Genomic DNA, 456,738 nt, shown 5'->3' with positions numbered 1-456,738 from the left:
ATCCCAGTGAGACCGATGAGCGGATGGTGGTGCGGTTGTTGGCGTTTGGGCTGCGCGCACACCGACTCAGCGACGTCGACGGTGAGTTGGCGTTCGGGGCGGGCCTGTCCACCCCTGGCGTACCGGACTTGCGGCTCGCCGACTACACCGGCCGGATCCTGGAGTGGATCAACGTCGGCCAGCCCGACGAACGCGCCTTGGGCAAGGCGGCCAGCCGGGCCGACCAGGTGCTGCTGTTCCCGTTTGCCGCCGGCGTGGCCACCTGGTGGCGCACCGTCGGCCCCAAAGTGGCGGGGCTGCCGAACCTGTCGGTGGTGCAGATACCGCACGCACCGGTGCAGCAACTGGCCCAGACTGTCGATCGACGGGTCTCGGCGCAGGTGATGGTGATCGAAGGTCAGGTGACGATGACCGTAGGCGGAGTCGACGTCACCTTCACGCCCGAGCCATTGGAGTGAACCCCTGCACCCGCGCCTGGCCCGCAGCGCAGCGTCGAGGGATGCCGGGTCACTCGTTTGGATCAGGGCAATTCATGTCGTCGTATTCACCGTGGTCCCAGAAGTCCTTGCACACAAGCACCGCGGTGTACACGGCACCTCCTTCGAGGTATGGGGATGCAATTAGCTCCGGCCGGATCTGACGCGACATCTGCGGGTCAGCTGCTTGTTTGCACGACAGTGCAGTCAAGCGTCCCGAAGAACACCATATTCGGACGCAGTCCCTGATTTCGTCAGACTCCAAGTCGATCAATTGGCACCGACCCATCGGTCCATTGAATCGAGCTCTCGGTCAGCGCGGACAGCTATCGATCGATTCCCCGGCCATTACGGTGTCCACGAAATGCTGCATGTCCCCCAGTGAGGCGGCGATGACGCCACGATGGTCCTGGCCGGTGTACACCCGGTAGTCGACCGCGACCCCCTTGCCGCACATGGCCTTCGCCAACTCGTCGACACCGGCCGGGGGCACCGCAGCATCGGCGGTGCCCTGCACGAGCATTACCGGTACCCGTGGGGTGAGATGGATCGGATCCTGGCGGCCGAGGTACGCGCGCAGCCCGTCCACCTCAGCATCGGGTGCGAACACCTGCGCCGACGGCACCGCAGGAACGGCGTTGATCTGTGCGACGCACGCAGTGCGGGCCGCGGTCAACAGCGGCCGCGCCCGGCTGCTGAAGATCTGATCGGGGTTGATCGACGGGTCGACCACCGCCGCGCCGAGCACCAGCAGGGGCAGGAACCTCTGTGCCGCCTCGACTTCCGGTCGGCCGGCGCGCACAAGGTCGACGGTCTGGGCCATCCCCACCCCGCCGGGTGCGATCGACACCGCCCCCGCCAGATTGAGCGCCGGGTCGCGATCCTCGGCGTCCTGCGCGGTGAACAGTGCGGCCTGGCCACCCTGGCTGTGGCCGATGGCTACCCATTCGGTGCCGATGCCGGGATCGAGATCCCTTGCCGCCCGCACGATGTCGGTCACCGTATTCGCCTCGCTGGTGCCGTCGACGTAGGGGTGCCCGCCGGGGTGCCCAGTCCCTGGTAGTCGGTTTGAACCACCGCGTACCCGCGCGCCACCCAACTGTCGAGCATCGGGTTGACCAGACCGACATAGTCGTGGGCGAGTCCGTCGACGGTATCCCCCGACGGGGCGCAGGTATCGGCGTACCCCGTGGTCCCGTGTGCCCAGCTGAGGACCGGCCACCCGCGTTCGGGTGGCGCTGACTTCGGAACCGCCACCGTGCCCGACACGACGATGGGTTGGTGGTGCGAATCTTCGGAAACATATGTGATCAGCCGGGTTTCGGCACTGGGCAGCGCGGCGACGGTGGTCAACGGGCGAGCGGTGAGCAACTGGCCGGGAGTAAGTTCGGATACTGATTCGGGTTGGGGGGCGGTGCTGCAGCCGGTCAGCGTGACCATTGTGGCCACCCCGGCAAGCCAACGCCGGGCGCGCTCAGTCATCGAGCCCCCTGCCTCATAAGCTGTCTCGGAGGTGTCGCCCGCTCCGATGCGATGAGCCGCGGCAGCACGTACGGGAATGTGAACGTACCGGGCGATCATCACGCACACTAGGGAAGGTATCCGACACCAGGGAGGAACGTTGCCGCAATGAGCCCCGTCGCCGAATTCGACTTCATCATCGTGGGAGCAGGCAGTGCCGGTTGCCTGCTCGCCAATCGGCTCAGCGCCAACCCCGACCATCGTGTGCTCTTGATCGAGGCGGGCGGCAAGGACAACTGGTTCTGGATCAAGGTGCCGGTGGGCTATCTGTACACCATCGCCAACCCCCGCACCGACTGGTGCTTCACGACCGAGCCCGACCCAGGTCTGGCCGGCCGCAGCATCCACTACGCGCGAGGCCGCGTGATCGGCGGCTGCTCGTCGATCAACGCCATGATCCACATGCGCGGTCAGGCAAGCGATTACGCACTGTGGGCACAGGCCACCGGTGACGAGCGCTGGCTTTGGGGCGGCCCGGATGAACCCGGCGAGACCCTGGCAATCTACAAAAAGTTGGAGGCGTACTTCGGCGGCGCCGACGACTGGCACGGTGCCGGTGGTGAGATCCGCGTCGAGCGGCCGCGGGTGCGCTGGAAAATCTTGGACGCCTGGCAGGCCGCCGCCGCCGAGGTGGGCATCGCCCCGATCGACGAGTTCAACCGGGGCGACAACTCGGGCAGCTCCTACTTTCACGTCAACCAAAAGCGTGGCCGCCGTTGGTCAATGGCCGATGCTTTCCTGCATCCCGTCGCTCACCGACCCAATCTCACCGTCTACACCCAGACCCAGGCCGTGCGACTGCTGATGGACGACCAGGTCCACGAGGAGCAGCGTCGCGGCGCCTGGACCACGGCTGCGCACCGAGCCACCGGCGTCCAGTTGCTCAAAGACGGTCGAATCGTCGACGTGCACGCCCGCCGGGAGGTGATCCTGAGCGCCGGAGCCATCGGCTCGCCGCATCTCATGCAGGTCTCGGGTCTGGGGCCGGCCGAGCTACTCACCGAACATCAGGTGCCGGTGGCCGTCGATCTGGCGGGAGTGGGTGAAAACCTCCAGGATCACCTGCAGCTGCGAACCGTCTACCGCATCCAGGGCGCTCCGACCGTGAACACGCTGTACCGCAATTGGATCACCCGTGCAGGCATGGGACTTCAGTACCTGTTGCTCCGATCGGGGCCCATGACCATGCCGCCCTCCACGTTGGGGGCCTTCGCCAAGAGCGACCCCGCGTTGGCCAGCCCCGATATGGAGTGGCATGTGCAGCCCTTGTCCTTGCCGAAGTTCGGCGAATCTCTGCACCCTTTCGGTGCGATCACTCCCTCGGTGTGCAATCTGCGCCCCAGCTCGCGTGGCCATGTGCGCTTGGCCAATTCGGATCCGCTGACCTACCCCAAGATTTCCTGCAACTACCTGTCCACTGAAACCGATCGCCAGGTCGCTGTGCGCGGCCTCCAGATGACCCGGCAGATCATGGCGGCGCCATCCCTGTCCCCCTACCGCCCCGAAGAGCTGCTTCCCGGCCCGCAACTGGTGAGCGACGACGACCTGCAGCAGGCGGCCGGCGAACTGGGTACCACCATCTTCCACCCGGTGGGCACCTGCGCGATGGGAGCCTTTGACGCACAAGGCATCCCGACCTCAGCCGCCACGGTGCTCGACACCGACTGCCGGGTGTACCGTGTCGCCGGCCTTCGTGTGGTCGATGCGTCGGCGATGCCCACCATCACGTCCGGCAACACCAACGCGCCGGTCATGCTGATCGCAGAGCGCGCCGCGCAGGCGATCCTTGGATAACGACGGACGCAGCGGTCGTCAGCCGCCGCACACGACCTTGGGTATGGGGTCGTAGACGACAGTGTGGGAATTGGTGCGGGTTTGTCCGGTGGCGATGTCCCGCAGGGTGCGGGTGTCGGTGATGGTGAACCCTGGCCCGCCGCCGCTGGCGCTACAGGCTTCACCGGCGGGGATCCTGACGGTATTCGGGCTCGTCGGGCGGCTGCGCCCGCTCTGCGAGGACGTCACCTCGTAGCGTTTGATACCGACCAGCCGGACGGTGATGGAACTCGACGTCCACTCGGTTTGTATCTGCACCGACGTCGGACCGTCGTTGCGGAACTTGACGTCCAGCACGTCGTCGAACACCGTGGCTTCCCGGCCGGCCGGGTACCGACCGATGTAGTAGCTGTGCTCGTGGTGCTCGATGTCCTCCATGCCGGCGAAGTACCCGGCGTTGAAGAGGGTGGTGGCAATCTGGGACACCCCGCCGCCGACTCCGCGTGCAGGCCTGCCGTGTTCGATGATTCCGGCCTCGACGTAGCCCGACGCGGCGTTGCGGGGATTGGTTGCGGCGTTGAGGCTGAACGTCTCCCCTGGCTTGACCACGATGCCGTCGAGCTGCTGGGCAGCGCGCCTGATGTTCTTGCCGGAGTCACCGGAGAATCCGCTCGTCTGAAACTCGCCGATGACTTCGATGGGGCCGAGTTTGTTGATCTCGTCGAAGGTGAACATCGGCCGCTCGTCGACATACTTTGCGGTGATCTCGCGGTCGTCGGTGCTCGTGAGAACCGACAGCAGATCGTCAAGGGTCGCGTCGTAGTCGACTCGGCGGCCAGTCTGCTCGGGAACCTTGGCCGGCGGTGTGGCGGCGAAGTCGATGTCGGCGTTGCGGAGCGGGGTCTCCGACGCCGCCAGTTGGGGGCGGAGCTCGTCGACGATCAGGTTCTCGTTGATGTCCGGCACCAAGCGCCCGTCCTCGGCACGGAAGGTCAGCGCCGCGGCGATGGTGTCCTCGGAGATGACAGCCCGCGTCCCGTTACCGCCGCTGACCGTGATCGGCCCAGAGACAGCAGGTTGCGCAATGTCACGCACGACGGAGTCGACGTCGGCGCTGGTGATTTTCGGCGCGAGTTCCACGATCGGCAGGGCCACGGCCTCACCGCTTGCCCAGTCACGGTTGAACACGCCGACGGCGGCAGCGATGTCGAGTCGTCGGCCGATCTGCGGATCAGATGACACGGGCCGACCGTCGACGAAAGCGACGGAGCCCTCCACCGGGTCCTCGGCGACGGTGGTCCCGAGCTCCTCGAGCGTTGTGGTCATGGCCTGTTCGTCCAGCGACGAGGCCACCGCGATCGGGGTCTCCACAACGAACGAAGTGAGCCGGGTGATCGGGTTCAGGGGTTGCGCGCCGGCCTGATCGACCGTGGCGCGCGCGTCCAGGGTCAGGCCGATCGAGTTCGGATCTACCTCGGCTTCGACGCCTGCCACCGTCACCGGGATCGGGTGCTCGGCACGGGGGCCGACCACCTCGCGAAGGCGCTGCTCGGCAGCGTCAGGTGTCAGTCCGCCGAGCGAAACACCGGCGGCGGTCACCCCGCGGGGAACCTTTCCAGACGTGATCACCAGATCAACGACGTAGAACAATGCCAGTAGAACCAGCGGGACGCCGACGATCAAGAACAGGCGTCGACGCGAACGACCTCTCGCACTGGGCCCCTTCAGGGCACCCAGCACCAGCGTCTTGCCCTGCATGGATCGGTTCCTCAAATATCGTCAGGCCCGGTATGCCCGCGGCCGGCTTTGCTCAGACCGGCTTTTCGCACGGTGTGTTCCATGGTATCGGGTTGCTCGTAACGGCGTGGATCACACAAGTCGCACCAATGTGTGCGCGATCGCGATGAGTTTTGCCCTCCGGTGCAGTCTGACGTCCATGGGCAAACTCATCTATGGCTTCAACGTGTCGGTGGACGGCTACATCGCCGATGCACAGGGCAACATCGACTGGTCGGATCCGAGCGAAGAGGTGCACCAGTACTGGAACGACTTCGAGCGGGAGACCGCCCTGGCGTTCTACGGGCGGCGACTCTACGAACTGATGTCCGCATACTGGCCGACCGCCGACAAGGCTCCGGACGCCACCCCGCTGATCGTCGACTTCGCGCAGATCTGGCGCGACATGCCCAAGGTCGTGTTCTCGCGCACCCTGGAGTCGGTCGACTGGAACTCCCGCTTGGAACGCGGCGACCCGGTCGAGGTGGTGACGAAGCTGAAAGCCGAAACCGACGGCAATCTCGAGGTGGCCGGCGCGACGCTGGCCGCGCCTATTGTGCAGGCCGGACTGGTCGATGAGTACCGGATCGTGATCGCGCCCACCGCCGTGGGTGGCGGCACCCCGTTCTTCCCGACACTGCCGTCATGGATCTCGCTGCGATTGTTGGAGAACCGCACCTTCCCGTGTGGCACGGTACTGCTGCGCTACGAGACGAAACACGACTGATCGGCCGCGTTCAGACCGTCATCTCGAGGATCTTGTCGCCCTGTACGTTGCCCTCGAAGTAGCCCAGCCCGTAGTCCCCCTGGATCGTGGTGCGGTGCATGGTGCGCGGCTCGTCTGGATCGTGGCCACTGACGGCGTGCAGCATCCGCAAGTTGTCCCAGATCACCATGTCGGTGGCACGCCACGTGTGGAAGTAGGGCGTGATGCCGGCCAGCATCTCCCTGCACACCATTTCGAGCAGTTCGTCGCCTTCGGACGTCTCCTCGCCTTCGATGCCTTCTGCCATCCACGGCGAGATGTGGAGCACCTTCTCTCCGGTGTCGCGGGTCCACACCGCGGGATGGACGGCACGGGGAAGGTTCTTGCCGTAATCAATCGTCGCCTGTAGACGTACGTGCGGCTGGATCTCCCGGAACCCATCGGCCAGGCCGAAGCGCATCTCGGCGAAGCGCAGGTTCAGGGAGTAGAGGATGTTGCGATCCTCGATCTGCCTGCGCAACTCCGGCGACAGGATCTTGTAGAGGTGGATGCCGTCGGCGAAGCCGGTCTCTCCCCCTTCACTGACACCGGTCACACACCGCAGGACGCCCGCCAGGTTCAGTTCATTGTTGTAGCAATGGTCGAAATGCCATGGCAGCCATGAAGTGACTTCTCTGCCGTCGACCTCCACGATGTTGCCCTCGCGCGGAGCCTGGCCGATTTCGATGACACCGGGGTGTAGCGCTCCCCCAGCTCGCGGCACGGAGGGAACCGGATGGTCCTTCAATGGGCCGAAAACCTTGCTGATCTCCACCTGCAGTCCGCCGTCGGGCTCGACCTCCTCGAACAGGATCATCCCGCGCTCATGGAAGACGCGCCTGAGGCGGTCGCGGACCTGTTGGTCCTCCAGCAGTGCGAGCGTGACGCCGGTGACCCGCGCGCCGAACGATAGGTCCTCCCGGAGGGGTCTGACGTGGATGGATGACATGGCTCGTTTCCTTCTCCGATCGGGGTCCACGCCGTATCAATATATGATACGGTAAGTCACTATTTAACATTAGCGAGGTGAATGGATGGCCGTCAAGGGCAGTTCCACGGCTGCGCGAGTACTGACCGTGTTCGAAGCGGTGGCCGCCAATGAGCCTGTCGGTGTCGCAGCGCTGGCGCGGATGCTGGAAATCGACAAAAGTGCGGTGCAGCGCGCACTCGTGACGCTCTCGGATCAGGGGTGGATTCAGGCCCGCGAGGAGCAGATGACGCGGTGGGAGACGACCCCGCGCATCCTCAACATCGCCCATAGCTCGCACGCCAAGGCTGACCTGCGTCACAACATCCAGTTGGCGCTCGAGCAGCTCGCCATGCAGACCGGCGAGACCGCGATCTTCAACGAACCGGACGGCGCCCAGCTCGTGGTGTCACAGGTGGCGGAGAGTCGGCAGGAACTGCGGATGGTGCCGCGCATCGGTGCCGTCGTGCCCGCGCGCGACAGCGCCACCGGCCGTATTCTGTTGCCTTTCTTGAGTATTGAACGGCAGACCGAACTTCTCGGCGCACCGCCCGATGCGGAGTTCCTGGGCCTCCTCGACGCGTGCCGCGCGCGTGGGTATGCCGCCAGCAGCGAGGTGGACGCACCCTCCATGACCATCGCCGCACCGGTGTTCAAGGTCGACGGTCGCCCGATCGGCGTGGTGGCGATCAGCGGACCGGCCGAACGGATGTCACCGGACAGTCACTCCCGCCTGGCTGAGCTGGTGTGCCAGACAGCGAATCTGCTCTCGCACAACGTTCCACAGCCGGCCAGGTCGTAGAATCGGTACTCGACGTGGGTTTTACCCTATTTGGGCACTACCCATCGACTGCATAATGGGTAGGATGGCGTGAGGAGGTGGATGATGAGCAGCGCGCAGCCAGCCAGGCATTTCGTCACCGAGGTCGAGGTCGACCCGCGACGCCGAGTCACCTTGGGTAAAGCCGGCAAGCCCGGACACCGCCGCTACCGAGTAGAAGAAGACGACATGGGCGTGCTCACCCTGACACCGGTGGTCAGCGTGCCTGTCACGATGATCGCCGACCGTCTACGCAAGGCGGTTGCCCTTGCCGATGCCGGCGACCTGCGCCCACGCCCGGAGCGTTCGCGTTCCCAGCCGGAGGATGCCGCAACGGCCACAACCCGTGCGCCGGCCGCACGCCGATCCCGCACCGCAGCCGCCCGCCGGCGTGCCTGAGGGCAGCGGGTCGCTGCCCTCAGAACGACCGTTCCCAGGACCGGCAAGCCCGTTGGCCCGCGGCGGGCGCAGCTATACGCATTGCGCGGTCGGGTTCATCGACACTCTCGGCGCCAAGAATTTCGCCGGCAGCGACACGTTTCTCAACGCGTTGGCCTACATGGTCGACCTGCAGCGCAAGGTGGCACAGGCCCAACCGGGCGACGCCGTGCGAACCGTCTATTTCTCCGACAACATCGGCGCGTCGATTCCGTTGGCGGGCCTCGACGCCGCCGGCGCCAAACGGGCGGTCTGCCAGCTACTGCGCCTGTTGGCCGGCATTCAGCTCTACTATCTGCGCGACTTCGGAATCCTGTGCCGCGGCGGGGCAGCCGTCGGTGACTGCTTCCACAGCCACGACATGATCTTCGGCCCCGCACTCGTCGAGGCCTACCGACTCGAAGGCAGCGCGGTGAGCCCGCGCATCGCGATCTCCGACGAGGTGGCAGCGCTCGCCGGTGAGGACGTGGTGGCATTGCTACCGGCCGAGCCGCTCGTGGAAAACGGTAGAACCGTCGGTGCGGCCAGGGCAATCGACTTCATGCGTGCGGAATGCCCTACCCCGCCGGCTCGCACGCAGTATCTGGAGCAGTTGAGCGCCGTCATCACCGCCGGGTTGCGCCAGTCCGGCGCCACGGCGCGCAGCAAGTGGGATTGGACCGCAACGCAACTCGCCACACTTGACGCCGCAAGCTCCGCAGACTGATCAGAGCCGTCAGTCGGCGAAGACGAAATCCAGCACGATCGCGCCCTTGTCGGCGTCGAGCGACCAGTAGGTCCACAGGCTGGGAGTGCCGGCTTCGATCAGGGTGCGACGGATCTCGCGGCCGACCCCAGGCAGTGCGACCGGCTCGGCAGCCGCCCACGCGACGCCGGACTGGAACTCGATCTCATCGAGGACCTCTCTGGCACGCAACACCATCGCCATCCGATGGTGCGGCTCAAACAGCGCGTCCCACGACTCCTCTGCCAGCTCCGTCCACCACACGTCGAGATGCTACCGCGCCGGTCCGACACCGGGGCTCACAATCCGCCTCCTGCAGGGCACATGGCCAGTCCCCGTATATCGAAACGAAATCCCTATGCCTGCAACGTATTCCGCCCGCTCGAAGACCTGCGTTACAGCCCGGAGGGTACGACCTTGCCGTTGACCGTCACCTCGACCTGACGGGTCTTGGTGTTGTACGTGACCTTGCCGTGCTCGAACGTCTCCACGAGCAGATCTCCGTCGGCGTTCTCGTCACTGGTGGGGGCGCCCAGCGGACCCACCGAGCCGTTATCGCCGGTCACCGCAGGCACGCCTTCCTGGTCGCGTGGGACATTCCAGGCCTCCCGGATCTTGCCCCAGGAGATATATGCAGGTGTGCCGGCCTCGTCGTTCTTGGCGGTGATCACGCCCCCCTGGAACTGCTGGAACAGCACACCGCTCTCGCGTGCTCCGGCGTTGCGGTCACCTGTCAGTGGCTTACCGAGAGCATCCCGCTGATCCTCCGTTGCCGACGAGTACTTGGCAGCGATCGGACCGGTCAGCGTCACCTCGACATCTCGTTCCCCCATGAGCGTCACCTCGTGGGGTGGCGCAGGAGCTTCAGTCGCGGAGGTGACGATCAACTCGACCTGGGGCGGCACAGCTGTGTCGACACTCGCGCCATTGCTGCAGCCCGCAGCGATCAATGCAACGGCCGCCAGGCCGACCACTGCCGCGTTGCGATATGCGCTCGTCGTCATGGGTTTTCCTCCCGGGTCTTTATGTGGTGTGGGTCTAGCTGTGGCTGAACCCATACCCGGCCGGGACTATAACCGAAACCCCTCAATAGCGCGATGCACCGGACCATCGACTTGTCGGGGTTTGGCGCTCGCCGTCGCCGCTAGATACACCGATATTGCCCGTTGAGCACACAATTCAACGGTGGCACGTACGACCCGGACAGCACACCTCGCAGGCCACCCGTCGCGGTTCCACCGGGCGCGATGATGCGGTTCCAGTTCGCGGGCGTGAGCACATAGTGCGTGCCGTACCGCGTGAGGGTGCTACTCCAGGTGTGCGAGACGGATTCACCCATCGGCAAGTCGAATTCAAGCTTCCAATCGGATAGCGGCACCGTGCTCGGGTTTGTGATGGTGAAGTGGCCGATGAAGCCGGTTTGCCATGTCGATGACACCCACAACCTCGCCGCAGGTGCAGCCGCCTGCGCTACCGGGGCGATGACGAGTCCGGGGGTGGCCACTATCAACGCCGACATGATTACGTGAAGCACTGTGCGCCAGCGCTTCACGAATTTGTCCAATCCCGCCATGGTCGCCAAAGATAAGGCCCAACCTGCGATGCCCGCGCCGCGCATCGCAGGTTGGCTGCAGTACCTTTGCTCAACTGACACCTTCACGCAATCTCCGGCCTCCCTCGATTCTCTGAATGCTCACCCTCACCGGCGATCGCACGGATAAACTTCGTCAGCCGACGACGGCTGGGAGCATGCGGAGACCTGTGGCCATCCGCCGGACACTATGAGGACAGCCATGGGTCGGCACACCGCCTCGTATATCGCAGCGCAACATCGAGTTTCAGCCGGATCGACCGCTCCGGGGACGGCGATGTACGTGGGTCGCATCGGTCTGTTGGCGCTGGCCTTGGGCATCGGTGCTGTGGTGGCAGGAAGCACCGGAATCGCCAGTGCCGAGGGTTCCGCGGATAACAACACGGCTGGTCCCGCGGCACATTCGTCGGATTCATCGACCGGTACCAGGAAGGTCAAGGCACCGGCTTCTGTCGGACCATCTGGGGCCAAGGCACGCAAGCCCGGGTTGTCCAAGCGCATTCCGCAGAAGATCTCCACTGCCCCTCGGACCCGCTCACGCCTGGCTGCCACGCCGACCGCTCGTTCCACTCCCGCCGACTCCCCCACCACGAACCCGGCCATCGCCAATCCAGTCGCGGCCGCGGTCTCAGACGTCGTCTCCGCCTTCAAGGTCACGCCATCGGCGGGGAATACCGATGGTGCACCGGCAGTACCGATGCCGATGGTGCAGGCCGTGGTCCAGTTGGTCCACCGGGAAGTCGAACGTTTTGCCCTCGGCGCCAACCACTTGGAGCCGGCGATTGCGCCCGGGGCGCCGAGCCCGACCGATCAGGCCCCGACGGTCTACGGCAACATCGGCAAATGGATGCTGGAGCCCAACGGGCAGATCTCCGATTACGGTGGGCTGCCGTATCGCGGCAAGACGGTCTTGGAGCCGGTCAACGTCATCATCGTCGACCCCACGTCGACATCAGCTGCCGAGTCCGCGCGCAAGCTCAACACTGCGATGTTCTGGTCCGGTTTTCCCGCGCAGCCCATTCACAGCACCGGGTTCCGAGGCACGATCGACGACGTGACGTACGGGCAGCAGCCCGTCGGCCTCTTGGTGGGCTACTCCGACAATTTCTTCCTGTTCCCCAACAACCACGGCCGAATCTTTGGACCCGACCCGGTGGAGACCGACACCGGGTATGTCTGGAGTGGCTCGTTCAGCACCGAAGAGTTCGTCATCTACGAGCTGCTGCCCAGGCACGCCTACGTCTCATCCAACCTCGCCCGCAATGCGCTGGCGATGCGGCTCATCGCCAGCGGCCGGGCGACTTACGGCGGCATGGTCCCGTTGAACAACTCGTACAACACCGCCACCACGACAACCGGCGACCATGACGGCTACGCCGTGGTTATCGTCTTGAAGTAGACGCAACACCCCCGCGGTCGCCGAACCTTCACGTTCGTAACCGGGTGGCGGAGAAATTCGAGATCCGCCAGCATCGGCACAAGGTCGCAACCGCACGCCGGCGCTACGAGAAAGTCCTCGAGACCCTCGCGGCCGCGCAGCACGACCTCGAGGCAGCGGATGCACAACTCGACCTCGCACAACAGTCCGCCGAAGAGCTGCAGAACAGGTTGCGAACCGCCGAAGAAGCTGCGGTGCAGGCAGAATCGCAGCTGATCCGCCTCACGCGCGAGTGACGGTGCGGTTCAGGCGTCAGATGCCGAAGGCTTTCGCATATGCAATCTCACCGCGGGGTGCCGCCGCTTCAGGATCCAGGGTCAGGGTCAGGAAGTTGCCGTCCGGCGCTTCAAACGGCGCAGTGATACCGAGGCGCGATGCCGGGCCGAACCCGAATCGCGGGTAGTAGTCAGCGTGCCCCAGCACGACAACGAGGTTCTCCCCCAGTTGGCGCGCGCGCTCAAGCCCTGCGCGAATCGCTGCTGACCCGGCCCCACTTCGCTGGAGGTCGGGCAGGACCGCGCAGGGCCCGAGTGCGAGGGCGGGATGACCGTCGACGGTGCATCGCGTGAGCAACGCATATCCGACAATTTCACCGTTCACGTCGCAGCTGACGATGGACAGTCCGTCTATCCATGCGGTCGGGTCTTCTCGGAGCGCATCGACGAGGTTCGCTTCCAGCGCCGTGGGGAACGCGGCCGCGTTCACCGCGTGGATGCGGCCGACATCCTGTGGCTGTTCAACTCGGGTAGTCCACATATCCAACTTTCCACTCACCGCCTGTGTTTCATGCTATGTGAACCTTTCCGCTCCCTGGCCCCGTCAGCCCGCCACTATGGTCGACGAGCGTCTGAGATGCCGGGGGAAGAATCGGGTGTCGATCCGGTCCGTGGGCACCGGGTGATGCCGGCCCGGGAAGGCATGCAGCACTTTGTCTTCCGAGGCGAAGGCGCCGAACAACTCGAGACCGAATCCGCGCGGGATCTCCCTGTCGTCCCACGGGAGGAGGAACTCGACCGGGATGATTACCTGCTTCGCTGCCTCGAGCAGCGCATCGTGGGCGACTACCCCTCCGAAGAGCGCAGCAGTGATCCGAGGCTCGGCCGCGGCCAGCGGTATTCCGATCGCGCTCGCGAGCGTCATGCCCGAGTAGCCGATAGGCGCCCGTGCGTCGATCTCGGGCAGGGCTTGCACGGCATCGATCGTCGCCTGCCATTCGGGAACGGCGCGTTCGGCCACCGAGTGGCAGTACTCAGCGAGGCGCCGACCGAACGACGGGCTGCCTTCCGCCCGAGCCTGCTGGAAGGCGGTGACCAGGCGAACATCGGCTGGGCTGCGTGGCCGGTCGCCATGTCCGGGCGCATCAATCGAGACGACGTGAAAACCATCCGTGAGTACCGAGGAATGGGCCCGCGCTACGTGCCCTGGAGCCTTCTTGTCCAGGCCGCCGGGGTGACCGGCCAGGATCAAGGGCGCGCCGCCGGAGCTGGTCTCCGGTGACCAGAGCACACCGGTGATGTCGTCCAGGGTGAAGGTGCGTTCGATGACACCGTTCGACGATGTCTCAGAGCTGAAATGCATGGTGGTGCCTTTCGGAAGTGCCGTTGTTCGGGCGCTCCTGACGACACCTACCTCGATCGCCCGACCGTGAACGCGAGTGGGAGCACCCACAGGGTTACAGCGTCCATGGGTCTCACCTCCTCGCGTGCTGTCACGGTCGCTGGCACGCTATCAATCCGGCCGCGACCCCGTCCAACGATTTTCCGCGCACCTGGCCCTGGTGCCCCCAGCGCGCCACGTGAGTGATCGCGACCGCGTGTGGGCTGACCGAGGCCGACGCGCGCCGGCACCTCGTGACATCGCTGACGACGCCGATCTCGTTGATCAAGCATGCTGCCGCCGCTGAAAGAATTTGGTTCCAACGGTTCTGGGCCGGTCTCGACGAATCCGAATGCGACGGATACTCGAGGCGGGATGAGGGCACGTTCGCTGTCGCCGACGAGGAGTCACTCCCCGACGTGATCGCCGAGTTCGAGCGCGCCAGTCAACGATCTCGCGACATCGCCTCGCGCTTCGACCTCGACGCCACGATAGACATCCCTGCCGAGGGAACCGTGAGCATGCGGTGGACCCTGCTCGCCATGATCGAAGAGTTCGCGAGGCATGCCGGGCACGGCGACATCCTTCGCGAACAAATCGATGAGCCCCACTCTGGATAGTTCCTGCGCCCCGAGGACGTTCCCACGAGAAAGACAGGTCATTCGACAAGTCTTCAGTGCGGCCCTCAGGAGGAGACAACATGAGCGTGGACAACATCGCACAGGCCGGAAGTCCGGTCGACGAGTTGGTTCCGTCGCGCTATGCAGTGCAGGTCGGCGACATCGACGTTCTGGTGATCAGCGACGGCGTGCTGCCGATAACCGCCTCGACGTTGGCCACCAACGTCGAGCCGACCGAACTGGCGGGCTGGCTTGGCGACAATTTCCTGCCGCCCGAGGTAGTCGACTGGCCGCTGAACATCGTGGTGGTCCGTAGCGGCGCTCAGACCATCCTCGTCGACGCCGGGCTGGGACTGGAGTTCCCGGACTTTCCCCGGGCCGGTCAAACGGTCCAGCGACTCGAAGCCGCTGGTGTCGATCTCGGTTCCGTGACCGATGTGGTGCTCACTCACATGCACATGGACCATGTGGGTGGCCTGATCACCGAAGGGGTGAAGGAACGACTGCGACCGGACCTGCGGGTCCACGCGGCGGCGGCCGAAGCTGAGTTCTGGGAGTCGCCCGATTTCTCCCGCACCGTCATGCCGCAGCCGATACCGGATGTCCTTCGGAGGGTCGCCTCGCAGTTCTTGGATGACTACCGAGGCCAGCTACGGACGTTTGAGACGGAATATGAGGTGGCGCCGGGCGTACTCATCAGCCGTACCGGCGGCCACACCCCCGGGCACAGCGTGGTCCGTCTGGCGTCTGGCGGCGAGAAGCTGACCTTCGCCGGCGACGCCGTGTTCGCACCCGGATTCGATAACCCCGAGTGGCAGAACGGATTCGAACACGACCCCGAGGAAGCGGCCCGCGTCCGCGTCGAGCTTCTACGCGAGCTGGCAGCGACGGGAGAATCGCTGGTGGCCACCCACCTGCCGTTCCCGTCCGTCTGCCACGTGGCGACCGCCGGCGACGTCTTCCGGTGTGTACCTGCCGGCTGGGATTACTGATCGCCTGTCGTGATCGGCCGGCGTTTCCCGCCGGGAGCGCCGGCCACCCGCTTTCTGGACCATGTTGTCGCTCAACATTTTTGACATGCGCGTCAAAGTTCACGGCGGCGCCGGAGTTTCTTCCAGCGAAGTTACGGTTTCCACCCGCGGTAGGTGTGGAACTGCGAGCATGAGCGATGGCAGTGCGATGTCGGCAAACATCTAGCTGACTCGTTTGGCCGGGACGAAGGAGCGAACGATGCGTTCGATGATGACTTCTGAGCTGCGACACGTCCTGACAAGGTCTGCGGTGGCGACACTCTCGGGGATAGCGGTGCTGGGCGCGGTCACGCCGGTGTCCGCCGTTTCAGCGATACCCCGCATGCCCGCGGCTCTCGATTCCCCCACCAGCCCGGATGATCCGGCGTGCGCGACGGAGGGGTGGAATCCGGCCTGCTGGGGAGGCATGTACGACCAGACACCAGACGACGGAATTCCCGGGGACAACGCGGTTGACGGGGGCATACCCGCCCCGGCGATGGTGCCGAATGTCGACGGGTCGATGAGCCCACCCGGCACACCCGGGGCCATCTAGCGACGATGCTCCGCGCCGGCCCGACGCTGGCTAGCTCTGCACGGCGTATAACTTCTTCCGGTACGCCGACAACGAGCGCGAGCCCAGCGATTTCACCAAAACCCGTTGCGGCAGAGGTACTCCCGCCAGGAACGAGCGGCGATCTTCGGGGGAAGCGTAGTCCAGCACCAGACCGCCGAGTACGGTGCCCAATCGTGGATGTGTGGTCAGGAACGACGCTCCCCTCTTGACCGCGGCTCCCCACTCCTCGGGGGTCAAGTGCTGGACGATAACCGGTAATGCGTCGCGTTCCTCGTCATCGAGGTGGGCCAACACCTGTTCGGACAGCTGGGCGAACGACCCCCGTAGCCGTTCAGTGGTCGATCGTTGTACAAACTTCGTCCATGCCACGCGGTCAGCCTGCACCTCATCGAGCACCGTTGCGATCTGCCCGTGTTGACCTTCCATCCGTTCGATGTCGGATCTCCGATCCAGCGCCCTTGCCGACACGATCGGCCAGACGAGCTCATCTTCGGCCATGTGGTGGTGACGCAGCGCATCGGTCATCAATTTCAGATGGCGACCGACAATGCGCGCACGCGAGTTGTCGCCGGGCTGCACGCTGTCGATCAGCCACGCCAGCTCACCGAGTTCGCGGCGAAACACGCGGTGGACGAGCAACATGTCCAAGGCGTTGACCGGCATCTCGACCTCCCCTCGGTGAACGGCAACAACCGTTCAGGATCAGCTTGCGCCGGGCGCTGGCCTTCGAAATGAGTAGGCGACTACCCCACTCGATAGTTCACTATTTTCTGAATACATCATGTGATGTACTCTCGGCCAATGGAGATATTGCCCCAGGTCGCAGTGCTTGCCCGATTCGGTCACGCCCTCTCGGACCAGACCCGGTCCAAGATCCTGCTGGCACTGAAAGATGCCCCGGGGTATCCGGCCGACCTTGCCGAAGCGGCGGGGGTGTCACGGCAGAGCATGTCCAATCACCTTGCCTGCCTGCGCGGTTGCGGGCTGGTTGTAGCGGTCCCGGAAGGTCGGCGTACCCGGTACGAACTTGCCGACCCCAAGCTCGCCCACGCATTGAACGATCTACTGCATGTGGTGCTGACTGCCGACGCCTCACTCTGCTCCAAGGCGGCATCCGACGGGTGCTGTTGATGACGGCAGAAAAGGACGCGAAGCGTGGCGCGACGAAACCTGTTGTGAACAAAGCGGGTCCGAGAGGATACCGATCATGGCCGTAACCGCACTGATTCTCTACCTGATTTTCGCGGCGCTGGGGTTCGGTTGGCGCAGTTGGGTTCAGTACCGACGAACCGGGTCGACCGGATTTCGTGGTATCAACGGCAGGCCCGGCTCGTTGGAATGGCTGGCCGGTGTCGGATTCGTCGTGTCAATCGTTGTCGGTGTGGCCGCGCCGGTGCTCCAACATCTCGGGTTCACAGCACCCATCGCCCTGCTACAGGCGCCATGGATCCAGTCAGTGGGTACGGTGCTGGCCGTAACCGGAATCGGCGCCACCGTCTACGCACAACTGGATATGGGCGAATCGTGGCGAATCGGGGTCGATCCCAGTGAGACAACAACGTTGGTACGCAGCGGAGTCTTCGGATTCGTTCGCAACCCGATCTTCACCGCCATGCTCGTCTTCGCCGGCGGTGTCGCACTCATGACGCCGAATCCGGTCGCACTCCTGGCCTTCGTCGTGTTGTCTACCACGATCGAACTTCAGGTCCGGGTCGTCGAAGAGCCCTACCTGTTGCAGACCCACGGTCAGGCTTATCGTGACTATTGCGTTGCTGTCGGACGATTCCTGCCCGGTGTGGGACGCAGCGACTTTTCCCAGCGATAACGAGGTGAATGCGATGGCGCCGACCGATGCCCAACGAGCCAAGTGGAACCGGTACTGGGACAAGAAATCCGCCAGCTACGACCGGGAGATGGGGTTCTTCGACCGCCACCTGTTCGGGGACTCGCGCCAGTGGGTATGCAGTCAGGCCACCGGCACCGTTCTCGAAGTCGCCGTCGGCACGGGACTCAACCTCGGCTTCTATCCCGACGACATCCAGCTGACGGGGATCGACTGGAGCAGGCCGATGCTGGATCTGGCCGAGCAACGTGCCGCCGAGCTCGGCCGCACCCCCACCCTGCGGCAGGCGGACGCCCACCATCTACCGTTCGATGACGCCAGCTTCGACACCGTCGTCTGCACCTTCGGACTCTGCGCCATTCCCGACCACACCCAGGCCCTCACGGAGATGACCCGCGTCCTGCGGCCCGGCGGAAAGCTCCTTCTGGTCGATCACATCCGAAGCAGTGCAGCGCCGGTGCGGGTGTTCCAGCGGGCCTTGGAGCTGTTCACCGTCCGGCTTGGCGGAGAACATTTCCTCCGCCGCCCTCTGGACCACCTTCGCGCCGTCAACGTCCTCGACGTCGAGCGCGTCGAGCGCTTCAAATTGGGCCTCATCGAGCGTGTCGTCGCCCACAAGCCCGCGACCAGCTGAGGAAAAGCGGGCGCCGATCACACGTTGACGTTGGCTTGTGCAGTTACGCCTGGACCTGCCCCAGCGTGACCTCGACAGTGCGCGAAGCGCCCGACGGATCCTCGTAGGCCAGCGTCACGGTGTCGCCCGGCGCCTTGGATCGCACGGCAGCGACCAGCGCATCCGGACCGTCGATCACCTGATCGTCGACCTTGGTGATCACCGCGCCGTCGGGCAGACCTGCCTCGGCTGCCGGGCCCCCGGCGACCACGCCGGCGACCGCCGCGCCGTGCGAATCGTCTCCGGAGAGTTGGACTCCCAGCGAAGCGTGCCGGACGGTTCCGGTCGAGACCAGCTCGTCGGCAATCCTTTTGGCCTGATCCACCGGGATCGCGAAGCCCAGACCGATCGAACCGGCCTGCCCGCCGCCCGAGCCCTGCCCGCCGCCCAGCGAGGCGATCGCCGAGTTCACCCCGATCAGGTCGCCGTTCATGTCGACCAGTGCGCCGCCGGAGTTGCCCGGGTTGATCGCGGCGTCGGTCTGAATGGCGCTCATCACCGAATGCTGGCCACTCCGCTCGTCGCCGGTTGAGACCGGACGGTTCAGAGAGCTGATGATGCCGGTGGTCACCGTCCCCTGCAGGCCCAACGGTGAGCCCACCGCGACGACGTTCTGCCCCACCTTCAGGTCCTTCGAGGAACCGATCATGATCGGTGTCAACCCGGACACGTTCTGCGCTTTCACCACCGCGATGTCGTCGTCGGGGTCGGTGCCGACGACGCTGAACGGCACCGTGCGCCCGTCGGACATCGTCACGGTCGCCTGCATCGCACCCCCAGTCCGGCCAGACGTCCTGGCCGACGGTCCGTCCGGCGAATACTCGTCGCCACCGGGGAACAGGCCGCGTGGCAATCCGGGGAACTGTCCACCGGGTGAGCCCTCGGCGGCCAGCGGCCCCTGCCTGTCCACGCCGCGGGCGGCAGCCGCCACGACGTGGTTGTTGGTGAGGATCAGACCGTCCTCGCTGAGGACGATTCCGGATCCCTCCTCACGCCCCTGCCCGGTGACGATCTGCAGCTTCACCACACTGGGAAGCACTTTGGTCGATACCTGTTCCACCGATCCGGCCGGTGCGGATCCCTTCGGCTGGATCGGGGCGGATCCGGTGGCCGGCGACGGGGTACGGGCGTGGTCAGCGACCGGCGCCTGGGCGATGGTCGTGGGCTTTCCGGACTGGTCGATCACTGCGACCGCTGCAACTGCGCCGGTAGCCATGGCCACCGCGGCAGTACCGGCGACCAACACGCCGACGCGGGACTTCTTCTTCGGCTGTGAAACCTCCTGCACCAGAGGCCCATCGAACTTCTGGGTCATCTCGGGATGCAGGCCATACGGAGGAGATGGATGCTGGTAACCGGTCCGGCTCCATGGGCTTGGATTCCGTTGATCTACCGCCTGTTTCACGTCCCAATCGCGATTGCCACTCTCCGGCGATCTACCCGACCAGTAATTCATTCCGTTTACTTCTTCCCTTGCGACACCGACAGACATGCGCCGTGCCGGCGCCTGCCTAGATGTTGCAGTCTCGTACTGAGCGTTTGCTGAGAGTGAGTTCGGTGACGACCAAGACTTTTCCAGCACTCGAAAGCGCTACTGCCGCTGGAATGTCCTCCGCTGAGCGCTGGCCAGGTCCTTCCCGGTGTCGAATTGCTGGAAGGTTTCCACACGGATAAACCCGAGCCGGTCGGCGGTGGTGACCATCGTCGGCGAGGAGATCGCACGCATCTGCTCGTCAGAGATGCGCTGATCGTTGATGTTCAGGACCTTCATCTTCTCGACGTAGGCGTCGAACCCCGCAGGGTCCAGCGTGTGCTCGCGGAACGATCGCTCGACGGGCGTCCCGGCGAACACGGCGGCGGTGAGGCCGCCGATCCCCTCGAACACCGACGGGTACCAGCCGTCCCGGTCGAACGTGGCCGACATCGACACCAGTTTTGCCACCAGCGCCGGGTGACGGATCGCGAGTTGCAGCGCGACACCGCCGCCCTGCGAATAACCCATCACATCAGCACGATCCACCTGCAACGCGTGCAGCAACGCCGCCGCATCGTCAGCGAACTGCTCGTAGGACATCGACCGTGGTGCATCCGGAGTTCGGCCGTGACCCTGTTGGTCGAACACGATCACGGCCCGCTCACGCGAAAAAGCCTCCGCCCAGGTCTGCATCGAGTCCGTGGCCATGAATGCACCCGGAATCAACAGCAACGGCGGCGTCGGGCCCCCGAGCGTGCCGTACACCTCGTGATAGAGGTTCAACCCGTTGATCGGCAGGTAGCCACCTCGCGCAGTCGTCGCGCCCATGAATGCTCCTGTCGAAATCTGTCCACCGAATAGTTCCGCTGAAGTAGACCCCCGCGGTGCCAGAAACTCATCGTGCGATACCGGAGAGGTTGCGAATATCGGTGTCAGGACAGCGGATTGAGCACCAAGGTGCACAGCCGCGGCAGGTTCCCCAGGGGAATCCAGACCATCACCTGGCGGCAGGTCCCTGAGGCCTGGCCCATCGGCCCGCCGCAGACCGGCCAGGCACCGAGACCCTGGGTCTGCAGCACATTGCGCGCCACGCGGATCTGCTCCTCGCGACTCGCTGCGGCCGGCGATCCCGATCCGCCGTGGGAGGACCACGTGGCCGGGGCGAACTGCAACCCTCCGTAGTAGCCGTTGCCGGTGTCAGCCGCCCAGTTTCCACCCGATTCGCATTGAGCCATGGCGTCCCAGTTGGGTTCGGCACCAGCGTTCGGGACCGCAAGGAGGGTCTGAGCCAGGGCGATCGCACCGAAAAACCCGAATACGGTGACGACCTTGGGCACGCGCATGTCGATCCCTTCACGACGCTGTGCACTGCGGCGCACGCCGGTAATGGCGGGGCGACAGACCATTTCAGCCCATCGTGATGCATGAGTTTACTGATGGGGCGAAAGTAAAATAGCCGTGCTAGAGAGTCTAATTATCTTCTTTGAGTTTATTTAATAGTTATGGGTTTTCTGTGACCAATGAGGACAGTCCCACCACGCCCGCGGACCCTAAAATCCCAGTTCAGTCCATGCTCGACCGCAGCGGACGCTCGATCCGTGCGTGCGGCGTCTCTCACAGAGTCGGGGCGCCAGAATTGTGAAAATTGCAGCCTGCTGTGAATTTTGTTTCACATGCGTTGGCAGTGAAAGAAATGAATTCTGTTGCTTATGTGACTGGTGAGGTAGAAGTGGTTGGTGTTACATCGGATTATTCGTTACGGCTGCGGGGCGTAACCGGGCGATGATCCCGTCGAGGTCGATGAAGAACATGTCGGGACGGAAGACATGGCCCCCGGGCACCTCATGCGCTTCATACGGGATTCCGGCGTGATCCAGCAGTCCGCGGAACTCGCGCTGGCCGGCCAGCACCTCGGTCTCGTTGGCGCTGTCGAACCAGTTGATCGGATCCGGACTGGTCCCCGCGACAAGGAAGACGCGCTTGTTGCGGTAGCTCTCGATCCGCTCGACCGGGTTGTCGGCACTGACCCTGGCCTGATCCCAGAGGGGGGCGCCATAGACCGTGCCGCCGGCCAGATCGAGAACCGCCGACGTGATATTCGCCCAGTGCACGACGAGGCCGAAATCGCGGCGCAGGCTCGCCGGGCCCGAATGGGCACTGACCGACGCGAAGTGGCCGTAGTACTTGGCCGCGTATTTCAGCGCACCGAAGCCGCCCATCGAGAATCCGCCGACCGCCCGGCCGTCGTACTCGGCGTATGTCCGGAAGTTCGCCTCGATCCAGGGCAGCAGCTGGGCGATGTGGAATGTCTCCCAGTTCCGCGGTCCGACGAATGAGGTGACCGGGTTGGAATACCAGCCGGCATGCCCGCCATCGGGCATCACCACGATGATCGGCTTCCCGGCGGTCCAGTCGCGGATGCCCATGAAGTCGAACGAGCGGAAATCGTCGTTGCCGCCGTGGAACATGTAGAGCACCGGATAGGTCCGCCCGCTGGTGTGGTAATCGTCGGGAAGCAGGACGTTGACGCCGGGGTTCCAACCGATGGCCGCGGTCTGGAAACGGTAGTACCACAGGCGGGGATCGTTCTCGTTGCGGTCCACGATCCGCAGGCCGAATCCGTCGCCGCGCCCGGTGAATATCACCAATGTCTGCCCGGGGTTTATTGCGCCCGGGTCGGGGATGCCGTTCACGCCGGCGATCGGTGGATAGAACGATGCGTCACCGTAGAAGCGTGATGCCAACGCCGACAACGTATCTCCGGGGGCAACCGAGTATTTTCTCAGTTCCGGGATGATCAGTTGCTGACCGGGATTGATGGCCGCATCGGGGGCGAGGCCGCTGGCGGTGGCGATCAGCCGCGACAGATCGGCCTGTCCATAGAAGCGCGACGCCAAGCGCGACAACGTATCCCCCGGAGCCACTGGGTATCGCGTGTAGTCGGGAAAGAGCAGCCGTTGGCCCACCTGGATGACGTTGGGATCGGGTATCCCGCTGGCCGCGGCGATCAGTCGATACCGTTCGGCATCCCCGTAGAACCGCAATGCCAACGCTGACAGCGTTTCCCCCGGCACGACCGTGTGAATCCTGACCATGTCCCCTCCCTCAGTTGCAACGCCCCCCGGTCCCAGCGCCTGGGTAACGACGCCGGTTGCCCTGATGCCAACAAGTCTAGGCTCGCGACCGACAGCGCGAAATGGTTGATTTCTAAGGCATTACGCGTTCCCGGCGGGCACACTCACCGACGCTCGCGCCGTGTACGTCGAGGCGGGCCCGAACGTTTCGAACGGTATGCAGAGATCGCGAAGCGGTTGTCGGCAGGGTGACCCGGACGGGCTATCGCCAGGCACCACCCCGACCCGCTGTAGCGTGGCCAAGCATGAACTACTCTCGCGTGCCCTCCTCCGTTGCGCTCGTGGCCTGTGCCGCGACGTTGACCATGGCGCTTGCCGCCTGCGGCTCCGACACGGACACCTCCGCGGCCTCGTCTTCGACGAGCACGCCATCGGTCGCTGAGGTGCTCACGCCCTCCATCGCCGAGACTGCCACCGAGGCCAGCACCTGCCCGACGACGGCGCCGCAGGGCGAAGGGACCCCCGAATGGACGCTGTCCGGGGCTACCGGAAGCGTCGCGGTCACCGGGTCCACCGACGCGGCCGCTCCGGTGGTGAAGGTGACCGGACCCTTCACCGTGGCCGAGACCCAGGTCCACACCCTGAAGGCCGGGGACGGACCGGTCGTCGGGCCGTCAGCGAACGTCTCGGTGTGCTACATGGGTGTCAACGGACGTGACGGATCGGTGTTCGACAGCAGCTACCAGCGCGGCGAACCGGTCGACTTCCCCCTCAACGGCGTGGTGCCCGGCTTCCAGAAGGCCATCTCGGGACAGAAGGTCGGCTCCACGGTGGCCGTCGCGATGACCTCTGCCGACGGTTACCCCGAGGGGCAGCCGGCCGCGGGCATCCAGCCCGGCGACTCGTTGGTCTTCGCGATCAAGATCCTCGACGCTCAAGGCTGAGTCACACCGCCCACCGGCGCCCGGGACCGACTTGTCACAATGCTCCTATGGTCGAGCGGAGCATCTGGATGCAAAAAGTGGCGGCGGATCCCGGACATTCGGATTGGTACGTCGAACGCTTTCGCGCCATGGAGCGCGCTGGTGAGGACCTGGCCGGCGAGGCCCGTCTGGTCGACGCGCTGTCGGCACGCAATGCCCGCATCCTGGACGCCGGCTGTGGTCCCGGCCGGGTGGGTGGATACCTCGCCGAGGCCGGGCACCAGGTGGTCGGTGTCGACGTCGACCCGGTACTGATCGAAGCGGCCGAGAACGACCGTCCCGGTCCGCGCTGGCTCGTCGGCGATCTCGCCGAACTCGACCTGCCGGCACGCGGTATCGCCGACCCGTTCGACGTCATCGTGTCGGCGGGAAACGTGATGACCTTCCTCGCCCCGAGCACCCGGGTACAGGTTCTGACGCGCCTGCACGCGCATCTCGCCGACGATGGCCGCGCGGTGATCGGATTCGGAGCCGGCCGCGAATACGAGTTCGGTCAGTTCTTCGACGACGCGGCTGCGGCCGGGTTCGCCACCGACCTGTTGCTGTCCACCTGGGATCTCCGGCCATTCACCGAAGACTCGGACTTCCTGGTGGCGATCCTGCGCCGCGCCTAACCCGAGCCGTTCGGGCTGAAGTTGAAATTGGCGATCGCGGTGGACAACCCGGTGCCGATCGGGCCCGACGGGTCGTACAGGCACGCACTACAGGTGGCTACCCCCTCAGCGCTGGTGTGGGTCAACGCCGCCATACCGATGTAGGGGCCGACCGGCAACCGGCTCAACGCCAGCGTGTAGTCCGCGTTGATGAAGGCCAACCCGGCCGAACTGAAATTGCCCATCGAACTCGTGACGTCAACCGCCAGCGCCGTCCGGACGAACGGTGTGAGCGCTTCGCCGGCAACCAACTCGCGGACCTCGCGCAGCCATGCGTACCGGGGCCCGCACTGCTGCCACGGAAAACCCTCACCCGTCGATTCAGCATCCGGCCCATAGGGCCGGATGAACATGGGTACGTTGTCGTCGAAATCCGCCGGCTGCTCGGGTAGCGGTGGCAGGTCGATCGACGTGCTCCAGAACTCCCCCTCGGGTTGGGCGCCGCGCCGCAGATACAGCGCCGAGGCACGGGCCACCAGCTCACCGCCCTGGGTCATCGCCGCGTCGACCGCCTGCATCCGCGAGCCTGCCCTCACCACCGACGCGGTGACACAAACCGAAGCGCTTGCGACCCGACGCAGTATTTCCACGGTGAATCGCGCCGGCTGCAGGTCCTCGTCGGTGACGAGTTCTTCCACGGCACGGGCCAGGAGACCACCGACCACCTGACCGCCCAGGGTCGGCCCCCAGCCTCCGTGCGCGATCGTGTTGGGTACGAACCCGTCATCGCTGCTCACAAAGTATGGCGTCGTCGCAGTGAGCTCCACAGATACACCTCTCGTCCGACCTTCAGGCAAGTGCAGACACTATTACAGATATCGATACCGTTGGAGCAACGATATTGTGGACAGGTAACGTCGATCGATGGGATTGCTGTACTCCAGCGTCATCGACGCCCCACGCGACGAGGTCTTCGGCTGGCACCGCCGACCCGGCGCGTTCGCCCGACTGTCACCGCCGTGGCAATCGATGAAGCTCAAATCCGAGGCCGCCTCGCTGCGTGACGGCCGTGCCGAACTCGCGCTGCCCGGCGGATTGCGGTGGGTGGCCCAGCACCAGGCCGACGCCTACGACCCACCACGGCGCTTCGTCGACAAGATCGCCAGTGGCGGGCCGGCCTCACTGCCGGCGGCACTGGCGATGCGCTGGAAGCACATTCATGATTTCGAGGCCATCGACGCCACCCACACACGCATGGTCGACCGGGTGGAGACCCCGATTCCCGGTCAGTTCCTGCGGCCGATGTTCGCCTACCGCCATCGCCAGTTGGCTGACGACCTCGCCGCCCATCAGCGCGCCCGGGCGCACGGGTTGACACCCCTGATCGTCGCCGTTACCGGCGCGTCCGGGCTGGTCGGTTCGGCGTTGACCGCGTTCTTGAGCACCGGCGGCCACCAGGTGATCCGGCTGGTCCGCCACGCCACAACGAAACCTGATGAGCGGCAATGGAATCCGGATGCTCCCCATCCGGAACTCTTCGCCGGGGTCGACGCGGTCATCCACCTGGCCGGCGCGTCGATCGCCGGCCGGTTCACCGAAGGGCACCGCCGCGCGATTCGCGACAGCCGCATCGAGCCGACCCGCCGGCTCGCCGAACTCATCGCCGAGACCGAGGGCGGCCCGAAGGTCGTGGTCAGCGCGTCGGCGGTCGGCCTCTACGGATACGACCGCGCCGACGAGGTTCTCACCGAGACCAGCGAACGCGGTGACGGTTTCCTGGCCGACGTCGTGGCCGACTGGGAGGAGGCGCTGGCCCCCGCCGAACGCTCCGGTGTCCGGGTAGTGCGTGTCCGGACCGGGATCGTGCAGTCCCCGAGTGGCGGCACCCTGCGACTGCTGCGGCCCTTGTTCACGGCCGGGCTCGGCGGCCGCATCGGCGACGGACAACAGTGGCTGCCCTGGATCGGGATCGACGACCTGGTTGACGTCTACCACCGCGCGTTGTGGGACGAACAACTATCCGGCCCGGTCAACGCCGTGGCACCAGAGCCGGTGCGCAATGCGGAATACACCGACACGCTCGGCCACGTTCTGCATCGTCCGACGGTTCTGCCGGTGCCGACGCTCGGGCCACGGTTACTGCTGGGCGACCAGGGTGCCCGTGAACTGGCATGCGCCAGCCAACGGGCGGTTCCCGCGGTCCTGACCGCCGCCGAACACCATTTCCGCTATCCGCACCTGGATCAGGCGCTGCGCCACGTCTTGGGGCGCCCGGTTACGGCGTAGCAGCAGCCGGCGGCGCCGGCTGCTGACCCGGCGCGTTGTACTCGTACCCGGGCGGCGGCGGACCGTTGAGCGAGTAATAGCCAGGTGGCAACGCCGGGCCGGCGGGACCGCTGCCGGGTACCGGCGCCGTGGCCGGTGTCTCCGAGCCGGGGGCGTTGATCGAGACGTACCCCGGCGGCAAGGGAGGTGGCGGGCCGGCGCCCGGCGGGGGCGCGACCGCACCCTGGGGTGCTTCCGCGGCGCCCTGGAACCCTTGCGGGTCGCGGGCCTGGTGCCACAGATCGCGCAGTGTGCCGATCGGACCGGAACCGTACTGCCCCGAGCCGTACACGGGGTTGGCGATCTCCGGTACCTGTGGCGGGCCGGCCGGCGCGGGCGGCGGCGCTGGATCCACGGACGCGGGCCCGGGATCGGGGACTATCGGATCTGCTGCTGCATGGCCGGCGCCGACCAGCATGGCGCCTGCGACGGTCAGGCCTGCGATCGCGAGCTTCGCCCGTGTGCCGGGCAGCGTGGCGCAGTGCGCGTCGGTGATCAATCCGGCCGTCCTCTCGGTTACTCCCGCCCAAAACTGCCGCTCGGGAAACGCGGCGAGTACCGGGCGGTCCGTGCATCGTCGCACAGTGACCTTGGTGTTCGCGCACCGTCGGCCGAACGCAGCCCGGCTGCCCGGCGATGTCGGCGACCCCCTACATGACATCGTCATGGGTTACGACCGGCTGGTCTTGGCCGCCGGCAGCCCGGTCGTGCGACCGAATATCCCCGGACTGCGGGAATTCGGTTTCGACGTCGATCCGTTGGCGATCGGCAGCAGGTGCTAGCGGTCGTTTCCGTTCGGCGGCAGCTCAGGCGGCGGTGTCGGCGCATCCCAGGTGGTCCACGTATAGCGCTGCTCGGGCAGGCCGGCGGCACCGAGCATGAACGCGCGGTGCCCTCGGTTCTCGCGGGCGATGGTGGTCAGCCAGGTGGTCACCGTGCTGACCCGGTTGCGCACGCCGGTGAGGAAGGCAATATGGATGAAACCCCAGGCCAGCCAACCGAAGAAGCCGGCAAGCTTGACCGGGCCGACCTGTAGCAGTGCCTGGCGGCGGGCGATGTAGGCCGCCGAACCGAGGTCCCGGTAGCGGAACGGCCGCCGGGGTTTGCCGTCGAGTTCCCGGCGGACGCACGAGGCGACGTGGAGCCCGCCCTGCATCGCGTTCTCAGCGACACCCGGCAGATTCTCGCGGCCCGCCAGGTCTCCGATCACGAAGATCTCAGGACGGCCGTCGATCGAAAGATCAGGCCCCACAGAGATTCTCCCACTGCGATCAGCTTCCACCCCGAGAACCTGCGCGAGGTGCCGGGCGAACGGCACCGCCTCGACCCCGGCCGTCCACAACACGGTTCGTGCCGCGTACTGCTCGTCGGGGCCACCGGCCTTCGGGCTGATGGTCACCCCGTCCCGATTGACGTCGGTCACATGGACTCCCATGTGTAGCTCGACGCCCAGTTTCTGCAGCGACTTCGTCGCCTTCTCCCCCAACTCGGAACAGAAGGCCTTCAGCACCCGCTCCCCGCCGTCGAACAACAGCACCCTGGCCTCTTCGGGTTCGATGCTGTGGAACTCGTGAGCCAAAGTGCGCGTGGCCATCTCGCGGATCTGCCCGGCCAGCTCGACCCCGGTGGGACCGCCGCCGGCGACAGCGAACGTGAGCCAACCGTCCCGCTCCGGACCCGGTGGCAGCGTCTCGGCGATCTCGAACGCCGTGAAAACCCGCTGCCGGATGTTGAGTGCGTCGTCGAGCGTCTTCATCCCGGGTGCCCACTCCGCGAAATGTTCTTTGCCGAAGTAGGACTGCTGCATGCCCGCGGCCACCACGAGGACGTCGTAGTCGAGGGTGAACGTCGTCTCATCCGGCCGGCGGGCCGTGACCCGGCGCGACTCGGGATCGAGGTCGATCGCGTCACCGAGCAACGTGGTGACGTTGCGGTGACGCTCGAACTCCTCGCGCAGCGGTCGGCTGATCTGGCCAAAGCCCAAGGTCCCGGTGGCACATTGGTAGAGCAGCGGCTGGAACAGATGTCCGGCTGCCCGATCGAGCAGGGTCACGTCGACGTCGACGCCGCCCAATCGACGTGCACAGAACAGCCCGCCGAATCCCCCACCGATGATCAACACTCTCATCCGACTGTTGCCCACAAATAGGAGGTTAACCGCCGTCGCTGGAAATGCGACCGTGCAGGGCAGAGGCGCGCAGAGTGAGGTGGTTGCGCTCGGCCAGCGAATGCGCCTCGCCCGCAGCCTGCACGTACAGCCGTGCGGCCATTGAGATGTCCCCCGCCCGCTCATGAATGTAGGCCGCCGCCGCGGTGTGGCGCGGCAGCGCCGGGTCGAGTTCGGCGAGCGCCGCCAAACCTGCTTGCGGCCCATCGGCTTCACCCAATGCGACTGCGCGGTTGAGGCGCACCACCGGGCTGTCGGTGAGCGCGACGAGTTCGTCGTACCACTCGACGATCTGCGCCCAGTCGGTCTCCTCGGCCGACTGGGCGTCGGCGTGCAGCGCCGCCACCGCCGCCTGCGCCTGGTACTCCCCGAGCCGGTCACGAGCCAGTGCGGCCTGCAGTACGTACACGCCCTCGGTGATCAGGTCGCGGCGCCACAGCGTGCGGTCCTGCTCGGCCAGGGGAACCAGGATCCCGCCGGCCTGGGTACGCGCCGGACGCCTGGCATGGTGCAGCAGGAACAAGGCCAACAGTCCCGCGACTTCCGGATCGTCGGTGGTTCGGGCCAACTGGCGGGCCAGCCTGATCGCTTCGGCTGCCAGGTCGACATCGCCGCTGTACCCCTCGTTGAACACCAGGTACAGCACCCGCAACACGGTGCGCAGATCGCCGCGACGATCCAACCGAACCGCGCTCACGGTGCGTTTGGCACGGCTGATCCGTTGGGCCATGGTCGATTCCGGCACCAGATAGGCCTGCGCGATCTGACGCGTGGTCAGGCCGCCGACCGCGCGCAACGTCAGCGCGACCGCTGACGACGAGGTCAGGCTCGGGTGCGCGCACAGGAAGTAGAGCTGCAGCGTGTCGTCAGCCGCCGGCGTGGGTCCGGCGGCCGGTTCGGTCGCGACCCGGATCTCACGGTTGCGCCGCGTCACATCGGAGCGGGTGACGTCGAGGAAACGCCGCCACGCCGTGGTGATCAGCCAGCCCTTCGGATCGTCGGGTTGGCGGCGCGGCCAGGTTTCCCAGGCCCGGACCAGGGCTTCCTGCACGGCGTCCTCGGCCGTCGCGAAGTCGGCCCCGCGGTGGACGAGGGCGGCCAGGACACCGGGGGTCAGATCCCGGAGCTGCGCCTCGTCCACCGCACCGGCAGCCATCTACTCGGTGACAGTCGGTGGGGCGGTCAGAAACGGGCGCACCTCGAGCCACTCGTGGATGGGCCGCCCGCCCGCACCGGGCGCCGCCGACAGTTCTCCGGCCAATGCCACGGCGCGCTCGTAGGACTCGACGTCGACGACCATCCAGCCCGCGATCAGGTCCTTGGTTTCGGCGAACGGGCCGTCGGTCACAGGCGGCTTGCCCTCACCGCCGTACTGGACCCACGTGCCCTCCGGGGCCAGGGCCTGACCGTCGACGTACTCGCCGCTGTCCTTCAGCCGATCGGCGAAGTCATTCATGTACTGGATGTGGGCCTGGATCTCGTCGGGTGTCCACTGGTCCATCGGGATGTCGTTGACGGATGCCGGCGCGCCTCGGTAGTGCTTGAGAAACAGGTACTTGGCCATGAGATTCTCCCTTCAGATTCGCGACCCTAGTTGGTCGCTCATCTCTGGGACGGAGCCATCGCGACGTTCTCGACATCGAAGACCGAAATATTTCCGATCTCGGTGTCAGGCTATGTCGCGCGGGTCAGGATGACGGATGACCCCGTTGCCGACCACACGTGCAGACGCAATCACTTCGTGTGGCTAAGCTTCGGGTATCCAAGTTCTTCTACAGTCAAGCACCGAGGTGGACATTCATGTTCGGAAGCAAGGCAACCCTGGCCACCATCGCGGCCACCGGCCTGATCGGGGCCGCCCTCGGCCTCGGCACCGCCATCGCGGGCGCGGAACCGGATCCGAGCCTCCCGCCGCCGCCGAACGCGCCGAAGAAGCCGGCCGAGACGTGGCAGGGCAAGCAGATGGTCTGGTGGAACCTGCCTGCCGGCGGCCACTGGGGCGTCTGGGTCAACGGCGACTTCCTCCCGTTCACCTGATTTCAGTTGCCGGGCTCCGCGCTCTCGTCACCGTCCGACTCCTCGGCCGGGACTGCTTCCAACGGGACACTTTCCGCGCGTGGAGCGCCGGCAGCCGAGGGGTTGTCGGCCGGTTGGAGGCGGACCACCACCTGACCCACTGCCCGGCGTAGCCCGGGCGGTCCCTCTTTACGGAAGAACTCGCCGATGCGTCCGGCACGGTACCGCAGCGGCGAGCCGAGCAGCTCGCCCATCACCACACCGCTGCCGAGTGCCAATGCCGTCGCCGCCGCACTCAGCAGGTGCGCCAGCCCCTGACTGAATTTCTCATCGACGGCGAAGGCGAACACCGCCCAGAACACTGAGAGGCCCGGCAGCATCGGCATGATGCCGGCGGTCGCCGTCACCAGCGCCGGAGATTGCCGGCGAATGGAAATCAGGGTGGCCAGAAGTCCGACACCGACCGCTGCGATCCCGGTGGCCGCCCACTGGCCGAACCCGGCGGTCCCGAGTCCGATCAATGTCAGCTCGGCCAGCCCGGCCGCCAACCCGGCGGTGGGCAACGACCGCAGCGGCGCATAGCTGGCCATGGTCAGGCACACCCCGGCCAGCGCGGCACCCACGACCGCCAGAAAGATCGGCAGCGGTCCTCTCGGTGTGATGAAGGTGCCGGCCGTGTTGACGTGCAGTTCGATCTGGATCCCCAGGAGCGCCGCAGCCTGCAGTGCACCGGTGATGCCCACGACGATTCCCGCCGTGAGAAACACGGCGTCCCCGAGTCGCGCGACGGCGGTGACCATGTAACCGGTCAACGCGTCCTGCACGGCACCGACAAAAGTCATGCCGGACAACAACAACACGATCCCTGTCGCGACCAGTGCGCTGAGGCCCTGGCCGGTGTACTGATAGGCGGCCAGCGCGATCAAGGTCGCGATCGCCGCCCCGACCGCGTGCTGGAAGAAGAACGGCGTGCCGATTCGGTTCAGCAGCCGGCCGACCCGGTCGATCAGTGCGGCCGTCACGGTGGCCAGCAGACAGGTCAACCAATTGCCGCCCAGCAGCATCGCGATACCGAGCGCGAACCCCGCCCACCCGGCGGTCGCGAGCCACCGGGGGAACGGATGCGGGCTCTCGGTCAGCTCATCCATCGCCTCGTGCGCCTCGTCGACGGTGATACCGCCGGCGGTGATGCGCCGCACCAGTCGATCGAGCTCGGCGAGCCGGGTGTAGTCCGTGGATCTGGTCCGCACCGCCCGCATGATCGTCACCGGCGGACTGTCCGCGGTGGGTAGTGCCGAGACGATGATCGTCGCGACGGTGATGTCGACGACGCAGTCGGTGAGCCGGTAGGCCGCCGCGACGTCCTGAGTAGTGGCGACCACGTCGGCGGTGCCCGAGCCCGACGACAGCATGACCTCCGCGAGCCGGATGGTCAGGTCGAGGACCTTGCGGGTGTGCACGTCGCCCATACCCGCCGACGCCCGACTTCGTCGGCCGGCGACCGGCGCCGGGTCGCGGCGCCCTCGCAGTGCCATGCGCAGCCCCCCGCGCAAGCGATCCCTGCCGTTCAGACCTTCCTCAGCCATCGTTGAAAAGCGTACTGATCGACGGCCGAGTGACTATCTGCCGTGCGAGGCGAAGAACTGCGCGGACGCATCCGAGGCATCAAAGGCACGGCTGGCTGCTCCGACGGACTGCACCGGAAGAATCTCGGGGACGCCCGGCCACGTGTGCCCGCCGCCGTCGACCCGCATGAACACCACCGAGGTGCCACCGGCACACCCATCGGAGGCGATGCGGTGGGTTTCGGTGCCGTCGCCGGTGCTGGGCAGCACCTCGTCAGACGGAGCCGGGCAACCGTCGACCTGGCGCCACCGGTCCACCATCGCCGGCCCCGACACCACCGTGCTACCGCCACCACGCCCCGACATCGGCCCGCCGGTGAACGGCACGACCGGGTCTGCCGTCCCGTAGGTCGCGAGAACCGAAACAGGCCGCGACGGATTGCAGCCCACATTCGTCCCCAGGGTCCCGGCGACCGGGGCGATCGCCGCGAACAGATCGGCGCGATCGCACGCCAGGCGGTTCGCCATGAACCCGCCCGCCGACAGACCGGTGGCGAATACCCGACCGCGCGGGATGCCGTTCTCGGCGACCAGGCGATCGACGAGGGTCGAGATGAACCCGACATCGTCGACCCCTTGGCGGTCCGGCACCGAGGCGCCACGGCCGTCGGCCCAGCTGTAATCGATGCCATCGGGGTAGATCACGGCGAACCCGTGAGCGTCGGCCACCGCGTCGTAGTGGGTGAGCGCCGCCTGATCGGCTCCGGTCGCGCCGGCGGCGTGCAGATTGACCACCAGCCCGGAAGGTGGGCCACCGGCCGGCAGATGGAGCCGGTAGGTGCGCATGATGCCGCCGAAGTCGAGCTGCGCCGACGGTAAGGGTGCGGCCCACGCGGGTGTTGGCGCGGCGGCGCATCCCAAGAGCGCGATGAGCGCGGCGGACATCACTGTTCTGAGACGTCCCGGCGTGAAAAGGACCGGGGCAGAGTAGATTTCACGGGCAAACTCTTGGGCAATACCAGGTGACCTACCGGAGAGAAACTCGCAGGCAACCGTCGCCATCCGCCTCCACGCCATCCCGGCCCCCACCGATTCGTCGTCCAGCAAACGAAGTCCCGACGCTACCCGTTCGCTGTGGCCAGTGGGGCGAGATAACCGGATTCGACCACCGATCAGACGGTCAGGACCATGCGGTAGCGCGCCTGCCCCTGCTCCATCGCGGCGTAGGCGCTCGCCGCGTCGTCGAGTGGATGCTCCTCGATCCGGGCCCGTACCCCCGACAGCACCGCAAAATGCATCGTCTCCTCGACGTCACGTGCCGTTCCCGACGGGTGCCCGGAGATACTCAGCGCCGGCTGGATCAGTTGCACCGGGCTGATGGGCAACGGATCGGCCGACACCCCGATCGCGACCAGTTCCCCACGCGGCGCGAGCCCGCCCACGGTGTCGGCCATCGCCTGGGAATTGCCGACCGTGGCCAGCACCACTGCCGCGCCGCCCAGGTCCCGCAGCGCTGAACTGACATCCCCGGCGGTCGAGTCGATGTAGTGCCGTGCCCCCAGCGAACGGGCATCGGCTTCCTTGCCTGATCCGCGGGCGATGGCGACGGTCTCGAAGCCCATCGCGTGGGCGAACTGCAGGCCGAGGTGCCCCAGGCCTCCGACGCCGAGGACCGCGACCACGTCCCCGGGGAGGGCACGGGTGTGGCGGAGCGCGTTGTAGGTCGTCACCCCGGCGCACCCCATCGGAGCGGCCTCGGCGAAGGACAGTTCGTCGGGAATCCGGGCGAGTGCGTTGGCTGGCACCGTCACCGATTCCGCGTAGCCGCCCGGATAATGCAGGCTCGGTATCTGCCCCTTTTCGCAGTGGATGAACAAGCCCTTACGGCAGGGAATGCAGACCCCGCAGTGTCCGCCGAACCATCCGATCGCCACCCGGTCACCTACCACGAAATCGGTGACTCCCGCGCCCACTTCGACAATGGTGCCGGCGATCTCATGGCCCGGGGTGAGCGGCCAGGCGATGCCCGGGAACCCGCCGTTGACGATGGCCCGATCGGTGCCGCAGACCCCGCATGCCGCCACGGCGACCCGAACCTGTCCCCGATCGGGCGAGACAGTTTGGGCGTCAACAAGTTCCAGCGCACCGCCGGAAGACTGGACGTGAACAGCTCGATGCACAGCCATGAGGATCCTTACCGTCGCCGCAGGGATACCTGGCAATCATGGACCGTCAGCGGCGCGCTTGGCCAGGATCAGCAGCGAACCACTTTTTCGGCCGCGGTCCAGTCGTAGGGCAAGAACTTGCCGTCGAAAGTCACCACCACGCGGTCCCCGGCGGGGTGCGATTTGCGCTGGATGTCGACGCTGAAGTTGATGGCGCTCATGATGCCGTCACCGAACTGCTCGTGGATGACTTCCTTGAGCGCCCCTCCGTACACCTGAAGTGCCTCGTAGAACCGGTAGATGGTGGGATCGGTAGGAACCGCCGTCGGTAAACCGCCGCGCATCGGCACCCCGGCCAGCACCGGGATCACCGAATCGTCCAACCCCAGCATGTCCGCGATGATCTTGCCGGACTCGGCCGGAACCGGGTGCTGTCCGAGCAATGCCGACACCGTCCACACCACAGGTTTGTCGATGGCGTCGGCCAACTGCTGCCACGTCAGACCCTTGGTCAGGCGGGCTTCCACGATAGCGGCGGTGATCTCGTCTCTGCTCATACCAGCAGCATGCCTGCGACGCGTGGTCACCGCACGCCCAACGTGCCCTCCAGATACTCACCGCGACAAGCGACCCGGGCCAGCTTGCCGCTGGTGGTCCGCGGGATCGCTCCGGCCGGAAGGAAACGTAGATCCACGATGGTCAAGCCGTGCCGGGCGGCCACTGCGGTTCGGATGGCATCGCTCGCCTCATCGGGGTCAGCGCGGTTGGTGCCGCCCGCACGTTCGGCGATGACCACCAGCCCGGCGCCGTCACCATCCGCACCGGGATCGGAGTTCACGGTGAACGCGGTGACATAGCCACGTCGGACCAGCGAGGAGGCCTCTGCCACGGTGGCCTCGATGTCCTGCGGGTAGTGGCTGCGACCGTCGATCTGCACGAGGTCAGCCATCCGCCCGGTCACATAGAACTGCCCCTCAAAGTACACCCCGAGATCGCCGGTGCGCAGCCAGGTGGCGTCCTCGGCAAGCCCGTCGGCGTGACTGCCAGAGACAAGGCGCGAGTGCAGCGACACGCCGAACACCTTGCGTGTCTCCTCCGGTCGGCCCCAGTAACCCCGACCGATGTTGTTGCCGTGCAACCAGATCTCCCCGACCACGCCGTCGGGCACCTCCTCGAAGCGACCGTCGGCAGTCGCCGGGTTGACGATCACCGCCCACAGGCTGCGCGCTGGATGGCCACAGGACACGTGTGCGATCGCACCTTCAGCGTGGGCGCTGACGCTGACCGCCCGCCCGACCGCGAGCTGCTCGCGGTCGAAGTAGACCACCGATGGCTGTTCAGCCGGGGCAATCGTGGTGATCAGCAGTGTCGCCTCGGCAATGCCGTAGGACGGCTTGAACGCGGTGGGCGGTAGTCCGTACGGCGCGAACGCCTCGTTGAATGCCGTTATCACCTCGGGGATCACGGGTTCCGATCCGATGATGAGCACCACATTGCTCAGATCGATGTCCTCCCCCGCGGCGGGCACTCCGCGCTGGGCCGTCCACTCATAGGCGAAGTTCGGCGCGGCGGTGATGACCCGGCCGTGCTTCGATGCCTCCGACATCGCCCGGACCCAGCGCTGCGGGCGACGAATGAACGCGGTCGGCGACATCAGGGTCGAGTGCCCGCCGTACACCGCGGGGAACCCGATCATGGACAGGCCCATGTCGTGGTAGAGCGGTAACCAGCTGAGTCCGTGGGTGTTTCGGTTCAGCAGGTCGATGGACAGGATCATCTGCAGCAGGTTGGTGCCGACCGCACGGTGGGTGATCTCCACGCCGACGGGTGGGCGCGTCGAACCCGAGGTGTACTGCAGGTGGGAGACGTCGTCGGGGTCGACCACGAGGGGGGTGAAGCTGCCCCCCACCGAATCGGGTACCTCGTCGATGACCACCACCTCGGGGCGCACGGTGTCCGGCAACTTCGCGAGGAACGCCGTCACGGCGTCGGCGGCGGCTGCGGTGGTGAGCACCGTGGTCGGACGGGAATCGAGCAGCGCAGTTTCCAGTCGTTCGGCGTGACCCTGCAATTCCGGCGCGAACAGCGGCACCGCGATGTTGCCGGCCTTGATCGCGGCGAAGAAGCCGACGACATAGTCAAGCCCCTGCGGGGCGAGGATGGCGACGCGATCACCGCGCGCGGCAACCCGCTGCAGCAGCGCTGCGACGGCCCGCAGCCGAACTCCCAGCTGCGTCCAGGTCAGCTCGAAGACCTCTTCCTCGGCGCGGCTGTAATCCAGGTAGCGGTAGGCGACCAGGTCACCGACGTGGGCAATGTTGCGCTCGATGAGCGAGATCAACGTGGTGCCCGGCGGCAGCTCGATGCCGCCGTCCGCATCGAGGCAGTCCTCGATGCGGAGCAGGCCCGCCGGAGCGTCGTATTGAACCTGGGTGCCGCTGTTCATGCCTGCAGTCTAGGTTGCGGCACTTTCGATGAGGTCTCCCAACTGCTCGAATGTGAGGGTCCACCCGCTGTGGAAGTTGTCGAATTCCTCTGGCGGTAAAAGGGAATGCTCGATCGACATCATCGTCTGCCCGTCCCCGGCAGGCTCGAATTCGACGTTGACGATGCTGACCACGGTCGGATCGGTCCAGTTCGAGTTGCTCCAGGTGAACCGCAGCACCCGGGGCCGGTCGATCGTCAGGAACTGTCCGGTGATCAGCACGCTCGCGCCGGAATCGTCGATGTCGAACCGCACCAGCCCACCGACCCGGGGTTCGACCGCAACCTCGACGCAGTACACCGGTCGCGGGCACATCCACTCACGCAGCGCCTCGGGGTCGAGCCATTGGTCGAACACCACATCGGGAGCCGCGGGCATCAGCCGTCGCACGCGGACCGTCGACGCCTCGGTCATCGGGAATCCGCCTTACGACGCAACCGCGCGGCCAGTGCATCGGCGCGGCTCGACCAGAAGTCGGTTTGCTCACTCATCCACTGCTGAGCCATCGTCAGCCCGTCCTGCTTGAGCGACACCCAATGCTCGCGACCCCGGATCTCGCGCTGTACCAAGCCCGCGGCTTCCAGCACCCCGACATGGCGCGAGACGCCGGCGAACGTCATGGGCAACGGGGCGGCGAGGTCGCTGATCCGGGCGTCGCCCTCACGCAGGGCCTCCAGCAGCCGCCGACGGGTCGGATCGGCCAGGGCCGAATATGCGCGGTCCAGAACTTGATCTTCAACCACCTTGTTGACTATAGCGGTGACCCGTGGTTCGCTCGAAGGAGTTATTAAACCAATATGTTGAATATTGGCAGGCCCCGCAACAGACCGACGACGGGAGCGGACATGAAGACCCCACCGATCGTGCCGGCCGCCGACTGGCAGGCCGCACTCGACGAAATGCTGGTCAAGGAAAAGGAATTCACCCACGCACGGGACCGGCTCGCGGCACTACGCCGGCGCATGCCGTGGACGCCGGTGGACAAGGACTACGAGTTCGAAGGCCCGGAAAGCGCAGCGACCCTGCTCGACCTGTTCGCCGGGCGTCGACAGCTGATCGTGTACCGCGCCTTCCTCGACCCAGGCGTGCACGGCTGGCCGGAGCACGGTTGTGTCGGCTGTTCGCTGATGGCCGACCACATCGGCAACCTGGCCCATCTCAACGCCCGCGACACCACGCTCGTCTACGTGTCGCGCGGCGCGCAGGCCGACATCGCCCGGATCAAGGCCCGCATGGGGTGGAGCCATCCCTGGTACACCATGGTCCCTCGGGCCGGCACGGCGTTCGATGTGGACTTCGGGGTCGACGAATGGCACGGCACCAACGCGTTCATCCGCGACGGAGACCAGATATTCCGGACCTATTTCATCGACAACCGCGGCGACGAAGCCTTCGTCAACACCTGGAACTTCCTGGACATGACCGCGCTCGGCCGCCAGGAGACCTGGGAGGACTCCCCAGCGGGCTACCCGCAGGTCTCGCCCTACGAGTGGTGGTCCTGGCATGACGCCTACCCCGAGCCGCGCGAGCACTGTGCCGCCTGCGGAAGCCACTGACGGACCGCGCTCACCCGTTGGAGAAGATGGGGAGGTGACGCCATCCCCGCTGACCATCCCCGCTCTGCTGCAGCACAGCGTTTCCGAGTTCGGTGAGTCCACCTACCTGGTCACCCCCACCGACCGGCTCACCTACCTCGAGGCCGAACAACGGTCCGCGCACCTGGCGCGCTGGCTGTTGCACGAAGGGGTGGGCAAGGGCAGTCGCGTGGGCTTGTTCTTCCCCAACGGCGCCGAGTGGGTGACCTGGTGGCTGGCAATATCACGAATCGGGGCGGTGGCGGTGCCGCTGAGTACGCTGTACACCCCGGCCGAGATCGCAAAGGTGTTGCGCCTGGCCGATATCGGACTGCTCATCGCCCCCGGCACGGTGCTGAACATCGATGTCGCCGAACGGCTGGAAGCGGCACTGCCCGAACTGGCCGGCCACTCCACGCGCCGACTGGTCCTTCGCGCCGCCCCTTATCTGCGCCGCATCGCGCTGATCGGTGACATCTCCCGCCCTTGGGCGTCACGTGCGTGCGATGAGACGACGACCGACGAGGTGCCGGTCGAAGTCCTGGCCGCCGCGGAAGCCGAGGTCTCCCCCGCCGACCTCGCCATCATGGTGCACACCTCTGGATCCACCGCCGATCCCAAAGGTGTCCTGCACACCCACGGCACGCTGGTGCGCCAGACGTCGACCTGGCCCGCCGCCATCCGGGCGATCACCGGGTCGCAGGACTCGTCCCGGGTCCTGTGTGCCATGCCGTTCTTCTGGATCGGCGGACTGCTCGCGGTCACCGGGGCACTGCACGAACCCGTCACCCTGGTGGCCATGCCGAAACTCGATCCGGAAACCGCACTGAATCTGGCCGAGCGGGAACGGATCACCGGGATCGTGGGTTGGCCCGCCTTCACCCAGAAGATGCGCGACCATCCGTCGTTCGCCGACCGCGACCTGAGCACAGCACCGATGCTGCGCGACGGCCCGCTGGACATCGCCATGACCGACGTACCCGACGGATTTCCGGTGCACCGCACCATGTCTGAGACCGCGGGCGGATTCGTGTTCACCGACATGGCCATCGTCGACGAGCACGGTTGCCCGGTCCCGTCCGGGGACACCGGCGAACTCCTGGTTCGCGGTATCGGGGTGATGGCCGGTTACAACAAGCGGGAGCGGTCGGAGACCTTCGACGCCGACGGCTGGTACCACACCGGCGACAAGGTATACCGGCGCGACGGCGATCCCCGACTGTTCTACGTCGGGCGCACCACTGACCTGATCAAGGCCGCCGGGGCCAACGTCTCCCCGCTGGAGGTCGAGGCCGTCATCGCCGCGTCCGCCGACGTGGCGCAATGTGTGGTCGTCGGCATCGACGATCCTCAGCGCGGCGAGGAGGTCTGTGCGGTCGTGGTACCCACCGCGGACCTCGACCTGGCGGCACTGGCCGCCCACACCCGGGAACAGTTGTCTGCCTACAAGGTGCCCACCCGCTGGGTGCTGACCGACAGCGAACGGATCCCCACCCTTGCCAGCGGAAAGTTCGACCGGAAAACCCTGCGGCAGTTGATCGTCGACGGAGAGATCGAGACGGTGCGACCGGACGGCACGCTCAGCTTCGGATCGAAGTGATCGCACATCGCTGGGGCCTCGGCGCCTTCGTCGTCGTCGAGGCCGTCTATCTGCTCACCTCGGTCGCATTCGGTTTTTTCGCGCCGCCGGGCCCGCCGCCGGCCTGGTTGATCACCCTGGCGATCGGGGTGCCCACCCTTGTCGCCGCGGCGCTGGCCGTCGCCATCGCGAAATGGCGCGGCAACGGTGCCCGCATCGACTTTCGATGGCAATGGTCCTGGCGTGCATTCGGTCTCGGCTTGGCATTCGGTATCGGCGGACTGTTCATCGCCCTGCCGGCCGCGTTGCTGTACCAGTCGATCGTCGGACCCGACGCGACCTCCGCGGTCGGCGGGGTCTACGAAGGCGTTCGGACCGGGTGGCCACTGGCGGTGACCGTCCTGCTCCTCGTCGCGTTCATCGCACCCATCTGCGAAGAGGTGGTGTACCGCGGACTGCTGTGGGGTGCGCTCGAGCAACGCTGGGGACGCATCGTCGCGGTGATCGTGTCCACCCTGGTATTTGCCCTGGCCCACCTGGAACCGCAGCGGGCTCCGCTGCTGCTGGTGGTCGCCATCCCAATTGCATTGGCGCGGCTGTACTCCGGAAGTCTGTGGGGCGGCATCATCGCCCACCAGCTGACCAACCTGCTGCCCGGCATGGTGATGATGTTCGGACTGTTGGGAATGATGCCGGCCCATTGAGGTGCTACTTCCTGCGGTCGCGCACCTTGTACGTCGAGGGCCACGACATACGGGACTCATCGCCCACCAACGGCGTTCCCGAACCACCGACACGAACGTCGTAGGCTTCCTGCCCGGCACCGACCTCGCGATTGGCGTGCTCTTGAGCCAGGTAGTACAACTGGTCGATCTCGGCCTCCGAGAACGCCACGAAGGTGGTCTTCCGCACGATGTCGTTGATGCCGGCCGTCATCCGGTCGGGCAGGATGCGCGACGCCAGCGCGGCCAGGCCGAGCAGGATGAACGGGATGACCCAGTAGCAGATGAACGACAGCGGCGTCTTGGTGTCCAGAATCGTGGCGTCGCCCTGCACGATCGGCGGGATCGCCGAGGAGATCGTCATCCCGGCGAATGCCCCCACCCAGATCCAGGTCAGGATCTTGACGATCCGTTGGAACAGATCGCTTTCCACGACTCCGGGCGGTTGGCCCGCCGCCGCGAACTCCAGCACGAACGGCTTGCCGACCAGCAGGCCGACGAGGGCGACCAGGAAGATCCCCGCGGTGCTCAACGGCTGTATCCAGCGCTCCATGACGTCCTGGCTCAGCACCAGGGTCAAGATGGTCAGCACGATGAAGGTCGCGAGCGCACCGACCTCCAGGGTGCGCCCCGGTGCGCCGGAGATCCGGCTGATGGTGAACGTCGCGATGGCCGTCGCCAGCGCCACCAGCACGGCGACGAGGAACGGCACATTGCCGACGAGTACCCAATAGATGATCCACGGCGCGAAGCCAAACAGGATGCCCACGAGCGCCTAGTCTAGGGGCTTACCGTTGGTCCGACGGCTACCACCCGCCGGACGGCTATCGATCGATCAGGCGATGATGCGGACCAGATAAGGGGTCATGCCCTCGCCGCGCACCGGTGTGACCGCAACCGCGGGATCGGTGCCCTGGATCATCTGGTTGTTGCCGAGGTAGAGCGCCACGCTCTGGGTGCCCTCGGGACCGTAGAAAATCAGGTCACCGGGCAGTGCCTGGGCGGGCAGCACCTTCTGTCCGACCTTGTACTGCTCGCCGGAGGACCGCGGCATCTTCACCCCGACTCCGCCGAACGCATAGACGATCAGTCCGGAGGCATCGAATCCGACCACATTCGCCGAGGGATCCGGCGTGACGCCGAGACCCGGAGTCAGGACCGGGGCCGCCGGAGCGGCCACCGTGGGGGTCGACAATCCCGGAGTCAGGCCGCCCGCGAGCGGCGGTGCCGCCGGAGTCAGGGCCGGGAGGCCGCGGGCGACGCCACGTGTCGGCCCGTTGACGTCCCCGCCTCCGTAGCTGAAGGGCACACCGCGCTGCGACATCGCGCGCGCGATCACAATGTCGATAAATTTCTGGTTGCCGGTCGGGCGTTCGATCGGTGCGGCGCCGGCCAGTCCGGGAGCCGCTACCAGAAATGCCAGACTCAACAGCAGGGCAAAGGTACGTCTCATCGAACATCAACTCTCTCGACCGTGAAAAGGAGGAACCGACCGCTGGTCGTTGTCAGCCGGATCAACCATTTGTACCGCCGAGTAACCGAATTTCCCAATTAGTTTGGGGCACAAGCTCAATCAGATGCAGTACCGTGACCCAACAGTTACCGCGGGCGCCGTGCACAGCCAGTGGCCGCCGGGCTGGGCGCCGACCATGTCGGCAAAGCACTTGCCGTAGGTTCGGTTTGACCGCGCGACCCCGAAAATCGTTGCAGTACAGGGCATACCGACAGGGGTAACCGCGTTTGCCGATTACCTGACACGATGGTGGCATGCACCCCGACGAACATCCGCGATCCTGGTCGGCCCAACTCTGGGAGCCGATCGAACCGACGTTCACCGCGATCCTCACGCACCCGTTCCTGACCGGCCTGACCGACGGCAGCCTCGACGACGCGGCGTTCGCCCATTACGTGGCACAGGACGTCCACTACCTGCGCGACTACGCCCGTGCCTTGGCCATCGTCGCCGCCAAGGCCCCCGATCTTGCCGACACCGCGATGTTCTCCCGGCATGCCGCGGAGGTCTTCGATGTCGAATTGGGTCTGCACAGCGAACTGCTCCCAGAGCTGGGGCTGGATGTCGAGATGCTGAACGCGACGCCCGTCGCGCCGACCACACGCGCCTACACGAGCTATCTACTGGCCGCTGCCTACGGCGGCACGTTCGCCGAAGGCCTGGCGGCGGTACTTCCGTGTTACTGGATCTACGCCCGGGTCGGGGCGGCGCTACTGGAACGCGGATCGCCGGATCGGCGTTATCAGCGGTGGATCGACAGCTACGGCGGCGACGAGTTCGCCGCCACGGTTGCCGAAGTACTCGACCTGACGAATCGAGTCGGACCGACACTGGGCGGGGCGGACGAGGCCGCCGCACGAGCCCATTTCGAGGTCACGGCGAGATACGAATGGATGTTCTTCGACGCGGCCCATCGCCGCGAGCAGTGGCCGATCTGAAGGCGGCCCACCGGTTGTCCGTACCGTCCCTCACCGGCGCAGGCGCCGGCGAAGGACGGTGAGGACTACTGCAACGCGGCCAGCGCGGCCTCGTAGTTGGGCTCCTGGACGATCTCGGGCACCAGTTCGGTGTAGGCCACGTTGCCGTCGGCACCGACTACGACGACGGCGCGTCCCAGCAGACCGGCCATCGGGCCGTCGGCCATGGTGATTCCGAAATCCTCTCCGAAGCTGTCACGGAACGTCGACGCAGTGATGACGTTCTCGATCCCCTCGGCTCCGCAGAAACGGCTGAGCGCGAACGGCAGGTCCTTCGACACGCACAGGACCGTGGCTCCGCCGGCGGCCGCACGTTCGTTGAAGGCACGCACGCTGGCGGCGCATATCCCGGTGTCGACCGACGGGAAGATGTTCAGCAGCACTGGCTTGCCCTGGAACTGATCGCTGCTGACCGCGCCGAGATCGGTGCCGACGAGCGAGTAGTTCGGGGCCGGGCTACCGACAGCGGGCAGGTCTCCGACCGTGTTGATGGGGTTTCCCTTGAGAGTTATCTGTGCCATAGGGCACAGTCTGTCAAAACCGGGTGCCGAGCGGGCGAGCCGGGGTGCGACGATGAGGCGCGATGATCGATCTGCCCGAGGCCGTGCGCGTGATGGGCAGGCGCGGACCGCAGTGGCAATCGTGGGTCGACGGCTTGCCGCGCACGATCCGGGACCAGTTCGACGAATGGGACCTGCACGCCGACGGGCCCGCCCTTCACGGCCACTGCTCGATCGTGCTGCCGGTACGCACCGGCGAGGGCGCGCCCGCAGTCCTGAAGGCCGCCTTCCCCGACGACGAGTCCGCACACGAACACCTCGCGTTGCGACGGTGGGCGGGAGTGGGAGCGGTCCGGTTGCTGCGCGCAGATCCACACCGGCGAACGATGCTGCTGGAACGGCTGCACCACCGAAATCTCAACGAGCTCTGGGATATTGAGGCGTGTGAGATTGTCGCCCAGCTGTACGGCCGGATTCATGTGCCAGCACTGCCGCAGCTGCGTTCGCTCGCCGAACTCATCTCACGGTCGTCGGCGGACCTGGCACGCCTCCCCCGCAACGCCCCGGTTCCGCATCGACTCGTGGAACAGGCGATCACCCTCGGCAGCGATCTGGCGGCCGATACCGGTGCCACCGGAACCCTGATCCACGGCGACCTGCACTACGCGAACCTCCTCGCCGGCGACCGCGACCCCTGGCTGGTGATCGACCCGAAGCCGATCAACGGGGACCCGCATTACGAGGTCGCACCGATGCTGTGGAACCGCTGGGATGAGCTGGCGGGTTACGTTCGCGACGGGGTCCGGCGCCGGTTGTCGGCTCTGGTCGACGCCGCCGGCCTGGATTTCGACCGGGCCCGCGCCTGGGTCGTCGTACGGATGGTGCACAACGCGATGTGGGAGCTGACCGAATCGCCCGAACCCGACCCGGACTGGCTCACCAGATGTGTGGCGATTGCCAAGGCTGTGCAGGACTGAGCCCTCAGATGACCTTGTACGTGAGGTCGTACAGTGCGCCTGCGCCGCTGAACTGCCGGGTGAGCTCACCCCGGCCCAACTCCTCCGACCGGATGAGTATCGAGCCGACGTCCTCCATTTCGTCGGTACGCACGTCCACCTCCCGCAACACGATCTCCAACTGGCCATCGAAGGGCAACAGTCGGTCCAGATCGACCACATCCCCCTGGCACATCGAAACAGCCTTGAACTGAAATCCGTCAGCGCGGCTGATACTGAGCGCATCGGTCCCACCGGTGTCCTGAGTCTTTACGGCCCGGAGTTCGGACAGCTTGGCGAACAACGACATGGCGTCCTCCGTTGGATCTTCCCCGCCAGCGGTAGCTGACGAAGTCGATTCTCGAGTTGGCGCCACGTCGTACACATGCGTAGTGCGCTACTTGAATCTGTTCCGCGAAGGATGCCGCTCCCAGCCCGGTGTCACCTCAACCGAAGGACATCGAGGCAGCTCACGAGGCGGAAATGGCACTCTGCAGGCGCTCGCGCCACCAGGCCAGCCTGGTCGGGTCGGTCACCGCGTACCGCTCGAGTTGGTCGCGCTGCGGCGCCGGGGGCATCGGTGCGACCGGGAGGTAGCCATCCACCGCGACCAGGGAACGCGAATCCGCGACGACGTCGCCGGCGAGAATTCCCCTGGTTCCCAACTCGCACGCGAACGCCAACTCGGGTAACGCGCCCGCCAGTGCGAGTCCCGCGGCAAGTCCGATGGTCGTCTCCAGCGTCGAGGTGACCAGACACGGCAACCCGCAGGACTCCGCGACGCGCAGGGCACGCCGGGCCCCGCCCAACGGTCCGGTCGCAAGCACGGCCATGTCGGCCGCCTCGCTGAGCCGCAGGCTCCTCGGGTCCTCGGATTCGCGGATCGACTCGCCGACCGCGATGGGCACCTCGACCCGGCGCCGCACCTGCGCCAACTCGTCGACCGTAGGGCAGGGCTGCGCGATGAACTCCAGTCCGCCGACCGCGCGATCGAGGGCACCGATGGCGGTGACTGCGGTGTCTGGATCCCACCGGCCCTTGGCGTCACACCTGAGGACGCCCTCCGCGCCGAGTCCGTCGCGCACCGCCCGGACCCGCTCCACGTCCTGGGCCAATCCCCCGACACCCACCTCGACCGCGGCGGTCCGGCAACCCGATGCGGCGGCGATCTCGTGCGCCCGTACGGCGTCGACAGCGGGAATGGTGACCGCGATGGGTACCCGTCCGCGGACCGGGTCAGGCCAGCCGACGGTACCCGGCTCGATGGCCGCCGTGAGCCAGCGGCCCAGTGCGCGCTCATGCGGCAGCGGGCTGAACTCCCCCCAGCCCTGCGGCCCCTCGATGAGCATGCCCTCGCGAACCGTGAGCCCAGCGATCGGCTCGATGGTCGGGATGGCGAAAACCGGCGCACGGTCAAAGTCGATCAGGGTCTGCACAACCACGTGACGCTAGCGGACGGAACCCGCCGTCGGCGGACAACCCGCGGCTTAGACTGCACCCGTAGGTCCGGAGAGGTGTAGCGATGAGGAGACAACCGATGACGAGCGCGGTGTGGCGCGGGGTATGCACAGTGCTGTCGGCCGCGGTGCTGGCGGCTGGGTCGATGGCGGTGGCCACGATCGTGACGCCGGCGCCGAGTTCGGCGTGTGCTCCCGGGGAAACCGGCGTCATCTACGGTTGTGCACCTTTCTGCATACCGGGCCGGCAGCTCGACACCGCGACCGGGCTGTGCCTGCCGGTGCAACCCCCGCGCACTCCCAATAGTGTTGCGACACCGCTTTTCTAAGCTATTACGCTGGGCATCATGGCGCAGGTACTGACGGTCAACGTGGCTCATCCACGACCCAACACCGCCGAGGGGCGTGCCGTCACCGGCATCGACAAGCGTCCCGTCGACGGGGCGGTCGCGGTACGTGCACCGGGCCCGATGCACGGCGGGCTCGGTAGCGGCCTGGTCGGCGACACGATCGGCGACCAACAGTTCCACGGCGGCGACGATCAGGCGGTGTACGCCTACGCACGCGAAGATCTCGACGGCTGGCAGACCGAGTTGGACCGTGAGATCGCCAATGGCGTGTTCGGCGAGAACCTGACAACGGCGGGCATCGATGTCACCGACGCCGTCATCGGCGAGCGGTGGCGGGTCGGTTCCGACGGGCTCGAGCTCGAGGTGTCCCGGCCGCGTATCCCCTGCCGGACGTTCGCCAACTGGTTGCAGCTCAACGGGTGGGTAAAAACCTTTACCAGGGCGGCGATTCCGGGTGCGTATCTGCGACTGGTGACACCTGGATCGGTATCTGCCGGCGACGAGATCGTGGTGACCGATCGACCCGACCATGCCATCACCGTCGGGTTCGTGTTCCGGGCACTGACCCTGGAGCCACAGCATCTGCCCGCCATCCTGCAGGCGCCCGCCCTTCCGGAACCCCTGCGGGAACTCGCCGAACGCCGCACCGCCTCCGGCTGACCAATCGGGGGCCGCCTGCGGGACAGGCTATTCCGGCCACTTATTGGCGAGGATCACCTCGACGAAGTCCTCGCGCACGAACGAATCGTCGAAGTGGGCGAGCACGTCGGCGTTGACGGTGCCGAAGGTCGATGCCGGGCGCTGCTGCACCCCGTCGGTGAACGCCTGCAGGATCCGGTTCTTGAAATCGGGCCGCGGATGCGCCGTGGTGACGGCGCTGAGATCGCCCGGCGTCAGGTTGCCGAGGCCGATCCCGAGCACATCGGTTTCCACACCGGCTGTCACCAAAGCGATCTCAGGCTCGAGGAACTCGGGAACACCCGGGGTGGTGTGCAGCGCGATGCCCAGCCAAACCTTGCGCGCGGCAGCCTCGTCAACCCCGTGCTGCAACAGGAAGTCCCGTGCGGCATTGGCGCCGTCGACCTCGAAGCGCAACTGTGAAGACGAGCGGTACCCCTGCGTCAACCCGATGTCGTGGAACATGGCACCGACGTACAGGAGTTCGAGATCGGGCTGCAACCCTCGGCGCAGACCCTGTAACGCACCGAAGTAGAACACCCGGCGGGAGTGATGGAACAGCAGATCGTCCTCGACACCGCGGATGTACTCGGTGGCCGCCCGCACCAGCGCGGTGTCCGGCAGTTCGATCCCGGCAATGTTGTCGGTCAGTGACATCGTCACGGTGTGCCTCCTTCAAACGTGAATCAATGGGTGGGCGGGTTCAGGTGATAGCGGGCCACAATGTCGTCGAACCATTCCGGCGCGCCGTAAGTGAGGCCGTACTTGCTCGAGAGTTCGATGAAATCGGCGGTGGTGTGCAGGACCGGGCTGTCAGGCCGGGTTTCACCGGTTGAGGTGAGTAGCTCACCGAGTTCGCGGAAATAGTTCTCGAAACCATTTCCTGGGGTGATCACTTCGATGATGCGGCCCGGGGTCGAACCCGCGTTCCACATGGCGTGCATCTGCCCACGCGGCTTCGTGATATATCCACCCGGTCCCAGGACGACCTCACTGTCGTCGGAGCGGAAACCGATCTCACCGGACAACACGATCGAGTGTTCGTCCTCGTTGGTGTGGCGGTGCGCCGCGGTGATCATGCCGACCGCGAAGGGATGCTCCACAATCGAGACCAGGCCTCCGGTGGTGCGGCCGCCAAGCTTGAAAACCGCTCCGAAGCCGGGGATTTCAGCGGTATCCCCGGCCCCGGGCTGGACCACTGTGACGGTTGCACCTGCGGTGAATGACATGTGATCCTCCTTGTCGGTGTGTCACCAGTCTGTGGCCCGACTCGACTCCCCGGCCATGTCTGATCCGCCATGTTTCCCACAGAAAGCGACACAATGGACCGATGGCACAGGTTCTGGAGCCACGTGAGATCGTGATCGTCGTCTTCGACGGGATGAAACTGCTGGATGCCGCCGGGCCCGCCGAGGTCTTCGCCGAGGCCAACCGGTACGGCGCCGGCTACCGCCTACGGATCGCCTCGGTCGACGGCGCCGACGTCCTCACCTCGATCGGCACCAAGTTCGCGGTGACCGATCGAATCGCGGAGATCAACGGTGTGGACACCGTATTGGTCTCCGGCGGAGACAATCTCGTGGGCCGGCCGATCGATCCGGGTCTGGTGGCAGCGCTGCGAGACCTGCCTGGTCGGACCCGGCGACTCGCGTCGATCTGCACCGGGTCCTTCATCCTCGCCGAGGCCGGCTTGCTCGACGGCCGCCGGGCCACCACGCACTGGCGGCACGCACGGCTGCTGGCCCGGGCATATCCCACGATTTCAGTCGAACCCGATGCCATCTTCGTCCGGGACGGGGCCGTGTACACGTCAGCGGGAGTATCCGCAGGCATCGATTTGGCATTGGCGCTGGTGGAGTCGGATTGCGGCGCTGAACTGGTACGCGCCGTCGCCCGGTCACTGGTCGTGTATCTCAAGCGGGCCGGCGGCCAGTCACAGTTCTCCACGTTGGTCGAGTCGGATGCTCCGGCAGAGTCGGCATTGCGTCGGGTCACCGACGCGATCGCGGCCGAACCCACCGCCAACCACAGCGTGAAAAACCTTGCAGCACTGGCCTCATTGAGCACCCGGCAGCTGACCCGGCTGTTTCAAGCCGAGCTGGGCACCACACCGGCACACTACGTCGAAACGGTACGGATCGATCTCGCACGAGCAGCTCTCGACGCGGGACGCCGGGTCGGAGAAACCGCCCGACTGGCCGGGTTCGGGAGCGCCGAGACCCTACGCCGGGTGTTCGTCAACCACCTCGGGGTGTCACCGAAGGCGTACCGCGACCGGTTTCGCACCACCTCCGGCGACTGAGCTCGGCGCTCAGATCCAGCGAGGAAGCTCCTTGCCGATCAACGGTGCGATCTTGTCGGCCATATAGGCGTGGCCGGCGTCGGTCGGGTGGATGCCGTCGGCCCCGATCAGTTCCGGGTTGTCGAAGAACCAGCGCTCGGCGATCGGATCGACGAACGTCGCCCCGACCTGCCGGGCCTGATCCCGCAGGATGTCACGAACCCCGAACAGATTCGGTGGAACATCGGCGTTCACCCACGGCGGCCCGATCACCAGCATCCGAGCGTTCGGGGCAGCCTGCCGTGCCATCGTGAGGGCATCGTGGCTCAGCCGGGTGACCACACCCAGGTCAGCGTCCTTGTCGTTGCGCGACCCGAAGAAGACGATCAATGCGTCGTCAGGCTGCACTGCCCTGGGTGTCAGGTCGGCGAAGATGCTGCCGCGGTTGCCGCGGGCCTCGTAGCCGGCACCACCCTCGGCAACCACATCGGCGTCCACCTGCACACCGCGCTGTGCCAGCTTCTGCCAGGCCAGCGGCGCCCAGTTCCTGGGCCCCATGCCGCCCTCGGCGAGCATGCCCGTGGTGTAGGAGTCCCCGATCACCGCGATGTGGTTGATCTGGGGGTCCAGGCCCGACGTGACAAAGCGCTGCTGAGGAGCCTGTGCGAACAGCCCGACCAATAGGCCGAGTGAGACGATGAAAGTGGTCAGACGACTCACTGCAACCTCCACTGCCGGCGAGACTCAATTCGTCCCGGACCGCGATACCGGGACAGCCTAAGGTGTGAATCGCGGCCGTAGATAGGCGGTCGGTGACACAGCGATAACAAGGGCATAACAACCTGTCGCGCAGGGGGTTTGGATGGTTACAGCGGTCAGCCCGCGCGGGCCGTAACCTCGTCGGACCGGTCTGCCGACTCAGTGTCGATCCGGTGCAGTCTCTTGTTCGGCGGGTCGACCGGGCGGATATCGACCATCCTGCGCATCCAGCGCCTGGCCGGCTCCTCCACGAGGTGGTACAGCGCCATCGCGCCGATCACCGAGATCGCGAACAGGCCGAGCAGTGTCGCGTTACCCGAGAGCGTCGGTGTCAGGCTCAGCTCGAATTGCCTGGTGGTCCAAATCCAGGCGGTATGGACCAACTCGTGCACCATGTACAGGCCGAACGAGATCTGTCCGCCATAGACCAGCAGGCGGGTGGACAGCAATGCCGGCAGGCTGCCGACGCCGACCGCCAAGGCGACCACCTGCGGAACGAAAAGGATGTCGACCATGCCGCCGGCATCGCCGACGGTGTTCAACGGGTGCTTGTCGAAGAAGTACAGTCCGCCGACGATCGCCGCGCCCAACACGATCGAGAGATAGCCCGCACGCGTGCGGGTCCGATCCCTCAGATGCAGCTTGCGCACCGCCGCGCATGCGAGTGCACCGGCGGTGAACTGCATGACGATCCGGGGCAGCCAACTCCACGGGGTGTAGAAGTGGCCCGTGGCCATCAACAGCACGACCGGTGGCACTGCGGCGACGATGGCCAGCAGGATCAGGCCGCGCGCCCGGGTGGCGCGCGCGATCCGGAAGATGACCAGAATCAGCGCTCCGAACAGAAGGTAAGCCAACCACTCGGCGCTGATCGACCATGCCGGCCCATCCCAGCTCGAGCCGTCGAAGTAGGGCTGGAACCAGAGTTGGACCAGGAACAGTTGCCGCACATAGCTGACGGCGTTGTAGCCACTGGTGTCCTCGGGCGGGATATGTCCGACGTTGAGGGTGAAGATCAGCCACAGTGCCGCCAGGTGCAGCGTGACGAGGTACACCGGCCACACCCGCGACAACCGCAGCCACAAGAAGTGCAGTGTGGCCCGGGTGGACCAGGTCGGCCCCATCCGGTCGATGTAGTTCCAGGTCAGGACGAACCCGCTGAGGATGAAGAAGAGGTCGACACCCTGTGCGCCGCGGTCGAGCACGGGGGCGAGCGCTTCGGTGACGTCAGGTGCCACCTGGTAGAGCAGGGGCCTGAAGTGGAAGAGCACCACCCACACCGCGGCAACGATGCGCAGTCCCGTCAGGGCCTTGATCTCTGCGCCGCGCACAACACCCTTTTCCGTATCCACCAAGCTGATTCATCACGTTTCCGCCGTGGCCGGCCGGGCGGATCGGCCCGCGATTCGCGCAGCCGGCAGCCCTCGCAGACTAGCAGCGTGCCGGTGCCCGCCGCGCTCCCCGCGCGGTGTGCACTTCCTGTGTGACACGCCTGGGCGCGCGAACCGCGGAGTGGGTGATCTTGTGCAGCAAAGCATTTGCCGATGTCGACGCGCCCACCGGATCGTCGGGCTGTGCGCCACCGCGGCGTGTCCGACTCCTGGCAGTCCGCTCAGCGGGCCGATAGGCTCGGGTCACGTGATCTCTCGGGGAGGTTTGAGATGACCAACATCATCGGCCGCTGCGCCGCAGGCATCGGCACGGTATTGGTGCCGTTCGGTCTGCTGGCAGTGGTCACGGTCGCCACACCGGCAGTCAGCTGGGCCGACTGCGGGGCCGGCGAGTGGTGGGATCCGGTGGCGAATGTGTGCCGCCCGCCGGTTGTGCCGCTGGGATGCGACAACGGCTGGTGGTGGGACCCGGTCAGCAACACCTGCCGGCCGCCGCTGCTACCGCCCGGCTGATCTCAGGGCGACCCATCAGGGCATCGGCACCGAGGAACCGTCGTAGTTGCGGGCATTGTTGTTGAGTGAATCCATCCAGGCCCGCAGCTTGGCGCCGCCGACCAGGGCCGGAATCGTGCCGTTGGCCGGAGTGTCGGGGGCGGCGTCGGTGGGCTGCCACGGCTGGCAACCACTCGTCTTGAACGCCTTGTCGGTCGCCTCGATCGTGATGACCTGTGGCTTCTTGGTGAACGCGTTGTCGATGATGTCGCCGCCGTGCAGGTCGGCCATGCGCTTCCAGTAGCAGGTGCCGCCCTCGACCGGGCCGGCCGAGGCGTAGTTGCCCGGCTGGATGTCGGTGCCGACCACGAAGAGGCCGTCGTGATCGATCACCTTTGCGGCGACAGGTGCTGCGGGAGCGTCGGCGGACGCGGGAGCCTCGGGGGCCGGCTGGATCGGACCCGGGGGCGGACCGGGCGCGGGGATGGGGGCCGTGTCCGGATCGGCGCTGGCGATGCCGCTGAACGCTCCGCCTGCAGACACCACCAGGGCGGCGGCGAGGATCACGGCTTTCATCGGCTTCATGAAAACCCAGGGTACCGGGTACAGCGACGTGCTCGGGATCTGTGGCACGCTCGCGGTGTGGAGCCCGCGCGTCCCGATCCCGATGCACCCCACCTGGCCGATGTGGTCCCGTCGGTGCTCGCCGCGATGGGTGCACCCGGGTTCGATGCGCGGATTCCCTGGGCCGGCCCGATCCGCGGAGCCTGCGTTCTGCTGATCGACGGACTCGGCGCCGACCTACTGGCCGCCCATGCCGCCGATGCACCGGTCCTGACCGGCATGTCGGACCAAGCTTCCAGTCCGACACTGCACGTCGGGTTCCCGTCCACCACGGCAGCGGGATTGGCGGCGATCGGCACCGGACACCGCTCGGGTGAACACGGATTTGTCGGTTACTCGTTCCGGGTCCCCGGGGCCGGCCCGGAATTCGATGTGATCAATGCACTTCGGTGGCGCCCCCATCCGTGGGGACCCGACCTTCGCGACCGGGTGGTGCCCGAACAGCTCCAACCGATGCCCACCACCTTCGAACAGGCCCGAGCGGCCGGTTTCGAGGTCTCGGTCGTATCGGGCGCCCAGTACGCCGGGTCCGGACTGACCCGGGCGGTGCTGCGCGGTGGACGTTACGTCGGCGTTCATGCCCTCGGCGATCTCGCTGCCGAGATCATCGCGGCCGTCGCAGGCAGCGGCTTCTGCTACGGATACCACGCCGACCTCGACCTGGTGGGCCACCTGCACGGACCCGGATCGCCCGCCTGGCGAATGCAGTTGCGGCAGGTCGACCGCCTGGTGGAGTCGGTGCTGGAGGCATTGCCGTCGGAGTGCCTGCTGACCGTGGTGGCCGACCACGGCATGGTCGCCGTCGATCCTGCGGCGGCAGTGGACATCGACGAAAGCACCCCACTCCGCGACGGGGTGGTTGCCGTCGGTGGTGAAGCCCGTGCCCGGCATATCTACACCGCTGACGGTGCGGCCGACGATGTGCTCAGTGCATGGCGCACCACCCTGGCGGATTCCGCGTGGGTGATGTCTCGGAGCGAGGCCATCGCGGCGGGTTGGTTCGGACCTCGGGTACGTGACGACGTCCGGTCCCGAATCGGTGATGTCGTCGCCGCGGCGTGCGGTTCAACCGCATTGCTGAGACGCCAGGCCGAACCCCTGGAGTCGGCATTGATCGGCCATCACGGTTCGCTCACGCATGCCGAGCAATATGTCCCCTTGCTGTCGGCGATCGGCTGAGCGAACCGCCCACCGGAAACAGGCTTAGATGGGCTAAGATTCACCGCATGAAGCTTGCAGGGCTGGCAGTGATCGGTGCCGCGGCGGCAATCGCCTTCGCCGCTCCCGCACAAGCCGAGATTGATACAGATTTCGCCAATGAGCTGCACACCTTTGGCATCTACGGGCAGCGCGACTACAACGCCTGGATCGCCAAGATCATGTGCAAACGACTGCACAACGGCGTCGACCACACCGCCCAGGACTCGGTCGGCTTCGTCAAGAAGCAACTGGCCAAGGACAGCAGCGACGCCCAGGCCTGGCAGTTCACCGGCACCGCCATCAACTACTACTGCCCCGATCAGCGCTCCGTCTACGAACAGGCCGCGCACTAACCGACTTTGGGAGCACCATGTCCAACCGCACGAGCGTCACAAACCTGATCCGCACCGGCATCGCCGCCTGCGCCGTGGCCGGCAGCCTGGCCACCGCCGGCATCGCAGGCGCCGACGCCACCGACGACTACCCCATCCCCAACCGCATCCTGCGCACCCCCTGCACCGCCGAACAGATCATGGCCGCCGCCCGCGACGTCGAACCCGTCTACTACGAGCGCTACATGATCGACTACAACAACAAGCCCGTCGCCGACCAGCAGGGCGCCCAGGACCGCATCCACTGGTTCTTCTCCATGGACTACGCCGGCCGCCGCCAATACTCCGAGAACATGGCCACCAACGCCTTCTTCGAGAACATGTCCTGGCGCTGGCCGAACTGGGCCAAACTGTTCTTCAACAACAAGGGCGTCGCCGCCAACACCACCGACATCTGCCAGAGCTACCCACCCAACGACATGTCGGTCTGGGACTGGCACTGACGGATCTCGATGCGGGCTGGGTGCCGCTGCCGACACGGCGGCGAGACCCAGCCCGATTTCGTTAGCTCCATCACAATCGGTAGCGCAGATTCACCCCGAAACCCCTGTCGACGGGCGCTGAAAAAGCCGCTTGACCTCGGATTTCGTGACCGCTGAGGACGCCGGCAACCGACCGCCGGCGGCGCGGCACCGCGGGCGCGGCATCACACCTGTGTCACCGTTTTGTCACTCATTTAAATAAGCTAATATCTCGCTAGTTTCTAGTTAGCCATTCGGCTAGACAGCGAGGGGTATCGAGGTGAACATGGTGCACGGGCGCTCCCCCATCGACTGCCATGCCGACGGCATGGCCACGTCACCTCGCGGCCTCACTACCCACACTGCCCACAACCGACGGACCGGTGCCATTTCACGATGACCAACGCGACGAAAAGCTCTCGCCGGAAGCAGTTTTCAATTTCGGGTCTGGCCAAGAGGTTCTGGATTCCGTTGATCATCGTGGTGGTGGTGGTGGTCGGCGGGTTCACAGTCATGCGGGTACGCACGTTCTTCGGCGCCGGCGGCGGCACCGGAATCACCAGCGCGAAGGTCGATGACACCAAACCCTTCGACCCCAAGGTCGTGGTCTACGAGATCTACGGCGTCCCCGGGGCGACGGCCGACGTGAACTACCTCGATCTCGACGCCCAGCCCCAGCGCATCGACGGGGTCACCCTGCCGTGGTCGCTGCGCCTGGAGTCCACCGCGCCGTCGGTGTTCCCCAACATCGTCGCGCAGGGCAACGGCGACACGATCAGCTGCCGCATCACCGTCGATGACGAGCTCAAGGACGAGAGAACCTCCAACGGCGTGAATGCCCAGACCTTCTGCTTGGTGAAATCTGCATGAGCGCCCACGACGCCCCCACCGACGCCTTCCCGGTCACCGGGCCGCCGCGGCAGGCCCAGCATGGTGGGATCGCCAAGTGGATCCGCCGGCTGGCGATCCCGATCATCATCGGCTGGGTCGCCCTCATCGGGATCCTGAACACCGCGGTGCCCCAGCTCGAAGAGGTGGGCAAGATGCGGTCGGTGTCGATGAGCCCCGACCAGGCGCCGTCGATGATCGCGATGAAGCGTGTGGGCGAGGTGTTCCAGGAGTTCAAGTCCAACAGCTCGGTCATGGTCGTGCTCGAGGGTGACGAGCCGCTCGATGTCAAAGCGCACGATTACTACGACGAGGTCGTCGCCAAGCTCGAGGCCGACACAAAGCACGTCGAGCACGTCCAGGACTTCTGGGGCGACCCGCTGACCGCCTCGGGTGCCCAGAGCTCCGACGGCAAGGCCTCGTATGTGCAGGTCTACACCGCCGGTAACCAGGGCGAGGCGCTGGCCAACGAATCGGTCGAGGCCGTCCAGCAGATCGTCGAGAGTGTCACTCCGCCGCCGGGTGTCAAGGCCTACGTGACCGGTCCCGCGGCCTTGGCCGCCGACCAGCACATCGCCGGTGACCGCAGCGTGAGGATCATCGAGGCGCTGACCTTCACGGTCATCATCATCATGCTGCTGCTGGTCTACCGCTCCATCATCACGGTGGTCCTCACGCTGGTCATGGTGGTGCTGTCACTCTCAGCAGCTCGCGGTGTCGTCGCTGCTCTGGGCTTCTACGACATCATCGGACTCTCCACGTTCGCCACCAACCTGTTGGTCACGTTGGCCATCGCGGCGTCCACCGACTACGCAATCTTCCTGATAGGTCGATATCAAGAGGCCCGAAGTGTCGGCGAAGACCGGGAACAGGCCTACTACACGATGTTCCACGGCACCGCGCATGTGGTGCTGGGTTCGGGCCTGACCATCGCCGGCGCCACGCTGTGTCTGCACTTCACCAACCTTCCGTACTTCCGGTCACTGGGTATCCCGTTGGCCATCGGCATGGTCACCGGCGTGATCGCCGCCCTGACTCTGGGGCCGGCGATCATCTCGGTGGCCAGCAGGTTCGGCAAGACGCTGGAACCCAAGCGGGCCATGCGTACCCGCGGCTGGCGCAAGATCGGTGCCGCAGTGGTGCGCTGGCCCGGGCCGATCCTGGTCGCCACCATCGCGCTGTCACTGATCGGTCTGCTGACCCTGCCCGGATACCAGACCAACTACAACGACCGCCAGTACCTGCCGGCAGACCTCCCGGCCAACACCGGCTACGCCGCATCCGACCGCCACTTCTCGCAGGCCCGGATGAACCCCGAACTGCTGCTGATCGAAAGCGATCACGATCTACGCAACTCGGCGGACTTCCTGGTCGTGGACCGCATCGCCAAGCGAATCTTCCAGGTGCCCGGCATTTCCCGGGTCCAGGCCATCACCCGCCCGCAGGGAACGCCGATCGAGCACACCTCGATCCCGTTCCAGATCAGCATGCAGGGCACGACGCAGATGATGAACATGAAATACATGCAGGACCGCATGAAGGACATGTTGGTTCAGGCCGACGAGATGCAGAAAACGGTCGACACGATGGAGAAGATGCTCCGGTTGACCAAGGAGATGTCGGACACCACCCACAGCATGGTCGGCAAGATGCACACCATGGTCGTCGACGTGGCCGAAATGCGGGATCACATCGCCGATTTCGACGATTTCTTCCGCCCGATCCGCAACTATCTGTACTGGGAACCCAAGTGCTTCAACATCCCGCTGTGCTGGTCGATGCGTTCGGTCTTCGACTCGCTTGACGGTATCGACACCATGACCGACGACATCCAGAAGCTGATGCCGGACATGGACCGTCTCGATGAGCTCATGCCACAGATGCTCACGATCATGCCCCCGATGATCACGACGATGAAGAACATGAAGAACATGATGCTGACCATGCAGGCCACGATGGGCGGTCTGCAGGATCAGATGGAAGCGATGATGGAGAACCAGACGGCCATGGGCCAGGCGTTCGACGCTTCCAAGAACGACGACTCGTTCTATCTGCCGCCGGAGACCTTCGAGAATCCGGACTTCAAACGCGGCATGAAGATGTTCCTGTCCCCCGACGGGCACGCGGTGCGGTTCATCATCAGCCATGAGGGCGATCCGATGAGTCCCGAAGGCATCTCCCACATCGAGGGGATCCAGCAGGCCGCCAAGGAGGCCATCAAGGGCACCCCGCTGGAGGGCTCCAAGATCTACCTCGGCGGTACCGCGGCCACCTTCAAGGACATGCAGGAAGGCGCCAACTACGACCTGTTGATCGCCGGAATCGCGGCCCTGTGCCTGATTTTCATCATCATGTTGATCCTCACCCGAAGCGTGGTCGCCGCCGCGGTCATCGTCGGCACCGTGGTGCTGTCCCTCGGCGCCTCGTTCGGTCTGTCGGTGCTCATCTGGCAGCACCTGATCGGGCTCGAGCTGCACTGGATGGTGATCGCGATGGCGGTCATCGTGCTGTTGGCCGTGGGCGCGGACTACAACCTGCTGCTGGTCGCCAGGTTCAAAGAGGAGATCCATGCCGGGCTGAACACCGGCATCATCCGCGCCATGGGCGGTACCGGTTCGGTGGTCACCTCGGCGGGCCTGGTGTTCGCCTTCACCATGATGTCGATGGCGATCAGCGAACTGGCCGTGATCGGCCAGGTGGGCACCACCATCGGTCTGGGTCTGCTGTTCGACACCCTGGTCATCCGATCCTTCATGACCCCGTCGATCGCCGCACTGATGGGCAAATGGTTCTGGTGGCCGCAGCGGGTGCGTCAGCGTCCCGTGCCGGCGCCGTGGCCGCAGCCGGTCCAGCGCGAACCGCAGGACTCGCTGACCTAAACTGCGTGCTCCAGTCCTGACTTCAGGCTGGACAGTTTGATCGGCCAGTCGTGCGAGATCGTCTCCTGCACGGCACCGCCCGGGTCGAAACCGTCGTGGATCAGCGTGAGCTTCACCTGATCCCCGACCGGTTCGATGTCGAACGACACGCGCGACCGGGGTTCGGCCGCCGCCTTGATGACGTCCTCCTCGCTCAAATCCGGAGCAATCCGACTCAGTTCGGGCGTAAACGTGTGGAACGTGAAGGCCAACCGCTGATAGGCATCGGACTCGACGACCACCTGCTCGGGGTCCTCAATCCGGAGTCCGCCTTCGACCCAGGCGTAGGTCGACCCCTTCTGCCACTCGGATTCGATGGCATGTCCCAGGTAGCCGCGGGAGTACTCCGGGTTGGTGATCGCCTGCCACAGCCTCTCCGGGGTGGTGGGGATGTAGGTGGTGTACACGAACTCGCCCGGCTTGGCCGCGCTTTCCAATACCGTCTTCAGGTCAGCGAGGGCCGGCACCCGCGTGGAGTCGTACCGGTCGATCCAGCGGTCGGCGATGGCATTGATCGGTTCGGCGTTGAGGTAGTGCAGTTTCTCCCGACCCTGACGCAGCGTCGTGACGAGATTGGCCGCCTCCAGCACCGCCAGGTGCTTGCTGACCGATTGCCGCGCCATCGACAGTCCGCTACAGAGCTCTCGCAGGCTCTGACCGTTCGTGTCGTTGAGGCTGTCCAGTAGCAGCCGCCGACTCGGATCCGCCAGCGCTTTGAAGACCTCGTCCACCCTCGCCATCCCATCGCGCGCAGCTCGTCCGGCTGCACCGTGCAATTATGCAGCCAATTGGCTGCACATCAAACCTCTGCCGGTCCCGGGCACAGGCGTCGGAACCATGGATCGGCGCACGGGATCGCCGGTTCCCAGCCACCATCTGAACAGGGTCGACATTGCCAGCATCACCGACCGCCCTTTCCGTATATATGGAAGACATCGCAGGGGTACCGATATCGGCACCTACGACGTCCCCCAGTCGGGCACGCGGTAGGCCGGGTTCCGAAATATCCTTCACATCAATGTGATTCGGTTCTCCGCTGGGCCGTCGAAGCCGATGACCAACGCGCTCAAACACAACACAAACCCTAGTGCCACAGCACTATTGGCGATTGCGTGATGCACCGACCGACTACCGGCGAAGCACCCGCTCCTGGCAACCGAATTACACGCGCAGACAACCACACTGAATCCCAAAATGCGTGAACCAGTCCATATGCGGCACCTTCTGTGAACGGAGTCACAAATTTTGCCCGCTCAAAATCAGCTCTGCTAGCGTCCCGCCGCATGTTTGCTATCGCGACGCTTATGGCGCTTGTCCAGCAGGTTTCGGGCACGCCGTACATCTCGGGTGGAGACTCGCCGGCCGGCACCGACTGCTCAGGCCTGGCTTCCTGGGTCAGCAATATGGCGACCGGCCGCCCGGTCTACGGGGACCGGTTCAACACCGGAAACCAGGAGCGTGCGCTCCTGGCCCGCGGCTTCAAGTACGGGACACAGCCCGGCGCCCTGGTGATCGGCTGGAACAGCGGCCACACCGCCGTGACCCTGCCGGACGGCACCGCGGTGTCCTCGGGCGAGGGTGGTCACGGCGTCAAGATTGGCGGCGGCGGCGCATACCAGCGCCAGTTCAGCCACCACATGTATCTGCCCATGGAACCCGAAGCTCCGCAGGACGCGCCCATGGACCCCTTTGCGCCCCGCCACCCCCGCCGATCGATCCGATGGCCGCCCCGGCACCCATCGAACTGATGGCCGCCCCGGCGCCCGTCGACCCGTTCGCACCGCCGCCGCCTGCCGAGGCGATTCCCCCGGCGGCCCCGATGGACGCCCCGGCACCCATCGTGCTGGATGTCCCACCCCCGCCGGCGCCTCCTGCGCCCGACCTGCCGGCGCCGTTCGCCGTCTGACATCACACCGGTCGGTGGTCAACGGGCAGCGCGCATTCGGATAGCGTCTGGATGTGATCGTGCTCCTGCCACCGTCGGAGACCAAACGCACCGGCGGGGACGGCCCGCCGGTGCGTTTGGACATTCTGAGCTCCCCTGAACTCACCCCGCTCCGCCAGTCACTGATCGACGAACTGATCGCTTTGGCCGCCGACCCGCCGGCCTGCCGGAAGGCACTGGCCATTTCCGCCGGCCAGGGCGCCGAGATCGAACGCAACGCTGCGCTCCGGCAGGCACCCACGATGCCCGCCATCGAGCGATACACCGGGGTGCTCTACGACGCCCTCGATATCGGATCGCTGCGCGGTGCGGCCGCCGCGCGGGCCCGCAGTCGTCTGGCCGTCGGGTCGGCGCTGTTCGGTCTGCTCCGTGCTGATGATCCGGTGCCCGCATACCGGCTGTCAGCCTCATCCAAACTGCCCGGGCAACCTGGACTCGCCGCCCGCTGGCGCCCACGGTTGGAGCCGGTACTGGCCGATCTGTCGGCCCGCGAACTGATCGTCGATCTGCGATCCGGCTCCTACGCGGGTCTGGGCCGGATCCCCGGTGCGGTGCGGGTACAGGTGCTGGCCGAACGAGCCGACGGACAACGCACCGTGGTCAGTCATTTCAACAAGGCGCACAAGGGCCACCTGGCGCGTGCCCTGGTCAGTTCCCGAAGCGAACCCGACAGTGCTGCCGGTGTCGCAGCGGTGGCCCGCCGAGCCGGGATGAAGTTGGACCGCGACGACAACGAACTCACCGTCGTGGTGCCGGCCTGACGGCTGAAGTGCCTTAGCCGGGCAGGTGACCAAGATGGTTTTGCCGGCTGCACCCCGAGTGGACGATCCAAATCGCCTCTGCCTGCGGCGTACTGATACCTCTCGAGGATACGCGTGCGAATCGCACTGTTGCCGAGCAACTTTCAGTGCTGCGTTGCTACCGCAGCGCGAACGGCCCACACCGCGAGCGGATTTCGGCGAATTCCCCGGTGTCACCACCGCGACGTGTCTCGTCGTGCAGAATATGAGCTCGCGTCAGCGCCCGTCACCTGTGCCACGCCCATCACACCGCCATTCTCCGGGAGCAAGCTTGGTCACCTGCCCAGTTTCCGCACCGCATCCGTCGTATCAGCCGGTTCGCCGTGGACGGCACCGGAAGGCGCCACAACGACAGTGGCTGCCCGTCGGGATCGGGGTGGCGGCCGCAGCCGTGCTCAGCTCCCTGCTCACCGCACTCGTCATCATCACCACGTTGGCTTCCAAATTCTCCGCCAGGGATTCCGTGTACGCGGTCGGCGCCAGAACGTATGAGCTGAATCCGACCCATCCGCAACGACCGGTCACCACCGGGCGCGGTGCCGCTCCGGTCGTCACCGCGTTCGCATCCGACGGATCCGGCTTCGTCGATTCCCAGGCACGCTGCCGCGATACCCAGACCGCCAGGGCCATCGGCCGCACCGAAGGCTCACTTGTCGTGATCTGCCTGGATCGCACCGGCCGACTGGAGTACCACGGCGTGCGACTCTCCGACCGGGCCGCACTCGCGGCGTCGGCCGACGTCACGCCCGGTCGCAAGTTCGTCGCCCGCAACTACCAGGTGAACTACGCGGTCTCACCTACCGAGTTGCTCGTCACCTCGGGAAGTGCGGTCCTCAAGCGCGAACCGATGGTCGAGTACCGCGAGTTCCTGTCCGCACCGGTGGTCCTGGCGCCCCGGTAGCCGCCGGACACTGTCGGCGATCACCCGGGGTGAAGCGATCCGGGCCGGCCCGACGGGTGGCCGTTGCCACCTTGACGTGGCCGCATATCCTCTGAGACGAACGGTGCGCCACCGGCGGTGACCGAACCGGCGCTCCTACCGACCAACAAAACATCGCCGACGCCGTCTTCAAAGGAGTAGACAACCTCATGGTGAACCAGCAGCAGGCCGACAAGATGACCACGGGTAAGGGCTTCATCGCCGCGCTCGACCAGAGCGGCGGGTCGACCCCCAAGGCACTCCGTCTCTACGGGGTCGAAGAGAGCGCCTACTCCTCCGAGGAGGAGATGTTCGACCTGATCCACCAGATGCGCTCGCGCATCATCACCTCCCCGGTGTTCAACGGTGACCGGGTGCTGGCCGCGATCCTCTTCGAGCAGACCATGGACCGCTCCATCGACGGCAAGCCCACCGCGACCTACCTCTGGGAGGACAAAGGCGTGGTGCCGCTGCTGAAGATCGACAAGGGTCTGGCCGACGTCGCCGACGGCGTGCAGGTGATGAAGCCGATGCCCGGCTTGGACGATCTGCTGGCCCGCGCGGCGAAGAACGGCATCTTCGGCACCAAGGAGCGCTCGGTGATCGGCGCTGCCGACGCCGACGGTATCGCCGCCGTGGTCGCCCAGCAGTTCGAGGTGGCCAAGCAGGTGCTCTCGCACGGTCTGGTCCCGATCATCGAACCCGAGGTCACCATCTCGATCTCCGACAAGGCCGAGGCCGAGGACCTGCTCCGCGACGAGATCACCAAGAACCTCGACGCGCTGCCCGCCGACCAGTTGGTCATGCTCAAGCTGACGCTGCCGACCGTCGCCAACCACTACCAGTCGCTGGTCGGTCATCCGAAGGTGATGCGGGTCGTGGCGCTGTCCGGCGGCTACTCGCGCGATGACGCCAACAAGATGCTCGCCGAGAACACCGGTGTGATCGCCAGCTTCAGCCGGGCGCTCACCGAGGGTCTTTCGGCCCAGCAGAGCGATGACGAGTTCAACGCCACGCTGGACAAGTCCATCCAGTCCATTTACGACGCGTCCGTCGCGGGCTAGACGCGGACTCCGGCGAAGCGAGGCACACGAAGATGGTCATTCCGATCGATCGCCCCAAATTGGAAGGCAATGTTGCCGTCGGCGACGGCCGTCAGCTCGGCTTCGCCGAATTCGGTGACCCGCAGGGCCGTGCGGTGTTCTGGCTGCACGGCACCCCGGGTGCCCGCCGGCAGATCCCGACCGAGGCCCGGATCTATGCCGAACGCAACCACATCCGGTTGATCGGCGTGGACCGGCCCGGCATCGGTTCGTCCACCCCACACCAGTACGACCGCGTGCTCGATTTCGGTGACGATCTGCGCACCATCGCCGACACCCTGGGCATAAACAAGATGTCCGTCATCGGATTGTCCGGGGGCGGGCCGTACACGCTGGCCACCGCGGCGGCCATGCCCGACCGGGTGGTCGCGGCCGGGGTGCTCGGCGGGGTGGCTCCGATGATCGGCCCCGACGCGATCAGCAGTCCCCTGATGCAACTCGGCGCGGCGGTCGCACCGATTCTGGAGGTGGCCGGTGCCCCGATCCGGTTGGCCGCCTCCGGACTGATCCGGCTGATCCGCCCGGTCGCCTCCCCGGCCCTGGAGATCTATGCGCGGATCTCCCCCGAGGGTGACCGACGCATGCTCGGCCGGCCCGAGTTCAAGGCGATGTTCCTCGACGATCTGCTCAACGGCAGCCGTAAGCAGTTGGCCGCCCCGTTCTACGACATCGTGGTGTTCGAGCGTGACTGGGGCTTCCGACTCGACGAGGTCAAGGTTCCGGTGCGCTGGTGGCACGGCGACCATGACCACATCGTTCCGTTCGCGCACGGCCAGCATGTGGTGTCGCGACTGCCCGATGCGGTGATGACCGAACTGCCCTACGAGAGCCACCTCGGTGGACTGGGCTGCGCCGAGGAGATCATGGGCACGATGATCTCGATGTGGGACGAGTCGAAAACCGACTGAGTCCGCCGAGGGTTGACCTCAACCAATGTTGAGGGTCGAGGCTGTCGTCATGACCACCTCGATGACCCAGATCCGGACGGATCTCTGGGAAACACGCACCGATACACCGTTTCCCGGACTGACCACGCACGCCTACCTGTGGACGCCGGGCGGACACAACGCGCTGTTCTACTGCCCCGCCGGTGACGCCGACTTCGCCACGCTGGATTCGCTGGGCGGGGTCGACGATCACTATCTGTCGCATCAGGACGAGGCCGGGCCGATGCTGGCCCGCATCGCCGAGCGGTTCGGTTCCCTGTTGCACGCGCCCGCCGCCGAACGCGAGAGGATCGGGCAGCACCATCCGATCGACGTACCGCTGTCCTCCCGGCATGTCGATGACCGCGGCGTCGAGGTGATACCCACCCCCGGACACACGCCGGGCAGCACCTGCTATCTCGTGCGAGGTGCCGAGGGCCGTTACCTGTTCACCGGGGACTCCATGTTCGTTGCTGCCGACGGACGGTGGGCGACCTTTGTGGTCCCGGGTTACGGCGACGCCGCAGCCATGGCCGACAGCCTGAACCTGTTGGCGAGTCTGCAACCCGATGTCGTGATCTCCAGCGCCTTCGGGCTACGTGCGGTCACCGCCATCGACGGGGCCGAGGACTGGTCCCGATGTGTCGATGAGGCGCGGCGCTCGATACCGGTGACCCGTTGATGCCGGCGTTCAGTCGCCAACCCCGGTGAGGGCCCGACGCAGCAGGTGCATGGCAACCGTGGTGGCTCGCTCCCGGATGTCGGATCGGTTGCCCGGGAGCAGCAGGGTCCGGGTGATGGCCACCGATCCGGCCCGGACCGCGAAACATACGGTGCCGACGGGCTTTTCCGGGGAGCCGCCGTCCGGTCCGGCGATGCCGCTGATCGCCACCGCGGTATCGGCACCGAAGTGATATAGCGCGCCGTTGACCATGGATTCGACCACCGGTTCGGACACTGCACCGCACTCGGCGATCAGAACCGGATCTACGTTCAGCATTTCGGCCTTGGCCTCGTTCGAATAGCTGACCACCCCACCGGCAAAGTAGTCGGAACAGCCTGGGATATCGGCCAATCGGGCGGCCAGGAGTCCGGCAGTGCAGGATTCGGCGGTGGCGATCCGGTGTCCGGCGAGCAACCCGGCCACCTGCTCGTCGACGGTGGTGCCGTCCTCGGAGTACAGCGTGGCACCGTGCCGGTCGCGCAACAGCGTCACAAGATCCCGGTAGGCATCGGCGGCGTCGGGCTCATATCGCGTGACGATCTCAAGTTCGCCGCGACGCAGGCACGTGGTGATCTCCAGTGCGTCGAAACCCGCGATGGCGCCCTCGGCCTCACGCAACGTCTCGGCCAGACCGGATTCGGCGAGGCCGAACATCCGCAGCATTTCCTGCCGGTACTGCGTTCGGCCTGAAATAGCCTGTTGCACAGCCTCGGTCGCGACGGCGGTGTGCCACATCGGCTGCAACTCCCGCGGCGGGCCGGGCAGCACCACGATGGTGGGGCCGTCGCCGCCCACAACGACGCCGGGGGCGGTACCGACGGGCGCGAGGACCTCGGCACCGACGGGCACCATGGCCTGCTTACGGTTGGCCGCACGTACCGCATCGAAATCCACGCCGGGCCGGTCACCGATCAGCCTGCGCAGGATGGCGGCGATCCGCTCCTCCATGGCCACGTCGAGTGCGAGTTCACGACCGCAGAACTCGGCAACCGTCGCGACGGTGAGGTCGTCGGCCGTCGGCCCCAGCCCGCCGCTCGTCACGATCAGGTCCACGCCCTCGTCGGCCAGGAACCGTAGTTGGGCCGTGATGTCGCGGGGGCGGTCGCCGCAGATCGTAATATGTGCGAGCTCGACGCCAAGCTCGAGCAGCTGGTCAGCCAGCCACGGGCCGTTGCGATCCTGAACCCTGCCGGTGAGTACTTCGGTTCCGGTGACGATGATGCCTGCGCGTGCGCTCACCTGATGAACACTACGCAGCGGCTTCCGCTCAGCGCTTGAGCCAGTTGTTCAGTGTCGCCAGTTCACGGGTATAGGTGGTCATGATGTCGTCCTGGTACAGCGTTGCACCGCTGATCACGCTCGGGCCCTGCCACACGACCCTGATCCGGTTCCCCCCACGCTGGTAGACGTCCACCCGCTCGAGGTCACGGTGCATCCATCCGACGCTCTCGGCCAGCCGGCCGACCTCATGGCGCTCATCGGTTGTGGTCATCTGCCGATCCTATCGTCGTGCCCGCTGGTCGATCGGTACCACCGTCGGTGCGCTGTTGTAACCGCCGACCCGGACCCAGTTGGGTCCGTGCTCCGACCCGGTCACCGTGCCGGTGATCTCGGCCGTCTCGCCCGGGTACACCGTGACGTAATTGTCGGAGTACTCGATCGGCAGGATCTCCTCACCATCGCGGGTCGTGGTGATCTCGGCCCGCTCGAAGAAGGCGATCTGGTGTCCCGGATTGTGCAATCGGATCAGCACGCTCGCGCCCTCGGCCGAGTCCGTCCGGTGTGCGGTCACCTCCAACGGTGCCGGTGCCATGGTGTTGAGCGGGGTCATATCGGCCCAGCTGCTCTGCACCAGGTCGAATGCCTGGTCGTTGACCGGAGGGCCGACATCGTCGAGTTTCTGCGACTGCCAGTACGTGTTGTCGGCGACGACAGCGCCGGACTCGTCGAGCAGTTCGCAGCGGACGAACACCACCGGCGAATCCAGCGCCAGCCGGGGCAGCGTCAATCCAGGCACCACCCCGTTCGACGGCACGGCCGGCACCTCGGAACCTCGGTCATCGCGCATCCGGCCGGTCAGATCGTAGGTCCGCACCCGCACCCGAAGGCCCGTGCGCTCCTGCGGTGACTGGTTGACCACCTTGACCTCGGCGGTGTCGTGGTTGCCGGTGGCGTAGGAGTCGAACACCACCGACAGCGGGCGCAGCCCCTTCTTGGCCCCGAAGTAGGCGCCGCCGGGCCGCAGGTAGTAGTCGAAGAGGTGTCCGAAGAACGACGGCCAGTGATTGTTGAGCATCCAGTAGATGGTCATCTTGTGGTTGTCCCACCCGCCGGCGGCGAACGCCTCGAACTGGGCGCGCGTCGACTCGTAGTGGGCCAACTGGGCCTTGCGGGCGAATTCCTCAGCGCCGCGGGATGATCCGTAGCGTTGCATGACCGCGGTACGGATGCTCTCCAGGGCGGCGTTGCTGGGATTCGCCCCGGCGTGGAAATACCAGGCCTCGTTGATCGGCCACAGTCTGTCCGGCGGGATGAACTTCTGCAGGCTGGCGAACGGTGGGATGTGTTCGTTGTCGCCCTGTTCGGCGTTGGAGCCGCGGGTGGCCTGATAACGCCCGTCGAACCAGTAGCTCGGCGGGCGCCAGGTGTACGGGCCGGCCATGTGGATGCCATCCCAATCGGGCTCACCGTCGGCGCCGCGGGCCATGGACGACACCGTGTCGACGACGGTGTTGGGCCAGTGCAGCTCCCCCAGGATGCGGCGGTAGCCGTCGAGCACCGGCGCCGGAGGCTTGCCGTCGCTGCCGTTGGCCCACAAGAACGCCGCCGCGTGCCCGCGCAGCGAGAGGATCTGCGAGCGCATGCTCTCGTCGGCCACCCGCCGATCCTCGTCGTCCCACTGCCACCACTTCTCCCACTGGTTGCAGCACATCCACCCGTACATCAGCGGTATGCCCAATTCGTCGGCCCGCTCGATGATGTTGTCGCCCGGGAACTTTCCCTCCAGGCGCAACATGTTCAGCCCCAGGTCCCGGACGTATCCCAGGATGGCGTCCTCACGCTGTGGGTCGTACTGGAACAGCAGATCGGGCGTGTACGCCGCACCCCGGGCCAGAAAATCCCGCCCGTTCACGGTCAGGTAGAAGTTGCCGCCACGACCCAGGTCGGGAAACTGTTCGTCGTTGTCCCGGTGCTGTTGCACCGAGCGGATACCGAACCGGGAATCCAGGCTGTCGGTGGGCCGCCCGTAGCGCACAAAATCCAACCGCAGGTCGTAGAGATCGGGCCGACCCATGGTGTAGGGCCACCACAGGTCGGGGTTGCGCACCTGCAACGCGGTGAAAGCATCTGGGTCGAAACGGATTTCACGCTTCTCCCCCGGCGCCAGGCTGACCGGTTGATCCACCGAGATGGTCGGCCTTCCGGGCCGGCTGATCCGGGCCCGTACCACTCCGCGCATCGCCACGTCAGCGGTGTTGCGGATGTCGGAGTAGACGGTGAGCCGGGCGCTGTCGTTGGCGGGCAACGGAAGCTCGGTGGTGACCAGCGGGTCACTGAGCACGACCTGGCCCGAATAGCTCAGATAGACGGGTTTGAAGATGCCCGCATTGCGGTCGGCCACATAGGAATTGCCGCGCAGTGGGTTTTTGTCCGGCCCCTGGTAGCCGATGCGGTTCCAGTTGAGCCAGTCCCACCAGCTGTCGGCCAGCTCTACCCCGTCGATGTCCTGCAGCGCCTGCTCGGGTGTCACCTTGACGGCCAACGTGTTGGCCCCGCCGGGGTTGATCCACGGAGTCGCGTCGATCTCGTGGACCGTATGCATGCCCACCAGCAGTGTATTGCCCGCGATCAGCTTGCCGTTGAGCCAGACCTCGGCGCGGTAGTTGACGCCGGGGAACTCCAGCCGGTAGCTCGAGCTTCCCTGCGGCGCGACGAACGTCGTGCGGTACCACCAGTCCTGGCGGTACAGGTCGTCGGGCACCTCGGTCAGGTTGTCCCCGACGTACAGGTCGGGGTAGGTGCCGTCGTCCTGCAGTGCCGCCAAGACCGTGGACGGCATCCGTTTGACGGGGTGCCAGTCCGCGTTCACCTCGCCCGGCATGGACAGCGACGCACCGTCGGCGGTCACGGTGCGCGCCGAGGCCAGCTGCCAGCCCTGGGCCAGCTCTACCCGCCCCGACGGCGGCTCCGGCTTGGCGAACGGCGGGAAATCGGCCACGCACAGCGACAACACGAGTAGTGCGACCACAACAAGGCCGGCGAAACCCATGAGCCTGCTGCCGGCGCGACGATTCCGGGGGGAAATGGGCAACTCCTCAAGGACCGGTACGACACCGGGTCGGTGAGTCGATGCCGTACCGGGTCATTCTGCCGTGGTGCGTGCGGCCGGCGCGCCTAGGGTCGCGGCACGGTGAGAACCGGCCAATCCTCGTCGGAGGCCATGGCGGCCAGACGCGGCCGCGGGTTCACCGGCCGGGGCCGGCCCACCAACCGCATCAACGCATCGTCCTCGTAACCGTCGGCGTAGAAGTAACTGTGGGCGAGGTCGATCTGTGTGTCGTGGCAGAAATGCTGCACCGCAGCGGCTTTGCTCGCACCCCAGATGACGGGTTCGACGATTCCCCCGGTCAGCCGCCCCTGGCCATCGGTCAGGAAGTGATTGCACAGCACGTGGCTGATCCCGAGGTGCCGGGCAACGGGCTCGGCGTGGATCGTCAGGGCCGAGGAACTCATCACGACGGTGTGGCCGCGGTCCTGGTGACGATGCACCACGTCGCGCATGTGCGGGTAGACCCGCTGGATGATGCGGCTCTCGAACAGGTACTCGCCCAGCTCATCGAGCTCGAGCAGCGATTCGCCCCGCAGGTACCCGGCCGCTCGGACCAACAGTCGATCGAACGGAATCCGGCCGATCCGGTACCGCACCGCGGCTTCGACGATTCCCAGGATCTCGCCGGCGGCGGCCTGTCGCCGGCGGATGCGATGGCCGGCGTGCGCCGTGGCGGTGAACCCTTCCACCAGTGTGCCGTCCAGGTCGAAGAAGGCCCCCACCTGCGCGCCACCCGGACCGTCCCCGATTTCCTCGAGTGACTCGGGTGTCGACAGCATCCGGACCATGGGCCTAGTACACCAAGCCGCCACGACGATCGGCCAGTCGAGACTAGGAATGATGCACCCAAACTATCCCGAGGTGGTACTAAACTAGAACACGTTTCACTTCCATGCGGGCCGGTCCGGTCGAGGACTCTCACACCGCACCGCCACTATAAGGAGCCCCTAATGCACACCGCACTCTGCGACGAGCTCGGGATCGACGTCCCGATCTTCGCATTTACTCACTGTCGCGACGTTGTGGTCGCCGTAAGCAAGGCCGGTGGTTTCGGCGTGCTGGGCGCCGTGGGATTCACCCCCGAGCAGCTCGAGATCGAATTGAACTGGATCGACGACCACATCGGTGACCATCCGTACGGCGTCGACATCGTCATCCCGAACAAGTACGAGGGCATGGACGCCGATATGTCCGCCGACGACCTCAAGGGCATGCTGCAGTCCCTGGTGCCCCAGGAGCATCTGGATTTCGCCAAGAAGATCCTCGCCGACCATGGGGTGCCGGTCGACCACAGCGACGACGACGCCCTGCAACTTCTCGGCTGGACCGAGGCCACCGCGACACCTCAGGTCGAGATCGCGCTGAAGCACCCCAAGATGACGCTGATCGCCAACGCGCTGGGCACCCCGCCGAAAGACATGATCGACCGCATCCACGCCGAAGGCCGAAAGGTCGCGGCGCTGTGCGGTTCGCCGTCGCAGGCCCGCAAGCACGCCGACGCGGGCGTCGACATCATCATCGCCCAGGGCGGCGAGGCCGGCGGCCACAGCGGCGAGATCGGCTCGATCGTGCTGTGGCCCCAGGTGGTCAAGGAGGTGGCCCCGGTTCCGGTCCTGGCCGCCGGCGGCATCGGCAGCGGTCAGCAGATCGCCGCTGCCCTGGCACTCGGCGCGCAGGGCGCCTGGACCGGATCGCAGTGGGTGATGGTCGAGGAGAGCGAGCACACCGAGCAGCAGCACGCCGCGTACGCCAAGGCCACCAGCAAGGACACCGTGCGCAGCCGCTCGTTCACCGGTAAACCGGCCCGCATGCTCCGCAACGACTGGACCGACGCCTGGGAGAACCCGGACAACCCGAAGCCGCTCGGTATGCCGCTGCAGTACATGGTGTCCGGTATGGCCGTCGCGGCGACGCACAAGTACCCCAATGAGAGTGTCGACGTCGCATTCAACCCGGTGGGCCAGGTCGTCGGCCAGTTCACGAAGGTCGAGAAGACCTCGGCGGTGATCGAACGCTGGGTGCAGGAGTACCTGGAGGCGACCGGCCACCTGAACGCCCTGAACGAGGCCGCCGGCGTGTGATCGAGGCCGCCGGCAGCGGGTTCCTCATCGCCGTCCTGTGGATGGACCTCATCTTCGATGTTCAGGTCCTATCCCATCGCAGGTCGGCCGAGTTGCCGGAACCCGTGCTGGCGTCCATCGCCGGTTACTACCACCGAGCCACCACCACGTCGCGCCCGATGAGCCTGCTGATCGCCGCCGTCATGGTGGTTCTCTTGACGGCGTTGGCTTTTCACGCTGTCGACGGCACCGGCCCGGGCTGGCTGTCCGGTCTGTACGCGGTGCTTGCCGGTGGCCCGGTGCTGCTGGCACTGCTGCACACCGTGCCCAGCGCAGTCGCCCTGGGTCTGCGGACCGGCAGTCCGGCCGAACAGTCACACCTGGCACGTTCCATCTGTCGCGACCATCTGCTGTGCCTGACGAGTATGTCTGCGTTCCTCGTGCTCTGGTTGGTGAGCGTCTAGGTCGGCCAGGGATAAACCCGTGCCGATTGATTATGTATGGTTGCATATATAATCGACGAAGGGTTCGACCGTGCCCAGTCCTCGTGAACGCATGGTGGCTTCGGCCGCGCTGTTGATCCGGGAGCGTGGCGCGCACCCGACGGCGATTGCCGATGTACTGGCGCACAGCGGGGCCCCACGCGGCTCGGCGTACCACTACTTCCCCGGCGGTCGCAGCCAACTTCTCTGCGAGGCAATTGACTACGCGAGCGATCAAGTCGCAGCGCGGATCGACAAGGCCGACAGCGCCCGGGCATTGCTCGACGCCATGATCGCCGACTTTCGTAAGCAATTGTCCGCCACCGACTTCCGGGCCGGTTGCCCGATCGTCGCGGTGACCGTCGAGGCCGGCGAACCCGCGGCCACGGGGACGCAGGCGGACACTCCCCTCGACCGCGCCGGGTCGGCCTTCACCCGCTGGGCCGGCCAGATCACCCGCCGCCTGCAGAGCGACGGAGTGTCCGCCGAGCGCGCCGAGGAACTCGCAACGCTGATCCTGACCGCGATCGAAGGTGCGGTGGTGATGGCGCGGGCAACCCGCGACGTCACACCGCTCGAACTGATCCACCGTCAGCTACGCGCACTTTTGCCGGAAGGAACATCGTCATGACCGTCGATCAATGGCAGCCCACCGCGTGCATTCTGTGCGAGTGCAACTGCGGCATCGTGGTACAGACCGAAGGCCGGTCCATCACCAAAATCCGGGGCGACAAAGATCATCCGGCGTCGGCGGGCTACACCTGCAACAAGGCGCTGCGGTTGGACCACTACCAGAGCAGCGCCAACCGACTGACCTCGCCACTTCGCCGTCGACCTGACGGAAGCTACGAGGAGATCGACTGGGATGCCGCGGTTTCCGAGATTGCCGCGGGATTCCTGGCCGTCAGAGACGCCCACGGCGGGGACAAGATCTTCTACTACGGTGGCGGCGGGCAGGGCAACCACCTGGGTGGCGCGTACAGCGGCGCGTTCCTCAAGTCGATCGGGTCGCGGTACCGGTCAAATGCCCTGGCGCAGGAAAAGACCGGTGAGGCGTGGATCGACGCCCACCTCTATGGCGGGCACACCCGCGGCGAGTTCGAGCACGCCGAGGTCTCGGTGTTCGTGGGCAAGAACCCGTGGATGTCACAGAGTTTCCCCCGCGCCCGGGTCGTCCTCAACGAGATCGCCAAGGATCCGGACCGCGCGATGATCGTGATCGACCCGGTGATTACCGACACCGCGAAGCTCGCCGACTTCCATCTGCGGGTCCGACCCGGCACCGACGCCTGGTGCCTGGCCGCGATGGCCGCGGTACTGGTGCAGGAAAACCTATGCGACGAAGTATTTTTGGCTGACCACGTCAACGGCGTCCAACCGGTCCGGGACGCACTGCAGCAGGTCCCGGTCGGCGACTACGCCACGCGGTGCGGTGTCGACGAAACCCTGCTGCGCCGCGCAGTGCGCCGCATCGCCGCGGCCGACAGTGTGGCGGTGTTCGAGGACCTCGGCATCCAGCAGGCCCCCAACAGCACGCTGTGCTCCTACCTGAACAAGATGTTGTGGATCCTGACCGGTAACTTCGCCAAACGCGGTGGGCAGCACCTGCATTCGTCGTTCGCTCCGTTGTTCGGTTCGGGCGGGGTCGGGCGCAGCCCGGTCACCGGTGCCCCGGTGATCGCCGGCCTGGTGCCGTCCAACGTGGTGCCGCAGGAGATCCTCACCGACCATCCCGACCGCTTCCGGGCGATGATCGTCGAGAGCAGCAACCCGGCGCATTCGGTCGCCGATTCGGCTGCCGTGCGGGCCGCACTGGAATCACTGGACCTGCTCGTGGTGATCGACGTCGCGATGACCGAAACTGCGCGCCTGGCCGATTATGTGCTGCCTGCGGCCAATCAGTTCGAGAAGCCCGAGGCGACGTTCTTCAATCTGGAGTTCCCGCGTAACAACTTCCACCTGCGCCACCCGTTGTTCGAACCGTTGCCCGGCACCCTGCCCGAGCCGGAGATCTGGGCCCGCCTGGTGCGTGCCATCGGTGCGGTCGACGAGTCCGAACTGGATCCGTTGCGACGTGCGGCCCACGAAGGTCTGGACGCCTACGCGGCAGCCTTTCTCGGCGCAGTGGGCGCCAATCCCGGGCTGGGGCGGGTCCTGCCGTACGTGCTCTACGAGACGCTCGGGCCCGTGCTTCCGGATGGCCTGGCCGGTGCCGCGGCCCTGTGGGGGCTGGCCCAGAAGACGGCCATGACCTATCCCGACGCAGTGCGCCGTGCCGGCCACGGCGACGGCAACGCCCTGTTCGAGGCCATCCTGGCCGGCCGGTCCGGGTTGACGTTCACCGAGCACGACTATTCCGACGATTTCGCCCTGATCAGCCACGCCGATCACAAGATCGCGCTGGACATGCCCGAGATGCTCGACGCGGTACGAGCATTGCCGACCATGCCGTCGGCACTGACCTCCGAGGAATTTCCGATGGTGCTCTCGGCCGGCGAGCGTCGGGCCTACACCGCCAACGACATCTTCCGCGACCCCGCGTGGCGCAAGCGCGACACCGAGGGCGCCCTGCGGATCAGCGTCGATGACGCCGAAGCGATCGGCCTGGACCACGGAGACCGGGCCCGACTCACCACCGCGACGGGAAGCGCGGAGGTGACCGTGGAGGTCAACGACGCGATGCTGCCCGGGCACATCTCACTGCCCAACGGGTTCGGTCTCGACTACACCGACGCCCAGGGCCGGTCGATTACGCCCGGAGTCGCCCCCAATGAGCTCACCTCGTCTCAGTGGCGCGACCAGTACGCGGGTACGCCGTGGCACAAGCACGTGCCCGCCCGAGTAGAGCGGATTCCGGTGGTGAGCCGGCCGGCCTGATCGATCCTCCTAGCCCCTCAGGGCAGCGGCGCCGGTGCAGGTGCGGCCGGTGCAGGTGCGGCCGGTGGCGCGGGCGCTTCCGGCGCGACCGGCGAGATCGGTACGTTCGGCCCGGGTGCCTGTGAGGTGAGCCCTTCGTAGTGGTCCAGTTGTTGTGCGACTCTGATGCCCGGTGTTCGGGCAGGAAGAATCGACGACGACATGGCATCGAACAAGCGCCGGCGGCACACGCCGGATCAGATCATCCGCAAGCTCGCCGAGGGCAACAAGCTCCTCGGGACCGGGCAGGAGCTGGCCGAGGTGTGCCGGCACCTGGAGGTCACCGAGTCGACCTGGCATCGCTGGGTCGCCCAGTACGGCGGCATGAAAGCCAACGAGGCCAAACGGCTCAAGGAACTCGAGGCCGAGAACGCCCGGCTCAAGAAGCTGGTCGCCAATCAGGCCCTCGACATCGACATGCTCAAGGAGATCTCGTCGGAAACTTCTGACCCCGGATCGCAAGCGCAGCGCCGTCACGGCGTTGCGTGAGCGGTTCGGGTCTCTGAGCGTCGAGCCTGCACGGTGGTCGGCATTCACCGCTCCACGATGCGACTGACGCCGCCACCGATCACCGACGAGGAAGCCGAGCTGCGGGCCTGGCTGCGGAAATTCTCCACCGACCGGCCCCGCTGGCTGGCGACGAGCGGCGATTGCCGCACGAAAAGCGGGCTGGGTCGTCAACAACAAGCGCGTCCGCCGACTGTGGCGCGACGAGGGCCTGCGAGTCCCGCAGCGCCGCAAGAAGAAACGTCTGACCGGCATCGGGACCGCGGTCGGCGCGATGTGCCCGATCCAGCCGAACGTGATCTGGGCGATGGACTTTCAGTTCGACACCACCGCCGACGGGCGCACCATCAAAATGCTCAACATCATCGACGAGTTCACCCGCGAAGCCCTGGCGATCCACGTCGATCGCGCCATCAACGCCGACCGGGTCGTCGACATCCTCGACCAACTGGTCGACCAACATGGCGCGCCGCACTACGTGCGCTTTGACAACGGGCCCGAGTTCGTCGCCCACGCGGTCAACGACTGGTGCCGGTTCAACGGCACCGGCTCACTTTCATCGACCCCGGATCACCCTGGCAGAACGCATGGATCGAGTCGTTCAACGGCCGACTGCGCGACGAGCTGCTCAACTCCTGGCGCTTCGACTCACTGCTCGAAGCCCGGGTGATCATCGAAGACTGGAGGATCGACTACAACGCCAACCGACCGCATTCGGCCCACCGCGGACTCAGCCCAGCCGAGTTCGCCCTACAGTGGACCACGACCCACCAACCCCAAGCCGCATAGCGACTGGACCACCGAATGGGTCCCCCTCACCTGATTCGGGACGGGTGTGTTCATCCCGCGTTGCGCGATCCCGAGGATCAGTGCTTCCTTGCCGCTGATGTCCTGGTTCTGCACGGCGTGCCAGAGATCCTTGAGATAGCTCAAGTTGGGCGTCTCAGTCCCCTGCCCGGTGCGATCCATCGTCGACCCCGGCGGCAGGGCGTCGGGACTCGCCAGGTGCGGGGTGCCCCCGGTGGTCTCCAGCTGCGGTGCGCCCAGATCGCCGGCTGCCGCCTGAGCGGCTGGTTCAGTCACGGGTGCGGGCGCCGGCCCGGGGGTGGGCGGCTCCGATGGGGTGGCCGGCTCCGCAAGCGCGCTCGCGGCGACCGACAGCGCGACCACAGGGCCCGCCACGCCGCACACCAACATGGACGCACATTTTCGGATGTCGACTCTCATCGCTGTGACCTCTCGCTGTTACTCCAGGGACGAATGGTAACGCTGAGTGCATCGTCGCGCTCGTCGAACCGTTACAGCGCAAGGATGGGAACACGTTCCAATACCCACGAGGTGGGAGTTTCCGGAACCGGCATCGGCACGCCCCACCTGTGGTGTAGCAATGGCTTTAAGCCACTACACAACGTCGTCGCGAGGAGCGTCCACCGCCATGCCGACTCTGAATCTTCCGCCAGGATTCGACTTTACCGATCCCGACATCTATGCCGAACGACTGCCCGTCGAGGAACTCGCCGAGATGCGCAAGCTGGCCCCGATCTGGTGGAACGAACAGCCGATCGGTGAAGGCGGTTTCGACGACGGCGGGTTCTGGGTCGTCACCAAGCACAAGGACGTCAAGGAGGTGTCGCTGCGCAGCGACGTCTTCTCCAGCCAGGAGAAGACCGCGCTCCCGCGTTACCGCGAAGGCACTGTCCAGCAGCAGATCGACCAGGGCAAGTTCGTCATGCTGAACATGGACGCCCCGCACCACACCCATCTGCGCAAGATCATCTCCCGGGCCTTCACTCCCCGGGCGATCGAACGCCTGCGCGCCGACCTGGCCGAGCGTGCCCGGGCCATCGTCGCGGCCGCCGCAGCCGAGGGTTCGGGAGATTTCGTCGAGCAGGTCGCGTGCGAACTGCCGCTCCAGGCGATCGCCGGGCTCATGGGCGTGCCGCAGGAAGACCGCAAGAAGTTGTTCGACTGGTCCAATCAGATGGTCGGCGACCAGGACCCGGAGTTCGACTCCAACGACCCGATGAGCGCCTCCGTCGAGGTGATCATGTACGGCATGCAACTGGCGGCTGAGCGGACGAAGAACCCCGGCGATGACCTCGTCACCAAGCTCCTGCAGGCCGACGTCGAAGGGCACAAGCTCTCCGACGACGAGTTCGGCTTCTTCGTCATCCTGCTCGCGGTGGCCGGCAACGAGACGACCCGGAACTCGATCACCCAGGGCATGATGGCCTTCGCCGACCACCCCGACCAGTGGGAACTGTTCAAACGCGAGCGCCCGGCCACCGCCGCCGACGAGATCGTCCGGTGGGCCACCCCCGTCACCTCATTCCAGCGCACCGCACTGGAAGACACCGAACTGGCCGGTGTGCCGATCAAGAAGGGGCAACGGGTGGTGATGTTCTACCGCTCGGCGAACTTCGACGAGGACGTGTTCGACGACCCCTATACATTCGATATCCTGCGTGACCCGAACCCGCACGTGGGATTCGGCGGCACGGGTGCGCACTATTGCATCGGCGCCAACCTGGCCAGGATGACGATCGACCTGATCTTCAACGCGATCGCCGACGGGATGCCCGACCTGACGCCGCTGGCGGCACCCGAACGGCTCCGGTCGGGTTGGCTCAACGGCATCAAACATTGGCAGGTGGATTACCGCGGCCCGTCGGATAGTCGATGATCGATCGCCAGTAGTCTTCCGGGATTTCGGCGTTCGACCGCAGCACGATCGCCAGACCGGTAGCCATCGCGATACCGAGCAGCCCGAGCCACAGGCCCGCGAGCGCGATCGCAATCCAGAGCGCCGTGGTCAGTGCGGGCCACGGTGACAGGACCGCGAGCACCGGTGCAAAGAAGAACCCGGCTCCGACGTAGGCGGCCGATCCGGCCCGGTCGGCCGCCATGACGGCGTGCAGCCAATGCGGGATCGACGGGGTGTCTTCGCTCATTGCCACCTCCTTCATGGGGACGAGACCACCATCTCGCCAATCGGGTAATCGGGGCAATTACCTCTCAGGTAGTGGTTATCGCCCCCGGCGTGAGCGAGACTCGAGTGGTGACGGGCCCGGCAACCCAGACACCCATCGGAGCGCTCATGCGCGACTGGCGAGTACGCCGCCGCATCAGTCAGTTGGACCTGGCCATCGAGGCCGAGGTTTCGGCGCGTCACCTCAGCTTCATCGAGACCGGACGCTCGGTGCCGAGCCGGGCCATGGTCCTGCGCCTCGCCGAGGCACTGGAGGTGCCTCCGCGGGACCAGAACCAACTGCTCCTCGCCGCCGGGCTGGCACCGGTGTACGCCGAGCGGACGCTGGACGATCCCGCGATGACTGCCGTACGCGACGGTGTAACCCGAATGTTGGACGCCTACAACCCGTTTCCCTGCGTGGTAGTCGATCGCACGTGGAACCTGTTGCAGGCCAATGCGGGCGCCGCGCTGATGCTGGACGGCGTCGCACCGCACCTGCTGGCCCGACCCAACGCGCTGCGTATCACCCTGCACCCCGAGGGCATGGCACCTCGGATCCGGAACCTGGCGGAATGGCGCCATCACCTGGTCAGCCGGTTGCGCCGGGAGGTCTCCGTGAGCGGATCAGCCGAGCTTGCCGGCCTCCTCGCCGAGATCGAGTGCTATCCGGGAGGGCTGGAGCCGGTCCGCGATCTCGGCGGCGTGGTCGTCCCACTGGAATTGACCGCATCCGACGGTACCGTGCTGACCTTCCTCAGCACGGTCACCACCTTCGGGACCGCGCTGGACCTGACCGCCGCGGAACTGAGCATCGAAGCGTTTCTGCCGGCCGACGCCGAGACCACCGACGCACTGCGGTCGGCTTCAGTGGTCTGACCACTTGACCTCTGACCGCTAGCCGGGCAGCATATCGCTTATGGCGTTACAACCGGTCAACCGTCGATCCGTGCCCGAGGATGTATTCGAGCAGATCGTCGCCGAGGTACTCAGCGGTCAGATGCAGCCCGGCGAACCACTGCCCAGTGAACGGCGCCTCGCCGAGGTACTCGGGGTGTCCCGCCCGGCGGTGCGTGAGGCCATCAAACGGCTCACCGAAGCCGGCTTGGTCGAGGTGCGACAGGGTGACTCGACCACGGTGCGGGACTTCCGCAAGCATGCCGGCCTGGACCTGTTGCCCCGGCTCCTGCTGCGCGCGGGGGAACTCGACGTGACCGTGGTGCGCAGCATTCTGGAGACCCGCCTGCACAACGGACCCAAGGTTGCCGAGTTGGCGGCGCACCGGGCCCCGTCCGAGGTGGTCGCGCAACTCGGTCGCACCGTCGATACGCTGGCGGCCGAACCGGATCCGGTCGAGCAACAGCGCCTGGCACTCACCTTCTGGGATCTGATCGTCGATGGTGCGGATTCGATCGCATTCCGCTTGATGTACAACACCCTTCGGCAGACCTACGAGCCTGCGCTCCCGGCACTGGCCACCATGATGGCCGCCGAGGTCGGCCGTCCCGAGGCCTATCGCCGGATCGTCGAGGCCATCGAAGCGGGTGACCCGACGGCAGCCAGTTGCGCGGCTCAGGACCTGCTGGAGCCCGCCACCAACGCACTCATGAGCGCACTCGAGGCATTGGTGCAACCTTGATGACACGCAAGACCTTCGGCTTGGCCGACGCGGCACGGGAATTCATCAGGCACCCCTCCCCCTGGATGATCGGTACGGCCCTGGTCATCAGTGTGGCCGCGCGGACCGCAGTCGGCGACTGGCAGCTCACCGATCTGCTGGTGCCGGCGGCCATGCTGGCGGCGTTCCCGTTCTTCGAGTGGATCGTGCACGTGTTCGTCCTGCACTGGAAACCTCGGACGATCGGCCGGATCACGGTGGACTCGCTGCTGGCCCGCGACCACCGGCGGCACCACGTCGACCCACGCGACATCCCGTTGATCTTCATCCCGTGGCCAGCGTTGCTGTGGATCCTTCCGGCGGCGATAACCGTTGCACTGCTGGGTTTCCCGCGCGTCGGCCTCGGGCTGACCTTCCTGTCGTTCCTGACGCTGCTCGGCCTGACCTACGAGTGGTGCCACTACCTGATCCACAGCGATTACACGCCGAAAAGCCCTGTATACCGAGCGGTTTGGCGTAACCATCGGCAACACCACTACAAAAACGAGCACTACTGGTTTACCGTCACCACCGCCGGGACCGCGGACCGGATACTACGGACCTGTCCGGACCCGGCGGCTGTGCCCACCTCACCGACGTCGAAAAACCTGCACGCGACTATGACTGCACGACAATAGGATCGCCGAGGCTCACCGTGTTGAAGTACCAGTCGGCGTTGTCGGGGCTCAGATTGATACACCCGTGGCTGACGTTGGAATAGCCCTGCGATCCCACCGACCACGGTGCGCCGTGCACGTAGACGCCGCCCCAGGTCACCCGGACCGCGTCATAGACGGTGAGCTTGTACCCCTCGGGATCGCTCAGCGGAATCCCGATGGTCCGCGAATCCATCACCACGACAGGTTCTTTCGATAATGCAGTGAAGGTACCGATGGGGGTCGGAAACTTAGGCTTGCCCATCGATGCAGGCATGGTGCGGGCCACCACACCATCGATGCTGACCGTGAACGTGTGGGCGCTGATGTCGGCGACACCGAGCACCTGGGACCCGGTCTCGAAGCTGGTCTTCGCACCGCCGGCCGTGACCGAGATCTTCGAATGAGCCGGCCACAACTGATCCGGCTTCCACTGCATCACATCGTCGCTGAGCCAGGTGAAGGTGCCCGTCGGGGTGTCCGGCGAGCTGATCTTCAGGCTGCGCTGCGCCGCATCCCGGTCGGACACCGGGTTGTCGAACGTCACCGTCAGCGGCATGGCGACACCGACCGTCGAACCCGATGCGGGCTCGATGGCCGCACCGGGTGCAGGTGTGCTCACTGCGGCAGACGCCACGTGGGCCGTGCTCGCGGCGGCCAGGGTGGCGACACCAATCGCCGCAAACACTTTCAGTACCGACACTCGAACGGTTCCGAATGACGACGATGGGGCACTCAGCATTCCACCAGTGTAGGTGAGCGCCGGCACTGCACCTCTCAGGCGCAGCGTGGGAGCGACAATTCGAGGTCGGCGGTGGCGCAGAAGGTTGCCCATGGTGAATTCATCGGCCCGGCAACTCAGAACGTTTCACCGCACGCATCGGCGCCCTTGCATGGGCCTCAGCAACGTCACAGCGCTCAGGGCGCGGGCGGGACCTGCTCGGGTTCGGTCACCGGAGCCTGCGCAGCCGTCTGTTGCACCGGCGCCGCCTCGGGCGGTATGGGCGGCGCCACCTCGGGGGCCAGAGGCACCTCCGATGCCGAGGACGGCTCCGGCGGCACTTGACTCTCAGGCAAGGGCGGCTGGACCGGTTCCGGCGGCGGCGCACCTGGGACAGGCTCTGATAACGGCGGTGACTGCCCAGGCTGCACCGCATCCGGTCCGGGCGCGGGAGGCGCCGTCAGTTCGCCGGGAAACGCGGTGTTCTCGGGTGGGACCGTGGTGGATTGATCGATGACATAATCGGGCTGGACATCCTCTGCCACCGGCTCGAGTTCCGGCGGCGCTTCGGATATCGACGCAGACGGCACCGTAGACATGACCGCAGAAGTCTGCGGCACGGCGGCCGAATCACCCGATGTGCTCACCACCGGACGCGTGCTCCTATGGGGCGGCGGCTCTGAACCGGGTACCAGCTGCTGGCCGATCGCCAGCGAGAGCGAGACCGCGAACGCCAGCACCCCACCGACCAATATCGCCAGCGGCGCCAATTGCTTTACAGGCCAGCGCCACCCGGACGGTGCCGCGCCGTCGTCATCGTAGTTCGACCGGTCGCGGCGCACCGAGGCCAACGCGGCCCCCCTGGCCAACGGCAATCCGGGTTCGGCAGGGGTGAACACCGGCACCCGGAGGGCCTGCTCCAATTTCGGCAGCACCGAGTCCAGGTCGACGGCGGATCCCACGACCACCAGAGCATCGGGCCGCGGATCGGCCGCGCCGAGAATGTCGGCCAACCAGGTGGTCAGGCCGGCCACGGTCTCGATGCCACGGCTGACTGCGGTCTGTACCGGATTGTTGCCGCCCACTGTCATCGCCTGCACGACATCGGGTTCCAGGACGCACACGCCGGTCGTGTCGAATCCCACGATGCCCGCGACGCGCCGCGCCAATGCATCGGTCGCTTGGGGCAGCCGCACCGGAACCACATTGGCGAACCCGGCATCGGCGAACTTCCTCAACAACACCGCACCCTCGGCAGCCGCCCCGGAACTCCAGGTGACACCGATCGCTGTCAGCCGCAGACCACGTTCTGCCGCAACCCTTTCGGCGCGCAGAGCCGCCTTCACCACATCGGCGCAAATGTCATCAGTTCGCGCGGGCGCAAGGCCGCGGATGTCGAAGGAGTCATGGTCGACGGTCGCTCCGTCGGCCTCGCAGCCCTCTAACAGGACCAGACCGACGGTGGACGGTGTCAACGAAACACCGAGCACCGCGTCCACGTGCACCCCCGAAAAGTGTGGCCGTCGTCCAAACGTTTCACAGTGACATTACCCGGTGGCAGCTTCGTGCCCACCCCCTGCATCCTCGGGCGCTGTTGAGCATCGCTGATGAAATGTGCTGTGCCACAGAATCGCCAGTACACAACGCAGTCGTAGTTTGCCGCCAAAGCCGTCAAATTCGACCGCCAGGGGACGTTCACATGGCAAGGTGGGGGCACATGCAGGAAGTGCAGGGTTCATCGCGTCACCGCACATTCTTCGGACATCCCGTCGGGTTGGCCAACCTGTTCGGCGTCGAGCTGTGGGAGCGCTTCTCCTTCTATGGGATGCTGACGATCCTCGGTTACTACCTGTACTACGTGGCAGCCGACGGCGGACTCGGGCTGCCCAAGAGCACCGCCACGGGCATCGTCGGCGCGTACGGCGGACTGGTGTACCTGTCCACCGTGCTCGGAGGGTGGATCGCCGATCGAATCCTGGGCATGGAGCGGACGGTGTTCTACGGCGGCGTGGTCGTCATGGCCGGCCATATCGCGCTGGCCGTCGTTCCCGGTCTGGCCGGCATCGCGGTAGGCCTGGTGCTGGTGGCACTTGGATCCGGAGCCCTCAAGGCCAACGCGTCCTCACTGCTGGGCACCCTCTACGACAAGAACGATCCACGCGCCGACGGCGGATTCACCCTCTTCTACCTCGGCATCAATCTCGGCGCCTTCGTCGGGCCGCTGGCCACGGGGTTGTTGCAGACGCGCATCGGCTTCCACTACGGCTTCGGTGCCGCTGCCATCGGTATGGCCCTCGGACTGGCACAGTACGTGATATTCCGGCGCAACCTCGGCAGCCACGGGCGCGTCGTGCCGAACCCTTTGGCGCCGCAGGCAATCGGCAGGGTCATCAGCGTCGTGGCCGCGCTGGCGGCGGTCGTGGCGGTTCTGTTCGCGGTGCACCTGATCTCGCTGGCCACCCTGTCGCAGTTCACCACCGCCGTACTCGTGGTGGCCTCGGTGATGTATTTCGTGGTGATGCTGACCAGCGCCAAAGTCTCAGATAGCGAGCGGATCCGGGTTCGGGCCTTCATCCCGCTGTTCATCGCCAACGCGGTGTTCTGGTCGCTGTTCCAGCAGACGTTCACGGTGCTGGCCGTCTACTCCGACGAACGGGTCAACTGGTCGCTGTTCGGCTGGACCGCGCCGTCGAGTTGGATCGGGTCGATCGAGCCCGTCTGGATCATCCTGCTCTCACCCGTGTTCGCGATCCTGTGGACCCGACTGGGCAACCGGGCACCGACCACACCGCGCAAGTTCGGCTACGGGGTGATCGGGATGGGCGCCGCGTTCCTGCTGTTTCTCCCGACAGCGTCGCACCAGGGCAAGGTGGTGCCCGCACTACTGATCGCCGGCATCATGGTGGTGTTCGCGGTGTCCGAGCTGCTGGTGTCACCGATCGGCCTGTCCGTCACGACAAAGCTTGCGCCAGAGGCTTTCCGGGCCCAGATGATGGCGCTGTTCTTCTTCTCGGTAGGGCTCGGCACGGCGATGTCGGGTGTGCTGGCTCAGCATTACGACCCAGCCCACGAGTTCGCCTACTTCGGCACGCTCGGGGCGGTGGCGATCTTCACGGGTGTGGTGGTCCTGCTGGTGTCACCGCGGATCAGCAGGTTGATGGAAGGCGTTCACTGACTCTCCGACAGGATCTCGGCCAGCAACGGTAGCGCGATGTTTCCGCCGGAGACGATCGCGACCGTCGGCCCCGGCGGTGTTTCCGCCGTGAGATAGCCGGCCAGCGCCACGGCACCGCTGGGTTCTGCCACCAGATGCGATCCGCGCGCCAGTTGCCTTACTGCCGAACGGATCTCATCTTCGCTCACCGTGATCACACCGTCGAGTACCCGTTGCAGGTGAGCGAATGTCAGCCTCGACGGCGTCGCGCGCAGGCCATCGGCGATGGTTCGATTACGTTGTGCCACAGGCCAGTCCACCAGGTGACCGGCGGCCAGACTCGCTGCGGTGTCTGCGGCGAGCTCGGGCTCCACCCCGAATATCTTGGCCTGTGGGCACAACGCACGGATCGCGGTGCCCACTCCCGAAGCCAGACCACCGCCGCTGATCGGGATGAGGACTGTCGCGACCTCGGGCAGATCCTGCGCGATCTCCAGCCCGATGGTGCCCTGGCCGGCGATCACGTCGGGGTGGTCGAACGGCGGCACCAGCACCGCGCCGGTCCGCTCGACCAGTTCGGCCGCGACCGCCTCACGCTGCCCGGCCCCGCACAACACCACCTGCGCGCCGTGATCCCGGGTGGCCTGCACCTTCACGGTCGGCGTCTCCTCGGGCATCACGATGTGGGCGGCAATGCCAAACACCGCAGCCGCGTAGGCCACTGCCTGAGCATGGTTGCCGCTGGAATAGGCCACCACTCCGGCAGCCCGGATATCGGCATCGAGTCGACCCAACGCGTTGAATGCACCGCGGACCTTGAATGCGCCGATCGGTTGCAGATTCTCGGGCTTGAGCCACAACGGTCGTTCAGGGTCGCCCCATCCGGCGGCCAGCAACGGGGTCCGCACGATGTCGGCGGCGATCCGCCCAGCGGCGGCATCGATATCCTCGAGAGTCACCAGCTTCACCACTCCAGTCTCTCCCGCGGCCGGTTACCGTGAAGCGGTGACCCGGTACAGCTTCGGCATCGTTCCCCGGTACGCCGAAATCGACCAGCAGGGTGTGGTGTTCAACGGCCACTACCTCACCTGGTTCGACGAGGCGTGCACCGGGCTGTTCGACCATCTGAAGGTGAGTTATGCCGATCTGATCGCCGATGGCCTCGACATGCAGGTGGTGCACTCCGAGATCGATTTCCGGTCGCCGGTCCGGTGGCGGGAGTCGGTGCGCGTCGCAGTGCAGTGCGAGCACATCGGGACCACCAGTTTCACCCTGAGTTTCACCGTGCTCGGCACAGACGCCGCCGGTGACGAGCAGCCCAGGGTCTGCGGCCGCAACGTCTATGTCGTGGTCTCGACCGATGACTGGTCCAAGCGACCCGTTCCCGACCGTGTCCGCACCGCACTCAGTTCCGTTGCCCGGCAATGAATCTTTCGGCCCGGCCATACCGCGATGCTCACGGCGGTAATGTCTGGACATGGGCGATCAGCACGATCACGATCCACAGCGTGAATTGCCGCCCGGCATGGCCGAGCAGCTCGACCTGCCGTACTCCGGCATGGTCTCGTTCGGGCACCGGCCGTTCCTGACCGAGGCGGCGCAACTCGACACCTGGCAACCCGATGTGGCGATCGTCGGTGCGCCGTTCGACATTTCGACGACGAATCGTCCCGGCGCCCGGTTCGGTCCGCGGGCAATTCGGGCGACGGCCTATGAACCGGGCACCTATCACCTCGACCTGGGCCTGGAGATCTTCGATTGGATCGAAGTGGTCGACTTCGGTGATGCGTACTGCCCACACGGGCAGACCGAGGTCTCCCACGCCAACATCCGCGAGCGGGTCCATGCGGTGGCCTCGCGCGGCATCGTTCCGGTGGTGCTCGGCGGTGACCATTCGATCACCTGGCCCTCGGCGACCGCGGTGGCCGATGTCCACGGCTACGGCAACGTCGGCATCGTGCATTTCGATGCGCATGCCGATACCGCCGACAACATCGAGGGCAATCTGGCCAGCCACGGCACCCCGATGCGTCGGCTCATCGAGTCCGGCGCGGTGCCCGGCACCCATTTCGTCCAGGTCGGACTGCGTGGTTACTGGCCACCGCAGGACACGTTCGAATGGATGCTGGAGCAGGGCATGACGTGGCACACCATGCAGGAGATCTGGGAGCGCGGATTCAAGGAGGTGATGGCCGACGCGGTTTCCGAAGCACTGCAGAAGGCCGAAAAGCTCTATGTCTCCGTGGATATCGATGTCCTCGACCCGGCCCATGCACCGGGAACCGGCACGCCGGAGCCCGGCGGCATCACCAGCGCAGACCTACTGCGGATGGTGCGAGAGCTGTGCCGCGCCCATGACGTCGTCGGAGTCGACTTGGTGGAGGTGGCCCCGGCCTACGACCACGCCGAGCTCACGGTGAACGCCGCGCACCGGGTGGTGTTCGAGGCGCTGGCCGGGATGGCCGCACGGCGCCGCGACGCCACCGAAACCCCGGCGGGCCCGCCGGCACGCTGAAGACCTCAACGCTGACGCTCCCCTGGTCGATCGGCCGACAACGACCGGACCGCCGAGCGGCCGACCAGACCGGCCACGACCAGCGCACCCAGCGCCACCAACCACGGCCACGCGCCGTGCCGGTGCACCCACCCCGCCAACGCGCCCTGTATACGGCCGGCGGCGGCGATCACCGGATCATCGGGATCTCCTGCGGCGCTGAACAATTGGATCTCGTACCAACCGTAGTAGGCGACGTAGGCACCGACGGCGATCAGCAGGGCTCCGCTGATCCGGCTGATGTACGGGACGACGCGGCGCAACCGGTCGAGCACTACGGTGCCGGCCAGCGCGGTCGCCACGGCCAGCACACCGACGACGAGGGCGAACCCTCCCGCGTACGCGCCGAACACCGCCACCCGGTGCAGCGCGGTGTTCGATTCCAGCGTCGCACCGGTGACCGCCAGGAAGGGCCCCACGGTGCACGTCAGTGATGCCAGCGCATACCCGACGCCGTAGCCGGCCATCGAGCCCAGCCGCGCCGTGGGTGCCCATCCGGCACGGCCGGCCACCGCGTCGGGCAACATCAACCCGAGCCGGCGGCCGGCCAGCAACCGGACCCCCAGCAGGATCAGGATGATCCCGATGAGCAACGTGACGTAGGGAAGGTATCGCTGCACGGTGTTTGCGGCGGCGACAGTCAGCAGGCCGAAGGCGCCGAACACCGCAACGAATCCGGCGGTCATCACCATGGTGGCCACGAGCGCTCGCGCCAGCGCGTTGAGCGGCCCGCGCGGTGAGGTGCCCCGCACCACCAGCGCCAGATACCCGGGCAGCAGCGCGAATCCGCAGGGGTTGAGTGCCGCGACGAGTCCGGCGCCGAACGCCAACGCCACCAGATTGTCCGGCACGCCCGGCGACTAACTCTTCAGGGCCGCGACCCGATCGGCCAGCTCCTGCTGCGGCATGGCCGAGGTGGGGTTGTTGACGAACGTGGACGACCCGTCGGGGCGGTAGAAGACATACGCCGGCTGCCACGGGACGTTGTAGCGCGCCCAGATCGACCCGTCGGCATCATTGAGATTGGGGAAATTGAGGTGGTACTTGTCGACGAATCCCTGCATGGCCCCGACATCTGAGTGTGCCGCCACACCGACGAAGCTGACCTGCGGATTGGCCGCGGCGACCTGGCTCACCGACGGCGCCTCGGCGTTGCAGAACGGGCACCACGGCGTCCAGAACCAGAGCACCGCGGGCCGCCCGGCCAGGCCGGCCCCGTTGAAGGGCGCGCCGGACAAGGTGGTGCCGGTGAACTGCAGCCGATCGTCGGCGATGGCAGTCGGTGCGGCAACCAGCGCCAACACCATCGCCACCGTCGACAGCACGCCGGCCAGGCCGGCTATGACTGATTGGCGCAACCGCGGGAGTCGCATCCTCATGGCAGTCTCCTTCGCTCAGGGCGCAGCGCACGCATGGCTGCGCATACCCCCTAACACGGAAGCCGACACCCCCGAGTTCACCGGCCGAGCTTTCGGCGGGATCAGTTCTGCCGGGGCAACAACTCGGCGGTGAACCGGTCCAGGAATGCAGCGCGACCGGTGGGACCCGCTGCCCTGATCACGAACTTGGTCAGGCCGGCCGCCAGATAGCCGTCGATCTGGCGGTGCAGGTCGGGCCAGTCGGCCGCCACCAGTTCGGTCGGGTCGACGTCGGGCCTGCGGCGACGCACCGCGGCGAGCAGGTCTGCAGGCAGCGCGCCGTCCCCCACCGCGAGGCTGATGCCGTAGTGGTCGGGTTCGATGGTCCGGCCTGCGGCCTCCGCCTCGGCCTCGATGCGCCGGCGCGCTGTCGCCGCCTCGGCCGGAGTCAGGAAGCTGCCCAGCCATCCGTCGCCGAATCTGCCGATACGGGTCAGGGCCGCCGGTGCCGATCCGCCCAGCCAGACGTCGATCGGTTTCACCGGTACCGGTTGCACCTGTGCGCAACGGACGGTGAAGTACTCCCCCTCGAACGACACGTCACGGCCGTTCAGGACCGATCGCAACAGGTGCAGCGATTCGTCGAAGACGGCGGCCCGGCGGCGGTCGGGGACGACGAAGATGTCCCGTTCGGCCGGCAGGGCCGAATGCAGGCCGAATACCGGGAGGACCCGCTTGGGTGCCAGCGCTGCCAGCGAGGCCAGTTGTTTGGCCACCAGCACCGGATGGCGGCCCGGCAGGATGGCCACCGAGGTCCCGACCTTCAACCGCCGGGTACGTGCCAGTGCGTAGGCCATGCCGATGAACGGATCCACCGCCGGGGTGTAGACCAGTTCGGAGAACCACAGCGAGTCGACCCCGGAATCCTCCAGGTGATCGACCATGCCGCCCAGTTCGTCCGGGGCGGTCTCGGCGCCGATGCCTACCCCGAACCGGACCTTCATCCGACGTTTCCCATGCCATCCATGATCGACTCAACACCGCGTGGGCGCCTCTTGTGCCCGGTGGTCCGGCGGTTCAGAGTAAGACAATGAGCGAACAATGGATTCAAGGGTGCTTGGTCCAGCGGATTGCGTTTCGCGATGGCCTGGTGCTCAACCTTGACGACTACAACGAACTGGTCATCTCGGTTCCGCTGGAACTGACACTGCCGGCCACCGATACCGACGCGTCGGAAGTGGTGTCGCTGGACCCGCGGTCACTGCGCAACGAGGTTCGGCCGCTGTTCGATTTCGCGGGGAAGCGCTGCACACATGCCGATTGGGAGGACAACGGCAGCCTGCACCTGAGCTTTTCCGATGGGCACCGCATCGATGTCCGGCCCGAGGAGGACCGGACATCGTGGGAGCTTTACGGGAAATACCACGGCTATGCAGCATGCCTGGCCCACGGGCGGGTCCGCGTCGTTCGGCACGATCAGGATGATGTCGACCGGAACGGCGACGAGGGCCCCACCCGCGAGAGCGGTTGACCGCTACCGGCGGGGCATCAGCCGACGCCGAAGATCGGGACCCACACGCCGAACAACCACACACCCCACTGCCGGAACCCGTGGTCCCACACCGGGTTCAAGTTGTAGCCCCAGTAGTTGATGGTCGGTGGCAGCGGGCCGCCCCGCCATTGGAACGGTGGCGGCGGACCCCAACCCCACGGCGGCGGGCCTTGTCGGTCGTCCCACCAGTCGTGCCGGTTGTTCGCCCACCACGGACCCTTGTCGTCCCAATGACCACGTTTGTCGAAATCAGGGCGGCGGTTGTCGAAATCGTGCCCGCGGTTGAAATCACGGTCATGGCCGGGCGGCCCGCCGTTGCAGAACGGGAAGCAGTCGTCGTTGCCGTGCCCCGGCTTGAGCGGAACCGGCGCAACGGGCGACGCCGATGCCACCGGAGTCCCCAGCCCCGTAACACCCATTCCGAACGCACCGACTGTCAACGCGGCCGCCACGAACTTGGTCAGTCTCATACCTGAACCTCCTACGGTCGTGACCCGGCGCCTGCCATCCCCCAATGGCCGGGCGCCACAACGCCTTGCAACTCACCTGGCTGCGAGCGGCGAAACGTGCACCCCCGAGGGGTATCGCCGTGGCCGATCCGAGCGTTACCCATTTTCTGGACCGCCGCGGCCCTACCCTGGCAGGGTGGGTATTGCACCGCGAATCAACGGAGCCCGTCCCGACGACATGCCGCGCTCGGAGATCAACCTCGGTTCCTGGCAGTTCTGGCGCGAAGACGACGATTTCCGGGACGGCGCATTCGGCGTGCTGCGCCGTGACGACCCGATCTCCTTCCACCCGGCCTGCATGCTCGACGGCTCTCCGGAGACTGCCGGACACTGGGCGGTGACCAGGTACGACGACGTCTTCCACGCCAGCCGCCATCCGGAGATCTTCAGCTCTGCGTCCGGAATCACCGTCGGTGATCAAACCCCGGAATTGGCAGAGTATTTCGGCTCGATGATCGTGATGGACGATCCGCGTCACACCCGGTTGCGCAACATCGTGCGCAGCGCGTTCACCCCGCGGGTCGTGGCCCTGATCGAGGATTCTGTGCGTGACCGGGCCCGGCGCCTGGTCAGTGACATGGTGGCCAGAAATCCCGACGGCACCGCCGAACTGGTCGGCGAACTCGCCGGACCGTTACCGCTGCAGATCATCTGCGACATGATGGGCATCCCGGAACCGGACCATCAGCGGATCTTCCACTGGACCAACGTGATCCTGGGATTCGGCGACCCCGATCTGACCACCGACTTCGACGAGTTCCTCCGGGTGGCGATGGACATCGGCGCTTACGCAACAGCGATGGCCGACGAACGACGTGCGGTGCCCACCGAGGATCTGACAACCAGCCTGGTGCAGGCCGAGGTCGACGGGGAACGGCTGACCTCGGCCGAGGTCGCCTCGTTCTTCATCCTGCTGGTGGTCGCGGGTAACGAGACCACCCGCAACGCCATCAGCCACGGCGTGCTCGCCCTCACCCGGTACCCCGAGCAACGTCAGAAGTGGTGGTCGCGCTACGAGGAACTGGCCCCGACCGCGGTGGAGGAGATCGTGCGCTGGGCCTCGCCGGTGAACTACATGCGCCGCACCGTCACCCAGGACACCGTGCTCGGCGGGACACCGCTGCCCGCCGGAGCCAAGGTGACCCTGTGGTACGGATCGGCAAATCGCGACGAGTCCAAGTTTGCCGATCCATGGAAGTTCGACATCACCCGCCATCCCAATCCCCACCTCGGATTCGGCGGCGGCGGTGCGCATTTCTGCCTCGGAGCAAACCTGGCACGACGTGAGATCACCGTGGCGTTCGAGGAACTGCACCGCCAATTGCCCGACCTCGTTGTGACCGAGGAACCCGACCGACTCCTGTCGCCGTTCATCCACGGCATCAAGCGCATGCCGGTGGCCTGGTCTATTTGACGGTCAGGGTGCCCAGCATCGCGGGGTGATACAGGCAGTAGAACGGGTACTCCCCCGGCTCCTGCGGAGCGGTGAGCGTTGCCCGTTCCTTGCCCTCCACGTGGACGTCGAACACCCCCTTGGTCCGCGACGTCACCGAATGCTCGACCTCATCGTTGTTGACGATGGTGATCTGGGTCCCGGGCGCCACGGGTCCCAGGGCGCTGAACCCCATGCCTTCGATCATGATGACCGGGCCGTTCGGTACGCCAGTACCCGGACTGACGGTGACACTGCCCGATTGCTCGCCATGACTAGTCGGCGAATTCGATTGTCCGCAAGCAACACTCACCCCCATGAGTAGAAACATCGACGCTATCAACGCTGCAAGTCGAAGCACCTTCGCCCCCTGAGATTGTCGTCACCGCCGATGATTATCCGCCCCGCGGGGCTGCGATGTGCCGGTTTCAGGCCAGATGTGCTGCGAACCAGTCCTGCATCCGGCGCCAGGCGTCGGCCGCGGCCGCGGGGTTGTAGCGGTCGCCGGTGTCGTTGAAGAACGCATGGTTGGCGTCGGATTCGGTGATCAACTCGTGCACCATTCCCAGCCGGCGCAGGTCGCGATTTCCTCGGCGATGTAGCGCTGCAGTGGAGTCACTTCAGCCAGTATGCGCTGAAATGCCGAACTGCAGCTATAGAACTGCAGGTCGCGCGATACTCGTCGGATGGCCTGGATACCCGACCCGGAGGCGCTGCGGGGACACGTTGCCGTGGTTGCCGGGGCTACCCGTGGCGCGGGTCGGGGTATCGCCGCAGCGCTGGGTGAGGTTGGTGCGACCGTCGTGTGCACCGGTCGGAGCAGCAGATGTGGAAACCGCCTCTCCGACTACGACCGGCCCGAAACCATCGAGGAAACCGCCGAACTGGTGACGGAGCTGGGCGGATCCGGCGTCGCCGCACAGGTCGACCACCTCGATGTGACGCAGGTACGCAAGCTCGCCGGGCGGCTCAAGGCTGATTACGGGCACATCGACATCCTCGTCAACGACATCTGGGGAGCCGAGGTCCTCAAGGGGCCGCCGGATACCTGGGGACGACCGATGTGGCAGCACGACCTCGACGACGGGTTACGGATGCTGCGTCTCGGACTGGACACGCACCTGATCACGTCGCACTGTCTGCTGCCGCTGCTCGCCGACCGCCCCGGTGGGCTGTTGGTCGAGATCACCGATGGAACAACCGAATTCAATGCGGAGAACCCCCGACTCTCGGTGTTCTACGACCTGGTCAAGAACGCAGTGAACCGACTGGCGTTCAGCCACGGGTACGAACTCGCCGCGTTCGGTGCGACCGCCGTCTCGGTCACCCCGGGATGGCTGCGCTCGGAGATGATGCTCGACAACTACGGCGTCGGCGAGACCAATTGGCGTTGCGCACTCGACCTCGCCCGCACCGACGGCTACCCGGCGGCTCCGCCGGGATTCGCCGAATCCGAGTCCCCCCGCTTCGTCGGGCGCGGGGTCGCCGCGGTGGCCGCCGACCCGCAGAGAGCCCAGTGGAACCAACGTTCCACCAGCTCGGCCGCACTGGCGCGCCACTACGGATTCACCGACCTCGACGGGCGTCTTCCTGACGCCTGGGCTCCGCTATAACCCCAGTTCAGCCCGTCCCCTCCCACTTTGGTAGACATTTTTTCAAATCTGTTCACTGATTTCATTGACATGCCCCTACCGGGACGGTTCTATGGGCTGGGTGAGCTTCGACACGATCCTTCGCAACGGCCGGTGGTTCGACGGCACCGGTGCCCCGTCAGCGGTCCGCAACATCGGAATCAGTGACGGGCACGTGGTTACCATCTCCCCCGACCCTCTTGACGAGACGGACTGCCCGCAGGTCATCGACGCCACCGACAAATGGGTCATGCCCGGGATGTTGGATATCCACACCCACTACGACGTCGAGGTCCTCAACGGCCCGTCACTGTCGGAGTCACTGCGCCATGGCGTGACCACCGCGATGCTCGGATCCTGCTCGCTGTCGACCGTGCACGTCAGCGGCACCGATGCCGGTGACCTGTTCGGCCGGGTCGAGGCGATCCCGCGCGACCAGGTGATCGCCGCCGTCGACGACAATAAGACGTGGACCAACTGCGACGAATACGTATCAGCACTCGAATCGCTGCCACTGGGCCCCAACCTGACCGCCTTCATCGGGCACTCCGATATGCGGACCGCAGTGATGGGCCTCGACCGGGCGACCCGTAAGGACCAGCGACCGACCGCAGCCGAGCAGGCCCGCATGGAGCAGATGCTCACAGAGGCCCTCGACGCCGGGTTCGTCGGGATGTCCTCACAGCAACTGCTTTTCGACAAGATCGACGGTGACACCTGCCGATCTCGAACCCTGCCCTCCACCTACGCCAAGCCACGCGAGTTGCGCCGGCTCAAGTCGATGCTGCGGCGCACGGGCCGCGTGCTGCAGTCCGGTCCCGACATCCAGAATCCGCTCAACCTGGCCTCGCAGGTCGCGCAGTCCCTCGGGTTGTTCCGCAAGCAGCTCAAGACCAGCCTGCTCTCGGCCGCCGACATCAAGGCCAACCCGTATGCGATCTGGATGATGGGACCGCTGGCCAAGGCCGCGAACGCGCTCGGCGGGAACTTCCGGTGGCAGCATCTGCCGGTGCCGTTCGAGGTGTACGCCGATGGTATCGACCTGGTGGTGTTCGAGGAATTCGGTTCCGGCGCAGCGGCTCTGCATCTGCGCGACGAGGTCGAGCGCAACGAACTGCTGCGCGACGAGTCCTACCGGCGCGCGTTCCGCAAGGACTACGACAGCAAGTTCGGCGTGCGGGTCTGGCACCGCGACTTCTTCGACGCCGAAATCGTGGCCTGCCCCGACGAATCCGTGGTCGGCATGACGTTCGGCCAGGTCGGGCAGGAGCGCGGTGAGCTGCATCCGGTCGATGCCTTCCTGGATCTGGTACTCGAGCACGGCACCGCGATCCGCTGGCGGACCACGATCTCCAACCACCGGCCCGAGGTGCTCAAGAAGCTGGCCCGCGATCCGGGCATCCAGCTCGGTTTCTCTGATGCCGGCGCGCACCTGCGGAACATGGCCTTCTACAACATGGGACTGCGCCTGCTGCGCCACGTCCGCGACGCCGAACGGGCCGGTACGCCGTTCATGTCGATCGAGCAGGCCGTGCACCGACTCACCGGTGAACTCGGCGACTGGTACCGGATCGACGCCGGTCATCTGCGCGTCGGCGATCGCGCCGACATCGTGGTCATCGACCCGGCGCACCTCGACGACTCTCTCGACGCCTACGCCGAGGAGGCCGTCGAACAGTACGGCGGGTTGTCGCGCATGGTGAACCGCAACGACGACACCGTCACCGCGGTGCTCGTCGGCGGACGCACCGTATTCGCCGACGGTGCGCTGACCGACCTGGTGGGTAATCAGCGCACCGGCCAGTTCCTGCGGGCCGCACACCGCGTCCCGTCGATCTCCACCAACGATGGGAAGTTGACCAGTGCCCGTTGAAGACGTCTCGATCGAGGAAACCGTTCACGGCATGTGGAAAGCGCTGTCGGAACGCGACTGGGAACTTCTCAAGACGTACCTGTCCGATGACTGCATCTACCTCGACATGCCGGTGGGCCCCGCCGCGGCGGCCAAGGGCCCTGAGGACATCGTCAAGCGGCTCAAGATCGGTCTCGAACCGCTGGCCTCCTACGAGAACTTCCCGGGCCTGCTCGTGGATAACGGTCGCGATGCCATGTACGAACATCACGAGGAATGGCACTGGACCACAGGAGAATCCGCCGTGCTGAAGTTCGTCACCGTGCACCGGATCGAGAACGGCAAGGTGACGCTGTGGAAGGACTACTGGGACATGAGCGCCCTGGCCAACCACGCCCCGCCGGACTGGCTGGAGAACTTCGCCACCGCCGACATGTCGTGGGTGTTCGACGCCACCGGGCTGGTCTGACCCCGTCGATCAGAGGGTGATCTTGCAGGTTTGCCCGATGTCGAGGGTCCGCAGCATCCGGCCCATTCCGAGCCACATCGCACACGACAGCGACAGATCGGTGAGCAGTTCGGAGTCGAACTGCTCACCGGCGCGCTGCCAGAAGTCCTCGTCGTCGCGCAGTCCGGTGTGATCGGAGGCGAATCGCGCGGCGAACTCGGCGGCAATCCGCTCCTGCGCGCTGTAACCCGGCCAGGTCCGCCACTCGGCGGCGTGATCGTAGAGATCCTCGTCCACCCCCGCCGCGGCCCCCTCGGAATCGCGGGTGTTCTGGCACACCACGCACTCGTTGTCGAGCGCGATCACCATCCGGGCGAGCTCCCGCACCCGAAGGGGCAGCCGCCCCTTCGTGTACACCGCGTTGGTGAAGTTGGCCATGGCGGTGCCGATCTCGGGAGACCTGAGGATCCAGCCGGCCACGTCGTCGTCGGGAAATTCTCCGATACGGCTCATGTGCTGAATCGTACGTAAAACACCGCAGTTCTGGAACAAGTTCTAGTTTTTGGCTCCGGAGCCGGTCCGCTCCACGACACGGTGGTCATCGCCCCAGTCCCTTTGCACCACCACCCGGTGCGCGATGCGTTCGAGCGCGGCCTCCACCTGGGTCCGGTCCGGTCGGCCCTCGAACGTCGACGAATCGCCCAGTTTGTCGACGATCCGCCCCACGAGTGCCGCCGAGACGCCGTCGACCTGCCGTACCCCACTCTGGGTCAGCCAGAGGTTGTCCCCGGTGCGCAACACATAGCCGTCCTGCACCAACCGGTTGAAGGTCGGCTCGAGCACTTCGCAGGGTACGACCAGGCGGTCGGCGATCTCGGTCAGGCGAGCCGAGCCGAAGATCTGGCCGTGCCGGTAGATCTTGAGCAGCGCCCACAAGCCCGCAACGTCCAGCTCGCACCCCGGCCCGCCGGCCACGTTGCGCAGCCGGATCTCGGGTGAACTCCGCATCAGCCGGCTGATCACGGTTTCGAGCACCTGGTCCGCCGATTCCGAGCTCGGCATGCCGAAGCCTTCACCGAGATCGGCCGCCATCGTCGCCTCCGCCTCGAGCAGTGGCACTTCTTTGAGGAACAGCGCGACGATCAGGCCGACCAGCGCCACCGGCGCGGCACAGAGGAACACCAGATCCAGCGCATCGGCGTAGGCGTTCACGATCGGGGCCGCGACCTCGGGGGCCAACTCGTGCAAGGCCTTGGGCGAATCGCCGGCGACCGACGGAGCGCCGCTGACCGCAAGTGCGCCTGGCAGCCGGTCCGACAGGAATCCGACGAACAACGACCCGAAAATCGCGGCACCGAAGGAACTCCCGATGGTCCGGAAGAACGTCACGCCCGAGGTCGCCACGCCCAGATCGCTGAAATCGGAGGTGTTCTGCACGATGAGGACGAGAACCTGCATGCACATGCCGATGCCGGCACCCAGGATGAGCAGGTAGAGCGACTGGATCGGGACGGGTGTCGCGGCGTTCATCCGCGACAGCAGCACGAAACCCACGAGCATGATCGCCGTGCCGGCGATCGGGTAGATCTTGTACCGGCCGGTGCGGCCCACCAGGCTGCCGCTGACCGTCGAGGTGATCAATAGCCCGATGACCATCGGCATGGTGCGCAGTCCGGACTCGGACGGCGATACACCGTCGACGAACTGCATGAAGGTGGGCATGAACGTCAAGGCGCCCAGCATCGCGAAGCCGACGACAAACGACAGCACGCAGCACATCGTGAACACCGGATTTCGGAACAGGCGCATCGGCAGAATCGGTTCGGCCGCTCGGATTTCGGCCCGGACGAACATCGCCAGCGCCAGGACGGACCCGATCACCAGTCCGATGATGGTCGGCGAGGTCCAGTCCAGTTCACCGCCCAGGCTGGTGGCCAGGGTCAGACCCGACGCCCCCAGTCCGACCCACACGATTCCGGCGTAATCGATCACCGGGCGCGGGCCACGGGAGACCATCGCCGGGATGGTCGCCGCCGCGACGAACAGGACCACGATGCCGACCGGGATGCTCAGCCAGAAGGCCCACCGCCAGCCGAGGTGATCGGTGACGAACCCGCCCAACAGCGGACCGGCCACGGTGGTGACGCCGAATACGGCGCCGAGCGCACCCTGATAACGTCCGCGGTCTCGCAGCGGGATGACCTCGGCGATCAACGCCGAGGACGTCACCATGATGGCGCCGCCGCCGATCCCCTGGAGCACGCGCGCGGCCACCAACATGGCCATGGATCCCGACATGCCGCTGAGGACCGACCCGACCAGGAAGCACACGACCGCCACCTGGTACACGGCCTTGCGGCCGAAGATGTCGCCGACTTTCCCGACGACGGCGGTGACGACGGTGGAGGCGAGCAGATAGCTGGTCACCACCCATGCCTGATGACCGGCACCGCCGAGGTCCGCCACGACGGTGGGCAGCGCGGTGGCGACGATGGTCTGGTTGAGCGAGGCCAGCAGCATGCCGAGCAGCACCGCGACGAACACCAGGTTGCGCCTGCGCACACTCAGCAGCGGCGGCCCCGAGTGGTGCTCGGCGGTCGATGTCGGGCTCGTCATGGCTTCCTTTCGCCGGTCTGCCGGTACGGTCCGGTAGCCATATCGTTAGGTAAGCTATGAAAGTTACAGCGCGAACAAAGCCGCCCCGGACAACCGGCGGTGCACCGGCTACCCAGGGCGGCCACGACTGAAACTGGCGGCGCTACCGGCCCTTATTGAGGTGGCCGGGAGACGCACTGCGCGGCATAGAGCGCATCGCCCAACTTCTCCATGAGCTCGAGCTGGGTTTCCAGGTAGTCGATGTGGCCTTCCTCGTCGGCCAGGATCGTCTCCAGGATCCGCGCCGAGGTCGCATCCTCTTTTTCCCGGCACATGATTATTCCGGGCCGCAGCCGGGCGACGACCTCGTACTCGATCGCCAGATCAGCCTCGAACTGTTCACGAAGGGTCTGCCCGACACGCAACGAAAACAGCCGCTGGTAGTTCGGAAGTCCGTCCAGCAGCAGGATTCGATCGGTGATGGTCTCCGCGTGCCGCATCTCTTCGAAGGATTCGGCACGGGTATGTTCAGCCAGTTCAGTAAATCCCCAATTATCCTGCATCTTCGAGTGCAAGAAATATTGGTTGATTGCAGTGAGTTCGCTCGTCAATTGCTCATTGAGCAATTTCAGAACATCCGGATCGCCTTGCATGATCACTCCTAAGCACCTTGAGGGTCGGCCAAGTGTTGCCGTGTGCCGCGCACGTCCAATCTAGTCCAGGTATCACGGTGTAGCGCAATGATTGACGCCCAATTCGGCGTGTTCGTGCGGCATTACCGCGGAGCCCACGTCACCGCACCCGAGGCGTGTCCAGGAGGAGTGGACTGGCTGTCCTAACTAAGGTTAGACTGCACTAATCCGCTATCCCACCCCGAATGAAAGGTCGGCAATAAATGAGTGAGTATGATTTGCACTCGCTCATTTTGTCCTGCGATTTCCGCGTCGACGATGTCGAACAAATGTGGAAATGGATGAAGAAACATCGCTCGGGATTGCTGTCGATCGGCGCCCACCATGTGGTGCTCTATAAATCAATTTGGGAGCCCGGCCGAGTATTGGTCACGATCGGAATTCGGCATGCCCGGTCAATCCGCGACGTACTGCGTTCACCGGCAATTTTCGAGTGGTTCGACATTTCCGGCGTCGAAGATATTCCACCGATATTCGGCGGCGAAGTGGTGGAGAAGATCGACCTGACCGAGCCGTCCCCGGAAGGTCACGTGGCCGGGGTGATCGTCGGCGCGGTAGCCACCGTCGACGACGTGCCGACCTTGATGCGCAAGGTGCACGACGGTCTCGAGCGCTTCGAGCAGGGCGGCATCCGAAAGATCTGGATCTATCAGGCCCTCGACGACGGCCAGGAAGTGATGATCCTGCAGGAGGTCTCCGACGAGATCAGCGCCCGGCAGTGGATCGACCACCCGGACGCGGCGGCCGAGTGGATGACCACAGCCGGTTTCGGTGCCTACCCGAGCCTGTTCGTGGGCAAGTTGGCCCACATCATGAACGTCGACGAGCAGGACGACTGATGTTCGTCTGCCTGTGCACCGGCGCGACCAGTCAGGTCGTCAACGAAATCGTCGAGTCCGGCGCCACCAGCTCCAAAGAAGTGGCCGAGGCCTGTGGCGCCGGCGCCGACTGCGGGCGGTGCCGCCGCACCATCCGCGCCATCATCGCCGCCCATCAGGCAGCTGACGGGTGTCCCAACCAGCCCAACGGTTGCCCGTCGCGGGCCACCCGCTAGCCCTTACGGTCGGCGAATTGAGCCAGCGCGTCGACGTTGGCCGCCCCGCCCACCAGTTCGACGAACAACGCCTTCTCCCGCTCCACGGCCGCCGAGATCTGATCGCGGATCGGTGCCACCATCGCTTGTTTGACCGCGATCAGGCTCGAAATCGGCTTGGCTGCCAGGATTTCGGCGTATCCCCTGGCCTCGCTCAGCAGATCGTCAGGCTCGCAGACCTTCCACACCAGGCCCATCTCGCGGGCCTCGGCCGCACTCACCCACTCCGAGGACATCAGCAGCCAGGCGGCGTTCTGCCTGCCGAGCAGTCGTGGCATCAGATACGACGAGGCCGCCTCGGGCGCCACGCCCAGGCTGGTGAAGGGACACTTCAACCGGGCCGATGAGGACATGAACGCCAGGTCGGCGAACCCGAGGATGGTGACGCCGATACCGACGCCGACCCCATTGATCGCACAGATCAACGGCTTCGGGAAATCCGCAAGCACGTCGAGCATCCCGTAGAACCCGTGCTCGCCGGGGTGGATTCCTCCGGGTTGGTGATGCGGGCCTGCATCTCGACGAGGTCGTTCCCCGCGCTGAACCCCGGCCGCCCCGGTCAGCAGCACCACCGCCACGTCGGGATCCTCGGCTGCGGCACGCAGGGCGACCGTCGTCTCGTCGTAGAGCGCCTCGTTGAACGCGTTGAGCGCATCGGGGCGGTTGAGGGTCAGCGTGCGTACCCGATTGTTGTCCTCGATCAGCAGGGTCATCTCTCACTCGCGTGCGCGCCGTAGCCGCTGCAGCCTAACGAGAACACGTTCCACTATGACCGCGCGGGTGCGGAATGCGCGCCACGCGTGGGCGGTTGCCCCACCGACGGCCGATTACGAGCCAGAATGGTGAGGTGCACAGGTGGACAGGCAGCCGATGCCCTCCGGCTCAACACCCCTGACGCCGGTGCGGTGATCCGGAGCCTGATCGGCGTTCTGGCGGTGACTGCGGTCGCTGTGGCGTGGGGTTCCGGCGCGACAGCGATGTGGACGCTGGGCGGCGGCGTGATCGCCGGTGCGATCGCGCTGCAGCGCAGTCCCGGCGGCCGGGTGCCGCTGGTGGTCACCGGTTCCGTGGAACTGGCCATCGCGGTCCTGCTGGGCACCCTCGCCGGAGGGCACAGTCCCGTCTTCATCGCGGTGGTTGCCCTGTGGTGCTTCGCCGCGGGCATGCAGTGGTCGCTGGGCGCCAACTCCGGCCTGGTGGCCTCCGCCTGAGTTAGGACACCCCCGGCGGATTTTGGAATCGGAATCGCTTTGACCTGTGGTTTTAGTTTGCGATGGTCGGGTTTTGGCTTACTAAGCGGGTAGGGTCCGGTGGGTGTTCGTGCGTAAAGTGCGCACTGCCTCGGGCGCGGTGGCGGTGCAGGTGATGCGCAAGGACGGCCGCCGTGACGTGCTGGTCGAGCACATCGGATCGGCTCATACCGACGCCGAACTGGGTGTGTTGCTCGAACAAGCCCGGCGGATCGCTATCGGTGATCAAGATGTGCTGGATTTCGAGGTACCTGCTCGCGCGCAGCGCGTCGCTGATGTGGCCGATTGGCGCCACGGCACGTTGACGTTGCCGGCCGGTGTCCCCAAGGGTGCGCCGGCGGCGCCGGGGCGCACCGCGGCGACCAGTTCGCGGCTGCTCTACGACGTCATCGGAGGCATCTATGACTGGATAGGGTTCGATGCCGTCGCCGATACAGTGTTCCGGGATCTGGTGATCGCCCGGATCGTGGAACCCACCAGCAAGATGGATTCGCTGCGGGTGCTGGCTGACCTGGGTGCAGAACCGATGTCCTATAAGACTGTTCAGCGTCACCTGGCCAAGGTCAACGCTGGCAACTACCGCGACGTGATCGCGACCAAATGCTTCATCCATGCCGCCGACCGTGGCACCTTGAGCCTGCTGCTCTACGACGTCACCACGCTGTATTTCGAGGCCGAGAACGAAGACGACCTGCGCCAGGTCGGCTACTCGAAGGAACGCCGCGTGGATCCGCAGATCGTGGTCGGCCTACTCGTTGATCGCACCGGATTTCCGTTGGAGATCGGCTGCTTTGAGGGCAACACCGCCGAAACCACCACGCTCATCCCGATCATCACCGCCTTCGCGCAACGCCACGACCTCGGTGACACCCCGATCGTGGTCGCCGCGGATGCCGGCATGCTCTCAGCGACCAACCTCGCCGCCCTCGATGACGCCGGATTGGGATTCATCGTCGGCTCCCGAGCGGTGAAGGCTCCAATCGATCTCGCCTCGCATTTCTATTGGAACGGTGATGTTTTCACCGACGGTCAGATCATCGACACCGTGACACCCCGGCATGCCAAGAGCGTCGTCAATGACACCGACAAGCGCGCCGAGCCGGTCTGGAACCCCGAGGATCATTCGGGGGCGTGGCGGGCGATCTGGGCCTACTCGGCCAAACGCGCCCGCCGTGATCAGAAGACTCTGCACGCCCAGGAGACCCGCGCCAAGGAGGTCATCAGCGGTCAGCGGGCTGCGAAATCGACCCGATTCGTCAAAACCACTGCCGGTGGACGCGCCCTCGATGAAGTCAGTTTGGCTCGCGCGCAATCTCTGGTCGGGTTGAAGGGCTACGTCACCAACCTCAGTGTCGAGGTCATGGCCGCCGCGGAAGTCATCGCCAAGTACCACGACCTGTGGCACGTCGAACGGTCATTTCGGATGTCCAAGACCGATCTCGAGGCCCGGCCTATGTTCCATCGCACCCGCGAGGCGATCGAAGCGCACCTGACCATAGTGTTCACCGCCCTGGCCGTCGCGCACTGCATCCAGGAACGCAGTGGCCTGGCCATCGCCAACGTCATCAAACAACTACGGCCACTACGTTCAGCGACCATCGTCATCAACGGTGCCAGCCAAGCATTCCCACCCGAAATTCCTACGCCTCAACGGAAAATCCTGACCGCACTCGGCATCAAAGTGGCTTACTAAGCCAAATGTCCTAACTCAGGTTTGACCGCGATCAGGCTCGAAATCGGCTTGGCTGCCAGGATTTCGGCGTATCCCCTGGCCTCGCTCAGCAGATCGTCAGGCTCGCAGACCTTCCACACCAGGCCCATCTCGCGGGCCTCGGCCGCACTCACCCACTCCGAGGACATCAGCAGCCAGGCGGCGTTCTGCCTGCCGAGCAGTCGTGGCATCAGATACGACGAGGCCGCCTCGGGCGCCACGCCCAGGCTGGTGAAGGGACACTTCAACCGGGCCGATGAGGACATGAACGCCAGGTCGGCGAACCCGAGGATGGTGACGCCGATACCGACGCCGACCCCATTGATCGCACAGATCAACGGCTTCGGGAAATCCGCAAGCACGTCGAGCATCCCGTAGAACCCGTGCTCGCCCGGGGTGGATTCCTCCGGGTTGGTGATGCGGGCCTGCATCTCGACGAGGTCGTTCCCCGCGCTGAACCCCCGGCCGGCCCCGGTCAGCAGCACCACCGCCACGTCGGGATCCTCGGCTGCGGCACGCAGGGCGACCGTCGTCTCGTCGTAGAGCGCCTCGTTGAACGCGTTGAGCGCATCGGGGCGGTTGAGGGTCAGCGTGCGTACCCGATTGTTGTCCTCGATCAGCAGGGTCATCTCTCACTCCTCGCGTGCGCGCCGTAGCCGCTGCAGCCTAACGAGAACACGTTCCACTATGACCGCGCGGGTGCGGAATGCGCGCCACGCGTGGGCGGTTGCCCCACCGACGGCCGATTACGAGCCAGAATGGTGAGGTGCACACAGGTGGACAGGCAGCCGATGCCCTCCGGCTCAACACCCCTGACGCCGGTGCGGTGATCCGGAGCCTGATCGGCGTTCTGGCGGTGACTGCGGTCGCTGTGGCGTGGGGTTCCGGCGCGACAGCGATGTGGACGCTGGGCGGCGGCGTGATCGCCGGTGCGATCGCGCTGCAGCGCAGTCCCGGCGGCCGGGTGCCGCTGGTGGTCACCGGTTCCGTGGAACTGGCCATCGCGGTCCTGCTGGGCACCCTCGCCGGAGGGCACAGTCCCGTCTTCATCGCGGTGGTTGCCCTGTGGTGCTTCGCCGCGGGCATGCAGTGGTCGCTGGGCGCCAACTCCGGCCTGGTGGCCTCCGCGGCCAGCGCATTGCTGGTGCTGGCACCACCGGTCGCACCGACGCTGGCCCAGTCGCTGCTGGCACCCACCCTGGTCATCGTCGCCGGAGTGGTCCAGGCGGCCCTCATCGCCGTGTGGCCGCCGCGCCGCTGGCGCGCCCAGCGCCACGGACTCACCCGGGCCTACCAGTCGTTGGCCGGTGACGCCCGCAACGTCGCCGCCGACGGCACCGCGGCCGTCGACGATGCCCCGCTCACGTGGCTGCGCGAGGTGTTCGCCGACAGTCAGGTGAGTCAACGGCCGCGGGCGTACCACGGCGGATATCGCCTCCCGGAGCGCCTGGCCGGCACCCTGGCCTCGTTGCGCTCCACGGCTGACCGTGACGGCTCGGCGGACGACAAGGATTCCGCTGACACCGGGCTTCCCCAACTTCTGACCGCCGCGGCGGTGTTGCTCGATGCGATCGCCGACCACGGTCACACCGCCCGCCGCGATGCCGAGCACGCGCTGGTGCGGGTTCACACCGCCGCTGCCGCCGTGACCGGCCCCGAAGCTGCACTGGCGCAACGCTTCTGCGAACAGCTGCGCGAGGCCGCGGTGCTGAGGTTCGGGCGCCTGCACCGGCCCGACCTGATCGGCTCGCTGGCCTCGGCACCCGCCGTGGTCCGGTCCCACCTGACCTGGACCTCGCCGATCCTGCGCCATGCCATCCGACTGTCGGTTACCGCCGCGCTGGCGGCGGCCGCGGCCCGCTACAGCGGGCTGGAGCACGGCTACTGGATCCCCTTGGCCGCCGTCGTGGTGTTGCGGCCCGAAACGGCGCACACCTATACGCGGTGCGCCGGGCGGATCGCCGGCCTCGGCGTCGGCATCATCGTCGCCTCGGCTCTCACGTTTGTGTGGGAACCCGGCCCGATCGGTTCGGCGATATGCGCGCTCCTGTTCGTCGGACTGGCCTACGGCGTCGCGCAGTACGGCTATCTCCCGGTCGGCGCGGCGGTGGGTGCGATCCTGATGTTCGCGGCCGGGGTGAGCGCGTCCGCACCGTGGTCGGGTGACACCGATCGACTGTTCGCCATGCTGATCGGCGGCGCCCTGGCCGTGATGGCCCATGTAGCGCTGCCCGACCACGCCCTCATCCGGCTGCGCCAACGCGCCGGTGAACTGCTGATGACCGAGATCGACTACGCCGCACTCGTGATCAAGGCATTCGTCCACGAAATCGACCATCCCGCCGAGATCCTGTCGGCGGCCTGGCAACGGGCCTTCCGGGCCCGTGCGGCATTCGAGGCCGCGTGGGGCGCCACCAGCCTGGAACCGCCGATCCTGCGGCGCTGGCTACGGTCCTACCGCTCCGCACTGAATTCGGTGACCAGCGCGTGCACCACGCTGGAGAACAGCCTGCCGACGCATCCCTCGTCTGCCCTGCACGGCGAGTTCATCGCGGCGGTGGACGATTACGTGGAGGCCCTGCGCGGAGCGCCACCGAGCCCCGCGGTGCCCTGGAGCCTGGACACCGCCGAGGTGTCGGCCGCGTTGCGGCGGGTGCACAACGTCGCGTCGACGTTGTCCGCCGACAACGGCGCCGCGCGCATTCTGATCGGCGAACTGACCACGATCACCCGCAGCTTGCAGGACATCGCGATCGATCGCGTGGAACCCGCAGGTGATTCGCGCTAGCCGCGCGCCCATTTCGGCAGGATGAACACCCCTTCGGCCTCGGCCGTGATTCCCTGGGCATCGGAAACATGGCCGGAGGCAAAGGCTTTGATTCCGTCCGTGCGGGTGATCCGCCCCTCGGCGTGCAGATCGCCCAGCGGGGTGGCCCGCAGGTAACGGATGGTCAGGGTCCCGGTGAACCGCGGACGGTCGGAATCGCTGGCGGCCACCTCCCCCAGCACATGGTCGAGCACCATCGCCACCATGCCGCCGTGTACGTGGCCGGGCGGCCCCTCGTACGGGGCGCCGAGACGGAAATCGGTGTGGACGCTGCCGTCGGGGTCCTTCACCATCACCAGCGGCGGCGCGATCGGATTGCGGATGCCGATCGCCGGGTTGCCCCACGGCATCCGGTCCCCGTCCGAGGTGAACCGCACACCGAATGGCCCGTCGATCTGTTTGGCCTGCAACCGCGCGGTCGCGGCGTCGATCTGGGCCTGCACGGCCGCGACCTCCTCGGCGTCGACCTCCGAACGGATGGAGGCATCGATCAGTGCCCGCACGGAATCGGCCAGCGGTGCCCACACCGACCGCAGGTGCTGCACGTCCGCGGAACTGAGACCCTCGACATGGGTATAACCCGGCATGGGTGAACTAGAACATGTTCGGCGCTGCGGTGTCGACCCATCCAGGTAGCGTCGGCACCGTGACGGATCTCGCCGAGACCGAACCGTACTACCGGCTCGGGATCTACCACCGCCCGACGGACACTCCCTCACCGTCGGCGCAGGTCTGGTTCGACCGCGGCATGGTCTGGTGCTACGCCTTCAACCACGAGGAGGCCATTCGGTGCTTCGAGCGTGCGTTACATCTCGACCCGGATTTCGCGCTCGCCCGCTGGGGTATCGCCTACGCGGTCGGCCCCAACTACAACAAGGCCTGGGACGCGTTCGATCCCACCGACCTGAGCACCTCGCTGGCCCGCGCTCGGGCCGAACTCGAGCGCGCTGCCACGGGCCGCGCGTCAGCGCTGGAGCGCGACCTGATCACCGCTCTGCACAAGCGATTTCCCACCGCCGACGCCGATGACGCGGAGCCCCTGACGGCCGGACATACCCATTACGCCGACGCGATGACGGCGCTTGCCGCCGCCCATCCCGACGACATCGACGTGCAGACGCTGGCCGCCGACGCCCTGCTCAACGTGACCGCCTGGGCGCTGTGGGACGGCCGCACCGGTGAGCCCGCACCGGGATCTCGCGTGCTGGAGGCGAAACGGATCCTTGACAGGGCGCTGGCCACCGGTACCGGACGGCAACACCCGGGGGTGCTGCACCTGTACATCCACGCGATGGAGATGTCGACGACACCGCAGGCAGCGCTGCCCGCCGCCGACCTGTTGCGCGGACTGGTTCCCGACGCCGGGCACCTGCAACACATGGCCAGCCACATCGACGTTCTGTGCGGCGACTATCGCAACTCCGTGAGGGCCAACCTCGCTGCGGTCGACGCTGACCGGAAATTCGTCGAACGCGAGGGCGCCGTCAACTTCTACTCGCTGTACCGCGCGCACGACCTGCATTTCGTGGTGTATTCGGCCATGTTCGAAGGCAGTTCGCAGATTGCCCTGGACGCGGCCGAGGAGCTTGCCGCCCAACTCACCCCCGACGTGCTCTTGGTCTCGTCACCGCCGATGGCCGACTGGCTCGAAGCCTTCGTACCCCTGCGGGTGCACGTGCTGGTGCGGTTCGGCCGCTGGGACGACCTGATCGCCGAACCACTGCCCACCAATCCCGACCTGTACTGCACCACCACCGCGACGATCCATTACGGCCGCGGCGTCGCCTTCGCAGCCACCGGGCAGGTCGAGCAGGCCCGCGCCGAGCGGGAGAAGTTCCTCGCGGCGTACCAGCGCATCCCCGATACGCGCTACCTGTTCAACAACACCAGCCTGGACATCCTGGCCATCGCCGAGCAGATGCTCAATGGCGAAATCGCTTACCGCGAAGGCGATTACGACACTGCATTCGGCTATTTGCGCCGGGCCGTCGAACTCGACGATGCCCTGCCCTACGACGAACCGTGGGGCTGGATGCAGCCGACCCGGCATGCGTTCGGTGCACTGCTGCTCGAACAGAATCACGTCGAGGAGGCCGCCCGCATCTACGCCGCCGACCTCGGCCTGGACCCCACGCTGAGCCGGTCCAGCCATCATCCGAACAACGTGTGGAGTCTGCACGGTTACCACGAGTGTCTTTCTCGCTTGGGCCGCGACGCCGAGGCGCTCATCATCGGACAGCAACTGGAGTTGGCACTGGCGCGCACGGACGTCGCGGTCCGCGCGTCCTGCGCGTGCCGCCTCGACGTGGCGACGCCGTGTTGCGACGGCGACTGAGGAGTCCGATGGCGGTTCGGGCGTAAACTGCCCTCCGTGGCCATCAGCGACAACGACCTCGGTCAGCTGCGCAAATGTGTCGATCTGGCCCGCGAAGCACTCGACGACGGCGACGAGCCCTTCGGCTCGATACTGGTCGATCACACCGGCACGACGGTGTTCACAGACCGCAACAGGGTCAAGGACGGGGACGCCACCCAACATCCCGAATTCGCCGTCGCCCGCTGGGCCGTCGCGCATCTGAGCCCCGAGGACCGGGCCCGCGCCACCGTGTACACCTCCGGTGAGCACTGCCCGATGTGCTCCGCCGCGCACGCCTGGGTGGGCCTGAACCGGATCGTCTACGCCACCTCCTCGGCGCAGCTGAGCGGCTGGCTGTCCGAATGGGGGGTGCCGGCCGGTCCGGTGGCGCCGCTGCCCATCACCACCGTGGCTCCCGGTGTCGACGTGGACGGACCGGCCCCGGAACTGGCCGAGACCATGAAGGCCCTGTACGCGGCGAAGTTTCGTGACTGAACCGGCGTGGATCCCACATGCCATCTGGTGGCAGGTCTATCCGCTGGGCTTCGTCGGTGCGTTCCCCGCCGACCACCCGCCGTCGGCCGATGAACACCGGTTGCGGCGGATCACCGACTGGCTGGATCACGCCGTGCAACTCGGCGCCTCCGGCATTGCACTCGGTCCGATCTTCGCGTCACGCACCCACGGATATGACACCACCGACCACTTCAGCATCGACCCGCGTCTGGGTGATGACGACGACTTCGATCATCTGGTCGTCGAGGCCCGATCACGCGGACTGCGCATCCTGCTCGACGGGGTGTTCAACCACGTGGGCACCGACTTCGCCCGGTACCGCGACGGCGATGCCGCATGGTTTCAGAAGCGGGGCAACGGTTTCGCCACCTTTGAAGGGCACGGCGAACTGATCACGCTCAACCACGCCAACCCGGAGGTGGTGTCCTACACGGCCGACGTCATGGCGCACTGGTTGCGCCGCGGCGCCGACGGTTGGCGCCTCGACGCCGCGTACGCGGTACCCGACCGGTTCTGGGCGCAGGTGTTGCCGTCGGTTCGCCGGGAATTCCCCGACGCCTGGTTCGTCGGCGAGGTGATCCACGGCGACTACACCGCGACCGTCGGGGCCGCCACCTTCGACTCGGTGACCCAGTACGAACTGTGGAAGGCGATCTGGAGCAGCCTGAACGACGGCAACTTCCACGAGCTGGACTGGGCGCTGAAGCGGCACAACGACTTTCTCGGCACGTTCGTGCCGCTGACATTCGTGGGCAATCATGACGTGACCCGGATCGCCAGCCAGTTGCAGAATGCGGCGCACCTCGAGCATGCGCTGGTGTTGCTGCTGACGGTCGGTGGGACGCCCAGCATCTACGCCGGCGATGAGTCGGCCTATCGCGGCGTCAAGGAGGAGCGCCGCGGCGGCGACGACGCCGTGCGACCGGAATTCACCACTGCGCCAGATGATTCCGATGTGTTGCGGCTGCATCGGTACCTGATCGGACTGCGGCGGCGGCATCCGTGGCTGCACACCGCGACCACGTCACCGTTGCTGCTGACCAACACACAGTACGTCTACCGGACCGCCGCCGGTCCCGAGTCGCTGATCGTCGCGCTCAACATCGGGGACGCGCCGCTCTCACTGTCATTGCCCGACCTCGGGGTGAGCTCGGGCCGGGTGATCGCGGGTTCGGGTGCACCACCGCAAGACGATCTCAGCCAGACCGAGGTCCCTCCGCACGGGTGGCTGATCATCCAGCCGCACTGAGTTTGCGGACCGTCGGTCTCGGCGCCGAGTTCCAACCGTTAGTAAACCGCGATCTGCCCGTGCGGTGTTGTTGCGCGTGTGACTGGTGTGGCGCATGTTTCACTACCGAGGCAAGCGGCGAACTGCTTGGTATACGTGCAGAAAGGACGGTTGGTTGCCGTTATGAAGTTCCTCAACAAGATTCGCGGAGCGTGGACGCGCCGGCTGGCCGCTGGGGCAATGGCAGCCGCCACCCTGCCCGCGATGATCGGTTTTGCAGGAGGTTCGGCGACCGCCGGAGCGTTCTCCCGGCCCGGACTACCTGTCGAGTACCTCGATGTCTTCTCACCCTCGATGAACCGTGACATCCGGGTTCAGTTCCAGGGCGGCGGGCCGCACGCGGTCTACCTGCTCGACGGTCTACGCGCCCAGGACGACTACAACGGCTGGGACATCAACACCCCGGCATTCGAGTGGTACGACGGGTCCGGCCTGTCGGTCGTCATGCCGGTCGGCGGTCAGTCCAGCTTCTACACCGACTGGTATCAGCCCTCGAAGGGCAACGGTCAGGACTACACCTACAAGTGGGAGACCTTCCTGACGAACGAGCTGCCGACCTGGTTGGCCGCCAACCGCGGCGTCTCGCAGACCGGCAACGCCGTCGTCGGCATCTCGATGGCAGGCAGCGCGGCGCTGACCTACGCGATCCATCACCCGCAGCAGTTCATCTATGCCGGAACACTTTCGGGCTTCCTGAACCCGTCCGAGGGCTGGTGGCCGATGCTGATCGGCCTGGCGATGAACGACGCCGGCGGATACAACGCCGAGAGCATGTGGGGCCCGTCGACCGATCCGGCCTGGAAGCGCAATGACCCGATGGTCAACATCAACCAGCTGGTCGCCAACAACACCCGCGTCTGGATCTACTGCGGCACCGGTACCCCGTCGGACCTCGACGCCGGGACCAACGGCGGCAACCTGTTGGCAGCCCAGTTCCTCGAAGGGCTGACCCTGCGCACCAACGTGACGTTCCGCGACAACTACATCGCAGCCGGCGGCACCAACGGGGTGTTCAACTTCCCGGCCAACGGCACACACTCCTGGAACTACTGGGGGCAGCAGCTCCAGCAGATGAAGCCCGATATCCAGCGGGTGCTCGGCGCGCAGTCGGCCACCTAGCGAACCACCCACCCGAGGAGCCTGCCGTTACCCCCAACGGCAGGCTCCCGGCGTTATACCGCGAGTAGGTTGGTGGCGATGGCACAGTCCTCGTCGTCTTCATCCGAGACCTCGCCGAACGCACGGATGCTCGGCGGAATTGCCGCCGCCGCGGTCTCCCTCGGTATCGCTCAACTCGTCAGCATTCCGTTTGGGGCGACGGCCGATCCACGCAACGCGGTCGGCTCGACGATCGTGGATCTGACCCCGGGTGTCGTCAAGGAAGGGGTGATCCAAGCCCTGGGCAGCCTGGACAAACTGTTCCTCGCCCTCGTCGTACTGGCGGTGATCGCCACCACCGCCGCCATTGCCGCGACGTATGAATCCCGGCGCCGTCGGACCGGCAGCGCGATCTTCGTCGTCGCCGGACTGCTCGCCTGCGGGGCCGTGCTCTCGCGCCCCGGCGCGACAATGTTCGACATCGTACCGACGGTGGTGGGCACGGCCTGCGGAGTGGCAGCACTGCGCCTGCTCGTGCAGCGCGTCTGGACCACCCACGACGACGATGCCGAACAGTTCGACACCACCAGGCGAACGTGGTTGGCCACCGCCGGCCTGCTCGGATTCGGCGCGGCGACGGGGCTTCTGGGTGTCATTGTCGGCCGGGTGACGAGTTCGGTCGCGGTAGAACGCGACACCGCTGCGCTACCTCCGCCACGCATACCAGCACCCCCGATACCGCCCGACGTCCAGCCGAAAGACGTTGCGCTGCCCAGCTTCATCACCGACAGCGCGGACTTCTACCGCGTGGATGTCGCACTCAGCGTTCCGCAGTTGAGCCGTGATGAGTGGCGACTGCGCATCCACGGCATGGTGGACCGCCAGATCACCTACAGCTTCGGCGATCTGAGCCGGTTCGAAGTCGTCAAGAAAGCCGTCACGCTGACATGCGTATCCAATCCGGTTGGCGGCGAACTGATCTCGACCGGACTATGGACCGGCTACCGGCTGACCGACCTACTACGGGCAGCCGGCGTGGCCACCGATGCGGACATGTTGCTGTCGACCTCGGTAGACGGGTTCACCGTGGGCACCCCGCTAGACGCCCTGCGCGACGGCCGCGATGCCATGCTGGCCATCGGCCTCAACGGGCAGCCGCTTCCCGTTGAGCACGGCTATCCGGCGAGACTGGTGGTGGCCGGACTCTACGGCTATGTGTCCGCAACGAAGTGGGTCACCGACCTGGAATTGACCCGATTCGACCGGGCAGCTGCCTATTGGACCAAACAGGGCTGGGCCCCGCGCGGCCCCGTCAAAACCGAGTCGCGCATCGACGTGCCGAAGCGGGGTCAACGAGTGGCGGCGGGGCCGACGACTTTCGGGGGAGTCGCCTGGGCACAGAACCGCGGCGTGCGCGGCGTGGAGGTCCGAATCGACGACGGTCCATGGCAACCCGCGCTCTTGGGTGCCGCCTATTCGAACCAGACGTGGCGGTTATGGAGCCTGCCCTGGCAGACGAGCAGTCCTGGTAGCCATACGATCACGGTGCGGGCCACCGACAACACCGGCGCGGTCCAGACCTCGGATCACACCGACACAGTGCCCGACGGCGCCACCGGTTGGCATTCGGTGAACTTCACCGTGACTTGAGCTTGCGCCAACTCCACCCGGCGATTACGACCCCGATCACCGCCGTGATCGGGCCGACGACCGACCAGGTAGTGGTGTTGCTCATCGGGCTGCCCTGTAGCACCCCGAAACCTTGCAGTGCCCAGATGAGGCCGAACAGCGCCACGATCACACCGATCGCGAACGAAACGACGAATCCCCGGTTCATGACTGGATGCTACGTCGCAAGGCGTGATCGGTCACGGTCGCAGCACCAATTTCCCTCTGGTATGCCCCTTTTCCAGCTCGGTGTACGCAGCCCGCGGCACCTCACACCCGCGAGATCGCTGCCTTCGCCTGACGGGAAGGCAGCCGAGAATCGATCGTGCAACCCGAAAGCACTCCGAAGGCGAGATTTGCGAGACAATGTCACCGGAGTGGCGTAGTATCGAACACATGTTCGATAGATTCGTGAGGGTCGATCCCGCTGCCGTGTTATGTCTCAAGACATCGGTGACAGTTCTGCATCAGGACATCGGTGACAGTTCGGATGGTCTTGGTGGTGACACTTCTGCCCGCAGGCTCAGGCGGTGGCTGTCAATGAACCCATCGATCCTCGGATCCGCCTGGCGATCTCCCAGTGGCCCGATGACGCGCCCCGCGGGGCGGTATCAACCTTTTGCGCCGAGCACGGAATCTCCCGAAAAACGTTCTACGAGTTGCGCAAGCGGGCGAAGGCCGACGGGCCGGCCGCGGTGCTCGAACCCAGGACCCGACGACCGAAGTCCAGTCCGGCAACGTTGAGCGACGAGCTCAAACAACAGGCCGTGGCCGTGCGAGCCGCTCTGGAGGCCTCCGGCCTGACCACGGGCCGATCAGCGTGTACGACAAGATGGGTGCGATGGGCCTTCAGCAGGTCCCTCCACCGCGTCGCTGGCACGCATCTTCCGTGAGGCCGGGGTCGCTCGGCTTGAGCCGAAGAAAAAGCCCCGCTCGGCGTGGCGACGGTTCGTCTATCCAGCCCCGAACGCGTGCTGGCAACTCGATGCCACCGAGTACGTCCTCGCCGGTGGCCGCAAGTGCGTGATCTTCCAGCTCATCGACGACCACTCCCGCTACGCGGTTGCCTCCCACGTCGCCTGGGGCGAGACCGCCAAGGACGCAATCACTGTGGTGGACAAGGCTATTGCCGCCCACGGCGTCCCGCAACGACTGCTCTCTGACAACGGGGCTGCGCTGAATCCGTCCCGACGCGGGCAGAACGGCCAACTCGTCGCGCATGTGTCGCGCCTGGGCGTGGAGGCGATCACCGGCAAGCCCCACAAGCCCACCACCCAGGGCAAAAACGAACGCTTCCACCAGACCCTGTTTCGCTACCTCGACAAACAGCCCCTCGCTGAGACGCTCGAAGAACTACAGGCCCAGGTCGACGCCTTCGATGTCATCTACAACACCGAACGTCCTCACCAAGGACTACCTGGACGTGTCACGCCGCGCGGCGTGGGAGGCCACCCCCAAAGCCGAAGCTCCTCGCCCCAAGCCTGACAAGCCGTTATTCGCCCCACCCACACCCAAGAAGCACCGGCCCGCGCCGACACCCAAGGACCTACCCGCAGGCACCTTCGTCAAGACGCTGACCAGCACAGGCTCGTTCAGCGTCGCCGGAATTCACTACCAAGTCGACGGCCGACGCAGTTTCGACCAGGTCCTCGTCGTCATCGACGGCGACAGCATCACCGTGGCCGACCTCGACGGCGAAGTCCTCATCGAGCACACACGACCCGCACCCGGAGTGCGATACGTCGGCAACGGACAACCCCGCGGCCCACGCCAAGACCGATGAAACGTCACCAATGTCCTGATACATCAACTGTCACCGATGTCCTGATACAGAACTGTCACCGATGTCCTGATACATCACATCGATCCCGCTGCCGGCGAAGCGGAGCTTCGGGATCGCATCGCGGAACTCGAACGGCTCAAAGCCGCCGCCGCAGCCGGACAAGCCCGCGCCACCGCCGCCCTCGACACCGCCCGTCGCGCCAGAGAATCCGCCACCCGAATACCCATATCCCGTCGAGGCCGAGGACTCGGCTCGGAAATCGGCCTGGCCCGCATGGACTCACCAACCCACGGCAACCGCTACCTCTCCGACGCCCGCATCCTCGTCCACGACATGCCCCATACCCTGGCCGCCCTCGAAACCGGCACACTCACCGAAGCGCGCGCCCGACTGATCGTGCGCGAAGCCGCCTGCCTGTCCCCCACCGACCGGCGCCGCCTCGACCATCAACTCTGCGCCGACCACACCAACCTGATCGGACTCGGCGACACCCGCATCCGCAACGACGCCAAAGCCATTGCCTACCAACTCGATCCGATAGCCGTCATGGACCGGGCAACCAGGGCACCCGAAGACCGCAACGTCACCTTCCGGCCCGCCGCCGACAACATGGCCATCGTCACGGCCCTGCTGCCGGCAACCGATGCGGCCTCCGTGCGCGACGCACTCACCGACTCGGCCGACCGCTGCCCCGACGGCCGCAACCGCGGCCAGGCCATGGCCGACACCCTGGTCGCCCGCGTCACCGGCCGCGATGTCACCACACCGGTCCCCGTCGGGGTCAACCTCGTGCTCTCCGACGACACCCTGTTCGCCGGAAGTGCGCAACCCGCTTACCTGCAGGGCCACGGACCGATTCCGGCAGCGGAAGCCCGGCGCATGATCGCCGACGCCCTCGCCGACGAGAACTCCTGGGCCACCCTGCGACGCCTCTACGCCGCACCCGACACCGGAGCGCTGGTCGCCATGGAATCCCGGTCACGACGCTTCCCCAAAGGCCTCGCCCGATTCATCGCCATCCGCGACCAAACCTGCCGCACGCCCTACTGCAACGCCCCGATCCGCCACATCGACCACGTGCAGCCTTATCACCGGAACGGGCCCACCAGCGCCGCCAACGGCCAGGGATTGTGCGAACACTGCAACTACGTCAAAGAAACGCCCGGCTGGCACGTAGTGGCGGGAGTCGACGAATCAGGCCGACACATCACAAAACACATCACCCCCACCGGCGCCACCTACCGGTCCACCGCGCCACCACTGACCGGCGGCCTGCGGGTACTCACCCGCGAAATCCATATCGTGGTCAATAGACGCGCCGCTTAGCTTCCGTTCACTCACGGCGAACCCGGACACCGGATATCCCGGGAACAAACCTGACCCGACCAAGGTTGAGCGCATCAGACTGAACTTTGGAGGTTTGATGTCCGAATCAAACGCGATGTCCGAATCAAACGCAGTGCCGGTCCTGTTCCTGAGCGAGCCCATCGTCCTGCCCGGAATGGTGGTGCCCATCGAACTCGACGATGCTGCCCGCGCGGCTATCGATGCCGCTCAGGCCAGCGAATCCGGCAAGCTGCTGATCGCCCCACGCCTGGACGACCGCTACCCCACTCACGGTGTGATCGCGTCGATCGTGCAGGTCGGGCGCATGCCCGGTGGTGCAGAAGCTGCCGTCGTCCGCGGTGAACACCGCGCACACATCGGTTCGGGAACCACCGGACCGGGTGCGGCCCTGTGGGTCGAGGTGCAGGAAGCGCCCGAACCCACAGATTCCACCGCCGACGAGACCAAGGCGCTGGCCGCCGAATACAAGAAGCTGCTGCTGGCCATGCTGCAGCGGCGTGAAGCCTGGCAGATCGTGGACGTGGTCAACAAGATCACCGACCCCTCCGCGTTGGCGGACACGGCCGGCTACGCCTCGTACCTGACCGATGTGCAGAAGCGTGAGCTTCTGGAGACCTCAGATGTGGGTCGTCGCCTCGGATTGCTGATCGAGTGGACCGGTGAACACCTGGCCGAGGTCGAGGTCAACGACAAGATCGCCGAGGACGTCCGCGCCGGCATGGACAAGCAGCAGAAGGAATTCCTGCTGCGCCAGCAGCTGGCCGCTATCCGGAAGGAACTCGGCGACGGCGAGCCGGACGGATCAGATGACTACCGGGCCCGCGTCGAGGCCGCCGACCTGCCGGAGAAAGTCCGCGAGGCTGCGCTGCGCGAGGTCGGCAAGCTGGAGCGGTCCAGCGAGCAGAGCCCCGAGGGCGGCTGGATCCGTACCTGGTTGGATACCGTGCTGGACCTGCCGTGGAACGTGCGGACCGAGGACTCGACCGACCTCAAGGGCGCCCGGGAGATCCTGGACGCCGACCACCACGGTCTGGACGACGTCAAGGACCGCATCGTCGAGTACCTGGCCGTGCGGGCACGTCGCGCCCAGCGCGGCATGGCCGTCGTGGGTGGCCGCGGTTCGGGCGCAGTGATGGTGCTGGCCGGGCCGCCCGGGGTCGGTAAGACCTCGCTGGGTGAGTCCGTCGCCCGCGCGCTGGGCCGCAGGTTCGTGCGCGTCGCCCTGGGCGGCGTGCGCGACGAGGCCGAGATCCGTGGCCACCGGCGTACCTACGTCGGCGCGCTGCCGGGCCGCGTCGTGCGGGCCATCGGCGAGGCGGGTTCGATGAATCCCGTCGTGCTGCTGGATGAGATCGACAAGGTGGGCTCGGACTACCGCGGTGATCCGTCGGCCGCACTCCTGGAGGTGCTGGACCCGGCGCAGAACCACACGTTCCGCGACCACTACCTGGAGCTGGATCTGGATCTGTCCGACGTCGTGTTCCTGGCGACGGCCAACGTCATCGAAAACATCCCGTCGGCGCTGCTGGACCGGATGGAGCTGATCCAGCTCGACGGTTACACCGAGGACGACAAGGTCGCCATCGCGCGGGACTACCTGCTCCCCCGGCAGGCCGAGCGGGCGGCGTTGACCACCGAAGAAGTGCGGGTGACGGACGCGGCATTGCGCAAGATCGCCGCGGACTACACGCGTGAGCCAGGTGTCCGGCAGTTCGAACGGTTGCTGGCCAAGGCGCTGCGCAAGGTCACGACCAAACTGCAGGACGGGCCGATCGACCGCGTCGTCGTCGACGAACCGGATCTCGTTGAGTACCTGGGCCGTCCGCGGTTCACGCCGGAGTCCGACGAACGCACCGCGGTTCCCGGCGTGGCGACCGGCCTGGCCGTGACCGGCCTGGGCGGCGATGTGCTCTACATCGAGGCAAATGCCAATGCCGGAGAGCCGGGGTTGAAGCTGACGGGGCAGCTGGGTGACGTGATGAAGGAGTCGGCACAGATCGCGCTGTCCTACGTCCGCTCCCACGCCGAGCAGTTGGGCATCGACCCGACGACGCTGGATCGCCAGATCCACGTGCACGTCCCGGCGGGCGCGGTGCCCAAGGACGGCCCGTCGGCCGGCGTCACGATGGTCACGGCACTGGTGTCGATGGCCACCGGGCGTCAGGTCCGCGGCGACGTCGGCATGACCGGTGAGGTCACGCTGAACGGCCGGGTACTGCCGATCGGCGGCGTGAAGCAGAAGCTGCTGGCAGCACAACGCGCCGGGTTGAAGACGGTCTTCATCCCCCAGCGCAACGAGCCCGACCTGGACGAGGTCCCGGCCGAGGTGCTGGAGGCACTACAGGTCAAGCCGATGACCGACGTGGCCGACATCATCGTGGCTGCACTGGAACCGGCGGCCGAGGTGAGCGCGGCCGCCTGACACCGAGATTGCGCCGTCTGGAATCCTTCACGGTGTGACGTCAGACGCAGCCACCGACGAACGACACCTCTCCCGCCAGCTCTCCAACCGGCATATCCAGCTGATCGCGATCGGCGGCGCGATCGGCACGGGCCTGTTCATGGGTTCGGGCAAGACCATCTCGCTGGCCGGACCGTCGGTGCTGTTCGTCTACATGATCATCGGCTTCATGCTCTTCTTCGTCATGCGGGCGATGGGCGAGCTGCTGCTGTCCAACCTGCACTACAAGTCGTTCGCCGACTTCGCGGCCGACCTGCTCGGCCCGTGGGCGGGGTTCTTCACCGGCTGGACGTACTGGTTCTGCTGGATCGTCACGGGCGTCGCCGACGTGGTGGTGATCGCCGGATACGTGGCCTTCTGGTGGCCGGACCTACCGCTGTGGATACCGGCGCTCGCCACGGTCGTGGTGCTGATCGGATTGAACCTGCCGACCGTGCGGGCCTTCGGCGAGACCGAGTTCTGGTTCGCCTTGATCAAGATCATCGCGATCGTGACGTTGATCGTCATCGGTCTGGTCATGATCTTCACCAGCTTCACCGCCCCCACCGGGGCCCAGGCGTCCTTCGCCAATCTGTGGAATGACGGTGGCTTCTTCCCCACCGGCCCAATGGGTTTCGTCGCCGGATTCCAGATCGCAACCTTCGCATTCGTCGGAATCGAGCTCGTCGGCACCACCGCGGCCGAGGCAAAGGATCCCGAACGCAACCTCCCCAAGGCGATCAACTCGATCCCGGTCCGCGTCATGCTCTTCTATGTCGCGGCCCTGACCATCATCGTCGCGGTCACCCCGTGGCGCGAGATCGACGCCAACCTGAGCCCGTTCGTGGCGATGTTCAGCCTCGCGGGCCTGGGAGTTGCCGCGTCGGTGGTCAACTTCGTGGTGCTCACCTCGGCGACATCGTCGGCCAACTCCGGCATCTATTCGACCTCCCGGATGGTGTACGGCCTGGCCACCGAAGGTGACGCACCCAGCCTGTTCGGCCGGCTCACATCCCGGCGCGTGCCTGCCAACGCCTTGTTCCTGTCCGGGGTGTTCCTCCTGTCGGGTGTGGTCATGGTGGTCGCGGGCGACTCGATCGTCGCGGCCTTCACCTTGATCACCACCATCTCGTCGCTGTGCTTCATCTTCGTCTGGACGATCATTCTGGTCAGCTACCTCGTGTACCGCAGGCGCCGGCCGGAACTGCACGAGGCATCGAAGTTCAAGATGCCCGGCGGTGTCTTCATGTGCTACGTCGTCCTGGCCTTCTTCGCCTTCCTACTGTGGGCGTTCACCCAGAAGGAAGACACCCTGCAGGCTGAACTGGTGACGCCGGCGTGGTTCCTGGTGCTGGGTATCGCTTGGTTGGTGCTGCGGCGTCGCCCCGAACACCTGGCCCGCGAAGCCGCCTTTTACGCAGATCTTGAGTCGAAGGGGTCCGATTGACCTTCGACCCGGACCTGGCCGACCGCATCCGCGAGTTGACGGCGTCCGAAAACGGCGTCGACGAGAAGCGCATGTTCGGCGGGCTGGCGTTCCTGGTCAACGGGCACCTGGCCGTCGCAGCGTCCCGCGACGGTGGCCTGATGGTGCGCCTATCCCGGGACGACGCCGACAAGCTGCTCCAGCGCGACCACGTCGAACCCATGGTGATGGGCGGCCGGGAAATGCGGGGCTGGTTACGCGTCGCGGGTCCCGGCATCAAGACCAAACGCCAGCTCCAACCGTGGGTCGCCCGCGGTGTCGACTACGCCAAGAGCCTGCCACCCAAGTAGTTTTCGGGACGCCGATCAGAATCACCATTAACATAGAGCCCGCCTGACAACGACGGGGGCGCACAACACATGTTGACCGCAGTACGCAAGATTCTCGGCTTCCAGATGACCATTGCCGAGTGGATAGGAACCGCCATCATCCTCGCGGTCCCCTATCTGCTGATCGGCCTGATCTGGTCGCTCACCCACACCAGCCACCTGGCCGGAATGCACGGCGCCGATGCTGCGGTGTCCTTCCTGGGCTCCATCGTCTCCTGGCCGGCCCTGCTGTTCACCAACGTGTGCATGAGTTGACGGGGGGGCTGCAGATGAATTCCACCACCGCCAACCGGATCTCGATCACCCGGCGCACCTCGCGCTGGTCCGACGACGACGTCACCATCGCCGATGCCATGGACCTCTGGGGGTTCGCCGCAGGTGCGGCCAACGTGATCATGCAACTGTCCGCGCCGGGCGTCGGCTACGGCGTCGTGGAGAGCACCGTGGATTCGGGCAATCTGCTCAAGCATCCGTGGAAACGCGCCCGCACCACCTTGAGCTACCTGGCGGTGGCGATCCTCGGCAACGCCGAGGATCGGGCGGCGTTCCGCTCGGCCGTCGACGTGGCTCACCGGCAGGTCCGGTCCGGGCCGGCAAGTCCCGTCCAGTACAACGCCTTCGACCGCGATCTGCAGATGTGGGTAGCGGCGTGTCTGTTCGCCGGACTCGAGGATGTGTACCAACTGCTGCGTGGCCAGATGACCGACGCGCAGGCCGAGCAGTTTTACCGGTCTGCCATCACACTGGGCACCACCCTGCAGGTCAGCGAGCAGCAGTGGCCGCCCACGCGGTCCGATTTCGACACGTACTGGGACACCGCGTGCGGGCGGGTCCAGATGGACGACGTCGTCAGGCGGTATCTGCACGACCTGGTGGACCTGCGGATGATCAACCCGCTGCTGCGGATACCGTTCCGGCCGCTGCTGAAGTTCCTCACCACCGGGTTTCTGGCGCCGGTGTTCCGGGATGCCGTCGGCTTCGGTTGGGGCCCGGGCCGGCAGCGACTGTTCGAATGGCTGTTTCGGGCCGTGGCTTTCGGCAACCGGTTCCTGCCGGTGTTCATCCGCCAGGGCGGCAGTTACCTGCTGCTGGCCGATGTGCGCCGGCGGATGGCCTCCGACAAGGCGCTGATCTGATGAACGGGATTCGCCGGATTCTGGGCCACCGGGTCAGCGTCGAGCAGATGCTCGAGACCCTGATGTGGCTGGCCCTGCCCTACCTGGTGATCGGACTGGTCTGGACGTTCTTCCATCCCGAACAGGTGCAGCTGATCGAGACGAGCCTGCTGACCAAATTTCCGGCCGGCGCCAATCTGGTGGCCTTCGGCCAGGTGACGCTGCTGTGGCCGGTGCTGCTACTGGGCGCCGACGTGTGCGTTGCGATGTGAGCGCAGCAGCCGCGCCGCCACACCTGCGACATACAGCCACAGCAACGTTCCGACCACCCAGGTCGGCACATAGTCGAACGTCTCGGTCTGCGCGGAAGCCATGTAGGAGAGGACGGTCAGGACCGCGACCCCGATCGTTGCCGACATCACCGCCCACACCCGATCGCCGCTGCGTGCGAAATACCTTGCCAACTCGAAACATCCGCAGGTCATGGCCAGGAAGCCCAGTCCGCCTGCCACGCCATGAACCGTCGCCGAGGTACTGGGCTCGCCGACGCTGCGAGAACCCGGCGGGAACCCGGACCCCGGATCGGTCGGGTTCAGCCCCGCCACGACACCGGCCAGCAGGCCATAGAGCGCCACACACACCGCCGCGATGCGGCCCGACCTGATGCCGGCGGCCACCCGCCAGACCCCGGCCCCGAACGCGATCAGCAGCAAGCCGCACACCACGAAGTCGACCGACTGAACCCAGCCCCAATCCCCCAGTGCCAGCATTGAATTGGCGTGACGGGCCGGGTCGAAGCCAGGTCGGGTGAACGTCAGGGTGTACGAAACCGCGGTGAGCACCAGGCCGGCCACCACACCGGCGGCCAGCAGGGCCGAGGTGACCCGGACATCTGCCGGGCGCGGGTCGGGGGTCACAGAAAGACGACGCTACCGTTCCGGTTTCCGCGACGGTTGGTTAGGGTCTTGCGTCGTGAAGGCTTGCCTCGTCGTAGTCGCCGCCGCCGCTGCGCTCACCGGATGTGCGTCAGGAACCGTCGTCAACACCGACGATGGCGCCGGGCCGCCACCCACGAGCAGCACCACACCGCCACCCCAGTTCAGTACCGCACACCTGGTCGATGCCGCCGACTACGCGATCGAGGTCAACGGTCGCAAGGCCTATTACTTCAGCACCCCGAGCGGGCGCTGGCAGTGTGCGATCCTGCCCCGCGACCGTGCCGGGTGCCAACCGGCGGGTGGCACCTCGACGATGAACGTGACGGGCGCCCCCGAGACCGTGCCCGATGCGACCGGCGGTACCGCAGAACCGAATGCCCTGGTCCTCGACCGGGATACCGACGCGCATTTCGCCAACCTGACACAACCGGATTTCGCCCAATCGGCCGCGGTCGTGCTGCCGTTCGGCAAGGCACTCGCGGTCGCGGGATTCCGCTGCAACGTCCAGGAGCAGTCCGGGGTGTCCTGCGTGCGGGAGGTGACGGGCCGAGGCTTCACCTTCTCCGACGAGGGCTACACCCTGCAGTACACCGACGTCCCCTAGCGATCACAGGTGTACGGCCGCTCAAGCGAGTAGGCTGAATCGACATGACAACGTCGTCCACAATTGCGATCGTCGGCGGTGGCCTGGCCGGTGCCAAGGCAGCTGAAGCACTGCGGGACAACGACTTTGATGGCCATGTCGTGCTGTTCGCCGCCGAGGACCACCTACCCTACGAGCGTCCGCCGCTGTCCAAGGAGTACCTGGCCGGCAAGAAGAAACTCGACGACTTCACCGTCGATCCGGCAGCCTGGTACCGCGACCACAACATCGACCTGCGGCTGGGCACCGAGGTCACCGCCGTCGACGCCGCCGCGCACACGCTGGCACTACCCGACGGCACCACCGTCGGCTACGACAAGCTGCTGCTGGCCACCGGGTCCGCCTCCCGCCGGCCACCGATTCCGGGATCCGACGCCGCGGGGGTGCACTATCTGCGGACGTTCGACGACGCCGCGGCCCTGAGCGCGGCACTGACCCCGGGTTCGACGCTGGCGATCGTGGGCGGTGGCTGGATCGGGCTGGAGGTCGCCGCCGGGGCGCGCGGCCGCGACGTGAATGTCACCGTCATCGAGGCCGCACACCTGCCGCTGCTGGCCGCGCTGGGCGCCGAGGTGGGTGAGGTGTTCGCCCAACTACACCGTGAGCACGGGGTCGACCTGCGCCTGGACCAGTCGGTGCAGGAGATCACCACCGAGAATGGCACCGCCACCGGGCTACGACTCGGCGACGGCTCGACCGTCACCGCCGACGCGGTGCTGGTCGCCGTGGGTGCCGCACCGAACATCGGACTCGCCGAAAACGCCGGGTTGGCCATCGCCGAAGGCGGGGTGCTCGTCGACGCATCGTTGCGCAGCAGCGACCCCGACATCTACGCCGTCGGCGACATCGCCGCCGCGCAGCATCCTTTCTTCGGGACGCGGATCCGCACCGAACACTGGGCCAACGCGCTCAAACAGCCCGCGGTGGCGGCGGCGGGGATGCTGGGCAAGCATGCCGAATATGCCGAACTGCCCTATTTCTTCACCGATCAGTACGGCCTCGGCATGGAGTACGTCGGCCATGCCCCCGAATATCGGCGCGTCGTTTTCCGCGGCGACGTTGCTGGGCGTGAATTCGTCGCGTTCTGGCTCGACGCCGACAACCGAGTTCTGGCGGGCATGAACGTCAACGTGTGGGACGTCCTTGACGACGTCAAAGCGCTGATCCGGTCGGCGGCGCCGGTCGATCCGGAACGCATCGCCGATCCAGCGCAGCCGCTGTCCGTCGGGTAGCTGCGGGTCCCACATCGGCCGCACGGGCGAAAACCCTGCGGCACAACGACATTCTCGCGCGGTCGGGGGTACGCGCTAACGTGCATGAGACACGTGCCGGTATCGCCCCGACCGCGCGCCACATCCACGACGGCAGGAAGGTGAGCATCCGGTGAATGTCACGCCCGACGAGCTGACCGGCGCCGAGCAGGCGATCCTGCTGGTACTGATGGCCGAGTCCCGCCCCGTACCCAACGCCGAGCTCGCACGGCTGGGGCCCAAGCTCGACAAACCCAGACGGGACCGACTCAACCGGTTGGGTCTGATCGAGTCCACCGGCACCCGCCCCCTCGTCCACGAACTCACCGACACGGGGTGGGCGCTGTGCCGGACCCTGTTCGGGGCTGACGCACCGCCCCGGTCCGCCGGACAGGGCAAGGCCCTCTACACGCTGCTGGGTGCGCTGCACCGCTATTTCGAACACGCCGACCTTGTTCCCGCCGATGTCTTCCTGCCGGCTGACGTGCCGTGCGACGACGTTTCCGGCCAAACCCCCGAAGTCCAGTTGCGCACCGCCTACGCCGGGCTGTCCACCCGGCCCGGCGGGTGGGTCAGTCTGCTGCACCTACGCCAGGCCGTCCCCGGTCTGCCCCGACCCACCGTCGACGCCGCGCTGATCAGCCTCTACCAGCAGCCCGGCGTCAGCCTGATCCCCGAGGAGAACCAGAAGGTGCTCACCCCCGCCGACCGCGAAGCCGCGGTGGAGATAGGCAATCAGGACAAGCACCTGATCGCGATCGAGTCCTGATGGAGTTACAGCACCGCGAAGCGCTCAGTGCGCTTCGCCTGACCTGGGCGCCGACCGCCGACGATCTGTGGCATTCGCAGGGCGCGCTGCACGTGCGCGGGCTGCACGACCGGCCGATGGCCGATGTGATCGCGGCCTTCGGCGATGCCGAACGCGAAACCGACTCCAGCCCGTTGGGCGTGGTGGTCCGCGGCCCGGCCGGATCAGGTAAGACCCACCTCCTCGGTCAGGTCCGCGAGCAGGTGCAAACCGGCGGCGGTTACTTCTTCCTGGTCGAACTGCTCGATGCGACCGGCTTCTGGCAGTCCGCCCGCGCCGGCATCCTGGAAAGCCTGGGCCGGCCCGGCAGCGAGCGCGAGACCCAACTCAAAGACCTGCTGTGGGAGCTGTCCTCGGTCGCCCACATCTCCCGGGCCAATCGCCGCGCGGTGATCGGTGACGACGACCTGACGCCCGAGATTCTCAGCGACTTCGTCAACGCACTGCACAAGGTCCACCGCCACACCGTCAAACGCGCGCACCACACCCTGCGCGCGCTCGTCCTGTTGGGCTCCGGTGATCTCGAGCTGCAGGACATCGGCGAGGCGTTCCTGACCGGCAGCGGCGAACGGGAAGCCTGGGGACTGCCCGCGCCGACGCTCACCGCGCAGGAATCGGTCCGTGACATCTCTCGGCTGATCGCCCTGGCCGGGCCCTCGGTTCTCGCGCTCGACCAGATCGACACGCTGCTGGCCCAGTCCACCGAGCGCACCGACACCGCCGGCGCCCAGCCAGGCAACACCGACCTCGAGCACATCGCACACGGCCTGATGTCGATCCGGCAGACCATGCGCCGAACCGTCGGCGTGGTGGCCTGTCTGCCCGCAGCGTGGGAGGCGATCCAAGACCGGGCCACCGCCACCGTGCAGGACAGGTTCCGCACCACCGCACTGTTGCAGGGCCTGCCGACCCCCGACGTCGGTCGCGCCATCCTGGAACGCCGATTCACCGCCAGCTACGCCTCGACCGGGTTCACCGCGCCGTACGCGAGCTGGCCGATCCTCCCCTCGGCGTTCGACGAGGCCACCCAGTACACACCGCGCCAGCTGCTCAAACGGGTCGACACCCATGTCCGGCGCTGCCTGGAACGCGACACCGTCGAAGAACTGTCCCAACTGACCGCCGAGGTGGATACCCCGCAACCTGCCGGGGGCAACAGCGCACCCGGAGACACGGGCGAACTGGACCGCCGTTTCGCCGAGTACCGGCGTCGCGCGGTGACAGTTGCCGCGCTCGATCCCGACGGCGAGGACACCACCATGCCCGGCCTGCTGTCTGCAGCGCTGGACGCGTGGATCACCGAACTCGGCGAGGCCGGGCAGGCGTTTCGCCCCGATCCGCTCCCGGGCCAACGGGTGGTGCTGCACGGGCGGCTACGCCAGACCCTCGATGCCGCCACCGACGACGAACGGCACTGGGCGTTTCGCGCCATCGCATCCGGTAATGCCGTGGCGGTGCAGAACCGAATCAGAAAGGCTTGGGAAGCAACGGGTTTCAATGCAGACCGGCGCCAGCTGTTCCTGCTGCGAAACACCGCGTGGCCCAAGGGTGCCAAAACCGCCGTGATGGTCGCCGAGTTCGAGGCGGCCGGTGGCCGGGTGCTGCCGATGAACGAGGATGACGTGCGCACGATGACGGCGCTGCGCGACCTCATCGACGACAATGACCCCGACCTGCCCGAGTGGCTGCGCCGCCTCCGCCCGGCCCACGGGATCGGCTGGCTGCGTGCCGCCCTCGGGGAGGTTGCAGGTGATCCGCCGCCCCCGGCCCAGATCGACGTGGAGGCCGAACTCGCGACCGGGCCGATTCGTATTCCGCCGCCGGTACCGGTGATCGAGCACTCACCCACCGCGGTGACCCTGGGCACCGAAAGCCCCGGCGGGCGCCCGGTCTCGGTCGATCTGGCCGCACTGCGCAAACACACCGCGATCTTCGCCGGCTCCGGGTCAGGCAAGACCGTGCTGATCCGGCGGCTGATCGAGGAGTGCGCGCTGCGGGGCGTCTCGTCGATCGTGCTGGACCCGAACAACGACCTGTCCCGGCTCGGCGCCCGTTGGCCCGAGAATCCGCCGGGATGGAACCCGGCCGACGACGAACGCGCCGACGCGTATTTCGACAACGCCGAAGTGGTGGTGTGGACACCGCGCCGGTCGACGGGTCGCCCGTTGTCCTTCCAGCCGCTCCCCGATTTCGCCAGTGTCATCGATGACGACGACGAGTTCTCCGACGCCGTCGAATCCGCCGTCGCCGCACTGGAATCCCGCGCCCTGATCGCCGGCAACACCGCCAAGGCCGAGCGGTCCCGTGCGGTGCTGCGCGAGGCGCTGCGGTTCTACGGTGCCGGCCCCTCGGTATCCCTGGGCGGCTTCATCGACCTGCTCGACAATCTGCCCGCCGACGTCAGCGCGTTGGGCGGGGCGCAGAAGCTCGCCGCCGAGCTGGCCCAGAACCTGCGCGCGGCGACCGTCAACGATCCGCTGTTCGGTGGTACCGGGACCGCCGCCGACCCAGGGGTGTTGCTGACACCGTCGCCGGGCTACCGGGCGCGGGTGTCGGTGATCAGCATGGCCGGTCTGACCAGCGACCAACAGCGCGAAGGATTCGTCAACCAGTTGCAGATGGCGCTGTTCGCCTGGATCAAGCGGAACCCGGCCGGGGACCGGCCGTTGGGGGGGTTGCTGGTGATGGACGAGGCACAGAACTTCGCACCGTCCAGCCACACGACCGCCTGTACCCACAGCACCCTGGCGCTGTCCTCGCAGGCCCGAAAGTACGGGCTCGGACTCGTGTTCGCCACGCAGTCCCCGCGCGGTCTGCACAACCACATCCCGGGCAATGCCACCACGCAGTTCTACGGTCTGCTGAACTCCCCCGCCCAGATCGCGGTGGCCCGGGAGATGGCCCGGGTCAAGGGTGGCCACGTACCCGACATCAGCAAGCTGCGCTCAGGACAGTTCTATCTTGCGCTGGAAGGCAACGCCTTTCACAAGATCCAGACGCCCTGGTGTCTGTCACACCATCCGCCCAGCCCGCCGACCACTGACGAAGTGCTCGCCCTGGCCGCTCAGAGCAGGGTCGCGCTGCCGTCGGCGTGAACCTGCACCGTGGCCCCGGCGATGTCCTGGGTCATGGTCGCCACCGCCTGGGACTCGTCGACGATCCGGGCCAGCGTGCGTCCGTCGTCAGGGGTCCGCACCGCCAGGAAGGCGCGCTCCGCGGTGCCGTCGCGGCCGACCGGGGTGGTCCACGATTCCACCGTGCCGGTGCCGGTGAAGTCCACCTGCAGTGCCCGGGTGGGCTCGGCATCTACCTCGGACTGAACGTCCTGCCAACGGAATTCGTGGGTCGGGGGTTCGGTGCCGTAGATGCCGAAGCTGTGCTTGGTGAGATAACCGCCGTTGGCGGTGATCAACCCGCGGGTCCCGGGATTGGCCACGAGTATCTCGGCCATGGTGGCGATCGAATGGGACACGTAGTTGTTCCACGGCCCGCCGGCGAAGGTCAGCCCACCGGTGACCGTCAGCGGTCGGGCCGGATCTGCCAGTGGCAGACCGAGTTCGGCCGCCGCCACCTGGACCGCCGACGGGAAGCACGAGTACACGTCAACGAAATCGACGTCGTCGACGCCCACCCCGGCCAGTTCCAGAACGCGCCGTCCGGCGATCCGGATCGCCGGTGACCGGTAGAGCTCGGCCCGCTCGCCGATCGCGTAGGTATCGTGCGAATCCGTCCCCGCGTACGGGAAAACCCAACGGTCGGTGGGAATCTGGAGATACGTGGCTTTCTCGACGGTGGTCAGGATCAACACCGCACCCTGGTTGACCATGTTGTTGGAGTTCATCAACTTGGTGTAGGGCCAACTGATCATCCGGTTGCCCGGACCCGGCTTCCAGATCTGCTCGGCGGGCACCGCCTCCTGGCTCCAGGCATGCGGATTGTCGGCCGCTACCGCGCTGAACCGTGACCACAGCTCGCCGATCCGGCTGCGGTGTTCCTCACTGGTCTCGCCGCCCGCGATGCGCAGTGCCTGTTCGAACATCGGGTACACGTAGGCCGGACGGTCCAGCTTGATCCGCATCTCGGCCTCACCGGCCATCGGCACACCGTCATGCGCACCCGGTGCCTCCGGCACGGATTCGTCCTGACGCGTCCAGTCCGGTTTGGTCCCGGCGGCGCGCAGGCGACTGCGGGTGCGCCACGTCTCGGCGCCCGCGATCAGCACTACCTCGGCCCGTCCCCCCTGCAGATCCAGGCAGGCCTCGTTCACCAACGACTGCGGGACGTTGCCACCCACCCCGGTATAGCGTGTCGCTGCCTTGTCAGCCCGGATGCGCTGCGCCAAAAGCAAACCCGGATCGCGGTAATGCCAGGACAGCAGGTTCACGATGCGTACCGAGTCGACAACCTCCAGTACCCGCGGATCGGCGGCCTCCCGAGCGGCCGCAATCATCAGATCGACCGGCTCGACGTCCGGATTCTCCTCACGCAGGTTGACCTGGCCGTAGCCGATCAGTACCGGGGTGCGTGGGTCGAGAGTCCTGGGGAGGGTCATGCCCACGAACCTAGCCGACGCGAGGCGGCGTGATTTCGCGTCGCGTTGGTTGACCGGAACGAATCCGGGTACCCGGATCGCAGACACCATTCACCGACACCGGCCACTATGAGGATATGAGCGACGCGACTGGATCACCGGCACTGACCGACACAGAACTCGAGCGGCTCAACGCCTACTGGCGGGCGGCGAACTACCTGTCCGTCGGTCAGATCTATCTCCTGGATAATCCGCTGCTCGACGAGCCGCTGGCCGCCGAACACGTCAAGCCGCGACTGCTGGGTCACTGGGGCACCACCCCGGGGCTGAACCTGCTCTACGCCCACCTCAACCGGATCATCCGCGAACGCGATGCGAACCTCATCTACGTGACCGGACCAGGCCACGGCGGTCCGGGTCTGGTGGCCAACGCCTACCTGGAAGGCACCTACAGCGAGGTCTACTCCGCAATCGGGCCGGACACCGACGGTCTGCGGAAACTGTTCCGCCAGTTCTCGTTTCCCGGCGGGATCCCCAGCCACGTGGCCGCCGAGACACCCGGCTCCATCCACGAGGGCGGTGAACTCGGATACGCCCTGGTGCACGCCTACGGGGCCGCGTTCGACAATCCGGATCTGGTGGTGGCCTGCGTGATCGGCGACGGCGAGGCCGAGACCGGACCGCTGGCCGCCAGCTGGCATTCGAACAAGTTCCTCAACCCCGTCGTCGACGGGGCAGTGCTGCCGATCCTGCATCTCAACGGCTACAAGATCGCCAATCCCACAGTGCTGTCCCGCATTCCGCAAGAAGAGCTCGAATCCCTGTTCTACGGCTACGGCTATCGGCCCATCACCGTCGCGAGCGACGAATCAGCCGGAGTGGCCGGGGACGACCCGGCCGACGTGCACCAGCAGTTGGCCGCGGCGATGGACGAGGCGTTCGACCAGATCACGGCGATCCAGCGGGCGGCCCGTACCGACGGCGAGTCCGTCCGTCCGCTGTGGCCGATGATCATCCTGCGCACCCCCAAGGGCTGGACCGGCCCGCACGAGGTGGACGGCAAACTGGTCGAGGGCACGTGGCGCTCCCACCAGGTGCCGCTGTCGGAGACCCGGACCAACCCGTCGCACCTGGCCCAGCTCGAGACCTGGCTGCGCAGCTACCGGCCCGAGGAACTCTTCGACGCCACCGGGGCATTGCGTCCCGATCTGCGCGCACTCGCTCCGACGGGCACCCGGCGGATGAGCGCCAACACGCACGCCAACGGTGGGCTACTACTGCGTGACCTCGACCTGCCGGACTTCACCGACTACGCGGTCACCGTGCAGCGCCCCGGTGCCGAAACCGCGGAAGCCACCCGGGTGCTCGGCACGTTCCTGCGTGATGTCATCGCCGGTAATCCGGATCGGTTCCGGCTGATGGGTCCCGACGAGACCGCCTCCAACCGCCTGGCCGCGGTGTTCGAGAAGACCGACAAGGCATGGCAGGGCGAGACGCTGCCCGTCGACGAGAACCTGGCGCCGGACGGCAGGGTGATGGAAGTGCTGTCCGAACACCTGTGCCAGGGCTGGTTGGAGGGCTACCTCCTGACCGGGCGGCACGGGCTCTTCAACTGCTACGAGGCCTTCGTTCACATCGTCGATTCCATGCTCAATCAGCACGTCAAGTGGCTGTTCAGCAGTTCGCAGCTACCGTGGCGCCGGCCGATCGCATCGCTGAACTATCTGCTGACCTCGCATGTGTGGCGCCAGGACCACAACGGCGCGTCGCACCAGGATCCGGGCTTCATCGACCACGTCGCCAACAAACGTCCCGAGGTGGTGCGCGTCTACCTGCCGCCGGATGCCAACACCCTGCTCTCGGTGGCCGACCACTGCCTGCGCAGCCGCCAATACGTGAACGTCATCGTGGCAGGCAAGCAACCGGCGTTGACGTACCTGACGATGGAGGAGGCCGTCGCGCACTGCACGCGCGGGCTGGGGATCTGGGAGTGGGCGGGCAATGCCACCGGCGAGCCCGACGTGGTGTTGGCCTGCGCCGGCGACATCCCGACCCTGGAGACCCTGGCCGCCGCCGACATTCTGCGGCGCAAACTTCCCGACCTGTCGGTCCGGGTCGTCAACGTCGTCGACATCATGCGCCTGCAACCCGAGTCCGAACATCCGCACGGATTGCCCGATCGCGAGTTCGACTCGATCTTCACCACGGACAAGCCGATCATCTTTGCCTATCACGGCTACCCGTGGCTGATACACCGGCTGACCTACCGGCACGCCAACCACGACCAACTCCACGTCCGCGGGTTCAAAGAGCGCGGTACGACGACGACGCCCTTCGACATGGTGATGCTCAACGACCTCGACCGGTTCCACCTGGTCATGGACGTGATCGACCGGGTCGACGGCCTGGCGATCAGGGCTGCCGGGCTGCGGCAGGACATGGTCGATGCCCGGTTGGCCGCCCGCAGGTACACCCGCGAGCACGGCGAGGACGACCCGGCGATCTCCAATTGGACCTGGGATGCGGTGTGACCTGGGTAATTGCGCTGCACCGGTACGATTGCCGAGTTATGTCTGATCAGAGCGCCGTGGCCGCGCACCCACATCCGCTGGTGGCCCAGCTCTCTGCGTTGCATCGCTTCCGGATCTATGCCGACATCGGCATCGTCGTCGTCATCCTCACGCTGACCAACCTGATCGCGCACTTCACCACCCCGTGGGCCAGTATCGCCACCGTCCCGGCCGCCGCGGTCGGCCTGTTGATCCTGGTGCGGGCCCGTGGCCTGGGGTGGACGGAACTCGGACTGGGCCGCGAGCACTGGCGCGCGGGCGCCGGGTACGCGCTCGGTGCTGTCGCCCTGGTGGTCTCGGTGATCGCGATCGGGGCGGCGCTGCCGTGGACGCGGCCGATGTTCATGAACGACAACTACGCCACCATCTCGGGCGCGCTTCTGGCGTCGATGGTGATCATCCCGCTGCAAACCGTGATCCCCGAGGAACTGGCGTTTCGCGGGGTACTGCACGGAGCCCTCAACCGGGCCTGGGGGTTTCGCGGCGTCGCCGCGGGTGGCTCGCTGTTGTTCGGTCTCTGGCACATCGCCAGTTCGCTGGGCCTGACGAGCGAGAACGTCGGGTTCACCCGACTGTTTGGCGGCGGCCTGTTCGGCATGGTCGCCGGTGTAGTGCTCGCCGTGATCGCCACCGGCATCGCCGGCTTCGTGTTCACCTGGCTGCGCCGACGCAGCGGCAGCCTGATCGCGCCGATCGCCCTGCACTGGTCACTCAACGGGATCGGCGCACTGGCCGCCGCCGTGGTGTGGCACCTGTCGACCTAACTGCCGCCGCGTCTCCGCGCCCTGAACTCACGGTTCTTCAGCATGTTCCCGCAGCTGGACATGTCGCACCAGGTACCACCGTGGTTGCGGGACCGGTCATAGAAAGCCCACGTGCATTCGTCGTTCGCACATGCCTTCAGACGGGCCCAGGTACCGTCCCGCTGCGCGTCGCGCATCACCAGCAGCACCTCGAGTAGGCGCTCGCCCACGCCCTCACCTGCCGCCGACAAGTGCACCTGCCCTTCGGGAGTCAGGTCGACCTTCGCGGTCGAGGTATCGGTGAGCGCCTTCAGTGCCGCCAGATGATCGGCCTGCGGTGCGGTGCCGCCGCTGTGGTGGATCAGCAGCGCACGCAGCGCCTCGCGCACCTTGCGCACCTGGTCGAGCTCGGCCGCTGTCGGGCTGGCACCGGCAGCGAGCCACCCGTTGGCGGCCAGCCACGGTGCCGCGTCGTCAGGACGGGCGAGGCGATCCGTTCCGACGGGCAATTCGATGGTGTTGACCAAGGCCTGAATCCGGGCCAACTGCCCGGGCGCGGGTTTGGTCTCGGTGTCGCCGGCCCACCTCGTCGTCATGATGCCAAGCGTACCGCCGTGACCGCTAAATTGGTTTGACTAGTCATCCGTGACCGGCGTACCGTCTTAGATAGTCATGTATTCCGGATTCGAGCACCACGGGAACTACGAGGTATCGCCATGAACGACAACCGAATTTCTGCGATTTCAGCGCTCACACCCCGTCGTGCACCCGTCCTCCGGCGCGCGTCCATTCGAGCCCGCCTGACCGCACGGATTCGATCCGGCCGCCTCGACGCCATGCTGGCCGTCGGCACTCCGGCACCCCCGGGCAGCGCCATCGCGGCCCGCGCCACGCGACTCACGTCGATCTCCGAACGGGAAGCCATCGCCCGGTTGCTGCGCCGCTGCGTTAGCGAGAGCCGCAATGACAGCATCCTGTGGTCGTCACGAATGCCGTTGCACCGCAAGAATATTTCCACAGCCGAGGCCACGATCGATGCCATCACCCTGCGGCTGCATTCACCGCTGCCGGTCAACGCTCGCGGGATGGCCCGCCTCATCCGGGTGATCAACGACGGGTTCGGCCCTCTGTACGCCTTCGGTCACGGCGACCTCGACGGCCGACTTGGCGCCGCGCTCGCAGCGCTCTGAGCTAAACCCGCAACACCGCAGCACCCGCCACACGTCCGGCACCGAGGTCGGCCAACGCATCACCGGCACGGTCCAGGGCGTACTCGGGAGTGCTGACCACCATCCGGTGTGCACCCGCGAACGCCAGGAAATCGCGGGCATCGGCACGGGTGTTGGCAGTTACCGACCGAATCTCGCGTTCGAAGAACACGTGCTGTTGATAGTTCAAGGTCGGAATGTCGCTGAGGTGAATGCCCGCGATGGCCAGGACACCGCCGCGGTCCAGTGCCGCCAACGCAGGCAGCACCAGATCCCCCACCGGCGCGAACAGGATTGCGGCATCCAAAGGTTCGGGCGGCATATCGGCACTGCCCTGCACCGACGACGCACCCAGCGCCAGTGCGAGTTCCCGGGCGCGCTCGCCACGGGTCATCACATGCACCCGGGCGCCCTGCGCCAACGCCACCTGCGCCGTCAGGTGCGCGCTGCCGCCGAAACCGTAGAGTCCCAGCCGTCCGCCCGGAGGCAGGTCGGCGCGTAACAGAGCGCGGTAGCCGATGATGCCCGCGCACAACAGCGGCGCCAGCTCGACATCGGAATATCCGGTCGGCAACCGCAACGCGAAAGCGTCGGGAACGGTGGTGAATTCGGCATAGCCGCCGTCGGCGTCCCAGCCCGTGTACAGCGAGGACGGACAGAGATTTTCCCGACCCCGTAGGCAATAGACACACTGCCCGCAGGTGTGCCGCAGCCACGCCACACCTACCCGATCACCGGGGGCGAACCCGCCGCCGGTATCGGCACCGACCGCGACAACCTCCCCGACCACCTCGTGCCCGGGGATCACCCGTGGCCGGTGTACGGCCAGATCCCCTTCGGCCACATGCAGATCGGTCCGACACACCCCGCAGGCCAGAACCTTGACGAGCAGTTCGTCAGGCCCGGGCTGCGGGGTGGGCACGGTTACCCGTTGCAGCGGATGCGAACTCACCGGACCGGGCGTGACGACCTGCCAGGCCCTCATGGTCCCGGTGGTCATGACCAAGCACCTGTCAACGGGTCCGGTGGACCATTCCGACCAGTCATAGCGGAATCACCGATCGAGAAACACGCGTATCGAGAAGGCCTTACTTCTTGCGAGTGAGCGCCGTATATCCGAGAGTGAGGACCACTGCCACGGCAATGCTTATCAACCAGCGGATCCAGTCGATTCCACCGGTGTTGGCATTCCCAGGGCTGGCGATCTGGCCCCAGAGCCAATATCCGACAAGCGCGCCGACAATGCCGATGACGATGGTGATTATCCACCCCATGGCTTGCTTTCCGGGAACGACCAGACGCGCCAGAACCCCGATGATCGCGCCGAAGATAATCGTGCCGATGATGTTTCCCACAGGAAGTCTCCCTAGTCACGACGAGTAGTTAGCACCTACGTCTACTCCACAAACGTAACGATTGGGATGGGTTCCCGGGAAAGATAGATCATCGATCAACCACCCGGCATCAGGCCGGGGGCTGCATCTCCGGCGGAGCGTTTGTGACCGGTACCGGCACCCCAACACCGGGATGGGCCGGGTCGGCAGGCGGTGGCGGTGCGTTGGGGTCAGGAGCGGCCGCCGGCGGAGGCGTCCACGGCCGGATCGAGTTGGCCAACGTCGCAGCGGCGGCCTTGTCCACCGGATGCGTCGCAGTACCCAGCCAGACCACGAACCAGCGTTCCGGAGCACGCTGCCCGCGCGGGGTTCCTGGGGCCGGCGGTGCACCGACCACACCGGCCCAGATCTGGCCGTTCGGCTTGTTGGTATCGGTGAACTTCACCTCGTAGTAGGAGGCGACACCGGTGAGCCCGTTGGCATCGAGTGGAACGGTCTCCTGATTCACCCGGGTTCCGGGGAAGGGCATGAAAAATTCACCCATATCGGAGGCCAGGCGAACGGCGGCCTTGGCATTGTCGGCTTCGGCGCCGGCGAACAGCTTCAGATCCAGACGCCCGAGCAGCACGCTGGTGTCGTTCGGGGGCTCGGGCGTGCCCTCCGGCGGGATCTGGGTCAACAACGCCTGGCCGTATGACAACTGGGTCGCGTCGGACACCTTCCACCCGCCGGGTACGACGTAGCTGAAGCCGCCCGCTGCGTTGTCCACTCGGCCGGGCTCCGGCGCGGGGGCCGGGGCCGGGGCGTTGGGATCTGCGGGAGCAGGTGCGGGGGCCGGAGCCGGGGCGTTCGGATCTGCAGGGGCAGGCGCAGGCGACGCGGGCACAGGCGCTCCGGGAGCCGGGGCAGCTGGGGCGGGAGCAGCCGGGGCGGGAGCAGCTGGGGCGGGAGCAGCCGGAGCGGGGGCACCGGGCACAGCTGGGGCGGGCGCCGGCGCCGGGGGTGCCGGCTCGGGATCCGCATACGCCACCGCCGGCAGCGCAACGGCCACGGCGGTTGCACCGGTCAGCGCAACCAGTGCCAGCTTGTTCGACAGACCTCTGCGCCGATGTGACATCGCATCCGACTCGTCCATGTGGAAGAAACTACCGTGTTACGGCCGTGACGCAAGTGTGAGTTGCTCTTAGAGTGCTCAAAAGTAAAATTGCTGATCACAGGAAAGTCCCAGGTAAATACAATTATGACGATTGCTAAGGCGCGAGCGTGCCGGGCGCCACGCCGGAGCTGGCAACCCGCTCGCCGACATTCGCCGGACCGGACCCTCAACAGGTGATTCGGGACTGCACTCGCCCGCGTTACGTGGAGAACCCCGGGTCACTTCCGGTGCCCCGCCGGGTGGACGGCTACCTCCTGCGCCTTCACCGACAGGTACACGGTGTCGCCCGGGGTCAGCCGAAGCTCGGCGGCCGCCTCCGCGGTGATGTCAGCGGCCAGGCCGGGTGCGCCGTCGGGCTGCTCATCGGCCCGCACCCGGATGCCCGGCCCCCGGCTGTCCAGCTCGGCGACCGTCACCGCGACGGTGTTGCGCGGACTGCCGTGGGGTTCGTCGCGATACACCGAGACCGCCGCCGGGGAGAACAGCGCGACGGCCGGGGCGCCCGGCTGCACGTCGACCGCCGGCGTGCCGTACCACTTCGCCTGCCACGGGGTGGTCAGCACGCCATCGGCGCCCGCGGTGCCGCCGATCAAGTTGACACCGGCGAACCTTGCCGCGAAGTGACTCTTCGGCGTAGCCAATACTTCTGCCACAGAACCACTTTCGACGATGCGTCCATCCTCCACCACGACCACTCGGTCGGCCAGCGTCAGGACATCGAGCAGGTCATGGGTGATCAGCACCGCGCACCTGCCGCCAGTAGCGAGAACGCGGCGCAACACCTTGCGCATCGACGCCGCCACCGCCACGTCCAACCCCGCCAATGGTTCATCGAGCAGCAGCACTTCGGGATCGGCGGCCAGCGCCCTGGCCAGCGCCACCCGTTGCGCCTGGCCACCCGAAAGCCTGCGCGGCCGCCGATCGGCAAGATCCGTCGCGTCGACCTCGGCCAACCACCGGCGAGCACTCTCATCGGCAGCGCGGTGCCCTGCCCGATGCCCACTGCGCGCACCGAATGCCACGTTGGACAGCACGCTCAGGTGCGGAAACAGCAGCGAGTCCTGCAGCAGCAAGCCGACCCGACGGTCATGCGTGGGCACGTGCACCCCGGCGGCCGTATCGGTCAGCACCCGGTCCCCCACCTGCACCCGCCCGGCATCCAGGCCGACCAGTCCGGCGATGGAGTGCAGCGTGGTCGACTTGCCGGCGCCGTTGGGGCCCAGCACCGCCAGCACCTCACCGGCCGCTACCTCGAATTCCAGGTCCAAGCCCCGGTTTTCGACGACAACTCGCACCTGCAGCGTCATGACCATCCGCCCGCCCGCAGCCGACGACTGCCGAGCCCGATGACCACGACGGCCGCCACCGCCACCAGCAGCACCGACAGGGCGACGGCGGCGTCGGCGTCGCTCTCGCGCTGGAGATAGACCTCCAGAGGCAGGGTGCGCGTCACTCCCTGGCGTGACCCTGCGAACGTCAACGTGGCACCGAACTCGCCCAGGGATCGCGCGAATGCCAGGACGGCTCCCGAGATCAGGCCCGGCCCCAGCAAGGGCAGCGTCACCCGCCACCACACGGTTCCCGGGGGCGCACCCAGAGTCGCCGCCACGACCTCGAAATCGGCGCCGGCGGTGCGCGCGGCACCTTCCAGCGATATGACCAGGAACGGCAGGGACACGAAGGTCTGGGCCAGGATCACCGCCACCGTGGTGAACGCGATGTGCACCCCGGCTGCCTCCAGGTACCGGCCGACCAACCCCAGTCGCCCGAATGCGTACAGCAACGCGATACCGCCGACCACCGGCGGCAGGACCAGCGGCAACAGGATCAGCGGCCGCACGATTCGGGTGAGGAATCCTTCGGTGCGGGCCAGCACCAACGCCAACGGGACCCCGAACAGCACACACAGCACCGTGCTGGCCAGCGACGTCTTCAGGCTGAGCTTCAACGCCGCCGTCGACGACGGGCTGGAGATCAGTGACCCGAACTGCGGCCAGTCCACCTTCGCCACCATCGCGGCCAAGGGCAGCATGACGAATATCGCACCCACCGCGGCAGGGAGATAGATCCAGTGCGGAAGCCGTGGCGAATTCGTCACGACACCGCCTTGTCGACCACGTCGGCCACCTTATGCGAGCCGACGACGGGCGCGCCGAGTTTCCCGACCTAGCTACCGTCCAGTAACATTGACCCGTGGTTGCCCGCGTCCGGCGCGGCGACCCCCAGGTACTTGGAGGTACATCATGGCGGAGGTGCTGGTCACCGGCGGCGATACCGAACTCGGCCGCGCAATTGCGGCGGGTTTCCTCGATGCCGGCCACAACGTGACCATTGCCGGCTCCCGTCGCGAAGATCTGGAGTTGGCGGCCAAACAGCTCGACATCTCCTCGATCGTGTTCGACAACACCGATCCCGCCAGCCTCGAGAACGCCCGTGCCCAGTTCCCCCATCACCTGGACACTCTGGTCAATGTCCCGGCCCCGCTGTTCGAGGCCAAGGACCCCCGCACCTTCACACTCGCCGACCAGGCCACCGCCTGGCGCAACGCGTTGGATGCCACCGTGGTGTCGGCCGTGCTGACCGTGCAGATCGTCGGCGATCAGCTGAGCTCGGGCGGCTCGATCATCAACGTGGTGCCCGCAAGCCCACGCGAAGGCAGCATCGAAGCCGCGGTCAAGGCGGCTCTCGGCGACTGGACCGCCGGCCAGGCAACGTACTTCGGCACCCGCGGAATCACCGTCAACGCCATCGCCCCCGGTCTCTCCGCCCAGCCGAGCTATGACGGTCTCGGCACCACGCCGCCGTCGGTTGCCGACGAGTTCGCCCGTCTTGCAGTGTTTTTGAGCACGCCGGCCGCCCGCCACATCACCGGGCAGACGATGCACGTCAGCCGCGGAGCGTTGGCCACTCTGGGCTAGAGGGTTACGGTAGATGGAGTGACGATCCGACTCGCACTCCAGATTCCCAACTTCACCTACGGCACCGGCGTCGCCGAGCTGTTCCCCACCGTCATCGCCCAGGCCCGCGAGGCCGAGTCCGCCGGATTCGATTCGGTGTTCGTGATGGACCACCTGTACCAGCTGCCACAGATCGGTACTCCCGATCAGCCGATGCTGGAGGCCTACACCGCTCTCGGCGCATTGGCGCAGGCAACCCAAGAAGTACACCTGGGCACGTTGGTGACAGGCAACACCTACCGAAACCCGACTCTGCTGGCCAAGTCCATCACCACTCTCGACGTGGTCAGCGCGGGCCGGGCCGTTCTGGGTATCGGGACCGGCTGGTTCGAACTCGAGCACGACAGCCTCGGTTTCGAATTCGGCACCTTCACCGAGCGATTCGAGAAGCTCGACGAGGCACTGCAGATCATCGTGCCGATGCTCGCCGGCGAACGCGTCAGTATCGACGGGAACTACTACCGCACCCAGGACGCCTTTGCCGAACCGCGCTTCCGCGAACACATTCCGCTGATGATCGGCGGCAGCGGCGAGAAGAAGACCATCCCGTTGGCGGCGCGGTATTTCGACCACCTCAACATCATCGCGGGGTTCGACGAACTGCCCCGCAAAGTTCAGGTGGTCAGACAGCGTTGCGAGGAAATCGACCGCGACCCGGCAACACTGGAGACCAGCATGCTGGTCTTCGCAATGATCGGCGACCACGTCACCGCGGACATGATTCCCGACGAGGTGAAGCAGAATGTGGTGTTCGGCAGCCCAGCGCAGGTCGCCGAACAGGTCAAGACGAAGGTCCTCGATGCCGGGGTCGACGGGGTCATCCTCAGCCCGGTGACCACGGGCGGTTACGTGCCGGGTGGCATCACCGCGGTGGCCGAAGAGTTGAAACCACTTATCTACGGGTAAACATTCGGTTCGGTTAGCCATCTCACCGCACTGATCGGAATACCGCCGTCTAACCTATTCGTTATACGAGTGGCAAACACGTCCGCGAGGAGCAGCAATGAGCCATGCCGGAGCTACGGCATCGGATCGGCACAAGGTAGTCATCATCGGATCGGGTTTCGGCGGTCTGACCGCCGCCAAGACCCTCAAACGTGCCGACGTCGACGTCAAGCTGATCGCCCGCACCACGCACCACCTGTTCCAGCCGTTGCTGTACCAGGTGGCCACCGGGATCATCTCCGAGGGCGAGATTGCCCCGGCCACCCGAGTGATCCTGCGCAAGCAGAAGAATGCCCAGGTGCTGTTGGGCGACGTGACACACATCGATCTGGAGAAGCGGACCGTCGAATCGGTCCTGCTCGGCCACCACTACTCCACTCCGTACGACAGTCTGATCATCGCGGCCGGCGCCGGGCAGTCGTACTTCGGCAACGACCATTTCGCCGAGTTCGCTCCCGGCATGAAGTCGATCGACGATGCCCTGGAGCTGCGCGGCCGTATCCTCGGCGCGTTCGAGCAGGCCGAGCGGTCCAGTGATCCGGTGCGTCGGGCCAAGCTACTCACCTTCACCGTGGTGGGTGCCGGTCCGACGGGCGTGGAGATGGCCGGGCAGATCGCCGAATTGTCGGATCAGACGCTGCACGGAAGCTTCCGCCACATCGACCCCACCGAGGCCCGGGTGATCCTGCTCGATGCCGCACCGGCGGTCCTGCCACCGATGGGCCCGAAGCTGGGCAAACGGGCCCAGGAACGGCTGGAGAAGATGGGGGTCGAGGTTCAGCTCGGCGCCATGGTCACCGACGTCGACCGCAACGGTCTGACGGTCAAGGACTCCGACGGCACGCTGCGGCGGATCGAATCGGCCTGCAAGGTGTGGTCGGCCGGCGTCTCGGCAAGCCCGCTCGGTAAGGATCTGGCCGAACAGTCCGGGGTGGAGCTCGACCGGGCCGGCCGGGTCAAGGTGGGGCCGGATCTGACGCTTCCGGGCCATCCCAATGTCTTCGTCGTCGGCGATATGGCCGCGATGGACGGTGTGCCGGGTGTCGCCCAGGGGGCGATCCAGGGCGGCCGTTACGCCGCCAAGCTGATCAAGCGCGAGGTCGCCGGGACCAGCCCGAAAATCCGGGCGCCGTTCGAGTACTTCGACAAGGGCTCGATGGCGACGGTGTCGCGGTTCTCGGCGGTGGCCAAGGTCGGCCCGGTCGAGTTCTCCGGGTTCTTCGCCTGGGTGTGCTGGTTGGTGCTGCACCTGGTGTACATCGTCGGGTTCAAGAGTCGTCTGGTGACGGTGTTGTCGTGGGGTGTGACGTTCCTGAGCACCAAGCGCGGTCAGCTCACCATCACCGAACAGCAGGCCTACGCCCGTACCCGGATCGAGGAACTCGAAGAGATCGCCGCCGCGGTGCAGGAAACCGAGAAGGCGGCTTCCTAGCGCCCTGGGACGTCAGGGGGTAGCCGGTCACCTTGCCAGGTGGCCAGGCTGCCGCCCCGGGCCAATGCCAGCACCGTTCCGCGTCCTTCGAATAAGGATGCGGGATAACGCAATTCACTGATGCAGGCCCGAGGGGCAGCCAGTTCGTCATCGGCCACTGCTCCACTGCCGAGTTGTATCCGATGACGCAACAGGGGCGCCGAGGCCACGTCGGCATGCATCGCCGACGACCAGAAACCTTCCCGCTCCCCGGATCGGCCGATCTGGGTTCGCTCCCGGATACGTATGTGGGCAGGTTCGGCCAATTGCAGTCGCGTGGTGGTGCAATGCGCCGAACCGCCTGCCACCACAGTCGGCTCCGGGTCGAGATCCAACTGCCCGGCCACCTGGATGTCCCAATGCGCCGTCGACCGGAGTGTGTGGGCGCCGGGCAATACCAGCGTGGCCGCAGCGGTGCGAACCCGCAGCCGGGCACCGGCCTCCACGACCAGACGCACTGTGAGGGTGTCGCCCCCCAGTGGTGTGGCAGCCGTTGAGATCAAGTGCACCGTGTCGGGTTCGGTGCACCGTCCGGCCAGACCACCGGCGGCCTCGATGCGCGGCAACCGGCCCGGCGCGGCCACGATGACGACGTGCGGCTGCATCAGACCGACGTTGCCCGCGCGGCCTTGAGCTGTTCGCGTACCCAGGCCAGTACCGGACCCGCGGACGGATCCTCGGTCAGTGAGATCAGGGCGGTCGGCCGGTGTGCGCGTACCGTGGCCGCGTCGCGGCGCATCACGTCGAGGTCGGCGCCCACCAGCGGGGCCAGATCGGTCTTGTTGACCACCAACAGATCCGAGTACGTGACGCCGGGGCCGCCCTTGCGCGGTACCTTGTCTCCCCCGGCCACGTCGACGACGAAGATCTGCACATCCACCAGCCCCGACGAGAACGTCGCCGTGAGGTTGTCGCCGCCGGATTCGACGAGGATCAGATCCAGTGCCGGGTTGGCCTCGATCAGGTCATCGATCGCATCCAGGTTCGCGGTGATGTCGTCGCGGATCGCGGTGTGCGGACATCCCCCGGTCTGTACCGCGGCGATCCGCTCATCGGGCAGTACCGCATGCCGGCGCAGGAAGTCGGCGTCCTCGGTGGTGTAGATGTCGTTGGTCAACACCGCCAGCGACAACTCATCGCGCAGCTGCCGGCACAGCGCCGCGACCAGCGCCGTCTTACCCGAACCGACCGGACCCCCGACACCGATGCGCAGCGGCTCGCCGGGATGGCGTACCCGTTTGGGCCGGTCGGTGTGGGTGTGCGGTTCGCCGTCGAGGAAATGTGGTGGCATGGTGGGCCTTTCGAGAACTTGACGAAGATTTACGAGACGAACAGGGGACGGTCCCGTTCGGTGTGCCGCTGCGCGAGGACGTCGAGCAACGGGTCGGACAGATCGGCCAACCCGGTGACCGCCTCCGCGGCCACGTCGTCACACAACCCGGACAGCTCGAAGGTCAGGGCCGCGACGTCGGTGGGGTCCAACGCGAGCAACCGTTGCGCGGCGGTGGCCGAACCCGTCATGGTGGTATAGACCACCGATAGTGCGGTCTGATTTTCGTCCAGTCCGGCGGCCGCCCCGACCGCGCCCGCTGCGACCGGCAGATGCGGCCGGGGACCCAGCGCGTCCCACGATTGCAGCGGCCAGACCCGCCTGGCCAACCGGACCAATCCACGACCCTGGGCGCGGGAAGCGTCACGCGCCGCCGGAGCCGGTGTGCGGGCATCGGTTTCGGCATCGGCATCCGCGGGATCCATGGCCCCGGTGCGTACCGCCACCGCCAACGAGGCGGCCACCATTCCGCTGGTGCGGATGCGACGGATCAGGAAGGCACGGAGGGTGGGCAGGTCGGTGAGCAGGCCGCTGGTCACCGCCTCCTCGACACCACCGGAATGCACGTGGCCGCCGGTCGGCAACCGCGAATCGGCCAGGTTCAGAAGGGTTGTCAGGCTGGTCATCTAGAACAGGAAATATCGCTGGGCCATCGGCAGTTCGACCGCGGGATCTTCCTGCCACACCTGCCCGTCGATCCGCACGGTGAAGGTGTCCGGATCAACCTCGATACTCGGCAGCGCATCGTTGAGCGGCATCGCAGCCTTGCCCACCTGCCGAACATTTTTGACCGCAGCCAGCTTTCGACGAATATCGAGGCGTTCAGCCAAGCCGTCCTCGATTGCCTGCGGCGCGACGAAATGCACGGAGGTGGCGGCCGCCGCGGCCGGAGCCGCACCGAACATCGGGCGGGGCAGTACCGGCTGCGGGGTGGGGATTGAGGCGTTGGCATCGCCCATGGCCGCCCAGGTGATCATTCCGCCCTTGAGCACCGCGTGCGGGCGTACGCCGAAGAACGCCGGTTCCCACAGCACCAGATCGGCCAGCTTGCCGACCTCGACCGAACCGATCTCGTCGTCCAGACCGTGCGCAACGGCCGGGCAGATGGTGTATTTCGCCACGTACCGGCGGACTCGGTTGTTGTCCGCCGCACCGTCGCCCTCCAGCGCGCCACGCCTGCGCTTCATCACGTGCGCGGTCTGCCAGGTCCGCAGGACCACCTCACCGATGCGACCCATCGCCTGCGCGTCACTGCCGATCATCGAGATCGCCCCGATGTCGTGCAACAGGTCCTCGGCGGCGATCGTCGAGGGCCGGATCCGGCTCTCGGCAAAGGCCAGATCCTCGGGCACGTTCGGATTGAGGTGATGGCACACCATGAGCATGTCGAGGTGCTCATCGAGAGTGTTGACCGTGTGCGGCCGGGTCGGGTTGGTCGAACTGGGCAGCACATTCGGGTGCGCCGCCACGGTGATGATGTCGGGTGCATGCCCGCCACCGGCACCTTCGGTGTGATACGCGTGGATGCCGCGACCCTTGATGGCGGCCAGGGTGTCCTCGACGAAACCGGCCTCATTGAGGGTGTCGGTATGGATGTTGACCTGGACGCCTGCGGCGTCGGCGACGGTGAGGCAGGCGTCGATGGCCGCCGGCGTCGTGCCCCAGTCCTCGTGCAGCTTGAAACCGGCTGCGCCGCCACGTAACTGCTCCCACAAGGCGTCCGCGCTGACGGTATTTCCTTTGCCCAGCAGCGCGACGTTGAGCGGCCAGGAGTCCAGCGATTCCAGCATCCGGGCCAGGTGCCAGGCACCCGGGGTGACGGTGGTCGCCTTGCTGCCCTCGGCGGGACCGGTGCCGCCGGCCACAATCGTGGTGATACCGGAACCGAGTGCTTCCGCCATGATCTGCGGACAGATCAGGTGCACGTGGCAGTCGATCGCACCTGCGGTCAGGATCCGGCCGTTGCCCCCGATGATCTCGGTCGAAGGACCGACGACCAGGGCGGGGTGCACCCCGGTCATGATTTCGGGGTTGCCTGCCTTCCCGATCCCCACGATGCGGCCATCGCGGATCCCGATGTCGGCCTTGATGATCCCCCAGTGGTCGATGATCACCACGCCGGTGATGACGGTGTCCGGAGCGCCATCGGCCCGGGTGGCCCTCGACTGCCCCATCGACTCGCGCAGCACCTTTCCGCCGCCGAACACCGCCTCGTCGCCGGCCAGGCGGGGGCCGCCGCTGCGGTCCTCGGTGATCTCGACGAACAGGTCCGTGTCGGCCAGGCGGATCCGATCACCGGCGGTCGGGCCGAACAGCGCCGCGTAACGGGCCCTGGTCAATTCGGTCATGAAGGGTCCAATCGACCGGGCGGATCGAGACTGATTCCGTGTACCTCGCGCAAGCCACCGAGTGGGACCAACGAGATCCGCTGGGCCACACCGGGTTCGAATCGAACCGCGGTACCGGCCGGGATGTCGAGCCGATGGCCGCGAGCAGCGGCCCGGTCGAAATCCAGGGCGGCATTGGCCTGTGGCAGGTGTACGTGACTGCCGACTTGTACGGGCCGGTCACCGGTGTTGACGACGTCCAGAATCAACCGTGGCGCACCGGCATTGAGCACTATGGTGCCGTCACCGAACAGAATCTCGCCTGGGATCATCACTCAGGCGATCGGGTGGTGGACGGTAACCAGTTTGGTGCCGTCGGGGAATGTCGCCTCGACCTGCACGTCGTCGAGCATCTCGGGCACACCTTCCATCACCTGTCCGCGCGTCAGCACGTCTCGTCCGCTCACCATCAACTCGGCGACGGTACGACCGTCGCGCGCACCCTCCAGCAGGTGATCGGTGATCACCGCGACGGCCTCCGGGTGATTGAGCCGCAGGCCGCGAGCCTGTCTCCGGCGGGCCAGCTCGGCTGCATACGAGATGAGCAGGCGGTCCTGCTCATGCGGGGTCAAACGCATAGTGCGCGATATTGCCACGGCGAGCGGAGTTCGGCAGCGCGCGCACGGCGGGCCGGCGACTACTCGGCGATGTTCTGCAACCGCACCTGGCCGCGCGCCACCAGGCGGTCGTCCTCATCGGTGATGGTGATCAACCACAGCTGCTGACGCCGCCCACGGTGGATCGGCGTCGACACTGCGGTCACCGTGCCCGAACCGATGGCGCGCAGGAAGTCGGTGTTGTTGTTGACCCCGACGACCGTGCCGCCGCCGTTCTCCGACAACCAGATGTGGCCGGACACGCTGGCCAGGCTTTCGACGATCGAGCAGTACACGCCGCCGTGCACGATCCCCCACGGCTGCAACAGCTTTTCGTGGATCGTCAGCTGTGCGCGACCGCCGTCGGGGGTGAGATCCAGATAGGTCAGGCCCAGCTCGGTATCGAATCCTCTACCCAGGCCCTCGGGGAAATCAGTGGTCACAGTCCTCGTGTCTACACGCTGTGGCACCGCAAAGATGCGGGCGGGTCCCGCGTAGTACGCGGGACCCGCCCTCGAGCGGACCGGGGGTCTCTGCAGCCCTCAGGACTCCGGCTCGGTCCGTTGGTCTCGTATTCACATACTAGGCAAGGCTACCCTAATTCAACAAGCCCCTCCCCGCCCGGCCCGAGCCGCGGACGGGCAGGCCGAAGCCGACCATCGCATCGAGCAGGGCCTGGCCGCGCCGCATGCTCACGACCTCACTCGAGCCGGCCAGCAGCGGGACCTGGGTGGCCGCGCCGACCACCGCCGCGCCGACCAGGTGCCACATCGCCGCGACAGACACGGCGCCGTCACTGACGTCGGCCAACCGGGCGAACAAGGGTGCGAGCGCGCGGTGACTGCGATGCGCCACCCAGGTGGTCAGCGCCGCCTCACTGGGTAGCGCGACGATCCCGTCGCGAGAAACGCTCGCGCACCGGGCGGCCCGGCCGCAGTAATACGAATCCTCGGGCAGTCCGCGCAGCGTCGGATCGACGACGCCGACCCAGTCGATCGCACCCTCGGAGTCGACATGGACCCACAGGTTCTCCAATCCGGTGTCCCAGGCCCGCCCTTCCAGCACCAACAGCGGCACGACCCGACCGATCACCACATGGGTGAACGTGGCGGCCAACTGCTGCGCGACGGCGGCCCGGTTCCCGGTTTCGGCCATCGCGGCGTCGAACATTCCCCGCAGCCGATCCCCGGACAACGCCTCCGTAAGCGGCCACCACCGCCGGCGCGAGAGGTCGCCCACCACGGCCACACCGTAGACCCGCGGACACTCCGGACACAGTTCACGCAAACGCCGACTCGACTCATGCAGCGGCAGCGTCCGCCCGATGTCCATGCCCGCGATCAGCGGATCTTCGATCAAGACCGTCATGTCACCTCCGAAGGCTCAGTTTGACTTAGGTTAGCCTTACTATAGTCATATGAAGCACGAGAGCTACCTGCTGTGACTGGATTCACAACAAGCCCGATAAAGGGCGCTGACCTCGCCCTCGACCGATGCAGACAGTTGTCCAGAGGCCAGCCGCAACCGCATACGACGCACGGTAGTAATCCCGTAGTACGCTGGCTTTACTGCTCAGGAGAGTGAACGGAACATGGCCAAATTGACGCGTCTCGGGGAGCTAGAGCGCGAGGTGATGGACCGCTTATGGTCCGAGCCCGAACCCCAAACAGTGCGGCAAGTCCATGAGGCGCTGGCCGCCCACCGCGACTTGGCCTACACCACGATCATGACCGTGCTGCAACGACTGGCGAAGAAGAACCTCGTCGTACAGCACCGCGATGACCGGGCGCACCGCTATGCGCCCACGCACGGCCGCGACGAGCTGGTCGCCGGGTTGATGGTGGACGCCCTCGACCAGGCCGCGGACTCCGGCAGCCGCCAGGCCGCGCTGGTCCATTTCGTCGAGCGAGTCGGCGTCGATGAGGCCCAGGCCTTGCGCCGGGCGCTCGCCGAACTGGAGAGCAAGCACGAGCTGTCCCGACCGACTGGCAATTCCGGTACCGCCTGAGAGAGACTTACGGCGTGTCCGCGCTGGCCTTCACCCTCGTAGCGCTGGCCCTGGTCGGGCCGGTACCGGCGGTGCTGGCGCGCGCAACCTGGCCCCTGCGCGCCCCGCGTGCGGCCATCGTGCTGTGGCAGTCGATCGCGCTGGCCGCCGTACTCTCGGCCTTCTCGGCCGGTATCGCCATCGCGAGCAGGCTGTTCGTTCCCGGCCCGGACGGCCGGCCGACAGCCACCATCACCAGCGAGATCGAGGCTCTGGGCTGGCCGCTGTGGCTGCTGCTGGTCGTGGTATTCACGCTCACCCTGCTCATCGGGGGGCGGCTCTGTCTGGCCGTGATCCAGGTGGCGGTGGCCACCCGGCGCAGGCGCGCCCATCACCGCATGATGGTCGACCTGCTCGGCAAATCCCGCGAGGCGGTTCCGGCCCACCTCTGTACGGCCCACCGCCCGCTGGCCGGCGACGGGCTGCGCATCCTCGACGTCGCCCAGCCGCTCGCCTACTGCCTGCCCGGCGTCCGCAGTCGCGTCGTGGTCAGCGAGGGAACGCTGACCACGTTGTCCGACAACGAGATCGCCGCAATCCTCACCCATGAGCGGGCCCACCTGCGCGCCCGCCACGATCTGGTCCTGGAGATGTTCACCGCCGTCCACGCCGCCTTCCCGCGGTTCGTCCGCAGCGCCAACGCCCTGGATGCCGTCCGGCTGCTCATCGAGCTGCTGGCCGACGACGCCGCCGTCCGGACCGCAGGCCCCACTCCCCTGGCCCGGGCGCTGGTTGCCTGCGCGAGCGGCCGCACCCCCTCGGGTGCGCTGGCCGCCGGCGGGCCGACCACCGTGATCCGGGTACGACGCCTGGGCGGCAAGCCCAACAGCGTGGCCATGGCGGCCACCGCCTACCTGACCGCAGCCGCAGTGCTGGTGATCCCCACCGTCGCCGTCGCGGTCCCCTGGCTCACCGAACTTCACCGCCTGTTCTCCGGTCTCGGATAACGCTCTGCACGACAGGCGTTCTACTACAACAAAACAACGAAAGGCTGCTGCATGACTTCGTCGAGTACTCCGTCGAGCACCACCGCTACTGCGCAGATCGGAGTTACCGGCCTCGCGGTGATGGGTTCCAACATCGCCCGCAACTTCGCCCGGCACGGCTACACCGTCGCCCTGCACAACCGCTCGGTGTCCAAGACCGATGCACTGTTGGCCGAACACGGTTCGGAAGGCAAGTTCGTCCGCAGTGAGACCATCGCCGAATTCCTTGACGCCCTGGAGAAACCGCGCCGCGTGCTGATCATGGTCAAAGCCGGCGATGCCACCGACGCGGTGATCAACGAGCTCGCCGACGCCATGGAAGAGGGCGACATCATCATCGATGGTGGCAACTCGCTCTACACCGACACCATCCGCCGCGAGAAGGCCATCCGCGAGCGCGGCCTGCACTTCGTCGGCGCGGGCATCTCCGGTGGTGAAGAGGGCGCACTCAACGGCCCGTCGATCATGCCCGGCGGCCCCGCGGAGTCCTACAAGAGCCTCGGCCCGCTGCTCGAGGAGATCTCGGCCCACGTCGACGGCGTGCCGTGCTGTACGCACATCGGCCCGGACGGGTCCGGGCACTTCGTGAAAATGGTGCACAACGGTATCGAGTACTCCGACATGCAGCTGATCGGCGAGGCCTACCAGTTGCTGCGCGACGGGCTGGGCAAATCCGCCCCCGAGATCGCCGACGTGTTCGCCGAGTGGAACAAGGGCGAGCTGGACAGCTACCTGGTCGAGATCACCGCCGAGGTGCTGCGCCAGGTCGACGCCAAGACCGGCAGGCCACTGGTCGATGTGATCGTGGACGAGGCCGAGCAGAAGGGCACCGGGCGCTGGACCGTAAAGTCCGCCCTGGACCTCGGGGTTCCGGTCACCGGCATCGCCGAGGCCGTGTTCGCCCGGGCCCTGTCCGGTTCGGTCCCGCAGCGCAAGGCCACCGTCGGGCTGGCCTCCGGCGGCCTCGGCACCGCTCCGGCCGACGCCGCCCAGTTCACCGAAGACGTGCGCCAGGCGCTGTACGCGTCCAAGATCGTCGCCTACGCACAGGGTTTCAACCAGATCCAGGCCGGCAGCGCCGAATACAACTGGAACGTCACCCCCGGCGACCTGGCCACCATCTGGCGCGGCGGTTGCATCATCCGGGCCAAGTTCCTCAACCGGATCAAAGACGCCTTCGATGAGGATCCTGAGTCACCGACCCTTCTCGCCGCCCCGTATTTCCGCAGTGCAGTTGAATCGGCGATCGACAGCTGGCGCCGGGTGGTCGTCACCGCCACCCAGCTCGGCATCCCGGTCCCCGGATTCTCGTCGGCGCTGTCCTACTACGACGCGTTGCGCACCGAGCGGCTGCCCGCAGCGCTGACTCAGGGCCTGCGCGATTTCTTCGGTGCGCACACCTACGGGCGCACCGACGCCGAGCCCGGTCAGAAGTTCCACACCCTGTGGAGCGGCGACCGCAGCGAGGTCCCCGCCTGAGTAGGCTCAGTTGGGTGAGGTTGCAGTGAGATTCCTGAACGGACACATCCCGCCGTACGACCTGACCTACAACGACGTCTTCGTCGTCCCCGGACGGTCGGATGTGGCTTCGCGCTTCGACGTCGATCTGTCAACCTCCGACGGATCCGGCACCACCATCCCGGTGGTGGTGGCGAACATGACGGCGGTGGCGGGTCGGCGCATGGCCGAGACCATCGCCCGGCGCGGCGGCATCGTGGTGCTGCCACAGGATCTGCCGAGCACCGTGGTCGCCGACACCGTCGAGTTCGTCAAGAGCCGCGACCTGGTGGTGGACACGCCGGTGACGCTGGGCCCCGAGAACTCGGTGGCCGACGCCGCGGCACTGCTGCACAAGCGTGCCCACGGCGCGGCGGTCGTGGTGTTCGAGGGACGCCCGATCGGTCTGGTCACCGAGGCCAACTGTGCCGGCGTGGACCGGTTCGCCCGGATCCGCGATATCGCGGTGTCGGACTTCGTCACCGCCCCGGTGGGTACCGACCCGAGACAGGTGTTCGACCTGCTCGAGCACGCACCGATCGATCTCGCGGTGCTCACTTCGCCGGACGGTTCCCTGGCCGGGGTTCTGACCCGTACCGCAGCGGTACGGGCAGGCATCTACCGGCCGGCCGTCGACGCCACGGGGCGACTGCGCATCGCCGCGGCCGTCGGGATCAACGGCGATGTCGGCGCCAAGGCCCGCGCACTGGCCGAGGCCGGGGTGGACCTGCTGGTCATCGACACCGCACACGGGCATCAGCTCAAGATGCTCGACGCCGTCAAGACGGTGGCATCGCTGGACCTCGGCCTGCCGCTGGCTGCGGGCAACGTGGTCTCCGCCGAGGGCACCCGCGACCTCATCGAAGCCGGCGCCTCGATCGTCAAGGTCGGCGTCGGGCCCGGCGCGATGTGCACCACCCGGATGATGACCGGTGTGGGACGCCCGCAGTTCTCCGCTGTCGTCGAATGTTCCGCAGCAGCAAAGGAATTCGGCGGAAAGGTGTGGGCCGACGGCGGTGTCCGGCATCCCCGGGACGTGGCACTGGCGCTGGCCGCCGGCGCCGCCAACGTGATGATCGGCTCATGGTTCGCCGGAACGTATGAATCCCCCGGCGACCTGCTGCACGACCGGGAGGAACGGCCGTACAAGGAGAGCTACGGCATGGCCTCCAAACGTGCGGTGGCCGCCCGTACCGCCGGGGACAGTCCGTTCGACCGCGCCCGCAAGGCTCTGTTCGAGGAGGGCATCTCGTCCTCGCGGATGAGCCTCGACCCGGGGCGCGGCGGCGTCGAGGACCTGCTCGACCACATCACTTCGGGGGTACGCAGCACCTGCACCTATGTCGGGGCCAGCAACATCACCGAACTGCACGAGAAGGTGGTGCTGGGCGTGCAATCGGCCGCCGGTTTCGCCGAGGGTCATCCGCTGCCGACCGGATGGTGACCGCGATACTATTGAGCTTCCTGTATCGCGCGGATGGTCGGACATTGCCCTTTCGTCCGCTGCGTCAGATCGAACGAAAGGGTTCACGTGCCGCAGGCACCCACCGAGGCCTCCGGTTCTGAACCGGCCTTCCGGGTGGAAAACCAGTCCCTACTGTCCGCCGAAGCTGACGACCCCTCTTCTAGTCGGCCGGGCCCCGGGCCCGGCGCATTTCTGGTGAGGATCTGATGGGCAGCTCACCAGACCTCGTCTTCTCCCTGCTGTCGATCCTGGCGATCGTCCTGCTCACCGTCGGCACCGCGGTGTTCGTGGCGGCCGAGTTCTCGCTGACCGCGCTGGAACGCAGCACGGTCGAGGCCAACGCCCGCTCCGGCGACCGCCGCGACCAACTGGTCCGCCGCGCGCACCGCACCCTGTCATTCCAGCTCTCCGGCGCCCAGGTCGGCATCTCGATCACCACACTGGCCACCGGTTACCTCGCCGAACCCGTCGTCGGGGAACTGATCCGCCCCGGCCTGGATGCCATCGGCATCCCCGCCAGATTCGCCGGTGGGCTGTCCCTGTTCCTGGCGATACTCATCGCGACGTCGCTGTCGATGGTGTTCGGCGAGCTCGTGCCCAAAAACCTGGCCGTGGCCCGCCCGGTCCCGACCGCGCGCGCGGCTGCGCCGTTCCAGCTGCTGTTCTCGTTGCTGTTCACCCCCGTCATCAAGCTGACCAACGGCACCGCCAACTGGATCGTCCGCCGCCTCGGCGTCGAACCCGCCGAGGAACTGCGCTCGGCGCGCTCGGCCCAGGAGCTGGCGTCGCTGGTCCGGAACTCGGCCCGCAGCGGGTCGCTCGATCCCACCACCGCGTTGCTGGTGCACCGTTCGCTGCAGTTCGGTGAGCGCATCGCCGAGGAACTGATGACTCCGCGCTCCAAGATCGAGGTACTCGACGCAGGCGATTCGGTGGCCGACCTGATGGCCGCCGCGATCCGCACCGGATATTCGCGGTTCCCCATCGTCGAGGGCGACCTCGACGAGACGATCGGCGTGGTCCACGTCAAACAGGTGTTCTCGATTCCGCGCGAGGACCGCGCCAAGATGCGGCTGGCCGCACTGGCCTTGCCGGTGGCGACCGTGCCTTCGACCCTCGACGGCGACGCCGTCATGACCCAGATCCGCGCCAACGGGTTGCAGACCGCGCTCGTCGTCGACGAATACGGCGGCACGGCGGGCATGGTGACCGTGGAGGATCTGATCGAGGAGATCGTCGGCGACGTACGCGACGAGCATGACGACGCCACCCCCGACGTGGTGCCGGCCGGTGCCGGCTGGCAGGTCTCCGGGCTGCTGCGCATCGACGAGGTGGCGACCGGCACCGGATTCCGCGCTCCCGAAGGTGAATACGAGACCATCGGCGGGCTCGTCCTGCAGGAACTCGGCCACATCCCGGAGAACGGCGAGTCCGTGGAGCTCGTCGCGTTCGACCCCGACGGCGATCCCGACAAACCCGTTCACTGGCTGGCCACCGTGGTCCGGATGGACGGCCGCCGGATCGACCTGCTGGAGCTGACCAGCCTCGGCCACCGGGGGAACAGCCATGGGTGACATCCTCGGCGTGCTGTTGACGGTACTGCTGCTGGCGGCGAATGCGTTCTTCGTGGCGGCCGAGTTCGCGCTGATCTCGGCCCGCCGGGACCGGCTGCAGGCCCTGGCCGAACAGGGTAAACGCAGTGCCATCACGGTCATTCGGGCCGGCGAGCACCTGTCGCTGATGCTGGCCGGTTCCCAGCTGGGCATCACGATCTGCTCGATCCTGCTGGGCCGGGTCGGTGAACCGGCCGTCGCGCATCTGTTGGAGAAGCCGTTCGCGTTGTTCGGGGTGTCCGACACCGTGCTGCACACGGTCTCGTTCCTCGTCGCGCTGGCCGTCGTGGTGATTCTGCATGTGCTGCTCGGCGAGATGGTGCCGAAGAACATCGCGATCGCTGGGCCCGAGACTGCGGCGATGCTGCTGATCCCGCCGTATCTGCTCTACATCAACGCGGCCCGGCCGTTCATCGCCTTCTACAACTGGTGCGCCAACGCCACCCTGCGCCTGTTCCGTGTCGAACCGGTCGACGAGCTGGCCTCGGCCGTGTCGACCGTCGAGCTGTCGGAGATGATCGCCGAATCGGTGTCCGAAGGCCTGCTCGACACCGAGGAGCACGGTCGCCTGACCCGGGCACTGCAGACGCGCAGCAGGACGGTCAACGACGTCGCGATGCCGTTGACCGACATTCACGCGATACCCGTTGCCGCCGAAGGCAGCGGGCCGACCGTGGGTGCGGTCGAGCGGGCCCTCACCGAGACCGGCTACTCCCGTTTCCCGGTGACCGACACGTCGGGATCGGTCATCGGATACCTGCACATCAAGGATGTGCTGCCGCAGATCAACGATCCCGATGCGGTACTGGACGTGACGATGGTGCGTCCGCTGCCCCGCGTCTCGGCGTCGTTGCCGCTGCCCGACGCGCTGTCGCGGATGCGGCGAAGCAACAGTCACCTCGCACTGGTGGTCTCGGGTGACGAGCAGGGTCACGAGGCGCCGGACGACGAGAACGGCGGCGTGGCCGGAACCGTCACCGCGATGGTCGCGCTGGAAGACCTGGTCGAGGATCTGGTCGGAACAGTACGCGACGGTACGCACCGCATCTGACCCCTCGAAGTGGGCCCCGGCCCGATCGGTAGGCTCGAGCCGCACGGCGGCGACGGGCCGCCTGGTGGAGGAGACATGGAAGGACGCGCGGGATCTGTCGAGCAGGTCCTGGCGCCCCCGGAATGGGCTGCACGAGCAGAATCACACCGGCGGCGTGCCGACGACTTCCTCACACCGCACGTGCGGCGCCGACACGCCGGTGAACCGCACCCGGTGTGGGATTTCCTGTTCACCTACTACAGCCTTCGCCCCCGCCAGCTACGCCTATGGCATCCGGGTTTCGGGGTGGTACTCGCCGGCGAGGACGCCGAGTCCTATCTGCAGCGCACCGGGTACGGCCGACATCCGCACGGCGTCACTGTCGGGGACGACTGCCTGCGTTCACGCATCGAGACGGTCCGATTCGTGGCCCGGTTGATGCGCTCGACCGCGACGCGAGCGCCCCGGATGAACTGCTTCGGACTGCACGAGTGGGCCATGGTCTATCGGGCGCCCCAGCTACGTCACGACAAGATTCCGCTGCGGCTGGGCACCGCCGGAACCGATGCCGTCGTCGAGTCAATGCCGTTACGGTGCAGCCATTTTGATGCATTCCGGTTCTTCACCGACGCCGCAGTTCCCCGCAACGACCGGCAACTGCGCCGGGAGCAGCAGCTCGACGCCGAGCAGCCCGGCTGCATCCACGCCGCCATGGACACCTACAAATGGGCCTACAAACTGGGCCCGCTGGTGCCGTCGGAATTGGTCATGGACGCACTCGATCTGGCGGCCGACGCACGCGCACTCGATATGTGTGCCAGCCCATACGACTTGACGCAGTATGGTTTCGAGCCGATCGCCATCGAAACACCGGCCGGGCGCGCCGAATACGTCAGAGCCCAACAGCGCATCGCCGAGCGAGCGGCTCCGCTGCGGGTCACTCTGGCAAACCGGTGTGAGCTGTTGCTCACCAGGCTGGACGGCTGAAAGGCCGACGTTACCAATGGGTAAGCTGGATAAACGGCAGGCACCGCACGGGGCCTGGAGCCGAGGGAGGAAACGCGCATGACCAATCGCGTGACTGTCGGAAACCTGCGCGTGGCACAGGTCCTGCACGACTTCATCACCAACGAGGCACTGCCGGGCACCGGCGTCGACCCGGACAGTTTCTGGTCCGGTGTGGACAAGGTTGTCGCTGACCTCACCCCCAAGAATCAGGACCTGCTGGCCCGTCGCGATGATCTGCAGGCGCAGATCGACAAGTGGCACCGCTCTCATGTGCTCGAGCCGGTCGATCCCGAGGCCTACAAGCAGTTCCTCATCGACATCGGTTACCTGTTGCCCGAGCCTGCCGACTTCACCATCACCACCGCCGGCGTGGACGACGAGATCACCTCGACCGCGGGCCCGCAGCTCGTGGTGCCGATCCTCAACGCCCGCTTCGCGCTCAATGCCGCCAACGCCCGGTGGGGCTCGCTGTACGACGCGCTGTACGGCACCGACGTCATCAGCGAGGACGACGGCGCCGAGAAGGGCACCGGGTACAACAAGGTCCGCGGCGACAAGGTGATCGCCTACGCCCGCAACTTCCTGGACGAGGCAGTGCCGCTGGCCGCGGGTACCTGGGCCGAGGCAACCGGTCTCAAGATCGTCCAAGAAGACGGGGCCGGCCAACTGCTCGTCGAGTACGGCGACGGGTTGTCCTCCGGCCTGGCCACCCCCGAGCAGTTCGTCGGCTACACCGGTGAGCTCGGCCAACCCCAGTGGTCGGTGCTGCTGGCCAACCACGGGCTGCACATCGAGATCCTGATCGACCCCGACTCCCCCATCGGCTCCACCGACGCCGCCGGCATCAAGGACGTCGTGCTGGAATCCGCGATCACCACGATCATGGACTTCGAGGACTCGGTGGCCGCCGTCGACGCCGACGACAAGGTGCTCGGCTACCGCAACTGGCTGGGTCTGAACCGCGGCGATCTGGCCGAAGAGGTCAGCAAGGGCGGCAAGTCGTTCACCCGCGTGCTGAACCCCGACCGCACCTTCACCACCCCGGACGGCGAGGGCGAGCTGACCCTGCCCGGACGCAGCCTGCTGTTCGTCCGCAACGTCGGACATCTGATGACCAACGACGCGATCGTCGATGCCGACGGCAACGAGATTCCCGAGGGCATCCAGGACGCGCTGTTCACCGGACTGATCGCCATGCACGGGCTCAAGGACGACGAGGCGAATGGCCCGCTGAAGAACAGCCGCACCGGCTCGGTCTACATCGTCAAGCCCAAGATGCACGGCCCCGACGAGGTCGCGTTCACCTGTGAGCTGTTCGGCCGTGTCGAGGACGTCCTCGGCCTGCCTGCGAGCACCCTCAAGGTCGGCATCATGGACGAGGAGCGTCGCACCACGGTCAACCTGAAGGCTTGCATCAAGGCTGCGGCCGACCGCGTGGTGTTCATCAACACCGGCTTCCTGGACCGCACCGGCGACGAGATCCACACCTCGATGGAGGCCGGCCCGATGATCCGCAAGGGCGGGATGAAGACCCAGCCGTGGATCAAGGCCTACGAGGACAACAACGTCGACGCCGGTCTGGCCACCGGCCTGGCCGGCAAGGCTCAGATCGGCAAGGGCATGTGGGCCATGACCGATCTGATGGCCGACATGGTCGAGCAGAAGATCGGTCAGCCGAAGGCCGGCGCCACCACCGCGTGGGTTCCCTCACCGACCGCGGCCACCCTGCACGCGATGCACTACCACGAAGTGGACGTCGAGGCGGTGCAGAAGGAGCTGACCGGCAAGACGCGCGCCACGATCGAAGATCTGCTGACGATCCCGCTCGCGGACTCCTCGTTGAGCTGGTCACCCGAAGAGATCCACGAAGAGGTGGACAACAACTGCCAGTCGATCCTGGGCTACGTGGTCCGCTGGATCGACGCGGGCGTCGGCTGCTCGAAGGTGCCCGACATCCACGACATCGCGCTGATGGAAGACCGCGCCACCCTGCGGATCTCCAGCCAGCTGCTGGCGAACTGGCTGCGGCACGGCATCATCACCGAAGAGGACGTCAAGGCCAGTCTGCGCCGGATGGCCGCGGTCGTCGACGAGCAGAACGCCGGGGACCCCGACTATCTGCCGATGGCGCCGAACCCGGATGCCAGCATCGCGTTCGGCGCGGCACAGGAGCTGATCCTGTCCGGAGCCCAACAGCCCAACGGCTACACCGAGCCGATCCTGCACCGGCGCCGCCGCGAGTTCAAAGCGAGCGCCGCCGGGAAGTGATTAGACTTCGGCGGGTCCGGATGACTAGTCGGCGCGAGACGTACAGGGGTTAGGAATGGGCAGGCACAGCATTCCCGACCCTGAGGATGCACCCGACGAGCCCGACCACGGGCACGTCGGGGACGACGGCTACTCCGACGATTACGACGACTTCGATCCGCCCCGACGTCAGCCCGATCGCGGCTACCGGGATGCACCCACGTACCGGGACGAGCCTGAGTACCGGGCACCCGGGTACGCCGACGGGGACGACGACTACGAGTCCGACTACCGCGACTCGGAGTACGCCGACTACGACGAATCGGACAGCACCGAATCGAACTACGAGGCATCGGACTACGCCGAAGACGACTCGTACGACGACGAGTACATCGACGGGTACCGCAGCAGCTACTCCGACGACTACGACGCGGAATACGGCGACGAGCAGCCCACCGCCCAGTTCGGTGCGGTAGCCGAACCGCCGCCGCCCTCCAGCCCGTCCGGTCGCCAGCACGGCGGCGACTGGGACGGCGGTGAGTGGACCGGCAGCCATCGGGCGGTGCAGTCCGGCCGGCGCGGTGTCAGTGTCAGTGTGATCGTCGCACTGGTCACCGTGGTGGCCGTCGTCGGCGCGGTGATCCTGTGGAACTTCTTCGGCGATGTCCTCGCCGGCCGCAGCGACGCGGCCGCCGCACGTTGCGTCGACGGTGAACTCGGTGTCGCCGTCATCGCCGACCCGACGATCTCGACACACATCGAGGGATTGGCCAACGCCTACAACAAGTCGGTCAGCCCGGTCGGCGACCGCTGCGTCAAGGTGCGGGTGCAGTCTGCCGATTCCGATCGTGTGGTCGGTGGTTTCGCCAACACCTGGCCCAGCGAGCTCGGTGACCGCCCGGCGCTGTGGATTCCGGCCAGCGGCATCGCCGAGGCGCGACTGGAGGCGACGGCGGGCACGCAGGTTGTCAGCGACAGCCGATCCCTGGTGACCTCACCGGTCCTGCTGGCGGTCCGCCCGCAGCTGAAGAACGCTCTGGCACAACAGACCTGGGCTACTCTGCCGCAACTTCAGAGCAGCCCGGCCGCGATGAATGCGCTCAAGCTGCCCGGGTGGGGCACGCTCAAACTGGCGCTACCGACCCACAGCAACGGTGACGCCGCCTCCCTGGCCGCCGAGGCTGTCGCCGCGGCGACGGCTCCGTCCGGCGCGCCGGCGACCTCCGGTATGAGCGGCGTGAGCAGTCTGCTCGGGGGGCAGCCCAAACTCGACGACTCCGAGCTGGGCACCGCCTTCGACGCGTTGCTCAACGCCTCCGACCCGGCGACCGCGCCGGTGCACGCCGTGGCCACCACTGAGCAGCAACTGTTCCAGCGGGCCACCTCGATCGACGACGTCAGGTCCTCGTTGGCCGGTTGGGTGCCACCGGGGCCCACCGCCACCGCCGACTATCCGACGGTGCTGCTGTCCGGGGAGTGGCTGGAGAAGGAACAGGTCACCGCAGCCAGCGAGTTCGCCCGCTACCTGCGCAAGCCCGAGCAGCTCGCCGAGTTCGCCAAGGCGGGGTTCCGCGCCGAGGGGACAACGCCACCGTCCAGCGATGTCACGGCTTTCGCTGAGCTCGCCGCGCCGTTGTCGGTCGGTGACAACGCCACGCGGGTAACGCTGTCCAACGCCACCGCCGCGCCGTCGGGAAAGCCTGCGGTCACGATCATGCTCGACCAGTCGATGCCGACCGAGGAGGGCGGCAAGTCCCGGTTGGCCAACGTGGTGGCAGCGCTGGACAGCCGGGTCAAGGCACTGTCGGATACCGCCGCAGTAGGCCTCTGGACCTTCGACGGCACCGAGGGACGTTCCGAGGTCTCGACCGGTCCGCTGGCTGAACCGGTCAACGGACAGCGCCGCTCCGATGTGCTGACCTCGACACTTGACGAGCAGTCCGCCTCGGGTGGCGGCGCGGTGTCGTTCACCACGCTACGCATGGTCTACACCGATGCATTGTCGAAATATCTGGACGGCCAGACTAATTCGATCCTGGTGATCACCACCGGACCGCACACCGACCAGAGCCTGGATGGGGCTGGGCTGCAGGAGTACATCCGCGGCGCATTCGACCCCGCCCGTCCGATCGCGGTCAACGTGATCGACTTCGGCGGTGGCTCCGACAAGGCCACCTGGGAAGGCGTCGCGGAGGCCAGTAGCGGCACCTACCAACACATCTCCAGCTCCAGTTCGCCCGAGCTGACCACCGCGATCAACACGATGTTGGGCTGAGCCGCCTCCCGGTGCCAGAATCCGACGCGTTCTTCACTGTTGACGGCGACAGCTATGTGCCCGGACCGTTGGCACAGGGTCCATGGGGGTCGACGGTCAGCGGCCACATCATCGGCGGGCTGCTCGGCTGGGCGGTGGAGGACGCACAGGCCGACCCTGCGCTGCAACCCGCCCGCCTGACCGTCGATCTGCTGCGCCCCACGTTCATGGAGCCGGTGCATCTACGCACGACGGTGCAGCGGGAGGGCAAGCGCATCACGGTGATCGACGCGGAGGTTCTGCAACGCGACACCGTGGTGTCACGGGCCAGCGCGGTGTTTCTGCGCCGGGGTGACCGCCCGGAGGGAACCGTGTGGTCTGCCCCGGTCAGCATGCCGCCGATCCCCGACGACTCCCACCTACCCGAGATCGAGATGCCATTTCTGCTGTGGGCCTACGGCTCCGGCGGATCGGCCGGCGTGCTGGGCGGCACGTCGGCCGAATGGGAACAGGGCCATGCACCGAAGTTCGCCTGGGTGAAGGAGATCCGGCCGCTGATTGTCGGCCGCGCGATGACCCCGTTTACCCGACTCGCCCTGGCCGGGGATGTGACGAGCGCGCTGACGCATTGGGGCACAGGAGGTTTGCGTTATATCAACGCAGACTTCACCGTGTCACTGAGTCGCCGGCCCGACGGCGACTACATCGGCCTGGCCGCCCAGAGTCACCACAGCGGCGAGGGTATCGCATCCGGGGCGGCCACCCTCTTCGACCGACACGGCCCGATCGGCAGCAGTATCGCGGTGGCGCTCGCGCAACCGGCAGACGCGTTCAGACCGCCCCGGCACATCGGCCTGAGGTGAACGTGCCCACCTGACGGAGCGCTACGCGAACGCCTCGATCGGCGGGCAGGAGCACACCAGGTTCCGGTCGCCGTACGCGCCGTCGATTCGGCGCACCGGCGGCCATACCTTGGGACGGAATCCCTTGCCCAACGGGTAGGCGGCCTGTTCGCGGGTGTAGGGATGATCCCAGTCGGCCACCAACAGGCACTCAGCGGTGTGCGGGGCACCACGCAACGGATTGTCGTCCACCGACCACTCCCCCGAACCGACCCGGTCGATCTCGGCCCGGATGGCGATCATCGCATCGCAGAACGCGTCGACCTCTGCCAGGCTCTCGCTCTCGGTCGGCTCGACCATCAGCGTGCCTGCCACCGGGAAGCTCATGGTCGGGGCATGGAAGCCATAGTCCGCCAGACGTTTTGCCACATCATCCACGGTCACGCCGGTGTCCTTGGTGATCCCCCGCAGATCCAGGATGCACTCGTGGGCGACCATGCCGTTCTCCCCGGTGTAGAGGACCGGGTAGTACTCGTCGAGGCGGCGGGCCACGTAGTTGGCCGATGCGATCGCGGTCAGGGTCGCGGCACGCAGGCCCGGGGCACCCATCATCCGGATGTAGGCCCAGGTGATCGGCAGGATCGACGCGGACCCGTACGGCGCCGACGAGACGGTGTGCTCGTCGGGCAGCTCATCGGCCAACGGATGGCCCGGCAGGAACGGGGCCAGATGGGACCGAACCGCGACGGGGCCGACGCCGGGACCGCCGCCACCGTGCGGGATACAGAACGTCTTGTGCAGGTTCAGATGACTGACGTCACCGCCGAAGCGACCCGGCCGGGCCAACCCGACCAACGCGTTGAGATTTGCGCCGTCCACGTAGACCTGTCCACCCACGCTGTGCACCGCCGCGCAGATGTCGGCGACGTCGTGCTCGTACACACCGTGCGTCGACGGGTAGGTGATCATCAGCGCCGCAACACGATCCGCATGTTCGGCGATCTTCGCACGCAGGTCGTCGAGGTCGACATCGCCGTTCTCGCGGCAGGCCACCACCACGACGCGCATTCCGGCCAGTGCGGCCGAGGCGGCGTTGGTGCCGTGCGCGCTCGACGGGATCAGGCAGAGGTCACGATCGACGTCGCCGCGGGAGACGTGGTAGGCCTTGATCGCCAACAGTCCGGCGTACTCACCTTGGGATCCGGCGTTGGGTTGCAACGAAATCTGGTCGTAGCCGGTGATCCCGGTGAGCCAGTCCTGCAGATCGGCGATCAGTTTACGCAGGCCCGGGTTGTCCGAGGCCGGCGCGAACGGGTGCTGACGGCCGAACTCAGGCCAGGTGATCGGCTCCATCTCGGCCGCCGCATTGAGTTTCATCGTGCAGGAGCCCAGCGGAATCATGCTGCGGTCCAAGGCAATGTCCTTGTCCGCCAGCATCCGCAGGTAACGCATCATCTCGGTCTCGGTGCGGTAGGAGTTGAACGCCGGATGCGTCAGGAATTCCGAGGTGCGCGTCGCCACCGCGGCACTGCCGTCGCCGGCCACATCGGCCGGCGCCACCTCGAATGCCTCCAGAACCGCGGCCACATGCTCGTCGGTGGTCGCCTCGTCACAGGACACCGACACGTGGTCGGCATCGACGCGCCACAGGTTGATCCCCTTGGCCTTGGCCGCCGCAACCACCGCGTCGGCGCGTCCGGGAACCAGGGCCAGCACGGTGTCGAAGTACGAGTCGTGCACCAGCGCATCACCGAGCGCACGTGCGATGGAGGCGGCGTGGCCGTGCACGCGGCGGGCGATCGCGGTCAATCCCTCGGCACCGTGGTAGCTGGCATACATTGCCGCCATCACGGCCAACAGGACCTGCGCGGTACAGATGTTGCTGGTGGCCTTGTCCCGACGGATGTGCTGCTCACGGGTCTGCAGCGCCAGGCGGTACGCCGGCGATCCGTCGGCGTCGACGGAGACACCGACCAACCGACCCGGCAACTGCCGGGCATGCTTGGCGTGCACCGCCAGATAGCCGGCGTGCGGACCGCCGAATCCCATTGGCACACCGAACCGTTGGCTGGTCCCGAAGGCGACGTCGGCCCCGATCTCGCCCGGCGGGGTGATCACCGTCAGCGCCAGCAGGTCCGCACCCACGGCGACCAGCGCGCCACGCTCATGAGCCTCGCCGGTCAGCCCCGTCCAGTCGTCGACCCGGCCACTCGCTCCGGGCAGTTGCACGATGACGCCGAAGAACTCGCCCTCAGGCAGTCCCTGGCGGAGGTCGGTGGTGACGATCTCGATGCCGAGCGGCTCCGCGCGCGTGGCCAGCACCGCCGCGGTCTGCGCGTACACGTCGGTGTCGACCAGCAGTCGGTTCGTCTTGGACTTGGTGGCGCGGTGCATCAGGGTCATGGCCTCGGCGGCGGCGGTACCTTCGTCGAGCATCGAGGCGTTGGCGACCTCGAGTCCGGTCAGGTCCGACACCATGGTCTGGAAGTTCAGCAGCACCTCGAGGCGGCCCTGGCTGATCTCCGGCTGGTACGGGGTGTAGGCGGTGTACCAGGCGGGGTTCTCAAGAATGTTGCGCCGCAGCACGGCGGGCGTGAACGTGTCGAAGTAGCCCTGGCCGATCATCGAGACGGCGGTCGTGTTGGAATCGGCCAACGCACGCAGCTCCGCCAGCGACTGCTCTTCGGTGGCCGGGGCAGGCAGACCATCCAGGCCCGGGGCGACCCCGTCAGAGCCCAGCGCATCGAGAATGCGTACGGGTAGCGCCTTGGCGGCGAGCTCGTCGAGCGAGGCCACACCGATCACCTCGAGCATGGTGGCAACGGCGGCGGCGTCCGGGCCGATGTGACGATCGGCGAAACGCGATTGATGCTGGTCGGACACGACACTCTCCTGAGGCGCAGACGTGCTGAGACGTCGTAGCAGTCCCTCTCCCTCTGTCGTCGACCCGGTCCGGGCGCCTGAGAGATTCAGCCCCGCAACTGGGCTTTTCCCCATGGGCGGGTGCCCACCGGGCACCACTTTCCAGAGGCATCGGGGCCTGGCGCGGTCCTGGGTGCCTGAGAGGTTGACGGAGAGGTATTGCTCCTTCGGCGTCCGTGGCTGGCTGTCACGAAGCTCTCCCGCACGAGGGCGATGCGTCGGCAATCCTACCGGCAGCACGCCGGTGTCCGCGAACAGGCGCGGGGGACCTCAGCCGATCTTGCGGTCGCGGCTCTTGCGCCGCGAGGCCAGCTCATCTTCGGGTGAGGGGATGGACTCGCCACCGTCGGCACGCTCGCCCGGGAAGTCGGCGATGGTGCCGGTCAGCTCGCGCATGGCGCCGGACACCGCGATACCGAACACACCCTGACCGCCCTGAAGCAGATCCACCACCTCCTCGGCCGAGGTGCATTCGTAGACCGTCGTGCCATCGGAGAACAGGGTGATGTTGGCCAGATCCTGCACGCCGCGCTGGCGCAGGTGGTCGACGGCGACCCGGATGTTGTGCAACGAGATACCGGTGTCCAGCAACCGCTTGACGATCTTGAGGACCAGGACGTCCTTGAACGAGTAGAGCCGTTGGCTGCCCGAACCGGCCGCACCCCGGATGGACGGAACCACCAGGGAGGTGCGCGCCCAGTAATCGAGCTGCCGGTAGGTGATACCGGCGATCTGGCAGGCACTGGGACCGCGGTAACCGACCAGTTCGTCAGGCACCGAATCGTCGGGGAACAGGCCACCCTGCACGGGTTCGTCAGCTGGCCGGACAGGCGGCTCCGCGCCGCTCCCGGTGGTCAGATCCAGCTCTTCCTGCCGTGGCGTGTCACCCACTGTGAATCCTCTCGCCGATCAAACTCGCCCGCGCCGTACTTGTATGTCCTGCGCCGCAGCAATCTCTCCTGCGGCGGTTTGCGGTGAGCTCGAATGTGTCGAGCATACGCTTTCCGCCGAGCCCTGATTGCCCGCTGTGAAGAAAGTATGGCGCCCGAATTCCGGCTTGATCGACTCCCGCGCCGCGTGTCGACACCGGTATGCCCAGTTGAGACGTATCCGTGATCTGCGACGGCACAGCGGCTCGGGTGACGGTCATGTGGCCTTGAAGTCGTCCGGCGAAACGCTGTCCAGGAACTCCTTGAACTTCTCGACCTCGTCCTCAGGCACACCGCCAGTGCCGCCGTCTTGATCGTTCTCGTCGGGAATCAGCAGGCCGGCCTCGGCCAGCACTGCCTCCTCCACGTAAATCGGCACGCCGACACGCAGGGCGATCGCCACCGAGTCCGACGGCCGAGCCGACACCGTGATGTCACGGTCGAAGACCAGATCGGCGTAGAACGTGCCTTCCTGCAGATCGACGATCCGTACCTCTTTGAGCGAATGCCCGAGGGCGGTGATGAGATCTCGGATCAGGTCATGGGTGAGCGGCCGGGCGGGCTCGACGCCCTGTTGTTCCAGAGCGATCGCGGCGGCTTCGGACTGTCCGATCCAGATCGGTAGGTAACGGTCACCGTTGGATTCCCGCAGCAGCAACACGGGTTGGTTCTGCGGCTGCTCCACCCGAATGCCGACCACGCGAACCTCAGCCATCTGTGCCTGCCCTCCGCACCGCCGTGCCGTTTCGTCGATTCTTCGTCCGTCGCCAGTTCGCCTCAGGGGTCCCGACTTAGACGAGCTGGCCGTCGAAACGAGTCTAGTCCTCAGCGATCCAGAACGTCGCGTACGGCGGACTTGATCAGCGACGTGTGGAGCGTGATCGCCAGGGCGGCCACTTCACGGGCCAGATCGTCGGCGCGGTCGCGCGCACCGGCCGTGCCGGCCTTACCCACCGGACCAGCGATCTGCGCGATCAGGTCGGATTGGCGGTCCGCCGCGGAACGAAATGCCCGCAGGTGGCGGGGCTCGACACCGTAGTCACCCAGCGCCCGCGCACATTGGGCGATCACCACGGAATGTTCGTCGAAAAACCCGGCGGGCCCGGCCGTGATGATGCCGTTGCGGACCAACGCCCCGAGCATCTCGTCGTCGATACCCGAGCGGGTCAACAGATCTTCACGGGACAACCGGACCTGCGTCGGCGCCACAGCGGAAACACCGGCGGCGCCGTCCGGCCCATCGCCGCCCTCGGACACCCCGACCAGATGGGGCACCCCGTAGGCCGACCCGGTCTGCGGCAACTCACCGTCCGGCTGGGCGTCCAGCTGGGCCTTGATCACTTTCAACGGTAGGTACTGGTCACGCTGGGCGGTCAGGATGAACCTCAACCGCGCGCAGTCATATGCAGTGAACCGTCGGTACCCCGACGCAGTGCGTTGTGGGGTGACCAGGCCCTCGGCCTCGAGGAACCGGATCTTGGAGATGCTGACGTCCGGAAAGTCGCCCCGCAGCAGGTCCAGCACTGCGCCGATCGACATCCCGGCCAGCGCAGGTCTGTCGGGGGCAGTCATCGGCTAGCTGGTGGGGCCGCTGTCGTCGTCAGATCGAGGGCCGGTGAGGAACACCAGGCGGAACTTCCCGATCTGCACTTCGTCGCCGTTGGCGAGCACGGCCGAATCGACCGGCTCGCGGTTGACGTACGTGCCGTTGAGGCTGCCGACATCGACGACCTGGAACTCGCTGCTCTCCAACCGGAACTCGGCGTGCCGCCGGCTGACCGTCACGTCATCGAGAAAGATGTCGCTGTCCGGGTGACGCCCCGCCGACGTGGTCGGCTGATCGAGCAGGAAACGCGATCCGGCGTTCGGTCCACGCTTGACGACGAGCAATGCCGAGCCCGCGGGCAGGCCCTCGACGCCGGAAACGGCGCCTTCGGAACCAGCCGTTGCGGGCGCGTCCAGTTCGTTCAGGAAGTCCGCGCGAAATACCGATGTGGTTTCCACCGTCACGTCTTCCGACTGGTCGGCTCCCAAATTGCTGTCCTTTTCCGTCACCCGCTGCTCCTCTACTGGCTGCTGTGGCGTTGGCCGGCGCGGCCCCAGCCCATCGTCGGTCTCACGTCGACCGTACCGCGCTTCAGGCGTCGTTGTGTCCACCACCGCCGGATCCGATGGGGAAGATATCTGCGCGCCGGGTACAGCCGAACCGGTCCTGGCGACCGGCCTTCGAAACCCTAACAATCCCTCACTCGGTCACGACGGCGCGGTAGCCGTCCGCGTCGAGCAAACCGGCCAGAGCGGCGTCGAGCGTGCCCTCCTCGAGCCGCAGATCGACCAGCCAGCCTTCGCCGTAGGGGTCGGAGTTGACCAGTTGCGGGCTGCCGTCCAGATCACCGTTGACCGCAACGACTTTCGCTGCCACGGGTGCGTACAGGTCCGACACCGACTTGGTGGACTCGACCTCGCCGAACGCATCGCCGGCGGCCAGCTCGGTGCCGACGTCGGGAAGTTGGACGAAGACCACGTCGCCGAGTGCGGACTGTGCATAGTCGGTGATGCCGACGCGCACCGTGTCGGCACCGGTACGCACTACCCACTCGTGCTCCGAGGTGTAGTAGAGGTCGGCTGGGATCTCGCTCACGGCGCTCCTTCAGGTCGGTCGGTTGGTTGCTGCTGCACTATTTGACGGGCTGAGCGTATTGGCGTTGTTTCGGTTGCCGCAAGGCGGTGACGTCGACGCGCTCGGCCTGTTGCATCACCATCGTGCCGCCGACACGCTTGACACTGTCCATTGCCCCGCCGGGAATGTTCATCGCCGCCGCCAGGGTCGGCGGATCCCCTATGGCCAGAACCGAATACGGCGGCCGCAGCGTCACGTCGTCCACGGTGAGCGCACCAGGTGTGCCGATGATCCAGGTGTCGATGCCGACCCGCACGGCGGGCTGCTGGTCTGCACCGCGGATCTCGATGGCCTCGGCACCCGCTGCGCGCAGCTCGTTGATCACATCGAGCATGGTTTCGGCGGGCACCCCGGGAGCGTTGTCCTCTATGGTGAGCGTCACCCCTGGGCCCGTGGCGGCCACCGTCCCGATCTGGATGGACAGCGCCTCCAGCCGGGACTGGGCGTTCTCGATCGCGGCCTGATCGCTGCTGCCCGAGGCCTGCAGCTGCTGCAGCGTCCGCTGCAGGTCGGCCACCTCGGTGTTGAGCGAACCCTCACGTTGCTGCAGGGAATCGAGCAGCACCAGCAGATCCGCCGGACGCGCGGTCTCCAGCGAATCCCCCGACTCGTTCTGGCGAACCTGCGTCACGATCGCCATGCCCAGCAGGAGGCACAACAGCACCCCCAGTGCGCCGAACACCAACTGCGAACGGCTACGACGCACGATCCGTAGATTCCGGAACCGGCGCGGCGAGACGTCGGCGGGCATCTCATGGCGGCCATGGTGCTCAGCCTGGTGCTCGGCCTGACGCTCGGGCTGGTCCGGATCGGCCTGGGGTGGTGGTTCGGCTTCGCTCATGTCAGGCGCCGAACAACCTGCGCCGCAGCGCGGCGGCGTTGCCGAAGATCCGGATGCCGAGGACCACGATGATCGCCGTCGACAGCTGGGTACCGACGCCCAACTGATCACCGACGTACACGATCAGCGCCGCCACCAACACGTTGAACACGAACGAGACCACGAACACCTTGGCGTCGAATATGCGCTCCAGGTAGGCGCGCAGCCCCCCGAACACCGCGTCCAGTGCCGCCACCACGGCGATCGGCAGGTACGGCTCGACGAAGTCGGGAACGCTGGGGTGAAACACCAACCCGAGCACGATCCCGACGACCAGTGCGACGATCCCGATCATCTAACGGTCCATCCTGTGCACGTCCGGCCTATCCAATCTTTTTGGCGAAGTTGACATCTCGCACCGACACCGCGGGCACGGTCAGGCCGTCCCCCGCACTCACATTCACCCCTACCCCGTAGGAAGTCTCCAACAACCGCATCCGCTGCAAACCCGGGGTGCGGTCGAAGGCATCGGCCATCCCCTTCGGTGGTCCGATGGCCACAATGGCATACGGACTCGTGATCGGCTGATTGTCGACCAGAATTCCACCACCGGCCTGCCTGATCGTGACGCCGGCACCGACCCGCACGCCGCCCACCGAAACCGCCTCTGCGCCACTGGCCCACAGGGAGTTCACCACCAACTGGAGGTCCCGGTCGAGGATGATCTGCTGGCCGCCGGCGACTCGCTGTTTGGACACGTCACTGAGGTCTTTGGACAGGCCGGGATCGGTGACCGTCACGGTCAGCCCGGGTCCGATCAACGGGATGGCGGCCGCTTCGATGTTGGCGGTGTCCAGGCTGCCGAGCAACAGCTGCCCGTTCTCGTCCCTACCGAGCAGGCTGCGCCGCTCGGCGTCCACCTGGTTGACCAGCGCGTCGCGTTGAGCGCTGGCCGTGTCCGCGCCGATCTGAGCCGCGCGCACCCGCCCGGCCATGATGTGCTGGGCTTCCCGGGCCGCCGGCGCCGCGGTCTGGGCCTGGCCGGCGGCCACGGCGAACACCGTGGCGATCGCCCCCGCGCCGACCAACAACCACCCGAAATCCCGGACTCGGCGCGGTCGGTCACCGGCCTCACGCGCGGCGGCGGCCGCGGCATAGCCGGGGTCGAGATGCTCGGACAACAACGACCGCAGCAGTGACGGCAGCGGGATCCGCGTGGGCGCGTGGGCCTCATGGTCGTTGAGCCCGGCCCCCGACTCGTATCCGCCCAGGGTGCTCATGCCCGTTGCACGGGGAGTTGTCGCACCACCATGCCCACCTGAACCAGATACAGCACCGCCGACCACAGGTACAGCGCCACTCCCCACAGTAGGAAGGCCCACCCGCAGGCCAGAGCGACCCGACTCCACGTCGCGTCCCACTGTCCGAGCAGCACCCACGGGAAGCCCGACATCAATGCGAACGTGGCGGCCTTGCCCAGATACGTGACCGGCAGCGCGGTCAGTCCGCGGCGGCGCAACACCGGCAGCGTGGCGGCCAGCAGTACGTCGCGGCCGAGCAGGGTCAGCACCAACCACCACGGCACCACGCCGTACAGCGCCAAGGCGACCGGGACGATGACCATGTAGATCCGGTCGACGAGTGGGTCGAGCAGCTCGCCGAGCCGGGACGCCTGGTTGTCGACGAGGCGCGCGATCTTGCCGTCGGCCCAGTCGGAGAACCCGCTGAACATCAGGACCGCCACGGCCCACCCGTTGGCGTGCGCACCGAACAGCAGCCACAGGAACACCGGCACGAGCAGCAGGCGCAACACGCTGAGCGCGTTGGGCACCGTCAGCACCCGATCGCGCACGGCATGGTCCATGGCTAAAACCTAGCGGAACACACCCGGCAGGCTCAGCGCCGACATGGTGTCGTCGTTGAGTGGATTGTCGTGGACCATGTACGTCCACGTCGATGTCGGCCGCGCCAACTTGGACAGATCGATTCCCGGTTCGTCCTCGATCGAATCCGCGGTGTCGAAGGTCTGCTGGGCAGCCTCGATGGCATCGGCGGCCAGCGAGGCGAATGCGTCGACGGCCATCCGGTGGAACTCGTCGAGCGGGTTCTGGCGACCCAACGCCCTCAGGTGGATGCTCTCCCGGATGTCGGCGAGGAACGCCAGGTGGTCACACCAGCCTCGGTCGAGGTGGTAGAGCATGATCAGCCGGCAGATCTTGGTCAGCTTCTCCTCGCCGTCCTCGCCGAGCTCCTCGGCCAGGGTGGCGTAACGCTCCGGTGAGCGAGCTTCCAACTCCTGGCGGGCGGTGTCGGTGCGCAGCAGGGTTTCGCGGCGGTCCACGATGATCGCCCGTTGCTGGGCGATCAACTGGTTGTACCGCCAGGTGTTGGCGTGCACGTCGAGCAGCCTGCCCTCGGCGATGCGCTGTGCGTGGTCGAGAAGACCGGCCGCCTTGGGGGCGATGATCCGGCCGTCCTCGTCGGTTTCGGTAGGCAACTTGGTGTCGTCGAGGTGGGCAGCCACGACTTCGTCGTCCCAACTGGAGAAGAACACCGTCGAGCCGGGGTCGCCCTGGCGTCCGGCCCGCCCGCGCAACTGGTTGTCCAGGCGTTCGGTGTGATGCCGGCCCGTGCCGACCACGTGCAGCCCGCCGAGATCGGCGACCTTTTCCTTCTCCGTCGAGTCGTCACCCACATCGGACCCGCCGAGCCGGATATCGGTGCCGCGACCGGCCATCTGGGTCGACACCGTGACGGAGCCCAGCTTGCCGGCCTCGGCGATCACCGAAGCTTCTTCGGCATCGTTCTTGGCGTTGAGCACGACGGCGGGGACGCCCGCCTTGACCAGCCTGCGATGCAGGTCTTCGGATTCGGCCACGTCGTGGGTGCCGACGAGCACCGGCTGACCGGTCTCGTGCACCTCCGCGATGTGCTCGACGATGGCGTGGTTCTTGGCGGACTCGGTGAGGTACACCCGGTCCGTCTCGTCCTCGCGGATATTGGGCTTGTTCGGCGGGATCGGTGACACCCCGAGCTTGTAGAACTGGCGCAGTTGCTCGCCGGCGGCGAGCGCGGTACCGGTCATGCCGCACACGGTCGGATAGCGGTTGACCAGTGCCTGCACCGTGATCGTGTCGAGGACCTCGCCGGTCTCGGTGGTCTCGATGCCCTCCTTGGCCTCGACGGCGGCCTGCAGACCGTCCGGCCAGCGCTGCAGCGAGGCGATACGGCCGCGGGACGCGTTGATCAGGTGGACCGCGCCGTCACGGACGATGTAATGCACATCGCGCTGCAGCAGCACATGCGCGTGCAGGGCGACATTGATCTCGGTGAGCGTGGTGGCGACATGCTCCTCGGAGTACAGGTCGATGCCGCCGAGGCGGGCCTCCAGCTTGCGAGCGCCGGTCTCGGTGAGATGCACGTTGCGGCTGTCGTCGTCGGTCGCAAAATTCTCCGAGGAATCCGTGCCGCTGATCAGGTCGCCCACCATGCGGATGACCTCGACGCGCGGCTGTTCCCGGTGGCTGGTGCCGGCCAGCACCAGCGGCACCAGCGCCTCGTCGACCAGGACCGAGTCGGCCTCGTCGATGAGCGCGACATCGGGATTGGGTGACACCAGATCGGCGACATCGGTGACCAGCTGGTCACGCAGCACATCGAAGCCGATCTCGTTGACCGACGCGTAGGTCACGTCGCACCCGTAGGCGGCGCGCCGTTCTTCGGCCGTCGAATCCTCGGTGATCCAGCCGACGGTCAGGCCGAGCGCCTCCAGCAGCGGGCCCATCCACTCCGCGTCGCGCTTGGCCAGATAGTCGTTGATGGTGATGACATGGACGTGCCGGCCGCCGATCGCGTAGCCGGCCGCCGCGATCGCCCCGGACAGGGTCTTGCCCTCACCGGTGGCCATCTCGACGACGTCGCCGGCGAGCATGCGCAGCGCGCCGAGCAGCTGTACGTCAAAGGGGCGCAGGGACGTCGTTCTCTCGGCAGCCTCGCGGGCCAGCGCCAGGAACTGCGGCATGTCGGCCGATGCGGCCAGGTCCTGCAGCTCGAGCAGCTTGGCAGCCTTGGTCAGCTGCTCGTCGTCGAGTTTGGCAGCCTTGTCTTCGAACTCGGCTGCACCCTTGACCTCGGAGAGCGACCGGGCCTCGTTCCGCTCGGTACTGGCCCCCAGTAGCTTCCAGAACTTGCTGCTCAAGCGGCCCGGTTTGGCGCTGGACGTCTTCGACACACGTTCACGGTACGCGGACACGCGGAGTACCCCAGAGCGTGACCCCGAGCGCGATACCGAACCGGATCGGCCGAGCCTGTCCGAAGTTCGTCGGGGTACTTTGCCCGGATGGAGATGTTTAGCCCTTCGCTGAACTGGGGCGCCGAACTGGCCGTTTCACTGCTGTGGATCGCCAAGGTGTGGGTTTACACCGCGATTCCCACCCTGGTCGTGCTGGTACTGATCGCGAAGTTCACCACCTGGGGCCGGCAGTTCTGGCGCGTCACCGGGGCGTACTTCACCGGTTCGGAAAGCATCAAGGTGTGGCTGTGGCTGTCGGCGTTGCTGCTGTCGGTCATCTCCGGAGTCCGGCTACAGGTGTTGTTCAGCTACTACAGCAACGACCTGATGTCGGCGGCGCAGACCGCGTTCGAGGGAATGGGCGGCGGCAACGACGCCGTCAAACAGTCCGGCGTCGACGGATTCTGGTGGGCCCTCATCCATTTCGGCATCCTGGCCACGATTCATGTCGCCCGGATCATGCTCGACCTGTTCATGATGCAGCGGTTCACGTTGGCCTGGCGCGCCTGGCTGACCGACCGGCTCACCGGCGACTGGCTCGACCGCAAGGCCTACTACCGCACCCGCTTCATCGACGACTCCATCGACAACCCCGACCAGCGTATCCAGTCCGATATCGACATCTTCACCAACGGCATCGGACCGCTGCCCAGCAACCCGAACACCTTCACCCAGAGCACGCTGTTGTTCGGTGCCATCGACGCCATCGTGAGTGTGGCTTCCTTCACCGTGATCCTGTGGAACCTCTCCGGTGACCTCACGATGTTCGGGTTCACCATGCCCAAGGCGATGTTCTGGATCGGTATCGCTTACGTGCTCGTCGCGACCGTCATTGCCTTCTGGATCGGCCGGCCGTTGATCCGGTTGACGTTCAACAACGAGAAGTTCAACGCGGCGTTCCGGTACGCGCTGGTCCGCCTGCGCGACGCCGCCGAGGCGGTGGCGTTCTACCGTGGCGAGGCCGCCGAACGGATGCAGCTGCGCAAGCGGTTCGCGCCCGTGGTCGACAACTACAAGCGGTTCATCAACCGCTCGGTGAGGTTCTACGGCTGGAACCTCTCGATCTCCCAGATCATCAATCCGCTGCCGTGGATCATCCAGGCGCCGCGAATGTTCGCCGGCGAGATCAAGCTCGGCGACATCTCGCAGACCTCCTCGGCTTTCGGCAGCATTCAGGACGGTTTGTCGTTCTTCCGCAACAACTACGACGGCTTCGCAGGCTGGCGGGCGTCGGTGATGCGTCTGCATGGCCTGGTGATCGCCAATGAAGAGGCCCGGGCGCTGCCGGAGTTGACGGTCGAGCCGAGCCAGGACTGCCTGGTCGAACTCGTGGACGTCGAGGTGCGCACCCCGGCCGGCGAGCCGCTGGTCGACAACCTGGACCTGCGGCTGGACCTCGGCGACACCCTGATCGTCACCGGCAGGTCCGGCGCCGGAAAGACCACCCTGCTGCGCAGCCTGGCGCAACTGTGGCCCTATGCCACCGGCACCTTCCGCTATCCGGTCGACCCCAACGAGACGATGTTCCTGTCCCAGATGCCATACGTCCCACTGGGCGATCTGCGCGCGGTGGTCTCCTACCCGGCCGAGCCCGGCAGCATCCCGGACGAGGATCTGCACGCGGCGCTGCAGAAGGTGTCACTGCCGCAGTGCTCCCAGCGACTCTCCGAAGTGGCCGACTGGGCGAAGGTGCTCTCCCCCGGTGAGCAACAACGAATCGCCTTCGCCCGGATCCTGCTGACCCGTCCGCGGGCCGTGTTCTTCGACGAGGCCACCTCCGCTCTGGACGAAGGCCTGGAGTACACGATGTACGCGCTGGTGCGATCCGAGCTGCCGGACACCATCCTGGTCAGCGTCACCCATCGCAGCACCGTGGGCCAGCACCACGAGAAGCATCTGCAGCTGCACGGTGGGGGTCGTTGGAGCCTGGGCGAGGTCGACGACGACGCGGCCGACCTGGTCAAGCAACCGTGATCAGGCGGTAGTTCCCGGTAACTTGCCCGAGTATGGAGATGTTCACCCAGTCTCTGGACTGGGGCAACGAGATCCTGGCGTCGATGTGGTGGGTCGCCAAGGCCTGGGCGATCGGTGCGGTGGCCCTGGTCTTCGCGGTGGCCGTGCTGGCGCGTCTCACCACGTGGGGCCGTCAGTTCTGGCGGGTCACCGGCGGCTATTTCCTTGGCCGCGAAAGCATTCCGGTGTGGGGACTGCTGGGTGTGCTGCTCCTTTCGGTGATGTTCTCGGTGCGTATGGATGTGCTGTTCAGCTACTACGTCAACGACCAGACCACGGCGCTGCAGGTGGCGTTCTCCGGCGCCGGTTCGGGAAACGACGCGGTCCGCAGCTCGGGAATCGACGGCTTCTGGCATTCCATCCTGATCTTCGGGCTGCTGGTGACCGTCGACATCACCCGCACCTTGCTCGACCTGTATCTCATGCAGTACTTCATCGTGCGCTGGCGGGTCTGGCTCACCCACCGACTCACCGGCGACTGGCTCGATCAACGGGCCTACTACCGCGGCCGATTCATCGGCGGCTTCGGCGGAACTCCGATCGACAACCCGGATCAGCGCATCCAGCAGGACATCGACGTGTTCACCACCGGCACCGGACCCGAAACCAACACACCGACCGTCGCCACTGCGCAGACCCTGTTGTTCGGGTCGGTCTACTCGCTCGTCTCGGTCGTGGCGTTCACACCGATCCTGTGGAATCTGTCCGGCCCCTTGACGTTTCTGGGCGTCACCGTGCCCAAGGCGTTGTTCTGGATCGCGCTGCTGTGGGTGGCGATCACGACCGTCGTGGCGATCTGGATCGGCAGGCCGATCATTCGTCTGACCTTCCGCAACTCGTTGACCAACGCCGCATTCCGGTACGCACTCGTGCGTGTCCGCGACGGCGCCGAAGCGGTCGGCTTTTATCACGGTGAACGCACCGAACGTGGCACGCTGTCAGACCGGTTCGACAAGGTCATCACCAACTACCGGCGACTCGTCCTGCGGGGCGTGGCGTTCCTCGGCTGGAACCGGTCCATCAACCAGATCATCGATCCGCTCCCGTTGATCGTTCAGGCGCCGCGGTTGTTCGCGGGCCAGATCACCTACGGCGACGCCCTGCAGTCGGCCAATGCGTTCAACCGGGTGCAGACGTCGCTGAGCTTCTTCCGCTCGGTGTACGACGCATTCGCCGGATATCGGGCTGCGATCATTCGCCTCGACGGACTGGTGAGCGCAAACGAACAGGCAAGGGCGCTACCACGATTGGATACCGGGGTGAGCGCCTGCGGCGGGGTCGAACTCGAGGACGTCGAGGTGCGGTCGCCCGATGGGGAGCTGCTGCTGCACGACCTCGACATGCGATTGGCCCCCGGCGATTCGCTGGTCATCACCGGACCGTCCGGTACCGGGAAGACGACACTGCTGCGCAGCCTGGCCCGGCTGTGGCCGTACGGATCGGGGACGGTGCGCTACCCCGAACAGGGTGAGGTCATGTTCCTGTCCCAACTCCCCTATGCCCCACTGGGCGATCTCCGCACCGTGGTCTGTTATCCCGCACCGGCGGGTACCTACGGCGACAACGAGATCCGGGCCGCGCTCGATGCGGTCGCCCTGGGAAATCTGACCTCTCGCCTCGATGAGGACACCGATTGGGGAAAGGTGCTGTCCCCGGGCGAACAGCAACGGATCGCGTTCGCCCGGGTGCTGCTGGCCAGGCCGGCAGCGGTATTCCTCGACGAGGCCACCTCGGCGCTCGATGCCGGTCAGCAGTACGCGTTGTACTCGACCCTGCGCAGCGAGCTACCCGACTGCATCGTGGTCAGCATCAGCCATCGGGACAGCGTGAACCGGCTCCACGACCGTCGCCTGGAACTGCTCGGCGGCGGTCGTTGGGAGCTCACACCGGTCGGCTTGCCGACTTAACGTGTCGCGGCGTGCGTACCGGCGCGGCGCCCGAAGAACGACCCTTCCCCGAGCTGTACACCGCTGGCGTAGCCCTCGCCGTCCTGAGCGATGTTGGACGCGCAGGCCCCCGCTGCGTACAGACCCGGGATGACACTTCCGTCCTGCCGCAGTACCTCGCCGTCGATAGAGACCGTCAGCCCGCCCATCGTGAATCCCGAGTACATGGCGATGCCGAGGGAGAGGTCGAACGCCGCATACGGACCCTTGCGCTGTTCGGCGATGTAGTCGGGTTGCTTGTGGAAATCGGGGTCCTCACCCTTGGCCGCGTACTCGTTGTAACGGTCCAGGGTGGCCGCCAGGTTGCCCGCCGGGATGCCCAGTGCCTCTTCGGTTTCGGCGATCGTCTCGTAGCCGTCGATGAATTTGATGAGCGGCAGGGCCGGCATCTCCATGTGCTCCTCATCCACGATCAGGTAGGCCTGCTGATCGGGTTGTCGCAGGACGAACGCCGAGGTACGCGAATGGTAGGAGTCCTCGGCGACGAAGCGCTGACCCTGATTGTTGACGATCACACCGGTCAACAGGACCTCGGGAGGGTAGGCCGCGGCGGTGATGAACAACTGGTCCATCCCGTTGGCCACGCCGCCTGCCGCGACACCCATCCGGATGCCCAGGCCATCGTCGTTGGGATTGCCCAGGATGTAGGGCTCCACCTCGCCGTGATGCTTGGTGCGGCGTTTCTTGCCGAGCGCCGGCGTGTATTCGGCGACCATCTCGGGGTTCATCGCGAATCCCCCGGCGGTGATGATGACCGATTTCGCTTTGACACAACCGGTTTCGCCGAAGTGCTTCCACTTCACCCCGACCACCGGGCGGTCATCCGCAGCACCGTCGACGATCAGGTTGGTCGCCCCGACCTCATAGCGGATCGTGACGCCCAGCGTCTCAGCGCGTTTGAGCAGGAGGTCGATCACCATCGCCGCGCCGCCCAGTTCACCGGGCACGGGGACAGAGTGGCCGCGGGGCGCCGGTTCGGCCTGCTCGGTGAACGGCCACACCTTCTCGTTGCCGGTGTAGGACAGCCCCTCGGTGCCCGGCGGCACCACCACCTTGCCCGGATAAAAACTGCGCTCGAACTGAAAGCCCAGTGCCTCAAGCCAATTGAAGTGTTCGACGCTACCGTCGCTGTAGGCGCGGATCTTGTCAAGATCGGGTTCGCGCGAGACGGCGACCAGATACTTGTACATCTCTTCGGCGGTGTCGGGGTGCCCGGTGGCCTCCTGCACCGCGGTGCCGCCACCGAGATAGAAGTGCCCACCGGCCATCGCGGTGGTGCCGCCGGCTGCGGCAGCCTTCTCCAGCACCAGAACCCGGGCTCCCTGCGCCGCGGCACTGACCGCCGCGCATCCTCCGGCGATGCCGAATCCGACCACCACGACGTCGAACTCGTCGGACCAGGATTCGATGGCGTCGACCTCGGAGGCCTCTAGCACCTCGGGGATTTCCTTCACTGCTGCTCCTGTTTCACATACTCGAAGAACGCCCGGATCTCGGGCGGAATGTAAGCGATCTCCAGATAGGGCACCCCGGCGCCTGCGGCCGACAGGTAGGCGAATCTCATTCCCCCGGGCATCTCGCCCTGGCACACCACCGGCGTCCCCTCGCCTTCGGCGTCGCGCAGCCGCTCCTCGAACGTCTCCGCGTCAGCCGCTTCGATGCAGATGTGGTGCAGACCCGCGCCGTGCCGTTCGAGGAACTCGGCATAGATGCTCTCGCCGCTGACCGGAGCGATCAGTTCCAGCTGGGTGTCACCGGCGTAGCTTAGCGAGATGTCGGCCACGAAATCGGCCGGCCGGCCGTGGTGGCGGCAGGTCTCCGGGCTGAAATGCACCGCGGGCATCCGCACCCACCGTCGCGCCCCCAGCATGGCGGTCAGTGCCCGTTCGGTTGCATCCAGATCAGCGGTAACCCAGGCGATCTGGACAGGTGTCTGATTAAGCATCGCCATGAGGATATCGCCCACCCGGCGGGATGGCTAGAACGTGTTCTAGTTAGTGGTCAGGGCTGTCCCACCAGGTTCGACACCTCGCCGGCGGGCAACCCGCCACCGCGGGCCTGCCCACTGACGTTCTGCCAGGACACGGCGGCCGGAAAGGTACCCCAGGTGCTGTTGAACATGCCCACGATGGCGGCACTGCCATCCGGGGTGAGCACGTACACCGGGCCACCCGAATCGCCCTTCTGGCTGACCACACCGTTGGCCATGGTGAACCAGCCGTTGTTGACGGCCTGGATGGTGCCGCAGCTCTCACCGGTCACCACACCGAAGTGACAGACCGGCGCACCCGGCGTCGGAACCACCGCGGGATCCTCCACCAGCATCCGCCCACCTGGCAGGATGTTGTTCACCGCGACGTCAGCGGCCAATTGGATGGTCTCCCAATCGGAGATCATGTAGTTGGTGTCGACCGTGGCACCGTCGGGCGTGTTGTCCTGGAAAGACCCCTGGTGCCCGATGAAATTGCCGTCCCGGTCCCCCACCGACCCGCCGCCCCGGCAATGGCCCGCGGTGAAGCCGACGCGGCTCATCGGGTCGACGTAACCCAGTGTGCAGACGTTCGTGCCCTGCCTGATCTCCATACCCGGGTACACCAGCGAACCCGCGGCGGCCGCCGCCGGCACCGGACACACCATCAGGCCCGCCACCGGAACCCCGGCCAGCACCCGCATCACCCCACCTAGCCACCTACTCACAGCCGACCTCCCTCGCTGCACGGACGTGGTGAACGTCACCCTACTGACATCAATATCGGTCAGGTGGCAACTTCGTTACCGGCGGTCCGCCTATCCCGTGCCATCCATCGGCAGAAACAACGAACGGCCCGGACCATCGAGGTCCGGGCCGTGCGTCTGTTCAGGTCAAGGAATCGTCAGGACCTGGCCGGGGTGGATCAGGTCGGGATTGGAGATCCCGCTGGCATCAGCGATCTGCTGGTACTTGTTGCCATCCCCGTAGAACCGCTCGGAGATCGCCCAGAGAGTATCGCCGGAGACCACGGTGTAGGTCCGCGGTTCGGGCGCGGGCGGGGGTGGCGGCGGCGCGGCCGGCTCAGCAGCGGCAACCGGCTCCTCGACAGCAGCCGGGGCGACGTCGGCCTCGGGCGCCGGCGGCGGCGGCTCGGAGGTCGCGGTCTCGGACGACCACGCGGGGCCGTCCGCGGCGTACAGCACCAGGTTGCGGTCGTCCTGGAGGACCAGCTTGACGTCCTTCTTGCCCTTGGTGTCGGTGTGCCACACCGGCTTCTCGGAGGTGTACAGCACGAAGTTGCCGTCGGTCTGCACCTCGGCCCGCACCACGTCCTGGCCGTTGGTGGAAGTCGACCAGACCGCTTGGCCACGCGCCTCCAACACGAGGTTGCCGTCATCCTGCAAAGTCAGCGTGTACGCGCCGTTGTTGGAGGTGAGCGAACCACCCTTCTCCAGCTTCTGACCTTCGGTGAGTGTGTCTCCCACGCAATGCCCCTTTCGTGACCGTGATCCGGGTGAAGGCACCCGGGCGCTGTTGACCTTACTGATTTCACGTTTGCTTTGGCGGGATTCAGCTCGGCGCGAATTCAAACGCCGCGCAAACACTGGGAAACGCCGGGAATCTTCACGCGCCCGGTTAGCCGACCGGCTGGATTCGCCGAACCTCGGCGGGCTGCCAGCCCGGTGGGCCGAAGACGTAGCCCAGCCGGTCACGCCACCGGCCGGCCCGCCGCACGTCGCGGGCGATCGCCACATATTCGTGGGTCTGCAGCTTCCAGATGTTGAAGGTGTCCACCTGCTTGGTCAGCCCGTAGTGCGGGCGGAACACTTCCGGCTGGAACGTGCCGAACATCCGGTCCCAGATGATGAGGATGCCGCCGTAGTTGCGGTCCAGATACAGCTGATCGCGGCCGTGGTGCACCCGATGATGAGACGGGGTATTGAAGATGAATTCGATTGGCCGCCACAACTTTCCGACTCGTTCAGTGTGCACCCAAAATTGATAGACCAGGTTCAGCGAAAAGCTCGTGAACACCAGCCAGGGTGGGATGCCGAGCAGCGGCAAAGGAATCCAGATCAGGATCTCACCGCTGTTGTTCCATTTCTGACGCAGCGCGGTGGCGAAGTTGTAGTACTCACTCGAGTGGTGGGCCTGATGCGTCGCCCAGATCAACCGCACCCGGTGCGCAATCCGGTGGTAGGCGTAGAACAGCAGATCCACCCCGACGATCGCGATCACCCAGGTGTACCAACGGTTCCCGGGTAAGTGCCATGGCGCCAGATAGGCATAGATGGCCGCATAACCCAACAGCGCCAGCAGTTTCCATCCGCCCATGGTGAGGATGGAGACCAAACCCATCGAGATACTCGTCCATGCGTCGCGGGCGTTGAACGCGCCTGCCGGTTCCCGCTGCGATTCGATGTGCTGCAGGCGCCGGGCGGCAACCCATTCCACGGTCAACAACACCAGGAAGAACGGGATCGCGAAGAAAACCGGATCGCGCATCGGCGGGGGCAGAAAGTCCAGGACGGACCCGGTCATGCGGACTCCTCGGTGAAGCTGGGGCGAACTCCCCCACGGTACTCACCCGTCGGCGGGGCTCGGCTAGGTTTGTCCGGTGCAGAAGTGGGCGTTGCTGATCGCGGCTGTCATCGCCGAGGTCGCGGCCACGCTGTCGCTGCGCGCATCCCAGGACCATGCGGGGTGGCTGGTGCTGGTGGTGGCCGGTTATCTGACCGCATTCCTGTTGCTGACCCTGGTGCTGCGGGCGGGCATGCCCGTCGGTGTCGCCTATGGCATCTGGGGTGCGCTGGGTACCGCAGCGACGGCGGTGCTGGCCGCGGCGTTGTTCGGCGATCCGTTCACCTGGCCGATTGTGGCCGGTATCGGTCTGATCATCGCCGGCGTGCTGCTGGTCGAGCTCGGGTCACGCCCGCGTCAGGCGGAGTCATGATGTGGCTGGCCCTGACCGGGGCGATCCTGGTCGAGGTGTGTGCCACGCTCGGGTTGCGGGCGTCGGACGGCTTCCGCCGCAAGGTGTGGATCGCGCCGGTGATCGCCGGGTACGTGCTGTCGTTCTACCTGCTGTGGCTGGCCCTGTCGTCGGGGGTGCCGGTGGGCATCGCCTACGGCATCTGGACCGCGTGCGGGGTCGCGCTGGTCGCCGTCATCGCCAAATTCCTATTCGGCGAACCGTTGACCCCGGTGATGCTGCTCGGTATCGCGCTCATCGTGTCGGGTGTGTTCACGATCGAGCTGGCCGGTATCGGCCCCGGAACGACGCACTGACGACGGCCGTTTCGGCAGTACCCCGGCCAGCAGGGCGGCGGCCAGCCCGGCCAGAGGCACGACCAGAAGGCCGACCCGCAGCCCGGCGGCATCGGCGACCAGCCCGACCAGCAGTGGCGCACCGAAGAACCCCACCCGCATGAGCCAGGTGACCACGGTCAGCCCGGTCCCCGGTCGCAGGCCCGGCAGCTGATCGGCGCCGTGCATCGCGGCCGGCACCAGCGTGGCCACCCCGAGGCCCGCCAGCGCGAAGCCGGCGATCGTGGTGGCGATGTTCGGGACAACCAGTGCGGTCCCCATCCCGGCGGCGGCGATGAGTCCGCCCACCCGCGCCACGGCAGCCTCGCCGAATCGGTCGACCAGCCGATCGCCGATCAACCTCCCGACGAACATGAACCCGACGAGCGCGATGTACCCGAAGACCGCCAGGGCCGGCGGGGTGTGCAGGCTGTCGCGCAGATACAGGGTGGCCCAGGAACTTCCGGCGTCCTCGACCGTGGCGCCTGCGATGGCGATCAGCACCAGGGCCAGCAGGATCAGATAGATCCGTGGACCGGCGCGGGTCCCGGCCGGGGCGTGTGCCGCGCGATGTTCGTCATGGTCGGGTCCGGGCAACAGGTAGCGGTAGGCCACCAGGGCCACCGCGCTCAACAGCACGGCGATCACCGAGAGGTGGACGGCGCGCGGGATCCCCAAGGCGATGGCACCGGCACCGGTGAGACCGCCCAAGATCGCCCCGGCGGCCCACACCGCATGCAGTGAGTTGATGATCGATCGGCCGTGTGCGCGCTGCAACCGCAGCCCGTGGGCGTTCTGCGCGACATCGACCACCGCATCGCAGGAGCCGGCCAGGAACAGCGCGGCCGCCAGCGTCAGCGGTGTACTCGCCACACCGGCCATGACGACGAAGGCGGCCAGCGCCACGGTGCCGATGACCGCCACGCGCGCGCTGTGGAACCGTCGAATCAGCGTCGCCGCAGCCAATCCTGCGACCAGCGCGCCACCGGAGAACGAGGCGACGGCCGCCCCGTACACCGCATTGCTCAGGTGAAGATCGGTCTTGATCTCCGGATAGCGTGGCAGCAGATTGGCGAAGATCGCGCCGTTGGTCAGGAACAGCGCCCCGACCGCGATCCGGGCCCGGCGCAACGTCGATGCCACTGAGCCGACACTACTGCGCGCCCTCTGGGTCAGCCGACCGCCGATACCAGCCGTTCACTGACCTGCCACAGGTCGGCGGCCTTGGCCCCGTCATAGGAATCACGCGAGGACCGGATCCGGCGACTCCCTTCGAAGTACGCGCCGGTGACGCCGTCGAGGTCCGGACCGGCCACCAGGGCGGCGAGGTTGGCTCCGGAGCGTCGAGGGCTGTTGACATTGGGCAGTATCCGCAGGGCAGGCATGAACAGACGCCAGGCCATTCGCTGAACGCCCGAGTAATCCCTGGCCAGCCCCGAGCCCGGCATCAGGCCCGGATCGAACGCGTTGACCGTGATTCCGCGGGCACCGTGGCCCAGCCGCCGGTCCAACTCGTAGCTGAACAACAGGTTGCACAGTTTGGAGGTGGTGTAGCGACGCCGGCCCTCCTCGCCGGTGAGTCCGCCCGGCGGCGGGCTGAGCAGGTCGTCAGCCGTGGTGTAGCGGGGCGCCGGCATACCGGTGAACTTGTCCGGATCGTGGGTGCCGCTGCTGACCACCACGATCCGTGCCGGTGTGGCCAAGCGCTCGAGCAGGTGCTGTACCAGGGCGAAATGACCGAGATGGTTGACGCCGAACGTCATTTCGTAGCCGTCCGCGGTCGCCTGCGAACCCGCAACCATCTGCAGCCCGGCATTGCAGACCAGCGCGGTCACCGGCGGCACGTCCAATCGCGGCAATCTGCCGGCAAAGTCGTGCACCGACCGCAGCGAGGCCAGATCGAGTTCACTGACCGTGACACGGCCGGGGCTGCCGAGCCGCTCCGCCGCGTCGGCGCCACGTTCGGCATCGCGCACGGCCAGCACCACGTGCCACCCCGGATCGGATTCCAGCAGGGCACGCGCACATTCGAATCCAAGCCCGGTGTTCGCGCCCGTGATGATCGCGGTCTTGTCGCTCACTGTTCGTCCTCCAGGAGTATCGGGACCAGAGCGGTGACGGCTTGCCACAGCCTCCGGTACATGCGCACGACGTCGGTGGTGTCGGGTTCGAGGTGGTTGGCGAAGAACACGCCGTCGGACTGCGCGACGGCGAAGGCGGTGAGTTCGGCGACCACCCGCTCGGCGCGCTGTGGCGGCAGTCCGTTGGGCAGCAGGCGGCGAACGGCGTCGGAGAATCGCGCGATCGCGGTGTCACGGACCCGGCGCACCACCTGCGTCACCGTCGGATCATCGCTGCGCTCCAGGGACAGCAGGTAGAGAATCCGCAGGAATTCGGGGCGCTGCGAATGCAGTTCGGCGAGGACCGCCAGTTGTTCGTCGATGCTGCCTTCGCTCGGTATCGCCGCGAAGAAAAGTTCGGCCCCACGGGCCATCACCGCGGCGAGGACGCCGTCCTTGGATCCGAAATGCCAGTAAATGGAGCTGGCCGGTAGGCCGCAGGCCTTTCGGATCTCGCTGATCGAGGTCGCGGCGTAACCGCGGGTGGCCATGAGCCGCTCGGTGGCCTCGAGGATCTGCTCCCGCGAATCCGCACCCTGCTGTTGTCGTCGGGTGGCCGGCTGGGTCATCTGTATCACCTGTCTGTAAGGATCGTTACAGACACCCTACAGCGGCCGTGAGCACGTGAGCCGAAGGTGCACCAAGATTGGCGTCATGACTTCTTCGTCGCCGGCCCTGCTGGAGTTGGCCCGTCGCTATGGCGTGGCCGCCGAGTTCGACGACTGGACCGGCTGCCGTACCGCTGTCGCGGCGTCCACTCTGGTCGCCGTCTTGGACGCGCTGGGCGTGAAAGCCGGCACCGAACGGGAGTGCGCGGACGCCTTGGCGGCGCACGACCGGCGGTACTGGCAGCAACGGCTGCCGCCGATCGTGCTGGGCCAGGCCGGGATGCCGTCGAGTTTCTGGGTCCACGTCACGCACGGGGATCCGGTGCACCTCGCACTGTCGCTCGAGGACGGCACCGAACGCGGCGACCTAAGGCAACTCGAAAACAACCGGCCCCCATACGATCTCGGCGACCGATTGGTCGGTGAGGCCACGTTCGAGCTGCCGGCGGATCTGCCGCTGGGCTATCACCGGCTGCGGTTGCGCGAGGGCGACTTCCATACCGAGACGCCCGTCGTGATCTCCCCCGCCGCCGTGGGCCTGCCCACCCGCCTGGACCGGCGTCGGGCCTGGGGTCTGGCAGTCCAGCTCTACAGCGTCCGCTCGCACCATTCGTGGGGCACCGGCGATCTCACCGACCTGACCGATCTGGCCGTATGGTCGGCCGCCGAGCACGGCGCCGGATTCATTCTGGTGAACCCACTGCACGCGGCCGCCCCCACGGCACCGATGGAGCCCTCGCCGTACCTTCCCACGTCGCGGCGTTTCGGCAATCCGCTCTACCTGCGGGTGGAGGCCATCACCGAATTCGCCTCGGTCCGACACCGCGGCCGCCTCCGCGGGCTGCGCACCACGGTCAACAAGCGCGCCGACCGCCGGGCGACCATCGACCGCGATGCGGCCTGGCAGGCCAAACGGACCGCACTGGAACAGGTGTACCGGGTTGAACGGTCGGCAGGCCGGGAGCGGGCGTATGCCGCCTACCGGTCCCGGCAGGGCCGCAGCCTGGAAGAGTTCGCGGTCTGGTGCGCGCTGGCCGAGCAGTACGGCGCCGACTGGCATGCCTGGCCGCGCGCGCTGCAACATCCGGGAAACCCGGAGGTCGCCGCGTTCGCCGCCGCCCATCCGGACGCCGTCGATTTCCACCGCTGGCTGCAGTGGGTTCTCGACGACCAACTCACCGCGGCGCAGGCCACTGCGGTGCAGGCGGGGATGACGCTGGGCATCGTGAGCGACCTCGCGGTCGGCGTCGATCCCGACGGTGCCGACGCCTGGGCCCTTCAGGACGTACTGGCCCTCGGGGTGACTGCCGGCGCCCCACCGGACGAGTTCAACCAACTCGGCCAGGATTGGTCGCAGCCTCCGTGGCGCCCGGACCGGCTCGCCGAGCAGGCTTACGAACCGTTCCGGGCGTCGGTCGAGATGGCGCTCCGGCACGCCGGCGGGGTCCGCATCGACCACATCATCGGCATGTTCCGGCTGTGGTGGATCCCGAAGGGCGCCGCGCCGACCGAAGGTACCTATGTGCGCTACGACCATGACGCGATGATCGGCATCATCGCGCTCGAGGCGCACCGGGCCGGCGCGCTCGTCGTGGGCGAGGATCTGGGCACGGTGGAGCCGTGGGTGCGGGATTACCTGCGCGAGCGGGGCCTGTTCGGCACCTCGATCCTGTGGTTCGAGTCGGACGGGTCCGGACAGCCGCTCCCCGCCGAACGCTGGCGTGAGTACTGCCTGTCCTCGGTGACCACGCATGACCTGCCGCCCACGCCCGGCTATCTGGCCGGCGAGCATGTGCGGTTACGGGAGGAGCTCGGCCTGCTCACCCGGTCTGCCGATCAGGAGTCGGCCGCCGACCGTGCCGCGCAGGCGGCCTGGCTCGACGAGCTTCGCCGGGTCGGCCTGCTCGGACCCGACCCGGATACCGATCAGATCGTGACGGCGCTGTACCGGTACCTGTCCCGAACCCCGTCGAAGCTGCTGGCGCTGTCGCTTGCCGATGCGGTCGGCGAGTTGCGCACCCAGAATCAGCCGGGGACCACCGACGAGTACCCGAACTGGCGGATCCCGCTGGCCGGTCCGGACGGCCGACGACTGCTACTCGAAGACGTGTTCGCCGATCCGCGGGCAGCCGCATTGAGCGAGGTGGTGGCCGGGATCACCGGACACCGAGACGGGACCGGGATGTAACGCTTCTGGCCCCTGCTCCGGTTTCACAATCGTCACCGCTGCGATATGTTCGCAAACGCACCCGACTGACGGAGTTCACGTGAAGAAGCTTGTTGCACTCGGCGGCGGTTTGCTTGCCGCCGGTTCGCTGGCCCTGATGGCCCCGGGCACGGCCACCTCACAGCCGAGCTCGACTTCGGTCAACGTCGTCGGCGAGCCGTATCTGAAGGCGCTGGCGATCCTGAGGAGCCAGGGCGTCAAGGCCACGTTCGGCGGCTCCTTCGGCAGCGCGCTGCCGCAGTCCGAATGCCTCGTCGATTCCCAGAAGGTCAACTCCAGCGGCAAGATGATCCTGACACTGGACTGCACCGAGGCCGCCGCCGAACAGTCCGCCGAATCGGCCGTACCCGGCGGCCCGAGGGTCGGCAGCAATGGCGTGACCACGGTGACGCCGACCCCGGTCGTTCCGATCGCCGGTGCCCCCGGCGCGGGTACTCCACCGCCGGCCTGACCGAACCCGGTACCGCTGTTCCCACCTAAATCCGTACACTGCTGAGAGTCCACTCATCCCAGGAGGCTCTCGATGTTGCGTCCGTTGCGGTTCGACAATGAGATCGACCCGGGCCCGGTACAGATCCAGGCCCGAAAAGTGCACTTCGATCTCGACGACATCCCGTTGCACTGGATCCCCGGTCATCCCGTGGCCTCGTCGATGGTGAACCTGTTCAATGTGGTGCTGCCGGTAGCCGAGCACTGGTTCGTCGCGACGTTCAACGAAGCGCTGCCGTACGTGCGCGATCCCAAGCTCGCCGATGACATGCGTGGCTTCATCGGTCAGGAAGCCACCCACGCCGAGACACACGATCAGGTGCTCGACGAGTTCTTCACCAGCCACGGGGTGGATTACCAGCCGGTGTTGTCGCTGGTGGAGCACGTGTTCACCAAGACACTGGCACCGTCGGACTCCCCCGATCCGCGCCGCAGGCTGGCCCACCTGTGCGATCGGCTGTGGCTGATCGCGGCTATCGAGCACTACACAGCGGTGCTGGGCGACTTCGTGCTGAACTGCTCCTGGGAGGACTACGCCGCCGACCCGACGATGACCGATCTGTTCCGCTGGCACGGCAGTGAAGAGGTCGAGCACCGCAGCGTGGCCCATGACGTCGCGGTCTATTTCCAGGACAGCTACTTCAGCCGGGTGCGCGCGATGTCGATCGCGGCGACGGCGGTCTACCTGTTCTTCCAGCGTGGCTGCTGGGCGATGGTGAAGAACGACCCGACCCTCGACATCGGCTGGTGGCGGATGAACAAGATGCGTATCCGCGATTCCAAGCTGGGACTGCTGCCCAAGTTCTCCCAGATGTTCGGCTCCCACACCCTGGCCTACTGTCGGCCGGGCTTCTCACCGGAGGAGATGGGGTCGACAGCCCAGGCGGTCGCGTACCTGGCGAGCTCGCCCGCGGCGCGGGCCGCCCACCTGTGACGGGCTCAGCCGTGCCGACGCTGTCACTGATATCCCGATATCGCCGCCTGCCGCCGAGCATCTCGGGCCGATTTCGGCATGATCCGATGCTCGGTGCCGCCGGTGCCGCCATCGCCACGATCTGGACGGTGGGCCGACTTGTCCGACGGCCGGCCCTGCCGCCGGAGCTGGACCGCACGATCACATTGAGCGTCGCCGGGCGGGAAGTGGTGGCCCATGACCAGGATGTCATCGCGCTCACCCTGACTGCGGCTGACGGCAGCCCGCTGCCGCAGTGGTATCCGGGTGCACACATCGACCTGCATCTGGCCAGCGGACGGGTACGGCAGTACTCGCTGTGCGGTGATCCCACAGTGACCGACAGCTATCGAATTGCGGTGCGGCGCATCCCCGATGGCGGCGGTGGCTCCGTCGAAGTGCACGACAGACTGCAGGTCGGCAGCCGGGTCAGCACCCACGGCCCGCGCAATGCGTTCGCCTTGACGGTGCCCGGTCACGGATCGCCCGCCCAGCGTTTCCGCTTCATCGCGGGCGGCATCGGCATCACCCCGATCCTGCCGATGCTCGGATTGGCGGCGCGACTGGGTGTCGACTGGTCGATGGTGTACGCCGGACGCAGTCGCGACAGCCTGCCGTTCCTGGGCGAACTCGCCCGGTTCGGCGACCGCATCGAGATCCGCACCGACGACGTCGACGGACAGCCCGGAGCCGACGACCTGCTCGGCGACTGCCCCGACGGCACCACCGTGTACGCCTGCGGTCCGGCCCCGATGTTGACCGGCATCCGGACCGCGCTCGCCGGCCGTGACGACGTGGAATTGCATTTCGAACGGTTCGCGGCGCCCCCGGTTGTCGACGGTGCGGAGTTCTCGGTGACCGTCGCCTCCACGGGCGCGACGGTGTCGGTGGGAGCCGACGAGACCCTGCTGGCGGCGTTGGGCCGGGCCGGGGTGAGTGCGCCGTACTCATGTCAGCAGGGGTTCTGTGGCACCTGTCGAATTCGAACCCTGCCCGGAACGGAGGGCACCGTACAGCACCGCGATACGTTGTTGACGGACCCGGAACGCGACGCCGGGTATCTGCTGACCTGCGTGTCGCGGGCAGAGGCGGGGCACCGGCTGACACTCGATCTCTGAGCCGCTACCTGGCCTCGGGATCGCCTTCTCCGTAGCCGGCCAGCTCGGGTGCGGCCATCAGCTCGTCCAACAGTGGGCGCTGCCCGCTCAGCAGCTTGGTACGGGCTACCGCCACCGAAACCCAGGCGACGCGGTCGATTTCGGGGAACTCGACGAGCCGCCCCGACCCCTTCGGCAGCTCGACGCTGAAGGTGTTGCTCACGGCCGTGGCGGGATCGAAGTCTCCGTGAACCGCGAACGCGGTGACCACCTTGCCGCCCGCCTGCCGCACCGGAGCCAGGTCAATGCGTGGCCCCACGGGCGGGGGCGAACCGAGTTCCTCGGTGAACTCGCGTTGCGCCGCTGACCATGGGTCCTCGCCGTCGACGTACTCCCCCTTGGGCACCGACCATGCCCCGGCGTCCTTGCGGGCCCAGAACGGTCCGCCCGGGTGGGCGATCAGCACCTCCACCTCGGACCCGGCGAGACGGTACAGCAGGACACCTGCGCTCAGCTTCGCCACACGGTGCACGCTACGCGGATGCTGAGTTGCCCGGTGTGACGCACCACTCGTCAATTCTTTTCGTCCGACCGGAATCTAAATTGTGAACTGCCGGTTACGCATTGGGTAACAGCAGAACGGAGCCGACGGCGGCGCCAGGGCGGGCGGCCGAAGTCGAAGCACAAGCGAAACAACAGAAGATCGAAAGAAGGCACCAAAGATGATGAGGATCGGATTTGGCACAGCACTTGCCGGCGCGGCCGCCACAGCGGTGATCGGCCTGGCCGCACCCGCCCAGTCGGCACCGACCGGCCCGGGCAACGCCCAGCAGACCATCGGCCAGTTACAGGCGCAGGGCTACACGGTGGTCGTCAACCACATCGGCTCCACTCCGTTGGACCAGGCGACGGTGGTGTCGGTACGGCAGGGCCAGACCTACAGTCGGACGGACTCCGGTAACCCGGGCGACAGCTTGCAGACCAATGTCGTCAACAAGACGGTCTATGTGGACGTGAAGTAAGCCGAGAAACTCCACGAAACCTCAAGGAGGGAAGCCTTTTTCGGGCGCTCGTCAGATCCCGCCCCAGGCGGAGTCGAGTTCCTTGGCGACATCGATCACCTTGGCCTGCTCCGACGCCGGGCTGTCGATCTCCCCGGCCACGTGCGCAGCGATGAAGCGTTTGATCTCCGCGTCGACACCCGCCAATATGCGCAGCACCTCGGCGCGCAGCGACGTGGAGGTGACGTGGATCGAGATGTCGGACGGCCGCGGCTTCTTGACATCGAGGATCAGCAGGAGCGGTTCGGCGGCCAACGCCGTGGCCCGCAGGGCGATCTCACCGAACACCATGAACTTGGGCCGGTCGATGCGCAGGTCGATCACCATGTCGATCTCCAGTGGAATCCGGATGGAGAACGTGATGGTTTCGCCCACGATGCGGTTCACCCGGGGTTTTTGGACCTTGACCCGCGCGGTGACCTTGGCGATTTTTCCCGGCCCCTGGGCCATCGGACCCATCTCGAACGCGTCGCCGGCGATCGAGCCGATGGCGTCGCCGACCCGGTCTTCCGACACCGCCACCTCGAAGAACCGTCGCCCGAATTCCTCGTAGGTGATGAAAGCGTGATCAGCCATGATCCTTCTACGGTCTCACGCCGGTATATCGGGATGGTGCAGCCGGGTCCCTGTGCGTGTCCATGCCGCATTCAGGTCGCGTCGGCGAAGTACCGCAATCGGGCGACCGTGCGAGGCCGGCTTGCCAGATCCGCGATCAGCACCGCCCGTCGACCGTCGCGGTCCAACCCGGCCACCAGACTCGACCCGGACGCGATCAGTTTGCGCCACGACGCACCCGAGGTGCGTTCCACCAACCCCGATGTGCTCAGGGGTGCGTCGTCGCCGGCGCAGATGACGGTGCCGGCGCCCAGCCGCCGCTGTAGCGCGACCGCGTCGCCGGCACACAGCTCGTCGAGCAATCCGGTCATGAGGCGCTTACCCGCGCGGCCCGCGCCGCCCATTCCCTGCGCGAACCCGAGTGCGCCCGAAGGCCCCTGGTTACGCAGCAGTGCCGTGCTCAGGCGGAGCCCGACCGGCACGGCGCCGAGACCGGCCCGGGCGAACTGCCCGATCATCGTGGGCAGCTCCCAGTACGCCTGCAGTTCGTCGATTCGCGGGCCTGCCGGGGCGGACGTCACCGCGTAGCGCAGGTAGGCGGGGATCCGCATGGTGACCGACGGGCTCATGACGACTTCGAGCTCGAGATCGCGGATCACCGTCGATCCGGCGACGATGTCGACGTCGCGGTGAAACGTGATGTCGCGCGGGGCGATGAAGGTGTCATAGAACCGCTCGATCTGGGCGGGTCCGCGGTGCGGCCGTGAGCCCACCGGATCTTCGACCTGTCCGCCCGCAGCGAACAGTCCCACCCATCCTTGACGGTCGTGCGCACCCGCTGCCTGCGGCGACAACTCGACGGTGGCTAACAGTTCGTCCTGTGTGAAGACCATATGGATCGTTTACCATCCCGCCCGGCGCCGCGTGCGCGCACACTGGTGTTTGACACTTTCAGATGCCCACAACCACCGAGGAGAGCGCATGAGTGGCAGTGGACCGTTCGGATTCGACCCCGAGGACTTCGACCGCGTCGCCCGCGATGCCCTCGACGGGTTGGGCAAGCTTTTCGGAAATTCCGGCCAGGCCACCGGGTGGGCCGGACTGATCGATGAGGTCACCCGGTTCTCACGACCCAGAACCGAGCCCGAGACCACCGGCGAGAAGGGCGACGGGGTGTGGGCGATCTACACCGTCGACGATGCCGGTGGTGCCCATATCGAGCAGGTTTACCCGCACGAACTCGATGCCCTGCGGGCCAACGCGGCCAACACTGATCCCGGCCGCCGGGTGCGGTTCTTGCCCTACGGCATCGCGGTCAGCGTGCTCGACACCGATACCGGCGAGTAACAACGGGTCCGAATGTGGACTGCACCGCTGCGCGACCGGCTAGGCTTCTGAGCCAAAGTCAATGAACTGGCCGGCCCGATTCGACAGGCGGCCGGCGCTACTGAGGGTGGAACATGATTCGCGAGCTCTTCGGTACCACGGCGGTCGCGGCGGCGGCGCTGGCAACGGCGATTTCGGTGGCGCCGGGCGCGCTCGCCGACGACAACAGCAATATGTACCCGGACAATCCCGGCCGCTATCCCACCGACGTCCCCGGCATGAGCTACGAGGCGTCCAACGGCGCACCCTGTTTCAGCTGGGAACGCAATGTGTTCGGCCGCGGGCCGGGCGGCACGGCGATGCAGTGCCGCTGGATCCCCAACCAGTGGCCACCGGTCTACACCGGCTTCTGGACCTATGCCTATCCGTTGCACGGCGTGCAGGAGATCGGCACACCGTGCCCGGGGCCGCAGGCCGCAGCACAGTCTCCCGACGGCCGGCCGATGCTGTGCCTCGGCGCGCAGGGCTGGCAGCCCGGCGTACTGACCGGCGACGGCTTCTTCCCGGTCTGAGGCGCGGGTCACACCCCCTCGGCCATACAGCCAAGCGCTCCTTGTATGGTCGTGGGGCCCGAATCCGTGCACACCAGGAGTGCCATGAGCGCTGACGTGAAGTTCGACCTGTCCACAGTGTTCTCCACGGTGGCCAAAGCCGTGCCCGATAACACCTTCCTGGTGTGGCGCGAGCACCGGTTCAGCTACGCAGAGTTCGACGCGCGCGTCGAGGGCTTCGCGCACTATCTGGTGTCGGCCGGCCTCGGCACGCACACCGAGCGCGATGAGTTGGCGGGGCACGAATCGGGTCAGGATCACCTCGGCATCTACCTGCGCAACGGCAACGAGTACCTCGAGTCGATGATCGGCAGCTACCGCGCCAGGGTGGCACCGTTCAACGTCAGCTACCGCTATGTCGAGGAGGAACTCCTCTACCTGCTGAAGGATTCGAACGCCCGCGCGGTGATCTACAACGCCGAGTTCGCGCCCCGGGTGGCGGCGATCCGCGACCAGTTGCCGAATCTGGCTGTGCTCATCCAGGTCGCCGACGAATCCGGCAACGAACTGCTGCCGGGTGCCGTCGATTACGAGACCATCCTGAAGACCCCTGCGCCGCAGGCGGGTATGCCGACCCCTTCGGGTGATGACCTGTACATCCTGTACACCGGCGGAACCACCGGCATGCCCAAGGGCGTGCTGTGGCGCCAGCACGACATCTTCCTGTCCTCGATGGGTGGCCGGCCGTTCGGCAGCGACACCTTCATCGCGTCGTACGAGGAACTCGCCGAGCGGGCCGCCACCGCGGGCGGCGGGCTGTCGCTGCTGATGATCCCTCCGTTCATGCACGGCGCCGCACAGTGGGCCGCTTACAACGCCATCACCATGAGCGGAAAGCTCGTCATTCCCGACGATGTCGTGCGGATGCGCCCGGACAACGTGCTGGCACTGGCCGCACGCGAACGGGTGCTGAGCATCCCCGTCGTCGGCGATGCGATCGCGCGGCCGCTGATCGACGAGATCGAGAAGGGCGACTACGACCTGTCCGGCCTGTTCACGATCACCAACGGCGGCGCGCCCCTCTCCCCGACCGTCCGCGAGCGCATCCTGGCCGCACTGCCGCACCTGATGTTGCTCGATGCCGTGGGCTCCTCGGAGTCGGGCACCCAGATGAGCACCGCTTCCACCGCAGGCACCGATTCCGAGGCCGCCACCTTCAATGCCCAATCCGATACCGCGGTGGTTGCCGAGGATCTGTCGCGGGTACTCGGCGCCGGCGAGGGCGGCGGCTGGCTGGCGCGACGCGATCTGATCCCGCTGGGCTACCTGGGCGACGAGGCCAAGACGGCACGCACTTTCCCCACCATCGACGGAGTCCGTTGGGCGGTTCCGGGCGACCGGGCAAACGTCTTGGACGACGGGCGTATTCAGCTGCTGGGCCGGGATTCGGTGACGATCAACTCCGGTGGCGAGAAGATCTTCGTCGAGGAGGTCGAGCGGGCCATTGCCGCACACCCGGCCGTCTACGACGTGGTCGTGGTCGGGCGCCCCTCGGAGCGCTGGGGCAACGAGGTCGTCGCGGTGGTGCAGTTCGCCGAAGGCGCTTCGGCCACCGACGAGGAACTCGTGGCGGTGTGTGAGACTGCGATCGCGCGCTACAAGATTCCCAAGGCGTTCGTCCGGTCACCTCAGATCGTGCGCTCCCCCGCAGGCAAGGCCGATTACCGCTGGGCCAAGTCGGTGGCCACCGAGCACGCCGAGGCCGTCAGTACCTCCTAGTCCGACATCACTTTGGCGATGGCGGCAAGCATCGTGGTGTGGGCGGCGACCGCCTGCTCCACGGTGAGCGCCAACAACGGCCTGGGCGCGGCGATGGTCAACTCTTCGGTGATCCGGGTGCCGGTGACGATCGTCACGAAGTCCACCCGACTGTCCAGCCGCACCTGCGGGAACTGTCTGGCGTGTGCGGTCACCGGGCCGGCGGTGGGGACGATCACCCGGGCGCGATACGTGATCGGAAGACCCATCGGCCCCAACGGGATCCGATCGCGCACCCGATAGTCCTGCTGGTATCCGTCGGCCAGGTCCACCCGGGATGTGCTGCGCACCCACTGCACGAGCGGGTGCACCCGCGGGATGTTGTCCAGATCGACGTAGAACGCCCGCACCTGTTCGGGCGGTGCGGGCACCTCACCGCTGACATTGCGCCGGGCCTGACCGATCCAGATGTTCACGGTGTTCAGTTCACCACAAGACGCAATCGTTCCCAGCCGCGCACCGTCGAGGTCGGCGCCAGTTGCGCACTGTCGTAGTCGATCTCCCATTCTGGGAAACGGTTGAGCAGTTCGTCGAGGGCCACCCGGCCTTCGAGCCGGGCCAGATTGGCGCCCAGGCAGTAGTGCAACCCTTTGCCGAAGGTGAGGTGGCTGATGTTGTCGCGGTGGACGTCGAAGGTGTCGGGGTTGCGGTAGCGGCGCGGATCGCGGTTGGCCGCCCCGAACAGCAGCAGCATCGCGCTCCCGGCCGGAACCGTGACACCGTTGTATTCGAAATCCCTTGCCACCCAGCGCGCCACATGCGGACCGGTGGGTTCGAAGCGAAGCGTCTCGTCGACCGCACGGGTCAGCAGTGAGCGGTCCCGCTCCACCTCGCGACGCTGGTCGGGATGTTCGGCGAGCACTTTTGCCAGCCAGCCGATGAGCCTGCCGGTGGTCTCGTTTCCCGCACCCGCCACCACCTGGGTGTAGTGCAGTACCTCTTTGCGCTCGAGCTTGCGGGTGACGCCGAACTCGTCGGTGAACTCGACGTTGAGTAGCGCCGTCATCAGGTCGTCGGAGGGATTCCTCGACCGCCACTCGACGTAGTCGGCGTAGATCCGGCCGTCGGCGATGCGGTCGGCCTGCACCACCTTCATGGGTGCGCCCGGTTTGGTACGCAGATTGGCGTCGTTGGCGTCACGCACCCCGATCTGCTCGGATTCCGGTATGCCGAGCAGCATCCCGATCACCCGCATCGGCATCATCGACGCCAGTTCGGCGATGATGTCGAAACCACCCGACCCGACCAGCGGGTCCAGGCAGCGCACGCAGAACTGCCGGATCTGGTCCTCGATCTCGGCCATCCGGCGCGGGGTGAACACCCGGGACATCAGCCCGCGCAACAGGGTGTGCATGGGCGGGTCTTCGAACATCATCACGCCCGGGGGCATGTCGAAGTCGGACTTGATCAGTTCGAGGATGTCACTTCGACTGTTGGAGAATGTTTCCCAGTCCGACAACGCTTCTTCTACATCGGCGTGCCGCGACACCGCCCAGAAGTCATAGCGCTCGTTGTAATACAACGGTGCCTCGTCGCGCAGTCGGGCGTACACCGGATAGGGATCGGCGACGATGCCGACGTCGTACGGGTCGTAGTAGACGGTCATTTGAGGCAACTGCCGGCGTCGACGGGAAGGGTGACCCCGGTGATGTAGCGGGCCTCGTCCGACGCCAAGAACAGGACCGCGTTGCTGATGTCCTCCGGGGTGACCCACGGGACCGGCAGCATGTGGAAGGTCTGGCAGATGGGCGCCAGGTCGTCGGGGCCGGGGTTCTCCAGGTCGGGCCGGAACATACGGTAGGTCTTCTCGTTCATCAGCATCGGGCTGTTGACGTGGGTCGGGTGCACGGTGTTGACCCGTATCGAATGCTGACCCAGTTCGACGGCAAAGCTGCGCATCAAGCCGACCACGCCGTGTTTCGCCGCGACGTAGTGCCCGGTAAAGGGGTAGGCCTTCGACCCGGCCACCGAGCTGGTCAGGATGATCGAACCGCCACGTCCACCCGCAAGCATATGGGACACACCGGCTTTCACGGTCTTCCACACCCCGCTGAGGTTGACGTCGATCATCTCCTGCCAGAGGTCCTCGTCCATCCGGTCCAGCTTCACCCCGGTGGTGCCGATCCCCGCGTTGGCCGCGATGATGTCCAGTCGGCCCAGCTGCTCGACGCCACTGTCGACCGCCGCCTTGAGCGCGCCGAAATCGCGTACATCGACCTCGGCGGTGACGATGCGCCGGCCGAGGTTCTTGACCAGGTCGGCAGTTTCGGCCAGGTCTTCGGCAGTCGCACCCGAGACCGGTGACCGGTCGAAGGTGGCACAGATGTCCACGGCGATGATGTCGGCGCCCTCGGTTGCCAGCCGCACCGCGTGGCTGCGCCCCTGCCCCCGGGCGGCTCCGGTGATCAGTGCAACCTTGCCGTCGACCCGTCCAGTCATTGCCCGCCCTCAATGCCGGGGCAGGTGTCGGGTTACCGCCACACTGCCTACCTTGGGCGATCGCCCAATAATTACACTCAGGCCATGTCTAGCAGCCGCCGCCGCGCGTGGTCAAGGATGCGATGAGTACGCACAAGGCCCCCGCCGGACGTGAGTCGACCACCCGGCGCGCCCTGATCCGGGCGACCGCCCAGGTCATGCTCGAGGAAGGTTATGCCGCCGCGACATCACGACGGGTGGCCGCGCATGCCGGGGTGAAACCGGCACTCGTGCACTACTACTTCCCCAGCATGGACGACCTGTTCGTGGCGGTGCTGCAGGCCGGAGCCGAGAGCAACCTGAGCACACAGCAGGAGGCCTTCGCCGAGGACGGCCCGCTGCACGCGCTGTGGGAGCTCAACAGCACACAGGGTGCAGCATTGTGGATGGAGTTCACGGCTCTGGCCAACCACCGCAAGGCCATCCGCACCGAGATCGCCGGCTACGCCGACCGGTTCCGCGCTCTGGAGGAGACCGCGATGGCCTCGGCGTTACAGGCCCACGGGGTCGACACGGACGAGTTTCCGCCCGTGGTGATGTCGATGATCGTGGCGAGTCTGGCCCGCATCCTGGTGCTCGAACAGGGACTGGGGATCAGCCGCGGGCACGGCCAGGCCCAGGATTTCGTGCGCCGCTACCTTGACCGGTTCGAACTGCCGCCGGGTGATCCGGAATGAGTCTTCTCCACGAGCTGATTTCGGTGGCCGCCGCCGGCACACCGCGACGCCAGGCCGTGGTGGGCGACGATGGGACCACCGCGACCTTCGCCGAGTTCGACCGCCAGGTCCGCGGTGTCGCAGGCTGGGTGGCCGCCCGGACCGCCCCGGGTGACCGGGTGGCGGTGGTCGCCGACAACAGCGCCGCCTACGCCCAGCTGTACTACGGTGTGCCGCGCAGCGGGCGCGTGCTCACGTTGATGAATCAGCGTCTCAGCCCGGCCGAGCAGGTGGCGCAGTTGGCCACCGCCAGGCCCACCCTTTTGCTCGGTGATGACCGGTATCTCTCGGCTCTTACCGGCACCGCGGCGCCGGCGGTCGCGTTCGGATCCGCAGAGTGGCAAGCCGCACCCGCAAGCGATCTCCCCTTCGCCGATGACGCCGGTCCGGACGATCCGGCCTGGCTACTGTTCACCAGCGGATCCACTGGTGTTCCGAAAGCTGTTTTACACAGCCATCATTCGATCCTCACCGCGGTGTGGGGCTCGGTGGAGGGTCGCTCGGTGCAGCCGGCCGGCGTGTACCTGTTGCCGTTCCCGATGTGCCATATCGCCGGTTACAATATGCTGGTTCAGCACGCGGTCGCCGCCACGGTCGTGCTGTGCGCACAATTTCGCCCCGAGAGTTTCGCACAACTGGTTCGCGCGCACAGGGTCACTTCGTGCTCGCTGGCGCCGACGATGCTGCACGCGCTGCTGGGCTATCTGGAACGCACCGCGACCGACCTGCCCACCCTCAACACGGTCGCCTACGGCTCTGCCGCGATGCCGCTGGATCTGCTGCGCCGCGCGATCGAGGTGCTCGGAGTCGACTTCCACCAGGGCTACGGGATGACCGAAACCGGTGGGAACATCACGTTTCTCGGTCCCGACGACCACCGGGCCGGCGCCGCGGGACGGCCCGAATTGCTCACCAGCGCCGGCCATCCACACCGCGCGGTCGAGATCGGCATCGCCGACCCGGACGGCGGGCTGGTGCCGACCGGTCAGGTGGGTAAGGTCGGCGAAATTCTGGTGCGCGGCGCACAGGTGACTCCCGGATACTGGCCGGACGGTGCCGGCACCGAGGATGGCTGGCTGCACACCGGCGATATGGGCCGCACCGACGCCGATGGTCGGCTGTTCGTGGTCGACCGGCTGAAGGACATCATCGTCACCGGCGGTGAGAACGTGTCCTCCCGCGAGGTCGAGGACGCTCTGTCCGGCCACCCCGGGGTCGACCAGGTGGCGGTGGTCGCGGTCCCCGATGACTACTGGGGCGAGGCGGTGTGTGCGGTGGTCGTCCCGGTGCCGGGGCGTCAACCGACCGCCGACGAGTTGATCGGCCACGCCCGCGGGATCATCGCCGGTTTCAAACGGCCACGGGTGGTGTTGTTCACCGAGTCGCTGCCGCTGACCGGCAACGGCAAGGTCGCCAAGGACCGGGTTCGTGCCTTCGCCCGCGCTGCCGTTCTGAGCGGCACCGAGAACGCGTAGTGGATCGGGCCAGGAGATGGCCGCGGCCAACCCCTCAAATGGCCCCGACCCAGCGAACGATACGCCCGGTACGCGCGTTTTCCGAGTTTTCCCTCAGATGCCCCGACAAATTCAGACAAGCCGTCAATGCAATCCCCGTCCCCGACTTAATGAGGGTGCTAGCGTTCCGTCCTACCTGACTACACCTGGGGGTGCCAAAGTGACTGCGAACAAACCCGACTGGACCAAGCCGGCCGCGCTGGCCATTCCGCCGGAGGGCTATTTCGAACTCGAACAAGGCAGGTATGGGCCCGTCTACCCGAGGACACCTGCCTGCCACGGCTTCTCCATCATCGCGAAGGTGAAGGAGGGGCGGGAAGAGGTAGTGCGCGAATACGGCAAGCAAATCGAGGCGGCGATCGCCGGCAGTCCGGACGTACTCGCGCCACTGCGACTGCATTATTTGCGTTGGGTACTTTTTGATGTCGGGTCGGGTCTACATTTCCAATACCAGGGCATCTTCGACACCGATTTCGACAAGTACACCGAGGATGCGGTGCAATTGTTCAGTAGCACCGGCATCACCACGGTGTTCACCCATCTGGAGGGGTTTCCCGAGGATTGGAAGGAGAACCCACAGGCGTTCATCGAGTTCGTCCGGGCGCACCAGGTTCCGAGCTTCCTGGAATACGGCGAGTATCCGTACGTCACCGCCGATGAGATCAAGAAGGCCCTGCGACTCAAGGCGGCCTTCTCGGACATGCTCGACCAGATGCAGTAGCCGACCGTGCTCGAGTTCGACGAGATCCAGCACATCCTGCTTACCCGCACCCCGGCGCTGACCGGGCGCTACGAGTTCCTGACGTTCGACACCCCCGAGGGTGGCCGGGCCTGGCTCGCCGCGCTGCTGGACAAGGTGTCCTCGGCCGCGGACGCGGTGGCGACCATGGACGAATCCGACCGTTGGGTCACGTTGGCCTTCACCTGGACCGGATTGCGGGCACTCGGCGTCGACGAGGAGGCGCTGGCCAGCTTCCCGGATGCGTTCCGGCAGGGCATGGCGGAGCGTGCCTCGATCCTGGGTGACACCGGCGCGGCCGCACCCGAACACTGGCTGGGCGGCCTGGCCGGCGAGGACCTGCATGCCATCGCAATCCTGTTCTCCCGCACCGACGAGCAGTGCCGTCGTTCCATCGATGAGCACGACAAGCTGCTGGACAGAACCGACGGGGTACGCAGCCTGTCCTATCTGGACCTGAACGCGAGCCCACCGTTCAACTACGCCCACGATCACTTCGGATTTCGCGACCGGTTGTCCCAACCGGTGATGAAGGGGTCCGGGGAGGAGCCGACCCCGGGTTCGGGTGATCCGCTGGAGCCCGGTGAGTTCATCCTCGGCTATCCCGATGAAGACGGACCGGTCGCCAATCTGCCCAAGCCGGAGGTGTTGTCCCGCAACGGCAGCTATATGGCCTACCGCCGGCTCGAGGAGCACGTCACGCTGTTCCGGGATTACATCCGTGAACGGTCGGATTCACCCGAAGCCGGGGAACTGCTGGCGGCGAAGTTCATGGGGCGGTGGCGCAGCGGCGCTCCCCTGGTGCTGGCACCCGAGCACGACGATCCCGAGCTGGGTGCAGATCCCATGCGCAACAACGATTTCAACTACAAAGAGATGGATCCCTTCGGCTACGCCTGCCCGCTGGGGTCACATGCGCGCCGACTCAACCCACGGGACACCGCGCACTACATGAACCGCCGCCGGATGATCCGGCGCGGCGCCACCTACGGCCCGGCCCTGCCCGACGGCGCACCCGACGACGGTGCCGAGCGTGGTATCGCGGCGTTCATCATCTGCGCCGATCTGGTGCGCCAGTTCGAGTTCGCGCAGAACGTCTGGATCAACGACAAGACGTTCCACGAACTGGACAACGAGCACGACCCGATTTGCGGCACCCAGGACGGCACGCTGGACTTCACCGTACCCAAACGGCCGATACGTAAGGTACACAAGGGAATTCCGGCATTCACCACGCTTCGGGGTGGCGCCTACTTCTTACTACCGGGTATGTCGGCATTGCGGTACCTGGCCGCCGGAGACGGAAAGGCCGTCTCTTGACCGGTGCCCGCACCTACAACCAGACACACGTTCCCCGCCGCCACGACGGATGCCGCCGGATCAGCATCTACTGGACGTGGAGCTACCCGTGGGAAGCCCAGCGCAGTCCGGCCGCCATGGAGAACCGGTTCTCCACGATGACCGAGGTCCGCAACGTGCTGTGGCCGGCATACGAGACACCCGAATACGACGGAGCCGCTTTTCTGCAGGGCATCGCCGGAACGCTGGAGTTGTTCCACCGGTCGACGCTGGCCTTCCAGGACTTGGCCGGCGAAGCGACCGGGCACCCGGTGGCCGTGTTCCAGCGGATCGACCAGGCCGGCTACCGGCTACCGATCGACGAGCGGATTCTCGACGACTGCGACACCCTGATGGTGTTCGGCCTCGACCACATCTTGTCCGAACAGGAGGCCAATGCCGCCGAGATCGAGGCGATCCGTCGCTGGCTGCGGCGCGAGGGCACCTGTCTACTGCTGGCGCCGCATCACGATGTCGGCGACACCGACGATTACGCCCGACGCCAGGTCGAGTATCTGCATCACGGCGATCCGCTGGTGCCACGGCAGCAGCGGTTCGGGCAGTACACCCGCTCGCTGATGTCGGCGCTCGACGTCCCGGTGCACAACGTCTGGGGGCTACGTCCGGCGGTGGTGGAGGGCACCACCGAGATCGCCCCGTTGACGGCACTGCGCGATCTGGACTCCCCCGGTTTGCTCGCCGATGTCCCCACCTTCAATTTCCACCCGCACCTGCCGCACTACCAACTGACCGCACCGGAAAGCAGCGCACTGCGGGTGCTGGGGCGCCAGCGCGTCGACCCGACCCGGCCGCATCCGTTCACCGAGGCGGGCAACACCGAGTTCAACGCGCTGATCTGGATGCCCCCGGCGGGTGGTCGGGCCGGCGATATCGTCCTGGTCGATTCCACCAATTTCACAACGTTGTTCGGCGGTACCGACAGTCTCAGGCATTTCTGGAACAACGTGGCGACCATGCCGTAATTCGGGCGGGCTCCCTGCTACGGCATCGCGCCGAGGAAACACAGGCTGCAGGCGCAGGTGCGGGCAGTGGCACTGCCGCCGGGCCGGGCGCCGGATCTGCCGCAAGGTGCGGCTCGGCTGCCGGTGGGCCGCCGGGTGCCTGCGCGATGGTCGGCACCGACTCCCGGATCACCGGAATCGGCGCACCAGCACCAGCGACTCACACACCGCCACCGCGGTGTCGGTGTCAACCGTCACCACAGCGGGCCCGAGGAAGTGGCTGCAGCCCGAGGCCACCAGGGCACAGTGAGATGTCGAGCTGACCATCGCGTGGACATCTGCGCGGCCGGCTATCGTCCAGCCCTCGACCTCGTAACTGGCCGTCGGTCGCCCACCGCGCGGCAGTGCCGTCGGCGTCGGCGGCGTCCACATGCGGGCCGTAGGACGCCACTAACCGGGCGATGTCGCGTTCGTCCTCCAGGCGGCGCAGCCGCGCCTCCGGTGCTGCCACCTCGGACGTCGTCACTGCGCTCGCCTGTTGATCAGGTCGCGGATGGCAGCGTCGGACGTGAGCATCACCTGGGCCCGACCAAGGTGGTCCAGTCCTTCGCGGGCAACCTCGGCGGGATCGTTGATCAGCATGCCCGGGGCGTCGAAGTTCAGGCCGGCGCGCTGCATCGCCGGCGTGCGGGTCACCCCGAGCACCAGCTCCAGCACGTCGACGTTGTGGCGCATCGATCCCGCATAACCCGCCAGCGACCCCACCAGCAGGATGCCGCCCCGGCCGCGCGCGGCCATCGGCCTGCCGAAGTGCTGGACAACTCCATCATCCGGGTCACGTTGAGGTCGACGAACTGTCCACCAAGTCCACCGGCAGCGTGCGCACCTGCACGCCCAGCTCCCGGCCGTTGCGCGGTGGCTTCCAGCGGGCCGGCCTTGCGCGCCAGCAAGACCAGGTTGAACCCGTCCTCGGCGAGCAGGCGGGCGAACTCCGCGCCCACACCTTCGGAGCCGCCGGCGATCACGGCCCACGGCCCGTATCTGGCAAGGTCGGTCATCCCTCGGATGCTATCTTTGGCCGCCAGACCAGCCCGGATCCGGGCGGCAAGGAGGCAATCATCGGTACATACGCGGTCACCGGGTCCGCATCCGGCATGGGATTGCAGGTCACCCAACGACTCCAGGATCTCGGACACACCGTGATCGGTGTGGACCTCAAAGAAGGCCAGGTGGTAGCCGACCTGTCCACCCCGCAGGGCCGCCGCGCAGCGGCCGACGGCGTGCTGGCCGCGTGCGGTGGAGTGCTCGACGGGGCCGTGCTGGCCGCCGGCCTCGGCCCTGGCCCGGGGGCCGACCGCAACCGGTTGATCGCCGAGGTCAACTTTCTCGGAGTGGTCGAACTCCTCGAAGCCTGGCGGCCCGCTCTGGCTAAAGCCGACCGTGCCAAAGTCGTAGTGATCTCGAGTAATTCGACGACGACGGTACCGATCGTTCCCCGCCGCACCATCCGCGCATTGATGGCACGCGACACCGACAAGGCGGTCCGATCGCTGCGCCTGTTGGGCCGGAACGGATCGGCCCTGATGTATGCGGCTTCCAAGATTGCGGTGAGCCGCTGGCTGCGGACCAATGCCGTTACCGCGGCCTGGGCCGGAGCCGGTATCCGAATGAACGCGCTGGCCCCGGGCGCCATCCTGACGCCACTCCTACAGGCCCAACTCGCCGATCCGCGCGAGGGTGCCGCCGTGCGGAAGTTCCCGGTACCGGTCGGCGGGTACGGCGACGCAGGCCACCTCGCCGACTGGATGTGTTTCATGCTGTCGGACTCGGCCGATTTCCTCTGTGGCAGTGTGATTTTCGTCGACGGCGGCTCCGATGCCTTCTTCCGCCCCCAGGAGTGGCCGAAGGCCGTGCCGCTGCACCGGTTGCCGCGGTACCTGTGGCGATTCACCCGCGGCGTTCGGGGTGCTTGAGGCGGGACACCCACCGCGGCGCGCGTGGTCCGCGGTCGCACTGCTGGCCCTGGTCGGCACCCTCAACTACGTCGACCGATTCCTGCCCTCGGTCTTGGCCGAGCCGATCAAACACGACCTTGCCCTGTCGGACACCGCGATCGGGGTGATCAACGGCTTCGGCTTCCTGATCGTGTACGCGGTGCTCGGCGTCGTGGTGGCCCGGGTCGCCGACCGCGGGGCGTACGGCGCGGTGATCGCCGCCTGTCTGACGCTATGGGGCACCATGACCATGCTCGGCGGTGCCGTGCAATCCGGTTTTCAGCTCGCGCTCACTCGGGTGGGTGTCGCGGTCGGCGAGGCGGGCAGTACCCCGGCCGCGCATGCCTACGTGGCCCGCAATTTCGCCCCGGAACGTCGCGCGGCACCGCTGGCAGTCATTACGTTCGCGATTCCCCTGGCCAGCGCCACCAGCCTGATCGGCGGCGGACTGCTGGCCGAAAATCTCGGCTGGCGAACGGCTTTCGTCGTGATAGGTGCGTTCAGCGTGGTGTTCGCCCCGCTGGTGCTGTGGATCGTCGGGACCCGTCAATCGCTGCCGGTTGCGGTCCGGCAGGAACCGGACATCACGGTCAAGTGGTGGGCGCTGCTGCGTAAACGCAGCTTCCTGGCCGTTATCGGCGGGACGGCGTTGGTCTCGGCCGCCGGTTACTCGCTGACCACATTCTCCCCGGCCTTCCTGATGCGGACGCGGTCCATGTCGCTCAGCGAGGTCGGGTGGGAGTACGGCCTGGCCACCGGCCTGGCCGGGGTGCTCGGGTTGCTGATCGTGGGTCGGCTGGCCGATCGGCTGGCGGTACGCGATGCACGCTGGCTGCTGTGGATTGTGGTGGCGACGACGGCCCTGCTGCTGCCGGCCTCGGTGCTGGCGTTCACCGTCGAGAGCCGCGTGGCGTGCGTGTGGTTCCTGGCTCTGAGTTACGTCATCGGCACGGCGTACCTGGCTCCGTCCATCGCGGCCATCCACCGTCTGGTGCTGCCCGGGCAACGGGCTACCGCGTCGGCGATCTTCCTGTTCTTCAACGCCACCCTGGGGTCCGTCGGTCCGTTCGTCACCGGCCTGATCAGTGACACGCTGACCGCCGACCTCGGCGCGCAGGCGCTGGGACGGGCCCTGCTGATCCTGGTGCCCGCGCTGCAGCTGATGGCAATGGGCTGCTACCTCATCGCCGCACGTTGGTACCGCGACGACATCATCGAGACGGCTGCCTAGTCCGGGCTGATCGACTGCCGGTCGGTGGCCCGCTCCCGCCGGCGGGTGGCGCCCCACAGGCCGACCCCGATGCCGACCACGGCTCCCCCGAGGCCGATGACCTGCTGCGACCGGGGCATCTGGTCGTGGACCGCCACGCCGCCGAGCAGGTCGGCGGCGTCGGCACCGCCGGAGGCCAGGAACCAGCCGCGAGTGTCCTTGCCGCGTAATCCCGCCGCCAGCAGCAGCCCGCCGATCAGCGCATCGCGATATCCCATCGACCGCAGCAGCAGTTGCGCCGTCATGTCGGGTTCGTTCCGTGCGCCCCACAGTCGGTTGGCTCGCAACGGGTCGACGAGAAACGAGACGCCCGACGCGAAGCGGACGGCGCCGGCGGCCAGCGCGACTGCGTCAGCCATCAGTGCTTCTTCTTCGGAACGATGACCTCTGGCGGACCGTCGGGATGTAACGCACCGCCCTCGTTGACCCAGTCGTTGATCTCGGCGGCATCCTCCGGTGGCACCGGCCGACGCCTGCTGAAGATCGATTTCACTTTCCTGGTGAACTTCGACATCTGCCGATCCTAGGGCCCCGGCGGGTTGCTCACGGCGACACCGTTCCAACTCGACCATGCCGTTAGCGAAACACCCTGACATCGGCTGTCTTTGGGATTTTCCCGCCGGAACGTGCGACAACCTCGAATCCGGGTAGTTTGCCGATTTGCGCCAACTCGGTCCGTCCGGGCCCGCATCCCGCGATAATCACCAGTACCCGAGTTCAGGAGCGCAGACATGGCCACCACCGACGCCAACGCACAGACCAACTCGTCGTTCGAGAAGGATGTCGAGGCCACGCAGGCCTACATCGACAGCCCTCGGTTCGAGGGCATCACCCGGCTGTACACGGCGCGGCAGGTCGCTGAGCAGCGCGGCACCATCCCGTCGGATTATCCGGTGGCCCGCGAGGCCGCCACCGCGTTCTATCCTCACCTTCGCGAGCTGTTCGCCCAGAAGAAGAGCATCACCACCTTCGGGCCGTATTCGCCGGGCCAGGCGGTGGTGATGAAACGGATGGGCATCGGGGGTATCTACCTGGGCGGCTGGGCCACTTCGGCGAAGGGCTCGATCAGCGAAGATCCCGGGCCCGACCTGGCGAGTTACCCACTGAGCCAGGTACCCGACGAGGCGGCCGGGCTGGTCCGTGCCCTGCTGACCGCCGATCGCAATCAGCAGTACCTGCGGTTGCGGATGACCCCGGAGCAGCAAGCAGCATCACCCGTCTACGACTACCGGCCCTTCATCATCGCCGACGCCGATACCGGCCACGGCGGCGATCCGCACGTGCGCAACCTGATCCGCCGCTTCGTCGAGTCCGGGGTGCCGGGCTACCACATCGAGGATCAGCGTCCCGGCACCAAGAAGTGCGGTCACCAGGGCGGCAAGGTGCTGGTGCCGTCGGACGAGCAGATCAAGCGGCTCAACACCGCCCGGTTCCAGCTGGACATCATGCGGGTGCCCGGCATCATCGTCGCGCGCACCGACGCCGAGGCGGCCAACCTGATCGACAGCCGCGCCGACGAGCGCGACCAACCGTTCCTACTGGGGGCGACGAACCTCTCGGTGCCCACCTACAAGTCGTGCTTCCTGGCGATGGTGCGCCGGTTCTACGACCAGGGCGTCACCGAACTCAACGGCCACCTGCTCTACGCGCTGCCCGACGGTGAGTACGCGACCGCCGAGGCTTGGCTGGAACGCCAGGGCATCACGAACACGATCGACGAGGCCGCCAAGGGTCACCGGTCCGGCGATTCGGTGGATGCCCTGTTCGACAAGGTCGAGTCGGCGTTCGTCGAAGCGTGGCAGGCCGACGCCGGCCTGAACACCTACGGCGAGGCGGTCGCCGAACTGCTGGAATACCGGGAACGCGAGGGTGAGCCGATCGCGATGGGCGCCGACGACTGGCGTACCTTCGCCGCGCGGGCATCGCTGTACACGGCGCAGGAGAAGGCGCGCGAGCTGGGCGTCGACGTGGCTTGGGACTGCGAGCGGGTGAAGACCCCCGAGGGCTACTACCAGGTTCGCGGCGGCATTCCGTATGCGATCGCGAAGTCGCTGGCGGCCACGCCGTTTGCCGACATCCTGTGGATGGAGACCAAGACCGCCGACCTGGCCGACGCCAAGCAGTTCGCCGACGCGATCCACGCCGAGTACCCCGACCAGATGCTCGCCTACAACCTGTCACCGTCGTTCAACTGGGACACCACCGGGATGACCGATGACGAGATGCGGGCGTTCCCCGAGGAACTCGGCAAGATGGGGTTCGTCTTCAACTTCATCACCTATGGCGGCCACCAGGTCGACGGCGTGGCGTGCGAGGAGTTCGCCACCTCGCTCCAGCAGGAAGGCATGCTGGCGTTGGCCCGTCTGCAACGCAAGATGCGACTCGTCGAATCTCCCTACCGAACACCGCAAACCCTGGTGGGCGGCCCCCGCAGCGATGCAGCGCTCGCGGCGTCCTCGGGCCGCACCGCCACCACCAAGTCGATGGGCGCCGGCTCCACACAGCACCAGCATCTGGTGCAGACCGAGGTGCCCAAGAAGCTGCTCGAGGAGTGGCTGGCGATGTGGGGCGATCACTACAAGATCGGCGAGAACCTGCGGGTGCAACTGCGACCGCGCCGCGCCGGATCGGACGTGCTCGATCTCGGTATCTACGGCAGCGGTGACGAGCCGCTGGCCAACGTTGTCGTCGACCCCATCAAGGACCGGCATGGCCGCAACATCCTCACGGTGCGCGACCAGAACACCTTCGCCGAGAAGCTGCGCAAGAAGCGCCTGATGGATCTGATCCACGTGTGGCTGATCCACCGGTTCAAGCCGGAGATCGTCTACTACGTGACACCGACCGAGGACAACCTCTATCAGACCGAGAAGATGAAGGCGCACGGCATCTTCAGCGATGTGTACCAGGAGGTCGGCGAGATCATCGTGGCCGACGTGAACCAGGCCCGCATCGATGAGCTGCTGGCACCCGATCGTGAGGCGCTGGGACGGTTGATCCGCAAGGAGGACTGAGGTTTTCGCCGGGTGTTCGCACCCGGTCCTGGAATCCGATGCACGGGTGCCTTGGTGAATCAGACCGTGACAGCCCTGCCCGCGCTGGCCCGCGCAGCGACGACCGCGATGACGAATCCGACGAGTGCTGACCATCCCAGCACACCGTCGAGCCCGTTCTTGGCCATCAGCGTCAATGTGGTACCGGCGACGCACAGCAGGACACCGGTCAGTACCGACCGGGGCCCGCTGATCAGAACCCGGCTGTCCCACCACGGAAGCGGACGGTGTTCCAGTGGTGACAGCAGCCGGAAAGCCACCGCCATGAGAACGGCGAAAACGGCTGCGCGCAGGGCAAGGTGGGCCCAGAAGCCCGGGGCATGTGGATCGAAGGCGTCAAGGCCGAGAGCGTGCAGGCTGAACGCGGCGATCGCGATCACCGGGATGTGCCACAGGTACAGCGTCATGGCTCCCCCGTTGCCCATCGCCACCACGTACCAGACGCGTGGACGGGCGGCCCAGCGCCGGACCGGGTTCGCGGCGGCGATGAACAGACATGGCATCCAGATGCACTGCAGTGCCAGCAGCAGCGTCGGAGGTGACACGTTGGACACCCGCTCGGTTCCGGTGACGACCAGGGACACGTCGTAAATACCGGTGAGAGCGAGGATTACCTGCGCGGTCAAGGCGACGACTGCGATCCCCAGCGCCCGCCGTGCACAGATCAGGTGACGCGCATAGGCCACCCCGATCACGACCGGGATCAGCCAAACGATGATCAGGTTGGCGGTGCCCGCCTCGGGCGTTCCCACTGCGAACCGGATCGCATCCACCACCGCGGACGTGGTGAGCAGTCCGGCGACCACCCAGGCCAGGGTCCGACCGGTGGTCAGGCGCATCAGCGCCGGGACAAAGGCGAGCGCCACCAGGTAGACGCCCAGGAACCACAGCAGCGCCACGCATTCGCGCCCGAGTGCCGACGCGGACGAGGCTCCCATCGTCGCGTGGACCACCGGCAGGACCACCGTCCACACGGCCAGGTACCAGAACACCGGCCGGCACAGCCGTTGTGCGCGGGCGAGCAGCCATTCTCCCCAGGGTCGTCCGTCGCGCCAGCTGTAGGCGCCCGCGGCCCCACCGGCCATGAAAAACAGCGGCATCACCTGCAGCACCCAGGTAACCGGGGCCAGCGCAGGCAACGCGCCGAGGATGTTGCCGACCCGCACGCCGCCGGAGTCGATGGTGGCCAACAGCAGGGCACAGTGCCCGAACATGACCACGAGCAGGGCGCCCAGGCGCGCCACGTCGACGGCGCGGTCGCGGTCGCGTGTGGTGTCGCGGGCGACGGTGTCCGAGGTCGGAACGACCTCATCGATGGGCATGGCTCCAGTCTGCCGGTCTGAGAGCACTGTGCGAATGGGTATTACTACGTGTCGGGCAGGACCGGGCCCCGCCGATGGCAAAGATTACCCGCCGCGGCGGTGACCGCAGTAGATTGCTGCCGTGGGGAAACGACGGTTGGCCGGCGGCGCAGGACGCTTGCTGGCACTTGCCGCCTCGGTCGCTCTCGCCGGGGGCATGGTGTATGCGCAGAGCACCGAGTCGAAGTGGCGTCCGGAGGCCCCATCGGTAACACCGCCGCCCAGCAGTCAGCCACCGGTGCCGGTCCCGGCTCAGGCCGAGTTGGTGGCGGCCAGCGCACCCGTCGTGGCCCGTGACTTCCAGTTCTCCCTGCCGAAAGGCCCGGCGCCCGAGGGCGGGCTGCAACTCAAGACGATCTGGGTGGCCCGTGCCATCGCTGTGATGTTCCCCGAGATCACCACGATCGGCGGGTATCGGCAGGACGCGCTGAAGTGGCACCCCAACGGTCTGGCCATCGACGTGATGATCCCGAACTACCACTCCAAGCAGGGCATCGAGCTCGGAAATCAGATCGCCGGTTTCGCCCTGGCCAACGCCGAACGTTGGGGTGTGCTGCATGCGATCTGGCGTCAGGGCCTCTATCCCGGGATCGGCGCACCGCACTGGACCGCGGACTACGGCAACGAGACTGCCAATCACTTCGACCATGTGCACATCGCCACCGACGGTGGCGGGTATCCCACCGGGCACGAGACCTATTTCCTGGGGTCGATAAGCCGCTAGGAAGCCGAAGGGGCAACGTTGAGTCGGCAGGTAGGGTGCTGTCGATGAAGCGCGTACAGGTGGTGCGCGGATACGGCGGCATCAGCGCGGCCGACCGCCGCACCGAACGACGGAGCAAGCTGCTCGCCGCGGGACGACAGATCTGGGGCGAATCCGGGATCACCGAGGTGACCGTACGTGCCGTCTGCAGTGCCGCCGGGTTGACGTCACGCTACTTCTACGAGCAGTTCGAGACCCGAGACGCATTGCTGTTCGCCATTTCCGACGATGTCCGGGATCAGTTGCTGACCGCGCTGGTGAACGCCGGCGTCGGCGACCCGGGCAAGCTGGCCGACAAACTCCGGTCGGCACTCACCGCATTCCTCGAGATCATCGCGGCCGACCCGCACATCCACCGCATCGCCACCGGCGATGTCAGCAGCGTCGCCGGACTGACCGAGCACCGCACACACATCCTGGAGATGATCACCGGCCTGATCGTCCAGCTCGCACCGGATGTGCTGCAGTCGGCGGCGCCGGGCCCGGCCGAATTGCGCCGTGGCGCACAGTTCATGGTCGGCGGGGTGAACCAGATCATCGAAGCCTGGCTCGAGGACCCCGCGGAAACGCCCGAGGAACTCGCGGCCGAATGCGCCACCCTCTGCGTCGCCGTGGTTCGCGGCGTCACCCGGTCGGACGTTTAGGCGTCACATCCAGCTCGGCGGCCGGATCGAATTCGCCACGTCGACAAGGCGGTAGCGGTGACGCCGCCGCGGCGAGTGTCGCGCAAGCTCCCGCAACGCTTCCTCGACACCGACGCGTAGTCCCCGTTGGTCGAAGTCATGGCCGAGAAGCCGTTCCCCGCAGGCATTCACCGCGCCCGAGCGGCGCCAGTCGAGGGCGGTGCCGAGGACGAGCGCTCGGATCTGCAAAACGCGTGCCTCGGTCTCGGGCAGGCCACCCACCCGCCGCGCGGCATCGCGTAAGTCTGCCTCGGTGATGTCCGCGCTGGACCGCCCCTCGAGCAGCAGCACCACCGACGTCAGTTGGGCTTCACCGTAGTGGCGCGAGGTCACCGGGATCTGGTCGAGCACGTCGATCGCTCCCACCCGATCGCCGCGGTGGAAGAGGACGCGAGCCAGGCCGAACGCTGCGCTCACCATCGCGTGGTCGGTACGCCACAACGTGCGGTAGTACCGTTCGGCCAAGGCCCGCAAGCGTTCCGCGTCCGGCGCGTCGTCGGTGTCCAGCAACAGTTCCGCCGTCGCGGCCGCCGCCAACTTGGGTGCGGCCTCACCGGGAAGCAGGGCGACGACACGCTCGAAACAGGTCAGGGACGTCCCGAGGTCGCCGGCCTGCAGGCCGGCGATCCCGTCGTCCCACTCGATTCGCCAGTCATCGTCGGACTCCTCGACCTGCACGGGTTCAGGCAAGGCGCAGGCGATGTCGCGGGCGTCCAGGGCAACGGTGCGTCGACGGCCGTCGACGAATACATCGGTGCTCCGCAACGCCAGATCGGCACCGAAGGTGGAGCGCGGCGGGCTGAACAGCGTTGAGGTCCTCGGGGCCGGCGAACCGGTCTGCTCGGCGAGAATCTCGTGGAGCACACCCCGGCACTGGTCGGCCATCTCGTCCACCGACGAGAACCGTTGTGCTGGGCGGGGGTTGGTAGCGCGGACAAGCAAGCGGTAGAAGGACTCGTACTGTTCGAACAGCGGCACCTCGTCGCGGGTGGGCAACGTCTCGGCGTAGCGGTCGTTCGGCAGGTCCACGGTCAGTTTGGCCAGCGTACGGCCGACCGTATAGACGTCCGTGGCGACGGTAGGTCCGGTCCGCACGATCTCGGGTGCCTGAAATCCTTTGGTGCCGTAGATGTATCCGAACTCCTCGACGCCCGAAACCGCGCCCAGGTCGATCAACTCGACGTTGTCCTCGGTGAGCATGATGTTCTCCGGCTTGAGGTCGTTGTAGACCAGGCCCAGTGAGTGCAGATAAAACAGCGACGGCATGAGGTCGAGCAGATAGCCGAGTGCCTGCTCCACCGGCATCATCTGTCTGGCTTCTTCACCCGAGGCAGCCTGCTGCTCCGCCAGGATGGCTTCCAGAGTCGTTCCGCCGATGTACTCCATCACGATGTAACCCACCGGGCGGCCATCGAAGCCAGGATGTTCGACGAAGTTGTAGATCTTGACGATGCCGGGGTGATTCACCATCGCGAGGAATTGCCTTTCGGCGACAGCGATCTGCTGCGCCTGCTGTCCTCCGGGCTGGAGCAGACCTTTCAGCACCACCCACCGATCGCTGACATTGCGGTCGATCGCCAGATAGATCCAGCCGACACCGCCGTGTGCGATGCAGCCCTGGACGTCGTACTGACCGGCCACCAACTCCCCGGTCTCCAGATGCGGTGAGAACGAGAAAATGGCACCGCACCGTGGACACACCCCGTCGCTGGAGCCGGGTTGTCCGGCACTGCCCTGCCCCACTGGGCGTTCGCAGCCGGGGCACACCCGTTTCTCCTCGGCGACAACAGGGTTGGCGAGAATAGCACTGGCGGGTTCGATGTCCCCTCGGATCGGGATCTCGACCAAGCCATTGCCGACGCGCCGCCGCCCGGTGCGCAACCGCGGACGGGTTGTCGGCGTGCCCTCGGCCTTGACCGGTGCCGATTCGGTCACCAGGACGGCTCGCGTTCCCTCTTGTCCTGCCATGTCAGTCCCGGTACCTCGGCTCCGGCGGACGCGGCGCATCGCCGAGAACGTTGAGCCACTTCCGGTACAGCGACGACCAGGTGCCGTCGCGCCGGATCCGTTCCAGGGTGCCGTTGACTGCCCGGACCAGATCCTCGCGGGCTTTGTTCATCCCGATGCCGTAGGGCTCGGCCTCCAGGCCGGGGCCCACCAGGTGCAGGTTGGGATCCTGCACCGCCATGCCGGCCAGTATCGAGTCGTCGGTGCTGACCGCATCGGTCTGCCCCTGCTGCAGTGCCACCAGGCAGTCGTCCCAATTCTGAACCGCGAGCAGGGTCGCGTCGGGTGCCACCCGGGCGACAGTCGCCAGGGAGGTGGTGTCCACCTGTGAACACACCCGTTTCCCGGCCAGATCTGCGGGCCCGTCGATCGGCGAATCCTTCGGCACCAGCAACCGCTGGTGCGCGTCGAGATACACCGTGGAGAAGGCGATCTGCTCCGCACGGGCACAGGTGATCGTCATGGCCTTCACGACGATGTCGACCGAGCCGTCCTGCAGCGCACTGATGCGCTCGGGTGAGGTCAGCAGGCGGAACTCCACCCTGGTGGGATCGCCGAGCAGATCGCGGGCCACCTCGCGGGCGATGTCGACGTCGAAGCCGCGCAGTTCACCTGAGACCGGATCGCGAAAACTCAACAGATTGGTGCTCTGGTCGATACCGACCACCAGTCGGCCCCGTTGCCGAATCGCCTGCACCGCCGGGCCAGACACCGTCGACGGATGCAAACTCGCTGTGGCATCGCAACTCTCGACAGGAACACCTGGCACGTGTGATGTCACGGCGGCCCCGCTGGGCAGCGGCAGCGTGGTGCGCGAGGCGGACACCTCGGCGAGCGGTTGCGCCGCGGAACATCCTCCCATCACCGTCGCGGCGAGCAGGAGAAGTCCGGCAACGGCTCGCATCAGTGATACTCGCTCAACCTCGGTGCGACACCGGCGGCCACCGCTAGTGCGGCCAGCACACTGATGGCTGCGGCACCGGCCGGGAGTGCGCTCAGCGCCTCGTAGGCGCGGGTGAGGCCGTCGCGCTGCCGATCGCGCAGGCGGGCGATGTCGGCCCCCAACGCCTCGTCGAGCCGGCCGAACTGGGCCGTGGACTGCTGCGGCCCGTCGTCCCGCGCGATCGCCACGGCCTCGGCGTAGTTGCCGCGGCCCAATGTTCGCCGGGCCTCGGCGTGCGATGCCGTCCAGGCACGCAACGCGTCCTGCGCCCCGATCACCGGATGGCCGTCGAGTATCCGGCCGACATCGGCGGTGCGCTGTTCGAATCGGATGTCGGAGAGCGGATCGGACCCGCGTTTGAGCAGTCCGAGGATCTCGTCGGCACGGGCCTGCTGAACCAGAATCCGGGCCGTCACCGCCGATTCCAGTGGCTCACCGCCTTCGATGCGGGCGCTGCTGACCGCGTGCGTCACCATCAGTCCGGCCACGGCCAACCACACCGCGAGCGCGGCCATCAACACCGACGCCATCACCAGACCAGGGTTGAGGCGCCGATGACTGCGCCTGGCGAGATAGACCTGCGCCAGCACCAACAACCCCACCACGAGTGCGGCTCCCGCGATCAACACCGGTGGTGTGGCCGTCGACCGTCCCGCTGCCGTGACGGCATCGGCCTGCGTCCGGTACAGCCGCTCGGCGTCGGGCAGGATGGACTGCTGCAGCAGTGTGGACGATTCGCTGAGGTACCCGACGCCGATCGGGCGGCCGCCGCGGTTGGTCGCACGAGCGGTCGCCATCATGCCGGTGTACACCGCCAGCTGGTTGGACAGGTCGGTGAGCAACGTCAGCGATGGAATGTCGTTGGGCGACACCCCATTCGATGCGGTGACCAGACCGGCCGACGCCTCCCCTATCGCAGCGTCGTAACGCTTGCGGACCTCGGGCGGTTCGACGCCGCCGGCCAGAAACGCGGTGGCCGCGGTGGTGTTGGCCGACGACAGCGCACCGTAGATCCGTTGCGCTGCATCGGCCAGCGGTTCGGTGTGCGACCGCAGGGTCGCCAGTTGGCGTTGCCGGCTGGACTCCGTCACAGACGCTGCGACACCCACGATGAGAACTGCCGTAACCAGAAACACCGCCAGCACCGCTATCCGGCCCGGTGTGGCCCGCAGGAAATCGACGACCGGCCGGTCTTGTTCGTCGACATCGGCCAGCACGGACTCGTCGAGTGTGCGCATCGGCATCACCTCGCGATCGAACGCCGCCGAATTGCACGGTAACCCTCGTCGGGGCGCTACGCGGGCCAATTACGCTGCCGCCACGTTCTCGGCGGCCAACACCTCCGCGGCGGCGCGTTCGCCCGAACGAACCGCACCGTCGATCCAGCCGCACATGACCGCCGAACTCTCCGTGCCGGCCCAGTGAATGCGCCCGCACGGCTCCCGGAGGGCATGACCGAATTCGGTCAGCACCCCCGGCGGTGCGTGACTGATCATCCCGCCACCCGAATAGCGCTCCACTGTCCAGTTCTGCTCGTGATAACTGAGCGGGGACGCCGCCTTCGGACCGAACCGGTCGATCAATTCGCCGATCACCACCGATTTGCGTTCCGCGGCGTCGAGCAGACCGAGCCGGCGGGCGGCAGGTCCTTCGGTGATGACGCACATGATCCCCGGGGTACCGGTATCGGTGCACGCGTCGATGGTCAACGTGGCAGCGCTGCCCGGAGCAGCGGACTGCCCACACAGCCCGTCCTCGCGCCAGAACGCCGTGTCGTAGACGACCGAGATCTTGAAGACCGCCCCGCTGGGCATCCGTTGATGAAGAAACATCCGGTCGACGGGAAGCATCGGTTCATAGACGATCTGGCTCGCCACGGCCAACGGGACCGCGACGATCGCCTGCCGCGCCCGCACCGTCATTCCGTCGGCGTGGACCGTCACACCATCGTTGTCCTGCGCGATGAGGTGCACCGGCTGCGAAAGATGCAGTGCCTCAACCAGTTCGGTGGACATCGGCCCGTATATGGCGCCCATGCCGCCGCGCACCCGAGCATCCTGGGCACCGCCCCGGTTGGAGATGACGAAGCCAGGCCCGCCGCCCGACCCATCTGGTGCAGCGCCCACAACAACGACACCTCGGCTCCCGTCGAGGTATAGATGCCGGCGAGCGCCATCTCGAGCATCTCGCGGGCCTGCTTGGAGCGCATATGACGGTTGATCCACTCGCCCAAGCTGATCCGGTCCCACTCGACGGCCTTCTTCGCCTCCCACGGGGCGTCGAAAGGAATCGTCTTGCACATGAGCTCCACCTCGAGTAATCCGGCGCCGAGGTTGGCGATCGCCCACGGGCTCATCGCCCACGGAATCGTGCCGGAATAGCGGTGCTGCTTGCCGTCGAGGACCATCATCGCGTTGCCGTCGACGTACTCCTTGTATTCGTCGACGCCGAACTCCACCATCAGGGCTTTGATTCGATCCTGCCCCGGTCCGATCCAGGCCCCGCCCCGGTCGATCCACGTGCCGTCCGGCAGCACCTCGGTGAAGGTGCGGCCACCAACCCGATCACGGGCCTCCAGCAGCGCCACGGTGCGGCCCGCCTGCTTCAACCGCAGGGCCGCGGTCAGGCCCGCGAACCCCGCACCCACTACGCAACAGTCGACCTCGGTCATGGATCACCCTCCCCGTTTTCGACGGGCCAGATTCGCTCAAATTACGCCGTCACCGGCCGCCCCGGAGGCACTGTTGACCGACAGCTGTGGTAAATGCCACACGTTTTGCCCGCCCGGGGACGGATCACTCCGATCGAGCCGAATTGGGACGGCCCCGAACGTCACGCCCACCCCCCATATCCGGACCGGCAGCAGTCCGTGCGAGGATTCCTGACCTGGTTGTTCGCCCGGAATCACCCGATGCCCACCTCGCCTTCCCGCCACACCCAGGTGCGTCAAGCCATGGTTGACGCCTGGTCGACGAACTGGTTGCCATCGACAGCACCAGACAACTCCGCGATTCCGGTGATCGTCCGTCCCGCCGGTAGGGTCCGGTCCTCGTGGGTAGACACCAGTTCAAGATGGATCGGCGCCGCCGGTCCGCAGCCATGGCTGCGGTGGTCGCGCCTGCCGCCGCACTCATCGTCGTCGGCGCAGACGCCGCGCCGACCGCCACGCGCGATGCCGAGGTCGTGCCCGTAGCGGCCGTCCGGCCGGCCGCCGCCCCTGCGGCTCCGGTTGCACCGCCCGAGCGCGCCGTGCGCCGGAACATGAGGTTCCCGCTGCCTGCGGGTCGCGCCCCGGAAAAGGGCCTACAGGTCGAGACCATCCTGGCGGCCCGCGCCGTCAGCGCACGCTTCCCCCAGATTCTCGACATCGGCGGGGTCCGGGCCGATTCGATGAAGTGGCACCCCAATGGGCAGGCGATCGACGTGATGATCCCGAACTACGCCACCCCGGAAGGTAAGGCGCTCGGAGACCGGATCGTCGCGTACGCCCTCGACAATGCGGATCGTTTCAGCGTGAACCATGTGATCTTCCGGCAGCAGATCTACTCCCACGGCAGGGCTCCGCGAATGATGTCGGACCGCGGCGGCCCCACCGCCAACCACTACGACCACGTCCACATCGCCACGAACGGCGGCGGATTCCCCACCGGAAACGAAACGTATCTGACGTAGTTCGGCCGGCACACCCGAGCCGGTGTCCCGTCTAAGTCGCTGTGAATTGCCGTTCATCGGCGCGCCGGAACCATCATCGTGAGCAACAGCGCGATGATGCAGATGTGGCTGATGATGCGAATGTGACCAACGCTGAGCCCGCGCCTCCGACGGTCGGGCCGGACGCCGGCGAGGTGCGCAGCGAACCCGAGACAGTTGCCATTTCGCCGTCCACGCAACAGCGCGTCTGGACGATGCCGAAATCCCCGGTGACGCGCCAGCACGCCGATGAGGCCGGACGGATCGCCCGCAACGCCGTAACCGCCATCATCGCGTTCCTCGCCGACATTGCCCGCTACGTCGCCCGCAGCGTGCGGCAACTGTCGGTGGCGATCGAGGCTGTGCCCCCGGCCGTGCGCATGGTGACCGCGGTGGGCGTAACCGTGCTGCTGGGCATCGTCGGCGCGATCGCCATGCAGAACTCTCTCGGCCTCGCGTGCATCGTCGTGGTGATCCCGGTGTGCTCGTTCGCCCTCGGTGCGCTCGCACACCGTTGGTACGGCGGACTCGGCATCCAACCCGCACCGCGCTCGGAAGGCCGGGTGGCCTCGGTGCCAGACCTGCAGCGTTCGATCGAATACGTCGACAAGAAGCTCGCGCTGGCGCTCAACGCTTTTGGCGCCGAACGTCAACAACACGCGATGATCGCCCTGTTCCAGGCCAAGACCGCGGTCGAACTCACACTCGGCACAGAACAGGACACAGCGAGCCCCCTCGACGCGTTGCCGGCCGTGGGCGACCACGACGCGCGGCCCCGAATTCGGGTGGGCTCCGCGTCAACATCGTTGCGCGAAAACAGTTCCCTGGCCGCATCATGACCGAGCACACCCTCTCCGGTCAGGTCGCCCTCGTCGAGGACGACTACACGTTGGTCATCAATCGTGGGGCTGAGGCGGGTGTGACGCCAGGCATGGTTTTTGCCGTGCAGTCCGAGTCGGATCAGGTGATCACCGATCCCGAATCCGGCCGGGAACTGGGCAGACTCACGCGAGAGAAGCTTCGGGTGAAGGTGTTCGACGTGCAGCCGCTCTTCTCCCGTGCACACACCTTCGCCAGGACCAATGACTTCTACGGCCTGTTCCAGGCCACGGCGGCGGAGGTGACGGTGGACATCGGTGACAGCCTCGAATTGGTGTCGCGCGAAGCCGAGGTCCGGCGGGCATCGGGACAGTGATGTTCACGCGGGCGGTCTTCATCGTCCACGGTGTGGTGACACTTGCCGCGGCCGTCGTGCTTGTCGTCCGCCCGGCGGCCATCCCGGCCACCGTGGGCATCACGCTCGGATCCACCGAGTACCTGCTCTCGTACTTCCTGGCCGCTGCCGAACTCGGTATCGGCGTGCTGTCCATCGGGGCCGCGCGCCTACGCGACGCGGACGCCGTCCGGTTCATCGCCGTATGCTTCGCGGCGTTTCACGGTGCGACCGCAATCCTTGAGGTCAGGTACATGCTCATGGAGGGCGCAAGTACCGTGCTGATCGCGAACGTCGTCGTCCGGGTCATCGCCACGGTGGTCTTCGTGTTCCTCGCCCGACGTCGACGTACATGACGGCCGAGCCAGGCAATGAGAAAAGGCGGCTCCGGATTTCTCCGAAACCGCCTCTCACCTGCGTAAATCTTTGTCGGGCTGACAGGATTTGAACCTGCGACCACTTGACCCCCAGTCCACCCAGAGGCGTCCCCCTACGTCCTAGGGCGTGTCAGCATTCCCAACGAGCTTGGAAAACCGTCCCCCGGTGTCCCCTGCTTCCCAGGGCGTGTCACCTGTGTTGTGACAATCCGTGACAACGAACCACCCGACAGGCCCGAAATCGAACAGGTGACCGGATACCTCCAAATCGTGGTCGTGATTAGAGGACCGATCCAACTGAAGCACCCCTGTCATGCAGCGACGAGAGATTCACCTCGCCGTGTCGTCGTTGCCGACTCCGATAATCCCCAACTATGTCGGGGGCTAACCACTGCATATCGCGTCAGATGAATCATCACCACCCTTGTTGCCGGCGCGGTGGCGTGCACCGGCGGCACCGCGCCGCTGTGGGCGTCGATGCGACAGCGGACGACGCTTCAGTTAGGCAGCGCGATTGACCGCTGCTGCCTCGTGAATAGCGGCCTTGAGCTCGTGGTAGGTGCACTGGCGCGGACGGAGGGCCTTCAGCGGTCCGAGCCGAATCGTCTTCTGGTCCTTAACTTCTCGGTTGAGAACACTCGTCGGCAGCACATAGAAGGTCCATTGCGCTACGTCGAGCGGGTCGATATGTTGGCGGTCCTCACCCTCGAGCAGGCAGAAGACGTACACATCGGCGCTTCGCTTCACACTGTCCGCATAGGTGTTGGTGCGGGCGTTCCAGCCCTGTGCGGGGCGGATGCCGAACGTGATCTGTGAAATCCGGGCTTGCTCCCACGTTTGCACGTAGGCAGCCGATTTCACCTCTACCCCGCCGACACCGTCGACGTCGAGGTCGTACTGGTCCCATTCGAGGCGCTTGGTCTTGTGTATGCCGAGTGCTTTGGCCACGATGTACTCGGCCAGCACTCCGCGGGTGGTGTTCGTGAGGAGGTCGTCGTACGCCCAGGCTTGGAATTCCTGTTTGTTCAGGCGAGTCATCGCCGAGCCTTCATCGTTTGAGCAGGTCCTTTGCACAGCATCTTTGTAGTCTGCCGTTGCCACCGCACCCCTCCGTCTCATCGCCGTCAACGCGCGGAACCATAGCAAAGACCACCGACATGACGACGGGCTTTGTTGTCCCGCGGCATCGGGCAACCTCGCAACCTTTCGCAGCATCTACCGTTGCGCTCACCGTGACCCGATTGACAGGTGCTGACAACCTTCCTCATGGAACGGTACGAGTACGCCTCGCCGAGGTTCGGAGTTGGGCTTTCGCCACCGTCGCATTCTCGGGTCGCGCCGTGGTAGTCGGTCGCTGAGAATTTCTCGATGGCGCTAGACACTCCGCTCAACACACGCCAGCTCGATGTGCTCCGGTGGATCGGTGACGGCTGTCCCGACGGTCGATGGACCAACACCGGCTATAAGGCGACTGCGGCGGCCTTGCAAAACCGACGCCTCGTCACGGTCAGCAAGCGAGGCGGATGGAAGGCGACGATTGCACCAGCTGGCACCCCGAGTTGGGCGCGCGGTTCGTTGTAATTCAACCCGACGCGCTTGGGGGGCACAGTATTCACGAATTCATGACGACCGAGTTCAGCCAACTAGTTCCGAAGGAGACCTGGGCGGACTACCAACTTCCTCAGGTCGCAGAGGATGAAGTTGATGTGAGGAACGCTTCGCTGACCAACAGAGTCGCTTACGCCGCTGTTGTCTTGAAGAAGGCAATCGATGATGCGGCTCAATAGCAGTAGCGCAGCATATGCGGCGCATACCTGTACGTCGAGCGACCTGCTTGCTCTGCGCTACTGGGACACTCTTGGGCCACTGGGACACCGGACCGCCTCGATGGGCACTATCCCGAGATGCAGAAACCCGCTCCGACACTGGTCAGAGCGGGTTTTAGTCTGTCGGGCTGACAGGATTTGAACCTGCGACCACTTGACCCCCAGTGTCGTCTAGCGGGTCCGCCAATGTACGCCGGCGCCCCGTTGTCGCACGTCAAGCCCGGTATCCGGTTCTCGCCGGACAGCCACGGATACAGGTGGATTGAAACGCGTTGCTATCCACGTTGCTATCCGCCACATCTGGTGTCTGGCTGCGCGACCCGATGTCCTTACTCGGGTTCTCCCCGGGCGACCATCGTGGTTTGCCGCCGGTTGAGATGACGCGGCTGGCATGTCAGTAGCCCGATGCATACTCGGCGGATGGATTCACCGTCGGCAGGCACGTTCTGGCAGATCGATACAACCGAACGGCGGGTGCCGGGCCAACTGCTCACCGGCGGTGACGATCGCCCGACGTTGGAGACGGATAAGGCGATCTTCATCGAGAGACGGTTCTCGTTCACCCGGACGCCCACCGGCGGGGCGATGGTCGCCATTTCGGGCGACCCGGAGCATCACGTCGCCGACTTTCAGGAGAGGACGATCCACGGCGAACTTGCTGACGGCACCCGGGTCACACTCGTTGGCGCGCAGGGCGGCAGCCGAAGGCTCGGGTTCCTTCGTGAGCCGAGTGAGGCACACCAACAGTTCCGCGCTAGGTACGCCGTCATCGGCGAGCACATCAAGGCCGACGAGGTATACCACTCAGTCAGGTTTCAGGTTGTGTCCGCGTCTTGGTGGGGAGACGCCGAGGACGAGGCGCAAAGCCTCAGCGGCGATCACCTGCGCATCTACAACGAAGACGGCACGCGATGGTTCGAATTTACGGCCTTGACTGGAGCGACGTTGGGCGATCTCGACTCCGGAGTGATTAACGCAGTCACGACGCTGATCGAACTGGCCACGACGAACGAAGTGACGGACGCGAACGTACAGGTTCGGACCGAGGCCGAAGGGGCATGGCGGATCGTCGATCGCGGCCAACAATCCGTCAAGAAGTCTGGCCATCCCCTGATAGGCACGCAGCACCTCACCGCCGAGAAGTTCGCAACGTGGATTGATTTCCGTCACGAGACTCAAGGACTCGACGCTGCTGTCCTGGACGACCTTCCTGGCGTTGCAATTCAGACACGCGTGCTGACGCTTGGATCGGTCGCCGAAGGACTACACCGGCGCCTGTTTGGCCAGGGTGAAAAGCGCGTAAAGGGATTGTCAAGCAGCAGGATCGAGAAAATGCGCCGCCTCGCCCGTGAGGCCGCGCTCACGAGGATGACGGAGCCCGAGTACTCAGACGAAGACCGTGCCGAGTTCGGTAAAGCAATCAATGAAGCGTTCTCACACATAAACGAACAGACCTTTCGCAGCCGCATGGAAGACTTGCTGACCGACGCCCGACGCTCGATCCCGAGTCTTGGCGCCGGTTTTGCAGATTGGCCAAATGCTGTGTCAACGGCACGCAACCTCATGGCTCATCAGCCGTCGCTGCCTGATGACGTTGACGCCGACCAGTTTCTGGACTTGCTCGTCGCGCTGAGCTACTCCATCGCGTGGGTGCTGCGGACGAACATGCTAAACAAAGCCGGATTCGATGTTCCTACAATGCAAGAGGGGTATCGCGATTCATCGTCGTACGGTCATCACCTCGCGAACACGCGGATGCTGCTCGCAGGCAGCCCATGGGGGGTTAACACCAATACCGTTCAGTTAAGACTACAAGGGTGTAGTTTGTAGTCATGCCTCGTGCGGGTTGGCGTAAGCCTGAGTCGGATCGGCGGTTGTCGGATCTGGTGTCGGTGGGTGTGTTGACGCGGGTGTTTCCGCCGGCGTTGGTCGATGAGGTGATTGAGGCGTCGGGTCGTATGCAGGTGCGTCATCGTGCGTTGCCGGCGCGGGTGATGGCCTATTTCGCGATCGGGATGGGCCTGTATTCCGAGGGTTCGTATGAGGATGTGTTGGCCCAGCTCACTGATGGTTTGGCCTGGGCATCGGGGTGGCGCGAACAGTATCGGTTGCCTGGTAAGTCGGCGATCTTTCAGGCTCGGGAGCGGTTGGGATCGGCACCGCTGGCGGCGTTGTTCGAGCGGGTGGCTCAGCCGTTGGGTGGGCCTGATACGCCAGGGACGTGGGTGGCCCGGCGGCGAGTGGTCGCCATCGACGGAACGTGCGTTGATGTGGCGGATACCCCGGTCAATGACGAGTTCTTCGGTCGGCCCGCAGTGAGCAAGGGCGAGAAGTCGGCGTTCCCGCAGGCGAGGTTGTTGGCTGTCGCCGAGTGCGGTACGCACGCTATCTTTGCGGCCACGATCGGCGCCTATCGGGACTCTGAAGCCTCGATGGTTGAGCGTGTACGGGGTGCGCTGAGTCCGGGGATGCTGCTGTTGGCCGACCGCGGTTTCTTTTCATACGCTCTGTGGCGCAATACTTCTGACACCGGATGCGACCTGCTGTGGCGGGTGAGCACGGGACGCAACGGGCCGACGCCGATACACGTCGAAGACCTGCCCGACGGTTCATGGTTGGCGCATCTGCGTGCGTCCAAGGATCGTCATAGCGAGCCGATGCTGGCGCGGGTCATCGATTACACCCTTGATGATGGCCGCGACAATCCCACCGTCTATCGACTCATGACGACCTTGCTCGATCCCGCCGAAGCTCCTGCTGATGTGCTGGCGACCGCGTATGCCCAACGGTGGGAGATCGAAAGCGTCTTCGACGAACTCAAGACCCACCAACGTGGATCCAAGGTGGTGTTGCGCTGAAATCCCCAGATCTCGTCCTGCAGGAGATCTGGGGATATCTGTGCTGCCACTATGCAATTCGATCACTGATGGGCGAGGCCGCCGCGCACGCCGGCCGTGACCCCGATCTGGTCAGTTTCACCGCGGCACTGCGTATCGCCCGTCAATCCGTCGCCCAGCAGGGCGCTTTTTCCCCCTAACCAGCGACGATCAGCCGACCGGCACTGGCGCGCGTTCGTGCACCGACTCCTTGGTCGACTCAACCCAGCACGGCGCTCCCGCTCAGCACCCCGCGTGATCAAACGCAAAATGCCCAGGTGGCACGTCAAAAGGACTGCGCACCAACACTGGCCTCAACCCGAGCATCCGCCGCATATCAGAATCACCGCCCTTAACTGAACGGTATTGGGGTTAACACCGATTTGGGCACGCGTGACAACGAGTCCACCTAGGGCCTCGCATGATGGCCATTCCGCCAGCCCGCCCACCCGGGCAAGCCGTCTCAGTGGTCATCTATCCGTGCAGCAGACCCAACCTCAGCTATTCTTTCCGAAACGTACTGGATGTTATTCGACCTCGCGCCAGCGGTAACACTCGCGGGTGGGGCTGGATAGCAAAAGCCTGGCGAGTGATGCGGCAGTCACGCACAGAGTCGGGCTTCAAAACTGAAGTGGTCGTTGCGACATTCGGCAGTCACGAAGTCAACGCCGATCGTATGACCGGTGCCGCGCGGCGCGCACGCGGCACCGTAATTTTGTTGTGCTGCAGTAGGGTTGGCAGTCGCCCTATAGATGAAGTGAAATCGTTGAGCACCCGAAAGGACTCAATCCCGTGTCGTATCGGTACTTCTAGCGAGAACCTTTGCCCTGGCCAGGGATTATTCGGAACTCTCCGCCTCAAGTAAGTACCGGGTGAATCGTCATTAACCGCTTTGATGCGCCACACAGTCGCTGTAGTGCCCGCACGACTCACGGAATGTAGACGGCCCGAATGTCGTTGATCTCCCTGAGCTTCAGGAGATGCCGCGTCAAGCTCCGGCTAGCGGTCCGCCAACCCCACGTTCATAGGTGGCCCGGATGACGAGGTGCCGCGCACCAACCGGTGTGAGGAAGAGCGTCTCTTCGGAGGCCCCTGTTGAGGAGCTTGCCCGTGCTGTACAGCGACACCACCACCGACATCGTCTGGATCGACCACGAGCTTGTTGCAGCGCTACGCGAAGAGATAGCCGAGCTGGACGACGAGCAGCTACTGAAGCGCGAGTACGATCTCCACGGTGATGCTGCCATCCGTGAGTACATCATCGAGGCGTCTCTTGTCGGCATCTACACCAGCGTTGGCCCCGAGGTCGCATTCCGACGCATCAGCGACGGTGAGGTATTCAGCCCCGATGAGATCGAGGCTGAGTTCGCGCAGGACGTTTGCGACTTGGAACCCGCCCACCGTGCCGAGATCACCTTCGCCCGCTGGATGGACGAGGTGGGCTACGTAGAGGTACACACCGAAGATGAGATCGCAGAGGGCCAGGAGTGAGTACGGATCAGGATCGCCGCTTACGTGCCGAGCTGGCAAGGGAACTTGGCTTTTGGCCCGCCACCCTCGACTCGGACGATATCGCGCAACATCGGCTGGCCGCCGCCGCCGATCGGGGCAAGCTAGGCCTGGAAGAGATCCACCGGCGGTGGGCGTGGTATCGGGAGGAGAAGCGGCGGTGCGATGCCGAGGAACAGGGCCGCTCTGATGTCGCAGACCTCTAGGCAATATGCGTCCAGTGAGCCGGAGCACCGGTTGTGTGCCGTGTTGACAGCTGAGCTGGGCTTCTCCCCTGCGACCCTCGATCCTGACGACATCGAGCGTCACAGTCGCTCGAATGCGGCTCCGGATTCCGCACCGACGATTGAGTGGATCGGGCGCAAGTGTGCCAGTGCACGACTCTGGGGAGATCGCCGATAACGGATTCGAGGCCACGGCGCGATCGTTCCAACATAGTGGAGTGCGCCGTGTGTCTCCACGAGGCTGCTGCGCACGGTCCCACGAGTCTGGACGGTTCGAGGTGACGATAGCCGCGTGCTCCAAGATCCTGTTCGCCACCTCGAGAATACGGATTGTGATGCACCAAATCTTGCCCGCATTCAGTAGCTTTGAGGGCGATGACATTCCCAAATACGCCTGGAACACGGCCAGCAGCCAAACCACCAACTCTCGACGACGCCCCTGTTCGACGTAGCCGACGAGTTGGCGCGGCTCGCCATGGAGCAGACCGGGCCGACGGGGTGATTTATAGCGATTGTCACTTCGATGGGTGACGAACCGGACTACAACCTGGGTCGACAAGGGGCACCAGCGCCTAGATGGGAAGACCTCGACGCAGAGACCCGCGCAAAGTTGACCCAAGCGCTTGCGACAACAGTGCAAGACCTGCGGATCGCGATACAACCCGTAATCGACTCGGTACGGGAGACAGTGCTCCCAGTGCTCGAAAGCTTCTCGGACTGGCTGCCGTCTCTGGTGCCGGCCTATGACATGTTTGGGGAGATCACCGCATTTTTGCGGGAGTGGGTACCCAACTGGCCGAGCGACCTTGACACCGAAAAGGCTTGGGACATCACCGGGACGGGGATTCCCTTGGCCTTCGTTCCGTGCCCAAGCATTGTCCATGCACTTGTCGCGGCAGACACTGGCCGCGACCGCCTCGACATCTTGATGGACTCGAAGGACCGCATACTAAAGGACTGCCGAGACGCCCTCGATCCTGACGACGGAAGTCCAGTAGCGGAGTCGCTGGCCATGCTGCCCCCGCTCTTGCTCGAAGCAATCGACGTTCTGGAAGCTGGGCATGTGGCTGCATGTTGCACGCTCGCAACTTCTGTCATCGACTCGGCGCTCCGGCGAACGTCGAAGAAAACGTTCAACTACAACGTCGTCCGAACCGGCTCGGTGAAGATCAAACTTCAAGAAGCCGTTGCAAAGAACGAATTTCGAGTGGCACTCGCTGAGCGTCCACTCCATTCATTGTTGGAGGAGTGGCGGCCCGACATTCCGAAGCCGATGCCGTCCATGCCGTCTCGCCATGTCGTCGCACACTGGGCTGACCCGTCCCATATGACGGAGGTGAACGCAATCATTACCACCATGGCCGCTACCAGCTTGATCTTAGGTCTCGCTGAACGTGAGGCAGTTTCAGCGCTTATCGACGGCGAGATGCGCTAGCGGCTAAGCCCCTGGGCTGTCGGTCTACGCGAAGGACTTGCCAAGAGCGTTGACACATCATGCTGCTTGGTGGTGCGCGAGTCGTTGGAGGTGCGGTGTCGGTGTCGGGCATCTCGTGACCGTCTCGTAAGAGTCGAGTTCCGAGCGTCTCGAAAGACTTTCGCACAACTTGGTGCACATCACCTGAAGGCACCTACCACACCCTTGGACTCGCCATATGCGCCCGGCTAACTGCGGGCGACGTGACCGACCGCTCAAGCGAACAAGCACGTTTACATGAAGTCGTCGGGCATGGCGATGGCAGCGGCTAACATTCGCCCATGCCGCTGCGGATCGGTGAGACCTTCGCCGGGTACCGGATTCTGCGTTTGCTTGGGTCCGGGGGAATGGGCGAGGTCTACCTCGTCCAGCATCCCCGGCTTCCCCGCCAGGAAGCCCTGAAGGTCTTACGCCCCGAGTTCTCCCAGGACGAGTCGTTTCGGGAGCGGTTCATCCGCGAAGCAGATCTCGCCTCGGGACTGCGCCATCCCCACATCGTCGGCATTCACGACCGAGGCGAGCACGACGGCCAGCTGTGGATCGCGATGGATTACATCGACGGCACCGACCTCAGCCATCTCCTGGAGCAGCGCTACCCGCAGGGCATGCCGGTCGGTCACGTCCTGCCGATCGTCACGGCTGTGGCCAGCGCGCTGGACTACGCCCACAAGAAGGGCCTACTACACCGAGACGTCAAGCCCGCCAACATCCTCGTCGCCGACCTCGACACCGATGACCCCAAGATCTACCTCGCCGACTTCGGGATCGCCCGCCCCCTCGATGACACCAGTGGCATCACAACCACCAACATGACAGTCGGGACAGTGGCCTACTCGGCCCCGGAGCAGCTCATGGGTGACTCGATGGATGGGCGGGCCGACCAGTATGCCCTCGCAGCGACGACCTACCACCTGTTGACCGGGTCGCAGCTCTTCCCGAACACCAACCCCGCCGTCGTCATCAGTCGCCACCTCAGTGCGCCAGTTCCTCTCCTTGGTGGCATACAACCCGAACTCGCATCGCTCGACCCAGTTCTGGCTGCCGCGTTGGCCAAGAATCCCGAGAATCGGTTCGCATGCTGTACCGACTACGCCCGTGCACTCACCGAAACCGTTGCACCGCAAACCCGGAGAGTTGGTGCAGCGCCCACCACCCCTGGCCCCGCAGTGCGTAGGGTCCACCGCACGGCTTCCCCGTCCAAACCCGTTGGCGCTACTGCCCGTGGCGACTCTGCTAGCTCGGTCAGACGGTGGCTGATCGGCAGCTCGGTTGCGGCGGTGTTGCTGCTGCTCGGTGTTACCGGGGTGCTGTGGCGGCCTTGGCAGCACCCGCAATCAACTACCACCGTCATCACATCGAACAATGCGCCGACCACATCGGCTCCATCCCCGACCGCGACGACAGCGGCACCGGCCCCTGTCCCGACTTCTGCTGCGCCGGAGCCTGCCCCTCCGACGAGTCCGGTAGCGACACCCTCGGTGGCGGTGACAACGCCTGCGCCCAATCCCAACGGGCCTGGGTGTTCACCCCAGCGACTGGACAAGTGTGGTCAATGGACGCCCGAGCAGGCCGCGTTCGCCTGCAGGGCAGTCTTGGGTGGAGCCGACTACACCACCGACCTCAAGCGCATGCTGATGAATCGCTACGGCCTGAGTGACGAGAGCGCCTTCTTCCTCGGCAAGGAAGCCATGTACAGCATTAACAGCGGTGGCTACATCGGCACCGGGGGCAACGCCGACGGCCCACATCCCCTGTGCAACGACATCGTTCCTTGACAAGACGTCCGAGCCCGCCGGCCGGCCCACCGGGTGGCACGGCCTCAGACGCTGAAGGTTGAAATTTCGTCGTGCCCCACTTAGGACGGAACTGTCCGAGTGGACGAACCACTGCTGAGTGGGGAGAGAGCTTCGATGATCAGCGCAGAAATTGCTGTTGCTGCGGTCGCGGTCCTGGCCAGTAGCACCACGGCGGTCGTCAGCATGGTTGTTGCCTACCGTTCTCAGCGGTCGGCGATACGGGAACAGAACCTATGGCAAGAACGGACCAACACCTACCTGAAACTCCAGGGATGGCTTCATGCGATCTATGAATGGGATGACCGAGGACATCGAAATGACCCGCCATCTCCCGACCTTGACACCATGATGAGGGTCAGGCTCTTTGCCAGCCCCTTCATCGTCGAGCATTTCGCGCAAATGGAGCGCGTCGTCGACCGAGCTGTGTGCGCCAGACGCGATAAAGACTGGGAGACCTTCGACAATCTGCGACTTCAACTGAGCGTTGGGTTCGCAGTAGATCTAAACGCCCTAATGCGTGATGAACTTCGGGGACATTCGAATGAGTACGTGGCGACTCCTAGTGGTCAGATCCGACTTCGATGGCGCAAACGACAAGCTTTGAGATTTTGGGTCCTCAAACCACGTTTGCGGCGTGGGCGTGGTCGCATCGTTGAGATCGAGATGCCGGAGAGCGGCACCGCGCCGTAGGATCACGCGGTCGCAGGGCAAGTGGTTTGTTTCGCGAGCCAAGCTTGGGCCGCGGCAGCCAGCGCCACTCGACAACCGCCCCCGCATGGTTCTCAAAGACCGTTGCCCTGCCGATCTATTCGCAGCGCTGTTAGCCTCCAGTGGTCCGTCGCTGTTGCGACGTTGACTAGAACTCACCCCGGAGCAGGCTGATCCGCCCCGGCATGTCGGGAGGTTCTCTTATCTGAGTGCCTCCTCGGCATGAGGGTGCCGTTGGCGATGGTAGTAGAGCGCTTCGGCCCGATCGGGGGTCAGGTCCTGGCAGTAGCCGTTGGGTCGCTGACGGTTGTAGAAGGCCACCCATTCGGCGGTCCCCAGCGCCAGTTCGGTGGCACCGGGATAGAGCGGCTGGCGGTCGATGAGTTCGGTCTTGTAGCTGCTGTTCACCGATTCGGCCAGAGCATTATCGAAACTATCCCCGACGGATCCGACTGAAGGCAGGATCCCTCAGCGGCCAGACGTTCGGTGAACGCGACCGCGGTGTATTGCGAGCCCGCGTCGCTGTGGTGGATAAGTGAATCCAAAGATGCTGCACCCGAACGCTTTCTGGTGTCGATAGCGTGGTCGATCGCATCGGTCACCAGCTTCTGGGTCATCTCGGTAGCCACCTTCCAACCCACGATCTTGCGGGCATAGACATCGGTGACGAACGCCGTAGGCCCAGCCGGCACGAGTCCGGCAGTAGGTGAAATCGGCCACCCACAATCGGTCAGGCGCACCGGCGACGAAATTACGCCGGACCCGATCCGGGGCTCGCGTCGCTGCCGGATCGGCGACGGTGGTGCGCACCCGCCGGCGCTTGCACGCACCCCGCCAACCCATCTCCCGCATGACCCGTTCCACGACACAGCGCGATACGTCGATACCATTGGTGCGCAATACAATCCATGTTTTACGAGCGCCCAGGACTCGGTACAGACTCTGCGATTGGCGAAGCTGCCAGATCGCATCGATCACCTGCGCATCGGCCCAGTCGGCTTTCGAGGGGCCCTGACGGGCGCGGTGGGCGTAATACGTCGACGGGGCGATCGTGACGCCGTACTCGGAAAGCACAGCGCACATCGACTCGACACCCCACTTGAGACCATCAACGCCCACCCGCATGTGCTGGTGGGCGCTGATGAACTCCACGACTACTGAGAGGGCCGGTCGAGCTCGGCGGCGAAGAAAACCGAGGCCGCCTTCAAGATCGCGTTGGCCCGCTTGAGTTCGGCATTCTCCCGGCGCAGCTTGCGCAGGACCTCGGATTCCTCGCTGGTCTGCCCCGCCCGAGAGCCGGCGTCGATCTCAGCCTGGCGAACCCATTTGCGCACCGTTTCGGCAGTACCGACGCCCAGCAGGTCAGCAACCCGGCCCATCGCCTCCCACTCCGAAACTGTCTCGCTGCGCAGATCGGCCACCATCTGCACCGCCCGCACCTTCAGCTCGTCTGGATACCGCCTCGATGACTTCGATCCCACGTGCCCATCCTTCCCAACGGAAGAACTCTCCAGACACGCCGGGGCGGATCAGAGCGTCTCCGGCCATGCCGGGGACACATGCATTGATCGTCGGCGTTGGCGGGTATCCCCATTTGGAGGGCGGCACGGGCACCCCGATTGAGGACCCGCTGCAGTACGGTAACCTCGGCCAGCTCACGTCGCCGCCACGCTCGGCATTGGCATTCGCAAACTGGCTATGTCAAAACGCCCACGAACGCTGGAAGGCTCCACTGGCAAGCGTTGACATGCTGATTTCGCCGTCACCTGCCGATCCGTCGCCAGCCGGCCTAGGCATGTCCTTCCACGAGCCGACCATCGCCGGGATTCGCACAGCGTGGGAAAGCTGGATGTCGCGGTGTAGCACGAACCCCGGCAACGTCGCGGTGTTCTACTTCTGTGGCCACGGCCTCCAGAGCACGGAACAAATTCTTCTTGCCAGTGATTTCGGTCAGTTCGACAACCATTTCGTCGGAGCATTCGGGTTCGAGAGCTCGCGCTACGGTTTTCTCCAACACCCACCGCAGACGCAGTGTTTCTTCATCGATGCTTGCCGCGGAGTCACGCCAGGGGTGGTGGAGAAGCTCGGAAGTCCGACCGTCCTACCACTTGTCACGCTGACTGCATACAAAAAGCGCCAATGCGAACACGACCTGACCCTTCAATCGTCTGCTCCGTTTCAGAGCGCCTTCGGCCCGATTGGCGCGGTTTCCCACTTCACCGCAGCTCTGATTTGTGCATTTGAAGGTGGCGCTGCAACCACCGACGAGTACGGGGACTGGGTTATTCGAACTGAACGCGTCAGCGCGCGGATCGACGATTTGTTGGAGGCACAGTCCGGGCGACGCCAGCCAACAGCAAAAGGACCTGGTCTGGCCTCCACGGTGCTCTACCGCCTGGATGCGCCCCCAGATGTCAAGCTCACACTGGGCTGCGACCCGCGCCTGGCTCTGGACAAGGCAACGCTGTTCTACAAGCCGGACTCGCCACCACGAGCCAAGCGGATTATGCGGACGCCGCCAGCATCTGTCGCGTGGGAACTAACGGTCCGGGGTGGCTACTACACGGTCGGGGCTTCCTTCGCCGACTCGACTTTCGAGAAGAGCCGTCGCGGCGTCCTTCTCGAACCTCCATTCTCGCCTCAGGTGCTGAGGGTGCGGCCGAAATGAGCGGGTTTCAACTTCAGCTGAAGAGCTATGAGCCGGAACTAGCCGGCGCGCCGGTGGTGGTCGAAATTCTTGACAAAGAACTTCGCTTGATCATGCAGCAAACGATAGAAGTCGGCGATCAGCGACACGTTGAGGTGCCCGCGGGACGCTACGGCGTTCGGATGCTGCTGCCGTCGGGCCGGTCGCTGACCGGCAGTGTCGTCGCAAGGGTAAGCGCGCCGGCACCACTTGTAATCGATCTTAGCCAGATTTCACCGCACGATTTCTTACAAAGGACGGCCGTGCTTAAGTCGGCCTCCCTTGGACCCAACGCAAGTTTCGACGAGCCGGCCTATGGGTCGGTGTGGTTGCGGTTGTGGTCGCGCAGCAACGATAAGTGGAGGGTCGAACCTTGGCCCCGGCCAAAGGCCACATGGGAATCCGATGCGGTTCGGTTCTGGTTCCAGATCAGCCGACGCGAACACATGCTTCAGTTCGGCGGACCCCACATCAGATGGACGATGGTGTCACTGCCCGCGGCTGACCGGCTGGAGGTAACCATTCGTCCTTCTGGTAGTAAGGCTGAGCCGGAGCTAGCGGTCACAGTTGCGACCGATAACAATCTAGTCGAGGCACTGCTCGGCTATGTCTCGATCGGCGCATTAGGTAACGCTGGCTTGATCAACGAGCAAGTAGAGAAGTTGCTGCTGGTCAACCCGGCCGCCGCGGCGGTGGGGGGCTACTATCTCCTTCGGGTCTGCGATCTGGAGCGCTTACGCGCATGGCCAATGAACCGCCCCACCTGGACAGACTGGATGCCCGACGGTGCGATTATCCGCGCGTGGCGAATTATTCGCGAACAGCAGGAGGCCGAGCAGCGGTCCCCTGCGTCGCTTGCCGGTGCCCGGAACGAGCTGCTCGGGGCAGCCGAGCGCGGAACCCCCGTCTACACGGAGGGACTCCGCCTCCTCATCGCGGGGCTGAAGTTGCTCGATTTCGAGGCGGCAGGAAAGGATCGGGAGGTTCGTGACGCCCTTTGGCAGGTTCGGCCCCTCGCGGCCGCTACCGACCTCGGCCAAGCAACTATTACCTTTACCGGCTCCAGCCCCTCGCATGCATCTCCGTCACATCTTTTCGGACTGCCTCGGTCGCAAACGGGGCTGGCGTTTCTACACCAAGCCGATATTGGAACGAACGACAGCGCGCCGCCTTGGCGCAGTCAACCCCAGAGAAGCGTAGGAATTACCCTCGGGACCACCAACTCCGTCGTTGCAATGCTGGTGCGTGGCGAACCCGTCGTCGTCGCAAACTCTGAGGGTTCCCGGACTACCCCGTCCGTCGTCGCGTTCGCGCGCAACGGTGAGGTGCTGGTCGGTCAGCCCGCCAAGAACCAGGCGGTGACCAACGTCGACCGGACCATCCGTTCGGTCAAGCGCCATATGGGCACCGATTGGACCGTCGAGATCGACGGCAAGAACTACACGGCGCAGGAGATCAGCGCGCGTGTGCTGATGAAGCTCAAGCGCGATGCCGAGGCCTACCTCGGTGAGGACATCACCGACGCGGTCATCACTGTGCCAGCGTACTTCAACGACGCTCAGCGTCAGGCCACCAAGGAAGCCGGGCAGATCGCCGGCATGAACGTGCTGCGCATCGTCAACGAGCCCACTGCGGCCGCCCTGGCCTACGGCCTCGACAAGGGCAGCAAGGAACAGACCATCCTGGTCTTCGACCTCGGTGGCGGCACGTTCGACGTCTCGCTGCTGGAGATCGGCGACGGTGTCGTCGAGGTGCGCGCCACCTCCGGTGACAACCACCTCGGTGGCGACGACTGGGACGACCGGATCGTCGAGTGGTTGGTCGACAAGTTCAAGGCCACCAGCGGCATCGACCTGACCAAGGACAAGATGGCGATGCAGCGGCTGCGTGAGGCCGCCGAGAAGGCCAAGATCGAACTCAGCTCCTCGCAGAGCACCTCGATCAACCTGCCCTACATCACCGTCGACGCCGACAAGAACCCGCTGTTCCTCGACGAGCAGCTGACCCGCGCCGAGTTCCAGAAGATCACTCAGGATCTGCTGGACCGCACCCGTTCGCCGTTCCAGTCGGTGATCAAGGATGCCGGCATCTCGGTCGGCGAAATCGACCACGTGGTGCTGGTGGGTGGTTCCACCCGTATGCCCGCCGTGACCGAGCTGGTCAAGGAAATGACCGGGGGCAAGGAGCCCAACAAGGGCGTCAACCCGGACGAGGTTGTCGCAGTGGGCGCCGCGCTGCAGGCCGGTGTGCTCAAGGGCGAGGTGAAAGACGTTCTGCTGCTTGACGTCACCCCGCTGTCCCTCGGTATCGAAACCAAGGGTGGCGTGATGACCAAGCTGATCGAGCGCAACACCACCATCCCGACCAAGCGGTCGGAGACCTTCACCACCGCCGACGACAACCAGCCGTCGGTGCAGATCCAGGTCTTCCAGGGTGAGCGCGAAATCGCTTCGCACAACAAGCTGCTCGGCTCCTTCGAGCTGACCGGTATCCCGCCGGCCCCGCGTGGTGTGCCGCAGATCGAGGTCACCTTCGACATCGACGCCAACGGCATCGTGCACGTCACCGCCAAGGACAAGGGCACCGGCAAGGAAAACACGATCAAGATCCAGGAAGGCTCCGGCCTGTCCAAGGAAGAGATCGACCGGATGATCAAGGACGCCGAAACACAAGCCGACGAAGATCGCAAGCGTCGCGAAGAGGCCGACGTCCGCAACCAGGCCGAGTCGCTGGTCTACCAGACGGAGAAGTTCGTCAAGGAACAGCGTGAGGCCGAGGGCGGGTCGAAGGTTCCCGAGGACACCTTGACCAAGGTCGACGGTGCGATCGCCGAGGCCAAGTCGGCGCTGGAAGGCTCCGACATCTCCGCGATCAAGGACGCCATGGAGAAGCTCGGTGTCGAGTCCCAGGGTCTGGGCCAGGCGATCTACGAAGCCACGCAGGCCGAGCAGGCCGCCGGTGGATCGGGTGGAGCTGCCGATTCGTCCAATGCGGACGACAACGTGGTGGACGCCGAGGTTGTCGATGCCGAGGCAACAGAAGCATCAGACTGGTATTGGCGAGAAACCTAATCCATCTGGGCCGACTTGGCGAAGGAACTTGCCGGGTTCTGCGAGCGTCACCGCTCAGCGTGAACCCGATCGGTAACCATTGATCGCAGTAACCGTCCCAAAAATGACCACATACGAGACATCACCGCAGCCGGGATTGGCCGTCGGACGCGCCCAGGTCGTGGTGTCTCGAAAGTTCGTCTCAGAAATATCTGTCTCGAAACTGGCGTTGGGACCATTTATGAGCCAGCGCAATGCCGAGTCGGCATCCATCGGCACCCGGGTCGGCTACACCAGGGTCAGCACCGTCACCCAAACCTTGGATCAACAGAATGAGGCGCTGACCGCAGCCGGCGTGACCAAGGTGTTCTCGGACGTCATGTCGGGTGCCCGCGACGACCGGCCCGGCCTGGCCGACCTGCTCGCATACGTTCGTGACGGCGACACCGTGGTGGTGTGGAAGCTAGATCGTTTGGGTCGCAACATGCTGCACATCCTGCAGACCGTCAAGGAGTTGACTACCCGTGGCGTCACTCTGGTGTCGGTCACCGACGGTATCGATTCGTCAACTCCCGCTGGTCGCATGATGATCGGCGTTCTCGGGTCGCTCGCGGAGTACGAACGCGAGTTGGTCAAGGAGCGTACTGCCTTGAAGCGAGCGGCATCTCGCGCCAATGGGACCAAATTTGGGCGACCGCGCAAGGTCGGCGACGGCGACCACATCGCCACTGCCACGCGGATGAAAGCAGACGGCCACACCGCCAAGGACATCGCGAAGTACCTAGGGGTGAGCAGGGCGACGCTCTACCGGTACCTCAATCACGAAGCTGGTTGAGCCGGCCGGGGGTGGTCGTCGACCAGCGCGTGCGCCGATGCCTCGTCGGTCACGGGCCGCTGGCATGCGGCGCCGGCAGTTGAAAGCGGTCAGTGTGGGAGTTGATCCGCCGCGATGCCGACCCACACATGCTTGTCGGCGGTCCGGTTACCAGTCTGATCCGCCTGGTGTTCGGTCATGACGGACACGGCCAGTGGCTGGCCAACCATGACCTCACCACCAACAAGAACACCAGATGGCACCTGCACAATTTTCGCCTTCGCCCGCTGTTTCTCCACCCGCATCTCAATGGCGTTGCCTTCAAGATCCACGCTCACTACACGCCCCGACAAAACCTGTGGGGACGACACGGCCGATCTTTCGAAAAGTGCCTTTGCTCGGATTCGGCCCTTCCTGGACAGAGTGGAGTTCAACCGACTTCCAGTGCTCCCTGCCGCAGTGACCTCGAGGTCAAGGTTCCGGTCATTTAGCTCGGATGTGAGCAGTCGAAGTTGGTGGAGGAAGTCGGGTCGTTCGTCTGCAAACGCGCTATCGTCAGCCTCGTTCTCAAGGTCGTCGTGCACTTTGAGAACGTGCGCGACCGCCGACTCAAACTCGTCGACTACCGCAACGTCGAGCTGATCCAGGCTTACGGCAACAAAACGGGGCACCATATGCATGATCGCGCTGCCCTCGCTGACACCGACCCAATCAATGTCTGCGATACGGGCTGCCGCTGCTGAGCTGAGCGCCTCTCGCACCTCACCTTGGAAACGGTCTGCCACCTGCAAGACGTCGGATGGCAATCGTCCACCCTCCGTCGATGGGCCAATGAGCCGCAGATCCAAGTGGATTGGAAAGCGGGCGTTCGAGGTGACGTCTTGAATCGCACCCACGAAGGATCGGCGGGCGGCCTGGACGAGGTCCGAATCGTCGTCGGTATTGTTGACTACCCATTCTGGCAACTGACGACGTCGGAGGCGTGGATACCTGTCAGCCAGGCTCATAACGTCACCTCCAGATACCCTCGGGCTGGTTCAGCATCTTCGGAAAGCATCGCTTGCTTGACCGACAAGTCCGTTGTGCGTTGCCAAAAATCGTCCATCATGCCCCGAGTAGCTACGTACTCGTACTCCTCAGCCTCCAGATTCCGCAGCTTAAGGGTGGTGAATGGCTTCCATAGTACGACGAACGGTTCGACCCGGTAGGTCGACTTAATCTTGTCCCGGTGTTGATACAACGCTTTAAGTTGTCCTGCACCTGGGCGGCCACGCAGCGAGCCCAGCACGTCACTGTCGAGAAATGGCGAGATGTCGACGTCGCCGACCTCTACGGCGCCACTGGTGAAGCTCCCACCTACCCACAGCCGTTTCAGCACCTTGACCTGGAGGTCGGATTCGACGGCTTCCCAGTCGGCGAGATAGTCCACAAGACCATCGAACACTGCGCGTCGGCTACCCGACGCAGCAAACTGAGCTGCATCGACGAACGTTGCCTCCAACTCCTCCAATGTGCACAAGTACGTTCCCACTGGCAGATGGCCATCAACTAGATCAGGAATCAAGCGACCAACAACCCCCATTCCCACACGCTGCAGAATCGTAGACTGCTGGCCCCGACGCGCTCGCTTCTGAGTAACTCGAGCGTTCGCGTCGCGAACGTACGTCATCGTTGGACTGCCTGAAGCGCGACACATCATTCGTCGGCGCTTCGCCGTGATGGACCACGATTCGCGGTAACTTCCGCTTAACTAAGACTTGGAACCAAGGAGCCAACTGCACTATGGCGCAGACCAATGCCAACTTGATCTGGAAGATTGCTGACCTGCTGCGGGGGCCATATCAGCCCAACCAGTACGGCGATGTGATTTTGCCGTTCACAATCTTGCGCCGCTTGGACTGCATCTTGGAACCCACCAAGGACAAGGTCCTCGCCGAATACAAGAAGATCCAGGCCACCAAGGTCGAACCCGGCGTGATGCTCAAGACCAAGTTCAAACTGCCCTTCTACAGCACCTCACGGTGGACATTCGCAGCACTCGTGGGCGATCCCGAAGGCGTGGCCGACAATCTCATCGACTACATCGAGCGGTTGTCACCCAACGTGCGCGACATCTTCGACGGCTTCCGCATGATCGACCTCATCGGTGACCTCGCCAAGTCGGACCGGCTCTACCTGATCGTCAAGGAGTTCGCCGCAGTCGACCTGCACCCCAACGTGATCACCAACCACGACATGGGCTATATCTTCGAAGAACTAATCCGCAAGTTCGCCGAATCCAACAATGCTCAGGCCGGCGATCACTTCACCCCCCGCGAGGTCATCTCGCTGATGGTCGACATCCTCTTTCACGCTCAAGACGACGTACTGACCAAGCCCGGCACGGTCCGCACCATCTACGACCCCGCCGCCGGAACCGGCGGCATGCTCTCCACCGCCTACGATCACCTCATAGCCATGAACCCGAAGGCACGCCCTGTGCTCTACGGGCAGGACATCAACCCCCGTTCATACGCAATGTGCAAGTCCGACATGATCATCAAGGGCCAAGACGTCGACAACATCTACCTCGGCGACACACTGGCCGATGACGGGTTCCGCACCAAGCACTTCGATTTCCTGCTATCCAATCCGCCCTTCGGGGTGGCCTGGAACACCCAGCAGAAGAAAGTCACCGACGAATACGAACAACGCGGCTTCGCCGGACGCTTCGGCCCCGGCCTGCCCCGCGTCTCCGACGGCTCGCTGCTGTTCCTGATGCACCTGATCTCCAAGATGCAGCCGGTCAAGAACGGGGAGGGCGGCAGCCGCCTGGCCATCGTGCTGAACGGCTCGCCTCTATTCACGGGCGCAGCCGGATCGGGCGAGTCGAACATTCGGCAGTGGATCATCGAGAACGACCTATTGGACGCCATCATCGCGCTGCCGACCGACATGTTCTACAACACCGGCATCGCCACCTACATCTGGATCTTGGACAACAACAAGCCTGCCAAGCGCAAGGGCAAAGTGCAGCTCATCAACGCCGTCGACATGTACGGCAGGAGGAGCAAGTCCCTCGGCTCCAAGCGGAAAGAACTGCGCCCGAAGGACATCGAGCGGATCTGCAACCTGTACGACAGCTTCCGAAACCAGCAGGCGACCGATGAACACGACGCACACTCGAAGGCCTTAAAGGGCGAGGAGTTCGGCTACTCCACCATCACCGTCGAACGACCCCTGCAGCTGCGGTTCACACCCACTAGGGACAAGGTCGAGGCAGTGCTGGCGCAGAAGAATGTCGACAAGCTCAAGGACGGCGAGAAGGCCGCGATCAGCAAGGCTCTTACCGGCCTGATCGGGTGGGAGTGGAAGGACCGCGACGAGTTCATCACCGAGCTCAAGGACGCGCTCCATAAGGCAGGCCTGACGAAACCGTCCGCCCCGCTTGTGAAAACGATCTGGTCGACCGTCGGGGAGCATGACGATGACGCCACTATCGTCACCGATGCCAAGGGCAACCCCGAACCCGACCCTGCGCTGCGCGATACCGAGAACGTCCCCTTGACTGAGGACATTGAGGAGTATTTTGCCCGCGAAGTCCTACCCCACGTTCCCGACGCCTGGATCGACCAAGATAAGACCAAGATCGGCTACGAAATCCCCTTCACCCGGCACTTCTACCGCTACATACCTCCGAGACCTCTGAGTGAGATCCAAGAGGACCTGCGCGTCTTGGTCAGTGAAATCCAAGTGATGCTTGGCGAGGTGGGAGCGTGACCTCCCGAGAAATCGATCTGCCAGCGATACCGGCACACTGGACGATGCTCCCGATTAAGTTCATCGGTCAGTTGGTGACAGGGGGCACCCCGGCGACGACCGGCGAACAACAGCATTTCGCCGACGGCGGCGACGATAGCTTTCCTTGGTTCCGGCCAGAGGACTTGGATGCCACGGGCAAGCCCTCAGTGGCATCCCGCCATCTATCCGAATCCGGCTGGGCGGCAGTACCGCACCTCACCCCACCCTCGGTACACGTCGTGTCTATCGGAGCGACACTTGGCAAGATCGGTTATGTCGACCAACTGGCTGCCTCAAACCAACAAATCAATGCCATCGTCGGTGCACAATGTCCCAAATTTGTCTACTTCGCGTTGATCGCGAGTCAAGATCGCATTCGGGCTTCATCAATGGGTAATACCCTCCCAATTATCAGCGCCGGTCGGCTAGGCGCAGTGAAGCTGCCTGTACCACCGCAGGACGAGCAGAAAGCGATCGTTGAATTCTTGGAGCATGAAACTTCCAAGATCGACGCATTGATCGCCAAGCAGGAACAGCTCATCGCCACCCTTCGCGAGGACCGCACCGCCACCATCACACACGCCGTCACCAAGGGTCTCGACCCTGATACCGAGATGAAAGACTCCGGAGTTGAATGGCTTGGCGACGAACCGCGCCGCTGGATGACTTCTCGGTTGAAAAACGTCATCCATTCGATCGAATCGGGAACGAGTGTCAATGCTGGCGACTGGCCAGCCGGAGCCGACGACGTCGCCGTCCTCAAAACGAGTTGCGTGTCTGCAGGGTGGTTCAATCCGGCAGCCAACAAAACCGTTGTTGACCAGAACGAGATTGACCGCACCACCTGTCCCGTTAAGGCCGATTCGCTAATCGTCAACCGTGCCAACACGCCGCTATTGGTTGGCTCTGCCGGATATGCCGAGAGCGGACGCCCCAACCTGTTTCTCTCTGACAAGCTATGGCAGGTCCGATTCAATGGCGCATCGGCGCGGTTCATCTACTACTGGACACAGACGGAGGTCTATCGCTCGCAGATCGTGGCGATGTGTGTTGGTGCAAGCTCCAGCATGCAAAACCTTGCGATGACGGACTTCCGAAACGTCGCGATCGCATTGCCTCCTATGGATGAGCAAGTCGCCATCGCTCGTTTCCTATCAACCCGCACCGACACGATCGACGATCTGATCGGCAAATCAACTGGTGTCATTGAAGCCCTAAGGGAGTACCGCGCCGCACTGATCACCGATGCAGTAACCGGCAAGATCGACGTGCGGGGGGCAGTGGCCTAGCAATGGCGCGCGCACAGACGATCCAGATTTATTTGCCCTCTGGGGATCCGGCGGGGTTACGTGTTGCAAACCTGACGACACGCACCGTGCGTGCATTCGAGGTGCCCCGCTCACTTCTCGGTCAGTTCCTCCAGCGTCCTGAGGCCGGGCAGGTGGGTGTCTACTACTTGTTCGGATCGCATGAGGACGAGACGCCGCAGTGCTACATCGGTCAGTCCGGCAATGTAGGGGGGCGGCTTCAGCAGCACACTGCGACCAAGGATTTCTGGACCAAGGCGATTGTGGCGGTGTCGCTGACGAACGAGTGGACCTCGACCCACGTGGCCTACCTCGAATGGTTGTCGCTAGCGCGGGCCAAGGCTGCTGGGCGGTACACGTTGCTGAATGGCAATCAGGCGTCGAACCCGTTCACCCCTGAGCCGTTGGAGGCCGACTGCCAGGAGTTCATAGACACTATCGCGGTGCTGTTGGCCACGCTCGGCGCTCCGGTGCTCGAATCAGTGAAGCCCATTGCATTGCACCCTACGCAAGCGAGTACCAGCGAACCAGAATCTCTGTTCTTCCGCGAGGCCGGCTGTGATGCCACCGGTTACCAGACCTCGGAGGGACTGTTGGTGTTGGCCGGGTCCAAGGGCCGCGCCGGAGTACGCGCCTCTGCACGTCCTGGCATCGCTGTCCAGCGGAAAGCTCTGGAGGAGGAAGGAGTGATCGAAGTCGGCGAGCAGGAATTGATATTTCTGAAGGATCATCTCTTCGGTTCCCCATCGGCGGCGGGATGCGCGCTCGTCGGCGGGGAAAACAACGGGCGGAAGAGTTGGCGCAACGCCGAAGGCCAATCCATCAGCGAACTGGAGCAGCTCACGGTGGGACCGAGAACCGATGAGGCGCAGCCATAATGACCCAGCATCATGAATCATCATTCGAGACCGAGATCTGCGAGTACCTGGCCGAGCAAGGTTGGCTGTACTCGCCGACCGATGCGGGCTATGACCGTGAGCTCGCCTTATTCACCGAGGATGTGTTTGCGTGGCTGGCTGATACGCAGCCTGGCCAGTTGGCCAAGCGGGTTAAGCCGGAGCTGACGGGTGAGGCGCTGGCCAAGGCTCGGGCCGGGGTGCTGGCCACGCTGGTGAAGCAGTTGGGGGCCGATCCGTACAGGGCCAACGGCGGCACATTGTCGGTGCTGCGGCGCGGCTTCAAGGACCTCAATGCTCAGTTTGCGATGTGCCAGTTCCGGCCCAACACCACGCTCAACGAGACCACCCAGCAACGGTATGACGCAGTGCGGTTGCGGGTGATGCGCCAGGTCCACTACTCGACCCAGAACTCCAACAGCATCGACCTGGTGTTCTTCGTCAACGGCATCCCGGTGGCCACTGCGGAGTTGAAGACCGACCTCAGCATTCAGAGCGTCACCGACGCGGTCCTTCAGTACAAGCATCACCGCCTGCCCAAAGGTGAGCCCCTGCTGCAATTCGCCTCGCGAGCGTTGGTGCATTTCGCGGTGTCGAACTCCGAAGTGCAGATGACCACCCAGCTGGCGGGCGTGGACACCGCCTTCCTGCCGTTCAACCGAGGTGATCACGGCCACGCCGGAAACCCGGCCAATCCGCATGGCTCGCCGACGGCGTATCTGTGGCAGCAGATCCTTGACCGTGACACCTGGTTGGACATCCTCGGGCGATTCCTGCACTTACAGATCGACGAGAAAATCGACCCGGCCACCAATAAGAAGCTCCGCACCCAACGGATGCTTTTCCCGCGCTACCACCAATGGGACGTAGTCACCCGTCTGGTCGCAGATGCCCGCCGCACGGGACCGGGGCAGAAGTATTTGATCCAGCACTCCGCCGGCTCAGGGAAAACCAACTCCATTTCATGGTTGGCGCATCGCCTGTCGGTCCTCCATGACGACGCCAACAAGCCAGTGTTTGACTCCGTCATCGTGATCACCGACCGCAACGTCCTGGATGCCCAGTTGCAGGAGGCGATCCGCCAGATCGACCGCACCCCAGGGGTAGTCGCCCATATCGCCGGGCTGGGTGGCGCGAAGTCCCAAGAGCTGGCCAATGCGCTGACCGGTGGGACGAAGGTCATCATCGTCACCATCCAGACGTTCCCCTACGCGCTGCAAATGATCCAGGAGCAAGCCGACCTCAAAGACAAAAGCTTCGCGATCATCGCCGACGAAGCCCATTCCTCACAGGCCGGGGAATCGTCCAAACGACTAAAGGCCGCACTGTCGGAAAGCGAGCGGGACGACCTCGAGGACGGCGGCACCCTCGATGCTGAGGACGTGTTGGCCGCTGAAATGACCGCGCGCGCCGAGACGAAGAACTTGTCCTTCTTCGCGTTCACGGCAACCCCCAAGGCCAAGACCCTGGAGTTGTTCGGCCACAGGTCCAGCATCCACAGCAAGCCACACCCGTTCCATCTGTACTCGATGCAGCAGGCCATCGACGAGGGCTTCATCCTCGACGTGCTGCGCAACTACACGCCGTACAAGACGGCTTTTCGGCTGACTCACAACGGGCAGATCTTCGAAACCGAAGACACCGCCGCCTCCGGCACCGTCCAGGTCTCCGGCGAATCCACCGGCGAACTGGTGGACAAGAGTGCGGCGCTCAAGTCGGTGATGAACTGGGTCAAGCTGCACCCCACCAACATCAGCCAGAAGGTCGCGATCATCATCGAGCACTTCCGCGACAACGTGGCATGGCGGCTCGACGGCAAGGCCAAGGCCATGGTCGTCACCTCCTCACGTAGGGCTGCGGTGCGCTACAAGTTGGCCTTCGACAAGTACATCGCCGAGCACAAGTACACCGACATCGCCGCGCTGGTGGCCTTCTCCGGCGAGGTCACCGACCCCGACTCTGGGCTGGAAAAGGTCACTGAAACCAGCATGAATCCTGGGCTGAAGGGCCGCGATCTGCGCGATGCGTTCGCCACCGACGAGTACCGGGTGATGTTGGTGGCCAACAAGTTTCAGACCGGATTTGACCAACCGCTGCTGGTGGCGATGTACGTCGACAAACGCTTGTCGGGTGTGGCGGCGGTCCAAACGTTGTCTCGGCTCAACCGAACCGCACCGGGCAAGGACCAGACCTTCGTCTTGGACTTCGCCAACGCCTCCGAGGACATCGTGGAGGCCTTCGAGCCCTACTACGACGCCACCACCCTCGCCGATGTCACCGACCCGAACATTGTGCACCAGACGGTCAACAAGCTCGACGCCGCCGGGATCTACCAAGAATCAGAGGTCAACGGACTGGTTGTCGATTACCTCAAGTACGCGAAGCAGCCCGGCAAGGGACATGAGGCCCTTAACAAGTGGATCAAGCCAGCGCGAGATGTCTTCCGAGACCGGGAGCGCCATGCCCGCGACCACGGCGACAGCCTGGCCCTGGAAGAGCTGGACATCTTCCGCAAGGACATCGGCACTTTCCTGCGCCAATACGACTTCCTGTCCCAGATCGTCAACTACGAAGACCCCGCCATCGAGAAGCTGTCGATCTACATACGGCACCTCGCACCCATGATCGCCAGCGAACAACTCCACCATGACATCGACCTGTCGGGTGTCGACTTCGACTACCTTGCCCAGCACGCCCAGCAGGCTACGGACGGCAAGCTCTCCGGCGGTGTCGTGCTGCAGCCGGCCAAAGCTGGGGGAACCGGCACTGCCCGCGATCCGGAGTTGGTCGCGCTGGAACAGGTGATCGCCCAGATCAATGACCTGTTCTCCGGCGAACACCCCGACTCCAGCGTCCGCAACGTAGTCACCCACATCAAGGACCGGCTCGAAGAAAGCGAGACCCTGCAGCAGCAGGCGCAAAACAACACCCTGGCGCAGTTCTCGGCCAGTCCTGATCTGCAGAACGAGTTCGTCGGCGCGGTGATTGGGGCCATGGCATCTTCGGAGGATCTCTCCACGCAGATTCTCAACAACCCTGAGCTATCCCAGAAGCTGCTCGGCGAACTGGTGCCGATCATCTACCAGGGGTTGAAGCCGACGGCCTGAGTCTCACAACGATCTGTGCCCACGCCGTTCTGAGCATCGTGAACTGCTGGCTGCGCAAATTCAGCGGCGTGCGTGGCAGTGCGAGCTATTGATGGCTCTCCAGGCGTCGCCGCAGGCGCGACACCGTAAACTCGTCCAAGCGTTCCACCTCCTCAGGAGCGTTGCGGCGGACAGCCTTCTGTGGGCGCACAGTCACAAGCTCGATGGCCTCATCGACTGGACGCTCCGGCCAGACGATCTTGTTGGACCGCTCGATCACCACAGTGGCCCCAAGAGACTCCAGCAGCTCGGCGCGCCTCTTTGCCGTCGATCGCGAGCGATAGACCTGCCGCGTGGACGGCCACACAAACTGGGCAGTGCCGACCAACCTGATGTAGTCGCCCTCCGGCTTCCAGCCCGGCGGTGTCCAGCCAGGCACCGGAACCCGATGGTCGGGTTCTTCGTCGCCGGGGTAGTTAACCGTCTTGGTCGAGCCCTCGGGGAACGCGATCACGCGCACGCGGTACAGATGGTCAGTCACGAGGTGTCCTCCGTTGATGTGTCGATGGCCGTTGGGCCGCAAGAGCACGCCGAAAGGCGTAGCGCACGAGCAGATATGCAACGGCGCTGCCATGGAATAGCGCCATCGCTGCAGGCCAAGTCATGCCACACCTTCCCAGGTTTGCTGACCGACTACACTCAGCACGAGCGTCAGTGCCGTGGGGTGTCGGTGTCCCCGACAACAGCCCCGACCCCCAGAAGCGCAGCTAGACAACAGTTTCTGCCTGTCGGGAAGATGTCGGGGTCCCCGACACCTATCTGTCACCGAGGGCATATTTAGCACTGTCGCCGTCACCTCCCACCGCACGCAATCGACCGAGGTCAACCGCCAGATCGAATACCGCAGCAAAGTCAGACGCGATCGACGAGTCGCAAGCTCGCTGAAGTTGACGACGAGTAGCGGTCCCGACGCGCTGAAGTTTGCGGTCGATGGTCTTCCAGACCCGCTGCTGTCGTTCGTCAGCAAGGTGCTCGTCAATGAGCGTCTGGCGGTCGGCCTGGTCAAGCGCACGAGCGCGGTTGGCCTGTTTGTGCCGGCTGGCCAGAGCCGTCCGCATACAGGCGCGAGTGCGGTTGGACACCTCGACGAGCTGACCGGCGATGCGCCAGTCGTCCTCGGTGATGTCGCGGCGACCGTCGAGCAGCGCCAGCCCGAATGACACCTTGAGCCGGGTCAGGTTCAGGTGTCCATCGAGCGGGTCGACATCAGCGGACCCAACGTTGGCCCTACGCCGCAGCGAACGGACCGCCTCGCGGACACTCGGCGGGATACCAACCATGTACGGCGTGCCAGTGATGATCGTCGGAAACGTCGGCACCACAACGTCGGCGGCAGCCGGTTCGTCGGGTTCGTCCTCGGTCGAGGTCGGGCCAAACGGGTCGACGGTCGGCACCCACAGGAACCGCTGCGGGAACCCGTCCTTTTCACGGTCGAGCAGCAAGCCACCGTTCTCAGGCTGCGCTCCGACGCCAAGGCACAGGCGGTAGCTATGCGCAGGGACGAACGTCGTCGTGGCGCGCTGCGCGTTGGTGAACCCGAGCGCCTGACCCATGTAGCCCTTGAGCAATTCGCCGATCAGGGTCGAACCCTTGCGGTCGGCCAGCGCGCCCAACGTGCCGATCTCGTTGACCTCCAGGTTCACGTGAGGCGGCGGCGAGTCTTCACCACCGAATCCCCGGAAGATCCGGGCCAGCCCCTCCCCCGAACCGATGCCCACCGCCGAGGCCGGATCGCTGTGCAGCTCCCCGTCGGGTGTCACGAACCGAACCGCGTCGCGGGCAACGCCGTTGGCAGCGTCCTTGCCCTGTCCCGACCGGCCCACCGAGACGGTGAACAGGTTCAGCGACACAGCAGACCCGACGATCGGCGGCAGCTGCACCGTCGGCTCAACCAGTGTGAGGGCACGGCGTAACACCGCACCGAGAACGGCGTGCGGCGCGGCCAGTCGAGCACGGGAGAATTGCCGGATGTGGGCCAGGATCTCGCGCTGCTCCCAGAACTGATCGTCGTCAACCAGCGGCTCAGCCTCACGGTCTACATTCCGTGCAGCGGGTCGGCGAGCCCTGGCCCCAAATGGGTCTCGGGTGTCGTCGTGGTCGTCGAGGAACCTCCCTGCATTGGCGACCATGCGGGCGAACTCCGATTCGGCCTCGGCCTGCCCGTCAGGTCTGTCCGGTCCGACGGCCTCGCTGAACGCGGCGTAGAGCGACGACAGCGCGAACTCGACACCGGACTCGCCACGCGAACCGAAGCGCAACAGCGCCAGAATATGGCCGCGCACCGTGTCGTGCCGCGACGTTCCGGTGTTGAGTTCGTAAAGCGCGACACCGAGGCGCTGAGCAACCTTGTCGGTCGGCCTGCCGCCGGTCATCGCATCGGTGACGTCGTAGGCCGGTGCCCCAGACCGGCCACTACCGGAACGGGTTTCGGTCCTGACCGGATCAGCTTTGAGCGCCGACAGCCAAGCCTCGGGCAGGTCCGGCAGTTCTTCGGGCGACGGCGGTTCAGGCAGGACGGCACCGTCGGCATCCCGCCACACGTACTGGGCCTTGGTGGTGGGATGTACCGAAGGCCAGCAGATGAGGTAGCGGTGATGGCGCTGCAGGATCTCGATATCTCCGACACCGATGTCGTCGAACTTGATGCGGTCGCGCAACTCGGTGGCCACCGGTACGCGGTACAGCCGGATGCCTGATACGCGATCGTCGCGGCTACTCGAATTCACAGTCGGCGGCAATACACCCCAACGCTTCTCGGCCTCATCGAGGGTCTGCGCGCCGGTCTTGCTGCCGTAGGCATCGATGTCGATACCGATCGTGCCCTCATGCAGCCGAAGGCACAGATTGGCGTCGTGCGGGTAGATCTGCGCCCATTGACTCAACTGCTCTACGGAGGGCCACGCACCCTCCCGCCCGGTGAACCCGGACGGCGGCGGAGTCTTCGACCGAGGTGGCAGTGGGAGTACACCGCGCCACCCGCGTTGCAGGTATTCATCCTGTGCACATGAGTACCCCCTAGAGGTACGGTTGCCGGTAGCTCCGTTGCCGTTGTGAGCTTCCTGGGCCGGTCCGACGTTCTCCGCGTCGGGCCGGTTCTCTGTAGCGGTCACGCTGGCGTGACCTCCTCGGCGTGATGAGCGTCGACGCCGCTGCCCGCGATGTCGACGAGTTCGACAAGGCCCAGATCGTCGAGCGCGTCGCGGGCCGACTGATCGAGGTTGGGGCGCTGTCCGTTCCTCACGCCACGCCTCCCGCGCTGGCCGTCAGGCGGTCGACATACTCGCCGAGTGAATCCGCTGTGATGAACCCGCGTCGCCCGATGTTGACCTTGACGATCTCACCCCGGGAAACCAATTCGTAGAGCGTGCTGCGACCAATGTCACCGAGTGCGTGGCGCGCCTCGGGGATCGGGACCAACCGCCTAACGGTGCTGTTCTCCACTACCTCACCTGCCTTTGTGTCGTTCCGCCGGCGTTCAGGCGGTTATTGACATAATTACAGGGATTAATGCAGAGTTACAGTTCCCGATAGGTACGGTTCAGGAGGTTTCGTCAAACCATGGATAGACCGAGCATGATCGGCGCGCCTGTCTTTCGGTTTCGGTACAAGGGTCAGCTGGTCGACTGGGAGTTCTCATCCGAGACGGTCGAGTTCAACGGCGTGCCAGTTCCGAAGTGGGCCACGGAACGACGGCACGGTGTTGGCGGCCCGGATCTCGTCATCAAGGTCGCCGTGCGAGATGGTTCTCCCGAAGTCGTCGAACTGAGTTTTGAGGCGAAATCGGGTCAGACCGAGGTTCGCCAGAAGCACCTACGGGCGGTGGAAGTCGACCAACTGGCCAGTGATCTCTATGCGGTGTTTGTCGCAGAGTTTGGTGAGAACCCGTCACGAGACGACGAGTCCCGGGCCATGCGGGTGGCCGAGAAGTTGATCGAGCGCCAGCGCCTCCCGCGCGACTACCGAATCATCTCTGACGAGATGCTGCGTCTAGTGGCCGAGGTCTACCGCACCAACATCGAGCGCGCACCGACCAAGGCCGTGGCTAAGCACTTCGGGGTGAAGGACCGGATGGCATCTACCTATGTCGACAGGGCACGCAAAAAGGGATTCCTGCCCCCGACCAAGCAGGGACAGAAGAAGGCCTGAGAGGACAAGACCATGGCGAACGCCAACGGTGAGGGTTCGATCTACAAGCGCATGCGCGACGGCAAGCAGACCGGCTACATCGGCGCGGTCAGCTACATCGACGAATCGGGCCAGCCGAAGCGTCACATGGTGTACGGCAAGACGCGCAGCGACGTGCGCGACAAGATGAAAGCCGTTCGCGAACGGCTTGATAACGGTGCGACGGTGAAGGATTCGAAGCGCAACCTGGCCGATTGGCTGGCGCGCTGGCGGGCCACCACGCTGGCCGCGTCAGACCGCAAGGCCTCGACCAAAGAGCTGTACAGCAATCTGTCGCGTCGGCACCTTGAGGTCGACCCGTTCGGCTCGATCAGGTTGGACAAGCTCAAACCGTCCGATGTCGAGGGTCTGGTGTTGGCGCTGCGAGCCAAGATGAAACCGGGCAACGCCAGCAAGACGAACCCGAACCCCTCGCCGGTCCGTGCGCTCTCTGATGCGACCATTCGGCAGATCTACACCGTTCTGCGGGCCGGCCTCGACGGCGCCGTACGTGACGGTCTGCTGGCCAAGAACCCGGCAGCAGCGGTGAAACGTCCCGGTGTGGCCCGCAAAGAGGCCCGACACGTCGAGGCGGTCGACGTGACCAAGCTGTTGCTGTGCGCGGAGGGTCTGCGGTATCGCAACGTGCTGACACTAGTCGCCGGTACCGGCGTGCGGCGCGGTGAGGCGCTAGCGCTGCGCTGGTCCGACATTGACCTTGCGGCCCGGGCAATGGCGGTGCGCGGCACCCTCGGACGGGTCAACGGTGAGCTGATCATCACCGAACCCAAGACCGATCGGTCACGACGGTCGGTGCCGTTATCGGCTCCCCTGGTGTCGATGCTCCGGGCACATCGTGCCGACCAAGACGCCGAACGCCTGGCAGCCGGTGACCAGTGGCAGGACAACAACCTGGTGTTCGCTACCGAGTCGGGCACGCCCGTGGACCCGCGCAACGTGTTGCGCACCGTCCAGATCGCAGCCCAGAAAGCAGGCATGGCCGACGTTGGCGTGCACACCTTGAGGCACAGCGCGGCGGTCGCGTGGCTTGAGGGTCAGGTGCACATCAAAGCCGTAGCGGACCTGTTGGGTCACTCCTCTATCGCGGTGACCGGTGATATCTACGGCCACACGTCGGACACCACAGCGCGGTCTGCCGTGGACGCGCTGACCGACCAGCTCGGCATCCTCGACATTTGAGGCCGTTGCTATCCACGTTGCTATCCAAGGCTGCCTCAACGCAACAGAGGCGGTCCCGGATCTCTCCGGAACCGCCTCTGAACTGCTAACTCTCTGTCGGGCTGACAGGATTTGAACCTGCGACCACTTGACCCCCAGTCAAGTGCGCTACCAAGCTGCGCCACAGCCCGCGTGCTTCCGGCTTGCACCGGCAGCGAGTCGAAAGCTTACCGTAGAGACCCGCTTTCGCCGTAATCGCTCCCCCGGTGCGTCACCGCGCTGCGGTGTCCGGCTCGTCTGCCAGCTGTTCTTCGGCCGGCTCCTCCGCGTCGAGCTCCTCGGGCAGGTATTCCGGTGCCCGCGAGACGCGCCAGGCGTACAGCACCAGCCCGGCCCAGACCACCACGATCGTGGCGACGACAGCCGTCGAGGCCGCGCCGTGAATGCCGAAGTACTTCAGTAGCTTCTGGGCATTGGTCAGCACGATCACACCGCCGACGGCGGTACCCAGCAGCGCGGGGCTGACCTTCGACACTAACCAGGCCGCCAGAGGTGCCGCCAGAACGCCGCCGATCGTCAGGCCCAGCACCACCGGCAGGTTGTTCAGGAATTCCTGTCGCAGGCCGACGAGGAAGCCCAGCGATGCCGATACCGCCACCAGGAACTCCGACGCACTCACCGAGCCGATGACCGTGCGCGGCGCCGTCTTGCCCCGCGACAGCAGCGTGCTGGTGGTGATCGGGCCCCAGCCACCGCCGCCGGAGGCGTCGATGAAGCCGCCGAACAGGCCGAGTGGGGTGAGGAACTTCGCGGTATGCGGCGTGCTGCCCGAACGCAGGGCCGGCGGCGTGCGCAGCGAGAACCGCAGCAGCACATAGATACCGATGCACAGCAGGATCGTGGCCATCAGCGGCGCGGCGTCTTCGGTCGACAACGACGACAGCACGGTCGCCCCACCGAATGCGCCGATCGCACCGGGAACACCGAGCTTCAGCACGATCTTCCAGTCGATGTTCTTGAACCGCCAGTGCGACAGACCCGAGGCCAGCGTGGTGCCCACCTCGGCCAGATGCACCGCGGCGCTGGCCTGCGCCGAAGCCACTCCACTGAGCACCAGCAGGGTCGACGCGGTGACACCGAAGGCCATGCCGAGCGCACCGTCGACCAATTGGGCCCCGAGGCCGACGAGCGCAAAGATCAGAAGCGAACGCATAGGTTCGACTGCTTTCGATTGTGGTCACCGCACACAGTGACCCGACGGAAGGTTGGGCGCGTGTCTATCGACCCGCGCGACACCACTCGTCGAAAGCCATCAACCGGCGCGACGGCCAGAAGGGCTCGAGGGCAGCCAGAGCAGAAGGTGCGGTGCGGTAGGCGAGTTCAGCCACCAGTCACCCCTTCCTGCTCGACAGTTGCGCTGACTTTACCTGAGCCCCCGGGCAGACCCGACTCGGCCCTACAGGCTCAACAGCCGATACAGCCCGATCAATCCCACCACCACGATCACGGCGCGCAGCGCGTTCGGCGACAGCCGGCGTCCATAGTGCGCGCCGAGGAAACCGCCGATCAGCGAGCCGGCCGCGATCAGGCCCGCCGCCTCCCAGCTGATCCGGTCGAACGCGACCACCGTGTAGGCGACGGCGGCAACGATGTTGACCAACAACGACAACAGGTTCTTGGCGGCGTTCATCCGCTGAATCGACTCCGGCAGCAACGCCCCCATCACCGCGATCAGCAGGATTCCCTGGGCCGCGGTGAAGTAGCCGCCGTACACACCCACGGCGAACGTGCCGATCACCAGCACCACCATCCGCCGCGGACTGACATGGTCGGCGGACTGACCGGATGCCTCGGCGCGCTGCCGTGCCCAGGCCTGGATCCGCGGGCCGACGACCACCAGGAGCAGCGCCAGGATCAGCAGAACCGGCACCACCGCGACGAACACCTTTTCCGGCAGGTGCAGCAGCAGCCAGGAACCCAGACCGGCGCCGATCAGCGATCCGGGAATCTGCCAACGCAACCGCTTCCACTGGCCGCGCAGTTCTCGGCGATAGCCCCAGGTGCTCGATACCCCGCCGGCGACCAGACCGACGGCGTTGGACATCGTCGCGGTGACCGGCGGATAGCCCAGCGTCACCAGCGTGGGGAAGGTGATGAGTGTGCCGGATCCGACGACGGCGTTGATCGCGCCCGCACCGACACCGGCCAGCGTGATCAGGACCATGTGGGTGACGGACACTCGGGCCAGCCTATCGGCCCGACTTGTGCACCGCGCGTCACGCCAGGCGTTACCCAGCGTGCACAAATCGCTAACGCTTCTTGGGGGCTCCGCGCTTCTCGCGCACCCGCACGTTGATCTTCACCGGGCTGCCGTCGAAACCGAACTGCTCACGCAGCCGACGCTCGAGGAACCGGCGGTAGCCGGCCTCCAGGAAGCCCGACGTGAACAGCACGAACGTCGGCGGCCGGGTGGCCGCCTGGGTGGCGAACAGGATCTTGGGCTGTTTGCCGCCACGCACCGGCGGCGGCGTCGCGGCCACGATCTCTTTGAGGAAGTTGTTGAGCTGACCGGTCGAGATCCGCTTGTCCCAGGAGGCCAGTGACGTCTCCAGGGCCGGCACCAGCTTCTGCACCGCCCGGCCGGTCATGGCCGAGATGTTGACCCGCGGCGCCCACTGCACCTGCACCAGTTCACGGTCGATCTCTTTATCCAGCAGATAGCGCCGGTCCTCGTCGACCAGATCCCATTTGTTGAACGCGATGACCAGTGCGCGCCCGGCCTCGATCACCATCGAGAGCACCCGCAGGTCCTGCTCGGTCAGTGGCTGGGAGGCATCGATCAGCATGATCGCCACCTCGGCCGCATCGATCGCGCCGTGGGTGCGCACCGAGGCGTAGAACTCGTGCCCGCTGGCCTGGCCGACCTTGCGGCGCAGACCCGCGGTGTCGACGAAACGCCATGTCTTGCCGCCCAATTCGATCATCGAGTCGACAGGATCGACGGTCGTGCCGGCGACATCGTGCACGACCGACCGCTCGTCGCCGGCCAGCCGGTTCAGCAGGGAGCTCTTGCCGACGTTCGGCTTACCCACCAGCGCCACCCGGCGTGGGCCACCGGTACCACCGCCGGCCACCTCCGAGATCGTCGGCAGCTTCTCCATCACGACGTCGAGCAGGTCGGCCACGCCCCGACCGTGCATGGCACTGATCGCGTGCGGCTGGCCGATACCCAGCGACCACAATGCCGCCGCATCGGACTCGCCCCGCTGCGTGTCAACCTTGTTGGCCGCCAAGAAGACCGGCTTACCGGACTTGCGGAGCATGCGGGCGGCTGCCTCGTCGGCCGAGGTCGCACCGACCACCGCGTCGACGACCAGGATGATCGCGTCGGCGGTGCGCATCGCCACCAGTGCCTGATCGGCCACCAGTTGCTGCAGGCCCTTGGCGTCCGGCTCCCATCCGCCGGTGTCCTGCACCATGAAGCGGCGCCCGAGCCAGTTCGCGTCGTAGGACACCCGGTCGCGGGTCACCCCGGGGATGTCCTGCACGACGGCTTCGCGACGCCCCAGGATCCGGTTCACCAGAGTCGATTTCCCGACGTTGGGCCGGCCGACGACGGCCAACACCGGTGGTGGGGCGGCGGCCTCCTCGAGAACCTCGGCGACCTCGTCGCCGAACTCCCAGTCGCTCTCGTCCGACCAGGTGCCATCGCCGTCATCGACGCTCATCGCCGCACCCCCGCATGCTGAGTTACCAGGTCGAGAAGGTGTGCCACGACCTGTGTTTGGTCCATGTCACTGGTGTCGACCACCAGTGCGTCCTCGGCCGCCTGCAACGGGGAAACAGCCCGCGTGGAGTCCAGATGGTCGCGCCGTTGCACATCGGCGAGCACCGTCGCATAGTCGTCGGGCAGGCCGTTCGCGATGTTCTGGGTGTTGCGGCGCCGGGCCCGTTCCTCGGCCGAGGCGGTCAGGAAGATCTTGACGTCGGCCTTGGGCAGCACCACGGTGCCGATATCGCGACCCTCGACCACCACGCGTCCACCCGAGGACGCCAACTCGCGCTGCAGGTCGACGAGTCGGGCACGCACCTGCGGCACCGCCGAGACCGCCGATACCGCGCGGGTCACCTCGTCACCGCGAATCTCGGCCGAGACGTCTTCGCCGGCCAGGTATGCCCGGTCCTCACCGGGGTCCGAACCGACACCGATCACCGCTCGCGATGCCGCCGCGTCGATCGCCGCGGCATCGTCCAGGTCGGTCCCGGCACGCAGGACCGCCAGCGTGACGATGCGGTACATCGCGCCGGTATCGAGATAGTTTGCACCCAGGGCTTTCGCCAAACCTCGTGAAACCGAAGACTTCCCGGTCCCCGCCGGTCCATCGACCGCCACCACCAGAGACCCGCTCACATTCCCACCGCCTGATAAAGCTCGCCGATTTCCTTGCGGCTGAGCACCCTGATACTGCCCGGCCGCTGGTTCCCCAGCGCCACCGAACCGATGTCGGTGCGGACCAGTTCCTGCACCGGGAAATCCACCGCGGCCAGCATGCGCCGCACGATGCGGTTACGGCCCTCGTGCAGGGTGACCTTCACCAAGGTCTTACCCGGGACCGTGTCCACCACCGCGAAGTCGTCGACGTGAGCCGGGCCGTCTTCCAGTTCGACCCCGTCGCGCAGCTTCTTGCCGAGCCCGCGCGGCACCGTGCCGAGCACCGTCGCCACATAGGTCTTGGGGATCTCATACGACGGGTGCATCAGCCGGTGTGCGAGCTCCCCATCGTTGGTCAGCAGCAGCAGCCCCTCGGTGTCCGCGTCGAGGCGACCGACGTGAAAAAGCTTCTTGTTGCCCCGAACCCGGTGCTCCACCAGATCTCCCACGCACGGGCGGCCACGCTCGTCGGACATCGTGGACAGCATGCCGATCGGCTTGTTGATCGCCAGATACACCAGCGTCTCGTCGATGACCACCCGTGAGCCGTCCACCCGGATCTCGGCCGTCGCCGGGTCGACCCGGGTGCCGAGCTCGGTCACGAGCCGGCCGTCGACCTCGACGCGGCCGTCGGTGATCATCCGCTCGGCCACCCGCCGGGAGGCAATTCCGGCCTGGGACAATACTTTCTGCAGTCGTACACCTTCGTCAGCCATGTCAGTCCTTGTCCACGTCGAAGGCCAGCGGCTGATTGCTGCCGGAGGAGCCGCTGTTAAGTTTGGCGAAACGCGGCTCGTCGCCGAGCGATTCGCTGAGATCGTCGATCACGTCGACATCGGGCAGCAGCGGCGCGATGTCGGGCAGATCGGTCAGTGAGGACAGGCCCAGCCGTTCCAGGAACAACTCGGTGGTGGCGAATGCCGCCGCGCCGGAATCCGGATCGGTGCCTGCCTCGGTGATCAGACCGCGCGCCACCAGCGTCCGCATCACCGCGTCCACGTTGACGCCGCGCACCGCGCTGACCCGCGCCCGGGTCACCGGCTGCCGGTAGGCCACCACCGCCAGGGTCTCCAGGGCCGCCCGGGTCAGTTTGGACCTGGCGCCGTCGAGCAGGAGCCGCTCGACATACGGGGCATAGCGCGCCCGGGTGTACATCCGCCAGCCGCCCGCGGCCTCGCGCAGGTCGATGCCGCTGTCACGCGCGGCGAAGTCCTCGGCCATCAGGCGAAGCTTGGCCATCACCCGGTAAGCCGGTTGTTCGGTCGCCGACGCCAGTGCATCCACCGTCACCGGCGTGTCCACCACCAGCAGCAACGCTTCGAGCACCGCACCCAGTTCACCGTCCTCAAGCTCGGGAACCGTCGCCACATCGATGCCCAGGTCATCTCCGACCGGGATCACCTCACCCGGGGCATCATCGGACTGAACTCCGATATCGGAGATCTCGTCAGTCATTGTTCTCGCTATTCTTCCGCATCAGCGGTGGCCAGATGTTCGCTGGTCGGCCGATCTCCGGTCCACGAAACCTGGAGCACTCCAAGCGCTTCTGGTTGCTCGAATGTTACCGCCCTGGCCCGGAACAGTTCGAGCAGCGCCAGGAAGCGGCCGACGATCTGGAGTCCGTCGGTGCACTCTGCCACGAGTTCGGAGAAAGTTGCCCATTCGCCGATCCCCCGCTGTTCGAGCAGGGCGATGATCCGGTGCGCCTGCTCGGGCACCGACACCTTGGGCGCATGGATGTGGTCGATGCCGACCGTGGGCACCGGGCGGGGGGTGAAGGCGGCCGCCGCGATCTCGGCGAATTTGCCGGCGTCGACGCCGAGCATCACCTCGGGCAGCAGGTCCGAGAAGCGGTCCTCCAGCGACACGACGCGCGGGTAGCTGCGCAGCGCTGCGGCCTCCAGTTCGGCGAACATCAACGCGACGTGTTTGAACGCCCGGTACTGCAGCAGCCGCGCGAACAACAGGTCGCGGACCTCGAGGAGGGCGAGATCTTCCTCGTCGTGCACCTGGCCCGACGGCAGCAACCGGGCCGCCTTCAGATCCAGCAGCGTCGCCGCGATCACCAGGAACGTCGTGGTCTCGTCGAGTTCTAGCCGAGCGCCGATCTCCTTGGTGTAGGCGATGAAATCGTCGGTGACCTGGTGCAATGCCACCTCGGTAACGTCAAGGCGATGCGCGAAGATCAGCTGCAACAGCAGGTCGAACGGCCCCTCGAAGTTGGTGAGCCGAACCTGGAAGCGGTTGTGCTGATCACCGGTGGTCGACTCATCCCCGACCGGGGCAGCTGGTTCGGCACCATCGGTGATCGGGGTATTCAGGACATCGTTCACGCGCCGAACCGGTCGATGACTTCGCGCGCCAGCGAGCGGTAGGCGATGGCACCACCCGATTTGGGCGCCCAGGTGGTGATCGGCTCGCCCGCCACGCTGGTCTCCGGGAATCGGACGGTCCGGGTGATCACGGTGTCGAACACCAGGTCGCCGAACCGCTCCACGACGCGGGCCATGACCTCACGCGCATTGACCGTGCGCGGATCGTAGCGAGTGACCAGGATGCCGCTGATGGACAGCTTCGGGTTGAGCCGGTCGTGCACCTTGGCCACGGTGTCGGTCAGCAGCGCCAACCCGCGCAGGGAGAAGTACTCGCATTCGGTGGGAATGATCACACCGTCGGCGCACGCCAACCCGTTGACCGTGAGCAGGCCCAGCGAGGGCTGGCAGTCGATCAGCACGTAGTCGTAGCGGTCGAGCACGGGATACAGGGCCCGGGCCAGGGACTGCTCGCGACCGACCTCGTTGACCAGCTGGATCTCGGCGGCCGATAGGTCGATGTTGCTGGGCACCAGGTCCATGCCGCTGACCCGGGTCTTGATCACCACATCGTCGATCGACACCCGCGGTTCGACCAGCAGGTTGTGGACCGTGTGCGCAAGCTCGTAGTGCGGCACCCCGAGGCCCGCCGACAATGCGCCCTGTGGGTCCAGGTCCACCAGCAGCACCCGGCGGCCGTACTCGGCCAGGCTGGCACCCAGGTTGATGGTCGAGGTGGTCTTGCCGACCCCGCCCTTCTGGTTGCACATCGCGATGACCTTGGCCGGACCATGGGTCGAACGGGGCCGCGGTTCGGGAATGTCGCGCGGTGGCCGCCCGGTCAGGCCGAGTTCGGGTGAGCTGTGTTCGAAGAGTCCGTCGTGTGCGCTGTCGTCGGTCATACCCCACCACTCCTGGTCGGGCATCCCGCAGTCTCGGCGCACATCCCGGCAAGTTTAACGTCGTCACGCAGCAAGAACGGGCAGACCCGCGGGCAAACCTGCGCATATGGTGTGCCTCATGAGTCTCAAACAGCGGCTACCGCTGTTGCGGTGGTCGTTCATCCGCATGGGAATCGGCGCCAGACACTTCGCCCGCACCGGGCAATGGGGTGACGGACGGGAGGCCGCGGCCGCCGACTATGTGGTGGCCAACGCCCGCGCCGGCGACCTCGATGACGTCATTGCCACCATCGACAAGTTCGCCTACGAGAAGTCGTTCCTGATCAACGTCGGCGACGAGAAGGGTGCGTTACTCGACGCGGCAGTCGTCCGGGCTGACCCGCGGCTGGCCCTCGAACTGGGCACCTACTGCGGTTACGGGGCGATGCGCATCGCCCGCGCCGCGCCGGCCGCCCGGGTGTTCTCGGTGGAGTTCTCCCCCACCAACGCCGACATCGCGCGACGCATCTGGGCCCATGCCGGGGTGGCCGACCGGATCACCTGCGTGGCCGGCACCATCGGCGACGGCGGACGCACGCTCGACGCGCTCGCGGCAGACGGGTTCGATACCGGCGGGCTGGATTTCGTGTTCCTCGACCACGACAAGAACGCCTACCTGACCGATCTGCAGAGCCTGCTGGACCGGGGCTGGCTGCACCGGGGCTCGATCGTGGTCGCCGACAACGTGAAGCTTCCGGGAGCACCCAAGTACCTGGCCTACATGCAGGAGCGGCAGGGCACGCTCTGGGATACGACGCATCACAAGACGCATGCCGAGTACCAGAGCCTGCTGCCCGATCTGGTGTTGGAGTCGCAGTACCTGGACGGTTAATGCGCCCGCGGGTGGGCTCCGGCCCAGACCTCGCGCAGTGTGGACACCGTGACCATGGTGTAGATCTGCGTGGTGGTCACCGAGGCGTGGCCCAGCAGTTCCTGTACGACGCGCACGTCGGCGCCGCCGTCGAGCAGGTGGGTCGCGAACGAGTGCCGCAGCGTGTGCGGGGAGACCGCCGAGGTGATGCCGGCCCGCGCAGCGGCGTCCTGCAGCACCTGCCAGGCACTCTGGCGGGACAGGCGCCCGCCGCGGGCGTTGAGGAAGATTCCGGGGTTGCCCCGGCCCCGGCGAGCCAGGTCGGGACGCCCCCGCACCAGGTACGCGTCGAGTGCGGTGACCGCCGGGCGTCCGATGGGCACGAGCCGCTGCTTGCCGCCCTTGCCGCGCAGCAGCACCGAACGCGCGTGCGTGTCGATGTCGTCGACGTCGAGTCCGACCGCCTCGGAGATACGGGCGCCGGTGGAGTACAGCAGTTCCAGCAGTGCCCGGTTACGCAGCGTCAGCGGACCGTCGGCCTCGCTCTCCCCGCCGGCGGCCTCGAGCAACGCGAGCACCTCGTCGAGGGTGAGGCTCTTGGGCAGCCGACGGCTGGGTGTGGGCGGTTTGACCCCGCGGGCGACGTCGCTCTCGGTGATGCCCTCGGCGGTGGCGAACCGGTGCAGACCGCGGACTGCGACCACGGCCCTGGCCGCCGACACCGCCGACAATGCGGTGACTCCCGATTCGGGGTCGCCCCGGCGCAGGGCGATCAGGAAGTCGCTGACATCGGACTCAGCGACCTGCGCCAGATCCTCGATGCCGCGCTGGGTCAGATGTTCGGCATAGCGACGCAGGTCGCGCCGGTAGGAGCTCAAGGTGTTGGCCGCCACGCCCCGCTCGATCGTCAGGTGATCGAGGTAGCCCCGCAGTTGGTCGTCGAGGGCTGATCGGAGGGGTGACGGGGTCGTCATAACAGACCTTTACGCCGCCTGAACGCTGTCGGCCGGTCAGTCCACACCGCGTCGACCGGGCGCAACGCCTCCGCGTCGGACATCGCATGCGCGGCCAGAATGCCTGCCACCGCAATGCCGTTCACGATGTCGCCGGAGAACACCCGCCGCACGGCTTCGGCCAACGGCACCCGCTCGACCACCATGTCGGCTTCCTCGTGCTCAGCCTCGGGACGGCCGATGTCGGTCAACCCCGTGGCCAGGAAGATCCGGACGCTCTCGTCGGAGAACCCCGGCGTCGAGTCGAGGTCCACCAGCACCCGCCAGTGCGCGGCGGACAGGCCGACCTCTTCGGCGAGTTCGCGCGCGGCGGTCACCTCGGGAGGTTCCCCGCCCAGGTCGAGCAGGCCGGCAGGCAGTTCCCAGAGGCGACGCCCCAGCGGGTGACGGTACTGGTACACCAGTACCACGTTGTCGTCTTCGTCGAGGGCCACCACGGCGACCGCACCGTAGTGCTCGACGACCTCGCGCCGGGCCGACGCGCCGCCGGGCATGCTGACCTCGTCCGCCCGCAGCGCGAAAATGCTTCCGACGTAGACGGTTTCGCTGGCCAGGGTCTCGAAGTCGTGTTCAGCCAAGGGAAGCGGCTTCGGCTTCGCCCACCGGACTCGCGCCGTCCTCAGCCTCCTCGGCGAAATGTTCGGGAAGGTCCATACCGGGCAACCGTTCCTCGGCCTTGTAGTCCAGCGCCGCTCCGATGAACGCCGCGAACAACGGATGCGGCCGGGTGGGCCGGCTCTTGAGCTCGGGGTGGGCCTGCGTTCCGACCAGGAACGGGTGGATCTTCGAGTCGTACTCCACGAACTCCACCAGGTGCCCGTCCGGGGAGGTTCCGCTGAACCGCAGCCCGCTCTCGGCGATCCGGTCCCGGTAGGCGTTGTTGACCTCGAAGCGGTGCCGGTGCCGCTCGGAGACCTCGGTGGCCTGGTAGGCCTGCGCCACAATCGATCCAGACGTCAGCACCGCGGGATACGCACCCAGTCGCATGGTGCCGCCCAGATCGGCCTCGCCGGCAACAGCGTCCTCCTGATCGGCCATCGTGGAGATCACCGGATCCGGGGTCTTGGGGTCGAATTCGGCAGAGTTGGCGCCGGTGATCCCGACCGATCGGGCCGCCTCGATCACGATGCACTGCAGGCCCAGGCACAGTCCCAGGACCGGCAGGCCGCGCTTGCGGGCGTAGGAGATCGCCCCGAGCTTACCCTCGATGCCGCGGATGCCGAACCCGCCGGGGATCAGCACCCCGTCGACATCGGACAACGCGGCCACTGCGCCCTGATCGGTCTCGCAGTCGTCGGAGGCCACCCAACGGATCTCCACCTTGGCGCGGTGCTTGAACCCACCGGCACGCAGTGCCTCGGCCACCGACAGGTAGGCGTCCGAGAGGTCGATGTACTTGCCCACCAAGGCGATCCGGACAGTCTCCTGCGGGTCGTGCACCCGGCGCAGCAGATCGTCCCACTCGGTCCAGTCGACATCGCGGAACGGCAGGTTGAGCCGACGCACCACGTAGGCGTCGAGTTCCTCGCGGTGCAGCACCTTGGGGATGTCGTAGATCGACGGCGCATCCGGGGTGGAGATCACTCCGTCGATGTCGACGTCGCACATCAGCGCGATCTTGTTCTTGAGCGGCTCGGGCACATCGCGGTCACACCGCAGGATCAGCGCGTCGGGGGTGATACCGATGCTGCGGAGTGCGGCCACCGAATGCTGCGTGGGCTTGGTCTTGAGCTCACCGGACGGGGCCAGGTACGGCACCAGCGACACGTGCAGGAAAAAGCAGTTGTCCCGGCCCACCTCGTGGCGCACCTGGCGCGCGGCCTCCAGGAATGGCAGCGACTCGATATCGCCGACCGTGCCGCCGATCTCGGTGATCACGATGTCGGGGCGGTGACCGGACGCGTCGGGCTCGGCCATCGCCATGATGCGGCTCTTGATCTCGTCGGTGATGTGGGGAATCACCTGCACCGTATCGCCCAGGTACTCGCCACGACGTTCCTTGGCGATCACCGTGGAGTAGACCTGACCGGTCGTCACGTTGGCCGACTGGGACAGGTCGCGGTCCAGGAATCGCTCGTAATGACCGACGTCGAGGTCGGTCTCCGCGCCATCCTCGGTGACGAACACCTCACCGTGCTGGAACGGGTTCATGGTGCCGGGATCGACATTCAGATAGGGGTCGAGCTTCTGCATTGTCACCTGCAGTCCCCGTGCGGTCAGCAGCTGACCGAGGCTCGAAGCGGTCAACCCCTTACCGAGTGAAGACGCCACGCCACCGGTCACAAAGAGGTGTTTGGTGGCGGTTTGCGGGTGCTTGCGTAAGGCGGGCAAAAGCATCCTCCGTGACGACGGGCAGGGAATCGAAAAACTGCTGTGGCCTGCCGACCCACGGAATCTCACCTTAACACCGACACCGACAGGCCGTCGCTGGCGCGCCGCACACGCCGTGGACAAATTGGAGTCCGGTTCGCCCCTACTGCGGGATGGTCACCGACGTCGCGCCCTGCCCGGTCCCGTACTTGCCCGGCTTCCCCCCTGCCACGAGGTCGCTCAGCGCCAGAACGGCGGTGATCTGGCCGGCGCTGGAATCGGCGTCGTCCACCGTGCTGAGCATCCCGGCCAACCCGGCATCTGACCTGGTCACCGCCACCGGACCAGTTCCCGACGCCGACCCCGAACGGCCGGCGAGCACCGTCCCCGTGCCGTGTGGCGCCAACCCGGCGGCGAACCGGGCCACGGTGGCACCGCGGTTGCCGCCGTCGTCACCAAACCCGCCTCCGGTGACGATCAGTGCTGTGTTGGCTGCGCCGATGTGTGGATCGTCATAGGTCAGGAAGCCGGTGTCGCGCAGCGCGGCGAGCACGGTCTGACGCTGCATGTCGTCGACGGGCGCCACGGCCGGGTTCCGGTCGATCAGCAACGTGATCCCCAACAGATCGCCGGCCTGCGACCCCTGGTCCACCGCCGCGGTGCTCAGCTGTTTGCCTGCCGGCACAATCGGCGAGTTGACCACCGAGAGCAGTTTGTCGGCTGAATTCGCCTCGACGAACTCGCTCGTGAGTGACACCTTCCCGGTCACCGCCCCGCCGGCGTCGCGTACGAACCGCGATACCGCGTCGACGTCACCATCTGCGGCGTCGGGTGTGCGGAACACCACCACCGACTTACCCTTCAATGCGTCCCGTACTATCCGCGGCGCCATTTGGGCATCGAATTCACCTGCGGCATTGAGCTTTTCGTTCAGCGCGTTCTTGCCGTCATTCAGCGTCTCGATCTGATGCTGAAGGTCCAACTTGTCGCCCCGAAGTCCGGATAGCACTGTGTCCGACAGCAGGCCCGAACCCAGGATCACCCCGACCGCCAGTGCCAGGAACACCGCCGCCAACGAAATCGCGTGTGCGCGTAGCGTGATCACAGCTCACCGCCCCACTAGCTGATCAGGCCCTGCACCCAGAGCGTGAAGCGATTCCAGTAGTCGACGACCCAGTCGAGCACCGCACCGTCGGCCCGCGACACCCACAGCGCGACCACCACGGCCACCAGCATCGCCAGGACCAGCAGGGCGATCGCCCCGCCGGACACCCGACTGCGGTACAGGGTCGCGACCGCCTTGGCGTCGACGAGCTTCTCCCCGACCTTCAACCGGGTCAGGAACGTCGACGGGTTGCTGCGCTGGCGCGAGCGGTCGAAAAACTCTTCGATCGAGGCAGTGTGACCGGCCGTGACGATCAGCGACGCCCCGTGGTGATCGCACAGCAGTAACGCCAGGTCAGCCGCCGATCCGGCGGCAGGGAAGGTCATTGCGCCCACCCCGAGGTCCTGGATGCGCTCCAGCCCGGCGGCGTGACCGTCGGCGTCGGCGGGCAACACCACCTGCGCACCGCATCGCAGCACCTCGACGCTCATCTTGTCCGGGTCGCCCACGATCAGCGCGGGACGGTATCCGGCCTTGCGCAGGACATCCGCGCCGGACCCGACACCGACCAGCACCGGCTGGTATTCCTTGATGAAGGGCTTGAGCGCCTTGAGGTCCTCGGCCGCGTCGGGTTCCTCGGCGACGATCACCACGTGACGGCGGTGCAGGTCCACGTCGACGTTCGGGATTCCGATGCCATCGATGAGCAACGGACTCTCGCTGCGGATGAACTCGATGGTGTTGCCCGCGAACGCTTCCAGGTGCGCCACCAGGCCGCTCTTGGCGTCGTGCATCAGTTCGTGGATCTCTTGATCGTTGCGCTCGGTGCCCACCGCGATCCGTCGGTCACCCGAGTAGACGCCGCCGTTGTTCAGGCGGATCCGCGCCCCGTCCTTGATCTTCTTGAAGACGTCCGGTCCGGCCTCGTCGATCAGCACCACACCGTTGGCAACGAGCACCTCCGGTCCCAGGTTCGGATAACGCCCCGAGATGGACGGTGAGGCGTTGACGACACCGGCGATCTGGGCCTCGACAAGCGCATCGGCGGTGATCCGGTCCAGATCCTGAGCGTCGAGGACGACGATGTCGCCGGGGCCGACGCGGCGCAGCAGCCGATCGATGTCGCGGTCCACTCGCGCAGTGCCCGTAACTCCCGGACGCGTACTGGCATTGCGGGTGAGCAGCGTGGACATCTTCATGCGCCGATTCTGTCCGGCATCGCCGGTCAGGGGGCGGAGGCGCGCCGTAACACCAGCCTCACAAGTTGGTTTTTGTCACACCAGTAACAGCAGTTCGGTCTCAATCCCGCTTCGCTGCACAATGCCGTGCCGCCTTCGCGCAGCCCACCGGTTTCCACCTGTGGGCTGTGGAAATCCGCGATCTACGACCCAGGTGTGGAAAGCGACGCCGACGAGGACGCCCAGGACTAAAGCGCAACTCATCGCAACGCCACCGGAAGCCGGTGTTACTGCGCGCTGCGCTCCTGCTGCGCGGCCTCGAGCAGCTCCCTGGCGTGGGCACGGCCGCTGTCGGACTCCCCCAATCCGGCCAGCATCCGGGCCAACTCGGCGACCCGGTCCTCTTCGTCGATGCGGCGCACACCGCTGGACTTGGCCCGGCCGTTTCCGCTGTCGACCACGAGGTGTGCGTCGGCGAAGGCTGCGACCTGAGGCAGGTGGGTCACCACGATGACCTGATGGGTGCGCGCCAGCCGAGCCAGACGGCGCCCGATCTGCACTGCGGCCCGACCGCCGACTCCGGCATCGACCTCGTCGAACACCATCGTCGTGCCCGCCGTCGATGCCGACAGCACCACCTCGAGGGCCAGCATCACCCGGGAGAGCTCACCGCCGGAGGCGCTCTTGGCCAGCGGCAGCACATCCGCACCACGGTGCGCGGTGAACCCGAATTCGACCGCGTCCACACCGTCGTGACCGGCGTGCAGCATCTCACCGTCGGGCATGCTCACCGGTGCAGAGTCGTCGGCCCGGGCCGGCATCGGAAGCACACCGATCGTGAAAACCGCATTGGCCATGGCCAGTCCGGCCAGTTCCGCGGTTACCGCCTTGGCAAGCCCCTTGGCCGCCTTGGACCGGGCTTTGGTGAGTTCGCCTGCCGCTGCGACGAGTTGCCCCTCAAGCTCGGCGACCTTGCTGTCCAGCGCAGCCAGGCTCTCCTCGGACACGTCGAGCTGCGCCAACCGCTCGGCGGCGTCGCGCGACCATGCCAGTACCCCGTCGACATCAGCGGCGTACTTACGGGTGAGCGTGCGCAGCTCGGCCTGCCGCGCCAGTTTGGTCTCCAAAGTGCTGGCATCGCTGGGCAATTCGGACAGATAGTCACCGAGTTCGCCGGACACGTCCCCGATCACTGCCATCGCCTCGGTCAAGCGCACGGCCAGTGCCTGCAACGCCGAATCGTCGGTGGACCCGAGCGCCGTCTGCGCGCGGCCCACACCGTCTGCCGCCGACGTGGACTCCGGCGTGGGCTCGTCGAGCTCGCCGGTCAACGCGAACCGGGCCGTCTGCGCGGCTTCCCGCAGTGAGTCGAGTTCCGACAGTCGGCGGATGTCGGCGACGATCGCCTCGTCCTCACCGGGTTCCGGTGCGACCGCATCGATCTCGTGGATTCCGAAGCTCAGCCGGTCGGCTTCCTGGGCCAGTTCCCGGGCTCGCCGACGACGGTCCGCCAGGTCACGACGCGCTGTCAGCCATTCGTCGCGGATGCTTCGGTAGCGGGCCAGCGGCTTGTCGACGTCAGCAAACCGGTCCAGCGCCGCCCGTTGCTCGTCGGGCCGCATCAACCGCAACTGGTCGTTCTGGCCGTGCAACGTCAGAACCTGGGCGGTGAAGCTGCTCAAGGATTTCGCCGGCACGCTGCGTCCACCCAGATATGCTCGCGACGGACCGGCCCGGCTCACCGAGCGGGCTGCGATCACACTGCCATCGTCATCGCGCTCGGCACCGGAGGAATCCAGGATCTCCTCGACCCGTCCGGAGACTTCCTCGCCGAGTTCGATTGTGCTGAAACGGCCTTCCACCACCGCGCGGTCAGATCCCGAACGCACCCTGGTCGCGTCCGCCCGCGCCCCACCCAACAGGTGCAGGCTCGTCACCACCATCGTCTTGCCGGTCCCGGTCTCCCCGGTCAGCACGGTCAAGCCGCGGTCGAACTCCGCGGTGGCGGAACTGATCGCGCCCAACGACTCGATACGAATCTCCGACAGCACAGGTATCTACTGTCCCCGCCATCCGGTGACCGGCAACCGGAACTTACGCACCAGCCGATCGGTGAACGGCGCAGAGTCCAACCGCACCCACTTCAGCGGCGTCGCACTTCGGGTCACTTCCAGCCGGCCTCCGGCCGGTACCACCATCTCGCGGCGACCGTCACAGAACACCAGGGCATCGTTGCCGCTCGCCTCGATCTCGATCGCGATACTGGCCAGCGGGCTGGTGACCATCGGACGGGCGAACAATGCGTGAGCGTTGTTGGGCACCACCAGAATCGCCTCCAGATCCGGCCACAACACCGGGCCACCTGCCGAGAACGCGTAGGCAGTGGATCCCGTCGGGGTCGACACCAGAACCCCGTCGCAGCCGAACGACGACACCGGCCGTCCGTCCACCTCCAGGACCACGCCGAGCACTCCGAGTCGAGGGCCCTTCTCCAGGCTCGCCTCGTTGAGCGCCCAACCGCGAGTCACCACATCGGTTCCCACCCGCACCGCGACATCGAGGGTCATCCGTTCCTCGATACGGTAATCGCGCCCGATGACCCGCTCGAGTACGTGGTCGATGGCTTCGGCCTCGGCCTCGGCCAGGAATCCGATCCGGCCCAGATTGACTCCCAGTACCGGGATCTCGACATTGCGTGCCAGCTCGGCGGCGCGCAGGAAAGTACCGTCCCCGCCGAGCACCAGAACGAGCTCGCACCCTTCGGCAGCGCGCTCTTCGGCATCGACCACCTCGATGTCGACACCGAGGGCGCGCATATCATCGGGCGCCAGGTGCAGCGGGCCGCGGTCCACCGCCTCCGCCGAGAGCACCTTCAGACCAATACCGTTGTCGCCGAGCACCTTTTCCACGCGGCGGGCAACTTCAGTCGCCTCGTCCCGGCCGGTGTGCACCACCAGCAGGATCGTGCGTTCAGCCGTCATTGCGGCCCCTCCTCGACCGCCCGCCGTACTGCGTGCTCGAGCGACTCGCCCTCCAGCGAGCGGTCACACTGTGCACGCAGGTGCAGGAAGTACTCGACATTGCCCGAAGGTCCCGGGAGCGGGCTGGCCGTCACATCGACAGCATGCCACTGCAATGCGGCCGCTTTGCGGGCGACCGTGCACACCGCGTCGATCCGCAACTCGGGATCGGACACCACGCCGCCGGCGCCAACGCGATCCTTGCCGACCTCGAACTGCGGTTTCACCATCGGAACGATATCGGCGTCGGGCACCGCGCAGGACGTCAGCGCAGGAAGCACGGTGGCCAGCGAGATGAACGACAGGTCGGCCACGATCAGCTGCACCGGCCCGCCGATCGCCGCGGGGGTCAGCTCCCGCACATTCGTGCGCTCCAGCACGTGGACCCGCTCATCGGAACGCAATGGCCAGGCCAGCTGCCCGTAACCGACGTCGGCGGCCACCACCTCGGCGGCACCGCGGTCGAGCAGCACCTCGGTGAAGCCCCCGGTCGAGGCACCGGCATCGAGGCAGCGTCGGCCCCCGACGGCGACGTCGAACACGTCGAGCGCGCCGATCAGCTTGTGCGCACCCCTGGAGACCCAGGTGCGTTCCACCGAGGCGATCACAGTGATGTTGGTGTCCGGAGCGACCGCGGTAGCCGGCTTGGCCGCCGGCATGCCGTCGATCCGGACGCGGCCGGCCTCGATCATCTCGGCTGCCTGCTGGCGTGACCGGGCCAGGCCCCGACGCACCAGCTCGGCATCAACGCGAGCGCGCCGCGCCACCGGCGCTCACCTTCCGGTCGCCTGTGGTCCGGCCGGTTGCCCTCTGTCGACGGATTCGAGTGCCTGTACGAGCAGATCGTGGGCCTGCTCTAGCCGGGCGGCCACCACGTCCATGTCCATGCCGTCGAGGGCGGACGGGTCCTCCGCCGGATCCGGCACGTCTGCCAGCACGGCGGCGACCTGCGCGCGCAGCTGGTCGGGATCGGTACTCATAGCGACACCCACGCTAGTCGATGGGTGCCGACAGCAACGACCACCGCTGCAGCGCCGCACGCGCTGTGTCGTCGCCCGCCGACACCGTGAACGCCGCGGGATCGAGCTCCGCTTCCCACACCGCATGGGCCGTGGCCCGTACCACCGACAGGTCGTCCCGGGGATCCTGCCCGGTGGCGTACACCGTGACCCGATCCGTGTCGATGTCGATCCGCCAGGCCGCATGCGCCGCAATCCGCAGCGTGTCGGCGTCGGCGTGCAATCCCCGCAGATCGGGGGCGAGGTAACCGGGACGCTCGGCAGGAACCGCACGCACCGCCTCACCGGCCGTGCTGACTCCGGTGAGCACCATGAGACTCGGCAATCCCGCCGCGACGGCACCGGCGATATCCGTGTCGAGCCGATCCCCCACCACCAGCGGGGTCGCGAACGTTCCGCGCCTCAGTGCGTCGTTCATCAGCGTCGGTTGGGGCTTTCCCGCCACCAACGGCTCCTGTCCGGTGGCCGCCCGCAACGCCGCGACCATCGAGCCATTGCCCGGCAACAGGCCGCGTTCGGACGGCAGCGTCAGGTCCACGTTGGCCGCCACCCACAACGCACCAGCTCGGATGGCCAACGCAGCTTCGGCCAGATCCGGCCATGCGGTAGTCGGTGAATACCCCTGCACCACCGCGACCGGACCCTCGTCGAACATCCGAACCGGCCGCAACCCGACCTTGCTCACCTCGCCGGCAAGCGCATCCGTCCCGACGACGAGAACCGCTGATTCCGCAGGCACATGGGCGGCCAACAGGTGTGCCGCACTCTGCGCACTGGTCACCACATCGTCTGATTCGGCGGCGAAGCCGAGCTCGCACAGATGCTCGGCGACCTGCTCCGGCGCCCGTGACGCATTGTTGGTCACGTAGAGCACCCGGGAATCGACTCCGGCCAGGCTTTCGTGTGCGCCTGCGGTGGGTTCATGACCGCGAAACACCGTGCCGTCGAGATCGAGCAGCAGGCAATCATGTTGCCGCGCAAGCGTGGTCACGTCAGGAGAGCTCCGCGATCCGGTCTTCCGCGTCGGTGATTCCCTCAATATCAGCCTGCTCGGCGTGGACGAACCATTGCAGTGCCTCCTCGCCCCGGCCGAGCGCGAGGAGGGTGTCGGCGTAAACGTAGAACAGCCGGGCCGCGGTCGATCCCACGGCCGTCGGATCGAGCTGCGGCGTGGACAGAATCGCCAACGCCTGCTCGAACTGCCCGAGATCCGATCTGGCGCCGGCGGTGACGATGCGCAACTCGTCGGCATCCTCGCCGGTGAGCGCGACGGCCTCGTCGCCGCGAGCCAGTTCCAGTGCCCGCTCGGGCCGTCCGACACCGCGCTCGCAGTCGGCGATCATCGGCAGCAATGCCGACTTGCTGCCCATCCGCCGCGCCGCGCGCAACTCGGCGAGCGCCTGGGCCCAGTCGCCGCTGTGATACGCCGCGATACCCACCGCCTCTCGCACGACTGCGATCCGGCTGGCCCGGTTGCGTGCAGCACGAGCGTGAGCCAGCGCCGTCTCCGGATCCTCGTCCAGCAGCTTGCCGGCCATCACGAGATGCCGGGCAACGAAATCTGCGGTCGTCTTGTCCAGGGTGATCAATTCCCGACGGACATCGGGTGCCAGTTCCTTGGCCTCGACATCCGACGGCAAACGCGGACCGTCATGTTTGGGGTCGCCGTCTTGACCGGCTTGGGCCGGACGCGGCCGGCTCGACCCGGATGCCCGGGGACCGCCGGAACGTTGATCGCGGCTTTTCGGGTCGTGAAACCGCCGAGGTCCTGAATTGTTGCTCGCTGCGCGGTCGTTGGAAGCACGCCGCGGGCGCCGCTCTGCGTCGCCTTGTCTGTCTCCGACCACGTGTGCCTTTCTACCCGCCCTTCCGCAAAGGATACTGGCAGCAGGCGCGGGCGACATAATCATGTGAGCGCCGACGCAGCGGGTAATCGCTCGAATATCAACGGAATTCGCGTCTGAATTACGAATATTTTGTATACACAAATGCCCGAGCCCTCCAATGGGTATTGGAGGGCTCGGGTCTTAATTTGTGTTCGGCGGTGACCTACTTTTCCACCCGACAGGGTAGTATCATCGGCGCTGGCAGGCTTAGCTTCCGGGTTCGGGATGGGACCGGGCGTTTCCCTGCCGCTATGGACCGCCGTAACTCTATTCACTCGTTGTTGAGTGTACATCTTGTGTTTTGGTGGTGGGGTGCGTGTAGCACTCCCGACACAAGTGTGGGTGTGTTTGTGGTGTGGTTGCGTAGCAGATGTGCGTCTTACTTGAAACTCATCAAACATTGGTTGTTTGTTGGTTGTTGTAAGTTTTCGGCCGGTTAGTGCCAGTTCCCTTCACCCATTGCTGGGCTTCCAGGTCTGACCTATCAATCCCGTGGTCTGCGGGGCCTTATCCCTCTAAAAGGGTGAAGCCTGGTCTTGGAGGGTTTCCCGCTTAGATGCTTTCAGCGGTTATCCTGTCCGAACGTGGCTATCCAGCCGTGCTCCTGGTGGAACAACTGGTACACCAGAGGTTCGTCCGTCCCGGTCCTCTCGTACTAGGGACAGATTTCCTCAAGCTTCTGACGCGCGCGGCGGATAGAGACCGAACTGTCTCACGACGTTCTAAACCCAGCTCGCGTGCCGCTTTAATGGGCGAACAGCCCAACCCTTGGGACCTGCTCCAGCCCCAGGATGCGACGAGCCGACATCGAGGTGCCAAACCATCCCGTCGATATGGACTCTTGGGGAAGATCAGCCTGTTATCCCCGGGGTACCTTTTATCCGTTGAGCGACACCCCTTCCACTCAGAGGTGCCGGATCACTAGTCCCGACTTTCGTCCCTGCTCGACATGTATGTCTCGCAGTCAAGCTCCCTTGTGCACTTACACTCAACACCTGATTGCCGTCCAGGTTGAGGGAACCTTTGGGCGCCTCCGTTACATTTTAGGAGGCAACCGCCCCAGTTAAACTACCCACCAGGCACTGTCCCTGAACCGGATATACGGTCCGAGGTTAGAGGCCCAATACGATCAGAGTGGTATTTCAACAACGACTCCACCCACACTGGCGTGTGAATTTCACAGTCTCCCACCTATCCTACACAAACCGTATCGAGCACCAATACCAAGTTGTAGTGAAGGTCCCGGGGTCTTTTCGTCCTGCCGCGCGTAACGAGCATCTTTACTCGTAGTGCAATTTCGCCGAGTCTATGGTTGAGACAGTTGAGAAGTCGTTACGCCATTCGTGCAGGTCGGAACTTACCCGACAAGGAATTTCGCTACCTTAGGATGGTTATAGTTACCACCGCCGTTTACTGGGGCTTAAATTCTCCGCTTCACCCCGAAGGGTTAACGGGTCCTCTTAACCTTCCAGCACCGGGCAGGCGTCAGTCCGTATACATCGTCTTGCGACTTCGCACGGACCTGTGTTTTTAGTAAACAGTCGCTTCTCACTGGTTTGTGCCACCCCCTCCCGCTGCCGGCCGCAAAAGCCTTGACGATATGGGGGTCCCCCTTCTCCCGAAGTTACGGGGGCATTTTGCCGAGTTCCTTAACCATAGTTCACTCGTACGCCTTAGTATTCTCTACCTGACCACCTGTGTTGGTTTGGGGTACGGGCCGTGTATGTCCTCGCTAGAGGCTTTTCTTGGCAGCATAGGATCACCGAATTCGCCTCAAACGGCTATGCATCACCTCTCAGGATATATGAAACGCGGATTTGCCTACGTTTCTCCCTACCGGCTTACCCCAGTACAACCACTGACTGGTACGGCTACCTTCCTGCGTCACCCCATCGCTTGACTACTACCCACCGGGGTCCCACGCAGCCCCGTCAACGCCTCACCCCGAAGGGATCGGTCACGACGGTTTTGGATGGTTAGCACAATGGATTCATCATGGACGCACATACACGGGTACGGGAATATCAACCCGTTGTCCATCGACTACGCCTGTCGGCCTCGCCTTAGGTCCCGACTCACCCTGGGAGGACTGGCCTGGCCCAGGAACCCTTGGTCTTTCGGCGGGCAAGGTTCTCACTTGCCTATTCGCTACTCATGCCTGCATTCTCACTCCCACACCCTCCACAGCTAGATCACTCTGCTGCTTCACCGGATGCAGGACGCTCCCCTACCCAACGAAACAAGTTCGTTGCCGCGGCTTCGGCGGTGTACTTGAGCCCCGCTACATTATCGGCGCACAATCACTTGACCAGTGAGCTATTACGCACTCTTTCAAGGGTGGCTGCTTCTAAGCCAACCTCCTGGTTGTCTTCGCGACTGCACATCCTTTTCCACTTAGTACACGCTTAGGGGCCTTAGCCGGCGATCTGGGCTGTTTCCCTCTCGACGCACGGAGCTTATCCCCCGCCGTCTCACTGCCACACTCTTGGACTTGTCGGCATTCGGAGTTTGGCTGACGTCAGTAACCCTGTGGGGCCCATCGGCCATCCAGTAGCTCTACCTCCAACAAGAAACATGTGACGCTGCACCTAAATGCATTTCGGGGAGAACCAGCTATCACGGAGTTTGATTGGCCTTTCACCCCTACCCACAGCTCATCCCCTCAGTCTTCAACCTAAGTGGGTTCGGGCCTCCACGCGGTCTTACCCGCGCTTCACCCTGGCCATGGGTAGATCACTCCGCTTCGGGTCCAGAACACACCACTACACCAACCCCTCTGGATTGGATACGCCCTATTCAGACTCGCTTTCGCTGCGGCTACCCCACACGGGTTAACCTCGCGACATGTCCCTGACTCGCAGGCTCATTCTTCAAAAGGCACGCCATCACCCCACCACGAAGGAGGGCTCTGACGGATTGTAAGCGCACGGTTTCAGGTACTATTTCACTCCCCTCCCGGGGTACTTTTCACCATTCCCTCACGGTACTAATCCGCTATCGGTCACTGGGAAGTATTCAGGCTTACCGGGTGGTCCCGGCAGATTCACAGCAGATTTCACGGGCCCGCTGCTACTCGGGAACACTGTTCAAGGCAGATGTCAGGTTTTCACGTACCGGGCTCTCACCGTCTACGGCAGGTCATCCCAAACCACTTCCGTTAACCACGACATTTTCTCACTACCCTCCAGTCAGGTAGAACTGGAAAAACAGGTCCCACAACCCCGCACACACAACCCCTACCCGGTATCACATGCATACGGTTTAGCCATCCTCCGCTTTCGCTCGCCACTACTCACGGAATCACTTTTGTTTTCTCTTCCTACGGGTACTGAGATGTTTCACTTCCCCGCGTTCCCCCCTGCACCCTATGTATTCAGGTACAGGTAACACGACATCACTCGTGCTGGGTTTCCCCATTCGGACATCCTCGGATCAACGCTCGGTTGGCAGCTCCCCGAGGCATATCGCAGCCTCCAACGTCCTTCATCGGCTCCCAGTGCCAAGGCATCCACCATGCGCCCTTAAACACTTACAACACAAACACCAAAAATGAGTTTCAAAAGAAATTGCACATCAATTGCACACAAAAAACAGCACCCACCCGAAGGCCGGCGCCACATTATGCGTGCTAGATGCTCGCAACCACTATCCACAAATCAAACACCACACCCCACCACCAAAGATGGAGCAACAACACGCCTCCCACCCCACACAGGGGCCAGGGAAAAACGGGCCTGTTGTCTCAAAGCCCAATAGTGTGTCTGATGATTCTCCGCAGATGCTTTCCCGCATCCCACGCTAAGTTTGTTGAGTGCACCAGACCCCCACCCACTACAGGTGTGAGGCCATCCAACGAATCGCCTGAAAGCTCAGCTGATCCCGCGATTTGCGGGGCCGGCCCAGGTCTCGTGGTGCTCCTTAGAAAGGAGGTGATCCAGCCGCACCTTCCGGTACGGCTACCTTGTTACGACTTCGTCCCAATCGCCGATCCCACCTTCGACGGCTCCCTCCCACAAGGGGTTAGGCCACCGGCTTCGGGTGTTACCGACTTTCATGACGTGACGGGCGGTGTGTACAAGGCCCGGGAACGTATTCACCGCAGCGTTGCTGATCTGCGATTACTAGCGACTCCGACTTCACGGGGTCGAGTTGCAGACCCCGATCCGAACTGAGACCGGCTTTGAAAGGATTCGCTCCACCTCACGGCATCGCAGCCCTTTGTACCGGCCATTGTAGCATGTGTGAAGCCCTGGACATAAGGGGCATGATGACTTGACGTCATCCCCACCTTCCTCCGAGTTGACCCCGGCAGTCTCTCACGAGTCCCCACCATTACGTGCTGGCAACATGAGACAAGGGTTGCGCTCGTTGCGGGACTTAACCCAACATCTCACGACACGAGCTGACGACAGCCATGCACCACCTGCACACAGGCCACAAGGGAACCGACATCTCTGCCGGCGTCCTGTGCATGTCAAACCCAGGTAAGGTTCTTCGCGTTGCATCGAATTAATCCACATGCTCCGCCGCTTGTGCGGGCCCCCGTCAATTTCTTTGAGTTTTAGCCTTGCGGCCGTACTCCCCAGGCGGGGTACTTAATGCGTTAGCTACGGCACGGATCCCAAGGAAGGAAACCCACACCTAGTACCCACCGTTTACGGCGTGGACTACCAGGGTATCTAATCCTGTTCGCTCCCCACGCTTTCGCTCCTCAGCGTCAGTTACTGCCCAGAGACCCGCCTTCGCCACCGGTGTTCCTCCTGATATCTGCGCATTCCACCGCTACACCAGGAATTCCAGTCTCCCCTGCAGTACTCTAGTCTGCCCGTATCGCCCGCACGCCCACAGTTAAGCTGTGAGTTTTCACGAACAACGCGACAAACCACCTACGAGCTCTTTACGCCCAGTAATTCCGGACAACGCTCGGACCCTACGTATTACCGCGGCTGCTGGCACGTAGTTGGCCGGTCCTTCTTCTATAGGTACCGTCACTTGCGCTTCGTCCCTATTGAAAGAGGTTTACAACCCGAAGGCCGTCATCCCTCACGCGGCGTCGCTGCATCAGGCTTGCGCCCATTGTGCAATATTCCCCACTGCTGCCTCCCGTAGGAGTCTGGGCCGTATCTCAGTCCCAGTGTGGCCGGTCACCCTCTCAGGCCGGCTACCCGTCGTCGCCTTGGTAGGCCATTACCCCACCAACAAGCTGATAGGCCGCGGGCCCATCCCACACCGCAAAAGCTTTCCACCACACACCAGGAAGTGCATGGTCATATTCGGTATTAGACCCAGTTTCCCAGGCTTATCCCAAAGTGCAGGGCAGATCACCCACGTGTTACTCACCCGTTCGCCACTCGAGTACCCCGAAGGGCCTTTCCGTTCGACTTGCATGTGTTAAGCACGCCGCCAGCGTTCGTCCTGAGCCAGAATCAAACTCTCCAAACAAAAACTTCCCATCCCAAGGACAGGCAGAATTCGAATCAGAAAAATCCGATCAAAACAAAAGACACCAACAAACTGGCATCAAAAAAACAAAACCACACCCTAAACGGGAAAAAGAGCATGGCCAAAAACAACAAACAAAAACCACCAAACACACTATTGAGTTCTCAAACAACACGCCCGAGTTTGCCGCGCAGAAATCCTGCGGCTAAAAGCCGCTGAACTTTACTGCGGACAGTGAGAATACCCACCGTAATGGGTGTCTCTCTCGGATTTTGTCTTCGCTCTCCGGCGCTTGTCCGTGTCGCTCTGACTTGCAATAAGTTACGTGAGCGCTAACAGCGAGTCAAATCGCCTGGTCACCCGGAAGTTTTCCCAGGTCAGGGCCGGGTCGTCGGTTGGCCTAGTCGCCGGCCCGTTCGACGCCGGCGATGTGCCGCTTGCCACGTCGCAACACGAGCCAACGCTCATGCAGAAAATCCGAATGCTGTGGTATCCACTCGTCGCTTTCAATACGAATGTTGTTCACGTACACACCGCCCTCGGCGACATTGCGGCGCGCGGCACCCTTACTGGCGGCCAGTCCCGTGGCGACCAACAAATCGGTGATCGAGTCAGGGCCGCCCGGCCTCAGCTCGGCCACCTGACCGTTACTGGCCTCGCGAAGGGCAGCCCTCAAGGTGGAATCGTCGAGATCGGCCAACTCCCCCCGACCGAACAGCGCCTGGCTGGCCAGCTCGACGGCTTTCGTCGCCCCTTCCCCATGCACCAACGTGGTGAGCTCCCGTGCCAGCCGTTTCTGCGCAGCACGTTCGTGCCCGCGGTTCTTGGTGGCGTCCTCGAGCTCGGCGATCTCGTCCGGCGTCAGAAAGGTGAACCAGCGCAGGTAACCGATGACATCGGCATCGGCGGCGTTCACGAAGTACTGGTACCAGGCATAGGGGCTGGTCATCTCGGGGTCCAGCCACACATTGCCGCCGCCGGTCGACTTGCCGAACTTCTTTCCTTCGGAGTCGGTGACCAGCGGAGTCGTCATGGCATGCACCGTCGCGCCCAGCTTCTGACGGACCAGGCGGGCGCCGGCCACGATGTTGCCCCACTGATCGGAGCCACCGATCTGCAATGTGCAGCCGTGGCGCTGGTGCAGCTCGACGAAGTCGTTGGCCTGCAGCAGCATGTAGCTGAACTCGGTATAGGAGATGCCGTCGCCCTCCAACCGGCGCCGGACCGTCTCGCGGTCCAGCATCACGTTGACCGAGAAGTATTTTCCGAGGTCACGCAGGAATTCAATGGCCGACAACTCCGCCGTCCAATTCAGATTGTTCTCGACGATGGCACCGGTGGGGGTGTCGTCGAACTCGACGAACCGCTCCAGCTGGCCACGAATGCGGCCGGCCCAGTCCGAGACGGTGTCGGCGGTGTTCAACGTGCGCTCCCCCGTGTCACGGGGATCGCCGATCATTCCGGTAGCCCCACCGGCGAGCACGATCGGCCGGTGCCCGGCGCGTTGGAACCGCCGCAGCGTGAGCAGCGGGACCAGGTGGCCCGCGTGCAGGCTGGGCGCGGTCGGATCGAAACCGGAATAGACGGTGATGGGTCCCTTGGCCAGGTCATCGGCCAGCGCATCGCGGTCGGTCGACTGGGCAATCAGCCCACGCCAGTCCAGCTCATCCAGGATTCCCATGCTCATGACGACGATCATGCCGCATCGCGGAGGTCAATCACTGGCACCGGGCGCAGGTGCGCGCGGGCTACGCCGATACGCCGAAACCTCCCCCCGGTCGGCCACCCAGAACCGCCACCGCCGGTCGGCGGCCTTGCTCACGCCGACCCGTGGCCCGTCGATCGCGGGGTCTGGGTCACGCAGCGACAGCCGAACCGGACTGTCTGCCGCAAAGAGGTCAATTCCGTTGTCCTCCATGACGATTCCCAGAGCAGAGCACAGATTCCCCGGCCCCCTCGCCAACGCGACCGGACGCACCGCAGGCCCACGACGCCGCCCGGCCACGTCGGCGCCCGAAGACACTGCCGCCGCGCGGAGCAGCACCGCACCGGCCACGCCGTCGAAACCGGACACCACGTTCGCGCAGACATGAATGCCGTGGCTGCGATAGGTGTACAGGTGCCCGGGCGGGCCGAACATCACCAGGTTGCGCCCACTCGGACCGCGAAACGAATGCGCGGCGGCGTCGGGCCACGGCCCGTCGGGTGGGCCGCCGTAGGCCTCGACCTCGACGACGAGGGCGCTGACGCCGCGGCCGGTCAGCTCGGCTCCCAACAATCGGCGGGCGGCGAGCACCGGATCCCCGGCGAGCAGCTCGGCGCCCATCTGCAAGCCCACCCGAGCGATTCTGCACGTCGCCACATCCGCTGTTGACACCGGCCACGCGTGGGCGCAGTATTCATCACATGATGACTTCATCGCTTGATGAATTCTCCGCCGGATTCCCGAACCGTGCCGCACCCGCGGCCATCGAGATCGTCGGACTGCAGGTCAACCGTGGTGACCGGCCCGCTGTCCGCGACCTCACCGTGCAGATCGCCGACGGCACCATCACCGGCCTACTCGGCCCATCAGGCTGCGGAAAGTCCACTCTGATGCGTTGCATCGTCGGGACCCAGATCGTCGCGGCGGGCACTGTGACGGTGCTCGGACACCCTGCCGGTTCGGCGCCCCTGCGTCACCGGGTCGGATACGTCACCCAGGACCCGACGATCTACGACGACCTGCGGGTGATCGACAACGTGCGGTACTTCGCCGCGCTGTACGGAACGTCGTCGGCCTCGGCGACGGCCGCCATCCGGTCCGTCGGCCTCGACGATCACCGCGCCGCCTACTGCGGCAATCTCTCCGGTGGTCAGCGCACCCGGGTTTCGCTGGCCTGCGCCCTGGTGGCCGAACCAGAACTCCTCGTGCTCGACGAACCCACGGTCGGCCTCGACCCCGTCCTACGCGTCGACCTGTGGGAGCAGTTCAACGACCTGGCACGGCGCGGCACCACGCTGCTGGTCTCCAGCCACGTCATGGACGAGGCCGACCACTGCGGCGACCTGCTGTTGATGCGCGAAGGCCGGCTGCTCGCCCACACCACCCCTGACCTGCTACGGAAGGACACGGAATGCACGTCCCTGGAGGAAGCGTTTCTCACCGTCATCCGGCGCAGCGATTCGAGCGGGATCAACCGAGCCGACTGAGCCCGGCGGCCTACCTGGCCACGACCGGCCGGATCCTGCGACAACTGGCCGCCGACCATCGCAGCGTCGCGATGATCCTGGTGGTGCCCAGCCTGGTCATCACGCTGATGTACTTCATGTTCCAGAACGCGCCGCATCCGCCGGGGCACCCGGCACCGTTCAACAACGCCTGCCTGATCATGCTCGGCGTCTTCCCACTGATCGTGATGTTCCTGATCACCTCGATCACCATGCAGCGCGAACGCGTCTCGGGAACCCTCGAGCGGATCCTGACCACACCACTACGCCGCTCCGACCTCCTGGCCGCATATGGCACCGCGTTCTCGATCGCCGCGGCGGCCCAGGCCACCCTGGCCTGCATCGTCTCGTTCTGGTTCCTCGGGTTCGACACCGCGGGGAGCCCGATCCTGGTGTTTCTGATCGCGATCATCAACGCCGTGCTGGGCGTCGGACTGGGCCTGCTGTGCAGCGCGTTCGCCCGGACCGAGTTCCAGGCAGTCCAGTTCATGCCCCTGGTGATCGCGCCGCAACTCCTGCTGTGCGGCATCGTGGTACCCAGGGCCGCGCTGCCCGACTGGCTTCAGTGGGTCAGCAATGTGATGCCCGCCAGTTATGCGCTCGAAGCGTTGCAGCAGGTGGGCGCCCATTCCGAGCTGACTGCCATCGCTGCCCGTGACATCGCGATCGTGGTGGGGTTCGCCATCGTGGCACTGTGTCTGGCAGCGGCCACCCTGCGCCGCCGAACCCCCTAGGAAGCCGTGAGCACCGATATCGACTCCGAACGAGAACGCAAGCGCCCCGGCCGCCCCGCAGGGCCGTCAGACAAACGCGAACGCATTCTGGACAGTGCGCGGGAGTTGTTTGCCCGCAACGGAATCGACAAAACTTCGATCCGTGCCATCGCGGCCGCTGCCGGGGTGGACGCCGCCCTGGTACATCACTACTTCGGCACCAAGACCGAACTGTTCGCCGCCGCGATCCACATTCCCATCGATCCGATGACCGTGATCAGCCAGCTCAAAGAGGTGCCGGTCGACCAGATCGGACACGTGCTGCCGTCAATCCTCTTGCCGCTGTGGGATTCCGAGATTGGCAAAGGCTTCGTGGCGACGCTGCGCTCGATACTGGCCGGCAACGACGTATCGCTGGTCCGGTCATTTCTCCAGGACATCATCATCGGCGAGATCGGTCCCCGGGTAGACAACCCTCCCGGCAGCTCCCGGGTTCGCATCCAGTTCGTCGCCTCGCAACTGGTCGGGGTCGCGATGGCGCGCTACATCCTGGAACTGGAACCCTTCGCCACGCTGCCGGTGGATCAGATCGTCAAGACCATCGCGCCCACCCTGCAGCGCTACCTGACCGGTGAACTACCCAGACTCGGATGACCCGGCCAGATCCAGCAGCCGGCGATGCTCGGTGTCGTCGTCGATGGCCACGGCCTCGTCGACGAGCAGCACCGGGATGCCGTCCTCGATCCGGTAGGCCCTCCGCAATCGGGGGTTGTACAGCCAGTCCGTTCCGGCCAGTAGCAGGGGCCCGCGGTCCTGCGGGCAGACCAGGATGCTCAGAAGTTTGTCGTCGACCACCACGTGAAGCTAGCCCAACGGGATCTGGATGCCACCACTCGGGCCGGGCGGCATCCCGGCCCCGCCGGGAATCGGAGCGATGCCTGCCGGGGCCTGGCCGACCCCCGGATTCAACCCACCCTGCTGCGGAATCTGAGCACTGGACCGAGCCTGCAACTTGCGCTGGTAAGCCAAGGTGTTCTTGAGCGCGTTGATCAACGGCACCTGGTTGGGACGCTTGTCGAGGGCTTTGGTGATGGCCTCACGGTTGGCATTCGACGGTTTGTAGCCGTGCTGACGCAGCTTCAGGATGTCGTGGATCAGCGTCGAGATCTGGCCACCGCCCTCACCGGTGTCGTAATCCCTGGCAATGATGGCCAACGCTTCGTCGGCCGTCATCTGCCGGGGGGCCGGCGCTTCGGAGCCGGGTGCATCTGCCGCAGGAGTCGGCTGGGCGGGATCGGCGGCGGCCGTCTGCGCACCGGCACCTACGAGCAGGCCCAGGACCAGCGCACCGCCGGTGACCGTTCCGGTGACGACGCGACGCCAGCTGCTCGCACCCGATTCCGATGTCATCGATCCTCCAGTCGTCCTGCGTTTGCCGGAGCGTAACAGCGCAGACCTGCACCGGCACTTCCTCGGCGAACCGGCCTAGTCGGACTCCGGCTCGTCGTCAGTGCCTCCCGCGACGAGTTCGGCCCGGCCGGCCGCAGTCAATTTCTTGTACGTACCTGTATCGGTATCCAGGTACCAGCAGTTACGCCGGCCGGATTTCGGGACACCCGCCGCCCGCAACGGCGCGATCAGCGGACGGTAGGACGCACCGAGCTCCATGTCGGCCACCACGTGGACGACGTCGGGCGCGTTACCCGCGGCCAGATCGTCCAGGGCGAGCGACAGCTCAGCCACCGGGACACTCCCGCCGGGACGCAGCGCCAGCGCCGTCACCGCCAACTGCCGGCCCGCCTCCTCCACGCCGTAGGTCACCGACATGTCGACCGCGTCCAGGCGTCCGACCGCATCGTTGACACTCGCCGCGAACACCGGGCCCCGTTCGGTCCGGATCACCGCACCGCGGTTGTCGACCTGCCAGTAGTCACCGTCCTCGTCGCGACGGAACAGGAACTCGGTGGACACCCAGGTGTCAGCCGGCGCGAACACACCACGCTTGACCACGGCTGTCGGATCGACCGGGCCGCGCGGGTGCGCCAGCAGCACACCCACCTCGTTGGCCTCGGCCTTGCGCACGAAACCCTGCTCGTCTTCCAGGATCAGGTCGTCGTCGGCGTCGTAGGCGGCGAGTTCGACGGTGCCGCCGCCGGGCAGCGGGCGCCCCTTGCTGCCGATCTTGGCTCCGGCCACGTTGGCCAACACGGCCTGTCCGTCGGTGGTGGCGAAGAACTCCACGACTTGGGCCGGCTCGAACACGTCGACGACGCGCTTCCACAATCCAGCGGGCATACCCGAGCCGATGAACAAGCGGACCGGGTGACTGCCGGTGAGCGAGAACGACGGATCGTCGATGACCTCACGCAGCATGGCCCAGGTGTAGGAGACGACGGTGACGCCGTACTGCCGGATCTCCTGCAGGAACCGGTCAGGTTGCAGACCGCGGGACAGCGCGATGCGCGAGCCGCCGACCACGGCGCCACCCAAGCTGACCAGCAGCCCCGACTGGTGATGCAGCGGGGTCAGGCAGTAGACCGTGTCACCGCGGCCGAGGTTGGCCGCGGACGCGGTGCCGAACGCCGACAGCGCCCATCGGAAATTGGTGATCTGGCGGGCCACCCGCTCACCACCGACCTCGCTGAAGGCGACGAATGCCAGGTCGCGGGCCAGGCCCGGGTTGGGTCGGTACCAGCCGGGCAGTTCGACGACGTCGGGGTCGATCTTCTCCATGTCGATGACGTCCGCGTCCTCGGGGACATCGAGGTCGCGGCTCTCGCCGCCGCCGAGAACCAGCACCCGCATGTCGAGCTTGCGTGCCATCTCGAGATGGCTCGGGTCGGCGATGATCTCGGCCACGCCACCGAGTCGGGCGGCTTCGGCCACATCGACCTCGGGCAGCAGCACCGCCACCGCCCCCAGCCGGGACAGCGCCGCGATCGCCACCAGCGCACTGGGCCGGGTATCCATCAGGACTCCGACCCGGGCACCTTGGCGCACGCCGACATCGATCAGACCGTTGACCACGTTGTTGATCCGGCGGTCGACCGCCTCATAGGTGTGCACGCGACCGTCGAACAGCAGTGCCTCACCGTTGGGAAGGCTGTGTGCCTGCTCGCTCATGATCCGACCGAGCGAGATCCGGGTGTGATCGTTGACCTGACCCAACCGGGCCAGACGCGGCAACGTCCGGGCGGTCTCGATGACCAGCGTGCGTGCATTCTTATTCGCCGAGGCCAACGCCTCGGCGGCCGAGCGCGCCACGCCGAACACCATCTCGGTGGCCGCCGTCGCACCATGGGTGACCCGCGCCGTCAACGACACCCCGCCCTCCGGGTGATCGTCCGGCTGCAACCCCATCGGGACCACACCCTCGGGCATCTGTTCGCCGGCAAGCCATTTCACCCACTGCGCCACCGTCGGCCAGGTCTGGCTGGAGGCCTTGGAGCCCACGACCAAACCGAAATGTCCGGCCCTGATCATGTATTCGTAAACATCCGCATCGGGTGCGGCCCGCTTGATCCCCCGGACCGCGGCGGGCTGGCCGATATCATCGACCTCGCCGACCACCGCGAGGATCGGGCAGTCGATGTCGGACAGCGTGACCAGGTCGCCGTGGACGGAGAAGCCGCCCGTCATCATCCGGTTGTGGGCGATGAACTGCTTGAGCAGTTCGGCGATCGCCGGCCCGGACCACGCGATCCAGCCGTCCGAGGACAGGAATCGCCGCTGCTGTTCGCGCGGCAGCAGGGCCTCGCGGTCGTGCAGCTGCCGCAGGAACTCCAGCCGCGACTGGGTGGTTTTGATCGGATCGAGCATCTGAAAACCGGTGCGGGCCAACCACCCCGGGATGTCGATTCGGCTGAACACGTGATCGGCCATGAAATCCGCCGCGCCGGCGGCCAAGCCCGCCGGCAGGTTCATCGGCAGCGCGGCCAGGGTGTCCACCGGGGCGCCGAAGGCGATGATGCTGGCCAGGTCCTTGGACCGTCGATACGCCGCGGCCTGGTAGGCGAACATCCCGCCCTGCGAGTAGCCGGCCAGATGCACGTCGCGGCCGGTGGTCTCCTTGACGATGTCGATGGCTTCCGACAACGCCACCACGTGATCGGCGAGGTTGCGCTGCATTCCGCCTTCGATCTTGTCCGGCGAACCGAAGTCGATCACCCAGGGGTCGATACCCGCGGCGTGCAGAATGCCGACCGCACCGTCGTCGCGCGTCACATCCCACATGTCGGCCGACATCATCATCGGATGCACCATCAGCACCGGCGGGCGCGGATTCTGGGCGCCGGGGCGGACGTCGGGCGGGAAGTACCGCCGCAGCCGGTACATCGGCACGTTCTGGATGATCTGGAAGGGCGACGGGACCGCTCCGGTCTCCAAGCCCCCGTAGCGCAGCACCTCCAGACCATTCTGGGCGGTTGCCAGCAACCGCTCGACCGGTTTGGTCACTGCCGAGAAATCCACCAGCTCGCTCCCCACACCACAACTCGCCCCGACCCCGATTGACGTGGTCATCATGGCACAGCAGCAACCGATTCCTTGTGTGATCGCCTGCGGCCCTGTGGTGGCCCCATGCGGTGCCGGTCCCGGAGTCGCCGAACGATAGGGTCGGCGGCGATGGCACACCTGCTCGGGGGCGAAACCCTGCATCTGGAGTACCCCGCCGGGGTGGTGTTCGACTCGGTCACCGTCGGCGTCAGCGAAGGCGACCGAATCGGCATCGTCGGCCGCAACGGCGACGGCAAATCCAGCCTGCTGGCCATGCTGGCCGGCCGACTCGAACCCGATTCCGGACGGGTCACCGTGCGCGGCGGCGTTCGGGTCGGCGTACTCGATCAGGCCGACACCCTCGACGACGCCGATACGGTCGGCCACGCCGTGGTCGGTGACGTCCCCGAACACGAATGGGCCGGCGACCCCCGCGGGCGCGATGTCATCGCGGGCCTGCTCGATGACCTGCCCTGGGACGCCGAACTCAGAACCCTGTCGGGTGGACAGCGGCGCCGGGTCGCCTTGGCCAGGCTGCTCGCCGGCGATCACGACGTCCTGGCGCTGGACGAGCCGACCAACCACCTCGACGTGGAAGCGATCACCTGGCTCGCCGAGCACCTCAAGAAGCGCTGGTCCGCGTCTTCCGGTGGGCTGCTGGTGGTGACGCACGACCGCTGGTTCCTCGACGAGGTCTGCACGACCACGTGGGAAGTGCACGACCGCATCGTCGAACCGTTCGACGGCGGTTACGCCGCCTACATCCTGCAACGGGTGGAACGCGACCGACAGGCGGCCACGATCGAGGCGCGTCGTCAGAACCTGGCCCGCAAGGAACTGGCCTGGCTGCGCCGTGGCGCTCCGGCCCGCACCTCCAAACCGAAGTTCCGCATCGACGCGGCCAACGCCCTGATCGCCGACGTGCCGGAGATCCGGGACAAGGTCGCACTGCAATCCCTGGCGGTGTCACGGCTGGGCAAGCAGGTCGTCGACCTGCTCGACGTGTCGGTGAGCTACGGCGACCGAGAAGTGCTGCACCAGGTCGAGTGGCGGGTCGCCCCGGGCGAGCGCACCGGGATCCTCGGCGTCAACGGCGCCGGAAAATCGACGCTGCTCGGCCTTATCGACGGGTCGGTGCAGCCGACTTCGGGACGGGTCAAACACGGCAAGACGCTGCAGGTCGCGACCCTCACCCAGACCGTGGACGAGCTTGAGCCCCACCTCGCCGATCCGGTGCGGACGGTACTAACCAACCTGCGCACGACCTATGTGTTCGGCAGCGGGTCGAAGGCCCAGGAACTCACCCCCGGGCAGCTGCTGGAACGTCTCGGCTTCTCCAGTGCCCAGTTGTCGACACCGGTCAAGGACCTCTCCGGCGGACAACAACGTCGCCTGCAACTGCTGCTGATCCTGCTGGCACAGCCCAACGTGCTGATCCTCGACGAGCCGACCAACGACCTGGACACCGACATGCTCTCCGCCATGGAGGATCTGCTCGATTCGTGGCCCGGCACGCTGATCGTGGTGAGCCACGACCGGTATTTCCTGGAGCGGGTCACCGACCAGCAGTACGGGATCCTCGGCGGACGGCTGCGGCATCTGCCGGGCGGGGTGGACGAGTACCTACGGTTGCGGGCCGCCCACGCGTCGGCCACCGGCGCGGCGCAGGCACCGACCCTCGGTACCGGACCGGACGAGCTGTCCGGCGCCGAGCTGCGGGCAGCGCAGAAGGAGGTGTCCGCTCTGGAACGCAGGCTGGAGAAACTGCAGGAACAGATCGACCGGTCCCGGACGGCGATGGCAGACCACGACCAGTCCGATTTCGAGGGACTCGCGGTCAAGGTGGCCGCCATCCGCGCGCTGGAGGACGAAGTCACCGAAGTCGAGGAACGCTGGTTCGAACTCGGCGAGCAGATCGGCTGAGGACGCAGCCGGATTCGTCGCCGTCCGAACTTCGCGAATCAGTCACCGGGAAGTGTCGACAAGTTCCACCTCATCGGAGTTAGCTGGCATACGTCACTGCTTTACCGATTGTGGAGGGCGACCACCGTCACCATGAACAACGGCATGCAAGATCTGATGATCTGGGGACCGTAGGCGTCTGCAGCATGTCGATATGGGGCCGGTTCACCGTATCTCGGTGAATCAGCGCAACCGGGCCCGCAACTCGGCCGCCGATTCGCGGACCACACCGAGCTGTTTGGCGACCTGGACCGGTGCGGTACCGCCACGCGCGCTGCGCGCGTTGACCGAACCCTCCACGGTAAGAACCTCGCGCACCTGGGCGGTCAGCGCCGGGTTGATCGCGGCGAACTCGTCGTCGGTGAGCTCGTCGAGTCCGACGCCGCGGCCCTCCGCGACCCGCACGGCCTCCCCCGCCGCCTCATGGGCGACCCGGAACGGAACCCCTTGGCGGACCAGCCATTCGGCGATATCGGTGGCCAGTGTGTACCCGGCGGGTGCCAGCGCAGCCATCCGGGCCTCGTCGAACGTCAGCGTGCCGACCAGTCCGGCCATCGCCGGCAGCAGCAGCTCGAGCTGCGCGACCGAGTCGAAGACCGGTTCCTTGTCCTCCTGCAGATCCCGGTTGTAGGCCAGGGGCTGCGCCTTGAGCGTGGCCAGCAGACCGGTGAGGTTGCCGATCAGCCGCCCGGACTTACCGCGGGCCAACTCGGCGATGTCCGGGTTCTTCTTCTGCGGCATGATCGAGCTGCCGGTCGACCACGAGTCGTGCAGCGTGACGTAGCCGAATTCGGTGGTGCTCCACAGGATGATGTCCTCGGCGAGCCTGGACAGATCCACCCCGATCTGGGCGAAGACGAACGCCGCCTCGGCAGCGAAATCCCGCGCCGCGGTGGCATCGACGGAATTGTCTGCCGCCGAAGCGAATCCGAGATCCTCGGCGATCGCGTCGGGATCCAGCCCGAGCGAGGAGCCGGCCAGCGCCCCCGAGCCGTAGGGTGAGACCGCGGTGCGGTCGTCGAAATCGGCGAGCCGGTCGACGTTGCGCAACAGCGGATGAGCGTGCGCCAGCAGATGGTGCGCGAGCAGGATCGGCTGGGCGGCCTGTAGGTGGGTCTTGCCGGGCATGATCGCCGTCGGATGCGCCGCGGCCTGCACCGCCAGCGCGTTGACCACCTCCAGTACGCCGTCGGCGACGCGGCGCACGGCGTCGCGCAGCCACATCCGGAACAGTGTGGCCACCTGATCGTTGCGGGAGCGTCCGGCCCGCAGCCGGCCGCCGAGGTCCGGCCCGACCCGGTCGATCAGGCCGCGCTCCAGCGCACCGTGCACATCCTCGTCGGTGACCAGCGGCTCGAAACTGCCGTCGGCGACATCGGAACCGAGGCTGTCCAGGCCGGCGAGCAACCCGTCACGCTGCTCGTCGGTGAGCAGGCCGGCCCGGTGCAGCACCCTGGTATGGGCCTTGGACGCCGTGACGTCGTACGGCGCGAGCACCCAGTCGAAATGCGTGGACTTGCTCAGTGCGGCAAGAGCCGCCGAGGGTCCGTCGGCGAACCGGCCACCCCACAGCGATCCCTCGTTGGTGGTTCCGTCGTTGGTGCTCATGTCACTTACAGGCCCAGGTCGCGCTTGGCCGAGATCTTCGAGCTCAGACCGTGCAACTGCACGAAGCCCTTGGCCGCGCTCTGGTCGAAGCTGTCGCCCTCGTCGTAGGTGGCCAGGTTGAAGTCGTACAGCGACTCACCCGAGCGGCGGCCGTTGACGATGACGCTCCCGGCGTGCAGAACCAGCCGGATGTCACCGGAGACGTGCTGCTGCGTGTGCTCGACGAACGCCTCCAGCGACCGCTTCAGCGGGCTGAACCACAGGCCGTCGTAGGTGAGCTCGCCCCACTTCTGGTCGACGCCGCGCTTGTACCGGCCCAGCTCACGCTCCAGCGTCACGTGCTCCAGCTCGGTGTGCGCGGTGATCAGCACCATCGCTCCCGGCGCCTCGTAGATCTCACGACTCTTGATGCCGACCAACCGGTCCTCGACCACGTCGAGCCGGCCCACGCCCTGGGCACCGGCCCGGGTGTTGAGCTCCTGGATGATCTGCAATACGGACATCGGGCGTCCATCTATTGCCACCGGGCGTCCCTTGTCGAAGCTGATGATCAGCTCGTCGGGGGCGTTGAAGTTGACCGTCGGATCCTGGGTGTAGTCGTAGACATCCTTGGTCGGGGCGTTCCACAGGTCCTCGAGGAACCCGGTCTCCACCGCGCGGCCCCACACGTTCTGGTCGATCGAGAACGGCGAGCGCTTGGTGACGTTGATCGGGATCGCGTTCTCCTCGGCGAACGCGATCGCCTTCTCCCGGGTCCAGGCGTAGTCGCGAACCGGTGCGATGACGTCCAGTTCGGGTGCCAGCGAGGCGAATCCGACCTCGAAGCGCACCTGGTCGTTGCCCTTGCCGGTGCAGCCGTGCGCGACGACGGTGCCGCCGTGCGCACGCGCCGCGTCCACCAGATGCTTGACGATCAGCGGGCGGCTGATGGCCGACACCAGCGGGTAGCGGTCCATGTAGAGCGCGTTCGCCTTGATGGTCGGCAGGCAGTATTCGTCGGCGAACTCGTCACGGGCGTCGACTACGACAGCCTCGACCGCACCGCAGTCCAGGGCGCGCTGCCGGATGACCTCCATGTCCTCACCGCCCTGGCCGAGATCGATGGCGACGGCGACGACCTCTTGACCGGTCTCCTTACCGATCCAGCTGATCGCGACGGAGGTGTCCAGACCTCCGGAGTACGCCAGGATGACGCGTTCGGACATGAGCAATCTCCTTGTTTTGAGCTCTACTTCAAGTTCTCGATGGTGTCGGCAAGTTCGGCCCCGGTCATCGGTGCGCGCGCCACCATCAGGATGGTGTCGTCACCTGCGATGGTGCCGACCACATACGGCAGGGCGGCGCGATCGATCGCGCTGGCCAGGTAATGCGCCGCCCCGGGCGGGGTGCGCAGCACGGCAAGGTTAGCGCTGGCGTCGGTCGATACCAGCAGCTCCCCCAACAAGCGGGTCAACCGTTCGGTACCGCCGGACACACCCCGCACCGGGCTGCCGTCCTCGGGCACCACATACACGCCGACGCCGCCGTCGGCGCCGCGCAGTTTCACCGCACCGAGTTCCTCCAGGTCCCGCGACAGCGTGGCCTGGGTGACCTCGATGCCCTCCTGTCCCAGCAGGGCGGCCAGTTCGGTCTGGCTGCTCACCTGCCTGGCCGACAGGAGGGCAATGATGCGGGCCTGACGGCCGACGCGGGTCGGTGCACTCACGTCAGGCTCGCTCCAGGAGCCACACCAGCATGGCCTTCTGCGCGTGCAGGCGGTTCTCGGCCTCGTCGAACACCGCGCTCTGCGGCCCGTCGATCACCTCATCGGTGATCTCATAACCGCGATGCGCCGGAAGACAGTGCAGCACAATGGCTTCCGGGTTGGCACGGTTGAGAAGCTCGGCATTGACCTGGAACGGACGGAACGGCCGCACCCGGTCGAGCCCGTCGTTCTCCTGGCCCATCGACGTCCAGGTGTCGGTGACGAGCACGTCGGCCCCGTCGGCCCCGGCCTGTGCATCGTCGGTCAGGGTGACGGTCGCCCCGGTCTCGGCGGCACGGCGCTTGGCCGCGTCGACGAAGTGGGGGTCGGGTTCGAAACCGGCGGGAGCGGCGATCGTGACATCGATGCCCGCGGTGACCCCGCCCAGCATCAACGAGTGCGCCATGTTGTTGGCACCGTCACCCAGATACGTCATGCGCAGGCCCTTGAGCTCCCCGCGGCGCTCTGCCAGCGTCTGCAGATCGGCCAGCACCTGGCAGGGGTGGAATTCGTCGGACAGCGCATTGACGATCGGGACGGAGGCACCACTTGCCATGGCCGTCAGCCGCTCCTGGGCGAAAGTCCGCCACACGATCGCGTCGACGTAGCGGGACAGCACCGCCCCGGTGTCCTCGAGGGTCTCCTCGCGGCCCAGCTGGGTGCTGCGGCCGTCGACCACCACGGCATGCCCGCCGAGCTGGGCGATGCCCATCTCGAACGAGAACCGGGTGCGGGTCGAGTTCTTCTCGAAGATCACCGCGACACCGCGCGGGCCTTCGAGCGGGCGGCGCGAGAACGGCGCCTTCTTCAGTTCGGCGGCCAGGGCGAGGACCTCGGCCTGCTCATCGGGCGACAGATCGTCGTCGCGCAGAAAATGCCGGATCATGAACTGGCCTCCACAGCAGTATCGAGGACGGCGGGCAGAGCGGACAGGAATGTCTCGATCTGGCCTTCGGTGATGATCAGCGGGGGCGCCAGGCGGACCACGTCGGCGGCCGCGGCGTTGACCAGGAAGCCGGCGTCGCGGGCCGCGGTTTCGACGGCCTTGGCGCTCGGCGCGGTCAGCACCACGCCCTGCAACAGACCCTTGCCGCGCACGTGATCGACCAGTGGATGGCCCAGCTCCTCGATGCCGTGGCTCAGGGTCTTGCCGAGCACCCCGGCCCGGGCGATCAGGTCCCCATCAGTCAGCGCCTTGAGTACACCCAGCGCCGCGGCGGTGCACACCGGGTTGCCGCCGAAGGTGCTGCCGTGCAGGCCCGGCGTGAGCAGATCACCGGTCGGCCCGATGGCCAGGCAGGCCCCGATCGGCAGTCCGCCGCCCAGGCCCTTGGCCAGGGTCACCACGTCGGGCGTGATGCCGTCGTGCTGATGGGCATAGAACGCGCCGGTACGCCCGACGCCGGTCTGCACCTCGTCCAGGACCAGGAGTGCGCCGTTCTTCGTGGTGATATCGCGGGCGGCAGCCAGGTATCCGGCGGGTGGGACGACGACGCCGCCCTCCCCCATGATCGGTTCCAGGAACACCGCGGCGGTCGTGTCATCGACCGCCGCCGCCAAGGCGTCGGCATCCCCGTACGGAACGTGGGTGACGTTGCCCGGCAACGGCTCGAACGGCGCCTGCTTGGCGGGCTGCCCGGTCAGCGCCAGCGAACCCATCGTGCGTCCGTGGAATGCGCCTTGGGCGGCAACGACATTCGTCTTGCCGGTGAGCCGGGTGATCTTGAAGGCCACCTCATTGGCCTCGGTGCCCGAGTTGCAGAAGAACACCCGCGCCTGGGTTCCCAGGTGTCCCACCAGGGCTTCGGCCAGCGCGATCCCCGGCTCGGTGGCGTACAGGTTGGATGTGTGGCCCAGCGTGTTGAGCTGGGTGGTGACGGCCTCGATGACCGCAGGATGGCGGTGCCCCAGCAGGTTGACCGCGATCCCGCCGAGCAGGTCCAGGTAGGGCTTGCCCTCGGTGTCGGTCACCACGACGCCGTCACCGCTGGCCAGTGCCAACGGCGGGGTGCCGTAGTTGTTCATCATCACCGCTTCCCAGCGGTCCTGCAGGGTCACTTGGCCACCACCTTGGTTCCGGTTCCTTCATCGGTGAAAAGCTCGACGAGCACACAGTGTTCGACGCGGCCGTCGATCACGTGCGCACTCGGCACGCCGCCGGCCACCGCCCGCAGGCAGGCCTCGATCTTGGGCACCATGCCGGATTCGAGTGAGGGCAGCAGCTGCGTCAGGGTCGCGGTGTCGATCTCGCTGACCAGCGAGGCGCGGTCGGGCCAATCGGTGTAGAGCCCCTCCACATCGGTGAGCATGACCAGCTTCTCGGCGCCCAGCGCGTCGGCCAGTGCCGCGGCCGCGGTGTCGGCGTTGATGTTGTGGACCACGCCGTCGATATCCGGACCGATCGTGGAGACCACCGGAATCCGGCCCGCGGCAATGAGATCCAACAGCGATTCGGCGTTGACGTGTTCGACGTCACCGACCAGCCCGATGTCGGTGGCCACCCCGTCCACGGTGACGCTGCGCCGCACCGCGGTGAACAGGTGCGCATCCTCACCGGTGAGACCCACCGCGTACGGGCCGTGGGCGTTGATCAGGTTGACCAGTTCCCGGCCCACCTGACCGAACAGCACCATCCGCGCCACATCGAGGACCTCGGGTGTGGTCACCCGGAAGCCGCCCTTGAAATCACCTGGGATGCCGAGCTTCTTGAGCATCGCGCTGATCTGCGGCCCACCCCCGTGCACCACGACGGGATGGATGCCGCAGTTGCGCAGGAACACCATGTCGGCGGCGAAGGCCGCCTTGAGGGTGTCGTCGGTCATGGCGTTGCCGCCGTACTTGACGACGACAATCTTGCCGTGCAGTTGCTTGAGCCACGGCAGCGCCGAGGCGAGCACCTCGGCCTTGACGCTGCGCTCGATCTGACTCATGAGCTGTAGGCCGAATTCTCTTCGACATAAGCATGCGACAGGTCCGTGGTCCTGATCGAAGCAGTGTGGCCTCCCACGGCCAGGTCGATCACCACGGCCACGTCCTCCCCGGACAGGTCGACATCACGGGCACCCGGCGCGCTGGCCCCGTCGATGCACACCGGAGAACCGTTGAACGACACGCTGATCCGTTCCGGGTCCAGGTTCACCGGGGCGATGCCGACGGCGGCCAGCACCCGGCCCCAGTTCGGGTCAGAGCCGAACAGCGCGGTCTTGACCAGGCTGTCGCGGGCGATGACGCGGGCCGCAACGAGTGCGTCGTCCTCGGTCTCGGCGCCGACGACGGTGATGACGACGCGCTTGGTGACACCTTCGGCATCGGCCTGCAGCTGCGCGCACAGGTCGTCACAGACCCGCAGCACGGCCTCGTTGAGATCGTCCTGGCTCGGCGTGATTTCGCTGGCACCCGAGGCGAGCAGCAGCACGGTGTCGTTGGTCGAGCAGCTACCGTCGACGTCGAGCCGGTCGAAGGTCAGGGCCGCGGCCCGCTTGAGCGCGGTGTCCAGCGCGGCAGCATCCGCGACAGCGTCGGTGGTCAGCACCACGAGCATGGTGGCCAGCGAGGGTGCCAGCATGCCGGCACCCTTGGCCATCCCACCCAGGGTCCAGTTCTCCCCCGACTCCACCGCATGGTGCAGCGCAACCTGTTTCGGCACGGTGTCGGTGGTCATGATGGCCCGCGCGGCGGCCTCGCCTCCGGTCAGGCCGCCGGCGATGTCGTGCACGATCTCGGTGACGCCGGCCAGCACCTTGTCCATCGGCAACCGGTCGCCGATCAGGCCCGTCGAGCACACCGCGACCTCGATGGCACCGGTCTCGGTCCCCCAGTCGCTCAGTGCGTCGGCCACGGCCTCGGCGGTGGCGTGGGCGTCCTGGAAACCCAGCGGGCCGGTGCACGCGTTGGCACCGCCCGAGTTCAGGACCACCGCGCGCAGCCTGCCGGTGGTCAGCACCTGCTGCGACCACTGCACGGGCGCGGCCTTGATCTTGTTGCGGGTGAACGCCCCCGCCGCGGCGTAGTCCGGCCCCTCGTTGAATACCAGGGCCAGGTCCGGTTTGCCGGACGCCTTGATACCGGCGGTGATTCCGGCGGCCCGGAAACCGGCCGGCGCGGTGACACCCTGCGTGCGGACCAACTTGGTTGCCTCGGTCACGGTGCCACTCCCACGATCGAAAGTCCTTCGGTTTCGGGCCAGCCCAGCGCCAGGTTCATCGATTGCACTGCAGCACCGCCGGTGCCCTTGGTGAGGTTGTCGATGGCTGCGATCGCCACCAGGGTCTGCGCTTCTTCATCTACCGCGACCGCCACCTGTGCAGCATTGCTGCCGATCACCGATCCGGTCTTGGGCAGCTGCCCCTCGGGCAGAAGATGAATGAACGGCTCTGCGTCGTAAGCCTTTTCGTACGCGGTGCGAATCTCGGATTCCGACGCCTCGGTCCGGGCGGTGCAGGTGGCCAGGATGCCCCGGGAGGTGGGGATCAGCACCGGGGTGAATGAGACGGTGACGTTCTTGTCGGTCACCGACCGCAGGCCCTGTGCGATCTCGGGGGTGTGCCGGTGCTTACCGGCGATGTTGTAGGCCCGTGCCGAGCCGATCACCTCGGAGCCCAGCAGGTCCACCTTGGCGGACTTGCCCGCGCCGGAGGTGCCGCTGACGGCGACGACCGTGACCGCCGGCTCGACGAGGTCGGCGGCAACGGCGGGCAGCAGCGCCAGCAGTGCGGCGGTCGGATAACAGCCCGGCACCGCGATGCGCTTCGTGTCCTTCAACCGGTCGCGGGCACCCGGCAGCTCGGGCAGCCCGTAGGGCCAGCTGCCGGCGTGCACCGATCCGTAGAACTTCTCCCAGTCGGCGGCGTTGGTCAGCCGGAAGTCCGCGCCACAGTCGATGATCAGGGTGTCGGGGCCCAGCTGTTCGGCCAGTGCCGCGGAATGACCGTGCGGCAACCCGAGGAACACCACGTCGTGCCCAGCCAGCACCTCGGCGGTGGTGGCCTCCAGGACACGCGAGGACAGCGGCAGCAGGTGCGGGTGATGCTCGGCCATCGTGGTCCCGGCACTGGAGGCTGCGGTCAATGCCCCGATGGTCAACCGGCCGTCAGCATAGGCCGGGTGTCCGAGCAGCAATCGCAGGATCTCTCCGCCGGCGTAGCCGCTGGCGCCGGCCACCGCTATCGAAGTCATACCGCAATTCTGCATTGTTATGCATGTAGATGCAAATTAATTCCCTAGGGTCGTCATGCCCCGGCTATAGCATCATGCACGCCGACCCCAAGGAGACGACATGCGTTCCAACTGCGCCCTGTACGTGGATGTGGGCTACCTACTAGCGGCCGCCGCCACGCGCGTCACCGGTACATCCCTGCGCAACGGCATCCATGTCGAGTTCGGGCCGATGGTCGCAGCTCTGATCAAGCAGGCACAGGAAATTTCGGGGTTGCCCGCGCTCCGGGTGCACTGGTACGACTCGGCCAAGAACGGCGTTCCGGACAGGCAGCAGGAACGCATCGGCGAGCTACCCCGGGTAAAACTACGTCTCGGCCGATTCGGCGTCGACGGCCAGCAGAAGGGCGTCGACCTCCGAATCGGCCTCGACCTGGTGGCGCACGCCCGCAGCGGGACAGCCGACGTGTTCTTCGTCGTCTCCGGCGACGACGATCTGACCGAGGCGGTGGAGGAAGCACAGGCCCACGGCGTGCAGGTCGTCCTACTGGCGGTGCCGAACGCGGACGGCAGACCGCACGCCGTCAGCCGGCACCTGCTGCGTGCGGCCGACGATTTGGCGACGCTGTGCTCGTCGACCATCGATACCAACGTCATCAGGGTCGAGACACCGCCGGCCAGGTCCGCGCAGGTGGCCACAGCAACGCCGTCAACGGGGACGCATGCTCCGTCGCCCGGTGACCTGGCCGCGCGGCGTCCTGCCGCGCTACCGGCCAGACCGGCACCGGCCCGAGAGCCGTTGTCCGTGGCGGTCTACAGCAGCTCAACCGGCGGCCAGTCGCACAGCATGGCCGATTACCACGACGAGCCGGACGACCGGCAGATCGACCGCGTCATCGCCAACGTGATCGAGTCGTTCCGAAACAGCGCAAGCGATGAGGCCCTCGGCGCGTTGGCCGACGGACGGCCGTCGATTCCACAAGACATCGACAAGGCCCTGCTACTGGACCTGTCCGACGCCCTCGGAAGCTACGAGCTCAATGACCCGGTCCGGGTCCGGCTGCGCAGTCGGTTCTGGCAGAAATATGACGAGCTTCCCGGGTAGGTCGGGGTCAGCCGCGCTGCACGGCACCGACGCGCTCACCGGCCACCGCGACAGCGGCGTCGCGCGCGGCGCTGGCCTCGTCCTCGGTCAGGGTCCGGTCAGCGGCGCGGAACCGCAGCGCCAACGCGAGGGACTTGCGCCCCTCGCCGACCTGCGGGCCGGTGTAGACGTCGAATAACCGGACGTCCTCGAGCAGCTCACCGGCCCCGTCGCGGACGGCGTCGACGACGGCCGCCGCGGCCACCTGATCGTCGACGATCACGCTGATGTCCTGGAACACCGCGGGGAACGGTGACACCGACGGCGCCGGCAGCACCTCCACGATCGGTACCGCATCGAGGTCGAGTTCGACCGCACATGTTCCCTTGGGCAAGCCGGTCCGTTCGACGACCGCCGGATGCAGCTGCCCCGCATAGCCGACCGTGGTGTCGCCCACGAGCACCTCGGCGCAGCGGCCCGGATGCCATGGCAGCTCCTGGCCGGCGCGCAAGGTGAACTCCACCCCGGCGGCCCGGCCGATCACCCGTACCGCCTCGAAGGTGTCGGCCGCCTCCACCGGACGGCCCGGCCCCCACGGTCCGGCGGGCTCACGCAGCCCGGTCAGCACTGCGGCGATGTGCTGCGGCTGATTCGGCAGCGAGGCGTCCAGCCCGGCGATCTCCTCGTCGGTGGGCCTGCGGTCATTCGGGATGCGCTCGACGGACCGGGTCTCGGCCGTGGGATGCACCACCTGCTGGATCGCGAACAGCGCGACGTCTGCGGCACCACGGGACACGTTGCGGCCCAATGCTTCCAACAATCCCGGCAGCAACGTGGTGGCCAGCTGCGGACGGTCGGCCTCCAGCGGATTGAGCACCCTGGTGGCGTTGCGACGGGCGTCATCGGCGGCCAGACCCCACGCGTCGAACACGCCTGCGGGCAGGAACGGCGAGGGCAGGACCTCGACGAATCCGGCCAGTGCCAGTGACTTTCCGATCGCCCGGCGACGCTTCTGGACCGCGCTCAGACCACGTCCGGCCGGTGCCGTCGGCAGCACCGACGGGATGGCCTCCAGGCCCTCCAGTCGCAGCACTTCCTCGACGAGGTCGGCTCGCTGACGCATGTCGGGCCGCCAACTCGGCGGAGTGACCGTGAGTACGCCGGAACCGGCCGCTTCGACGACAGAGGCGCCGATCTGGGTCAGCCGCCGTGCCGTGGTGCCTGCCGGGTATTCGACACCGGCAGTGCGGTCCGGCAGGTCGGCGGAGATCTCGACGGCCGGTTGGGACCAGTCGGTGCGCCCGTCCGCGCGCCAGTCGGTGAGCTTTGGTTCGACGGTACCCCCGGCGATCTCGGCCAGCAGGGTTGCGCAACGGTCCAGGGCGGCAACCGAAATGGCCGGGTCCACGGACCGCTCGTAACGGCGGCCGGCCTCGCTGGCCAGGTGCAGACGACGCTGGGTGCGCGACACCGCGGCCGGATCCCACACCGCCGCCTCCAGCAGCACGTCAGTGGTGGAACCGCGCACCTCGGTGGTGCCCGCGCCCATCACGCCGCCGATCGCGGCGGTGGCGACATCGTCGACGATCAGCACATCGGCCGAGTTCAAGGTCCGCTCGACATCGTCGAGGGTGACCACCTTCTCGCCGTCCCCGGCGAACCGCACATCGAAGCCCCCGGTGATCAGGCTGCTGTCGTGGGCGTGCATGGGGTGGCCGAGTTCGAGCATGACGTAGTTGGTCACGTCGACCGCCGGGGAGATGGCGCGGATCCCGCTGAGCGTCAACCGCCGCTGCATCCACCACGGTGTCACTGCCCCCGGGTCGATGCCCGTGACAGGGCGTAATCCGAAGCGCTGCACGCCAGTTCCGGGCTGGACTGTCAGCGGCCAGGCCTCCCCCTCGGCGGGCAAGGGCGGCACGTCGGCCAGGTCGACGAAATCCAGGTCGTGCGCGCACGCGATCTCCCGGGCCAGGCCGCGGATCGACAGGCAGTAGCCGCGATCGGGCGTGATCGCCAGGTGGAACACCACATCGTCGAGGCCGAGGATCTCGGCGGCCGGGGTGCCCGGAGCGGCGGTGCCGGGCGGCAGCACCAGGATGCCCGAATGGTCCACACCCAGGTTCATCTCCGATGCCGAGCAGATCATGCCGTCGGACACCCGCCCGTAGGTCTTGCGGGTGGCGATGGTGAAGTCCCCGGGCAATACCGTGCCGGGCAAGGCCGCCACCACCAGGTCGCCCACCGCGAAATTCGTTGCTCCACAGACGATGTCGCGATGCTCGCCGTCGACATTCTGGATACCTACGTCAACTTTGCAGGCTCTGATCGGCTTCTTGAACTCGGTGAGTTCCTCGATCTCGGCGACCCGGCCGACGGTCAGCGGACCGCTCACCGGGCCGATCGGGATGATCTCCTCGACCTCGTGTCCGATCCGGATGAATGTCTGCTCGAGCTCCTCGACCGTCACATCCCAATCGGGTGCACCGGCACGGACGGCCTCACGGAGCCAGCTGAAAGGAATGCGCATCAGGCACCGACCCCGAACGGCAGCGAGAACCGGACATCGCCCTCGACCATGTCGCGCATGTCGGGAATTCCGTTGCGGAACTGCAGGGTTCGCTCCAATCCCATTCCAAAGGCAAAGCCCGAGTAGATATCCGGATCGATGCCGCAGGCGCGCAATACATTCGGGTTGACCATGCCGCAGCCGCCCCATTCGACCCAGCCGGGTCCGCCCTTCTTGCCGGGGAACCAGATGTCCACCTCCGCCGAGGGCTCGGTGAACGGGAAGAAGTGCGGACGGAACCGGGTGCGTCCCTCCGGCCCGAACTGGGACCGCGCAAACGCGTCCAGCGTGCCGCGCAGGTGCGCCATGGTCAGACCCTTGTCCACCGCCAGCCCCTCCACCTGGTGGAACACCGGGGTGTGGGTGGAGTCGAGTTCATCGGTGCGGAAGGTCCGGCCGATCGAGACGACGTAGACCGGCAGCTCGCGTTCCAGCAGCGCCCGGATCTGCACCGGCGACGTGTGCGTGCGCAGCACCTGCCGCGATCCGTCCGGGGCGATCTGGAAGGTGTCCTGCTCGCTGCGGGCCGGATGATCCGGCGGGAAGTTGAGGGCGTCGAAGTTGAACTGCTCGGTCTCGACCTCTGGCCCCTCGGCCAGTTCCCAGCCCATCGCCACGAAGGTGTCGGCGACATTCTCGGCCAGGATCGTGATCGGGTGCCGAGCGCCCACCGGCTGGCGCGTCGAGGGCAACGTCACATCGATGCGTTCGGCGACCAGCACCGCGGCGTCGCGCTCGGCACGCAGCGCGGCCAACCGCTCGTCGTACGCGCGCTGGGCCTCACCACGGGCGACGTTGACCCGTTTGCCTGCGTCGGCACGATCTGCCTTCGGCAGCGTCGCCAACGCCTGGCGGGCCAGGGCGATCGGGGCACGATCACCGAGGTGCTCGGTCTTGGCGCGCGCGAGCGCGTCAAGGTCACCGGACAGCTCAAAGGCATGCCGGGCCGCGCTGACGGCTTTGGTCAGGGCTTCTTCTGAGAGATCACTGGGCTGCTCAGCCACTCGGCGATCATAGGCGATGGCGTGATCACGCTTCGAATCCGTTTCCGCCGCCAGGCCGCCAGCGGGCCGGCGACTACCCGGAGGTTTTCACCCGGTACATCACCAGGTCCTCGGGCACACCCTCGGGCTTGTTTGAGAACATCTGGCGCCGCTGACGTTTGACGGTGACCGCAAGTTCGGCCAACCGGTCTTCGGAGATGCCCTCCAATGTGGTGTGCGATACGACCAGCCCGCCGCTGGCGGCCCGTTCCATCACCCGGGCGGTGATGTTGACGTCGACGCCGAGCCAGTCCGACCCGATACGTTGCGGACGTCCGGTGTGGATGCCGACCCGCATCCGCGGCGCGTAACCGTCCAGGTCGATGTTCTTGACACCCTCGAGCGCCACGAGCATCGCGCTCAGGGCGGTTTCCGGATCGGAGAACACGGCCATCATGCCGTCGCCCATGCGTTTGACGATGTGACCGCCGGCTTCGAGCACCGGGGGCTCGATCACCTGGGCCACCCGTCGCAGCAACCGCAATGTGGCGTCGTCGCCGGAGCGAAGCGACCACGACGAGAACCCGACCAGGTCGGTGAACACCAGTGTCACCTCGGGATTGGCCGGCGTTCCCGAGACACGTTCGGTCAGCGCCTGCCAGACCTGCAACGCACCCAAGCTCATCTCCCGCGAGGCGGCGTCACGGTCCAACAGCCGGTCGGCCACCCGGGCGGCTGCCCGCGGTCCGCCCTCACCCGACGCCGAGAGGCGGTCACCGAAATCGGGATCCCCGGGCAGCGACCGGCGCATCCGCCGGACCAGATCGACGACCGCCGGGCTGTGATTGGTGCGCTGCAGCCACCCCAACGGACCCGGCAACCCGGGCGCCTTCGCTGGGCGCTGCTGTGACGCCTGCTCGATGTCACCGACCTCGCCGGACGGGTCATCGAACGGCTCGCCATCCACAGCGCAAGGGTAGGTGGCGCGCCGACCGGGCGGCAATCGCGCCACGAGCGGGTACGTGTGCACTCCCCTGCCGGCGGTAAATCGACCTGGTCACAGCGCTGTGGCGCCGCGATAGCCGCCGAATAACAGTGTGCGCGACGCGGCGCGGCGTCGTAGACAACATGCGTTGTCACTACTATCGTCGGGCTCAACTGTGATTCACGTCATGACGAGTCAACGAGGGCGCAATGACCACACGAGCCACGACCGGCAGCGAGCACGATCCACTCGGCCCGGATTCGTTGACCTGGAAGTATTTCGGCGACCTACGTACCGGGATGCTGGGCGTCTGGATCGGCGCGATCCAGAACATGTATCCCGAACTCGGCGCCGGCGTCGAGGAGCACTCGATCCTGCTCCGCGAACCCCTGCAGCGCGTGGCCCGATCGGTGTACCCGATCATGGGCGTGGTCTACGACGGCGACCGGGCGGCCGACACCGGCGCGCAGATCAAGGGATTTCACCACACCATCAAGGGCGTCGACGGCCAGGGCCGGCGCTACCACGCACTGAACCCGGAAACGTTCTACTGGGCGCACGCCACGTTCTTCATGCTCATCATCAAGACGGCCGAGTACTTCTGCGGCGGTCTCACCGAGGCCGAGAAGTGCCAACTGTTCGACGAGCATGTGCAGTGGTATCGCATGTACGGGATGAGCATGCGGCCAGTTCCCAAGACCTGGGAGGAGTTTCAGGACTACTGGGACGCCAAGTGCCGCGACGAGCTCGAGATCAACCGGGCCACACTCGACATCTTCACCATCCGGATCCCCAAACCGTGGTTCGTATTGATGCCGACGCCCGTGTGGGACCAACTGTTCAAACCCCTTGTCGGGGCGCAACGCTGGATCGCAGCGGGCCTGTTCGACCCGGCGGTGCGGGAGAAGGCAGGCATGCGCTGGACACCCGGTGACGAGGTACTGCTGCGGATCTTCGGCAAGATGGTCGAACTGGCATTCGTCGCGGTCCCCGACGAGATCAGGCTGCACCCGCGCGCCCTGTCGGCCTACCGCCGCGCAGCCGGAAAGCTGCCCGGCGACGGTCCCCTGGTGGAAGCGCCGGGCTTCATGGCGCCGCCCCGTGACCGCAGAGGACTGCCGATGCACTATCTGCCGCGCCACAAGACCCTGCTGGACCGGGCCGGCGCGCTGGTACACACCACCTTCTCCCTGCCGGCGCTGCGGCGACCCGCCCGGCGCAGTGCGGCCTGACTTTTGACACCTGTCTAAGCTGTCGAAATGCTTGATTGGTCTGATGTCGATATCGCTGTCCGGGACGCAGTACGCGAGTTTGTGGACAAGGAGATCCGCCCCCACCTCGACGAGCTGGAGAGCGGTGACATGGAGCCGTACCCGATCGTGCGAAAACTGTTCGCCACGTTCGGGATTGACGCGATGGCCAAGGAATCGCTGGACAAGCGGCTGGAAAAGCTGCGCAGCGGTGAGGCCAAGCCCTCGGGTGCCCGCGGCGGAATGTTCGGCGGCAGTGGGTCGCCGGGCATGGGATTCGTCCTGATCAGCGAACTGTGCCGGGTGTCGATGGGCCTGGTCACCGGGCTGGGCGTCAGCCTGGGCCTGACCGTGTCGACCATCCAGAGCCGGGGCACCCTGGCCCAGCAGGAACGCTGGCTGCCCGGACTCGTGACCTACGAGAAGATCGGGGCGTGGGCGATCACCGAACCCGATTCGGGCTCGGATGCCTTCGGTGGCATGAAGTCCTATGTCACTCGGGACGGCGACGATTACATCCTCAACGGCCAGAAGACCTTCATCACCAACGGTCCCGACGCCGACGTCGTAGTGGTCTACGCGAAATTGGACGAGGGCGACGGGGCCGACAAGCGCAATCGCAAGGTGCTGACCTTCGTACTCGATCGCGGCATGGAAGGTTTCGTGCAGTCGAAGCCGTTCCGCAAGATGGGCATCCACTCCTCGCGCACCGGCGAACTGTTCTTCAACGACGTCCGACTGGGACGCGACCGGCTGCTCGGAGAGACCGAAGGCTCCGACGAAGGGGCCGACGAGGGCAGGGCCAGCGCCCGGTCGAACTTCTCGGCCGAACGCATCGGGGTGGCCTCGATGGCCCTCGGCGTGATCGAGGAATGCCTGCGGTTGAGCGTCGACTACGCCAAGTCCCGCACCCTGTGGGGCCAGGAGATCAGCCAGTTCCAATTGATCCAACTCAAGCTGGCCAACATGGAAGTGGCCCGGATGAACGTGCGCAACATGCTGTTCCGCGTCATCGAATCCGCCGAGAAGGGGGTTCCGATCTCCCTCGCCGAGGCCTCGGCGATCAAGTGGTACTGCTCGCAGGCCGCCACCGATGTCGCGATGGAGGCCGTGCAGCTGTTCGGCGGCAACGGCTACATGACCGAGTACCGGGTGGAGCAGTTGGCCCGCGATGCCAAGTCGCTGATGATCTACGCCGGCAGCAACGAGGTTCAGATCACCCACGTGGCACGGGGATTGCTCAGCTAGAGCTATCCCTGGATCATCTCGCGGCCCGGGTGCGCCTCGCGCCACCCGGCCATCGCGGCATCCCAGTCCACACCGTCGAGCGCGGTGAGCGCAGCCGGGAACAGCCCATCCTCTTCCTTTGCGATGTGCAGATAGAGGTCCTCGATCTCCGCGCGAACCCGCTTCTGGTGGGCGGGATCGGACAGGTCGACGATTTCGAGGAACCCGGCCAGCTCGCGGTGCTCGGCCACCAGGGGGTCGATGTGCTCGGCGTAGAGCTCGTCGCTGTGCATCACGGCGAACAGCCCGTTCTCCTCGCCTTGCCAGTGCGATCTGAGCTCGTCGTACATGGCTGCCAGAAGCCGCCGGGCGGTATCCAGGTCGCCACGGTCCAGGGCGCGCACTGCTTCACGGCCATGGTCCACAGACCGCTCATGCTCGGCGATGTAGTCACGTAGTAACGGCATATCCCTGCAGCCGCAGTATTGACACATGCTTACCTCCCCACGGCATCGTTCCACATCGGCCGAGTGGCCACTTGGGATACACGAATCGCGAAAAAGCGTGAGATAAGTGGCCATTCGGCGCTAAAGACGGTGGGCGCGAGCGCTCTGATACAGACAGATCGACGCCGCCGAGGCAATGTTGAGACTTTCGGAGTGTCCGGGCATCGGAATGTGCACCCGGTGATCGGCCGCCGCAGCCAATTCAGTTGGCAGACCGTGAGCTTCGGGCCCGAACAGCCAGGCAGTGGGTCCGGCCAGGTTCACCTCGTCGAGGCTGACCTCGCCGTCGACCGTGGTGGCCAGCACCTGCAACCCGGCGGCCTGCAACCGGACAATTGTTGCGGTCTCGTCGGGCGCGCTGATCACCGGCACCGAGAAGATGCTGCCGGCCGACGACCGCAGGCACTTGCTGTTGTAGGGGTCGACGCTGTTGCCGGCCAGCACCACCGCGTCGGCGCCCATCGCGTCGGCGGCCCGGATCAACGTACCGGCGTTCCCCGGCTCCGAGATCTGCACGGGGACCGCGATCAACCGGGGTTCGGACGCCAGAACCTCATCGAGGGAGACCTCAGGTAGCCGGCACACTGCCACCAGGCCGACCGGGGTCACGGTGTCCGACAAGGCCTTTGCCGCACGCTCGGTGACCAACTGCACCGGTGCGTCCGCCAGGAGCGCGGCGAACCGGTCCATGGCAGCTTCGGTGGCGAACACCTCGGAAACAAGTCCGCGCCGCAACGCGGCCTCGACGAGGTTGGGCCCCTCGGCAAGGAAGCGTGCGGCGCGGCGGCGCCCGATGTGGCGCTGCAGTTTGACGGCAGCGGCCACCCGGGCAGAACGCTCGGTGAGCGTCAGGCGGCCTCTCCGGAAGGAGCGTTGACGTCCTCCGGCAGAGCAGCCTTGGCGAGCTCGACCAGCGCGGTGAACGCGGCGGCGTCGCTCACGGCGATCTCGGCCAGGTTCTTGCGGTCCACCTCGACCCCGGCGAGCCTGAGGCCCTGGATGAGTCGGTTGTAGGTGACGCCATTGGCGCGGGCAGCCGCGTTGATGCGGGTGATCCACAGCTTGCGGAAGTCACCCTTACGGGCCTTCCGGTCGCGGTAGGCGTAGGTCAGCGAGTGCAGCTGCTGTTCCTTGGCCTTGCGGTACAGGCGGGACCGCTGGCCCCGGTAGCCCTTCGAGGCCTTGAGTACGGTACGCCGCTTCTTCTGGGCGTTGAGTGCGCGCTTCACGCGTGCCATGGGATGGTCCTATTCTCGTTCGGTACGGGGAGCGGCAGATCTAGCCGTTGAGCATCTTGGTGACACGCGCGGTGTCGTTGGCTGCCACGACGGTGCGGCCGTCGAGGCGGCGGGTGCGCTTGGTCGCCTTGTGCTCCAGCAGGTGGCGCCGGCCGGCCTTCTGGCGCACGATCTTGCCGGTCCCGGTCTTACGGAAGCGCTTCGATGCTCCGCTGTGGGTCTTCGCCTTGGGCATGAGTCCTCAGTTCTGTGTTGAAACTAGTTCTGCGTAACGTCTGGTTCTTCTGATGCGGCTGGTTCGGCCTGCTGCCCACCCGGGCGCTCGGCCTGCTCTGCCGCCTTGGCGCGAGTCTTCGCGCCGCGGTGCGGTGCCAGCACCATCGTCATGTTGCGGCCGTCCTGCTTGGCTGACGTCTCGACGAAGCCGAAATCGGCGACATCGGCGCCCAGTCGCTGCAGCAACCGGTACCCGAGTTCGGGGCGGGACTGCTCACGACCACGGAACATGATGGTCACCTTGACCTTGGACCCGGCTTCGAGGAAGCGGACCACATGGCCCTTCTTCGTCTCGTAGTCGTGGTCATCGATCTTGGGACGCAGCTTCTGTTCCTTGACGACGGTCTGCTGCTGGTTCTTGCGAGACTCGCGCTCCTTGAGTGCCGTCTCGTACTTGAACTTGCCGTAATCCATGATCTTGCAGACCGGGGGTTTTGCGGCTGGTGCAACTTCGACGAGGTCGAGATCGGCATCCGCGGCGACGCGGAGAGCATCTTCGATGCGGACAATGCCTACCTGCTCGCCTGCGGGTCCGATCAGGCGGACTTCAGGTACGCGGATGCGCTCGTTGATGCGGGTCTCAGTGCTGATGGGGCCTCCTATGTTGGGTCTGCTGAGGAGACCCACCCATCCGCACTTCTGCCCTGTAGAACAGAAAAGCCCTGCTCACAGCAGGGCCCAATGCCGACCGATCACGGCTTGCGCCGCCTGCGACTCCAAACCTGAAGCACAGAACCGGTGTCCGAGGACACCGGCGACCGGACCGTTGTACCAGTGTGGCCAACGGTGGGAGTGGGACTCCACTTACTGTCCCTGACATAAGCCGGGACGGTCGCGCATGACAGTCTAGCAGCCATGACGGATCCGACCGAAACGCCCGACGAAGCGACTCCGCAGCTACGGGACATGGCCGACATTCCCGCGGTGGAAGTGATCACCCGAGCGGCGGTCATGTTGATGAGCGCCGCAGCCGAGAAGATCGGGCTTTCTGCCGAAGACCCCGAGGATAGCCCGCACCGCGATCTCGACGAGGCGCGTCGGCTCATCACCGCGCTGGCCGGTCTGGTGACGGCCTCCGCCGAGTACCTCGGACCCCACGCGGGCCCTGTGCGCGACGGTCTCAAGAGCCTGCAGCTGGCATTCCGGGAAGCCAGCGCGGCGCCCGAAGAGCCGGGTAAAGGTCCGGGCGAGAAGTACACCGGCCCGGTCTGGTAATCCGTTGGGCGGTGTCTGTGCGCGCGATCGGCCCAATTGACGGGTTGACCGCCTATTGTCCGGGCGTATGACCGTTATCAGCCGCGGCCGCCGCACCGGGATACAGCCCGCGTCGAGGTTTTCGTGGGTTCCTGCCGCCGCCGGTTGGACCGTCGGCGTCATCGCCACCCTGTCGCTGATCGCCAGTGTGTCTCCGGCGGTGCGCTGGTTGATCCAGGTGCCGCGAGAGTTCGTCAACGACTACATCTTCAACTTTCCCGACACCAGCTTCTCGTGGGCCTTCGTCCTGGCGCTGCTGGCCGCGGCACTGGCGGCCCGTAAGCGGATCGCCTGGTGGATCCTGGTGCTGTACATGGTCGGCGCCATCGGCTGGAACCTCGGCGATCTCGCCACCGGCGGGGACCCCGTCGCCGACGATGTCGGCGAGGTCATCGGCGTGGTGTTCCACCTGGCCGCCATCGCCGCGCTGGTCTTGGCCCGCAATCAATTCTGGGCCAAGGTGCGCCGCGGCGCCCTGCTCAAGTCGGCCGTCGTACTGGTCGCGGGCATGGCGATCGGCATCCTGGCCGCCTGGGGACTCTTGGAACTCTTCCCCGGCACCCTCGACCCGGAATGGCGGCTGCCCTATGCGGTCAACCGGGTCAGCGGCTTCGCCACCGTGCCGACCGAGGTCTTCGAGGGCTATTCGCACCCCTTCCTCAACGCCATCTTCGGTCTGTTCGGCGCGCTGGCGCTGATGGCCGCGGCAGTGGTGCTCTTCCAGTCACAACGGGCCTCCAATGCGCTCACCGGTGAGGACGAATCGGCGATCCGCGGCCTGTTGGAGATCTACGGCAAGAACGATTCCCTGGGGTACTTCGCCACCCGGCGCGACAAGTCCGTCGTATTCGCCCCGAACGGGCGGGCCGCAATCGCCTACCGCGTCGAGGTGGGCGTGTGCCTGGCCGGCGGCGATCCGGTCGGTGATCCCAAGGCGTGGCCGCAGGCGATCGCAGCGTGGTTGCAGCTGTGCCAGACCTACGGGTGGGCGCCAGGTGTGATGGGTGCCAGTTCAGCTGCGGCCGAGGCATTCCGGGCGGCCGGGCTCAACGCGCTGCAGCTGGGCGACGAAGCCATCCTGCATCCGGACACCTTCCGGCTGTCCGGGCCCGACATGCGTGCGGTGCGCCAGGCGGTCACCCGGTCCCGGCGCGCCGGGACCTCGGTACGGATCCGACGCCACCGTGAGCTGGACCAGGCCGAGATGGCCGAGGTGATCCGGCGCGCCGATGCCTGGCGCGACACCGAGACCGAACGCGGCTTCTCGATGGCACTGGGCCGGCTCGGTGACCCGGCCGACGGTGACTGCCTGCTGGTCGAGGCGGTACAGCAGCGCGGAGACGATTCCGAACCCGAGGTGGTCGCCTTGCTGTCGCTGGTGCCGTGGGGCGCCAACGGTGTCTCGCTCGACGTCATGCGCCGCTCCCCACAGTCCCCCAACGGCACCATCGAACTGATGGTCAGCGAACTGTGCATGCAGTCCGAAGGTATTGGGGTCAGCCGGATTTCACTGAACTTCGCCATGTTCCGGTCAGCCTTCCAGCAGGGCGCACAGCTGGGCGCCGGCCCGGTGGCCCGGCTCTGGCGGGCCCTACTGGTGTTCTTCTCCCGGTGGTGGCAGTTGGAGACGCTGTACCGCTCCAACATGAAGTACCAGCCCGAGTGGGTTCCGCGGTACGCCTGCTACGAGGATGCCCGCCTGATCCCACGGGTCGGAGTGGCCTCGGTGATCGCCGAGGGCTTCCTGGTGCTGCCGTTCTCTCGGCGAAACAAACAGCACACCGGCGAACACGTCGCGGCCCCGGCGAATCTGGTGGGTTCGGGTCGGTTACACCACGACGGCAGCGCACCCGATCCGTCCGGGCTGAGGGACGATCTGACCGACGACGATCAGCAGCGGTTACCCGAGCAGGTGCGGGTCCGAACGGCCAAGCTGCGGCAGTTGCAGGCCGACGGCGTGGACGCCTATCCCGTGGGCCGGGCTCCCAGCCATACGGTCGCGGCTGCACTGGAATCCGCTGACGGCGGAGACGTGACCGTGGCCGGGCGGATCCTGCGGGTCCGGGATTACGGCGGCGTGCTGTTCGCCCAGTTGCGCGATTGGTCGGGCGAAGTGCAGTTGCTGCTCGACAACGCCCACCTGACCCAGGCAGGCACCGCCGAGTTCACCGCCACCATCGACCTCGGCGATCTGATCGAGGTCAGCGGTGCGATGGGGCGCAGCCGTAATGGCACCCAGTCACTGCTGGTCGAGGGCTGGCGGTTGATCGGCAAATGCCTGCGGCCGTTGCCGGACAAGTGGAAGGGCCTGACCGACCAGGAGGCCCGGGTGCGGGCCCGCTACGTGGACCTCGCGGTCAACACCGAAGCCCGGGACCTGATCCGGGCCCGCAGCGGGGCCCTGCACGCCATCCGGGAAACGTTGTACGCCAAGGGTTTCCTGGAGGTGGAAACCCCGATCCTGCAACAGATCCACGGCGGCGCCAACGCCCGGCCGTTCCTGACCCACATCAACGCCTACGACCTGGACCTGTATCTGCGGATCGCACCCGAGCTCTACCTCAAGCGGTTGTGCGTCGGCGGTGTGGAACGGGTCTTCGAACTGGGCCGGGCATTCCGCAACGAAGGCGTGGATTTCAGCCACAACCCCGAATTCACCCTGCTGGAGGCCTACCAGGCCCACGCCGACTACAACGTGTGGATCGACGGTTGCCGCGAGCTGATCCAGAACGCCGCCCAGGCCGCCAACGGGGCCCAGGTCTTCCGGCGGCCCCGTGCCGACGGGGTCCTCGAGCCGGTCGACATCTCCGGCGAGTGGACGGTGAAGACGGTGCACGACGCGGTATCGGAAGCCCTCGGCGAGCACGTCACCGTCGAGACGGATCTGGCCACGCTGCGCCGGCTCTGCGACGCGGCGCAGATCCCTTATCTGACCCACTGGGACGCCGGGGCCGTGGTCCTGGAGATGTACGAGCACCTCGTCGAGGACCGCACCGAGGAGCCCACGTTCTACAAGGATTTCCCGACCTCGGTATCGCCGCTCACCCGCCCGCACCGCAGCACCCCCGGGCTCGCCGAACGCTGGGATCTGGTGGCCTGGGGTGTCGAGCTGGGGACCGCATACAGCGAGCTGACCGACCCCGTCGATCAGCGCCGCCGGCTGCAGGAGCAATCGTTGCTGGCCGCCGGCGGTGACCCCGAAGCGATGGAGCTCGACGAGGACTTCCTGCAGGCCATGGAGTACGCGATGCCGCCGACCGGCGGGCTCGGGATGGGTGTCGACCGTGTGGTCATGTTGATAACTGGCCGTAGCATCCGCGAAACGCTGCCGTTTCCTCTGGCCAAACCTCGTTAGCAGGCTCCTCACAGCCGATCCCAAGATTGGGCGGCGACGATATTGCTGTGACCTTCACTCACCACCTGTCCTTGATGCACGGCTGGGTTCCGACCAGCATCCAAGTCATCACCGCCGTGGTGTTGATCGCCGCCATCGGCTGGCGTACCCGCCGCTGGGCACTCATCTGGCTACCGTTCGCCGCCGCGGTCGGCGGGATCCTGGTCGTGGGCACCAACTGGTACATCGAGTCCGAGGGGCTGGCCGGCAACCCGGCGCCGCGGTCCCTGTGGCTGTGGATCGCGCTGACGGGTGTGGCGGTCGTCGTCCTGGCTGCGGGCTGGCGCGGCAGCCGGTGGTGGCGGCGCGGAACCGCTGTGATGGCAGTGCCTTTGACCCTGTTGTGCACGGCACTGGCACTGAACCTGTGGGTTGGCTACTTCCCGTGGGTGCAGACCGCGTGGAACCAGTTGACCGCCGGTCCACTCCCCGACCAGACCGATCAGGTCACCGTGACGGCGATGCAGCGCCGGGGCACCATCCCCGCCAAAGGCAGTGTGATCCCCGTCGAAATCCCCAACACCGCTTCGGGTTTCCGGCATCGCGGCGAATACGTGTACCTGCCGCCGGCGTGGTTCGGTTCCAACCCTGCTCCGCAGTTGCCCACCGTGATGATGATCGGCGGGGAGTTCAACACCCCGGCCGACTGGATGCGGGCCGGCAACGTGATCAAGACGATGGACGACTTCGCCGCCGCCCACCACGGGTACGCGCCGGTACTGGCGTTCGTCGACCCGGGCGGCACCTTCAACAACGACACCGAATGTGTCAACGGCAAGCGCGGGAACGCTGCCGACCATCTCACGAAAGACGTCGTCCCGTATATGAACAGCCACTACGGGGTCAAACCGGCGGCCTCGGGCTGGGGCATCGTCGGCTGGTCCATGGGCGGCACCTGCGCGGTGGACCTGGCGGTCATGCACCCCGAACTGTTCAGCGCGTTCGTCGACATCGCCGGTGACAGCGGCCCGAACTCGGGGACCAAGGCGCAGACCGTCGACCGCCTGTTCGGCGGCAACGCCGCCGCATGGGACGCGTTCGACCCGAGCACTGTGATCAACCGGCACGGCTCGTACGACCAGACGGCCGGCTGGTTCGACGTCAACGACACGTCCACACCGGGTAAGCCCGCAGCCCGCGCCAACGATCAGGCCAAGGCCGCCAACACGCTGTGTGCGCTCGGTTCGAAACACGGCGTCGAGTGTGCGGTGGTGACTCACCAGGGCACCCACGACTGGCCGTTCGCCAGCCACGCCTTCTCGGCGGCCCTGCCCTGGCTGGCCGGCGTGCTCGGCACTCCGCAGGTGCCCGCAACCGGACTGCCGCAATCGTCGCCGTCAGCGGCCTTCATCCAGACTGCCGCCAAATAGCGCTCAGTAGTCGGATTCGGCGGCCAGCACCTCGGCCAGGAAGGCATCGTCGCCTGCCGCGGCGAGCCGCGAATTGGACCCCGCGGCGAGCCGCGAATTGGACCCCGCCGCGAGCCGGGCCCGGGCGAACACCCGCACCCGGTCGCGGTCGGATGTGGACTCTGCGGCGCCCGCGGCCCCGACGCGCACCGAGAGGTGGGACCAGTCCAGGTTCCACGCCTGGGTTTCGGTGACCGGCTGCCCCTGCCGATCATGCACATCGAGTACCGCACGACCCGTGGCATCGAGGAAACCGGCGCCTTCGCAACCGTTGTCGCCTATCCACACGTCGATACCCGCCGATGAGTCCGGGCCTCCGAGCGCCACCCGCACCAGCGCCTGCACCCGCTCGCCGACCGCGCTGACCGACCACTCGACGGTGCCCTCGGCAGCGTCGAACACCCCGGGTGGCACCGCCGACCAGGCCACGGTCGCAGTCCCCCGAGCAATCAGGCCGGTCCCGTCCGATCCGTCGGCGGCACCCGCCGCCAGGGCGTAGTCGTCGCGCCGCGACACCGCATCGAGGGTGTCGGGCCAGTCCAGCCCGATCTCTCCGGCCAGCTCCCGGCATTCCTCGACCAGGGCCGCAATCCTCGGATCACCCTGGCCGGCAAAAGAATTCAACACGCCGAGATGTGGCGCCAGCAGGCCTGCAACATCCGAATCCAGGGTGTCGTCGGTGAAGAAGTCCTCGGCGGTCAACGTCAGCAATGCCAGTTCGGCATCGAGTACCGGGCGTTCCAGTGCCGCGATGCCATCCCGGTCACTGGCCGGCCACCACCGCCGCAGCCAGTGCCCGATTGCCAAGCGCCGCAAGAGACCCGTCGTACCGGGCAGCACCTCGACCTCGGCCAGGTCCACCGACTCCCCGGACTCCCGGTGCCGCAGAGCGTCCAGGAGCGCGACATGACCCGACTCGCCGAGCACGCGCCACAGCCAATCCGCCCGCTCCGGATCGGTAAAGGTGATGGACGGTGGTTCACCGACACCCGCATCCACCACCCAGGACAGGACTGCGCCGCTGACTTCGAGAACCGCGACCAGAGGCACATCGTCGGCCGGCGGACCGGTGCTCCACAGCCCACCGTCAGCACTCAGTCTCACTGCGCCACCTGCACTTCCAGCATCGCCTTGATCCGCTGCCGGTGATCCAGGCTGACCGATCTGGCCACGCCTTCCAGCAGTGACCGCAGGTCGGCGACGTCCGCGCAGGACTCCTGCCAGACATCTCGGCCGTGCAACCGCGCCCACAACCGGCTCAGATAGGGACGGCAGAAGTCGGCGAGATCGTCGATGACCTGCCGCTGACGCGGGTGCATCGCGGTACCGGCCGCCAGGTAGCGGCGGGCATGCAGCACGTAGGCCTCCTTGGCCAGCCGGGACTGGATGCGCGCCGAGAGCTGGTAGCGTCCCGCCGCCGACGCATCGAGCGGACGCAGGTCGGTGGCCACCTCGATGCCGGCCAGCAGCCCGGCCTGCCTGTCCTCGGCCAGCAGGCCCCACGGGGCGCAGGCGCGGTCCACCTCTTCGGCGCACAGCATCGGGATGTCGGGCAGTTCGTCGCGGTCCAGTGCCCGGCGCAGGGTCGCCCGCACCCGGTCCACCACGGTGCGGTCCAGCGGGCGGTCCCCCGCGGCCGGGCCATTGATCGACGGGTGTTGTTGCGGCAGAGCAGAACTCAGTCCGATATCGACGATCGACCACGGCAGCTCGGCGTCCGCGTGCCGCATCCCGGCACCGAGGTTGTACGGCGTGGCGTCGGCCACCAGCGCCGACCACACCCGCTGCCGGGCCGCCTCGGCGCGGTGGCTGTCGGCCGGGCCGAGCACGGTGGCCAGACCGGCGAAGAAGGGACCGGTGATGGCGTCGGAGGCGACGACGTCGGCCCAGCTGCGGTCGAGCTGGCGACGCAACCGGTCGACGACGTGCGGCTCGGCCACATGCCGGTTGAGAGCTTCGGTGGCGGTACGGTCACGGCCCTGGTGGAGATCGGCCAGCACCTCTGCGGCCACGTCCGCTCGGTCGGAGGCCGGGGCACCTCGGGTCACCGCGAGTTCGAAACACACCGGGAAATAGAGTTCCTGGGCGTTGCCGGTGGTGATGCGCAGGCGCCGGCGCTGCTGCTTGAGCTCGGTGAACCAGGCTGCGGCGGCCCGTAACTGCGGCCCGTTGCCGATCATCTGCGCATGCAGTTCGGCAGCCACCCTGGGAGCCAGCACCGGTGCCGAATAGTGGGTGTTGCTGCGCAGCCTGAGCACCAGCGGGTCAATGATCCGTTTGACCGTGCGCCGCAGCGGCCCGCCGTCGCCGCCGCTGAACACCTCGACGCCGGGGCCCAGAGCGCGCCAGGCGCGATCGATCACCGCGCGGCGCGGCTGGCCAGGTTCCGCACCCGAAACGGGGCGGGCCTGCGCCCCAGACGTTTCGGACCCGATGCTCACCGGCACCAGGATAGAGGCCGAAGTTGGGTTCGGTAGCGGTTGCTCGGCCGGACCCTTGGGGACATGACCGACACCGTGCTGCTCACCGTCCTGTGCCTGTGCTGCGCCGGTGTGCTGACCGCCACCCGCCGGGTGCGGGGTGTCTTGCGCGACGACGAGGCCGACGAGCGTCTGGTCACCCTCGGGGAGTTGGTGGCCGAGTTCGACCACATGCTGATCCGCAAGGGGCTCATGACCAGGGTGCAGCTCGAGTTGATCCGCACCGGCACCCGGTCGCCCGGGATCGTCACCGGGATGCGGGCCACCGGGACCATCCGCGAGGACTACCGCGAGGTTGAACTCGACCTGATGGTCAGCCGGCGCGACGGCGGCCAGTTCCCGGTGCGTCAGCGCGCACTGATCCCGGCGTCGGCGCTGGCGAAGGTGTCACCGGGCAACGTGATCGATGCGTACTACCGGCCGGGCGATGAGAACAGAGTGGCCGTCTGCGTGACGCCGGCTTGACTCAGCGGGTGCCGTCGACGGTGAAGGTGGCCACAGCGGCCCAGTGCAGCGGGCTGGCGGTCAGGTCGCCGTCACGCCACCGGCGCATCAACGCCCGCTGCCAGCGGTTCACCGTCAGGCCCGCGTCGTCCGCCCGATGAGCCAGATCGACCCCGACGATGGTCTCCGCCATCGGATCGGCCTGTGCACCGGCCGGACCGAACTGACGGAACCCGGCCGTGGTCGGCAGCGACCACAAGGTGGCGGTCACCAGTTGCGCACCGCCCAGGATCATCGCGGCAACGAGTCCGGCCGCCTCGTCGAATCGATAGTCACCGCCGGATGCGCACGCCAGCAACGCCACTCGGGGTGGAATCGGCAGCTGCGTCGCGATCATCTCCCCCGCGGTCAGCGGTTGCGCCTCGGCCAGGTGCAGGGCTGCACGATCGGCGTGCCCGGCGGCACCGTCTGCGGCGCTGGCATGCCCGACGTAGAGCAGCCGGCTCGGGTGCTGCGCGCAGGCATCGGCCAACCACTGCCGGTCGGTGTCGGTGCGGCGGAACAGCTCGACCGCCTCGTCCACCTCGGGCAGGACAGAGTCGCCGGCCACCAGCTCACCGAAATGCTCCGACAGTGGCGTGTTCGGCGATGGGCGGCCCAGCACCGAGCCCAGCGCCGAATCTGGTCGCTGCCCGGGGATGCGGGGATCCAGGACGAGCACCGGTGGACGGTGCTGGCGTTCGGGCCACCGGGCGGGGCTGCGCGGGGCATGAACGATGTTGGGCGGCACCGCCATCAGCACGTCCACCAACTCCATCAGCCGGAAGCCGTGGGTGCCCGGCATCGCCAGCTGACCCCAGGGCACCCGGCCCAACCGCGGGCTCGGCGTCACGAACAGCACCGGACGGATGTCGGCGACGCAATCGGCAAGTAGTTGCCAGGCGTCCATGCCGATCAGATTCGAACCGAGCACGCGGGCCAGTTCGAATTCGGTCTCCGGGGCCGCGAACGCGCCGGTAGCCACCGCCCGTTCGACAGCCTCGGCGGGTGTTTCGGTACCGATCGGATCCGGCAGCGCCGGGGTGAACAACGACTCCACCGCCTCCATGTGCGGTTCCTCGATCACCCAGGTCACCGAACGTTGCGGCTCTCCCACCACGCGCAGGCTGACATAGGTCGCGATGCCGACGTCGGCGAATCGCATCACCAGCGTGTCGGTCATGGCCAGGTCGTCCAATCCGTGCCAGGTGCGGTGACGTCCCGCCCATACCGCTGCAGCGCCAGCAGCCGGTAGTCGCTCAGGATCGGACCCGAAGTCGGGTCGATCCGCAGCGGCGGCAACGGTCCCAGCCGGGTCAGCGAGCCTTCGAAGTCGACCGGCGCCGCCGCGGCCGCGACGGCGAGTTGCGGGGCGAGTTCGGCCTCGACCGGAACGACGGCCGTCGCCGTCTCCGCCCATTCGGCGACCGCCCCCGGCTGATCGGCCCGATCGGTGCTGAACGTCCCTCGCGCACTGTGGTATTCGATCAACTCACAGGTCAGCTCGGTATTGTCCGATTCCCAGGCCACCGCGAATGCCCCCGCCAGCAACGGCGCCGAGACGCTGCCGGCCCACCGGGCCCTGGCCCCGGCGTCGGTGATCGTGTAGCGAACCGAATCAACCGCCAGCGCCGCAGGCACCTTCAGATCCGCGGCCCGGCCCAGCTTGACCATCCCCCGGCGGTACTTGCGGCTACCCGGGCGGCAGTTGAACGTGCCAGTTCCCGCGGCATGCCGAGCCTCGACCTGCTCCCAGCTCTGCCCCGGCTTGCCCAGGCCGTCGAAACCCATCTCCGCCAGTGCGTCGGCCCGCCAGATGTTGCCCAGGTGCGCGTCCAGTCGCGCGTACTGCAACCAGCTGTGCCGCGGCGACGCATCGAGCAGCGCCCTGGCCTCCTCCACCATCGCGATCGCCTCGTCGAAGGCGCCCCGGAACAGGGCGATCCAGCTGCGCTGCAGCAGAATCCGGTGAATATGCAAGGGCCGCTCGATCTCGCGCCAATGCCGCTCGGCGTGCTCCCAGCATTCGTCGGCCTCCCGCAACTTCCCCAGGCCCACCCGGATCAGTCCGAAGTACAGCCAACTCCGGGACACGTCGTGGGCGCGGGCATGCTCGGCGATCACCGGGTAGGCCTCGGTCACCAGGTCCTGGGTCTCGGCGTACCGACCGGCGGTCCAGGCCGCGGCCCCCCGCTCAAGCTGGGTGCGGGCGGTGGCGAGTTTCCAGCCCCGGGCCGCTGCACGGGCACCGGCCCGGCGCAACCATGGCTCGGCCTCGTCCAGACGGCCGGACTCGATGCAGAACCGACCGTAGCCGAGTGCTCCGGTGACGAACAGGTGATCGGTCTCGGCGTCGGCCTCCGGATGCTGCAGGACCTCGAGCACCTCGGCCCACACCGGCACCGATGCGGCATACAGATCGTCGTCGCACAGACTGCTCGCGATCAGAATTCGCGTGTGGCAGATCAGGTTACGATGCTCGCGCCGTAAATCGTCGTAATCCCCTGAGGTTTCGATCAGGGTCGCCAGATGTGCTGCCGCACCGTCGTGATCGCCGCGTGCAGCAGCCAGTCCGGCTTCGAGGAACTCCAGCCGGCGGGCGTAGCGGCAGATCATGTGGTCGATCTCGGGATCGGCCATGGTGGTCTGTGCGGCAAGATCGGGCCGTTGCCCCGAGCGAATCGCGGCGTAGATCGCCAAAGTGTCGCGGATCCGGGAAATGCTCTCCACCACACCGTCATACGCGGTTCGTACCAGGAAGATCTCGCCGAGCTGGGCGAACACCTCGAAGGCATGGTCGTCGCGGTCGGCCTGCTCGATCCGGGGTAGCAAGGACACCAGGAGGTCGTGGGCAGCACCCTCGTCGGCGGCCAGCGCCAGGTGACGGGCGAGGTGGAGCTCGCCGACGATGGTCACCTCCGCACCATACAAAAGCGGCGGGCGTACCCGGCAGATGGTGTGCCGGGCACGCCCGCCTTGTCGGGAGATCAGCTGCAGGACACCGTGATGGTGAACGGCTTGTTGATCATCCCGGCCATCGGGTTCTTCATGTCGGCGCCCGACGCCTCACCGGTGATGGTGTAGGTGTCCCCGTCGACCTTGACCTCGGCCGAACCGACCTTGACACCCATGGCCTCGCTGACGGCCAGCGCGCTGCCCTCAAAGACCAGTCCGAGCGACTCGACCTTCGGCGTGGCCTCGTCGGTCATCACCACGCCCAGGCCCTGCTGGCCGCCGGTCGCAGCGCTGGCCACGTTGATCTTGCCGCCCTGCTTGACACAGGTGACCGAGTTCAGGTCGAGGCCGGCCAGGTCCGAACCGTCCACCTTCACCTGGGTGTTGCCTCCGGAGCTGACCTCGGTATCGGTCGCCGACCCGGCCGGCTTGTCGTTCGAGCAGCCCACCAGCACCGCACCGGTCGCGAGCAGTCCCATGGCGCCTGCGATCACTCGATTCATGGTCATTGCGTCTTCCCCTTCGTTCCGCGTTGCCCCGATGGCTCCGTCGTGTCCTGAAGTCTTGGCGGGCCGAAGTGCTACCGATCCCAAGAAATGTCGGTTCCCGCAGGTAACGTGGGTTTCGTGACGAAGGATCCAGAGCAGCCGGACCAACCCGAGGACGCCGCCGAGGTGGAGGGTGAGATCGTTCCCGCGGCTCCGGTCGAGGGTCCCGGGCCGGTTTCGAGCCCGGCCGACACCGGCTACACATCCGCAGGCGTGCCGACGTTCGACGCGGTCCGGGAGAAGATCGAGACCCGCTACGGCACGGCGATCGGGGCGTCGGAGTTGGCATCCGAGACTCCGGAGGGCCGCTCCGTCGAGGAACAGTATGAGAAGCGCCAGCAGGCGGCGGCTGAACGTCTGCAGCAGATCCGCGAGTCCATGGGCAAGTCGGACGACGCCTGATTCGTGCGCACATTCACCGTCGCCGAGCGCCGTGCCCGGCTGGCCCGGCGTCACTTTCTGAGCCGTCCGGCACCCTCGGTCGCCACGACCGTTGGCGCTTTCGTGGGCCTGCATGCGACTGACCCCTCGACGCCCTACCTGTCCCTGTGGGCGCGGCTGCCCGGGTTCACCACCGACACTCTGGACCACGACCTGTATCAGCGGCGCACGGTGCTCAAACACCTTGCGATGCGCCGCACGCTGTGGGTCGTCCGCGCCGAGGACCTGCCGTTGGTGCAGGCCGGGGCCAGTGACCGAGTGGCCGGCACCGAGCACCGCAAACTTGTCGGCGATGTGGAAAGGGCCGGGGTGGCCGTTGACGGCTCCCAGTGGGTCGCCACCGCATGCCAGGCGGTGCTGGCCCACCTGCGTGAGCACGGACCTACCCCTGCTGCACAACTGCGCGCCGCGCTGCCCGAACTCGCCGGCAGTTTCGACCCGGCACCAGGAAAGCGTTGGGGCGGTGAAGCACCGCTTTCTCCAAGGGTTTTGACAGTTCTCGGGGTGCGCGGCGAGATCGTGCGCGGCCCCAACGACGGCGGTTGGACCACCTCCCGCCCACGATGGACGGTTTCCTCCGACTGGCTCGGAACGACCGGACCGGCGGCCGAGCCGGACCGGGCCCGCGCCGAGCTGGTGCGCACCTGGTTGCAGACATTCGGCCCGGCCACGGTCACCGACATCAAATGGTGGTTCGGCAACACTCTGACCTGGGCCCGTCACGCGTTGCGCGACATCTGCGCTGTCGAGGTGGATCTGGACGGAAAAACCGGTTACGTCCTGCCCGACGATCTTGAGGTTGAACCGCAACCTGAGCCGTGGGCAGCCCTGCTCCCGGGCCTGGACGTCACCACGATGGGGTGGTTCGATCGCGACTGGTACCTCGGCGATCATCGCCCGGAGGTGTTCGACACCAACGGCAACGGCGGGCCCACCGCGTGGTGGGACGGGCGGATCGTCGGCGGCTGGAGTCAGGACGCTGAGGGCCGTATCCAGCTACACCTGTTGGAGGACCTCGGCCGCGACGGCACGCGCGCGCTGCAGCAGCGTGCGGACGCGCTGACCGAATGGCTGGCCGGAGTCCGTGCCGTTCCCCGGTTTCCCTCGCCCCTGTCGAAGCGCTGACCCCGCTAGGCGCTGGCCTTGCGGCGCTTGGGTTTCGGTGCCGGTACATCGATCAGCTCGGCGAGGAACTGGCCGGTGTAGCTGGCGGGGTCGGCCGCGACTTCCTCGGGCGTGCCCTGCGCTACAACGGTGCCGCCCCCGGCCCCGCCCTCGGGTCCCATGTCCACGATCCAGTCCGAAGTCTTGATCACGTCGAGGTTGTGTTCGATGACGATCACCGTATTGCCTTTGTCGACAAGGCCGTTGATCACTTTGAGCAGTTTGCGGATGTCTTCGAAGTGCAGGCCGGTGGTCGGCTCATCGAGGATGTAGACGGTGCGCCCGGTAGACCGCTTCTGCAGTTCGGCAGCAAGCTTGACGCGTTGCGCCTCACCGCCGGACAACGTCGGCGCCGGCTGTCCCAACCGCACATAACCCAGGCCGACGTCGACGAGGGTCTTGAGGTAGCGGTGGATCGAACTGATCGGCTCGAAGAACTCGGTGGCATCCTCGATCGACATGTCCAGGACCTCGGCGATGGTCTTGCCCTTGTAGTGCACCTCGAGGGTTTCCCGGTTGTACCGGGCGCCCTGACACACCTCGCACGGCACGTACACGTCGGGCAGGAAGTTCATCTCGATCTTGATGGTGCCGTCACCCGAGCAGGCCTCACACCGACCGCCCTTGACGTTGAACGAAAATCGCCCGGGCTGATAACCGCGGACCTTGGCCTCGGTGGTGGCGGCGAACAACGACCGGATCTTGTCGAACACCCCGGTGTAGGTGGCTGCGTTGGAGCGCGGCGTCCGGCCGATCGGCGACTGGTCGACGCGGACCAGCTTGTCCAACTGGTCGAGTCCGTTGACCCGGGTGTGCCGGCCGGGCACCTGCCGGGCACCGTTGAGTTTGTTCGCCATCACCGAGGCCAGAATGTCGTTGACCAGAGTCGACTTACCGGAACCTGAGACCCCGGTGACGGAGGTGAGCACGCCGAGCGGGAACGCGACGTCGATCTCGCGGAGGTTGTTCTCCCTCGCCCCGACCACGGTGACCTGGCGCCGCTTGTCGGCGGGTCGGCGAACAGCCGGGACCTCGATACTCTCCTTGCCGGAAAGGTAAGCGCCGGTGAGTGATTCAGGATTGGTCAGCAGGTCTGCATACGTTCCGCTGTGCACGATCCGGCCACCGTGCTCACCGGCGGCCGGGCCGATGTCGACCACCCAGTCGGCATGCGCGATGGTGTCCAGATCGTGTTCGACGACGATGAGCGTATTGCCCAGTTCGCGCAACCGGACCAGGGTGTCGATCAACCTGCGGTTGTCGCGCTGGTGCAGGCCGATGGACGGCTCGTCCAGCACGTAGAGCACACCGACCAGCCCGGAGCCGATCTGGGTGGCCAGCCGGATGCGCTGCGCCTCACCGCCGGACAACGTCGCGGCTGCCCGCGACAGCGACAGATAGTCCAGGCCGACGTCGAGCAGGAAGCCGAGCCGCGACTGGACCTCCTTGAGCACCTGACCGGCGATGGCCTGCTCACGCGTCCCCAGGGTGAGGGCGTTCAAGAAATCGGCGCAGTCGGCGATCGACAGCTCGGCCACCTGGGCAATGGACTTGGCACCGTGGTCCCCGGCGGCCAGTGTCACGGCGAGGATCTCGGGCTTGAGCCGGGTGCCGTTGCATTCGGGGCAGGGGATGTCGCGCATGAAGCCCTCGTAGCGTTCCTTCATCTGCTCCGAGTCGGTCTGCTCCATGCGTCGCGCCAGGAACGCCATCACGCCTTCGAAATCGGCGTAGTAGGACCGGGTGCGGCCGTAGCGGTTCTTGTACCGGACGTGGACCTGGTGATCCGAGCCTTCCAGAATCGCCTTGCGCGCCTTGGCCGGCAGCTTCTTCCACGGGGTGTCGATGTCGAACCCGAGCTGATCGCCCAGCCCGGACAGCATCCGGGTGAAGTACTCGGCGCTCTGCCCGACGGCCCACGGCGCGATGGCGCCGCCGGCCAGGGTCAGCTCCGGATCGGGGACGACCAGGTCGGGGTCGACCTCCTTGCGGATACCCAGGCCGGTGCACTCCGGGCAGGCGCCGTAGGGCGAGTTGAACGAGAACGACCGGGGCTCCAGATCATCGACCGCCAGCGGGTGGCCGTTGGGGCAGGCCAGCTTCTCGGAGAAGCGTTGCTCCCGGTGCGGATGGTCGTCCTCACGGTCGACGAACTCGAGCACGACGATGCCGTCGGCCAGGTTCAGCGCGGTCTCCACCGAGTCCGTCAGCCGCTGCTTGGAGCTGGCCTTGACCGTCAGCCGGTCGACGACCACCTCGATGTCATGCTTTTCCTGCTTCTTGAGCTTGGGCGGGTCGGTCAGCGGATGCACCACGCCGTCCACCCGCACCCGGCTGTAGCCCTGCGTGTTGAGCTTCTCGAACAGGTCGACGAACTCGCCCTTGCGGGTGCGGACCACCGGGGCCAGCACCTGGAAACGCAGGCCCTCGTCCATGGCCAGGACCTGGTCCACGATCTGCTGCGGAGTCTGCCGGGCGATGCGCTCACCACAGACCGGGCAGTGTGGGGTGCCCGCGCGGGCGTACAGCAGGCGCAGGTAGTCGTAGACCTCGGTGATGGTGCCCACCGTCGAGCGGGGGTTTCGGTTGGTCGACTTCTGATCGATCGACACCGCCGGGGACAGGCCCTCGATGAAGTCGACATCCGGTTTGTCCATCTGGCCGAGGAACTGCCGGGCGTAGGCCGACAGCGACTCCACATAGCGGCGCTGCCCCTCGGCGAAGATGGTGTCGAAGGCCAGCGAGGACTTGCCCGACCCGGACAGGCCGGTGAACACGATCAGCGCATCACGCGGCAGATCGAGGTCGACTCCCCGCAGATTGTGCTCGCGCGCACCCTTCACGATCAGGCGGTCAGCCACGCGTTTCCTTTCCCACGACAGACTTCACGCCCATGCTATGTGCGCCCACCGACAAGCCGGATACCGTGGCGCTATGACCAGCCCTCACATCGCGGTTGACGACACCTACACCGGCCACCAGGAGCCACGGACCGCCGCCCGGCGCACCCTGCCGAACGCCTCGATCATCAAGGTGTCGGTGGGCCCGATGGACAACAACGCCTACCTCGTGACCTGCAACTCCACCGGTGAAACCCTGCTGATCGACGCCGCAAACGATGCCGAGGTGCTCCTCGATGTGATCAAGCAGCAGGCCCCCGAGCTGTCCCTGATCGTCACCAGCCACCAGCATTTCGACCACTGGCAGGCACTGAAAGCTGTGGCAGAGGTCACCGGCGCACCGACGGCCGCGCACTCCCTCGACGCCGAGCCACTGCCGGTGACGCCCGACCGGATCCTGGCCGACGGCGACACCATCACGATCGGCGACCTGACGTTCGACGTGATCCACCTTCAGGGGCACACCGAGGGTTCGGTCGCCCTGGCCCTGAAATCACCTGACGGAGTAACCCACCTGTTCACCGGCGACTGCCTGTTTCCCGGCGGAGTCGGTAAGACCTGGCAGCCGGGCGACTTCGAGCGGCTACTGGGTGATGTGAGCACCAAGGTGTTCGACGTCTACGACGACAGCACGGTGGTGTACCCCGGCCACGGCGACGACACAACCCTTGGCGCAGAGCGTCCACATCTATCTGAGTGGCGCGAACGCGGCTGGTGAATCGCAGAGGGTCGCCGCACATAGAGAAGCGAGAAAGGGCCACCCAATGACCAACGACTGGAATGACTTCCGCGGTGAGCTCGATGCCGACCAGCAAGCCCAGGTGGAGGGGCTTAGCCGCATGGACCATCCCCGTAGGGACGAGATGCTCGTGGCATACGCTCGCAGCCTCGTCCAAGAGAACCTGTTGCAAACCTGGCTGGCTGATGTTCCCGTGCCGGCGGGAGCGGTCAGCAAGGGCAGCGAGTGGATTGACGACGGCGCAAGCGTGTACAGATTCTTTGATGGCACGGCGCGCGGCGACGTGAAGATCGTCATTCAGCAGTGGGACGACGATCGTGCCGAGCGGGTCGTGTTCGCCGGGAAGGTCCCCGATCCGTGCACGGCCGACCAAGCCCGCGAGTGGGGCAAGGACATGATCGCAGCCGCAGCCGAGATCGAGCGCCACCAGTGAGTCTCGCCTAAACCAAACCGCCCCGTCACGAATCGACGGGGCGGCTTTTGTTTGCGGGCTGCCCCAGTCAGCGCGTTTGGTAGCGTTGCTACACACCTTTGATCTGAGGGGGCGTAGGTGGCAGATTTGCGGGTCAACACCGATGGGCTGACATCGGCGGCGATGACGGGGGACGACGTTGCCGCCAGCCTCGCCACGAGCACCGCCGGGGGTCCCGGCGGTAACCGGCAGGGCCACGCTGGCGTTGCGGCCATGGACGCGGCACTGACGTCGGTTCGGGACAGACAGTCTGGCCGTGCATCCGAGCTCGCCGATGGCCTCCGGGTCGCCACCGGTAGCTATCAGACCACCGACAGTGACGGTGCCGACGATATCGCGGTGACGCTGTGAGGCGGTCCGAGATCGCCGGCTGGGACGTGTCCTACCTCGATGACGCGGCAACCCGCTGGCGTGCCGCTGCCGACGAATCAGACCGACTATTCAGCCAGTACCGGCAGACGGTAGGCGATGCCGACTGGACCGGCACGGGGCGCGATGCGGCATATGACCACGTCAGCTCCGACGCTCGTGTCGTACAGACTCAGGGTGAGGTTCAGCGGGCAGCTGCCACGATTGCTCAGGACAGCGCCACCGATCAACGCAATGCCGTGCAGAAGACCGTAGACGCCATTGCCGAGGCCGAGGGAGCCGGGTTTCAGGTCAGCGAGGATCTGAAGGTGCGCGACACCAGGCGGATAGACGTCGCCACGATGAGTGCGCGATACACCGCCTGCCGCGAGCATGCCGAGAACATCCAGTGGAACGCCGACCAGCTTGCACAGGCCGATTCGCTGGTCGGTCAGCGCCTCCAGGAAAAGGCCGTCGAACTGGACGGCATAGGCTTCAGCGGGCCAACGGTGCAAGCCGCCAGCTGGGGCGGGTTCAAGCAGGACGGTGGTGACCCAGACCCGTGGGAGCCTCCAGTGATCAAGACCGAGCAGACACCCTCACAGCCCACGGTGATCGACGCCAGTCCACCTGAGATGTTCCCCACCTGCGACAACATCGACGTGTGGAACAATATTGGCCAAACCCTTGCCGGTACCACTGGTGTAGCAATTGGCATAGCTGGCATGCCATTTACCCTTGGTGGCACCTTTCCAGTCATCCTCAGCGGTGGCGCGCTGGTAGCTAATTCGTTGAACGAGATGAGGCATTGCGGATGACGCCCATAGGGGCTTTAACACTGGCGATTCTCGCGGGACTTGTTCTTGGTCTTGCGATCACCTGGTACATGCGCCGGGGTACGCGATCGCGCCCACAGCTTGTGCAGCGCACGCACCTCGCTTCTGCGCTGGCCATGATTGCTATGTCTATTTCGTGCTGGATTGGCGTGGCGTTTTCATCGCGAGTCAGCACCACCACTGTCGTACTGGGTGCCGCGACGGGGATCTACGGCGTCGGCCACCTCGTATGGATGCTTCGCAGTCGAGTGGTGAAGACTGATGACTAAGCTTCTGTCGTTCGTCGGTCCGCACGGCGCTCCAGTCAATCTGGAGTTGCCAGAAGATGCTCCAGTGGATCACGTGGTCAAACTTGTCACAGGAACACCCCCCGGCGGGTGGTGCTACTTAACGGTCTTGGTCGATGGCAAAGAGACACGCGTTCACGTGCGGCCGGATACGTTTGGGATGTTCTTTATCCACGAGAAGTGACCCCCATTAAGACCCCCGGCCCACAAGTGATTTGGGCCGGGGGTTTCTTCATGTGATCCTAAGCGCTGGCCTCGGAGGTCGTGACCGGCTCCAATTCATGATCAACCTGGACGAGGACATACGTCCCGTCCTCGCGCAACGTCTTCCGGTCGACGAGGCGTGACGGGATGCGCGCCGCCCCTGCTTATCCAGATCCTTGGCGGCGATCTTCGCGCCAACCTTCAGCAGCTCGGCCCACGCATTATCGGCGTCCCACGCATTCCACGCCGTGCGGTAGTCCTCGACGCCCGTGGTGTCCACTACCAACCCGAACGCCAACGATTTCGTCTTCGGGCTCCGTGACCCGCCCACGCTGTCCTTCGCCGCGGGATGCGCCACACCAGCGTTCATCGCGGCGGCGATCAGCGGCACCAGCAAACCATCAAATTCACTGGACAGCCGCGCTGCATCCTGCCAGGCACGCTGAACTTTCAAGTCGTTCAACGCCGATAATCTCATTCACATCAGTGGTGGGATCTACGATTCGACGTCTCGACGACAGCACGGTGGTGTACCCCGGCCACGGCGACGACACCACGCTCGGCGCCGAACGTCCCCATGTCGGGGAGTGGCGCGAGCGCGGTTGGTAGTCGGGCAGCCGGCGGCTCAGCTGGTGTGGACGATGAGCACGTCGGTCTTGGACCGGCGTGCCACATTCGCGGGCACTGAGCCCAGCAGACGGCCGGCAATCGTGCTCAGGCCGACGTTGCCCACCACCAGCAGATCCGCCTGGACGTCCTCGGCCAGCTCGACGAGCGCATCGACCGGAGCGCCGACAACCGGCCGCTCCTCGATGTCGGTGGCGCCGGCCGCCTTTGCGCGTTCGGTCGCCTCGCGGAGGATGGCGTAGATCGGCGCATTGCCCGCCATCTTGTAGCCCTCCTCCTTGAGCACATCGGCGGCACGCTGGTCTTCGCTCTGAGGGAAGTACGCGGTTGCCACGATCAGCTTGGCATTCGACCCGGCGGCAATCAGACCGGCGCGGTCGACTGCACGCAACGACGAATCAGATCCGTCGGTGCCGACCACCACGGTTCGATACGCGCTCATCAATACCCTCCCACTGTCAGTTGCAACGCCACCCGAGACAGTAACCCGTCGCCCGCTGGCCAGGGGCGCAAATCACGACACCCGCACGGCCAGCCGACAACTGGACCCACTATTGGCGTCCGGTGCGGCGAATTGGCACTGATGTTAACGCGTGGAGGCACAAATACGGTGCCGACCGTGACGTAGTCGATCTCGGCCGAATCCAGGTTGTCGCCAGGACGATTCGCCGCCGGAGTGATCCAGCCCATTTGAACCGGTGACCGGTCGGTAACAGCACTGCCGGACAAAGCCAGTCGGGGTGCCTCAGGTTATTGTTTGCCATCACCTGAGGGGGTTGCACCATCGCTGACGTGGATTTATCGCTGAACGAGCGCGCCGAGGGCGCGGACCGGCGCGTCGTTCGCGAAGCCCGAATCGACGCCCTGGCGGTGGCGGCGTTTGCCGTAGCACTGTGCGCGGCGGGAGCGGCCCGTCCGTCGCTGTGGTTCGACGAGGCCGCCACCATATCGGCGGCGACCCGCTCGATACCGCAGCTGTGGGACCTGATCGGCCACATCGACGCCGTGCACGGGCTGTATTACCTCGGCATGCACGGCTGGTTCGCCATCTTTCCGGCAACGGAGTTCTGGTCCAGGTTCTCCAGCTGTCTGGCCATCGGTGGCGCCGCGGCCGGGGTCGTGGTTCTCGGCCGGCAGTTCAGTACCCGGACGGTATCCGTTTGTGCGGGCATTCTTTTCGCGATGCTGCCGAGGATCACGTGGGCAGGTATCGAGGCCCGCTCCTACTCCTGGTCGACGTTGGCCGCGGTCTGGCTGACAGTTCTGCTCATCTCCGCCATCCGGCGCGACCGCACCGCGGTGTGGCTGTCATACGGTGCGCTGCTGGCGGGCTCCACCGTGCTGAACATGTTCGTGGTGCTGATGGTGGTTCCGCACGCCGTGGCCGTCGCGATCGTCTGCAACCGGCGTCGCACCCGGATCAGGTGGGCCTCGGTTACGGCAGCAGCCGTCGTCGTCGTGGTCCCGTTCGTCTTGTGGTGTCGTTCGCAGAGCTTCCAGGTCGGGTGGATCTCACCGCTGGGACTGCATTCGTTTGCCGAAGTCCTGGTCAACCAGTACTTCGACGAAAGTGTGGCGTTCGCGGTACTGGCGGCCGTCGTGCTGAGCGCGCCCCTGTTGACCAGGCGGCGGCCCACCGATGACGGCACCCGGCGGCTGGTGGCCGTGGCCGTGGTGTGGGTTGTCGCCCCGACCGCCGTGTTACTGGCGTATTCGGCTGTTGCCCAACCGCTTTACTACCCTCGCTACCTCTGTTTCACCACGCCGGGGATGGCGCTGCTGCTCGCCGTGTGTGTGGTCGCGGTGGCTCGCAGCAGGGAATGGGTCACTGCCACATTGGCGGTGTTCGCCGTCGCGGCGACGCCCAACTACCTGACGGTGCAGCGCGGCCCGTACGCCAAGGAGGGCATGGACTTCAGTCAGGTGGCCGACGTCATCTCGGCGCACTCATCCCCCGGCGACTGCGTGATCTTCGACAACACCGCCTCGTGGAAGCCGGGCCCCATTCGCCCCATTACCGCCGCCCGGCCCGCCGCCTACGCCGACCTCATCGACCCCGGCCGAGGAAGGCCGGCCTGGCAACGGAATCGATTGTGGGATGCGCATCTCGGGATCTGGGGCGTCGCCGACCAGGTGCGTCGCTGCACGGTGTTGTGGACGGTGTCCGAACGCGACCCCGCAGTACCGAGCCGACAGAGCGGTGAAAGACTGCAGCCCGGACCCCGACTGGACCGCGCTCCGGCCTATCAGGTACCCGAGAGCATGGGTTTCCACATCGTGGAACGCTGGCAGTTCAACTTCGCCCAGGTGGTCAAGTCCACCCGATGAGTGACCCTCTCCCGCGACTGAAGATCGCGGGATTCCCTATGCCGCGTGTGCGTCATCGGGTCTTCTCGCTTGCGCGAGCACACCCGTGGTGGCGGGTGTTGCCTCCAGTCCGGAGGTGTGCGCGGGCCGGGTGGCCCGGACGAGGATGGTGTTGGCTGCCTGCAGGTCCGCGTGGTCCTGGTGGCCACATTTCACGCACTGGAATTCCGCTTGGCTCTTACGGTTTTCCTTCACGCTGTGGCCACAGTTGCGGCACTCCAGACTGCTGTACGCGGCCGGCACCTCGATGAGGGTGGTACCGGACGCGGACGTTTTGTGTTCCAAACGCTGGGCGATCACACCCCAGCAGTTCGCATAGATCCCCCGGTTCAAACCGGATTTCGCGGCTTTCCCGTTCGGCAGGTAGTGACCCGGCACCTCGGGGTCGGGCTTGGGTTTCGGTGCCCGCACCATGTTCCGAGTCGGCAGTTTCTCCACCGCGACCACACCATAGGTGGCCGTGATTCTGGTGGTGGTTTTCTCGATCCAGTCGCGGCGCCGATCGGCCACTCTCGCGTGCAGTGTGGCGATACGGGCTTTCACCTTGCCTCGGCGGATACTGCCTTTGCGGCAACGCGCCAGCTGCTGCTGCAGCCGGATCAGCTTGTTCTGCTCGACGCGGCGCATGACCGGGGCCCGCAGCATCGTGCCATCCGAGAGTGCGAGCGTGGTTTTCACGCCCCGGTCGATTCCGACCATGCACTCCTCACGGCCCGCCGCAGCCGGCACCCCTGGCTGGGGAGCCGGGAAGCTGACGTGCCAGCGGCCCGCCTTGCAGGTGACCCGGGCCATGCCGAGCTTGCCGGCCGGCAGCGGGCGAGAGAGCCGCAACATGACCAGCCCGAGTTTCGGGACGAACACCTGCGCCCATTTACGATTCACCGGCTCGACACGGCTGTCGCGAATGCAGAAGCCCTCATCGAGATGTTTACGTCGCCACGTCGGCCGGCGATGGGTGCCTGTGAAGAATCCCGCCACGGCGCGGTCGAAATCCCGCAGGGCCTGCTGCTGCACCGCCGACGACCCCGCCGCCAGCCACTCAAACGCCTGCCGGGCTGCAGCGAGTTGTTTCTGCCGAGCCGCCGGACCCGGCGCCGATCTACCAGAGCGCCCCCAATTGAACTGCTCGACAGCAAGATTCCACACGTAACGGGCATCGGCACAGTGCCGTTCCAACATGAACACCGCCTGCTGAGCGGTCGGATACATGCGGTAACGGTGCGCCATCGCTATGCAGCCGTCACCTTTCGCCCAGCCGTAGGTTTCTGATTCTCCACGTAGCGGCCAACCACCTCCAAGGGCGCACCGCCCACCGTAGAGACAAACCACGATGGTGACCACAAGCATTTCATCCTCGCCAGATGCGCGAACTCCTGCCTAAGGCGCCGCGACGAGCGCCCTTTCAGAATCTCGGCGACCACCTCACCGATGATCTGCTTCAACCGCGTCTGGATCGGCCCACGCAACACATCACGGCGGTACTTCGGGCACCAAATCACGTGGTAGTGCACCGAAAACACCGATTTACGTGTCGACTGGTACTGCATGAACCTCACGATAAACCACGCCTACGACATCAACTGTCTGCTACGCGGACCGAACCATGGGATCGGCTATCCCCCGACTGAAGTCGAGGGATAGCGCCGAAGAAAGTATGAGTCAGTCGCGGCGGCGGCCGAAGTACATCTCCTGCGCTGTCGAGCACACGAGTTGCCCGGCGCGGTTGTACAGCGTCGCACTGGCCAGGCCGCGCCCGTTGATGCCGCTGGGTGAAACCTGGTCAGACAGCAACCAATCGGACAGATCAGCGGGGCGGTGGAACCAGATGGCCAGGTCGATCAGCGCCGAAAAAACACTCACCTGCGTCGCACGCCGCATCGTCACCGTCGTGTCGAGCAACGCCGTGCCCGAAAAGTACGTCAGCAGACAGCTGTTGACGATCGGATCATCGGTTACCGGTTCGCCCACGCGCCACCACATCCGGGTGCGCGCCGGCGGTTCGGGCAGATCGATCGCCAGCCGCGGCGGCGGATCGATGTAGCGCCGCTCGATCCACTGCGGGTTCACCCAGTACCCACCGGCCTCATCGGCAAACGCCTGCAGTTGCTCCTCCACCGGGGGCAGAGTCTCTGGATCAGGCACCACAGGCCGGGGTTGATGGTAATCGGCGGCGTCCATGTCAACGCTGAACGAGACGAGCGCTTCCAGCAACACCTCACCGCCTTGGCGGCCGATGACCCGGCGGGTGGACAGCGATCCGCCGTCCCGCAGGCTGCTGACCTCCATCTGCACCGGATACCGGGCGTCACCGGCGCGCAGCAGATAGACGTGCAGGCTGTGCGGCAGTCGGCCGGGAACCGTTCGGCTGGCCGCCATCAGCGCCTGGGCGGAGATATGCCCACCCACAATGTGATGGCTGGGGTTGTCCCGTTGTTCGGCAACGAAGATGCCGTCACCCGACTCGACCAGATCGAGCGTGGACAGGATGTCGGCAAGAAGCAGCATGGGCACCGCAGCATTATCGCCGAGCCGGCGGGCGGCTACTCCACCCCGACCCCCGGCAACGCTCCGGCCATTTCGACGGTACCGATATCGGGGTGTTCGCCGACCAACTCCACCATGGCTGCCCAGCAATGATGGCCTGCCACTCGATTGGCATCCATGACGACCCGGGGAGCCTGTTCGCGCAAACACCGTCGGGCGCGATTCGATGTTCGCCAGACCAAAGACGAAACCCGCCCGGCGGGCTACCATCATCAGTGTGGCGAATGCCGTTGTGAGAATTGGAATTTCTCTCCGCGAACCCTTTGGGCCAACCATTCGGCCCTAACCGACTTCCACTTACCGAGCAGTCGAAACGAAAGGAATCTTCACCGTGAATGCGTCAACCGACTCGTTGGTCACCCCGAAGCTGGTGACCGCCCTGTGGCAAACGGCACTTCTGTGGGGCCTCTCGGCAGTACTCCTTGGCTGCCTGGTCCTCTTCTGGCCGGGGGTGTCGATCCTGGTGGCCGCCGTACTGTTCGGCGCCTACCTCTTCGTATCGGGAATCCTGCAGGTGGCGTCCGCCTTCGGCCTCCACGAGAGGTTCGGCAGTCGGGCCCTGCTGTTCGTCAGCGGTGCGATCTCGGTGGTGCTGGCAGTGCTGGCGTTCCGCCATTTCGACGAAGGCTACGGCGTGTTGTTCCTCGCGATCTGGATCGGCATCGGATTCGTCTTCCAGGGGGCGTCCGAGATCGCCGTCGCCTCAGGCGCGCCCGGGCTTCCCGGCCGGGGTTGGCAGATCGTTCTCGGCGTGATCACCGTGATCGCCGGAATGGTCGTGCTCGTTTGGCCGTTCGATTCGATCGTGATGCTGACCATTGTCACGGGCGTCTCGCTCGTCATCATCGGCGTTGCGCAGATCATCAAGGCGGTCAAGCTTCGTAGCGGCCTGAAAAAGGTTGAGAAGGGCATCGATTCGTTGACCTCGGCCGGTTAACGATCCGCCACCTGGGTCAGCAACAAGAAGGTCGCCGTAGACGCTTCAAACAAGGTCAAAGACCGTTTAGAGCAGTGACTTTCACCTGCCTAGCGCAGCGATAGCGACGGGAAGCGGCACCTCGACCTCGGGTCGAGGTGCCGCTTTCTCCTCATTGAGCGAGTGACGGGATTCGAACCCGTGTAGACGGCTTTGCAGGCCGGTTCCTGGCCACTCAGACACACCCGCATCGATTGGCTACTGTGCCAGCCGATCCGGCCTCGGCCCATAGTTTCGATCTCAATGATCACTAACTAGTCGGAGTCCCCCACCGGCCTACCGACCACCGGCCCACCCTGCGGCCACCCGGCCGGCGAGTCTTCCCACGGTTCCTGCCGCCCGTACGGGGTGAGGTCGAGGAAGGGGTACCCCACCGCGGAGTGGTCGAGTCCGCGGGCGAAGGTCGAGTAGGTGTGGAAGGCCTCATCGCCGCGGCGCAGGAAGACGCTGGCTCCCGGCCAGTCGCCCCGGAGGTCGTCGTCGGTGAAGCCGGCATCGTGGAGCTCGTCGACGGACTGGTAGTTGTATTCGATCGGCGCGCGAGCCGGATCGAGCGTCACGTGGAAGTCATAGGTGAAGTCACCGTCGCGCGACGAGTACCACGGGAACGTCCAACCGTGGACGTCGCGGTACGCCGCGATGCTGGCGTAGGGTGCCCGAGACACGCAGGCGAACGTGACATCCTTGCCGTGCAACAGTTCTCGATCCTCTTCGGTGAAGGTCAGATCAGCCGCGGCAGTACAGCTCGGGCAACCCGCGTCGATCGCATCGATCCACATGAAGTGGTGGATGTAGAGCTGACTGCGGCCCTCGAACAGGTCGAGCAGCTTTACTTCACCGCCGGGCCCCTCGAACGTGTAGTCCTTCTCCACCTTCACCATTGGCAGCCGGCGCCGTTGGGCATTGACCGCGTCGCGCAGGTGGGTCGCCTCGCGTTCGGCGGCCAGTAGTTTGGTACGCGCCTGTCGCCACTCGCCGCGGGTGACGACGTCTGGGTAGGCATTGAGTGTCAGGGACATCGAATCACTCCTCGTATCGGTCCAATACGGATGAGACTCGCGGTGCCGCTGAAACTCATCGCGCGCGAGAGCCCGGGCTAGTGAGCCCCGCTGGTGGACCGGAACGAGGCGAGGGCACCAGCCACGGCGAACACTGCGAATGAGCCGAACAGCCAGCGCGCCGCTGACGCGTCACCGTTGGCACTGAGGTTGACGACGACGCCCGCCAATCCCGCCCCGAACGCCCCGCAGATCAATTGCACGGTGTTGATCGCCGCCGCCGCGGCCGGTCCCTCGGCCGGATCGTCGACGCTACCCATCGCCCACGCGGACAGATGGGGCCACGCGATACCGATTCCGGCACCGGTGACCATGAGTGCCACAGCCCACGCCACCACCAGCCACGGTGTCATTCCGTCCCGGATCAATACCGCACCGGCGGCCAGGCCCGCGGCCATCACCACAGGGGCGAACGCCACCGTGCGCACGATAACCCGCCGGTTCCGCAGCGACGCGCTGACGATCTCCCCCGCCGTCCAACCGACCGACAACACCGCACCGAAGAATCCGGCCATCACCGGCGTCAGGTGTGCCAGGCGTTGACCGAACAGCGGCACGTACATCACGACCATGGTGGCGGCCATCAGCACGCCGAGGCTCAGGTAGATCCATCTGAGCGGACCCGGGCCGAATGTGCTGGGCGGCAGGACCGAAGCCCCGGCGCGACGATCGACGAACAGGAACCCGGCCATCAGCACCAGCCCGAGGCCCAGTAGTGCTGCGGTCCCCCGCCAGTCGTGCGGAATACCCGCCACGCTGACCGTCATCGCCGCGGTACCCAACAAAGCCAGCGACCACACCGGAATGCCGGGCGTCACAGCCGATGCCGCGCCCCCGGCCGGCAAGGCGACGGGCACCAAGACGGCCATCGCGACGGTCAACACGACCAGCACACCGAACGCCCACCGCCAATGCCCGAATTGCGCGAACAACCCGCCCGCCGCCGGGCCGATCAGTGTGCCCACGCCCCACATCGCCGACACCAACGCAGATGCCTTGGTCCACAAGGTATTCGGCAGTGCAGTATTGATCACCGCGTACCCCAGGCCGGCCAACAGTCCGCCGGCGAAGCCCTGCACGATCCTCCCGGCGAGCAACACCTCCATGCTCGGGGCCAATGCGCATCCCAGGCTTCCGACACCGAACACCGTGAGCCCCAAGAGATATGCCTGCCGCGCTCCAAGCCGCATCAGCAGCGAGTGGACCGTAGTCGCGGCGATCACCGAAGCGACCAGATAGACCGTCGTCACCCAGGCGTAGAACCGCTGCCCGCCGATCTCGGCCACCGCACTGGGCAGCAGGCTGATGGTCAGGAACTCGTTGGTTGCATAGAGGAGCACGCCGCCGGCCAACACGGTAGAGGCGCCCAGATACCGGGCACCCAACAACTGCCGCCAGGTCCCGGTATCAGGCGTCACGGTGTCGGTCACGACAACGACGTTAGAAGCTCAACCGGTGTTGAGGTCAACACCGGATCACTTCAGGCCGGCCGCGTCCATCCCCCGCAGCTCCTTCTTCAAATCCTGAACCTCGTCGCGGATCCGCGCCGCCAGCTCGAACTGTAGATCGCGGGCGGCCGTCATCATCTGCTCGGTCAGATCCTTGATCAGATCGGCCAATTCGGCCCGCGGCATGTTGGCGGTGTCGCGACCTTCCACGATCCCGGCGCTGACCGCCCGACCGGGCTCACCCTGTGCGCGCCGGCCGCGCGAGGCGTTGCGCCCCGAGCCGCCGACCTCGACCGACTCGGTGTCCTCCGCCTCGCGGTACACCTGGTCGAGGATGTCGGCGATCTTCTTGCGCAGCGGCTGCGGGTCGATCCCGTTGGCCTCGTTGTAGGCAACCTGTTTGGCCCGACGGCGTTCGGTCTCGTCGATCGCCTGACGCATCGAGTCAGTGATCTTGTCGGCGTACATGTGCACTTCGCCGGACACGTTGCGCGCCGCGCGGCCGATGGTCTGGATCAGGCTGCGGGTGGAGCGCAGGAAGCCCTCTTTATCGGCGTCGAGAATCGCCACCAGCGACACCTCGGGAAGATCCAAGCCCTCGCGCAGCAGGTTGATGCCGACCAGCACGTCGTACTCACCGAGCCGCAACTGGCGCAGCAGCTCGACCCGGCGCAAGGTGTCGACCTCGGAATGGAGGTAGCGGACCTTGATCCCGAGCTCCAGCAGATAGTCGGTGAGATCCTCGGCCATCTTCTTCGTCAGCGTCGTGACCAAGACGCGCTCGTCGCGCTCGGTACGGGTGCGGATCTCGCCGATCAGGTCGTCGATCTGGCCCTTCGTCGGCTTCACCACCACCTGCGGGTCGACCAGACCGGTCGGGCGGATCACCTGCTCGACGAACTCGCCGCCGGCCTGGCTGATCTCGTAGGCCCCCGGGGTGGCCGACAGATATACCGTCTGGCCGATCCGGTCGGCGAATTCCTCCCAGGTCAACGGCCGGTTGTCGACAGCCGAGGGCAGTCGGAAGCCGAAATCGACCAGGTTGCGCTTACGCGACATGTCGCCCTCATACATGCCGCCGATCTGGGGCACGGTGACGTGGGATTCGTCGATCACCAGGAGGAAATCTTCGGGGAAGTAGTCGATCAGCGTCGCGGGAGCGGTACCGGGACCACGGCCGTCGATGTGGCGCGAGTAGTTCTCGATGCCCGAACAGAACCCCACCTGCTTCATCATCTCGACGTCGTAGTTGGTGCGCATCCGCAGCCGCTGCGCCTCCAGCAGCTTGCCCTGCCCCTCCAACTCCGCCAGCCGCGCCTCAAGCTCGGCCTCGATGCTCGAGATCGCGTGCTCCATGCGCTCCGGGCCGGCCACATAGTGAGTGGCCGGGAAGATCCGCAGCGAGTCGACCTGCCGGACGATGTCGCCGGTCAGCGGATGCAGGTAGTACAACGCCTCGATCTCGTCGCCGAAGAACTCGATCCGGATCGCAAGCTCCTCATAGGACGGGATGATCTCCACGGTGTCACCGCGCACCCGGAAGGAGCCCCGGGTGAACGCCACGTCGTTCCGGTTGTACTGGACATCGACCAGCAACCGCAGCAGCCCGTCGCGCGGCACCTCCTGACCGACCTCCAGCTCCACCGAACGATCCAGATACGACTGCGGCGTACCCAGGCCGTAGATGCACGACACCGAGGCCACCACCACCACGTCGCGCCGGGACAACAGGCTCGACGTCGCCGAGTGCCGCAGCCGCTCGACATCGTCGTTGATCGAGCTGTCCTTCTCGATGTAGGTGTCGGTCTGGGCGATGTACGCCTCGGGCTGGTAGTAGTCGTAGTACGAGACGAAGTACTCAACCGCGTTGTGCGGCAACATCTCCCGTAGTTCATTGGCAAGCTGCGCGGCCAGCGTCTTGTTCGGCGCCATCACCAGGGCGGGCCGCTGCAGCCGCTCGATCAGCCACGCCGTGGTCGCCGATTTTCCGGTACCGGTGGCGCCGAGCAGCACGACGTCACGCTCACCGGCTCTGATCCGGCGCTCGAGTTCGTCGATGGCGGCCGGCTGGTCACCGGCCGGGTCATACTCACTGACCACCTCGAACTGGGCACCGGCCCGGACGAGGCCCTCTACGGCATCTGCAGCTGCCCGGTACTCCGAATGCGCGAGCACAGGATGTTCAGTCGCGAAGGCCATGCTCACCAGCGTAGAGCTGTGCACCGACAAGTTCCGCGGTGTTCACTCCCCGCGTAGTGTTGGGCCCATCCACCCACCCAAACACGAGATATTCGACCTGGTGGCCCGCACAAACACCGATCCGAAGGGCATCGTGCGGGCCGTCGACGTCTACACAGTTGAGCCCTGGGGGCTCTACATGGCGCGGCCGACACCGGGTCGGGCTCAGTTCCACTATCTGGAATCGTGGCTGCTGCCGGCGCTCGGGTTGCGGGCGAGTGTGTTCCATTTCAGCCCCGGCCACGAACGGGATCAGGACTTCTACCTCGACATCGGCAGCTATACCGCCGGTCCGACCGTGTGGCATTCCGAGGACCACTACCTGGACCTCGTGGTCCGCACCGGCCGCGAGGTCGAGCTGTGCGACGTCGACGAGTTGCTCACCGCGGTCCGCCACGGGCTGCTGAGTCCGGAGGTCGGCGAGCAGGCGGTGCAAACCGCGGTCACCGCGATCGAGGGCCTGGCGAGCTGCGGATACCACCTGGATCGGTGGCTGTCCGGCAACGGAATGGCCCTCACGTGGCGGGGAGCGTAAGGTCGGGATTCATGAGTGCAGCTAAGTACCCCTGGGGAATCCTCCCCGCGCTGGCCGGACTGCTCACCGGCGCACTGTTGATTCCCGCCGCGGCACAGGCCGACCCGGAGGCGCCTCCTCAGGTGGAGCCACTGCCCGACCAGCAACTCCACAACGTCACCTACCGCGCCAGGATCGACGGCGTATCGCGCAACGCGACCATCGCGTACAAGATCGACGACGACAACATCAATACCGCCGACCCGTCCATGCTGCCCGGCCGGATCTTCGAAGCCACCGGTGTGGTGTCCAATCCGGAGACCGCCGGCATGGCCGTCCGCATCGACTGGCCCTACTCGGCGAACCTGCATTGCGAGATCCTGGTGGACGACCAGATCGTCGCCCAGGCCGATACCTTCGTCGGCCCACGGTTGACCAGGCCCAAGGATGACCCGACCTATGGCAGCCTGCCGTGCGGCGCCCCGCTGAACACACCGACGCCGGTCAATCCCCTCGATACCGCCCCGGACGGCACCGATCCTGCACTACCCCCGCCGCCCGCGGACCCTGAGCCGCCGGCCATCTAACCGTCAGCGTTTCAGCCAGGACTCGACCGTGTGCCGGGTGTCGTCGATATGCGCCGCCATCTGCGCAGCGGCCAGGTCCGGATCGCGGTTCGCGATCGCTTCGAGGATCGTCTCGTGATAGTCGTTGGCGTTGGGTTCCAGGCGGCCGAAAATCGCACCGACGGGTAGCCACATCCTCCGGCGGGCATCCAGGACCGCCTCAAGCAGCCGTTCATTCTGCGCAGCCTGGGCAATACCGAGATGAAACGCCGAGTCCAGCGTTTGAAAATCCGTGGTGTGCTGGGCGGACTGGTCGTTCATCCCGATCTGTAGGGCGGAATCCATACTTCTGAGCAGCCTGCGCAGTGCAGTCACATCGGTAGCGCGACGCCGTTCGGCGGCCAAGCGAGTGACCCCGATTTCCACGACGGCGCGGTAGTCGAAGGCATCGCGGATCGCGCGCTTGTTGCTGCGAAGTTCCCGGCGCATCTGGGCCGAGTCATACTTCGGAGCGTGGACGGTGAACCCACCGCCACGGCCGCGCCGCACGGTGATCAGCCCTTCCTGCTCCAGAACAGCCACCGCGGCACGCACCGTGGTGCGGGAAACGTCGAGTATGTCGGAGAGTTCGCGCTCGCTCGGCAACCGGTCACCAGGCCGAAACTGACCAAGTTCCAGCGCCCTACGCATCTGGTCAACGACCAATTCGTGCGCGGCAATCTGACGAACCGGAACCAACGCCGGTTTGGCTCTCGACATGCGCCCCCCTTCGGACGCTTCAGACGCTACCGCAGAAAAGCGGCCCACACACTTCCGGTACCGCTGACTGACCAGGCGCGAAATCTGGTGCGCCTCAGGGATCTAGGGCCGCCAGCCCGTCGTATCCGCCCACTCCCGGGCGCGTTGGTAGGCGTCCAGGAACCACGGCTCCTTGGCTACTGCGTAGTCGGGGGTCGTCAGCGCGGCGCGCTTGACCGCCACATAGTCGGCCTGCACACCTGGGGCGGCCCGTAGCCAGTCGACGAACATCAACGCGAACCTCTGATTGGACCGGCCGTCCACCCGGATATGGACATTGGTCGGTCGGCCAGGATCTGCCGAGGCGTGAAAACGCTTCTGCCACATCGCCGGGTTGTCATCGTGCGGCGTATCGGCGGTGATCCCCGGCACCGCGGGATAGCCGGCCGTCAACAGCGCCTCGGCCAGATCGTCGGCGACATCCAGCGACTCGACCGTCACCTGCACGTCGATGACGTCCTTGGCGTCCATCCCAGGCACGGCGGTCGAACCGATGTGATCGATGCGCACCGCACGGTGGCCGCAGGCCGTATTGAGCCGGGCGATGATGCGGCGGGCCTGATCCGGCCACGTCGGGTCGTAGGGCACCACGACGGAATCGCGGCGGGCCGGCTGCCGGATCTGCAGGTTGTGCGCGAAGGGCAGGATGCGCTCGTGCCAGAGTGCGCGCGCCTGTTCCACCAGGGCGCCTGCGGTGCCCGAGTTGTCCAGCCAGACGTCGGCGACGGCGCGGCGCTGCTCCTCGGTGGCCTGCGCGGCGATGCGGGCGCGGGCATCCTCCTCGCTGAATCCGCGATACTCGATGAGCCGCTTGACGCGCAGTTCCTCGTCGGCGTCGACGATGATCACCAACGGGAACATCGGTGCCATCTGAGATTCCACCAACAGCGGGATGTCCTCGACGATGACCGCATCTTCGTGGGCCGCAGCGATCAGCTCCGACCGGCGGTGCGCCACCAGTGGATGCACGATGGCGTTCAGGGTGGCGCGCTTCTCGTCGTCACTGAAGGCGACCGAGGCCAGCGCCGGACGGTTCAACGCCCCCTCGGGCAGCAGGATCCCGTGCCCGAACGCCTCGACCAGCTTGGCCAGGCCCTCGGTCCCGGGCTCGACCACCTCCCGCGCGATGACGTCACCGTCGACGATGATGCCGCCGAGATCGCTGAATGTGGAAGACACTGTTGACTTCCCGGCGCCGATACCGCCGGTTAACCCGATGCGAAGCACGCCCACAGTCTGTCAGGCCCCCGGAACGACGAACGCCCCGACCCAAAGGGCCGGGGCGTTCGTTGCCGTACTTATCAGGCGTTGCCTGCGAGCTTCTCGCGCAGAGCCGCCAGCTGTGCGTCGCTGGCCAGCGTGCCACCAGTGGACTCTTCGCGACCAGCGCCGTTGGACGACGACGAGGTCGGACGGGCAGCTTCCTCGGCCTCGGCTGCGGCGAACTTCTCCATCTGGGTGGTGTGCATCTTGTGCCGGCGCTCGGCCTCGGCGTAGCGCGCCTCCCACTCTTCCCGCTGCTTGTCGAAGCCTTCGAGCCATTCGTTGGTCTCGGCGTCGAAGCCCTCGGGGAAGATGTAGTTGCCCTGCTCGTCGTAGCTGTCGGCCATGCCGTACTTCGAGGGGTCGAACTCCTCGGTGTAGTCCTCGTTGGCCTGCTTGAGGCTCAGCGAGATCCGGCGACGCTCCAGGTCGATGTCGATGACCTTGACCATCGCGTCGTCGCCGACGGTGACCACCTGGTCCGGGACCTCGACGTGGCGCTCGGACAGCTCCGAGATGTGCACCAGACCCTCGATGCCCTCCTCGACGCGGACGAATGCACCGAACGGCACCAGCTTGGTGACCTTGCCCGGGACGATCTGACCGATCGCGTGGGTACGGGCGAAGTGGCGCCACGGATCTTCCTGAGTCGCCTTGAGCGACAGCGAAACCCGCTCGCGATCCATGTCGACGTCGAGCACCTCGACGGTGACCTCGTCGCCCACCTGAACCACCTCGGACGGGTGATCGATGTGCTTCCAGGACAGCTCGGAGACGTGCACCAGGCCGTCGACACCGCCGAGATCGACGAAGGCGCCGAAGTTGACGATCGAGGAGACGACACCCTTGCGGATGGCGCCCTTCTGCAGCTGGTTGAGGAACTCGCTGCGCACCTCGGACTGGGTCTGCTCCAGCCAGGCGCGGCGGCTCAGCACCACGTTGTTGCGGTTCTTGTCCAGCTCGATGATCTTGGCCTCGATCTCCTTGCCGATGTACGGCTGCAGATCGCGGACACGACGCATCTCGACCAGCGATGCGGGCAGGAAGCCACGCAGACCGATGTCGAGGATCAGGCCGCCCTTGACGACCTCGATGACGGTGCCCTTGACGGCCTCGTCCTTCTCCTTGAGCTCCTCGATGGTGCCCCAGGCACGCTCGTACTGAGCGCGCTTCTTGGACAGGATCAGGCGGCCTTCCTTGTCCTCCTTGGTGAGAACGAGGGCCTCGACCTCATCGCCCACGGAAACGACCTCGTTCGGGTCGACATCGTGCTTGATGGAGAGTTCGCGGGAAGGGATGACACCTTCGGTCTTGTAACCGATATCGAGCAGAACCTCGTCACGGTCGACCTTGACGATGGTGCCTTCGACGATGTCACCATCGTTGAAGTACTTGATGGTCTTGTCGATCGCGGCGAGAAAATCCTCAGCCGAGCCAATGTCGTTGATGGCTACTTGCGGCGAGGTGATGGAGGGACTTGGCATGTGGTGGGTTGCTCCGGACAGGTTCACTCGTAGGGACAGTTATGTTGCATGTATTGAGGTCGTGCAGATCAGTGCCGGCGACTAGACGATGTCCAGCGGTACGCACAGATACTTAACGAGGGTACTCGACCAGGCACACGCAGGACAAACCGCCCCGGCGGCGGATGGTTCCGGCGTGCGGAGCGCCGTCAGAAGTTGTGCCGGGGATGCAGCCCACCCACCGCTACGCTCTGCACGTGGCGTACAACCCGACCCCCGGCCCCGTCCATCGGCCGTGGTTTCCGATCACCGCACCGATGCCCAGGCCGGTCCGCAAGGTCGGGGCCCCACTGGCCGCGATCATCGCCTGCGGCGTCGTCATCGGTGCACTGGTCCTGCTGTTCACCGCGCTCAACCCCGTCGGCGCCATCATCGGGTTCACGCTGTCCAGCATCGTGATGACCTGGGCGGTGTTCGCCTACCTGTGGCTGGACCGCTGGGAGCCGGAACCGCCCCGATTGTTGCTGCTCGCCTTCGGTTGGGGCGCCGCCGTTGCCATCGTGTTGTCCCTGGTACTGAGCCTGTTCAGCGAAGCATTGCTGGCAACACCCGGTGTCGACCCGGCTGGCGCTACACACAGTTTCGCGGCGGTGGCGATCCGGGCCCCGTTCATCGAAGAGGCCGCCAAGGGCCTGTTCCTGCTGATCATGATGACCGGCAGGCGCCGCAATGAGCTCAACTCGCTGACCGACTGCCTCGTCTACGCCGGCCTGGTCGGTCTCGGTTTCGCCTGGCTGGAAGACATCATGTACATCGCCAGCGCGGATTCGCTGGCGGGATCTCTGCTGACTGCGGCGATGCGCCTGGTCATGGCGCCGTTCGCGCACTCGCTGTTCACCACGATGACCGCAATCGGGGTGTACTTCGCGCTGCAGCGGCGCAGCGGCATCGGCAAGGCGCTGTGCATCCTGGCCGGCTACCTCGGTGCCGTACTGATGCACGGGTTGTGGAACGGCTCGTCGCTGGTCGGGGCCGGAACCTACTTCATCGTCTACATCGTCTGGATGGTGCCGATCTTCATCGGGATGATCGTGGTCGCCGTGACCAGCCGTCGCCGCGAACAGCGAGTGGTGGCCGCCAAGTTGCCCGGAATGGTCGCCGCCGGCCTCATCACCCCCAACGAGGCGACCTGGCTCGGGTCGTTGAAAGCCCGCCACGGCGCCATCCGACAGGCGACAGCGGCCGGCGGCCGCCCCGCGGGCAAGGCCGTCGCTGCATTCGCCGCCGCCGTCGTCGAACTGGCCTTCGTCCGTGACCGCATCGACCGCGGCTTCGGCGATGCGCAGGTGTACGCACTGCAGCAGGAAGAGGTGTACTACGTGACCGCCGCTCGGTCGGCCGCACCGATACTGCACTGGCTCGCCAACTACCGGGCGCCCATCCAGTACTGAGGGCCGATGCGCCGCTAATGCGCGGCGGCGGCCGATGCGCCGCTAATGCGCGGCGGCGTCCCAGCTGCGGCCATATCCGACCGACACCTCCAGCGGCACGTCCAACGGATACGCGTTACCCATGTGCTCGCGGACCAGGGCCTCCAGGGTCTCCCGCTCCCCCTCGGCCACCTCGAACAACAGCTCGTCGTGGACCTGAAGGAGCATCCGTGACTTCAGCCCGGCCTGCTTGATCGCCTCGTCGACGTTGATCATCGCGACCTTGATGATGTCGGCCGCGCTGCCCTGGATCGGCGCGTTGAGTGCGGCCCGCTCGGCGGCCTCGCGCACATTGCGATTGCTGCTGTCGAGTTCGGGCAGATAACGCCGACGCCCCAGCACAGTCGAGGTGAACCCGTCCTTGCGGGCCTGGTCGACGACATCGCGCAGGTAGTCGCGCACCCCACCGAACCGGTCGAAGTACTGCTCCATCTGCACCTTGGCCTCTTCGGTGGAGATCTTGAGCTGGCTGGCCAAACCGTAGGCGCTCAGTCCGTAGGCCAGGCCGTACGACATCGCCTTGACCCGCCGGCGCAGCTCCGGGGTCACCTCGTCGATCGGTACCGAGAAGGCCCGCGACGCCACGAACGAGTGCAGGTCCTCACCGGTGTTGAACGCCTCGATCAGGCCCTCGTCCCGGGACAGGTGCGCCATGATCCGCATCTCGATCTGGCTGTAATCGGCGGTCATCAGCTCGGCGTATGGCCCGTCGGGACCCTGTCCGACGACGAACGTGTCACGGATCCGCCGGCCCGCCTCGGTGCGGATCGGGATGTTCTGCAGGTTCGGCTCGGTCGACGACAGCCGGCCGGTCGCCGCAATCGTCTGGTTGAAGGTGGTATGAATTCTGCCGTCTCCGGCCGTCGATCCGAGCAGACCGTCGACAGTGACCTTGAGCCGGGTGGCGTCGCGATGCGCCAACAGGTGCTGCAGAAACGGATGCCCGGTCTTATCGAAAAGACTCTGTAGAGCGTCCGCATCCGTGGTGTAGCCGGTCTTGGTCTTCTTGGTCTTCGGCATCTCCAACTCGTCGAACAGCACGACCTGCAGCTGTTTCGGTGAGCCGAGGTTGATCTGCTTGCCGATGACCGCGTATGCGGCCTCGGCGGCGTCCCGGATCTGATCGGCGAACTCGCTCTGCAACTCCTGCAGCCGGTCCATGTCGACCGCGATGCCGATCGACTCCATCTCGGCGAGCGCCCGCTGCACCGGCAGCTCCATCCGGCCAAGCAGCGACGATGAGTCGATACGGGCCAGCTCCTCATCGAGCGCGTCGGCCAGGTCCAGCACCGCGCAGGCCCGCAGGATCAGCGTCTGCACTGCCTGCTCGTCAACTCCTTCAGAGTCGTCCAGTAGCGAAAGCTGTTGCTGCTCAGGGGTTTCAGCGCGCAGTTCACGACGCAGGTAGCGCACCGCCAGGTCGTCGAGCGCGAAGCTTCGCTGGCCCGGTCGCACCAGGTAGGCAGCCAGCGCGGTATCGGAGGTGACCCCGCGCAGTGTCCAGCCCCGCCCGGCCAGGTCGTGCATCGCCAGTTTGGCCTCGTGCAGCGCCTTCGGCGGACCCGGATCGCCCAGCCAGCGAGCCAACGCGTCCTCGTCCTCGGGTGTCAATGTCGCCGTGTCGATATAGCGCCCGTCGCCGTCGGCGGCCACGATTGCCAGCGCGGTGGCATCGGCATCGTAGGCCAGGTGCGTACCGACAACGGCAAGCCCGAACCGGTTGCCGAGGCTGTGCTCGGCCAGCCAGGCTGCCAGCTCACCGGGTTCCAGTGCCCGGCCACGCACGTCGAATCCATGCTCGACCTCGGGCTCGGCGGCAACCAGCGTCTCGAACAGACGGTCACGCAGCACCCGGAACTCCAGGTCGTCGAACAATCGGTGGATCTGGTCACGATTCCACGCCTGCATACGCAGCGTGTCCGGGGTCTGCGGGAGCGGAACGTCACGGACGAGATCAGTCAGCTCACGGTTGAGCACCACGCTGGACAGGTTGGCGCGCAGCGAGTCACCGACCTTGCCCTTGACCTTCTCGACGTTGTCGACGAGCGCTTGCAGGGAGCCGTATTCGACAATCCACTTCGTCGCGGTCTTCTCCCCGACCCCGGGGATGCCGGGCAGGTTGTCGCTCGGGTCCCCGCGCAGGGCGGCGAAGTCCGGATACTGCGTGGGGGTCAGACCGTACTTCTCCACCACCGCATCCGGGGTGAACCGGGTCAGCTCACTGACCCCCTTGCGCGGGTACAGCACGGTGACGTTGTCGGTGACCAACTGCAGCGCGTCACGGTCGCCGGTGACCACCAGCACCCGATAACCGTCACGCTCGGCCTGGGTGGCCAGCGTGGCGATGATGTCGTCGGCCTCGAAACCGGGTTCGGCCAGTGCCGTGATGCCCAGTGCGCCGAGCACCTCCTTGGTGATGTCGATCTGTCCGCGGAACTCGTCGGGTGTGGCGGAGCGGCCCTCCTTGTACTCGGGGTACTTCTCCTTACGGAACGTCTGCCGCGACACGTCGAACGCCGCCCCCACATGGCTGGGCTGCTCGTCGCGTAGCAGGTTGATCAACATCGAGGTGAAGCCGTAGACCGCGTTGGTGGTCAGCCCGCCCTGGGTCTTGAAATTCTCGGCGGGCAACGCGTAAAACGCCCGGAAAGCCAGCGAATTGCCGTCCAGCAGCATCAGTGTCGGTTTCTCGTCGGCGGAGGGGTTCGGCGCGTTCTTCGTCTCGGTCTTCGCGGGGCTCACGGCCCACACTCTATGCGGGGTGACCGACGCGCAGAGTGCGACGAGTCAACTGGATCGCGCGCTGACGGCCGGACCCCCCAACCCCTGCACCCGCCACGCGAACAGCTGTCGACCGTGCAGTTCAATACTCCGGAGCGGCCACCCGGATCGGCCGCCCGGGCCAAACTGCAACACGTTTCAGTTTCGCGGTCTTGATCGTTTAGGCTGGCCTCGTGCCAGCAGCATCTTCGCAACCCGCGATCGACGGATGGTTCGCCACCGACGACGCCGGTGCCACGCATCTGATCGGCGGCAAGTGCACTCAGTGCGCCACCTATGTCTTCCCGCCGCGCGAGAACAACTGCCCGAATCCGGCCTGTGACAGCGACACCCTCTCCCTGGTACCGCTGTCGCGGCGCGGGAAGGTGTGGAGCTATACGGAGAACCGGTACCTCCCGCCGTCGCCGTACCCCAAGACCGACCCGTTCGAGCCGTTCGCGATCGCCGCGGTGGAACTGGCCGACGAAGGCCTGATCGTGCTCGGCAAGGTCGTCACCGGCACCCTCGCCGCCGATCTCAAGGTCGGCATGGAGATGGAGCTGACCACGATGACGCTCTACACCGACGACGAGGGCGTCGAGCGCACCACCCACGCCTGGAGGATCGCCTGATGAGCGCACCTGAACCGCTGTACATCCTCGGCGCGGGCATGCACCCGTGGGGCAAGTGGGGACGCGACTTCACCGAGTACGGCGTCGTCGCCGCCCGCGCGGCGCTGACCGAGGCCGGCCTGAACGCGCAGCAGATCCAGTTCATCGCGGGCGCCGACACCATCCGCAACGGCTACCCCGGCTTCATCGCCGGATCGACGTTCGCCCAGAAGCTGGGCTGGAACGGCGTGCCGGTGTCGTCGTCGTACGCGGCGTGCGCCTCAGGTTCGCAGGCACTCCAGAGCGCCCGCGCCCAGATCCTGGCCGGGTTCTGCGACGTCGCGCTGGTGATCGGCGCCGACACCACGCCCAAGGGGGCCTTTGCGCCCGTCGGCGGCGAGCGCAAGAACGATCCGGACTGGCAGCGCTTCCACCTGCTCGGCGCGATGAACCCGGTGTACTTCGCGCTGCTGGCCCGGCGCCGGATGGACCTCTACGGCGCCACCGCCGAGGACTTCGCCCAGGTGAAGGTGAAGAACTCGCGCCACGGCCTGCAGAACCCGAATGCCCGCTACCACAAGGAAGCCTCGGTCGAGGATGTGTTGGCCAGCCCGGTCGTCTCCGACCCACTACGCCAGCTCGACATCTGTGCCACCTCCGATGGTGCCGCCGCACTGATCGTGGCTTCGAAGTCGTTCGCGGAGAAGCACCTGGGCTCACTGGAGGGTGTGCCGTCGGTGCGTGCGATCTCGACGGTGACCCCGCGCTACCCGCAGCACCTACCCGAGTTGCCGGACATCGCAACGGATTCCACCGCCGTCGTGCCCGCACCCGAGCGGGTGTTCAAGGATCAGATCCTCGACGCGGCCTACGCCGAGGCCGGCATCGGCCCCGAGGACGTCAGCCTGGCCGAGGTCTACGACCTGTCCACCGCACTCGAGCTGGACTGGTACGAGCACCTGGGCCTGTGTGCCAAGGGTGAAGGTGAGCAGTTGCTGCGTTCCGGCGCCACGACCATCGGCGGGCGGGTGCCCGTCAACGCGTCCGGCGGGCTGGCGTGCTTCGGTGAGGCCATCCCGGCCCAGGCCATCGCGCAGGTGTGCGAGCTCACCTGGCAGCTCAAGGGTCAGGCCACCGGTCGGCAGGTCGAGGGTGCGAAGGTCGGTGTCACGGCGAACCAGGGCCTGTTCGGTCACGGCTCGTCGGTGATCGTCGCGCGGTAGTGGCGTCGCGCCGAACGTGAACAAGATGTCGAGTTTTTCTCGAAAATTCGCACATTTCTTCACGTTCGGCACATGAGCGAGAACGTCACAGTCCGCGTCAAGCCCGGCAGCCGTAAAGGCCCGCTGGTCGAGGTCGGCGACGACGGTGCGCTCACCATCTACGTTCAGGAACGCGCCGTCGACGGCAAGGCCAATGACGCCGTCACCAAATTGCTTGCCCAACATCTGGGTGTGCCGCGCAGCCGCGTGGAGTTGATCTCCGGAGCGACTGCGCGGCTCAAGCGTTTTCGCATCATGTGACGGCGACGAGCGTGCGCAAAAGTGGTGCCGGCGCTACCCCAGGTTGCGGTTCCATTCCAGCCAGCCGATACCGGCGCGCCCGTCGGCGGTCCGCACCTTCGCCCAGGCCCGCGGGAACTGACTCACCCGGCCATCCGCAGCGACCAACAGCACCGGCGCGTGGCCGACGATGTCGATGGTCGCCTCGATGTCACCGGGTTGCAGCGTCAGCGTTGTAGACACCGGCAGGTCATCGGCACCGAGCGTGTAATCCGCAGTCACCGAATGCAACTCGACAAGCGGTTCACCCGCACGCTGCGAATAGCCGATACCGACAGGCGGTATCCCGGGAATCCGGATGTCGACGCCGTGCAGGTGGGTGCCGTCGTCGAGATGGAGGGCACTCCACACCCAGTTCATCGACCACCAGTCCCGCACACCCCACGAGTGGTCGCGCTGGCCTGCCACACCGGCGATGTCGAAGGTCTGCTCACCGATGGTCACCGTGCCCGAGACCGTGCACGGAATCTCATAGCGGGGCGTGATCCGGTACTGGTATGGAGTTCCGACCGTGGTCCAGGTCAGGTCCATGGTCACCGCCACCGGCGTGCCCGTCTCACCGCGCAGCAACGCCGCCGGATCGTCATGGGCCTGGCCGGTACCCGAAGCGGTCACCCGGTAGACCTTCAGCGGTTCGAGCGGTTGCAGGCTCAGTTCGACGCCCTCACCCGTGATCGATGCGGGTTCGGCGGGTGCGGCATGAAAGTCGTTGAGCGCCACGGTCGGCATTCCCGGACCGCAGAACAGCACGTTGACCCATGCGGTTTCCTGGTTGGGGATCAGGCCCAGTCGGACCCAGCCACCGAAACCTGCTGCGGCATCGGTGAAGTCGAAGTACCAGCTCTCGTTCCACAGTTCTTCATCGGTCGGGGTGTGCGGGTAGTCGTCCTCGGCCGCGGGTACCAGTGGCTCCGGAATCACCGGTGGTGCAAGGATATCCAGCGCTCCGGTATCCAGCACGTGACTGCAGTGCCGGTCGAGCATCGTCATGAACATCGCATCACCGCGTTCGGTACGTTCCACCAGCATCGAGGAGATGATCGCCATCATCACCCCGAAGAAGCTCTGCCGACGCACGCCGTCGCGCACCTGGTCGAGCGTGGGCGCCGAGTCCGTGCCGAGCGCCCGGTGATACGCCGTCAACAGCTCGTCGTAGTGCGTGCGGCGCTGCTCGACGGGTAGGGCGCAGCCGATGAAGTAGGCGACGTCGGTGAACGCCGGCCCCTTCGTGACGGTCTGCCAGTCGACCACCGTCAGAGCCCGCTCGGCACCGGAGTCGCCGAACAGCATGTTGTCGAGCCGGTAGTCACCGTGCACCAGCCCCTGGGGCCGCGCGGGCGCGCCCTCGTCGGCCAGGTAGGCGTCGAAGCTCTCGACGAGCCGGTCACACACGTGGCGCTGTTCCGGCGTGATCAGGCCCGCGTATCGGTCGACGAACGCCGCGTACAGGCCCGCGATCAGCGCCTGGTTGACCGGCGCCTCCCGGTTGAGCCATTCGGCGCGGTCGAGCGCCTCGGCTCCGGGCTTCGACGCGTGCATGCGGCCCAGTTCGGTGAGCGCGACGGCGGCCTGTTCGGCTGTCGCGCCGCGGATCTCGTCCCCCACCACGGCGGGCACGGCATCGCCGAGCAACAGGTCGAAGGCACCGGTCTGCACGTCGATCGCGGCGTGGTAGCACGGCGCCACCGGCCCGGGGACGAGAGCGGGCGCGATGTCGGTGTAGAACCGCACCTCACGCTCGTAGAGTCCGAGAGCCAACCCGGTCTGGCGGCTGCTGGGATCGGTGGCAGCCACCTTCAGCACCACCGACGCCGGCCCCGTCGTGCCCGCCGCGTACTCCACGACGACCCGGTAGCACTCGCTCATCTGCCCGGTGCCGATCCGCTCGAAACTGAATCCGCTGACCGGACCGGCGCCGAGGGCAGCGGCCAGCCAGTCGCAGGTCAGGTCTTCGGGGCGGTCCAGGACAGCGGTCTGAGTCGGTTGCACACAGGCAACCTAGCAGTGTTCCGCATCACATATGACAGGTGTCAACTAATCGCTAATGGTGCGCTGCTCTGGCATGACCGTGCGCGCAGGAGTCCGGCGGGGAAGCCGTCACGTCCAGCGCCGGGTTGCGGTCGAAGTACCCGAAAGGCTTGAGCCAGAACGACACCACGTCCACCGGCATCACCGGCCAATCCTCCGGGCGGGTGATGTGGTGGATACCGAACACGTACCAGAGCACCACATCGGTGTTGTCGATCGACCGGTCGGCCTTCGTCCACTCGCCCAACCCGGTATCGGCCACCGACTGGTTGACGAACTCCCCCGCCGGCCAGCGTTCGTCGGGCTGATTCGGAGTCACCCACAGCGTGTGGGTGATGACGTTGGCGCGTTGCACCGCCGGCGAGGACGGGTCGAACATCGCCGGGATCGCTCCGGTGGGCACCAGCTTGTAGGACGGGTGCGTCCCCAGTCCGTTGACGACGTTGGTGTTGACCACCTTCCAGGCCCGCTGGGTGGCGAAGTTGACGTCCTGCTTGCCCTCCTGTTCGGTGCGCAGCGCCTGATTGCGCACCACCAGCGACAGGCCGTACGGATTGTCCGGACTGATCGGTTCCGCGTACGACTCGGTCATGTACACCGTGTTGTCGGTGCCGTCGACGTCCAGGTCCAAGCGGGCGATCAGGAAGTGCTGATGAAACGGTGCGTAGGTGCGCTCGTCGACGAGCGTGCCGTTCTTCGGCGTCGACCCGGCCGGGAACGGTGTGGTGACCATGATCCCGGTGGCGCGGACCTCGCACTCGATGTTGCCGTCCTGGTAGAGCCGCCAGTACACCAGATATTCGTAATTGGCGACGGTTACGTGGAATGACAATGTGAGCCTGCGCATCCGGCGCACCTCGGCCCCGGCGTCGTGGTCGACGTGCTTCCACAGCACGGCGTTGTCTTCCTCGTGGATGCAGATCGCGTTGGTGATGGTGTACGGCTCGCCGGCGCTGTTGTGCAGCACCGCGTCCAGATAACGGATCTCACCGAGGCAGTCGCAGCCCAACTCCAGCGAGGTGGTCATGAAGCCCAGGCCCCACTCGCCGATGTCGAACGCGGTCCGCCGGTAGTGATCGACCGAGGAATCCCGATAGGGCACCACCATCTCGGCAAACGACATCCGGTGGGCCACAGAGCGATTCACCTCACCGTCGCGGTACCGGACGGTGTGCAGCGTCATGCCCTCGCGGTGGTTGAACCCGACCCGCAGCGACCAATTCTGCCACCGCAGCAGATTGCCGTCCAAGGTGAACGACGGACCGTCGGGCTGGATGATGCCCAGCGGTTTCAGCGGCTCCCGCCGCGACGCCGACCGGATCCACTCCGGGATGTGGTGCGGTACGTATTCGCCCATCACGTCCGGCTTTTCGGAACTGCCGTCGTCTTCGACACGCAGCACCGCCATGGTGTTGATGTCGATCACGCAATGCAGACCGCTGACCGGGTGGGCGTACGGATTGGCACCGGCGGCCTGCTTGTACCAGGTGTCCGACCAGCCGATCCGCCGGTCGCGATATTCGGGCGGCGCAACCGCGTCACCGTAGGTCCAGGTGTCCATGAACACGTTGTCCAGGTCGGTGATGCCGCGTCTGGCCAGTGCGGCGATCACGTCGGGATGCCGGCGCAGCACCTCATCGCATTCGACGAACTCGTCGACGGTGAAATTGGCCTGGACGCCCGGTACATGATCGAAGTTCTCGACCCGGTCGCCGGTCAACGACACCACGCCCTTGTAGGTGGCGTTGGCCGATCGGTCCAGGCAGATGACGGCGGCCCGGCGGGCCGGCGGCGCAGCACCCCGGTCGAAGGCGGCCAGTTCGGCCTTGGACGGCTCGAGGAGTTCTACCGAGGCAATCCGCCAGCCCTCCCCGACCCCGTGCTCACGGCGCAGTATCGCTGCCACCGCGCGAAACTCGTCGGCGGACAGCGGATCCAGGGGGTAGTCCACACCAAATACGCAACCACATCCGGGGGACTCCCTGCAGCAAATCGCCCAGAGTAAAAATGCCGATCTCAGCGCTCGGCGAGGGTGAACCCTTCCCAGGCCCGCCGCCGCACCGCCCGGGGGTCGTATTCGACGCGTGGCCGGCGGTCGAATACGAACACCGCCCGCTTATCTGTGTCATAGGCAGGCCAGCCGGGCCCCGGGTCACCGGTCCGGCTGAAATCACGCCACCGCCGCTGCACCTCGCGGCTGACCTTCCGGGCCGACTCCCGGTCGCCCACCGCGGTCAGCAGCGCGCCGTACGTCGTGTGGTACGAGTCGAACACCGCCAGCAACTCCATGGCGTGTGTCGCCCCCAGCCCCGCCCAGTGCAGGGTCCGGGGCGCATAGTCGTAGCGGTACACATAGGTGGGCGCGTGCCGGCTGTGGGCCTCGGCGATCTGCCAGGTGGCCGAGGCGAACGCGAAGTCGCCACCGAGGCGGACACAGGCCGCACTGCTCGGATAGTCCGGGTAGGCCGCAACGATCCGCCGGCGGTCCTCGGGATCGCTACGGGCGAACAGTTTTTCGATCATCGGCTCATTGGTCGGCAGCAGCGGCAGGAAGCGGGTGAACAGGCGCCCCTCGTCGGCATTGTTGCCGACGATCAACGGAAGCCGGTGTGCGCTGCCTTCAGCCATCGCCGTCACCGGATCGGTGGGCAGGTACTCGGTACCGAACGTCGGGCCGACCGGAAAGGCGCCCGGCATGTCCGTCTGACCGCGCATGATCAGCCCTTCCAGCGCCCGCCCCAGGTCGGCGGGGCGGGCGGCCATCAGCGCAGCGGCTGCCGATCCCCCACCGGGACTGACCAATTCGGCGAGCTGATCCGCGATCCCGGCGGCCGCATCGGCGGAGCTGACCATCCCGCTGGCCGGGCTCTCGGAGATCACCCGGGCGAACAGCCCTTCGGCCTCGGGGACCGCGAGCAGGGTCGCGACCGCGTGCGCACCGGCACTCTCCCCGAAGATCGTCACGTTGTCGGGGTCCCCACCGAACACCGCGGCGTTGTCGCGTACCCAGCGCAAAGCCAACACGAGATCCCGCAGGAACAGGTTGTCGTCGATCGGATGTTCCGGCGTCGACAGCGACGAGAGTTCGACGCACCCGAGCATGCCGAGCCGGTAGTTGACCGAGATGAACACACACCCGCGGCGAGCCAGCGCGGCACCGTCATAGACCGGTGTGGCCGAGCTGCCCATGATGTAGCCACCGCCGTGCACGAAGAACATCACCGGCAGTGGGCCGTCGGAGTTCGGTTCTTCCGGCGCCACCACGTTGAGAGTCAGACAGTCCTCGCTCATCGGCTGGTGCTTACCCACGCCGATGAGCGTGTAACGACGTTGCTGGGGCGCGCAGTAACCGAACCCGTGGCAGTAGCGCACGCCCGGCCACGGCTCGGCGGGCTCGGGTGCCCGCAGACGCAACGGCCCGACCGGCGGTTTGGCGTAAGGGATGGAACGCCAACGGTGTACGCCGTCGCGCGTGAACCCCTCGACGAGGCCAGTGCTGATCTTTGCCCGGACAGTCCGTTCGTGCATAGGACGACCGTATCGAACAACCGCACTGGGGGCGGACACGCGGTAGGCGTGGCACGCGACCGCTAGCCTTGCGGGTATGCGAATCGCTGTGACTGTTGGGGCTGCTGCGCTTTTGGCGGTGAGCGTGGCCGCCTGCTCATCGGGAGGGGGGCACGAGACGCAGCCGACCGCGCATTCCCGAATGTCGATGCCGGCCGGTGCCCCACACACCAGGAGCACCACGTCCACCCCGACGACGACCTCGCCGCTGCCCACCACCGCACCGGCTCCCGGGGCCCCCATGAGCCGGGTGATCAAGTGGGTCGAGGCAGGCACCCCTGCCGATCCGTCGGGTTTCCACACCGCAACGCGCGCGGGCCAGTCCACCGATCTCGGCGACGATGTCGCGTTCGTCGCACCTTCAGGCACCGCGCGCTGCGCCACCGACAAGAACGTCGACGGCCGACTGGCATGCCTGATCAAGGCCGACGGTCTGCCGTCGAAACCGTCGGACGTCGAAGGTCAGTGGATTCCGGGGTGGGTGGATTTCGCCGGAGAGACCGTGGATATCGGTTCGCTGCACGGAGATCCGGGCCGGTTCAACTACGGCGACGGCGCCGAACTGGCCACCGGCACGTCACTGGCCTTCGGTGACTACCGGTGCCGGGCCGACGACACGACGTTGGTGTGCGTCAACTACGCACACCAGTCCGCGGTGCTGCTGAACTCGTCGGGAGTCGAACCACTGGGCTGCCTCAAGCCGGTCCCCCCGCCGGTGGGCATCGGACGTCAGCTCAGCTGCCCACCCGACTAACGCCAACCGTCGGCGGCCTTCGCTGCCTGTAACAGCGCGCCACACAGCTGTCGCAATTCGTCGACCCCGGCACCCTCGTCGACCGCGATCGCGACATCCTCGGCCGCACACCTGACCTGATACACCCGGTCGGACAGTTGGGCGGCCTCGTCGGCGGTGAGCACCACCGAATCCGGCGCCAGGGAGGTGCCCTTCACCATGGCGCGTTGTTCGTAGGCCCGCTGCCGGCAGGATTGCCTGCAGTACTGGCGACGGCGGCCCATCTGCGCATCGGCGACGTCACGCCCACACCACCGGCACGGTTGCGGGCGGTTCTTTCTGTGGTGGGGCGCCATGGGTCACGACTGTAGACCGCCCTGCCCCGTGACCCGCGTATCATTGACAGTCGAGTCGGGAACTTGGCAACGCCATGCTGCGTTGATTCTTCCGGACAAAAACGCCGAACAAGGAGTGTTGACGATGGCTGATCGCGTCCTGAGAGGCAGTCGCCTCGGAGCCGTGAGCTACGAGACCGACCGCAACCATGACCTGGCGCCGCGTCAGGTCGCGCGCTACCGGACCGACAACGGCGAAGAGTTCGACGTTCCGTTCGCCGACGACGCCGAGATTCCCGGCACCTGGCCCTGCAAGAACGGCCTCGAGGGCACCCTGATCGACGGTGACGTGCCGGAGCCCAAGAAGGTCAAGCCGCCGCGTACCCACTGGGACATGCTGCTGGAGCGTCGCTCGGTCGAAGAACTCGAAGAGCTGCTCAAAGAGCGCCTCGACCTGATCAAGACCAAGCGTCGCGGCAGCTGAATCGCATAAAAAAACCGCGATATGCCCGTCAAGGGCATATCGCGGTTTTTGCGTCTCCGGCTAGCCGCGCACCACGCCCCTCGCGCGGTCCAGGCGCCCGCGGATACCCCACTCCGCGACCTTGAACATCGCCTCGCGGATGTTGGAACCGCTCATCTTGGAGACCCCGAGTTCACGTTCGGTGAACGTGATGGGCACCTCGACGACCGTGAACCCGTTGTTGATCGCACGCCAGGTCAGGTCGATCTGGAAGCAGTAGCCCTTGGAGTCCACCGCCGACAGGTCGATCTTCTCCAGTACCTCGCGCCGGTACGCGCGGTACCCGGCGGTGATGTCGTGGATGCCGACGCCCAGCAGCAACCGGGAATAGGTATTGGCCGTCTTGGACAGCACCAACCGGCGGACCGGCCAGTTGCGCACGGTACCGCCGGCGACATACCGCGAACCGATGGCCAGATCAGCCCCGGCGTCGACGGCGTCCAGCAGCCGGCTCAATTCCTCCGGTGCGTGACTACCGTCGGCGTCCATCTCGACCAGGACCGAATACCCGCGCCCAAGCCCCCAGGCAAAACCGGCCAGGTATGCCGCGCCGAGGCCCGCTTTGCTGGTCCGGTGCATCACGTGGACGCGATCCGGGTCGGCCAGCGCCAGCTCATCGGCCAGCTGGCCGGTGCCGTCGGGGCTGCCGTCGTCGACGATGAGGATGTGTACCTCGGGGCTGGCCTGGTGCACACGCCCGACGATCAGCGGCAGATTCTCCCGCTCGTTGTAGGTGGGAATGATCACCAGAGTGCGCTGACTCGGGCGTTCACCGTCCCGGCGAGGGCTGGATTCCGCCGGCCGCTTCGCTCCTTCACCAGGGACTGTCATGTGACTCCTTCATCGTCGCGGGGCCTTCGCCGTTGCGACGCCTCACCATTCTTTGCACGAACCCTCCATTGTGCAGCATTGCGGCAAGCAACGCCCCAATTCCAAGCGTGACCAGCGCCACCTGCAATGCCGGACCCCACTCGGTCGCGGGTGTCAGCCCTGATTTCAGCCTGATCTGGCTGTCCAGATAGGCGGGCTGGAAGAACTCGGTGCGAGCCAGTACACGTCCGTCCGGCGCGATCACGGCGCTGATGCCGGTGGTCCCGGCAACCACGACGTAACGATCATGCTCGACGGCCCGCAGTCTGCCGAACGCCAGCTGCTGCGCACTCATGTTCTCGTCGAACGTCGCATTGTTGGTGGGCACCGTCAGCACCTGGGCGCCGCTGAGAACCGATTCCCGCGCGGCCCGGTCGAAGATGATCTCCCAGCAGGTGGCCACCCCGATCGGTACCCCGGCGGCATGCACGACGCCGTTGCCCTCACCGGGGACGAAATAGCCGGCCCGGTCCGCATACGACGACAGATGCCGGAAGAAACTGCGCCACGGTAGGTACTCGCCGAAAGGCTGCACGATCTTCTTGTCGTGACGCTCACCGGGCCCGTGTTCGGGATCCCAGACGATCACGGTGTTGGTGGCCACCGGGTTGTCCGCGGTGTAGCCGTCGGCCTTGGTGATGGTTCCCACGAGGATCGGCGCACCGATGGCATCGGCCGCTGCGGTGATCTGTGCCGCGGCGTCGGCATTGGCCATGGGATCGATGTCGGAGGCGTTCTCGGGCCAGACCACGAACATCGGTTTCGGCGCCCGGCCCGCGCGGACGTCGTCGGCGAGTCGCTGCGTCTCCTTCACGTGGTTGTCGAGCACCGCGCGGCGCTGGGCGTTGAACTCCAGGCCGAGCCGGGGCACGTTGCCCTGCACGGCGGCCACGGTGACGCTCTGCTCGTCACCCGCGCCGGTGCCGGAATGACGGACCTCCGGCCACAGCACCGCGGTGGCCAGCAGCACCACCGTGATACTCAGGCCCGGCAGCATGACCGCGGGCGCCGGGAAGCCCGGCTTGTGGCCGTGACGCCACCACTGCACGATCTCCAGGAACAGCAGCGTCGCGCTGAAGCCGACGAGCGCCACCGCGAACGACAGCAGCGGCGCGCCACCCCAGCGCGCCAGGGCCAGCAACGGTCCGTTGGTCTGACCGAATCCGAGCACACCCCAAGGGAATCCGCCGAAGGGCACGGTGGATTTCAGCCACTCCTGGGTGCCCCACAGTGCGGCGAACCACAGCGGCCACCAGGGCAGTCGCCCGACGATGACCGCCGCCAGGCCGAACAGCCCGCAGAACAGCGCCTCCATGGCGGCCAGGGCCAGCCACGGCACCGCCCCGACCAGCCCGCTGATCCACGGCAGCAGCGGGATATAGAACGCCAGGCCGAACAGGAATCCGTAGCCGAAGCCGCCGGCGCGGGTGGTGGAACGCAACGTCAGCACCCAGCCGATCAACGCCAACCCGACGAACGCCGCCCACCACCAACCGGTCGGCGGATAGCTCAGGCACAACGCGAGCCCACCGGCGACCGATGCGCTCAACTGCGCCCACCGCACCGCGGCGGCCCGGCCTAACCTCGACGCCCAGGCGGTCACCACCGACCAGCGGTCCGGCGTGCCCGCTGCCGTCAGGCGGTACCCACGCTCCTCGGTTTCGTCATCGGGATCGGTGTCGGCCACCGGATCGCCGGTGACGTTCTCATCCAGCTCGTCGAAAGATCCGTCGTCGAGGTCGTCCAGTTCGGCGAGTTCGTCTTCTTCGACGGCCGGGATGACATCGGTGATCTCGTTGGGTCCCGGTCGTTCGGATCTGCTCCGGGGGCGGTCAGTGCCCATGGATGACGACACCCCGGTGAACGGTCTGCCGGCAGTGCGGCAGGTCGGCGTCGGCCGCCAACCGCGGCAGCGCGGGCACGCGCGATCGCGGATCGGTGGACCACCGCTGGACGGCGTTGGCCGGCGCGCTGACCTCCAGGTCGTCGGCCTCCCACACCGCGTAACTGGCCGGGGCGCCGGGAGTCAGCGTCCCGGTGACGCCGTCGTGGACCCCGCAGGCCCGCCAGCCCCCGCGGGTGGCCGCAGCGAACGCGGCCCGAGCTGAAATGGCGCTGCCCGCGCTGCGGTGTGACACCGCGGCACGCACGGTTTGCCAGGGATTCATGCTGGTAACCGGGGTGTCTGAGCCGAAGGCGAGGGGCACGCCTTCGGATGCTAACAGCGCGAACGGGTTGAGCTGGTGAACTCGGTCAAGCCCGAGACGCTGGGCATACATGCCGTCCTCGCCGCCCCAGAGGGCATCGAAGTTGGGTTGCATGCTGGCCATCACACCCCAGGCCCCCAGTCGGGCTGCCTGCTCGGCGTTGACCATCTCCAGATGCTCCAGGCGGTGACCGCAGCGGGCCACGGCCGGGCCGCCGACCCGCTTCACCACAGCCTCGAATCCCTCGACGACCGCAGCCACGGCGGCATCGCCGATCACGTGGAATCCAGCCGGGATGCCGGCCTCCGTACACGCCTGCACATGCGTGGTGATGGCGCCGACATCGAGGTAGCTGTTGCCGCAGGTGTCCGGGGCGTCACGGTAGGGCTCGTGCAGCCAAGCGGTGCGTGAGCCGAGCGCACCGTCGACGAACAGATCTCCAGCCAGGCCACGCGCTCCGGTCTCGGCGATCAGGTGGCGGGCATGCTCGGCGTCCTGCGCCGGTTCACCCCAGTAACCGACGACCTCGACACCGTGCTCCAGAGCCCGCAACTCCTGCCAGTCCAGCAGGCCGCCGATCTGTGGCCCCGCGCACTCGTGGACGGCGGCGATCCCCATCGCGGCCGCGTGATCGAGGGCGGCGACGCGGGCGGCGTGCCGTTGTCGGGGGGTCAGCTGCTCCCGCGCGGCCGCACGCACCAGGTGATGCGCCTCGGCGCTCAGAGGGCGCTGCGGATCGAACCCGGCGGCCTCGGTCAGCGCGGGCGCCAACCGGCGTAGCGCGGTGGTGGCGGCGGCCGAATGCACATCGACCCGAGCCAGATAGGCCGTCCGGTCCCCCAGTACGCCGTCCAAGTCGGCCGTGCGCAGTGGGGTTTGGTCGGGCCAACCCGACTCGTCCCAGCCGTGCCCCCACACCAGCCCGTCCGGATGCCGACGGGCGTATTCGTCCACCAGCCGCAGACAGTGCGACAGCGAAGTGGCCCCACGAAGGTCCAGGCCGTCCAGATTCAGCCCGGTGGCGGTCAGATGCACATGGCTGTCGACGAACGCCGGCGCGACGAATCCGCCGTCGAGGTCGACGATCTCGGCGTCGGGGAACTGTGACCGGCCGACGTCATCGCTACCCAGCCACGCCACAACGCCGTCGCGCACGGCGAATGCGGTCGCGTCGGGATAGCTGGGGCTGTGGATTCGCCCGTTGATCAGGAGTGTGGTCAAGCTGTTTCGGGTGGCGGTCAGGCCTTGGGAGGCAGGCGGTAGGGATCGACGTCAGCGGTATCGGTGACGTCGATTACTTCGCCGTCAATGTAGTCGCCTGTCCCTTGTCGATAACCGGCGGCACCGGTCGCTGCGCCGAAACCGGCGGGCGCGGCGACGATGAGCGGCACGCGCCGGGAGACCAGGCCGGTGAGCACCGGTCGTGCGGCCGCCCGCGTGGGCGGCAGCAGCAACAGTGCGCCGACTGCCGAGCTGGCCAATCCCGGAATCACCACCAACACGGTGCCCAGCGCCACCAGCACACTGTCGGACACTGCCCCCTGAGGATCGGACAGGCCACCGGACAATCCGGTGCGCAACCGGCGGATGTGCCGGTTGAGCTGCGAGCCCGCCAGCACCAACCCGAGGACGAACGTGGCCGACAGCAGCAGCACGGTGTAGCCGAACCCGATGGTGGCCACCAGGGCCACCATCACCGCCATCTCTACGAGGAGGTAGATCAGAAACAGCCGCTTAGCCATGCACCATCAACGGTTGGGCGGGCGGTTCGGTTCCTGATCGGGGTCAGGACTGTCGACGGCGCGTACCTCGATGGCGCTGTGCACCTTGTCGACGCCGCCGAGCAACAGCGCCCGCGGCACGAAGTACCAGGCATGGTTCCAGTACCGCTTGACGATTGCATCGAACACCCGCCGGGTGTCCGACTTCGGCAGATTGCGGGCCACCGCCTCCACGGGCTCGCCCCTGGGTGAGCCCAGCACACCGCACTTCTGGATGGTGACGCGTGGAGTGTTGTTGATGCGCTTGGTCTTCCACGATCCGTCGTCGGTGATGATCACCAGCTTGTCGCCGTCGGGAACGCCCCACACCGCGGTCGGCTTGGGTTTGCCGTCCTTGGTGAAGGTGGTCAGCAGCAGGTACTTCTCGCGGTAAACGTCGTCGAAGATCGGTGTCATGCTGCTCAGTTCACCGGTTTGAGCAGGATCGAAACATTCTTCTGCATCCCGCCGCGAAGCTTGGAGAAGACGTTGAACGCCTTACCCATCAGGCCGTAGCGCTTGCCGATCGCGTCGTAGGTGGTTCCGTTGGCGGATTTGGGCAGGATCTCGGCGACGGCTTCGACTGCCTCGCTCTTGGGGTTGCCACGCCCGTCGCACACCGCGACGGTGACCTGCGGGGTGTTGCGGATGCGTCTGACCTTCCAGGATGTCTCCTGGGTGATGACGACCAGCCCCTCCGCTGCGGGCGCGGCCCAGATCGCAGTCGGCTTGGGCCGGCCGTCCTTGGTGAACGTGGTCAGCAGGACGTAGTTGGCCTTGGCGACATCGGCGAAGGTGGGAGCCATGGTGCCCAATCTAAGCCAACAGGCCCGCGGCCGTTGACGCGCTCAGCCCTCGAGCTCGCCTTCGGTTTCCAGCAGCACCTGACGTAGCCCGTCGAGAGTGGCCTGCTCGGGTTGGGCCCACATGCCGCGGCCTGCGGCCTCCAGCAGGCGTTCGGCCATGCCGTGCAGCGCCCACGGATTGGACTCCGACATGAACTTGCGGTTCTCGTCGTCGAGCACGTACTCGGCCGAGAGCCGTTCGTACATCCAGTCGGCCATCACGTGCGCGGTGGCGTCGTAGCCGAACAGATAGTCGACCGTGGCCGCCATCTCAAAGGCCCCCTTGTAGCCGTGCCTGCGCATCGCGGTGATCCAGCGCGGGTTGACCACCCGGGCCCGAAAGACGCGATTGGTCTCCTCCGACAGCGTGCGAGTGCGGACCGCGTCCGGCCGGGTGTTGTCACCAATGTAGGCCGCCGGGGCCTGGCCGGTCAGCGCCCGCACGGTGGCCACCATGCCGCCGTGATACTGGAAGTAGTCGTCGGAGTCGGCGATGTCGTGCTCGCGGGTGTCGGTGTTCTTGGCCGCCACCGCGATTCGCCGGTAGGCGCGGTTCATGTCGTCGGCGGCGGGTGCACCGTCGAGCCCGCGACCGTAGGCGAATCCGCCCCACGCGGTGTACACCTCGGCCAGGTCGGCGTCATCGCGCCAGTTACGGCTGTCGATCAGCTGCAACAGGCCGGCACCGTAGGTCCCCGGTTTGGAACCGAAAATCCTTGTCGTGGAACGCCTTAGATCGCCATGCTCGGCCAGGTCGGCCTGGGAGTGGGCGCGCACGTAGTTGTCTGCGGCCGACTCGTCGAGGCCCGCCACCAATGCCACCGCATCGTCGAGCATCGTGACCACGTGTGGGAAGGCGTCGCGGAAGAACCCGGAGATACGCACCGTGACGTCGATCCGCGGTCGGCCGAGTTCGGCCAGGTCGATCGCCTCGAGATTGACCACCCGGCGTGACGCGTCATCCCACACCGGCCGCACCCCCAGCAGGGCGAGCACCTCGGCGATGTCGTCACCGGCGGTACGCATGGCCGAAGTGCCCCAGACCGAGAGCCCCACCGATTGCGGCCAGCGGCCGTAGTCGGTGCGGTAGCGATCCAGAAGTGAATCCGCCATCGCCACACCGGTTTCCCACGCCAGCCGGGACGGAACCGCCTTGGGATCCACCGAGTAGAAGTTGCGGCCGGTCGGCAGCACGTTGACCAGGCCGCGCAGCGGCGAACCGGACGGCCCCGACGCGATGAAGCCGCCGGCCAGGGCGCGCAGCACCTGGTCGATCTCGCTTGCGGTGCCCGCCAGCCGCGGCACCACCTCGGTGGCGGCGAAGCGCAGGATCTGGGCGACCTCGGGGTTGTCGGTGATCTTGTCGACCGCAGAAGGGTCCCAACCGGACTCCTGCAGCGCAGCCACCAGCGCGCGGGCCCCGGCCTCGGCGGCGTCGACGGCGGCACGGTCGTCACTGCCGTCCTCGATCAGGCCCAGGGCCTGACGCAGCCCGGGCACGGTCTGCTCGCCGCCGAACAGCTGGCGGGCCCGCAGGATCGCCAGCACCAGGTCGAGTTCGCCTGCGCCGGTGGGTTTCTGCCCCAGCACATGCAGGCCGTCTCGGATCTGAACATCCTTGATCTCGCACAGCCAACCGTCGACGTGCAGCAGCATGTCGTCGAAGGATTCCTCGTCGGGGCGATCCTCCAGGCCCAGGTCGTGGTCCATCTTGGCCGCCCGCATCAACGTCCAGATCTGCTGGCGGATGGCCGGGAGCTTGCCAGGGTCCAGCGCCGACACATTGGCGTGCTCGTCGAGCAGCTGCTCCAATTTGGCGATGTCGCCGTAGGTTTCGGCGCGGGCCATCGGCGGTATGAGGTGATCGATCAGAGTGGCGTGCGCCCGCCGTTTGGCCTGGGTGCCCTCCCCCGGATCGTTGACCAGAAACGGGTAGATCAATGGCAGATCGCCGAGGGCGGCGTCGGTGCCGCAGGCCGCGCTCATGCCGAGCGTCTTTCCGGGCAGCCACTCCAGGTTGCCGTGCTTGCCCAGGTGCACCACGGCGTCGGCGCGGAACGAACCAGGGAACGACGAGTCCAGCCAGCGGTAGGCGGCCAGATAATGGTGGCTGGGCGGTAGATCGGGGTCGTGGTAGATGGCCACGGGGTTCTCCCCGAACCCGCGGGGCGGCTGCACGATCAGCACCACGTTGCCGGCCTGGATGGCCGCGATGACGATCTCCCCGTCGGGATCGTGGCTGCGGTCGACGAAGAGCTCACCCGGCGGCGGGCCCCAGTGCTCGACGACGGCATCGGCGAGTTCGGCGGGCAGCGTCGCGAACCAGGACCGGTAGTCCTTGGCGGGGACGCGAATCGGATTGGCAGCCAATGCCTCGTCGGTCAGCCACTCCGGATCCTGCCCGCCGCGCTCGATCAGGGAGTGGATGAGCGCGTCACCATCGCCCGAGTCGACAATTGTGGCGAGGTCGCCGGGGGCGGTGGCCTCGCCGATGTCGTAACCGGCGTCGCGCATGGTGCGCAGCAGTGCGATCGCGCTGGCCGGGGTATCCAGGCCGACGGCGTTGCCGATGCGGGCGTGCTTGGTGGGATAGGCCGAAAACACCACGGCCACCCGTTTTTCCGCGGCCGGGATGGCACGCAAACGGGCGTGGCGGATGGCCAGGCCGGCCACCCGCGCACAACGCTCAGGATCGGCGACGTAGGAGATCAGCCCTTCGGAGTCGATCTCCTTGAAGGAAAACGGCACGGTGATGATGCGGCCGTCGAACTCGGGAACCGCGACCTGGGTGGCGACATCCAGCGGTGACATGCCGTCGTCGTTATCCGACCACTGGTCCCGGGAACTGGTCAGGCACAGGCCCTGCAGGATCGGAATATCCAGCGCGGCAAGGTGAGCGACGTTCCACGAGTCGTCGGTGCCGCCTGCGCCGACTGCTGCCGGGGTGGCGCCACCGGCCGCGAGCACGGTCGTGATCAGCGCGTCGGTGGTGCCGAGCAGCTCGAGGAGTTCGGGTTCAGCGGTGCGCAGGGATGCGCAGAACACCGGCAACGCGCGGCCGCCGGCCTGCTCGATCGCGTTGCACAACGCGTCGACGTAGCCGGTGTTCCCGGCCAGTTGCTGTGCGCGGTAGTAGAGCACGGCCACGGTCGGTCCGGCGCCGGAGCCGGTGGTGCGCTCCAGGACACCCCAGGTCGGGGTGGTTACCGGGGCAGCGAAGCCAAACCCGGTCATCAGCAGGGTGTCGGACAGGAAGGAATAAAGGTTTGCCACATTCTCGATGCCGCCCTGGGCCAGGTAGATGTGGGTTTGCAGAGCGGCGCCCTGCGGGGCGGTCGAATGCCCCATCAGCTCGGCGTCGGGTGACTGCTCACCGCTGACCACGACGGTCGGCAGGCCACTGGCCACCACAGTGTCGATACCGTCCTCCCAGGCCCGGTAGCCGCCGAGGATGCGGATCACGACGATGTCAGCACCGTCGAGAAGCTCCTCGAGCTCACCGGCGACCAGCCGCGACGGATTGGCCCAGCGGTACCGGGCCCCGCTGGCGCGGGCAGTGATCAGATCGGTGTCCGAGGTCGACAGCAGCAAGACAGTGGGAGCAAACACCCCCCATTCGTACCGCACCGGCTACCCGATCGGGGTAGCCGGTGCGTATGGATAGATCCGAGTCAGGGCTGGGTTTCGCCGAAGCGGTCGTGCCACGACTGCCGGTAGGGCCTGCCTGCCGTCGCAACGAGCACCAGGACAAATGTGGCGAAGACACCGAATGCGAGCATGAATCGCTCCTTTCGTCAGAGCCTTGGATCTGGCTGTCAACTTCCCGGTACCGGCGGTCCCGGGAATCTGGTTAGACGGTACGGCCAACGCCGCCGAAAACCACCGATCTGTAAGCGACCGAACAGGTTTCCGCACCAGTGACCGATGTCACAGCGATTGACGAAAGTAAGATGGCGGGCAATATGACCAGGACCCGCGATCAGGACGCCTGCCCTGGTGCACTGACCGTGCACCAGGCCGCCGATGGCGCCCTGGTGCGAATCCGGCTACCCGGCGGGATGATCACCTCCGCCCAATTGACGACGCTGGCCCAGATTGCCGAGCAGTTCGGCTCTCCCGCAATGGAACTCACGTCTCGCGGCAACATCCAGATCCGGGCGGTGACCGACACCGACAACGCCGCCAGAGCTCTCACCGCAGCGGGCCTGCTGCCGTCACCAACCCACGAACGGGCCCGCAACATCGTGGCCTCGCCCCTTTCCGGACGTTCGGGCGGCGTCACCGATGTCCGCCCCCTGCTCATCGACCTCGACCGCGCCATCCAGGAGGAGCCGGTGCTGGCCGGCCTGCCGGGCAGGTTCTGGTTCAGCCTCGACGACGGCCGCGGCGACGTGTCCGGGATCGACGCCGACGCCGGGGTGCATGCCCGCGATGACGGCACGTTCGCGCTGTTGCTGGCCGGACGCGACACCGGGGTGCGACTGGACTCCGGCGACGCGGTGCCCACCCTCATCGAGGTGGCCAGGCGTTTCGTCGATATCCGCGGAACAGCTTGGCGGATAACTGAACTCGACAATCATTCGGCGCTGTTGGACGGCCTGGATCCCAGCGCCCCGGCGGGGGCCACCTGGCCACCGACGATGACACCGCCGGTGGGCTGGATCGAGCAACGCGATGGCGACGTCGCGCTGGGGGCCGCGGTGCCGCTCGGCGTCGTGCAGGCGCGGGTCGCGCGCTTCCTGGCCGCCATCGAGGCTCCGCTGGTGATCACCCCGTGGCGTTCGGTCCTGGTGTGCGACGTCCCCGAGGGCGTCGCGGACACCGCCCTGCGGGTTCTTGCCCCGCTCGGGCTCGTGTTCGACGAGAACTCACCCTGGCTGCGGGTCAGCGCCTGCACCGGCAGTCCAGGATGCGCCAAGTCCATCGCGGATGTGCGCGCCGATGCGGCCCAAGCGGTCGAAGCGCCCACAGAAACGCACCGGCATTTCGTGGGCTGCGAGCGGGCCTGCGGCAGCCCACCCACCGCCGAGGTCCTGATCGCCACCGAGGACGGATACCGGCTGCGTAGCACGTCCCCGTAGGGTGTTCGGGTGCTCGACTACATCCGTGACGCCGCCGAGATCTACCGGCAGTCATTCGCGACGATCCGCGCCGAGTCGAACCTGTCGCGGTTCCCCGATGACGTGTCGCGGGTGGTGGTCCGGCTGATCCATACCTGCGGTCAGGTGGATGTCGCCGACCACGTGTCCTACACCGACGATGTCGTGGCCCGGGCGCATGCCGCACTCGCGGCGGGCGCCCCGGTGCTGTGCGACTCGTCGATGGTCGCGGCCGGGATCACCCGATCGCGGCTGCCCGCTGACAACGAGGTCGTCTCGCTGGTGGCCGATCCCCGTGCCCCGGAGTTGGCAGCGACGTTGGGATTCACCCGCTCGGCGGCCGCCGTCGACCTGTGGGCCGACCGGCTCGGCGGCGCAGTGGTCGCGATCGGCAACGCACCGACCGCATTGTTCCGGCTGTTGGAACTGCTCGACGAGGGCGCGCCCGTACCGGCGGCGGTGCTGGGCGGTCCGGTCGGTTTCGTCGGATCCGCGCAGTCGAAGGAAGAACTGATCGAACGCCCGAGGGGCATGTCCTATCTGGTGGTGACCGGCCGGCGCGGGGGCAGCGCCATGGCCGCAGCCGCCGTCAATGCGATTGCGAGTGAACGCGAGTGAGCACCGAGACGACAGAACGTGGAGCCCACGGAACTCTGTATGGCGTCGGGTTGGGCCCGGGGGATCCGGAGCTCGTGACGGTCAAGGCGGCCCGGCTGATCGGGGCGGCCGACGTGGTGGCCTACCACAGCGCGAGGCACGGCCAGAGCATCGCCCGAGGTATCGCCGAGCCCTATCTACGGGAAGGCCAGATCGAGGAACACCTGGTCTATCCGGTCACCACCGAGACCACCGAGCACCCCGGCGGGTACGTCGGCGCGATGGAGGATTTCTACGCCGCGGCCGCCGAGCGCATCGCCGCGCACCTGCAGGCCGGCCGCGATGTGGCCCTGCTGGCCGAGGGTGATCCGCTGTTCTACAGCTCCTACATGCACATGCACACCCGGCTCACCGAGCGGTTCGACGCCGTCATCGTTCCCGGCGTCACCTCGGTGAGCGCGGCCTCCGCCGCCACCGGCACCCCGCTGGTGCAGGGCGATGACGTCCTGACGATCCTGCCCGGCACGCTGCCCACCGCCGAGTTGGAACGCCGCCTGGCCGACACCGACGCGGCCGTGGTGCTCAAGCTGGGCCGGTCCTACACCCGGGTGCGCGAAGCTCTGGCGTCGACCGGACGCCTGGACGAGGCGTACTACGTCGAGCGGGCCAGCACCGACCGGCAACGGGTATCGCCGGCCGGCGAGGTCGGCGATATCAAGGTGCCGTACTTCTCGCTGGCGATGGTGCCCGGGCGGTCGCGGGCCACCACCCCGCAGGGCAGTGTGGTGGTCGTCGGGCTCGGACCGGGCGACTCGGACTGGATGACCCCGCAGAGCCGACGTGAACTGTCCGCCGCCACCGATCTGATCGGCTACGCCCCCTATCTCGATCGCGTCGGGGCCCGTGCCGGACAGCATCACCACCCCAGCGACAACACCGACGAACCGGCCCGCGCACAACTGGCCTGCAAGCTGGCTCAGGAGGGCCGGACGGTGGCGGTGGTGTCCTCGGGCGATCCGGGTGTGTTCGCTATGGCCACCGCGGTGCTCGAGGAGGCCAAACAGTGGCCAGGCGTCGAGGTCCGGGTAATCCCCGCGATGACGGCGGCCCAAGCGGTCGCCAGTCGGGTGGGTGCGCCACTGGGCCACGACTACGCGGTGATCTCGCTGTCCGACCGGCTCAAGCCGTGGGAGGTGATCGTGGAGCGTCTCACCGCCGCGGCGAGGGCAGATCTGGCGTTGGCGATCTACAACCCGGCGTCGAAAACCCGGACCTGGCAGGTGGGCGCCATGCGCGATGTGCTGCTGGAGTACCGCGATCCGAGCACCCCGGTGGTCGTCGCGCGCGCCGTATCCGGTGCCGAGCCGGGTCCAGGCGAGCGGGTGTCGGTGGTGCGACTGGCCGATCTGGATCCGGCCCAGGTGGACATGCGCACCATGCTGATCATCGGCTCGTCCCAGACGCAGTGGTACGCCGGTTCGGCTGGCGGTGACACCACCGAGGACCGGGTGTTCACCCCGCGCCACTACCCCGCGGGACCTATCGACTGACTCGCGTCGAGTTTTATTGACTGCTGTCAGAATGACCGATAGTGTCCGGCGTCACACCCGTCGAGAATGGGAGGGCCGGACACCACATGCCGACGGCACCACAGGGCGCAGCCACCCGGTCACTGGTCGACCGTCGACAACCGCAGCGCAGCGATCAGCGCCGCACCGCGATCCTGGCGGCACTCGACGAACACCTGAAACAGACCGGGTTCGACGCACTCAACATCGCCGAGGTCGCCCGGGCAGCCGGCGTCGGACGCTCGGCCTTCTACTTCTATTTCGAGAACAAGGCGGCCGCGGTCGCCGCGTTGCTGGAACCGATGCACGAGGCCCTGCTGGCGGCCAACACGATCCTGGCCAACACCGCCGAACCGCCCCGCTCCCGGGTCCGCGACACGCTTGAGGCAGTGGCGCGGACCGCCGAGGAACACCGCTACCTGTTCGAGGCGATGTGGGAGGCCCGCGGAGCCAACAATGCCGTCCGCGACATGTGGGATGCGGCGCGGGAGTCCTTCGTCCCCACCGTCGCCGCGGTGATCGTCGCAGATCGGGCCGCCGGTCGCGCCCCCGACGGCCCCGACGCCGGGGTGCTGGCGAGCTTGCTGATGGAACTCAACGATCGACTGGTGGAGCGGATCATCGTCGGCGGGCCGCTGACCCGCCGACAACTATTGGAAGGTGCAGAAGCGATGTGGATGGGCACGATTTACGGCACGATCGGCGAAGCCGGAGAATCCCGATGACGGCGGCCGTGTCCATCCCGAGCAGGCCCGCCGAGGTCACCACCGGATGGCTGTCGAAGATCCTTGGCGCCGAAGTGGATTCGGTGCAGACCGCGCCGATCGGCACGGGCCAGACCGGCGCCACCTACCGGATCTCGGTCACCTATCGCGACGACACCGGCCTGCCCGGCACCTTCGCGGTGAAGCTGCCGTCGCAGGACGACACCGTACGTGACCGCGTCACCATCGGCTACCGCTCCGAGCATGCCTTCTACACCAACGTGGCCGACCACGTGCAGATCCCGGTCCCGCACTGTCACCACTGTGAAATCGCCGGCGAGGGAGCCGATTTCGTCCTGGTCCTGGCGGACATGGCACCTGCTCAACAAGGTGATCAAATCACCGGGTGCACACCGGCCGAAGCCACGCTGGCCGTCCTGGCACTGGCCGATCTGCACGGGCCGACCTGGGCCGACCCGCAGTGGGCGAACTTCCCCGGCATCGCCATGCCCAAGCCGGAACCGGACTCCGCCAAGGGATTCGGTGACGTCGCGAAGATGGCGGCCGACATCACCCTGGACAAGATCGGCGCACGCCTGTCCCTGGAAGATCAGGAGACCATGCGCGCAGCGATGTCGGTGGTCACCCCGTGGTTACTGGCCGAACCGGACCGGTTCGCCGTCCTGCACGGCGACTACCGGCTGGACAATATGCTGTTCGACCCCGACCGCACCCGGATCACCGTGGTGGATTGGCAGACCCTCGGCTCCGGCCTGCCGGCCCGCGACCTGTCCTACTTCACCGCGACCAGCCTGGAACCCGCCGTCCGGGCCGCCGCCGAAGCCGACCTGGTCGGCGCTTACCACGACCGGCTGCTGTCGCACGGTGTCACCGGCTACGACCGCGAAACCTGTTGGCAGGATTACCGTCTGGGCATGCTGCAGGCGCCGCTGATCACCGTGCTCGGCACCGCTTTCGCCAACTCCACCGAACGCGGCGACGACATGATGGTGGTGATGGCCCAGCGCGGCTGTCAGGCCATCCGCGAGCTCGGCACGCTCGACCTGATCAACGCCTGACGGGCGGTCCCATGACGCGCGTGCCAGGCGTGACGCGGGCGATCCCCCGCACGATGCGCGGCATCCGCCTCGCCATCACCGCCATGGCCTGATCCGACCGGCGCATCGTGGGCCTCGGGCCAGGCGTCGGCACCGAGGCCAGCTCCGCCTCGGGTGTACCGGCCCGTGCGCCGTGGCGATCGACCGCCAGGAGTCGCCAGATACCCGGCACCCCGCGCAACTCGACGTCGCCGCGGTCCTCGAAGCCGGTTCCCGAGCCCACCACCAGATCTCGGACGGTGCTCGACACCAGGATCTCCCCGGCGCCGGCCAGGCCGAGGATGCGCGCCGCGATGTGGACCGCGATTCCCCCGATATCGCCGTCCAGCAACTCGCATTCGCCGGTGTGGATGCCGGCGCGGATCTCGATGCCCATGGTCTCGGTCTGATCGCGCAGCGCCTCTGCGCAGCGAATCGCCTGGGTCGGGCCGTCGAATGTGGCGAGGTGCCCGTCACCGGTGCTCTTCACCACGACACCACCGAAATGACCGGTCAGGTCGGCGGTGATCTCCCCCATCCGGTGCAGCACCGCCCGCCACCGCTCGTCCCCGGTCGCCGCGGCGTGCTGGGTGGAGGCGACCATGTCGGTGAACAACACGGTGCGCAGAGCCCGGTGGGACTGCGCAGGCGCGGCATGGCTGCCGGTGAGGAATTCCTCGATCTCACTCGTGATCTCGTCGGGATTGGCGATCCAGGGTGCGTGGTCGGTGCCGTCGACCTCGAGCAGCTGTGCCCCCGGGATGTGGTCGGCGAGATACCGCCCGCCCTGCACCGGAACGAGATCGCCGGTGGCATGGATGACCAGGGTCGGCGCCGTGATCGTCGACAGAATCGGTCGGGCGTCGATCCGGAACAGAGCTTCGAGTGTCGCCCGGGCCATTCCCGGACTGGCGCTCATGCGCTCGAACATGCCGAGTTGCCGCACCGACCCGGCGGCCGGGAACAAGCGCTTGAGTGCGGCACCGGTGCCCCACACCGAGCCACTGGCCCGGCCGAACTCCTGAAAGGCGGCGATCTGCTCGATCGAGGGCCTGTAGTCCTCGCCCATCTCACCCATGATCCGCGCGTGCAGGTCGGCTGCGCCACGGTCGAAGTCAGCCCACTCGGTGATGCCGAAGTACGCGAACGTGCCACTCAGGATCAACGCCCGTGTGCGTTCGGGCCGGGTCGCCGCGAACAACATCGCCGCCGGGCCACCCTCGCTCAACCCGAACAGCACCGCACGCCCGAATCCCGCGGCATCCATCACCGCCTCGAGCTCGGACGCCCGTTCATCGAGGGTGCGCACCTGTGGCACGGGGTCCGACAAACCCACACCGGCCTTGTCGAACAGCAGGACGCGGCAGAACGTCGAGAGTCGCTCCATGAAGGCCTCGAACTCGGGCATGGTCCAGAACACTTCGAGGTGGCTGACGAATGAACCGGCGTAGACGAGCTCGACGGGTCCGTCGCCGAAAACCTGATAGGCGAGACTCAGACCGCCGCACGGTGCATATGACGTCTCCGCCACGTTCGGAGCCTACTGCTGCCGGGTGCGTCAGCCTGCGGTTTCGGCCCTAACCCAGCCCGCCGCCTCCTCGACCGTGGCCACCGAGTGCACTCCGGGCGGCAGCGGCGGACGGTCCACCATCACCACCGCCACACCCGCTGTCTCGGCGGCCCGCAGCTTGGGTTCGGTCATCGCGCCGCCACTGTTCTTGGTCACCAACGCGTCGACCCGGTGCTCGCGTAGGAGGGCCAGCTCCCCGTCGTAGTCGTACGGGCCGCGGGACAGCAGCAGTTGGTGATCGACGGGCAGGGTGTCGGGATCCGGCGCGGTGACCGCCCGGATCAGGAACCAGGCGTCGACATCTCTGAATACGCGGGTGCCGGATCTACCGGTGGTGAGAAAGACCCGCGAGTAACCGTTTGCCGTCACGGCTTCGGCCGCCTCCCGGTCCGATCCGACCACGAGCGCCGATCCCGGCGCCCAGGCCGGACGCGCCAGCACCAGGTGCGGCACCCCGAGTTCGGCGCACACCTGCGCCGCGTGCGCGGTGATGGTGGCGGCGAAGGGGTGGGTCGCGTCGACCACCGCGTCGACGTGTTCGTCCACCAACCAGCGACGCATCCCGTCGACACCCCCGAACCCGCCGATGCGCACCGGGCCGACCGGCAGCGCCGGATCCGGCACCCGCCCGGCCAGCGAGCTGATCACCTCGACCTCGGGATGCAACGCGGCGGCCAGGGCGCGGGCCTCCCCGGTTCCGCCGAGCAACAGAACTTTCATCAGTGGGTCACTCCGCGACGCCGATCCGATGAATACAGGTAGCTGTCGGAGAATCCTTCGGCGGCAAGCACATCGCCGACCACGATGACCGCGGTTTTGGTCACCGCGGCGGCGTGCATCTTCCCGGCGATGTCGGCGAGCGTTCCGCGCAACACGACCTCCTGCGGCCAGCTGGCGAATGCCACCACGGCACATGGGGTTTCGGATCGGTATCCACCGTCGAGGAGCTGCGGGACGATGTTGTCGATCTGGGCCGCGGCCAGGTGCAGCACCAGCGTTGCCCCCGGTGCCGACAAGGTGCGCAGGTCCTCCCCCTCGGGCATCGCCGTGGACAGGGTGGCCACCCGGCTCAGGGTGACGGTCTGCGCGACGCCGGGGACCGTGAGCTCGCGCCCCAGCGCGGCGGCCACCGCGGCGAAAGCCGGTACGCCCGGCACGATCTCGTACCCGATGCCCAGTTCGTCGAGCCGGCGGCACTGCTCGGCCAGCGCACTGTAGATCGACGGGTCACCGGAATGCAGCCGGGCCACGTCGACACCCGCCTTGTCTGCGGCCACCAGCTCGTCGATGATCTGATCCAGGTTCAACGGCCCGGTGTCGACGACCTTCGCATCGGCCGGACACAACGCCAGCAGATCGTCCGGCATGATCGACCCGGCGTACAGGCACACCGGGCAGTTGCCGAGCAGTTTCGCACCGCGCACGGTGATCAGGTCGGCGGCACCGGGGCCGGCACCGATGAAGTACACCGTCACGGCTTGGTCACCGCCCACTGGGTGACCGGAAGCGCCGGGCGCCAGCCGGTGAACCCGCCGATCGCACCGCCCTGATAGTGCTGATAACGCCGCACCTCGCCACCTACCTTCGAATACCACTGCGCGACAACCGCTTCTGATTCCAGCGTCACCGCGTTGACCACCAGTCGCCCACCGGCGGGCAGCCGGTCAAAACAGGCCTGCAACAGCCCGGGCTGGGTGACGCCGCCGCCGATGAAGATCACGTCGGGCTCGGGCGCACCGTCGAGCGCATCCGGCGCACCACTGCGGACGTCCACCCGGGCCCCGAAAGCTTTGACGTTGCCCAAGATCCGTTCGCGGCGCTGCGCGTCACGTTCGAATGCCACTGCCGCACAGCCCGGTGCACTGCGCGACCACTCGATCGCGATGCTTCCCGAACCCGACCCGACGTCCCACAGCAGTTCACCGGGCCGTGGCCCCAGCGCCGCCAGGGTGACGGCCCGGATGGACTGCTTGGTGAGTTGCCCGTCGTGGGCGAACACCTCGTCGGGCAACGCCTGGGCCCGCCGGTCGTCGGGACGGTAGGCCACCGCCACCACGTTGAGATCGTCGATCTCGGCCGGCGGTGCGGTCGTCCACTGCGCAGCGGTTCCGTCGTGGCGACGCTCCCCCGGCCCGCCCAGCTGTTCCAGCACGGTCAATTCCGAGTCGCCCCGGCCGGATTCGTTCAGCAGCCGTGCCAGCGTGGCCGGGGTCTGCGCGTCGCGGGACAGCACGATCGCCCGCCCACCGCGGCGCACCGCGGTGTGCGGCGCGGCGGTGACCAGGCTGATCACCTCGGTGTCGGGCACCGTCCAGCCCATCCGGGCGCAGGCCAACGTCACGCTGGACACATGGGGCAGCACCCGGACCCGCTGCGCGCCGAACAACCGGATCAGCGTCGCGCCGATGCCATGCAGCAGCGGATCACCGCTGGCCACCACGTGTACATCGGCATCGCCGAACAGCGTCGGCAGCGCGGGCAGCATCGGCGACGGCCACTCGCGGCGGTCCGGCGTCACGCTGTCGTCGAGCAGCTCCAATTGCCGTGGCGAGCCGTACACCACCGTGGCGCCGGCCAACTCGTCGCGCGAGGTGCGCGACAATCCGGCCATCCCGTCGGCTCCGATGCCGACCACGGTGATCATCGCGGCATCCTCCGCCAGATCGTCCTGGGCACGAACCTCGTCACGAAGATCATCGGGCGGATCACCCACGGCACCCACACCGCACGCTTGCCCTTGCTGAGTGCTTTGACGGTGGCTGCGGCCACCTGCGCCGGGGTGCTGGAGAACGGCGCCGGGTCCATGCCCTCGGTCATCCGACCGATCACGAATCCGGGCCGCACGATCAGCAGGTGCACGGCGGTACCGTGCAGCGCGTCGGTCAGCCCGCTGGCGAACGCATCCAGACCGGCCTTGGCCGAGCCGTAGACATAGTTGGCGCGGCGGGCCCGGGCTCCCGCGATCGAGGAGAACACCACCAGCCGGCCCCGGCCGGCGGCCCGCATGCGCTGCGCCAGCACGGTCAGCAGGCCGACCTGGGCCACGTAGTCGGTGTGCACGACGGCCACGGCGTGGGCCGGATCGGCTTCGGCGCGGTCCTGATCGCCCAGGACCCCGAACGCGAGCACCGCGGTGTCGATCGGTCCGTGAGCGGTTTCGATTGCCTCGACCACGCGGGTGTGGCCGGCGACGTCGTCGGCGTCGAACTCCGACGTGTGTACCGCCGCGGCACCAGCTGCCCGGACGGCCGCGACCTGCTCATCGAGCTCGCCGGCGCGGCGGGCGGCGAGCACCACGACCGCCCCCTGCGCGAGCCGCACCGCGATTTCGACGCCGATCTCGCTACGCCCCCCGAAAATCACCACGACACGAGGATTCGTGCCAGCCGTGTCATCCATGGCAGCGATTATGTCCTGCGCTAGCGTGGACCCCGATGGCTACATCTCGTGGCAAGGCAACCACCAAGCTCACCGGCGAGGCGCTGGCGTTTCTCACCGAACGTCACCTGGCCATGTTGACCACGCTGCGCTCGGACAATTCACCGCACGTCGTGGCGGTCGGTTTCACCTTCGATCCCAAGACACACATCGCGCGGGTGATCACCAACGGCGGCTCGCAGAAAGCGGTGAACGCGCATGAGCGTGGCATCGCGGTGCTCAGCCAGGTCGACGGCGCCCGCTGGTTGTCGTTGGAGGGCAAATCCACGGTGAGCAGCGAGCCCGACGCGGTCCGTGACGCCGAGCTTCGGTATGCCCAGCGGTATCGCACGCCCCGGGTGAATCCGCGTCGTGTGGTGATCGAGGTGCGGATCGAGCGCGTGCTGGGTTCCTCGGAGCTGCTGGACCGCAGCGAGGGCTGAGCCCGGCCTAGTTCACCGGCACCACGACAAGATCGTGGGGCTGGTTGTTGACCGACTCCGCGCCGTCCTCGGTGACCACCACGATGTCCTCGATCCGCGCACCCCAGTGTCCCGGGAAATACACGCCGGGCTCCACGCTGAACGCCATCCCGGCCTCCAGCGGGAGGTCGTTGCCCGCCACGATGTAGGGCTCCTCGTGCACCGACAGCCCGATACCGTGTCCGGTGCGGTGGACGAACGCCTCGGCCAACCCCTCGGCGGCCAGCACATCGCGAGCCGCCGCGTCGATCTGTTCGGCAGTCACGCCGGGACGCACGGCCGCGACCGCTGCTTGCTGGGCGCGCTGCAGCACCGCATAGCGACGCGCCACCTCGGAATCCGGCTCACCGATGCTGTAGGTGCGGGTGGAGTCGGAGTTGTAGCCCGGCTCGTATGGCCCGCCGATGTCGACGACCACGATGTCACCGGCGCTCAGCTCACGCTCCGAACATTCGTGGTGCGGGTCGGCACCGTTGGGGCCGGAGCCGACGATGATGAACGCCACCTCGGAATGTCCTTCGGCGACAATCGCTTCGGCGATGTCGGCGGCCACGTCGGCCTCGGTGCGGCCGGGCGCCAGGAATTCGGGCACCCGGGCGTGCACCCGGTCGATCGCCGCACCGGCCTTGCGCAGCGCGTCGATCTCGGCGGGATCCTTGATCATCCGCAGCTTCCGCAGCACGTCGGTGGCCAGCACGGGGACCCGGCCGAGCAGGTCGGCAAGCGGCAGCAGATGCAGGGCAGGCATGGAATCGGTCACCGCCACGGCGACGGCGGGCCGTCCAGATTGCCCAGCGCCCGGCCCGCCGAGCGCGTCGGCGACCATCTGGTACGGGTTCTGTCCATCCACCCAATCACGTACCGTCACACCGAGTTCGGTGACAGCTGATTCGCGTAGCGCCGCCAGCTCCAGACGCGGCACCACGATGGTCGGGTCACCGTCGACCGGTAGGACCAGCGCCGTCAGCCGCTCGAAGGTCTGCGCTCGCGAGCCGATCAGGTACCGCAGGTCATAGCCCGGGGTGATGACCAGACCGGCCAGACCGGCATCCGCGGCGGCTGACGTGGCCGCCGAAAGACGATGGGCGTAGACATCGGTGCTGAATCGGCTGACCGTCATGGGATCGAGGCTAATAGGTATGCCTCGGTGGTGCCGTCCAGGCAGGCACCCCGCACCGGCTACTGTCGCTGGAATGTTGCGTGATATCCGCGATCTCACCGACGATCCCGCGGCGTACGCTGCCGAGCTGCGCCGGCGCTGGGGTGGCCTGCTGAGCTACCGCTATCTCGGGCGTTCGTACTCCTCGATGGATTTGGGTCCGGTCGACGACACGGTGACCTTGCGCCGCGACATGCGCAATTCGTCCGGTGGTCTGCTGCTCGCGGTGCTGGGTATCTCCTCGCCGGACAGCGGCGGGGTGAGCGATCTGGAGGCCGTGCCGAACCCGGTGATCCATTCCTGTCAGGTCCTCGACCCGGCACGCGACGTGAAGCGCATCCGGGTGGACACCGAAGTGCTCAAACAAGGTAGGCAACTGGCCTACAGCCGGTCGGTGATCGTCGACGCCGACCATCCGGACCGGGTCATCGCGCTCACCGAGGGGCAGGGCATCTCGATCGGCGTGCCCCCGGGAGGTCTGGAGAAGATGCCCGTCGACCCGATCGTCGTCGTAGACGGTCCGGAGCTGCCGCCGCTGTGGCAGGTGTTCGGCGGAGCCAAGCGCTCAGACGGGCACTGGGGATTGCCGGAACTGGCAGTCGAGGTGGCCTCACCGGATGCGGCACTGCACATCGGCCCTCAGTTCGTGATCCTGGAGACGGCCGCCTCAGAAAGGGCAGCAGAAGCGGCAAAAACCGATGCACTGCAAGGGCTTTCGTCACATGTGATGTTTCTCGCCCGCGGCAAGACCGGCCCGTTCCGGGCCGACACCCAGGTATTGTCCGGCGCGGGCGGCACCGTTGCGGTGAGAGCCACGCTGCACGATGAGGGTGCCGACGGAAAAGCCGTCACGGCTGCGTCCTATGTCTTCGGTCGGATGGAGGAAACCCGATGAGCGACCCTGTTCTGCTGCTCGACGGCGCCAGCATGTGGTTCCGGTCGTTCTTCGGCGTGCCGTCGTCGATCAAGGCGCCCGACGGCCGGCCGGTCAACGCGGTGCGCGGGTTCTTCGATTCCATCGCCACGCTGGTCACCCGGGAGCGACCGCGCCGGCTGGTGGTGTGCCGCGACGACGACTGGCGACCGCAGTGGCGCGTCGACCTGGTGCCCTCGTACAAGGCCCACCGGGTCGAAGAGCCCCAACCTGATGGAACCCCTGACGTCGAAGAGGTTCCCGACGACCTCACCCCCCAGGTCGACATGATCATGGAACTGCTGGACGCCTTCGGCATCGCGACGGCAGGGGCGGCTGGGTTCGAGGCCGACGACGTGCTCGGCACCCTGGCCACCCGCGAAGCACACGACCCGGTGGTGGTGGTCAGTGGTGACCGCGACCTGCTCCAACTCGTCCGTGACGAGCCGGCTCCCCCGGTGCGGGTGCTCTACATCGGCCGCGGGCTGGCCAAGGCGACGAAGTTCGGTCCGGAAGAAGTTGCCGAACAGTACGGGGTTCCCATCGACCGGGCCGGACGGGCGTATGCGGAGCTGGCCCTGCTGCGGGGTGACCCGTCCGACGGGCTGCCCGGGGTCTCGGGCATCGGCGAGAAGACAGCCGCGATGCTGCTGGACCGCTACCGCTCGCTGGAGGGTATCCAGGAGGCCACTCAGGACCCGAAATCCTCACTGTCCAAGGCACATCGGGCCAAACTGCTGGCCGCCGCCGACTATATGGCCGCCGCCGAACCGGTGGTGCGGGTGGCCGTCGACGCCCCGGTGCGGATGTCCACCACAACCGATGAGTTGCCGCTGGCTGCCGGTGACCCGGCGCGGGTCGCCGAACTGGCCGCGGCGTACGGGGTGACCTCGTCGATCAGCCGGTTGCAGTCGGCCCTGGACCGCCTGCCCGGCTCACTCTGACCGCGCCGTTTTCCACCTCAGGGTCGCTCGCGCACGGCGAAGCGACCCTGGCGTAGAAACCGGCGACGAGTGGTGACCGACGAGCGGCGGATGACTCGGGCTGACTTACTTGGGTCGACCGACCTCGTAGGTGCCCTTGTCGTCCTTGAAGGTCACCGTCACCTTGCGCTTGGTGCCGTCGATGGTGACCTCGCAGTCGAAGGTCGAATCCTTCTTCACCGTCGGGTTTTCGCCATCGTTGCACTTGACGCCGGTGACCTTGGTGGCGCCGTAGCCGTTGGTCTTGTCGGTCAGGATCTGCTCGACGCCGCTCTGGGCCTTGTCGATGTCGAGCTTGGTGGTGACCGCCCAGCCGGGTAGCCAGAACGCGGTCACCGCCAGGATGATCAGCAACAGCGCCACCACGCCGCCGACAACACCGCCGATTACGCCGAGTGAAGACTTGGAGCCCTGGTCGGCACCGGGAATGCCGTATTGACCGAACTGACCGGGGGCGCCGTACTGGCCCGGTTGACCGAATTGCCCTGGCTGACCGAACTGACCCGGCTGACCGGGCTGACCGTACTGCGGCGGCTGACCGTAGCCGGGAACCTGGCCGTACTGAAGCGGCTGGCCGGGCTGCGGGTACGCCTGCTGGCCGTACTGCTCGGGCCCGGGGTACTGGGGCTGCTGCGGCTGCGGGTAATCCGGCTGCTGAACGCCCTGCGGCGGCGGCGGGTACGACGGGTACTGCTGCGGCGTGTACGCCGGAGGCTGCCAGGCCGGAGCGTTGGTCGTGGCGTCCTCGGAAGCGGGGGCCGGCGGCTGCCATGCCTCGGCGCCCGACGCCTGGTCCGCCCCGGGCTCAGGCTGCTGACCAGGCCATTGCTGTCCCTGGTCAGATCCCTGCGGTCCGCTCATGGTTCTCCTTGATCCTGTTCGGTGTCGCCTGAAACACCCTACCCCGCATCAACAGCAACAACGCCGCGCCGAACATCGTTGACAGCGCGTTTCGCGGTATTGCGCAGGGCGGATTGCGGCGCGGCATTACGGACCTGGTCGAGCAAGTCGAGCACCTGGCGGCACCACCGTACGAAATCACCCGCCGAGAGCGTCGAACCCGACCCGTTCACATCGGAGGCCGCAAGTGCGGCGGCCAGATCACCGGTGGTAGCCCACCGATAAACGGCGGTGACGAATCCTTCGTCGGGTTCTCGGCTCGGGGCCAGCCGGTGCCGCTGCTCATCGCCGCGCAGGTCCACCGACATCCGTCGGGTCTGGGCCAACGTGCGGCGCAGGCCCGCGGTGGGTACGTCGGCTCCCAGCACACCGCCCGCGCTGTCTCCGCGCGACTCGAACAGCACCACCGAGAGCACCGCGGCCAGTTCCGCCGGCTGCAGGCCCTGCCACAGACCGGCACGCAGACATTCGGCCACCAGTAGGTCGCTCTCGCTGTAGATGCGGGCCAGCAGTCGGCCGGCATCGGTGACGCTGAGATCCGGCTTGAGTTCGCCGTCGTTGTTCGCTTTTATGAACCCACGCTCGCTGAGCAGCACGACGATCCGGTCGAAGGTGCGGGCCAGCGAGTTCGTCGCCGCATTCACCTTCTGCTGAATCTGGGCGTTGTCACGTTCGATCCGCAGATAGCGTTCGGCGATCCGCGCCTGGACCTCGCGGTCCGGCAGCGTATGTGCCGGGTGGTGACGCAGTTCCTCACGCAGCCCGGCCAGCTCGGGATCGACATCCCGTTCTGGAGCTGCGGCGCCACGGCTCGAGCGCTTCGAGGGCACCGACAGATCTGCGGCCGCCGACCGCAGTGCCGACGCCAGATCGCGACGGACCCGTGGCTGCCGGTGTTCGACACGCTTGGGCAAGGACATCGCGCCCAACGGGGCCGAGGCACCCGAGTAGTCGGCCGACGAAATCCGGCCGGCCCAACGGTGTTCGGTCAGCACCAGCGGCCGGGGGTCGTCGCTGTCGCGTTGAGCGGCCTCCAGCACCACCGCCAGCCCGCCGCGGCGCCCCTGGGTGATCGTGATGATGTCGCCGCGGCGCAGTTCGGCCAGCGCGTCGGTGGCGGCCTTGCGCCGCTGCACCCGTGACGCCCGGGACTGGGCGCGCTCCCGTTCGCCGATCTTGGTCCGTAACCGGACGTATTCGAGGATCGGTGCGTCGGCACCGCCCAGTTCGGCTGCCAGCTCGCCCATCATCCGCTCGCCGCGCGCGATGCCGCGCACCAAACCGACCACCGATCGGTCCGCCTGGTACTGCGCGAATGAACGTTCCAGCAGTTTGTGGGCCTGTTCGGGCCCCATCTGCTGCACCAGGTTGATTGTCATGTTGTAGCTCGGCGCGAACGAGCTGCGCAGCGGGAAGGTACGGGTCGAAGCCAGGCCGGCAACCTCGGCCGGTTCGGCATTGCTGTCGTCGGGCCGCCACAGCACCACGGCATGGCCCTCGACGTCGATGCCGCGGCGCCCGGCCCGCCCGGTCAGCTGCGTGTACTCCCCCGGCGTCAGCGGAACGTGCTGCTCCCCGTTGAACTTCACCAGCCGCTCGAGCACCACGGTGCGCGCGGGCATGTTGATGCCCAGGGCCAGGGTTTCGGTGGCGAACACGGCCTTGACCAGGCCCGCGGTGAAGAGTTCCTCGACGGTGTGCCGGAACACCGGCAGCATTCCGGCGTGGTGGGCGGCCAGCCCGCGCAGCAGGCCTTCGCGCCATTGGTGGTAATCCAGCACGATCAGGTCGGATTCGGCCAGATCCGCACAGCGCCGGTCGACGATCTCGGCGATCCGGCTGCGTTCCTCGTCGGTGGTCAGCCGCAGCGGCGCCCGCAGGCATTGTTGGACAGCCGCGTCACAGCCGGCCCGCGAGAACACGAAGGTGATGGCGGGCAGCAGCCCCGCGGAATCCAGGGTGGCGATCACGTCGGGCCGACTCGGCGGCCGGTAGAGCTGAGGACGGCCGCCACCGCGGCCACGTCCACGACCCCGTGGCTCCCAGTCCGCCAGTCGGTCGGCTTCACGCCGGTGGCTGATGTGCCGCAACAGATCCGGGTCCACCAAGGTTCCGGTGCCCTCGAACAGATCGAAAAGCCGCCGCCCGACGAGCATGTGCTGCGACAACGGAACCGGCCGGTGTTCGTCGACGACGACGGTGGTGTCGCCGCGTACGGTCTGGATCCAGCCGCCGAACTCCTCGGCGTTGCTGACCGTCGCGGAGAGGCTGACCAGCAGCACCTCCTCGGGCAGGTGCAGGATCACCTCTTCCCATACCGCTCCGCGCATCCGGTCAGCCAGGAAGTGCACCTCGTCCATCACGACGTAGGAAAGTCCATGCAGTGCAGGTGAATTCGCGTACAACATGTTACGCAGCACTTCGGTGGTCATCACCACGATGTCGGCGTCACCGTTGATGGACTGGTCACCGGTGAGCAACCCGATCTTGTCGGCGCCGTAGCGGGACACCAGGTCGTTGTGTTTCTGGTTGCTCAGCGCCTTGATCGGGGTGGTGTAGAAGCATTTGCCGCCGGCTGCCAACGCCAGGTGCACGGCGAACTCGCCGACCACGGTCTTGCCCGCCCCGGTGGGCGCACACACCAGCACGCCGTGACCGCCTTCCAATGCGCGACAGGAACGCAGCTGGAAGTCGTCGAGAGCGAAGGGATATTCGGCGGTGAACTTGGTCAGCTCACCGCCGGGTTGGTTACCGGCGTCAGGTGGCATCGTCGTCGATGTCGATTCGCGACGCTCCCGCGACCGGGGCCGGCCGCTCGACCGGCTCGGCCGTCGGGATCGGCGCCGCCTCGTCGTCGGGCACCTCCTGTGCCTCGCGCCGGGCCTTGCGCTTGTCGCTGATCCGCGCCACCTGGATGGCGAACTCGAGCAGCAGGCTGAGCGCGCCGGCCAGCGCCAGCATCGTGAACGGGTCCGACCCGGGGGTGGCGAACGCCGCGAATACGAACAACCCGAAGATCAGTCCGCGGCGCCAGGCCTTGAGCCGCTCATAGCTGAGCATGCCGATCAGATTGAGCATGATGATCAACAGCGGGAACTCGAAGCTGATACCGAACACCAGCAGCAGGTTGATCAGGAACCCGAAGTACTGCTCGCCCGACAACGCCGTGACCTGCACGTCGCTGCCGACGGTCAGCAGGAAACCCAGGGCGGTGGCCAGCACCACGTAGGCCAGGATGGCGCCGGCGATGAACAACGAGGCGCCGAGTCCGACGAACGCCATCGCGAAGCGGCGTTCCTTCTTGTACAGGCCCGGGGTGATGAATGCCCACAGCTGGTAGAGCCACACCGGGCAGGCCAGCACCAGCCCGGCCGCCAGCGCCACCTTGAGACGCAGCATGAACTGGTCGAACGGCCCGGTGGCCAACAGGCGGCACTCACCGTCCGGTGCGATGGACGCGCGCGCCGAGTCGGGCAGCGCGCAGTACGGACCGCGCAGCCATTCCCCCAGGCTGTGGAAGCCGAAGAAGCCGTGGGTGTACCAGAGGAAGCCGAAGATCGTGGTCAGCAGAACGGCGGCCACGGCAATCAACAGGCGGTTGCGCAGCTCGTGCAGGTGGTCGACCAACGACATCGTGCCGTCGGGGTTGACCCGCGATCGGCGGCGCCGGGGATCGAGCTTCTTGATGAATCCGGAGGTCACGGGCGTGTTTTAACGGCCTGGTCGTAGACGCGCTGTGTCACCGCGGGACGATGACCGCGATCGGGCGCCGGACCGGTCAGGCCGTGTGGCGGTCCGGGGACTGCTCAGGGGCAGGAGCGTCGACCCGCTCGGAGGCGATCGGCTTGGCCGGCGGGGTCTCCGCGGAAGGGGCCGCAGAATCCGACTGCATCTCCTTGATCTCCGACTTGAAGATCCGCATCGACTTACCGAGCGACCGCGCTGCGTCCGGCAGCTTCTTGGCGCCGAAAAGCAGCACGAACACCGCGATAACAATGATCCAGTGCCAGGGTTGTAGACCACCCAATTTGGTTACCTCCAGACGTCTGGGCCGAGTCTACCCGCGTGTGTCTTCGGCGTCGTAGACACGCAGCGCCGCTCCGGCCGATTCCTGCACCCGCTGCGCGAGGTCCGGTGGGGCCAACACCCGCACCGCCGAACCGAATCCGAGCAGGAAACGCGCCATCCACTCGGGCGAGGCGTATGTCATCACCGCTTCGCACGACCCGTCGGGCAATTCATTGACCACCCGGAGCGGGTAGTAGTCGAACATCCACGACGCGGAGGGGTCGATGAGCAGTGTTGCCGACGGCAACGACGGATCCGCGGTGTCGGGATCGAACAGCGAGGTGTCGGTGCCTGCCTGCACCGCCGGTGACGGTGGCTCAGCGGCGTCGGCGAGACGCTCTGCCGCGACGATCCGGTCGAACCGGAACATCCGGACCGCCTCGGCGCTGCGACACCACGCCTCCAGGTAACTGTTGTCACCGATCAGCACGACGCGGATCGGGTCCACGGTGCGCGTGGTCAGAGAGTCACGTGACGCCGAGTAGTACTCCAAGGTCAGCGCTCGGGCGTCACGCACGGCGGCCCTGACCGCCGCGGCCGTCCCGGTTTCCTGGGGCACGCTCTCCTCGACACCGGCGCGTTGGCTGCCTGCCGCCGATTCGATCTTGGCGATGGCGCTGCGGGCGGCCTCCGGGTCGACCATCCCGGGCACGTCGACCAGTGAACGCAGAGCCACCAGGATGCCGGTGGCCTCGGTCGAGGTCAGGCGCAACGGGCGATCGACACCGGCGCTGAAGGTGACTTCGACGGTGTCCCCTTCGAAGTCGAAATCGATGAGATCGCCGGGACTGTAGCCGGGAAGCCCGCACATCCACAGCTGTCGCAGATCGTCGTCGAGCTGCTTGGCGGTCACCCCCAGGGCGGCCGCGGCCGCCGAACGGGTGACCTTCGGGTTGGCCTGGAAATACGGCACCATGTTGAGCATCCGGACCAACCGGGTGGAAACCTGGCTCATGCGCGATCCGCCTCCGGCTCCTCGCTGGCGCTCATGACTGTTCCGCGTGCGCTCGCAACCGACTCACCACGTCATCGCGTAATGACCGTGGTTCCAGCGCTACGGCATCGACGCCGTAGCTGGCGATCTCACGGGCCAGCCGGTCCAACATTCCGATATCGACGGTGATCTCCTCCCCGGCGCGCCCGCCCAGCGTGCGGGGCACGGTCTCGATCGCCTGACGGCGTAACGCAGTGGCGCGGCCGCCGGCGATCCACACCCTGGCCTGTTCGCCGGTTGGCAGTTCGGCCACCGCCCGGGCGACGATGTCACGCAGATTGGCATGTTCGGGCTTGGTCACCGCGCCGGCCGGGCCGACGGTGCTGACGTCGGGATCGATGCGTGACAGGCGAAAGGTACGGGTGTCGTCGCGGTCGCGGTCGTGTCCGACCAGATACCACCGGCCCCGATGGGTGACCACACCCCAGGGCTCGACGGTGCGGCTGGTGTGCTCGGCGTTGCGGGAGGCACGGTGCCGGAACCGCACCGCATACCCGGAATCGATCGCCGACAACAGGATCTGCAGAACCTCTTCAGCCCCGCGCAGCCCGGGCAGCGTCGCGGTCGATGCGATGGCCACACCGGCCCCGTCTGCATCGACGTCCACGCCCGCGGCGCGCAACTTCAGCAGTGCCCCCTGTGTCGCGGTGATCAACTCGGGCGACTGCCACAGTTGAGTGGCCACCGCGACGGCCGCCACCTCATCGCCGGTCAGCTGGACCGGGGGCAGCGCATACTCGTCCCGGTTGATGCGGTAGCCCTCGGTCGAGTCGAGCTTGGAAACCCGCCCGGTCTCCAACGGGATTCCGAGATCGCGGAGTTCGTTCTTGTCGCGCTCGAACATCCGGGAGAACGCCTCATCGGTCGGACTGTCCTCATAGCCCTGGACGATGTTGCGGATCTTGTCGGCCGGCAGGTACCGATCGCTGGACAACAACGCGATGACAAGATTGATCAACCGCTCGACTTTGGATACCGCCACGAGATGAAAGCTTAGAGCTCACATGCTGGCGATCAGGCGCTTGACTCGCTCGTCGACCGATCGGAACGGATCCTTGCACAGCACGGTGCGCTGAGCCTGGTCGTTGAGCTTGAGGTGCACCCAGTCCACGGTGAAGTCCCGCCCGGCTTCCTGTGCCGCGCTGATGAACTCGCCGCGCAGCTTGGCCCGCGTGGTTTGCGGCGGGGTGTTGACCGCCGCGTCGATCTCCTCGTCGGTGGTGATCCGGGTGGCCAGGCCCTTCCGCTGCAGCAGGTCGAACACGCCGCGGCCGCGCTTGATGTCGTGGTAGGCGAGGTCGAGTTGGCTGATCTTCGGGTCGGACAGCTCCATGTTGTAGCGATCCTGGTAGCGCTGGAACAGCTTGCGCTTGATCACCCAGTCGATCTCGGTGTCGACCTTCGCGAAATCCTGGCTCTCGACCGCATCGAGCTGGCGACCCCACAGATCGACCACCTGCTCGATCTGGGTGCTCGGCTCGCGCGTCTGCAGGTACTCCACCGCCCGGCTGAAGTATTCGCGCTGGATATCCAGGGCGCTGGCCTGCCTGCCACCGGCCAGCCGCACGGGACGGCGCCCGGTCAGGTCGTGGCTGACCTCGCGGATGGCCCGGATCGGATTGTCCAGGGAGAAGTCCCGGAACGGGACACCGGCCTCGATCATCTCCAGCACCAGCGAGGCGGTGCCCACCTTGAGCATGGTGGTGGCCTCGCACATGTTGGAGTCGCCGACGATGACGTGCAGCCGGCGGTACTTCTCGGCGTCGGCGTGCGGCTCGTCGCGGGTGTTGATGATCGGCCGCGACCGGGTGGTGGCGCTGGAGACGCCCTCCCAGATGTGCTCGGCCCGCTGGCTCAGGCAGAAGGCGGCTGCCTTCGGCGTCTGCAACACCTTGCCCGCACCACAGATGAGCTGGCGGGTGACCAGGAACGGCAGCAACACGTCGGAGATCCGGGAGAACTCGCCGGCACGCACGATCAGGTAGTTCTCGTGGCAGCCGTAGGAGTTGCCCGCCGAATCGGTGTTGTTCTTGAACAGGTAGATGTCGCCGCCGATGCCCTCGTCGGCGAGCCGCTGCTCGGCGTCGATCAGCAGATCCTCCAGGACGCGCTCGCCGGCGCGGTCGTGGGTGACCAGCTGGGTCAGGTTGTCGCACTCGGCGGTCGCATACTCCGGGTGGCTGCCCACATCCAGGTACAACCGGGCGCCGTTACGAAGGAACACGTTGGAACTGCGGCCCCACGACACCACCCGCCGGAACAAATAGCGGGCGACCTCGTCGGGACTGAGCCGACGATGGCCATGGAACGTGCAGGTCACACCGAATTCCGTCTCGATGCCCATGATTCGTCGCTGCACGCCATCGAGCTTACGGGTTGCCTGACGGTAACGGTGGGCAAGCTCGTCCATCGTGTTCGTGGCGCCAACGATCTAGGACGTTTGACCCTGGTCAGCGGCCCTCGGAGGCATAGGGTTGGAGGGAGTCGCACAAAGGAGTGGTGATGACCCGCTATGAACTGCCTGATGTCGCCGACCTGATCCGCCTCGGCGAGCCTCACGAGCACGCCATCACGGTCTACGCGGAAACCGCACCAGGACCGGACGAGCGGGAAAAGAGCGTGCTGACGGCGAAGAGTGCGATCGACCGGGCATTGCGCACGATCCGGGAATCCGGGGCGCGGCATGCTGTCGAGCAACAGCTGCGATCACGCTGGACAGAGATCGCCGAATCGGAGCTGTGGCTGAGCCTGTCCCGTTCGGTGGCCATCTTCATCGCCGATGACTTCCATGAGGTCTACGTGCTGCCCAACTCGCTGGAGAGCCAAATGCAGGTGGGCAGATACTTCGACATCGGCCAGTTGGTGCGGGCGGTCACCACACCGCAGGAGGCCTACGCGCTGACGCTGTCCGCTGACGGCTGGAATCTCTGGCAGGCGACCGCGAGTACGCGGGCCGAGGAGTTGGAGCTCACCGGCGAGCACGCCATCGACGTGGCCGATGCGACCAACCGCGCCACGGTGCGCGACCGGGGCCACGTGCGGCGCCTGGTCGGTGACGAGGGCAAGAAGGTGTTGCTCGAGCAGTACGCCAAGCGGGTCGCCGACGCGGTGGACAGCGAACTGGGACAACTCGATCCGTCGTCGACGCGGCCGCTGTACCTGTTCGCGACCGACCCGCTGCTCGACATGTACCGCGGCCTCGATCACAAACGCCAGATCGTGGCGGTGCCCGGCGCGGCAGACCAGCTGCGGCCCGATCAGATCGACGGCGCCATCCGCGAGTCGCTGCCCGCCCTGAACGCCGAGCAGGCCAGTGCCTGGGTCGACGAGTTGGGAGACGACATCAGCAAGGGGCTGGTGGCCGGCGATCTCGGCGACATCGCTCGGGCCGCCACGGCCGGGGCGGTGGACACGCTGGTGTACAACTTCACCGTCGACGTGTTGGGCCGGATCGAGGCCGCCACCGGAGCGCTGCACTACGACGATTCCGGCTATGACGTCCTGTCCCGCGTCGCGGTGACGGTCCTCGACAACGGCGGTGCGGCCTACGCGGTGCGGCCCGACGAGATCACCGCCGGCATCTGGAATCAGACGGCCGTCGCGAAGCTACGTTTCCCCCTGAGCTGACGTCGCCGACTCGTGCAGTGACACGGCGGGTACGCCGAGGATGCGTTCGGTTGATTGATCAGGAGCCGCACATGCCGCAATCCACACCGCAGGCCCGGCAGCGCACCCGCGCGTTCGCCCGGGTTCTCGGCCCCTTCGTCACCGTCGCGACCTTGATCATCGCGATCCGGCTGCCCAGCCTTCAGAACCTGCTCGGCGACCTGTTCGCCAGCGGCGCCCTGCCCTGGATTCTGGGCGCCGCCATGTTGCTGATGGGGCTGATCGTGATCGCCTTCCACCAGTACTGGTACAGCGTCACGGCGGTGCTGATCTCCTTGTTCGGCTGGTTCGTCGCGGTGCGCGGGGCCGCGATGATGGCCATTCCGTCCGCCATCGAATCCGGCGCCGACGCCACAGTGACCAGCCCCGGGTTACTGCTCACCGCGCGTGGCTTCTTTCTGCTACTGACCGCGATGGGGTTGTGGTTCACCTACGTCGGCTGGCGCCCCGAGGACGCAGCCGCGAGGTGATCAACCTACTTCTCTGACTTCTTCTTCGGCTTTTCCGGCGACTCATCGGCCGCGGGCACTTCCGAATCGACCTCGGGCAGAAGCACTTCCAGCGCGGCGCCGGTGATCCGACGGAACGCACGGCGAGGCCGGTTGGCATCGAGGATCGCCACTTCGAGGGTGGACGGGCCCAGCGTGCGCGGCTCGGAGCCGTTGCTGCTCGCACCCAACGCCTCCACCGCGATCTTGACCGCAGCGGCCAGATCGGCGTTCTCGGTGTAGGACTCCCCCAGCGCGGTGGCAATCGGCTCCGTAGTGCCGCCCATCACGACGAAGTGCGGCTCGTCGGCGATCGACCCGTCATAGGTGATCCGGTACAGCTCAGGGGCTTTCGTCTCGCCGTAATGCGCCACTTCGGCCACGCACAGCTCGACCTCGTAGGGCTTGGCCTGCTCGGTGAAGATCGTGCCGAGCGTCTGCGCGTAGACGTTGGCCAGCTGGCGACCGGTCACGTCCCGACGGTCGTAGGCGTAGCCGCGGGTGTCGGCGAACTGGATGCCGCCGCGCCGCAGGTTGTCGAACTCGTTGAACCGGCCCACGGCGGCGAACCCGACCCGGTCGTAGAGCTCGCTGACCTTCTGCAGGGAGCGCGACGGGTTTTCCGCGACGAACAGCACGCCGCTGTCGTAGGCGAGTGCGATCACGCTGCGCCCACGGGAGATGCCCTTGCGCGCCAGTTCGGAGCGCTCACGCATCGCCTGTTCAGGCGAGATGAAGTACGGGAAGCTCATTTACCCCTCACCGCCCGTCTGGGTCCGGCGCGCGATGACCTCGCGAGCCAACTCGGCGATGCGTTCCTCGGCGACTTCCTCGGCCCCATCGGCTCCGAGAAGCACCGCGGTCGGGAAGATGCCGCGCACCAAATCCGGACCACCGGTGGCGGAGTCGTCATCGGCAGCGTCGTAGAGCGATTCGATGGCCACCTTCAGCGCTGAATCAGCGTCGGCCACTTGGGGATACAGCTTCTTGATCGACGACTTGGCGAAGATCGAGCCCGAGCCCACCGACTGGTAGCCCTCTTCCTCGATGTTCCAGCCGCCGGCCGCGTCGAAGGACACGATCCGCCCGGCATCCAGCGGGTCGATGGCATCAAGATCAAAGCCCACCAGCAACGGCAGCGCCACGAAACCCTGAAGGGCCGCACCGAGATTGCCCCGCACCATGGTCGCCAACCGGTTCACCTTGCCCTTGAAGGTCAACGGAACGCCTTCGACCTTCTCGTAGTGCTCCAGCTCCACGGCATAGAGCCGGGCGAACTCGACCGCGATCGCGGCGGTGCCCGCAATACCGGTGGCGGTGTGTTCGTCGGCGATGTGCACCTTCTGCACGTCGCGCCCGGCGATCATGTTGCCCTGGGTGGCGCGGCGGTCACCGGCGATCAGCACCCCGCCGGGGTACTTGATCGCGACGATGGTCGTCCCGTGCGGCACCACGTTGGTCGGGTTGGCCGCGCCGTCGGGGACACGGTTGACCGGCAACAATTCGGGGGCCTGGCGACGCAGCAGTTCAGAGAAGGATGACAGGTCCATGGCTGGAGCGGTGATTCCGGAGCGGGAGGGTTGGGACAGGGACAGATTTTCGCGCCAGGTCACTGGCCGCCCTTTTGGACGTACGCGCGCACGAAATCTTCTGCGTTCTCTTCCAGCACATCGTCGATCTCATCGAGCAGATCGTCGGTCTCCTCGGCCAGCTTCTCGCGACGCTCCTGGCCGGCGGCGGATGCACCCGGGAGGTCGTCGTCCTCGCCGCCGCCACCGCCACGCTTGGTCTGCTCTTGAGCCATCGCTGCCTCCTGCAATTGTGATCGGCCGGGCTAACCGCCCAACCGGTTCTTCCACAGTACCGGTCGCCACCCCGATTGCCCGGGATAGCTCACCGCCGGAAATGGGTCAGTTCGTGAGTTGTTCGACGAGTTCGGCGGCGCTGTCCACGGAGTCCAGCAGGGCGCCGACATGGGCCTTGCTGCCGCGCAGCGGCTCCAGCGTGGGAATCCGGACGAGCGAATCGCCGCCGAGGTCGAATATCACCGAGTCCCAGCTCGCCGCGGCGATGTCGGCGCCGAATCGGCGCAGGCATTCCCCACGGAAGTAGGCGCGCGTGTCGGTCGGCGGGTTGTCCACCGCGTCGATCACCTGCTGCTCGGTGACCAGGCGTTTCATCGAACCACGCGCCACCAACCGGTTGTACAGGCCTTTGTCCAGCCGGACGTCGGAGTACTGCAGGTCGACCAGGTGCAGCCGCGGCGCCTGCCAGCTGAGGTTCTCGCGCTGACGGAACCCCTCCAGCAACCGCAGCTTGGCCGGCCAGTCCAGGATCTCGGCGCATTCCATCGGGTCGCGTTCGAGCAGGTCCAGCACGTGGGCCCAGGTCTCGACGACGTGGGAGGCCCTCGGATCCGGATCACGAATCTCGACCAGCTTGGCCACGCGCTCCAGATAGAGCCGTTGCATTGCCAGGGCGGTCATCTCGCGACCGTCGGCAAGTGCCACCGTGGCGCGCAGCGACGGATCGCGGCTGATCACATGCACCGCGTGCACCGGCCGGGCCAGTGCCAGGTCGGACAGGTCCAGCCCGTGCTGCGGGCCTTCTTCGATCAGGTCGAGCACCAGGGAGCTGGTGCCGACCTTGAGGTAGGTCGACGTCTCGGCCAGGTTCGCGTCACCGATGATGACGTGCAGCCGGCGGTACTTGTCGGCGTCGGCGTGCGGCTCGTCGCGGGTGTTGATGATGCCGCGCTTGAGCGTGGTCTCCAGGCCGACCTCGACCTCGATGTAGTCGGCGCGCTGGGACAGCTGGAACCCCGGATCGTCACCCGAGGGCCCGATGCCGACGCGACCCGAACCGGTCACCACCTGTCGCGACACCAGGAACGGGGTGAACCCCGCGATCACCGCGGAAAACGGGGTCTGGCGGCTCATCAGGTAGTTCTCGTGCGAGCCGTACGAGGCGCCCTTGCCGTCCACGTTGTTCTTGTAGAGCTGCAGCTTGACCGCCCCGGGCACGCTGGCGACGTGGCGGGCGGCGGCCTCCATCACGCGCTCACCGGCCTTGTCCCAGATCACCGCGTCCATGGGATCGGTGCATTCGGGCGCCGAGTACTCCGGGTGGGCGTGGTCCACATACAGCCGGGCACCGTTGGTGAGGATCATGTTGGCCGCGCCGACCTCATCGGCATCGACAATGGGAGCCGGCCCGGAGGCCCGGGACAGGTCGAATCCGCGAGCGTCGCGCAACGGGGATTCGACTTCGTAGTCCCACCGGGTGCGCTTGCCGCGCTGGATCCCGGCGGCTGCCGCGTACGCCAGCACTGCCTGCGTCGAGGTCAGGATCGGATTGGCGGTCGGATCCGACGGCGAGGAGATGCCGTATTCGACCTCTGTTCCGATGATCCGTTGCATGGGGTCAGCCTAGGTGACGGCGTGCACACGCCGGGCCGCCAGGTATTCGGGCCGTGGGCGGTCCGCGGCGAACGGGTCGGTCAGCGCGTTGTGCACCGAGTTGAACACCAGGAAAACGTTCGAGCGCGGCAGGGGTGTGATGTTGGATCCCGAGCCGTGCAGCAGGTTCGCGTCGAACCACAGCGCGGTGCCGGGCGGCCCGGTGAACTGATGGATGTCGTGCTGGTCGACGACCTTGGTCAGCGTCGTCTGATCGGGCACACCGACGTTCTGGGCCACCAGTGAGGTGTCGTGGTTGTCCGCGGGCGTCGCACCGACACACGGATAGAAGGTCTGGTGCGATCCGGGGATCACCATGAGCGACCCGTTGTACGGGTAGTTGTCGGTCAGGGCTATCGAGCACGACACCGCGCGGATCGCCGGCATCCCGTCCTCGGCGTGCCAGGTCTCGAAGTCCGAATGCCAGTAGAACCCGGTCCCGGTGAACCCGGGCATGAGGTTGATCCTGGCCTGGTGGATGTAGACGTCGCCGCCCAGCAGTTGCCGCGCGACCGGCAAGACCGTGTCGAGCCGGACCAGCTGTGCGACCAGGTCGCTGAGCAGATGCGGTTCGAAGATCGACCGGATCGCGCCACCCGGCTCCCGGATCACCCGGCTGTCATCGGAGTCCAGATCGGCTGCGATCCGGTCCATTTCGTGCCGCAACAGCGGCAGCCAGTCGTCCGACACGGTCTCCGGCGCCACCAGGTACCCGTATTCGGCGAAACCGTCCAGGTGAAGCTGACTGAGCGGGCCCTCGGCTGCGCCACCCCACACCGCAGGCTCATGGCGGGGTATCGGCTCGATGGCGTGGTCGAGCCGGGTCGGGTACTGATCCGTCGGGTCCCCGATGGGCAGGCCGGTCCGCGAACAACCTTCGGCTTCTCGCCGGCCTGCCGTCATGCCACTGGTTGCGGTGCCGGGTACACGCCGTTCTCGTCGTGCACTTCCCGCCCGGTCACCGGAGGGTTGAACACACACAGCATGCGCAGTTGCTCATCGCAGGTCACCCGGTGCCGGTCATTGTTGTTGAGCAGGTACATGGTTCCATCGGCGAGCGGATACTGCTGCCCCGTCCCCAGATCCGTCAGCGTGCCGGTGCCCTCGATCACCCAGACCGCCTCGATGTGGTGCTGGTAGTGGAATTCGTTGACCGAGCCGGCTTCGATGGTCGTCTCGTGGAACGAGAACCCGACGCCGTCACCGGCCAGGATGATCCGCTTGGATCGCCAGGTGTTGCCGGCCACATCGCGGTCGGTTCCGGTGATCTCAGCTGTGGTGCGAACGATCATTTTGTAGCCTCCCTCAGGCCAGAGTGACAGCGACGGACTCGGCGAGGATGTCGAGTCCCTCGGACAGGTCGGCGGCCGAAGTGGTCAGTGGCGGCAGCAGTTTCACCACCTCGTCGGACGGCCCACTGGTCTCCATCAGCGCACCGCGGTCGAAGGCGGCCCGGCACACCTGCCCGGCCAGGTCCGTCTGTTCGAACTTGATGCCTTGCGCCATCCCGCGACCGCGGGCGGTCACTCCGTCGTGAGCCGCGGCGATCTCCTCCAGCCGGGTCCGGATCAGCTCGCCCTTGACAACCGTTGCGGCGCTGAATTCGTCGTTCTTCCAATATGTCTCGATCGCCGCCGTGGCCGTGATGAAAGCGGGGTTGTGGCCACGGAACGTGCCGTTGTGCTCGCCCGGTGCCCACACGTCGAGATCGCGGCGGAACAACGTGAGCGCCATCGGCAGCCCGTAGCCGCTGACCGACTTCGATATCGTGACGATATCGGGCACGATGCCCGCGGCCTCGAAGCTGAAGAACGGCCCGGTGCGGCCACATCCCATCTGGACGTCGTCGACGATCAGCAGAATGTCGCGTTTGCGGCACAACTCGGCCAGCGCACGCAGCCATTCGATCCGCGCGACGTTGAGACCACCTTCGCCCTGGACGGTTTCGACGATCACCGCTGCGGGCCGGTTGAGGCCGCTGCCCGAATCGTCGAGCACACGCTCGAACCAGTGGAAGTCCTCGGTGACCCCGCCGAAGTAGTTGTCGTAGGGCATCGGGGTGGCGTGCACCAGCGGAATACCGGCGCCTGCGCGCTTCATCGAGTTGCCGGTGACCGACAGTGCGCCCAGTGTCATACCGTGAAATGCGTTGGTGAAACTGATGATCGATTCGCGACCGGTCACCTTCCGGGCCAGCTTGAGTGCCGACTCCACCGAGTTGGCACCGGTCGGCCCGGGGAACTGCACCTTGTAATCGAGTCCGCGCGGCCGCAGGATGAGCCGTTCGAAGCTCTCGAGGAATCGCTGCTTGGCCGTGGTCGCCATGTCGAGAGAGTGCACGATCCCGTCGGAGGCGAGGTACTGGAGCAGTGGCTCCTTGAGCAGGGCGTTGTTGTGGCCGTAGTTCAGCGCCCCCGCCCCGGCGAAGAAGTCGATGTAGGCGCGCCCCGAGGTGTCGGTCACCCAGGAATCGCTGGCGGTTTCCATCACTGCAGGCCAGCTGCGGCAATAACTTCGGACCTCGGATTCGACCGAACTGAAGACGTCGGGCAGGTCAGACTCGGTCAGGGGCGCTGTCGTAGCCAGCAGCAAGGGAAAATCCTTCCAATGTGAATCAAAATGGTTATCAGATAACTGATTTCAGCGAGAAAGCGGTGTGGCGATCGGCCCCATCCGCAGGATCGGCTCATCCTCGTGCGCTCCGCCTGCATCCAGCAGGTCACTCCCGAAGTGCGGGTCTTCTACAAGCGGGACGCCGTGACGGCGCGCGAAGGCGCCGAAGAATGCGCGCGATGCGGTGTTGCCCGGAGCGACTGTGGCCTCCACGGCGACCGGACGCCCGTCGCGCTGCGACCGCACCCGGTGTACGAGCGCGTCGAGCATCGTGCTGGCCAGTCCCCCGCCTTGCGCCGACGGCGCCACCGCGACCTGCCACACGAAGAGGACATCCGGTCGCGACGGCGGGTGGTACCCAGTGATGAATCCGTGCAGGTCACCGTCACGTTCGGCCACTATTGACGTGGCAGCAAAATCCGTTGCCAGCAGCAGATAGGCATAGGTGGAATTGAGATCGAGCACCCCGGTTGCTGCCACAAGGTCGCGGATGCCAATCGCATCGGTACCCCGTGGAGGGCGCAGGAATTCTTGCCGGGAATGGCGTCCCGGCTCGCTTTCTAAAACGTGCATATCGAGTTAAAAGTCACCACCGAACTTCTCAGCGATCATCGTCAGTTTCATGTCATCGGTGCCTCGACGTAAGCACACCGCCGTGTCGGGATCAAGCGCCGCCAGCGCTCCAGGCGCGCTGATTCATCCGCAATCATGCGGGTTGACCTGCATCAACTTCGTCACACTTCAATCCCAGAAAAGGATTTGCGTCGTTATCTGATCGTTACATCGGCACAGCGGTACCACACGGCATGTCGCCGGCTACTCCTCGCGTGCTCGCCCGAAGAAGCGATCCGAGTGCATCCGGGGAAGGATTCGACACGAATAATCCCGGGCAGAAATTCCAATCGAATTTTAATAATTGCCGGTGCCGCCCGGGTGCATTTTTGAGTTGAATAAGCTCGGAGATTTCTCCCCGCAGCCGTTGCCTCGGAGTTGACCGCCGCGCCGCTGCACGGGCAACACCACGCGATCCGTAGCGATACGTAGCGATCCGTAGACACGCCCGACGTCACCTCGGCTACATCGGTGCGCGCCGTGCACCGCGACACGCCGTGCCGGTCACCACCCGGTGCTTGCCGTCCCGGTGATTGCTTGGTGCAGTAGCGGTGATGAGAAACTGCATCGAGGCCGAACGCTGGTTCCTGGCCAGCGGACTGCCCGCGGTGTTACGCCCGGGTGCACTGGTCCGGTCGGTGTGGGGACGGTCGGCGCCGGCTCTCGCCGCCTATGCCTGGGTGATGGCGAGTTCGGTCCCGGTGGTCGCCCTGACCGGCAAGCACACCATCGCCATCGACGGAACCCCGACGCGGACCGAGTGGTTCGTGCTGGCGGTCTTGCTGCTGGTGCTACCGACTGCCGCACTGATCGGGTGGGCGGTCACCAGGCTCCCGACCGGGCGCACGGGCGATGCGGTGTCGACGATTGCCGTACCGGTGATCGCGGTGAGTGGATTCTACGGCGGATTGACGGCCCGGGACGGTGTGAACCTGGCCATCGAGGCGTTGGTCGTCACGGTTATATTGCTTTGCACCGCAACGGGAATCGGATCGATCCTGGGTTTCGCCGCGCAGGTCACGGTGTCCAATCTGGCATCGGTCGGCGGCCTGTTCGTCCGGGCGCTGCCCGTCGTGCTCCTGACCGTGCTGGTGTTCTTCAACACCTACGTCTGGTCGATGGCGTCAACACTGAGCCGGGCCCGGCTCTGGCTGGCTCTGCTCTTCCTGTTCGCGGTCGCCACGGTGTTTCTCGTGTCCAGCACCCTGGATCGAGTGCGGCCGATTCTGCGGCCCGACGCCAAGCAACCCGAGGATGACGGACGCCTGGCCGGCACGCCGTTCGCCGACATGCCCGACCGACCGCGGCGGGTACGCCTGTCGAAGCCAGAACGGCTCAATGTGGTGTTCGTACTCGTGCTCTCGCAGATCGTCCAGGTACTCACCGTCGCGGTCGTGACCGCGCTGATCTTCTTCGTACTGGGACTGATCGTGCTCAGTCCCGAGCTCTTGGCCACCTGGACCCACAACGGATCGCCCGACGGCAAACTGCTGGGAATGACGTTCCCGGTACCCGAGGCGCTGATCCAGACCACCATGTTCCTGGCGGCATTGACGTTCATGTACCTCAGCGCCCGGGCAGTGTCGGACCCCGAGCAGCGCACCCGGTTCCTCGATCCTCTGCTCGACGACCTACGACTCACGCTGGTGGCCCGCGACCGCTACCGCACCCAGACGGCGAAATCCTGACGGGTCAGAGCTTGTAGCCGATCGCGCGCAACAGATCCCGCCGGGCCGCCGCGTCATCATCGGATTCGACACCCAGCGGCGGCTCCCCGTCGACCACGCCCGCGATGCCGCGACCGCGCGGGGTGACGGCCACCAGCACCTCGACCGGATTGGCAGTGGCGCAAAAGATCGAGCAGACCTCCGGAACCCCTTTGATCGGGTTGAGGACGTTCACCGGGAAGCCCTCGCGCAGGAAGATCACGAAGGAGTGCCCGGCGGCGATTGCCAGCGCATTGCGCACCGCCAACTCGACCAGGTCGGGATCATTGCCGCTGCGGCGCACCAGTCGCGGTCCGGATGCCTCGCAGAATGCCAACCCGAACCGCAACGACGGGCTGACACCCACCAGAGCCTCGTGCAGGTCGTCCGCCGTCTTGATGAAGTGCGCCTGCCCGATGACGACGTTGAGGTCGTCGGGCTTGTCGACGGACACCACGTCCCAGGACAGCGCCGGTGTGGTCACTCCCACCATGCTGCCACCGGCGCCGCCCTGTTGGGCCGATTACGACCAACCGGTTCGCTACTACAGGTACTGCCCGAGGTTCGACTCGGTGTCGATAGCCCTGCTGGCCGACGAACTCTTCCCGGTGACGAGCGTGCGGATGTACACGATCCGCTCGCCCTTCTTGCCCGAGATCCGGGCCCAGTCATCGGGATTGGTGGTGTTGGGCAGGTCCTCGTTCTCGGCGAACTCGTCGACGATCGAATCCAGCAGGTGCTGGATACGCAGACCGGGCTGACCGGTCTCCAGCACGGCCTTGATCGCGTTCTTCTTCGCCCGGTCGACGACGTTCTGGATCATGGCGCCGGAGTTGAAGTCCTTGAAGTACATGACTTCCTTGTCACCGTTGGCATAGGTGACCTCCAGGAACCGGTTGTCGTCGATCTCGGCGTACATCCGGTCCACGACCTTCTCGATCATCGTCTTGATCGTCAGCGTCCGGTCACCGCCGAACTCGGCGAGATCGTCGGCGTGCACCGGCAGTGCCTCGGTCAGGTACTTGGAGAAGATGTCCTGTGCCGACTCGGCGTCGGGCCGCTCGATCTTGATCTTGACGTCCAGGCGGCCGGGCCGCAGGATCGCCGGGTCGATCATGTCCTCGCGGTTGGACGCGCCGATGACGATGACGTTCTCCAGGCCCTCCACACCGTCGATCTCCGAAAGCAGCTGCGGCACAACGGTTGTCTCGACGTCGGAGCTGACCCCGGTGCCACGGGTGCGGAAGATGGAGTCCATCTCGTCGAAGAACACGATCACCGGGGTGCCCTCGGAGGCCTTCTCGCGGGCGCGCTGGAAGATCAGCCGGATGTGACGCTCGGTCTCACCGACGAACTTGTTGAGCAGCTCGGGACCCTTGATGTTGAGGAAGTAGCTCTTCGCCTCACGGGCGTCGTCGCCACGAACCTCGGCCATCTTCTTGGCCAGCGAGTTCGCCACGGCCTTGGCGATCAGCGTCTTACCGCAACCGGGCGGGCCGTAGAGCAGCACACCCTTGGGTGGCCGCAGCGAGTACTCGCGGTAGAGCTCCTTGTGCAGGAAGGGCAGTTCCACGGCATCGCGGATCTGCTCGATCTGGCGGCCCAGTCCGCCGATGTCGTTGTAGCTGACATCGGGCACCTCTTCGAGCACCAGGTCCTCGACCTCGGCCTTGGGGATGCGCTCGAAGGCGTATCCGGCCTTGGTGTCGACCAGCAGTGAGTCGCCGGGGCGGAGCTTGCGCGGCCGGTCGTCGTCGAGCGCGGCTTCGGAATCCTCGGGCAGATCCTCGGCGGCGATCAGGGGCTCGGCCAGCCAGACGATACGTTCCTCATCGGCATGCCCGACGACCAGCGCCCGGTGCCCGTCGGCCAGGATTTCACGCAGCGTGCTGATCTCGCCGACGGCCTCGAAGTGGCCGGCCTCGACCACGGTGAGTGCCTCGTTGAGCCGGACGGTCTGACCCTGCTTGAGCGATGCGGTCTCGATGTTCGGTGAGCAGGTGAGCCGCATCTTGCGTCCCGAGGTGAACACGTCGACGGTGTCGTCCTCATGGGTGCCCAGCAGCACGCCGTAGCCGCTGGGTGGCTGGCCCAGCCGGTCCACCTCTTCGCGCAGGGCGAGCAGCTGCTGGCGGGCCTCTTTGAGCGTGTCCATGAGCTTAGCGTTGCGCGAGGCGAGCGAGTCGATGCGCGCCTCTAGCTGGTGGACGTCACGGGCACTGCGCAATCCGCTCTGGGGCCCTACCGCATTCTCCAGTTGCTCACGCAGAACCGCAGCTTCACGGCGCAGCGATTCCAGCTCGGCGGCCTCATCATCGGACATGGGTTGCGAGTGGCCGACCGAGAAATTCTCGGCATGGCCGTCCGAACGCTCCGACTCACTCATATTGAGCTCCCTCCCGCACCGTAAGTTGGTGCAGTAACAACTTCAACGCTACCGGCGATTCAGCCATTGTGTGCGCTCTAGGAACGAGACACACCAGCACCACTGTTAGCCTCTTAATTCAATTGGTCCGATCGAAAGGACAGTCGTGGCCTCGAAAACCCTCGTTACCGGCTTTATCACCGCAGCTGCAGCCGCCGCCGTGGTGGGCGGAGCCGCCGCGGGTGTGACTTCCATTGCATCCAGCGGCATGTCGACGACTCCGGCAATCCAGCCGGTCGTGTTCGGCGCGCCCCTGCCGGCCGCTCCGGCGCCGGAGCTGGCGTCGCCGCTGGTGCAGACCCTGCAGGCACTCGCCAGTGGCGGCTCGTTCAGCGGCAAGGCCCCCTACATCCAGGGTGGTATCGGCCGCATCGAGAGCCTCGCCGCGGACCGTGCGTACAGCAAGGCCGCCGCTGAAGGGAAGTTCCCGCTGACCTTCGACATCGCCAACATCGAGGACCAGGGTGGCGTCGCCTACGCCGACGTGACCGCGACCTCGGCCACCGGCGGCACCGCCACCCAGAACATCCAGTTCGTGGCGGGTCCGAGCCCCACCGGCTGGCAGATCTCCAAGGGATCGGCCTTGAACCTGCTGTCGTCTGTCGGCTGAGTAGGCCGTTGAACCGCAGCCGCACAGCAGTCCTGAGTGCCGCCACGATCGTGGCGGCACTTGGGCTCTGTGGGTGCGGTAGCGGCGACCAACCGGCTGCCACGTCGCACCCGAAGACCAGCCTGCCGTCCCCGACGGTGCCGGAGGCATCGCCCGCAGCGCCGCTGCCTGCCCCTGAGGCGCTGACCGGCGTGCTGGACCGGCTGGCCGACGTCAACGTCCCGGGCGCCGACAAGGTTGTCCTGGTGGAACACGGCACGGCTGACGACGCCGTGGCGCTGGACAAGTTCGGCCGCGCGCTGGCCGACAACGGCTTCACCCCGATGACCTTCGAGGCCACCGATCTGGCCTTCTCGCAAACCGAGCCGGCCAACGTGGTGGCGACCGTCAAGGTCACCGGGGGCGGTGACGATTCGGAGCGCGAATTCAGCTTCCCGATGGAATTCACCCCGCACGCCGACGGCTGGCAGCTGACCAGACGCACCGCCGACCTGTTGCTGGTGATGGGCGCCGGTGCCGAAGCTTCGACGCCGGCCGCCCCGACACCGCCCCGCTGACCGGAATGTGGATCGGTTGGCTGGAGTTCGACCTGCTGCTCGGTGACGTGCACTCGCTCAAACAGAAGCGCTCGGTCATCCGTCCGGTGATCGCCGAACTGCACCGCAAGCTCGCCGTGTCGGCGGCCGAAACCGGTACCCACGATCTACACCGCCGCGCCGGCATCGGCGTCGCTCTCGTCGCTGCCGACCGTCACCACGTGGTCGATGTGCTCGACACCGCCGAACGGATGGTCGCGGGCCGTCCCGAACTGGAACTGCTGTCCACCCGGCGGGGCCTACACCGCAGCGACGACTGAGCTCTGCGCCGAGTGCGACGAGCGCAAGACGACCGCAAGTCGAGTGGAAGTCGCGCCGCTTTCGACCTGAGGGCGATGATCACCGCCCGGGAGCAACCGTGGCGCAGAAAACGACGGCGGTCACCAAGCTGCCAAGTCAGGCGCCCGGCTCAGGCCCGGCGGCGAGCTGACGTTTCTTGCGCAGTGGGACCGGCGCCACCGCGCCCGGCGCCAATTTGCGCGCGCTGACCAGAAACGCGGTGTGGCCGCGCATGTTGTGTTCCGGGCGTACCGCCAGGCCCACCACGTGCCAGCCGCGCTGCATGCTCTCCCAGGCCCGCGGTTCGGTCCAGCACTGCTGCTCGCGAAGCGCCTCCACGACCCGTGACAGCTGCGTGACGGTGGCGACGTAGACCATCAGCACCCCGCCGGCGACCAGTGCCTTGGAGACCGCGGGCAGCACCTCCCAGGGCGCCAGCATGTCCAGGACCACGCGGTCCTGCTCGGGGCCTTCGTAGTCGGCGAGGTCGGCGATCACCAGGTCCCAGTTCTCCGGGCGCTCACCGAAGAACGTGATCACGTTCTTCTCGGCGGTCGGGGCGTGATCGTCGCGGATCTCATAGGACGTCACCCGGCCCTCAGGGCCGACTGCCCGCAGCAACGAGCAGGTCAGGGCGCCGGAGCCGGCACCGGCCTCCAACACCCGGGCACCCGGGAAGATGTCACCCTCGTGGACGATCTGCGCGGCGTCCTTGGGATAGATCACCTGGGCACCGCGCGGCATCGACATCACGTAGTCCACCAGCAGCGGTCGCAGCACCAGGAACTGATCGCCGTTGGTGGATTTGACCACGCTGCCTTCCGGCAACCCGATCACGTTGTCGAAGGCGATGATGCCGCGATGGGTGTGGAACTCCCCGCCGGGATTGAGCACCATCGTGTAGCGCCGGCCCTTGGCGTCGGTGAGTTGCACCCGGTCGCCAACGGCAAACGGTCCGGTCGGTCTCTTCCCTGCCACGGACGTCCAGCCTGCCAGTACCCGTACCGGGCCGGGTGCTCGGGGTTCCGCAAGATTGTCGGCGCCCGGTCCTAGGCTTACGGGTGTGAGTGAGGAACCGGCCCCGACGCAGCGCCGCCCGGCGCTGTCACCGTCGCGAGCCGGCGATTTCAAGCAGTGCCCACTGCTCTACCGGTTCCGCGCCATCGACCGGCTCCCCGAGCCCCGGTCCACCGCCCAGTTGCGCGGATCGCTGGTGCACGCCGCGTTGGAGCAGCTCTACGGGCTGCCCGCGGCCGAGCGGGTACATGACACCGCGCTGAATCTGGTGGAGCCGGCCTGGGAGCAGGTGGTGGCCGCCGAACCCGAGCTGGCCGACACCGAATATCCCGCCACGTTGCTGGCCGAGGCCAGGGCGCTGTTGTCGGGGTACTACCGCCTGGAGGACCCGACCCGGTTCGATCCGCAGTCCTGCGAACACCGCCTGGAGGTGGAGCTGGCCGACGGCACACTGTTGCGCGGATTCGTCGACCGGATCGATGTGGCACCGTCGGGAGCGTTGCGCGTCGTCGATTACAAGACCGGCAAAGCCCCGTCCGAGGCGTGGGCCCAAGCCGAATTCAAGGCGATGTTCCAGATGAAGTTCTACGCCGTGGCGTTGCTGCGCTCGCGCGAGGTGATGCCGTCGCGGCTTCGGCTTCTGTATCTGGCCGACGGTCAGGTGCTCGACTACTCCCCCGAACTCGACGAGCTGTTGCGGTTCGAGCGCACGCTGATGGCGATCTGGAAGGCCATCCAGGTGGCCGGGGCCACGGGCGACTTCCGGCCCAACCCGTCGCGGTTGTGCTCGTGGTGCGCACATCAGAGTTTGTGTCCGGCGTTCGGCGGCACCCCGCCGCCGTATCCCGGGTGGCCAGAATCAGGAGTTGCATGATCGGGTGTCACTACCACCGGCTCGGTGCCGATGGCGATTACCAGCTGTTCGAATCCACCGCCGATACCCGGAGCAACTGGGATCCGGCGATTCAGCACGGCTCACCGCCGCTGGCGCTGCTGACCAAGGCGATCGAGGAGTCGGCCGCCGGCACGGGCCTGCGGATCGGGCGGTTGACACTCGACATCCTCGGCGCCATTCCCGTTGCGCCGGTGCGGGTTCGGGCCTGGGTGGACCGACCGGGATCACGGATCTCGATGATCGTCTCCGAGATGGAGGCGGCCCGGCCCGACGGCAGTTGGCGCGCGGTGGCGCGGGTGACGGCGTGGCTGTTGGCCCCCAGCGACACCAGTGACGTGGTCACCGATCGGTATCCGCGACTAGTGGAAGGCGAGGCCGCCGACGTGGCGCACAGCTGGGAGGGCGCGCCGGGTTATCTGGAAAGTGTGACGTGGCGACGGCAGCGCACGACCGACGGTGAGTCCGCGGTGGCCTGGATGAGTCCGTTGACGCCGGTGGTCGACGACGAGGAGACGACAGCCCTGCAGCGCCTGGCGCTGGTGGTGGATTCAGCCAATGGCATCGGCGCGGCCCTGGATCCGCAGAAGTTCGTCTTCATGAACACCGACACCGCGGTGCATCTGCACCGGTTACCGGAGGGGTCGGACTTCGCGGTCCGGGCCCGCGGCTCCATCGGACCGGACGGTATCGGGGTGACGACGGCGGAAATCTTTGACCGCCAAGGGTTTATCGGCACTTCGGCCCAGACCCTGCTGGTGATGCGCGCACCGTGATCGCGCTGCTGCGAAACCAGTTCGACCTGGCCTGGGCGCTGACCGACCTGCACCTGTCGGTGCTGGCCGACGACGATCACCTGTGGGAACCCGGCCCCCTGGTGTGGACGGTGCACGAAGACGCGTCGGGCCGGTGGTGGCCGGACTTCGCTGACATCGAACCCGACCCGATTCCGGTGCCGACCATCGGCTGGCTCACGTGGCACATGATCTTCTGGTGGTCGACCGCCCTCGCCCATGTCGAAGGTCGGCCGCCACCGCCGCGCTCCGAGATCGACTGGCCCGGCCCCGCGGCTGCCGTGCAGCAGATCGGAGCACTCAGCGCGCGGTGGAGCCGCCTGTTGGAATCGTTGACCGACGCGGATCTCCTTGTCCCCTCGGCATTTCCATGGGGACCGAACTCCGGCCGGTCACTGGCCGACACGGTGTTGTGGTTGAACGTCGAGCTGACGAAGAACGCCGCGGAGATCGGGCAGTTGCGTCTGCTGCGCTCCGCACTCCTGACCAGCAGCTAGTCGTCCTCGCCCTGGTCGTTGCCATCCCAACCGCCACGCCACCGCGGACCGTCATACCAGCCGTTGTACCAGCCGGGCGTATCCACGCAGGCGTGCGCGAAACCGTACGGACCACTCACGCACAGTCCCGGATCGGCTGATGCCGAGCCGGCTCCGGCAAACGCGATTCCCATCGGTACCGCCACCACGCCGAGTCCGGCGGCCAACTTTCGAACACTATTCACACGGGCCACGTCTCTCACCTCCGGCACAGCCTCAAGCGAGTACCCCGTCCGCCGCCCACTGTAGTCCGAGCCGACATGACCGCAAGGTCCAAGCGCGCCCGTTATTTTGCTGGGCGGAAATAAGGTTCGACCGTGCCGCTGAGCTTGACGACCATAGGATTTCCCCGGCGATCCTTCGCGGTAGGCACTTCGACACGCACCCAACCCTCGGCCACGTTGTATTCGTGAACATTGGTTTTCTCGACGCCATTGAAGCGGATACCGACGTCGCGGCTGAGCACCTCTTCGCTGTAGAAGGCGCTGCGCGGGTCGATGGAGAGGTGATTCGGTGGAACGTCTACGTTCTGATCCTCGGACATGATGGCCTTCGTTAAATGCTGTGTTAGGTGCTCGGATTGATCCTCAAGGAATCTACGCGACCCTGCAGTAGCGGGTTGCGCCTCGGGCACCGTATCGCGCCGACCCAACATCGCCCGCACGCTCAGTCCAGCGGTTTCAGCTCCTGCAGCATCGTGGGCACCAGCTCGCTGACGGTGGGGTGGATGTGCATCGTGCGCGAAATCGCGGTGTAGGGCAGTTTCGCCGTCATGACGTCAAGGACGGAATGCACCACCTCGTCGCCGCCAACGCCGAGGATCGCCACCCCCAGAATCTCCTCAGTCTCGGCATCCACCACGACCTTCATGAAGCCCTGGGTCTCGCCCTTCTCCACCGCACGGCCGACCCTGGTCATCGGGCGCTTACCCACCAACGCTTTTCGACCCGACGCGCGCACCTGCTCGACCGTCATCCCGGCCCGGCCCAGCGGCGGATCGATATACAGGGCGTAGGTGGTGACCCGGTCGCTCACGCGACGCGGATCATCATCGAGCAGATTGGCGGCGACGATCTCGAAGTCGTTGTAGGACGTATGGGTGAACGCGCCCTTGCCGTTGCAGTCCCCCATCGCCCAGATGTGCCCGGCGGTGGTGCGCAGCTGATCGTCGACCACGACGTAGCCGCGACTGTCGAGGTCCACGCCGGCGATCTCCAACCCGAGATCATCGGTGTTCGGGATGCGTCCCACCGCGAGCAGCAGGTGCGTCCCCGTGATCGGGTCCGCTCCGTCGCGAGGTGTCACCTCGAAACCACCGTCCCGCTCGGCGAACCGAATCCCGGTGGCGCCCAGCACCACGTCGATCCCCTCGGCCCGCAGGATTTCGGTGATGGTGGCCGAGACGTCCTCGTCCTCACGGGAAGTCAGCCGCGGTCCCTTCTCGATCACGGTGACCCGCGCGCCGAATCGGCGGTACATCTGGGCAAACTCCAGGGCGATGTAGCTGCCGCCCACGATCACCAGGTGCTCGGGGACCTCGTCGAGGTCCAGGATGCCGACGTTCGTCAGGTAGTCGATACCGTCCAGCCCGGGAAAATCCGGAATCACCGCGCGGCCACCGACATTGAGGAAGATACGATCTGCCCGCAACAGCTCACCGTCGACATCGACCGTGTGCGGATCGACGAAACGGGCATGTCCGCGGATGAGCTCCGCACCGCTCATCGCCTCAAGCCAATCCTCCACCCCGTGGCGGTCGGCCAGCATGATCGCATCCTTGCGGGCCTTGACCTTGCCCATGTCGATGTCGATTTCGCCTGTGCCGACACCGAAATCAGCGCCGCGACGCGCAAGGTGTGCGGCATGCGCACTGGCCACCAGGGTCTTGGTGGGGATGCACCCGTAGTTGACGCAGGTGCCGCCGACGAGCTTACGTTCGATCACCGCAACGGTCTGCCCCGCCGCGGTCAACCGGGCCGCCAACGGTGGCCCGGCCTGACCTGCGCCGATGACGATGGCGTCGAAACTGCGCGCGGGCGCCATGAACTACACGACTGCGGTCAGAGCGGCGATCGCAAAAGCGCCGAGTACCGCAATAGCGTCCTCCAGCAAGGCGATCGGCAGGTCATGGCCGCCATTGGCCGCGACCAGACGCCTCCGTGCCTCATACCCACCCAGGGTGCCGATCACGGCGCCGACCAGACCGGCACCCAGGCCGCCGAAGGTGTAACCCCACGCGGTGCCGATCACCGCACCGGCGAACGCGCCGGTGAGCAGACGGGCGATGAACTGTACCGGGGTCTTACGGCTCGGCGTCTGCGGCAACTGATCGGTGACCAACTCCACCACAGCCAGAATGGTCAGCACGGTGACAACGATCGGATGGGCCAACCACTCGGCCCACGTGCCGTCGAGGTTGATCCAGCTCAATGCTGCGGCCCAGGCCACTGCGGCGGGCGCGGCGAAGGTCCGCAATCCGGCCACCACGCCGATCAGCAGGGCCAACAACAGAACCAGAAAATGCGTCATGGCAACCTCCGAGGCCTGGAATTGTCCCCCGGACGCTAACACGCGTGCAGGCGCAGCACGCGGTGATCAGTAACGGCAGAACCGAATATCCGATGCCAGTATCGCTTTGGCGCCGATCGCGGCGATCTGATCCATGATGGCGTTGACGTCGCGGCGCGGCACCAGAGCCCGTACCGCCACCCAATCCGGATCCGCCAGCGGTGCGATGGTCGGTGACTCCAGCCCCGGTGTCACCGCGGTGGCCTGGTCCAAAACCGCGCGCGGGCAGTCATAATCCAGCATCAGGTACTGCTGGCCGAACACCACGCCCTGTACGCGCGCGGTCAGTTGATCGCGCGCAGCCGCGTTGCCATCGCCCTGCGCACCGTCGCGTTCGATCAGCACGGCCTCCGAGTCACACAGCGGCGCACCGAATGCCACCAGTCCGTGCAGCCCCAGGGTGCGACCCGAGCCGACCACGTCGGCGATCACGTCGGCGACCCCGAGCTGAATCGAGATCTCGACCGCACCGTCCAGTCGGATCACCGAAGCCTCGATCCCGTGGGACGCAAGATCCTTGCGCACGAGGTTCGGGAACGAGGTGGCGATCCGCTTGCCCGCCAGATCCTGAGTGGTCCAGTCCCGACCGGCAGGCGCGGCGTAACGGAAGGTCGAGTTACCGAAGCCCAGCGATAGGCGCTCCCGCACCGGAGCATCGGAATCCGCGGCCAGGTCCCGTCCGGTGATGCCCAGGTCGAGCTGACCCGAACCCACGTAGATGGCGATGTCCTTAGGGCGCAGAAAGAAGAACTCGACATTGTTGGCCGGATCGACGACGGTCAGATCCTTGGGGTCACGCCGACGCCGGTACCCGGCCTCGGCAAGGATCTCGCCGGCCGCTTCACTGAGCGAGCCCTTGTTGGGCACCGCGACGCGCAGCATCTGATCGGCCACGGCTCACAACTTCCGGTAGACGTCGTCGAGGGTCAGGCCCCGGGAGATCAGCAGCACCTGTGTCCAGTACAGCAACTGGCTGACCTCCTCGGCGAGCGATTCGTCGCTCTCGTGCTCGGCGGCCAGCCACACCTCGCCAGCCTCCTCCAGGATCTTCTTGCCGAGCCCATGGATGCCGGCGTCAAGGGCGGCCACCGTGCCGCTACCGGCGGGTCTGGTGCGCGCTTTGTCGCTGAGTTCGGTGAACAGGGCCTCGAAGGTCTTCACAGGTATGAATTGTTTCATGCTCGGTGGGGGTCGATTTGTGGGGTGCAATAGAGGGGTGAGCGAACCAGTCGGCGAAGAGCTGCGGACCTACACTGCCCGGGTCGCGGCGATCCGCGAGATTCTGTCCGAACACCTGACCGTGGACGGCCTGGTCCAGAACAATCGCGTCGCCAACCCGATCCGGCCGGTCGATTGCCTGTCCGCGTCCTGGGGCGCCGACGTGGCCCCGGCACCGATCCTGACCGTGTCGATCCACCCGGTGGAGGACTTCGCCGCCGAGGTCGAGGAACTGCGCTACGGCGCCGACTCCGCACGGGGAGCTTACGAGGCTCACCGAGCCGAGCCCGACGAATTCGCCCTGGTGCAGGTGCAGCTGTCCAGCGTCTGGGTGGTCGTCGGGCACTGCGAGGTCTATCTGGCCGCCCGCGACATCTCCCCCGAGAAGCTGGTCGATCCCGCTGTCGCCATCGCCCGCAGGATCGGCTGTACGCCCTACGTCGACGACCATCAACCACCACCACCGCCGCCCGAACCGGCCGGCACCTAGGTCTTGAGCGCGTCGGCGTGCATGTCCTCGAGGTGTTTGCCCTTGGTTTCCTCGACCCACTTCCAGACGAAAAGCAGTGACAGCAGCGCGCAGATCGCGTAGAAGGCGTACGCGCCGCCCAGATGGTCGCGCAGGCCGGGGAAGGTGACCGTGATCAACCAATTCGCCACCCATTGACCGGCTGCGGCCAGCCCCAGCGCAGCCGCCCGGATGCGGTTCGGGAACATCTCACCCAGGAGTACCCAGACCACCGGTCCCCAGGACATGCCGAACGCGACCACGAAGAGGTTCGCGGCAAGCAGGGCGATGGGCCCTGAAACACCCGGCAGCACCGGAATCAACTCACCCTCGGCGTTGGGCCGCAGCTCCGCAATGAACCCGAAGATGATCGCCATCGCGCCCAGGGTCACCGCCATGCCCGCCGAGCCGATCAGCAACAGTGGTTTGCGACCGATCCTGTCGACCAGTGCGATTGCGATCAGCGTGGTCAGGATGTTGATGACCGACGTGATGACGGTGATGACGAACGCCTGACTCTCATCGAATCCCACTGCCTCCCAAAGGATATTGGAGTAGTAGAAGATCACGTTGATACCCACGAACTGCTGGAACATCGACAGGCCCAAACCCACCCAGACGATTCCGTAGACACCGCCTGTCGGCTTGCGCAGATCTGACCATGACGGCGGCTTCTCGGATTTCAGCGAATCCTGGATCCGGGTGATCGTCAGCTCGAGATTCCGCTCGCCGAGCAACATGGTGAGAACCTTGCGGGCCTCCGGAACACGGTACTGCGCAACCAGAAAACGCGGTGACTCCGGAATGGTGAACGCCAGCGCGCCGTACAGCACGGCCGGGATCGACATGGCGATGAACATCCACCGCCAGGCCTCCAGCCCCAGCCACAACTCCTGGTCCGAACCTCCGGCCAGATGGGCCAGCAGATAGTCGATGGCCAACGACAGGAAGATGCCCGTCGCGATGGCCAACTGCTGCAGGGAGCCCAGACGGCCACGGATACGCGGAGGTGAGGTCTCTGCGATGTACATCGGGGCGATGACCGAAGCCACACCGACCCCGACACCGCCGATGATGCGGAACAACACCAGCATCCACACACCGGTCGGCAACCCGAGGATGTGATCGTCGTTGCCCCCGATGAAGTTGACCGATAGGCCCGCACCAATCGCACTGATGAGGAACAGCGCTGCCGCGATCTTCATCACGGCCAGCCGACCGATCTTGTCGGCCAACCCGCCGGCGGTCATCGCCCCGATCGCCGCCCCCAGCAAGGCCGATGCGACGGCGAAACCCAGCTTCCAGCCGCCGATATCGAACTGCCGCTCGATCGCTGACACCGCCCCGTTGATCACCGCGCTGTCGTATCCGAACAGCAGGCCACCCAAAGCAGCGACCGATGCGATCCTGACCACCTTGCCGCTGTATTCGGACTCCTCGTAATCCAACCCGGGTGCAGAGTCACCGACCGGTCCGTGAGTCATGCGACACCCCTCCGCAGCAATGCGTGATATGGGTCACATTGAATCACACGGTGCGATCAGGCGGTGCGTTCTCCGGCTTGGGAATTCAGTTCGGAATGCACGGCCCGCAGACCGGCCACATCGAGATACGACAGCGACGAAGCGTGCCTGCGCCGTGTCCCCGTGGGTACCTCCACATCGTTGGGCACCACCAGGACCGGGCAACCGGCCGCCTCGGCCGACGCCGTGCCGGTCGCCGAATCCTCCACCGCCAGGCAGGATGCTGTGGAGACGCCGAGAAGATCGGCCGCCCGCAGATACGGGTCAGGGGCCGGCTTGCCGCTCGCGACCTCGTCACCGCAGACGGTCACCGAAAAGTAGTGGCGGCCAATGCTGTTCAGCGCACGCTCAGCCAGATCCCGGCGAGTGTTGGTCACCAGCGCCATCGGAATCTCGGCGGCGGCCAGACCGTCGAGCATCTCCTGGGCGCCGGGCCGCCACGGCAACCCCTGCTCGAAGAGCTCACCGGTGTAATCGTGCAGCCAGTCCGCGGATTCGGCCATCGCCGCCGGATCGGGATTCAGACCGAGATCGTCGTAGACGATCCGCATCACGTTCTCCGATGAGCCACCCACGGTGGATTCGCGGACCTCGGGCGTGAGCACCGCCCCCATCCGGGCATACAGCGCGTGCATCGCCAAGTCCCACAGCTTTTCGGAGTCGACGAGTGTGCCATCCATATCCCACAGCACCGCACGCATGTTCCGATTGTCCCATCGCCGAAGGAAGCAGCGGAAATCGTGTGACTCAGCGCACGGCGGAGGCCGAGACGTCCGCGCTCAGTCCTCCGGGTTGTAGGCGAGGTTGGAGCCGAGCCAGCGTTCAGCTTCGCCCAGGGTCCAGCCCTTGCGCTTCGCGTAATCGGCGACCTGGTCCTGAGCCATCCGGCCGACGACGAAATACTGCGACTGCGGGTGGGAGAAGTACCAACCGCTCACGGCAGCACCGGGCCACATCGCCATCGAGTCGGTCAGTTCGATGCCGGTCCGTTCCGTGACGTCCATCAACTTCCAGAGCGTCGCCTTCTCGGTGTGCTCCGGGCAGGCCGGATAGCCGGGGGCCGGGCGGATTCCGACGTACTTCTCCCCGATGAGCGCCTCGTTGTCCAGGTGCTCGTCGGGCTGGTTCCCCCAGAACTCCTCGCGGACCCGTTGGTGCATCCGTTCGGCGAACGCCTCGGCCAGCCGGTCGGCCAGGGACTCCAGCAGGATTGCGCTGTAATCGTCGAGGGCAGCCTTGAACTCCATGATCTTGTCGGTGCTACCGAGGCCCGCGGTGACGGCGAAGGCGCCTACGTAGTCGGCCAGACCGGTTTCTTTGGGCGCGATGAAGTCGCCGAGGCTCCGGTTCGGGATACCTTCCCGGTGCTCACCCTGCTGGCGCAGATTGTGCAACGTGGTCAGCACCTCGGTCCGGGTGTCGTCGGTGTAGACCTCGATGTCGTCGCCGACCGCGTTCGCCGGGAAGAACCCGATCACGCCGTTGGCCCGCAGCCACTTCTCCTTGATCAGGGTGTCGAGCATCTCCTGGGCGTCGTCGTACAACTTGCGCGCAGCCTCGCCCGACGCCGGGTTGTTGAGAATGTCGGGAAAACGGCCCTTCATCTCCCAGGCGTTGAAGAACGGCTGCCAGTCGATGTACTCACGCAGCTCGGCGAGGTCGTAGTTCTCGAATTCCCGCACGCCGAGACCCTGTGCAGGCACCGGCGGGGTGTAGCCGTCCCACTCGATCGGCGTCCGGTTCGCGCGGGCCTTCTCCAACGTCAGCATCGGCCGCTCATTCTTCTGCGCGTGCCGTTCGCGAAGTGCTGCATAGTCGGCCTCGGTGGACTCCAGCAGCGCCGGACGCTGCTTGTCGTCGAGCAACGCGGCGGCGACCGGCACCGAGCGGGAAGCATCCTTGACCCAGACGACCGGACCGCTGCGACGTGGCGAAATCTTCACCGCCGTATGGGCACGCGACGTGGTCGCCCCACCGATCAGCAGCGGGATCTCGAACCCCTGGCGTTCCATCTCGACGGCGAAGTTGACCATCTCGTCCAGGGACGGGGTGATCAGGCCGGACAACCCGACGATGTCGGCGTTGTGCTCCTTCGCCGCGTCCAGGATCTTCTGCGCCGGCACCATCACACCGAGGTCGATCACGGTGTAGTTGTTGCACTGCAACACGACCCCGACGATGTTCTTGCCGATGTCGTGGACGTCACCTTTCACGGTCGCCATCACGATCGTGCCGTTGGTGCGCTCGGCGTCGCCGGGCTGCTTCTCCGCCTCGATGTACGGCAGTAGGTACGCCACCGCCTTCTTCATCACCCGGGCCGACTTCACGACCTGGGGCAGGAACATCTTGCCTGCGCCGAAGAGGTCACCGACGACGTTCATCCCGTCCATCAGTGGGCCTTCGATCACCTCGATCGGCCGCCCTCCCGCGGCGGAGATCTCGGCCCGCAGCTCCTCGGTGTCGATCTCGACGTCGGCGTCGATGCCCTTGACCAGGGCGTGTGTGATCCGTTCGCGGACCGGCAGGCTGCGCCACCCCGCCGCGGCCGGATCTTCAGCCTTGTCCGCGCTGTTGAACCGTTCGGCGATCTCCAGCAGCCGCTCGGCGGCGTCCGCCCGACGGTTCAGCACGACGTCCTCGATCCGGTCCCGCAACTCGGGATCGATCGAGTCGTAGGGCACCAGCGCGCCGGCGTTGACGATGCCCATGTCCAGGCCGGCCTTGATGGCGTGGAACAGGAACACCGCGTGGATCGCCTCGCGGACCGGGTTGTTGCCCCGGAACGAGAACGACACGTTCGAGATGCCACCGGAGAGGTGCACGCCGGGCAGGTTCTCCTTGATCCAGGCGCAGGCCTCGATGAAGTCGATCCCGTACGTCGCGTGCTCCTCGATACCGGTCGCCAGGGCAAAGCAGTTCGGGTCGAAGATGATGTCCTCGGCCGGGAAGCCGACCTCTTCGGTCAGGACCCGGTAGGCGCGCCCGCAGATCTCCTTGCGGCGCTCCAGGTTGTCGGCCTGCCCCTGCTCGTCGAAGGCCATCACGACGACGGCGGCGCCGTACTTGCGGCACAGCCGGGCCTCGCGGATGAACTTCTCCTCGCCCTCCTTCATGGAGATCGAGTTGACGATCGGCTTGCCCTGCACGTTCTTCAGGCCCGCCTCGATGACCTCCCATTTGGAAGAATCGATCATCACCGGGACGCGGCTGATGTCGGGCTCGGACGCGATCAGCTTGGTGAACCGGTCCATCGCGGCGACACCGTCGATCATGCCCTCGTCCATGTTGATGTCGATGACCTGCGCACCGACCTCCACCTGCTGCAGGGCGACCGACAGCGCGGTGTCGTAGTCCTCGGCCTTGATCAGGTTGCGGAACCGGGCCGAGCCGGTGATGTTGGTGCGCTCACCGATGTTGACGAACAGGGAATCCTCGGTGATGTTGAGCGGCTCCAGCCCCGACAGTCGGGTGGCCACCGGAATCTCCGGCAGGACCCGCGGCGGCTTGCCCTCGACGGCTTCGACGATCTTGGCGATGTGCGCCGGTGTCGTCCCGCAGCAACCACCGGCCAGGTTGATCAGGCCGGCCTCGGCGAACTCCGCAATATAGGAGGCCTGGCTCTCCGGGGATTCGTCATACTCGGCAAAGGCGTTGGGCAGGCCCGCGTTCGGATAGCAGGAGACGAAGGTGTCCGCGATCCGCGACATCTCGGCGATGTAGGGCCTCATCTCGGGCGCGCCGAGGGCGCAGTTGAGTCCCACCGCGATCGGGTTGGCGTGCCGGACCGAGTTCCAGAACGCCTCGGTGACCTGACCGGACAGCGTGCGCCCGGAAGCATCGGTGATGGTGCCAGAGATGATCACCGGCCAGCGGCGCCCGCGGTCCTCGAACAGCGTCTCGAGGGCGAACACCGCGGCCTTGGCGTTCAGCGTGTCGAAGATCGTCTCGATGATGATGAGGTCGGCACCGCCGTCGACCAGGCCGCCGGCAGCTTCACGGTAGGCGGCAACCAGCTGGTCGTAGGAGACGTTGCGCGCGCCGGGGTCGTTGACATCCGGCGAGATCGACGCGGTCCGCGTCGTCGGGCCCAGAGCGCCGGCGACGTAGCGCGGCTTGTCCGGAGTACTGAATTCGTCGCAGGACTTTCGGGCCAGGGCGGCGCCGGCGTAGTTCACCTCGTAGCTCAGGTCCGCCATGCCGTAATCGGAAAGAGAAACCGCGTTCGCGTTGAACGTGTTGGTCTCCAGGATGTCGGCGCCCGCCTCGAGGTACTCACGGTGGATCGCCTCGATGATGTGCGGCTGCGTCAGGTTCAGCAGATCGTTGTTGCCCTGAAGATCGCTTGGCCAGTCCTTGAACCGCTCGCCGCGATAGCCGGCCTCGTCGGGCCGGTCCCGCTGGATCGCGGTGCCCATCGCGCCGTCGATCACCATGATCCGCCGGCCCAGCGTTGCCGTCAGTGCGTCGGTGCAGTCGGGGCGAATGTTCGGGTCAAAGATTTTTGGCTCGGGGGCGTTCACAATGCACTCCTTCCATAACGGAAGGCGTCCTTGACTCTGCCGAGCGTGGCGGTTATCGAGAGGGGGCCCAGCCCCCTCACATAACCGTTGCAACGCCTCTCGACCAGATGAGTCTACGTCGTCACCCGATCGACGTATGGACGCCCAACTCGTCGCTGCGATCGACCCGACCCACTTGCAACACGTGCCCTTGACCAGATTGCTGCCGAACGCATTTCGTCGCTACCGAGCCGGCGCCCACCACCATGCTCTGCGACACGGTGTCGACCTGGTCGACGTCGCGGGCAGATCGGCCGGCGGCAGCCACGTCAACAGGGTAGTCGGTCTATCAAACCAGCTGATGGGCGTGGCGGCGACCCGCGGGCACAACGGGCTCGTCGGCACCATCGGAGGGCTTACGCTGAAGGTGTGACACCGTCGTATCCGAACGCTGGCCGGCGTATGAACCTGCCTGACTTGAAGGACGCCATCGTCGTGGCTGCCTTCGAGGGTTGGAATGACGCCGGTGATGCGGCCAGTGACGCGCTGGACCATCTGGATGAGATCTGGGAAGCCCAGCCGATCGTGGAGATCGATGACGAGTCGTACTACGACTATCAGGTGAATCGTCCGGTGATCCGCCAGGTCGACGGCGTCACGCGCGAACTCGTATGGCCCTCGATGCGGATCTCGCACTGCCGTCCCCCGGGCAGCAACCGGGACGTGGTGCTCATGCACGGCGTCGAGCCCAACATGCGCTGGCGCACCTTCTGCGCCGAATTGCTGGCCATCGCCGACAAGCTCAACGTGGAGACCGTGGTGATCCTGGGCGCGCTGCTGGCCGACACCCCGCACACCAGACCGGTCCCGGTGTCGGGCTCGGCATATTCGGCCGAGTCGGCGAAATTCTTCGGCCTGGAGGAGACTCGCTACGAGGGGCCGACCGGGATCGCCGGGGTGTTCCAGGACGCGTGTGTGCAGGCCGGCATCCCGGCCGTGACCTTCTGGGCCGCGGTCCCGCACTACGTGTCACAGCCACCCAGCCCCAAGGCCACGGTGGCCCTACTGCGCCGGGTGGAGGACGTGCTGGACGTCGAGGTGCCGTTGGCCGATCTGCCTGGCGCCGCCGAGGAATGGGAGCAGGCCGTCACCGAGATGACCGCCGAGGACGAGGAGATCGCGGATTACGTCGCCTCCTTGGAGGAGCGCGGCGACGCCGAGGTCGACATGCACGAGGTGCTCGGCAAGATCGACGGCGACGCGCTGGCGGCCGAGTTCGAGCGCTATCTGCGACGCCGCGGCCGCTGAGCTGGGCCGCTGAGCGGCCAATTCAGCTTCGGCCGCTGAGCGGCTGAGTGGCCAGTTACGACACGGAAATGGCCGGGCAGCGTGTCACAACTGGCCGTTGAGCCTCGGAGAGTTACTTCTCTTCCAGCGCCTCGATGCGGGCACTGGTCGAACGGCCCAGCGCCGCCGCCTCGGCGTCGAGTTTCGGCAGCAGCGTCGGGGTGAACTTGAGGATGTCGCGCTCGGCCAGTGGCGTGGTGACGAACGGCCGGATCCACCGGAATGCCTCGACCCACTGCGGGCTGTAGATGCGCTTCTTGCGGCCCTCGATGCCTTTGACGAAGGCGGCGCCGCAGGCGTCGACGGTGGTCGTCCGGTTCAGGGGCGGCGGCAGCTTGGACAGCATCTCTCGGAATGCCGAGAGGTCTGACTTGGCGTCCTGCACCAATGGCGTGTCGATCCAGCTCATGTGGGCCGAGCCGACGTCGACGCCGAGGTGGGCCACCTCGAGGCGAAGCGTGTTGGCGAAGTACTCGGCACCGGCCTTGGAGGCGTGATAGGCGGCCAGCCCGGGTGCCGAGGTGAACGCGGCAAGCGAGGACACCACCAGCACGTACCCGCGGCGCTTGACGACGGACGGGAGCGTGGCCCGCACGGTGTTGAACACACCCGTCACGTTGATGTCGACGACCCGTTTGAACGCCTCCGGGTCCACCTGCATGACCGAACCGAAACTGGCGATACCGGCGTTGGCCATCACGATGTCGATACCGCCGAATCGCTCGACGGCGGCGTCGGCGGCCTTCTGCATCGCGGGCAGATCGCGCACGTCGGCCAGTGCGGTCAACACATGCTCCTCGCCGAGTTCGGCGGACAGCGCGCTCAGCGGCGCCTCATCGAGGTCGGTGAGTACCAGGTTGGCACCCCTGCGACGCAATCTGCGGGCCACTTCGGCGCCGATACCGCGTGCACCGCCGGTGATGAAGACGACTTTCCCGTTCACAGAACCCATGGCCGCAACGTACCCCACCGGGGTGCCTCCGACGAGGTCTACAGTGCGACGCCCAGGAGCGCATCCACCACGTCGGCGACCCGGCGCGGCGACGTGGTGTCATGCCCGCCGTAGGTCAGCGCATCGGTACACCAACCATCCAGTGCCGCAAGCGCTTTCGGAGTGTCCAGATCGTCGGCGAGATACTGCCGCACCCGGGCCACCACATCGGTGGCATCCGGACCCGCGGGCAGCGCGGTGGCGCTGCGCCAGTGCGTGAGCCGGGCGTTGGCCTCGTCGAGCACCTCATCGCTCCAGTACCGGTCGCTGCGGTAGTGCCCGGCGAACAGGCCGAGCCGCACGGCCGAGGGATCCACCCCTTCGGCGCGCAGCCGCGAGACCAGCACGAGGTTGCCGCGGCTCTTGCTCATCTTGTGGCCGTCCCAGCCGATCATGCCCGCGTGGACGTAGTGACGAGCGAAACGTCGCTCCCCCGTGACCGATTCGGCGTGCGCGGCAGAGAACTCGTGGTGCGGGAAAATCAGGTCGCTGCCACCGCCCTGGATGTCCAGGCCGGAGCCGATGCGGGTGAGGGCGATCGCCGAACACTCGACATGCCAGCCCGGCCGGCCCGCCCCGAACGGTGACGGCCAGCTGGGCTCGCCCGGCCGCTCGGCGCGCCACAGCAAGGCGTCGAGTTCGTCGCTCTTGCCGGCCCGGTCGGGGTCGCCGCCGCGCTCGCCGAACAGCCGCACCATGGTGTCGCGGTCGTAGCCCGACTCGTAGCCGAACTGCACGGTGGCGTCGGCGCGGTAGTACACGTCGGGGTACTGGGCATCGTCGACGACGTAGGCCGCGCCCGCGGCCAGCATCTTCTCCACCAGCTCGACCACCTCGGAGATGGTCTCGGTAGCGGCCACATAGTCATGCGGGGGCAGGACCCGCAGCGCGGTCATGTCGTCGCGGAACAACTGTGTCTCGCGGTCACCGAGGTCACGCCAGTCGATGCCGTCGCGATCGGCCCGCTCGAACAGCGGATCATCCACATCGGTGACGTTCTGCACGTAGTGCACGGCGTGCCCGGCGTCCAGCCACAGCCGGTGCACCAGATCGAAGGCCAGGTAGGTCGCGGCGTGGCCCAGATGCGTGGCGTCATACGGGGTGATGCCACACACGTACATGGTGGCCGTCGGTCCCGGGGTGACCGGGCGTACCTGCCGGTCGGCGCTGTCGTACAGCCGCAGCTGCGGACCACGCCCTTCCAGCACCGGAATTGACGGTGCCGACCATGATTGCATGGCCTCGACTCTAGGGTGCTCGCTCAGGACGGCCTCCCGCCGGTCGGTCACCGGGCCGCCCCGATCGCCTCCAGCAGGATCGGTGCCAGCTCCTTGCGGCACATGACGAAATCCGGCAGGTAGGGGTCGGCCCGGTTGTAGCGCAGCTCCGAGCCGTCCAGCCGGGACGCGTGCAGGCCCGCGGCCAGCACAACGCCCGCAGGCGCGGCCGAATCCCACTCCCACTGCCCGCCGGCGTGGATGTAGGCGTCGACGTCACCGCGCACCACCGCCATGGCCTTGGCCCCGGCCGAGCCGATCCGCACCATCCGGAAATCAAGTTGTTCGCGCATGCGCCACAGCACCGCCGGGGGGCGATTCGAGCTCGCGGTGATCAACAGCGGCCCGGCCCGGCGCGGCCTGGGCGGGCTGACGGTGTCGCTGCGGTACACCTCACCGCGGGCGGGCAGGGCCACGACGGCGTCCGACAGTCCCCCGTCGACGCCGACCGAACGCTGCCACAGGGCGATGTGCACGGCCCAGTCCTCACGGCCGGGCATCGAGAACTCATGCGTGCCGTCGACGGGGTCGACGATCCACACCCGGTCGGCGTCCACGCGGGACAGGTCGTCGACCGCCTCCTCGCTGAGCACGGAATCGCCGGGGCGGGCCTTGGCCAACCGGTCCAGGATCAGTGCGTTGGACCGTCGGTCGCCCTCGTCGCCGAGATAGTAGGGGTCGTAGAAACCGATCTCCTCGCGCACGACCAGCAGCAGCTCGCCGGCCTCTTCTGCCACTGCGGCGGCCAGAGCGGCGTCGGTCGAGTGCATCGAATCAGTATCCGTGGCACGCCGTATTGGTGCGGTGGCGGGTCCGGTTGAGCCAGTAGTGTCAGATTCCGCCGCCGACACCGAGGAGATCCGTGACCGAGCAAACCCCTGTCGACAACCTGTCCGACTCGTGGCGCTGGAAGTTCGATTTCTTCGACACCTACGGCCTGCCGAGTGCGAGTCCCGAGGCCAAGGCCGCCTTCCGCGAACTCAGCTTCATGGCCCGGATGCGGCTCAACTCGAACATCCTGGCGTTCCTGTTCGGTTCGATCTACTTCTTCGTCAAGGGCATGTGGCGCAAGGGTCTGACGCTGCTGGGGATCACAATCGCGGCGGCGGTGGTGTTCACCGCGGTCGGCGTCAGCGACAATGTCGGCCGGGCCATCGGGATCGGCATTGCGGTGCTGGCGATGTCGACCGCGAACTACGCCTACTACCTGCACGTGACGCGCAACAGCCAGTCCTGGAATCCGTTCGAGGGGTTCGGGCGCGCCCGTTAGACCTCGCCTAGAAGGCCGGCCACGGGATCGGCCGGTGCCGATCGGGAGTCGGCATCACCGGATTATTCAGTAGCCCAACGATTCTGGACCGCAAGGCGGCAATCTCGGCCGCGGTGATGTGGGTACACAACTGCTCGGCCACGCCGCCGAAGCCGTCGCGCAGTGCCGCGACGTCGGCCAGCGTTTCGTCGTCGACGGGCTTGCCGGCCCAACCCCACAACACGGTCCGCAGCTTGTCCTCGACGTGCAGGCTCACCCCGTGGTCGACGCCGTACACGGCCCCGTCGAGCCCGGAGAGGATGTGTCCGCCCTTGCGGTCGGCGTTGTTGATCAGCACGTCGAACACCGCCATCCGGAACAGGCGGGGATCATCGGCGTGTACCAGCGTCACCTCGTCGCCGGCGTAGTCGTAGGCCTGCAGGATCGGCAGGAAACCCGGCGGGAGGTTTCCGGCCGGCAGCAGGTCCACCAGGTCGGGGGCTGCATCCGGCTCGTCCCCCACCTGATCGCCGGGCTGGTCCACCCAGCGCTGAATCATCCCGGGACCGGCCGGTCCGTCACGAATAATGGTGCGGGGCACGATATTCCAGCCCAATGCGGCCGAGACCAGGTAGGCGCCCAACTCGCGGCCGGCCAAGGTGCCGTCGGGAAAATCCCACAGCGGTGCCTCACCCCGGATCGGCTTGTACACGCAGTGGACCTGCCGGTCGCCGGAAGTCGCCTCACACAGGAAGGTGGCATTGCTGGCCGACCGGATGCGGCCGATCACCGTCAGCTCGCCGTCGGCCAGGACCGCGCCATCGTCGGGACCGGGATCGAGATCGGGGCTAGGTGTCGGCGTCATCTTCAGAGCCGGCCATCTCGCCGCGCCGGTAACCGTTGGTGCGCACGCAGATGTGCCCTTCGGGGTCCAGCGGCTCCTCGCACAGCGGACAGGGTGGGCGGCCGGCCGAGATCACCCGGTTGGAGCGGGTGGCGAACTCCCGGGCCGACTCCGGGGTGAGAAACACCCGCACGGCGTCGGGGCCGTCCTCGGCGTCGTCCAGCACCACCGAGGCGTCGAACTCGCCCTCGGAGACCGCCAGCAGCTCCACCACGACGGTCTGCGCCTCCGAATCCCAGCCCAGCCCCATCGTCCCGACGCGGAACTCGGCGTCGACCGGGGTGACCAGTGGCAGCAGATCACCGATTTCACCGGTTTCCGGCGGAATCGGCGTGCCGAAGCGGCGGTTGATCTCGGTCAAGAGTGCGGCGATTCGCTCAGCCAGCACCGCGACCTGCTGCTTCTCCAAGATCACCGAGATCACGCGTTTGTCGTGGACGGCCTGGAGATAGAACGTGCGGTTACCGGGTTGGCCGACAGTCCCGGCCACGAAACGGTCGGGAGTGCGGAATACGTGAATTGCGCGGGCCATGGCACCTTCCAAAATACCGGTAGGGGTGCTGCGGGTCAGTTGGTGGACCCACCCACCACGGCGTCCGTGGCGGGTTTGGCGGCCAGCCCGGCGCTCAACTGCGTACCGGTGTGGTTGATGTGCATCACAAATGGGCGCAGCTCGGTGTAGCGGATCACGCTCATCGACGCCGGGTCGGCGGTAATGCGCTGAAACCCGTCCAAATGCACGCCCAACGCATCGGCGAGCACCGCCTTGATCACGTCGCCGTGCGTGCACGCCAGCCACAACACGTCGGCGCCGTGTTCCTCGGCCAACGCACGATCGCGTTCCCGCACCGCAGCGACCGCCCGGGCCTGAACCTGCGCCAGCCCCTCGCCCTCGGGGAACACCGCCGCGCTGGGCTGCTGCTGGACCACGGACCACAGAGGTTCCTTCACCAGTTCGCCGATGGTGCGGCCGGTCCAGCTGCCGTAATCCACCTCGGTGAGCCGTTCGTCGACGATCGGCTCCAATGTCAGCGCCCCGGCCAACGGAGCCACCGTGCGCGCGCAGCGCAACAGCGGGGAATGAACGATCGCGGTCACCGGCAACTCCCCGATGCGTGCGACGAGGCCGGCGGCCTGCTCGGCACCGCGCTCATCGAGATCGACGCCCTCACTCCGGCCGGCCAGGGTGTGCGCGGTATTCGAGGTCGAACGGCCGTGCCTCAGCAGGATCACGGTCATATCTGCTCCTCCGTCCAGATCATTGCGCGGCGACCACCCCGGTCGCCAGCAGGGCCAGCACCACCGCGCCAAGCACCACTCGATATCCCACGAACCAGTACATGCTGTGCGCCACCAGGAATTTCAGGAACCAGGCCACTGCCGCATAACCGACGACGAACGCGATCACCGTGGCCAACAGCAGCTGGGCGCCGGTGGCGCTCATCCCTTCCCCGACGGGGTGGAAGGCGTCGGGCAGTGAGTACAAGCCGGAGGCGAACACCGCCGGAATCGCCAGCAGGAATCCGAACCGGGCTGCCAGCTCGCGCTCCATACCCAGGAAGAGACCGGCGCTGATGGTCGCTCCGGAGCGCGACACCCCGGGGACCAACGCCAGGCACTGGGCCAGGCCGACGATGATGCTGTCGCGCCAGGTCAACTGCTCGACGCGGCGGGCCTGTCGGCCGGAGTACTCGGCTGCGGCGATCACCACCGAGAACACGATCAGCGCACTGGCCACCAGCCACAGATTTCTTGCGCCGGTGCGGATTTCGTCCTTGAACAGCAGGCCGAACACCCCGATCGGAATGCTGCCGATGATCACCCACCAACCCAGCCGGTAGTCGGAGGACCGGTGTTCCGCATTGAACAGCCCGGAAAACCAGGCCTTGATGATCCGGCCGATATCCCTGGCGAAATAGACCAGCACGGCGAGCTCGGTGCCCAGCTGGGTGACCGCTGTGAACGAGGCGCCCGCGTCGTCGTCGAAAAACACCCGGGAGGTGATCGCAAGGTGCCCCGAGGACGAGACCGGCAGAAATTCGGTGAGCCCCTGGACAATCGACAACACCACCACTTGCAGCCAGGACATGGCTCCGACGTCAGTCACGACGACGACCGTACCGTGACGACGGCAGTGAGATACGTCAGCGAGCGGTGCGCGAAACCGGCTGCGCGCCGGCGACCGCGTCCCGGACCGTTGCCGACAGGCTGCGTTCGTCAGACAGGTCGATATCGGTCAGTTTGCGGGTGGCCATGGCCACCACGTCGTCCTCGCCCGGAACCGGGCCGGACAGCCGCGGGCGGTAGACCTCGATGACGAGTTGCTGACGTTCGATGTGGAACGAAAAACTCCGGCCATCGCCAACTTGGCCAAACCCGCTGGCGTGTACACCAGTGGAGATGTCCTCCATAGCAAACTCTCGGTTACCCAGTTCCCGGTCTGCGGCGAGGGTCATGGTCGAACCATACCTCGACTTATGCCGCGTTGGTCGCAGACGCCACCTTTTCTGTTCAACGGCCATGCCTAAACTGGATTCCTGCACGTCACCGACCATCCACCTACGATCGAGAGCAATCCGTTGCGCCCATTCCTCGCAGGTCAGCCAGTTCGTGCCGGCCTCCTCGCGCTCGCCCTGCTGCTCTCCGCGGGGTGCACGTCCAATCCCACCGACGCGCCACCCCCCACCATCGAACCCGCTCAGGCCGCGGTTTCACCTCCCGTCACGGCCACCCCGGACGGCGAGATCCGGCAATTGCGCGGGCATGCCACGAGCGCGGTATTCGACCCAGCAACCGGCACACTGGCCGTTCTGACCCCAGGCGGCGAAGGCCAGTCGACCCTGAGCCTGCTGACCGGCAGCCGACCGCCGCGCGAGGTGACGCTGATGCCCGCGGCCACCGCACTCAGCGTCGACGGCAAGGGTGACGTCCTGGCGGCCGCCCGGGGTGGATACTTCCGGGTCGACCTGGCCGACGCCAAGGCCAGCAAAATCGACGTGGACGGCGCCCAGGGCGTCGACTTCACCGCGATCGCGCTGCGCGCCGACGGTAATCCGGTGCTGGGCAGCGCCGACGGAGCGGTCTACACCTTGGGCAGTGACCGCGCCGTGGCTGCCCGACTCAAGATCTTCGCCCGGGTCGATTCGCTTGTCACACAAGGAAACACCGCAGTGGTGCTGGATCGCGGGCAAACCTCGGTGACCGCCGTCAATCCCAGCGGCACCAAAGCTGCACAGGCACTGCGGGCCGGCGAAGGCGCCACCACTCTGGCCGCCGACACACAGGGCCGAGTCCTGGTCGCCGACACCCGCGGCGATGAGCTACTGGTGTTCGGTGCAGATCCCTTGATCATGCGGCAGCGCTACCCGGTGCCCGCCGCCCCCTACGGCCTGGCCGGATCAGACAAGCTGGCCTGGGTGTCGCAGACCGCCGCCAACACCGTGATTGGTTACGATCTCTCCACCGGCATACCGGTGGAAAAGGTGCGTTATCGAACCGTGCAGCAACCGAACTCCCTGGCCTACGACGACAAGTCCGACACCCTCTACGTGGTATCGGGGTCGGGAGCGGGTGTTCAGGTGATCGGCAGCGCGTCGGGTCACCGATGACCACCATTCAGCAGGGCCGCATGCCTCCCGGGTGGGAGAGGGTCGTCGCCGAGGACCGTTCCGAGGAGTACGACTGGATTCCGTTGCGGCTACCGCCGGATGTCACCAGGATCAGCGCCTCGATCCGGTTGTCGATCGAGGCCGAGTACCGCGGCTGGGAATTGACCCGGGTGCGGGCCTATACAGATGGGAGCCGACGGGTGTTGTTGCGGCGCAAGAAATCCGCGTCATCCATGCCGGGCACACCCAAGGCGCCTTCGCTGTGATGTACGCGGCTCTGCGCCGGGCCCTGTTCCTGGTGTCGCCCGAACGCATTCACGTGTGGGTGTTCGCGCTGCTGCGCGCCGTCACCGGCCCGGCGATCCTGCGTCGGGCCCTGGCGGGTCGGCTGGCGCCCACCGACCCGGCGCTGGCCAGCACGGTGTTCGGGGTCCGGTTCCCCGGCCCCATGGGCCTGGCCGCCGGTTTCGACAAGGACGGTCGCGGCCTGGAGACCTGGGGAGCGCTCGGGTTCGGGTACGCCGAGGTCGGCACCGTCACGGCGCAACCGCAACCCGGTAACCCCGAGCCGCGGCTGTTCCGCCTGCCCGACGACCACGCGCTGCTCAACCGGATGGGGTTCAACAACGAGGGTGCCGGCGCGTTGGCGATCCGGCTCGCCCGGCACACCCCCGACGTGCCCATCGGGGTCAACATCGGCAAGACCAAGCTGACCCCGGCCTCCGACGCGGTGGCCGACTACGCCGAGAGCACCCGTTTGGTCAGTGCACTGGCCTCCTACCTCGTCGTCAACGTCAGCTCCCCCAACACCCCGGGGCTGCGGGACCTGCAGGCGGTGGAGTCGCTGCGACCGATCCTGGCCGCGGTCAAGTCGGAGACCAACAAGCCGGTGCTGGTCAAGATCGCCCCCGACCTCTCCGATGCCGACATCGACGAAATCGCCGATCTGGCAGTTGAATTGAAGTTGGCCGGCATCGTTGCCACCAACACCACGGTGTCCCGCGACGGGCTGGTCACCCCCGGCGTAACCGATCTGGGCACCGGCGGCGTCTCCGGACGCCCGCTGGCACACCGGTCCCTGGAAGTGCTGCGCCAGCTGTACCGACGGGTGGGCGACAAGCTCGTCCTGATCAGCGTCGGCGGCATCGAAACCCCCGACGACGCGTGGGAACGGATCACCTCCGGGGCGACCCTGCTGCAGGGCTACACGGGGTTCATCTACGGCGGCGGACTGTGGGCCAAACAGATTCACGACGGCGTCGCCGAGCGGCTGCACACCGGCGGGTTCGCATCGCTGACCGACGCGGTGGGCTCTGCTGCACGCTGACCCGACCGCGAGCGTGCACAAACTGCGCCCCGCGAGCGGCATGTCGTGCAGCAGATACGCGCGCTCGCGGTGCGCAGGTGAGGTGAGTTACTTCTGCTCGTAGGTGCCGTGGATGACGGCGCGGGCGATGGCCTGCCCGAACAGGTTGAAGCCCAGGTAGGCCGGGGTGGCACCTTCGGGCAGCCCCAGCGACTCGACCGGCAGGGCATGGACGGCGATGTAGTACCGGTGCGGACCGTGGCCGGCAGGCGGGGCCGCACCGAGGTAGCGCCGCAGGCTCGCGTCGTTGGTCAGCGTGACGGCCCCACCGGGCAGGTCGCCGCCGTCGCCGGCGCCGGCAGGCAGATCGGTCACCGTGGCGGGCAGATCGGCCACCGCCCAGTGCCAGAAGCCCGAGGCGGTCGGTGCATCGGGGTCGTACACCGTGACCGCGAAGCTCTTGGTCTCGGCCGGGAAGCCCGACCAGCTCAGCTGCGGCGAGATGTCCGAGCCGCCGGCCCCCATGATCCCGCTGACCTGGTCATTTGCCAGCGGCCCGCCATCGCTGACCGATTCGGAGGCCAGGGTGAACGTCGGCAGCTTCGGCAGGCTGTCGTACGGAGATGTGCTCATGGTTCCCTCTCGTCGTGACTCATGTCGTCGTGGCTCGTGCAGTCAGCAGTTCCGCAAAAAGTGTTCCAGAACGCCCGCGCCGAACTGCAGCGCGTCCACCGGCACCCGCTCATCGACACCGTGGAACAGTGACGCGAAGTCCAGTTCCGGTGGCAGCCTCAGCGGAGCGAATCCGAAGCAGCGAATCCCCAACCGCTGGAACGACTTCGCATCGGTTCCACCCGACATCATGTAGGGCACGGTGCGGGCCTCGGGATCCATCGCCAGGATTGCTGCGTTCATCGCGTCCACCAGATCACCGTCGAACGTGGTCTCGTAGGACGGCAGATCCCGCTCCCAGCTGCGCGTGACCTCGGGGCCGATCAACGCGTCGACCTCACGCTCGAAGGCCTCCTTGCGGCCCGGCAGCACCCGGCAGTCGATCACGGCCTCCGCCGACGCGGGGATCACGTTGGCCTTGTAGCCGGCCTTGAGCATGGTCGGGTTGGCGGTGTCACGCAGGGTGGCCGACACGATCCGGGCCACCCCGCCGAGTTTGGCGATGGTGCCGTCCAGGTCCGGCGAGTTCACGTCGAAGTCGTAGCCGGTCTCCTCGGCCACCGCGGTGAGGAACTGCTCCACGGCCGGATTGAGCACCAACGGGAACTGGTGGCGGCCCAGCCGGTCCACCGCACCGGCGATGGCCGTCACGGCGTTGTCGTCGTGCACCATCGAGCCGTGCCCGGCCCGGCCGCGTGCGGTCAGCCGCATCCAGGCCAGCCCCTTTTCGGCAGTCTCGATCAGATACAGCCGACGCTCCCCGCCGTCCTTGCGGGGCACAGTCAGCGAGAACCCGCCCACCTCACCGATCGCCTCGGTCACACCGTCGAACAGGTCGGGCCGGTTGTCCACCAGCCAGTTGGCCCCGTAGGTGCCGCCGTGTTCCTCATCGGAGACGAACGCGAACACCAGGTCCCGGGGCGGGACGATGCCGGACCGCTTGAAATGCCGGGCCACCGCCATGGTCATCCCGACCATGTCCTTCATGTCGACCGCGCCTCGGCCCCACACGTAGCCGTCCTTCACGGCACCGGAGAACGGGTGCACGCTCCAATCGGCGGGCTCGGCCGGGACGACGTCGAGATGCCCGTGGATCATCAGCGCGCCGCGCGTGGGATCGGCGCCGGGCAACCGGGCGAAGACGTTGCCGCGGCCGGGTGCCCCGGCCTCGACGTATTCGGTTGTGTAGCCGACCTCACGGAGTCGGTCGGCCACCCATTCCGCACAGTCCGCTTCCGGCTTGGTGGTCGCGGGGTCACCGGTGTTGGAGGTGTCGAATCGGATGAGCGCACTGACGAGATCGACCACCTCGTCCGCGCTGGAGGCGGGGACAGTCACAGTCACATTCGTACCACTGGAACACCGGTTTGGGTCCGGGGCACTCGATCCGATAACCTTAGGCGCCCGACCCCGAGTGGTTGGCAAGTCCGAGTGGCGGAATGGCAGACGCGCTAGCTTGAGGTGCTAGTGCCCTATTAACGGGCGTGGGGGTTCAAGTCCCCCCTCGGACACCCTTGTGAATCGAGCAATCGGTTACCGGTAACCCCGGCCTTCGGCCGGGGTTTTTTGTCCGCCAGGCCAGTAGCTGCGGTCCCAGCCACCCTGGCGAGCGCCATGTGGTCGCATCAGTTGTAATTCCCATTGCAGGACAGTCGTTTTGGCCGCTTGCCGGGAGCAGGGGGTCAGAAGCGTGACGGCGCTATACCGCCTGATCCACCCGTGATCACCGCCACCTTGCCGTCAAGCTTTCCACGGCCACTCCATTCAGTGATTACCTGGCCGGCGAACTCAAGCATCTGGTCGAGGCTGGGGAACATCGCGAAGGCATCCACAATCGCCTCATCAGCACCGGACCCGGCCAGGCGCGCGAGCCTGGCGACCACCTCGTCAACGGACGTGCCCGGTTCCAGGTTGATCCGCATCGCTGTCTTCAACGCATCGGGATCGCGGCCGGCGTCCTTGGCCGCACGGCGCGCAATCGACCACAGGCGATCGGTGACCTCGGCCTGCAGCCCCTCGACTCCGAGCCAGCCGGTGCCACTGCGACCGACCCGGCGCATCGCGGCCTCGCTGGCGCCACCGATCCAGATGGGCGGACCGCCGGCCTGCACCGGGCGCAGGTCGGCATGGACCGGCGGCAGCGAGAAGAACTCGCTGTCCCAGGACACAGGGGTGGTCGTCCACCACTCGCGCAGGAACGCCAGCAGGTCATCGAGCATCTGTCCGCGCCGATGCCAGTTCGCACTGCGGGCGATGTCGTGTTCGTCCTTCATCCACCCGATTCCCACGCCCACGTCGAGGCGGCCTTCGCTGAGCACTTCGAGCGTGGTCAGCAGCCGGGCCAGGTGCACCGGCTCGTAGTAGAACGTGTTGAGCGTGCTGGCGTTCAGCCGAATCCGACTGGTCGCGGTGGCCGCGACCGTCCACAGCAGCACCGGATCGAGATAGCGGGTCATCTGCGGCGGGTACGGCTGTTCCCTGCCCGGATAGACGCTGTGCATCTCAACCGGGGTGACCAGCCGATCCCCGACCCACAACGTGTCGTAGCCAAGGTCCTCGAGTCCGCTGCAGAACGCGCTGAGACCAGCGGCGCTGCTGATAGCGGGCCCGACAATGGGAAGTGCGAAACCAAGCTTCATGATGAGAGTCCCCTCCTGCCATTTAGGTGATATATCAACCATCAACAGGGCGCACGATGCCCCTGTTCGTTCACGGCCCGGAACGCCCTCGGCGTCCAGCCGGTCAGGCGGCGCCGAGTGCGAAGTCGAAACTCCCCACCCCATGGCGCGCGAGACCCATCACGACCAGGCCGGTTCCTTCCAGCCAGTGCGCCATGCCCAAACCGCCGACGTCGAGCGGGCGCAGCCCGAGGCTCTCGATGAACTCCGCCACGCCCGCCTTGGCGCGTGCGTCGTCGCCGGCGATGAAGACGTCGAGCGAGCGGCCCTGGGTCAGGACGACACCGAAAGTGGTGTTGAACGCCTTCACCACGCCGGCTCCGGCCGGGGCCGCCTTGGCAACTTCCTGCGCGATCGAGGTGTCATCGGGAATGGCCAGCCCGTCGGCCGCGGCATTGAAGGGGTTGCTGATGTCGACGATGACCTTGCCCGCGAGGGCGTTTCCGTACTGGGCGACGACCGGGACGACATCGGCGTACAACAGCGCCACGATGACGATGTCCCCGGTCGGAACGGCGCCGAACTCTCCTGCCGTCGCGCGGCCGCCGAGAGCCTTGGCCAGGTCAGCGGTTTTGGACCGATCTCGGCCGATGACCTCGACGGTGTTGCCGCCCGCTACTGCCAGTGCGCCGATGCTGCGGGCCATGTTTCCGGTGCCGATGATGCTGATGCTGCTCATAAGGTGTCCTGTCATGACTTACGATCGAAAGGTTGACTCCTCCACCTTAAGCCGCATTGGTTGATGGGTCAACCAATCAAGAGAGGATGGAGGCTGATGGAACCGAACTGGCTGAGTCCTCGTGAAGACCGCGCCTGGCGGGCCTTCATGCACGCGCATCATCAACTCGTCGTTCACCTGAACCGCGGCCTGCAGGAATCAGGCCTGTCCGGCGCCGACTACGAGATCCTGGCCGTGCTCTCGGGTGACGACAGAGACGCCATGCCCGCCCACGAGTTGTGCACCACACTGGGCTGGGAGAAAAGCCGTGTCTCCCACCAGGTGCGGCGTATGCAGAAGGACGGGCTGATCAGCCGCGAGCCCAACCCCGACGATGCCCGCAGCACCATGGTCGGCCTGCTGCCGGCCGGCCGCGCCGCCATCGAGAAGGCTGCGCCTGAACATGTGGCGGACGTCCGCCGGAATTTCATCGACCTGCTCAGCCCGGCCGAGCTCGACATGCTCACCGCCCTCAACGAACGGATCCTGCACCGCTTGGCAGAAGGCGACGGCTCCCCCACCGAAGACGAGCTCTCCTAGCATTCGCCAGACGGGCCACCAACGGCTGCTCGGCCGAGACAGATTGGCGCACTTCGCATTTTCGGCTCCGCGATCACACTCAAGCCGGGTTCAACTTCCCGGCGGCGGCGACAACCCAGGTCAATTCCTTGTGGAAGATGTCGCTGTGCGCCCCTGACGGGCTCTTGTCCTCGATCACCACTTCCGACGCATTCAGATTCAGGATCCGACCGGGTTGGAACGGGTAGGTCGTATTCACCGCACCCAGGCTCTGGGTTTGAGACTGGTACGCCCCGTGCGAACCCATGGCCCGCCAGCGGAACAGCGGATCCTCGGCCCCGGCCGCATCCTCGCCCGCCGCGGCCGAGGCCAACGGATAGAACGTCCCCAGCGCCCGGTCATGACTGGAGAAACAGACCGTCAGCGGGCCGTCGATACGGGTGAGCAGCCCCGCCAGTTCACCCGCACCCTTCCGGAACGGCAACCGCTCGGTGAACGTGAAGCGCGAGTACGCGCCCTGCAACAAGGTCACCGCCTTGACCGGTGAGGGTTGGACCTCGCTCATCCCGGCAAGGGCGTAGGACACCACCCGCGCTCCGAAGCTGTGCCCGACCAGGTGAATCCGCAACCCGGAAAAATCGGCGTGCAGTGCATCGATGACGGGGCCCAACCCGCGTCGGCCCACCACCCCGGCGCGGTTCTTCATCTTCCAGTAGCTCAGCTGGCGCAGGGCTTCCTTGGCGCCATGCCACAACCTTCCGGCGATGTCACCGAGGCCGGCCGCTCCTCCGCCCCCACCGTCATCGAATTGCACACCGGCAGATGCTAATTCGTCGGCAAAGGTGGTAAACAACTCCTCCGGATCCTGGTGTTCGGCGAGCATCCCGGGCCCGGCGTCCGGGGTGGCCACCTCACCGTCGTTGAACCCGGCCTGCGTGGCGGCGCTGAACGCGCGCAGCGCGTCGAGCAACTCGGGCAGGCGATCGTTGCTCGGCGGGGCCGCCAGCAGACCGGCGATGGTGTCCAATTGTGCTTTGCCGTCGGGAAACAGCTCCTTGAGCTCGTCGAGCTGGGCCGCATCGATGGTGACCGGCCCAGCGGGCGTCCCCACCACCTCGTCGCCCAATGCGGCCGCACCCGCACCGTCGTGTGCCACCGGTCCGGAGAAATCCGGGATCGGCTCGTCACGCCAGAGTTGAGACGGCCACCGCAGCCCGACGAAGCCGACCGCGCGGGCCGGGTCGAGTTGTGGGGCCAACAGCCCGAACCACCGCTCGTACAACGACGCCGCGGCCGCTTCGTCGTTGTTCCAGCCGTGGGAGAAGATGACCAGATCGGTCAGTCCCGCCGCACCGATCCGACCCGTGAGATCGGCCAGCACCGCTGGATCCGGATCGCCCTCGGCATCGAACACCAGTCGCCAGATCCGTTCTGCCACATCGTTGGTCATCGGAGTGCCTTTCAGGTCAGACGGATTGCAGTGCCCGCATGAGATCGACCATGCCGCTGCCCTGGAATGCCCGGTCGCGGTTCAGCGAGGTCGCGGATTCGACGAAGATGCGTTTGATCGCCTCCGGTTCGCTGACGAACTCCCGCTGCACCGACAGGAACGCCGCTATCGCGCCGGACACGTGCGGCGCCGCCATGCTGGTGCCGCTCTCCTCGACGTAGACCGGCACGTCGGGCTTGACGTCGATCTGGTTGGTCACGGCCTCCCGGCGGGTCCCGGCCGCGGCCGAGGTGATGCGCTCACCCGGTGCGACCAGGTCGGGCTTGCATCGCCCGTCCCCGGTGGGGCCGCGTGAGGAGAAATACGAGACGCCGAAGGTGTGCGGTGAACTGCGGTGCGTGGACCCGACGGTGATCGCGCTTTCGGTGTTGCCGGGATCGTTGATCGTCATGTCCGCGGTGAACTTCACCGAATCCTTGCTGAATGCCGTATTCAGCGACACATAGCCGGAGTTGCCCGCGGCCACGACCACCACCACGCCCGAGCGCACGGTTTTGTCGACCTCGATACACATCGGGCTCTGCCCGCAGGCATACCACTCGGCGTCGAATTCGTACCCGAGGCTGAGGTTCACACCGTGTATCCGCGGTACCCGCTCACTTCCGGCGTTGAGCTTCCTGACATAGGCCAACGCCTGCATCACCCGGCTCACCCGGGAGGTCTGATCGCCGGGCCCGAGCACCTTGAGGCTCACCAGTTTGGCCTTCGGCGCCATGCCCGCCAGGCGGTCAGGATTCGAGACCGTCCGTGGCGCGGCGATCGGATCACCGCCGTGCTCAGGGTCATTGAGTCGCTTCTCGATCACCACGACGTCCGCGGGCTTGCGGCCCACCAAACCCCCGGCGATGATCCCGGCCACGTGTGTGCCGTGTCCGTCGGTGTCAGTCAGCGGAGCTCCACCTCCGGTGAAGTCACGGTGCAGATCGACCACTGAAGGATGCCGCAGGTTCTGGTATTCCGAGAAGTGCGCATGCGTCTCGTCGATACCGGAATCGACCACAGCCCAGACGATCCCCTCGCCGTAGCTGTCGAACGACCGTTGCGCCGCGACAGCCTTGATCGTGGTCGAGGAGGCGTCGATCTGTGTGTGCACCTCGAAGTCCGGCCAGATCCGGTAGACCGCCCGTTCGGACCAGGTCTGCGGAACGGCGTCGGCGGACACCAGCGATTTGATCTGGGCCGACGTGAGATCACCTGCCATGAACTGATCGGCGAGCGCCATCGGAGTGCCTGCCGCACCGACCGATTCCCACAGCCGCTCGACCCTCGCGATCGCAGCGGCCACCGATGGCTGAAACGTCAGGTTGAGCTCGATCATGATCGGTATGGGCGTGGCCTCGCCTTCTCGCGCCATCGCCATGCGCAGGGGTGGTGTCACGACACCTGCCAGCACCGGGTCGCGTTTGGGCGGTTCGGGAGTGCCGACCTGCGCCGGCGGCACGTCGGCGATAGCCGCGGTCCGCACCGCCTCCGTGGCGACCCCAGTTCGTTCACGTGCACCCGCGACGGCTGTACGGCCGGCGTCGGTCAATTGCACGCGTGCGCTCTTCGGCGTCTTGGCCGCAACCAGCTTCCCCCGACGCAGTCGGGTGACGGCATCCTGAACACGGTTGTGCCAGTACGGTTTGTCATTCTCGTATTGCCGGTCCCGCTCCTCGAATCTCGATGCGAATCTGGCAGCGACGGTCTCTGTCAGTAACGCCATGTCGGCAGCCTTGCCGGACTTCTCCAGATCCCCCAGCGCACTGAGCACCCGATCTGCCCAGACTTCCCCCGTTGAACTCACCGCACTCCTCGGCATACGCAACCACCCCAGGTTTTCCTGCGTCGATTGATCGTCGCGCAACCGGGCCACGCACACACGCGTATTCGACTACTCGAAACGCGTAGGGAACGCCCGGAGCGGATCGAGTAGCCCACTACTCATGTGATTTCTGCTTCCGTGCACAACAATCGTGGCCGACGGGCTCGATATTTCGGCCGGAGGGAAAGCAACGAATGGTGACTACGGCGAGACAGGCACCTGCATACGTCGCCGCTGTCTGGTCCCGGTCGCGATCGCTGACGGCCACCCTCGCAGCCAGATTCGCCCAGCACATCGACCAGACGGTGGGGTGGTCCCGGCTCCCCAAGCCGATCGGATTGATCGTTCTGATCGGACTGCGTCGTCAACTGCGTACGTCGAATCTGTATGCCGCCGAACCCGCCCCGGTCCCACCGGGTGAACCCGTCACCACATCGACGGTCGGCACCGCCGGCGAAGGCAACTATCTGGGCGCCCGCACCCGCGACGGGTCCTACAACGATCTCAAAGAACCCCGGATGGGTGCAGTGGGTTGCCGGTTCGGCCGCAACGTCCCACCCGAACACTCCTACCCGGAATCCGCTCAGCGTCTTCTCTCCCCCAACCCGCGGCTGATCAGCCGCACCCTGCTGACCCGCGAGAGTTTGCAGCCCGCGACCACCCTGAATCTGCTGGCCGCAGCATGGATTCAGTTCGAGGTGCACGACTGGTTCGCCCATGGCTCGGTCACCACCCAACCGTGGGTGGTACCGCTGCGCGACGACGACCCGTGGCCGCAGCGGCCGATGCGCGTCGAGCGCACCCCGCCCGACCCCCACCCCAGCCCGGCCGGTCCGCCTGCCTTCGTCACCCAGGAGTCGCACTGGTGGGATGCCTCCCAGATCTACGGGACCACACCGGCATTCGCCAGTGCTCTGCGCGCACCCGAGCACGGCAAGTTGCGTATCGACGAGTCCGGCCTGCCGCCGCCCGAAGTCGAAGCGACGGCCGACCTCACCGGCACCGCGGGCAACTTCTGGGTAGGCCTGGCCCTGCTGCACTCGCTGTTCATGCGCGAGCACAACGCCATCTGCGACCACCTGGCCCAGGCGTACCCCTACCTCACCGGCCAACAGCTCTATGACAAGGCGCGCCTGGTCAATTCCGCACTGATGGCCAAGATCCACACCGTGGACTGGACGCCTGCCATAATCGCGCACCCGACCACGGTGACGGCCATGCGCGTCAACTGGTTCGGACTGCTGGGCGAGACGCTGGGCCCCCGGTTGCGACGAATCTGCGGACGCGTCGGCAGCAGTCCCCTGCTCTTCGGCATCCCCGGCTCACCGACCACACATCACGGCGTGCCGTATTCGCTGACCGAGGAGTTCGTCGCGGTGTACCGGATGCACCCGTTGATCCCCGACGAGTTCACGTTCCGCTCGCTGGCCGATGATCGCGTCACCGCACAGCACGAGCTCCCCGAACTCTCGGTGCTCAATGTGCGTGCCCGGCTGAGCGAAAACCCGATGGCCGACCTGCTGTACTCCTTCGGCCGGGCCCATCCCGGGGCGTTGTCGCTGCACAACTTCCCCAGGCACCTGCAGCAAATGCGTCGCGTCGACGGCACCCTGATCGACCTGGCCACGATCGACCTGGTCCGGTGCCGGGAACGAGGTGTCCCGCGCTACAACGAGTTCCGGAAGCTGTTCCGGCTCAAGCCGGTGAAGACCTTCGAGGAGCTGACCGGTGAGACGGCCCTTGCCGCCGAGCTGCGCGAGGCCTACGACGACGACGTCGACCTGGTCGATCTGGTGATCGGCCTGTACGCGGAGCCCAAACCGCCCGGGTTCGGCTTCAGCGACACCGCATTCCGCGTCTTCGTCCTGATGGCCACCCGGCGGCTGGAAAGCGACCGCTTCTTCACCACCGACTTCCGCGACGAGATCTACACCGTCGCCGGTCTGAAGTGGGTCCGGGACAACGACATGCGCTCGGTGTTGTTGCGCCACTTCCCCGAACTGGCGCCGGCTCTGGCCGGCGTGACGAACCCGTTCGCCCCCTGGAACGTCGCCTCCCCGACCAGAAAGGCACCCGCATGACCGAAGCTATGGCCCCCGCCGACGTACATCGCATCGCCGGCAGCCTCAGCCCGGTTCACTACCGCGAGGATCTCGAGCAGCCCAAGGCGGGTGAGGCCGAGGACATCGAGAAGATCATCGAGTCCCTGCACAAGAACAACGAACGCGCGTACAAGAAGTTCAAGCACGGGCTGCGAGACGCGCATGCCAAGAGTCACGCCATCCTGCGCGGCGAACTCATCGTCAACCCGGATCTGCCCGAGGTGCTGACCCAGGGGATGTTCGCCGAAGCACGCAGCTATCCGGTGATCGCCCGCATCTCAACCACCTCAGGGGTATTGCGCAGCGACCGGAACCGGGGGGTACGCGGACTCGGTATCAAGGCCATCGGTGTGCACGGCGAGCGGGCGATGAAGGACCCGAAGGATGAGCCGAATGTGACACAGGACTTCGTGCTCGTCACCCACGAGGAATTCCTGTTCGCCGACGCCCACGCATACCGCAAGCTGGGGATGCTGAGCGCCACCCTGCTGGCCCGGTTGTCCGACCGCGCGTTGTGGGCCGGTAGTGAGCTGCTCGGCGCGCTCAAGAAGGTCGGCCTGCCGATACCGCAGAACCTGGCCGTGTTCGTCGCCCCCAACCGTCCCATCCTGGGCGAGACGTTCTACTCATCGGCCCCGATCCGGTACGGCGACTACGTGGCCCGCTTCAAATACGAACCGACCTCGCCCGAGGTCAAAGCACTCGCCAATCAGACTCTTCCGCGCAATCCGGGTCAGGACGAGCACCGCGATCTGATCATGGCATTCTTCGAAAGGCACTCTGCGGAGTACACATTCAGCGTGCAGCTGTGTCTGGACACGGAGAAGATGCCGATCGAGGACGCCACGAAACCTTGGGACTCGCCGTACCTTCCGGTGGCCAAGGTGGTGTACCCCAAGCAGAATCCGTACAGCGCACTGCGCCGTGCGTACGGCGACGACGTGCTGTCGTTCAACTCATGGCGTGGCCTGGAGGCCCACCGGCCGCTGGGATCCATCAACCGGTTGAAGCTCAAGGTTTACGAAGCATCGAGCGACTTCCGGCACCGGATGAACCGCATCGAGCGGCATGAGCCCTCTGACATCACCGAACTTCCGGACTGACGCCGGCGAACGGGAAATGCTTGCAATGGGAAGAACATTCGCCACCTCGGCCGACACACGACGCCCCGTCGACCCCCTGTTCGGCAGCGTTCCGGGCCTGGTGCCCCTAGACTCAGGGTTCATGCCTGGTCAGTGGCAGCTCTTGGACCGGCCCGCCGAGCACGAGGCCATCAGGGCCGCCCTCAGCGGGACGGACAGCTGCGGAGTCGTGCTCGTCGGGGCCGCAGGCGTCGGCAAGACCACATTGGCGCGCACCGTCACCGCATCGTTGAGCCAGAAGGTGCATTGGACCGCGTGCACCGAGTCGTCGCGCAGCATTCCGCTCGGCGCATTCGCCCACTGGGTGTCCTCATCGGGATCACGTGACCCCATCGCACTCATCGGATCGGCACGCGAATCGCTTGTGGCCGATGGCGACACCATCGTCGGGATCGACGATGCACATCTACTGGACCAGTTGTCGGCGACGCTGTTGCACCAGATCGCCGTGGAGCGCTCGGGCCACGTGGTGGCCACCGTCCGCAGTGGTGAGCCGGTTCCCGACGCCGTCACCTCGCTGTGGAAGGACGGCTATCTCGAGCGCTTCGAACTCAGCCCGTTCACCAAACAGCAGAGCATCGCACTCATTGAAATCGTCCTGGGCGGAACACTGGAGGGACTCAGCGCCGATGTGATGTGGGAGACCTCGGGCGGCAACCCATTGTTCCTGCGCAACATGGTCGAAGGCGCGGTCGACGCCGGCTCGCTGACCGAGGTGAACGGGGTGTGGCAGTTCCGCGGCCCCACCGTCATTCCCTCGGGGCTCGTCGAACTTCTCGACGAACGACTGGCGCACGCCGGCGAGGACGTCCTGCATGCGCTGAAGCTGCTATCGCTTTGCGAACCACTGGATATCGATGCGCTGGCAGAACTGGCCGGCGAGGAGGCGGTGGACACGGCCGAGATGCGCGGCCTGATCCGGATCGTCGCCGACGACAACCAGGTCAATGTCCGGTTCAGCCACCCGTTGTTCGGCGAGGCGGTGCGCCGCCGGGTCGGCACCGCATCGGCCCGGAAGCTGCGGGGCCGCATCGCCAAGATCCTGCACGAGCGCAACCTCGACTCACCTGCCAGCCGAATCAAGTTGGCCGAGTTGGCCATCCAGAGCGATCAGGGCACCGACATCGATCTACTGATCACCGCCGCCAAGGATGCGGTGTTCCTGTCCAATCTTCCACTCGGCGAGAAGCTGGCCCGCGCCGCCTTCGACCACGGCGGTGGACTCAGCGCGGCCGCGCTGCTCTCCCGCGCGTTGCTGTGGCAGGGCCATCCGGCACAGGCCGATGGCATCCTCGAACAGTTCTCGCCCGCAGACCTCAATGAGTTGGAGCTCGTGCAGTGGGGTATTCCGCGGCTGTCCAACCTGTTCTGGTCCATGGGGGACGTGGCGAGGGCCGAACAGGTGCTTGACCTGTTACAGGAACGGGTCACCCATCCGACCCTGCGACTGATCGTCGACGCGTTCGGTGCGGGTATGGCCGTGCACCAGAACAAGATTCCCGAAGGGCTCGAGATCGCCGAACGGGTCCTGGCGAACCCCGAGGCACCGCGACAGGCCGTCGATTTCGCGGCATTCGCCGCCGGCCTGTCGATGCCATTGGTGGGCCGGGGCAACGATTTCCTGCCGATCGCGTCGCGATGCCGCGCTCAGCGCAAGACGACCGACGGCATGGTCCGGATCATGGTCTTCTACGGCGAGGTGCTGGCCCTCTCCTATACCGGTCAACTCGAACTGGCCCAGCAGCGCGCCACCGAGTACACCGAGTTCTCCTCGGCCGGCCAGTTCGCCGGGTGGGCCATCTCCAAGATCATGGCCGGTGTGGCCGCCACCCACAGCGGCCGGTTCGACGATGCCATCCTGGCGATCGAGCAGGCGCTCGCCGCGCTGAATGCCGAGAGCTCCCTGCCCTGGCAACTCCCCGGCCGACTGCTGTTGGCCCGCGCCTACGCCGCGGTGGGAAGCCCCGTCGAGGCCGAACGGGTGTTGGAGGACGCCAAGGAGCACTCGGGCGAATTCATGGCGCTGCACGAACCCCTCCGGATGGTCGCCAAGGCCTGGCTTGCCGCCGCCAAAGGCGGGCACCGCTCGGCAGTCGATCTGGCCCGGGCAGCCGCCGACGCGGCACATTCCTCCGGCCAGTACGCGATCGAGGCCGAGGCGCTGCACAGCGCGGCACGCTTCGGCGACCGCAGTGTGACACGTCGGCTACAGGAGCTGGTCGACCGGACTGACGGTCCGCTGCCCGCCCTCTACGCACGGCATGCCGCCGCGGTCGCCGCCGCTGATGCGAACGAACTGGACAAGGTGGCCGGCGCGTTCGAGGAGGCGGGCCTGCTGCTGTCGGCAGCGGACGCCGCCGCCCAGGCGGTACCTCTGCACGACAAGGCCGGACATCGCCGCAACAGCACCGAATCGGCCGCGCACGCACTGCAATTGGCGTCCAGGTGCGGCGGTGCCGCCACCCCGGCGATCCGATCGGCCGCCCGGCCCCTGCCGGTGACCGGACGCGAACGCGAGGTGGCCGGTCTGGTCGCGCAGGGAATGTCCAACCGCGATATCGCCGAACGGCTGACCGTCTCGGTCCGCACCGTGGAGGGCCACATCTACCGGGCCTGCATCAAGCTCGACGTGGCCGACCGCGACGAGCTCGCCAAGATCGTCTGGAACGACCTGGCTCAGTAGACGTCGCGCACGTACCGCTTCTGGGCCACCAGTTCCCGCTTGTAGTCGCGCGCGGTGTCCTCGGACATGCCGCCATGGGTCCGCAGGATGGTCGTCATCGCCGCATCGACATCCTTGGCCATCCGGCCGGCGTCACCGCAGACGTAGAAGTGCGCGCCGTCGTCCAACCAGCGCCACACCTCGGCCCCGCGGTCCAGCATCTTGTGCTGTACGTACACGCGGTCGGCCTGATCCCGGGAGAACGCCAGATCCAGCCGGCTCAAGAAGCCGTCACTGACCATGTCCTCCAGGTCATCCCGATAGTAGAAGTTCTCACTGCGGTGCTGATCGCCGAAGAACAACCAGTTGCGACCACCGTGCCCCAACACGCGACGCTCCTGCAGGAATCCACGGAAAGGCGCCACGCCGGTACCCGGGCCGACCATGATCATCGGCGTGGCCGCGTCCTCGGGCGGCCGGAAGTGCGGCGAGCGCTGCAAGAACACCGGCGCGGCCGCAGCCCGGTCGGCGAGAAAGGTCGAACACACCCCGCCCCGGGCAGCGCCGCTCGACCCGCGGTAACGCACCACCGACACCGTCAGCTGGATCTCGTGCGGACTGACCAGCGGGCTCGAGGAGATCGAGTAGTTGCGCGGCGTCAGCCGGACCAGAACCTCTTGCCACTGTTCGGGCTCGGCGTGCACCGCGAACTCCGTCACGATGTCGAGACCGTTGCGGTTGCGCAGCCAGTTGCTGCGCCGCTCACCGGAATTGCGCAGGATCTTGGCTGCTGAGCGGTCGGGGCAGGAGTCCGCGACGAACCGCAGCAGGTCCGGTGTCACGCGGCAGATGTCGTAGGACGAGATGAGCGCATCGCGCAGCGATTGCTCGACACCGTCGACCTCGATCACCGAGTCCGGGCTCAGGGCGGTGGCCGTCAGCCAGGAGTCGACCACGGCCGGGTCGTTGCTGGCATAGACACCCAACGAGTCACCGACGCCGTAGCTGACGTCGTATTCGGAGACGTCGAAGCCGAACTGACGCACCTCCTTGGCCGACCTCGACGTCGTCAGCAGCTCGTTGCGCGCGAGCACTGCCAGAATCGGCTTGGCCCTGGTGAATTCGTCGGGTTCGATCGGAATGACGGTGCGGGTACCGGTGCCGACGACCGCCGGGACGGGCGGCGCACCGGCGAGTGCCGTGGTGACCGAATCGGCCCAGCGCCGCAACGGTTCGTCGTCGTAGGCCTCGCAGTCGGCGCGGTCGAGCAACTTGGTGGCCCCCAGATCGGCCAGCCGCTGGTCGAGGGATTTGGCGTATCCGCAGAAGTTGTCGTAGGACTTGTCCCCGATGCCGAGCACCGCATAGCGAAGCCCGTGCAACTGAGGCGCATCCGGGGCCTGTAGCCGGCTCCAGAAGTCGGCCCCGTTATCCGGTGGTCCACCGTCACCGAATGTACTGGTGACCACCAGGATGTCGCGGGCGGCGGCCAGGTCGGCCAGCGCGAGGTCGTCCATGTTGACCAACGACGCACCGTCGATACGGCCCGCCAGCCCGGCTGCGAACTCCTCGGCGGTGCCGGTCTGCGAGGCCCACAGCACCAGCGGCCCACCCGGTACCGACCGCTCGCCCGGCACACCGTCGCCGGCCCGCGAGTAGCGTCCGGCCAGGACCCCGTCCACCCACAGCCGCACCTTGTTACTGATCGGCGCCACGTCCGGCAACACCGGGACTCCTGCGGGATCGGCCGATAGACCGGTGAAAAATCCGGCCAGATAGATCTTTTCGTCCTGGCTCAGCGCCGGCCTGTGCGCAGCACTCAAGCCCATTTCCGCGGCCAGCGGATGCACTGCCGGGGAGCTGTCGACCGTTCGCACCGGTCGCAGGTTGACCGCGCACACCTTGTATTCCGGCTGCAACGATTCCGGGTCGACGGCGTCGTTGGTCACGGCGTTCACCGTCAGGTACTCGCCGTGTTCGTCGTTCCAGTGAAACGGTGCGAAGCAGTTGCCGGGCCGCACCCGGTCCGACAGCACCGCGGGGAGCACGGCGCGGCCGCGCCGGGACGTCAACTCGACCGGTTGCCCCTCCACGATGTCGAGCGCCACCGCGTCCAGGGGGTGGATTTCGACGAACGGCGCGGGATTGAGCTTGTTGAGCTTGTCCACCTTGCCGGTCTTGGTCATGGTGTGCCATTGATGTTGCAGCCGTCCGGTGTTGAGCACCATCGGATAGTCGTCATCGGGCAGTTCCGCGGCATCCATGTGCGGCCGGGCATGGAAGACGGCGCGCCGCGAAGGCGTCGCGAAGGCCAGTCGAGGCCGGTGGCCGTCGGCATCGACGAACAGGTCCTGGCTGACGCCGTCGTTGAGGTAGCGGATCGGGTGCCGGTCGTCCTGCCCACCAGGGCCGTCGATCGGTGGAACCGGCCACTGCAACGGTGTCTGGCGCAACCGCTCGTAGTCGGCGCCGCGCAGGTCGTATCCGGTCTTCGGGTTGGCGAACCCGCGGATCTCCGAAAAGATCTCCTCAGCGGACTGGTAGTCGAAGTGTTCGGCAAAACCCAGATGCGCAGCCACCTGGCAGATCAGCTGCCAGTCCGGTCGGGCCTGCCCCAGCGGGGCGACCGACGGGGACAGCAGGGTCAGGTTGCGTTCCGAATTGACCATGACGCCTTCGGATTCCGCCCACAACGCGGCGGGCAGCAGGACGTCGGCGTAGTGGTTGGTGGCCGTGGACCGGTAGGCATCGGAGACGATGACCAACTCGGCCGCCTCCAGACCGTTGATCACCGTCTTGCGGTTCGCCACGCTGGCAACGGGATTCGTGCAGATGATCCAGCAGGCCTTGATCAGGCCCTGCTCCATCTGCTCGAACATTGCGATGGTGCCGGGACCGACCTCGGAGCGGATGGTGCCGTGCGCGAGACCCCACCGGGTTTCGACGAACGACCGGTCATCGGCTGCGAGCACCGACCGCTGCCCGGGCAGACCCGTTCCCATGTAACCCATTTCCCGGCCGCCCATCGCGTTGGGCTGGCCGGTCAACGACATCGGACCGCTACCCGGGCGGCAGATCGCGCCGGTGGCCAGGTGCAGATTGCAGATCGCGTTGGTGTTCCAGGTACCGTGCGTGCTCTGGTTGAGTCCCATGGTCCAGCAACTCATCCACTCCCCGGCCTCGGCGATCATCGCTGCGGCGGTGCGGATGCCGGCCTCGGGGATCCCGGTGATCTCGGCGACCCGGTCCGGCGGGTAGTCGGCCAGAAACTCCGGCATCGCCTCCCAACCCGTGGTGTGCTCGGCGATGAACTCGTGGTCGATGTCGCCGCTCTGCACCAACAGGTGCAGCAGACCGTTGAGCAGGGCCAGATCGGTTCCCGGATTGATCTGCAGGAACAGGTCGGCACGTTCGGCGGTTGCGTTCCTGCGCGGGTCGACCACGATCAGCTTGGCGCCGGCCTTGAGCCGATCGGCCATGCGCAGGAACAGGATCGGATGGCAGTCGGCCATGTTGGCACCGGTGACGAAGAACAGGTCGGCCCGGTCGAAGTCGGTGTAGGAGCCCGGCGGCCCGTCGGAGCCGAGCGACTGTTTGAACCCGGTGCCCGCACTCGCCATGCACAGCCGGGAATTCGACTCGATGTGTACGGTACGCAGGAAGCCCTTCGCAAGCTTGGTGGCCAGGTACTGCGCCTCCATCGTCATCTGGCCGGACACGTAGAGGGCAACGGCGTCGGGGCCGTGCTGATCGACGATGGCCCGTAGCCGACGTCCCGCGTCGGCTACCGCGTCATCCACCGGCGTCGGCAGCAGTTCATCGGCACGCGTGGGTCGCAGCAAAGCGGAGGTGAGCCGATCGTCGTCGGCGGCCATCAACTCGGCGTGCATCGCCCCCTTGGTGCACAGCCGTCCGAAATTCGTGGGATGCAGCTTGTCGCCGCTCACCCGGGCGATCACCGTGCGGCCGTCATCGACCCTGGTGGTGACCTCGATACCGCAGCCGACGCCACAGTACGAACACGCAGTCCGGTGTGTCTTGTCCGGGACCGAACCCGGCGCCGCGCCGTCCGCCATGCCCCCATCGTGTGGTGAGGGTGTTGTCGGATCTTTCCGGCGACGTTATCGCCACGAAAACTGATCCTCACCGCCTGGATGCACGCGCGGTGAGCACGATCATCACTGCTCAGAGCGATGTGACGACGCCGGCCGGCGGTTCGCACCGCAGGCGAGATGTCGGCCATTGACGTAGCGCGCTACTCACGACCTGCGGGGCCGACCGGACCAGCATCACTATCAGCAGGTTCCTACCCGATCACGCGGAGGCCGTCATGACGCTGGTAACCGACGCTGTCCTTCCCGCGTTGGACTATGAGAACGAGACCGACCCGGAGGAAGTGCACCGCCTCATCGCAGCCGCCCGCGCCCAGTCTCCGATCGCGATGAGCCCGCACGGTCCGGAACTGCTGAGTTACGACCTGGTCCGCGCCACTCTGCGCGATGCGCGCTTCGAGATTCCCAGAGGCGTGTTTCTCGCCGCGCAGGGCATCACGTCCGGGCCGCTGTGGGACCGGGCGAACAGCAGCCTGCTGGGTGTAGATGCCGAAACGCACACCCGGCTGCGCCGCCTCGTCGCCAAGGCGTTCTCGCCCCGCAGCGCCGACCGGCTGCGCGAAACCTGCGTCGACATCGTCACCCAACTCACTGACCCTTACCTGCCCGAGGGACACTGCGACATGGTTGCCGACATCGCGGTGCAGTATCCGATCCCGGTGATCTGCGCGCTGCTCGGTGCCCCGAGCCGGGACTGGCATCTGTTCTCCCGGTGGGCCGATGACATCTTCAAGATGTTCAGCTGGAACCTCGGCGACCACGCCGACACGGTCGAGGCGGCATGGCTGCAACTCGACGATTACGTCGATGCCATGGTGGCGCAACGAAATTCCAGTCTCACCGACGATCTCCTCTCGGATCTGATCCGGGCCGAGGTCGACGGCGACCGTCTCACTCATTCCGAGCTGCTGATGCTGGCCGGCGGCGTCATACTGGCCGGTACCGATACCACCCGCAACCAACTCGCGGCGGCCGTCCAGGTGCTCTGCGACTATCCCGACCAGTGGCTGTTGTTGGCCGAGAATCCAGATATGGCACCACTTTTCGTCGATGAATTGTTGCGCCACACACCAATCGCGCTGAGCAGTGTGCGGATCGCCCGCGAGGATGCCGAACTGGGCGGCCTCACCATCCCGGCCGGAACCCAGGTGGTGGTCAACTTCGCTGCGGCCAACCGGGATCCACTGGTATACGACGAACCCGAGCGATTCGATGTCAACCGCATCGGTCCCCCGGCCATGATGACGTTCGGCGGCGGGTTGCACTACTGCCTGGGTGCGCACCTGGCCAGGGTCGAGCTCGCCGAGGCATTGCGGGTCCTCAGCCGGAAGCTGCACAACCCCCGGTGCGAGGGACGTGCCCCGTGGAAGCCGATGACCGGGATCACCGGGCCCGCGTCACTGCCGCTGATCTTCGAGGCAGCCTGAAGGTCTACTAATTGGACCTGAAATGCGGTGCGCACCGAAAGCCGCGATAATGACGGTGTGATATCGAAGGTCCTGTTCGTGCGCAACGACCTCACGGCTACCGAGGCCATGCTGGCCGATGTCTTCGCCGAATGCGGATTCGACATCGACACCTTCGACGTCGTTGCGCCCGAACGGGACGACCGACCCGGCGGCGAGGTGACCTTCCCCGACCCGACCGGCTATGACGTCATCGTCCCGCTGGGCGCTCACTGGGCTGTCTACGACGAGGCTCTGCGCAACAGCTGGGTCGAGGCCGAGATGGCCATGGTGCGCCGGGCGGTCGAGGCCGGGGTCGGCGTGCTCGGCGTGTGCTTCGGAGGTCAGCTCATTGCCCAGGCCCTCGGCGGTTCGGTCACCAGGTCGCCGGCGCCCGAGGTGGGTTGGTACGACGTCACCACCGACGACGAACAGTTGATTCCCGGTGGCCGATGGTTTCAATGGCATTTCGACCGCTGGACACTCCCGCCGGGAGCCATCGAGATCGCCCGGACGCCTGCCGCCTCTCAGGCCTTCGTGCTGGGCACGGCACTGGCGCTGCAGTTTCACCCCGAACTCGACTCCGGTCTGCTGGAAGTCTGGCTGGCCCACGACCACGACGGCGCGGTGGCCGCAGTCGGCCGCAGCCACGACGAATTGCGCTTGGAAACAAGAGAATTCAGCGGCGATGCGGCAGCACGGCTACGCACGCTGGTCCGGGGATTCCTCAGCCGGGTGGTCCGGACGCAACCATCGACGTAGGCTGACATCAGCCGGCGGAACTGCCTCAGCGCCGGCCACATTGCTGATGAACACCTGGAGTCTGCGAGCGAGCAGGGAACGCATCTACCGGGACCGTCACGAAGCGGGCCGGGTCCTGGCCGAGCAGTTGGTGTCCTACCGAGATCGACCCGAGCTACTCGTTCTGGGGCTGGCCCGGGGCGGAGTGCCGATCGCCTGGGAAGTCGCCTCGCACCTGCACGCACCGTTGGATGTCTTCGTGGTCCGCAAGCTGGGTGTGCCGCAGTGGCAGGAACTCGCGATGGGTGCGGTGACTTCGGGCGGTGGGTTGGTGATCAATGACGGACTGGTGAACCGCCTCGGCATCGACGACGACACCATCGCCGAGACGATCCGGCACGAGACCGCCGAGGTCGAGCGACGGGAACAGGCCTATCGCGGCGGACGCCCGGCACCCGACGTCACCGATCGAACGGTGATCCTGGTCGACGACGGCATCGCCACCGGGGCCACGATGCTGGCCGCGGTCCGGGCCGTACGGGCGGCGCGACGGGTGGTGGTGGCGGTACCGGTCGGACCACAGACGCTGAGCGCTCAACTCCTGGAGGAGGCCGACGACGTGGTGTGCGCCAACACACCACCCCAGTTCGAGGCGGTGGGCCAGGCTTTCGCGGACTTCCATCAGGTCAGCGACGACGAGGTTCGTCGCCTGCTGGCCGAACCCGGCGAGGGTTAGCTCTTGTTGTACTTCTCGGCGGAGTCGTCGGCCTCGACGTCCACGTCGGCGGCGTCAGATTCCACGACGGCATCAGATTCCGGCTCGGCAACCAACTCGTCGGGATAATCCACCGGCGCATCGACCGCGTCGAAGGTCTCGGTCGTCTCGGTGGCATTGGCCTCGTCGGCGGCGGTCGCAGCGTCGCTGCCGGCGTTCCCGCCGCGCGAACGTTCCCGTAATGCATCGACGATCAGCAGCAGCACGCCGATCACGCTGGCACCGATACAGACCCAGGCGATCAACTCATTGCTGGTAACCACCGCGGTCACCAGCGCGGCCAAGCCGATAACGGCAAGCACGAGCGCAATGATCAACATCGTTCAACCCTAAGTGTGGTGGCCCGGGATCGGGCCGGTTCACGACAGTGTGAGGAAGTCGGTCGTGCCGGTTAGTTGTTGCCGCGGTTGAACTGGCTGAAACCACCCGCCGAGTCGTTGCTTGCGCTGGAATCCACCGGCGCAGCCGAACCCCGCTGGCCCAGCTCCTCCAGCTGAGACTCCAGGTAGGTCTTCAGACGTGTCCGGTACTCACGCTCGAACGTACGCAGCTGCTCCAGGCGGCCCTCCAGGACCGTGCGCTGCTGGTTGATCGTGCCCATGATCTCGGAGTGCTTGCGCTCGGCGTCGGCCTGCAGTGCATCGGCCTTCTCCTGCGCCTGACGCAGCTGGGTCTCCGAACGGGTTTGTGCATCGGACAGCATCGCGTCGGCACGAGTCCGCGCCTCCGAAACCGTGGTCTCGGCGGTCGTGCGGGCATCGCTGACCAGCGCGTCGGCCTGCGCCCGCGCATCCGACAGCAGCTTCTCCGACTCGGCCTTGGCGGTGGACGTCAGGCGGTCTGCAGTGTCCTGCGCGAGGCTGAGCACCCGGGCGGCACGCACGGCGGTCTCCTCGCTCGGCTGAGCAACAGGAGCGACCGGGACCGGCGGGGCCTCGTAGACCGGCTGCGGGGCCGGCGTGGGCTCGGGCTCCGGCTCGTAGAGCGGGATGGACTGGCTGGCCTGAGCACTGCCGGCTCCGGACCGCGCCGAGGCCAACTCGGAATCGAGCTCGGATACGCGCTGCCGAAGATCGGCGTTCTCCTCGATGAGTCGAGTCAGCTCGTTCTCAACCAGATCGAGAAAGGCATCGACCTCGTCCTCGTTGTAGCCACGTTTGCCGATGGGCGGCTTGCTGAACGCGACGTTATGGACGTCCGCTGGTGTAAGCGGCATTGTATGCCCCCTTGAAGTCTTGGACCGTCAACCGATCTCAAAGTGTAAAGCCTCGCTGATCGCAACTGGAGTCCATCCTGTCACACCAGACCCGGCGGTTGCAGTGGAGGCCTATTTTTAAGAACGAATTTCAATCTTCTTACGCATTTGTGGGCCATTCGGCAAACGGCGAGAGCGAGTCCCCCACCCACTCGCCTACCGTTCTACATCGCCGCGCTGAACGCCAATTGCATGCCGATGAATGCCGCCAGGAGCAGCACCATGATCGACAGGTCGAAGCGCACCGCGCCTATCGTGAGCTGGGGAATGAGGCGCCGCAGAAGTTTCACCGGCGGATCGGTCACGGTCATGATGAGTTCCAGGACCACAACGGTCAGCCCCTTGGGATGCCAGTCGCGACTGAAGGACCGGATGAACTCGACGACGACGCGCGCGATGAGCAGCAGCCAGAATACGAACAGCGCAAAACCGAGAATTTCGAAGAACAGCGACAACTGAGCCGACCTCACTACAGCAGGATGTGTGACATTGGATACAGGTCGCCGTAAGGCCGGACACATCTCAGACAGACGACGGGGTCAACCGATAGTGCGACGCCGCCAGCCTACCTGTGCCCTGCCGGGCATCAGGCATACGCGGCGGCGCCCCAGAGCTGCGACGGGCGTCGCGGCTCACTGATAGGCGTAGAAGCCTGCCTCGGCGATCCGGCGCCGCTGCTCTGCACTGACGTCGACATCCGCCGGCGACAGCAGGAACACCTTGGTGGCCACCTTGTCGAACGAGCCGCGGAGCGCGAACGCCAGACCGGCGGCGAAGTCGACCAGACGCTTGGCGTCGGCGTTGTCCATCGAGACCAGGTCCATGATCACCGGGGTGCCGTCGCGGAACCGCTCACCGATGGTGCGGGCCTCGCTGTAGTCCTTGGGCCGCAGCGTGGTGATCTTCGCCAGTGGACTACCCGCCTCGAACAACTCCGCCATCCGGCGGGGATCCATCGCCAGCGCACCGCGGGTGGATCCGGACAGGGCGCCGAGACGCGGTGCGGAACGGTCGAATTCGCGGGGGGTACGCATCCGCGCATCGAACCGTGGCTCCTCGGCGAAACCGCCCGGATAGCCGCCCCGATAGGCCGGGCCCTCGTCGTACTCGGCTCCCTCGTAGCCGTAGCCGTCCTCGTCGAAACGCTCGTCACGGGGACGTCGGGCGTAGCTGCGGGCCCCGCCGCGATCGTCGTCCTCGTAGTACTCGTCGTCATAGTCCTCCATCGGCGCCATGCCGAAGTAGGCCTTGACCTTGTGCAGTGTGCTCATCTCGGCGACCCTTCTGCGGACGATGGGGGTGGTGGTGTCTGTGATGAAGATGTGACTGGTGTGACTACTTCCGGTGACGTTAGCGGGCGTTGCCCCATGAGCGCGGTACCGACACGCACACACGTCGATCCGTGTTTGACAGCGCTTTCCAGATCGCCGGACATCCCCGCCGACAGTTCGAGCCGGTGCTGGTAGTCGCGCTGCACCCGGTGCCGTTCGGCGTCCAACCGCGCGAAGGCGTCGTCGGGATCCCATGCCAGTGGCGGGATTCCCATCAGGCCGGCGAACTCCAACGCCTCGGCGGAGTTCGCTGACCCACAGATTTCGTCGACGAGAGCGGGGACATCCACATCGACACCGCCGCGTCCGGTGTCGCCGTCGAGACTGATCTGGATGTACACGCGCAGCGACCGAGTGCGCGTGCCTGCGGCCAGCCCCTCACCCGCGGCCCGGTCCAGCGCCCTCAGCAGGCGGGTGTTGTCGACCGAGTGTGCGCTGTGCGCCCAGCCCGCGACGGCCCGCGCCTTGTTCCGCTGGATGCGCCCCACCATGTGCCAGCGAATCGGGACGTCCGTTAATTCCGCGCGAACAGAAGCGACTTTATCGGCGGCCTCCTGTTCGCGGGATTCACCAAATGCGAAGCATCCTAATTGATTGAGAATAATGACATCAGACGCCGGAAAGTATTTCGTGATCGGAAGTAATTCAATTTCATTGACATTTCGCCCGACCGATTCTGCGGCCCGCGCCAACCGTGCCCGCGCAGCACCGAGCGCGGCGGTCAACTGGGCCGTCCGATCGGCGTCACGCCCGCGCTGCACGGTGCTCATCTCACCCTCACTCCAGGCTCATTCGGGGCTCGTTCCGGTCCTCATCCGGGGCTCTGCTCCATCCACACCACACCCGCCAGGCGTCCGGTCGGTGCGTCCCGGCGATGGCTGAACAACGCACGGTCGTCGACGGTGCACCGCGGGTCCACGTCGATCGAGGTGACACCCAAACCCTTTAACTGCCGGGAGATTCCGGCTCGCAGGTCCAAGCCGGGCGTACCACGCGAGGTAGTCGTGCGAGCGCCCGGCAAGACGGCCTCCACCTCGGCCGCCATCGCTTCGGGCACCTCGTAATTGGCACCGCTGACCGCCGGGCCGAGCAGCACCGAGATGTCCCCGACATGTGCGCCGGCGGCCAGCATCGCCTCCACGGTCCTCGCCACGATGCCCTTCTGCGCGCCGACCCGTCCGGCGTGGACGGCAGCGATCACTCCTGCGCGGGCATCGCCCATTAATATCGGCACGCAATCGGCGGTCACCACCACCAATGCCAAACTCGGCGTCGTCGTCACCAAAGCGTCGGTATTTTCGACCGCGGTGGCGCGCGGTCCGTCCACCGTGACGACGTGATCACTGTGCACCTGATTCATCCACACCAGCGCGTCGGCTCCGACGGCGGCCGCCAGGCGACGCCGGTTCTGGGCCACGGCCGCCGGATCGTCGCCGACATGGTCGCCGAGGTTGAACGAATCGAAGGGCGGCGCCGAGACACCGCCGGCGCGGGTCGTGGTCACCCGCCGAATACGAACACTCACAATCCCGGTTTCCGAACCCGCTGCCGGACCCCGCTCAGTGCCGCATGAACGGCGGCACGTCGACATCGTCGTCGGCGATCCCACCGTCTCCGTCGCCGCCGACACTGACGGTCGCACCATTGGTGTGTGCCGGGACACTCACCGCATCCGTCGGTTCGAACAGTGACGTGGTCACCTTGCCGGAGCGGGCCGACGCGATCGGCTGGGTCTGCGCTGCGCTCGGACTGACCACCGGCTTGCGGCTCGGCCCGGCCATGTCGAACCCGGCCGCGATGACGGTGACCCGCACCTCGTCACCGAGCGAGTCGTCGATCACCGTGCCGAAGATGATGTTGGCCTCGGGATGGGCCGAGTCCTGCACCAGCGAGGCAGCCTCGTTGATCTCGAACAGGCCGAGGTCACTGCCACCTGCCACCGACAGCAGCACACCCTGTGCGCCTTCCATCGAGGCTTCCAACAGCGGCGAGTTGATCGCGATCTCGGCGGCCTTGAGCGCCCGGCCGTCACCGCGGGCCGAGCCGATGCCCATCAGCGCGGTACCCGCACCGCTCATCACACCCTTGACGTCGGCGAAATCGACGTTGATCAGACCGGGCGTGGTGATCAGATCGGTGATGCCCTGGACGCCGTTGAGCAGCACCTCGTCGGCACTGCGGAACGCGTCCATCAACGACACCGCGGCGTCACCCATCTGCAACAGCCGGTCGTTGGGGATCACGATGAGCGTGTCGCAGCTTTCACGCAGGGTCTGAATACCGTTCTCGGCCTGGTTACTTCGGCGCTTTCCCTCGAAGGAGAACGGCCGGGTGACGACGCCGACGGTGAGCGCACCGAGCTTTCGTGCGATCGACGCGACGACGGGTGCGCCACCGGTTCCGGTGCCGCCACCCTCACCGGCGGTGACGAACACCATGTCGGCGCCGCGCAGCAGCTCCTCGATGTCGTCCTTGGCGTCCTCGGCGGCCTTGCGGCCCACTTCGGGGTCCGCACCGGCGCCGAGCCCACGGGTCGAATCACGGCCGACATCGAGCTTGACGTCGGCGTCACTCATCAGCAGTGCCTGTGCGTCGGTATTGATGGCGATGAACTCGACGCCCTTGAGGCCCTGTTCGATCATCCGGTTGACGGCGTTGACACCGCCGCCGCCGATACCAACCACCTTGATTACCGCGAGGTAGTTATGCGGGGGGGTCATGGTTCGTCTTCCTCCCAGGTTGGGTGTTCGTAGTGTTCCTGGCGCCGAATCTTCCCGGGGCAAACTCTCAACCTCAACCATAGGCTTAGAGTTATGTCAAGTAGTTCCGCGCAAACAGAACGGTAGGGGGCCAATGCCGGTGATCGCGGCAGGCGCGCCGACGCGCCGCGGGGCAATTTTCCGTCGAACTACTTGACAGTGGGCAGATCTGGGCTGGACACGTCGTACGTGTGCCCCGGTTGGGTCAGCAGCGCGGCGAGCTTCAGCGCCTTCTCGTCGGTCCGATCGTTGGTCCCCCACACCACCACCCGACCGTCGGTCAGCGTCAGCGCGATCGAGGCCACCGACGGGGCCGCGATCCGGCCCACTTGCGCCACCACATCCGGCGGCAGTGCCGACATCACCTCGAGCGCAGCCTTGGTGGCCGGATCGGCCGGGCCCGGATGGTCGGCGTCCAGATACGGCAACGTCGGCGGCGGCGGTTCGGTGGCGAAATCGACGCCGTCCCGGTCGAACAGATGCGGACCATCGGGATAGTCCTTGACCACCACCGGCACCCGCTCGACCACCGTGATTCGCAGGGTCGACGGATACTCGCGCTGCACCCGGGCGGTGGCGACCCGCCGGATCATGGCCACCCGCTCGGCGACCGCGTCCGTGTTGATCTGCAACAACGGTGTACCGGGTGCCACCGCCGCAACCGCCAACACCTGTTCCTGCGGCACTGCGGCCACGCCGGTTACCAGCACATTGCGCGCCGACATCGCCGGCGTGAAGTACAGAACCAGACCCAATGCCACCGCTACCACGCTGGCCAGTGCGGACCACAACAACACCTTCAGACCGCGAATAGTGCTGCGCGCCACTGTGTTCGGCGTGTCTGAGGGCTGTCCGTCGACCCTGCGCTTGGCCTCGCGACGGGCATGCTCGATCGCCACGGCCCGGTCGCGCGCTGCCCGGCGCTCCTCGCGCTCGCGCCGGGCGCGGCGGCGCGGACCCTCGAAGTCGGATTCCCCCGCGGGCGGTACGTCCGACCCCGCCGCAGGCGCACCGGATTCAGCCACCGGCAGCTCACCGGACTCAGCCGAACCGGGTTCCTCGGCCGCGTCGTCGGGACCACCGGGGCCCGTTTCGGTCACGGTGAATCCGTCGAGGACCGGCCCGGCGCCTGGCGATTCGCCTTGATCCCGAGCTCGGTCAGGATCTCCTTGCCCAGCATGGTCACGTCACCGGCACCCATGGTGAGCACCACGTCGCCGGCGCGGGCCGAGGCGGCGACCGCCGCGGCGACCGCTGAGAAATCGGGCACGTAGGTGACCGGCACGCTGACATGCCCGGCGACCGTGGCACCGCTGATACCGGGCAGCGGTTGCTCACGGGCACCGTACACGTCGAGTACGAAAACCTCGTCGGCAGCGCTGAGGGCGACGCCGAACTCTGTCGCGAAAGTCGCTGTGCGCGAATACAAGTGCGGCTGGAACGCGACAACGACCCGGCCGCCACTCTGGCCCACGACCGACCGGGCGGCCTCCAGGGTGGCCCGGACCTCGGTGGGATGGTGTGCATAGTCATCGAAGACCCGGACACCGCCGAGTGACCCGACCAGCTCGAACCGCCGTCGCACGCCCTCGAATCCGGCCAGCCCGTCGAGGACGGCTTCGGCCGGTGCCCCGACCTCGATCGCGGCCAGCAGCGCACCGAGCGCGTTGAGCGCCATGTGTCGGCCGGGCACCGCGAGCCGGATCGCGCGCGGGTGCGGCTCACCGGCGAGCTGGAGGTGTGCCACGGCCCCGGTCCCGTGTTGTTCCCAGCTCAGCAAGGTGCCGGCCAGGTCGCCGGCACCCGTACTGCCGTAGCGCAGCACCCGGATCCCCAATGCGTCAGTGTGTTCGGCGAGCGCAGCAGAGCCCGGGTCATCGGTGCAGACGACGAGTGCGCCGCCGGGTGCGATGCGATCCACGAATGCGGAGAACACCGCGGTGTAGGCCTGCTCACTACCGAAGAAATCCAGGTGATCAGCCTCGATGTTGGTGACGACCGCGACATTCGGGGTGTACTCCAGCAGCGAGCCGTCACTCTCGTCAGCCTCGGCGACGAAGCACGTCCCGCTGCCGTGATGGGCATTGGTACCCGCCTCGCCCAGTTCACCACCCACCGCGAACGACGGGTCGAATCCGCTGTGCTGCAACGCCACGATGAGCATCGACGTCGTCGTGGTCTTGCCATGCGTACCCGTCACCATCAGCGTCGTGTAGCCGGCCATGAGCTTGGCCAGCACCACCGGGCGCAGGATCACCGGGATTCCGCGGCGCCGGGCCTCGACGAGTTCCGGATTGGTCTTGGGGATCGCCGCGTGGGTGGTGACCACTGCGGTCGGCCCGCCCGGCAACAGATCCAGTGACGATGCATCATGACCGATTCTGACCTCGGCACCGCGGGCCCGCAGGGCCACGACGCCGCGCGACTCCTTGGCATCCGATCCGGACACCAGGCCACCCCGGTCCAGCAGAATCCGGGCCACGCCCGACATCCCGGCTCCCCCGATCCCGACCATGTGCACTCGCTGCAGTTCAGCCGGAAGTGAATTACCTTTCACTGCAGCCTCTTTCGTTGAGCACGGGCGACATCCAGGGCGACCTGAGCCACCCGCCGAGCGGCATCGGGATGGCCCGACAACGAGGCGGCAGCCGTCATCCCCGCCAACCGGGCGTCGTCGGTCATCAAGCCGGCGACCGTATCGGCCACGAATTCGCCGTTGAGCTGCGCATCGTCCACGATGATGCCGCCGCCGGCCGAAACCACCGGCAGGGCGTTGAGCCGCTGCTCGCCATTACCGATCGGTAGCGGGACATACACAGCCGGCAGTCCGACGGCGGTCACCTCGGCAACCGTCATCGCCCCGGACCGGCAGATTGCCAGATCGGCCGCGGCATAGGCCAGATCCATTCGGTCCAGATACGGCACCGCGACATACGGCGGTGCGCCCGGCGCAGCCTGCGGCAGATCAAGGGTGTTCTTCGGCCCGTGCGCATGCAGCACCGAAACACCCGCAGCACCAAGGGCTTCGGCGGCAGAGGACACCGCACGGTTGAGCGACTGCGCCCCCTGCGAACCGCCGAACACCAACAACACCTTGGCATCCGGTGCGAATCCGAAATGTGCCCTGGCTTCGGCACGCATCGCCGCACGGTCCAACGACGTGATCGCGGCGCGCACCGGCACCCCGACCACCTCGACCTTGCGCAGCCCGGGTTCGGGCACTGCCGAGAGCACCCGGCGAGCCGACAACGCACCGACCCGGTTGGCCAGGCCGGCACTGGCGTTGGCCTCGTGGACCACCACCGGGACCGCGCGCCGACGCCCGTGCAGACCGAAACCACCACGGGCCGCGAGGTAGGCCGGCAGTGCGACGTATCCGCCGAACCCGATCACCACGTCCGCCTCGACACCGGCCAGCACCGACCGGGTCTGGCGAATCGCGGTGCGCACCCGGAGCGGCAGGCGCACCAGATCGCCCGACGGCTTGCGCGGCAGCGGTACCGGAGTGATCAGCTCGAGGTCGTAGCCGCGTTGCGGAACCAGCCGGGTCTCCAGACCGCGGGCGGTTCCCAGGGCGGTGATCCGGACCTGCGGGTCGAGTTCCCGTAGCGCGTCGGCGACCGCCATGGCCGGTTCGACGTGACCCGCCGTGCCGCCCCCAGCCAGAACGACGGAGATCCCCCGGTCCCTTGTACCCTCACTCACCCGTAACGCTGACCTTCCAAAATCCGGGCCCGTTGACCCTGTTTCCGCTGGCCTGCACCATATCGGACCGAGGACCTACCGTCGCCGGCCGGCTGCTGACCAGCGGCGCGTCCGGACTGGCGTACCGGCCGGTCGGCGGCATGCGGCGCGCGGCGTCGGGCGCCCCCCTGCCCCTGCTTCGTCCCGCTCTTTCCGGATCGGGCCTGCCTGCCCGGTTGCTTACCGGAAGTCGGCTTGGCCCCAGCCTTGCCTGCGGGTTTGCCCGCACCGCGTGAGGGCGCCTTCCGACGATCGTGCAGCCGGTTGCGGGCGGCCTCAAGACGGGTGGGGACATAGGGTTCGGGCAACGGCAGGCGCAGCAGCCGGGTCATCCGATCATCGCGTCCGGCCCGCAGCGCCGCCACGGCCTCCGGTTCGTGCCGGGCCGCATTGGTGATCAACCCCATCATCAGAAGTGTTGTGGCTTGCGAAGATCCACCCGCCGAGATCAACGGCAGCTGCAGCCCGGTAACCGGCAACAGGCCCACCACGTAGCCGACGTTGATGAACATCTGGCCGACCACCCACAATGTGGTGGTGGCTGTCAGCAGGCGCAGGAACGGATCGGCGGACCGCCGGGCGATGCGCATGCCGGTGTAGGCGAACAGTCCGAACAGTGCCAGCAGACCCACCGCGCCGACGAATCCCAGCTCCTCGCCGATGATCGCGAAGATGAAGTCGTTGTGGGCGTTGGGCAGGTAGTTCCACTTTGCCGTCCCCTGGCCCAGTCCGTCACCGAAGATGCCTCCGTTGGCCAGCGCGAACCGGGCCTGCCGGGACTGGTAGCCGATCCCCTGTGCATCGGCCGCCGGGTCGAGCCAGGACTGCACGCGGTCGGACCGATAGCCCGCCGACAGCGCCAGCACGCCGGCCGCCAGCACCGCGGCCAACAGCGAGGACAGGAATACCCGCAGCGGGAGGCCCGCGTAC

Annotated in this window: 431 protein-coding genes, 3 tRNA genes, 3 rRNA genes, 12 pseudogenes and 2 riboswitches (2 of these 451 cut by a window edge); of the genes and pseudogenes, 199 read left to right on the top strand and 250 right to left on the bottom strand. The window is 66.2% G+C overall.

Going from position 1 to position 456,738, the window contains the following annotated elements; translation table 11 throughout:
- Positions 1–458: the 3' portion of a YaeQ family protein gene (locus G6N44_RS03815; protein WP_163661268.1), read on the top strand. The gene continues 94 nt to the left of window position 1, outside the view; the window shows 458 of its 552 coding nt (coding positions 95–552); its start codon lies off the left edge, out of view; it ends in the stop codon at positions 456–458.
- A 331-nt stretch (positions 459–789) separates the two neighbouring features.
- Here G6N44_RS03815 and G6N44_RS03810 read toward each other — a convergent pair.
- Positions 790–1,958: pseudogene (locus G6N44_RS03810) on the bottom strand (alpha/beta hydrolase family protein).
- A gap of 147 nt (positions 1,959–2,105) precedes the next feature.
- Here G6N44_RS03810 and G6N44_RS03805 point away from each other — a divergent pair.
- Positions 2,106–3,791: a GMC family oxidoreductase gene (locus G6N44_RS03805; RefSeq protein WP_163661266.1), complete on the top strand. Its 1,686-nt coding sequence runs from the start codon at positions 2,106–2,108 to the stop codon at positions 3,789–3,791.
- 18 nt (positions 3,792–3,809) lie between these two features.
- Here G6N44_RS03805 and G6N44_RS03800 read toward each other — a convergent pair whose 3' ends face one another.
- Positions 3,810–5,528, bottom strand: a complete 1,719-nt coding sequence (locus tag G6N44_RS03800) for a VanW family protein (protein WP_163661264.1) — start codon at positions 5,526–5,528, stop codon at positions 3,810–3,812.
- A gap of 178 nt (positions 5,529–5,706) precedes the next feature.
- On the opposite strand from G6N44_RS03800, the gene G6N44_RS03795 reads away from it, so the two are divergent.
- Positions 5,707–6,273 (top strand): dihydrofolate reductase family protein, encoded by a 567-nt coding sequence (locus tag G6N44_RS03795; protein ID WP_163661262.1) that lies wholly within the window; start codon positions 5,707–5,709, stop codon positions 6,271–6,273.
- A gap of 10 nt (positions 6,274–6,283) precedes the next feature.
- On the opposite strand, the gene G6N44_RS03790 is transcribed toward G6N44_RS03795, so the two are convergent.
- Positions 6,284–7,240 (bottom strand): TauD/TfdA dioxygenase family protein, encoded by a 957-nt coding sequence (locus G6N44_RS03790; RefSeq protein WP_163661260.1) that lies wholly within the window; start codon positions 7,238–7,240, stop codon positions 6,284–6,286.
- Positions 7,241–7,325: 85 nt separating this feature from the next.
- Between G6N44_RS03790 and G6N44_RS03785 the strand changes: the two genes are divergently transcribed.
- The 3 genes from G6N44_RS03785 (at position 7,326) to G6N44_RS03775 (ending at position 9,222) form a co-directional block, all read left to right on the top strand.
- Positions 7,326–8,060, top strand: a complete 735-nt coding sequence (locus G6N44_RS03785) for an IclR family transcriptional regulator (RefSeq protein ID WP_163661258.1) — start codon at positions 7,326–7,328, stop codon at positions 8,058–8,060.
- A gap of 84 nt (positions 8,061–8,144) precedes the next feature.
- A complete protein-coding gene (locus G6N44_RS03780; RefSeq protein WP_163660017.1) occupies positions 8,145–8,477 on the top strand; it encodes a hypothetical protein in 333 nt (110 codons plus the stop codon).
- Positions 8,425–9,222, top strand: coding sequence for a nucleotidyl cyclase domain-containing protein (locus G6N44_RS03775; protein ID WP_163661256.1), 798 nt, complete (start codon positions 8,425–8,427; stop codon positions 9,220–9,222). The genes G6N44_RS03780 and G6N44_RS03775 overlap by 53 nt, the downstream gene beginning before the upstream one ends.
- A 9-nt stretch (positions 9,223–9,231) precedes the next feature.
- Here G6N44_RS03775 and G6N44_RS03770 read toward each other — a convergent pair whose 3' ends face one another.
- The 3 genes from G6N44_RS03770 to G6N44_RS03760 all read right to left on the bottom strand — a co-directional run bounded on the left by G6N44_RS03770 (position 9,232) and on the right by G6N44_RS03760 (position 10,813).
- The gene (locus G6N44_RS03770; protein ID WP_163661254.1) at positions 9,232–9,504 is read right to left on the bottom strand and encodes a hypothetical protein; all 273 of its coding nucleotides are present in this window, start codon (positions 9,502–9,504) and stop codon (positions 9,232–9,234) included.
- 131 nt (positions 9,505–9,635) lie between these two features.
- On the bottom strand, positions 9,636–10,244 hold the full coding sequence (locus G6N44_RS03765) for an LGFP repeat-containing protein (RefSeq protein ID WP_163661252.1): 609 nt from the start codon (positions 10,242–10,244) through the stop codon (positions 9,636–9,638).
- 140 nt (positions 10,245–10,384) lie between these two features.
- Positions 10,385–10,813 carry a cellulose-binding domain-containing protein gene (locus tag G6N44_RS03760; RefSeq protein ID WP_163661250.1) on the bottom strand — a complete coding sequence of 143 codons (429 nt, stop codon included), beginning with the start codon at positions 10,811–10,813 and terminating at the stop codon, positions 10,385–10,387.
- A gap of 301 nt (positions 10,814–11,114) precedes the next feature.
- Here G6N44_RS03760 and G6N44_RS03755 point away from each other — a divergent pair, with 301 nt between their 5' ends.
- Positions 11,115–12,230, top strand: a complete 1,116-nt coding sequence (locus G6N44_RS03755; protein ID WP_163661248.1) for a hypothetical protein — start codon at positions 11,115–11,117, stop codon at positions 12,228–12,230.
- A gap of 44 nt (positions 12,231–12,274) precedes the next feature.
- A complete protein-coding gene (locus G6N44_RS03750) occupies positions 12,275–12,505 on the top strand; it encodes a hypothetical protein (RefSeq protein ID WP_163661246.1) in 231 nt (76 codons plus the stop codon).
- 16 nt (positions 12,506–12,521) lie between these two features.
- On the opposite strand, the gene G6N44_RS03745 is transcribed toward G6N44_RS03750, so the two are convergent.
- Both G6N44_RS03745 and G6N44_RS03740 read right to left on the bottom strand, forming a co-directional pair.
- Positions 12,522–13,025, bottom strand: a complete 504-nt coding sequence (locus G6N44_RS03745) for a GNAT family N-acetyltransferase (protein ID WP_163661244.1) — start codon at positions 13,023–13,025, stop codon at positions 12,522–12,524.
- 63 nt (positions 13,026–13,088) lie between these two features.
- Positions 13,089–13,847: an alpha/beta fold hydrolase gene (locus tag G6N44_RS03740; RefSeq protein ID WP_163661242.1), complete on the bottom strand. Its 759-nt coding sequence runs from the start codon at positions 13,845–13,847 to the stop codon at positions 13,089–13,091.
- 221 nt (positions 13,848–14,068) lie between these two features.
- On the opposite strand from G6N44_RS03740, the gene G6N44_RS03735 reads away from it, so the two are divergent.
- The 3 genes from G6N44_RS03735 (at position 14,069) to G6N44_RS03725 (ending at position 16,051) form a co-directional block, all read left to right on the top strand.
- Complete coding sequence (locus tag G6N44_RS03735) at positions 14,069–14,485, top strand: DinB family protein (protein ID WP_163661240.1); 417 nt, start codon at positions 14,069–14,071, stop codon at positions 14,483–14,485.
- An 80-nt stretch (positions 14,486–14,565) separates the two neighbouring features.
- The gene (locus tag G6N44_RS03730) at positions 14,566–15,477 is read left to right on the top strand and encodes an MBL fold metallo-hydrolase (RefSeq protein ID WP_163661238.1); all 912 of its coding nucleotides are present in this window, start codon (positions 14,566–14,568) and stop codon (positions 15,475–15,477) included.
- Positions 15,478–15,724: 247 nt separating this feature from the next.
- Complete coding sequence (locus G6N44_RS03725; protein WP_163661236.1) at positions 15,725–16,051, top strand: hypothetical protein; 327 nt, start codon at positions 15,725–15,727, stop codon at positions 16,049–16,051.
- 30 nt (positions 16,052–16,081) lie between these two features.
- Here G6N44_RS03725 and G6N44_RS03720 read toward each other — a convergent pair whose 3' ends face one another.
- Positions 16,082–16,735 (bottom strand): hemerythrin domain-containing protein, encoded by a 654-nt coding sequence (locus G6N44_RS03720; RefSeq protein ID WP_163661234.1) that lies wholly within the window; start codon positions 16,733–16,735, stop codon positions 16,082–16,084.
- A 138-nt stretch (positions 16,736–16,873) separates the two neighbouring features.
- On the opposite strand from G6N44_RS03720, the gene G6N44_RS03715 reads away from it, so the two are divergent.
- The 3 genes from G6N44_RS03715 (at position 16,874) to G6N44_RS03705 (ending at position 18,549) form a co-directional block, all read left to right on the top strand.
- A complete protein-coding gene (locus G6N44_RS03715) occupies positions 16,874–17,203 on the top strand; it encodes an ArsR/SmtB family transcription factor (RefSeq protein ID WP_163661232.1) in 330 nt (109 codons plus the stop codon).
- 76 nt (positions 17,204–17,279) lie between these two features.
- Positions 17,280–17,897, top strand: a complete 618-nt coding sequence (locus G6N44_RS03710; protein WP_163661229.1) for a methyltransferase family protein — start codon at positions 17,280–17,282, stop codon at positions 17,895–17,897.
- A 13-nt stretch (positions 17,898–17,910) separates the two neighbouring features.
- Positions 17,911–18,549 (top strand): class I SAM-dependent methyltransferase, encoded by a 639-nt coding sequence (locus G6N44_RS03705; RefSeq protein WP_163661227.1) that lies wholly within the window; start codon positions 17,911–17,913, stop codon positions 18,547–18,549.
- Between the two features lie 43 nt (positions 18,550–18,592).
- On the opposite strand, the gene G6N44_RS03700 is transcribed toward G6N44_RS03705, so the two are convergent.
- The 4 genes from G6N44_RS03700 to G6N44_RS03685 form a co-directional block, all read right to left on the bottom strand.
- Positions 18,593–19,831 carry a S1C family serine protease gene (locus G6N44_RS03700; protein ID WP_372508241.1) on the bottom strand — a complete coding sequence of 413 codons (1,239 nt, stop codon included), beginning with the start codon at positions 19,829–19,831 and terminating at the stop codon, positions 18,593–18,595.
- A gap of 348 nt (positions 19,832–20,179) precedes the next feature.
- Entirely contained in the window at positions 20,180–20,890 is a 711-nt protein-coding gene (locus G6N44_RS03695) for an alpha/beta fold hydrolase (RefSeq protein WP_163661225.1), read from the bottom strand.
- Positions 20,891–20,994: 104 nt separating this feature from the next.
- Entirely contained in the window at positions 20,995–21,405 is a 411-nt protein-coding gene (locus G6N44_RS03690; RefSeq protein ID WP_163661223.1) for a transglycosylase family protein, read from the bottom strand.
- Between the two features lie 396 nt (positions 21,406–21,801).
- Positions 21,802–23,157 carry an alpha/beta hydrolase-fold protein gene (locus G6N44_RS03685; RefSeq protein ID WP_163661221.1) on the bottom strand — a complete coding sequence of 452 codons (1,356 nt, stop codon included), beginning with the start codon at positions 23,155–23,157 and terminating at the stop codon, positions 21,802–21,804.
- Positions 23,158–23,441: 284 nt separating this feature from the next.
- Here G6N44_RS03685 and G6N44_RS03680 point away from each other — a divergent pair, with 284 nt between their 5' ends.
- Entirely contained in the window at positions 23,442–24,080 is a 639-nt protein-coding gene (locus tag G6N44_RS03680) for an FKBP-type peptidyl-prolyl cis-trans isomerase (protein ID WP_179964471.1), read from the top strand.
- Positions 24,081–24,127: 47 nt separating this feature from the next.
- Entirely contained in the window at positions 24,128–24,733 is a 606-nt protein-coding gene (locus G6N44_RS03675) for a class I SAM-dependent methyltransferase (protein ID WP_163661219.1), read from the top strand.
- Here the strand turns inward: G6N44_RS03675 and G6N44_RS03670 are convergent.
- Positions 24,730–25,539: a thioesterase family protein gene (locus tag G6N44_RS03670; RefSeq protein WP_163661217.1), complete on the bottom strand. Its 810-nt coding sequence runs from the start codon at positions 25,537–25,539 to the stop codon at positions 24,730–24,732. The two genes, G6N44_RS03675 and G6N44_RS03670, sit on opposite strands and share 4 nt — an antisense overlap.
- Positions 25,540–25,636: 97 nt before the next feature.
- Here G6N44_RS03670 and G6N44_RS03665 point away from each other — a divergent pair, with 97 nt between their 5' ends.
- Positions 25,637–26,998, top strand: coding sequence for a TIGR01777 family oxidoreductase (locus G6N44_RS03665; RefSeq protein ID WP_163661215.1), 1,362 nt, complete (start codon positions 25,637–25,639; stop codon positions 26,996–26,998).
- Here the strand turns inward: G6N44_RS03665 and G6N44_RS03660 are convergent.
- A complete protein-coding gene (locus tag G6N44_RS03660; RefSeq protein WP_163669551.1) occupies positions 26,988–27,455 on the bottom strand; it encodes a hypothetical protein in 468 nt (155 codons plus the stop codon). The two genes, G6N44_RS03665 and G6N44_RS03660, sit on opposite strands and share 11 nt — an antisense overlap.
- Positions 27,456–27,621: 166 nt before the next feature.
- Here G6N44_RS03660 and G6N44_RS03655 point away from each other — a divergent pair, with 166 nt between their 5' ends.
- Entirely contained in the window at positions 27,622–27,819 is a 198-nt protein-coding gene (locus G6N44_RS03655) for a hypothetical protein (RefSeq protein WP_163660015.1), read from the top strand.
- On the opposite strand, the gene G6N44_RS03650 is transcribed toward G6N44_RS03655, so the two are convergent.
- The 3 genes from G6N44_RS03650 to G6N44_RS03640 are packed head-to-tail and all read right to left on the bottom strand — an operon-like array spanning position 27,816 to position 30,768.
- Complete coding sequence (locus G6N44_RS03650) at positions 27,816–29,165, bottom strand: NAD(P)/FAD-dependent oxidoreductase (RefSeq protein WP_179964540.1); 1,350 nt, start codon at positions 29,163–29,165, stop codon at positions 27,816–27,818. The two genes, G6N44_RS03655 and G6N44_RS03650, sit on opposite strands and share 4 nt — an antisense overlap.
- 25 nt (positions 29,166–29,190) lie before the next feature.
- Positions 29,191–30,360 carry an RNA polymerase sigma factor gene (locus tag G6N44_RS03645; protein ID WP_163661211.1) on the bottom strand — a complete coding sequence of 390 codons (1,170 nt, stop codon included), beginning with the start codon at positions 30,358–30,360 and terminating at the stop codon, positions 29,191–29,193.
- Positions 30,361–30,768: a YciI family protein gene (locus tag G6N44_RS03640; protein WP_163661208.1), complete on the bottom strand. Its 408-nt coding sequence runs from the start codon at positions 30,766–30,768 to the stop codon at positions 30,361–30,363.
- Positions 30,769–31,004: 236 nt separating this feature from the next.
- Between G6N44_RS03640 and G6N44_RS03635 the strand changes: the two genes are divergently transcribed.
- Complete coding sequence (locus tag G6N44_RS03635) at positions 31,005–31,241, top strand: hypothetical protein (RefSeq protein WP_163661206.1); 237 nt, start codon at positions 31,005–31,007, stop codon at positions 31,239–31,241.
- Between the two features lie 2 nt (positions 31,242–31,243).
- On the opposite strand, the gene G6N44_RS03630 is transcribed toward G6N44_RS03635, so the two are convergent.
- The 7 genes from G6N44_RS03630 to G6N44_RS03600 form a co-directional block, all read right to left on the bottom strand.
- On the bottom strand, positions 31,244–32,806 hold the full coding sequence (locus G6N44_RS03630; protein WP_163661204.1) for a threonine/serine exporter family protein: 1,563 nt from the start codon (positions 32,804–32,806) through the stop codon (positions 31,244–31,246).
- A gap of 33 nt (positions 32,807–32,839) precedes the next feature.
- Positions 32,840–33,730 (bottom strand): CE1 family esterase, encoded by an 891-nt coding sequence (locus G6N44_RS03625; RefSeq protein WP_163661201.1) that lies wholly within the window; start codon positions 33,728–33,730, stop codon positions 32,840–32,842.
- A 227-nt stretch (positions 33,731–33,957) separates the two neighbouring features.
- A complete protein-coding gene (locus tag G6N44_RS03620) occupies positions 33,958–34,971 on the bottom strand; it encodes an alcohol dehydrogenase catalytic domain-containing protein (protein ID WP_163661200.1) in 1,014 nt (337 codons plus the stop codon).
- Positions 34,972–35,039: 68 nt separating this feature from the next.
- A complete protein-coding gene (gene cynS / locus G6N44_RS03615; protein WP_163661198.1) occupies positions 35,040–35,507 on the bottom strand; it encodes a cyanase in 468 nt (155 codons plus the stop codon).
- Between the two features lie 26 nt (positions 35,508–35,533).
- Complete coding sequence (locus G6N44_RS03610) at positions 35,534–37,396, bottom strand: fatty acyl-AMP ligase (RefSeq protein WP_163661196.1); 1,863 nt, start codon at positions 37,394–37,396, stop codon at positions 35,534–35,536.
- A gap of 9 nt (positions 37,397–37,405) precedes the next feature.
- A complete protein-coding gene (locus tag G6N44_RS03605; protein WP_163661194.1) occupies positions 37,406–37,849 on the bottom strand; it encodes an SRPBCC family protein in 444 nt (147 codons plus the stop codon).
- The gene (locus G6N44_RS03600) at positions 37,846–38,178 is read right to left on the bottom strand and encodes an ArsR/SmtB family transcription factor (protein WP_163661192.1); all 333 of its coding nucleotides are present in this window, start codon (positions 38,176–38,178) and stop codon (positions 37,846–37,848) included. The genes G6N44_RS03605 and G6N44_RS03600 overlap by 4 nt, the downstream gene beginning before the upstream one ends.
- 102 nt (positions 38,179–38,280) lie before the next feature.
- Here G6N44_RS03600 and G6N44_RS03595 point away from each other — a divergent pair, with 102 nt between their 5' ends.
- Genes G6N44_RS03595 through G6N44_RS03585 form a run of 3 tightly spaced genes read left to right on the top strand, consistent with a single transcriptional unit; the run spans position 38,281 to position 41,292 of the window.
- The gene (locus tag G6N44_RS03595) at positions 38,281–38,991 is read left to right on the top strand and encodes a DUF899 domain-containing protein (RefSeq protein ID WP_163661190.1); all 711 of its coding nucleotides are present in this window, start codon (positions 38,281–38,283) and stop codon (positions 38,989–38,991) included.
- 34 nt (positions 38,992–39,025) lie between these two features.
- A complete protein-coding gene (locus G6N44_RS03590; RefSeq protein WP_163661188.1) occupies positions 39,026–40,609 on the top strand; it encodes a class I adenylate-forming enzyme family protein in 1,584 nt (527 codons plus the stop codon).
- Positions 40,606–41,292 (top strand): CPBP family intramembrane glutamic endopeptidase, encoded by a 687-nt coding sequence (locus G6N44_RS03585; RefSeq protein WP_163661186.1) that lies wholly within the window; start codon positions 40,606–40,608, stop codon positions 41,290–41,292. The genes G6N44_RS03590 and G6N44_RS03585 overlap by 4 nt, the downstream gene beginning before the upstream one ends.
- A gap of 4 nt (positions 41,293–41,296) precedes the next feature.
- On the opposite strand, the gene G6N44_RS03580 is transcribed toward G6N44_RS03585, so the two are convergent.
- Together G6N44_RS03580 and ripD are read right to left on the bottom strand one after the other, a co-directional pair.
- Positions 41,297–42,079: a hypothetical protein gene (locus tag G6N44_RS03580; RefSeq protein WP_163661184.1), complete on the bottom strand. Its 783-nt coding sequence runs from the start codon at positions 42,077–42,079 to the stop codon at positions 41,297–41,299.
- Positions 42,080–42,145: 66 nt separating this feature from the next.
- Positions 42,146–42,763: an NlpC/P60 family peptidoglycan-binding protein RipD gene (ripD, locus tag G6N44_RS03575; RefSeq protein ID WP_163661182.1), complete on the bottom strand. Its 618-nt coding sequence runs from the start codon at positions 42,761–42,763 to the stop codon at positions 42,146–42,148.
- Between the two features lie 314 nt (positions 42,764–43,077).
- Here ripD and tenA point away from each other — a divergent pair, with 314 nt between their 5' ends.
- Positions 43,078–43,761: a thiaminase II gene (gene tenA, locus G6N44_RS03570; protein ID WP_163661180.1), complete on the top strand. Its 684-nt coding sequence runs from the start codon at positions 43,078–43,080 to the stop codon at positions 43,759–43,761.
- A 65-nt stretch (positions 43,762–43,826) separates the two neighbouring features.
- On the opposite strand, the gene tpx is transcribed toward tenA, so the two are convergent.
- Positions 43,827–44,321 carry a thiol peroxidase gene (gene tpx / locus G6N44_RS03565; protein ID WP_163661178.1) on the bottom strand — a complete coding sequence of 165 codons (495 nt, stop codon included), beginning with the start codon at positions 44,319–44,321 and terminating at the stop codon, positions 43,827–43,829.
- Between the two features lie 62 nt (positions 44,322–44,383).
- Between tpx and G6N44_RS03560 the strand changes: the two genes are divergently transcribed.
- Positions 44,384–45,277 carry an aminoglycoside phosphotransferase family protein gene (locus G6N44_RS03560; protein WP_163661176.1) on the top strand — a complete coding sequence of 298 codons (894 nt, stop codon included), beginning with the start codon at positions 44,384–44,386 and terminating at the stop codon, positions 45,275–45,277.
- Positions 45,278–45,281: 4 nt separating this feature from the next.
- On the opposite strand, the gene G6N44_RS03555 is transcribed toward G6N44_RS03560, so the two are convergent.
- Entirely contained in the window at positions 45,282–45,605 is a 324-nt protein-coding gene (locus G6N44_RS03555; protein ID WP_163661174.1) for a hypothetical protein, read from the bottom strand.
- 160 nt (positions 45,606–45,765) lie between these two features.
- Positions 45,766–46,731, bottom strand: coding sequence for an o-succinylbenzoate synthase (locus G6N44_RS03550; protein WP_163661172.1), 966 nt, complete (start codon positions 46,729–46,731; stop codon positions 45,766–45,768).
- Positions 46,732–46,832: 101 nt separating this feature from the next.
- On the opposite strand from G6N44_RS03550, the gene G6N44_RS03545 reads away from it, so the two are divergent.
- Both G6N44_RS03545 and G6N44_RS03540 read left to right on the top strand, forming a co-directional pair.
- On the top strand, positions 46,833–47,081 hold the full coding sequence (locus tag G6N44_RS03545; RefSeq protein ID WP_163661170.1) for a hypothetical protein: 249 nt from the start codon (positions 46,833–46,835) through the stop codon (positions 47,079–47,081).
- Between the two features lie 18 nt (positions 47,082–47,099).
- On the top strand, positions 47,100–47,762 hold the full coding sequence (locus tag G6N44_RS03540) for an MOSC domain-containing protein (RefSeq protein ID WP_163661168.1): 663 nt from the start codon (positions 47,100–47,102) through the stop codon (positions 47,760–47,762).
- A gap of 27 nt (positions 47,763–47,789) precedes the next feature.
- Here the strand turns inward: G6N44_RS03540 and G6N44_RS03535 are convergent, their stop codons facing one another.
- A complete protein-coding gene (locus G6N44_RS03535; RefSeq protein ID WP_179964539.1) occupies positions 47,790–48,437 on the bottom strand; it encodes an HD domain-containing protein in 648 nt (215 codons plus the stop codon).
- 29 nt (positions 48,438–48,466) lie between these two features.
- Complete coding sequence (locus tag G6N44_RS03530) at positions 48,467–49,009, bottom strand: cupin domain-containing protein (RefSeq protein WP_163661164.1); 543 nt, start codon at positions 49,007–49,009, stop codon at positions 48,467–48,469.
- A gap of 101 nt (positions 49,010–49,110) precedes the next feature.
- Here G6N44_RS03530 and G6N44_RS03525 point away from each other — a divergent pair, with 101 nt between their 5' ends.
- The gene (locus G6N44_RS03525; RefSeq protein WP_163661162.1) at positions 49,111–50,082 is read left to right on the top strand and encodes a GlxA family transcriptional regulator; all 972 of its coding nucleotides are present in this window, start codon (positions 49,111–49,113) and stop codon (positions 50,080–50,082) included.
- Between the two features lie 9 nt (positions 50,083–50,091).
- Here G6N44_RS03525 and G6N44_RS03520 read toward each other — a convergent pair whose 3' ends face one another.
- Positions 50,092–50,781 (bottom strand): Rv0518 family GDSL lipase, encoded by a 690-nt coding sequence (locus G6N44_RS03520; protein WP_163661160.1) that lies wholly within the window; start codon positions 50,779–50,781, stop codon positions 50,092–50,094.
- Between the two features lie 155 nt (positions 50,782–50,936).
- Positions 50,937–52,151, bottom strand: a complete 1,215-nt coding sequence (locus G6N44_RS03515) for an acyltransferase family protein (RefSeq protein ID WP_163669549.1) — start codon at positions 52,149–52,151, stop codon at positions 50,937–50,939.
- 330 nt (positions 52,152–52,481) lie between these two features.
- On the opposite strand from G6N44_RS03515, the gene G6N44_RS03510 reads away from it, so the two are divergent.
- The gene (locus tag G6N44_RS03510) at positions 52,482–52,724 is read left to right on the top strand and encodes a hypothetical protein (protein ID WP_163661158.1); all 243 of its coding nucleotides are present in this window, start codon (positions 52,482–52,484) and stop codon (positions 52,722–52,724) included.
- A gap of 15 nt (positions 52,725–52,739) precedes the next feature.
- Here G6N44_RS03510 and G6N44_RS03505 read toward each other — a convergent pair whose 3' ends face one another.
- Positions 52,740–53,288 carry an Rv1352/Rv1906c domain-containing protein gene (locus G6N44_RS03505; protein WP_163661157.1) on the bottom strand — a complete coding sequence of 183 codons (549 nt, stop codon included), beginning with the start codon at positions 53,286–53,288 and terminating at the stop codon, positions 52,740–52,742.
- Between the two features lie 57 nt (positions 53,289–53,345).
- Between G6N44_RS03505 and G6N44_RS03500 the strand changes: the two genes are divergently transcribed.
- From G6N44_RS03500 to G6N44_RS03480, 5 genes are all read left to right on the top strand, one after another.
- On the top strand, positions 53,346–54,506 hold the full coding sequence (locus tag G6N44_RS03500; RefSeq protein ID WP_163661155.1) for an alkaline phosphatase family protein: 1,161 nt from the start codon (positions 53,346–53,348) through the stop codon (positions 54,504–54,506).
- A 47-nt stretch (positions 54,507–54,553) separates the two neighbouring features.
- Positions 54,554–54,880 carry a DUF732 domain-containing protein gene (locus G6N44_RS03495; RefSeq protein WP_163661153.1) on the top strand — a complete coding sequence of 109 codons (327 nt, stop codon included), beginning with the start codon at positions 54,554–54,556 and terminating at the stop codon, positions 54,878–54,880.
- 17 nt (positions 54,881–54,897) lie between these two features.
- On the top strand, positions 54,898–55,362 hold the full coding sequence (locus G6N44_RS03490; protein ID WP_163661150.1) for a DUF5078 domain-containing protein: 465 nt from the start codon (positions 54,898–54,900) through the stop codon (positions 55,360–55,362).
- A gap of 414 nt (positions 55,363–55,776) precedes the next feature.
- The gene (locus G6N44_RS03485) at positions 55,777–56,250 is read left to right on the top strand and encodes an MmpS family transport accessory protein (protein WP_163661148.1); all 474 of its coding nucleotides are present in this window, start codon (positions 55,777–55,779) and stop codon (positions 56,248–56,250) included.
- On the top strand, positions 56,247–59,147 hold the full coding sequence (locus tag G6N44_RS03480; protein WP_163661147.1) for an MMPL/RND family transporter: 2,901 nt from the start codon (positions 56,247–56,249) through the stop codon (positions 59,145–59,147). Before G6N44_RS03485 ends, G6N44_RS03480 begins: the two co-directional genes overlap by 4 nt.
- Here the strand turns inward: G6N44_RS03480 and G6N44_RS03475 are convergent.
- Positions 59,144–59,917: an ArsR/SmtB family transcription factor gene (locus G6N44_RS03475; protein WP_163669547.1), complete on the bottom strand. Its 774-nt coding sequence runs from the start codon at positions 59,915–59,917 to the stop codon at positions 59,144–59,146. The genes G6N44_RS03480 and G6N44_RS03475 overlap by 4 nt on opposite strands.
- Positions 59,918–60,469: 552 nt before the next feature.
- Here G6N44_RS03475 and G6N44_RS29370 point away from each other — a divergent pair.
- From G6N44_RS29370 to G6N44_RS03445, 7 genes and pseudogenes are all read left to right on the top strand, one after another.
- A pseudogene (locus G6N44_RS29370) lies at positions 60,470–60,883 on the top strand (peptidoglycan endopeptidase); the annotation flags it as partial.
- A gap of 50 nt (positions 60,884–60,933) precedes the next feature.
- Positions 60,934–61,092 carry a hypothetical protein gene (locus G6N44_RS29365; protein ID WP_235682932.1) on the top strand — a complete coding sequence of 53 codons (159 nt, stop codon included), beginning with the start codon at positions 60,934–60,936 and terminating at the stop codon, positions 61,090–61,092.
- 53 nt (positions 61,093–61,145) lie between these two features.
- Entirely contained in the window at positions 61,146–61,892 is a 747-nt protein-coding gene (yaaA, locus tag G6N44_RS03465; protein ID WP_163661145.1) for a peroxide stress protein YaaA, read from the top strand.
- 310 nt (positions 61,893–62,202) lie between these two features.
- Complete coding sequence (locus tag G6N44_RS03460) at positions 62,203–62,832, top strand: hypothetical protein (RefSeq protein WP_235682931.1); 630 nt, start codon at positions 62,203–62,205, stop codon at positions 62,830–62,832.
- A 188-nt stretch (positions 62,833–63,020) separates the two neighbouring features.
- Positions 63,021–63,914, top strand: a complete 894-nt coding sequence (locus tag G6N44_RS03455; RefSeq protein ID WP_163661142.1) for a fructose bisphosphate aldolase — start codon at positions 63,021–63,023, stop codon at positions 63,912–63,914.
- 32 nt (positions 63,915–63,946) lie between these two features.
- Complete coding sequence (locus G6N44_RS03450; protein ID WP_163661141.1) at positions 63,947–64,861, top strand: alpha/beta fold hydrolase; 915 nt, start codon at positions 63,947–63,949, stop codon at positions 64,859–64,861.
- A 49-nt stretch (positions 64,862–64,910) separates the two neighbouring features.
- Positions 64,911–65,561 (top strand): MBL fold metallo-hydrolase, encoded by a 651-nt coding sequence (locus tag G6N44_RS03445; RefSeq protein ID WP_163661139.1) that lies wholly within the window; start codon positions 64,911–64,913, stop codon positions 65,559–65,561.
- Between the two features lie 9 nt (positions 65,562–65,570).
- Here G6N44_RS03445 and G6N44_RS03440 read toward each other — a convergent pair whose 3' ends face one another.
- The 4 genes from G6N44_RS03440 to G6N44_RS03425 all read right to left on the bottom strand — a co-directional run bounded on the left by G6N44_RS03440 (position 65,571) and on the right by G6N44_RS03425 (position 70,721).
- Positions 65,571–66,842 (bottom strand): competence/damage-inducible protein A, encoded by a 1,272-nt coding sequence (locus G6N44_RS03440; RefSeq protein ID WP_163661137.1) that lies wholly within the window; start codon positions 66,840–66,842, stop codon positions 65,571–65,573.
- A gap of 28 nt (positions 66,843–66,870) precedes the next feature.
- Entirely contained in the window at positions 66,871–67,095 is a 225-nt protein-coding gene (locus G6N44_RS03435; RefSeq protein ID WP_163661135.1) for a hypothetical protein, read from the bottom strand.
- A gap of 9 nt (positions 67,096–67,104) precedes the next feature.
- On the bottom strand, positions 67,105–69,873 hold the full coding sequence (locus G6N44_RS03430) for a glycoside hydrolase family 2 protein (protein ID WP_179964469.1): 2,769 nt from the start codon (positions 69,871–69,873) through the stop codon (positions 67,105–67,107).
- 125 nt (positions 69,874–69,998) lie between these two features.
- On the bottom strand, positions 69,999–70,721 hold the full coding sequence (locus tag G6N44_RS03425) for an HAD family hydrolase (protein ID WP_163661133.1): 723 nt from the start codon (positions 70,719–70,721) through the stop codon (positions 69,999–70,001).
- 162 nt (positions 70,722–70,883) lie between these two features.
- Here G6N44_RS03425 and G6N44_RS03420 point away from each other — a divergent pair, with 162 nt between their 5' ends.
- From G6N44_RS03420 to G6N44_RS03400, 5 genes and pseudogenes are all read left to right on the top strand, one after another.
- Complete coding sequence (locus G6N44_RS03420) at positions 70,884–72,014, top strand: nitronate monooxygenase (protein WP_163661131.1); 1,131 nt, start codon at positions 70,884–70,886, stop codon at positions 72,012–72,014.
- Positions 72,015–72,055: 41 nt separating this feature from the next.
- Positions 72,056–72,457 carry a hypothetical protein gene (locus G6N44_RS03415; RefSeq protein ID WP_163669541.1) on the top strand — a complete coding sequence of 134 codons (402 nt, stop codon included), beginning with the start codon at positions 72,056–72,058 and terminating at the stop codon, positions 72,455–72,457.
- Positions 72,458–72,527: 70 nt separating this feature from the next.
- Positions 72,528–73,106: a TetR/AcrR family transcriptional regulator gene (locus G6N44_RS03410; protein ID WP_163661129.1), complete on the top strand. Its 579-nt coding sequence runs from the start codon at positions 72,528–72,530 to the stop codon at positions 73,104–73,106.
- A complete protein-coding gene (locus G6N44_RS03405) occupies positions 73,103–75,352 on the top strand; it encodes a molybdopterin-dependent oxidoreductase (protein WP_163661127.1) in 2,250 nt (749 codons plus the stop codon). The genes G6N44_RS03410 and G6N44_RS03405 overlap by 4 nt, the downstream gene beginning before the upstream one ends.
- A gap of 201 nt (positions 75,353–75,553) precedes the next feature.
- Positions 75,554–76,687: pseudogene (locus tag G6N44_RS03400) on the top strand (IS3 family transposase).
- Here G6N44_RS03400 and G6N44_RS03395 read toward each other — a convergent pair.
- Positions 76,649–77,125, bottom strand: a complete 477-nt coding sequence (locus tag G6N44_RS03395) for a hypothetical protein (protein WP_235682929.1) — start codon at positions 77,123–77,125, stop codon at positions 76,649–76,651. The pseudogene G6N44_RS03400 and the gene G6N44_RS03395 overlap by 39 nt on opposite strands.
- 208 nt (positions 77,126–77,333) lie before the next feature.
- On the opposite strand from G6N44_RS03395, the gene G6N44_RS03390 reads away from it, so the two are divergent.
- Positions 77,334–78,581 carry a cytochrome P450 gene (locus G6N44_RS03390; RefSeq protein ID WP_163661124.1) on the top strand — a complete coding sequence of 416 codons (1,248 nt, stop codon included), beginning with the start codon at positions 77,334–77,336 and terminating at the stop codon, positions 78,579–78,581.
- Here the strand turns inward: G6N44_RS03390 and G6N44_RS03385 are convergent.
- Positions 78,535–78,849, bottom strand: coding sequence for a hypothetical protein (locus tag G6N44_RS03385; protein WP_163661122.1), 315 nt, complete (start codon positions 78,847–78,849; stop codon positions 78,535–78,537). The genes G6N44_RS03390 and G6N44_RS03385 overlap by 47 nt on opposite strands.
- Before the next feature lie 146 nt (positions 78,850–78,995).
- Here G6N44_RS03385 and G6N44_RS03380 point away from each other — a divergent pair, with 146 nt between their 5' ends.
- The 3 genes from G6N44_RS03380 to G6N44_RS03370 are packed head-to-tail and all read left to right on the top strand — an operon-like array spanning position 78,996 to position 81,161.
- A complete protein-coding gene (locus G6N44_RS03380) occupies positions 78,996–79,745 on the top strand; it encodes a helix-turn-helix domain-containing protein (protein WP_163669539.1) in 750 nt (249 codons plus the stop codon).
- Positions 79,746–79,785: 40 nt separating this feature from the next.
- Positions 79,786–80,505: a FadR/GntR family transcriptional regulator gene (locus G6N44_RS03375; protein WP_163661120.1), complete on the top strand. Its 720-nt coding sequence runs from the start codon at positions 79,786–79,788 to the stop codon at positions 80,503–80,505.
- Positions 80,505–81,161: a sterol desaturase family protein gene (locus G6N44_RS03370; RefSeq protein ID WP_163661118.1), complete on the top strand. Its 657-nt coding sequence runs from the start codon at positions 80,505–80,507 to the stop codon at positions 81,159–81,161. The genes G6N44_RS03375 and G6N44_RS03370 overlap by 1 nt, the downstream gene beginning before the upstream one ends.
- Here G6N44_RS03370 and G6N44_RS03365 read toward each other — a convergent pair.
- Together G6N44_RS03365 and G6N44_RS03360 are read right to left on the bottom strand one after the other, a co-directional pair.
- Positions 81,142–81,921: a L,D-transpeptidase gene (locus G6N44_RS03365; protein WP_163661117.1), complete on the bottom strand. Its 780-nt coding sequence runs from the start codon at positions 81,919–81,921 to the stop codon at positions 81,142–81,144. The genes G6N44_RS03370 and G6N44_RS03365 overlap by 20 nt on opposite strands.
- Positions 81,922–82,097: 176 nt before the next feature.
- A complete protein-coding gene (locus G6N44_RS03360) occupies positions 82,098–83,405 on the bottom strand; it encodes a DUF7159 family protein (RefSeq protein ID WP_163661114.1) in 1,308 nt (435 codons plus the stop codon).
- A gap of 212 nt (positions 83,406–83,617) precedes the next feature.
- Here G6N44_RS03360 and G6N44_RS03355 point away from each other — a divergent pair, with 212 nt between their 5' ends.
- Complete coding sequence (locus G6N44_RS03355; protein ID WP_163661112.1) at positions 83,618–85,075, top strand: peptide MFS transporter; 1,458 nt, start codon at positions 83,618–83,620, stop codon at positions 85,073–85,075.
- On the opposite strand, the gene G6N44_RS03350 is transcribed toward G6N44_RS03355, so the two are convergent.
- On the bottom strand, positions 85,069–86,022 hold the full coding sequence (locus G6N44_RS03350) for a threonine ammonia-lyase (RefSeq protein WP_163661110.1): 954 nt from the start codon (positions 86,020–86,022) through the stop codon (positions 85,069–85,071). The genes G6N44_RS03355 and G6N44_RS03350 overlap by 7 nt on opposite strands.
- Before the next feature lie 37 nt (positions 86,023–86,059).
- Between G6N44_RS03350 and G6N44_RS03345 the strand changes: the two genes are divergently transcribed.
- Together G6N44_RS03345 and speB are read left to right on the top strand one after the other, a co-directional pair.
- On the top strand, positions 86,060–86,482 hold the full coding sequence (locus G6N44_RS03345) for an acyl-CoA thioesterase (protein WP_179964467.1): 423 nt from the start codon (positions 86,060–86,062) through the stop codon (positions 86,480–86,482).
- Positions 86,483–86,531: 49 nt separating this feature from the next.
- Positions 86,532–87,569: an agmatinase gene (speB, locus tag G6N44_RS03340; RefSeq protein ID WP_163661106.1), complete on the top strand. Its 1,038-nt coding sequence runs from the start codon at positions 86,532–86,534 to the stop codon at positions 87,567–87,569.
- A gap of 5 nt (positions 87,570–87,574) precedes the next feature.
- Here the strand turns inward: speB and G6N44_RS03335 are convergent, their stop codons facing one another.
- The 3 genes from G6N44_RS03335 to G6N44_RS03325 all read right to left on the bottom strand — a co-directional run bounded on the left by G6N44_RS03335 (position 87,575) and on the right by G6N44_RS03325 (position 89,970).
- Positions 87,575–88,459, bottom strand: a complete 885-nt coding sequence (locus G6N44_RS03335) for a cytochrome c biogenesis CcdA family protein (protein ID WP_163661104.1) — start codon at positions 88,457–88,459, stop codon at positions 87,575–87,577.
- A 9-nt stretch (positions 88,460–88,468) separates the two neighbouring features.
- The gene (locus tag G6N44_RS03330) at positions 88,469–88,987 is read right to left on the bottom strand and encodes a protein disulfide oxidoreductase (protein ID WP_163661101.1); all 519 of its coding nucleotides are present in this window, start codon (positions 88,985–88,987) and stop codon (positions 88,469–88,471) included.
- Between the two features lie 101 nt (positions 88,988–89,088).
- The gene (locus G6N44_RS03325) at positions 89,089–89,970 is read right to left on the bottom strand and encodes a TIGR03854 family LLM class F420-dependent oxidoreductase (protein ID WP_163661099.1); all 882 of its coding nucleotides are present in this window, start codon (positions 89,968–89,970) and stop codon (positions 89,089–89,091) included.
- A gap of 86 nt (positions 89,971–90,056) precedes the next feature.
- On the opposite strand from G6N44_RS03325, the gene G6N44_RS03320 reads away from it, so the two are divergent.
- Complete coding sequence (locus G6N44_RS03320; RefSeq protein WP_163661097.1) at positions 90,057–90,497, top strand: DUF6188 family protein; 441 nt, start codon at positions 90,057–90,059, stop codon at positions 90,495–90,497.
- Positions 90,498–90,514: 17 nt separating this feature from the next.
- Here G6N44_RS03320 and G6N44_RS03315 read toward each other — a convergent pair whose 3' ends face one another.
- Positions 90,515–90,988 carry a hypothetical protein gene (locus G6N44_RS03315; RefSeq protein WP_163661095.1) on the bottom strand — a complete coding sequence of 158 codons (474 nt, stop codon included), beginning with the start codon at positions 90,986–90,988 and terminating at the stop codon, positions 90,515–90,517.
- 175 nt (positions 90,989–91,163) lie between these two features.
- Here G6N44_RS03315 and G6N44_RS03310 point away from each other — a divergent pair, with 175 nt between their 5' ends.
- Entirely contained in the window at positions 91,164–92,441 is a 1,278-nt protein-coding gene (locus G6N44_RS03310; RefSeq protein WP_163661094.1) for a cytochrome P450, read from the top strand.
- Here G6N44_RS03310 and G6N44_RS29360 read toward each other — a convergent pair.
- Positions 92,434–92,655 carry a cupredoxin domain-containing protein gene (locus tag G6N44_RS29360; protein ID WP_235682928.1) on the bottom strand — a complete coding sequence of 74 codons (222 nt, stop codon included), beginning with the start codon at positions 92,653–92,655 and terminating at the stop codon, positions 92,434–92,436. The two genes, G6N44_RS03310 and G6N44_RS29360, sit on opposite strands and share 8 nt — an antisense overlap.
- Positions 92,656–92,887: 232 nt before the next feature.
- Positions 92,888–93,037 (bottom strand): annotated as a pseudogene (locus G6N44_RS03300) (dienelactone hydrolase family protein); the annotation flags it as partial.
- Positions 93,038–93,145: 108 nt separating this feature from the next.
- Here G6N44_RS03300 and G6N44_RS03295 point away from each other — a divergent pair.
- From G6N44_RS03295 to G6N44_RS03285, 3 genes are all read left to right on the top strand, one after another.
- Positions 93,146–94,072, top strand: a complete 927-nt coding sequence (locus G6N44_RS03295; protein WP_163661089.1) for an SDR family oxidoreductase — start codon at positions 93,146–93,148, stop codon at positions 94,070–94,072.
- 100 nt (positions 94,073–94,172) lie between these two features.
- Positions 94,173–95,963, top strand: coding sequence for an N-acyl-D-amino-acid deacylase family protein (locus G6N44_RS03290; protein WP_372508278.1), 1,791 nt, complete (start codon positions 94,173–94,175; stop codon positions 95,961–95,963).
- Positions 95,964–95,994: 31 nt separating this feature from the next.
- Positions 95,995–96,411: a nuclear transport factor 2 family protein gene (locus G6N44_RS03285; RefSeq protein ID WP_179964536.1), complete on the top strand. Its 417-nt coding sequence runs from the start codon at positions 95,995–95,997 to the stop codon at positions 96,409–96,411.
- A gap of 9 nt (positions 96,412–96,420) precedes the next feature.
- On the opposite strand, the gene G6N44_RS03280 is transcribed toward G6N44_RS03285, so the two are convergent.
- The 3 genes from G6N44_RS03280 to bfr form a co-directional block, all read right to left on the bottom strand.
- Complete coding sequence (locus tag G6N44_RS03280) at positions 96,421–96,903, bottom strand: carboxymuconolactone decarboxylase family protein (RefSeq protein ID WP_163661083.1); 483 nt, start codon at positions 96,901–96,903, stop codon at positions 96,421–96,423.
- Positions 96,904–96,945: 42 nt separating this feature from the next.
- Positions 96,946–99,006 (bottom strand): MDR family MFS transporter, encoded by a 2,061-nt coding sequence (locus G6N44_RS03275; RefSeq protein ID WP_163661081.1) that lies wholly within the window; start codon positions 99,004–99,006, stop codon positions 96,946–96,948.
- 152 nt (positions 99,007–99,158) lie between these two features.
- The gene (gene bfr / locus G6N44_RS03270) at positions 99,159–99,638 is read right to left on the bottom strand and encodes a bacterioferritin (protein ID WP_163669537.1); all 480 of its coding nucleotides are present in this window, start codon (positions 99,636–99,638) and stop codon (positions 99,159–99,161) included.
- A 242-nt stretch (positions 99,639–99,880) separates the two neighbouring features.
- Between bfr and G6N44_RS03265 the strand changes: the two genes are divergently transcribed.
- Entirely contained in the window at positions 99,881–100,516 is a 636-nt protein-coding gene (locus G6N44_RS03265; RefSeq protein ID WP_163661079.1) for a fatty-acid--CoA ligase, read from the top strand.
- On the top strand, positions 100,516–100,731 hold the full coding sequence (locus G6N44_RS03260; RefSeq protein ID WP_163661077.1) for a (2Fe-2S)-binding protein: 216 nt from the start codon (positions 100,516–100,518) through the stop codon (positions 100,729–100,731). Before G6N44_RS03265 ends, G6N44_RS03260 begins: the two co-directional genes overlap by 1 nt.
- Here the strand turns inward: G6N44_RS03260 and G6N44_RS03255 are convergent.
- Positions 100,728–101,483 carry an enoyl-CoA hydratase/isomerase family protein gene (locus G6N44_RS03255; protein ID WP_163661075.1) on the bottom strand — a complete coding sequence of 252 codons (756 nt, stop codon included), beginning with the start codon at positions 101,481–101,483 and terminating at the stop codon, positions 100,728–100,730. The two genes, G6N44_RS03260 and G6N44_RS03255, sit on opposite strands and share 4 nt — an antisense overlap.
- Positions 101,484–101,609: 126 nt before the next feature.
- Between G6N44_RS03255 and G6N44_RS03250 the strand changes: the two genes are divergently transcribed.
- A complete protein-coding gene (locus G6N44_RS03250; RefSeq protein WP_235682927.1) occupies positions 101,610–101,981 on the top strand; it encodes a hypothetical protein in 372 nt (123 codons plus the stop codon).
- A 154-nt stretch (positions 101,982–102,135) separates the two neighbouring features.
- A complete protein-coding gene (locus G6N44_RS03245) occupies positions 102,136–103,713 on the top strand; it encodes an IS1634 family transposase (RefSeq protein ID WP_126336751.1) in 1,578 nt (525 codons plus the stop codon).
- Positions 103,714–103,733: 20 nt separating this feature from the next.
- Here the strand turns inward: G6N44_RS03245 and G6N44_RS03240 are convergent.
- Positions 103,734–104,360, bottom strand: a pseudogene (locus G6N44_RS03240) (enoyl-CoA hydratase/isomerase family protein); the annotation flags it as partial.
- A gap of 137 nt (positions 104,361–104,497) precedes the next feature.
- On the opposite strand from G6N44_RS03240, the gene G6N44_RS03235 reads away from it, so the two are divergent.
- Positions 104,498–106,519, top strand: a complete 2,022-nt coding sequence (locus G6N44_RS03235) for an FUSC family protein (RefSeq protein ID WP_163661073.1) — start codon at positions 104,498–104,500, stop codon at positions 106,517–106,519.
- Here the strand turns inward: G6N44_RS03235 and G6N44_RS03230 are convergent.
- Positions 106,516–107,145 carry a PaaI family thioesterase gene (locus G6N44_RS03230; RefSeq protein ID WP_163661071.1) on the bottom strand — a complete coding sequence of 210 codons (630 nt, stop codon included), beginning with the start codon at positions 107,143–107,145 and terminating at the stop codon, positions 106,516–106,518. The two genes, G6N44_RS03235 and G6N44_RS03230, sit on opposite strands and share 4 nt — an antisense overlap.
- 14 nt (positions 107,146–107,159) lie before the next feature.
- Between G6N44_RS03230 and G6N44_RS03225 the strand changes: the two genes are divergently transcribed.
- The 5 genes from G6N44_RS03225 to G6N44_RS03205 all read left to right on the top strand — a co-directional run bounded on the left by G6N44_RS03225 (position 107,160) and on the right by G6N44_RS03205 (position 113,466).
- Positions 107,160–108,893: a tetratricopeptide repeat protein gene (locus G6N44_RS03225; RefSeq protein WP_163661069.1), complete on the top strand. Its 1,734-nt coding sequence runs from the start codon at positions 107,160–107,162 to the stop codon at positions 108,891–108,893.
- A gap of 36 nt (positions 108,894–108,929) precedes the next feature.
- Complete coding sequence (locus tag G6N44_RS03220; RefSeq protein WP_163661067.1) at positions 108,930–109,409, top strand: nucleoside deaminase; 480 nt, start codon at positions 108,930–108,932, stop codon at positions 109,407–109,409.
- Entirely contained in the window at positions 109,402–110,679 is a 1,278-nt protein-coding gene (locus G6N44_RS03215; RefSeq protein ID WP_163661065.1) for an alpha-amylase family protein, read from the top strand. Before G6N44_RS03220 ends, G6N44_RS03215 begins: the two co-directional genes overlap by 8 nt.
- 162 nt (positions 110,680–110,841) lie before the next feature.
- On the top strand, positions 110,842–111,837 hold the full coding sequence (locus tag G6N44_RS03210) for an esterase family protein (RefSeq protein ID WP_163661063.1): 996 nt from the start codon (positions 110,842–110,844) through the stop codon (positions 111,835–111,837).
- Between the two features lie 78 nt (positions 111,838–111,915).
- Positions 111,916–113,466 carry a molybdopterin-dependent oxidoreductase gene (locus tag G6N44_RS03205; RefSeq protein ID WP_235682926.1) on the top strand — a complete coding sequence of 517 codons (1,551 nt, stop codon included), beginning with the start codon at positions 111,916–111,918 and terminating at the stop codon, positions 113,464–113,466.
- On the opposite strand, the gene G6N44_RS03200 is transcribed toward G6N44_RS03205, so the two are convergent.
- Positions 113,453–113,653, bottom strand: coding sequence for a hypothetical protein (locus G6N44_RS03200; RefSeq protein ID WP_163661061.1), 201 nt, complete (start codon positions 113,651–113,653; stop codon positions 113,453–113,455). The two genes, G6N44_RS03205 and G6N44_RS03200, sit on opposite strands and share 14 nt — an antisense overlap.
- 361 nt (positions 113,654–114,014) lie before the next feature.
- On the opposite strand from G6N44_RS03200, the pseudogene G6N44_RS03195 reads away from it, so the two are divergent.
- From G6N44_RS03195 to G6N44_RS03160, 8 genes and pseudogenes are all read left to right on the top strand, one after another.
- Positions 114,015–115,267, top strand: a pseudogene (locus G6N44_RS03195) (integrase core domain-containing protein).
- 273 nt (positions 115,268–115,540) lie between these two features.
- A complete protein-coding gene (locus tag G6N44_RS03190; RefSeq protein WP_235682925.1) occupies positions 115,541–116,593 on the top strand; it encodes an HNH endonuclease in 1,053 nt (350 codons plus the stop codon).
- Between the two features lie 115 nt (positions 116,594–116,708).
- Complete coding sequence (lon, locus tag G6N44_RS03185; RefSeq protein ID WP_163669531.1) at positions 116,709–119,036, top strand: endopeptidase La; 2,328 nt, start codon at positions 116,709–116,711, stop codon at positions 119,034–119,036.
- 34 nt (positions 119,037–119,070) lie between these two features.
- A complete protein-coding gene (gene cycA, locus G6N44_RS03180; RefSeq protein ID WP_163661059.1) occupies positions 119,071–120,501 on the top strand; it encodes a D-serine/D-alanine/glycine transporter in 1,431 nt (476 codons plus the stop codon).
- Positions 120,498–120,830, top strand: a complete 333-nt coding sequence (locus G6N44_RS03175; protein ID WP_163661057.1) for a TfoX/Sxy family protein — start codon at positions 120,498–120,500, stop codon at positions 120,828–120,830. Before cycA ends, G6N44_RS03175 begins: the two co-directional genes overlap by 4 nt.
- 69 nt (positions 120,831–120,899) lie before the next feature.
- A complete protein-coding gene (locus G6N44_RS03170) occupies positions 120,900–121,124 on the top strand; it encodes a hypothetical protein (RefSeq protein WP_163661055.1) in 225 nt (74 codons plus the stop codon).
- Between the two features lie 14 nt (positions 121,125–121,138).
- On the top strand, positions 121,139–122,005 hold the full coding sequence (locus G6N44_RS03165) for an oxygenase MpaB family protein (protein WP_163661053.1): 867 nt from the start codon (positions 121,139–121,141) through the stop codon (positions 122,003–122,005).
- Positions 122,005–122,256, top strand: coding sequence for a hypothetical protein (locus G6N44_RS03160; RefSeq protein WP_163661051.1), 252 nt, complete (start codon positions 122,005–122,007; stop codon positions 122,254–122,256). The genes G6N44_RS03165 and G6N44_RS03160 overlap by 1 nt, the downstream gene beginning before the upstream one ends.
- Here the strand turns inward: G6N44_RS03160 and G6N44_RS03155 are convergent.
- Entirely contained in the window at positions 122,224–122,901 is a 678-nt protein-coding gene (locus tag G6N44_RS03155; RefSeq protein WP_163661049.1) for a DUF998 domain-containing protein, read from the bottom strand. The genes G6N44_RS03160 and G6N44_RS03155 overlap by 33 nt on opposite strands.
- Positions 122,902–122,956: 55 nt before the next feature.
- On the opposite strand from G6N44_RS03155, the gene G6N44_RS03150 reads away from it, so the two are divergent.
- The 4 genes from G6N44_RS03150 to G6N44_RS03135 all read left to right on the top strand — a co-directional run bounded on the left by G6N44_RS03150 (position 122,957) and on the right by G6N44_RS03135 (position 128,718).
- The gene (locus G6N44_RS03150) at positions 122,957–123,526 is read left to right on the top strand and encodes a hypothetical protein (protein WP_163661047.1); all 570 of its coding nucleotides are present in this window, start codon (positions 122,957–122,959) and stop codon (positions 123,524–123,526) included.
- Positions 123,527–123,570: 44 nt separating this feature from the next.
- Positions 123,571–124,797: an NAD(P)/FAD-dependent oxidoreductase gene (locus G6N44_RS03145; protein WP_163661045.1), complete on the top strand. Its 1,227-nt coding sequence runs from the start codon at positions 123,571–123,573 to the stop codon at positions 124,795–124,797.
- Between the two features lie 151 nt (positions 124,798–124,948).
- On the top strand, positions 124,949–125,584 hold the full coding sequence (locus G6N44_RS03140) for a hypothetical protein (RefSeq protein ID WP_163661044.1): 636 nt from the start codon (positions 124,949–124,951) through the stop codon (positions 125,582–125,584).
- Complete coding sequence (locus G6N44_RS03135) at positions 125,584–128,718, top strand: helicase HerA domain-containing protein (RefSeq protein WP_163661042.1); 3,135 nt, start codon at positions 125,584–125,586, stop codon at positions 128,716–128,718. The genes G6N44_RS03140 and G6N44_RS03135 overlap by 1 nt, the downstream gene beginning before the upstream one ends.
- Here G6N44_RS03135 and G6N44_RS03130 read toward each other — a convergent pair.
- On the bottom strand, positions 128,688–130,175 hold the full coding sequence (locus tag G6N44_RS03130) for an acetyl-CoA acetyltransferase (protein ID WP_163661040.1): 1,488 nt from the start codon (positions 130,173–130,175) through the stop codon (positions 128,688–128,690). The two genes, G6N44_RS03135 and G6N44_RS03130, sit on opposite strands and share 31 nt — an antisense overlap.
- Positions 130,176–130,291: 116 nt before the next feature.
- Here G6N44_RS03130 and G6N44_RS03125 point away from each other — a divergent pair, with 116 nt between their 5' ends.
- On the top strand, positions 130,292–132,685 hold the full coding sequence (locus tag G6N44_RS03125; protein WP_163661038.1) for a phosphoketolase family protein: 2,394 nt from the start codon (positions 130,292–130,294) through the stop codon (positions 132,683–132,685).
- Between the two features lie 38 nt (positions 132,686–132,723).
- Positions 132,724–133,488 (top strand): CPBP family intramembrane glutamic endopeptidase, encoded by a 765-nt coding sequence (locus G6N44_RS03120; RefSeq protein WP_163661036.1) that lies wholly within the window; start codon positions 132,724–132,726, stop codon positions 133,486–133,488.
- Here the strand turns inward: G6N44_RS03120 and G6N44_RS03115 are convergent.
- Positions 133,485–134,063: a CGNR zinc finger domain-containing protein gene (locus G6N44_RS03115; protein WP_163661034.1), complete on the bottom strand. Its 579-nt coding sequence runs from the start codon at positions 134,061–134,063 to the stop codon at positions 133,485–133,487. The genes G6N44_RS03120 and G6N44_RS03115 overlap by 4 nt on opposite strands.
- 120 nt (positions 134,064–134,183) lie before the next feature.
- Here G6N44_RS03115 and G6N44_RS03110 point away from each other — a divergent pair, with 120 nt between their 5' ends.
- Positions 134,184–134,657, top strand: a complete 474-nt coding sequence (locus G6N44_RS03110) for a hypothetical protein (RefSeq protein ID WP_163661032.1) — start codon at positions 134,184–134,186, stop codon at positions 134,655–134,657.
- Between the two features lies 1 nt (position 134,658).
- On the opposite strand, the gene G6N44_RS03105 is transcribed toward G6N44_RS03110, so the two are convergent.
- The 5 genes from G6N44_RS03105 to G6N44_RS03085 form a co-directional block, all read right to left on the bottom strand.
- A complete protein-coding gene (locus tag G6N44_RS03105) occupies positions 134,659–135,660 on the bottom strand; it encodes a zinc-binding alcohol dehydrogenase family protein (protein ID WP_163669530.1) in 1,002 nt (333 codons plus the stop codon).
- A gap of 103 nt (positions 135,661–135,763) precedes the next feature.
- Complete coding sequence (locus G6N44_RS03100) at positions 135,764–136,030, bottom strand: GlsB/YeaQ/YmgE family stress response membrane protein (RefSeq protein ID WP_163661029.1); 267 nt, start codon at positions 136,028–136,030, stop codon at positions 135,764–135,766.
- A 109-nt stretch (positions 136,031–136,139) separates the two neighbouring features.
- Positions 136,140–137,144 (bottom strand): alanine and proline-rich secreted protein Apa, encoded by a 1,005-nt coding sequence (locus G6N44_RS03095; protein ID WP_163661028.1) that lies wholly within the window; start codon positions 137,142–137,144, stop codon positions 136,140–136,142.
- Between the two features lie 239 nt (positions 137,145–137,383).
- Positions 137,384–138,472: a sulfate/molybdate ABC transporter ATP-binding protein gene (locus tag G6N44_RS03090; RefSeq protein ID WP_163661026.1), complete on the bottom strand. Its 1,089-nt coding sequence runs from the start codon at positions 138,470–138,472 to the stop codon at positions 137,384–137,386.
- On the bottom strand, positions 138,469–139,197 hold the full coding sequence (locus G6N44_RS03085) for an ABC transporter permease (protein ID WP_276039389.1): 729 nt from the start codon (positions 139,195–139,197) through the stop codon (positions 138,469–138,471). Before G6N44_RS03085 ends, G6N44_RS03090 begins: the two co-directional genes overlap by 4 nt.
- 211 nt (positions 139,198–139,408) lie before the next feature.
- Here G6N44_RS03085 and G6N44_RS03080 point away from each other — a divergent pair, with 211 nt between their 5' ends.
- The 3 genes from G6N44_RS03080 (at position 139,409) to G6N44_RS03070 (ending at position 142,499) form a co-directional block, all read left to right on the top strand.
- Positions 139,409–140,083, top strand: coding sequence for an SDR family oxidoreductase (locus G6N44_RS03080; protein ID WP_163661022.1), 675 nt, complete (start codon positions 139,409–139,411; stop codon positions 140,081–140,083).
- Positions 140,084–140,101: 18 nt separating this feature from the next.
- Entirely contained in the window at positions 140,102–141,028 is a 927-nt protein-coding gene (locus G6N44_RS03075) for an LLM class F420-dependent oxidoreductase (protein WP_163661020.1), read from the top strand.
- A 97-nt stretch (positions 141,029–141,125) separates the two neighbouring features.
- Positions 141,126–142,499, top strand: a complete 1,374-nt coding sequence (locus tag G6N44_RS03070) for a type II NADH:quinone oxidoreductase Ndh (protein WP_163661018.1) — start codon at positions 141,126–141,128, stop codon at positions 142,497–142,499.
- On the opposite strand, the gene G6N44_RS03065 is transcribed toward G6N44_RS03070, so the two are convergent.
- The 8 genes from G6N44_RS03065 to G6N44_RS03030 form a co-directional block, all read right to left on the bottom strand.
- Positions 142,496–143,143: an urease accessory protein UreD gene (locus tag G6N44_RS03065; RefSeq protein ID WP_163661016.1), complete on the bottom strand. Its 648-nt coding sequence runs from the start codon at positions 143,141–143,143 to the stop codon at positions 142,496–142,498. The genes G6N44_RS03070 and G6N44_RS03065 overlap by 4 nt on opposite strands.
- Complete coding sequence (gene ureG / locus G6N44_RS03060) at positions 143,143–143,829, bottom strand: urease accessory protein UreG (RefSeq protein WP_163661014.1); 687 nt, start codon at positions 143,827–143,829, stop codon at positions 143,143–143,145. Before ureG ends, G6N44_RS03065 begins: the two co-directional genes overlap by 1 nt.
- A 29-nt stretch (positions 143,830–143,858) precedes the next feature.
- Entirely contained in the window at positions 143,859–144,494 is a 636-nt protein-coding gene (locus tag G6N44_RS03055) for an urease accessory protein UreF (RefSeq protein ID WP_163661012.1), read from the bottom strand.
- Positions 144,495–146,216, bottom strand: coding sequence for an urease subunit alpha (locus tag G6N44_RS03050; protein ID WP_163661010.1), 1,722 nt, complete (start codon positions 146,214–146,216; stop codon positions 144,495–144,497). It lies immediately after the preceding gene.
- Complete coding sequence (locus G6N44_RS03045) at positions 146,213–146,527, bottom strand: urease subunit beta (protein WP_163669527.1); 315 nt, start codon at positions 146,525–146,527, stop codon at positions 146,213–146,215. The genes G6N44_RS03050 and G6N44_RS03045 overlap by 4 nt, the downstream gene beginning before the upstream one ends.
- 3 nt (positions 146,528–146,530) lie before the next feature.
- Positions 146,531–146,833: an urease subunit gamma gene (locus G6N44_RS03040; RefSeq protein ID WP_163661007.1), complete on the bottom strand. Its 303-nt coding sequence runs from the start codon at positions 146,831–146,833 to the stop codon at positions 146,531–146,533.
- A gap of 59 nt (positions 146,834–146,892) precedes the next feature.
- Positions 146,893–147,294, bottom strand: a complete 402-nt coding sequence (locus G6N44_RS03035) for a PaaI family thioesterase (protein ID WP_163661004.1) — start codon at positions 147,292–147,294, stop codon at positions 146,893–146,895.
- Between the two features lie 154 nt (positions 147,295–147,448).
- Positions 147,449–148,219 (bottom strand): iron reductase, encoded by a 771-nt coding sequence (locus G6N44_RS03030; RefSeq protein ID WP_163661002.1) that lies wholly within the window; start codon positions 148,217–148,219, stop codon positions 147,449–147,451.
- A 223-nt stretch (positions 148,220–148,442) separates the two neighbouring features.
- On the opposite strand from G6N44_RS03030, the gene G6N44_RS03025 reads away from it, so the two are divergent.
- From G6N44_RS03025 to G6N44_RS02980, 10 genes are all read left to right on the top strand, one after another.
- A complete protein-coding gene (locus G6N44_RS03025) occupies positions 148,443–148,859 on the top strand; it encodes a BlaI/MecI/CopY family transcriptional regulator (RefSeq protein WP_163661000.1) in 417 nt (138 codons plus the stop codon).
- A 14-nt stretch (positions 148,860–148,873) separates the two neighbouring features.
- Positions 148,874–149,845, top strand: a complete 972-nt coding sequence (locus G6N44_RS03020; RefSeq protein WP_163660998.1) for a M56 family metallopeptidase — start codon at positions 148,874–148,876, stop codon at positions 149,843–149,845.
- Between the two features lie 51 nt (positions 149,846–149,896).
- Positions 149,897–151,363: an NADP-dependent phosphogluconate dehydrogenase gene (gene gndA / locus G6N44_RS03015; protein WP_163660996.1), complete on the top strand. Its 1,467-nt coding sequence runs from the start codon at positions 149,897–149,899 to the stop codon at positions 151,361–151,363.
- Positions 151,364–151,388: 25 nt separating this feature from the next.
- Positions 151,389–152,825, top strand: a complete 1,437-nt coding sequence (locus G6N44_RS03010; protein ID WP_163660994.1) for a GuaB1 family IMP dehydrogenase-related protein — start codon at positions 151,389–151,391, stop codon at positions 152,823–152,825.
- Positions 152,826–153,052: 227 nt separating this feature from the next.
- Positions 153,053–154,420 (top strand): hemolysin family protein, encoded by a 1,368-nt coding sequence (locus G6N44_RS03005; RefSeq protein ID WP_163660992.1) that lies wholly within the window; start codon positions 153,053–153,055, stop codon positions 154,418–154,420.
- Positions 154,413–155,510: a hemolysin family protein gene (locus G6N44_RS03000; RefSeq protein ID WP_163660990.1), complete on the top strand. Its 1,098-nt coding sequence runs from the start codon at positions 154,413–154,415 to the stop codon at positions 155,508–155,510. Before G6N44_RS03005 ends, G6N44_RS03000 begins: the two co-directional genes overlap by 8 nt.
- A 75-nt stretch (positions 155,511–155,585) precedes the next feature.
- Positions 155,586–156,476 carry a 3-methyladenine DNA glycosylase gene (locus G6N44_RS02995; protein ID WP_163660989.1) on the top strand — a complete coding sequence of 297 codons (891 nt, stop codon included), beginning with the start codon at positions 155,586–155,588 and terminating at the stop codon, positions 156,474–156,476.
- A gap of 78 nt (positions 156,477–156,554) precedes the next feature.
- Positions 156,555–158,765 carry a malate synthase G gene (locus tag G6N44_RS02990; RefSeq protein ID WP_163660987.1) on the top strand — a complete coding sequence of 737 codons (2,211 nt, stop codon included), beginning with the start codon at positions 156,555–156,557 and terminating at the stop codon, positions 158,763–158,765.
- A 55-nt stretch (positions 158,766–158,820) separates the two neighbouring features.
- Positions 158,821–161,019 carry a substrate-binding domain-containing protein gene (locus G6N44_RS02985; protein WP_163660985.1) on the top strand — a complete coding sequence of 733 codons (2,199 nt, stop codon included), beginning with the start codon at positions 158,821–158,823 and terminating at the stop codon, positions 161,017–161,019.
- Positions 161,020–161,030: 11 nt separating this feature from the next.
- Entirely contained in the window at positions 161,031–161,861 is an 831-nt protein-coding gene (locus G6N44_RS02980; protein ID WP_163660983.1) for a thioesterase family protein, read from the top strand.
- A 21-nt stretch (positions 161,862–161,882) separates the two neighbouring features.
- Here G6N44_RS02980 and gcvP read toward each other — a convergent pair whose 3' ends face one another.
- The 11 genes from gcvP to secA2 form a co-directional block, all read right to left on the bottom strand.
- Complete coding sequence (gcvP, locus tag G6N44_RS02975) at positions 161,883–164,723, bottom strand: aminomethyl-transferring glycine dehydrogenase (RefSeq protein ID WP_163660982.1); 2,841 nt, start codon at positions 164,721–164,723, stop codon at positions 161,883–161,885.
- Positions 164,724–164,876: 153 nt separating this feature from the next.
- A riboswitch (glycine riboswitch) is annotated at positions 164,877–164,975 on the bottom strand.
- Between the two features lie 57 nt (positions 164,976–165,032).
- Positions 165,033–165,653, bottom strand: a complete 621-nt coding sequence (locus G6N44_RS02970) for a MerR family transcriptional regulator (protein WP_163660980.1) — start codon at positions 165,651–165,653, stop codon at positions 165,033–165,035.
- A gap of 255 nt (positions 165,654–165,908) precedes the next feature.
- Positions 165,909–166,406 carry a bifunctional nuclease family protein gene (locus G6N44_RS02965; RefSeq protein ID WP_163660978.1) on the bottom strand — a complete coding sequence of 166 codons (498 nt, stop codon included), beginning with the start codon at positions 166,404–166,406 and terminating at the stop codon, positions 165,909–165,911.
- A gap of 110 nt (positions 166,407–166,516) precedes the next feature.
- Entirely contained in the window at positions 166,517–167,263 is a 747-nt protein-coding gene (gene ftsR, locus G6N44_RS02960; RefSeq protein WP_163660976.1) for a transcriptional regulator FtsR, read from the bottom strand.
- A gap of 3 nt (positions 167,264–167,266) precedes the next feature.
- On the bottom strand, positions 167,267–167,746 hold the full coding sequence (gene garA, locus G6N44_RS02955; protein ID WP_163669525.1) for a glycogen accumulation regulator GarA: 480 nt from the start codon (positions 167,744–167,746) through the stop codon (positions 167,267–167,269).
- A gap of 190 nt (positions 167,747–167,936) precedes the next feature.
- Complete coding sequence (gene gcvH, locus G6N44_RS02950) at positions 167,937–168,332, bottom strand: glycine cleavage system protein GcvH (protein ID WP_163660975.1); 396 nt, start codon at positions 168,330–168,332, stop codon at positions 167,937–167,939.
- A 37-nt stretch (positions 168,333–168,369) separates the two neighbouring features.
- Positions 168,370–169,212 (bottom strand): DUF881 domain-containing protein, encoded by an 843-nt coding sequence (locus tag G6N44_RS02945; protein WP_163660973.1) that lies wholly within the window; start codon positions 169,210–169,212, stop codon positions 168,370–168,372.
- 1 nt (position 169,213) lies between these two features.
- Positions 169,214–169,546, bottom strand: coding sequence for a small basic family protein (locus tag G6N44_RS02940; RefSeq protein ID WP_036449743.1), 333 nt, complete (start codon positions 169,544–169,546; stop codon positions 169,214–169,216).
- A 28-nt stretch (positions 169,547–169,574) separates the two neighbouring features.
- Positions 169,575–170,471 (bottom strand): DUF881 domain-containing protein, encoded by an 897-nt coding sequence (locus tag G6N44_RS02935; protein ID WP_163660971.1) that lies wholly within the window; start codon positions 170,469–170,471, stop codon positions 169,575–169,577.
- The gene (locus G6N44_RS02930; RefSeq protein ID WP_163660968.1) at positions 170,468–171,055 is read right to left on the bottom strand and encodes a CDP-alcohol phosphatidyltransferase family protein; all 588 of its coding nucleotides are present in this window, start codon (positions 171,053–171,055) and stop codon (positions 170,468–170,470) included. The genes G6N44_RS02935 and G6N44_RS02930 overlap by 4 nt, the downstream gene beginning before the upstream one ends.
- A 9-nt stretch (positions 171,056–171,064) precedes the next feature.
- A complete protein-coding gene (gene secA2 / locus G6N44_RS02925; protein ID WP_163660966.1) occupies positions 171,065–173,422 on the bottom strand; it encodes an accessory Sec system translocase SecA2 in 2,358 nt (785 codons plus the stop codon).
- 108 nt (positions 173,423–173,530) lie between these two features.
- On the opposite strand from secA2, the gene G6N44_RS02920 reads away from it, so the two are divergent.
- Both G6N44_RS02920 and G6N44_RS02915 read left to right on the top strand, forming a co-directional pair.
- The gene (locus G6N44_RS02920) at positions 173,531–175,456 is read left to right on the top strand and encodes an ABC transporter ATP-binding protein/permease (protein WP_163660964.1); all 1,926 of its coding nucleotides are present in this window, start codon (positions 173,531–173,533) and stop codon (positions 175,454–175,456) included.
- Positions 175,457–175,488: 32 nt separating this feature from the next.
- Positions 175,489–177,402, top strand: a complete 1,914-nt coding sequence (locus G6N44_RS02915; protein ID WP_163660962.1) for an ABC transporter ATP-binding protein/permease — start codon at positions 175,489–175,491, stop codon at positions 177,400–177,402.
- Here the strand turns inward: G6N44_RS02915 and G6N44_RS02910 are convergent.
- The 5 genes from G6N44_RS02910 to G6N44_RS02890 all read right to left on the bottom strand — a co-directional run bounded on the left by G6N44_RS02910 (position 177,399) and on the right by G6N44_RS02890 (position 181,954).
- A complete protein-coding gene (locus tag G6N44_RS02910; protein WP_163660960.1) occupies positions 177,399–178,895 on the bottom strand; it encodes an FAD-binding protein in 1,497 nt (498 codons plus the stop codon). The two genes, G6N44_RS02915 and G6N44_RS02910, sit on opposite strands and share 4 nt — an antisense overlap.
- A complete protein-coding gene (locus G6N44_RS02905) occupies positions 178,892–179,386 on the bottom strand; it encodes a VOC family protein (RefSeq protein ID WP_163660958.1) in 495 nt (164 codons plus the stop codon). Before G6N44_RS02905 ends, G6N44_RS02910 begins: the two co-directional genes overlap by 4 nt.
- Before the next feature lie 56 nt (positions 179,387–179,442).
- Positions 179,443–180,078, bottom strand: coding sequence for an Rv1815 family serine proteinase (locus G6N44_RS02900; protein WP_235683036.1), 636 nt, complete (start codon positions 180,076–180,078; stop codon positions 179,443–179,445).
- Positions 180,079–180,303: 225 nt separating this feature from the next.
- A complete protein-coding gene (locus G6N44_RS02895) occupies positions 180,304–180,897 on the bottom strand; it encodes a LysM peptidoglycan-binding domain-containing protein (RefSeq protein WP_163660956.1) in 594 nt (197 codons plus the stop codon).
- Between the two features lie 151 nt (positions 180,898–181,048).
- On the bottom strand, positions 181,049–181,954 hold the full coding sequence (locus tag G6N44_RS02890) for a sterol desaturase family protein (RefSeq protein WP_163660954.1): 906 nt from the start codon (positions 181,952–181,954) through the stop codon (positions 181,049–181,051).
- Between the two features lie 76 nt (positions 181,955–182,030).
- Between G6N44_RS02890 and G6N44_RS02885 the strand changes: the two genes are divergently transcribed.
- Entirely contained in the window at positions 182,031–182,366 is a 336-nt protein-coding gene (locus G6N44_RS02885) for a DMT family transporter (RefSeq protein ID WP_163660952.1), read from the top strand.
- On the top strand, positions 182,366–182,701 hold the full coding sequence (locus G6N44_RS02880; protein WP_163669521.1) for a DMT family transporter: 336 nt from the start codon (positions 182,366–182,368) through the stop codon (positions 182,699–182,701). Before G6N44_RS02885 ends, G6N44_RS02880 begins: the two co-directional genes overlap by 1 nt.
- Here the strand turns inward: G6N44_RS02880 and G6N44_RS02875 are convergent.
- Genes G6N44_RS02875 through G6N44_RS02865 form a run of 3 tightly spaced genes read right to left on the bottom strand, consistent with a single transcriptional unit; the run spans position 182,594 to position 185,408 of the window.
- Entirely contained in the window at positions 182,594–183,862 is a 1,269-nt protein-coding gene (locus G6N44_RS02875) for an MFS transporter (RefSeq protein ID WP_163660950.1), read from the bottom strand. The two genes, G6N44_RS02880 and G6N44_RS02875, sit on opposite strands and share 108 nt — an antisense overlap.
- 29 nt (positions 183,863–183,891) lie before the next feature.
- Positions 183,892–184,800 carry an SDR family NAD(P)-dependent oxidoreductase gene (locus tag G6N44_RS02870; protein WP_163660948.1) on the bottom strand — a complete coding sequence of 303 codons (909 nt, stop codon included), beginning with the start codon at positions 184,798–184,800 and terminating at the stop codon, positions 183,892–183,894.
- Positions 184,797–185,408 carry a TetR/AcrR family transcriptional regulator gene (locus G6N44_RS02865; RefSeq protein WP_163660946.1) on the bottom strand — a complete coding sequence of 204 codons (612 nt, stop codon included), beginning with the start codon at positions 185,406–185,408 and terminating at the stop codon, positions 184,797–184,799. The genes G6N44_RS02870 and G6N44_RS02865 overlap by 4 nt, the downstream gene beginning before the upstream one ends.
- Positions 185,409–185,493: 85 nt before the next feature.
- On the opposite strand from G6N44_RS02865, the gene malQ reads away from it, so the two are divergent.
- From malQ to G6N44_RS02845, 4 genes are all read left to right on the top strand, one after another.
- Positions 185,494–187,635, top strand: a complete 2,142-nt coding sequence (gene malQ / locus G6N44_RS02860) for a 4-alpha-glucanotransferase (RefSeq protein WP_163660945.1) — start codon at positions 185,494–185,496, stop codon at positions 187,633–187,635.
- A 79-nt stretch (positions 187,636–187,714) separates the two neighbouring features.
- Positions 187,715–188,125, top strand: coding sequence for a hypothetical protein (locus tag G6N44_RS02855; protein ID WP_163660943.1), 411 nt, complete (start codon positions 187,715–187,717; stop codon positions 188,123–188,125).
- Positions 188,126–188,197: 72 nt separating this feature from the next.
- Positions 188,198–189,097 carry a metal-dependent hydrolase gene (locus G6N44_RS02850; RefSeq protein ID WP_163660941.1) on the top strand — a complete coding sequence of 300 codons (900 nt, stop codon included), beginning with the start codon at positions 188,198–188,200 and terminating at the stop codon, positions 189,095–189,097.
- A 20-nt stretch (positions 189,098–189,117) separates the two neighbouring features.
- On the top strand, positions 189,118–190,233 hold the full coding sequence (locus G6N44_RS02845; RefSeq protein ID WP_372508176.1) for a PDR/VanB family oxidoreductase: 1,116 nt from the start codon (positions 189,118–189,120) through the stop codon (positions 190,231–190,233).
- Positions 190,234–190,237: 4 nt separating this feature from the next.
- Here the strand turns inward: G6N44_RS02845 and G6N44_RS02840 are convergent, their stop codons facing one another.
- Positions 190,238–190,735, bottom strand: coding sequence for an NUDIX hydrolase (locus G6N44_RS02840; RefSeq protein WP_163660939.1), 498 nt, complete (start codon positions 190,733–190,735; stop codon positions 190,238–190,240).
- A gap of 199 nt (positions 190,736–190,934) precedes the next feature.
- Here G6N44_RS02840 and G6N44_RS02835 point away from each other — a divergent pair, with 199 nt between their 5' ends.
- Positions 190,935–191,234, top strand: a complete 300-nt coding sequence (locus G6N44_RS02835) for a hypothetical protein (RefSeq protein WP_163660937.1) — start codon at positions 190,935–190,937, stop codon at positions 191,232–191,234.
- A gap of 51 nt (positions 191,235–191,285) precedes the next feature.
- Here the strand turns inward: G6N44_RS02835 and G6N44_RS02830 are convergent, their stop codons facing one another.
- Together G6N44_RS02830 and G6N44_RS02825 are read right to left on the bottom strand one after the other, a co-directional pair.
- Positions 191,286–191,849 carry a hypothetical protein gene (locus G6N44_RS02830; RefSeq protein ID WP_163660935.1) on the bottom strand — a complete coding sequence of 188 codons (564 nt, stop codon included), beginning with the start codon at positions 191,847–191,849 and terminating at the stop codon, positions 191,286–191,288.
- A gap of 71 nt (positions 191,850–191,920) precedes the next feature.
- Positions 191,921–192,721 carry a ketosteroid isomerase family protein gene (locus G6N44_RS02825; RefSeq protein ID WP_163660933.1) on the bottom strand — a complete coding sequence of 267 codons (801 nt, stop codon included), beginning with the start codon at positions 192,719–192,721 and terminating at the stop codon, positions 191,921–191,923.
- 88 nt (positions 192,722–192,809) lie between these two features.
- Between G6N44_RS02825 and G6N44_RS02820 the strand changes: the two genes are divergently transcribed.
- The 3 genes from G6N44_RS02820 (at position 192,810) to G6N44_RS02810 (ending at position 195,484) form a co-directional block, all read left to right on the top strand.
- Positions 192,810–193,175, top strand: a complete 366-nt coding sequence (locus G6N44_RS02820; RefSeq protein ID WP_163660931.1) for an Rv0313 family protein — start codon at positions 192,810–192,812, stop codon at positions 193,173–193,175.
- 113 nt (positions 193,176–193,288) lie between these two features.
- Positions 193,289–193,726, top strand: a complete 438-nt coding sequence (locus G6N44_RS02815; RefSeq protein ID WP_163660929.1) for a hypothetical protein — start codon at positions 193,289–193,291, stop codon at positions 193,724–193,726.
- Between the two features lie 84 nt (positions 193,727–193,810).
- The gene (locus G6N44_RS02810) at positions 193,811–195,484 is read left to right on the top strand and encodes an acyl-CoA synthetase (protein ID WP_163660927.1); all 1,674 of its coding nucleotides are present in this window, start codon (positions 193,811–193,813) and stop codon (positions 195,482–195,484) included.
- Here the strand turns inward: G6N44_RS02810 and G6N44_RS02805 are convergent.
- From G6N44_RS02805 to G6N44_RS02795, 3 genes are read right to left on the bottom strand one after another with little or no spacing between them, the layout of a single operon-like run.
- Complete coding sequence (locus G6N44_RS02805) at positions 195,481–195,939, bottom strand: SRPBCC family protein (protein ID WP_163660925.1); 459 nt, start codon at positions 195,937–195,939, stop codon at positions 195,481–195,483. The two genes, G6N44_RS02810 and G6N44_RS02805, sit on opposite strands and share 4 nt — an antisense overlap.
- Positions 195,940–195,944: 5 nt before the next feature.
- Complete coding sequence (locus G6N44_RS02800; RefSeq protein WP_163660923.1) at positions 195,945–197,129, bottom strand: cytochrome P450; 1,185 nt, start codon at positions 197,127–197,129, stop codon at positions 195,945–195,947.
- Positions 197,126–197,962, bottom strand: coding sequence for a mycofactocin-coupled SDR family oxidoreductase (locus G6N44_RS02795; RefSeq protein WP_163660921.1), 837 nt, complete (start codon positions 197,960–197,962; stop codon positions 197,126–197,128). Before G6N44_RS02795 ends, G6N44_RS02800 begins: the two co-directional genes overlap by 4 nt.
- A 122-nt stretch (positions 197,963–198,084) precedes the next feature.
- On the opposite strand from G6N44_RS02795, the gene G6N44_RS02790 reads away from it, so the two are divergent.
- From G6N44_RS02790 to G6N44_RS02770, 5 genes are all read left to right on the top strand, one after another.
- Positions 198,085–198,678 carry a TetR/AcrR family transcriptional regulator gene (locus G6N44_RS02790; RefSeq protein WP_163660919.1) on the top strand — a complete coding sequence of 198 codons (594 nt, stop codon included), beginning with the start codon at positions 198,085–198,087 and terminating at the stop codon, positions 198,676–198,678.
- Entirely contained in the window at positions 198,675–200,192 is a 1,518-nt protein-coding gene (locus tag G6N44_RS02785; protein ID WP_163660917.1) for an AMP-binding protein, read from the top strand. The genes G6N44_RS02790 and G6N44_RS02785 overlap by 4 nt, the downstream gene beginning before the upstream one ends.
- 199 nt (positions 200,193–200,391) lie before the next feature.
- Positions 200,392–200,952 (top strand): hypothetical protein, encoded by a 561-nt coding sequence (locus G6N44_RS02780; protein WP_163660916.1) that lies wholly within the window; start codon positions 200,392–200,394, stop codon positions 200,950–200,952.
- Between the two features lie 6 nt (positions 200,953–200,958).
- Positions 200,959–202,290: a Dyp-type peroxidase gene (locus tag G6N44_RS02775; RefSeq protein ID WP_163660914.1), complete on the top strand. Its 1,332-nt coding sequence runs from the start codon at positions 200,959–200,961 to the stop codon at positions 202,288–202,290.
- The gene (locus G6N44_RS02770; RefSeq protein ID WP_163660912.1) at positions 202,287–203,291 is read left to right on the top strand and encodes a hypothetical protein; all 1,005 of its coding nucleotides are present in this window, start codon (positions 202,287–202,289) and stop codon (positions 203,289–203,291) included. The genes G6N44_RS02775 and G6N44_RS02770 overlap by 4 nt, the downstream gene beginning before the upstream one ends.
- Before the next feature lie 180 nt (positions 203,292–203,471).
- Here G6N44_RS02770 and G6N44_RS02765 read toward each other — a convergent pair.
- Together G6N44_RS02765 and G6N44_RS02760 are read right to left on the bottom strand one after the other, a co-directional pair.
- Positions 203,472–203,796 (bottom strand): annotated as a pseudogene (locus G6N44_RS02765) (nuclear transport factor 2 family protein); the annotation flags it as partial.
- Positions 203,793–204,328: pseudogene (locus G6N44_RS02760) on the bottom strand (SDR family NAD(P)-dependent oxidoreductase). The pseudogenes G6N44_RS02765 and G6N44_RS02760, both read right to left, overlap by 4 nt.
- 60 nt (positions 204,329–204,388) lie before the next feature.
- Here G6N44_RS02760 and G6N44_RS02755 point away from each other — a divergent pair.
- A complete protein-coding gene (locus G6N44_RS02755; RefSeq protein ID WP_179964535.1) occupies positions 204,389–205,243 on the top strand; it encodes an SDR family oxidoreductase in 855 nt (284 codons plus the stop codon).
- Positions 205,236–206,495, top strand: a complete 1,260-nt coding sequence (locus tag G6N44_RS02750) for a spinster family MFS transporter (RefSeq protein WP_163660908.1) — start codon at positions 205,236–205,238, stop codon at positions 206,493–206,495. The genes G6N44_RS02755 and G6N44_RS02750 overlap by 8 nt, the downstream gene beginning before the upstream one ends.
- Here the strand turns inward: G6N44_RS02750 and G6N44_RS02745 are convergent.
- Together G6N44_RS02745 and G6N44_RS02740 are read right to left on the bottom strand one after the other, a co-directional pair.
- Positions 206,492–206,896: a DUF4267 domain-containing protein gene (locus G6N44_RS02745; protein WP_372508177.1), complete on the bottom strand. Its 405-nt coding sequence runs from the start codon at positions 206,894–206,896 to the stop codon at positions 206,492–206,494. The genes G6N44_RS02750 and G6N44_RS02745 overlap by 4 nt on opposite strands.
- Positions 206,893–207,048 (bottom strand): hypothetical protein, encoded by a 156-nt coding sequence (locus tag G6N44_RS02740; protein WP_163660904.1) that lies wholly within the window; start codon positions 207,046–207,048, stop codon positions 206,893–206,895. Before G6N44_RS02740 ends, G6N44_RS02745 begins: the two co-directional genes overlap by 4 nt.
- Positions 207,049–207,265: 217 nt before the next feature.
- On the opposite strand from G6N44_RS02740, the gene aceA reads away from it, so the two are divergent.
- A complete protein-coding gene (aceA, locus tag G6N44_RS02735; protein ID WP_163660902.1) occupies positions 207,266–209,548 on the top strand; it encodes an isocitrate lyase ICL2 in 2,283 nt (760 codons plus the stop codon).
- Positions 209,549–209,607: 59 nt separating this feature from the next.
- Here the strand turns inward: aceA and G6N44_RS02730 are convergent, their stop codons facing one another.
- Positions 209,608–210,909, bottom strand: a complete 1,302-nt coding sequence (locus G6N44_RS02730; protein WP_163660900.1) for an acyltransferase family protein — start codon at positions 210,907–210,909, stop codon at positions 209,608–209,610.
- 121 nt (positions 210,910–211,030) lie between these two features.
- Between G6N44_RS02730 and G6N44_RS02725 the strand changes: the two genes are divergently transcribed.
- On the top strand, positions 211,031–211,672 hold the full coding sequence (locus G6N44_RS02725; protein ID WP_163660898.1) for a VldE C-terminal domain-containing protein: 642 nt from the start codon (positions 211,031–211,033) through the stop codon (positions 211,670–211,672).
- Positions 211,673–211,716: 44 nt separating this feature from the next.
- On the top strand, positions 211,717–212,355 hold the full coding sequence (locus G6N44_RS02720; protein ID WP_163660897.1) for a TetR/AcrR family transcriptional regulator: 639 nt from the start codon (positions 211,717–211,719) through the stop codon (positions 212,353–212,355).
- Between the two features lie 3 nt (positions 212,356–212,358).
- Here G6N44_RS02720 and G6N44_RS02715 read toward each other — a convergent pair whose 3' ends face one another.
- From G6N44_RS02715 to G6N44_RS02700, 4 genes and pseudogenes are all read right to left on the bottom strand, one after another.
- The gene (locus tag G6N44_RS02715) at positions 212,359–214,362 is read right to left on the bottom strand and encodes a serine/threonine-protein kinase (protein ID WP_163660895.1); all 2,004 of its coding nucleotides are present in this window, start codon (positions 214,360–214,362) and stop codon (positions 212,359–212,361) included.
- Between the two features lies 1 nt (position 214,363).
- The gene (locus tag G6N44_RS02710; RefSeq protein ID WP_163660893.1) at positions 214,364–215,305 is read right to left on the bottom strand and encodes a glutamate ABC transporter substrate-binding protein; all 942 of its coding nucleotides are present in this window, start codon (positions 215,303–215,305) and stop codon (positions 214,364–214,366) included.
- Positions 215,305–216,582 (bottom strand): GlnX family signal transduction membrane protein, encoded by a 1,278-nt coding sequence (locus G6N44_RS02705; RefSeq protein ID WP_235682923.1) that lies wholly within the window; start codon positions 216,580–216,582, stop codon positions 215,305–215,307. The genes G6N44_RS02710 and G6N44_RS02705 overlap by 1 nt, the downstream gene beginning before the upstream one ends.
- A gap of 69 nt (positions 216,583–216,651) precedes the next feature.
- A pseudogene (locus G6N44_RS02700) lies at positions 216,652–218,015 on the bottom strand (flavin monoamine oxidase family protein).
- Between the two features lie 380 nt (positions 218,016–218,395).
- On the opposite strand from G6N44_RS02700, the gene G6N44_RS02695 reads away from it, so the two are divergent.
- From G6N44_RS02695 to G6N44_RS02680, 4 genes are all read left to right on the top strand, one after another.
- On the top strand, positions 218,396–219,016 hold the full coding sequence (locus G6N44_RS02695; protein ID WP_235682922.1) for a VldE C-terminal domain-containing protein: 621 nt from the start codon (positions 218,396–218,398) through the stop codon (positions 219,014–219,016).
- Between the two features lie 122 nt (positions 219,017–219,138).
- Positions 219,139–219,873, top strand: a complete 735-nt coding sequence (locus G6N44_RS02690) for a hypothetical protein (protein WP_235682921.1) — start codon at positions 219,139–219,141, stop codon at positions 219,871–219,873.
- A complete protein-coding gene (locus tag G6N44_RS02685) occupies positions 219,870–220,229 on the top strand; it encodes a hypothetical protein (RefSeq protein ID WP_163660887.1) in 360 nt (119 codons plus the stop codon). The genes G6N44_RS02690 and G6N44_RS02685 overlap by 4 nt, the downstream gene beginning before the upstream one ends.
- On the top strand, positions 220,229–220,603 hold the full coding sequence (locus tag G6N44_RS02680; protein WP_163660886.1) for a hypothetical protein: 375 nt from the start codon (positions 220,229–220,231) through the stop codon (positions 220,601–220,603). The genes G6N44_RS02685 and G6N44_RS02680 overlap by 1 nt, the downstream gene beginning before the upstream one ends.
- A gap of 522 nt (positions 220,604–221,125) precedes the next feature.
- Here the strand turns inward: G6N44_RS02680 and G6N44_RS02675 are convergent.
- Positions 221,126–221,662, bottom strand: coding sequence for a hypothetical protein (locus G6N44_RS02675; RefSeq protein ID WP_163660883.1), 537 nt, complete (start codon positions 221,660–221,662; stop codon positions 221,126–221,128).
- Positions 221,663–222,246: 584 nt separating this feature from the next.
- Between G6N44_RS02675 and G6N44_RS02670 the strand changes: the two genes are divergently transcribed.
- From G6N44_RS02670 to G6N44_RS02635, 8 genes and pseudogenes are all read left to right on the top strand, one after another.
- The gene (locus G6N44_RS02670) at positions 222,247–222,411 is read left to right on the top strand and encodes a hypothetical protein (protein WP_163660881.1); all 165 of its coding nucleotides are present in this window, start codon (positions 222,247–222,249) and stop codon (positions 222,409–222,411) included.
- A 459-nt stretch (positions 222,412–222,870) separates the two neighbouring features.
- The gene (locus G6N44_RS02665) at positions 222,871–224,280 is read left to right on the top strand and encodes an ApeA N-terminal domain 1-containing protein (protein WP_163660879.1); all 1,410 of its coding nucleotides are present in this window, start codon (positions 222,871–222,873) and stop codon (positions 224,278–224,280) included.
- Positions 224,281–224,282: 2 nt separating this feature from the next.
- Positions 224,283–225,487, top strand: a pseudogene (locus G6N44_RS02660) (IS4 family transposase).
- 810 nt (positions 225,488–226,297) lie between these two features.
- A riboswitch (SAM riboswitch) is annotated at positions 226,298–226,407 on the top strand.
- A 29-nt stretch (positions 226,408–226,436) separates the two neighbouring features.
- Positions 226,437–226,817 (top strand): hypothetical protein, encoded by a 381-nt coding sequence (locus tag G6N44_RS02655; RefSeq protein WP_064932435.1) that lies wholly within the window; start codon positions 226,437–226,439, stop codon positions 226,815–226,817.
- Entirely contained in the window at positions 226,814–227,041 is a 228-nt protein-coding gene (locus tag G6N44_RS02650; RefSeq protein WP_163660877.1) for a hypothetical protein, read from the top strand. Before G6N44_RS02655 ends, G6N44_RS02650 begins: the two co-directional genes overlap by 4 nt.
- Positions 227,042–227,756: 715 nt before the next feature.
- Positions 227,757–228,494 (top strand): hypothetical protein, encoded by a 738-nt coding sequence (locus tag G6N44_RS02645; RefSeq protein WP_131812927.1) that lies wholly within the window; start codon positions 227,757–227,759, stop codon positions 228,492–228,494.
- A gap of 320 nt (positions 228,495–228,814) precedes the next feature.
- Positions 228,815–230,308, top strand: a complete 1,494-nt coding sequence (locus G6N44_RS02640) for a serine/threonine-protein kinase (protein WP_197907485.1) — start codon at positions 228,815–228,817, stop codon at positions 230,306–230,308.
- Positions 230,309–230,443: 135 nt separating this feature from the next.
- Positions 230,444–231,019: a hypothetical protein gene (locus G6N44_RS02635; RefSeq protein WP_131812926.1), complete on the top strand. Its 576-nt coding sequence runs from the start codon at positions 230,444–230,446 to the stop codon at positions 231,017–231,019.
- Between the two features lie 219 nt (positions 231,020–231,238).
- Here G6N44_RS02635 and G6N44_RS02630 read toward each other — a convergent pair.
- Positions 231,239–232,461: pseudogene (locus G6N44_RS02630) on the bottom strand (IS3 family transposase).
- A 122-nt stretch (positions 232,462–232,583) separates the two neighbouring features.
- On the opposite strand from G6N44_RS02630, the gene G6N44_RS02625 reads away from it, so the two are divergent.
- From G6N44_RS02625 to G6N44_RS02615, 3 genes are all read left to right on the top strand, one after another.
- Complete coding sequence (locus G6N44_RS02625; protein ID WP_163660875.1) at positions 232,584–233,705, top strand: caspase family protein; 1,122 nt, start codon at positions 232,584–232,586, stop codon at positions 233,703–233,705.
- Between the two features lie 1,253 nt (positions 233,706–234,958).
- Positions 234,959–236,794 carry a molecular chaperone DnaK gene (gene dnaK / locus G6N44_RS02620; protein WP_163660873.1) on the top strand — a complete coding sequence of 612 codons (1,836 nt, stop codon included), beginning with the start codon at positions 234,959–234,961 and terminating at the stop codon, positions 236,792–236,794.
- Positions 236,795–236,897: 103 nt separating this feature from the next.
- Complete coding sequence (locus G6N44_RS02615; protein ID WP_308213818.1) at positions 236,898–237,608, top strand: recombinase family protein; 711 nt, start codon at positions 236,898–236,900, stop codon at positions 237,606–237,608.
- A gap of 89 nt (positions 237,609–237,697) precedes the next feature.
- Here the strand turns inward: G6N44_RS02615 and G6N44_RS02610 are convergent, their stop codons facing one another.
- Together G6N44_RS02610 and G6N44_RS02605 are read right to left on the bottom strand one after the other, a co-directional pair.
- Positions 237,698–238,594, bottom strand: a complete 897-nt coding sequence (locus G6N44_RS02610; protein WP_064932428.1) for a hypothetical protein — start codon at positions 238,592–238,594, stop codon at positions 237,698–237,700.
- The gene (locus G6N44_RS02605) at positions 238,591–239,088 is read right to left on the bottom strand and encodes a DUF6932 family protein (protein WP_131812925.1); all 498 of its coding nucleotides are present in this window, start codon (positions 239,086–239,088) and stop codon (positions 238,591–238,593) included. Before G6N44_RS02605 ends, G6N44_RS02610 begins: the two co-directional genes overlap by 4 nt.
- Positions 239,089–239,369: 281 nt before the next feature.
- Between G6N44_RS02605 and G6N44_RS02600 the strand changes: the two genes are divergently transcribed.
- The 4 genes from G6N44_RS02600 to G6N44_RS02585 are packed head-to-tail and all read left to right on the top strand — an operon-like array spanning position 239,370 to position 246,677.
- Positions 239,370–241,346 carry a type I restriction-modification system subunit M gene (locus tag G6N44_RS02600; RefSeq protein WP_163660871.1) on the top strand — a complete coding sequence of 659 codons (1,977 nt, stop codon included), beginning with the start codon at positions 239,370–239,372 and terminating at the stop codon, positions 241,344–241,346.
- Positions 241,343–242,656: a restriction endonuclease subunit S gene (locus G6N44_RS02595; protein WP_131812924.1), complete on the top strand. Its 1,314-nt coding sequence runs from the start codon at positions 241,343–241,345 to the stop codon at positions 242,654–242,656. The genes G6N44_RS02600 and G6N44_RS02595 overlap by 4 nt, the downstream gene beginning before the upstream one ends.
- 2 nt (positions 242,657–242,658) lie before the next feature.
- On the top strand, positions 242,659–243,552 hold the full coding sequence (locus G6N44_RS02590; RefSeq protein WP_163660869.1) for a GIY-YIG nuclease family protein: 894 nt from the start codon (positions 242,659–242,661) through the stop codon (positions 243,550–243,552).
- Positions 243,552–246,677 (top strand): type I restriction endonuclease subunit R, encoded by a 3,126-nt coding sequence (locus tag G6N44_RS02585; protein WP_064932424.1) that lies wholly within the window; start codon positions 243,552–243,554, stop codon positions 246,675–246,677. The genes G6N44_RS02590 and G6N44_RS02585 overlap by 1 nt, the downstream gene beginning before the upstream one ends.
- 85 nt (positions 246,678–246,762) lie before the next feature.
- Here the strand turns inward: G6N44_RS02585 and G6N44_RS02580 are convergent, their stop codons facing one another.
- From G6N44_RS02580 to G6N44_RS02570, 4 genes are all read right to left on the bottom strand, one after another.
- On the bottom strand, positions 246,763–247,197 hold the full coding sequence (locus tag G6N44_RS02580; protein WP_064932423.1) for a hypothetical protein: 435 nt from the start codon (positions 247,195–247,197) through the stop codon (positions 246,763–246,765).
- A gap of 274 nt (positions 247,198–247,471) precedes the next feature.
- A complete protein-coding gene (locus G6N44_RS02575) occupies positions 247,472–249,826 on the bottom strand; it encodes a bifunctional DNA primase/polymerase (protein ID WP_163660867.1) in 2,355 nt (784 codons plus the stop codon).
- The gene (locus G6N44_RS29680; protein WP_264032931.1) at positions 249,823–249,957 is read right to left on the bottom strand and encodes a hypothetical protein; all 135 of its coding nucleotides are present in this window, start codon (positions 249,955–249,957) and stop codon (positions 249,823–249,825) included. The genes G6N44_RS02575 and G6N44_RS29680 overlap by 4 nt, the downstream gene beginning before the upstream one ends.
- The gene (locus tag G6N44_RS02570; RefSeq protein WP_082940083.1) at positions 249,954–250,133 is read right to left on the bottom strand and encodes a helix-turn-helix domain-containing protein; all 180 of its coding nucleotides are present in this window, start codon (positions 250,131–250,133) and stop codon (positions 249,954–249,956) included. The genes G6N44_RS29680 and G6N44_RS02570 overlap by 4 nt, the downstream gene beginning before the upstream one ends.
- Before the next feature lie 141 nt (positions 250,134–250,274).
- Between G6N44_RS02570 and G6N44_RS02565 the strand changes: the two genes are divergently transcribed.
- Positions 250,275–250,862 carry a hypothetical protein gene (locus G6N44_RS02565; protein WP_163660865.1) on the top strand — a complete coding sequence of 196 codons (588 nt, stop codon included), beginning with the start codon at positions 250,275–250,277 and terminating at the stop codon, positions 250,860–250,862.
- 12 nt (positions 250,863–250,874) lie between these two features.
- The gene (locus tag G6N44_RS02560) at positions 250,875–252,080 is read left to right on the top strand and encodes a tyrosine-type recombinase/integrase (protein ID WP_064932420.1); all 1,206 of its coding nucleotides are present in this window, start codon (positions 250,875–250,877) and stop codon (positions 252,078–252,080) included.
- Positions 252,081–252,176: 96 nt separating this feature from the next.
- Here G6N44_RS02560 and G6N44_RS02555 read toward each other — a convergent pair.
- From G6N44_RS02555 to G6N44_RS02515, 9 genes are all read right to left on the bottom strand, one after another.
- A tRNA-Pro gene (locus G6N44_RS02555) sits at positions 252,177–252,250 on the bottom strand.
- 80 nt (positions 252,251–252,330) lie between these two features.
- Complete coding sequence (locus tag G6N44_RS02550) at positions 252,331–253,272, bottom strand: sulfite exporter TauE/SafE family protein (protein ID WP_163660863.1); 942 nt, start codon at positions 253,270–253,272, stop codon at positions 252,331–252,333.
- Positions 253,273–253,515: 243 nt separating this feature from the next.
- Positions 253,516–254,283 carry a sulfite exporter TauE/SafE family protein gene (locus G6N44_RS02545; RefSeq protein ID WP_163669513.1) on the bottom strand — a complete coding sequence of 256 codons (768 nt, stop codon included), beginning with the start codon at positions 254,281–254,283 and terminating at the stop codon, positions 253,516–253,518.
- Positions 254,284–254,368: 85 nt separating this feature from the next.
- Positions 254,369–255,787 carry a ribosome biogenesis GTPase Der gene (gene der / locus G6N44_RS02540; protein WP_163660860.1) on the bottom strand — a complete coding sequence of 473 codons (1,419 nt, stop codon included), beginning with the start codon at positions 255,785–255,787 and terminating at the stop codon, positions 254,369–254,371.
- The gene (cmk, locus tag G6N44_RS02535) at positions 255,784–256,470 is read right to left on the bottom strand and encodes a (d)CMP kinase (RefSeq protein ID WP_163660858.1); all 687 of its coding nucleotides are present in this window, start codon (positions 256,468–256,470) and stop codon (positions 255,784–255,786) included. The genes der and cmk overlap by 4 nt, the downstream gene beginning before the upstream one ends.
- Positions 256,467–257,207: a pseudouridine synthase gene (locus G6N44_RS02530; RefSeq protein WP_163660856.1), complete on the bottom strand. Its 741-nt coding sequence runs from the start codon at positions 257,205–257,207 to the stop codon at positions 256,467–256,469. The genes cmk and G6N44_RS02530 overlap by 4 nt, the downstream gene beginning before the upstream one ends.
- A gap of 1 nt (position 257,208) precedes the next feature.
- A complete protein-coding gene (gene scpB, locus G6N44_RS02525; protein ID WP_163660854.1) occupies positions 257,209–257,946 on the bottom strand; it encodes an SMC-Scp complex subunit ScpB in 738 nt (245 codons plus the stop codon).
- An 8-nt stretch (positions 257,947–257,954) separates the two neighbouring features.
- On the bottom strand, positions 257,955–258,824 hold the full coding sequence (locus G6N44_RS02520; RefSeq protein ID WP_163660852.1) for a segregation/condensation protein A: 870 nt from the start codon (positions 258,822–258,824) through the stop codon (positions 257,955–257,957).
- On the bottom strand, positions 258,821–259,705 hold the full coding sequence (locus G6N44_RS02515; protein WP_163660850.1) for a ParA family protein: 885 nt from the start codon (positions 259,703–259,705) through the stop codon (positions 258,821–258,823). Before G6N44_RS02515 ends, G6N44_RS02520 begins: the two co-directional genes overlap by 4 nt.
- Positions 259,706–259,823: 118 nt before the next feature.
- Between G6N44_RS02515 and G6N44_RS02510 the strand changes: the two genes are divergently transcribed.
- On the top strand, positions 259,824–260,576 hold the full coding sequence (locus G6N44_RS02510) for an O-methyltransferase (protein WP_163660848.1): 753 nt from the start codon (positions 259,824–259,826) through the stop codon (positions 260,574–260,576).
- On the opposite strand, the gene xerD is transcribed toward G6N44_RS02510, so the two are convergent.
- The 16 genes from xerD to G6N44_RS02430 all read right to left on the bottom strand — a co-directional run bounded on the left by xerD (position 260,573) and on the right by G6N44_RS02430 (position 279,854).
- Positions 260,573–261,529 carry a site-specific tyrosine recombinase XerD gene (gene xerD, locus G6N44_RS02505; RefSeq protein WP_163660846.1) on the bottom strand — a complete coding sequence of 319 codons (957 nt, stop codon included), beginning with the start codon at positions 261,527–261,529 and terminating at the stop codon, positions 260,573–260,575. The genes G6N44_RS02510 and xerD overlap by 4 nt on opposite strands.
- On the bottom strand, positions 261,526–262,146 hold the full coding sequence (locus G6N44_RS02500; RefSeq protein ID WP_163660844.1) for an NUDIX domain-containing protein: 621 nt from the start codon (positions 262,144–262,146) through the stop codon (positions 261,526–261,528). Before G6N44_RS02500 ends, xerD begins: the two co-directional genes overlap by 4 nt.
- A complete protein-coding gene (locus G6N44_RS02495; RefSeq protein ID WP_163660842.1) occupies positions 262,139–263,899 on the bottom strand; it encodes a CTP synthase in 1,761 nt (586 codons plus the stop codon). The genes G6N44_RS02500 and G6N44_RS02495 overlap by 8 nt, the downstream gene beginning before the upstream one ends.
- A gap of 142 nt (positions 263,900–264,041) precedes the next feature.
- Entirely contained in the window at positions 264,042–264,983 is a 942-nt protein-coding gene (locus G6N44_RS02490; protein ID WP_163660840.1) for a copper transporter, read from the bottom strand.
- Between the two features lie 14 nt (positions 264,984–264,997).
- Positions 264,998–266,182, bottom strand: coding sequence for a putative cytokinetic ring protein SteA (gene steA, locus G6N44_RS02485; protein ID WP_163660838.1), 1,185 nt, complete (start codon positions 266,180–266,182; stop codon positions 264,998–265,000).
- 266 nt (positions 266,183–266,448) lie between these two features.
- A complete protein-coding gene (recN, locus tag G6N44_RS02480) occupies positions 266,449–268,212 on the bottom strand; it encodes a DNA repair protein RecN (protein ID WP_163660836.1) in 1,764 nt (587 codons plus the stop codon).
- Between the two features lie 6 nt (positions 268,213–268,218).
- Positions 268,219–269,142, bottom strand: a complete 924-nt coding sequence (locus tag G6N44_RS02475; RefSeq protein ID WP_163660834.1) for an NAD kinase — start codon at positions 269,140–269,142, stop codon at positions 268,219–268,221.
- Positions 269,139–269,948: a TlyA family RNA methyltransferase gene (locus G6N44_RS02470; RefSeq protein ID WP_163660832.1), complete on the bottom strand. Its 810-nt coding sequence runs from the start codon at positions 269,946–269,948 to the stop codon at positions 269,139–269,141. The genes G6N44_RS02475 and G6N44_RS02470 overlap by 4 nt, the downstream gene beginning before the upstream one ends.
- 6 nt (positions 269,949–269,954) lie before the next feature.
- Positions 269,955–270,161, bottom strand: coding sequence for a hypothetical protein (locus tag G6N44_RS02465; protein ID WP_163660830.1), 207 nt, complete (start codon positions 270,159–270,161; stop codon positions 269,955–269,957).
- 13 nt (positions 270,162–270,174) lie between these two features.
- Complete coding sequence (locus tag G6N44_RS02460) at positions 270,175–271,191, bottom strand: HAD-IIA family hydrolase (RefSeq protein WP_163660828.1); 1,017 nt, start codon at positions 271,189–271,191, stop codon at positions 270,175–270,177.
- Position 271,192: 1 nt separating this feature from the next.
- Positions 271,193–272,104 (bottom strand): tetratricopeptide repeat protein, encoded by a 912-nt coding sequence (locus tag G6N44_RS02455; protein ID WP_276039469.1) that lies wholly within the window; start codon positions 272,102–272,104, stop codon positions 271,193–271,195.
- Positions 272,105–272,236: 132 nt separating this feature from the next.
- Positions 272,237–272,350, bottom strand: a 5S ribosomal RNA gene (gene rrf / locus G6N44_RS02450).
- Between the two features lie 152 nt (positions 272,351–272,502).
- Positions 272,503–275,621, bottom strand: a 23S ribosomal RNA gene (locus tag G6N44_RS02445).
- Positions 275,622–276,008: 387 nt separating this feature from the next.
- Positions 276,009–277,528 (bottom strand): 16S ribosomal RNA (locus tag G6N44_RS02440).
- The 16S, 23S and 5S rRNA genes sit together here, the layout of an rRNA operon.
- Positions 277,529–277,928: 400 nt before the next feature.
- Complete coding sequence (gene tyrS, locus G6N44_RS02435; RefSeq protein ID WP_179964466.1) at positions 277,929–279,215, bottom strand: tyrosine--tRNA ligase; 1,287 nt, start codon at positions 279,213–279,215, stop codon at positions 277,929–277,931.
- A 27-nt stretch (positions 279,216–279,242) separates the two neighbouring features.
- Positions 279,243–279,854 (bottom strand): DNA-3-methyladenine glycosylase, encoded by a 612-nt coding sequence (locus G6N44_RS02430; RefSeq protein ID WP_163669511.1) that lies wholly within the window; start codon positions 279,852–279,854, stop codon positions 279,243–279,245.
- Positions 279,855–279,934: 80 nt separating this feature from the next.
- Between G6N44_RS02430 and G6N44_RS02425 the strand changes: the two genes are divergently transcribed.
- Genes G6N44_RS02425 through G6N44_RS02415 form a run of 3 tightly spaced genes read left to right on the top strand, consistent with a single transcriptional unit; the run spans position 279,935 to position 282,105 of the window.
- Positions 279,935–280,720 carry an ABC transporter ATP-binding protein gene (locus tag G6N44_RS02425; RefSeq protein WP_163660822.1) on the top strand — a complete coding sequence of 262 codons (786 nt, stop codon included), beginning with the start codon at positions 279,935–279,937 and terminating at the stop codon, positions 280,718–280,720.
- Positions 280,645–281,472, top strand: a complete 828-nt coding sequence (locus G6N44_RS02420) for an ABC transporter permease (RefSeq protein ID WP_163660820.1) — start codon at positions 280,645–280,647, stop codon at positions 281,470–281,472. Before G6N44_RS02425 ends, G6N44_RS02420 begins: the two co-directional genes overlap by 76 nt.
- 6 nt (positions 281,473–281,478) lie before the next feature.
- Positions 281,479–282,105, top strand: coding sequence for a TetR/AcrR family transcriptional regulator (locus G6N44_RS02415; protein WP_163660818.1), 627 nt, complete (start codon positions 281,479–281,481; stop codon positions 282,103–282,105).
- Here the strand turns inward: G6N44_RS02415 and G6N44_RS02410 are convergent.
- The 3 genes from G6N44_RS02410 to G6N44_RS02400 form a co-directional block, all read right to left on the bottom strand.
- The gene (locus G6N44_RS02410; protein WP_163660816.1) at positions 282,088–282,306 is read right to left on the bottom strand and encodes a Trm112 family protein; all 219 of its coding nucleotides are present in this window, start codon (positions 282,304–282,306) and stop codon (positions 282,088–282,090) included. The genes G6N44_RS02415 and G6N44_RS02410 overlap by 18 nt on opposite strands.
- A gap of 9 nt (positions 282,307–282,315) precedes the next feature.
- On the bottom strand, positions 282,316–282,861 hold the full coding sequence (locus G6N44_RS02405; protein WP_163660815.1) for a hypothetical protein: 546 nt from the start codon (positions 282,859–282,861) through the stop codon (positions 282,316–282,318).
- A 75-nt stretch (positions 282,862–282,936) separates the two neighbouring features.
- On the bottom strand, positions 282,937–285,921 hold the full coding sequence (locus G6N44_RS02400; RefSeq protein WP_163660813.1) for an acyl-CoA synthetase: 2,985 nt from the start codon (positions 285,919–285,921) through the stop codon (positions 282,937–282,939).
- Between the two features lie 153 nt (positions 285,922–286,074).
- Between G6N44_RS02400 and G6N44_RS02395 the strand changes: the two genes are divergently transcribed.
- Positions 286,075–287,868, top strand: a complete 1,794-nt coding sequence (locus tag G6N44_RS02395) for an ABC-F family ATP-binding cassette domain-containing protein (RefSeq protein ID WP_163660811.1) — start codon at positions 286,075–286,077, stop codon at positions 287,866–287,868.
- Between the two features lie 222 nt (positions 287,869–288,090).
- On the opposite strand, the gene argH is transcribed toward G6N44_RS02395, so the two are convergent.
- The 8 genes from argH to argC are packed head-to-tail and all read right to left on the bottom strand — an operon-like array spanning position 288,091 to position 296,434.
- Positions 288,091–289,515 carry an argininosuccinate lyase gene (gene argH, locus G6N44_RS02390; protein ID WP_163660809.1) on the bottom strand — a complete coding sequence of 475 codons (1,425 nt, stop codon included), beginning with the start codon at positions 289,513–289,515 and terminating at the stop codon, positions 288,091–288,093.
- A 5-nt stretch (positions 289,516–289,520) separates the two neighbouring features.
- Entirely contained in the window at positions 289,521–290,720 is a 1,200-nt protein-coding gene (locus tag G6N44_RS02385; protein ID WP_163660807.1) for an argininosuccinate synthase, read from the bottom strand.
- Between the two features lie 23 nt (positions 290,721–290,743).
- On the bottom strand, positions 290,744–291,220 hold the full coding sequence (locus G6N44_RS02380) for an arginine repressor (protein WP_163660805.1): 477 nt from the start codon (positions 291,218–291,220) through the stop codon (positions 290,744–290,746).
- Position 291,221: 1 nt separating this feature from the next.
- On the bottom strand, positions 291,222–292,145 hold the full coding sequence (gene argF / locus G6N44_RS02375) for an ornithine carbamoyltransferase (RefSeq protein WP_163660803.1): 924 nt from the start codon (positions 292,143–292,145) through the stop codon (positions 291,222–291,224).
- A complete protein-coding gene (locus G6N44_RS02370; protein WP_163660801.1) occupies positions 292,142–293,317 on the bottom strand; it encodes an acetylornithine transaminase in 1,176 nt (391 codons plus the stop codon). Before G6N44_RS02370 ends, argF begins: the two co-directional genes overlap by 4 nt.
- The gene (gene argB / locus G6N44_RS02365; protein WP_163660799.1) at positions 293,314–294,189 is read right to left on the bottom strand and encodes an acetylglutamate kinase; all 876 of its coding nucleotides are present in this window, start codon (positions 294,187–294,189) and stop codon (positions 293,314–293,316) included. The genes G6N44_RS02370 and argB overlap by 4 nt, the downstream gene beginning before the upstream one ends.
- On the bottom strand, positions 294,186–295,403 hold the full coding sequence (gene argJ / locus G6N44_RS02360; RefSeq protein ID WP_163660797.1) for a bifunctional glutamate N-acetyltransferase/amino-acid acetyltransferase ArgJ: 1,218 nt from the start codon (positions 295,401–295,403) through the stop codon (positions 294,186–294,188). The genes argB and argJ overlap by 4 nt, the downstream gene beginning before the upstream one ends.
- Positions 295,400–296,434, bottom strand: a complete 1,035-nt coding sequence (gene argC / locus G6N44_RS02355) for an N-acetyl-gamma-glutamyl-phosphate reductase (RefSeq protein WP_163660795.1) — start codon at positions 296,432–296,434, stop codon at positions 295,400–295,402. Before argC ends, argJ begins: the two co-directional genes overlap by 4 nt.
- Positions 296,435–296,534: 100 nt before the next feature.
- On the opposite strand from argC, the gene G6N44_RS02350 reads away from it, so the two are divergent.
- Positions 296,535–297,518, top strand: a complete 984-nt coding sequence (locus G6N44_RS02350; RefSeq protein WP_163660793.1) for an NYN domain-containing protein — start codon at positions 296,535–296,537, stop codon at positions 297,516–297,518.
- Positions 297,519–297,525: 7 nt separating this feature from the next.
- Here G6N44_RS02350 and pheT read toward each other — a convergent pair whose 3' ends face one another.
- The 3 genes from pheT to G6N44_RS02335 form a co-directional block, all read right to left on the bottom strand.
- Positions 297,526–300,027, bottom strand: coding sequence for a phenylalanine--tRNA ligase subunit beta (gene pheT / locus G6N44_RS02345; RefSeq protein ID WP_163660791.1), 2,502 nt, complete (start codon positions 300,025–300,027; stop codon positions 297,526–297,528).
- Positions 300,027–301,070, bottom strand: coding sequence for a phenylalanine--tRNA ligase subunit alpha (gene pheS / locus G6N44_RS02340; RefSeq protein ID WP_163660790.1), 1,044 nt, complete (start codon positions 301,068–301,070; stop codon positions 300,027–300,029). The genes pheT and pheS overlap by 1 nt, the downstream gene beginning before the upstream one ends.
- Positions 301,071–301,143: 73 nt before the next feature.
- A complete protein-coding gene (locus G6N44_RS02335; RefSeq protein WP_163660788.1) occupies positions 301,144–302,016 on the bottom strand; it encodes an adenylate/guanylate cyclase domain-containing protein in 873 nt (290 codons plus the stop codon).
- 227 nt (positions 302,017–302,243) lie between these two features.
- On the opposite strand from G6N44_RS02335, the gene G6N44_RS02330 reads away from it, so the two are divergent.
- Positions 302,244–303,266, top strand: a complete 1,023-nt coding sequence (locus tag G6N44_RS02330; RefSeq protein ID WP_163660786.1) for an oxygenase MpaB family protein — start codon at positions 302,244–302,246, stop codon at positions 303,264–303,266.
- A gap of 27 nt (positions 303,267–303,293) precedes the next feature.
- Positions 303,294–304,532 carry an acyl-CoA dehydrogenase family protein gene (locus tag G6N44_RS02325; protein WP_163660784.1) on the top strand — a complete coding sequence of 413 codons (1,239 nt, stop codon included), beginning with the start codon at positions 303,294–303,296 and terminating at the stop codon, positions 304,530–304,532.
- Positions 304,533–304,534: 2 nt separating this feature from the next.
- On the opposite strand, the gene G6N44_RS02320 is transcribed toward G6N44_RS02325, so the two are convergent.
- The 5 genes from G6N44_RS02320 to infC all read right to left on the bottom strand — a co-directional run bounded on the left by G6N44_RS02320 (position 304,535) and on the right by infC (position 307,158).
- Entirely contained in the window at positions 304,535–304,978 is a 444-nt protein-coding gene (locus G6N44_RS02320; protein WP_163660782.1) for a hemerythrin domain-containing protein, read from the bottom strand.
- 120 nt (positions 304,979–305,098) lie between these two features.
- A complete protein-coding gene (locus tag G6N44_RS02315; protein ID WP_163660780.1) occupies positions 305,099–305,842 on the bottom strand; it encodes a TrmH family RNA methyltransferase in 744 nt (247 codons plus the stop codon).
- Positions 305,843–305,865: 23 nt separating this feature from the next.
- The gene (gene rplT / locus G6N44_RS02310) at positions 305,866–306,255 is read right to left on the bottom strand and encodes a 50S ribosomal protein L20 (protein ID WP_163660778.1); all 390 of its coding nucleotides are present in this window, start codon (positions 306,253–306,255) and stop codon (positions 305,866–305,868) included.
- A gap of 40 nt (positions 306,256–306,295) precedes the next feature.
- Positions 306,296–306,490 (bottom strand): 50S ribosomal protein L35, encoded by a 195-nt coding sequence (gene rpmI, locus G6N44_RS02305; protein ID WP_163660776.1) that lies wholly within the window; start codon positions 306,488–306,490, stop codon positions 306,296–306,298.
- A 23-nt stretch (positions 306,491–306,513) separates the two neighbouring features.
- Entirely contained in the window at positions 306,514–307,158 is a 645-nt protein-coding gene (gene infC, locus G6N44_RS02300; RefSeq protein ID WP_163660774.1) for a translation initiation factor IF-3, read from the bottom strand.
- 228 nt (positions 307,159–307,386) lie between these two features.
- Between infC and G6N44_RS02295 the strand changes: the two genes are divergently transcribed.
- The 3 genes from G6N44_RS02295 to G6N44_RS02285 all read left to right on the top strand — a co-directional run bounded on the left by G6N44_RS02295 (position 307,387) and on the right by G6N44_RS02285 (position 312,549).
- Positions 307,387–307,746 carry a DUF1844 domain-containing protein gene (locus tag G6N44_RS02295; RefSeq protein ID WP_163660772.1) on the top strand — a complete coding sequence of 120 codons (360 nt, stop codon included), beginning with the start codon at positions 307,387–307,389 and terminating at the stop codon, positions 307,744–307,746.
- A gap of 67 nt (positions 307,747–307,813) precedes the next feature.
- Entirely contained in the window at positions 307,814–311,140 is a 3,327-nt protein-coding gene (gene lysX, locus G6N44_RS02290; protein WP_163660770.1) for a bifunctional lysylphosphatidylglycerol synthetase/lysine--tRNA ligase LysX, read from the top strand.
- A 74-nt stretch (positions 311,141–311,214) separates the two neighbouring features.
- The gene (locus tag G6N44_RS02285) at positions 311,215–312,549 is read left to right on the top strand and encodes an alpha/beta hydrolase (RefSeq protein ID WP_235683034.1); all 1,335 of its coding nucleotides are present in this window, start codon (positions 311,215–311,217) and stop codon (positions 312,547–312,549) included.
- Between the two features lie 3 nt (positions 312,550–312,552).
- Here the strand turns inward: G6N44_RS02285 and G6N44_RS02280 are convergent, their stop codons facing one another.
- Positions 312,553–313,692, bottom strand: a complete 1,140-nt coding sequence (locus tag G6N44_RS02280; RefSeq protein WP_163660766.1) for a hypothetical protein — start codon at positions 313,690–313,692, stop codon at positions 312,553–312,555.
- Positions 313,689–315,029, bottom strand: coding sequence for a hypothetical protein (locus G6N44_RS02275; protein ID WP_372508123.1), 1,341 nt, complete (start codon positions 315,027–315,029; stop codon positions 313,689–313,691). The genes G6N44_RS02280 and G6N44_RS02275 overlap by 4 nt, the downstream gene beginning before the upstream one ends.
- 63 nt (positions 315,030–315,092) lie before the next feature.
- Between G6N44_RS02275 and G6N44_RS02270 the strand changes: the two genes are divergently transcribed.
- The gene (locus G6N44_RS02270; RefSeq protein WP_163660764.1) at positions 315,093–315,533 is read left to right on the top strand and encodes a hypothetical protein; all 441 of its coding nucleotides are present in this window, start codon (positions 315,093–315,095) and stop codon (positions 315,531–315,533) included.
- A 1-nt stretch (position 315,534) separates the two neighbouring features.
- Here the strand turns inward: G6N44_RS02270 and G6N44_RS02265 are convergent, their stop codons facing one another.
- The 3 genes from G6N44_RS02265 to G6N44_RS02255 all read right to left on the bottom strand — a co-directional run bounded on the left by G6N44_RS02265 (position 315,535) and on the right by G6N44_RS02255 (position 319,009).
- Positions 315,535–316,734 carry a CHAT domain-containing protein gene (locus G6N44_RS02265; protein WP_163660762.1) on the bottom strand — a complete coding sequence of 400 codons (1,200 nt, stop codon included), beginning with the start codon at positions 316,732–316,734 and terminating at the stop codon, positions 315,535–315,537.
- A complete protein-coding gene (locus G6N44_RS02260) occupies positions 316,731–318,467 on the bottom strand; it encodes a hypothetical protein (protein ID WP_163660760.1) in 1,737 nt (578 codons plus the stop codon). The genes G6N44_RS02265 and G6N44_RS02260 overlap by 4 nt, the downstream gene beginning before the upstream one ends.
- A gap of 71 nt (positions 318,468–318,538) precedes the next feature.
- Positions 318,539–319,009, bottom strand: a complete 471-nt coding sequence (locus G6N44_RS02255; protein ID WP_163669508.1) for a lipoprotein LpqH — start codon at positions 319,007–319,009, stop codon at positions 318,539–318,541.
- Between the two features lie 93 nt (positions 319,010–319,102).
- Between G6N44_RS02255 and G6N44_RS02250 the strand changes: the two genes are divergently transcribed.
- A complete protein-coding gene (locus G6N44_RS02250; protein WP_372508122.1) occupies positions 319,103–319,456 on the top strand; it encodes a hypothetical protein in 354 nt (117 codons plus the stop codon).
- Between the two features lie 3 nt (positions 319,457–319,459).
- Positions 319,460–320,620, top strand: a complete 1,161-nt coding sequence (locus G6N44_RS02245) for a winged helix DNA-binding domain-containing protein (RefSeq protein WP_163660758.1) — start codon at positions 319,460–319,462, stop codon at positions 320,618–320,620.
- Between the two features lie 5 nt (positions 320,621–320,625).
- On the opposite strand, the gene uvrA is transcribed toward G6N44_RS02245, so the two are convergent.
- Positions 320,626–323,520 (bottom strand): excinuclease ABC subunit UvrA, encoded by a 2,895-nt coding sequence (uvrA, locus tag G6N44_RS02240; RefSeq protein ID WP_163660756.1) that lies wholly within the window; start codon positions 323,518–323,520, stop codon positions 320,626–320,628.
- A 73-nt stretch (positions 323,521–323,593) separates the two neighbouring features.
- Here uvrA and G6N44_RS02235 point away from each other — a divergent pair, with 73 nt between their 5' ends.
- From G6N44_RS02235 to G6N44_RS29280, 5 genes are all read left to right on the top strand, one after another.
- Positions 323,594–324,277, top strand: a complete 684-nt coding sequence (locus tag G6N44_RS02235) for an MBL fold metallo-hydrolase (RefSeq protein ID WP_163660754.1) — start codon at positions 323,594–323,596, stop codon at positions 324,275–324,277.
- A 46-nt stretch (positions 324,278–324,323) separates the two neighbouring features.
- Entirely contained in the window at positions 324,324–324,731 is a 408-nt protein-coding gene (locus G6N44_RS02230; protein ID WP_163660752.1) for a hypothetical protein, read from the top strand.
- A 117-nt stretch (positions 324,732–324,848) separates the two neighbouring features.
- Positions 324,849–325,121 carry a type VII secretion target gene (locus G6N44_RS02225; protein WP_163660750.1) on the top strand — a complete coding sequence of 91 codons (273 nt, stop codon included), beginning with the start codon at positions 324,849–324,851 and terminating at the stop codon, positions 325,119–325,121.
- Between the two features lie 26 nt (positions 325,122–325,147).
- On the top strand, positions 325,148–325,936 hold the full coding sequence (locus G6N44_RS29160; protein ID WP_179964464.1) for a hypothetical protein: 789 nt from the start codon (positions 325,148–325,150) through the stop codon (positions 325,934–325,936).
- A gap of 279 nt (positions 325,937–326,215) precedes the next feature.
- The gene (locus G6N44_RS29280) at positions 326,216–326,425 is read left to right on the top strand and encodes a hypothetical protein (protein WP_220099791.1); all 210 of its coding nucleotides are present in this window, start codon (positions 326,216–326,218) and stop codon (positions 326,423–326,425) included.
- A 48-nt stretch (positions 326,426–326,473) separates the two neighbouring features.
- Here the strand turns inward: G6N44_RS29280 and G6N44_RS02215 are convergent, their stop codons facing one another.
- Positions 326,474–326,908, bottom strand: a complete 435-nt coding sequence (locus G6N44_RS02215; RefSeq protein WP_163660748.1) for a hypothetical protein — start codon at positions 326,906–326,908, stop codon at positions 326,474–326,476.
- Between the two features lie 44 nt (positions 326,909–326,952).
- On the opposite strand from G6N44_RS02215, the pseudogene G6N44_RS02210 reads away from it, so the two are divergent.
- A pseudogene (locus G6N44_RS02210) lies at positions 326,953–327,054 on the top strand (MBL fold metallo-hydrolase); the annotation flags it as partial.
- Positions 327,055–327,070: 16 nt separating this feature from the next.
- Here the strand turns inward: G6N44_RS02210 and G6N44_RS02205 are convergent.
- Positions 327,071–327,514 carry a universal stress protein gene (locus G6N44_RS02205; RefSeq protein ID WP_163660746.1) on the bottom strand — a complete coding sequence of 148 codons (444 nt, stop codon included), beginning with the start codon at positions 327,512–327,514 and terminating at the stop codon, positions 327,071–327,073.
- Between the two features lie 350 nt (positions 327,515–327,864).
- On the opposite strand from G6N44_RS02205, the gene G6N44_RS02200 reads away from it, so the two are divergent.
- A complete protein-coding gene (locus tag G6N44_RS02200; RefSeq protein WP_163660744.1) occupies positions 327,865–329,400 on the top strand; it encodes a glycosyltransferase family 39 protein in 1,536 nt (511 codons plus the stop codon).
- A gap of 36 nt (positions 329,401–329,436) precedes the next feature.
- Here G6N44_RS02200 and G6N44_RS02195 read toward each other — a convergent pair whose 3' ends face one another.
- From G6N44_RS02195 to G6N44_RS02185, 3 genes are all read right to left on the bottom strand, one after another.
- Entirely contained in the window at positions 329,437–330,618 is a 1,182-nt protein-coding gene (locus tag G6N44_RS02195) for an RNA-guided endonuclease InsQ/TnpB family protein (protein ID WP_235683033.1), read from the bottom strand.
- A 50-nt stretch (positions 330,619–330,668) separates the two neighbouring features.
- A complete protein-coding gene (locus G6N44_RS02190; protein WP_163660739.1) occupies positions 330,669–330,986 on the bottom strand; it encodes a transposase in 318 nt (105 codons plus the stop codon).
- A gap of 112 nt (positions 330,987–331,098) precedes the next feature.
- Positions 331,099–331,944, bottom strand: coding sequence for an acyl-CoA thioesterase (locus G6N44_RS02185; protein ID WP_179964531.1), 846 nt, complete (start codon positions 331,942–331,944; stop codon positions 331,099–331,101).
- Positions 331,945–332,314: 370 nt separating this feature from the next.
- On the opposite strand from G6N44_RS02185, the gene G6N44_RS02180 reads away from it, so the two are divergent.
- A complete protein-coding gene (locus tag G6N44_RS02180) occupies positions 332,315–332,920 on the top strand; it encodes an HdeD family acid-resistance protein (RefSeq protein ID WP_372508121.1) in 606 nt (201 codons plus the stop codon).
- Between the two features lie 157 nt (positions 332,921–333,077).
- Here the strand turns inward: G6N44_RS02180 and G6N44_RS02175 are convergent.
- From G6N44_RS02175 to uvrB, 4 genes are all read right to left on the bottom strand, one after another.
- Positions 333,078–333,148 (bottom strand) — tRNA-Cys (locus G6N44_RS02175).
- Positions 333,149–333,213: 65 nt separating this feature from the next.
- Positions 333,214–333,978, bottom strand: a complete 765-nt coding sequence (locus G6N44_RS02170; protein WP_163660735.1) for a DUF899 domain-containing protein — start codon at positions 333,976–333,978, stop codon at positions 333,214–333,216.
- 77 nt (positions 333,979–334,055) lie between these two features.
- On the bottom strand, positions 334,056–335,447 hold the full coding sequence (locus tag G6N44_RS02165) for an MFS transporter (protein WP_163660733.1): 1,392 nt from the start codon (positions 335,445–335,447) through the stop codon (positions 334,056–334,058).
- Between the two features lie 45 nt (positions 335,448–335,492).
- Positions 335,493–337,664 (bottom strand): excinuclease ABC subunit UvrB, encoded by a 2,172-nt coding sequence (uvrB, locus tag G6N44_RS02160; protein WP_163660731.1) that lies wholly within the window; start codon positions 337,662–337,664, stop codon positions 335,493–335,495.
- 67 nt (positions 337,665–337,731) lie between these two features.
- On the opposite strand from uvrB, the gene G6N44_RS02155 reads away from it, so the two are divergent.
- Positions 337,732–338,238 (top strand): ribonuclease FAU-1 family protein, encoded by a 507-nt coding sequence (locus G6N44_RS02155; RefSeq protein ID WP_163669502.1) that lies wholly within the window; start codon positions 337,732–337,734, stop codon positions 338,236–338,238.
- Between the two features lie 11 nt (positions 338,239–338,249).
- A complete protein-coding gene (locus G6N44_RS02150) occupies positions 338,250–338,804 on the top strand; it encodes a hypothetical protein (RefSeq protein ID WP_163660729.1) in 555 nt (184 codons plus the stop codon).
- A 3-nt stretch (positions 338,805–338,807) separates the two neighbouring features.
- On the opposite strand, the gene G6N44_RS02145 is transcribed toward G6N44_RS02150, so the two are convergent.
- The 3 genes from G6N44_RS02145 to rpsA all read right to left on the bottom strand — a co-directional run bounded on the left by G6N44_RS02145 (position 338,808) and on the right by rpsA (position 342,328).
- Positions 338,808–339,542 (bottom strand): FadR/GntR family transcriptional regulator, encoded by a 735-nt coding sequence (locus G6N44_RS02145; RefSeq protein ID WP_163660727.1) that lies wholly within the window; start codon positions 339,540–339,542, stop codon positions 338,808–338,810.
- A gap of 102 nt (positions 339,543–339,644) precedes the next feature.
- Entirely contained in the window at positions 339,645–340,808 is a 1,164-nt protein-coding gene (gene coaE / locus G6N44_RS02140) for a dephospho-CoA kinase (protein WP_163660725.1), read from the bottom strand.
- Positions 340,809–340,882: 74 nt separating this feature from the next.
- Complete coding sequence (gene rpsA / locus G6N44_RS02135) at positions 340,883–342,328, bottom strand: 30S ribosomal protein S1 (protein WP_163660723.1); 1,446 nt, start codon at positions 342,326–342,328, stop codon at positions 340,883–340,885.
- A gap of 206 nt (positions 342,329–342,534) precedes the next feature.
- Here rpsA and G6N44_RS02130 point away from each other — a divergent pair, with 206 nt between their 5' ends.
- The gene (locus G6N44_RS02130) at positions 342,535–343,758 is read left to right on the top strand and encodes a PrsW family intramembrane metalloprotease (RefSeq protein ID WP_179964463.1); all 1,224 of its coding nucleotides are present in this window, start codon (positions 342,535–342,537) and stop codon (positions 343,756–343,758) included.
- A 42-nt stretch (positions 343,759–343,800) separates the two neighbouring features.
- On the opposite strand, the gene polA is transcribed toward G6N44_RS02130, so the two are convergent.
- On the bottom strand, positions 343,801–346,539 hold the full coding sequence (gene polA / locus G6N44_RS02125) for a DNA polymerase I (protein WP_163660721.1): 2,739 nt from the start codon (positions 346,537–346,539) through the stop codon (positions 343,801–343,803).
- A 212-nt stretch (positions 346,540–346,751) separates the two neighbouring features.
- On the opposite strand from polA, the gene G6N44_RS02120 reads away from it, so the two are divergent.
- From G6N44_RS02120 to G6N44_RS02110, 3 genes are all read left to right on the top strand, one after another.
- Positions 346,752–347,189 (top strand): Zn-ribbon domain-containing OB-fold protein, encoded by a 438-nt coding sequence (locus G6N44_RS02120; protein ID WP_163660719.1) that lies wholly within the window; start codon positions 346,752–346,754, stop codon positions 347,187–347,189.
- A complete protein-coding gene (locus G6N44_RS02115) occupies positions 347,189–348,391 on the top strand; it encodes a lipid-transfer protein (RefSeq protein ID WP_163660717.1) in 1,203 nt (400 codons plus the stop codon). The genes G6N44_RS02120 and G6N44_RS02115 overlap by 1 nt, the downstream gene beginning before the upstream one ends.
- Before the next feature lie 72 nt (positions 348,392–348,463).
- A complete protein-coding gene (locus G6N44_RS02110; protein WP_163660716.1) occupies positions 348,464–348,691 on the top strand; it encodes a DUF167 domain-containing protein in 228 nt (75 codons plus the stop codon).
- A gap of 33 nt (positions 348,692–348,724) precedes the next feature.
- On the opposite strand, the gene G6N44_RS02105 is transcribed toward G6N44_RS02110, so the two are convergent.
- The 3 genes from G6N44_RS02105 to G6N44_RS02095 all read right to left on the bottom strand — a co-directional run bounded on the left by G6N44_RS02105 (position 348,725) and on the right by G6N44_RS02095 (position 354,286).
- Positions 348,725–350,719 (bottom strand): DUF7064 domain-containing protein, encoded by a 1,995-nt coding sequence (locus G6N44_RS02105; protein WP_163660713.1) that lies wholly within the window; start codon positions 350,717–350,719, stop codon positions 348,725–348,727.
- A gap of 52 nt (positions 350,720–350,771) precedes the next feature.
- Positions 350,772–352,709 (bottom strand): primary-amine oxidase, encoded by a 1,938-nt coding sequence (locus G6N44_RS02100; protein ID WP_163660711.1) that lies wholly within the window; start codon positions 352,707–352,709, stop codon positions 350,772–350,774.
- 65 nt (positions 352,710–352,774) lie between these two features.
- Entirely contained in the window at positions 352,775–354,286 is a 1,512-nt protein-coding gene (locus G6N44_RS02095) for a carboxylesterase/lipase family protein (protein WP_163660709.1), read from the bottom strand.
- Positions 354,287–354,362: 76 nt separating this feature from the next.
- Between G6N44_RS02095 and G6N44_RS02090 the strand changes: the two genes are divergently transcribed.
- Positions 354,363–355,079, top strand: coding sequence for a hypothetical protein (locus G6N44_RS02090; protein WP_163660707.1), 717 nt, complete (start codon positions 354,363–354,365; stop codon positions 355,077–355,079).
- Here the strand turns inward: G6N44_RS02090 and G6N44_RS02085 are convergent.
- Complete coding sequence (locus G6N44_RS02085; RefSeq protein ID WP_163660705.1) at positions 355,076–355,414, bottom strand: hypothetical protein; 339 nt, start codon at positions 355,412–355,414, stop codon at positions 355,076–355,078. The genes G6N44_RS02090 and G6N44_RS02085 overlap by 4 nt on opposite strands.
- A gap of 124 nt (positions 355,415–355,538) precedes the next feature.
- On the opposite strand from G6N44_RS02085, the gene rbpA reads away from it, so the two are divergent.
- The gene (gene rbpA / locus G6N44_RS02080; protein ID WP_163660703.1) at positions 355,539–355,877 is read left to right on the top strand and encodes an RNA polymerase-binding protein RbpA; all 339 of its coding nucleotides are present in this window, start codon (positions 355,539–355,541) and stop codon (positions 355,875–355,877) included.
- A gap of 60 nt (positions 355,878–355,937) precedes the next feature.
- Here the strand turns inward: rbpA and G6N44_RS02075 are convergent, their stop codons facing one another.
- Genes G6N44_RS02075 through cobN form a run of 7 tightly spaced genes read right to left on the bottom strand, consistent with a single transcriptional unit; the run spans position 355,938 to position 365,207 of the window.
- Complete coding sequence (locus G6N44_RS02075) at positions 355,938–356,747, bottom strand: polyprenol monophosphomannose synthase (protein ID WP_163660701.1); 810 nt, start codon at positions 356,745–356,747, stop codon at positions 355,938–355,940.
- The gene (gene lnt / locus G6N44_RS02070) at positions 356,731–358,629 is read right to left on the bottom strand and encodes an apolipoprotein N-acyltransferase (RefSeq protein ID WP_163660699.1); all 1,899 of its coding nucleotides are present in this window, start codon (positions 358,627–358,629) and stop codon (positions 356,731–356,733) included. Before lnt ends, G6N44_RS02075 begins: the two co-directional genes overlap by 17 nt.
- Positions 358,619–360,214, bottom strand: a complete 1,596-nt coding sequence (locus G6N44_RS02065) for an amidohydrolase (RefSeq protein WP_163660697.1) — start codon at positions 360,212–360,214, stop codon at positions 358,619–358,621. The genes lnt and G6N44_RS02065 overlap by 11 nt, the downstream gene beginning before the upstream one ends.
- Before the next feature lie 17 nt (positions 360,215–360,231).
- Positions 360,232–360,735, bottom strand: a complete 504-nt coding sequence (locus tag G6N44_RS02060; RefSeq protein WP_163660695.1) for an FxsA family protein — start codon at positions 360,733–360,735, stop codon at positions 360,232–360,234.
- A 6-nt stretch (positions 360,736–360,741) separates the two neighbouring features.
- Positions 360,742–361,170, bottom strand: a complete 429-nt coding sequence (locus G6N44_RS02055) for a PPOX class F420-dependent oxidoreductase (RefSeq protein WP_163660693.1) — start codon at positions 361,168–361,170, stop codon at positions 360,742–360,744.
- Between the two features lie 5 nt (positions 361,171–361,175).
- Positions 361,176–361,559, bottom strand: coding sequence for a PPOX class F420-dependent oxidoreductase (locus G6N44_RS02050; protein ID WP_163660691.1), 384 nt, complete (start codon positions 361,557–361,559; stop codon positions 361,176–361,178).
- Positions 361,560–361,601: 42 nt separating this feature from the next.
- Positions 361,602–365,207, bottom strand: coding sequence for a cobaltochelatase subunit CobN (gene cobN, locus G6N44_RS02045; RefSeq protein WP_235682918.1), 3,606 nt, complete (start codon positions 365,205–365,207; stop codon positions 361,602–361,604).
- Between the two features lie 353 nt (positions 365,208–365,560).
- Between cobN and cobG the strand changes: the two genes are divergently transcribed.
- From cobG to G6N44_RS02020, 5 genes are all read left to right on the top strand, one after another.
- Positions 365,561–366,679 carry a precorrin-3B synthase gene (cobG, locus tag G6N44_RS02040; protein WP_163660687.1) on the top strand — a complete coding sequence of 373 codons (1,119 nt, stop codon included), beginning with the start codon at positions 365,561–365,563 and terminating at the stop codon, positions 366,677–366,679.
- Positions 366,680–366,688: 9 nt separating this feature from the next.
- Complete coding sequence (locus tag G6N44_RS02035; RefSeq protein WP_163660685.1) at positions 366,689–367,315, top strand: precorrin-8X methylmutase; 627 nt, start codon at positions 366,689–366,691, stop codon at positions 367,313–367,315.
- Entirely contained in the window at positions 367,312–368,844 is a 1,533-nt protein-coding gene (locus tag G6N44_RS02030; protein ID WP_163660683.1) for a precorrin-2 C(20)-methyltransferase, read from the top strand. Before G6N44_RS02035 ends, G6N44_RS02030 begins: the two co-directional genes overlap by 4 nt.
- Before the next feature lie 86 nt (positions 368,845–368,930).
- Positions 368,931–369,587, top strand: coding sequence for a TetR/AcrR family transcriptional regulator (locus tag G6N44_RS02025; protein ID WP_163660681.1), 657 nt, complete (start codon positions 368,931–368,933; stop codon positions 369,585–369,587).
- Complete coding sequence (locus G6N44_RS02020; protein WP_163660679.1) at positions 369,584–370,645, top strand: phosphotransferase family protein; 1,062 nt, start codon at positions 369,584–369,586, stop codon at positions 370,643–370,645. Before G6N44_RS02025 ends, G6N44_RS02020 begins: the two co-directional genes overlap by 4 nt.
- Here G6N44_RS02020 and G6N44_RS02015 read toward each other — a convergent pair.
- Genes G6N44_RS02015 through G6N44_RS01995 form a run of 5 tightly spaced genes read right to left on the bottom strand, consistent with a single transcriptional unit; the run spans position 370,635 to position 375,632 of the window.
- Positions 370,635–372,194 carry an adenylate/guanylate cyclase domain-containing protein gene (locus G6N44_RS02015; protein ID WP_163660677.1) on the bottom strand — a complete coding sequence of 520 codons (1,560 nt, stop codon included), beginning with the start codon at positions 372,192–372,194 and terminating at the stop codon, positions 370,635–370,637. The two genes, G6N44_RS02020 and G6N44_RS02015, sit on opposite strands and share 11 nt — an antisense overlap.
- A gap of 27 nt (positions 372,195–372,221) precedes the next feature.
- A complete protein-coding gene (locus G6N44_RS02010) occupies positions 372,222–372,953 on the bottom strand; it encodes a cobalt-precorrin-6A reductase (RefSeq protein WP_163660675.1) in 732 nt (243 codons plus the stop codon).
- Positions 372,953–373,708, bottom strand: a complete 756-nt coding sequence (cobM, locus tag G6N44_RS02005; protein ID WP_163669495.1) for a precorrin-4 C(11)-methyltransferase — start codon at positions 373,706–373,708, stop codon at positions 372,953–372,955. The genes G6N44_RS02010 and cobM overlap by 1 nt, the downstream gene beginning before the upstream one ends.
- Positions 373,705–374,877, bottom strand: coding sequence for a precorrin-6y C5,15-methyltransferase (decarboxylating) subunit CbiE (cbiE, locus tag G6N44_RS02000; RefSeq protein WP_163669497.1), 1,173 nt, complete (start codon positions 374,875–374,877; stop codon positions 373,705–373,707). Before cbiE ends, cobM begins: the two co-directional genes overlap by 4 nt.
- Positions 374,874–375,632, bottom strand: a complete 759-nt coding sequence (locus G6N44_RS01995; RefSeq protein WP_163660673.1) for a decaprenylphospho-beta-D-erythro-pentofuranosid-2-ulose 2-reductase — start codon at positions 375,630–375,632, stop codon at positions 374,874–374,876. Before G6N44_RS01995 ends, cbiE begins: the two co-directional genes overlap by 4 nt.
- Positions 375,633–375,667: 35 nt before the next feature.
- On the opposite strand from G6N44_RS01995, the gene G6N44_RS01990 reads away from it, so the two are divergent.
- On the top strand, positions 375,668–376,093 hold the full coding sequence (locus tag G6N44_RS01990) for a F420-dependent biliverdin reductase (protein ID WP_163660671.1): 426 nt from the start codon (positions 375,668–375,670) through the stop codon (positions 376,091–376,093).
- Between the two features lie 7 nt (positions 376,094–376,100).
- Here the strand turns inward: G6N44_RS01990 and G6N44_RS01985 are convergent, their stop codons facing one another.
- Positions 376,101–377,252, bottom strand: coding sequence for a M24 family metallopeptidase (locus G6N44_RS01985; RefSeq protein ID WP_163660669.1), 1,152 nt, complete (start codon positions 377,250–377,252; stop codon positions 376,101–376,103).
- A 73-nt stretch (positions 377,253–377,325) separates the two neighbouring features.
- Here G6N44_RS01985 and G6N44_RS01980 point away from each other — a divergent pair, with 73 nt between their 5' ends.
- Positions 377,326–378,186 carry a hypothetical protein gene (locus G6N44_RS01980; protein WP_163660667.1) on the top strand — a complete coding sequence of 287 codons (861 nt, stop codon included), beginning with the start codon at positions 377,326–377,328 and terminating at the stop codon, positions 378,184–378,186.
- A complete protein-coding gene (locus G6N44_RS01975; protein ID WP_163660665.1) occupies positions 378,183–379,148 on the top strand; it encodes a 5'-3' exonuclease in 966 nt (321 codons plus the stop codon). The genes G6N44_RS01980 and G6N44_RS01975 overlap by 4 nt, the downstream gene beginning before the upstream one ends.
- Positions 379,149–379,253: 105 nt before the next feature.
- On the opposite strand, the gene G6N44_RS01970 is transcribed toward G6N44_RS01975, so the two are convergent.
- From G6N44_RS01970 to pafA, 7 genes are all read right to left on the bottom strand, one after another.
- Positions 379,254–380,048: a DUF4333 domain-containing protein gene (locus G6N44_RS01970; protein ID WP_163660663.1), complete on the bottom strand. Its 795-nt coding sequence runs from the start codon at positions 380,046–380,048 to the stop codon at positions 379,254–379,256.
- Positions 380,049–380,086: 38 nt separating this feature from the next.
- Positions 380,087–382,855 carry a DEAD/DEAH box helicase gene (locus G6N44_RS01965; protein WP_163660661.1) on the bottom strand — a complete coding sequence of 923 codons (2,769 nt, stop codon included), beginning with the start codon at positions 382,853–382,855 and terminating at the stop codon, positions 380,087–380,089.
- Positions 382,845–383,789 (bottom strand): twin-arginine translocase subunit TatC, encoded by a 945-nt coding sequence (gene tatC, locus G6N44_RS01960; RefSeq protein ID WP_163660659.1) that lies wholly within the window; start codon positions 383,787–383,789, stop codon positions 382,845–382,847. The genes G6N44_RS01965 and tatC overlap by 11 nt, the downstream gene beginning before the upstream one ends.
- 76 nt (positions 383,790–383,865) lie before the next feature.
- Positions 383,866–384,114, bottom strand: a complete 249-nt coding sequence (tatA, locus tag G6N44_RS01955) for a Sec-independent protein translocase subunit TatA (protein WP_163660657.1) — start codon at positions 384,112–384,114, stop codon at positions 383,866–383,868.
- A gap of 30 nt (positions 384,115–384,144) precedes the next feature.
- Positions 384,145–385,110, bottom strand: a complete 966-nt coding sequence (locus G6N44_RS01950) for a helix-turn-helix transcriptional regulator (RefSeq protein ID WP_163660655.1) — start codon at positions 385,108–385,110, stop codon at positions 384,145–384,147.
- A gap of 31 nt (positions 385,111–385,141) precedes the next feature.
- On the bottom strand, positions 385,142–386,131 hold the full coding sequence (locus G6N44_RS01945; protein WP_163660653.1) for a helix-turn-helix transcriptional regulator: 990 nt from the start codon (positions 386,129–386,131) through the stop codon (positions 385,142–385,144).
- Between the two features lie 18 nt (positions 386,132–386,149).
- On the bottom strand, positions 386,150–387,508 hold the full coding sequence (gene pafA, locus G6N44_RS01940; protein ID WP_179964462.1) for a Pup--protein ligase: 1,359 nt from the start codon (positions 387,506–387,508) through the stop codon (positions 386,150–386,152).
- A gap of 143 nt (positions 387,509–387,651) precedes the next feature.
- Between pafA and G6N44_RS01935 the strand changes: the two genes are divergently transcribed.
- Together G6N44_RS01935 and G6N44_RS01930 are read left to right on the top strand one after the other, a co-directional pair.
- Entirely contained in the window at positions 387,652–388,776 is a 1,125-nt protein-coding gene (locus G6N44_RS01935) for a baeRF11 domain-containing protein (RefSeq protein WP_163660651.1), read from the top strand.
- Positions 388,777–388,847: 71 nt separating this feature from the next.
- Entirely contained in the window at positions 388,848–389,285 is a 438-nt protein-coding gene (locus tag G6N44_RS01930) for a hypothetical protein (protein WP_163660649.1), read from the top strand.
- A gap of 5 nt (positions 389,286–389,290) precedes the next feature.
- Here G6N44_RS01930 and prcA read toward each other — a convergent pair whose 3' ends face one another.
- From prcA to ectA, 8 genes are all read right to left on the bottom strand, one after another.
- On the bottom strand, positions 389,291–390,055 hold the full coding sequence (gene prcA, locus G6N44_RS01925) for a proteasome subunit alpha (protein WP_163660647.1): 765 nt from the start codon (positions 390,053–390,055) through the stop codon (positions 389,291–389,293).
- Positions 390,056–390,853: a proteasome subunit beta gene (gene prcB, locus G6N44_RS01920; RefSeq protein ID WP_163669491.1), complete on the bottom strand. Its 798-nt coding sequence runs from the start codon at positions 390,851–390,853 to the stop codon at positions 390,056–390,058.
- A gap of 59 nt (positions 390,854–390,912) precedes the next feature.
- Positions 390,913–391,107, bottom strand: coding sequence for a ubiquitin-like protein Pup (locus G6N44_RS01915; RefSeq protein ID WP_003880265.1), 195 nt, complete (start codon positions 391,105–391,107; stop codon positions 390,913–390,915).
- 106 nt (positions 391,108–391,213) lie between these two features.
- Entirely contained in the window at positions 391,214–392,722 is a 1,509-nt protein-coding gene (gene dop, locus G6N44_RS01910; protein ID WP_163660645.1) for a depupylase/deamidase Dop, read from the bottom strand.
- 9 nt (positions 392,723–392,731) lie between these two features.
- Positions 392,732–393,664, bottom strand: a complete 933-nt coding sequence (thpD, locus tag G6N44_RS01905) for an ectoine hydroxylase (protein ID WP_235682917.1) — start codon at positions 393,662–393,664, stop codon at positions 392,732–392,734.
- Complete coding sequence (locus G6N44_RS01900) at positions 393,661–394,053, bottom strand: ectoine synthase (protein WP_163660643.1); 393 nt, start codon at positions 394,051–394,053, stop codon at positions 393,661–393,663. The genes thpD and G6N44_RS01900 overlap by 4 nt, the downstream gene beginning before the upstream one ends.
- A 13-nt stretch (positions 394,054–394,066) precedes the next feature.
- Positions 394,067–395,353, bottom strand: coding sequence for a diaminobutyrate--2-oxoglutarate transaminase (gene ectB / locus G6N44_RS01895; RefSeq protein WP_163660641.1), 1,287 nt, complete (start codon positions 395,351–395,353; stop codon positions 394,067–394,069).
- 48 nt (positions 395,354–395,401) lie between these two features.
- Positions 395,402–395,947, bottom strand: a complete 546-nt coding sequence (gene ectA / locus G6N44_RS01890) for a diaminobutyrate acetyltransferase (RefSeq protein ID WP_163660639.1) — start codon at positions 395,945–395,947, stop codon at positions 395,402–395,404.
- 593 nt (positions 395,948–396,540) lie between these two features.
- Between ectA and G6N44_RS01885 the strand changes: the two genes are divergently transcribed.
- On the top strand, positions 396,541–397,674 hold the full coding sequence (locus G6N44_RS01885) for a hypothetical protein (protein ID WP_163660637.1): 1,134 nt from the start codon (positions 396,541–396,543) through the stop codon (positions 397,672–397,674).
- Positions 397,675–397,678: 4 nt separating this feature from the next.
- Here the strand turns inward: G6N44_RS01885 and G6N44_RS01880 are convergent, their stop codons facing one another.
- Together G6N44_RS01880 and arc are read right to left on the bottom strand one after the other, a co-directional pair.
- Positions 397,679–398,185, bottom strand: coding sequence for an adenosine-specific kinase (locus G6N44_RS01880; RefSeq protein ID WP_163660635.1), 507 nt, complete (start codon positions 398,183–398,185; stop codon positions 397,679–397,681).
- A gap of 51 nt (positions 398,186–398,236) precedes the next feature.
- Positions 398,237–400,078 (bottom strand): proteasome ATPase, encoded by a 1,842-nt coding sequence (arc, locus tag G6N44_RS01875; protein WP_163660633.1) that lies wholly within the window; start codon positions 400,076–400,078, stop codon positions 398,237–398,239.
- A gap of 145 nt (positions 400,079–400,223) precedes the next feature.
- Here arc and G6N44_RS01870 point away from each other — a divergent pair, with 145 nt between their 5' ends.
- The 3 genes from G6N44_RS01870 to G6N44_RS01860 are packed head-to-tail and all read left to right on the top strand — an operon-like array spanning position 400,224 to position 401,583.
- Complete coding sequence (locus G6N44_RS01870) at positions 400,224–400,727, top strand: MTB12 family secreted protein (RefSeq protein ID WP_163660631.1); 504 nt, start codon at positions 400,224–400,226, stop codon at positions 400,725–400,727.
- Positions 400,728–400,735: 8 nt separating this feature from the next.
- Positions 400,736–401,284 carry a lipoprotein LppK gene (locus tag G6N44_RS01865; protein WP_163660629.1) on the top strand — a complete coding sequence of 183 codons (549 nt, stop codon included), beginning with the start codon at positions 400,736–400,738 and terminating at the stop codon, positions 401,282–401,284.
- A gap of 5 nt (positions 401,285–401,289) precedes the next feature.
- Positions 401,290–401,583 carry a DUF503 domain-containing protein gene (locus G6N44_RS01860; RefSeq protein ID WP_163660627.1) on the top strand — a complete coding sequence of 98 codons (294 nt, stop codon included), beginning with the start codon at positions 401,290–401,292 and terminating at the stop codon, positions 401,581–401,583.
- 136 nt (positions 401,584–401,719) lie between these two features.
- Here the strand turns inward: G6N44_RS01860 and G6N44_RS01855 are convergent, their stop codons facing one another.
- On the bottom strand, positions 401,720–402,580 hold the full coding sequence (locus G6N44_RS01855) for a tRNA (adenine-N1)-methyltransferase (RefSeq protein WP_163660625.1): 861 nt from the start codon (positions 402,578–402,580) through the stop codon (positions 401,720–401,722).
- A gap of 85 nt (positions 402,581–402,665) precedes the next feature.
- Between G6N44_RS01855 and G6N44_RS01850 the strand changes: the two genes are divergently transcribed.
- The 3 genes from G6N44_RS01850 to G6N44_RS01840 are packed head-to-tail and all read left to right on the top strand — an operon-like array spanning position 402,666 to position 404,802.
- The gene (locus tag G6N44_RS01850; protein ID WP_163660623.1) at positions 402,666–403,493 is read left to right on the top strand and encodes a RecB family exonuclease; all 828 of its coding nucleotides are present in this window, start codon (positions 402,666–402,668) and stop codon (positions 403,491–403,493) included.
- Complete coding sequence (locus G6N44_RS01845) at positions 403,490–404,287, top strand: thioesterase family protein (RefSeq protein ID WP_163660621.1); 798 nt, start codon at positions 403,490–403,492, stop codon at positions 404,285–404,287. The genes G6N44_RS01850 and G6N44_RS01845 overlap by 4 nt, the downstream gene beginning before the upstream one ends.
- Positions 404,284–404,802: a DinB family protein gene (locus G6N44_RS01840; RefSeq protein WP_163660619.1), complete on the top strand. Its 519-nt coding sequence runs from the start codon at positions 404,284–404,286 to the stop codon at positions 404,800–404,802. Before G6N44_RS01845 ends, G6N44_RS01840 begins: the two co-directional genes overlap by 4 nt.
- Here the strand turns inward: G6N44_RS01840 and G6N44_RS01835 are convergent.
- The 6 genes from G6N44_RS01835 to G6N44_RS01810 form a co-directional block, all read right to left on the bottom strand.
- Complete coding sequence (locus tag G6N44_RS01835; protein WP_163660013.1) at positions 404,799–405,035, bottom strand: hypothetical protein; 237 nt, start codon at positions 405,033–405,035, stop codon at positions 404,799–404,801. The genes G6N44_RS01840 and G6N44_RS01835 overlap by 4 nt on opposite strands.
- 92 nt (positions 405,036–405,127) lie before the next feature.
- Positions 405,128–405,385, bottom strand: a complete 258-nt coding sequence (locus G6N44_RS01830) for a DUF3297 family protein (RefSeq protein ID WP_163660617.1) — start codon at positions 405,383–405,385, stop codon at positions 405,128–405,130.
- Positions 405,386–405,507: 122 nt separating this feature from the next.
- Positions 405,508–406,884 (bottom strand): FAD-containing oxidoreductase, encoded by a 1,377-nt coding sequence (locus tag G6N44_RS01825; protein ID WP_163660615.1) that lies wholly within the window; start codon positions 406,882–406,884, stop codon positions 405,508–405,510.
- 3 nt (positions 406,885–406,887) lie between these two features.
- Positions 406,888–407,370 (bottom strand): DUF4126 family protein, encoded by a 483-nt coding sequence (locus G6N44_RS01820; protein WP_163660613.1) that lies wholly within the window; start codon positions 407,368–407,370, stop codon positions 406,888–406,890.
- 66 nt (positions 407,371–407,436) lie between these two features.
- A complete protein-coding gene (gene hisG / locus G6N44_RS01815; RefSeq protein ID WP_163669487.1) occupies positions 407,437–408,291 on the bottom strand; it encodes an ATP phosphoribosyltransferase in 855 nt (284 codons plus the stop codon).
- A 15-nt stretch (positions 408,292–408,306) separates the two neighbouring features.
- A complete protein-coding gene (locus G6N44_RS01810) occupies positions 408,307–408,588 on the bottom strand; it encodes a phosphoribosyl-ATP diphosphatase (RefSeq protein ID WP_163660611.1) in 282 nt (93 codons plus the stop codon).
- 37 nt (positions 408,589–408,625) lie between these two features.
- Here G6N44_RS01810 and G6N44_RS01805 point away from each other — a divergent pair, with 37 nt between their 5' ends.
- Complete coding sequence (locus G6N44_RS01805) at positions 408,626–409,117, top strand: hypothetical protein (RefSeq protein WP_163660609.1); 492 nt, start codon at positions 408,626–408,628, stop codon at positions 409,115–409,117.
- Here G6N44_RS01805 and G6N44_RS01800 read toward each other — a convergent pair.
- The 4 genes from G6N44_RS01800 to G6N44_RS01785 all read right to left on the bottom strand — a co-directional run bounded on the left by G6N44_RS01800 (position 409,114) and on the right by G6N44_RS01785 (position 415,485).
- Positions 409,114–410,619, bottom strand: a complete 1,506-nt coding sequence (locus tag G6N44_RS01800; RefSeq protein ID WP_163660607.1) for a sugar porter family MFS transporter — start codon at positions 410,617–410,619, stop codon at positions 409,114–409,116. The genes G6N44_RS01805 and G6N44_RS01800 overlap by 4 nt on opposite strands.
- Positions 410,620–410,675: 56 nt before the next feature.
- Entirely contained in the window at positions 410,676–411,359 is a 684-nt protein-coding gene (locus G6N44_RS01795) for an HAD family hydrolase (RefSeq protein WP_163660605.1), read from the bottom strand.
- Between the two features lie 78 nt (positions 411,360–411,437).
- A complete protein-coding gene (metH, locus tag G6N44_RS01790) occupies positions 411,438–415,178 on the bottom strand; it encodes a methionine synthase (protein ID WP_163660603.1) in 3,741 nt (1,246 codons plus the stop codon).
- Positions 415,179–415,299: 121 nt separating this feature from the next.
- Complete coding sequence (locus G6N44_RS01785; protein WP_163660601.1) at positions 415,300–415,485, bottom strand: hypothetical protein; 186 nt, start codon at positions 415,483–415,485, stop codon at positions 415,300–415,302.
- Positions 415,486–415,619: 134 nt separating this feature from the next.
- Here G6N44_RS01785 and G6N44_RS01780 point away from each other — a divergent pair, with 134 nt between their 5' ends.
- On the top strand, positions 415,620–416,465 hold the full coding sequence (locus tag G6N44_RS01780) for a PAC2 family protein (RefSeq protein ID WP_276039146.1): 846 nt from the start codon (positions 415,620–415,622) through the stop codon (positions 416,463–416,465).
- A gap of 112 nt (positions 416,466–416,577) precedes the next feature.
- Here the strand turns inward: G6N44_RS01780 and G6N44_RS01775 are convergent, their stop codons facing one another.
- The 3 genes from G6N44_RS01775 to G6N44_RS01765 are packed head-to-tail and all read right to left on the bottom strand — an operon-like array spanning position 416,578 to position 419,542.
- Positions 416,578–417,456, bottom strand: coding sequence for an SDR family oxidoreductase (locus G6N44_RS01775; protein ID WP_163660597.1), 879 nt, complete (start codon positions 417,454–417,456; stop codon positions 416,578–416,580).
- Between the two features lie 38 nt (positions 417,457–417,494).
- Positions 417,495–418,733: a cysteine--1-D-myo-inosityl 2-amino-2-deoxy-alpha-D-glucopyranoside ligase gene (gene mshC / locus G6N44_RS01770; RefSeq protein ID WP_163660595.1), complete on the bottom strand. Its 1,239-nt coding sequence runs from the start codon at positions 418,731–418,733 to the stop codon at positions 417,495–417,497.
- Positions 418,734–418,780: 47 nt separating this feature from the next.
- Positions 418,781–419,542, bottom strand: coding sequence for a 3'(2'),5'-bisphosphate nucleotidase CysQ (locus G6N44_RS01765; RefSeq protein ID WP_163660593.1), 762 nt, complete (start codon positions 419,540–419,542; stop codon positions 418,781–418,783).
- Between the two features lie 92 nt (positions 419,543–419,634).
- Here G6N44_RS01765 and G6N44_RS01760 point away from each other — a divergent pair, with 92 nt between their 5' ends.
- A complete protein-coding gene (locus tag G6N44_RS01760; protein ID WP_163660591.1) occupies positions 419,635–420,042 on the top strand; it encodes a DUF2628 domain-containing protein in 408 nt (135 codons plus the stop codon).
- 7 nt (positions 420,043–420,049) lie between these two features.
- Here the strand turns inward: G6N44_RS01760 and G6N44_RS01755 are convergent, their stop codons facing one another.
- The 5 genes from G6N44_RS01755 to G6N44_RS01735 are packed head-to-tail and all read right to left on the bottom strand — an operon-like array spanning position 420,050 to position 423,381.
- The gene (locus G6N44_RS01755; protein WP_163660589.1) at positions 420,050–420,886 is read right to left on the bottom strand and encodes an Rv2133c family protein; all 837 of its coding nucleotides are present in this window, start codon (positions 420,884–420,886) and stop codon (positions 420,050–420,052) included.
- Positions 420,870–421,457, bottom strand: a complete 588-nt coding sequence (locus G6N44_RS01750; RefSeq protein ID WP_163660587.1) for an Rv2134c family protein — start codon at positions 421,455–421,457, stop codon at positions 420,870–420,872. The genes G6N44_RS01755 and G6N44_RS01750 overlap by 17 nt, the downstream gene beginning before the upstream one ends.
- 35 nt (positions 421,458–421,492) lie before the next feature.
- Positions 421,493–422,164 carry a histidine phosphatase family protein gene (locus G6N44_RS01745; protein WP_163660585.1) on the bottom strand — a complete coding sequence of 224 codons (672 nt, stop codon included), beginning with the start codon at positions 422,162–422,164 and terminating at the stop codon, positions 421,493–421,495.
- 19 nt (positions 422,165–422,183) lie between these two features.
- Complete coding sequence (locus G6N44_RS01740) at positions 422,184–423,014, bottom strand: undecaprenyl-diphosphate phosphatase (RefSeq protein WP_163669485.1); 831 nt, start codon at positions 423,012–423,014, stop codon at positions 422,184–422,186.
- A gap of 55 nt (positions 423,015–423,069) precedes the next feature.
- Positions 423,070–423,381, bottom strand: coding sequence for a hypothetical protein (locus G6N44_RS01735; RefSeq protein WP_163660583.1), 312 nt, complete (start codon positions 423,379–423,381; stop codon positions 423,070–423,072).
- A gap of 123 nt (positions 423,382–423,504) precedes the next feature.
- Here G6N44_RS01735 and G6N44_RS01730 point away from each other — a divergent pair, with 123 nt between their 5' ends.
- Genes G6N44_RS01730 through G6N44_RS01720 form a run of 3 tightly spaced genes read left to right on the top strand, consistent with a single transcriptional unit; the run spans position 423,505 to position 425,860 of the window.
- Positions 423,505–424,533 carry a YncE family protein gene (locus G6N44_RS01730; RefSeq protein WP_163660580.1) on the top strand — a complete coding sequence of 343 codons (1,029 nt, stop codon included), beginning with the start codon at positions 423,505–423,507 and terminating at the stop codon, positions 424,531–424,533.
- Complete coding sequence (locus G6N44_RS01725; protein WP_163660579.1) at positions 424,530–424,799, top strand: DUF5703 family protein; 270 nt, start codon at positions 424,530–424,532, stop codon at positions 424,797–424,799. Before G6N44_RS01730 ends, G6N44_RS01725 begins: the two co-directional genes overlap by 4 nt.
- Positions 424,799–425,860, top strand: coding sequence for a quinone-dependent dihydroorotate dehydrogenase (locus G6N44_RS01720; RefSeq protein WP_163669483.1), 1,062 nt, complete (start codon positions 424,799–424,801; stop codon positions 425,858–425,860). The genes G6N44_RS01725 and G6N44_RS01720 overlap by 1 nt, the downstream gene beginning before the upstream one ends.
- An 87-nt stretch (positions 425,861–425,947) precedes the next feature.
- Here G6N44_RS01720 and G6N44_RS01715 read toward each other — a convergent pair whose 3' ends face one another.
- Complete coding sequence (locus tag G6N44_RS01715) at positions 425,948–426,472, bottom strand: YbhB/YbcL family Raf kinase inhibitor-like protein (RefSeq protein WP_163660577.1); 525 nt, start codon at positions 426,470–426,472, stop codon at positions 425,948–425,950.
- A 42-nt stretch (positions 426,473–426,514) separates the two neighbouring features.
- Positions 426,515–427,849, bottom strand: a complete 1,335-nt coding sequence (locus G6N44_RS01710) for a M20/M25/M40 family metallo-hydrolase (RefSeq protein WP_163660575.1) — start codon at positions 427,847–427,849, stop codon at positions 426,515–426,517.
- An 87-nt stretch (positions 427,850–427,936) separates the two neighbouring features.
- Here G6N44_RS01710 and G6N44_RS01705 point away from each other — a divergent pair.
- A tRNA-Leu gene (locus G6N44_RS01705) sits at positions 427,937–428,022 on the top strand.
- 171 nt (positions 428,023–428,193) lie between these two features.
- Here G6N44_RS01705 and G6N44_RS01700 read toward each other — a convergent pair.
- On the bottom strand, positions 428,194–429,150 hold the full coding sequence (locus G6N44_RS01700) for a TIGR03619 family F420-dependent LLM class oxidoreductase (RefSeq protein ID WP_163660573.1): 957 nt from the start codon (positions 429,148–429,150) through the stop codon (positions 428,194–428,196).
- A gap of 103 nt (positions 429,151–429,253) precedes the next feature.
- On the bottom strand, positions 429,254–429,868 hold the full coding sequence (locus G6N44_RS01695; RefSeq protein WP_163660571.1) for an NADPH-dependent F420 reductase: 615 nt from the start codon (positions 429,866–429,868) through the stop codon (positions 429,254–429,256).
- Between the two features lie 96 nt (positions 429,869–429,964).
- On the opposite strand from G6N44_RS01695, the gene G6N44_RS01690 reads away from it, so the two are divergent.
- Positions 429,965–430,447 carry a MarR family winged helix-turn-helix transcriptional regulator gene (locus tag G6N44_RS01690; RefSeq protein WP_163660569.1) on the top strand — a complete coding sequence of 161 codons (483 nt, stop codon included), beginning with the start codon at positions 429,965–429,967 and terminating at the stop codon, positions 430,445–430,447.
- 79 nt (positions 430,448–430,526) lie between these two features.
- Here G6N44_RS01690 and G6N44_RS01685 read toward each other — a convergent pair whose 3' ends face one another.
- Positions 430,527–431,876 carry an alpha/beta fold hydrolase gene (locus G6N44_RS01685; RefSeq protein WP_179964461.1) on the bottom strand — a complete coding sequence of 450 codons (1,350 nt, stop codon included), beginning with the start codon at positions 431,874–431,876 and terminating at the stop codon, positions 430,527–430,529.
- 16 nt (positions 431,877–431,892) lie between these two features.
- Positions 431,893–433,722 carry a S8 family serine peptidase gene (locus G6N44_RS01680; RefSeq protein ID WP_235682916.1) on the bottom strand — a complete coding sequence of 610 codons (1,830 nt, stop codon included), beginning with the start codon at positions 433,720–433,722 and terminating at the stop codon, positions 431,893–431,895.
- 212 nt (positions 433,723–433,934) lie between these two features.
- On the opposite strand from G6N44_RS01680, the gene G6N44_RS01675 reads away from it, so the two are divergent.
- The 3 genes from G6N44_RS01675 (at position 433,935) to G6N44_RS01665 (ending at position 439,667) form a co-directional block, all read left to right on the top strand.
- Entirely contained in the window at positions 433,935–435,821 is a 1,887-nt protein-coding gene (locus G6N44_RS01675; protein ID WP_163660565.1) for a peroxidase family protein, read from the top strand.
- The gene (locus G6N44_RS01670) at positions 435,818–436,945 is read left to right on the top strand and encodes a catalase family protein (protein ID WP_372508120.1); all 1,128 of its coding nucleotides are present in this window, start codon (positions 435,818–435,820) and stop codon (positions 436,943–436,945) included. Before G6N44_RS01675 ends, G6N44_RS01670 begins: the two co-directional genes overlap by 4 nt.
- A gap of 121 nt (positions 436,946–437,066) precedes the next feature.
- Positions 437,067–439,667 carry a LuxR C-terminal-related transcriptional regulator gene (locus G6N44_RS01665; RefSeq protein ID WP_163660563.1) on the top strand — a complete coding sequence of 867 codons (2,601 nt, stop codon included), beginning with the start codon at positions 437,067–437,069 and terminating at the stop codon, positions 439,665–439,667.
- On the opposite strand, the gene G6N44_RS01660 is transcribed toward G6N44_RS01665, so the two are convergent.
- Entirely contained in the window at positions 439,661–443,722 is a 4,062-nt protein-coding gene (locus G6N44_RS01660) for a bifunctional nitrate reductase/sulfite reductase flavoprotein subunit alpha (RefSeq protein WP_163660560.1), read from the bottom strand. The two genes, G6N44_RS01665 and G6N44_RS01660, sit on opposite strands and share 7 nt — an antisense overlap.
- Before the next feature lie 254 nt (positions 443,723–443,976).
- Here G6N44_RS01660 and G6N44_RS01655 point away from each other — a divergent pair, with 254 nt between their 5' ends.
- Genes G6N44_RS01655 through G6N44_RS01645 form a run of 3 tightly spaced genes read left to right on the top strand, consistent with a single transcriptional unit; the run spans position 443,977 to position 446,680 of the window.
- Entirely contained in the window at positions 443,977–445,185 is a 1,209-nt protein-coding gene (locus G6N44_RS01655; RefSeq protein ID WP_163660558.1) for a cytochrome P450, read from the top strand.
- A gap of 57 nt (positions 445,186–445,242) precedes the next feature.
- The gene (locus tag G6N44_RS01650) at positions 445,243–445,965 is read left to right on the top strand and encodes a type 1 glutamine amidotransferase (RefSeq protein WP_163660556.1); all 723 of its coding nucleotides are present in this window, start codon (positions 445,243–445,245) and stop codon (positions 445,963–445,965) included.
- A 46-nt stretch (positions 445,966–446,011) separates the two neighbouring features.
- The gene (locus tag G6N44_RS01645; protein ID WP_163660554.1) at positions 446,012–446,680 is read left to right on the top strand and encodes a phosphoribosyltransferase; all 669 of its coding nucleotides are present in this window, start codon (positions 446,012–446,014) and stop codon (positions 446,678–446,680) included.
- Here G6N44_RS01645 and G6N44_RS01640 read toward each other — a convergent pair.
- From G6N44_RS01640 to ftsW, 11 genes are all read right to left on the bottom strand, one after another.
- A complete protein-coding gene (locus G6N44_RS01640; RefSeq protein ID WP_163660552.1) occupies positions 446,677–447,039 on the bottom strand; it encodes a hypothetical protein in 363 nt (120 codons plus the stop codon). The two genes, G6N44_RS01645 and G6N44_RS01640, sit on opposite strands and share 4 nt — an antisense overlap.
- Positions 447,040–447,110: 71 nt before the next feature.
- A complete protein-coding gene (wag31, locus tag G6N44_RS01635; RefSeq protein WP_163660550.1) occupies positions 447,111–447,935 on the bottom strand; it encodes a DivIVA-like cell division protein Wag31 in 825 nt (274 codons plus the stop codon).
- Between the two features lie 203 nt (positions 447,936–448,138).
- Positions 448,139–448,429 (bottom strand): YggT family protein, encoded by a 291-nt coding sequence (locus G6N44_RS01630; RefSeq protein ID WP_003880337.1) that lies wholly within the window; start codon positions 448,427–448,429, stop codon positions 448,139–448,141.
- Positions 448,430–448,606: 177 nt separating this feature from the next.
- Positions 448,607–449,245 (bottom strand): cell division protein SepF, encoded by a 639-nt coding sequence (locus G6N44_RS01625; RefSeq protein ID WP_163660547.1) that lies wholly within the window; start codon positions 449,243–449,245, stop codon positions 448,607–448,609.
- Positions 449,242–450,075, bottom strand: coding sequence for a YggS family pyridoxal phosphate-dependent enzyme (locus G6N44_RS01620; protein ID WP_163660545.1), 834 nt, complete (start codon positions 450,073–450,075; stop codon positions 449,242–449,244). Before G6N44_RS01620 ends, G6N44_RS01625 begins: the two co-directional genes overlap by 4 nt.
- A 41-nt stretch (positions 450,076–450,116) precedes the next feature.
- Positions 450,117–450,830 carry a peptidoglycan editing factor PgeF gene (gene pgeF / locus G6N44_RS01615; RefSeq protein ID WP_179964460.1) on the bottom strand — a complete coding sequence of 238 codons (714 nt, stop codon included), beginning with the start codon at positions 450,828–450,830 and terminating at the stop codon, positions 450,117–450,119.
- Between the two features lie 34 nt (positions 450,831–450,864).
- A complete protein-coding gene (gene ftsZ, locus G6N44_RS01610) occupies positions 450,865–452,025 on the bottom strand; it encodes a cell division protein FtsZ (protein ID WP_163660543.1) in 1,161 nt (386 codons plus the stop codon).
- A 188-nt stretch (positions 452,026–452,213) separates the two neighbouring features.
- Entirely contained in the window at positions 452,214–453,089 is an 876-nt protein-coding gene (locus tag G6N44_RS01605) for a cell division protein FtsQ/DivIB (protein WP_235683032.1), read from the bottom strand.
- Between the two features lie 71 nt (positions 453,090–453,160).
- Entirely contained in the window at positions 453,161–454,621 is a 1,461-nt protein-coding gene (gene murC, locus G6N44_RS01600) for a UDP-N-acetylmuramate--L-alanine ligase (protein ID WP_163660539.1), read from the bottom strand.
- Positions 454,618–455,691 (bottom strand): undecaprenyldiphospho-muramoylpentapeptide beta-N-acetylglucosaminyltransferase, encoded by a 1,074-nt coding sequence (gene murG / locus G6N44_RS01595; RefSeq protein WP_235683031.1) that lies wholly within the window; start codon positions 455,689–455,691, stop codon positions 454,618–454,620. Before murG ends, murC begins: the two co-directional genes overlap by 4 nt.
- 74 nt (positions 455,692–455,765) lie before the next feature.
- Positions 455,766–456,738: the 3' portion of a putative lipid II flippase FtsW gene (gene ftsW / locus G6N44_RS01590; protein WP_163660535.1), read on the bottom strand. 644 nt of this gene lie beyond the right edge of the window; the window shows 973 of its 1,617 coding nt (coding positions 645–1,617); its start codon lies beyond the right edge, outside the window; the stop codon is at positions 455,766–455,768.

This window comes from Mycolicibacterium alvei, assembly GCF_010727325.1.
Lineage (GTDB): Bacteria > Actinomycetota > Actinomycetes > Mycobacteriales > Mycobacteriaceae > Mycobacterium > Mycobacterium alvei.
The sequence above is the reverse complement of the archived record's forward strand: the minus strand, read 5'-3'. Positions and strand labels throughout refer to the sequence as shown.

What these genes read in the sequence shown, in the direction of transcription:
- G6N44_RS02965 (WP_163660978.1), bottom strand. Translation starts at nt 166,406, where the DNA reads ATGGCTGAGGTTCGCGTGGTCGGCATTCGGGTGGAGCAGCCGCAGAAC.
- G6N44_RS03610 (WP_163661196.1), bottom strand. Translation starts at nt 37,396, where the DNA reads ATGAACAGCGGCACCCAGGTTCAATACGACGCTCCGGCGGGCCTGCTC.
- G6N44_RS03385 (WP_163661122.1), bottom strand. Translation starts at nt 78,849, where the DNA reads ATGAGCGAAGACACCCCGTCGATCCCGCATTGGCTGCACGCCGTCATG.
- speB (WP_163661106.1), top strand. Translation starts at nt 86,532, where the DNA reads ATGGGCGATCAGCACGATCACGATCCACAGCGTGAATTGCCGCCCGGC.
- xerD (WP_163660846.1), bottom strand. Translation starts at nt 261,529, where the DNA reads ATGACGACCCCGTCACCCCTCCGATCAGCCCTCGACGACCAACTGCGG.
- G6N44_RS02675 (WP_163660883.1), bottom strand. Translation starts at nt 221,662, where the DNA reads ATGACTCGCCTGAACAAACAGGAATTCCAAGCCTGGGCGTACGACGAC.
- G6N44_RS01915 (WP_003880265.1), bottom strand. Translation starts at nt 391,107, where the DNA reads ATGGCTCAAGAGCAGACCAAGCGTGGCGGTGGCGGCGGCGAGGACGAC.
- G6N44_RS03450 (WP_163661141.1), top strand. Translation starts at nt 63,947, where the DNA reads ATGGTCATTCCGATCGATCGCCCCAAATTGGAAGGCAATGTTGCCGTC.
- cynS (WP_163661198.1), bottom strand. Translation starts at nt 35,507, where the DNA reads ATGAGCAGAGACGAGATCACCGCCGCTATCGTGGAAGCCCGCCTGACC.
- G6N44_RS02385 (WP_163660807.1), bottom strand. Translation starts at nt 290,720, where the DNA reads ATGTCCGAACGCGTCATCCTGGCGTACTCCGGAGGTCTGGACACCTCC.
- wag31 (WP_163660550.1), bottom strand. Translation starts at nt 447,935, where the DNA reads ATGCCGCTTACACCAGCGGACGTCCATAACGTCGCGTTCAGCAAGCCG.
- G6N44_RS03230 (WP_163661071.1), bottom strand. Translation starts at nt 107,145, where the DNA reads ATGCCGGGTTATACCCATGTCGAGGGTCTCAGTTCCGCGGACGTGCAG.
- G6N44_RS01935 (WP_163660651.1), top strand. Translation starts at nt 387,652, where the DNA reads ATGACCCGCTATGAACTGCCTGATGTCGCCGACCTGATCCGCCTCGGC.
- G6N44_RS03455 (WP_163661142.1), top strand. Translation starts at nt 63,021, where the DNA reads ATGGTGAACCAGCAGCAGGCCGACAAGATGACCACGGGTAAGGGCTTC.
- G6N44_RS01795 (WP_163660605.1), bottom strand. Translation starts at nt 411,359, where the DNA reads ATGCGTGCGGTGCTGTGGGATATGGATGGCACACTCGTCGACTCCGAA.
- ftsZ (WP_163660543.1), bottom strand. Translation starts at nt 452,025, where the DNA reads ATGACCCCCCCGCATAACTACCTCGCGGTAATCAAGGTGGTTGGTATC.
- G6N44_RS02320 (WP_163660782.1), bottom strand. Translation starts at nt 304,978, where the DNA reads ATGCCGTTACTACGTGACTACATCGCCGAGCATGAGCGGTCTGTGGAC.
- G6N44_RS03285 (WP_179964536.1), top strand. Translation starts at nt 95,995, where the DNA reads ATGTGGAAAGCGCTGTCGGAACGCGACTGGGAACTTCTCAAGACGTAC.
- G6N44_RS02475 (WP_163660834.1), bottom strand. Translation starts at nt 269,142, where the DNA reads ATGACGGCTGAACGCACGATCCTGCTGGTGGTGCACACCGGCCGGGAC.
- G6N44_RS03365 (WP_163661117.1), bottom strand. Translation starts at nt 81,921, where the DNA reads ATGCTGAGTGCCCCATCGTCGTCATTCGGAACCGTTCGAGTGTCGGTA.
- G6N44_RS02600 (WP_163660871.1), top strand. Translation starts at nt 239,370, where the DNA reads ATGGCGCAGACCAATGCCAACTTGATCTGGAAGATTGCTGACCTGCTG.
- G6N44_RS03280 (WP_163661083.1), bottom strand. Translation starts at nt 96,903, where the DNA reads ATGAGCCGTATCGGAGAATTTCCCGACGACGACGTGGCCGGCTGGATC.
- G6N44_RS02795 (WP_163660921.1), bottom strand. Translation starts at nt 197,962, where the DNA reads ATGACTGGACGGGTCGACGGCAAGGTTGCACTGATCACCGGAGCCGCC.
- G6N44_RS02265 (WP_163660762.1), bottom strand. Translation starts at nt 316,734, where the DNA reads ATGACCGACACGCTGGTGATGCGATTCGCCGACGTCGGCATCGCGACC.
- G6N44_RS01715 (WP_163660577.1), bottom strand. Translation starts at nt 426,472, where the DNA reads ATGAGCACATCTCCGTACGACAGCCTGCCGAAGCTGCCGACGTTCACC.
- G6N44_RS01980 (WP_163660667.1), top strand. Translation starts at nt 377,326, where the DNA reads ATGTTGCGTGATATCCGCGATCTCACCGACGATCCCGCGGCGTACGCT.
- G6N44_RS01620 (WP_163660545.1), bottom strand. Translation starts at nt 450,075, where the DNA reads ATGAGCACCGTGCAGCGCGGGCGTGACGCCGATCGGACGGCCCAGTTG.
- ftsR (WP_163660976.1), bottom strand. Translation starts at nt 167,263, where the DNA reads ATGACTGCCCCCGACAGACCTGCGCTGGCCGGGATGTCGATCGGCGCA.
- G6N44_RS01695 (WP_163660571.1), bottom strand. Translation starts at nt 429,868, where the DNA reads ATGAGCAGCATCAGCATCATCGGCACCGGAAACATGGCCCGCAGCATC.
- G6N44_RS02945 (WP_163660973.1), bottom strand. Translation starts at nt 169,212, where the DNA reads ATGAGCGAAGCCGAACCACCACCCCAGGCCGATCCGGACCAGCCCGAG.
- G6N44_RS03025 (WP_163661000.1), top strand. Translation starts at nt 148,443, where the DNA reads ATGGCCAAATTGACGCGTCTCGGGGAGCTAGAGCGCGAGGTGATGGAC.
- scpB (WP_163660854.1), bottom strand. Translation starts at nt 257,946, where the DNA reads ATGACTGACGAGATCTCCGATATCGGAGTTCAGTCCGATGATGCCCCG.
- G6N44_RS03250 (WP_235682927.1), top strand. Translation starts at nt 101,610, where the DNA reads ATGGTGAGGTGCACAGGTGGACAGGCAGCCGATGCCCTCCGGCTCAAC.
- malQ (WP_163660945.1), top strand. Translation starts at nt 185,494, where the DNA reads ATGACTTCTTCGTCGCCGGCCCTGCTGGAGTTGGCCCGTCGCTATGGC.
- G6N44_RS02935 (WP_163660971.1), bottom strand. Translation starts at nt 170,471, where the DNA reads ATGAGCACCCTGGGCGGATACGAGTCGGGGGCCGGGCTCAACGACCAT.
- G6N44_RS01885 (WP_163660637.1), top strand. Translation starts at nt 396,541, where the DNA reads ATGAGAAACTGCATCGAGGCCGAACGCTGGTTCCTGGCCAGCGGACTG.
- G6N44_RS02515 (WP_163660850.1), bottom strand. Translation starts at nt 259,705, where the DNA reads ATGACCGACGACAGCGCACACGACGGACTCTTCGAACACAGCTCACCC.
- G6N44_RS03535 (WP_179964539.1), bottom strand. Translation starts at nt 48,437, where the DNA reads ATGTCACTGACCGACAACATTGCCGGGATCGAACTGCCGGACACCGCG.
- G6N44_RS01780 (WP_276039146.1), top strand. Translation starts at nt 415,620, where the DNA reads ATGAACCTGCCTGACTTGAAGGACGCCATCGTCGTGGCTGCCTTCGAG.
- G6N44_RS02350 (WP_163660793.1), top strand. Translation starts at nt 296,535, where the DNA reads ATGCGTTCCAACTGCGCCCTGTACGTGGATGTGGGCTACCTACTAGCG.
- G6N44_RS03730 (WP_163661238.1), top strand. Translation starts at nt 14,566, where the DNA reads ATGAGCGTGGACAACATCGCACAGGCCGGAAGTCCGGTCGACGAGTTG.
- G6N44_RS03495 (WP_163661153.1), top strand. Translation starts at nt 54,554, where the DNA reads ATGAAGCTTGCAGGGCTGGCAGTGATCGGTGCCGCGGCGGCAATCGCC.
- G6N44_RS02465 (WP_163660830.1), bottom strand. Translation starts at nt 270,161, where the DNA reads ATGAGTACCGATCCCGACCAGCTGCGCGCGCAGGTCGCCGCCGTGCTG.
- G6N44_RS03315 (WP_163661095.1), bottom strand. Translation starts at nt 90,988, where the DNA reads ATGAGACTGACCAAGTTCGTGGCGGCCGCGTTGACAGTCGGTGCGTTC.
- G6N44_RS01775 (WP_163660597.1), bottom strand. Translation starts at nt 417,456, where the DNA reads ATGGGTTCTGTGAACGGGAAAGTCGTCTTCATCACCGGCGGTGCACGC.
- G6N44_RS02270 (WP_163660764.1), top strand. Translation starts at nt 315,093, where the DNA reads ATGACCGACACCGTGCTGCTCACCGTCCTGTGCCTGTGCTGCGCCGGT.
- G6N44_RS02710 (WP_163660893.1), bottom strand. Translation starts at nt 215,305, where the DNA reads ATGCGAGCCGTTGCCGGACTTCTCCTGCTCGCCGCGACGGTGATGGGA.
- G6N44_RS02330 (WP_163660786.1), top strand. Translation starts at nt 302,244, where the DNA reads ATGACCACACGAGCCACGACCGGCAGCGAGCACGATCCACTCGGCCCG.
- rpmI (WP_163660776.1), bottom strand. Translation starts at nt 306,490, where the DNA reads ATGCCCAAGGCGAAGACCCACAGCGGAGCATCGAAGCGCTTCCGTAAG.
- G6N44_RS03430 (WP_179964469.1), bottom strand. Translation starts at nt 69,873, where the DNA reads ATGGGTTTCGCCGGCCTTGTTGTGGTCGCACTACTCGTGTTGTCGCTG.
- G6N44_RS02615 (WP_308213818.1), top strand. Translation starts at nt 236,898, where the DNA reads ATGACCACATACGAGACATCACCGCAGCCGGGATTGGCCGTCGGACGC.
- G6N44_RS03540 (WP_163661168.1), top strand. Translation starts at nt 47,100, where the DNA reads ATGGCGCAGGTACTGACGGTCAACGTGGCTCATCCACGACCCAACACC.
- G6N44_RS02905 (WP_163660958.1), bottom strand. Translation starts at nt 179,386, where the DNA reads ATGCTTAATCAGACACCTGTCCAGATCGCCTGGGTTACCGCTGATCTG.
- G6N44_RS01725 (WP_163660579.1), top strand. Translation starts at nt 424,530, where the DNA reads ATGACCACCATTCAGCAGGGCCGCATGCCTCCCGGGTGGGAGAGGGTC.
- G6N44_RS01690 (WP_163660569.1), top strand. Translation starts at nt 429,965, where the DNA reads ATGGAACCGAACTGGCTGAGTCCTCGTGAAGACCGCGCCTGGCGGGCC.
- G6N44_RS03070 (WP_163661018.1), top strand. Translation starts at nt 141,126, where the DNA reads ATGAGCCATGCCGGAGCTACGGCATCGGATCGGCACAAGGTAGTCATC.
- G6N44_RS01765 (WP_163660593.1), bottom strand. Translation starts at nt 419,542, where the DNA reads ATGCACTCGACCGACGCCGCTCTGGCCGCCGCAGTGGCAGAAGAGGCC.
- dnaK (WP_163660873.1), top strand. Translation starts at nt 234,959, where the DNA reads ATGCTGGTGCGTGGCGAACCCGTCGTCGTCGCAAACTCTGAGGGTTCC.
- cbiE (WP_163669497.1), bottom strand. Translation starts at nt 374,877, where the DNA reads ATGATCACCGTGGTCGGCATCGGAGCCGACGGGATGGCCGGATTGTCG.
- G6N44_RS02815 (WP_163660929.1), top strand. Translation starts at nt 193,289, where the DNA reads ATGATTCGCGAGCTCTTCGGTACCACGGCGGTCGCGGCGGCGGCGCTG.
- G6N44_RS01655 (WP_163660558.1), top strand. Translation starts at nt 443,977, where the DNA reads ATGACGCTGGTAACCGACGCTGTCCTTCCCGCGTTGGACTATGAGAAC.
- G6N44_RS03085 (WP_276039389.1), bottom strand. Translation starts at nt 139,197, where the DNA reads ATGCTGCCCTTGGCCGCGATGGTGGCGAAGGTGGACTGGCCGCAGTTC.
- pheT (WP_163660791.1), bottom strand. Translation starts at nt 300,027, where the DNA reads ATGCGCATTCCTTTCAGCTGGCTCCGTGAGGCCGTCCGTGCCGGTGCA.
- G6N44_RS02985 (WP_163660985.1), top strand. Translation starts at nt 158,821, where the DNA reads ATGGGCAGGCACAGCATTCCCGACCCTGAGGATGCACCCGACGAGCCC.
- G6N44_RS01675 (WP_163660565.1), top strand. Translation starts at nt 433,935, where the DNA reads ATGGTGACTACGGCGAGACAGGCACCTGCATACGTCGCCGCTGTCTGG.
- G6N44_RS03115 (WP_163661034.1), bottom strand. Translation starts at nt 134,063, where the DNA reads ATGACGACGAGGTGGGCCGGCGACACCGAGACCAAACCCGCGCCCGGG.
- G6N44_RS03445 (WP_163661139.1), top strand. Translation starts at nt 64,911, where the DNA reads ATGACCACCTCGATGACCCAGATCCGGACGGATCTCTGGGAAACACGC.
- G6N44_RS02420 (WP_163660820.1), top strand. Translation starts at nt 280,645, where the DNA reads ATGCACGTCCCTGGAGGAAGCGTTTCTCACCGTCATCCGGCGCAGCGA.
- gndA (WP_163660996.1), top strand. Translation starts at nt 149,897, where the DNA reads ATGACTTCGTCGAGTACTCCGTCGAGCACCACCGCTACTGCGCAGATC.
- G6N44_RS03690 (WP_163661223.1), bottom strand. Translation starts at nt 21,405, where the DNA reads ATGCGCGTGCCCAAGGTCGTCACCGTATTCGGGTTTTTCGGTGCGATC.
- G6N44_RS01990 (WP_163660671.1), top strand. Translation starts at nt 375,668, where the DNA reads ATGGCTACATCTCGTGGCAAGGCAACCACCAAGCTCACCGGCGAGGCG.
- G6N44_RS02785 (WP_163660917.1), top strand. Translation starts at nt 198,675, where the DNA reads ATGAGTCTTCTCCACGAGCTGATTTCGGTGGCCGCCGCCGGCACACCG.
- G6N44_RS01685 (WP_179964461.1), bottom strand. Translation starts at nt 431,876, where the DNA reads ATGACCAACGATGTGGCAGAACGGATCTGGCGACTGGTGTTCGATGCC.
- G6N44_RS03065 (WP_163661016.1), bottom strand. Translation starts at nt 143,143, where the DNA reads ATGCAGCCGCACGTCGTCATCGTGGCCGCGCCGGGCCGGTTGCCGCGC.
- G6N44_RS03605 (WP_163661194.1), bottom strand. Translation starts at nt 37,849, where the DNA reads ATGACCGAGGCGTCGACGGTCCGCGTGCGACGGCTGATGCCCGCGGCT.
- rpsA (WP_163660723.1), bottom strand. Translation starts at nt 342,328, where the DNA reads ATGCCAAGTCCCTCCATCACCTCGCCGCAAGTAGCCATCAACGACATT.
- G6N44_RS03630 (WP_163661204.1), bottom strand. Translation starts at nt 32,806, where the DNA reads ATGGCTGAGGAAGGTCTGAACGGCAGGGATCGCTTGCGCGGGGGGCTG.
- G6N44_RS03640 (WP_163661208.1), bottom strand. Translation starts at nt 30,768, where the DNA reads ATGGCCAAGTACCTGTTTCTCAAGCACTACCGAGGCGCGCCGGCATCC.
- G6N44_RS03405 (WP_163661127.1), top strand. Translation starts at nt 73,103, where the DNA reads ATGACCGTCGATCAATGGCAGCCCACCGCGTGCATTCTGTGCGAGTGC.
- G6N44_RS02255 (WP_163669508.1), bottom strand. Translation starts at nt 319,009, where the DNA reads ATGAATCGAGTGATCGCAGGCGCCATGGGACTGCTCGCGACCGGTGCG.
- G6N44_RS02825 (WP_163660933.1), bottom strand. Translation starts at nt 192,721, where the DNA reads ATGGTCTTCACACAGGACGAACTGTTAGCCACCGTCGAGTTGTCGCCG.
- G6N44_RS03000 (WP_163660990.1), top strand. Translation starts at nt 154,413, where the DNA reads ATGGGTGACATCCTCGGCGTGCTGTTGACGGTACTGCTGCTGGCGGCG.
- G6N44_RS03130 (WP_163661040.1), bottom strand. Translation starts at nt 130,175, where the DNA reads ATGACCCTCCCCAGGACTCTCGACCCACGCACCCCGGTACTGATCGGC.
- G6N44_RS02920 (WP_163660964.1), top strand. Translation starts at nt 173,531, where the DNA reads ATGGAGATGTTTAGCCCTTCGCTGAACTGGGGCGCCGAACTGGCCGTT.
- G6N44_RS02590 (WP_163660869.1), top strand. Translation starts at nt 242,659, where the DNA reads ATGGCGCGCGCACAGACGATCCAGATTTATTTGCCCTCTGGGGATCCG.
- G6N44_RS03680 (WP_179964471.1), top strand. Translation starts at nt 23,442, where the DNA reads ATGAACTACTCTCGCGTGCCCTCCTCCGTTGCGCTCGTGGCCTGTGCC.
- G6N44_RS29280 (WP_220099791.1), top strand. Translation starts at nt 326,216, where the DNA reads ATGACTAAGCTTCTGTCGTTCGTCGGTCCGCACGGCGCTCCAGTCAAT.
- G6N44_RS03725 (WP_163661236.1), top strand. Translation starts at nt 15,725, where the DNA reads ATGATGACTTCTGAGCTGCGACACGTCCTGACAAGGTCTGCGGTGGCG.
- G6N44_RS02325 (WP_163660784.1), top strand. Translation starts at nt 303,294, where the DNA reads ATGCTTGATTGGTCTGATGTCGATATCGCTGTCCGGGACGCAGTACGC.
- G6N44_RS02085 (WP_163660705.1), bottom strand. Translation starts at nt 355,414, where the DNA reads ATGGCGCCCCACCACAGAAAGAACCGCCCGCAACCGTGCCGGTGGTGT.
- G6N44_RS02550 (WP_163660863.1), bottom strand. Translation starts at nt 253,272, where the DNA reads ATGCGTTCGCTTCTGATCTTTGCGCTCGTCGGCCTCGGGGCCCAATTG.
- G6N44_RS03355 (WP_163661112.1), top strand. Translation starts at nt 83,618, where the DNA reads ATGCAGGAAGTGCAGGGTTCATCGCGTCACCGCACATTCTTCGGACAT.
- G6N44_RS02395 (WP_163660811.1), top strand. Translation starts at nt 286,075, where the DNA reads ATGGCACACCTGCTCGGGGGCGAAACCCTGCATCTGGAGTACCCCGCC.
- G6N44_RS03785 (WP_163661258.1), top strand. Translation starts at nt 7,326, where the DNA reads ATGGCCGTCAAGGGCAGTTCCACGGCTGCGCGAGTACTGACCGTGTTC.
- prcA (WP_163660647.1), bottom strand. Translation starts at nt 390,055, where the DNA reads ATGAGCTTCCCGTACTTCATCTCGCCTGAACAGGCGATGCGTGAGCGC.
- ripD (WP_163661182.1), bottom strand. Translation starts at nt 42,763, where the DNA reads ATGAGACGTACCTTTGCCCTGCTGTTGAGTCTGGCATTTCTGGTAGCG.
- G6N44_RS03530 (WP_163661164.1), bottom strand. Translation starts at nt 49,009, where the DNA reads ATGTCATTCACCGCAGGTGCAACCGTCACAGTGGTCCAGCCCGGGGCC.
- tpx (WP_163661178.1), bottom strand. Translation starts at nt 44,321, where the DNA reads ATGGCACAGATAACTCTCAAGGGAAACCCCATCAACACGGTCGGAGAC.
- G6N44_RS03120 (WP_163661036.1), top strand. Translation starts at nt 132,724, where the DNA reads ATGTCTGATCAGAGCGCCGTGGCCGCGCACCCACATCCGCTGGTGGCC.
- G6N44_RS02250 (WP_372508122.1), top strand. Translation starts at nt 319,103, where the DNA reads ATGTCGGTTCCCGCAGGTAACGTGGGTTTCGTGACGAAGGATCCAGAG.
- G6N44_RS03795 (WP_163661262.1), top strand. Translation starts at nt 5,707, where the DNA reads ATGGGCAAACTCATCTATGGCTTCAACGTGTCGGTGGACGGCTACATC.
- G6N44_RS03805 (WP_163661266.1), top strand. Translation starts at nt 2,106, where the DNA reads ATGAGCCCCGTCGCCGAATTCGACTTCATCATCGTGGGAGCAGGCAGT.
- G6N44_RS03095 (WP_163661028.1), bottom strand. Translation starts at nt 137,144, where the DNA reads ATGGACGAGTCGGATGCGATGTCACATCGGCGCAGAGGTCTGTCGAAC.
- G6N44_RS02090 (WP_163660707.1), top strand. Translation starts at nt 354,363, where the DNA reads ATGCGAATCGCTGTGACTGTTGGGGCTGCTGCGCTTTTGGCGGTGAGC.
- G6N44_RS03685 (WP_163661221.1), bottom strand. Translation starts at nt 23,157, where the DNA reads ATGGTCAGGATTCACACGGTCGTGCCGGGGGAAACGCTGTCAGCGTTG.
- lnt (WP_163660699.1), bottom strand. Translation starts at nt 358,629, where the DNA reads ATGGGCACTGACCGCCCCCGGAGCAGATCCGAACGACCGGGACCCAAC.
- G6N44_RS02115 (WP_163660717.1), top strand. Translation starts at nt 347,189, where the DNA reads ATGAGCGCACCTGAACCGCTGTACATCCTCGGCGCGGGCATGCACCCG.
- G6N44_RS01820 (WP_163660613.1), bottom strand. Translation starts at nt 407,370, where the DNA reads ATGACGCATTTTCTGGTTCTGTTGTTGGCCCTGCTGATCGGCGTGGTG.
- G6N44_RS03165 (WP_163661053.1), top strand. Translation starts at nt 121,139, where the DNA reads ATGAATTCCACCACCGCCAACCGGATCTCGATCACCCGGCGCACCTCG.
- arc (WP_163660633.1), bottom strand. Translation starts at nt 400,078, where the DNA reads ATGAGTGAGTCGGAGCGTTCGGACGGCCATGCCGAGAATTTCTCGGTC.
- argB (WP_163660799.1), bottom strand. Translation starts at nt 294,189, where the DNA reads ATGAGTCAGATCGAGCGCAGCGTCAAGGCCGAGGTGCTCGCCTCGGCG.
- G6N44_RS02110 (WP_163660716.1), top strand. Translation starts at nt 348,464, where the DNA reads ATGAGCGAGAACGTCACAGTCCGCGTCAAGCCCGGCAGCCGTAAAGGC.
- G6N44_RS02625 (WP_163660875.1), top strand. Translation starts at nt 232,584, where the DNA reads ATGCCGGGGACACATGCATTGATCGTCGGCGTTGGCGGGTATCCCCAT.
- G6N44_RS03555 (WP_163661174.1), bottom strand. Translation starts at nt 45,605, where the DNA reads ATGTCGTTGTTCGCCAAGCTGTCCGAACTCCGGGCCGTAAAGACTCAG.
- G6N44_RS02050 (WP_163660691.1), bottom strand. Translation starts at nt 361,559, where the DNA reads ATGGCTCCCACCTTCGCCGATGTCGCCAAGGCCAACTACGTCCTGCTG.
- G6N44_RS03050 (WP_163661010.1), bottom strand. Translation starts at nt 146,216, where the DNA reads ATGACCGAATTGACCAGGGCCCGTTACGCGGCGCTGTTCGGCCCGACC.
- G6N44_RS03325 (WP_163661099.1), bottom strand. Translation starts at nt 89,970, where the DNA reads ATGAAGGTCCGGTTCGGGGTAGGCATCGGCGCCGAGACCGCCCCGGAC.
- G6N44_RS03780 (WP_163660017.1), top strand. Translation starts at nt 8,145, where the DNA reads ATGAGCAGCGCGCAGCCAGCCAGGCATTTCGTCACCGAGGTCGAGGTC.
- G6N44_RS02705 (WP_235682923.1), bottom strand. Translation starts at nt 216,582, where the DNA reads ATGCGCACACTCGACGAGTCCGTGCTGGCCGATGTCGACGAACAAGAC.
- G6N44_RS02835 (WP_163660937.1), top strand. Translation starts at nt 190,935, where the DNA reads ATGATGAGGATCGGATTTGGCACAGCACTTGCCGGCGCGGCCGCCACA.
- G6N44_RS01735 (WP_163660583.1), bottom strand. Translation starts at nt 423,381, where the DNA reads ATGACCCTCGCCGCAGACCGGGAACTGGGTAACCGAGAGTTTGCTATG.
- G6N44_RS03380 (WP_163669539.1), top strand. Translation starts at nt 78,996, where the DNA reads ATGCGCGACTGGCGAGTACGCCGCCGCATCAGTCAGTTGGACCTGGCC.
- argF (WP_163660803.1), bottom strand. Translation starts at nt 292,145, where the DNA reads ATGATCCGGCATTTTCTGCGCGACGACGATCTGTCGCCCGATGAGCAG.
- G6N44_RS01745 (WP_163660585.1), bottom strand. Translation starts at nt 422,164, where the DNA reads ATGACCGTGATCCTGCTGAGGCACGGCCGTTCGACCTCGAATACCGCG.
- G6N44_RS03125 (WP_163661038.1), top strand. Translation starts at nt 130,292, where the DNA reads ATGAGCGACGCGACTGGATCACCGGCACTGACCGACACAGAACTCGAG.
- G6N44_RS02430 (WP_163669511.1), bottom strand. Translation starts at nt 279,854, where the DNA reads ATGGGCGCCGAGCTGCTCGCCGGGGATCCGGTGCTCGCCGCCCGCCGA.
- G6N44_RS02720 (WP_163660897.1), top strand. Translation starts at nt 211,717, where the DNA reads ATGAAGCGCGTACAGGTGGTGCGCGGATACGGCGGCATCAGCGCGGCC.
- G6N44_RS02585 (WP_064932424.1), top strand. Translation starts at nt 243,552, where the DNA reads ATGACCCAGCATCATGAATCATCATTCGAGACCGAGATCTGCGAGTAC.
- rbpA (WP_163660703.1), top strand. Translation starts at nt 355,539, where the DNA reads ATGGCTGATCGCGTCCTGAGAGGCAGTCGCCTCGGAGCCGTGAGCTAC.
- G6N44_RS03255 (WP_163661075.1), bottom strand. Translation starts at nt 101,483, where the DNA reads ATGACCCTGCTGATCGAGGACAACAATCGGGTACGCACGCTGACCCTC.
- G6N44_RS03275 (WP_163661081.1), bottom strand. Translation starts at nt 99,006, where the DNA reads ATGACGAGCCCGACATCGACCGCCGAGCACCACTCGGGGCCGCCGCTG.
- G6N44_RS03200 (WP_163661061.1), bottom strand. Translation starts at nt 113,653, where the DNA reads ATGAACCGGGGATTCGTCGTTTCGTTCGCGATCGGTGTGATCGTGGCG.
- G6N44_RS02670 (WP_163660881.1), top strand. Translation starts at nt 222,247, where the DNA reads ATGACGACCGAGTTCAGCCAACTAGTTCCGAAGGAGACCTGGGCGGAC.
- G6N44_RS02235 (WP_163660754.1), top strand. Translation starts at nt 323,594, where the DNA reads ATGACCAGCCCTCACATCGCGGTTGACGACACCTACACCGGCCACCAG.
- G6N44_RS03330 (WP_163661101.1), bottom strand. Translation starts at nt 88,987, where the DNA reads ATGAGGATGCGACTCCCGCGGTTGCGCCAATCAGTCATAGCCGGCCTG.
- thpD (WP_235682917.1), bottom strand. Translation starts at nt 393,664, where the DNA reads ATGACGGCAGGCCGGCGAGAAGCCGAAGGTTGTTCGCGGACCGGCCTG.
- G6N44_RS29360 (WP_235682928.1), bottom strand. Translation starts at nt 92,655, where the DNA reads ATGGGGTTCAGCGCCCTGGGACCCGTGGCGCCCGGGACCCAGATCACC.
- G6N44_RS01950 (WP_163660655.1), bottom strand. Translation starts at nt 385,110, where the DNA reads ATGAGCCAGGTTTCCACCCGGTTGGTCCGGATGCTCAACATGGTGCCG.
- G6N44_RS03415 (WP_163669541.1), top strand. Translation starts at nt 72,056, where the DNA reads ATGGACCTCATCTTCGATGTTCAGGTCCTATCCCATCGCAGGTCGGCC.
- murG (WP_235683031.1), bottom strand. Translation starts at nt 455,691, where the DNA reads ATGGCGGTCGCCGACGCGCTACGGGAACTCGACCCGCAGGTCCGGATC.
- G6N44_RS02545 (WP_163669513.1), bottom strand. Translation starts at nt 254,283, where the DNA reads ATGGTCCTGATCACGCTGGCCGGTGTCGGTGCGGGCGCGATCAACGCC.
- G6N44_RS03505 (WP_163661157.1), bottom strand. Translation starts at nt 53,288, where the DNA reads ATGAAGCCGATGAAAGCCGTGATCCTCGCCGCCGCCCTGGTGGTGTCT.
- G6N44_RS03645 (WP_163661211.1), bottom strand. Translation starts at nt 30,360, where the DNA reads ATGGCTGCCGGTGCGGTGGACGAGGCGCAGCTCCGGGATCTGACCCCC.
- G6N44_RS03105 (WP_163669530.1), bottom strand. Translation starts at nt 135,660, where the DNA reads ATGAGGGCCTGGCAGGTCGTCACGCCCGGTCCGGTGAGTTCGCATCCG.
- G6N44_RS02095 (WP_163660709.1), bottom strand. Translation starts at nt 354,286, where the DNA reads ATGCACGAACGGACTGTCCGGGCAAAGATCAGCACTGGCCTCGTCGAG.
- G6N44_RS03765 (WP_163661252.1), bottom strand. Translation starts at nt 10,244, where the DNA reads ATGACGACGAGCGCATATCGCAACGCGGCAGTGGTCGGCCTGGCGGCC.
- mshC (WP_163660595.1), bottom strand. Translation starts at nt 418,733, where the DNA reads ATGCAATCATGGTCGGCACCGTCAATTCCGGTGCTGGAAGGGCGTGGT.
- G6N44_RS02285 (WP_235683034.1), top strand. Translation starts at nt 311,215, where the DNA reads ATGCACGGCTGGGTTCCGACCAGCATCCAAGTCATCACCGCCGTGGTG.
- G6N44_RS03675 (WP_163661219.1), top strand. Translation starts at nt 24,128, where the DNA reads ATGGTCGAGCGGAGCATCTGGATGCAAAAAGTGGCGGCGGATCCCGGA.
- G6N44_RS01825 (WP_163660615.1), bottom strand. Translation starts at nt 406,884, where the DNA reads ATGGCGCCCGCGCGCAGTTTCGACGCCATCGTCATCGGCGCAGGTCAG.
- G6N44_RS02195 (WP_235683033.1), bottom strand. Translation starts at nt 330,618, where the DNA reads ATGTTGGAACGGCACTGTGCCGATGCCCGTTACGTGTGGAATCTTGCT.
- G6N44_RS03040 (WP_163661007.1), bottom strand. Translation starts at nt 146,833, where the DNA reads ATGCGTTTGACCCCGCATGAGCAGGACCGCCTGCTCATCTCGTATGCA.
- G6N44_RS01985 (WP_163660669.1), bottom strand. Translation starts at nt 377,252, where the DNA reads ATGACGGTCAGCCGATTCAGCACCGATGTCTACGCCCATCGTCTTTCG.
- G6N44_RS03665 (WP_163661215.1), top strand. Translation starts at nt 25,637, where the DNA reads ATGGGATTGCTGTACTCCAGCGTCATCGACGCCCCACGCGACGAGGTC.
- G6N44_RS02425 (WP_163660822.1), top strand. Translation starts at nt 279,935, where the DNA reads ATGATGACTTCATCGCTTGATGAATTCTCCGCCGGATTCCCGAACCGT.
- G6N44_RS01800 (WP_163660607.1), bottom strand. Translation starts at nt 410,619, where the DNA reads ATGACTCACGGACCGGTCGGTGACTCTGCACCCGGGTTGGATTACGAG.
- G6N44_RS03055 (WP_163661012.1), bottom strand. Translation starts at nt 144,494, where the DNA reads ATGACCAGCCTGACAACCCTTCTGAACCTGGCCGATTCGCGGTTGCCG.
- G6N44_RS02930 (WP_163660968.1), bottom strand. Translation starts at nt 171,055, where the DNA reads ATGGACCATGCCGTGCGCGATCGGGTGCTGACGGTGCCCAACGCGCTC.
- G6N44_RS01900 (WP_163660643.1), bottom strand. Translation starts at nt 394,053, where the DNA reads ATGATCGTTCGCACCACAGCTGAGATCACCGGAACCGACCGCGATGTG.
- G6N44_RS03225 (WP_163661069.1), top strand. Translation starts at nt 107,160, where the DNA reads ATGTTCGGCGCTGCGGTGTCGACCCATCCAGGTAGCGTCGGCACCGTG.
- G6N44_RS01975 (WP_163660665.1), top strand. Translation starts at nt 378,183, where the DNA reads ATGAGCGACCCTGTTCTGCTGCTCGACGGCGCCAGCATGTGGTTCCGG.
- G6N44_RS02455 (WP_276039469.1), bottom strand. Translation starts at nt 272,104, where the DNA reads ATGTCGCCCGCGCCTGCTGCCAGTATCCTTTGCGGAAGGGCGGGTAGA.
- G6N44_RS02915 (WP_163660962.1), top strand. Translation starts at nt 175,489, where the DNA reads ATGGAGATGTTCACCCAGTCTCTGGACTGGGGCAACGAGATCCTGGCG.
- dop (WP_163660645.1), bottom strand. Translation starts at nt 392,722, where the DNA reads ATGCAACGGATCATCGGAACAGAGGTCGAATACGGCATCTCCTCGCCG.
- G6N44_RS02565 (WP_163660865.1), top strand. Translation starts at nt 250,275, where the DNA reads ATGGATAGACCGAGCATGATCGGCGCGCCTGTCTTTCGGTTTCGGTAC.
- G6N44_RS01660 (WP_163660560.1), bottom strand. Translation starts at nt 443,722, where the DNA reads ATGGCGGACGGCGCGGCGCCGGGTTCGGTCCCGGACAAGACACACCGG.
- G6N44_RS03480 (WP_163661147.1), top strand. Translation starts at nt 56,247, where the DNA reads ATGAGCGCCCACGACGCCCCCACCGACGCCTTCCCGGTCACCGGGCCG.
- G6N44_RS03210 (WP_163661063.1), top strand. Translation starts at nt 110,842, where the DNA reads ATGAAGTTCCTCAACAAGATTCGCGGAGCGTGGACGCGCCGGCTGGCC.
- G6N44_RS02740 (WP_163660904.1), bottom strand. Translation starts at nt 207,048, where the DNA reads ATGTCGAAGTTCACCAGGAAAGTGAAATCGATCTTCAGCAGGCGTCGG.
- G6N44_RS03260 (WP_163661077.1), top strand. Translation starts at nt 100,516, where the DNA reads ATGTTCGTCTGCCTGTGCACCGGCGCGACCAGTCAGGTCGTCAACGAA.
- G6N44_RS03320 (WP_163661097.1), top strand. Translation starts at nt 90,057, where the DNA reads ATGAGCGAACAATGGATTCAAGGGTGCTTGGTCCAGCGGATTGCGTTT.
- G6N44_RS03110 (WP_163661032.1), top strand. Translation starts at nt 134,184, where the DNA reads ATGAACGACAACCGAATTTCTGCGATTTCAGCGCTCACACCCCGTCGT.
- G6N44_RS03375 (WP_163661120.1), top strand. Translation starts at nt 79,786, where the DNA reads ATGGCGTTACAACCGGTCAACCGTCGATCCGTGCCCGAGGATGTATTC.
- G6N44_RS03045 (WP_163669527.1), bottom strand. Translation starts at nt 146,527, where the DNA reads ATGATCCCAGGCGAGATTCTGTTCGGTGACGGCACCATAGTGCTCAAT.
- tyrS (WP_179964466.1), bottom strand. Translation starts at nt 279,215, where the DNA reads ATGAGCATGGGAATCCTGGATGAGCTGGACTGGCGTGGGCTGATTGCC.
- G6N44_RS02170 (WP_163660735.1), bottom strand. Translation starts at nt 333,978, where the DNA reads ATGTCCCTGACACTCAATGCCTACCCAGACGTCGTCACCCGCGGCGAG.
- G6N44_RS03145 (WP_163661045.1), top strand. Translation starts at nt 123,571, where the DNA reads ATGACAACGTCGTCCACAATTGCGATCGTCGGCGGTGGCCTGGCCGGT.
- steA (WP_163660838.1), bottom strand. Translation starts at nt 266,182, where the DNA reads ATGAAGATGTCCACGCTGCTCACCCGCAATGCCAGTACGCGTCCGGGA.
- G6N44_RS02890 (WP_163660954.1), bottom strand. Translation starts at nt 181,954, where the DNA reads ATGACCGGGTCCGTCCTGGACTTTCTGCCCCCGCCGATGCGCGATCCG.
- tenA (WP_163661180.1), top strand. Translation starts at nt 43,078, where the DNA reads ATGCACCCCGACGAACATCCGCGATCCTGGTCGGCCCAACTCTGGGAG.
- ectA (WP_163660639.1), bottom strand. Translation starts at nt 395,947, where the DNA reads ATGCACGTTTTAGAAAGCGAGCCGGGACGCCATTCCCGGCAAGAATTC.
- G6N44_RS03560 (WP_163661176.1), top strand. Translation starts at nt 44,384, where the DNA reads ATGATCGATCTGCCCGAGGCCGTGCGCGTGATGGGCAGGCGCGGACCG.
- G6N44_RS03090 (WP_163661026.1), bottom strand. Translation starts at nt 138,472, where the DNA reads ATGACGCTGCAGGTGCGAGTTGTCGTCGAAAACCGGGGCTTGGACCTG.
- G6N44_RS02075 (WP_163660701.1), bottom strand. Translation starts at nt 356,747, where the DNA reads ATGACAGTCCCTGGTGAAGGAGCGAAGCGGCCGGCGGAATCCAGCCCT.
- G6N44_RS02900 (WP_235683036.1), bottom strand. Translation starts at nt 180,078, where the DNA reads ATGGTGTGTCCGGTGCCGGCGGCGGCCGCCGCGGGTTCGCTGGTGTAC.
- G6N44_RS02150 (WP_163660729.1), top strand. Translation starts at nt 338,250, where the DNA reads ATGAGTGCAGCTAAGTACCCCTGGGGAATCCTCCCCGCGCTGGCCGGA.
- G6N44_RS03265 (WP_163661079.1), top strand. Translation starts at nt 99,881, where the DNA reads ATGAGTGAGTATGATTTGCACTCGCTCATTTTGTCCTGCGATTTCCGC.
- argC (WP_163660795.1), bottom strand. Translation starts at nt 296,434, where the DNA reads ATGACTTCGATAGCGGTGGCCGGCGCCAGCGGCTACGCCGGCGGAGAG.
- G6N44_RS03245 (WP_126336751.1), top strand. Translation starts at nt 102,136, where the DNA reads ATGCGCAAGGACGGCCGCCGTGACGTGCTGGTCGAGCACATCGGATCG.
- G6N44_RS03170 (WP_163661055.1), top strand. Translation starts at nt 120,900, where the DNA reads ATGTTGACCGCAGTACGCAAGATTCTCGGCTTCCAGATGACCATTGCC.
- G6N44_RS02025 (WP_163660681.1), top strand. Translation starts at nt 368,931, where the DNA reads ATGCCGACGGCACCACAGGGCGCAGCCACCCGGTCACTGGTCGACCGT.
- bfr (WP_163669537.1), bottom strand. Translation starts at nt 99,638, where the DNA reads ATGCAAGGCGATCCGGATGTTCTGAAATTGCTCAATGAGCAATTGACG.
- G6N44_RS02560 (WP_064932420.1), top strand. Translation starts at nt 250,875, where the DNA reads ATGGCGAACGCCAACGGTGAGGGTTCGATCTACAAGCGCATGCGCGAC.
- G6N44_RS03595 (WP_163661190.1), top strand. Translation starts at nt 38,281, where the DNA reads ATGAAGACCCCACCGATCGTGCCGGCCGCCGACTGGCAGGCCGCACTC.
- G6N44_RS03745 (WP_163661244.1), bottom strand. Translation starts at nt 13,025, where the DNA reads ATGTGGACTACCCGAGTTGAACAGCCACAGGATGTCGGCCGCATCCAC.
- G6N44_RS01930 (WP_163660649.1), top strand. Translation starts at nt 388,848, where the DNA reads ATGCCGCAATCCACACCGCAGGCCCGGCAGCGCACCCGCGCGTTCGCC.
- G6N44_RS01720 (WP_163669483.1), top strand. Translation starts at nt 424,799, where the DNA reads ATGTACGCGGCTCTGCGCCGGGCCCTGTTCCTGGTGTCGCCCGAACGC.
- G6N44_RS02190 (WP_163660739.1), bottom strand. Translation starts at nt 330,986, where the DNA reads ATGCAGTACCAGTCGACACGTAAATCGGTGTTTTCGGTGCACTACCAC.
- G6N44_RS03790 (WP_163661260.1), bottom strand. Translation starts at nt 7,240, where the DNA reads ATGTCATCCATCCACGTCAGACCCCTCCGGGAGGACCTATCGTTCGGC.
- G6N44_RS03295 (WP_163661089.1), top strand. Translation starts at nt 93,146, where the DNA reads ATGGCCTGGATACCCGACCCGGAGGCGCTGCGGGGACACGTTGCCGTG.
- G6N44_RS03650 (WP_179964540.1), bottom strand. Translation starts at nt 29,165, where the DNA reads ATGAGAGTGTTGATCATCGGTGGGGGATTCGGCGGGCTGTTCTGTGCA.
- G6N44_RS01700 (WP_163660573.1), bottom strand. Translation starts at nt 429,150, where the DNA reads ATGAAGCTTGGTTTCGCACTTCCCATTGTCGGGCCCGCTATCAGCAGC.
- G6N44_RS03720 (WP_163661234.1), bottom strand. Translation starts at nt 16,735, where the DNA reads ATGCCGGTCAACGCCTTGGACATGTTGCTCGTCCACCGCGTGTTTCGC.
- G6N44_RS03620 (WP_163661200.1), bottom strand. Translation starts at nt 34,971, where the DNA reads ATGGCTGTGCATCGAGCTGTTCACGTCCAGTCTTCCGGCGGTGCGCTG.
- rplT (WP_163660778.1), bottom strand. Translation starts at nt 306,255, where the DNA reads ATGGCACGCGTGAAGCGCGCACTCAACGCCCAGAAGAAGCGGCGTACC.
- G6N44_RS02850 (WP_163660941.1), top strand. Translation starts at nt 188,198, where the DNA reads ATGTTGCGTCCGTTGCGGTTCGACAATGAGATCGACCCGGGCCCGGTA.
- G6N44_RS02880 (WP_163669521.1), top strand. Translation starts at nt 182,366, where the DNA reads ATGTGGCTGGCCCTGACCGGGGCGATCCTGGTCGAGGTGTGTGCCACG.
- G6N44_RS03030 (WP_163661002.1), bottom strand. Translation starts at nt 148,219, where the DNA reads ATGACGGTCTTGATCGAAGATCCGCTGATCGCGGGCATGGACATCGGG.
- G6N44_RS02940 (WP_036449743.1), bottom strand. Translation starts at nt 169,546, where the DNA reads ATGATCGGGATCGTCGCACTGGTCGTCGGGATCGTGCTCGGGTTGGTG.
- G6N44_RS02830 (WP_163660935.1), bottom strand. Translation starts at nt 191,849, where the DNA reads ATGGCTGATCACGCTTTCATCACCTACGAGGAATTCGGGCGACGGTTC.
- G6N44_RS01645 (WP_163660554.1), top strand. Translation starts at nt 446,012, where the DNA reads ATGAACACCTGGAGTCTGCGAGCGAGCAGGGAACGCATCTACCGGGAC.
- G6N44_RS02810 (WP_163660927.1), top strand. Translation starts at nt 193,811, where the DNA reads ATGAGCGCTGACGTGAAGTTCGACCTGTCCACAGTGTTCTCCACGGTG.
- G6N44_RS02685 (WP_163660887.1), top strand. Translation starts at nt 219,870, where the DNA reads ATGACCGAGCACACCCTCTCCGGTCAGGTCGCCCTCGTCGAGGACGAC.
- G6N44_RS03625 (WP_163661201.1), bottom strand. Translation starts at nt 33,730, where the DNA reads ATGTCCGCCGCGCTCATCGCGCTCTTGGGATGCGCCGCCGCGCCAACA.
- cobG (WP_163660687.1), top strand. Translation starts at nt 365,561, where the DNA reads ATGACCAGGACCCGCGATCAGGACGCCTGCCCTGGTGCACTGACCGTG.
- G6N44_RS01740 (WP_163669485.1), bottom strand. Translation starts at nt 423,014, where the DNA reads ATGTCCTGGCTGCAAGTGGTGGTGTTGTCGATTGTCCAGGGGCTCACC.
- G6N44_RS03740 (WP_163661242.1), bottom strand. Translation starts at nt 13,847, where the DNA reads ATGCATTTCAGCTCTGAGACATCGTCGAACGGTGTCATCGAACGCACC.
- G6N44_RS29365 (WP_235682932.1), top strand. Translation starts at nt 60,934, where the DNA reads ATGGCCGCCCCGGCGCCCGTCGACCCGTTCGCACCGCCGCCGCCTGCC.
- G6N44_RS01755 (WP_163660589.1), bottom strand. Translation starts at nt 420,886, where the DNA reads ATGACGCCGACACCTAGCCCCGATCTCGATCCCGGTCCCGACGATGGC.
- G6N44_RS03190 (WP_235682925.1), top strand. Translation starts at nt 115,541, where the DNA reads ATGGACTCACCAACCCACGGCAACCGCTACCTCTCCGACGCCCGCATC.
- G6N44_RS01970 (WP_163660663.1), bottom strand. Translation starts at nt 380,048, where the DNA reads ATGAGCGGACCGCAGGGATCTGACCAGGGACAGCAATGGCCTGGTCAG.
- G6N44_RS01845 (WP_163660621.1), top strand. Translation starts at nt 403,490, where the DNA reads ATGATCGGGTGTCACTACCACCGGCTCGGTGCCGATGGCGATTACCAG.
- G6N44_RS02790 (WP_163660919.1), top strand. Translation starts at nt 198,085, where the DNA reads ATGAGTACGCACAAGGCCCCCGCCGGACGTGAGTCGACCACCCGGCGC.
- lysX (WP_163660770.1), top strand. Translation starts at nt 307,814, where the DNA reads ATGACCGTTATCAGCCGCGGCCGCCGCACCGGGATACAGCCCGCGTCG.
- G6N44_RS03760 (WP_163661250.1), bottom strand. Translation starts at nt 10,813, where the DNA reads ATGGCGGGATTGGACAAATTCGTGAAGCGCTGGCGCACAGTGCTTCAC.
- G6N44_RS02020 (WP_163660679.1), top strand. Translation starts at nt 369,584, where the DNA reads ATGACGGCGGCCGTGTCCATCCCGAGCAGGCCCGCCGAGGTCACCACC.
- G6N44_RS02185 (WP_179964531.1), bottom strand. Translation starts at nt 331,944, where the DNA reads ATGCTGCTTCTTGCCGACATCCTGTCCACGCTCGATCTGGTCGAGTCG.
- G6N44_RS03390 (WP_163661124.1), top strand. Translation starts at nt 77,334, where the DNA reads ATGCCGACTCTGAATCTTCCGCCAGGATTCGACTTTACCGATCCCGAC.
- G6N44_RS03715 (WP_163661232.1), top strand. Translation starts at nt 16,874, where the DNA reads ATGGAGATATTGCCCCAGGTCGCAGTGCTTGCCCGATTCGGTCACGCC.
- G6N44_RS02800 (WP_163660923.1), bottom strand. Translation starts at nt 197,129, where the DNA reads ATGACCGTCTACTACGACCCGTACGACGTCGGCATCGTCGCCGATCCC.
- G6N44_RS03485 (WP_163661148.1), top strand. Translation starts at nt 55,777, where the DNA reads ATGACCAACGCGACGAAAAGCTCTCGCCGGAAGCAGTTTTCAATTTCG.
- G6N44_RS01665 (WP_163660563.1), top strand. Translation starts at nt 437,067, where the DNA reads ATGCCTGGTCAGTGGCAGCTCTTGGACCGGCCCGCCGAGCACGAGGCC.
- G6N44_RS01670 (WP_372508120.1), top strand. Translation starts at nt 435,818, where the DNA reads ATGACCGAAGCTATGGCCCCCGCCGACGTACATCGCATCGCCGGCAGC.
- G6N44_RS03205 (WP_235682926.1), top strand. Translation starts at nt 111,916, where the DNA reads ATGGCACAGTCCTCGTCGTCTTCATCCGAGACCTCGCCGAACGCACGG.
- G6N44_RS02145 (WP_163660727.1), bottom strand. Translation starts at nt 339,542, where the DNA reads ATGTCGAGAGCCAAACCGGCGTTGGTTCCGGTTCGTCAGATTGCCGCG.
- G6N44_RS03490 (WP_163661150.1), top strand. Translation starts at nt 54,898, where the DNA reads ATGTCCAACCGCACGAGCGTCACAAACCTGATCCGCACCGGCATCGCC.
- der (WP_163660860.1), bottom strand. Translation starts at nt 255,787, where the DNA reads ATGAGCGTCGATGACGGCGATGGCACCTGGTCGGACGAGAGCGACTGG.
- G6N44_RS03710 (WP_163661229.1), top strand. Translation starts at nt 17,280, where the DNA reads ATGGCCGTAACCGCACTGATTCTCTACCTGATTTTCGCGGCGCTGGGG.
- G6N44_RS02230 (WP_163660752.1), top strand. Translation starts at nt 324,324, where the DNA reads ATGACCAACGACTGGAATGACTTCCGCGGTGAGCTCGATGCCGACCAG.
- G6N44_RS02865 (WP_163660946.1), bottom strand. Translation starts at nt 185,408, where the DNA reads ATGACCCAGCCGGCCACCCGACGACAACAGCAGGGTGCGGATTCGCGG.
- G6N44_RS03135 (WP_163661042.1), top strand. Translation starts at nt 125,584, where the DNA reads ATGGAGTTACAGCACCGCGAAGCGCTCAGTGCGCTTCGCCTGACCTGG.
- uvrB (WP_163660731.1), bottom strand. Translation starts at nt 337,664, where the DNA reads ATGGCCTTCGCGACTGAACATCCTGTGCTCGCGCATTCGGAGTACCGG.
- G6N44_RS01995 (WP_163660673.1), bottom strand. Translation starts at nt 375,632, where the DNA reads ATGGATGACACGGCTGGCACGAATCCTCGTGTCGTGGTGATTTTCGGG.
- G6N44_RS01750 (WP_163660587.1), bottom strand. Translation starts at nt 421,457, where the DNA reads ATGGCCCGCGCAATTCACGTATTCCGCACTCCCGACCGTTTCGTGGCC.
- G6N44_RS02990 (WP_163660987.1), top strand. Translation starts at nt 156,555, where the DNA reads ATGACCAATCGCGTGACTGTCGGAAACCTGCGCGTGGCACAGGTCCTG.
- G6N44_RS02640 (WP_197907485.1), top strand. Translation starts at nt 228,815, where the DNA reads ATGCCGCTGCGGATCGGTGAGACCTTCGCCGGGTACCGGATTCTGCGT.
- G6N44_RS01810 (WP_163660611.1), bottom strand. Translation starts at nt 408,588, where the DNA reads ATGAAACAATTCATACCTGTGAAGACCTTCGAGGCCCTGTTCACCGAA.
- G6N44_RS02610 (WP_064932428.1), bottom strand. Translation starts at nt 238,594, where the DNA reads ATGAGCCTGGCTGACAGGTATCCACGCCTCCGACGTCGTCAGTTGCCA.
- G6N44_RS02635 (WP_131812926.1), top strand. Translation starts at nt 230,444, where the DNA reads ATGATCAGCGCAGAAATTGCTGTTGCTGCGGTCGCGGTCCTGGCCAGT.
- G6N44_RS03705 (WP_163661227.1), top strand. Translation starts at nt 17,911, where the DNA reads ATGGCGCCGACCGATGCCCAACGAGCCAAGTGGAACCGGTACTGGGAC.
- prcB (WP_163669491.1), bottom strand. Translation starts at nt 390,853, where the DNA reads ATGGACCTGTCATCCTTCTCTGAACTGCTGCGTCGCCAGGCCCCCGAA.
- G6N44_RS02995 (WP_163660989.1), top strand. Translation starts at nt 155,586, where the DNA reads ATGGAAGGACGCGCGGGATCTGTCGAGCAGGTCCTGGCGCCCCCGGAA.
- G6N44_RS03425 (WP_163661133.1), bottom strand. Translation starts at nt 70,721, where the DNA reads ATGGTCCGGATGCTGTCGACACCCGAGTCACTCGAGGAAATCGGGGAC.
- G6N44_RS01830 (WP_163660617.1), bottom strand. Translation starts at nt 405,385, where the DNA reads ATGTCCGAGGATCAGAACGTAGACGTTCCACCGAATCACCTCTCCATC.
- G6N44_RS02820 (WP_163660931.1), top strand. Translation starts at nt 192,810, where the DNA reads ATGAGTGGCAGTGGACCGTTCGGATTCGACCCCGAGGACTTCGACCGC.
- G6N44_RS03635 (WP_163661206.1), top strand. Translation starts at nt 31,005, where the DNA reads ATGTTCGGAAGCAAGGCAACCCTGGCCACCATCGCGGCCACCGGCCTG.
- G6N44_RS02010 (WP_163660675.1), bottom strand. Translation starts at nt 372,953, where the DNA reads ATGAAAGTTCTGTTGCTCGGCGGAACCGGGGAGGCCCGCGCCCTGGCC.
- G6N44_RS01640 (WP_163660552.1), bottom strand. Translation starts at nt 447,039, where the DNA reads ATGTTGATCATTGCGCTCGTGCTTGCCGTTATCGGCTTGGCCGCGCTG.
- lon (WP_163669531.1), top strand. Translation starts at nt 116,709, where the DNA reads ATGTCCGAATCAAACGCAGTGCCGGTCCTGTTCCTGAGCGAGCCCATC.
- G6N44_RS03545 (WP_163661170.1), top strand. Translation starts at nt 46,833, where the DNA reads ATGACGAGCGCGGTGTGGCGCGGGGTATGCACAGTGCTGTCGGCCGCG.
- G6N44_RS03420 (WP_163661131.1), top strand. Translation starts at nt 70,884, where the DNA reads ATGCACACCGCACTCTGCGACGAGCTCGGGATCGACGTCCCGATCTTC.
- G6N44_RS03800 (WP_163661264.1), bottom strand. Translation starts at nt 5,528, where the DNA reads ATGCAGGGCAAGACGCTGGTGCTGGGTGCCCTGAAGGGGCCCAGTGCG.
- G6N44_RS03370 (WP_163661118.1), top strand. Translation starts at nt 80,505, where the DNA reads ATGACACGCAAGACCTTCGGCTTGGCCGACGCGGCACGGGAATTCATC.
- G6N44_RS02530 (WP_163660856.1), bottom strand. Translation starts at nt 257,207, where the DNA reads ATGGCTGACGAAGGTGTACGACTGCAGAAAGTATTGTCCCAGGCCGGA.
- G6N44_RS03510 (WP_163661158.1), top strand. Translation starts at nt 52,482, where the DNA reads ATGACCAACATCATCGGCCGCTGCGCCGCAGGCATCGGCACGGTATTG.
- G6N44_RS02055 (WP_163660693.1), bottom strand. Translation starts at nt 361,170, where the DNA reads ATGACACCGATCTTCGACGACGTTTACCGCGAGAAGTACCTGCTGCTG.
- G6N44_RS01965 (WP_163660661.1), bottom strand. Translation starts at nt 382,855, where the DNA reads ATGCCACCTGACGCCGGTAACCAACCCGGCGGTGAGCTGACCAAGTTC.
- G6N44_RS03395 (WP_235682929.1), bottom strand. Translation starts at nt 77,125, where the DNA reads ATGAGAGTCGACATCCGAAAATGTGCGTCCATGTTGGTGTGCGGCGTG.
- G6N44_RS02510 (WP_163660848.1), top strand. Translation starts at nt 259,824, where the DNA reads ATGAGTCTCAAACAGCGGCTACCGCTGTTGCGGTGGTCGTTCATCCGC.
- G6N44_RS03695 (WP_163661225.1), bottom strand. Translation starts at nt 20,890, where the DNA reads ATGGGCGCGACGACTGCGCGAGGTGGCTACCTGCCGATCAACGGGTTG.
- G6N44_RS02405 (WP_163660815.1), bottom strand. Translation starts at nt 282,861, where the DNA reads ATGACATCGGAATCGGGTGCGAGCAGCTGGCGTCGCGTCGTCACCGGA.
- G6N44_RS02730 (WP_163660900.1), bottom strand. Translation starts at nt 210,909, where the DNA reads ATGCCCATCGATGAGGTCGTTCCGACCTCGGACACCGTCGCCCGCGAC.
- G6N44_RS02130 (WP_179964463.1), top strand. Translation starts at nt 342,535, where the DNA reads ATGCAGCCCACCCACCGCTACGCTCTGCACGTGGCGTACAACCCGACC.
- aceA (WP_163660902.1), top strand. Translation starts at nt 207,266, where the DNA reads ATGGCCACCACCGACGCCAACGCACAGACCAACTCGTCGTTCGAGAAG.
- G6N44_RS02665 (WP_163660879.1), top strand. Translation starts at nt 222,871, where the DNA reads ATGGATTCACCGTCGGCAGGCACGTTCTGGCAGATCGATACAACCGAA.
- hisG (WP_163669487.1), bottom strand. Translation starts at nt 408,291, where the DNA reads ATGCTGCGCGTCGCGGTGCCCAACAAGGGCTCGCTCAGTGAAGCGGCC.
- G6N44_RS01860 (WP_163660627.1), top strand. Translation starts at nt 401,290, where the DNA reads ATGTGGATCGGTTGGCTGGAGTTCGACCTGCTGCTCGGTGACGTGCAC.
- argH (WP_163660809.1), bottom strand. Translation starts at nt 289,515, where the DNA reads ATGAGCACCAACGACGGAACCACCAACGAGGGATCGCTGTGGGGTGGC.
- G6N44_RS01625 (WP_163660547.1), bottom strand. Translation starts at nt 449,245, where the DNA reads ATGAGCACACTGCACAAGGTCAAGGCCTACTTCGGCATGGCGCCGATG.
- G6N44_RS01880 (WP_163660635.1), bottom strand. Translation starts at nt 398,185, where the DNA reads ATGGTGGGAGTGACCACACCGGCGCTGTCCTGGGACGTGGTGTCCGTC.
- G6N44_RS03080 (WP_163661022.1), top strand. Translation starts at nt 139,409, where the DNA reads ATGGCGGAGGTGCTGGTCACCGGCGGCGATACCGAACTCGGCCGCGCA.
- G6N44_RS03435 (WP_163661135.1), bottom strand. Translation starts at nt 67,095, where the DNA reads ATGACCACAACCGATGAGCGCCATGAGGTCGGCCGGCTGGCCGAGAGC.
- G6N44_RS02715 (WP_163660895.1), bottom strand. Translation starts at nt 214,362, where the DNA reads ATGGCAGGACAAGAGGGAACGCGAGCCGTCCTGGTGACCGAATCGGCA.
- G6N44_RS03160 (WP_163661051.1), top strand. Translation starts at nt 122,005, where the DNA reads ATGAACGGGATTCGCCGGATTCTGGGCCACCGGGTCAGCGTCGAGCAG.
- G6N44_RS02060 (WP_163660695.1), bottom strand. Translation starts at nt 360,735, where the DNA reads ATGGCTAAGCGGCTGTTTCTGATCTACCTCCTCGTAGAGATGGCGGTG.
- G6N44_RS03660 (WP_163669551.1), bottom strand. Translation starts at nt 27,455, where the DNA reads ATGCTGGTCGGCGCCGGCCATGCAGCAGCAGATCCGATAGTCCCCGAT.
- G6N44_RS02205 (WP_163660746.1), bottom strand. Translation starts at nt 327,514, where the DNA reads ATGAGCGCGTATCGAACCGTGGTGGTCGGCACCGACGGATCTGATTCG.
- G6N44_RS02295 (WP_163660772.1), top strand. Translation starts at nt 307,387, where the DNA reads ATGACGGATCCGACCGAAACGCCCGACGAAGCGACTCCGCAGCTACGG.
- ureG (WP_163661014.1), bottom strand. Translation starts at nt 143,829, where the DNA reads ATGCCACCACATTTCCTCGACGGCGAACCGCACACCCACACCGACCGG.
- G6N44_RS02680 (WP_163660886.1), top strand. Translation starts at nt 220,229, where the DNA reads ATGTTCACGCGGGCGGTCTTCATCGTCCACGGTGTGGTGACACTTGCC.
- G6N44_RS03005 (WP_163660992.1), top strand. Translation starts at nt 153,053, where the DNA reads ATGGGCAGCTCACCAGACCTCGTCTTCTCCCTGCTGTCGATCCTGGCG.
- G6N44_RS03525 (WP_163661162.1), top strand. Translation starts at nt 49,111, where the DNA reads ATGGCACAGGTTCTGGAGCCACGTGAGATCGTGATCGTCGTCTTCGAC.